General features: G+C 60.4%; 421 protein-coding genes, 1 other RNA gene, 6 pseudogenes and 1 riboswitch (1 of these 429 cut by a window edge). Of the genes and pseudogenes, 197 read left to right on the forward strand and 231 right to left on the reverse strand.

The window, feature by feature from the left end; all coding sequences use genetic code 11:
- Positions 1-470, reverse strand: the 5' portion of a protein-coding gene (gene rloA2, locus AC1D19_RS07830; RefSeq protein WP_477762872.1) for a retropepsin-like aspartic peptidase RloA2. The gene continues 37 nt to the left of window position 1, outside the view; 470 of the gene's 507 nt are visible here — the first part of the coding sequence; its start codon is at positions 468-470; its stop codon lies beyond the left edge, outside the window.
- Positions 471-634: 164 nt separating this feature from the next.
- On the opposite strand from rloA2, the gene AC1D19_RS07835 reads away from it, so the two are divergent.
- Positions 635-1522 carry an acyltransferase gene (locus tag AC1D19_RS07835; RefSeq protein ID WP_477762873.1) on the forward strand — a complete coding sequence of 296 codons (888 nt, stop codon included), beginning with the start codon at positions 635-637 and terminating at the stop codon, positions 1520-1522.
- Position 1523: 1 nt separating this feature from the next.
- On the opposite strand, the gene AC1D19_RS07840 is transcribed toward AC1D19_RS07835, so the two are convergent.
- A complete protein-coding gene (locus AC1D19_RS07840) occupies positions 1524-2072 on the reverse strand; it encodes a DUF2780 domain-containing protein (RefSeq protein ID WP_477753038.1) in 549 nt (182 codons plus the stop codon).
- A gap of 244 nt (positions 2073-2316) precedes the next feature.
- Between AC1D19_RS07840 and AC1D19_RS07845 the strand changes: the two genes are divergently transcribed.
- Complete coding sequence (locus AC1D19_RS07845) at positions 2317-2805, forward strand: hypothetical protein (RefSeq protein WP_477762874.1); 489 nt, start codon at positions 2317-2319, stop codon at positions 2803-2805.
- Between the two features lie 47 nt (positions 2806-2852).
- Here the strand turns inward: AC1D19_RS07845 and fdhA are convergent, their stop codons facing one another.
- From fdhA to AC1D19_RS07885, 8 genes are all read right to left on the reverse strand, one after another.
- Entirely contained in the window at positions 2853-4052 is a 1200-nt protein-coding gene (gene fdhA / locus AC1D19_RS07850; protein ID WP_477753040.1) for a formaldehyde dehydrogenase, glutathione-independent, read from the reverse strand.
- 163 nt (positions 4053-4215) lie between these two features.
- Positions 4216-5073, reverse strand: coding sequence for a formyltetrahydrofolate deformylase (gene purU, locus AC1D19_RS07855; protein WP_477753324.1), 858 nt, complete (start codon positions 5071-5073; stop codon positions 4216-4218).
- Positions 5074-5188: 115 nt separating this feature from the next.
- Positions 5189-5821 (reverse strand): sarcosine oxidase subunit gamma, encoded by a 633-nt coding sequence (locus AC1D19_RS07860; protein WP_150725144.1) that lies wholly within the window; start codon positions 5819-5821, stop codon positions 5189-5191.
- Positions 5822-5978: 157 nt separating this feature from the next.
- Positions 5979-8996, reverse strand: coding sequence for a sarcosine oxidase subunit alpha (locus AC1D19_RS07865; protein WP_477762875.1), 3018 nt, complete (start codon positions 8994-8996; stop codon positions 5979-5981).
- Complete coding sequence (locus AC1D19_RS07870) at positions 8993-9322, reverse strand: sarcosine oxidase subunit delta (protein ID WP_223456827.1); 330 nt, start codon at positions 9320-9322, stop codon at positions 8993-8995. The genes AC1D19_RS07865 and AC1D19_RS07870 overlap by 4 nt, the downstream gene beginning before the upstream one ends.
- Positions 9323-9336: 14 nt before the next feature.
- Positions 9337-10587 carry a sarcosine oxidase subunit beta gene (locus AC1D19_RS07875; RefSeq protein ID WP_007947735.1) on the reverse strand — a complete coding sequence of 417 codons (1251 nt, stop codon included), beginning with the start codon at positions 10585-10587 and terminating at the stop codon, positions 9337-9339.
- A gap of 23 nt (positions 10588-10610) precedes the next feature.
- Complete coding sequence (glyA, locus tag AC1D19_RS07880) at positions 10611-11864, reverse strand: serine hydroxymethyltransferase (RefSeq protein ID WP_130210172.1); 1254 nt, start codon at positions 11862-11864, stop codon at positions 10611-10613.
- A gap of 284 nt (positions 11865-12148) precedes the next feature.
- Entirely contained in the window at positions 12149-12901 is a 753-nt protein-coding gene (locus AC1D19_RS07885) for a TraX family protein (RefSeq protein ID WP_477762876.1), read from the reverse strand.
- Positions 12902-13033: 132 nt separating this feature from the next.
- Here AC1D19_RS07885 and AC1D19_RS07890 point away from each other — a divergent pair, with 132 nt between their 5' ends.
- Positions 13034-14074, forward strand: a complete 1041-nt coding sequence (locus tag AC1D19_RS07890; RefSeq protein ID WP_477762877.1) for a threonine aldolase family protein — start codon at positions 13034-13036, stop codon at positions 14072-14074.
- A 223-nt stretch (positions 14075-14297) separates the two neighbouring features.
- A complete protein-coding gene (locus AC1D19_RS07895) occupies positions 14298-15122 on the forward strand; it encodes an SDR family oxidoreductase (protein ID WP_477762878.1) in 825 nt (274 codons plus the stop codon).
- Here the strand turns inward: AC1D19_RS07895 and gbcB are convergent.
- Entirely contained in the window at positions 15065-16216 is a 1152-nt protein-coding gene (gene gbcB / locus AC1D19_RS07900; protein ID WP_477762879.1) for a glycine-betaine demethylase subunit GbcB, read from the reverse strand. The two genes, AC1D19_RS07895 and gbcB, sit on opposite strands and share 58 nt — an antisense overlap.
- 282 nt (positions 16217-16498) lie before the next feature.
- On the opposite strand from gbcB, the gene gbcA reads away from it, so the two are divergent.
- Entirely contained in the window at positions 16499-17794 is a 1296-nt protein-coding gene (gene gbcA / locus AC1D19_RS07905) for a glycine-betaine demethylase subunit GbcA (protein ID WP_477753318.1), read from the forward strand.
- Between the two features lie 100 nt (positions 17795-17894).
- Here the strand turns inward: gbcA and AC1D19_RS07910 are convergent, their stop codons facing one another.
- From AC1D19_RS07910 to AC1D19_RS07965, 12 genes are all read right to left on the reverse strand, one after another.
- Positions 17895-19145 carry a metallophosphoesterase family protein gene (locus AC1D19_RS07910; RefSeq protein WP_477762880.1) on the reverse strand — a complete coding sequence of 417 codons (1251 nt, stop codon included), beginning with the start codon at positions 19143-19145 and terminating at the stop codon, positions 17895-17897.
- A 25-nt stretch (positions 19146-19170) separates the two neighbouring features.
- Positions 19171-21039 (reverse strand): c-type cytochrome, encoded by a 1869-nt coding sequence (locus AC1D19_RS07915; RefSeq protein ID WP_477762881.1) that lies wholly within the window; start codon positions 21037-21039, stop codon positions 19171-19173.
- 119 nt (positions 21040-21158) lie between these two features.
- On the reverse strand, positions 21159-24611 hold the full coding sequence (locus AC1D19_RS07920; protein ID WP_477762882.1) for a GMC family oxidoreductase N-terminal domain-containing protein: 3453 nt from the start codon (positions 24609-24611) through the stop codon (positions 21159-21161).
- 121 nt (positions 24612-24732) lie between these two features.
- On the reverse strand, positions 24733-24855 hold the full coding sequence (locus AC1D19_RS07925; protein ID WP_477762883.1) for a hypothetical protein: 123 nt from the start codon (positions 24853-24855) through the stop codon (positions 24733-24735).
- 730 nt (positions 24856-25585) lie between these two features.
- Positions 25586-26707: a retropepsin-like aspartic protease gene (locus tag AC1D19_RS07930; RefSeq protein ID WP_477763141.1), complete on the reverse strand. Its 1122-nt coding sequence runs from the start codon at positions 26705-26707 to the stop codon at positions 25586-25588.
- A gap of 158 nt (positions 26708-26865) precedes the next feature.
- The gene (locus AC1D19_RS07935) at positions 26866-27432 is read right to left on the reverse strand and encodes an N-acetyltransferase family protein (RefSeq protein ID WP_477762884.1); all 567 of its coding nucleotides are present in this window, start codon (positions 27430-27432) and stop codon (positions 26866-26868) included.
- Between the two features lie 20 nt (positions 27433-27452).
- Positions 27453-28223: an electron transfer flavoprotein subunit beta gene (gene etfB / locus AC1D19_RS07940; protein WP_477762885.1), complete on the reverse strand. Its 771-nt coding sequence runs from the start codon at positions 28221-28223 to the stop codon at positions 27453-27455.
- Between the two features lie 15 nt (positions 28224-28238).
- Positions 28239-29459, reverse strand: coding sequence for an electron transfer flavoprotein subunit alpha (etfA, locus tag AC1D19_RS07945; RefSeq protein ID WP_477762886.1), 1221 nt, complete (start codon positions 29457-29459; stop codon positions 28239-28241).
- Positions 29459-31408 carry a dimethylglycine demethylation protein DgcB gene (dgcB, locus tag AC1D19_RS07950; protein WP_477762887.1) on the reverse strand — a complete coding sequence of 650 codons (1950 nt, stop codon included), beginning with the start codon at positions 31406-31408 and terminating at the stop codon, positions 29459-29461. The genes etfA and dgcB overlap by 1 nt, the downstream gene beginning before the upstream one ends.
- A gap of 148 nt (positions 31409-31556) precedes the next feature.
- On the reverse strand, positions 31557-33617 hold the full coding sequence (gene dgcA, locus AC1D19_RS07955; RefSeq protein WP_477762888.1) for a dimethylglycine demethylation protein DgcA: 2061 nt from the start codon (positions 33615-33617) through the stop codon (positions 31557-31559).
- A gap of 15 nt (positions 33618-33632) precedes the next feature.
- Positions 33633-34163: a DUF5943 domain-containing protein gene (locus AC1D19_RS07960; protein WP_007975505.1), complete on the reverse strand. Its 531-nt coding sequence runs from the start codon at positions 34161-34163 to the stop codon at positions 33633-33635.
- A gap of 78 nt (positions 34164-34241) precedes the next feature.
- Complete coding sequence (locus tag AC1D19_RS07965; RefSeq protein WP_108216971.1) at positions 34242-35219, reverse strand: dipeptidase; 978 nt, start codon at positions 35217-35219, stop codon at positions 34242-34244.
- Between the two features lie 223 nt (positions 35220-35442).
- Between AC1D19_RS07965 and AC1D19_RS07970 the strand changes: the two genes are divergently transcribed.
- The 4 genes from AC1D19_RS07970 to AC1D19_RS07985 all read left to right on the forward strand — a co-directional run bounded on the left by AC1D19_RS07970 (position 35443) and on the right by AC1D19_RS07985 (position 37069).
- Complete coding sequence (locus tag AC1D19_RS07970) at positions 35443-35844, forward strand: lysozyme inhibitor LprI family protein (RefSeq protein WP_477762889.1); 402 nt, start codon at positions 35443-35445, stop codon at positions 35842-35844.
- 213 nt (positions 35845-36057) lie between these two features.
- Positions 36058-36312: a type II toxin-antitoxin system RelE family toxin gene (locus AC1D19_RS07975; RefSeq protein ID WP_477762890.1), complete on the forward strand. Its 255-nt coding sequence runs from the start codon at positions 36058-36060 to the stop codon at positions 36310-36312.
- Positions 36296-36619: a helix-turn-helix domain-containing protein gene (locus AC1D19_RS07980; RefSeq protein WP_056726566.1), complete on the forward strand. Its 324-nt coding sequence runs from the start codon at positions 36296-36298 to the stop codon at positions 36617-36619. The genes AC1D19_RS07975 and AC1D19_RS07980 overlap by 17 nt, the downstream gene beginning before the upstream one ends.
- A gap of 33 nt (positions 36620-36652) precedes the next feature.
- On the forward strand, positions 36653-37069 hold the full coding sequence (locus tag AC1D19_RS07985) for a DUF3010 family protein (RefSeq protein ID WP_477762891.1): 417 nt from the start codon (positions 36653-36655) through the stop codon (positions 37067-37069).
- Positions 37070-37243: 174 nt separating this feature from the next.
- Here the strand turns inward: AC1D19_RS07985 and AC1D19_RS07990 are convergent, their stop codons facing one another.
- Entirely contained in the window at positions 37244-38188 is a 945-nt protein-coding gene (locus AC1D19_RS07990; protein ID WP_477762892.1) for a GlxA family transcriptional regulator, read from the reverse strand.
- A 224-nt stretch (positions 38189-38412) separates the two neighbouring features.
- Here AC1D19_RS07990 and AC1D19_RS07995 point away from each other — a divergent pair, with 224 nt between their 5' ends.
- The 6 genes from AC1D19_RS07995 to AC1D19_RS08020 all read left to right on the forward strand — a co-directional run bounded on the left by AC1D19_RS07995 (position 38413) and on the right by AC1D19_RS08020 (position 43902).
- Complete coding sequence (locus AC1D19_RS07995; RefSeq protein ID WP_477762893.1) at positions 38413-39357, forward strand: choline ABC transporter substrate-binding protein; 945 nt, start codon at positions 38413-38415, stop codon at positions 39355-39357.
- Positions 39358-39451: 94 nt separating this feature from the next.
- The gene (gene cdhC / locus AC1D19_RS08000) at positions 39452-40339 is read left to right on the forward strand and encodes a 3-dehydrocarnitine:acetyl-CoA trimethylamine transferase CdhC (RefSeq protein ID WP_008048151.1); all 888 of its coding nucleotides are present in this window, start codon (positions 39452-39454) and stop codon (positions 40337-40339) included.
- Positions 40340-40480: 141 nt separating this feature from the next.
- A complete protein-coding gene (locus AC1D19_RS08005; protein WP_477762894.1) occupies positions 40481-41446 on the forward strand; it encodes an L-carnitine dehydrogenase in 966 nt (321 codons plus the stop codon).
- Between the two features lie 136 nt (positions 41447-41582).
- Positions 41583-42059 carry a thioesterase family protein gene (locus AC1D19_RS08010; protein WP_477762895.1) on the forward strand — a complete coding sequence of 159 codons (477 nt, stop codon included), beginning with the start codon at positions 41583-41585 and terminating at the stop codon, positions 42057-42059.
- A gap of 13 nt (positions 42060-42072) precedes the next feature.
- Positions 42073-43236 carry a gamma-butyrobetaine dioxygenase gene (locus AC1D19_RS08015; RefSeq protein ID WP_477762896.1) on the forward strand — a complete coding sequence of 388 codons (1164 nt, stop codon included), beginning with the start codon at positions 42073-42075 and terminating at the stop codon, positions 43234-43236.
- Positions 43237-43635: 399 nt separating this feature from the next.
- Positions 43636-43902 carry a hypothetical protein gene (locus tag AC1D19_RS08020; RefSeq protein ID WP_007995656.1) on the forward strand — a complete coding sequence of 89 codons (267 nt, stop codon included), beginning with the start codon at positions 43636-43638 and terminating at the stop codon, positions 43900-43902.
- Between the two features lie 111 nt (positions 43903-44013).
- On the opposite strand, the gene gbdR is transcribed toward AC1D19_RS08020, so the two are convergent.
- Both gbdR and AC1D19_RS08030 read right to left on the reverse strand, forming a co-directional pair.
- On the reverse strand, positions 44014-45117 hold the full coding sequence (gene gbdR, locus AC1D19_RS08025; RefSeq protein WP_007975492.1) for a choline metabolism transcriptional regulator GbdR: 1104 nt from the start codon (positions 45115-45117) through the stop codon (positions 44014-44016).
- Positions 45118-45656: 539 nt separating this feature from the next.
- A complete protein-coding gene (locus AC1D19_RS08030; protein ID WP_477760723.1) occupies positions 45657-47033 on the reverse strand; it encodes an L-serine ammonia-lyase in 1377 nt (458 codons plus the stop codon).
- A gap of 435 nt (positions 47034-47468) precedes the next feature.
- Here AC1D19_RS08030 and AC1D19_RS08035 point away from each other — a divergent pair, with 435 nt between their 5' ends.
- The 3 genes from AC1D19_RS08035 (at position 47469) to choV (ending at position 50500) form a co-directional block, all read left to right on the forward strand.
- Positions 47469-48413 carry a choline ABC transporter substrate-binding protein gene (locus tag AC1D19_RS08035; RefSeq protein ID WP_046039346.1) on the forward strand — a complete coding sequence of 315 codons (945 nt, stop codon included), beginning with the start codon at positions 47469-47471 and terminating at the stop codon, positions 48411-48413.
- A gap of 66 nt (positions 48414-48479) precedes the next feature.
- On the forward strand, positions 48480-49325 hold the full coding sequence (gene choW / locus AC1D19_RS08040; RefSeq protein ID WP_477752446.1) for a choline ABC transporter permease subunit: 846 nt from the start codon (positions 48480-48482) through the stop codon (positions 49323-49325).
- Complete coding sequence (gene choV / locus AC1D19_RS08045) at positions 49322-50500, forward strand: choline ABC transporter ATP-binding protein (protein ID WP_477760724.1); 1179 nt, start codon at positions 49322-49324, stop codon at positions 50498-50500. Before choW ends, choV begins: the two co-directional genes overlap by 4 nt.
- Positions 50501-50695: 195 nt before the next feature.
- Here choV and AC1D19_RS08050 read toward each other — a convergent pair whose 3' ends face one another.
- Positions 50696-52636 (reverse strand): BCCT family transporter, encoded by a 1941-nt coding sequence (locus AC1D19_RS08050; RefSeq protein ID WP_477760727.1) that lies wholly within the window; start codon positions 52634-52636, stop codon positions 50696-50698.
- 380 nt (positions 52637-53016) lie between these two features.
- Between AC1D19_RS08050 and betI the strand changes: the two genes are divergently transcribed.
- From betI to yccS, 9 genes are all read left to right on the forward strand, one after another.
- Positions 53017-53610, forward strand: coding sequence for a transcriptional regulator BetI (betI, locus tag AC1D19_RS08055; RefSeq protein ID WP_223445474.1), 594 nt, complete (start codon positions 53017-53019; stop codon positions 53608-53610).
- 62 nt (positions 53611-53672) lie between these two features.
- Positions 53673-55145, forward strand: a complete 1473-nt coding sequence (betB, locus tag AC1D19_RS08060; RefSeq protein WP_477752449.1) for a betaine-aldehyde dehydrogenase — start codon at positions 53673-53675, stop codon at positions 55143-55145.
- A 179-nt stretch (positions 55146-55324) separates the two neighbouring features.
- Positions 55325-57025 (forward strand): choline dehydrogenase, encoded by a 1701-nt coding sequence (betA, locus tag AC1D19_RS08065; protein ID WP_477762897.1) that lies wholly within the window; start codon positions 55325-55327, stop codon positions 57023-57025.
- A 267-nt stretch (positions 57026-57292) separates the two neighbouring features.
- On the forward strand, positions 57293-58735 hold the full coding sequence (locus AC1D19_RS08070; protein WP_477762898.1) for a TldD/PmbA family protein: 1443 nt from the start codon (positions 57293-57295) through the stop codon (positions 58733-58735).
- Positions 58735-60072, forward strand: a complete 1338-nt coding sequence (locus AC1D19_RS08075) for a TldD/PmbA family protein (RefSeq protein WP_477762899.1) — start codon at positions 58735-58737, stop codon at positions 60070-60072. The genes AC1D19_RS08070 and AC1D19_RS08075 overlap by 1 nt, the downstream gene beginning before the upstream one ends.
- Positions 60073-60186: 114 nt before the next feature.
- Entirely contained in the window at positions 60187-61614 is a 1428-nt protein-coding gene (gene mdtD, locus AC1D19_RS08080) for a multidrug transporter subunit MdtD (RefSeq protein ID WP_477762900.1), read from the forward strand.
- A gap of 105 nt (positions 61615-61719) precedes the next feature.
- On the forward strand, positions 61720-63057 hold the full coding sequence (dbpA, locus tag AC1D19_RS08085) for an ATP-dependent RNA helicase DbpA (RefSeq protein ID WP_477752507.1): 1338 nt from the start codon (positions 61720-61722) through the stop codon (positions 63055-63057).
- A 130-nt stretch (positions 63058-63187) separates the two neighbouring features.
- Positions 63188-64366, forward strand: coding sequence for a BaiN/RdsA family NAD(P)/FAD-dependent oxidoreductase (locus tag AC1D19_RS08090; RefSeq protein ID WP_477762901.1), 1179 nt, complete (start codon positions 63188-63190; stop codon positions 64364-64366).
- A 221-nt stretch (positions 64367-64587) separates the two neighbouring features.
- Positions 64588-66771, forward strand: a complete 2184-nt coding sequence (yccS, locus tag AC1D19_RS08095; protein ID WP_477762902.1) for a YccS family putative transporter — start codon at positions 64588-64590, stop codon at positions 66769-66771.
- 155 nt (positions 66772-66926) lie between these two features.
- Here the strand turns inward: yccS and AC1D19_RS08100 are convergent, their stop codons facing one another.
- Positions 66927-67670 (reverse strand): substrate-binding periplasmic protein, encoded by a 744-nt coding sequence (locus AC1D19_RS08100; protein WP_477762903.1) that lies wholly within the window; start codon positions 67668-67670, stop codon positions 66927-66929.
- Between the two features lie 257 nt (positions 67671-67927).
- Here AC1D19_RS08100 and AC1D19_RS08105 point away from each other — a divergent pair, with 257 nt between their 5' ends.
- Complete coding sequence (locus tag AC1D19_RS08105; RefSeq protein ID WP_477752457.1) at positions 67928-68380, forward strand: GNAT family N-acetyltransferase; 453 nt, start codon at positions 67928-67930, stop codon at positions 68378-68380.
- 122 nt (positions 68381-68502) lie between these two features.
- Here AC1D19_RS08105 and AC1D19_RS08110 read toward each other — a convergent pair whose 3' ends face one another.
- From AC1D19_RS08110 to AC1D19_RS08120, 3 genes are read right to left on the reverse strand one after another with little or no spacing between them, the layout of a single operon-like run.
- Positions 68503-68799 (reverse strand): winged helix-turn-helix domain-containing protein, encoded by a 297-nt coding sequence (locus tag AC1D19_RS08110; RefSeq protein WP_090178776.1) that lies wholly within the window; start codon positions 68797-68799, stop codon positions 68503-68505.
- Positions 68800-68836: 37 nt separating this feature from the next.
- Positions 68837-69325 carry a YgjP-like metallopeptidase domain-containing protein gene (locus AC1D19_RS08115; protein ID WP_477762904.1) on the reverse strand — a complete coding sequence of 163 codons (489 nt, stop codon included), beginning with the start codon at positions 69323-69325 and terminating at the stop codon, positions 68837-68839.
- Between the two features lie 44 nt (positions 69326-69369).
- On the reverse strand, positions 69370-71493 hold the full coding sequence (locus tag AC1D19_RS08120) for a putative bifunctional diguanylate cyclase/phosphodiesterase (RefSeq protein WP_477762905.1): 2124 nt from the start codon (positions 71491-71493) through the stop codon (positions 69370-69372).
- A 321-nt stretch (positions 71494-71814) separates the two neighbouring features.
- Between AC1D19_RS08120 and AC1D19_RS08125 the strand changes: the two genes are divergently transcribed.
- Complete coding sequence (locus tag AC1D19_RS08125) at positions 71815-72480, forward strand: polysaccharide lyase family 7 protein (RefSeq protein ID WP_477752459.1); 666 nt, start codon at positions 71815-71817, stop codon at positions 72478-72480.
- Between the two features lie 106 nt (positions 72481-72586).
- Here AC1D19_RS08125 and fba read toward each other — a convergent pair whose 3' ends face one another.
- The 6 genes from fba to tkt all read right to left on the reverse strand — a co-directional run bounded on the left by fba (position 72587) and on the right by tkt (position 78950).
- Complete coding sequence (gene fba / locus AC1D19_RS08130) at positions 72587-73651, reverse strand: class II fructose-bisphosphate aldolase (protein WP_007981624.1); 1065 nt, start codon at positions 73649-73651, stop codon at positions 72587-72589.
- Between the two features lie 228 nt (positions 73652-73879).
- Positions 73880-74209 (reverse strand): MliC family protein, encoded by a 330-nt coding sequence (locus AC1D19_RS08135; RefSeq protein WP_477762906.1) that lies wholly within the window; start codon positions 74207-74209, stop codon positions 73880-73882.
- A gap of 56 nt (positions 74210-74265) precedes the next feature.
- On the reverse strand, positions 74266-74487 hold the full coding sequence (locus AC1D19_RS08140; protein WP_108217004.1) for a hypothetical protein: 222 nt from the start codon (positions 74485-74487) through the stop codon (positions 74266-74268).
- A 35-nt stretch (positions 74488-74522) separates the two neighbouring features.
- Entirely contained in the window at positions 74523-75686 is a 1164-nt protein-coding gene (locus AC1D19_RS08145) for a phosphoglycerate kinase (RefSeq protein WP_057712964.1), read from the reverse strand.
- Positions 75687-75712: 26 nt separating this feature from the next.
- A complete protein-coding gene (epd, locus tag AC1D19_RS08150) occupies positions 75713-76771 on the reverse strand; it encodes an erythrose-4-phosphate dehydrogenase (protein WP_108229589.1) in 1059 nt (352 codons plus the stop codon).
- Positions 76772-76952: 181 nt separating this feature from the next.
- Complete coding sequence (gene tkt, locus AC1D19_RS08155) at positions 76953-78950, reverse strand: transketolase (RefSeq protein WP_477752461.1); 1998 nt, start codon at positions 78948-78950, stop codon at positions 76953-76955.
- A gap of 261 nt (positions 78951-79211) precedes the next feature.
- Between tkt and AC1D19_RS08160 the strand changes: the two genes are divergently transcribed.
- The 4 genes from AC1D19_RS08160 to AC1D19_RS08175 all read left to right on the forward strand — a co-directional run bounded on the left by AC1D19_RS08160 (position 79212) and on the right by AC1D19_RS08175 (position 83882).
- On the forward strand, positions 79212-80207 hold the full coding sequence (locus AC1D19_RS08160) for an ArsR/SmtB family transcription factor (RefSeq protein ID WP_477762907.1): 996 nt from the start codon (positions 79212-79214) through the stop codon (positions 80205-80207).
- Between the two features lie 18 nt (positions 80208-80225).
- Positions 80226-81416, forward strand: a complete 1191-nt coding sequence (gene metK, locus AC1D19_RS08165) for a methionine adenosyltransferase (protein ID WP_477752463.1) — start codon at positions 80226-80228, stop codon at positions 81414-81416.
- Between the two features lie 294 nt (positions 81417-81710).
- Positions 81711-83390 carry an NAD-dependent DNA ligase LigB gene (gene ligB / locus AC1D19_RS08170; RefSeq protein WP_477762908.1) on the forward strand — a complete coding sequence of 560 codons (1680 nt, stop codon included), beginning with the start codon at positions 81711-81713 and terminating at the stop codon, positions 83388-83390.
- A gap of 96 nt (positions 83391-83486) precedes the next feature.
- Complete coding sequence (locus tag AC1D19_RS08175; protein WP_108217011.1) at positions 83487-83882, forward strand: DUF1090 domain-containing protein; 396 nt, start codon at positions 83487-83489, stop codon at positions 83880-83882.
- A gap of 42 nt (positions 83883-83924) precedes the next feature.
- Here AC1D19_RS08175 and AC1D19_RS08180 read toward each other — a convergent pair whose 3' ends face one another.
- The gene (locus tag AC1D19_RS08180) at positions 83925-84374 is read right to left on the reverse strand and encodes a c-type cytochrome (protein ID WP_477752466.1); all 450 of its coding nucleotides are present in this window, start codon (positions 84372-84374) and stop codon (positions 83925-83927) included.
- Positions 84375-84502: 128 nt separating this feature from the next.
- Between AC1D19_RS08180 and mltA the strand changes: the two genes are divergently transcribed.
- Positions 84503-85687, forward strand: a complete 1185-nt coding sequence (gene mltA, locus AC1D19_RS08185) for a murein transglycosylase A (RefSeq protein ID WP_477762909.1) — start codon at positions 84503-84505, stop codon at positions 85685-85687.
- 127 nt (positions 85688-85814) lie between these two features.
- Here mltA and AC1D19_RS08190 read toward each other — a convergent pair whose 3' ends face one another.
- Both AC1D19_RS08190 and AC1D19_RS08195 read right to left on the reverse strand, forming a co-directional pair.
- A complete protein-coding gene (locus AC1D19_RS08190) occupies positions 85815-86198 on the reverse strand; it encodes an MAPEG family protein (RefSeq protein WP_477752468.1) in 384 nt (127 codons plus the stop codon).
- A 49-nt stretch (positions 86199-86247) separates the two neighbouring features.
- Entirely contained in the window at positions 86248-87081 is an 834-nt protein-coding gene (locus tag AC1D19_RS08195; protein ID WP_477762910.1) for an EamA family transporter, read from the reverse strand.
- A 290-nt stretch (positions 87082-87371) separates the two neighbouring features.
- Here AC1D19_RS08195 and AC1D19_RS08200 point away from each other — a divergent pair, with 290 nt between their 5' ends.
- Positions 87372-88541 carry an MFS transporter gene (locus AC1D19_RS08200; protein ID WP_477762911.1) on the forward strand — a complete coding sequence of 390 codons (1170 nt, stop codon included), beginning with the start codon at positions 87372-87374 and terminating at the stop codon, positions 88539-88541.
- Positions 88542-88584: 43 nt separating this feature from the next.
- Here AC1D19_RS08200 and AC1D19_RS08205 read toward each other — a convergent pair whose 3' ends face one another.
- Positions 88585-88989, reverse strand: a complete 405-nt coding sequence (locus tag AC1D19_RS08205) for an acyl-CoA thioesterase (RefSeq protein ID WP_007994339.1) — start codon at positions 88987-88989, stop codon at positions 88585-88587.
- 198 nt (positions 88990-89187) lie between these two features.
- Positions 89188-89290, forward strand: a riboswitch (S-adenosyl-L-homocysteine riboswitch).
- 23 nt (positions 89291-89313) lie between these two features.
- Between AC1D19_RS08205 and ahcY the strand changes: the two genes are divergently transcribed.
- The 4 genes from ahcY (at position 89314) to AC1D19_RS08225 (ending at position 94824) form a co-directional block, all read left to right on the forward strand.
- Positions 89314-90723 carry an adenosylhomocysteinase gene (gene ahcY / locus AC1D19_RS08210; RefSeq protein ID WP_108217017.1) on the forward strand — a complete coding sequence of 470 codons (1410 nt, stop codon included), beginning with the start codon at positions 89314-89316 and terminating at the stop codon, positions 90721-90723.
- A gap of 157 nt (positions 90724-90880) precedes the next feature.
- The gene (gene metF / locus AC1D19_RS08215; RefSeq protein WP_477752471.1) at positions 90881-91726 is read left to right on the forward strand and encodes a methylenetetrahydrofolate reductase [NAD(P)H]; all 846 of its coding nucleotides are present in this window, start codon (positions 90881-90883) and stop codon (positions 91724-91726) included.
- Positions 91727-91919: 193 nt separating this feature from the next.
- The gene (locus AC1D19_RS08220) at positions 91920-92735 is read left to right on the forward strand and encodes a substrate-binding periplasmic protein (protein ID WP_477762912.1); all 816 of its coding nucleotides are present in this window, start codon (positions 91920-91922) and stop codon (positions 92733-92735) included.
- Between the two features lie 223 nt (positions 92736-92958).
- Positions 92959-94824 (forward strand): DEAD/DEAH box helicase, encoded by a 1866-nt coding sequence (locus tag AC1D19_RS08225; protein WP_477762913.1) that lies wholly within the window; start codon positions 92959-92961, stop codon positions 94822-94824.
- A gap of 147 nt (positions 94825-94971) precedes the next feature.
- Here AC1D19_RS08225 and AC1D19_RS08230 read toward each other — a convergent pair whose 3' ends face one another.
- The 3 genes from AC1D19_RS08230 to AC1D19_RS08240 all read right to left on the reverse strand — a co-directional run bounded on the left by AC1D19_RS08230 (position 94972) and on the right by AC1D19_RS08240 (position 98169).
- Positions 94972-95565, reverse strand: a complete 594-nt coding sequence (locus AC1D19_RS08230; RefSeq protein ID WP_477763142.1) for a YceI family protein — start codon at positions 95563-95565, stop codon at positions 94972-94974.
- Between the two features lie 35 nt (positions 95566-95600).
- Positions 95601-96152 carry a cytochrome b gene (locus AC1D19_RS08235; protein WP_477762914.1) on the reverse strand — a complete coding sequence of 184 codons (552 nt, stop codon included), beginning with the start codon at positions 96150-96152 and terminating at the stop codon, positions 95601-95603.
- A 265-nt stretch (positions 96153-96417) separates the two neighbouring features.
- Positions 96418-98169, reverse strand: coding sequence for a flavin monoamine oxidase family protein (locus tag AC1D19_RS08240; protein WP_477762915.1), 1752 nt, complete (start codon positions 98167-98169; stop codon positions 96418-96420).
- Between the two features lie 223 nt (positions 98170-98392).
- On the opposite strand from AC1D19_RS08240, the gene AC1D19_RS08245 reads away from it, so the two are divergent.
- Positions 98393-99799 (forward strand): adenosylmethionine--8-amino-7-oxononanoate transaminase, encoded by a 1407-nt coding sequence (locus AC1D19_RS08245; protein ID WP_477762916.1) that lies wholly within the window; start codon positions 98393-98395, stop codon positions 99797-99799.
- Positions 99800-99978: 179 nt separating this feature from the next.
- Positions 99979-100698: a 16S rRNA (uracil(1498)-N(3))-methyltransferase gene (locus tag AC1D19_RS08250; protein WP_477762917.1), complete on the forward strand. Its 720-nt coding sequence runs from the start codon at positions 99979-99981 to the stop codon at positions 100696-100698.
- 65 nt (positions 100699-100763) lie between these two features.
- On the opposite strand, the gene AC1D19_RS08255 is transcribed toward AC1D19_RS08250, so the two are convergent.
- From AC1D19_RS08255 to AC1D19_RS08265, 3 genes are read right to left on the reverse strand one after another with little or no spacing between them, the layout of a single operon-like run.
- Complete coding sequence (locus AC1D19_RS08255) at positions 100764-101666, reverse strand: transporter substrate-binding domain-containing protein (protein ID WP_477762918.1); 903 nt, start codon at positions 101664-101666, stop codon at positions 100764-100766.
- 29 nt (positions 101667-101695) lie between these two features.
- Positions 101696-102046, reverse strand: coding sequence for a RidA family protein (locus AC1D19_RS08260; RefSeq protein ID WP_477762919.1), 351 nt, complete (start codon positions 102044-102046; stop codon positions 101696-101698).
- A gap of 27 nt (positions 102047-102073) precedes the next feature.
- Positions 102074-103315, reverse strand: a complete 1242-nt coding sequence (locus AC1D19_RS08265; protein WP_477762920.1) for a D-amino acid dehydrogenase — start codon at positions 103313-103315, stop codon at positions 102074-102076.
- 109 nt (positions 103316-103424) lie between these two features.
- Between AC1D19_RS08265 and AC1D19_RS08270 the strand changes: the two genes are divergently transcribed.
- Positions 103425-104342: a LysR family transcriptional regulator gene (locus AC1D19_RS08270; protein WP_108217029.1), complete on the forward strand. Its 918-nt coding sequence runs from the start codon at positions 103425-103427 to the stop codon at positions 104340-104342.
- On the opposite strand, the gene trhA is transcribed toward AC1D19_RS08270, so the two are convergent.
- A complete protein-coding gene (gene trhA, locus AC1D19_RS08275) occupies positions 104339-104956 on the reverse strand; it encodes a PAQR family membrane homeostasis protein TrhA (RefSeq protein WP_477762921.1) in 618 nt (205 codons plus the stop codon). The two genes, AC1D19_RS08270 and trhA, sit on opposite strands and share 4 nt — an antisense overlap.
- Before the next feature lie 131 nt (positions 104957-105087).
- On the opposite strand from trhA, the gene AC1D19_RS08280 reads away from it, so the two are divergent.
- Positions 105088-106002, forward strand: coding sequence for a LysR family transcriptional regulator (locus AC1D19_RS08280; RefSeq protein ID WP_057712939.1), 915 nt, complete (start codon positions 105088-105090; stop codon positions 106000-106002).
- A 108-nt stretch (positions 106003-106110) separates the two neighbouring features.
- On the opposite strand, the gene madM is transcribed toward AC1D19_RS08280, so the two are convergent.
- The 15 genes from madM to pilG all read right to left on the reverse strand — a co-directional run bounded on the left by madM (position 106111) and on the right by pilG (position 123734).
- A complete protein-coding gene (madM, locus tag AC1D19_RS08285) occupies positions 106111-106875 on the reverse strand; it encodes a malonate transporter subunit MadM (RefSeq protein ID WP_103396750.1) in 765 nt (254 codons plus the stop codon).
- Between the two features lies 1 nt (position 106876).
- Positions 106877-107293, reverse strand: a complete 417-nt coding sequence (gene madL, locus AC1D19_RS08290; protein WP_477752483.1) for a malonate transporter subunit MadL — start codon at positions 107291-107293, stop codon at positions 106877-106879.
- Positions 107294-107355: 62 nt separating this feature from the next.
- Positions 107356-108267, reverse strand: coding sequence for a malonate decarboxylase subunit epsilon (gene mdcH / locus AC1D19_RS08295; protein WP_477762922.1), 912 nt, complete (start codon positions 108265-108267; stop codon positions 107356-107358).
- Positions 108264-108884 (reverse strand): malonate decarboxylase holo-ACP synthase, encoded by a 621-nt coding sequence (locus AC1D19_RS08300; protein WP_477762923.1) that lies wholly within the window; start codon positions 108882-108884, stop codon positions 108264-108266. Before AC1D19_RS08300 ends, mdcH begins: the two co-directional genes overlap by 4 nt.
- The gene (mdcE, locus tag AC1D19_RS08305; RefSeq protein WP_477762924.1) at positions 108878-109681 is read right to left on the reverse strand and encodes a biotin-independent malonate decarboxylase subunit gamma; all 804 of its coding nucleotides are present in this window, start codon (positions 109679-109681) and stop codon (positions 108878-108880) included. Before mdcE ends, AC1D19_RS08300 begins: the two co-directional genes overlap by 7 nt.
- A complete protein-coding gene (locus AC1D19_RS08310; RefSeq protein WP_477762925.1) occupies positions 109678-110529 on the reverse strand; it encodes a biotin-independent malonate decarboxylase subunit beta in 852 nt (283 codons plus the stop codon). Before AC1D19_RS08310 ends, mdcE begins: the two co-directional genes overlap by 4 nt.
- Positions 110522-110821 carry a malonate decarboxylase subunit delta gene (locus AC1D19_RS08315; RefSeq protein WP_477762926.1) on the reverse strand — a complete coding sequence of 100 codons (300 nt, stop codon included), beginning with the start codon at positions 110819-110821 and terminating at the stop codon, positions 110522-110524. Before AC1D19_RS08315 ends, AC1D19_RS08310 begins: the two co-directional genes overlap by 8 nt.
- Positions 110821-111711 carry a triphosphoribosyl-dephospho-CoA synthase gene (locus AC1D19_RS08320; protein WP_477762927.1) on the reverse strand — a complete coding sequence of 297 codons (891 nt, stop codon included), beginning with the start codon at positions 111709-111711 and terminating at the stop codon, positions 110821-110823. Before AC1D19_RS08320 ends, AC1D19_RS08315 begins: the two co-directional genes overlap by 1 nt.
- Positions 111711-113381, reverse strand: a complete 1671-nt coding sequence (gene mdcA / locus AC1D19_RS08325) for a malonate decarboxylase subunit alpha (RefSeq protein WP_007987781.1) — start codon at positions 113379-113381, stop codon at positions 111711-111713. The genes AC1D19_RS08320 and mdcA overlap by 1 nt, the downstream gene beginning before the upstream one ends.
- A 233-nt stretch (positions 113382-113614) precedes the next feature.
- Positions 113615-114076: a chemotaxis protein CheW gene (locus AC1D19_RS08330; RefSeq protein WP_477759746.1), complete on the reverse strand. Its 462-nt coding sequence runs from the start codon at positions 114074-114076 to the stop codon at positions 113615-113617.
- Positions 114069-120104, reverse strand: a complete 6036-nt coding sequence (locus AC1D19_RS08335; protein WP_477763143.1) for an Hpt domain-containing protein — start codon at positions 120102-120104, stop codon at positions 114069-114071. Before AC1D19_RS08335 ends, AC1D19_RS08330 begins: the two co-directional genes overlap by 8 nt.
- Positions 120105-120141: 37 nt before the next feature.
- Entirely contained in the window at positions 120142-122202 is a 2061-nt protein-coding gene (locus tag AC1D19_RS08340) for a methyl-accepting chemotaxis protein (RefSeq protein ID WP_477762928.1), read from the reverse strand.
- Between the two features lie 154 nt (positions 122203-122356).
- Positions 122357-122896, reverse strand: coding sequence for a chemotaxis protein CheW (locus AC1D19_RS08345; RefSeq protein WP_477752492.1), 540 nt, complete (start codon positions 122894-122896; stop codon positions 122357-122359).
- Between the two features lie 10 nt (positions 122897-122906).
- Complete coding sequence (gene pilH / locus AC1D19_RS08350) at positions 122907-123272, reverse strand: twitching motility response regulator PilH (RefSeq protein WP_007897961.1); 366 nt, start codon at positions 123270-123272, stop codon at positions 122907-122909.
- 57 nt (positions 123273-123329) lie between these two features.
- The gene (pilG, locus tag AC1D19_RS08355; protein ID WP_090451937.1) at positions 123330-123734 is read right to left on the reverse strand and encodes a twitching motility response regulator PilG; all 405 of its coding nucleotides are present in this window, start codon (positions 123732-123734) and stop codon (positions 123330-123332) included.
- A 235-nt stretch (positions 123735-123969) separates the two neighbouring features.
- On the opposite strand from pilG, the gene gshB reads away from it, so the two are divergent.
- The 8 genes from gshB (at position 123970) to AC1D19_RS08395 (ending at position 130870) form a co-directional block, all read left to right on the forward strand.
- Complete coding sequence (gene gshB / locus AC1D19_RS08360) at positions 123970-124923, forward strand: glutathione synthase (RefSeq protein WP_477762929.1); 954 nt, start codon at positions 123970-123972, stop codon at positions 124921-124923.
- A gap of 64 nt (positions 124924-124987) precedes the next feature.
- A complete protein-coding gene (locus AC1D19_RS08365) occupies positions 124988-125887 on the forward strand; it encodes a TonB family protein (protein WP_477752493.1) in 900 nt (299 codons plus the stop codon).
- A 21-nt stretch (positions 125888-125908) separates the two neighbouring features.
- On the forward strand, positions 125909-126490 hold the full coding sequence (locus tag AC1D19_RS08370) for a YqgE/AlgH family protein (protein WP_477763144.1): 582 nt from the start codon (positions 125909-125911) through the stop codon (positions 126488-126490).
- Complete coding sequence (gene ruvX, locus AC1D19_RS08375; protein ID WP_057398155.1) at positions 126490-126927, forward strand: Holliday junction resolvase RuvX; 438 nt, start codon at positions 126490-126492, stop codon at positions 126925-126927. The genes AC1D19_RS08370 and ruvX overlap by 1 nt, the downstream gene beginning before the upstream one ends.
- 82 nt (positions 126928-127009) lie before the next feature.
- Positions 127010-127513, forward strand: coding sequence for a bifunctional pyr operon transcriptional regulator/uracil phosphoribosyltransferase PyrR (pyrR, locus tag AC1D19_RS08380; RefSeq protein ID WP_448109664.1), 504 nt, complete (start codon positions 127010-127012; stop codon positions 127511-127513).
- 27 nt (positions 127514-127540) lie between these two features.
- Positions 127541-128545 carry an aspartate carbamoyltransferase catalytic subunit gene (locus tag AC1D19_RS08385; protein WP_007939362.1) on the forward strand — a complete coding sequence of 335 codons (1005 nt, stop codon included), beginning with the start codon at positions 127541-127543 and terminating at the stop codon, positions 128543-128545.
- Positions 128542-129813, forward strand: a complete 1272-nt coding sequence (locus AC1D19_RS08390) for a dihydroorotase (RefSeq protein ID WP_477762930.1) — start codon at positions 128542-128544, stop codon at positions 129811-129813. Before AC1D19_RS08385 ends, AC1D19_RS08390 begins: the two co-directional genes overlap by 4 nt.
- A 652-nt stretch (positions 129814-130465) precedes the next feature.
- A complete protein-coding gene (locus tag AC1D19_RS08395; RefSeq protein ID WP_477762931.1) occupies positions 130466-130870 on the forward strand; it encodes a hypothetical protein in 405 nt (134 codons plus the stop codon).
- 96 nt (positions 130871-130966) lie between these two features.
- Here the strand turns inward: AC1D19_RS08395 and AC1D19_RS08400 are convergent, their stop codons facing one another.
- Positions 130967-131386: an NINE protein gene (locus tag AC1D19_RS08400; protein WP_477752497.1), complete on the reverse strand. Its 420-nt coding sequence runs from the start codon at positions 131384-131386 to the stop codon at positions 130967-130969.
- A 251-nt stretch (positions 131387-131637) separates the two neighbouring features.
- On the opposite strand from AC1D19_RS08400, the gene AC1D19_RS08405 reads away from it, so the two are divergent.
- On the forward strand, positions 131638-132258 hold the full coding sequence (locus tag AC1D19_RS08405; RefSeq protein ID WP_477752498.1) for a C40 family peptidase: 621 nt from the start codon (positions 131638-131640) through the stop codon (positions 132256-132258).
- A gap of 69 nt (positions 132259-132327) precedes the next feature.
- Here the strand turns inward: AC1D19_RS08405 and AC1D19_RS08410 are convergent, their stop codons facing one another.
- Positions 132328-133362, reverse strand: coding sequence for a type IV pilus twitching motility protein PilT (locus tag AC1D19_RS08410; protein ID WP_477752499.1), 1035 nt, complete (start codon positions 133360-133362; stop codon positions 132328-132330).
- A gap of 56 nt (positions 133363-133418) precedes the next feature.
- Between AC1D19_RS08410 and AC1D19_RS08415 the strand changes: the two genes are divergently transcribed.
- The 10 genes from AC1D19_RS08415 to AC1D19_RS08460 all read left to right on the forward strand — a co-directional run bounded on the left by AC1D19_RS08415 (position 133419) and on the right by AC1D19_RS08460 (position 140386).
- The gene (locus AC1D19_RS08415; protein WP_477752500.1) at positions 133419-134117 is read left to right on the forward strand and encodes a YggS family pyridoxal phosphate-dependent enzyme; all 699 of its coding nucleotides are present in this window, start codon (positions 133419-133421) and stop codon (positions 134115-134117) included.
- 35 nt (positions 134118-134152) lie between these two features.
- Complete coding sequence (gene proC, locus AC1D19_RS08420; RefSeq protein WP_477762932.1) at positions 134153-134971, forward strand: pyrroline-5-carboxylate reductase; 819 nt, start codon at positions 134153-134155, stop codon at positions 134969-134971.
- Positions 134972-134995: 24 nt separating this feature from the next.
- Positions 134996-135583, forward strand: a complete 588-nt coding sequence (locus tag AC1D19_RS08425; protein WP_477752502.1) for a YggT family protein — start codon at positions 134996-134998, stop codon at positions 135581-135583.
- Entirely contained in the window at positions 135583-135870 is a 288-nt protein-coding gene (locus tag AC1D19_RS08430; protein ID WP_008019963.1) for a DUF167 domain-containing protein, read from the forward strand. Before AC1D19_RS08425 ends, AC1D19_RS08430 begins: the two co-directional genes overlap by 1 nt.
- Before the next feature lie 159 nt (positions 135871-136029).
- Positions 136030-137169 carry a homoserine O-succinyltransferase MetX gene (metX, locus tag AC1D19_RS08435; protein WP_008046479.1) on the forward strand — a complete coding sequence of 380 codons (1140 nt, stop codon included), beginning with the start codon at positions 136030-136032 and terminating at the stop codon, positions 137167-137169.
- A 7-nt stretch (positions 137170-137176) separates the two neighbouring features.
- Positions 137177-137797 carry a methionine biosynthesis protein MetW gene (gene metW / locus AC1D19_RS08440; protein WP_007975398.1) on the forward strand — a complete coding sequence of 207 codons (621 nt, stop codon included), beginning with the start codon at positions 137177-137179 and terminating at the stop codon, positions 137795-137797.
- A 26-nt stretch (positions 137798-137823) separates the two neighbouring features.
- Positions 137824-138258 (forward strand): DUF4426 domain-containing protein, encoded by a 435-nt coding sequence (locus tag AC1D19_RS08445; protein WP_477752503.1) that lies wholly within the window; start codon positions 137824-137826, stop codon positions 138256-138258.
- Positions 138255-138851 (forward strand): RdgB/HAM1 family non-canonical purine NTP pyrophosphatase, encoded by a 597-nt coding sequence (gene rdgB, locus AC1D19_RS08450; protein WP_477752504.1) that lies wholly within the window; start codon positions 138255-138257, stop codon positions 138849-138851. The genes AC1D19_RS08445 and rdgB overlap by 4 nt, the downstream gene beginning before the upstream one ends.
- The gene (gene hemW, locus AC1D19_RS08455; protein WP_477762933.1) at positions 138848-140053 is read left to right on the forward strand and encodes a radical SAM family heme chaperone HemW; all 1206 of its coding nucleotides are present in this window, start codon (positions 138848-138850) and stop codon (positions 140051-140053) included. The genes rdgB and hemW overlap by 4 nt, the downstream gene beginning before the upstream one ends.
- Positions 140054-140062: 9 nt before the next feature.
- Complete coding sequence (locus AC1D19_RS08460; RefSeq protein ID WP_007987827.1) at positions 140063-140386, forward strand: DUF3392 domain-containing protein; 324 nt, start codon at positions 140063-140065, stop codon at positions 140384-140386.
- A 131-nt stretch (positions 140387-140517) separates the two neighbouring features.
- Here the strand turns inward: AC1D19_RS08460 and trmB are convergent, their stop codons facing one another.
- The 4 genes from trmB to AC1D19_RS08480 form a co-directional block, all read right to left on the reverse strand.
- On the reverse strand, positions 140518-141243 hold the full coding sequence (gene trmB, locus AC1D19_RS08465) for a tRNA (guanosine(46)-N7)-methyltransferase TrmB (protein ID WP_477762934.1): 726 nt from the start codon (positions 141241-141243) through the stop codon (positions 140518-140520).
- A gap of 9 nt (positions 141244-141252) precedes the next feature.
- On the reverse strand, positions 141253-142047 hold the full coding sequence (locus tag AC1D19_RS08470; RefSeq protein WP_007975390.1) for a thiazole synthase: 795 nt from the start codon (positions 142045-142047) through the stop codon (positions 141253-141255).
- Between the two features lie 60 nt (positions 142048-142107).
- Positions 142108-142308 carry a sulfur carrier protein ThiS gene (gene thiS / locus AC1D19_RS08475; RefSeq protein WP_477762935.1) on the reverse strand — a complete coding sequence of 67 codons (201 nt, stop codon included), beginning with the start codon at positions 142306-142308 and terminating at the stop codon, positions 142108-142110.
- Positions 142309-142477: 169 nt separating this feature from the next.
- Complete coding sequence (locus tag AC1D19_RS08480; protein WP_477753583.1) at positions 142478-142849, reverse strand: DUF423 domain-containing protein; 372 nt, start codon at positions 142847-142849, stop codon at positions 142478-142480.
- A gap of 74 nt (positions 142850-142923) precedes the next feature.
- On the opposite strand from AC1D19_RS08480, the gene mtgA reads away from it, so the two are divergent.
- Positions 142924-143646 (forward strand): monofunctional biosynthetic peptidoglycan transglycosylase, encoded by a 723-nt coding sequence (gene mtgA / locus AC1D19_RS08485; RefSeq protein WP_477762936.1) that lies wholly within the window; start codon positions 142924-142926, stop codon positions 143644-143646.
- Positions 143647-143784: 138 nt separating this feature from the next.
- Here mtgA and rpoH read toward each other — a convergent pair whose 3' ends face one another.
- The 4 genes from rpoH to ftsY form a co-directional block, all read right to left on the reverse strand.
- On the reverse strand, positions 143785-144639 hold the full coding sequence (rpoH, locus tag AC1D19_RS08490) for an RNA polymerase sigma factor RpoH (RefSeq protein WP_007975386.1): 855 nt from the start codon (positions 144637-144639) through the stop codon (positions 143785-143787).
- A gap of 119 nt (positions 144640-144758) precedes the next feature.
- A complete protein-coding gene (gene ftsX, locus AC1D19_RS08495; RefSeq protein WP_477753581.1) occupies positions 144759-145781 on the reverse strand; it encodes a permease-like cell division protein FtsX in 1023 nt (340 codons plus the stop codon).
- Positions 145778-146449, reverse strand: a complete 672-nt coding sequence (gene ftsE / locus AC1D19_RS08500) for a cell division ATP-binding protein FtsE (RefSeq protein ID WP_007975383.1) — start codon at positions 146447-146449, stop codon at positions 145778-145780. Before ftsE ends, ftsX begins: the two co-directional genes overlap by 4 nt.
- Positions 146446-147969 (reverse strand): signal recognition particle-docking protein FtsY, encoded by a 1524-nt coding sequence (gene ftsY / locus AC1D19_RS08505; RefSeq protein ID WP_477762937.1) that lies wholly within the window; start codon positions 147967-147969, stop codon positions 146446-146448. Before ftsY ends, ftsE begins: the two co-directional genes overlap by 4 nt.
- A 343-nt stretch (positions 147970-148312) precedes the next feature.
- Between ftsY and AC1D19_RS08510 the strand changes: the two genes are divergently transcribed.
- The 7 genes from AC1D19_RS08510 (at position 148313) to AC1D19_RS08540 (ending at position 156582) form a co-directional block, all read left to right on the forward strand.
- The gene (locus tag AC1D19_RS08510) at positions 148313-149668 is read left to right on the forward strand and encodes a M16 family metallopeptidase (RefSeq protein WP_477762938.1); all 1356 of its coding nucleotides are present in this window, start codon (positions 148313-148315) and stop codon (positions 149666-149668) included.
- Complete coding sequence (locus tag AC1D19_RS08515; protein ID WP_477762939.1) at positions 149661-151151, forward strand: M16 family metallopeptidase; 1491 nt, start codon at positions 149661-149663, stop codon at positions 151149-151151. The genes AC1D19_RS08510 and AC1D19_RS08515 overlap by 8 nt, the downstream gene beginning before the upstream one ends.
- Entirely contained in the window at positions 151151-151747 is a 597-nt protein-coding gene (gene rsmD, locus AC1D19_RS08520) for a 16S rRNA (guanine(966)-N(2))-methyltransferase RsmD (protein ID WP_007987844.1), read from the forward strand. The genes AC1D19_RS08515 and rsmD overlap by 1 nt, the downstream gene beginning before the upstream one ends.
- Before the next feature lie 125 nt (positions 151748-151872).
- Positions 151873-153219, forward strand: coding sequence for a M16 family metallopeptidase (locus AC1D19_RS08525; RefSeq protein ID WP_477762940.1), 1347 nt, complete (start codon positions 151873-151875; stop codon positions 153217-153219).
- Positions 153212-154657: a M16 family metallopeptidase gene (locus AC1D19_RS08530; RefSeq protein WP_477762941.1), complete on the forward strand. Its 1446-nt coding sequence runs from the start codon at positions 153212-153214 to the stop codon at positions 154655-154657. The genes AC1D19_RS08525 and AC1D19_RS08530 overlap by 8 nt, the downstream gene beginning before the upstream one ends.
- A 73-nt stretch (positions 154658-154730) precedes the next feature.
- Positions 154731-155750, forward strand: a complete 1020-nt coding sequence (locus AC1D19_RS08535) for a hydrolase (protein ID WP_477762942.1) — start codon at positions 154731-154733, stop codon at positions 155748-155750.
- Positions 155751-155754: 4 nt separating this feature from the next.
- Positions 155755-156582: an AraC family transcriptional regulator gene (locus tag AC1D19_RS08540; protein WP_477762943.1), complete on the forward strand. Its 828-nt coding sequence runs from the start codon at positions 155755-155757 to the stop codon at positions 156580-156582.
- A 63-nt stretch (positions 156583-156645) separates the two neighbouring features.
- On the opposite strand, the gene AC1D19_RS08545 is transcribed toward AC1D19_RS08540, so the two are convergent.
- On the reverse strand, positions 156646-157500 hold the full coding sequence (locus tag AC1D19_RS08545) for a sulfurtransferase (RefSeq protein WP_477762944.1): 855 nt from the start codon (positions 157498-157500) through the stop codon (positions 156646-156648).
- A 34-nt stretch (positions 157501-157534) separates the two neighbouring features.
- Positions 157535-158206 (reverse strand): TetR/AcrR family transcriptional regulator, encoded by a 672-nt coding sequence (locus AC1D19_RS08550; RefSeq protein ID WP_223546881.1) that lies wholly within the window; start codon positions 158204-158206, stop codon positions 157535-157537.
- A gap of 145 nt (positions 158207-158351) precedes the next feature.
- On the opposite strand from AC1D19_RS08550, the gene AC1D19_RS08555 reads away from it, so the two are divergent.
- The 5 genes from AC1D19_RS08555 (at position 158352) to AC1D19_RS08575 (ending at position 163039) form a co-directional block, all read left to right on the forward strand.
- Entirely contained in the window at positions 158352-159782 is a 1431-nt protein-coding gene (locus tag AC1D19_RS08555; RefSeq protein WP_477762945.1) for a coniferyl aldehyde dehydrogenase, read from the forward strand.
- Between the two features lie 27 nt (positions 159783-159809).
- Positions 159810-160355, forward strand: a complete 546-nt coding sequence (locus AC1D19_RS08560) for a twin-arginine translocation pathway signal protein (RefSeq protein WP_477762946.1) — start codon at positions 159810-159812, stop codon at positions 160353-160355.
- Positions 160356-160433: 78 nt separating this feature from the next.
- Complete coding sequence (locus tag AC1D19_RS08565) at positions 160434-162029, forward strand: GMC family oxidoreductase (protein WP_477762947.1); 1596 nt, start codon at positions 160434-160436, stop codon at positions 162027-162029.
- Between the two features lie 115 nt (positions 162030-162144).
- Complete coding sequence (gene coaD, locus AC1D19_RS08570) at positions 162145-162624, forward strand: pantetheine-phosphate adenylyltransferase (RefSeq protein ID WP_223455913.1); 480 nt, start codon at positions 162145-162147, stop codon at positions 162622-162624.
- Between the two features lie 163 nt (positions 162625-162787).
- Entirely contained in the window at positions 162788-163039 is a 252-nt protein-coding gene (locus tag AC1D19_RS08575; RefSeq protein ID WP_003195146.1) for a YfhL family 4Fe-4S dicluster ferredoxin, read from the forward strand.
- A 94-nt stretch (positions 163040-163133) separates the two neighbouring features.
- Here AC1D19_RS08575 and mutM read toward each other — a convergent pair whose 3' ends face one another.
- Together mutM and AC1D19_RS08585 are read right to left on the reverse strand one after the other, a co-directional pair.
- Positions 163134-163946, reverse strand: a complete 813-nt coding sequence (gene mutM / locus AC1D19_RS08580) for a bifunctional DNA-formamidopyrimidine glycosylase/DNA-(apurinic or apyrimidinic site) lyase (RefSeq protein WP_015097228.1) — start codon at positions 163944-163946, stop codon at positions 163134-163136.
- Positions 163947-163988: 42 nt separating this feature from the next.
- Positions 163989-164858 carry an HDOD domain-containing protein gene (locus tag AC1D19_RS08585; protein WP_477762948.1) on the reverse strand — a complete coding sequence of 290 codons (870 nt, stop codon included), beginning with the start codon at positions 164856-164858 and terminating at the stop codon, positions 163989-163991.
- A 153-nt stretch (positions 164859-165011) separates the two neighbouring features.
- Here AC1D19_RS08585 and AC1D19_RS08590 point away from each other — a divergent pair, with 153 nt between their 5' ends.
- From AC1D19_RS08590 to ilvD, 3 genes are all read left to right on the forward strand, one after another.
- Positions 165012-166208 (forward strand): class I SAM-dependent rRNA methyltransferase, encoded by a 1197-nt coding sequence (locus tag AC1D19_RS08590; RefSeq protein ID WP_046039197.1) that lies wholly within the window; start codon positions 165012-165014, stop codon positions 166206-166208.
- A 133-nt stretch (positions 166209-166341) separates the two neighbouring features.
- A complete protein-coding gene (locus AC1D19_RS08595) occupies positions 166342-167550 on the forward strand; it encodes an MFS transporter (RefSeq protein ID WP_477762949.1) in 1209 nt (402 codons plus the stop codon).
- 241 nt (positions 167551-167791) lie between these two features.
- Complete coding sequence (ilvD, locus tag AC1D19_RS08600; protein WP_046818369.1) at positions 167792-169633, forward strand: dihydroxy-acid dehydratase; 1842 nt, start codon at positions 167792-167794, stop codon at positions 169631-169633.
- 592 nt (positions 169634-170225) lie between these two features.
- Here ilvD and AC1D19_RS08605 read toward each other — a convergent pair.
- From AC1D19_RS08605 to AC1D19_RS08620, 4 genes are all read right to left on the reverse strand, one after another.
- Entirely contained in the window at positions 170226-170843 is a 618-nt protein-coding gene (locus tag AC1D19_RS08605; RefSeq protein ID WP_477762950.1) for a hypothetical protein, read from the reverse strand.
- Positions 170840-172294: a PAAR domain-containing protein gene (locus AC1D19_RS08610; RefSeq protein ID WP_477762951.1), complete on the reverse strand. Its 1455-nt coding sequence runs from the start codon at positions 172292-172294 to the stop codon at positions 170840-170842. Before AC1D19_RS08610 ends, AC1D19_RS08605 begins: the two co-directional genes overlap by 4 nt.
- 186 nt (positions 172295-172480) lie before the next feature.
- Complete coding sequence (locus tag AC1D19_RS08615; protein ID WP_477762952.1) at positions 172481-172768, reverse strand: DUF6124 family protein; 288 nt, start codon at positions 172766-172768, stop codon at positions 172481-172483.
- A 518-nt stretch (positions 172769-173286) separates the two neighbouring features.
- Entirely contained in the window at positions 173287-174342 is a 1056-nt protein-coding gene (locus tag AC1D19_RS08620; protein WP_477762953.1) for a haloacid dehalogenase-like hydrolase, read from the reverse strand.
- Between the two features lie 255 nt (positions 174343-174597).
- On the opposite strand from AC1D19_RS08620, the gene AC1D19_RS08625 reads away from it, so the two are divergent.
- Positions 174598-175989 (forward strand): L-cystine transporter, encoded by a 1392-nt coding sequence (locus AC1D19_RS08625; RefSeq protein ID WP_477762954.1) that lies wholly within the window; start codon positions 174598-174600, stop codon positions 175987-175989.
- 113 nt (positions 175990-176102) lie between these two features.
- On the opposite strand, the gene AC1D19_RS08630 is transcribed toward AC1D19_RS08625, so the two are convergent.
- Positions 176103-176615 (reverse strand): dihydrofolate reductase, encoded by a 513-nt coding sequence (locus tag AC1D19_RS08630; protein ID WP_477762955.1) that lies wholly within the window; start codon positions 176613-176615, stop codon positions 176103-176105.
- An 85-nt stretch (positions 176616-176700) separates the two neighbouring features.
- Here AC1D19_RS08630 and AC1D19_RS08635 point away from each other — a divergent pair, with 85 nt between their 5' ends.
- Together AC1D19_RS08635 and AC1D19_RS08640 are read left to right on the forward strand one after the other, a co-directional pair.
- Positions 176701-178071 carry a DUF2868 domain-containing protein gene (locus AC1D19_RS08635; protein ID WP_477762956.1) on the forward strand — a complete coding sequence of 457 codons (1371 nt, stop codon included), beginning with the start codon at positions 176701-176703 and terminating at the stop codon, positions 178069-178071.
- Entirely contained in the window at positions 178064-179440 is a 1377-nt protein-coding gene (locus AC1D19_RS08640; RefSeq protein ID WP_477762957.1) for a GTPase/DUF3482 domain-containing protein, read from the forward strand. The genes AC1D19_RS08635 and AC1D19_RS08640 overlap by 8 nt, the downstream gene beginning before the upstream one ends.
- Before the next feature lie 132 nt (positions 179441-179572).
- Here the strand turns inward: AC1D19_RS08640 and AC1D19_RS08645 are convergent, their stop codons facing one another.
- The 7 genes from AC1D19_RS08645 to AC1D19_RS08675 form a co-directional block, all read right to left on the reverse strand.
- On the reverse strand, positions 179573-180130 hold the full coding sequence (locus AC1D19_RS08645; protein ID WP_477762958.1) for a phosphonate degradation HD-domain oxygenase: 558 nt from the start codon (positions 180128-180130) through the stop codon (positions 179573-179575).
- Complete coding sequence (locus tag AC1D19_RS08650) at positions 180130-181263, reverse strand: TIGR03364 family FAD-dependent oxidoreductase (protein WP_477762959.1); 1134 nt, start codon at positions 181261-181263, stop codon at positions 180130-180132. Before AC1D19_RS08650 ends, AC1D19_RS08645 begins: the two co-directional genes overlap by 1 nt.
- Positions 181264-181379: 116 nt before the next feature.
- On the reverse strand, positions 181380-182405 hold the full coding sequence (locus AC1D19_RS08655; protein ID WP_477762960.1) for a putative 2-aminoethylphosphonate ABC transporter substrate-binding protein: 1026 nt from the start codon (positions 182403-182405) through the stop codon (positions 181380-181382).
- Positions 182406-182444: 39 nt separating this feature from the next.
- Complete coding sequence (locus tag AC1D19_RS08660; RefSeq protein ID WP_477762961.1) at positions 182445-184169, reverse strand: putative 2-aminoethylphosphonate ABC transporter permease subunit; 1725 nt, start codon at positions 184167-184169, stop codon at positions 182445-182447.
- Positions 184169-185245 (reverse strand): putative 2-aminoethylphosphonate ABC transporter ATP-binding protein, encoded by a 1077-nt coding sequence (locus AC1D19_RS08665; protein WP_477762962.1) that lies wholly within the window; start codon positions 185243-185245, stop codon positions 184169-184171. Before AC1D19_RS08665 ends, AC1D19_RS08660 begins: the two co-directional genes overlap by 1 nt.
- 221 nt (positions 185246-185466) lie before the next feature.
- The gene (locus AC1D19_RS08670) at positions 185467-186330 is read right to left on the reverse strand and encodes a LysR family transcriptional regulator (protein WP_477754017.1); all 864 of its coding nucleotides are present in this window, start codon (positions 186328-186330) and stop codon (positions 185467-185469) included.
- Between the two features lie 16 nt (positions 186331-186346).
- The gene (locus tag AC1D19_RS08675) at positions 186347-188608 is read right to left on the reverse strand and encodes a heavy metal translocating P-type ATPase (protein ID WP_477762963.1); all 2262 of its coding nucleotides are present in this window, start codon (positions 188606-188608) and stop codon (positions 186347-186349) included.
- 93 nt (positions 188609-188701) lie between these two features.
- Here AC1D19_RS08675 and cadR point away from each other — a divergent pair, with 93 nt between their 5' ends.
- On the forward strand, positions 188702-189151 hold the full coding sequence (gene cadR, locus AC1D19_RS08680; protein ID WP_477762964.1) for a Cd(II)/Pb(II)-responsive transcriptional regulator: 450 nt from the start codon (positions 188702-188704) through the stop codon (positions 189149-189151).
- Positions 189152-189258: 107 nt separating this feature from the next.
- On the opposite strand, the gene AC1D19_RS08685 is transcribed toward cadR, so the two are convergent.
- The 3 genes from AC1D19_RS08685 to AC1D19_RS08695 form a co-directional block, all read right to left on the reverse strand.
- Positions 189259-190230, reverse strand: coding sequence for a thymidylate synthase (locus AC1D19_RS08685; RefSeq protein WP_477762965.1), 972 nt, complete (start codon positions 190228-190230; stop codon positions 189259-189261).
- A 48-nt stretch (positions 190231-190278) separates the two neighbouring features.
- Positions 190279-191091, reverse strand: coding sequence for a prolipoprotein diacylglyceryl transferase (gene lgt, locus AC1D19_RS08690; protein ID WP_047534642.1), 813 nt, complete (start codon positions 191089-191091; stop codon positions 190279-190281).
- 97 nt (positions 191092-191188) lie between these two features.
- Entirely contained in the window at positions 191189-191971 is a 783-nt protein-coding gene (locus AC1D19_RS08695; protein WP_477754013.1) for a sulfite exporter TauE/SafE family protein, read from the reverse strand.
- Positions 191972-192105: 134 nt separating this feature from the next.
- On the opposite strand from AC1D19_RS08695, the gene AC1D19_RS08700 reads away from it, so the two are divergent.
- Complete coding sequence (locus AC1D19_RS08700; RefSeq protein WP_477762966.1) at positions 192106-192852, forward strand: NRDE family protein; 747 nt, start codon at positions 192106-192108, stop codon at positions 192850-192852.
- A gap of 113 nt (positions 192853-192965) precedes the next feature.
- On the opposite strand, the gene ptsP is transcribed toward AC1D19_RS08700, so the two are convergent.
- Both ptsP and AC1D19_RS08710 read right to left on the reverse strand, forming a co-directional pair.
- Positions 192966-195245 carry a phosphoenolpyruvate--protein phosphotransferase gene (gene ptsP / locus AC1D19_RS08705; RefSeq protein ID WP_477754012.1) on the reverse strand — a complete coding sequence of 760 codons (2280 nt, stop codon included), beginning with the start codon at positions 195243-195245 and terminating at the stop codon, positions 192966-192968.
- A 22-nt stretch (positions 195246-195267) separates the two neighbouring features.
- The gene (locus AC1D19_RS08710) at positions 195268-195747 is read right to left on the reverse strand and encodes an RNA pyrophosphohydrolase (RefSeq protein WP_003229203.1); all 480 of its coding nucleotides are present in this window, start codon (positions 195745-195747) and stop codon (positions 195268-195270) included.
- A gap of 143 nt (positions 195748-195890) precedes the next feature.
- Between AC1D19_RS08710 and AC1D19_RS08715 the strand changes: the two genes are divergently transcribed.
- The gene (locus AC1D19_RS08715) at positions 195891-196547 is read left to right on the forward strand and encodes a histidinol-phosphatase (protein ID WP_477762967.1); all 657 of its coding nucleotides are present in this window, start codon (positions 195891-195893) and stop codon (positions 196545-196547) included.
- An 86-nt stretch (positions 196548-196633) separates the two neighbouring features.
- Here the strand turns inward: AC1D19_RS08715 and AC1D19_RS08720 are convergent, their stop codons facing one another.
- On the reverse strand, positions 196634-197059 hold the full coding sequence (locus AC1D19_RS08720; protein WP_477762968.1) for a DUF2269 domain-containing protein: 426 nt from the start codon (positions 197057-197059) through the stop codon (positions 196634-196636).
- A gap of 39 nt (positions 197060-197098) precedes the next feature.
- Entirely contained in the window at positions 197099-198613 is a 1515-nt protein-coding gene (ilvA, locus tag AC1D19_RS08725) for a threonine ammonia-lyase, biosynthetic (protein ID WP_007982951.1), read from the reverse strand.
- Positions 198614-198894: 281 nt separating this feature from the next.
- Between ilvA and rpiA the strand changes: the two genes are divergently transcribed.
- Positions 198895-199569: a ribose-5-phosphate isomerase RpiA gene (rpiA, locus tag AC1D19_RS08730; RefSeq protein ID WP_477762969.1), complete on the forward strand. Its 675-nt coding sequence runs from the start codon at positions 198895-198897 to the stop codon at positions 199567-199569.
- 120 nt (positions 199570-199689) lie between these two features.
- Here rpiA and AC1D19_RS08735 read toward each other — a convergent pair whose 3' ends face one another.
- The 4 genes from AC1D19_RS08735 to AC1D19_RS08750 all read right to left on the reverse strand — a co-directional run bounded on the left by AC1D19_RS08735 (position 199690) and on the right by AC1D19_RS08750 (position 203885).
- Positions 199690-200607 (reverse strand): SdiA-regulated domain-containing protein, encoded by a 918-nt coding sequence (locus AC1D19_RS08735; RefSeq protein WP_477762970.1) that lies wholly within the window; start codon positions 200605-200607, stop codon positions 199690-199692.
- Positions 200608-200713: 106 nt separating this feature from the next.
- Positions 200714-201640, reverse strand: a complete 927-nt coding sequence (locus AC1D19_RS08740) for an SdiA-regulated domain-containing protein (protein WP_477762971.1) — start codon at positions 201638-201640, stop codon at positions 200714-200716.
- A gap of 145 nt (positions 201641-201785) precedes the next feature.
- A complete protein-coding gene (locus AC1D19_RS08745; RefSeq protein WP_007995532.1) occupies positions 201786-202451 on the reverse strand; it encodes a fumarylacetoacetate hydrolase family protein in 666 nt (221 codons plus the stop codon).
- Positions 202452-202490: 39 nt separating this feature from the next.
- Positions 202491-203885: an FAD-binding oxidoreductase gene (locus tag AC1D19_RS08750; protein ID WP_033052123.1), complete on the reverse strand. Its 1395-nt coding sequence runs from the start codon at positions 203883-203885 to the stop codon at positions 202491-202493.
- A 204-nt stretch (positions 203886-204089) separates the two neighbouring features.
- Here AC1D19_RS08750 and serA point away from each other — a divergent pair, with 204 nt between their 5' ends.
- The gene (gene serA / locus AC1D19_RS08755; RefSeq protein WP_477762972.1) at positions 204090-205319 is read left to right on the forward strand and encodes a phosphoglycerate dehydrogenase; all 1230 of its coding nucleotides are present in this window, start codon (positions 204090-204092) and stop codon (positions 205317-205319) included.
- Positions 205320-205380: 61 nt separating this feature from the next.
- On the opposite strand, the gene AC1D19_RS08760 is transcribed toward serA, so the two are convergent.
- The gene (locus AC1D19_RS08760) at positions 205381-205806 is read right to left on the reverse strand and encodes a DUF4399 domain-containing protein (protein WP_477762973.1); all 426 of its coding nucleotides are present in this window, start codon (positions 205804-205806) and stop codon (positions 205381-205383) included.
- A gap of 136 nt (positions 205807-205942) precedes the next feature.
- Here AC1D19_RS08760 and AC1D19_RS08765 point away from each other — a divergent pair, with 136 nt between their 5' ends.
- Positions 205943-206533: a transporter substrate-binding domain-containing protein gene (locus AC1D19_RS08765; RefSeq protein WP_477762974.1), complete on the forward strand. Its 591-nt coding sequence runs from the start codon at positions 205943-205945 to the stop codon at positions 206531-206533.
- A gap of 124 nt (positions 206534-206657) precedes the next feature.
- Here AC1D19_RS08765 and AC1D19_RS08770 read toward each other — a convergent pair whose 3' ends face one another.
- Together AC1D19_RS08770 and AC1D19_RS08775 are read right to left on the reverse strand one after the other, a co-directional pair.
- On the reverse strand, positions 206658-207143 hold the full coding sequence (locus tag AC1D19_RS08770) for a 2-thiouracil desulfurase family protein (protein WP_477762975.1): 486 nt from the start codon (positions 207141-207143) through the stop codon (positions 206658-206660).
- 2 nt (positions 207144-207145) lie between these two features.
- Entirely contained in the window at positions 207146-207778 is a 633-nt protein-coding gene (locus AC1D19_RS08775; RefSeq protein WP_150757513.1) for a 2OG-Fe(II) oxygenase, read from the reverse strand.
- Between the two features lie 108 nt (positions 207779-207886).
- On the opposite strand from AC1D19_RS08775, the gene AC1D19_RS08780 reads away from it, so the two are divergent.
- The gene (locus tag AC1D19_RS08780) at positions 207887-208639 is read left to right on the forward strand and encodes a DUF2059 domain-containing protein (RefSeq protein ID WP_477755145.1); all 753 of its coding nucleotides are present in this window, start codon (positions 207887-207889) and stop codon (positions 208637-208639) included.
- Positions 208640-208764: 125 nt separating this feature from the next.
- Here the strand turns inward: AC1D19_RS08780 and bipL are convergent, their stop codons facing one another.
- Positions 208765-209712: a phospholipase BipL gene (gene bipL / locus AC1D19_RS08785; protein ID WP_477762976.1), complete on the reverse strand. Its 948-nt coding sequence runs from the start codon at positions 209710-209712 to the stop codon at positions 208765-208767.
- Between the two features lie 96 nt (positions 209713-209808).
- Here bipL and AC1D19_RS08790 point away from each other — a divergent pair, with 96 nt between their 5' ends.
- Positions 209809-210390, forward strand: a complete 582-nt coding sequence (locus AC1D19_RS08790) for a DUF6436 domain-containing protein (protein WP_477755147.1) — start codon at positions 209809-209811, stop codon at positions 210388-210390.
- Positions 210391-210493: 103 nt separating this feature from the next.
- A complete protein-coding gene (locus tag AC1D19_RS08795; protein ID WP_477762977.1) occupies positions 210494-212893 on the forward strand; it encodes a penicillin acylase family protein in 2400 nt (799 codons plus the stop codon).
- Between the two features lie 145 nt (positions 212894-213038).
- On the opposite strand, the gene AC1D19_RS08800 is transcribed toward AC1D19_RS08795, so the two are convergent.
- Entirely contained in the window at positions 213039-214004 is a 966-nt protein-coding gene (locus AC1D19_RS08800) for a GlxA family transcriptional regulator (protein WP_477762978.1), read from the reverse strand.
- A gap of 305 nt (positions 214005-214309) precedes the next feature.
- Between AC1D19_RS08800 and AC1D19_RS08805 the strand changes: the two genes are divergently transcribed.
- Positions 214310-214951 carry an HD domain-containing protein gene (locus AC1D19_RS08805; RefSeq protein ID WP_477762979.1) on the forward strand — a complete coding sequence of 214 codons (642 nt, stop codon included), beginning with the start codon at positions 214310-214312 and terminating at the stop codon, positions 214949-214951.
- A gap of 89 nt (positions 214952-215040) precedes the next feature.
- On the opposite strand, the gene AC1D19_RS08810 is transcribed toward AC1D19_RS08805, so the two are convergent.
- The 7 genes from AC1D19_RS08810 to AC1D19_RS08840 all read right to left on the reverse strand — a co-directional run bounded on the left by AC1D19_RS08810 (position 215041) and on the right by AC1D19_RS08840 (position 223408).
- The gene (locus tag AC1D19_RS08810; RefSeq protein ID WP_008015386.1) at positions 215041-215931 is read right to left on the reverse strand and encodes an ABC transporter permease subunit; all 891 of its coding nucleotides are present in this window, start codon (positions 215929-215931) and stop codon (positions 215041-215043) included.
- The gene (locus tag AC1D19_RS08815; RefSeq protein ID WP_477753094.1) at positions 215928-216809 is read right to left on the reverse strand and encodes an ABC transporter permease subunit; all 882 of its coding nucleotides are present in this window, start codon (positions 216807-216809) and stop codon (positions 215928-215930) included. The genes AC1D19_RS08810 and AC1D19_RS08815 overlap by 4 nt, the downstream gene beginning before the upstream one ends.
- A 35-nt stretch (positions 216810-216844) precedes the next feature.
- Entirely contained in the window at positions 216845-217987 is a 1143-nt protein-coding gene (locus AC1D19_RS08820; protein ID WP_477762980.1) for an ABC transporter ATP-binding protein, read from the reverse strand.
- A 72-nt stretch (positions 217988-218059) separates the two neighbouring features.
- A complete protein-coding gene (locus AC1D19_RS08825; protein WP_477762981.1) occupies positions 218060-219157 on the reverse strand; it encodes a polyamine ABC transporter substrate-binding protein in 1098 nt (365 codons plus the stop codon).
- Between the two features lie 187 nt (positions 219158-219344).
- Positions 219345-220454 carry a polyamine ABC transporter substrate-binding protein gene (locus AC1D19_RS08830; RefSeq protein ID WP_442096317.1) on the reverse strand — a complete coding sequence of 370 codons (1110 nt, stop codon included), beginning with the start codon at positions 220452-220454 and terminating at the stop codon, positions 219345-219347.
- Positions 220455-220625: 171 nt separating this feature from the next.
- A complete protein-coding gene (locus AC1D19_RS08835) occupies positions 220626-221990 on the reverse strand; it encodes an aspartate aminotransferase family protein (RefSeq protein WP_477762982.1) in 1365 nt (454 codons plus the stop codon).
- 59 nt (positions 221991-222049) lie between these two features.
- Positions 222050-223408, reverse strand: coding sequence for a glutamine synthetase family protein (locus tag AC1D19_RS08840; protein WP_477753070.1), 1359 nt, complete (start codon positions 223406-223408; stop codon positions 222050-222052).
- A gap of 667 nt (positions 223409-224075) precedes the next feature.
- Here AC1D19_RS08840 and AC1D19_RS08845 point away from each other — a divergent pair.
- Both AC1D19_RS08845 and AC1D19_RS08850 read left to right on the forward strand, forming a co-directional pair.
- On the forward strand, positions 224076-225452 hold the full coding sequence (locus tag AC1D19_RS08845; RefSeq protein ID WP_015097275.1) for a glutamine synthetase family protein: 1377 nt from the start codon (positions 224076-224078) through the stop codon (positions 225450-225452).
- A 227-nt stretch (positions 225453-225679) separates the two neighbouring features.
- Complete coding sequence (locus tag AC1D19_RS08850; RefSeq protein ID WP_477753071.1) at positions 225680-226318, forward strand: TetR/AcrR family transcriptional regulator; 639 nt, start codon at positions 225680-225682, stop codon at positions 226316-226318.
- A gap of 4 nt (positions 226319-226322) precedes the next feature.
- Here the strand turns inward: AC1D19_RS08850 and AC1D19_RS08855 are convergent, their stop codons facing one another.
- The 10 genes from AC1D19_RS08855 to AC1D19_RS08900 all read right to left on the reverse strand — a co-directional run bounded on the left by AC1D19_RS08855 (position 226323) and on the right by AC1D19_RS08900 (position 236045).
- Complete coding sequence (locus AC1D19_RS08855) at positions 226323-226940, reverse strand: LbetaH domain-containing protein (RefSeq protein WP_477753072.1); 618 nt, start codon at positions 226938-226940, stop codon at positions 226323-226325.
- Between the two features lie 126 nt (positions 226941-227066).
- Positions 227067-227282 (reverse strand): TOBE domain-containing protein, encoded by a 216-nt coding sequence (locus tag AC1D19_RS08860; RefSeq protein WP_007967989.1) that lies wholly within the window; start codon positions 227280-227282, stop codon positions 227067-227069.
- Positions 227283-227315: 33 nt separating this feature from the next.
- A complete protein-coding gene (gene ssuB / locus AC1D19_RS08865) occupies positions 227316-228122 on the reverse strand; it encodes an aliphatic sulfonates ABC transporter ATP-binding protein (protein WP_477762983.1) in 807 nt (268 codons plus the stop codon).
- Positions 228119-228901, reverse strand: a complete 783-nt coding sequence (ssuC, locus tag AC1D19_RS08870; RefSeq protein ID WP_477753074.1) for an aliphatic sulfonate ABC transporter permease SsuC — start codon at positions 228899-228901, stop codon at positions 228119-228121. Before ssuC ends, ssuB begins: the two co-directional genes overlap by 4 nt.
- Before the next feature lie 9 nt (positions 228902-228910).
- Positions 228911-230059 (reverse strand): FMNH2-dependent alkanesulfonate monooxygenase, encoded by a 1149-nt coding sequence (gene ssuD / locus AC1D19_RS08875; protein WP_477762984.1) that lies wholly within the window; start codon positions 230057-230059, stop codon positions 228911-228913.
- A 25-nt stretch (positions 230060-230084) separates the two neighbouring features.
- Positions 230085-231050, reverse strand: coding sequence for a sulfonate ABC transporter substrate-binding protein (locus AC1D19_RS08880; RefSeq protein WP_477762985.1), 966 nt, complete (start codon positions 231048-231050; stop codon positions 230085-230087).
- A 90-nt stretch (positions 231051-231140) separates the two neighbouring features.
- Entirely contained in the window at positions 231141-231734 is a 594-nt protein-coding gene (gene ssuE, locus AC1D19_RS08885) for an NADPH-dependent FMN reductase (RefSeq protein WP_007993145.1), read from the reverse strand.
- Positions 231735-232017: 283 nt separating this feature from the next.
- On the reverse strand, positions 232018-232656 hold the full coding sequence (locus tag AC1D19_RS08890) for a peroxiredoxin (protein WP_477762986.1): 639 nt from the start codon (positions 232654-232656) through the stop codon (positions 232018-232020).
- A gap of 292 nt (positions 232657-232948) precedes the next feature.
- The gene (locus AC1D19_RS08895) at positions 232949-234292 is read right to left on the reverse strand and encodes an OprD family porin (RefSeq protein ID WP_477762987.1); all 1344 of its coding nucleotides are present in this window, start codon (positions 234290-234292) and stop codon (positions 232949-232951) included.
- A gap of 412 nt (positions 234293-234704) precedes the next feature.
- Positions 234705-236045 (reverse strand): OprD family outer membrane porin, encoded by a 1341-nt coding sequence (locus tag AC1D19_RS08900; protein WP_057398764.1) that lies wholly within the window; start codon positions 236043-236045, stop codon positions 234705-234707.
- Positions 236046-236478: 433 nt separating this feature from the next.
- Between AC1D19_RS08900 and tauA the strand changes: the two are divergent.
- Positions 236479-236613: pseudogene (gene tauA / locus AC1D19_RS08905) on the forward strand (taurine ABC transporter substrate-binding protein); the annotation flags it as partial.
- Positions 236614-236663: 50 nt separating this feature from the next.
- On the opposite strand, the gene argA reads toward tauA, so the two are convergent.
- Positions 236664-237962 carry an amino-acid N-acetyltransferase gene (argA, locus tag AC1D19_RS08910; protein ID WP_477762988.1) on the reverse strand — a complete coding sequence of 433 codons (1299 nt, stop codon included), beginning with the start codon at positions 237960-237962 and terminating at the stop codon, positions 236664-236666.
- Between the two features lie 243 nt (positions 237963-238205).
- On the reverse strand, positions 238206-239375 hold the full coding sequence (argE, locus tag AC1D19_RS08915) for an acetylornithine deacetylase (protein WP_477762989.1): 1170 nt from the start codon (positions 239373-239375) through the stop codon (positions 238206-238208).
- Between the two features lie 157 nt (positions 239376-239532).
- On the opposite strand from argE, the gene AC1D19_RS08920 reads away from it, so the two are divergent.
- Positions 239533-240900, forward strand: a complete 1368-nt coding sequence (locus tag AC1D19_RS08920) for a CYTH domain-containing protein (protein ID WP_477762990.1) — start codon at positions 239533-239535, stop codon at positions 240898-240900.
- Between the two features lie 113 nt (positions 240901-241013).
- On the opposite strand, the gene AC1D19_RS08925 is transcribed toward AC1D19_RS08920, so the two are convergent.
- Positions 241014-241478, reverse strand: coding sequence for an Lrp/AsnC family transcriptional regulator (locus AC1D19_RS08925; protein WP_057398760.1), 465 nt, complete (start codon positions 241476-241478; stop codon positions 241014-241016).
- A gap of 126 nt (positions 241479-241604) precedes the next feature.
- Between AC1D19_RS08925 and AC1D19_RS08930 the strand changes: the two genes are divergently transcribed.
- The 5 genes from AC1D19_RS08930 to AC1D19_RS08950 all read left to right on the forward strand — a co-directional run bounded on the left by AC1D19_RS08930 (position 241605) and on the right by AC1D19_RS08950 (position 245667).
- A complete protein-coding gene (locus AC1D19_RS08930) occupies positions 241605-241943 on the forward strand; it encodes a hypothetical protein (RefSeq protein ID WP_477762991.1) in 339 nt (112 codons plus the stop codon).
- 90 nt (positions 241944-242033) lie between these two features.
- A complete protein-coding gene (gene tfpB / locus AC1D19_RS08935; protein ID WP_477762992.1) occupies positions 242034-243818 on the forward strand; it encodes a type IV pilus assembly ATPase TfpB in 1785 nt (594 codons plus the stop codon).
- 84 nt (positions 243819-243902) lie between these two features.
- Positions 243903-244823: an SPFH domain-containing protein gene (locus AC1D19_RS08940; protein ID WP_046039079.1), complete on the forward strand. Its 921-nt coding sequence runs from the start codon at positions 243903-243905 to the stop codon at positions 244821-244823.
- An 8-nt stretch (positions 244824-244831) separates the two neighbouring features.
- Positions 244832-245281, forward strand: coding sequence for an NfeD family protein (locus tag AC1D19_RS08945; RefSeq protein ID WP_477759739.1), 450 nt, complete (start codon positions 244832-244834; stop codon positions 245279-245281).
- 68 nt (positions 245282-245349) lie between these two features.
- Positions 245350-245667 carry a DUF2388 domain-containing protein gene (locus AC1D19_RS08950; RefSeq protein WP_477753086.1) on the forward strand — a complete coding sequence of 106 codons (318 nt, stop codon included), beginning with the start codon at positions 245350-245352 and terminating at the stop codon, positions 245665-245667.
- Positions 245668-245861: 194 nt separating this feature from the next.
- Here AC1D19_RS08950 and gcvP read toward each other — a convergent pair whose 3' ends face one another.
- Positions 245862-248735, reverse strand: a complete 2874-nt coding sequence (gene gcvP / locus AC1D19_RS08955; RefSeq protein WP_477762993.1) for an aminomethyl-transferring glycine dehydrogenase — start codon at positions 248733-248735, stop codon at positions 245862-245864.
- A 154-nt stretch (positions 248736-248889) separates the two neighbouring features.
- Between gcvP and AC1D19_RS08960 the strand changes: the two genes are divergently transcribed.
- The gene (locus AC1D19_RS08960; RefSeq protein WP_477762994.1) at positions 248890-250029 is read left to right on the forward strand and encodes a DegT/DnrJ/EryC1/StrS family aminotransferase; all 1140 of its coding nucleotides are present in this window, start codon (positions 248890-248892) and stop codon (positions 250027-250029) included.
- 15 nt (positions 250030-250044) lie between these two features.
- Here the strand turns inward: AC1D19_RS08960 and gcvH are convergent.
- The 9 genes and pseudogenes from gcvH to AC1D19_RS09005 all read right to left on the reverse strand — a co-directional run.
- Positions 250045-250404 (reverse strand): annotated as a pseudogene (gene gcvH / locus AC1D19_RS08965) (glycine cleavage system protein GcvH); the annotation flags it as partial.
- A gap of 49 nt (positions 250405-250453) precedes the next feature.
- Entirely contained in the window at positions 250454-251536 is a 1083-nt protein-coding gene (gene gcvT / locus AC1D19_RS08970; RefSeq protein ID WP_477762995.1) for a glycine cleavage system aminomethyltransferase GcvT, read from the reverse strand.
- A 155-nt stretch (positions 251537-251691) separates the two neighbouring features.
- Positions 251692-253308, reverse strand: coding sequence for an ABC transporter permease (locus tag AC1D19_RS08975; protein ID WP_477753091.1), 1617 nt, complete (start codon positions 253306-253308; stop codon positions 251692-251694).
- Positions 253309-253446: 138 nt separating this feature from the next.
- Complete coding sequence (locus tag AC1D19_RS08980; protein ID WP_477762996.1) at positions 253447-254451, reverse strand: extracellular solute-binding protein; 1005 nt, start codon at positions 254449-254451, stop codon at positions 253447-253449.
- Positions 254452-254683: 232 nt separating this feature from the next.
- A complete protein-coding gene (locus AC1D19_RS08985; RefSeq protein ID WP_477763145.1) occupies positions 254684-255901 on the reverse strand; it encodes a 2-octaprenyl-3-methyl-6-methoxy-1,4-benzoquinol hydroxylase in 1218 nt (405 codons plus the stop codon).
- Positions 255902-255910: 9 nt separating this feature from the next.
- Positions 255911-256021, reverse strand: a pseudogene (locus AC1D19_RS08990) (tetrameric acyl-CoA thioesterase); the annotation flags it as partial.
- 38 nt (positions 256022-256059) lie between these two features.
- Positions 256060-257247, reverse strand: coding sequence for a 2-octaprenyl-6-methoxyphenyl hydroxylase (ubiH, locus tag AC1D19_RS08995; RefSeq protein WP_477762997.1), 1188 nt, complete (start codon positions 257245-257247; stop codon positions 256060-256062).
- On the reverse strand, positions 257244-258578 hold the full coding sequence (pepP, locus tag AC1D19_RS09000) for a Xaa-Pro aminopeptidase (RefSeq protein WP_477762998.1): 1335 nt from the start codon (positions 258576-258578) through the stop codon (positions 257244-257246). The genes ubiH and pepP overlap by 4 nt, the downstream gene beginning before the upstream one ends.
- A gap of 27 nt (positions 258579-258605) precedes the next feature.
- Positions 258606-259163: a YecA/YgfB family protein gene (locus tag AC1D19_RS09005; protein ID WP_477762999.1), complete on the reverse strand. Its 558-nt coding sequence runs from the start codon at positions 259161-259163 to the stop codon at positions 258606-258608.
- Between the two features lie 240 nt (positions 259164-259403).
- On the opposite strand from AC1D19_RS09005, the gene AC1D19_RS09010 reads away from it, so the two are divergent.
- From AC1D19_RS09010 to AC1D19_RS09025, 4 genes are all read left to right on the forward strand, one after another.
- Positions 259404-259613: a TIGR02449 family protein gene (locus tag AC1D19_RS09010; protein ID WP_007982902.1), complete on the forward strand. Its 210-nt coding sequence runs from the start codon at positions 259404-259406 to the stop codon at positions 259611-259613.
- The gene (locus tag AC1D19_RS09015; protein WP_477754658.1) at positions 259610-259927 is read left to right on the forward strand and encodes a cell division protein ZapA; all 318 of its coding nucleotides are present in this window, start codon (positions 259610-259612) and stop codon (positions 259925-259927) included. The genes AC1D19_RS09010 and AC1D19_RS09015 overlap by 4 nt, the downstream gene beginning before the upstream one ends.
- Before the next feature lie 30 nt (positions 259928-259957).
- A non-coding RNA gene (gene ssrS / locus AC1D19_RS09020) (6S RNA) lies at positions 259958-260136 on the forward strand.
- Positions 260137-260222: 86 nt separating this feature from the next.
- The gene (locus tag AC1D19_RS09025) at positions 260223-260828 is read left to right on the forward strand and encodes a 5-formyltetrahydrofolate cyclo-ligase (RefSeq protein WP_477754657.1); all 606 of its coding nucleotides are present in this window, start codon (positions 260223-260225) and stop codon (positions 260826-260828) included.
- Positions 260829-260863: 35 nt separating this feature from the next.
- Here AC1D19_RS09025 and AC1D19_RS09030 read toward each other — a convergent pair whose 3' ends face one another.
- Complete coding sequence (locus AC1D19_RS09030) at positions 260864-261019, reverse strand: hypothetical protein (protein ID WP_007978897.1); 156 nt, start codon at positions 261017-261019, stop codon at positions 260864-260866.
- 195 nt (positions 261020-261214) lie between these two features.
- Here AC1D19_RS09030 and AC1D19_RS09035 point away from each other — a divergent pair, with 195 nt between their 5' ends.
- Positions 261215-261664 carry an EVE domain-containing protein gene (locus tag AC1D19_RS09035; RefSeq protein WP_477763000.1) on the forward strand — a complete coding sequence of 150 codons (450 nt, stop codon included), beginning with the start codon at positions 261215-261217 and terminating at the stop codon, positions 261662-261664.
- Positions 261665-261763: 99 nt separating this feature from the next.
- Here the strand turns inward: AC1D19_RS09035 and AC1D19_RS09040 are convergent, their stop codons facing one another.
- Positions 261764-262171, reverse strand: a complete 408-nt coding sequence (locus AC1D19_RS09040) for a flagellar basal body-associated protein FliL (RefSeq protein ID WP_477763001.1) — start codon at positions 262169-262171, stop codon at positions 261764-261766.
- 150 nt (positions 262172-262321) lie between these two features.
- Between AC1D19_RS09040 and AC1D19_RS09045 the strand changes: the two genes are divergently transcribed.
- Positions 262322-263299, forward strand: coding sequence for an NADPH:quinone oxidoreductase family protein (locus AC1D19_RS09045; RefSeq protein ID WP_477754654.1), 978 nt, complete (start codon positions 262322-262324; stop codon positions 263297-263299).
- Between the two features lie 123 nt (positions 263300-263422).
- Here AC1D19_RS09045 and AC1D19_RS09050 read toward each other — a convergent pair whose 3' ends face one another.
- Positions 263423-264091, reverse strand: a complete 669-nt coding sequence (locus AC1D19_RS09050; protein WP_477754653.1) for a gamma-glutamylcyclotransferase — start codon at positions 264089-264091, stop codon at positions 263423-263425.
- A 313-nt stretch (positions 264092-264404) separates the two neighbouring features.
- Between AC1D19_RS09050 and AC1D19_RS09055 the strand changes: the two genes are divergently transcribed.
- Positions 264405-264881 carry a sn-glycerol-3-phosphate transporter gene (locus AC1D19_RS09055; protein WP_477754652.1) on the forward strand — a complete coding sequence of 159 codons (477 nt, stop codon included), beginning with the start codon at positions 264405-264407 and terminating at the stop codon, positions 264879-264881.
- A 12-nt stretch (positions 264882-264893) separates the two neighbouring features.
- Here the strand turns inward: AC1D19_RS09055 and AC1D19_RS09060 are convergent, their stop codons facing one another.
- From AC1D19_RS09060 to AC1D19_RS09080, 5 genes are all read right to left on the reverse strand, one after another.
- The gene (locus tag AC1D19_RS09060; protein ID WP_477754651.1) at positions 264894-265862 is read right to left on the reverse strand and encodes a CDP-6-deoxy-delta-3,4-glucoseen reductase; all 969 of its coding nucleotides are present in this window, start codon (positions 265860-265862) and stop codon (positions 264894-264896) included.
- Positions 265862-267328: a 4-hydroxy-3-polyprenylbenzoate decarboxylase gene (ubiD, locus tag AC1D19_RS09065; protein ID WP_108217171.1), complete on the reverse strand. Its 1467-nt coding sequence runs from the start codon at positions 267326-267328 to the stop codon at positions 265862-265864. The genes AC1D19_RS09060 and ubiD overlap by 1 nt, the downstream gene beginning before the upstream one ends.
- Before the next feature lie 140 nt (positions 267329-267468).
- Positions 267469-268728, reverse strand: a complete 1260-nt coding sequence (gene rho / locus AC1D19_RS09070) for a transcription termination factor Rho (protein ID WP_046039047.1) — start codon at positions 268726-268728, stop codon at positions 267469-267471.
- A gap of 247 nt (positions 268729-268975) precedes the next feature.
- Positions 268976-269305, reverse strand: a complete 330-nt coding sequence (gene trxA / locus AC1D19_RS09075; RefSeq protein ID WP_003206727.1) for a thioredoxin TrxA — start codon at positions 269303-269305, stop codon at positions 268976-268978.
- A gap of 121 nt (positions 269306-269426) precedes the next feature.
- Entirely contained in the window at positions 269427-270134 is a 708-nt protein-coding gene (locus AC1D19_RS09080; RefSeq protein ID WP_477763002.1) for a FadR/GntR family transcriptional regulator, read from the reverse strand.
- A gap of 256 nt (positions 270135-270390) precedes the next feature.
- Here AC1D19_RS09080 and AC1D19_RS09085 point away from each other — a divergent pair, with 256 nt between their 5' ends.
- The 5 genes from AC1D19_RS09085 (at position 270391) to ppx (ending at position 274998) form a co-directional block, all read left to right on the forward strand.
- Positions 270391-271176: a transporter substrate-binding domain-containing protein gene (locus tag AC1D19_RS09085; protein ID WP_477754648.1), complete on the forward strand. Its 786-nt coding sequence runs from the start codon at positions 270391-270393 to the stop codon at positions 271174-271176.
- 22 nt (positions 271177-271198) lie between these two features.
- Entirely contained in the window at positions 271199-271867 is a 669-nt protein-coding gene (locus tag AC1D19_RS09090) for an amino acid ABC transporter permease (RefSeq protein ID WP_477759736.1), read from the forward strand.
- Entirely contained in the window at positions 271864-272514 is a 651-nt protein-coding gene (locus tag AC1D19_RS09095; protein ID WP_477763003.1) for an amino acid ABC transporter permease, read from the forward strand. Before AC1D19_RS09090 ends, AC1D19_RS09095 begins: the two co-directional genes overlap by 4 nt.
- Entirely contained in the window at positions 272501-273238 is a 738-nt protein-coding gene (locus AC1D19_RS09100; protein WP_477763004.1) for an amino acid ABC transporter ATP-binding protein, read from the forward strand. Before AC1D19_RS09095 ends, AC1D19_RS09100 begins: the two co-directional genes overlap by 14 nt.
- 257 nt (positions 273239-273495) lie before the next feature.
- The gene (gene ppx / locus AC1D19_RS09105) at positions 273496-274998 is read left to right on the forward strand and encodes an exopolyphosphatase (RefSeq protein WP_477763005.1); all 1503 of its coding nucleotides are present in this window, start codon (positions 273496-273498) and stop codon (positions 274996-274998) included.
- A gap of 154 nt (positions 274999-275152) precedes the next feature.
- Here the strand turns inward: ppx and ppk1 are convergent, their stop codons facing one another.
- Positions 275153-277375: a polyphosphate kinase 1 gene (gene ppk1 / locus AC1D19_RS09110; RefSeq protein WP_477763006.1), complete on the reverse strand. Its 2223-nt coding sequence runs from the start codon at positions 277373-277375 to the stop codon at positions 275153-275155.
- Positions 277376-277393: 18 nt separating this feature from the next.
- Complete coding sequence (gene hemB / locus AC1D19_RS09115) at positions 277394-278407, reverse strand: porphobilinogen synthase (protein ID WP_007998953.1); 1014 nt, start codon at positions 278405-278407, stop codon at positions 277394-277396.
- 205 nt (positions 278408-278612) lie between these two features.
- Here hemB and AC1D19_RS09120 point away from each other — a divergent pair, with 205 nt between their 5' ends.
- Positions 278613-279245: a DedA family protein gene (locus tag AC1D19_RS09120; protein WP_477754328.1), complete on the forward strand. Its 633-nt coding sequence runs from the start codon at positions 278613-278615 to the stop codon at positions 279243-279245.
- On the opposite strand, the gene AC1D19_RS09125 is transcribed toward AC1D19_RS09120, so the two are convergent.
- The gene (locus tag AC1D19_RS09125; protein WP_477754327.1) at positions 279226-280461 is read right to left on the reverse strand and encodes a sterol desaturase family protein; all 1236 of its coding nucleotides are present in this window, start codon (positions 280459-280461) and stop codon (positions 279226-279228) included. The genes AC1D19_RS09120 and AC1D19_RS09125 overlap by 20 nt on opposite strands.
- Positions 280462-280576: 115 nt before the next feature.
- Here AC1D19_RS09125 and elbB point away from each other — a divergent pair, with 115 nt between their 5' ends.
- On the forward strand, positions 280577-281245 hold the full coding sequence (gene elbB, locus AC1D19_RS09130; RefSeq protein WP_477763007.1) for an isoprenoid biosynthesis glyoxalase ElbB: 669 nt from the start codon (positions 280577-280579) through the stop codon (positions 281243-281245).
- 86 nt (positions 281246-281331) lie between these two features.
- Here the strand turns inward: elbB and AC1D19_RS09135 are convergent, their stop codons facing one another.
- The 5 genes from AC1D19_RS09135 to AC1D19_RS09155 all read right to left on the reverse strand — a co-directional run bounded on the left by AC1D19_RS09135 (position 281332) and on the right by AC1D19_RS09155 (position 287213).
- The gene (locus AC1D19_RS09135; RefSeq protein ID WP_477763008.1) at positions 281332-281787 is read right to left on the reverse strand and encodes a YaiI/YqxD family protein; all 456 of its coding nucleotides are present in this window, start codon (positions 281785-281787) and stop codon (positions 281332-281334) included.
- 46 nt (positions 281788-281833) lie between these two features.
- Positions 281834-283732: an FTR1 family protein gene (locus AC1D19_RS09140; protein WP_477763009.1), complete on the reverse strand. Its 1899-nt coding sequence runs from the start codon at positions 283730-283732 to the stop codon at positions 281834-281836.
- 162 nt (positions 283733-283894) lie between these two features.
- Positions 283895-284527, reverse strand: a complete 633-nt coding sequence (gene rhtB / locus AC1D19_RS09145; protein WP_477763010.1) for a homoserine/homoserine lactone efflux protein — start codon at positions 284525-284527, stop codon at positions 283895-283897.
- Between the two features lie 194 nt (positions 284528-284721).
- The gene (locus AC1D19_RS09150; protein WP_477763011.1) at positions 284722-285303 is read right to left on the reverse strand and encodes a mechanosensitive ion channel domain-containing protein; all 582 of its coding nucleotides are present in this window, start codon (positions 285301-285303) and stop codon (positions 284722-284724) included.
- Positions 285303-287213, reverse strand: a complete 1911-nt coding sequence (locus AC1D19_RS09155; protein ID WP_477763012.1) for an ATP-binding cassette domain-containing protein — start codon at positions 287211-287213, stop codon at positions 285303-285305. The genes AC1D19_RS09150 and AC1D19_RS09155 overlap by 1 nt, the downstream gene beginning before the upstream one ends.
- A gap of 50 nt (positions 287214-287263) precedes the next feature.
- On the opposite strand from AC1D19_RS09155, the gene AC1D19_RS09160 reads away from it, so the two are divergent.
- The gene (locus AC1D19_RS09160; RefSeq protein ID WP_477754322.1) at positions 287264-287728 is read left to right on the forward strand and encodes a TIGR02444 family protein; all 465 of its coding nucleotides are present in this window, start codon (positions 287264-287266) and stop codon (positions 287726-287728) included.
- Here AC1D19_RS09160 and AC1D19_RS09165 read toward each other — a convergent pair.
- Positions 287725-288870, reverse strand: coding sequence for an AlgP family protein (locus tag AC1D19_RS09165; RefSeq protein WP_477763013.1), 1146 nt, complete (start codon positions 288868-288870; stop codon positions 287725-287727). The two genes, AC1D19_RS09160 and AC1D19_RS09165, sit on opposite strands and share 4 nt — an antisense overlap.
- A 192-nt stretch (positions 288871-289062) precedes the next feature.
- On the opposite strand from AC1D19_RS09165, the gene AC1D19_RS09170 reads away from it, so the two are divergent.
- Positions 289063-289728: an FKBP-type peptidyl-prolyl cis-trans isomerase gene (locus AC1D19_RS09170; RefSeq protein ID WP_477763014.1), complete on the forward strand. Its 666-nt coding sequence runs from the start codon at positions 289063-289065 to the stop codon at positions 289726-289728.
- A gap of 60 nt (positions 289729-289788) precedes the next feature.
- On the opposite strand, the gene rsd is transcribed toward AC1D19_RS09170, so the two are convergent.
- From rsd to AC1D19_RS09210, 8 genes and pseudogenes are all read right to left on the reverse strand, one after another.
- Complete coding sequence (gene rsd / locus AC1D19_RS09175) at positions 289789-290247, reverse strand: sigma D regulator (protein WP_477763015.1); 459 nt, start codon at positions 290245-290247, stop codon at positions 289789-289791.
- A 178-nt stretch (positions 290248-290425) separates the two neighbouring features.
- The gene (locus tag AC1D19_RS09180) at positions 290426-290977 is read right to left on the reverse strand and encodes a disulfide bond formation protein B (RefSeq protein ID WP_477763016.1); all 552 of its coding nucleotides are present in this window, start codon (positions 290975-290977) and stop codon (positions 290426-290428) included.
- A 263-nt stretch (positions 290978-291240) separates the two neighbouring features.
- The gene (locus tag AC1D19_RS09185) at positions 291241-292479 is read right to left on the reverse strand and encodes a heme biosynthesis HemY N-terminal domain-containing protein (protein WP_477763017.1); all 1239 of its coding nucleotides are present in this window, start codon (positions 292477-292479) and stop codon (positions 291241-291243) included.
- Complete coding sequence (locus tag AC1D19_RS09190) at positions 292476-293639, reverse strand: uroporphyrinogen-III C-methyltransferase (protein ID WP_477763018.1); 1164 nt, start codon at positions 293637-293639, stop codon at positions 292476-292478. The genes AC1D19_RS09185 and AC1D19_RS09190 overlap by 4 nt, the downstream gene beginning before the upstream one ends.
- 16 nt (positions 293640-293655) lie before the next feature.
- The gene (locus AC1D19_RS09195) at positions 293656-294423 is read right to left on the reverse strand and encodes a uroporphyrinogen-III synthase (RefSeq protein WP_477763019.1); all 768 of its coding nucleotides are present in this window, start codon (positions 294421-294423) and stop codon (positions 293656-293658) included.
- A complete protein-coding gene (gene hemC / locus AC1D19_RS09200; RefSeq protein ID WP_477754314.1) occupies positions 294420-295361 on the reverse strand; it encodes a hydroxymethylbilane synthase in 942 nt (313 codons plus the stop codon). The genes AC1D19_RS09195 and hemC overlap by 4 nt, the downstream gene beginning before the upstream one ends.
- A gap of 138 nt (positions 295362-295499) precedes the next feature.
- Complete coding sequence (locus AC1D19_RS09205) at positions 295500-296246, reverse strand: LytR/AlgR family response regulator transcription factor (RefSeq protein ID WP_223456459.1); 747 nt, start codon at positions 296244-296246, stop codon at positions 295500-295502.
- A pseudogene (locus tag AC1D19_RS09210) lies at positions 296243-296365 on the reverse strand (sensor histidine kinase); the annotation flags it as partial. The pseudogene AC1D19_RS09210 and the gene AC1D19_RS09205, both read right to left, overlap by 4 nt.
- Before the next feature lie 341 nt (positions 296366-296706).
- On the opposite strand from AC1D19_RS09210, the gene argH reads away from it, so the two are divergent.
- Positions 296707-298101, forward strand: coding sequence for an argininosuccinate lyase (gene argH / locus AC1D19_RS09215; protein WP_477754313.1), 1395 nt, complete (start codon positions 296707-296709; stop codon positions 298099-298101).
- A gap of 124 nt (positions 298102-298225) precedes the next feature.
- On the opposite strand, the gene AC1D19_RS09220 is transcribed toward argH, so the two are convergent.
- Positions 298226-298885, reverse strand: coding sequence for a glutathione S-transferase family protein (locus AC1D19_RS09220; RefSeq protein WP_477752297.1), 660 nt, complete (start codon positions 298883-298885; stop codon positions 298226-298228).
- Positions 298886-299009: 124 nt separating this feature from the next.
- Here AC1D19_RS09220 and AC1D19_RS09225 point away from each other — a divergent pair, with 124 nt between their 5' ends.
- The 3 genes from AC1D19_RS09225 to AC1D19_RS09235 all read left to right on the forward strand — a co-directional run bounded on the left by AC1D19_RS09225 (position 299010) and on the right by AC1D19_RS09235 (position 302808).
- Complete coding sequence (locus AC1D19_RS09225; protein ID WP_007992234.1) at positions 299010-299294, forward strand: hypothetical protein; 285 nt, start codon at positions 299010-299012, stop codon at positions 299292-299294.
- Positions 299295-299528: 234 nt separating this feature from the next.
- Positions 299529-299774 carry a TIGR02647 family protein gene (locus AC1D19_RS09230; RefSeq protein WP_007980796.1) on the forward strand — a complete coding sequence of 82 codons (246 nt, stop codon included), beginning with the start codon at positions 299529-299531 and terminating at the stop codon, positions 299772-299774.
- Positions 299775-299964: 190 nt separating this feature from the next.
- Positions 299965-302808 carry a class I adenylate cyclase gene (locus AC1D19_RS09235; RefSeq protein ID WP_477763020.1) on the forward strand — a complete coding sequence of 948 codons (2844 nt, stop codon included), beginning with the start codon at positions 299965-299967 and terminating at the stop codon, positions 302806-302808.
- Between the two features lie 7 nt (positions 302809-302815).
- Here AC1D19_RS09235 and rnk read toward each other — a convergent pair whose 3' ends face one another.
- The 3 genes from rnk to cyaY form a co-directional block, all read right to left on the reverse strand.
- A complete protein-coding gene (gene rnk, locus AC1D19_RS09240) occupies positions 302816-303226 on the reverse strand; it encodes a nucleoside diphosphate kinase regulator (RefSeq protein ID WP_007992229.1) in 411 nt (136 codons plus the stop codon).
- Positions 303227-303453: 227 nt separating this feature from the next.
- Positions 303454-303675: a DUF1289 domain-containing protein gene (locus AC1D19_RS09245; RefSeq protein ID WP_477752295.1), complete on the reverse strand. Its 222-nt coding sequence runs from the start codon at positions 303673-303675 to the stop codon at positions 303454-303456.
- Between the two features lie 4 nt (positions 303676-303679).
- Positions 303680-304012, reverse strand: coding sequence for an iron donor protein CyaY (cyaY, locus tag AC1D19_RS09250; RefSeq protein ID WP_007980802.1), 333 nt, complete (start codon positions 304010-304012; stop codon positions 303680-303682).
- A gap of 295 nt (positions 304013-304307) precedes the next feature.
- Here cyaY and lptM point away from each other — a divergent pair, with 295 nt between their 5' ends.
- The 6 genes from lptM to AC1D19_RS09280 are packed head-to-tail and all read left to right on the forward strand — an operon-like array spanning position 304308 to position 308921.
- The gene (gene lptM / locus AC1D19_RS09255; protein WP_477752294.1) at positions 304308-304484 is read left to right on the forward strand and encodes an LPS translocon maturation chaperone LptM; all 177 of its coding nucleotides are present in this window, start codon (positions 304308-304310) and stop codon (positions 304482-304484) included.
- Between the two features lie 9 nt (positions 304485-304493).
- Complete coding sequence (gene lysA / locus AC1D19_RS09260) at positions 304494-305741, forward strand: diaminopimelate decarboxylase (protein WP_477763021.1); 1248 nt, start codon at positions 304494-304496, stop codon at positions 305739-305741.
- A gap of 4 nt (positions 305742-305745) precedes the next feature.
- A complete protein-coding gene (gene dapF, locus AC1D19_RS09265) occupies positions 305746-306576 on the forward strand; it encodes a diaminopimelate epimerase (RefSeq protein WP_150671962.1) in 831 nt (276 codons plus the stop codon).
- A gap of 13 nt (positions 306577-306589) precedes the next feature.
- Entirely contained in the window at positions 306590-307315 is a 726-nt protein-coding gene (locus AC1D19_RS09270; protein WP_477752292.1) for a DUF484 family protein, read from the forward strand.
- Positions 307316-307317: 2 nt separating this feature from the next.
- Positions 307318-308217 (forward strand): tyrosine recombinase XerC, encoded by a 900-nt coding sequence (gene xerC, locus AC1D19_RS09275; RefSeq protein ID WP_477763022.1) that lies wholly within the window; start codon positions 307318-307320, stop codon positions 308215-308217.
- The gene (locus AC1D19_RS09280; RefSeq protein ID WP_477763023.1) at positions 308214-308921 is read left to right on the forward strand and encodes an HAD family hydrolase; all 708 of its coding nucleotides are present in this window, start codon (positions 308214-308216) and stop codon (positions 308919-308921) included. Before xerC ends, AC1D19_RS09280 begins: the two co-directional genes overlap by 4 nt.
- A 197-nt stretch (positions 308922-309118) precedes the next feature.
- Here the strand turns inward: AC1D19_RS09280 and sutA are convergent, their stop codons facing one another.
- From sutA to glnK, 4 genes are all read right to left on the reverse strand, one after another.
- The gene (gene sutA, locus AC1D19_RS09285; RefSeq protein WP_108217207.1) at positions 309119-309439 is read right to left on the reverse strand and encodes a transcriptional regulator SutA; all 321 of its coding nucleotides are present in this window, start codon (positions 309437-309439) and stop codon (positions 309119-309121) included.
- A gap of 101 nt (positions 309440-309540) precedes the next feature.
- On the reverse strand, positions 309541-309966 hold the full coding sequence (locus AC1D19_RS09290; RefSeq protein WP_477763024.1) for a secondary thiamine-phosphate synthase enzyme YjbQ: 426 nt from the start codon (positions 309964-309966) through the stop codon (positions 309541-309543).
- Between the two features lie 214 nt (positions 309967-310180).
- Complete coding sequence (locus tag AC1D19_RS09295; RefSeq protein ID WP_477759735.1) at positions 310181-311518, reverse strand: ammonium transporter; 1338 nt, start codon at positions 311516-311518, stop codon at positions 310181-310183.
- Positions 311519-311553: 35 nt separating this feature from the next.
- Complete coding sequence (glnK, locus tag AC1D19_RS09300; RefSeq protein ID WP_002555808.1) at positions 311554-311892, reverse strand: P-II family nitrogen regulator; 339 nt, start codon at positions 311890-311892, stop codon at positions 311554-311556.
- Positions 311893-312312: 420 nt separating this feature from the next.
- Between glnK and AC1D19_RS09305 the strand changes: the two genes are divergently transcribed.
- The 4 genes from AC1D19_RS09305 to AC1D19_RS09320 all read left to right on the forward strand — a co-directional run bounded on the left by AC1D19_RS09305 (position 312313) and on the right by AC1D19_RS09320 (position 316125).
- A complete protein-coding gene (locus AC1D19_RS09305) occupies positions 312313-312573 on the forward strand; it encodes an accessory factor UbiK family protein (RefSeq protein ID WP_046038993.1) in 261 nt (86 codons plus the stop codon).
- A gap of 436 nt (positions 312574-313009) precedes the next feature.
- Complete coding sequence (locus tag AC1D19_RS09310) at positions 313010-313456, forward strand: hypothetical protein (protein ID WP_477763025.1); 447 nt, start codon at positions 313010-313012, stop codon at positions 313454-313456.
- 102 nt (positions 313457-313558) lie between these two features.
- Entirely contained in the window at positions 313559-314359 is an 801-nt protein-coding gene (locus AC1D19_RS09315; RefSeq protein ID WP_477763026.1) for a hypothetical protein, read from the forward strand.
- 272 nt (positions 314360-314631) lie between these two features.
- A complete protein-coding gene (locus AC1D19_RS09320) occupies positions 314632-316125 on the forward strand; it encodes a YifB family Mg chelatase-like AAA ATPase (protein ID WP_477763027.1) in 1494 nt (497 codons plus the stop codon).
- Positions 316126-316131: 6 nt separating this feature from the next.
- On the opposite strand, the gene AC1D19_RS09325 is transcribed toward AC1D19_RS09320, so the two are convergent.
- Positions 316132-317346, reverse strand: coding sequence for an aldose 1-epimerase family protein (locus AC1D19_RS09325; protein WP_477752282.1), 1215 nt, complete (start codon positions 317344-317346; stop codon positions 316132-316134).
- A 150-nt stretch (positions 317347-317496) separates the two neighbouring features.
- Complete coding sequence (locus tag AC1D19_RS09330) at positions 317497-318417, reverse strand: LysR substrate-binding domain-containing protein (protein WP_477752281.1); 921 nt, start codon at positions 318415-318417, stop codon at positions 317497-317499.
- Between the two features lie 157 nt (positions 318418-318574).
- On the opposite strand from AC1D19_RS09330, the gene AC1D19_RS09335 reads away from it, so the two are divergent.
- Positions 318575-319972, forward strand: coding sequence for a NorM family multidrug efflux MATE transporter (locus AC1D19_RS09335; protein WP_477763028.1), 1398 nt, complete (start codon positions 318575-318577; stop codon positions 319970-319972).
- 113 nt (positions 319973-320085) lie between these two features.
- Here the strand turns inward: AC1D19_RS09335 and AC1D19_RS09340 are convergent, their stop codons facing one another.
- Positions 320086-321759, reverse strand: coding sequence for a putative bifunctional diguanylate cyclase/phosphodiesterase (locus AC1D19_RS09340; RefSeq protein WP_477759734.1), 1674 nt, complete (start codon positions 321757-321759; stop codon positions 320086-320088).
- Positions 321760-322023: 264 nt separating this feature from the next.
- Between AC1D19_RS09340 and rep the strand changes: the two genes are divergently transcribed.
- Both rep and AC1D19_RS09350 read left to right on the forward strand, forming a co-directional pair.
- Positions 322024-324033 (forward strand): DNA helicase Rep, encoded by a 2010-nt coding sequence (gene rep / locus AC1D19_RS09345; protein ID WP_477763029.1) that lies wholly within the window; start codon positions 322024-322026, stop codon positions 324031-324033.
- 55 nt (positions 324034-324088) lie between these two features.
- Positions 324089-324661 (forward strand): xanthine phosphoribosyltransferase, encoded by a 573-nt coding sequence (locus AC1D19_RS09350; RefSeq protein WP_217829247.1) that lies wholly within the window; start codon positions 324089-324091, stop codon positions 324659-324661.
- Between the two features lie 105 nt (positions 324662-324766).
- Here AC1D19_RS09350 and AC1D19_RS09355 read toward each other — a convergent pair whose 3' ends face one another.
- From AC1D19_RS09355 to dadA, 6 genes are all read right to left on the reverse strand, one after another.
- Positions 324767-326698, reverse strand: coding sequence for an acetyl-CoA hydrolase/transferase C-terminal domain-containing protein (locus AC1D19_RS09355; protein ID WP_477763030.1), 1932 nt, complete (start codon positions 326696-326698; stop codon positions 324767-324769).
- 137 nt (positions 326699-326835) lie between these two features.
- The gene (locus tag AC1D19_RS09360; protein ID WP_477752300.1) at positions 326836-327258 is read right to left on the reverse strand and encodes a c-type cytochrome; all 423 of its coding nucleotides are present in this window, start codon (positions 327256-327258) and stop codon (positions 326836-326838) included.
- Positions 327259-327440: 182 nt separating this feature from the next.
- A complete protein-coding gene (locus AC1D19_RS09365; protein WP_008023455.1) occupies positions 327441-327989 on the reverse strand; it encodes a cupin domain-containing protein in 549 nt (182 codons plus the stop codon).
- Positions 327990-328117: 128 nt separating this feature from the next.
- On the reverse strand, positions 328118-329191 hold the full coding sequence (alr, locus tag AC1D19_RS09370) for an alanine racemase (protein ID WP_477763031.1): 1074 nt from the start codon (positions 329189-329191) through the stop codon (positions 328118-328120).
- A 97-nt stretch (positions 329192-329288) separates the two neighbouring features.
- Positions 329289-329642 carry a RidA family protein gene (locus tag AC1D19_RS09375; protein ID WP_477763032.1) on the reverse strand — a complete coding sequence of 118 codons (354 nt, stop codon included), beginning with the start codon at positions 329640-329642 and terminating at the stop codon, positions 329289-329291.
- Positions 329614-330918 carry a D-amino acid dehydrogenase gene (dadA, locus tag AC1D19_RS09380; RefSeq protein ID WP_477752275.1) on the reverse strand — a complete coding sequence of 435 codons (1305 nt, stop codon included), beginning with the start codon at positions 330916-330918 and terminating at the stop codon, positions 329614-329616. Before dadA ends, AC1D19_RS09375 begins: the two co-directional genes overlap by 29 nt.
- A 157-nt stretch (positions 330919-331075) precedes the next feature.
- Here dadA and AC1D19_RS09385 point away from each other — a divergent pair, with 157 nt between their 5' ends.
- Complete coding sequence (locus AC1D19_RS09385; protein WP_007975155.1) at positions 331076-331564, forward strand: Lrp/AsnC ligand binding domain-containing protein; 489 nt, start codon at positions 331076-331078, stop codon at positions 331562-331564.
- A gap of 80 nt (positions 331565-331644) precedes the next feature.
- On the opposite strand, the gene AC1D19_RS09390 is transcribed toward AC1D19_RS09385, so the two are convergent.
- Positions 331645-331998: a YkgJ family cysteine cluster protein gene (locus AC1D19_RS09390; RefSeq protein WP_477752274.1), complete on the reverse strand. Its 354-nt coding sequence runs from the start codon at positions 331996-331998 to the stop codon at positions 331645-331647.
- Between the two features lie 147 nt (positions 331999-332145).
- On the opposite strand from AC1D19_RS09390, the gene AC1D19_RS09395 reads away from it, so the two are divergent.
- The gene (locus AC1D19_RS09395; RefSeq protein WP_477763033.1) at positions 332146-333453 is read left to right on the forward strand and encodes an NAD(P)/FAD-dependent oxidoreductase; all 1308 of its coding nucleotides are present in this window, start codon (positions 332146-332148) and stop codon (positions 333451-333453) included.
- Positions 333454-333485: 32 nt separating this feature from the next.
- Here the strand turns inward: AC1D19_RS09395 and AC1D19_RS09400 are convergent, their stop codons facing one another.
- Positions 333486-333731, reverse strand: a complete 246-nt coding sequence (locus AC1D19_RS09400) for a DUF1127 domain-containing protein (protein WP_477763034.1) — start codon at positions 333729-333731, stop codon at positions 333486-333488.
- A gap of 179 nt (positions 333732-333910) precedes the next feature.
- Between AC1D19_RS09400 and AC1D19_RS09405 the strand changes: the two genes are divergently transcribed.
- Together AC1D19_RS09405 and AC1D19_RS09410 are read left to right on the forward strand one after the other, a co-directional pair.
- Positions 333911-335344, forward strand: a complete 1434-nt coding sequence (locus AC1D19_RS09405; RefSeq protein ID WP_477763035.1) for an aminotransferase-like domain-containing protein — start codon at positions 333911-333913, stop codon at positions 335342-335344.
- A 60-nt stretch (positions 335345-335404) separates the two neighbouring features.
- Complete coding sequence (locus AC1D19_RS09410; RefSeq protein ID WP_477763036.1) at positions 335405-336979, forward strand: phospholipase D-like domain-containing protein; 1575 nt, start codon at positions 335405-335407, stop codon at positions 336977-336979.
- A 94-nt stretch (positions 336980-337073) separates the two neighbouring features.
- On the opposite strand, the gene AC1D19_RS09415 is transcribed toward AC1D19_RS09410, so the two are convergent.
- Together AC1D19_RS09415 and AC1D19_RS09420 are read right to left on the reverse strand one after the other, a co-directional pair.
- Positions 337074-338216: an MFS transporter gene (locus AC1D19_RS09415; protein ID WP_477763037.1), complete on the reverse strand. Its 1143-nt coding sequence runs from the start codon at positions 338214-338216 to the stop codon at positions 337074-337076.
- A 187-nt stretch (positions 338217-338403) separates the two neighbouring features.
- Positions 338404-339897, reverse strand: coding sequence for an aldehyde dehydrogenase (locus AC1D19_RS09420; protein WP_007996504.1), 1494 nt, complete (start codon positions 339895-339897; stop codon positions 338404-338406).
- A gap of 235 nt (positions 339898-340132) precedes the next feature.
- Here AC1D19_RS09420 and AC1D19_RS09425 point away from each other — a divergent pair, with 235 nt between their 5' ends.
- Positions 340133-340495, forward strand: a complete 363-nt coding sequence (locus AC1D19_RS09425; protein ID WP_108217231.1) for a cupin domain-containing protein — start codon at positions 340133-340135, stop codon at positions 340493-340495.
- 117 nt (positions 340496-340612) lie between these two features.
- Here the strand turns inward: AC1D19_RS09425 and rpmG are convergent, their stop codons facing one another.
- Both rpmG and rpmB read right to left on the reverse strand, forming a co-directional pair.
- The gene (rpmG, locus tag AC1D19_RS09430; protein WP_003177274.1) at positions 340613-340768 is read right to left on the reverse strand and encodes a 50S ribosomal protein L33; all 156 of its coding nucleotides are present in this window, start codon (positions 340766-340768) and stop codon (positions 340613-340615) included.
- Between the two features lie 11 nt (positions 340769-340779).
- Entirely contained in the window at positions 340780-341013 is a 234-nt protein-coding gene (gene rpmB / locus AC1D19_RS09435; RefSeq protein WP_007975166.1) for a 50S ribosomal protein L28, read from the reverse strand.
- A 446-nt stretch (positions 341014-341459) separates the two neighbouring features.
- Here rpmB and AC1D19_RS09440 point away from each other — a divergent pair, with 446 nt between their 5' ends.
- The gene (locus AC1D19_RS09440; RefSeq protein WP_477763038.1) at positions 341460-343046 is read left to right on the forward strand and encodes an ABC transporter substrate-binding protein; all 1587 of its coding nucleotides are present in this window, start codon (positions 341460-341462) and stop codon (positions 343044-343046) included.
- A 127-nt stretch (positions 343047-343173) separates the two neighbouring features.
- On the opposite strand, the gene radC is transcribed toward AC1D19_RS09440, so the two are convergent.
- On the reverse strand, positions 343174-343848 hold the full coding sequence (gene radC / locus AC1D19_RS09445; protein WP_477763039.1) for a RadC family protein: 675 nt from the start codon (positions 343846-343848) through the stop codon (positions 343174-343176).
- Positions 343849-343983: 135 nt separating this feature from the next.
- Here radC and coaBC point away from each other — a divergent pair, with 135 nt between their 5' ends.
- The 4 genes and pseudogenes from coaBC (at position 343984) to argB (ending at position 348219) form a co-directional block, all read left to right on the forward strand.
- The gene (gene coaBC / locus AC1D19_RS09450; protein WP_102700099.1) at positions 343984-345192 is read left to right on the forward strand and encodes a bifunctional phosphopantothenoylcysteine decarboxylase/phosphopantothenate--cysteine ligase CoaBC; all 1209 of its coding nucleotides are present in this window, start codon (positions 343984-343986) and stop codon (positions 345190-345192) included.
- 5 nt (positions 345193-345197) lie between these two features.
- Entirely contained in the window at positions 345198-345653 is a 456-nt protein-coding gene (gene dut, locus AC1D19_RS09455; protein ID WP_007975171.1) for a dUTP diphosphatase, read from the forward strand.
- Positions 345654-345919: 266 nt separating this feature from the next.
- Positions 345920-347296, forward strand: a pseudogene (locus tag AC1D19_RS09460) (phosphomannomutase/phosphoglucomutase); the annotation flags it as partial.
- 17 nt (positions 347297-347313) lie between these two features.
- Positions 347314-348219, forward strand: a complete 906-nt coding sequence (gene argB / locus AC1D19_RS09465) for an acetylglutamate kinase (protein WP_008047078.1) — start codon at positions 347314-347316, stop codon at positions 348217-348219.
- Positions 348220-348317: 98 nt separating this feature from the next.
- Here the strand turns inward: argB and pyrE are convergent, their stop codons facing one another.
- Entirely contained in the window at positions 348318-348962 is a 645-nt protein-coding gene (gene pyrE / locus AC1D19_RS09470; protein ID WP_477763040.1) for an orotate phosphoribosyltransferase, read from the reverse strand.
- 82 nt (positions 348963-349044) lie between these two features.
- Between pyrE and AC1D19_RS09475 the strand changes: the two genes are divergently transcribed.
- On the forward strand, positions 349045-349824 hold the full coding sequence (locus tag AC1D19_RS09475) for an exodeoxyribonuclease III (RefSeq protein WP_003176915.1): 780 nt from the start codon (positions 349045-349047) through the stop codon (positions 349822-349824).
- Between the two features lie 106 nt (positions 349825-349930).
- Here AC1D19_RS09475 and gltS read toward each other — a convergent pair whose 3' ends face one another.
- The 3 genes from gltS to rph all read right to left on the reverse strand — a co-directional run bounded on the left by gltS (position 349931) and on the right by rph (position 352639).
- The gene (gene gltS / locus AC1D19_RS09480; RefSeq protein ID WP_477752266.1) at positions 349931-351136 is read right to left on the reverse strand and encodes a sodium/glutamate symporter; all 1206 of its coding nucleotides are present in this window, start codon (positions 351134-351136) and stop codon (positions 349931-349933) included.
- Positions 351137-351519: 383 nt separating this feature from the next.
- Complete coding sequence (locus tag AC1D19_RS09485; RefSeq protein WP_477763041.1) at positions 351520-351888, reverse strand: DUF4870 domain-containing protein; 369 nt, start codon at positions 351886-351888, stop codon at positions 351520-351522.
- 28 nt (positions 351889-351916) lie between these two features.
- Positions 351917-352639: a ribonuclease PH gene (rph, locus tag AC1D19_RS09490; RefSeq protein WP_477763042.1), complete on the reverse strand. Its 723-nt coding sequence runs from the start codon at positions 352637-352639 to the stop codon at positions 351917-351919.
- A 268-nt stretch (positions 352640-352907) separates the two neighbouring features.
- Between rph and AC1D19_RS09495 the strand changes: the two genes are divergently transcribed.
- From AC1D19_RS09495 to AC1D19_RS09520, 6 genes are all read left to right on the forward strand, one after another.
- Positions 352908-353771, forward strand: a complete 864-nt coding sequence (locus AC1D19_RS09495; protein WP_477763043.1) for a YicC/YloC family endoribonuclease — start codon at positions 352908-352910, stop codon at positions 353769-353771.
- 12 nt (positions 353772-353783) lie between these two features.
- Positions 353784-354404, forward strand: a complete 621-nt coding sequence (gene gmk / locus AC1D19_RS09500) for a guanylate kinase (RefSeq protein ID WP_046038947.1) — start codon at positions 353784-353786, stop codon at positions 354402-354404.
- Between the two features lie 167 nt (positions 354405-354571).
- Positions 354572-354835 (forward strand): DNA-directed RNA polymerase subunit omega, encoded by a 264-nt coding sequence (gene rpoZ, locus AC1D19_RS09505; RefSeq protein WP_007921129.1) that lies wholly within the window; start codon positions 354572-354574, stop codon positions 354833-354835.
- A 57-nt stretch (positions 354836-354892) separates the two neighbouring features.
- Positions 354893-356998, forward strand: a complete 2106-nt coding sequence (gene spoT, locus AC1D19_RS09510) for a bifunctional GTP diphosphokinase/guanosine-3',5'-bis pyrophosphate 3'-pyrophosphohydrolase (protein WP_477763044.1) — start codon at positions 354893-354895, stop codon at positions 356996-356998.
- 28 nt (positions 356999-357026) lie between these two features.
- Positions 357027-357407, forward strand: coding sequence for a RidA family protein (locus tag AC1D19_RS09515; RefSeq protein WP_003229509.1), 381 nt, complete (start codon positions 357027-357029; stop codon positions 357405-357407).
- Positions 357408-357474: 67 nt separating this feature from the next.
- Positions 357475-358215: a hypothetical protein gene (locus tag AC1D19_RS09520; RefSeq protein WP_477752263.1), complete on the forward strand. Its 741-nt coding sequence runs from the start codon at positions 357475-357477 to the stop codon at positions 358213-358215.
- 127 nt (positions 358216-358342) lie between these two features.
- Here the strand turns inward: AC1D19_RS09520 and AC1D19_RS09525 are convergent, their stop codons facing one another.
- A complete protein-coding gene (locus AC1D19_RS09525) occupies positions 358343-359200 on the reverse strand; it encodes an SDR family oxidoreductase (protein WP_477763045.1) in 858 nt (285 codons plus the stop codon).
- A gap of 188 nt (positions 359201-359388) precedes the next feature.
- On the opposite strand from AC1D19_RS09525, the gene exbB reads away from it, so the two are divergent.
- The 6 genes from exbB (at position 359389) to AC1D19_RS09555 (ending at position 366221) form a co-directional block, all read left to right on the forward strand.
- Complete coding sequence (exbB, locus tag AC1D19_RS09530; protein WP_477763046.1) at positions 359389-360360, forward strand: tonB-system energizer ExbB; 972 nt, start codon at positions 359389-359391, stop codon at positions 360358-360360.
- 6 nt (positions 360361-360366) lie between these two features.
- Complete coding sequence (gene exbD / locus AC1D19_RS09535; RefSeq protein WP_007975187.1) at positions 360367-360795, forward strand: TonB system transport protein ExbD; 429 nt, start codon at positions 360367-360369, stop codon at positions 360793-360795.
- Entirely contained in the window at positions 360792-361541 is a 750-nt protein-coding gene (locus AC1D19_RS09540; RefSeq protein ID WP_477763047.1) for an energy transducer TonB family protein, read from the forward strand. The genes exbD and AC1D19_RS09540 overlap by 4 nt, the downstream gene beginning before the upstream one ends.
- A gap of 186 nt (positions 361542-361727) precedes the next feature.
- Positions 361728-362657 (forward strand): LysR substrate-binding domain-containing protein, encoded by a 930-nt coding sequence (locus tag AC1D19_RS09545; protein ID WP_477763048.1) that lies wholly within the window; start codon positions 361728-361730, stop codon positions 362655-362657.
- Positions 362658-362666: 9 nt separating this feature from the next.
- Positions 362667-364742 carry an ATP-dependent DNA helicase RecG gene (gene recG, locus AC1D19_RS09550; protein ID WP_223460471.1) on the forward strand — a complete coding sequence of 692 codons (2076 nt, stop codon included), beginning with the start codon at positions 362667-362669 and terminating at the stop codon, positions 364740-364742.
- Between the two features lie 78 nt (positions 364743-364820).
- The gene (locus AC1D19_RS09555) at positions 364821-366221 is read left to right on the forward strand and encodes an aminoacyl-tRNA deacylase and HDOD domain-containing protein (protein ID WP_477752258.1); all 1401 of its coding nucleotides are present in this window, start codon (positions 364821-364823) and stop codon (positions 366219-366221) included.
- Between the two features lie 97 nt (positions 366222-366318).
- Here AC1D19_RS09555 and AC1D19_RS09560 read toward each other — a convergent pair whose 3' ends face one another.
- Entirely contained in the window at positions 366319-366702 is a 384-nt protein-coding gene (locus AC1D19_RS09560) for a helicase (RefSeq protein WP_477763049.1), read from the reverse strand.
- Between the two features lie 387 nt (positions 366703-367089).
- Here AC1D19_RS09560 and AC1D19_RS09565 point away from each other — a divergent pair, with 387 nt between their 5' ends.
- Positions 367090-367482, forward strand: a complete 393-nt coding sequence (locus AC1D19_RS09565) for a DUF6124 family protein (RefSeq protein ID WP_477763050.1) — start codon at positions 367090-367092, stop codon at positions 367480-367482.
- Positions 367483-367571: 89 nt separating this feature from the next.
- On the opposite strand, the gene AC1D19_RS09570 is transcribed toward AC1D19_RS09565, so the two are convergent.
- The 3 genes from AC1D19_RS09570 to AC1D19_RS09580 form a co-directional block, all read right to left on the reverse strand.
- A complete protein-coding gene (locus AC1D19_RS09570; RefSeq protein ID WP_003195589.1) occupies positions 367572-367847 on the reverse strand; it encodes an HU family DNA-binding protein in 276 nt (91 codons plus the stop codon).
- 194 nt (positions 367848-368041) lie between these two features.
- On the reverse strand, positions 368042-369190 hold the full coding sequence (locus AC1D19_RS09575) for an NAD(P)/FAD-dependent oxidoreductase (RefSeq protein WP_218431562.1): 1149 nt from the start codon (positions 369188-369190) through the stop codon (positions 368042-368044).
- 18 nt (positions 369191-369208) lie between these two features.
- Entirely contained in the window at positions 369209-369379 is a 171-nt protein-coding gene (locus tag AC1D19_RS09580; protein ID WP_007995385.1) for a rubredoxin, read from the reverse strand.
- Positions 369380-369579: 200 nt separating this feature from the next.
- On the opposite strand from AC1D19_RS09580, the gene AC1D19_RS09585 reads away from it, so the two are divergent.
- Both AC1D19_RS09585 and ubiA read left to right on the forward strand, forming a co-directional pair.
- Entirely contained in the window at positions 369580-370143 is a 564-nt protein-coding gene (locus AC1D19_RS09585) for a chorismate--pyruvate lyase family protein (RefSeq protein ID WP_477763051.1), read from the forward strand.
- A complete protein-coding gene (gene ubiA, locus AC1D19_RS09590) occupies positions 370143-371033 on the forward strand; it encodes a 4-hydroxybenzoate octaprenyltransferase (protein WP_477763052.1) in 891 nt (296 codons plus the stop codon). The genes AC1D19_RS09585 and ubiA overlap by 1 nt, the downstream gene beginning before the upstream one ends.
- Positions 371034-371111: 78 nt before the next feature.
- On the opposite strand, the gene AC1D19_RS09595 is transcribed toward ubiA, so the two are convergent.
- On the reverse strand, positions 371112-371495 hold the full coding sequence (locus tag AC1D19_RS09595; RefSeq protein ID WP_477763053.1) for a COG4315 family predicted lipoprotein: 384 nt from the start codon (positions 371493-371495) through the stop codon (positions 371112-371114).
- 153 nt (positions 371496-371648) lie between these two features.
- Here AC1D19_RS09595 and phoB point away from each other — a divergent pair, with 153 nt between their 5' ends.
- The 3 genes from phoB to AC1D19_RS09610 all read left to right on the forward strand — a co-directional run bounded on the left by phoB (position 371649) and on the right by AC1D19_RS09610 (position 375164).
- Complete coding sequence (gene phoB, locus AC1D19_RS09600) at positions 371649-372338, forward strand: phosphate regulon transcriptional regulator PhoB (protein WP_003229608.1); 690 nt, start codon at positions 371649-371651, stop codon at positions 372336-372338.
- Positions 372339-372413: 75 nt separating this feature from the next.
- Positions 372414-373700 (forward strand): phosphate regulon sensor histidine kinase PhoR, encoded by a 1287-nt coding sequence (gene phoR / locus AC1D19_RS09605; protein ID WP_477763146.1) that lies wholly within the window; start codon positions 372414-372416, stop codon positions 373698-373700.
- A gap of 123 nt (positions 373701-373823) precedes the next feature.
- Positions 373824-375164 (forward strand): hemolysin family protein, encoded by a 1341-nt coding sequence (locus AC1D19_RS09610; RefSeq protein ID WP_477763054.1) that lies wholly within the window; start codon positions 373824-373826, stop codon positions 375162-375164.
- Positions 375165-375279: 115 nt separating this feature from the next.
- Here AC1D19_RS09610 and AC1D19_RS09615 read toward each other — a convergent pair whose 3' ends face one another.
- The 8 genes from AC1D19_RS09615 to AC1D19_RS09650 all read right to left on the reverse strand — a co-directional run bounded on the left by AC1D19_RS09615 (position 375280) and on the right by AC1D19_RS09650 (position 385821).
- The gene (locus tag AC1D19_RS09615) at positions 375280-376176 is read right to left on the reverse strand and encodes a peptidoglycan DD-metalloendopeptidase family protein (protein ID WP_477752250.1); all 897 of its coding nucleotides are present in this window, start codon (positions 376174-376176) and stop codon (positions 375280-375282) included.
- An 89-nt stretch (positions 376177-376265) separates the two neighbouring features.
- Positions 376266-377168 (reverse strand): response regulator, encoded by a 903-nt coding sequence (locus AC1D19_RS09620; RefSeq protein ID WP_477763055.1) that lies wholly within the window; start codon positions 377166-377168, stop codon positions 376266-376268.
- Between the two features lie 169 nt (positions 377169-377337).
- Positions 377338-378099 (reverse strand): phosphate signaling complex protein PhoU, encoded by a 762-nt coding sequence (gene phoU, locus AC1D19_RS09625; protein WP_046038908.1) that lies wholly within the window; start codon positions 378097-378099, stop codon positions 377338-377340.
- A 111-nt stretch (positions 378100-378210) separates the two neighbouring features.
- A complete protein-coding gene (pstB, locus tag AC1D19_RS09630; protein WP_477752248.1) occupies positions 378211-379044 on the reverse strand; it encodes a phosphate ABC transporter ATP-binding protein PstB in 834 nt (277 codons plus the stop codon).
- Between the two features lie 176 nt (positions 379045-379220).
- On the reverse strand, positions 379221-380891 hold the full coding sequence (gene pstA / locus AC1D19_RS09635) for a phosphate ABC transporter permease PstA (protein ID WP_477763056.1): 1671 nt from the start codon (positions 380889-380891) through the stop codon (positions 379221-379223).
- Positions 380892-380906: 15 nt separating this feature from the next.
- Positions 380907-383189 (reverse strand): ABC transporter permease subunit, encoded by a 2283-nt coding sequence (locus AC1D19_RS09640; protein ID WP_477763057.1) that lies wholly within the window; start codon positions 383187-383189, stop codon positions 380907-380909.
- Positions 383190-383352: 163 nt separating this feature from the next.
- On the reverse strand, positions 383353-384354 hold the full coding sequence (locus tag AC1D19_RS09645; RefSeq protein WP_007992839.1) for a phosphate ABC transporter substrate-binding protein PstS: 1002 nt from the start codon (positions 384352-384354) through the stop codon (positions 383353-383355).
- A 168-nt stretch (positions 384355-384522) separates the two neighbouring features.
- Positions 384523-385821, reverse strand: a complete 1299-nt coding sequence (locus AC1D19_RS09650) for an MFS transporter (protein ID WP_477763058.1) — start codon at positions 385819-385821, stop codon at positions 384523-384525.
- Positions 385822-386184: 363 nt separating this feature from the next.
- On the opposite strand from AC1D19_RS09650, the gene AC1D19_RS09655 reads away from it, so the two are divergent.
- Positions 386185-386589: an acyl-CoA thioesterase gene (locus tag AC1D19_RS09655; protein ID WP_007942704.1), complete on the forward strand. Its 405-nt coding sequence runs from the start codon at positions 386185-386187 to the stop codon at positions 386587-386589.
- Between the two features lie 57 nt (positions 386590-386646).
- Entirely contained in the window at positions 386647-387546 is a 900-nt protein-coding gene (locus AC1D19_RS09660) for a D-hexose-6-phosphate mutarotase (protein ID WP_477763059.1), read from the forward strand.
- Positions 387547-387629: 83 nt separating this feature from the next.
- On the opposite strand, the gene AC1D19_RS09665 is transcribed toward AC1D19_RS09660, so the two are convergent.
- The 5 genes from AC1D19_RS09665 to AC1D19_RS09685 form a co-directional block, all read right to left on the reverse strand.
- Positions 387630-388166, reverse strand: coding sequence for a DUF3299 domain-containing protein (locus tag AC1D19_RS09665; protein WP_477752244.1), 537 nt, complete (start codon positions 388164-388166; stop codon positions 387630-387632).
- A gap of 86 nt (positions 388167-388252) precedes the next feature.
- Positions 388253-388498 carry a GlsB/YeaQ/YmgE family stress response membrane protein gene (locus AC1D19_RS09670; RefSeq protein ID WP_007928514.1) on the reverse strand — a complete coding sequence of 82 codons (246 nt, stop codon included), beginning with the start codon at positions 388496-388498 and terminating at the stop codon, positions 388253-388255.
- A gap of 107 nt (positions 388499-388605) precedes the next feature.
- On the reverse strand, positions 388606-389688 hold the full coding sequence (locus AC1D19_RS09675; RefSeq protein ID WP_414929669.1) for a 5-(carboxyamino)imidazole ribonucleotide synthase: 1083 nt from the start codon (positions 389686-389688) through the stop codon (positions 388606-388608).
- 11 nt (positions 389689-389699) lie between these two features.
- Positions 389700-390191, reverse strand: a complete 492-nt coding sequence (purE, locus tag AC1D19_RS09680) for a 5-(carboxyamino)imidazole ribonucleotide mutase (protein WP_046038893.1) — start codon at positions 390189-390191, stop codon at positions 389700-389702.
- A 292-nt stretch (positions 390192-390483) separates the two neighbouring features.
- Positions 390484-391401: a LysR substrate-binding domain-containing protein gene (locus tag AC1D19_RS09685; protein ID WP_008045548.1), complete on the reverse strand. Its 918-nt coding sequence runs from the start codon at positions 391399-391401 to the stop codon at positions 390484-390486.
- A gap of 180 nt (positions 391402-391581) precedes the next feature.
- Here AC1D19_RS09685 and AC1D19_RS09690 point away from each other — a divergent pair, with 180 nt between their 5' ends.
- From AC1D19_RS09690 to AC1D19_RS09715, 6 genes are all read left to right on the forward strand, one after another.
- The gene (locus AC1D19_RS09690; RefSeq protein WP_046038891.1) at positions 391582-393006 is read left to right on the forward strand and encodes an aspartate ammonia-lyase; all 1425 of its coding nucleotides are present in this window, start codon (positions 391582-391584) and stop codon (positions 393004-393006) included.
- 494 nt (positions 393007-393500) lie between these two features.
- Positions 393501-394952: an alanine/glycine:cation symporter family protein gene (locus AC1D19_RS09695; RefSeq protein WP_477763060.1), complete on the forward strand. Its 1452-nt coding sequence runs from the start codon at positions 393501-393503 to the stop codon at positions 394950-394952.
- Between the two features lie 107 nt (positions 394953-395059).
- Positions 395060-396064 carry an asparaginase gene (locus AC1D19_RS09700; RefSeq protein ID WP_477763061.1) on the forward strand — a complete coding sequence of 335 codons (1005 nt, stop codon included), beginning with the start codon at positions 395060-395062 and terminating at the stop codon, positions 396062-396064.
- Between the two features lie 162 nt (positions 396065-396226).
- Positions 396227-397225, forward strand: a complete 999-nt coding sequence (locus AC1D19_RS09705) for an AraC family transcriptional regulator (RefSeq protein ID WP_477763062.1) — start codon at positions 396227-396229, stop codon at positions 397223-397225.
- A 243-nt stretch (positions 397226-397468) separates the two neighbouring features.
- Positions 397469-398500, forward strand: coding sequence for a histone deacetylase family protein (locus AC1D19_RS09710; RefSeq protein WP_477763063.1), 1032 nt, complete (start codon positions 397469-397471; stop codon positions 398498-398500).
- A 12-nt stretch (positions 398501-398512) separates the two neighbouring features.
- Positions 398513-399613, forward strand: coding sequence for a polyamine ABC transporter substrate-binding protein (locus AC1D19_RS09715; protein ID WP_477763064.1), 1101 nt, complete (start codon positions 398513-398515; stop codon positions 399611-399613).
- 87 nt (positions 399614-399700) lie between these two features.
- Here AC1D19_RS09715 and pdxR read toward each other — a convergent pair whose 3' ends face one another.
- On the reverse strand, positions 399701-401254 hold the full coding sequence (gene pdxR, locus AC1D19_RS09720; protein ID WP_477763065.1) for a MocR-like pyridoxine biosynthesis transcription factor PdxR: 1554 nt from the start codon (positions 401252-401254) through the stop codon (positions 399701-399703).
- 92 nt (positions 401255-401346) lie between these two features.
- On the opposite strand from pdxR, the gene AC1D19_RS09725 reads away from it, so the two are divergent.
- From AC1D19_RS09725 to AC1D19_RS09735, 3 genes are read left to right on the forward strand one after another with little or no spacing between them, the layout of a single operon-like run.
- Positions 401347-401970 carry an FMN-binding negative transcriptional regulator gene (locus tag AC1D19_RS09725; protein WP_477763066.1) on the forward strand — a complete coding sequence of 208 codons (624 nt, stop codon included), beginning with the start codon at positions 401347-401349 and terminating at the stop codon, positions 401968-401970.
- A 10-nt stretch (positions 401971-401980) separates the two neighbouring features.
- Positions 401981-402427, forward strand: coding sequence for an N-acetyltransferase family protein (locus AC1D19_RS09730; RefSeq protein ID WP_477763067.1), 447 nt, complete (start codon positions 401981-401983; stop codon positions 402425-402427).
- A gap of 16 nt (positions 402428-402443) precedes the next feature.
- Complete coding sequence (locus AC1D19_RS09735) at positions 402444-403115, forward strand: GNAT family N-acetyltransferase (RefSeq protein ID WP_477763068.1); 672 nt, start codon at positions 402444-402446, stop codon at positions 403113-403115.
- Between the two features lie 11 nt (positions 403116-403126).
- Here the strand turns inward: AC1D19_RS09735 and AC1D19_RS09740 are convergent.
- The 3 genes and pseudogenes from AC1D19_RS09740 to AC1D19_RS09750 all read right to left on the reverse strand — a co-directional run.
- Positions 403127-403357: pseudogene (locus AC1D19_RS09740) on the reverse strand (hypothetical protein); the annotation flags it as partial.
- Between the two features lie 532 nt (positions 403358-403889).
- Positions 403890-405698 (reverse strand): sodium-extruding oxaloacetate decarboxylase subunit alpha, encoded by a 1809-nt coding sequence (gene oadA, locus AC1D19_RS09745; protein ID WP_223459013.1) that lies wholly within the window; start codon positions 405696-405698, stop codon positions 403890-403892.
- 11 nt (positions 405699-405709) lie between these two features.
- Positions 405710-407125: an acetyl-CoA carboxylase biotin carboxylase subunit gene (locus AC1D19_RS09750; RefSeq protein WP_046038868.1), complete on the reverse strand. Its 1416-nt coding sequence runs from the start codon at positions 407123-407125 to the stop codon at positions 405710-405712.
- A gap of 189 nt (positions 407126-407314) precedes the next feature.
- Here AC1D19_RS09750 and AC1D19_RS09755 point away from each other — a divergent pair, with 189 nt between their 5' ends.
- On the forward strand, positions 407315-408277 hold the full coding sequence (locus AC1D19_RS09755) for a LysR family transcriptional regulator (protein ID WP_477763069.1): 963 nt from the start codon (positions 407315-407317) through the stop codon (positions 408275-408277).
- Here AC1D19_RS09755 and AC1D19_RS09760 read toward each other — a convergent pair.
- Positions 408219-408428, reverse strand: coding sequence for a PA3496 family putative envelope integrity protein (locus AC1D19_RS09760; protein WP_007971698.1), 210 nt, complete (start codon positions 408426-408428; stop codon positions 408219-408221). The genes AC1D19_RS09755 and AC1D19_RS09760 overlap by 59 nt on opposite strands.
- Before the next feature lie 176 nt (positions 408429-408604).
- Entirely contained in the window at positions 408605-409471 is an 867-nt protein-coding gene (gene hexR / locus AC1D19_RS09765) for a transcriptional regulator HexR (RefSeq protein ID WP_007954250.1), read from the reverse strand.
- Between the two features lie 353 nt (positions 409472-409824).
- On the opposite strand from hexR, the gene AC1D19_RS09770 reads away from it, so the two are divergent.
- Positions 409825-410139, forward strand: coding sequence for a hypothetical protein (locus tag AC1D19_RS09770; RefSeq protein ID WP_477763070.1), 315 nt, complete (start codon positions 409825-409827; stop codon positions 410137-410139).
- A gap of 62 nt (positions 410140-410201) precedes the next feature.
- Here AC1D19_RS09770 and AC1D19_RS09775 read toward each other — a convergent pair whose 3' ends face one another.
- Positions 410202-413072, reverse strand: a complete 2871-nt coding sequence (locus AC1D19_RS09775; protein ID WP_477763071.1) for an EAL domain-containing protein — start codon at positions 413070-413072, stop codon at positions 410202-410204.
- Positions 413073-413329: 257 nt separating this feature from the next.
- Between AC1D19_RS09775 and uvrD the strand changes: the two genes are divergently transcribed.
- From uvrD to AC1D19_RS09795, 4 genes are all read left to right on the forward strand, one after another.
- Complete coding sequence (gene uvrD / locus AC1D19_RS09780; RefSeq protein WP_477763072.1) at positions 413330-415513, forward strand: DNA helicase II; 2184 nt, start codon at positions 413330-413332, stop codon at positions 415511-415513.
- A 136-nt stretch (positions 415514-415649) separates the two neighbouring features.
- A complete protein-coding gene (locus AC1D19_RS09785) occupies positions 415650-416090 on the forward strand; it encodes an EamA family transporter (protein WP_116579800.1) in 441 nt (146 codons plus the stop codon).
- A 179-nt stretch (positions 416091-416269) separates the two neighbouring features.
- On the forward strand, positions 416270-417148 hold the full coding sequence (locus AC1D19_RS09790; protein WP_477752233.1) for a Tim44 domain-containing protein: 879 nt from the start codon (positions 416270-416272) through the stop codon (positions 417146-417148).
- Positions 417149-417354: 206 nt separating this feature from the next.
- The gene (locus AC1D19_RS09795) at positions 417355-417762 is read left to right on the forward strand and encodes an SMI1/KNR4 family protein (RefSeq protein ID WP_077430996.1); all 408 of its coding nucleotides are present in this window, start codon (positions 417355-417357) and stop codon (positions 417760-417762) included.
- A gap of 22 nt (positions 417763-417784) precedes the next feature.
- Here the strand turns inward: AC1D19_RS09795 and AC1D19_RS09800 are convergent, their stop codons facing one another.
- Entirely contained in the window at positions 417785-419548 is a 1764-nt protein-coding gene (locus tag AC1D19_RS09800) for a cation:proton antiporter (RefSeq protein ID WP_477763073.1), read from the reverse strand.
- Between the two features lie 286 nt (positions 419549-419834).
- Between AC1D19_RS09800 and AC1D19_RS09805 the strand changes: the two genes are divergently transcribed.
- A complete protein-coding gene (locus AC1D19_RS09805; protein WP_046038855.1) occupies positions 419835-420317 on the forward strand; it encodes an acyl-CoA thioesterase in 483 nt (160 codons plus the stop codon).
- A 158-nt stretch (positions 420318-420475) separates the two neighbouring features.
- Here AC1D19_RS09805 and pdxY read toward each other — a convergent pair whose 3' ends face one another.
- Complete coding sequence (pdxY, locus tag AC1D19_RS09810) at positions 420476-421348, reverse strand: pyridoxal kinase PdxY (RefSeq protein WP_477752231.1); 873 nt, start codon at positions 421346-421348, stop codon at positions 420476-420478.
- A gap of 119 nt (positions 421349-421467) precedes the next feature.
- Between pdxY and AC1D19_RS09815 the strand changes: the two genes are divergently transcribed.
- Positions 421468-421881 (forward strand): DUF3301 domain-containing protein, encoded by a 414-nt coding sequence (locus AC1D19_RS09815; protein ID WP_056726805.1) that lies wholly within the window; start codon positions 421468-421470, stop codon positions 421879-421881.
- A 4-nt stretch (positions 421882-421885) separates the two neighbouring features.
- Here the strand turns inward: AC1D19_RS09815 and AC1D19_RS09820 are convergent, their stop codons facing one another.
- Positions 421886-422857, reverse strand: coding sequence for a CobW family GTP-binding protein (locus AC1D19_RS09820; RefSeq protein WP_477763074.1), 972 nt, complete (start codon positions 422855-422857; stop codon positions 421886-421888).
- A gap of 27 nt (positions 422858-422884) precedes the next feature.
- Between AC1D19_RS09820 and AC1D19_RS09825 the strand changes: the two genes are divergently transcribed.
- A complete protein-coding gene (locus AC1D19_RS09825; protein ID WP_477763075.1) occupies positions 422885-423241 on the forward strand; it encodes an NADH:ubiquinone oxidoreductase in 357 nt (118 codons plus the stop codon).
- A 15-nt stretch (positions 423242-423256) separates the two neighbouring features.
- Here AC1D19_RS09825 and zigA read toward each other — a convergent pair whose 3' ends face one another.
- The gene (zigA, locus tag AC1D19_RS09830; protein WP_477763076.1) at positions 423257-424462 is read right to left on the reverse strand and encodes a zinc metallochaperone GTPase ZigA; all 1206 of its coding nucleotides are present in this window, start codon (positions 424460-424462) and stop codon (positions 423257-423259) included.
- A gap of 142 nt (positions 424463-424604) precedes the next feature.
- Between zigA and AC1D19_RS09835 the strand changes: the two genes are divergently transcribed.
- Positions 424605-424982, forward strand: a complete 378-nt coding sequence (locus tag AC1D19_RS09835; protein ID WP_477763077.1) for a glutamine synthetase — start codon at positions 424605-424607, stop codon at positions 424980-424982.
- On the opposite strand, the gene AC1D19_RS09840 is transcribed toward AC1D19_RS09835, so the two are convergent.
- Positions 424979-426181 (reverse strand): N-acetylmuramoyl-L-alanine amidase, encoded by a 1203-nt coding sequence (locus AC1D19_RS09840; protein ID WP_477763078.1) that lies wholly within the window; start codon positions 426179-426181, stop codon positions 424979-424981. The two genes, AC1D19_RS09835 and AC1D19_RS09840, sit on opposite strands and share 4 nt — an antisense overlap.
- 86 nt (positions 426182-426267) lie before the next feature.
- On the opposite strand from AC1D19_RS09840, the gene folE2 reads away from it, so the two are divergent.
- From folE2 to AC1D19_RS09870, 6 genes are all read left to right on the forward strand, one after another.
- Complete coding sequence (folE2, locus tag AC1D19_RS09845; RefSeq protein WP_477763079.1) at positions 426268-427164, forward strand: GTP cyclohydrolase FolE2; 897 nt, start codon at positions 426268-426270, stop codon at positions 427162-427164.
- Positions 427161-427829: a metal ABC transporter ATP-binding protein gene (locus tag AC1D19_RS09850; protein WP_477763080.1), complete on the forward strand. Its 669-nt coding sequence runs from the start codon at positions 427161-427163 to the stop codon at positions 427827-427829. Before folE2 ends, AC1D19_RS09850 begins: the two co-directional genes overlap by 4 nt.
- Entirely contained in the window at positions 427829-428695 is an 867-nt protein-coding gene (locus tag AC1D19_RS09855; protein WP_477763081.1) for a metal ABC transporter permease, read from the forward strand. The genes AC1D19_RS09850 and AC1D19_RS09855 overlap by 1 nt, the downstream gene beginning before the upstream one ends.
- Before the next feature lie 11 nt (positions 428696-428706).
- Positions 428707-429582: a metal ABC transporter substrate-binding protein gene (locus tag AC1D19_RS09860; protein WP_477763082.1), complete on the forward strand. Its 876-nt coding sequence runs from the start codon at positions 428707-428709 to the stop codon at positions 429580-429582.
- The gene (locus AC1D19_RS09865) at positions 429579-430139 is read left to right on the forward strand and encodes a gamma carbonic anhydrase family protein (protein ID WP_477763083.1); all 561 of its coding nucleotides are present in this window, start codon (positions 429579-429581) and stop codon (positions 430137-430139) included. The genes AC1D19_RS09860 and AC1D19_RS09865 overlap by 4 nt, the downstream gene beginning before the upstream one ends.
- A gap of 120 nt (positions 430140-430259) precedes the next feature.
- A complete protein-coding gene (locus AC1D19_RS09870; RefSeq protein WP_477763084.1) occupies positions 430260-431138 on the forward strand; it encodes a His/Gly/Thr/Pro-type tRNA ligase C-terminal domain-containing protein in 879 nt (292 codons plus the stop codon).
- Positions 431139-431222: 84 nt separating this feature from the next.
- Here AC1D19_RS09870 and AC1D19_RS09875 read toward each other — a convergent pair whose 3' ends face one another.
- Complete coding sequence (locus AC1D19_RS09875; protein WP_477763085.1) at positions 431223-431744, reverse strand: DUF3617 domain-containing protein; 522 nt, start codon at positions 431742-431744, stop codon at positions 431223-431225.
- Between the two features lie 132 nt (positions 431745-431876).
- Between AC1D19_RS09875 and cls the strand changes: the two genes are divergently transcribed.
- Positions 431877-433316, forward strand: coding sequence for a cardiolipin synthase (gene cls / locus AC1D19_RS09880; protein WP_477763086.1), 1440 nt, complete (start codon positions 431877-431879; stop codon positions 433314-433316).
- Here cls and cfaB read toward each other — a convergent pair.
- The 5 genes from cfaB to hflK (AC1D19_RS09905) form a co-directional block, all read right to left on the reverse strand.
- A complete protein-coding gene (cfaB, locus tag AC1D19_RS09885; protein ID WP_477763087.1) occupies positions 433313-434494 on the reverse strand; it encodes a C17 cyclopropane fatty acid synthase CfaB in 1182 nt (393 codons plus the stop codon). The two genes, cls and cfaB, sit on opposite strands and share 4 nt — an antisense overlap.
- A gap of 219 nt (positions 434495-434713) precedes the next feature.
- Positions 434714-436624: a cation-translocating P-type ATPase gene (locus tag AC1D19_RS09890; protein WP_477763088.1), complete on the reverse strand. Its 1911-nt coding sequence runs from the start codon at positions 436622-436624 to the stop codon at positions 434714-434716.
- Positions 436621-437679 (reverse strand): protease modulator HflK, encoded by a 1059-nt coding sequence (gene hflK, locus AC1D19_RS09895; protein ID WP_477763089.1) that lies wholly within the window; start codon positions 437677-437679, stop codon positions 436621-436623. The genes AC1D19_RS09890 and hflK (AC1D19_RS09895) overlap by 4 nt, the downstream gene beginning before the upstream one ends.
- Positions 437676-438719, reverse strand: coding sequence for a protease modulator HflC (gene hflC / locus AC1D19_RS09900; protein ID WP_477752220.1), 1044 nt, complete (start codon positions 438717-438719; stop codon positions 437676-437678). The genes hflK (AC1D19_RS09895) and hflC overlap by 4 nt, the downstream gene beginning before the upstream one ends.
- On the reverse strand, positions 438716-440674 hold the full coding sequence (hflK, locus tag AC1D19_RS09905; RefSeq protein WP_477763090.1) for a protease modulator HflK: 1959 nt from the start codon (positions 440672-440674) through the stop codon (positions 438716-438718). Before hflK (AC1D19_RS09905) ends, hflC begins: the two co-directional genes overlap by 4 nt.
- 214 nt (positions 440675-440888) lie before the next feature.
- Between hflK (AC1D19_RS09905) and lpdA the strand changes: the two genes are divergently transcribed.
- On the forward strand, positions 440889-442289 hold the full coding sequence (lpdA, locus tag AC1D19_RS09910) for a dihydrolipoyl dehydrogenase (protein WP_477763091.1): 1401 nt from the start codon (positions 440889-440891) through the stop codon (positions 442287-442289).
- 111 nt (positions 442290-442400) lie between these two features.
- On the opposite strand, the gene AC1D19_RS09915 is transcribed toward lpdA, so the two are convergent.
- On the reverse strand, positions 442401-442874 hold the full coding sequence (locus AC1D19_RS09915) for an Lrp/AsnC family transcriptional regulator (RefSeq protein ID WP_008045644.1): 474 nt from the start codon (positions 442872-442874) through the stop codon (positions 442401-442403).
- Positions 442875-443019: 145 nt separating this feature from the next.
- On the opposite strand from AC1D19_RS09915, the gene AC1D19_RS09920 reads away from it, so the two are divergent.
- Positions 443020-443649: a LysE family translocator gene (locus AC1D19_RS09920; protein ID WP_223443659.1), complete on the forward strand. Its 630-nt coding sequence runs from the start codon at positions 443020-443022 to the stop codon at positions 443647-443649.
- Between the two features lie 3 nt (positions 443650-443652).
- Here the strand turns inward: AC1D19_RS09920 and AC1D19_RS09925 are convergent, their stop codons facing one another.
- The 5 genes from AC1D19_RS09925 to AC1D19_RS09945 all read right to left on the reverse strand — a co-directional run bounded on the left by AC1D19_RS09925 (position 443653) and on the right by AC1D19_RS09945 (position 450809).
- Complete coding sequence (locus AC1D19_RS09925; RefSeq protein ID WP_477763092.1) at positions 443653-445767, reverse strand: hypothetical protein; 2115 nt, start codon at positions 445765-445767, stop codon at positions 443653-443655.
- A complete protein-coding gene (locus tag AC1D19_RS09930; RefSeq protein ID WP_477763093.1) occupies positions 445754-446950 on the reverse strand; it encodes a DUF3142 domain-containing protein in 1197 nt (398 codons plus the stop codon). The genes AC1D19_RS09925 and AC1D19_RS09930 overlap by 14 nt, the downstream gene beginning before the upstream one ends.
- A gap of 109 nt (positions 446951-447059) precedes the next feature.
- Entirely contained in the window at positions 447060-449090 is a 2031-nt protein-coding gene (locus AC1D19_RS09935) for a pyridoxamine 5'-phosphate oxidase family protein (protein ID WP_477763094.1), read from the reverse strand.
- Between the two features lie 63 nt (positions 449091-449153).
- Entirely contained in the window at positions 449154-449780 is a 627-nt protein-coding gene (locus tag AC1D19_RS09940) for a glutathione S-transferase family protein (RefSeq protein ID WP_477763095.1), read from the reverse strand.
- Between the two features lie 126 nt (positions 449781-449906).
- Entirely contained in the window at positions 449907-450809 is a 903-nt protein-coding gene (locus AC1D19_RS09945) for a LysR family transcriptional regulator (protein ID WP_477763096.1), read from the reverse strand.
- 579 nt (positions 450810-451388) lie between these two features.
- Between AC1D19_RS09945 and AC1D19_RS09950 the strand changes: the two genes are divergently transcribed.
- The 4 genes from AC1D19_RS09950 to AC1D19_RS09965 are packed head-to-tail and all read left to right on the forward strand — an operon-like array spanning position 451389 to position 456225.
- Positions 451389-452546 (forward strand): AI-2E family transporter, encoded by a 1158-nt coding sequence (locus AC1D19_RS09950; RefSeq protein ID WP_477763097.1) that lies wholly within the window; start codon positions 451389-451391, stop codon positions 452544-452546.
- Between the two features lie 14 nt (positions 452547-452560).
- Entirely contained in the window at positions 452561-454072 is a 1512-nt protein-coding gene (locus tag AC1D19_RS09955; protein ID WP_477763098.1) for an efflux transporter outer membrane subunit, read from the forward strand.
- Positions 454065-455183: an HlyD family secretion protein gene (locus tag AC1D19_RS09960; RefSeq protein ID WP_477763099.1), complete on the forward strand. Its 1119-nt coding sequence runs from the start codon at positions 454065-454067 to the stop codon at positions 455181-455183. The genes AC1D19_RS09955 and AC1D19_RS09960 overlap by 8 nt, the downstream gene beginning before the upstream one ends.
- Positions 455173-456225, forward strand: a complete 1053-nt coding sequence (locus tag AC1D19_RS09965; protein WP_477763100.1) for a DUF2955 domain-containing protein — start codon at positions 455173-455175, stop codon at positions 456223-456225. The genes AC1D19_RS09960 and AC1D19_RS09965 overlap by 11 nt, the downstream gene beginning before the upstream one ends.
- Positions 456226-456248: the final 23 nt, after the last annotated feature.

Below are 456248 nucleotides of genomic sequence, written 5' to 3' on the forward strand. Positions count from 1 at the left end.
GGATTCACCGCCGCCCCGAACTCACGCAACGCCTTGGCGCCAATCAGCAACGGGTAGTTGAAGCTGCTGCGGTCGGTGAGGTTGACCTCCACGGTGCGCTTGACGTTGCCCAGACACAGTTCCAGATCGACCACCGGACGCTTGGTTGGCGCGACGACTTCGCGGTCCTCTTCGTCCTCTTCGGAACGGGTTTTGATCTTGCTGATGCGCGCTATCTTGTGTTCGTAGACCTGGTTGCTCGCGTCCTTGGTGCCGAGGCGGAAACGCACCCAGTCTTCACCGTCACGCTTGAAGGTTTCGATGTCCTTGGCCGACAGCGACGCGGTCAGGGCGCCGGTGTCCATTTTGGCCTTGAGAACCTGCCCGCCGATTTCCGGCAGGGCAATGTATTCGTAACGCCCGTACAGGGTCGGCTCGGCGGCCATGACCGGCAGGGCGATGAGGGAGAGCACTGCAAGGAGGGATTTCACGTAATGGGTTTCCATGAGAGTGAGCAGTCGGATTTTAGACCGTCGTTCGCTTGATCGTTCCCACAACGTTACCGACCCGAAAGTGAAACATTCGTCAGCACCGATTTGGCCTGCCGCCCGAAGCTGCTTATCATGGCGCGCCCAACCGCCTCCACGAGTGACTTATGCGCCGCCTGCTCACCGGCTGTTTCGTGACCCTGCTGCTTGTGCTCAACACCCTGGTCCTGATCGGGCCACTGCTGGTGTTTGCCCTGCTCAAGCTGGTCCTGCCTGGCCGTTTTCGCGATTACGCCTCATGGGTGGTGATGTGGATCGCCGAGACCTGGTCCGAGATCGACAAGCTGATTTTCCGCCTGTACATCCCCACCCAATGGGACATCCGCGGCGGTGACGATCTGCGCCGTGATACCTCGTACCTGGTGATCAGCAACCATCAATCCTGGGTCGACATCCCGGCGCTGATCCAGACGCTGAACCGACGCACACCGTTCTTCAAATTCTTCCTCAAGAAAGAACTGATCTGGGTGCCCTTCCTGGGCCTGGCGTGGTGGGCGCTGGATTACCCGTTCATGAAGCGCTACAGCAAGGCATTCCTGGCCAAACACCCGGAACTGGCGGGCAAGGATCTGGAGATCACCAAACAGGCCTGCGAGCTGTTCAAGCGCCAACCGGTAACCGTGGTCAATTATCTGGAAGGCACGCGGTTCACGTCGGCCAAACGCGCTCAACAGCAATCACCGTTCAACTACCTGCTCAAGCCAAAGGCTGGCGGCGTGGCGTTTGTACTGGCGGCAATGGGCGAACAGCTGGATGCGATTCTCGATGTGACGGTGGTTTACCCGCAGCAGAAGATTCCGGGGTTCTGGGACTTGATCAGCGGCGATGTGCCAAGGGTCATCATCGATATCCGAACCCGCGATCTCGACCCGGCGCTGTGGCAGGGCGACTACGAAAACGATCCGCTGTTTCGCGAGAAGGTCCAGAACTGGGTCAACCAGCTCTGGATCGAGAAGGATCAGCGCATCGACGCCTTGCGCGCCGGGCACCGCTGAATCAGCTACCGGTGCCCCAGATGCTGCCCAGGCTGCTCAGCAGCGTACCGCCGACGCCCTGCTGACCGAGGTACTGCAGGAGCACCGGGGTAAACAGGCCGATCATGCCGCTGTCCATGCCCAGGGCGCTGAAGGCGTTGTTCAGGTCGTTGGTGTCCTTGACGTTACCCAGGGCATTGTCCAGCCCTGCCGCTTTGCCGCTGGAGCCGAGCAGACCGGCCAGCGCACCCAACTCGCCGCCGCCCGAGAGCATGTCGATGCCTGGCACGCTTTTGGCCAGTTCCGAGTAGTCGGTCGAACTTAACTGGTTCTTCGCCAGCCCCAGCATCGCCCCGGCACCGCCGATGGCTTGCTGTGGGGTGATGTTCAATTGAGTGAGCGTGCTCAGCAAGTCGGCTGTCTGCGGTGTGGGTGCGGCAGTCGCTGCCACGTCACCGCCCTTGATGCCCGAAATCGCATTGGCCGCATCGTTCAGGCTGAACTGTGCAAAGGCCGGACTGGCGGACAGTGCCAACAGCGAAGCCAATGCAATGCCGCGTGAAATCTTCATCCAGACATCCTCTTGTGCCATGAAACCATCCGAAAACCGGCGGTAAAACTGCCGGTTTGACCAGGCATCCTCAATCATGTTCCTTGCCGCGCATCCACTTTTACCCCGGTCACGTATAAGAAACGTGAATCCCTGGATGTCGCGCGATGAATAAGGCGTCAACGCAACCTATCAATACTGATAGTACCTGCCGCAGTCCACCTCCCCCAACATGATGGCTCAAACCCATGTAAAGGAGTACATCATGATACGTAAAACACTCGCGGCAAGTGCCGTACTACTGTCAGTATTCACAGCCAACGCCTTGGCGGCAACCACTATGTGTCCGTCAGCTGCAAGCATCAAACAAAAACAGGAGGAACAAGGCTACAGCTATACCGCCCCCGGTCCGAACGGCCGCGTCTGGGTAGGCGAAAACCCCTATGCCAGCGAGGGAGATCTTAAAACCTTCGTATTCACCGGAGCGCTCTACCGGACCGTCAGTTCCGAAGGTAATACGGATGTAGTTTCGTGTGATTACGAGGGTGACGACTGGTATGCGTTTGCCAGGATGACGTTGTACTCCTTCAGAGAGTGGGCCCCCGTCAAGGGCACAAAATGGGAGGCGCAACCCATTAAAGAAAAGGCCGGAGCTTCCAACAAAGCCAAGTCCGTTGAACACTGCGATTCACGGGTGGAAAAGGAATGTGAGTTCAACTACAGAGTCCTGACCATGCCACCGACAGGCCATTGAACAAAAAAAAGGGCGACCTCGGTCGCCCTTTTTTTAACCCGACGGCCTTAGGCCGCGCTGAACATCTTGTGCGGATCGATCACAAACTTCTTCGGTACGCCGGCATCGAACTCGCCATAACCCTGCGGAGCCTGATCCAGGCTGATCACCTGAACGCCTACCACTTCGGCGATGTTGATGCGGTCCCACATGATCGCTTGCATGAGCGCGCGGTTGTACTTCATCACCGGGGTCTGGCCGGTATGGAAGCTGTGGGACTTGGCCCAGCCCAGACCGAAGCGGATGCTCAGGCTGCCCATTTTCGCGGCAGCATCGACAGCACCCGGGTCTTCGGTCACGTAGAGGCCGGGGATGCCGATCTTGCCTGCCACACGCACCACGCCCATCAGCGAGTTGAGTACGGTGGCCGGGGCTTCGTGTTTCACGCCGTCATGGCCATGGCCACGGGCTTCGAAGCCTACAGCGTCGATGGCGCAATCCACTTCCGGTTCGCCGAGCAGTGCGGCGATCTGCTCGTGCAGCGGCGTGTCCAGGGACAGGTCGGCGATTTCGAAGCCCTGGGCCTTGGCGTGAGCCAGGCGCACGGTGTTGACGTCGCCGATGATCACCACCGCCGCACCCAACAGGCGAGCGGATGCGGCCGCCGCCAGGCCGACCGGACCGGCACCGGCGATGTATACGGTGCTGCCCGGGCCGACGCCAGCGGTCACGGCACCGTGATAGCCGGTCGGCAGGATGTCGGAAAGGCAGGTCAGGTCGCGGATTTTTTCCATGGCCCGGTCGCGATCCGGCAGTTTCAGCAGGTTGAAATCGGCGTACGGCACCATGGCGTATTCGGCCTGGCCACCGGTCCAGTCGCCCATGTCGACATAACCATAAGCGCCACCGGGACGCGCCGGGTTGACGCTCAGGCACACGCCGGTGTGCATTTCTTTGCAGGAGCGGCAGCGCCCGCAAGCCACGTTGAACGGTACGGACACCAGGTCGCCGATATTCAGGTTCTCGACGTCGCTGCCCTTCTCGATCACTTCACCGGTGATCTCATGGCCCAGCACCAGGCCGGTTTGCGCCGTGGTACGCCCGCGCACCATGTGCTGGTCGGAACCACAGATGTTGGTGGACACCACACGCAGGATGACAGCGTGTTCAATCTTCCTGCCGCGCGGGTCCTGCATTTTCGGATAGTCAATACTCTGCACTTCGACCTTGCCAGCGCCGAGATACACCACACCACGATTGCCAGACATGCTTTCACCTCGCTGTTGTTTTTATGGAACCGCGTTGCCCAGGCAGGCAGCGCGTTAAGTGCTCGGGAATTCAAAAGATCGCAGCCTTCGGCAGCTCCTACATTGATCACATACCCCTGTAGGAGCTGCCGAAGGCTGCGATCTTTTCAGGCAGTAAAAAACGCTAGAGAACAACCGTCCTGTTCGCGTTCAAAAACACTCTTCTTTCAATGTGATAGCCCACCGCCCGGGCCAGCGTCAGCCCTTCGATATCCCGCCCCTTGGCGATCAAATCTTCCGGATAATGGCTGTGGTCCACTGCCTCCACACCCTGGGCAATGATCGGACCTTCATCGAGGTCGTTGTTGATGTAATGCGCCGTGGCGCCCACCAGTTTCACGCCCTTGTTGTAGGCCTGGTGATAGGGCTTGGCGCCCTTGAACCCGGGCAGCAGGGAGTGGTGAATGTTGATCGCCTTGCCATCGAGCTTGCGGCACAACTCCGGCGACAGCACTTGCATGTAGCGTGCAAGGATCACCAGTTCGGCGCCGGACTCTTCGATGACCTGCCACACCTGACGCTCTTGGGACGGCTTGTCGTTCGGATCCAGCGGGAAGTGGTAGTACGGAATCTGGTGCCAGTCGGCCAGCGGCTTGAGGTCCGGGTGGTTGGAGACCACGGCAGCGACGTCCATCGACAACTGGCCGATGCGTTGGCGATAGAGCAAGTCATTGAGGCAGTGATCGGCCTTGGAAACCATGATCACCACTTTCGGCCGATAGTTCGGCGCGACCAGTTCGAAGATCATGCCGAAGGCTTCACCGCGCTCGGCCAGGCCCGCGCGGAAGGACTGCTCGTCGAAACCATCGGGTTGGCGAAATTCCACACGAATGAAGAAACGGCCCGAGAGCCGGTCATCGAACGAATGGTGCTCGGTGACGTAGCAGCCCTGCTCGAACAGAAAGCGGGTCACCGCGTCCACGGTGCCGAGCACGCTGGGGCAGTCGGCGGTCAGAATCCATGTGTCTGGGGCGCGGCTCATGGTACGGTGACTCCTGTTCGTTTATTGGCAACCGCTTCGCGGTTGATCGCTGGCAAGCCAGCTCCTACAGGGACCGCGGTCAATTGTAGGAGCTGGCTTGCCTGCGAAAGCAATCTCAAGCCTGAACGCTCAGCCCGTACTCGGCAGAAGCATCCTGCAACCACAGCCACCAGTAATCCGAGAAGCTGCGACGAATCAACAGTTCCCAAGTGTCCTCAGCGGTGTGACGGATCATCAGTTGCGACTTGGCGAACACCGTGCCGACAGCTTTGCCTACCGGGAAGTTGTTCGGGTGCACGTCGTAGCTGGTGGACTTCATCAGCACCTGGCGCACGTTCGGGCCGCTCAGTTCGAGGACTTGCTGGCCACCGCTGACGTTGACGATTGCAATGTGCAGATCGCCAAGCGCTTTGCGGAGCTTTTGCTCGGCGGCCAATTCTTCGCCGGTCGGCACGATCAGCAGCCACTCATCCGGCCCCATCCATTGCAGGCTGGTTTCGCCTTTGACGATGACGCTCAGCGCGCCCGGCAACTCGATGCCAAGGGCCTTGTGCACGCCCGCGGCAAACGCGGCATCGTGGCCATCGCCACGAATGGTCAAGTGGCCGAGGAGTTTTTTCTCACGCACGGTCACGCCGGCGTTCTTGCGACCCTTGCCCACTAGGCTGGCGAGGTCGGCGTGATGCAGCGACGACTCGGCCTTGGCCCCGGAGGTTGGGCGTTGTTGGTAAACATTGGCTGCGGTCATAAAGCACCTTTCCTGAATTCTGTTAAAGAGTGTGGTTTCTGACCCTGTAGGAGCCGGCTTGCTGCGGGCGGCATTCCGACGATCCAGACGACTCGGTGTCCGGACTGACGCCTTCGCTGGCAAGCCAGCTCCTACAGGGGATCACCACACCTGGCAATCAAACGTTCTGGCGTTCGCCCTTCGGATCGAAGAACACCGAAGAAACGATTTCCGCCTCGATCACGCTGCCATCCGCCAGCGGTGCGAACACGCGCTCGCCCATGCGGTTCAGACCGCCCTTGACCACGCCCATAGCGAACGAATAGCCCAGGGAGTTGTGCAGGTAACTGGAGGTCACGTGACCAACCATGGTCATCGGGATCGCCTGCTTGGTGTTAAACACCAGCTGCGCGCCTTCCGGCAGCCATTTGTTCGGATCGATCGGCTTGAGGCCAACCAGTTGCTTGCGCTGATCACGCACGCAATCTTCACGGTTCATGCCGCGCCAGCCGATCCACGAGAACGGTTTGGTGCGACCGACACACCAGCCCATGTTCAGGTCGTCCGGGGTCATCGAGCTGTCAGTGTCCTGACCGACGATGATGAAGCCCTTCTCGGCCCGCAGCACGTGCATGGTTTCGGTGCCATATGGCGTCAGGTTGTACTTCTTGCCAGCGTCGACGATTTTTTCCAGCACACCCATGGCGTAGTCGGCTTGCACGTTGACTTCGTACGACAGTTCACCGGTAAACGAAATCCGGAACACCCGCGCCGGCACACCACCGACCAGACCTTCTTTCCAGGTCATGAACGGGAAGGCTTCGTTGCTCAGGTCGATGTCGGTGACTTCAGCGAGCAGCTTGCGGCTGTTTGGCCCGGACAGGGTCATGGTCGCCCAGTGGTCGGTGACGGAGGTGAAGTACACCTTCATGTCCGGCCATTCAGTCTGGTGGTACAGCTCCAGCCACTGCAGCACACGAGCTGCGCCGCCGGTGGTGGTGGTCATGACGAAATGGTTGTCGGCCAGGCAAGCCGTCACGCCGTCGTCGAACACCATGCCGTCTTCTTTGCACATCAGGCCATAACGCGCCTTGCCCACGTCGAGCTTGGTCCAGGCGTTGGTGTAGACGCGGTTGAGGAACTCGCGCGCATCCGGGCCCTGGATATCGATCTTGCCCAGGGTCGAAGCGTCGAGCAGGCCGACGCTGTCGCGCACGGCTTTGCACTCACGCTTCACTGCAGCGTGCAGGTCTTCACCGGATTTCGGGAAGTACCACGGACGTTTCCACTGGCCGACGTCTTCGAACTCGGCGCCGTTCTTCAGGTGCCACTGATGCAGTGCGGTGTAGCGTACCGGCTCGAAGATGTGCCCACAGTGACGACCGGCCACGGCGCCAAAGGTCACCGGCGTGTAGTTCGGACGGAACATGGTGGTGCCCATCTGCGGGATGGTCACGTTCAGCGAGCGGGCAGCGATGGCCAGGCCGTTGACGTTGCCGAGCTTGCCCTGATCGGTGCCGAAGCCCAGCGCGGTGTAGCGCTTGACGTGCTCGACCGACTCAAAGCCTTCACGGGTCGCCAGTTCGATGGCGGCGGCGGTGACGTCGTTTTGCAGGTCGACGAATTGCTTCGGCGCCCGTGCGGTGTTCTTTTCATGGGGCACCTGGAACAGCGCCAGGGTCGGCTCTTCGAGACGGCTCAGGGCTTTCGGCAGTACGCCTTCGACGGTCTGGAACCCGGCTTCAGCGGCGGCGCGGGCGCCTCCTTCAAAACCGTCGGCCAGGGAATCGCCAAGGCCGTAGACGCCGTTGATGCCACCGACACACACGCGTTTCTGCGGCGCTTCACCCGGTACGAAACCGAGGATGTCTTCGCGCCAGATCGGCTTGCCACCCAGGTGCGAAGCCAGGTGAACCACCGGGCTGTAACCACCGGAGCTGGCCACCACGTCGCATTCAAGCCATTCGCCAGGGCTGGTCACGGTGTGGGCTTTGACATCGATGGCGGCCACACGGGCAGCGGTCACGCGCTTGCTGCCACGGGCCTCGATCACGGCGCTGCCGGTGAGAATGCGGATACCTTTGGCACGTGCTTCTTCCACCAGCGCACCACGCGGGTTGCTGCGGGCATCGGCGATGGCCACCACTTGCAGGCTGGCATCGAGCCAATCCAGGGCAACGCGGTAGGCGTGGTCGTTGTTGGTCGACAGCACCAGCTTCTTGCCCGGTGCCACGCCGTAACGACGCACGTAGGTCGAGATGGCGCCGGCGAGCATGTTGCCCGGCACGTCATTGTTGCCGTAGACCAGTGGACGCTCGTGAGCACCGGTCGCCAGCACCACGCGAGTGGCGCGGACCCGGTGGATGCGCTGACGCACCTGGCCAATCGGTGCGCGGTCGCCGAGGTGATCGGTCAGGCGCTCGTGAATGGTCAGGAAGTTGTGGTCGTGGTAGCCGTTGACGGTGGCGCGCGGCAACAGCAGCACGTCCGGGGTGTTCTTCAGCTCGTCGATGACGCTGGCGACCCACTCGGTCGCAGGCTTGCCGTCGAGGCTTTCGCGGGAATCGAGCAGGCTGCCGCCGAACTCTTCCTGCTCATCGGCGAGGATCACACGGGCACCGCTGCGCGCAGCCGCCAGTGCTGCCGCCAGGCCAGCAGGGCCAGCGCCAACGATCAGCACGTCGCAGTGCTGGTTCATGTAGTCGTAGGTGTCCGGATCGTTCTCGGTCGGCGAGCGGCCAAGGCCGGCGGCTTTGCGGATGTACTTCTCGTAAGTCATCCAGAACGATTGCGGGTACATGAAGGTTTTGTAGTAGAAGCCCGGTGGCATCAGCTTGCCGCCGACCTTGCCGAGAATCCCCATCATGTCGTTGTTCACGCTCGGCCAGCCGTTGGTGCTGGTGGCGACCAGGCCTTGATACAGCGCCTGTTGCGTGGCGCGCACGTTCGGGATCTGCGTGGCTTCGGTGGCGCCGATCTGCAGCACCGCGTTCGGCTCTTCAGCGCCCGCAGCGAAGATGCCGCGCGGACGGGAATACTTGAAGCTGCGACCGATGATGTCGACGCCGTTGGCCAGCAGTGCAGCGGCCAGGGAATCGCCTTCGAAGCCTTTGTAGTTCTGGCCGTTGAAGGTGAAGCTCAAGACTTTGTTGCGGTCGATCCGTCCGCCGTTGGACAGGCGATTGATCTGGCTCATACCTTCTCTCCCAGAGCCGTGCTGGCCGCTTTCGGGCTATCGGTCTTGTCGGTGAATTGTGGCTTGGTGCCGATCTTGTAGGTTTCGAGAATCTCGTAGGTCACGGTGTCGCGGGTGGCGTTGAAGTACTGACGGCAACCGGCGACGTGATCCCACAGCTCGTGGTGCAGACCGCGCGGGTTATCGCGGAAGAACATGTAGTCGCCCCACTCCTCGTCGGTGCAGGTGTTCGGATCCAGTGGACGCGGGATGTGCGCCTGGCCGGATGCATGGAATTCCTCTTCGGAGCGCAGTTCGCCGCAGTGAGGACAGAAGATATGCAACATGGGGATTTCTCCTGTTAGTGGGCAACCGCAGCAGCGCCGTGTTCATCGATCAACGCACCGTTGTGGAAACGGTCGATGGAGAAAGGTGCGGCCAATGGGTGCATTTCACCCTTGGCCAGGCTCGCGGCAAACACGTTGCCCGAGCCAGGTGTGGCCTTGAAGCCGCCGGTGCCCCAACCGCAGTTGAAGAACATGTTCGGTACCGGGGTTTTCGAAATGATCGGGCAGGCATCCGGCGTGGTGTCGACGATGCCGCCCCACTGACGGTTCATGCGTACGCGCGACAGCACCGGGAACATCTCGACGATGGCCTGGATGGTGTGCTCGATCACCGGGTACGAACCACGCTGGCCGTAGCCGTTGTAGCCGTCGATACCGGCGCCGATCACCAGGTCGCCCTTGTCGGACTGGCTGATGTAACCGTGCACGGCGTTGGACATGATCACGCTGTCGATAATCGGCTTGATCGGCTCGGACACCAGCGCTTGCAGCGGGTGGGATTCGATCGGCAGGCGGAAACCGGCGAGCTTGGCCATGTGCCCGGAGTTACCGGCAGTCACCACGCCGACGCGCTTGGCGCCGATGAAGCCCTTGTTGGTTTCAACGCCGATGCACACGCCGTTTTCCTTGCGGAAACCGATCACTTCGGTCTGCTGGATCAAGTCCACGCCGAGGGCGTCGGCGGCACGGGCAAAGCCCCAGGCCACGGCATCGTGACGGGCCACGCCGCCGCGACGCTGGACAGTGGCGCCCATCACCGGGTAGCGAGTGTTCTTGGAGCAGTCGAGGTACGGGATCTCGTCGGCCACTTGCTTGGCATCGAGCAGCTCACCGTCGACGCCGTTGAGGCGGTTGGCGCTGACCCGACGCTCGGAATCACGGATGTCCTGCAGGGTGTGGCACAGGTTGTAGACGCCGCGCTGGGAGAACATCACGTTGTAGTTGAGGTCCTGGGACAGGCCTTCCCACAGTTTCATCGCGTGTTCGTACAGATGCGCCGACTCGTCCCACAGGTAGTTGGAGCGAACGATAGTGGTGTTGCGCGCGGTGTTACCGCCGCCCAGCCAGCCCTTCTCGACCACGGCCACGTTGGTGATGCCGTGTTCCTTGGCCAGGTAGTAGGCCGTGGCGAGACCATGCCCGCCACCGCCGACGATGACCACGTCGTAGACCTTTTTAGGGGTCGGCGTGCGCCACATTTTCTGCCAGTTTTCATGATGGCTGAGAGAGTGTTTGAAGAGGCCGAAGCCCGAGTAGCGTTGCATAGTCATTTACTCCAAAACCGCACTCAGCGATAAACCGGGAAGTCCGCGCACAGGGCTGCCACTTGCTCGGCGACATTGGCCTCGACATCGGCGTCGCCGAGGTTGTCGAGGATGTCGCAGATCCAGCCGGCCAGCGTGACGCACTGGGTCACCTTGAAGCCGCGCGTGGTCACCGCCGGGGTGCCGATGCGCAGGCCGGAGGTCACGAACGGCGACTGTGGATCGTTCGGGACAGCGTTCTTGTTCACAGTGATGTGGGCGCGACCGAGTGCTGCATCCGCCTCTTTGCCGGTGAGGCCCTGACGGATCAGGCTGACCAGGAACAGGTGGTTGTCGGTACCGCCGGACACTACATCGTAGCCGCGTTTGATAAACACGCCGGCCATGGCCTGGGCATTGTCGATCACTTGCTGCTGATAAGCCTTGAAGCCTGGTTCCAGCGCTTCCTTGAAGCACACCGCCTTACCGGCGATCACGTGCATCAGCGGGCCGCCCTGGGCACCGGGGAATACCGCGGCGTTGAGCTTCTTCTCGATTTCTTCGTTGGCCTTGGCCAGGATCAGGCCGCCACGTGGACCGCGCAGGGTCTTGTGGGTAGTGGTGGTGACCACATCGGCGTAAGGCAGCGGGTTCGGGTACAGGCCGGCAGCGACCAGACCGGCAACGTGGGCCATGTCGACGAACAGCAGTGCACCAACCTTGTCGGCGATCTGACGGAAGCGCGGGAAGTCGAGGGTCTTGGAGTAGGCCGAGAAGCCGGCGACGATCATCTTCGGCTTGCACTCGACGGCCAGGCGCTCGACTTCGTCGTAATCGATCAGACCGGTTTTGGTGTCGATACCGTACTGCACGGCGTTGTACAGCTTGCCCGAGGACGACACCTTGGCGCCGTGGGTCAGGTGACCGCCGTGGGCCAGGCTCATGCCGAGGATGGTGTCACCGGCTTGCAGCAGGGCCAGGTACACGGCGCTGTTGGCCGAGGAACCGGAGTGTGGCTGGACGTTGGCATAATCGGCGCCGAACAGTTGCTTGGCGCGCTCGATGGCCAGGGCTTCAACCTTGTCGACGTGTTCGCAACCACCGTAGTAGCGCTTGCCCGGGTAGCCTTCGGCGTATTTGTTGGTCAGGCCGCTGCCTTGCGCTTGCATCACGCGCTTGCTGGTGTAGTTCTCCGACGCGATCAGCTCGATGTGATCTTCCTGACGTTGCTCCTCGGCATTCATCGCCGCCAGCAGTGCATCGTCGTAACCCTGGATCTGGTCTTGCTTGCTGAACATCGCGTCTCTCCCAGCGGCGGCGGTGCGCCATTCGTCTCGGTGAGGCACTGGTTTTTCGGCAGTGCCCTTTGATAGCGATGGTATGACTGGCTTGGAGTCGTCAAATGCCTACGGGCGCCACGCAAAGGTGCGTTTACGACATGGCGGGAAATGGCTGGCCGAACCCGACCGTCGATCCAGCGCAGATCCCCTGTAGGAGCGAGCCTGCTCGCGATAGCGGCATCACATTCAACATTGATGTCGGCTGACCCGCCGCTATCGCGAGCAGGCTCGCTCCTACAGGGTCATCCGATGGCCTGTCGCACTGCGAGCAACAGCAGGAAATGCACGGGATACAGCGCATACGCCCAACGTCGAATGGGTGGTGGTTTTACGTCATGGGCATGTCGCAACAAGAACACTCCGAGCCATGGCGCAATCAGACAAGTGGCGACTGCCGCCATCGCCACGTGATTGCCCAATCGAACAGAGTAATACAGCACCTGCCACTGATTGCCCGCCAGGCACACCAACCCCGCCAACAGCGCGAAGTACCAGGGCCGTTGCAGTACCAGCAGCATCGCCAGCGGCAACAGCACGCCAAAGAACCCGAACATCAATCGCTGGGAGAAAAACCCTGCCAGCAGTACCGCGCCGACGGCCAGCAGTCGCGATGCAAGCACCGGCTGCTGCCAGCCACGAACCACCAGCAAGCCCAGGGCAAGGGTGGGCAGCACATTTAAGGTGTCGGGATCGGGAATGAACATTCGGTAAGGAATTTCACTCACCGCGCTAAACAGCAGCAACCACCCCAGATAGCGCCACTGGCCACCGGTCGTCGCAGTCCGCACGCGCGCCAGATTGGCCGCCATCGCCAGGCAGAACCACGGAAACGCCAGGCGTCCCGGCACATACAGCAAATCGGCGGAATAACCGACATATCGCAGGTGATCGAGCACCATGCTCAAAAGCGCCAGCCACTTGAGCAGATCCAGTGCCCCGTCCCGCTGCTTTAAGTGCATGGCCTTGTGCATGATCTTGTGCGTTGTCACGTGCATAATTGCCCTTCGACCGTGTATTTTCCCGACAGCGACATCCTGTGCGCTCCACCTGACGATCTTGGGTACAGTGCGCACCCTCATTGACCACGGGACGCTTCACCATAGGCATCTCGACCACGGAAGCAGGCCATGACCGACAAGAGCCAACAATTCGCCAGCGACAACTATTCCGGCATCTGCCCTGAAGCCTGGGCTGCCATGGAACAGGCCAACCACGGCCACCAGCGCGCATACGGCGACGACGAGTGGACCGCCCGGGCCTCCGACGGTTTCCGCAAACTGTTCGAAACCGACTGCGAAGTGTTTTTTGCCTTCAACGGCACCGCCGCCAACTCGCTGGCGCTGTCGTCGCTGTGCCAGAGTTACCACAGCGTGATCTGCTCGGAAACCGCCCACGTCGAAACCGACGAATGCGGCGCCCCGGAATTCTTCTCCAATGGCTCCAAACTGCTGATCGCCCGCACTGAAAACGGCAAACTGACCCCGGAATCGATCCGCGAGGTCGCGCTCAAGCGCCAGGACATCCACTACCCGAAACCCCGCGTCGTGACCCTGACCCAGGCCACCGAAGTCGGCAGCGTCTACACCCCGGACGAAATCCGCGCCATCAGCGCCACCTGCAAAGAGCTTGGCTTGAACCTGCACATGGACGGCGCACGGTTCTCCAACGCCTGCGCATTCCTCGGCTGCACCCCGGCCGACCTGACCTGGAAGGCCGGGGTCGACGTGCTGTGCTTTGGCGGCACGAAAAACGGCATGGCGGTGGGCGAGGCGATTCTGTTCTTCAACCACAAACTGGCCGAAGACTTCGATTACCGCTGCAAGCAGGCCGGGCAGTTGGCGTCGAAAATGCGCTTCCTGTCGGCGCCGTGGGTCGGGATCCTGGAAAACGACGCCTGGCTCAAATACGCCAACCACGCCAACCACTGCGCGCAATTGCTGGCCGAAATGGTCAGCGACATCCCCGGCGTGGAGCTGATGTTCCCGGTACAGGCCAATGGCGTGTTCCTGCAGCTGTCGGAGCCGGCCATCGCTGCGCTGACCGCCAAGGGCTGGCGCTTCTACACCTTCATCGGCAACGGCGGCGCACGCTTCATGTGCTCGTGGGACACCGAGCAAGAGCGCGTGCGTGAATTGGCGCGGGATATCCGTGAAGTGATGTCTCACTAACGCCACAATCCCTGTGGGAGCGAGCCTGCTCGCGATGAGGCCAGCACATCCAGCATAGATGTCAGCTGTCGCCAGGCCATCGCGAGCAAGCTCCCTCGCCATCTATTCGCTCATCCATTTTCGCCTACATTCAGTCACATCTCTCGCTGCAGCTCCTGAACGACTTCGTCTACATTGTTTGTCGAGCCGATCCGCTCACATAACAACAATCAGGAGCGTCAGCATGTCATTGCAAGGCAAAACCCTGTTCATCACCGGCGCCAGCCGCGGCATCGGTCGCGAGATTGCGCTGCGGGCCGCACGCGATGGGGCCAACATTGTGATCGCCGCCAAAAGTGCCGAACCCCACCCCAAGCTGCCGGGCACAATTTTCAGTGTGGCCCGGGAAGTGGAAGCCGCTGGCGGGAAAGCCTTGGCTCTGCAGGTGGATGTGCGTGAGGAAGACGCCGTACGCGAAGCACTGGCCCAGGCCAACGAACATTTCGGCAGCATCGATGCGCTGATCAATAACGCCGGGGCGATCAAATTGACCGGGGTCCAGCACCTCGAACTCAAGCGCTTTGACTTGATGCACCAGATCAACACCCGTGCCGTGCTGCTGTGCAGCCAGGCCGCCCTGCCCTATTTGAAGAAGTCCGGTGGCCACATCCTCAACCTGTCCCCACCCCTGAACCTGGCCACCAAGTGGTTTGCCCAGTACAGCCCGTACACCGTGACCAAATACGGCATGAGCATGCTGACCTTGGGCATGAGTGAGGAATTCAGGAATTACGGCATCAGCGTCAACTCGCTGTGGCCACAGACCATGATCGCCACCGCTGCCATCGAGTTTCAGCTGGGGTCAAGGGAATCGTTCAAGCATGCACGCCTGCCTGCGATCATGGCCGATGCGGCGCACGTCATTCTGAGCAGTACCAACCGCAGCCTGACCGGGCGGCTGTTGATTGATGAGGAAATTCTGCGGGAAAGCGGTGTGACTGAATTCAACCATTACCGTTTCGAGCCAGACAGCGACGACAAACTGATGCCTGACCTGTTCGTCGACTGAGATATCCACAACCCCTGTAGGAGCTGTCGAGTGAAACGAGGCTGCGATCTTTTGATCTTGTCTTCTTCAGTGATCCCGCCGTTGTGTTCCATCTCGACTTCACCACCCAGCTTCAACACCTTGCAGGTGCCGCAGATGCCCATGCCGCACGCTTTCGGGATCATCAGGCCGACCTTGGCCGCCGCGGCATGCACGGTCTCGCCCGGGGCCACGCGGATGCTCTTGCCGGATGCGGTGAACTCCACCTGATGCAGATCCGCCGCGTCGATTTCCGGGGCATCGGCCGCTTGTTCAGCGTGTTCCACGGCGTCGGCGCGGGCTTCTGGCGGAGTCGCGCCGAAGGACTCTTCGTGGTAGCGCGACATGTCGAAGCCAGCGCCTTCCAGCAAGCGCTTGACCGCGCTCATATACGGTGTCGGGCCGCAGCAGAACACTTCACGCTCAAGGAAATCCGGCGCCATCAATTCAAGCATTCTGTGGTTCAGGTAACCGCGATAACCGGCCCAGGGCTCACCCATGCCATGTTTCTCGCAAATCAGGTGCAGGCTGAAGTTCTCGATCCGCGACGCCATGTGTTCCAGTTCGCGGTGATAAATGATGTCTTTGGGCGAGCGGGCGCTGTGGATAAACGTCATGTCGACGTTGCCGTTGGTGTCGTAGAACCAGCGCGCCATGGACATGCACGGCGTGATGCCGACGCCGCCGCTGAGGTAGAGTATTTTCGGCGCAGGGAAGTCCATGGCATTGAACAGTCCGACCGGCCCGTGCACCGCCAGCTCCTGGCCTTCATGTAGAGTGTCGTGCAGCCAGTTGGACACCTTGCCCCCCGGCACGCGCTTGATGGTCACCGAAAAGCTGTACGGCACCGACGGCGAACTGGAAATGGTGTAGGAGCGCATGATCGGCACGCCGTCGATTTCCAGCTCCAGGGTGACGAATTGCCCGGGCTTGAAAAAGAACAGAATCGGCTGGTCGGCCATGAAACAGAAGGTGCGCACATCCCAGGTTTCCTGGATGACTTTGACGCAACGGACAATGTGTCGACCATTGGCCCAGGTCTGGGTGGTTACCGGGTTCAGGAAGCTGTTGGACATGCTGATCTCCACGGCCGACTGTCGGCCTTCATGTTGGCGATTCTGCGTATAGCGCGAACCACCCATTTACCTATCTGCGACATTCACATACTTATCGCGACCAGCCCCCAATTACCGGGGGTTGCGCGTCGGGAACAGATTGGGCCATGTCGCCCATGGATAAGGTTCCGGGCAGCGCCGGCCCCACACTCGCCTCAACAGATAACTGCTGTTTTTTGTCTTGCGTCGCACAACCGTAGCCACTATTCGCCGGCCACACAGAATGGCCTTGAGGATTAAATGATGGACGTCACTACTACCCTGAGCCTGGGCGATCCGCTGGAACCCGCACGCAAGGCCACCGCACAGATGCTGCAAGAGCGCGAGCGCACCTTCTCACTGCCGCAGCCGTTTTACTCCGACGAGCGCCTGTTTGATATCGACATGCAGGAAATCTTTCAGAAAGAGTGGTTGATCGCCGGCATGACCTGCGAAATCCCGACCAAGGGCAACTACCTGACCCTGCAGATCGGCAAGAACCCGATCATCGTGATTCGTGGCGCCGATGGCGTGGTGCATGCGTTCCACAACGTCTGCCGTCACCGTGGTTCGCGGTTGTGCACCAGTGAAAAAGGCAAAGTCGCCAAACTGGTCTGCCACTACCACCAATGGACGTATGAGCTGGACGGTCGCCTGCTGTTCGCCGGCACCGAAATGGGCGCCGACTTCGACATGAAGCAGTACGGCCTCAAGCCTGTGAACGTGAAAACCGCTGGCGGTTACATCTTCATCAGCCTGTCGGAAAACCCGCCGGCCATTGATGACTTCCTGTCGACGCTGAACCATTACATGGAACCGTACGACATGGAGAACACCAAGGTGGCGATTCAGACCACCTTGTTCGAAAAAGCCAACTGGAAACTGGTGCTGGAAAACAACCGTGAGTGCTACCACTGCAACGCGTCGCACCCGGAACTGTTGAAAACCCTGCTGGAATGGGACGACGTCACCGACCCGCGTGCCGACCAGGCCTTCAAGGATCACGTAGCCGCTTCGGCCGCTGCCTGGGAAGCCGAGAAGATCCCTTACGCTCACGCCAGCTTCGGCCTGCGTAACCGCATCGTGCGCATGCCGCTGCTCAAGGGCACCGTATCGATGACGATCGACGGCAAGCAGGGCTGCAAAAAACTCATGGGCCGGATCCAGAACCCGGACCTGGGCTCGATGCGCATCCTGCACCTGCCGCACTCCTGGAACCACTGCATGGGCGACCACATCATCGTGTTCACCGTGTGGCCGATCAGCGCCCAGGAAACCATGGTCACCACCAAGTGGATCGTGCACAAGGACGCGGTCGAAGGCGTGGACTACGACGTGGAGCGCATGCGCCAGGTCTGGGACGCCACCAACGACCAGGACCGTCGCCTGGCCGAAGAGAACCAGCGCGGGATCAACTCCACCGCGTACCAACCTGGCCCGTACTCCAAGACCTATGAGTTCGGCGTGGTGAACTTCGTGGACTGGTACAGCGAGCGGTTGCTGAACAACCTTGGGGCCGAGCCTGCGCCTTATCTCAAAGGGGTTCCGGTCCAGGGCTAATCAAGATCAAAAGATCGCAGCCTTCGGCAGCTCCTACAGGTGTACACAAGACCCTGTAGGAGCTGCCGCAGGCTGCGATCTTTTTAAGGGCAACACACCATTACTGTAATGCCGAAGACCACCGCACCGACCCATTCTCGCCAATAAACGTCTCTTCGATGTTCTCCCCCACCAGCCGCACCTTCACATACCCGTTCAATACCCGATCCGGATAGGCCGGATCCCGCGCATTCTGCGTTTCCGACCACAACACCCGCGAATGCCCGTTCAGTTCACTGGCGTTGCCGTAAGGGATCGCCCCATGCCCGGCGCAACGTGCATGCAACCCGCCCTGGGTGGCGTAACAGATGCCGTTATGCAAATGCCCCCAATACCAGTAGTCCGGCTCGCGCCCCAGGGCGTCGCACACCGGTTGATACAGCGCGGTCTTGTTGTGCCCTGAAATGTCAAAGCCCTGGTGATGACTGAGTACCATCACTTTCTTGCGCTGCGGCAGGCTTTTCATCCAGTCGATCTGTGGTTGGTTCAGGGTGCCATCCATGTACAGGTTCATGGCGTCCGAGGCATACGCCGAGTCGAGGCCGATCACCAGCCAGTCGTCGTTGTACAACGCAAAATAGCTGGTGCCCTGCTGCGCCGGAAAGCGCTTGGCCAGTTCCTTGAAATAGCCGTGGGCGCCGCTGTACATCTCGTGGTTGGAATTGAGCGTGAACGAACCCTGCGTGCCCATCGGCCAACCGGCCATGTCCACGTCTTCCTGGGAGCGGGTGCCGGCGTAATACACATCCCCCAGGTGAATAGTGAAATTGGCCCGGGCCAGTTTCATCTGATTGGCCACCGCCACCGCCGGGGCATGGCTGTCGAATGGCCCGGTGCCCCAGTCGCCGGCGATCGCCAGGGTCACGTCGCGCCCCATTTTCACCAGTGCCGGGTCCGTGGCGAACGGTGCGTGATGGTGCAGGTTTTCAATCCACTTCAGCAGGGCCTCGCTCCATAAAAGATCGAGCAGTTCCCATTTACGGCAACCGAGCAGACTGCCGTCCTTCAGCACCCGGGTTTGCAGTTCATCCACCGATTGCGGCAAGGGGCTGGCGTTACCGATGCGCAGGATAGACAAGCCGTGGGCCAACTCCCACGGCACGCTCGGCTGATCGTCCGGCAACTCGCCGTGCTTGAGCACGTACTGCGCCTGATCGTGGCCACGTTTGAGCAGCGCGATGATGGCTTCGAACTCCTGGGGTTCGAGCTCGCTGACGAGCTTCATCCAGGCCATTTCCACGCGCGTGAGCAACCCGTGCAGCCGCACTTTGACCTTGTCGTACTCATTTCCCAAATGATTGACCAGTGACATATCGCCTTCCTCCATCCGATTGGAATCACAAGGTTTTCATGAACTCAATGAGCGCCCGCTTATCGAGTTCCGACAGCTGCGTGCCGTACAGGTGGCCGCCGTTGTGGTTGCCCTCCAGACGGGTGTCGTATTTGAAGTCCGCCGAAGCTTTCATTTGCTCGCCACTGGTGACGAAACCAACCTTGTCCTGGTCGTAAATGTCGGAGCCGGTGAAGAACACCTGCGGCCGCAGTTGCGGTGGTTGCAGCAGATCCCACAGTGTCGGCACCGAACCGTTGTGCAAGTACGGCGCGCGCAACCAGATGCCGTCGGTGGGCGTGTTGCTGTAGCTCTGGGTCTTGCGGTAGGCGCCAAAATCGAACGGCGACTTCTTGAAGCCGTGGAAGGCCGTCACCAGACCCGTGGTGAACGAATTCAGCCGATGGGGATCGGTACCCAGTTCATCAATGTTGGTGGTGACCTGACCGGTGTCGGTGCGGCCGAAATCATGGCAACCGGCGCAGTTGTTTTCCCAGACCGGCTTGCCCCTGGCGACCTTGGCCTGATCCAGCGCGAACGGCCAGGCCGGTGCCTTGTGGCCCAGCAGCCAGTTGGTCACCCGGTTGAAACTGGTTGGCAGCACCGACTCCGGCGTCGCGCCCACGGCCATGGCCGCCGCATAGTTGCGTTCGTGGATGTCGTTGTTGTTGCCGTCCCAGTGCAGGTACAGCGACTCCCGGGGTTTCTGGTTCCAGACTTGTGGCAAGTCGACGGTGCCGATGGTCGAGTCATCCGGGAAGCCGAACACCACCATTTTCGTCGGATTGAAGGTGTCGGTGCGACCCGGTCCTTGCGGTGCGCGCAGTTGTTGCCAGGCATAGGCCTGTTTCTGCTTGATCAGTGCGCTCGTGGCCATCGGGATGATCAGGTAGCGGTTGTACAATCGCTCGAAAAAACCGAGCTGGAACTTGCTGTTGATCGCTGCCATCACCGCGTCGGTGGTGAATTTCGGGTCGCTGGCGCAATCGTAGGCGAACCACTGGAAGGCTTGCAGCTGCAGGGTGTTGGCCGGCGCACTGGCCACCGCAGTGGCGACGTCGCTGGCATTGGCGCGGTAGGAGCCGGTGTGGCACAGCGCGCAGTTGGGCTCCACGGTCGGGTAGCCGATTTGTCGTTTGGCCATGCCGATCGGCAGATCCTTGCCATTTTCGTAGAGGAAACCGAACACTTCGTAGCCGCCAGGCTTCGGCAATTTTTCCGGGCACATTTGCGGCAGCACGGCGAACAGGTAATACGGGATTCGCGCCTCAATGCCGAGGCCGATGGCGGCGTACTTGTAGTGGTCTTCGTCGGAGGCGTATTGCTCGGCCGGCACCACCCGCAGCATCTGGTACCAGGTCTGGTAACCGATGAACGCCAGCAACAAAACCACAATCGAAGTGCCCACCTTGAAACTGTGCCGTTGCCAGCGCTGCGCCCACCCAGCACACCAGGCCCGCCAGCCATCGCACAGCAAGGCCCACGGCCGACTCGCCGGAGCGCTGCCCAGGTACAGCAGAATCCCGAGGATCAGGAACATGCTCAGATCGCCCAGCAGCATCGGCACGAATACCTGGGCCTGGTTGCTCGTATTGATCAGATAGATCCAGAACGCCACGGCGACCAGTCGCGACAATACGCACAGCCACGAATGCACGACATATCGCGGTGCGTTGAAGCCTGATGGCATGTAGAACAGGCTGATCCCCACCAGCAGCATGCCGGCATTTTCCAGCCACGGATCGGAGAGTTGCGGCGGCATACCGAGCATCGAGGTCAGCAATGCCGGCGCAAACAGCGCCGGGATTGCGAACACCATGTTCATTAAAATGCCTAACCAGATGAAGCGTTGAAACCAGCGGATGTAACTGTCCATGGCATCCCTTTCCTTTTGTCCTTTTCGAGCGCCACACCGCCCCCTTGTAGGAGCTGCCGAAGGCTGCGATCTTTTGCCTTTAAAAGATCGCAGCCTTCGGCAGCTCCTACGCGGTTGCGTCAGCCGAGGGCGGTTTTTTCCAGGTGTCCAAGGATGATCGGGTACACATCCGCCACCGCGTTCTTGCCGAACATGCAGTCGATGTGGCCGTAGCCCGGCACCACATGCCGGCTGTAGCGCTCCGGTCCATGGACTTTGCACACGCGCTCATAGGTCTTGAGCGTGCTTTCCGGCAGGTAGCATTGGTTGTCGGCGCCGCTGATGAAGCAGATTGGCATGCTCAAGCGCTCAAAGTGCGGCATGTACACGTCATGCCCCTTGAAGTCCACCAGATGCCCCTTGCGCACGATCAGCGCCAGATGCTCGAAGGTGTGCATGTTCGACTCACCGAACAGCTCGTGCAGGTTGTCGTGCAGGGTTTCATTGAGGGTGTCGTGGCGGTACAGCGAGGCGTACATGAAGGTGATGCGGTGGCACACCGGGTTGGTGCAGTAACCCTGGGCTTCGATCCGCGCATAGCCGTTGAGGGCTTTGTCGTAAAGCTTGTTGAACCAGTTCTCCTTGCTGTCGGCGTAGGCCGTGAGTGATTTGATGCCGAGCGCGTCGAGCATCCCCGGCAGGTGCAGCCCGGCCTTCAACCCTGTCGCAGTGGCGACCACGGTGTCGGCGGCAATTTGCGAGCAGACCACCGAGCGCACCCCTTGCAGCCCGGCCAGCAGCGACATGAAGAAAGTCGTCGCGCCGTAGCAATGCACCACGCACTGCACATCGTTAGCCTTGGTTTGCTGTTGGATCTGAGCGATGGCCGCCTTGAAATCGTATTGGGCGATCTGGTCGCCGTTCCATTCCTGTTTACTCGCCGGCAGCAGAATGCTCACCCGCAAATCCAGCAACCAGACGTCGTAGTCATGCTTGCACAGATATTCCAGCAGGTTGGTCTGGATGGTGTCGGTGGAGAAAATATTCGAGCCCACCCCCAAGCCATGCACCAGCATCACCGGGCCTTTTGTGCCGCCCTGATAGCGGGTCAGCCTTAATTCGACGCCATCTTCGGTTGAGAAGAAATGCACGCTCGGTGGCGGCGCATCCAGCGGCCGTTTCTGCCGTGGCGGTGCATCGGGGTTGAAGTAGATGTCACCGGCGAACACCCCGCCATAGCTTTCCCAGAGGATGCCGGCGAAGAACTTGCCGAAACGTGCCAGACCGTCGATGCGCTCGCGCTCGTTGCGGGCGTTGAGCACCTTCATGGTGGTCATCTGTTTGGCGAAATCGGTCGGGTGGATGTGCATCACTCCGGAGCCGATCACTTCGCCACTCTTGTCCGGCCCGCGATGCAGCGTGATGTAGAGAGTGCTGGTGTCGTGCCAGATGTTCAGCACGCCATTGTCTTCCGGCACGGTTTTGAAGGCGCTGAAGAAATAATCGCTGCCGTCCTCGGCGGTCAGCTTCATGTCGTAGTTCATGTGGCGCACGCCGACCTGTTGCTGATACTGCTCGAACAGGTTGAACACACCATTGCTGGCGGTCAGCGGCTCAGACGACAACGCCGGGGCGCTAACCGTGCCGACCAGGGTTGCGGCGTGCTCCGGCTCCTTGATCATGCGGTTGAGGTCGGCAGCCGTGATGGTCAGGGTGAAGTCGATCGGCGAATTGTCCGCTTCGCCACGCTTGGCCGCGGCTTCATAGACTTTCAGGTCGGTGCTTTGAGCAGCGGTGAAGGCCCGGGAGAAATAGCCCTTCATGGTTTCGGTGAACTGCACACCGAGGGTCTGCGGCACCGACGGTTTGCGTGGCGCCGACGGCAGTCTGTAGTCGATGTGCCAGCCGCGATCAGCCGCCAGCAGCCCCATATTGCGCTCGCTCACCGCCGAGATGGTCAGCAGCGGGTTGACCGCCAGCGACGTCGGGATCACCGCACCGTCGGTCACATACAACGAGGCGTACACATCGCTGCCGCTGGCACCACTGAACACCTGCCCCTTGTGGTTGACCACGCCTTGCGCCGCGTCCTCGCCCATCACGCAACCGCCCAACGGGTGTACCGAGACGATGCTGTGCTTGAGCAACTTGGTCCAGATCGGATTTTCCACCCAGATCCCGCCCAGCGCCCTGGTGCTCTGGTGCAGCCGTTGGTTGCCGAGTTTGACGTTTTCCTGCTCGCCGACACCCGGCCAGTCGATACGCAGCTGGTCCTTGCTGTCGAGCAGCATGCGTCCATTGCCGCTGTCGTGACTCATGATCAGGTAGGTCTGCATGTTGTGCAGCGCGCCGTAGTACGGGCCACGCAGGAAGCTCTCGACTTCGCGTTCCTTGTACTTCACCTTGGCGCTGAACGTGTCGTCGCTCGGTACGCCAAGCAACTCGGCGAATCCGGCCATGCTCGGCACCATCGGCCGGCCGAGGGCGCCAGGGATCGAACCTTCTTCGATGACCATGCGGCTGCGCCAATCGCCTTCGGTACGCATGTCAATGATCGAGGTAATGCAAGGACCGACCGGGTGCAGTTCCTTGGCCGGATGCGCGCCGAAACCGATACCGTTGATGCTCTGTTCGCAGTTGTGGCCGAAGCCGAGAATGTCGCCGTTGCCGCTCATGTTCTCGCCAAGCTGGCCGGACATTGCCAGGCCTTTGTCGCGAGAGCGCAGGAGGATTTCGGTGGAGCCAAGCGTGCCGGCAGAGACCACGACGATGTCGGCTTTGACGAACAGGGTCGGTGCGCAAAACTTTTCGCGACCGCTCTCCAGGTACTGGAAGTGCACGATCCAGCCATCGCCATCGCGCTCCAGATACCGCACTTGGGCTTGACAGAAAATCTCCGCACCGTGGTTCCAGGCGTCCGGCAGGTAATTCATCAGCGTGGTGTTCTTGGCCTTGTTGTTACAGCCCGAAACGCAGTCGCCGCAGTGGTTGCACGGCAGCTGCTCGACGCCGACGTGGTTGGTGTTGTTCGGCAGTTTGTCGAAGGTCACGTTGATCGGTGGCTTGTAGAAAAGTGCACCCTGCTTGAGGTAATCCGCGGATTTTTTGTTGGCGTCGAGTTTGGGCAGGTTCGGCGCAGTGTCCGGATAGGGATTGGGCTTGAGCATTTCCCGGGCGCGGGCGTAACCGTCCTTGAGCAGGGTGTCACGGTGTTCGCGCACTTCCAGCGGCCAGCGCGGGTCGTCAAACACCCCGGGCTCCGGCTCCAGGGAGACGTTGGCGTTGATCAGCGACGTTCCGCCGAGGCCGCAGCCCACCACCACGTTCTGTTGGGCATTGACGTGCAGGTCGAACAGCCCGGTGCGTGAACCGATGTGGCCGTCCGGATCGTGCACCTGCAGCTCTTCAGTGGCGGCGAGCATGGTGTTGGGGTACTCGCCGGGGCGGATTTCCCGACCGCGCTCCAGCAGGCACACCCGTTTACCGGCCCGGGACAGGCGCGACGCGGCAATGCCGCCGCCGTAACCGGAACCGATGACGATCACGTCGTAGTGTTCCTTGATCTCGCTGATGGGCGTTGCAATCCGTGTCATGAGTAGGTTCCTCTCAGGCAAATTGGGCAACTCTACGGTTGCCTGCAATCAATGGACGAACGGGCACCAAGCCTGCGGGCGAACCCGGCGGCGGCGCAGCGGTTTGGGCAGGATTCAGGCGCTATAGGCGAGCGCGCTGGTTGGCGGTACGACGCAGCGTGCGTTTGCGCGGCAACGGCGTCGTCAGCAAAGCGCGGAACGCGCAGGGAATGGGGGACGAGCGATTGGACTGGCTATCCATCATGTGTTCTCCCTGAACCTGATGTGGATAAGTGACGGCTGTCCTTGGTGCCATTGGAGTGAAGACAGGCGACAGAATGAAGTCAAGGTATTGCCCTAGAACTGTATGAAATCTGAGCTATCGCGTTGCGCACTATAGCCGGCGGGGCTTGCAGGGTTTGGCGAACAAGTTATCCACATAGCCACCCACAGCAAATGGGGACAACTATGGAAGTGCTGGAAACTTTCTCCACAGAAAACGAAGAAAATCCGTGACTTATTCAAAATCGGAGTTTTCTGCGGCAGCAGGTCATTTTTTAATCAACAGCACAGACACCACGTTCTACATGGCCTGTGGCGGATGACAAACACCTTATCCACAGAAGCGCCAACAGACTTTGGGGGCAACTTCCCGACTTCTGTGGAAAACCTCTGAAAGCCACGAAATATCTGCACTTGCCAGCGCTTCAACTGTAAAAGACAGCGGATTGGTCGTTTTTTGATCAAACTCGTGAAAGGCACGTTTCATAAGGCCTGCAGCGGTAAGCGAACATCTTATCCACAGAAACGCCAACAGAGATTGGGGGCAAGTCGCAGCGCTCACGCGTCCTTATTCCCTGAAAAAGCCATGAAAAACCATAGCTTAGGCTGGTTATTTTTTGATCTTGTGGCTGTATCGCCCGGTTTTCAAGGGCTGCAGCGATGGGCAAACAGGTTATCCACAGTGGCGCTAACAGGGATTGTGGGTAAACGCATCAACCCTTGTTGAAACACGAGCGCCCCGACTCGATATCCAGATTCAACTCAAAGTCATTGAAGGCACGCCAGCCGAGCAAAATCGACGGCACGTACCGACCAAGCACCCATGACGGCGGGATGGTGAAGCGCGGGTAGTACTTGTAGGTAATGGGCATGCTATGGCCTGACAGATTCAGCAGGCCCTTGAAGGTCTGATAGCGTGGCTTGTCGGCAGAATCAACGGGGGAGTTGCCCGGCGAGGCCGACGTCAGGTAATCGACATTGCCGGTGTCGACGATGGCCCGGGTAACCCGATTATCCAGGCGTGCGGCGATGGTCAAGCGTTGATTGATGTCCATGCGGGTATACACAATCGACGATTCACAGCGCGCGGCAGGCGCCGGGTTCAGTTCCAGGGTTCTGCGGGTGATTTTCAGGCGTCCCAACTTGCTGATCAGGTCCAGCCCCAACAAATTGTCCCGGTCGCTGACAAACACCAGCACATTCCTGAATTCGCTGCCTCCCACCTTTATCGAGTCAAGAATCCCCAGCCCGGCGGACAGGTCGCTCTCGCCATAAAAAGTGCTGTAGGCGTAGTGGGCGTCGGGCAACAGCCGGATCTCCATCAGCTTGGCGGTCTCGACATTGACCCGTGTTTGCGGGGCGCCAGTATCGAGTACGAAACGCGCCGAATGACCATTGGCCGCGTCGACATCGATGAAAGGCAGCACCTCGCTGGCAATGAAAGAGTCACTGGCATACGGATGAATCTTCAACACTTCGCGTTGCCCGGATCCTTTCACCGAGAACTCGCCGGTCCTTCTCAAGATCGAGAGGGACTGGTTGCCGAACATGGAAAACAACGCGTTCAGCTCCTGACTGGCCTCGATGGCCCGGGCGTGTTTGCGCTTGACCGCCAGAACATAATCCGGCAACTGGTTGGCCGCTTTGGCTTCGAACATCCGGGCGATGACAGACACTGAACAACCGAGGTTCTTTTGTGCATCCAGCACCCTGTCACAGTGCTGGCGCATTTGCGCCAGGGAGGCGTTCTGTCCCTGCGCGGACTGCAGCCACTGATCGAAGTCCGGTTCGGGCTCAGGTCGCGTAGCGGCCATCGGCCCCGTCGACACGGCCATGCCCCATCCAAGCAGCAACACGGAGAGCTTTACAGGCTTCATGGGCAACCCACTCATAAAAACCGGGTTTTATGATCAAGCGCTGAAAACTCCGTAACACCCTGCCGCACCCTGCACAGCGCACAGTGAAAATGTAGTTCAACGAACAGGACCGGGCCCTAGGGGCGATACATCAGATAAGCTTCACCGGTAACCCGAATCATCGGGTGCGGCGTGATCTGGCAGGTGTCGACGATACGGAAACCGTGACGCTCATAAAAACGCCGGGCGCCGGTATTCGCGGCGTAGTCGATCAGACTCAGGCCATTGAGCCCTAGCCGGTTGGCCCGGTCGTAGGCGTAGGCGAGGAATTGCTTGCCCAACCCCTGGTTCCGCCAGCCTTCATGCAGCGCCAGGCTGGAAATATAGAGGGTGTCGGGGATTTCCATCGTGGCGTAGGGCGCCAACACCGGGTCGGTCACAGGAGCCGCCGACGGATCATGGCGCATTACGTAACTGTGCAGCATGCCGACGACTTCCCCTTGTACCTCGGCGATCAGACAATTCTGATAGGAAAAGTCCACATCATCGCGGGCATAGCGGGTGGCGCCGACATCCAGCAGGTCCTGGCCGGGTGCTGCCATCTGGCTCCAGATGTAATCTGCGGCGCCCTCCGATGAAATCTGGAACAACCGGGCAATCTCCCGCGCATCGCTGCGCAGGGCCGAACGAAACTCAACAGCCATTTATTTCCCCCAACGGACCGCTAGCGGACCACGCCTTCTTCAATCAACAACTTGAGTATCGCCTCAGCCCCAGCTTGCGCCGTCACGCCTTTAAGCACCTGCCCGCCTCCACCACTGGCCTTGGCTGTCGCGGCTTTCATACGGTCGGCACCGCTCTTGGCCTTGATCACCTTCAGGCGCTTGGGCCGTGGCTTGGCCGGTTGCAGGCTGGCCACTGCGAGCAGTTCATCATCGATGACTTCAACTTCCTGCGCTTGCAGCACGCCGCGTCGGGCCGGGCCGTAAGCGCTCTGGCGAGGCTTGGGCGCGGCGTTATCCACCGTTGCCAGAAACGGCAGGCGTACCTTCAGCCGACGGCGTTGACCGCGCGGCAAGGCTTGCAGCACCAGCGCCGTACTGCCATCGATGGACTCGACCTGCGCCAGTCCCACCACCAGCGGCCAGCCCAGGCTTTCGGCCAGCAGGAACGGCAACATGCCCGAGCCTTCACCGGTTTCCGCCTGACTGCCGGTCAACACCACCTGAGCACCTGCATCGCGCAGATACTCGGTCAGCGCCGGTAGCGCATCGGCGCCTTGCGGTTGCTCCAACACATGCAGTTGCTCCAGCCCCATGCCCAGGTAAGCGCGCAATGCAGGCTCGGCGATGTCGCCGGCATGCAGCACTTGCAGGTTATCCCCAGCCAGTTGCAGGCCCAGTTCTACCGCCCGCGCATCCTGTTCCGCGCGACGTGGCCGACCGGACGTCGGGTGGGCGCCGATGGACACCAGGCTGATGATTTTCGTGCTCATAACCCTTTCCTTCCCTTAAGCCGCATCGCGCTTGGCGTCGTTGCGATAAGCCTCTACCGCCTCGATCAAGGCTTGAAGAATCTCCGCGCTCTCACCGATCACCGAGAGGTCGGCACGCTTGATCATGTCGCAGCCAGGGTCGAGGTTGATCGCCACCACCTTGTCGCAGGCACCGATGCCTTGCAGGTGCTGGATCGCCCCGGAAATCCCCACCGCCACATAGACTCGTGCGGTGACCCAGGTGCCGGATGCCCCGACCTGACGATCGCGGGCCATGAAGCCGTCGTCCACCGCCACCCGCGAGGCGCCTTCGGTCGCGCCGAGGGCTTCGGCGGTCCTGTGGAAAAGTCCCCAGTCCTTGACCCCGTTGCCACCGGAGAAAATGAACTCTGCTTCAGCCATGGGGATTGCCGCCGGATCCACCGCCACCGCCCCCAGATCCTCGATGCGCGAGAGACTGCGGGCGACGGTTGTGGATAACTCCACCGGCAAGGCTTCGTGACGGGTTTCGCTGACCGGTTCGGCGCACTCGGCAGCCGCCAGAATCAAGCGCGCCAGCGGACGGGCAAGGTCTTGCAGGCCCGCACCGGCGCGGCCGATGCACTCCTGATCCTTGACCTGCCAGACCCGCGTGGCCGGGCGCTCGCCCAGTGCCGCGGCGAAACGTCGGCCGAGCTCGCCACCACCGCTGCGACTGTCCGGCAGCAACCAGTGACGCGGGCTGAACTGGTTATCCACAGCCCGCAGGCCCTGGACCCGTTGCTCCGGTGCATAACCGCTGAATTCGTCGCCCTCAAGCACTAGCAAGCGATCCACGCCAGCCGTAGCGAAGGCGTTTTCCTTGTGCTCACCGAAGACCACGGCCAATACCGCGCCGTCCTTGCCGGCCAACTGATGAGCCAGGCCGAGCAAGTCGCGGTCGTGGCTGCTCAAGCGACCGCCGACCATGTCCGGCACCACGCTGATGTAGAACGCGGGTGCAGGCACTTGATGCAGCGGCAATTGCACTTCAACTGCGGCCGAGCGTTTGGTCGCCCCGCCCTGCTGAGCGCCGCTGCGGTCGATTCGTTTGATGCCGTTGGGGCCGATAAAACCGATCCCGTGAGGATTCTTGCGGATGAGACCGTTAGGCCCCATCCAGCTGTGTTGCGCCGGTTGCATGGCCGCGTGCAGCGGGTGCAAGCGGTTGCGGGCGATCCATTCGGCGCGTGGGTCGCGGCGGATAATGTCGCTCATTAATGCACCTCCGCAGGTTCACGTTTGGCCGGTGCCGAAGGCTTTCCCGGCGTTGCGTCTTCGAGCAACGCATCGGCTACCAGTTCGGCGATGTCCTTGATCATTGGACGCGGTTCGACCACACCTTCGAGCATCGCAGTGCACTGTGGACAACCCACGGCCACCAGTTCGGCGCCGGTTTCGCGGATATCGTCCATGCGCATGTCGGGAATACGTTGCTTGCCGGGAATGTCGGTGATCGGCGCGCCGCCACCACCGCCGCAGCAGCGCGAACGGAAGCCGGAACGTTGCATCTCTTTCACTTCGATCCCGAGGGCGCGCAACACCTGACGCGGCGCCTCGTACTCGCCGTTGTAGCGGCCGAGGTAGCACGGGTCGTGGTAGGTCACGCTGTCGCCTTTGTGCTGACCGAGATTGAGCGCGCCAGCATCGATGATTTCCGCCATGTAGGTGCTGTGGTGCTGCACCAGGTAGTTGCCATCGAAAGCGCCGTATTCGTTTTTCAGCACGTGGAAACTGTGCGGATCGCAGGTAACGATGCGGTTGAAACTGTACTTGGCCAGGGTCTGGATGTTGCGCTTGGCCAACAGCTGGAAGGTCGCTTCGTCGCCCAGGCGCCGGGCCACGTCACCGCTGTCGCGTTCTTCGAGGCCGAGCACGGCGAAGTCGATTTTCGCCGCCTTGAGCACTTTGACGAACGCGCGCAGGGTGCGCTGGTTGCGCATGTCGAAGGCGCCGTCGCCGACCCAGAACAGCACATCGGTGGATTTCTTTTCGCTGAGCAGGTTGAGGTTCAGGTCAGCCGCCCAGTTCATCCGCCCGCCCGGCGCGAAACCGCCCGGGTTGTCGGTGGCGATCAGGTTCTCCAGGACTTCCGCGCCCTTGTTCGGGGTTGCGCCTTTTTCCAGGGTCAGATGGCGGCGCATGTCGACGATGGCATCGACGTGCTCGATCATCATCGGGCATTCCTCGACACAGGCACGGCAGGTGGTGCACGACCACAGGGTTTCGGCGTCCACCAGACCGTTGACGATCGGTTGATGCGGATTGCCCGCGTGCTCACCGATGGCCTTGCCCGGGTACGGACTGCCGGCGAACTTGGCATCGGTGCCACCGGCCAGGCCGACGACCATGTCCTGAATCAGTTTTTTCGGGTTCAGCGGCTGGCCGGCGGCGAAGGCCGGGCATGCCGCTTCGCATTTACCGCACTGCACGCAAGCGTCGAAGCCGAGCAACTGGTTCCAGGTGAAATCCTTGGGTTTTTCCACGCCCAGTGGCGCAGTTGGGTCATTCAGGTCGAGCGGTTTCAGCCCCGTGGAACGGCCACCGCCAAAGCGTTCGGCGCGACGGTGCCAGGCCAGGTGCAAGGCACCGGCGAAGGCGTGTTTCATCGGCCCGCCCCAGGTCATGCCGAAGAACAGTTCCGACACGCCCCACAGCACGCCAACTCCGAGAATCGCCGCCAACAGCCAGCCACCGAAGTTTTCCGGGAGGATACCCGCCACCGGCAGGGTCAACAGGAAGAATGAAGCCGAGAACGCCAGCAGGCTTTTCGGCAGGCGCATCCACGGGCCTTTCGACAGACGCGACGGCGGATTGCGTCGACGCAGGTAAACAAAGATCGCGCCGACGAACATCACCGCTGTCATCAGCAGCAGCGCATAGCCGAGGAAGCGGTTATGCAGGCCGAAACCGTGCACCAGAATCGCCAGCACGATGGACGCTACCGCACCGCCGGCCGTGGCGACGTGGGTGTTGGCAATGTATTTGTCCCGCGCCACTACGTGGTGCAAGTCGACCATGTAGCGCTTGGGCATGGCGAACAGGCCGCCGATCAGGTCGACTTTCGAAGCCCGGCCCCGGCGCCACATGGCCACCCGCCGCAACGCGCCCAGGACACCAAGGCCAAGGGCGGCGAACAACAGGATTGGAAGAAGGGTGTTCAACATGGTGAAGCTCCCACCAGTACATCTTGGAGAAACACGGTCGGCGTAGGAGCTGCCGAAGGCTGCGATCTTTTGATCTTCAGGTCTGGCGACTTTCAAAGATCAAAAGATCGCAGCCTGCGGCAGCTCCTACAGGGGGCGCGTCAGTGACTTAGAAATCCTTGCACAACCGCAGCGCGTCATAGATCGCAGCGTGTGTATTGCGCTGGGCCACGCAGTCGCCGATACGGAACAGCAAGTAGCCGTCACCCGTGGTGCTCAGCGAAGGTTGCGGCTTGATCGCAAACAAGGCTTCGATGTCCATCTGGCCTTTGTTGCGCGAGCCTTCCTTCAACGAGTAGTAGATTTCTTCGTCCGGACGCACGCCGTTTTCCACCACCACCTGGTCGACCACCCGCTCCTCTTTGGCGCCGGTGTATTCGTTTTCCAGCACCGCCACCAGCTTGTCGCCTTCGCGGTAGACCTTCTCCAGCATCATGTCGCCGGTCATGATCACTTCTTTCGGGTACATGCTGCGGTAGTAAGTCGGGAACGACGTACCGCCAATGGCCACGCCCGGCTTGATGTCGTCGGTGACGATCTCGACCTGGCTGCCCTTGTCGGCGAGGAAGTCGGCCGTCGACATCCCGGTGAACTCGCAAATGGTGTCGTAGACCAGCACGTTCTTGCCCGGTGCAACCTTGCCGTCGAGGATGTCCCAGCTGCTGACCACCAGGCCTTCAGCCGCGCCCCAGTGTTCGTTCTGTTCCAGGAATGGATGACCGCCGACAGCGAGCACCACCACGTCCGGACGCAGGTCGAGAATGGTCGCCGCATCCGCCGCCACGCCCAGGCGCAGGTCGACTTTCAAACGCGCCAGTTCCAGCTGGAACCAGCGAGTGATACCCGCGATCTGGTCCCGTTGTGGAGCTTTCGACGCGGTAGTGATCTGCCCACCGATAAATTCTTTCTTTTCGAACAGGGTCACGTCGTGGCCACGTTCGGCCGACACGCGAGCGGCTTCCATCCCGGCTGGGCCGGCACCGACTACCACCACCTTGCGTTTGACACCGGTGGTTTTCTCGATGATGTGCGGCACGCCCATGTATTCACGGGAAGTTGCGGCGTTCTGGATGCACAGCACGTCCAAGCCCTGATACTGACGGTCGATGCAGTAGTTGGCGCCGACGCACTGTTTGATCTGGTCGACCTGGCCCATCTTGATCTTGGCGATCAGGTGCGGGTCGGCGATATGGGCGCGGGTCATGCCGACCATGTCGACGTAGCCGCCCTCCAGAATACGGGTCGCCTGGTTCGGGTCCTTGATGTTCTGCGCGTGCAGTACAGGTGCCTTGACCACTTCCTTGATACCGGCCGCCAGATGCAGGAACGGCTCCGGTGGATAACTCATGTTGGGGATAACGTTGGCCAGGGTGTTGTGGGTGTCGCACCCTGAACCCACGACACCAATAAAATCGATCATGCCGGTGTCGTCGTAGTACTTGGCGATCTGCTTCATGTCCTCATGGGACAAGCCATCCGGGTGGAATTCATCACCGCACAGACGGATGCCGACGCAGAAATCCGGACCGACTTCCTTGCGCACAGCCTTGATCACTTCCAGGCCGAAACGCATGCGGTTCTCGAAGCTGCCGCCCCATTCGTCGGTACGCTTGTTGACCCGAGGGCTCCAGAACTGGTCGATCATGTGCTGGTGCACGGCGGACAATTCGACGCCGTCCAGGCCACCGGCCTTGGCCCGCGCCGCTGCCGTGGCGTAGTTGCCGATCACCCGCCAGATTTCTTCCGGCTCGATGGTCTTGCAGGTCGCACGGTGCACCGGCTCACGGATGCCCGACGGCGACAGCAGGGTTGGCCAGTGTTCGCCGTCCCAACGGGAACGACGGCCCATGTGGGTAATCTGGATCATGATCTTCGCGCCATGCTTGTGCATGGCATCGGCCAGGTTCTGGAAGTGCGGAATGATCCGGTCATCCGCCAGGTTCACCGACTTCCACCAGCCTTGCGGGCTGTCGATGGCCACGCTGGAGGAGCCACCGCAAATCGCCAGGCCGATCCCGCCCTTGGCTTTCTCTTCGTAATACTTGACGTACCGGTCGGTGGTCATGCCGCCGTCGGTGGCATAAACCTCGGCGTGCGCGGTGCTGAGCACGCGGTTACGGATGGTCAGTTTGCCGATCTGGATCGGCTGGAACATTGCTTCGAAAGCCATGGCGGGTTCCTCGACTTACAACGGCTTGACGATGAACAAGCCGTCTTCGTGGCCCTCTTCGGAGCCACCGTAGACTTGCTCGGCCACGGTACGGATCTTGCTGCCGCGAGCGGCGAGGATCTGGTCCATCGCGCCTGCAAACCAGCCAGTGAACATGTAGTCGACCTTACGCCCGACCTTGCCGTACACGTAGACGAATGCCGAGTGTTCGAGCTTGACGCTGGCGGTGCCTTTGTCGAGGTCGATGTCCTGGATCTTGAACAGGCCCCAGCCGCGCTGCGACAGGCGCTTCATGTAGTGTTCGAACACCGCGACGCCTTCCAGGCCGTGGCATTCGGCTTCTTTTTCACACCAGTGCCAGGCAGACTTGTAGCCGGCCTTGTAGAGGATTTCGGCGTAGGCTTCAGCGCCCAGCACTTCCTCGATGCCCATGTGGTTGTTGACGAAGAAATGGCGTGGCACGTACAGCATCGGCAGGGCGTCGGAGGTCCAGACACCGGTTTCGCTGTCGACTTCGATTGGCAATTGCGGGGCGATCTTGGCCATGGAAACTTAACTCCAGAAAATTCGTTGTGTTGCCCGCTGCACGGACGGCAGCGGGAAAGGATTCAGAGATGCGGTGGCTTATTCGCCCCAAACGTCCTTGAGGACATTCACCCAGTTCTCACCCATGATCTTGCGCACCACGCGCTCGGAGTGGCCGCGCTTGAGCAGGGTCTCGGTCAGGTTCGGGAACTCGCCGACGGTGCGGATGCCCAGCGGGTTGATGATCTTGCCGAAGCTGGTCAGGCGGCGGGCGTAGCCCTTGTCGTGGGTCAGATATTCGAAGAAGTCCTGGCCATGGCCCTGGGTGAAGTCGGTGCCGATGCCGATGGCGTCTTCGCCAACCAGGTTCATGGTGTATTCGATCGCTTCGGCATAGTCGTCGATGGTCGAATCGATGCCCTTGGCCAGGAACGGCGCGAACATGGTCACCCCGACGAAACCGCCGTGGTCGGCAATGAACTTCAGCTCTTCATCGGATTTGTTGCGCGGGTGCTCCTTGAGCCCCGACGGCAGGCAGTGGGAGTAGCAGACCGGCTTCTTCGATTCGAGGATGACTTCTTCGGACGTTTTCGAGCCGACGTGGGACAGGTCGCACATTACGCCGACCCGGTTCATCTCGGCGACGATTTCACGACCGAAACCCGACAGGCCGCCATCACGCTCGTAGCAACCGGTACCGACCAGGTTTTGGGTGTTGTAGCACATCTGCACAATACCGACGCCGAGCTGCTTGAACACCTCGACGTAGCCGATCTGGTCTTCAAATGCGTGAGCATTCTGGAAGCCAAAGAGAATGCCGGTCTTGCCCTGCTCCTTGGCCTTGCGGATATCGGCGGTGGTGCGCACCGGAATCACCAGGTCGCTGTTCTCGCGGATCAGCTTCTGGCTGGCGGCAATGTTGTTGACGGTGGCCTGGAAGCCCTCCCACACCGACACGGTGCAGTTGGCCGCGGTCAGACCGCCTTTGCGCATGTCTTCAAACAGCTCGCGGTTCCACTTGGCAATAATCAGCCCGTCGATAACGATGCTGTCGGCGTGCAATTCGGCTGGGCTCATCAGGCTGTCCCCTTATTAGCGATTCATGCGCCGAATCGTCTGCCGGCGCTTTGGGCCAGCATATGCCTCGGTGCCTAAGCAGCCGGGTGCAAAAACGACAAGGGAATTGCCGAAAGCGTCAATCCGCGACAAAGGGTCGTCGCCAGGCACAATCACCGACCTGTTCAAGGCCTTCGGCTTGGGCCAGAATTCGCCGCATCAATGGAATAGAGCGGCGACTTGAATGAAATCCATCCTTCTGGCTTTGGCACTGATTGCGACCGGCGCACACGCAGCCGAGGTGTCCGACGACAACCCGTGCGACAAAGTCGAAAACGACGTCCAGACCCTCGAGTGCTCGGCCTTCAGCAAAACCACCGCCGAAGACCTGCTCAAGGAAAACCTCCAGGGCCTGAACGAGCGCATGCAGTCGCAGTACGGCAAAAACCCGTCGCAACTGGCCGACATCACCGCCAAGCTCAAGGCCGCCCAACAGCAATGGCTGAAGACCCGGGATGCCGACTGCGCCGTCGAAGCCTTCCCGGCCACCAGTGGCAGCAAGGCGTTCACCATTGCCCAGAACGATTGCATTGCGCGGATGAGTGACGAGCGGTCGGAGTTTTTGGAGTCGATTGGGCAGGAATAGTCCTGAATGTCCCACTGAAAGCTGGCACTACCACCAGCTTTCAATCGCCAAGAAACCCTTTTCCCACAAAGCACTCTGATCTGACCTACAGCTTCTGTCCAAAGCCGCTGCTCTGCGGACTTTTCACGCAACATGCCGACAGATGTTGTTGATGGCCAACCATAAAAATATAAGTAAAGATTCGCAAATCTTATAAAAGACTTATATTCTTCCATGAACAGCATTCACTGGACTCGAAAGGCCGTTAAGCAACTCTTGAGATTGCATTCCGTTCACCAGATTCAGGTTCGTGATGCCATCACGGCGCTCGCTGGCATGCCTGAGACAGGCAATGTCAAAGCACTGGTCGGTCATGACTATGCTTATCGACTGCGTGTCGGTAACTATCGGGTCATGCTTGATTGGGATGGCGCGATCAAAGTGGTCAGTATTCAAGAGGTAAAAAAACGCGATGAACGCACCTACTGACATTCAAATCATCAACGACGCCGAAGGCAATCCAGCCTTCGTGGTCATTCCCTATGCACAATACGTGGCGCAGAAAATCGAGCCCGACTTGATCCCCCATGAAGTGGTGAGCCGTATCGTCGATGGCGCTACCCCTATCCGCGCCTGGCGCGAACACTTGAACCTTACCCAGGATGAAGTGGCCAAACGCATGGGCATAACCCAGCCTGCCTTTGCCCAACAGGAAACCGTCGCCAAGCCCCGAAAAGCCACTCGCGAAAAAATCGCTTTGGCATTTGGCATCACTGCCAGCCAGCTTGAGCTGTAAGCTGCACACCCTCTGTCACTTATGGGATTGAACATGAAAGTCTGCGGCATCGAAATCAAAGGCAGCGAAGCGATCATCGCCGTGGCCACGCTGGACGGTCAGGCGCTGGGCCATGTCGCGCTCGCCACCAAGAAAATTGCCCTGGACGATGACGATGAAGCCGCCAACGTCAAAGTGTTCGCCGCTCAGGTCGCTTCGTTTGTCCGTGAGAACTCCATCGACCGCATCGCGATCAAGAAGCGCAGCAAGAAGGGCGAGTTCGCTGGCGGGCCGACGACGTTCAAGATCGAGGGGGTTTTCCAGTTGCTGGAGAATTGCGAGGTGATGCTGTTGTCACCACAGACCATCACCGCGCAGTGCAAAAAATTCGCAGTTGAACTGCCGGAGACGCTGAATAAATATCAGCATGAGGCGTACAAGGCGGCTTGTTCGGCGTTGTTGAAGAAGTAACCCGCCCCTCCAGACACCAAAGATCTAATGTGGGAGCGAGCTTGCTCCGGGCGGCGTTCCGACGATAGCGGTGCGCCAGCCAACATCAAAGTGCCTGACAAACCGCCATCGCGAGCAGGCTCGCTCCCACAGGTTTCTCTGCTGTTGCCAAAACAGGGTGAACCCCAGGCTTGTTCAGGCTTTGGCGGTACGCCGATCCTCTCGCGGACACCGCTCATATTTCGCCCGATAACTACGGGTGAAATACGAAGGCGATTCAAACCCGCAGGCAATGCTCACTTCCAGCACGCTCATGTCGGTCTGACGGAGCAACTGCCGCGCTTTTTCCAACCGTAACCGCAAGTAGAAATTGCTCGGCGTGTCGTTCAGGTGCAAACGAAAAAGGCGCTCTAACTGTCGCCGCGTCACCTTGATCGATTCCGCCAGTTCCAAAGTGCTCAGCGGCGGTTCGCTGTGCTGCTCCATCTCCCCAATCACGTGCACCAGCTTCTTGTTGCTGATGCCGTAGCGCGTGGCGACTTCCATGCGCTGGTGGTCTTTGCGCGGGCGGATACGGCCGAGTACGAATTGTTCGCTGACCTGGATCGCCAGATCGGGACCGTGGGCCTGGGCGATCAGATCCAGCATCAAATCGATGGAAGCCGTGCCGCCAGCGGAGGTGATGCGCCGACGGTCGATCTCGAACAGCTCCTGGGTGACGCTGAGCTGTGGATAAGATTCCTTGAAGGCGTCGATGGCTTCCCAGTGCAGGGTCAGGCGATGGCCATCGAGCAGGCCGGCTTCGGCGAGGATGAAGCTGCCGGTGTCGATGGCGCCGAGGGTCACGCCTTCGTTGTCCAGGCGACGCAGCCAGTGTTCCAGCGCCGGGGTGGCGAACTTCAAGGGTTCGAAACCAGCGACCACCAGCAGTGTCGCGCCTTTCTTCAGCGGCTCCAGCGCCGCATCGGCGTTGACCGACATGCCGTTGCTCGCCAGCACCGCCCCGCCATCGGCGCTCAGTACATGCCAGCGATACAACTCGCCGCGAAAGCGATTGGCAACCCGCAACGGCTCGATGGCCGAGATAAATCCGATGGCCGAGAAACCCGGCATCAACAAGAAGTAGAAATCCTGGGACATGGAGCGCACTCGCTTAGCAGGTAACAAGAGGCCAGGTAACGAGAGGGCGGGCAGCGTAGGGAAGTTGATACGCCACTTGCGAGCGGCATTCAAGAGCACAGGTCGCTGCAGTGCAAGAGCTGGTCGCCGCAGTGCGCTTTCATCGGTGCTTTGCTGCGTAACTTGGCATCACCGGCGCATCAGACACCGGAACTCACAATAAACGAACTGCCGAGGAACCTGAGATGAAACGACTGATCAGCAGCTGTGTTCTTGCACTCAGTGGTACCGCTTTGCTGAGCGCCAGTGTCATGGCCGCCGAACCCGCCGCGTGCCAGAACGTGCGCATGGGTGTAGTGAACTGGACCGACGTGATCGCCACCAGTGCCATGACCCAGGTATTGCTCGATGGCCTCGGCTACAGCACCAAACAAACCAGCGCCTCCCAGCAAATCATCTTCGCCGGGATCCGCGACCAGCGTCTGGACCTGTTCCTCGGCTACTGGAACCCGCTGATGACCCAGACCATCACCCCGTTCGTCGACGCCAAACAGGTCAAGGTGCTTGAAGCGCCAAGCCTGCAGGACGCCCGCGCGACCCTCGCCGTGCCGACCTACCTCGCCGACAAGGGCCTGAAAACCTTCGCTGACATCGCCAAATTCGAAAAGGAACTGGGCGGCAAGATCTACGGCATCGAGCCTGGCTCGGGCGCCAACACCCAAATCAAGGCGATGATCTCCAAGAACCAGTTTGGCCTCGGCAAGTTCCAGCTGGTCGAATCCAGCGAAGCCGGCATGCTCGCCGCCGTGGATCGCGCCGTACGTCGCAACGAAGCCGTGGTGTTCTTCGGCTGGGCGCCGCACCCGATGAACGTCAACGTGAAAATGACCTACCTCACCGGCAGTGAAAACGCCCTTGGGCCGGACGAAGGCAAGGCCACGGTATGGACCGTCACCGCGCCGACATACGCCGAGCAATGCCCGAACATCGGCCGATTGCTGACCAACCTGACCTTCACCGCCGAAGACGAGAGCCGGATGATGCAGCCGCTGCTGGATCACAAGGACGCTTTCGAGTCGGCCAAGCAATGGCTCAAGGATCACCCGCAGGACAAAAAACGCTGGCTTGAAGGCGTCACCACCTTCGATGGCAAACCGGCCGCTGAAAACCTGAAACTGACCAGTAAATAAACCCGAACGAACCACCGTCTCGCAGCCCCAACGGGCTGCGAACGGCACCACCACGCCTGGCCAAAGCCAAAACTCGCCTGTAAGGAACCGCCAAATGAACCACGACGTCATCATCACCTGCGCACTCACCGGTGCTGGCGACACGACCGCCAAGAGCCCACACGTGCCGGTCACCCCGAAACAAATCGCCGCTGCCGCCGTGGAAGCCGCCAAGGCCGGCGCCACCGTGGTTCACTGCCATGTGCGCGACCCGCAAACCGGCAAGTTCAGCCGTGACGTGGCGCTGTACCGCGAAGTGATGGAGCGCATCCGCGAGGCGGACGTGGACATCATCGTCAACCTCACCGCCGGCATGGGTGGCGACCTGGAGATCGGTGCCGGCGAGAATCCGATGGAATTCGGCCCGAATACCGACCTGGTCGGCCCGTTGACCCGCCTGGCCCACGTCGAAGAACTGCTGCCGGAAATCTGCACCCTTGATTGCGGCACTCTGAACTTCGGCGACGGCGACACCATTTACGTGTCCACCCCGGCCCAGCTGCGTGCCGGTGCCAAACGCATTCAAGAGCTGGGCGTGAAAGCCGAGCTGGAAATCTTCGACACCGGCCACCTGTGGTTCGCCAAGCAGATGATCAAGGAAGGCCTGCTCGACAACCCGCTGTTCCAGCTGTGCCTGGGTATCCCGTGGGGCGCGCCGGCGGACACCACCACCATGAAAGCCATGGTCGACAACCTGCCGGCCGACGCGGTCTGGGCCGGCTTCGGTATCGGTCGGATGCAGATGCCGATGGCGGCGCAAGCGGTGTTGCTCGGCGGCAACGTACGGGTCGGGCTGGAAGACAACCTGTGGCTGGACAAGGGCGTGCTGGCGACCAACGGCCAACTGGTCGAGCGCGCAGGCGAAATCCTCAGCCGCCTCGGTGCCCGCGTCCTGACCCCGGCTGAAGGCCGGGCAAAAATGGGCCTGACCAAGCGCGGCTAATCAAACCTACGCATACCCCTGTGGGAGCGGGCTTGCTCGCGAAGAGGCCGGTACATCCGGCACATCTTCAGCGGTAGAACCACCGCTTTCGCGAGCAAGCCCGCTCCCACAAGGGATCACCGAACTCTTTAGGAAACCACCATGACCTTCATCACCGAAATCAAAACCTTCGCAGCGTTAGGCAGCGGTGTCATCGGCAGCGGTTGGGTGTCCCGCGCCCTCGCCCATGGTCTGGATGTAGTGGCCTGGGACCCGGCCCCCGGCGCTGAAGCCGCCTTGCGCAAACGCGTCGCCAATGCCTGGGGCGCGCTGGAGAAACAAGGCCTGGCGCCGGGTGCATCGCAAGATCGACTGCGCTTTGTCGCGACCATCGAAGAGTGCGTGCGCGATGCCGATTTCATCCAGGAAAGCGCCCCGGAGCGACTGGAGCTGAAACTGGACCTGCACAGCAAAATCAGCGCCGCAGCCAAGCCCAATGCCTTGATCGGTTCCAGCACCTCCGGCCTGCTGCCGAGCGAGTTCTACGAGAGTGCCACGCACCCTGAGCGTTGCGTGGTCGGTCACCCGTTCAACCCGGTTTACCTGCTGCCGTTGGTGGAAGTGGTCGGCGGCAAAAACACCGCCCCTGAAGCGGTGCAAGCGGCCATGAAGGTCTATGAATCCCTGGGGATGCGCCCGCTGCATGTGCGCAAGGAAGTACCGGGTTTCATCGCCGACCGCCTGCTCGAAGCGCTGTGGCGTGAGGCGCTGCACCTGGTCAACGACGGCGTGGCGACCACCGGCGAAATAGACGATGCAATCCGCTTCGGCGCGGGCTTGCGCTGGTCGTTCATGGGCACGTTCCTGACCTACACCCTGGCCGGCGGCGATGCCGGTATGCGCCACTTCATGGCGCAGTTCGGCCCGGCGTTGCAATTGCCGTGGACCTACCTGCCGGCGCCGGAGCTGACCGACAAGCTGATCGACGACGTGGTCGATGGCACCAGCGATCAACTGGGCAAACACAGCATTTCAGCACTGGAGCGCTATCGTGATGACTGCCTGCTGGCAGTGCTGGAGGCGGTGAAGACCACCAAAGAGAAGCATGGGATGGCTTTCGCCGAGTAACCCCCAGGCTTGGGGCCAGCAGCACTGGCCTCTTCGCGAGCAAGCCCGCTCCCACATTGGAATGCATTCCCCCTGTGGGAGCGGGCTTGCTCGCGAAAGCGGCAGTCCAGTCACCTAATTTCTTGGATTAGTCATCATGCCCACCCTCACCACCTACCAAACCACCATCATCCCCGACTGGGTCGACTACAACGGCCACCTGCGCGACGCCTTCTACCTGCTGATTTTCAGCTACGCCACCGACGCCCTGATGGATCGCCTGGGCCTGGACAGCAACAGCCGGGAAGCCAGTGGCAACTCACTGTTCACCCTCGAACTGCACCTCAATTACCTGCACGAAGTGAAACTCGACGCCCAAGTCGAAGTGCACACCCAAATCATCGCCCACGACAGCAAGCGCGTGCACCTCTATCACAGCCTGCATCTGGTCGGTGATGCCCAGGAACTTGCTGGCAACGAACAGATGCTGCTGCACGTGGATCTCGCCGGGCCGCGTTCGGCACCGTTCAGCGAACTGTCCTTGAGCCGGTTGCAAGCCATCGTCGCCGAACAGGCAGACCTGCCAGCACCCGACTACATTGGCCGAGTGATCGCATTACCCCCAAAAAAATAACAAGGAGATCGCCATGAACACCGCCGCAGCATTTGCCGACTTTCGTACCTATCCGTTGATCAGCGCGCTGACTGGCGTGCAGACCCAGGCGGACCGTGTTCTGGTGAAGTGGGCCGACAATCGCGTCAGCCCTTTCCACCATCAATGGCTGCGGGATAACTGCCCATGCCCGCAGTGCGTCTACACCGTGACCCGCGAGCAAGTGCTGGAAATCGTCGATGTGGCTCAAGATCTGATGCCCGATAACGCCAGTATCGACGGCGATGGCTGTTTGTCGATTGATTGGCAGGACGGCCACTCAAGCCGCTTCGACCCTGGCTGGCTGCGCGCCCATGCCTATGACGACGAATCCCGCGCGGAACGCCAGGCACACAAGCCAAAAGCCAGGCTTTGGCACAGCGACTTGCAGTTGCCAGTGTTCGAATACCAGGCGCTGATGAATGACTCGAAAGCGTTGTTGCAATGGTTGCTGGCGGTGCGCGATGTCGGGTTGACCCAAGTCCGTGGCGTGCCCACAGAGCCCGGCTCGTTGAAGCTGATCGCCCAACGGATTTCCTTCATCCGCGAGAGCAATTTCGGCGTGCTGTTCAACGTGCAATCCAAGGCCGACGCCGACAGCAACGCCTACACCGCCTTCAACCTGCCGCTGCACAGCGACTTGCCGACCCGGGAGTTGCAACCGGGACTGCAATTCCTGCATTGCCTGGTCAATGACGCCGAGGGTGGCGAGAGCATTTTCGTCGACGGTTTTGCCATTGCCGACGCGTTGCGCCGGGAAGATCCGGAGGCTTTCAAAAGCCTCTGCGAAATCCCCGTGGAGTTTCGCAACAAGGACCGTCACAGCGACTACCGCTGCCTCGCGCCGATCATTGCTCTGGATGCGTTGGGGCAGGTGTCGGAAATCCGCATGGCGAACTTTCTGCGCGGGCCGTTCGATGCCTCGGTAGAACAGATGCCCAAGCTGTATCAGGCCTACCGACGCTTTATCGCGATGACCCGCGAGCCTCGGTTCAGGTTGATGCAGCGGCTCAATCCCGGTGAACTGTGGTGCTTCGACAACCGCCGCACCCTGCATGCCCGCAACGCCTTCGACCCCGCCACCGGCGCCCGGCATTTCCAGGGCTGCTATGTGGACCGGGATGAGTTGTTGTCGCGGATTCTGGTGTTACAGCGCTAGACCGCGTCATCGTTCTTCGTCGGAACGCCGCCCGGAGCAAGCCCGCTCACACAGTTGACCGAGTTCCTCTAGAGGAATGCGATCGAATGTGGGAGCGGGCTTGCTCGCGAAGGCGGTATATCAATCCACACAAAACCCACTGAATCACAGGCAAAAAAAACCCCGATCAAGCCGTGACAGGATCGAGGCAGAGGGTACTGTTGAGGAGCTGCCGTGCGAGGGTGACCAAACCTTCGTGAAGCGAGCTGAGTCCAGTGTGCCCACTCCCCGGCGGGCCAGGTTAGCCGAAAACGACATGTTCATAACCAATTGAGCCATTGCGACAATTCGCCCTTGCCGACACCCGGCACCCCTACCAGAATCGAACCACGACACCGTTCCCTGAAGAAGGATTGCGTCATGATGCACGCCGATTTGATAGACCAGGAAGACCTGTTGGGCCAACTCAAGTCATTGGGATTCGAAGTGCCCACCGGCGCCACCGCCGAGCAAGCCTGTGAGTGTGCGGTAAGGGGGTTGAACGATGTGCGGGCGATGACGCTGCGGACCATGGTCAAGCAGATGTACACCAGCAGCGCGACCATCCTGCCGGCGGTGCGCCAGGCGATCGACAAGCAGTTGTTGCCGGCGTTGGCGGAGTATCAGCAGAGTCACACAGGCCGATAAAAAGCCTTCGCGAGCAAGTCGGATCGCCGCACCGCCGCTCCCACATTGGTTCTGTGAACAACACAGATCAAATGTGGGAGCGGGCTTGCTCGCGAATGAAGTCGACCCGGTCTAGAGCCTTACACTGGCAAACGTCGACTCATTACGCGCTTGGCTCAGCGCCGACAACGGCCCGGACAACGGCGACAGCACCAGCGCTTGCGGCAAAGGCATCATCGCCACTTGCTGGGTGGTGTTGGACCCTACGCGCTCGTCACGCGGCGGAATGCCGAAGTATTCGCGGTAGCACTTGGAGAAGTGCGGGGTGGACACGAAGCCACAGACCGACGCCACTTCGATGATCGACATCGGCGTTTGCTTGAGCAGCTGGCGCGCGCGGATCAAGCGCAGTTTCAGGTAGTAACGCGAAGGCGAGCAGTGCAGGTATTTCTGGAACAACCGCTCGAGCTGACGACGGGACACCGCGACATACACCGCCAGTTCGTCCAGGTCGATCGGCTCTTCGAGGTTGGCTTCCATCAACGCGACGATTTCCTGCAACTTCGGCTGGTTGGTGCCGAGCATGTGCTTGAGCGGCACACGCTGGTGATCCTGCTCGTTGCGGATGCGCTCGTAGACGAACATTTCCGAAATGGCCGCCGACAGCTCACGACCGTGATCGCGGCTGATCAAGTGCAGCATCATGTCCAGCGGCGCGGTACCGCCGGAGCTGGTGAAACGGTTACGGTCGAGGGTGAACAAGCGGGTGCTCATCGCTACTCGCGGGAAGGCTTCCTGCATCGCTGCCAGGCACTCCCAGTGCACACTGCAATCAAAACCGTCGAGCAGGCCGGCGCAGGCCAGAGCCCAGCTGCCGGTGCACACCGCGCCGAGGCGGCGGGACTGGCGGGCCTGGCTTTGCAGCCATGACACGTGTTCACGGGTAACAGTGCGCTGGATGCCGATACCGCCGCACACGATGACGGTGTCCATTGGCGGGGCTTTGTGCATGGAGGCGTCGGGGGTGATCTGCAGGCCGTCACTGGCCCAGACCTGGCCGCCATCGACGGTGAGGGTGGTCCAGCGATACAGCTCGCGACCGGACAACTGGTTGGCCATGCGCAGGGGTTCCACTGCGGAGGCCAGAGAAATCAGCGTGAAATTGTCCAGCAGCAGAAAGCCGATGGATTGAGGCGCACGGTTCTGGGGTTGGGCCCCGGAGTTGAACGTCGTCATCGCGGTATCTCCTCACACAAAGCGGGTGATGGCCTCAGGCGGAGGCTCTTTTTATTGCCATCGTTCTCGCGTGGGAGACGGGCTTTGTAATGACAGAGCAATTGCCATGCCTAAATTTGAATGCGCGTTCAATAACTCCTAAAAACGACGTCGGAATGTGTCTATATATGTCTTGCAAGGCAGGGGGATTTAAATGGCCATCAGGACTGGCAAGCGCCCCGGCCCACAAGCTGTGAGCAATTCGGTAGCACTTGTGGGAACGGCGTTGCGCCGCGATGGAAAGGAGTGTCACCGCAGGCACGGGTGACGGGCGGTCGAAGGCCGGTTGGCCCTCGATCAGTGGCAAGTCGATTTATCTGTGAGCGACGCGCCAAAAGGTGGCGCGTTTTCGAGCGGGTGTTCACTTAGCGCGCAGTTTTGACTGGTCTGGCAGTGCGTAGGAGCTGGCTTGCCAGCGAAGAGGCCAATACATCCGACACATCTTCAGCGGTAAAACCACTGCTTTCGCTGGCAAGCCAGCTCCTACAGGGACCTGTGTGTCAGCACTCCACCGCACTCACCGCCAAGCCACCCCGCGATGTCTCTTTGTATTTGTCATGCATGTCGGCACCGGTATCGCGCATGGTGCGGATCACCCGGTCCAGCGAGATAAAGTGCTGACCATCACCGCGCAAAGCCATTTGCGCCGCATTGATTGCCTTGACCGCCGCAATTGCATTGCGCTCGATGCACGGCACCTGGACCAATCCGCCGACCGGGTCGCAGGTCAAGCCGAGGTTGTGCTCCAGACCGATCTCCGCCGCGTTGCACAGTTGCTCTGGTGTGGCGCCAAGAATTTCCGCCAGCCCGGCCGCCGCCATGGCGCAGGCCGAACCGACTTCGCCCTGGCAGCCGACTTCGGCACCGGAGATCGAGGCGTTCTTCTTGCACAGGATTCCCACCGCCGCCGCACCGAGGAAATAGTCGACGACATTGGCGTCGGTCACCGCCTCGCTGAATTTCATGAAGTAGTGCAACACCGCCGGAATGATCCCTGCCGCGCCGTTGGTCGGCGCCGTGACCATGCGCCCGCCGGCGGCGTTTTCTTCGTTGACCGCCAGGGCGAACAGGTTGACCCACTCCATAGCGCTCAAGGTCGAGCCGATCACGTTAGGTTTGTTCAGTTCCTGCAGGCTACGGTGCAGCTTGGCCGCACGACGGCGCACGTTCAGGCCGCCGGGCAGGATGCCTTCGTGTTTGAGGCCCTGTTCAACGCAATCCTGCATGGCGCGCCAGAGCTTCATCAGGCCGCTGCGGATTTCGTCCTCGCTGCGCCACACCCTCTCGTTAGCCATCATTAATTCAGCCACGCGCAGGTTATGTTTTTTACACAGTTCCAGCAGCTCGGCAGCGCTGGAAAAGTCATATGGCAACACGGTGCGGTCGAGGTCGACGACACCGCTGGAGGCCTGTGCCTCATCGACGACAAAACCGCCGCCGACCGAATAGTAGGTGTCGCGATGCAACTCGCCGTCAACGCCCTCGACAATAAGGGTCATGGCGTTGGGGTGGAATGGCAGGTTCTCGTCGATCAGGCGCATGTCCCGGGCCCAGATGAAGGGCACCGGCAAGCGACTGTCGAGCAGCAGCGTATCGGTCTCGCGAAGGGCCTGAATACGTATGCCGATTTGCGACGGATCGATCGCATCCGGCCACTCGCCCATCAGGCCCATGATCACCGCGTTGTCACTGCCGTGGCCGATACCGGTGGCCGACAACGAGCCGAACAGCTGGACTTCAACACGTCGCACCTGCTCAAGCAGCCCGCGCTCGCGCAAGCCCTGCACAAACAACGCCGCCGCCCGCATGGGCCCTACGGTGTGTGAACTGGAAGGGCCGATGCCGATTTTGAACAGGTCGAAAACACTGATAGCCATTACTGCCGAACTCCTGGATAGGCCCACTGCGCACGCGAAAGCGCACGGTGACGGAGCTGCTACGCTCAAGCTGCAATCCGCCGGGATGACCGCATCATCAAGCTTTTATCCAGTTGTTCGACGTCTCTAACCGACGCACTCATGCCCACCAGCGCCGCGTGTCTTTTACGCTGTGTTTTCGCCGTTTTTTTGCGGTTCAGAGGGGAAAATCGGGCTGAAAAAATCTGTAAACGACGTCACCGACACTGGATGCGACCATCCCTGTACTGGATACGACGCACCCTGTAGGCGTCAGATTTTCACTGGTACATGATCATATCGACTCGATTGCAAGGCGACGTGGTAGAGCTGTCTCCAGAACGCCATCCAACCGCAACCTATAAGTGCGGTGGTCCAGTCGGAACACTGCCAAAAAAAACACCAAGGAGTCCATCCATGAAAGGTTCCCCGTCGTTGTTGTTGGCCGCCATGCTTAGTCTGCCGGTTCTGGCGCAAGCCGCAGAACCGGCACAATGCAGTACCGTAAACTTCTCCGATGTCGGCTGGACCGACATCACCGCAACTACCGCGACCACCAGCGTTGTGCTCAACGCCCTCGGCTACAAGACCAAGACCACCATGATTTCCGTACCCGTGACCTACAAGTCCCTGGCCGACGGCAAGAACATGGACGTGTTCCTGGGCAACTGGATGCCGACCATGGAAAACGACATCAAGGCCTACCGCGATGCCGGCACCGTGGAAACCTTGCGCACCAACCTCAAGGGCGCCAAGTACACCCTCGCCGTCCCTCAGGCGCTGTACGACAAGGGCCTGCATGACTTCGCCGATATTGCCAAGTTCAAGAAAGAGCTCGATGGCAAGATCTACGGCATCGAGCCTGGCAACGACGGCAATCGTCTGATCCAGAGCATGATCGACAAAGATGCCTTCGGCCTGAAGGCCGCCGGTTTCAAAGTCGTCGAATCCTCCGAAGCCGGCATGCTGTCGCAGGTCGACCGCGCGCAGAAACGCGACACCGCCGTGGTGTTCCTGGGCTGGGCGCCGCACCCGATGAACAAGCGCTTCAAGATTCAATACCTGACCGGTGGTGATGACTTCTTCGGCCCGGACTTCGGTGCCGCCACCGTGGCGACCAACACCCGCAAGGGTTACGCGCAGGAGTGCGGCAACGTTGGTCAGTTGCTGAAGAACCTGGAGTTCACCGTCGACATGGAAAGTGAACTGATGGGCAACATCCTGGACGACAAGATGAAGCCTGACGCGGCCGCCAAGGCCTGGCTGAAAAAGAATCCACAGGTGCTCGATACCTGGCTCGCTGGCGTGACCACCATTGACGGTAAACCTGGCCTGGAGGCCGTGAAAGCCAAACTGCAGTAATCGCTTATGCCGGGCAGGTTCGCCTGCCCGGGCTGTTTATTTCCTTGCATGCGGACGTTCACTACCATGCTGATTGATCAGAAAATACCCCTAGGCCAGTACATCGCGCGCTTCGTTGAATGGTTGACGCAACACGGCGCCAGCACCTTCGACGCAATCGCCGTGACACTGGAAACGATGATCCACGGCGTGACGTTTGCGCTGACCTGGTTCAACCCGCTGGCACTGATCGGCCTAATCGCACTACTGGCACACTACATTCAACGCAAATGGGGTCTGACCGCGTTTGTCGTTGCCTCCTTTCTGCTGATCCTCAATCTGGGGTACTGGCAGGAGACCATGGAAACCCTCGCCCAGGTGCTGTTCGCCACCCTGGTCTGCGTGGTCATCGGCGTGCCGCTGGGCATCGTCGCCGCGCACAAGCCGATGTTCTATACTTTAATGCGTCCGGTACTCGATCTGATGCAGACCGTACCGACCTTCGTGTATCTCATTCCTACCCTCACCCTCTTCGGGCTGGGTGTGGTCCCGGGCCTGATCTCCACGGTGGTGTTCGCGATTGCCGCGCCCATCCGCCTGACCTACCTGGGTATCCGCGATGTTCCGGAAGAATTGATGGACGCCGGCAAGGCCTTTGGCTGCTCGCGACGTCAGCTGCTCTCGCGGATCGAACTGCCCCACGCCATGCCAAGCATCGCGGCCGGTATCACCCAGTGCATCATGCTGTCGTTGTCGATGGTGGTGATCGCAGCACTGGTGGGCGCCGATGGCCTGGGCAAACCGGTGGTCAACGCACTGAACACTGCTGATATCGCCCTGGGCTTCGAAGCAGGCCTGGCGATCGTACTGCTGGCGATCATGCTCGACCGTATCTGCAAACAACCCGACGCCAAAGTAGGGGGTGACGCATGAGCATAATTCGCTTCGATAACGTTGACGTTATCTTCTCCAAGGATCCACGCGAGGCACTCAAGCTGCTGGATCAAGGCATGACCCGCAACGAGATCCTGAAAAAGACCGGGCAGATTGTCGGCGTTGAAAAGGCCAGCCTGGATATCGAAAAAGGTGAAATCTGCGTACTGATGGGTCTGTCCGGCTCCGGCAAGTCCAGCCTGTTGCGCTGCATCAACGGCCTCAACACCGTCAGCCGCGGCAAGCTGTTCGTCGAGCACGAAGGCAAGCAGATCGACATTGCCTCGTGCACGCCGGCAGAACTGAAAATGATGCGCACCAAGCGCATTGCGATGGTGTTCCAGAAGTTCGCCCTGATGCCCTGGTTGACCGTTCGCGAAAACATCAGCTTTGGCCTGGAAATGCAGGGTCGCCCCGAGAAAGAACGCCGCAAACTGGTGGACGACAAGCTTGAGCTGGTGGGCCTGACCCAGTGGCGCAACAAGAAACCCAACGAGCTGTCCGGTGGTATGCAACAACGCGTGGGCCTGGCCCGCGCACTGGCGATGGACGCCGACATTCTGCTGATGGACGAACCGTTCTCGGCACTCGACCCGCTGATCCGCCAGGGCCTGCAAGACGAACTGCTGGAACTGCAACGCAAGCTGCACAAGACCATCGTCTTCGTGAGTCACGACCTTGATGAAGCGCTGAAACTCGGCAGCCGTATCGCGATCATGAAGGACGGCCGGATCATCCAGTACAGCAAGCCGGAAGAAATCGTCCTCAACCCGGCGGACGACTACGTGCGGACCTTCGTGGCTCACACCAACCCGCTGAACGTACTGTGCGGTCGCAGCCTGATGCGCACCCTGGACAACTGCAAACGCATCAACGGTTCGGTGTGCCTGGATCCGGGCGGCGATTCGTGGCTGGACCTGGCCGAAGGCAACACCATCAAGGGCGCTCGCCAGAACGGGTCTGCGCTGGACTTGCAGAACTGGGTACCGGGTCAGGCCGTTGAAGGCCTGGGTCGTCGACCAACCCTGGTGGACTCGAACATCGGCATGCGCGATGCGCTGCAGATTCGTTATCAGACCGGCAACAAGCTGGTGCTGCATGACAACAACAAGGTGGTGGGGATTCTTGGCGACAGCGAGCTGTATCACGCACTGCTCGGCAAGAACCTGGGGTAAATAAGGCAACAGACACAAAAACGCCGCGAGAGAATCGCGGCGTTTTTGTTTGTAGAAAGATCAAAAGATCGTCCGAACGCGGCCCGAACCTTCGGCAGCTCCTACAGGGGAATGCATTCGGCGTAGGAGCTGCCGAAGGCTGCGATCTTTTCAAGCGGCGACGCGGTGCAACTGATACACCGCGCCACTCACTTCTTAGCTATAAACCCGGCCAAGGAGCTGCCGATGGCTTTCAAACTGATCGAGCACGTCACGGGTGATCTGATCCTGAGTGAAGCCCATCAAGTCGTAGTCCTGGCTGCCGTTGTGCAGATACACCTCGGCACGGTAGTAACGCTGACGTGCCTCATCGGACTGAGCCGATTCGGTTGGCGTGGCCAGGTAACCGTCCAGACTCACTTCGTAGACAAACGGGTTACCCTCTTCCATCTCGGTGCGCAGGCCCATGCAGCGCTTGGACTTGCCCAGCAGCGTCTGCACTTGCAGACCTTGAGCACGCATTTGCACGGCGGCATCTTCCAGTGCCGGGCTGACGTGCTTGTCCATGAAACGCTGCACCACCGACTGGCTCGGTTGCAGGTCCAGCTGGGTCAAGCGCTCGCTGAAACCACGGCGACCGCGTGCCGCCAGTTCCGCTTGCTCCTGTTCGATCTGCACGTCCTGGCGCATGGCCTTGTGCAAGCCGAACATGAAGAACACCAGCACCACCGAGAACGGCAGACCGGCCAGCACCACCATGGTTTGCATGGCTTCGAAGTTGCCGGCGAACAGCAGGCCGATGGTCACCAGGGTGATCACCGCCGACCAGAAGATCCGCAACCAGTGCGGAGCGTCTTCATCGACGGTGCCACCCTTGCAGGACAGGTTGGCCATCATCACCGCACCGGAGTCCGCCGGGGTCAGGAACAGCACGAAACCAACGAAGATCGACACGCCGATCACCACCTTCGACGCCGGGTAATGCTCCAGCAACTGGTAGATCGCCATGGACGGCTGTTCCAGCGCCGTCTTCCCGAGTTCTACCGCCCCGTGGTTCATCACCAGGTCCAGGGCCGAGTTACCGAAGATCGACAACCACGCCAGGGTGAAGCCCAGCGGAATCAGCAGCACGCCGGCGACCAGTTCGCGCACGGTACGACCACGGGAAATACGCGCGATGAACATGCCCACGAATGGCGCCCAGGAAATCCACCAGGCCCAGTAGAACAGGGTCCACAGGCCCAGCCAGCGGTCGGACTTCTCACTGTCGCCTTCGTACACATAGAGGTCGAAAGTCTTCAGCACCACGCCGTTCAGGTAGTCACCGACGTTCTGTACGAAGCCGTTGAGCAGGTGCAGGGTCGGGCCGAACAACAGGACGAAAATCAGCAGGCCACTGAACAGAACGATGTTGAGGTTGGACAGGCGACGGATGCCGTTTTCCACGCCCGACACAGCGGCAATGGTCGCCACGGTGCTCATCACGATGATCACGATCAGCAGGTTGGTGTTGCTGTGTTCCATGCCGAACAGGTTTTCCAGCCCCGACGACACTTGCAGCGAACCAATCCCCAGGTTCGTCACCAGCCCCAGCAGGGTCACGAACATGCCGAAGCCGTCCACCGCATGCCCGGCCGCGCCCTTGACCCAACGCTCGCCCACCAGCGGATACAACGCCGAACGCAACGCCAGCGGCTGGTTATGCCGGTAGGCAAAGTAGGCAACGGCCAGACCGACCAATGCGTAAATCGCCCAGCCGTGCAGGCCCCAGTGCAGGAATGTCAGCTGCACGGCCTGACGGGCGGCAAGGTTGCTGCCGGCCACGCCTTCCGGCGGGTTGAAGTAGTGATCCAGCGGCTCCGACGCGCCGAAGTACAGCAACGAGATGCCGATACCCGACGAGAACAGCATCCCCGCCCAGGCGCCGTAGCTGAAGTCCGGGGTATCGTCCTTGCTGCCGAGCTTGAGTTTGCCGTAAGACGAAAAAGCCAGGCCGACGACAAAAATCAGGTAGGCGGCAATCACCACCATGTAGTACCAGCCGAAGCTGCGGGACAACCAGGCTTGCGCCGTACCCAGCATTCTGCCGGCCTCTTGCGGGGCGATGATCAGAATGGCGGTCAACAACAGAATCAACGCGGTAGAGGTGTAGAACACCCAACCGTTGACCGTCACCTTCTCGGGTGGGGTCTTTATTAGCGAGGCAGAACTCATGGCACAGATGCTCCGGGCAGTGCGAGAGAAGAACGCAAGACAAACGAGTTACCCGACCAATCGGTTAGTGGGCAGCCGACCGGCGGGTGATATAAAGACAGCCCGAAAAAAGCCCGAAACCCCTGGAGCGCCGCAGCGCGTAGGTTTCGAGCAGTTTCGGAAGTCGTTTTTTCCGCCGCTACATGTAGGAAAAATCTGTAGGCAGCGACGATTTGTCGCAGATCTTATTCTTTGTTGATTGAACGTTCAATCAAAACAAAATAGACTGGCCTCAACCCGGTAGCCGTTCTACGCCCACCGGAAGGCCTAAGGAGATGTGCAAGATGCCCAAGGTCGGTATGCAACCCATCCGCCGCCAGCAATTGATCGAAGCCACTTTGCAGGCCGTCGATCAGGTCGGCATGGGGGACGCCAGCATTGCGCTGATCGCCCGTTTGGCCGGTGTCTCGAATGGCATCATCAGTCACTACTTTCAGGACAAGAACGGCCTGATTGCCGCCACCATGGGGTACCTGATGACCGTCCTCAGCGAGAACGTCACCCTGCGCCGACAGGCGCTGAAAGATGACAGCCCGAGGGCGCATCTGCAGGTGATCATCGAGGGCAACTTCGATGCCAGCCAGGTCAATGGCCCGGCAATGAAAACCTGGCTGGCCTTCTGGGCCACCAGCATGCACCAGCCGTCTTTGCACAGGTTGCAGCGGATCAACGATCACCGTCTGTATTCCAACCTGTGCTGCCAGTTCCGCCGCGTGCTGCCGCTCAATGATGCGCGCAGCGCCGCCCGAGGCCTGGCAGCGTTGATCGACGGCTTGTGGTTGCGCGGCGCGCTGTCGGGAGATGCTTTCGACACCGGGCAGGCACAACAGATTGCTTACGAATACATGGATACCCAACTGGCCAAGCGGGTGAGTTAGAGCACACATAAACGCTCAACCACCGGACCGTGCCAACCACTTAATGCTCTTGCGAGGACTTTATGGCCCGTTTCGAACTGCAAAAACTCTACATCGATGGCGCTTACAGTGACGCCAGCAGCGACGCCACTTTCGAAGCCATCAACCCGGCTAACGGCGAAGTCCTCGCAAAAGTACAACGTGCGACCAAGGAAGACGTCGAGCGCGCTGTGGTCAGCGCCGAAAAGGGCCAGAAAATCTGGGCCGCGATGACCGCCATGGAGCGTTCGCGCATCCTGCGTCGCGCCGTGGAAATCCTGCGCGAGCGCAACGATGAGCTGGCCGCCCTGGAAACCCTGGACACCGGCAAGGCCTACTCCGAAACCCGCTATGTCGACATCGTCACCGGCGCTGACGTGCTGGAGTACTACGCAGGCCTGGTACCGGCCATCGAAGGCGAGCAGATTCCGCTGCGCACCACTTCGTTCGTCTACACCCGTCGCGAGCCGCTGGGCATCGTGGCCGGTATCGGCGCGTGGAACTACCCGATCCAGATCGCCCTGTGGAAATCCGCACCTGCCCTGGCGGCCGGTAACGCGATGATCTTCAAGCCAAGTGAAGTCACCTCGCTGACCACCCTGAAACTGGCCGAGATCTACACCGAAGCCGGCGTGCCAAACGGCGTGTTCAACGTCCTGACTGGCAGCGGCCGCGAAGTCGGCACCTGGCTGACCGAGCACCCGCGCATCGAGAAAGTTTCCTTCACCGGCGGCACCGACACCGGCAAGAAAGTCATGGCCAGCGCTTCGGCCTCGTCGCTCAAGGACGTGACCATGGAACTGGGCGGCAAGTCGCCGCTGATCATCTGCGACGACGCCGACCTCGATCGCGCCGCCGACACCGCGATGATGGCCAACTTCTACAGCTCTGGCCAGGTCTGCACCAACGGCACTCGCGTGTTCGTACCGGCCCACCTGAAAGCCGCTTTCGAAGCCAAGATCGTTGAGCGCGTTGCACGCATCCGCATCGGCAACCCGCAAGACGAAAACACCAACTTCGGTCCGCTGGTCAGCTTCGCGCACATGGAAAGCGTGCTGGGCTACATCGCCAAGGGCAAGGAAGAAGGCGCCCGCGTCCTGTGCGGCGGCGAGCGTCTGACCGACGGCGAATTCGCCAAAGGTGCGTTCGTCGCTCCGACCGTGTTCACCGACTGCACCGACGACATGACCATCGTCCGTGAAGAAATCTTTGGCCCGGTGATGGCGATCCTCACCTACGAAACCGAAGAAGAAGTGATCCGGCGCGCCAACGACACCGACTTCGGCCTGGCCGCCGGTATCGTCACCAAGGACCTGAACCGCGCCCACCGCGTGATTCATCAACTGGAAGCCGGTATCTGCTGGATCAACGCCTGGGGCGAGTCCGACGCGAAGATGCCGGTTGGCGGCTATAAGCAGTCGGGTGTCGGCCGTGAGAACGGCATCAGCTCGCTGAACAATTTCACCCGCATCAAATCGGTACAGGTCGAGCTGGGCGATTACGTCTCGGTGTTCTAAGACCCGAGTCTTGTATTGCCTGCGAGGGCCTCTTCGCGGGCAAGCGCGCTCCCACAGGTTTGGCGTCGTTCGCCAAACCTGTGGGAGCCCCGATCCCTTGTAGGAGCGAGCTTGCTCGCGATTGAGTGCGCAGCACTCATCGAGGCTCGACCTGACCCACATCAAAGAGGGTGCATTCAATGTCCCAAGAATTCGACTACATCATCATCGGTGCCGGCTCGGCCGGTAACACCCTGGCGACCCGTCTGACCGAAGACGCAGGTGTCACCGTCCTGCTGCTCGAAGCGGGCGGCCCGGACTACCGCTTGGACTTCCGCACGCAAATGCCGGCCGCCCTGGCGTTCCCGCTGCAAGGCCGTCGCTACAACTGGGCCTACGAAACCGATCCTGAGCCACATATGGACGGTCGTCGCATGGAGTGCGGTCGCGGCAAGGGCCTGGGTGGCTCTTCGCTGATCAACGGCATGTGCTACATCCGCGGCAACGCCATGGACTACGACGGCTGGGCGAAGCTGCCAGGCCTTGAGGACTGGTCGTACCTGGACTGCCTGCCGTACTTCCGTAAAGCGGAAACCCGCGACATCGGCCCGAACGACTACCACGGTGGCGACGGCCCGGTCAGCGTGACCACGCCGAAAGCCGGCAACAACCCGCTGTTCCACGCCATGGTTGAAGCCGGCGTGCAGGCCGGTTACCCGCGTACCGAAGACTTGAACGGTTACCAGCAGGAAGGCTTCGGCCCGATGGACCGCACCGTGACGCCGGAGGGTCGTCGTGCCTCCACCGCCCGCGGCTACCTGGACGTGGCCAAGAAACGTTCAACCCTGACCATCGTCACCCACGCCCTGACTGACAAGATCCTGTTCGAAGGCAAGCGTGCAGTCGGCGTGCGTTACCTGGTCGGCGCCGCAGAAGAGCGCGTTGAGGTCAAGGCGCGCAAGGAAGTGCTGCTGTGCTCCGGCGCCATCGCTTCGCCGCAGATCCTGCAACGCTCCGGCGTCGGCCCGGCCGAGTTGCTGAACAAGCTCGATATTCCGGTGGTCCACGACCTGCCGGGCGTCGGTGAAAACCTGCAGGATCACCTTGAGCTGTACCTGCAATACGCTTGCACCCAACCGGTTTCACTGTACCCGTCGCTGCTCTTGCACAACCAGCCGGCCATCGGTGCCGAATGGCTGTTCAACGGCACCGGCATCGGCGCCAGCAATCAGTTCGAAGCCGGCGGTTTCATCCGCACCCGTCCGGAATTCGAATGGCCGAACATCCAGTACCACTTCCTGCCGGTAGCGATTAACTACAACGGCAGCAACGGTGTGAAAGAGCACGGCTTCCAGGCGCACATGGGCTCCATGCGTTCGCCAAGCCGCGGTCGCATCCAGGCCAAGTCCAAGGACCCGCGCCAGCACCCGAGCATCCTGTTCAACTACATGGCCACCGAACAGGACTGGCAAGAATTCCGCGACGGCATCCGCCTGACCCGTGAAATCATGCAGCAGCCTGCACTGGACGCCTTCCGTGGTCGCGAGATCAGCCCGGGCATCGACGTGCAGAGCGATGAGCAACTGGACAAGTTCATCCGCGAGCACGCCGAAACCGCGTTCCACCCGTCCTGCTCCTGCAAGATGGGCACCGACGAAATGGCCGTGGTCGATGGCGAAGGTCGCGTGCATGGCATGCAAGGCCTGCGTGTGGTCGATGCGTCGATCATGCCGATCATCACCACCGGCAACCTGAATGCACCAACGATCATGATGGCCGAGAAAATCGCCGACAAGATCCGTGGCCGCAAGCCGTTGCCGCGCAGCACCGCCACTTACTATGTGGCGGGTGAAGCGCCAGTGAAGGGCAAGCCGGTGCGGGAATTGAGCCAGATCGCTTAAGGCGTTACACCGCGTTACGGCTATTCGCGAGCAGGCTCGCTCCTACAGTTGATCGCGCTCCCTCATGGGAATGCGGTTGAATGTAGGAGCGAGCCTGCTCGCGATGAGGCCCGACCAGACACCACCCCCTCCCAAAGTATCCCCGCTTCAGACCGCTCCGCCCTTGATCCGCCCCCCCTCGCAGGCCTAATCTAGCGCCACGCAATCGTTTCACCCCTCCCCTCGCAGCACCGCTCCACCGCCACTCCATACCCAGGAGGTTCACGAATGTTCGATTTCTACCCCCAGCTCAAGCAGCGCTTCGCTGCCTTGCGCACGGGTGCTGAATTCTTTTCCCTGCGTTATGTGCGCGAATCCGGGCAGTACCTGTCAGTGCGCAAGAACGTCGCCGAACCGCCAAGCCTGAGCCGTGACGAAGGGGCGATGCTGACCGTGCGGGTCAATGGCGTCGAGGCCTATGCGGCCACCAACGACCTGTCGCAACAGGGCCTGCAAGCTGCCCTCGAACGCGCCGAACTCCAGGCCCATCGACTCAAGCCCCACGCCTTGCTGGACCTGCGCGAGCAGGCTGTTTCCAGCGACCGCGCCGATTATTTTTCGCCCAACCTCGACCAGGTGTTCCCGTCCCTGAGCGACTGCTACCAACTGCTTGGCACCGAGTCGGTCGCCGTACCCAAGGACGAGCGCCTGGTGAACTGGCAGGTCAGCCTCGGCATCACCCACGTCGAGCAGATCTACCTCAACAGCGCCGGTGCCGAACTGCGCCAGGCCCAACGCTTTGTCTACCCCGGCCTGGACGTCACGGCCTACGATGGTAATGACAGCCAGACCCGCAGCCTGGGCCGCGAGAACTTCGGCCAGCAAGGCGCGGCGGACGTCATCAGCCGCTGCGGCCTGATCGGTGCCGGTGCCCAGGTGGCCGATCAGGCCCTGCAATTGCTCCTGGCACCGAACACCCCGCAAGGCAAGCGCGACCTGCTGCTGATGCCCGACCAGATGATGCTGCAAATCCACGAGTCCATCGGCCACCCGCTGGAGCTGGACCGCATCCTCGGTGACGAGCGCAACTACGCCGGCACCAGTTTCGTCAAAGCCTGCGATTTCGGCCGCCTGCAATACGGTTCCGGCCTGCTCAACGTGACCTTCGACCCGGACATCCCCGAGGAGCTCGCCAGCTACGGCCATGACGACGACGGCACGCCCGCCAGCAAACAGTTCCTGATCCGTGAAGGCCTGTTGCTGCGCCCGCTGGGTGGTGCGCTGTCGCAATTCCGGGCCGGCATGGACGGCGTCGCCAACAGCCGCGCCTGCGGCTGGAACCGCCCGCCGATCGACCGCATGGCCAACCTCAACATCGAGCCCGGTGATCAGTCCATCGAACAGCTGATCGGCGGTATCGAACACGGCGTGCTGATGTCGACCAACCGTTCCTGGTCGATCGACGATGCGCGCAACAAATTCCAGTTCGGCTGCGAATGGGGCCAACTGATCGAAAACGGCGAACTCAAGGGCGTGGTGAAGAATCCCAATTACAGGGGCATCTCCGCGCAGTTCTGGAAAAGCCTCAGCGCCGTCGGCGATGCCAGTACCCTAAAGGTCCTCGGCACACCGAACTGCGGCAAGGGCGAACCGAACCAGGTGATCCGCGTCGGCCACGCGTCACCGGCCTGTGTGTTCAGCAACGTTGATGTATTCGGAGGAGACGCCTGATGAATCCTTCAAACAGCCAGTCCGCGTCGTTCAAGGCGCTGGTCAACAGCCTGCGTGCAGCGCTTCACGAGCCCGAGCAGTTCACCCTCAGCTACGCTGCCGAGTCGTCGGCCTTCGTGCGTTTCAACCACGCCAAGGTGCGTCAGGCCGGTCAGGTGCAGCAGGCGAGCATCGGCCTGAAACTGATCAACGAAGGCCGGCATGCCGACCTGCACATCACCCTGGCCGGCGATCCGCAGGTGGATGCGCAGCGCCTGAGCGAAGGTCTGCAACAGTTGCGTGAAACCCTGCCGCTGCTGCCTCCGGACCCGTACCTGCTGCTCAACCACAACGGCTGGCAGAGCAACAACGTGCAGTCGCATCCGCTGCCGGACACCGAGCAGGTGGTCGCGCAAATCACCCAGGCCGCCGAAGGTCTGGATCTTGTCGGTTTCTACGCTGCCGGCCCGATCAGTCGTGGCTTTGCCAGCTCTTCGGGCGCCTTCGGCTGGCATCAGGCCAACAGTTTCAACTTCGACTTCAGCCTGTTCCACGAGAACGGCCAGGCCGTGAAAGCCAGCTACGCCGGGCACGACTGGAGCAGCGAAGGCTTTGCCAAACGCTTCCAGCAAGCCCGCGAGCAGCTTGAGTTTCTGGGTCGGCCGCTACGCACTTTGGCGCCCGGCCAATACCGCGCTTACCTGGCACCGGCGGCGCTGGAAGAAATCATGGGCATGTTGTGCTGGGGTGGTTTCTCGGCACAGTCGATTGCCAGCAAAAGCAGCCCGCTGCAAAAGCTCTACGGTGGCGACAGCGCGTTCAGTCCGCTGGTCTCGCTGGATGAAAAAGTCACCGGCTCGCTGAGCCCGGCGTTCTCCGACGAAGGTTATCCGCGCAGCGATCTGGGGTTGATCGTCAATGGCAAGGCCGGGGCACAACTGGTCAGCTCGCGCAGTGCTGCGGAATACGGTTTGACCGCCAACGGCGCCAGCGGCGGTGAATCACCGAGTGCGCTGAACATGAAAGCCGGGGTATTGCCTGACACGGACATCCTCAAGCAACTGGGCACAGGGCTGTACATCAGCAACCTGTGGTACCTGAACTTCTCGGATCAACCGGCCGCACGCCTGACCGGCATGACCCGCTTTGCCACGTTCTGGGTCGAGAACGGCGAGATCCAGGCACCGGTCAGCACCATGCGCTTCGACGACAGCGCTTTCAGCCTGCTCGGTTCGCAACTGGAAGCGTTGACCGAGGAGCGGGAGTTGTTGCTGTCGGCGAGTACGTATAGCCAGCGGGCGACGGCTTCGGCGTTGTTGCCGGGGGCGTTGGTCAGCCGATTGACCCTGACCTTGTAAATGCGCAACACCCTGTAGGAGCTGGCTTGCCAGCGAAAGGGCCGTCAAGGCCGCCAAAAGCTTCGCTGGCAAGCCAGCTCCTACAATGTCGATGAAAACCTACCAAGAGGTCCCATGCCCAACCGCCCACCTCTCGACGCTGTCACCGCCCGTTGGGTGCCGTGGGTCGTCGCAATCGCCTTCTTCATGCAGTCCCTCGACGGGACGATTCTCAACACTGCCCTGCCAGCCATGGCCCGCGACTTGGCCGAAGACCCATTACGCATGCAGGGTGTGATCATCGCTTACATGCTCACGGTCGCGTTGCTGATCCCGGCTTCGGGCTGGATAGCCGATCGCTTCGGCACCCGAAAGATCTTTTTCAGTGCGATTTTGCTGTTCAGTCTCGGCTCGCTGCTCTGCGCATTGTCGAGCAGCCTGAGCATGCTGATCGGTGCCCGGGTGATCCAGGGCCTGGGCGGCGCGTTGATGCTGCCGGTCGGGCGGCTGGTGGTGTTGCGCGCCTACCCGCGCTCGGAACTGGTGCGGATCATGGGTTTCATCACCATTCCCGGGCTGCTCGGCCCCTTGATCGGCCCGACAATGGGCGGCTGGATGGTGCAATACCTGACCTGGCACTGGATCTTCCTGATCAACCTGCCGGTGGGTCTGGTCGGTTGCTACGCCGTGTGGAAATTCATCCCCGACCTTCGCGGCACCGAGCGCACCCGTTTCGATAGCCTGGGTTTCGTGCTGTTCGGCGCGGCGATGATTCTGATCACCATCGCCATGGAAGGCCTGGGCGAACTGCACCTGCCGCATTTGCGGGTGATGTTGCTGCTGTTCGGCGGCATGGCGTGCCTGGCGGCGTACTGGCTGCGCGCCGGGCATATCGACAACCCGCTGTTCGCGCCGTCGCTGTTCAAGACCCGGACCTTTGCCGTGGGCATTCTCGGCAACCTGTTCGCCCGCCTCGGCAGCGGCGCCCTGCCCTTTCTGGTGCCGTTACTGTTGCAAGTGGCGCTGGGCTATTCGCCGTCCCAGGCCGGGATGAGCATGCTGCCGCTGGCGGCGGCGGCGATGATCGCCAAGTGGGTGGCGCGCCCGCTGATCGAGCGCCTGGGTTACCGCATCGTGCTCACCGGCAACACCCTGGCGCTGGGGATCATGCTGGCGAGCATGGGTCTGGTCAGTGAGCAGACGCCGTACTGGCTGCTGCTGTGCCTGCTGGCGATCCTCGGGGCGATCAACTCCTTGCAGTTCACCGCGATGAACACCGTGACCCTGATCGACCTCGACGACGCCAGCGCCAGCAGCGGCAACAGCCTGCTGTCGGTGGTCGCGCAATTGTCCCTGAGCCTGGGCGTGGCCTGCGCGGGTGCATTGCTCGGTGGCTTTACGGCGGAGATCGGCAATGACGGCGTGGAGACGGTTTTGGGCGCCTTTCAACTAACGTTCGTGACGGTTGGAATCATGGCAATGCTGGCTGCAACGATCTTTTCCCAGCTCTCCCGGGAAGACGGACGGCGCGTCAAGCGTCCGGAAGAGCACATCGAACCTTAGGGCGAATGGCCATCGGACTGGTACACTGCGCGACATTTTGTTTTGCAGGCCAGTCCCGTGACCACCATCGCCACCGAATTTAATACTTTGCCGCTGTCCGCCGCCATGCTGGCTAACCTCGACTCCCTCGGTTATGCCCAGATGACGCCGATCCAGGCGCAAAGCTTGCCGGTGATCCTCAAGGGGATGGACCTGATCGCCCAGGCCAAGACCGGCAGCGGCAAGACCGCTGCCTTTGGCATCGGCCTGCTGAACCCGATCAATCCGCGTTACTTCGGTTGCCAGGCGCTGATCCTGTGCCCGACCCGCGAGCTGGCTGACCAGGTCGCCAAGGAAATCCGTCGCCTGGCCCGTGCCGAAGACAATATCAAGGTCCTGACCCTGTGCGGCGGCGTGTCCCTCGGCCCGCAGATCGCTTCGCTGGAACACGGCGCGCACATCATCGTCGGCACCCCGGGACGCATCCAGCAGCACCTGCGCAAAGGTTCGCTGGTACTCCACGGCCTCAACACCCTGATCCTCGACGAAGCCGACCGCATGCTCGACATGGGTTTCTACGATTCCATCGAAGAAATCATCATGCAGGCCCCGGAGCGTCGCCAGACCCTGCTGTTCTCCGCCACCTACCCGGTAGGCATCAAGCAGCTGGCCTCGAAGTTCATGCGTAACCCGCAGCAAGTGAAGGCCGAGGCGTTCCACGACGACACGCAGATCGAGCAGCGCTTCTACGAGATTTCCCCGGACGACCGCATGAGTGCGGTGACCAAGGTCCTTGGCCACTTCCGCCCGGCCTCCTGCGTGGCCTTCTGCTACACCAAGCAGCAGGTTCAGGAAACCGTCGACCACCTGACCGCCAAAGGCATTTCCGCCGTCGGCCTGCACGGCGATCTGGAACAGCGAGACCGCGACCAGGTACTGGCGATGTTCGCCAACCGCAGTACTTCGGTGCTGGTGGCGACCGACGTGGCCGCGCGCGGCCTCGATATCGATTCCCTGGACATGGTGATCAACGTCGAATTGGCCCGTGATTCGGAAATCCACATCCACCGTGTCGGCCGTACCGGTCGTGCCGGTGAGAAAGGCCTCGCGATCAGCCTTGTCGCGCCGTCCGAAGCACAGCGCGCACAAGCCATCGAGCAATTGCAGAAGACGCCGCTGACCTGGGATCAGGTGGACAACCTCACCTCCAAGGGTGGTGGCCCGCTGCTGCCGCAGATGAGCACCCTGTGCATCGCTGCCGGCCGCAAGGACAAGGTTCGCCCGGGCGACATTCTTGGCGCACTGACCGGTGACGCCGGTATCCCCGGTGCCCAGGTCGGCAAGATCGCGATTTTCGACTTCCAGGCCTATGTGGCCGTGGAGCGCGGCGTCGCCAAGCAGGCCTTGCAGCGCCTGAACGACGGCAAGATCAAGGGCCGTGCGTTGCGCGTTCGCATCCTGTAATAACGCCACACATCTCCCTGTGTAGGAGCTGCCGCAGGCTGCGATCTTTTGATCTTGTTTATTAAAAGCAAAATCAAAAGATCGCAGCCTGCGGCAGCTCCTACAGGTACGTAATTCTGAGGACACCGTTTTGCGCTCTACCGAAGTCGTGATCATTGGCGCTGGCGCCGCAGGGTTGATGTGTGCACTGACCGCCGCCGGGCGCGGGCGCAAGGTGCTGTTGCTCGACCATGCCAACAAGGCCGGCAAGAAAATCCTGATGTCGGGCGGTGGTCGCTGCAATTTCACCAACATGTACACAGAGCCGAGCAATTTCCTCTCGCAGAATGCGCACTTCTGCAAATCCGCCCTGGCCCGTTACACCCAATGGGATTTCATCGGCATGGTGGCCAAGCATGGCGTGCCGTACCACGAGAAAAAACTCGGCCAGTTGTTCTGCGATAACAAATCCAGCGACATCCTCGAAATGCTCCTGAATGAGTGCGACCAGGTCGGCGTCAGCCTGCATCTGGACACATCGATCCAGACCATCGAGAAGCTCGAAACGGGCTATTTGCTGGACACATCGCTTGACCAGATAACGTGCGAATCGCTGGTGATCGCCACTGGCGGCCTGTCGATCCCGACCCTGGGCGCCACCGGTTTCGGCTACCAGGTCGCCAGGCAATTCGGCCACGAGCTGCTGCCGACCCGCGCCGGTCTCGTGCCGTTCACCATCACCGACCAGCTCAAGGCCTTGTGCACCGAGTTGTCCGGTACGTCGGTGGATTGCCTGGTGAGCTGCAATGACCAGAGCTTCCGCGAGAACATCCTGTTCACCCACCGCGGCCTCAGCGGCCCGGCGATTTTGCAAATTTCGTCATTCTGGGAATCCGGCGATACCGTCGAGATCAACCTGATGCCCGACCACGACGTACCAAACTGGCTGCAACAGCAACAGGCCGAACGTCCCAACAGCGAGCTGAAAACCCTGCTCGGGGAAATCTTCACCAAGAAGATGGCCAATCTGTTGGCGGACAACTGGTTCGTGTCCAAACCGATGAAACAGTACACCCACGCGGAACTGGCCGATATCGCGGAAAAACTGGCGAGCTGGAAAGTCGTGCCGGCGGGCACCGAAGGCTATCGCACCGCCGAGGTGACCTTGGGTGGCGTCAACACCAATGAAGTGTCGTCCAAGACCATGGAATCGCTGAAAAGCCCGGGGCTGTACTTCATCGGCGAGGTGCTTGACGTGACCGGGCATCTGGGCGGGTTCAACTTCCAGTGGGCGTGGGCTTCGGGTTACGCGGCTGCGCAATACGTCTGATCCAACCCAAAACCTGTAGGAGCGAGCCTGCTCGCGATAGCGGTCTAACAGTCGACATCAATATTGAATGTACCGGCCTCATCGCGAGCAGGCCTCGCTCCTACATTGAATACGTGTGGTATCAAGGAACAGATTTTGCTGTCTGATGTGATCGACGCCATTGCGTCGGCGTCATTAGTGGCTCAATTTAGCGTCATTGCCTCGGAAGGCCTTCGCATTTCATGTCATCGACTTCGTTCCGCCAGACTCTGCGGCGCCTTTGGGCGCTGGATAAATTCAGTTACAGCGTACGGGTATTCATTGCCCTGACCGGCACCATGGCGCTGTGTTGGTATCAGGACGAAATGGGCCTGTTGATCCCGTTGTTCCTGGGGATTATCGCCAGTGCCCTGGCCGAGACCGACGACAGTTGGCAGGGCCGTCTCAACGCGCTGGCCGTGACGCTGGTGTGTTTCGCTGTCGCCGCCCTGTCCGTCGAACTGCTCTTCCCCTACCCCTGGCTGTTTATCATCGCCTTCGCCCTGGCCGCGTTCTGCCTGACCATGCTCGGCGCCCTCGGCGAACGCTATGGCGCGATTGCCTCGGCGACACTGATTCTGTCGGTCTACACCATGATCGGCGTGGACCAGCGCGGCGGCGCGGTCATCGATGTCTGGCACGAGCCGGTACTGCTGGTGGCCGGTGCCGCCTGGTATGGCCTGCTCTCGGTGTTGTGGCAGGCGCTGTTTTCCAATCAGCCGGTGCAGCAGAGCCTGGCGCGCCTGTTCCGCGAGCTGGGCTTTTACCTGAAGCTGAAATCCTCGCTGTTCGAGCCGATCCGGCAGATGGACGTGGAGGCACGGCGCCTGGAACTGGCCCAGCAGAACGGTCGGGTGGTGGCGGCATTGAACGCTGCCAAGGAAATCATCCTGCACCGGGTCGGTAACGGTCGCCCGGGGTCGAAAGTCAGCCGCTACCTCAAGCTGTACTTCCTCGCCCAGGACATCCACGAACGTGCCAGTTCTTCGCACTACCCTTATAACGCCCTGGCCGACGCCTTCTTCCACAGCGACGTGCTGTTCCGCTGCCAACGCCTGTTGCGTCAGCAAGGCAAGGCCTGCCGGGCCCTGGCCGAATCGTTCCAGATGCGCCAGCCGTTCACCTATGACGCCAGTTTCGCCGAAGCCCTGAGCGACCTGGATGCCTCCCTCGAACACCTGCGCATCCAGAGCAACCCGGCCTGGCGCGGCTTGCTGCGTTCACTGCGGGCACTGGCGGCCAACCTTGGCACTCTCGATCGCTTGCTCAGCGATGCCAGCAACCCCGACGCCCTGGCCGACGCCACCGACAGCAGCTTGCTTGACCGTTCGCCGCGCAACCTCAAGGACGTGTGGCTGCGCTTGCGCACGCAGCTGACGCCGACCTCGCTGCTGTTCCGTCATGCCCTGCGATTGCCCCTGGCCTTGAGCATCGGCTACGCCATGGTGCATTTGATCCACCCGTCCCAAGGCTACTGGATCATCCTCACCACGCTGTTCGTCTGCCAACCGAACTACGGCGCCACCCGCCGCAAACTCGGTCAACGGATCATCGGCACCGCCATCGGCCTGACCCTGGCCTGGGCGCTGTTCGACCTGTTCCCGAACCCGCTGATCCAGTCGTGTTTCGCCATTGCCGCCGGGGTGGTGTTCTTTACCAACCGCACCACCCGCTACACCCTGGCGACGGCGGCAATCACCCTGATGGTGCTGTTCTGCTTCAACCAGGTGGGTGACGGTTACGGGCTGTTCCTGCCACGGTTGTTCGATACCTTGCTCGGCAGCCTGATCGCCGGGCTCGCGGTGTTCCTGTTCCTGCCGGACTGGCAGGGGCGGCGCCTGAACAAAGTGCTGGCCAACACCCTGGCCTGCAACAGCATTTACCTGCGCCAGATCATGCAGCAATACGCAGCGGGTAAAAGCGACGACCTGGCTTACCGCCTGGCCCGCCGCAACGCGCACAACGCCGACGCGGCGCTGTCGACCACACTGGCCAATATGCTGATGGAGCCTGGGCATTTCCGTAAGGAAGCGGATGTAGGATTCCGCTTCCTGGTGCTGTCGCACACGCTACTGAGCTACCTGTCAGGCCTGGGCGCACATCGGGAAACCCAACTGCCGGCGGACGTGCATGAACATTTGATCGACGGGGCCGGGGTGAAACTGGCTGCGAGCATCGACGAAATCGCCCATGGGCTGGCGAGCAAATCCTCAATAGCGATTCAAAGCGATGAGGAAGAAGCACTGGCCAATGAACTGGAGCAGATGCCCGATGAAATCGATGAGGGGCAGCGGTTGGTGCAGACGCAACTGGCGCTGATTTGTCGGCAGTTGGGCCCGCTGAGGACGTTGGCGGCGCATCTGATCAAGGATACGAGTGAGGATTGAGATCTGTGGTGTCTGAGCGGGCCTCATCGCGAGCAGGCTCGCTCCCACAGGGGCTCTGGTGTTCATAAAACTTGTGTCGACTGAAGATCTACTGTGGGAGCGAGCCTGCTCGCGAAGAGGCCATCAGTAACAGCACAAAATCTGGATCAACTCACTTACATCCCATGCTGCCTCATCAACTTGTCATAACTCCCGTCCGCCTTCATCGCCGCGATCTCCCGGTCGAAACCGGTGACGATCCGTGCATGCTCGGGATTCTTCAGGCTGACCATGATATGCAGGCTGTTCTCGCTCAATGCCTTGGGCAGGAACTCCACGGCGTTTCGCAGTTTGGGTGACTCACGGGCCAGGTAGTAGCGGGCGACGAATTCATCTTCCAGCGTCAGCTTGACCCGGCCGGCCGCGACCATGCGCACTGCCATGGCGAAGCTGTGCACCGGGATTTTCTGCAATGAGTCGTCGTTGTCGAACGCGGGCGAATAGGCGTAACCGCGCACGATGGCAATCGGATACGTGTGCAATTGCTGCAGGTCGTTGAACTCGATGGGCGCGTCTTTACGCTTGAGAAACCGTACGCGATTGAGCAGGTATTCGCCAGAAAACTGGCCGAGTTTTGTACGTTCGTCGTTGTACCAGGCGTTGACCAGCACGTCGTAGCGGCCCTCGCCCACACCCATCAAGGCCCGCGCCCAGGGCACTTGTTCAAACTCACTGGCATAGCCGGCCCTGGCGAGCGCGGTACTGACAATATCCGTGGCCAAACCACCGTTGACGAGCGTGGAATCGGTAAAGGGGGGCCAAGCATCAGCGACCAACCGCAGTTTTTCTGCCGCTGCTCCCTGAACCAGCAACAGCAACAGCAATCCAATCAAGGCAAAAGCTCGATGCAATCGCGGCATGCCAGAAAATCCTTAGCGGGCGGATTGCCCAACGTGTTTTCAGCCAGAACCCCAAGGCCTCGTACTGACAAGACCCGGGTACGAAACATTAGCTCATCGAAGCCACAGCACAGCGCTTCGATCCAGATTACACAAAGAAGACATCCGCGCGAGAAATGAATGATGGCATTTTGGCCTATGTCACAGATTCTTCCGCCATAAAGACTTCTGGCGTGACTGCGCTTAGTATCGGAACGACGTTTTCAGGGAATCAAAACATGACAGTCGATTGGATCTGCAAACACCACAGCGACCTGGGCAAGGAGCAGCTGTACGCCATTTTACAGCTGCGTGCAGAAGTGTTCGTCGTCGAACAAAAATGCGTTTACCAGGATATTGATGGCCAGGACCTGGAAGGCGACACCTGCCACGTGATGGCCTGGGACGGTAACCGGCTGGTGGCCTACCTGCGCCTGCTCGACCCGCAATCACAGGGCGGCGATGTAGTGATCGGGCGGGTGATCATTGCCCCGCAGGCACGCGGTGCAGGCCTGGGGCATGAGCTGATGGATCAGGCGTTGAAACAGATCGAGAAATACTGGCCCGGCCTGCCGGTCTACCTCTCGGCCCAGGCGCATTTGCAGGGGTATTACGGGCGTTATGGTTTTGTCGTGGCAGGTGAGGAATATGTGGAAGATGGCATTCCACACATTGGGATGCGTCGTCCTTGAAGACCCTTTCGCGAGCAGGCTCGCTCCCACACTGGATCGTGTTCACAGCTCAACTCAACTGTGGGAGCGAGCCTGCTCCGGGCGGCGTTCCGACGATGGCGTCAGTTCAGGCACCGCAAATCTCAGGGATACTCCAGCACTGCCTTGATCTGCCGCAGATTACGCTCGATCCACCCACGATCGATCGCCCCCCACTCGCGAATCCGATAGCGCCCCGCATGGTTGCGCGCACCCTCTTCCTGCTCGAACTCACAAATGATATCCAGATCCGCCAGCGCCGCGATGGTGTCCTGTGCCGTGCGCCGGGGCATGCCGGTGACCTCGGTCAGCGCCGGGACACTGCTGGCCAGCCCGCTGTCGATCAGGTACGCCACGTACAACCGGCGGTAGAAGCTGCTCTTGGTCTTGCTCACGTCCATCCAATGCTCCTTAAAAGATCGCAGCCTGCGGCAGCTCCTACAGATCCCGCCACGTCAGGTACACCCGCACATCAAATTCCACCTGGTGATAACCCGGCAGCATGTGCTCGCACAGTTTGTAGAAGGCCTTGTTGTGGTCCGACTCCTTGAAGTGCGCCAGCTCATGCACCACGATCATTTTCAGGAACTCGCAAGGCGCTTCCTTGAACAGCGAAGCGATGCGGATTTCCTTCTTGGACTTGAGTTTTCCGCCTTGCACCCTGGAGATCGTGGTATGCAGGCCGAGCGCGCGATGAGTCAGGTCCAGGCGGTTGTCGAACAGCACCTTGTCGATGGCCGGCGCATTACGCAGGTATTCCTGCTTGAGGTCCAAGGTATAGGTGTACAGCGCCTTGTCGCTCTGCACCCCATGCTTTTGCGGGTAACGCTGGCTCAGGTAATCGCCCAGCCGACCGTCGGCGATCAGCTGGCGCACCTGATCCTGCAACGTGGCGGGATAGGCCTGAAGATATTTCAACACGGTCATGGGGCGGCAATACAAGTCACTAAAAGTTCGCCAGTGTAGCGAATTCAGCGGGCCAGCGCGCTCCAGTCAAACGGCTGGACAAAGACCCCGGTGTCTTCGGCCATCATCGGCCGGGCCACCAGAAAACCTTGTACATATTCACAACCGTTGGCCTGCAGCCATTCATACTGCGCGACGGTTTCCACCCCTTCGGCAATCACCAGCATCCCGAACTGTTTGCACAGGTCGATCACACTACGCACCAGCGCCGCGTCCCGTACCGATTCCGGCAACCGGGCGATCAAATGCCGGTCGAGCTTGAGTGTGTCCAGCTCCAGGTCGCGCAAGTGCGACAGTGAGCACAGTCCGGCCCCGAAGTCATCCAGTGCCACTCGTACGCCCAGATTGTGCAGCAGGCGCAATTGCTTGCGGGTTTCTTCGGGGTTATGCATCAAGGCCTCTTCCGTGACCTCGACTTCCAGATAACGTGGTTGCAAGCCATGGCGCTCAAGCACCTGACGCAACTCGGTGACCAGGTTGGGCACGCCGAACTGCGTACTGCTCAAACTGACGCCGAGCACCAGGTCCTCGGCAAACAGGGACTCCCAGGCTTTGCGTTGCCCGGCGCTGCGATGGTAGATCCAGCTGCCCAGACGACTGATCAGCCGCGCCTCCTCCAGCAATGGCAAAAACAGCCCCGGGGGTACATCGCCAACGCTCGGATGCTGCCAGCGCAACAAGGCCTCGAAGCCACGAATCCGCCCGTCGGCAATCGCCACCTGAGGCTGATACACCAGATTGAAATCCCGATTCTCAATGGCGCTTCGCACACTTTCTTCCAGCATCAGCCGCGAGCGCGCCCGGCCGTTCATTTCGTGATCGTAGAAGCGATATTGCTGGCGACCGGCACGCTTGGCTTCGTACATGGCGATGTCGGCCGCCCGCAGCATCCCGTCGAGATTGGCACCACAATCCGGGAACGTGGCGATGCCGATACTGGCACCCAGGGCGATATCGAGGCCGTCGATCTGCTGACAGATCGACACTCGCTCGATGAGCTTCTCGGCAATCTTCGCCGCTTGCTCGGGGAACTCCAGATCCAGCAGCGCGGTGAATTCGTCGCCGCCCATCCGCGCCAGAATGTCGAAGGGCCGCAGGCAGGCCCTCAACTGTTCGGATACCCAGCGCAGCACTCGATCGCCGGCATCATGCCCGAGCGAATCATTAACTCGTTTGAAGCCGTCGAGGTCCAGGTACATCAAGACCCAGGAACTGTCGGAACGCTCACCGCGCAACAGCAGGTTCTCGACGGTCTGGTAGAAACCCCGGCGGTTGAGCAATCCGGTCAGCGGATCGGTGACCGCCTGAAATTCCAGTTGCTGATGCAGATGGCGCACCACCGACATGTCCAGCACGGTGACCACCATCGCATGCTGCTCGGCAGGCAACGGCGCGCAGGACAAGGCCACCGGCACCTGCTGGCCGGGCGCCGTACGTAGCAGGGCATCGTGCAGGCGCAGGGTTTCGCCGCGTTTATATCCGGCCAGCAACTCGGAATCGGCCCAGATCGGGATATGCGGTTTTTGCAGGTAGTCCAGAAACTCCTTGCCTTGCAGTTCCTGCACCGTGGCATTGAGCAGCCGCGACATCGCCGGATTGGCAAAACGAATCAGACCGTCCTCACCCAATACCAGAATGCCTTCGGCCGCGTTATCCAGCACCGACGCATTAAAGGCACGAGCGGATTCCAGATCATGACTCAAGCGCTGCAAGGCCCGGCGGTTACGCTGGTGTTCGAGCAACGCCTGGACCTTGGGCGTGAAGATCTGTGGGTCGAACGGTTTGAACAGGAAATCCACCGCACCACTGGCATAGCCCTTGATCACCGCGTCCTGGGACTGTTCGTTGGCGGTCAGGAAAATGATCGGCGTGAAACGGGTCCGCTGGCTACCGCGCATCAGGCGCGCCACTTCATAACCGTCCATGCCCGGCATCTGTACGTCCAGCAGCACCAGGTCGATATCGTGTTCAAGCAACAAGCCGAGGGCCTCGAAACCTGAGGCGGCAGTCATGACCCGCCAGCCCTGGCGCTGTAACAACGCACGCATGCTGATCAGGTTTTCAGGGTAATCATCGACGACTAAAAGGGTTGAGCCGCCTTCTACTGGCGTGGGTTGCGCGCATTCCATGCTGCCTCTCTAATTGCGGGGTGTCAGGCCGGCTTCTCGTGAAAACCGGACAAATACGGTGCCATCACTCTAGACCCGGTTCTGCAAAAGCAGAAGGTGTCAGTAAGCCATCATATAATCATTGTGTCTTTTACCGACTAACGGTCGATTGTTCAGCTCCATGAAAACCAGGAAGATGGCATTTCGACAGGTTGTTGACGTCAACCACCCGTCAGACAAGCGTTAACAAAATATCCCGCTACGCTTATAAAGGCCGCCCCAAAGGTGCGGTCTAGAGCTTCTGGCACGCCCGTTCAGCATGAATCGAGTGGAAGAACCGACATGATCGATCTCGCAAGCTGGAACCTCAGCGTTCCCGTTGGCAACCCGCCGTACACCGTCGAAACCGCCAAACTGGTGGATGGTTTCAAGGATCAATACTTCCACTCCGACACCGGCACATTGTTTTTCTGGGCGCCCGTGACCGGCTCCCGTACCGAAAACGCGATTTATCCACGCACCGAATTGCGTGAAACCTACAGCAACGGCACGTTGAAAAACTGGTACTACCCCGACGCTGACAATTCCCTGCATGCGACTCTTTCGGTCAGCCAGGTACCCAGCTCGGGCAAGATCGTCATTGGCCAGATCCATGCCTATAACAGCCAGAAGCCCATGGTGAAGGTCGAGTATCAATACAAAACCGACAGTTCAACCGGCAACATCGTCGCCAAAGTCCGCATGCACCCCGACGACACCCCCCGAGTCATCACCATCGCCACCGGCGTGAAACTCAATCAGGAATTCTCCTACCTCATCCACCTCAGCCCCGGCGGTGCATTGGGCATCAGTGCGGCGGGCTATCAGTGGAATACCGATATCAGCGCGATGTGGCGTGATAAACCGCTGTACTTCAAGGCCGGCGTCTATGTGCAGGACAACACGGGGTACACAAGCGAAGGCGGGGAAGTGACGTTCAGCAAGCTGGATATTGATCACAATCAATAGTATTTACCGTTGAAAAGATCGCAGCCTTCGGACGATCTTTTGATCTTGCGCTCACAAAAAACCCGCATTTCTGCGGGTTTTTCATGCGACTAAAACGCTGACGGTCTTAGTTGACCTTGGCGTTCAACTCACCTTTCAGGTAACGCTGGTACATCCCTTCCAGCGAGATCGCCTTGATCTTCGAAGCGTTGCCGGCAGTACCGAAGGCTTCGTAGCGAGCAATACACACATCGCGCATGGCGGTCACGGTGGCGCCGAAGAATTTACGCGGGTCGAACTCGCTCGGGTTGGTGGCCATCAGGCGACGCATTGCGCCAGTGGATGCCAGGCGCAGGTCGGTGTCGATGTTGACCTTGCGCACGCCGTGCTTGATGCCTTCGACGATTTCTTCTACCGGTACGCCGTAGGTTTCCTTGATGTCGCCGCCGTACTGGTTGATGATCGCCAGCCACTCTTGCGGAACCGAAGACGAACCGTGCATCACCAGGTGAGTGTTCGGAATGCGCTTGTGGATTTCCTTGATGCGGTCGATGGCCAGCACGTCGCCGGTAGGCGGCTTGGTGAACTTGTAGGCGCCGTGGCTGGTGCCGATGGCGATGGCCAGGGCATCAACCTGAGTGCGTTTTACGAAGTCAGCGGCTTCTTCCGGGTCGGTCAGCATCTGGCTGTGATCCAGAACGCCTTCGGCGCCGATGCCGTCTTCTTCACCGGCCATGCCGGTTTCCAGCGAACCCAGGCAGCCCAGCTCGCCTTCTACCGAAACGCCGCAGGCGTGAGCCATGGCCACGGTTTGTTGGGTAACACGCACGTTGTAGTCGTAGTCGGTCGGGGTCTTGCCGTCTTCACCGAGGGATCCGTCCATCATCACCGAGCTGAAGCCCAGTTGAATGGAGCGCTGGCAGACGTCAGGGCTGGTGCCGTGGTCCTGGTGCATGCACACCGGGATGTGCGGGAATTCTTCGATGGCTGCCAGGATCAGGTGACGCAGGAACGGTGCGCCGGCGTATTTGCGAGCACCGGCCGAAGCCTGGACGATCACCGGGGAGTCAGTCTTGTCAGCGGCTTCCATGATGGCGCGCATCTGTTCAAGGTTGTTGACGTTGAAGGCTGGAACGCCGTAGCCGAACTCGGCTGCGTGGTCCAGCATCTGGCGCATGCTGATAAGTGCCATTGTGTATATCTCTCCCGGTTGAGGGTCGTTAATCGTGCCAGCCTGCCGTAGCGGCGGCGGCTATTCAAGTTTTTGCAGATCGGGGGTTGGCCCGGACTGCGGATTTGGTGTTGCATCTGGTAGCTGCCGCCCCTGTAGGAGCGAGCCTGCTCGCGATGGTAGACCAGACAACGCGGGCATTCAGGCCCCCAGCGTTATCGTTAACGACCATCGCGAGCATGCTCGCTCCTACAGGTGACAGCCACGGCCAATCAAATCATTGGTGGCGACCCAGTAAACCAGGCCTTCCTCACCTTTTATGTGAAACGCCAGCATGTCATTGCTGTACAGCGAACCCGATGCACCCGGTTCCTGCTTCAAGCGGTAGACCTGATCGGCACCGCCCAGGCGCACGTCGACTTCTTTGCGGCTGTCGTCGATGTAGCGCCACAACACCTTGGCCTGGCTGTCGCAGGTCCAGGTGGTCCAGTTATCCACAGGCGCGGACGATTGGAACAGGTTCAACTGAGCACAACCCGCCAACAACGCCAATGCCGCAACTGCGATAAAACCTTTCATCCGTGTCCCTCGGCTGACGGCGCACACTGCCAGCCCTGAGTAAAGAGTCAGACCCGTCAAGGGCAGCCATGTTCCTTGGCGGGTGCCTGGGTCTCGTATTTGTCCAGACCCTCGGGACCTGCGCGCTTGTTGAGCACCGGGTTGGTTTCGGCCTGCCAGTCAGCCTGGTAGCAGCCTTTGTCCGACTCGGACGGCGCAGGTTCCGGTGTGGCCTTCGGGTTACTCCCGCACGCCACCAGTGAACCCGCGACGATCAACAGCGCTAACGTCTTGACCATGTAAACACTCCCTTGCCTGGTCAAACGGGCGACCCTCAGGCCTTGGCCCGGCTTTCCAGGACTTCAACGGCTGGCAGAACCTTGCCTTCGACGAATTCGAGGAACGCGCCACCACCGGTAGAAATGTAGGAGATCTGCTCGGCCACGCCATACTTGTCGATGGCAGCCAGGGTGTCGCCACCGCCGGCAATGGAGAACGCCGCGCTGTCTGCGATGGCCTGGGCCAGCACTTTGGTGCCATTACCGAACTGATCGAACTCGAACACGCCGACCGGGCCGTTCCACAGGATAGTCTTGGACGACTTCAGCAGCTCGGCGAAATTCGCCGCGGTCTGCGGGCCGATGTCCAGGATCATGTCGTCGGCAGCGACGTCAGCGATCAGCTTGACGGTCGCAGCGGCGCTTTCAGCGAACTCCTTGGCAACCACCACGTCCACTGGCAGCGGTACGCTGACCTTGGCGGCGATGGCGCGAGCGGTATCCAGCAGATCCGGCTCGTACAGCGACTTGCCGACTGGATGACCGGCAGCGGCCAGGAAGGTGTTGGCGATGCCGCCACCAACGATCAACTGGTTGCAGATCTGGCTCAGGCTGTTCAGCACGTCGAGTTTGGTCGACACCTTGGAGCCGGCAACAATGGCCGCCATCGGCTGGGCCGGAGCGCCCAGGGCCTTGCCCAGCGCATCCAGTTCAGCGGCCAGCAATGGACCTGCCGCAGCAACCTTGGCGAACTTGGCCACGCCGTGGGTCGAACCCTCGGCACGGTGAGCGGTGCCGAAGGCGTCCATCACGAACACGTCGCACAGGGCAGCGTATTGCTGGGCCAGTTCGTCAGCGTTCTTTTTCTCGCCTTTGTTGAAACGCACGTTTTCGAACAGCACGATGTCGCCAGCCTTGACGTCAACGCCGCCCAGGTAATCGGCCACCAGCGGCACTTCACGGCCCAGAGCGCGGCTCAGGTAGTCGGCGACTGGCTTGAGGCTGTTCTCGGCCGAGAACTCGCCTTCGGTCGGACGGCCAAGGTGCGAGCAGACCATCACGGCCGCGCCTTTTTCCAGGGCCAGCTTGATGGTCGGCAGCGAGGCCAGGATACGCGCATCGCTGGTGACAACACCGTCCTTGACTGGGACGTTGAGGTCTTCGCGGATCAATACGCGCTTACCTTGCAGATCGAGGTCGGACATCTTCAACACGGTCATGGGTCGCATTTCCTGAGTAGCTGATCTTAGAGAGCAGGTTTTTTTGAAGTCGCTGTTTGCAGATAGTGTTCTGCAACGTCCAGCATTCGGTTGGCAAAACCCCATTCGTTGTCGAACCAGGCCAGGATGTTCACCAGCCGTGGGCCGGAAACGCGGGTCTGACTGGCATCGACAATCGCCGAATGTGGGTCATGGTTGAAATCACAACTGGCGTGAGGTAACTCGGTATAGGCCAGCAGGCCTTTGAGCGGGCCGCTGGTGGCGGCTTCGCGCAGAATCCGGTTGACCTCGGTGGCGTCGGTCGCAGTGGCGGTCTGCATCGTGATATCGAGGCAGGACACGTTGACCGTCGGCACCCGCACGGCTTTGGCCTGAATTCGGCCGGCAAGTTCCGGCAGCAGGCGTTCGATACCACGCGCCAGACCGGTGGACACCGGAATCACCGACTGGAACGCCGAACGGGTGCGGCGCAGGTCTTCGTGGTGATAGGCATCGATGACCGGCTGATCGTTCATGGCCGAGTGAATAGTGGTAATCGACACGTAATCCAGGCCAATGGCCTGATTCAGCAGGCGCAGCAGCGGCACACCGCAGTTGGTGGTGCAAGACGCGTTGGACACCAGCAGTTCGTCGCCGGTCAGGCAATCCTGGTTCACGCCGTAGACGATGGTGGCGTCGACATCGGTCTCGCTGGCCATCGGCTGGGAAAACAGCACACGCGGGGCGCCGGCGTCGAGGAAACGCTGGCCGTCTTCGCGAGTGTGATAAGCGCCGGAGCACTCCAGCACCAGATCGACGCCCAGGGACGCCCAATCGATGCCTTCGGGGGTGGCACTGCGCAGGACCTTCACGCAGTCGCCATTGATATGCAGACAATCGCCGTCGACCTTCACTTCGCCGGGGAACCGGCCATGGGTGGAGTCGAAGCGTGTCAGGTATTCGATGCTGGCCATGTCCGCCAGATCGTTGATCGCGACAATCTCGAACCCGGCCTTGTCGCCTCGCTCGAACAACGCACGCAAGACGCAACGACCAATCCGGCCGTAGCCGTTGAGTGCAACTTTGTAGGGACGCGGTTGAGGCATGGGGTTCTCGATAGACGCAGGCAGATCGAAATCTAGTTAACAACGCAAACCCTGTAGGAGCTGTCGAGTGAAACGAGGCTGCGATCTTTTGATCTTGGTTTTGAAGATCAAGATCAAAAGATCGCAGCCTGCGGCAGCTCCTACAGGGGGCCGCGGTGGTCGTGAAACCACCGCGTCATGCTTAGTCTTCCAGCAGCTCTTCAGCCTGACCCAGGATGTTTTCCAGGGTGAAGCCGAACTCTTCGAACAAGGCTGGCGCAGGCGCCGACTCGCCGTAGGTGGTCATGCCGATCACACGCCCTTCCAGGCCCACGTACTTGTACCAGTAGTCGGCATGGGAAGCCTCGATGGCGATACGCGCGCTGACCTGCAACGGCAGGACCGCTTGCTTGTAGCCGGCGTCCTGGGCATCGAACACGCTGGTGCAAGGCATGGAAACCACGCGAACCTTACGGCCCTGCTCGGTCAGTTTGTCGAAGGCCTGAACGGCCAGGCCGACTTCCGAACCGGTGGCGATCAGGATCAGCTCAGGCTCGCCTGAGCAGTCCTTCAACACGTAGCCGCCACGGCTGATGTCGGCGATCTGCAGAGCGCTGCGGGTCTGGTGCTGCAGGTTCTGACGGGAGAAGATCAGAGCCGAAGGACCGTCCTTGCGCTCCAGTGCGTACTTCCAGCTCACCGCCGATTCAACGGCGTCGGCTGGACGCCAGGTATCGAGGTTCGGTGTGCAGCGCAGGCTGGCCAGTTGCTCGATTGGCTGGTGAGTCGGGCCGTCTTCGCCCAGACCGATGGAGTCGTGGGTGTAGACGTGGATCACGCGCTGCTTCATCAGGGCCGACATGCGTACCGCGTTACGGGCGTATTCCATGAACATCAGGAAGGTCGCGCCGTAAGGCACCAGGCCGCCGTGCAGGGCTACGCCGTTCATGATCGCGGTCATGCCGAACTCGCGCACGCCGTAGTACATGTAGTTGCCGCTGGCGTCTTCGGCGGTGACGCCTTTGCAACCTTTCCACAGGGTCAGATTGGAACCGGCCAGGTCAGCCGAACCGCCGAGGAACTCAGGCAGCAACGGGCCGAACGCGTTCAGGGCATTCTGGCTGGCTTTACGGCTGGCGATGGTTTCGCCCTTGGCCGCCACTTCGGCGATGTAGGCCGAGGCTTTTTCCGAGAAGTCAGCTGGCAGGTCACCGCTCAGACGACGCACCAATTCGTTGGCTTCGGTCGGGAAAGCGGCAGAGTAGGCAGCGAAACGCTGATCCCACTCGGCTTCCACGGCGCGGCCGGTTTCCTTGGCGTCCCACTCGGCGTAGATGTCGGCCGGGATTTCGAACGGGCCGTGATTCCATTTCAGCGCCGCACGGGTCAGGGCGATTTCCGCGTCACCCAGCGGGGCGCCGTGGCAATCTTCCTTGCCTTGCTTGTTCGGCGAACCGAAACCGATGGTGGTCTTGCAGCAGATCAGGGTTGGCTGCTCGCTTTTGCGTGCAGTGTCGATCGCAGTCTTGATCTCTTCCGGGTCGTGACCGTCGACATTACGGATCACTTGCCAGTTGTAGGACTCAAAGCGCTTCGGCGTGTCGTCGGTGAACCAGCCTTCGACTTCGCCATCGATGGAGATGCCGTTGTCATCGTAGAAGGCGATCAGTTTGCCCAGGCCCAGGGTACCGGCCAGGGAAGCGACTTCGTGGGAAATGCCTTCCATCATGCAGCCATCACCCAGGAATACGTAGGTGTGGTGGTCGACGATGTTGTGACCAGGACGGTTGAATTGTGCCGCCATGACTTTTTCAGCCAGGGCAAAACCCACGGCGTTGGCCAGGCCCTGGCCCAGTGGACCGGTGGTGGTTTCAACGCCCGGGGTGTAGCCGAGCTCCGGGTGGCCCGGGGTGCGGCTGTGCAGTTGGCGGAACTGCTTCAGGTCATCGATCGACAGGTCATAGCCGGTCAGGTGCAGCAGCGAGTAGATCAACATCGAGCCGTGGCCGTTGGACAGCACGAAGCGGTCACGGTCGGCGAACGATGGATTGCTCGGGTTGTGCTTGAGGTAGTCGCGCCAAAGTACCTCGGCGATATCCGCCATACCCATCGGGGCACCGGGATGGCCGCTGTTGGCTTTTTGCACGGCATCCATGCTGAGGGCACGAATGGCGTTGGCACGCTCACGACGGCTAGGCATCGCTGTTCTCCTGGGGGCTTGAATAAAACGAATCGGAAAAAAGGCGAGCATTTTCCCTCACCGGGCCGCCTCGGGGCAATGACAGATAGTCATCTGGAGGCGTTTTTCCAATGGATAACGACGTATTAACGTGATGAAACCTTTCTGCTCTGGCTTTGTTGACTGAACCTAACGTCAAGAAGTGCCATCTATCGAGCAATATCAAAACTTTTTGATATTGCTCTTGCGATGCTTTCGGCTCGTGACTAGACTGCCGGCCTTATGAACTTACGCGTGCCCTCCATTCAACATGACGATTGCGATGAACTGGCGGCCTTGTGCAAGGCTGGCGGCGATCCCCTGCGGTTGAATGTTTTGCGCGCACTGGCCAATGACTCGTTCGGTGTGCTGGAACTGGCGCAGATCTTCGGCATCGGCCAGTCAGGCATGAGCCACCACCTCAAGGTACTGGCCCAGGCCGGCCTGGTGGCAACGCGCCGCGAAGGCAACGCGATTTTCTACCGTCGCGCCCTGCCCCACACCGAACTGCCGGGCGGCAAATTGCACGCCGCCCTGCTCGAAGAAGTGGACAACCTGACGCTGCCGACCGACGTACAGTCGCGCATCGCCCAGGTCCATGGGCAACGGGCGGCCGCCAGCCAGGACTTTTTCTCTCGGGTAGCGGAGAAGTTTCGCGCCCAGCAAGACTTGATCGCCGGCCTGCCGCAATACCGCGAAAGCGTGGTGGCCCTGCTCGACAAGTTGAGCTTCGACAAAGACGCCACGGCCATTGAAGTCGGCCCCGGCGATGGCGCATTCCTGCCGGAACTGGCGCGCCGCTTCTCGCAAGTCACGGCGCTGGATAACAGCACCGCGATGCTCGAACTGGCGCGTCAGGTCTGCGAACGCGACAAGCTGACTAACGTTAGCCTGCAACTGGCCGATGCATTGAACGGCGTCAGCCTCAAGGCCGATTGCGTGGTACTGAACATGGTGCTGCACCATTTTGCCGCGCCGGCCGATGCGCTCAAGCACATGGCCAATTTGCTGCAACCAGGCGGTAGCCTGTTAGTGACAGAGTTATGTAGCCACAACCAGAGTTGGGCCAAGGAGGCCTGCGGTGATCTCTGGCTGGGGTTTGAACAGGACGATTTGGCCCGTTGGGCCACCGCTGCGGGACTCGCTCCCGGGGAAAGCCTCTATGTGGGCTTACGTAATGGTTTCCAGATCCAGGTCCGCCACTTTCAGCGACCGGCTGGCGACACTCACCATCGGTAAATTCAGGAAAACATCGAGATGAGCGAATACTCCCTTTTCACCTCCGAGTCCGTGTCTGAAGGGCATCCGGACAAAATCGCCGACCAGATTTCTGATGCGGTGCTGGACGCCATCATTGCTGAAGACAAGTTCGCCCGTGTGGCGTGCGAGACTCTGGTGAAAACGGGCGTGGCCATCATCGCTGGCGAAGTCACCACCTCGGCCTGGGTCGACCTGGAACAGATCGTTCGTGACGTGATCACCGACATCGGCTACACCAGCTCCAACGTCGGCTTCGACGGTGCGACCTGCGGCGTGATGAACATCATCGGCAAGCAGTCCCCTGACATCAACCAGGGTGTCGACCGTGCCAAGCCTGAAGATCAGGGTGCCGGCGACCAGGGCCTGATGTTCGGCTACGCCAGCAACGAAACCGACGTGCTGATGCCAGCACCGATCACCTTCTCGCACCAGCTGGTGCAGCGCCAGGCCGAAGCCCGCAAATCCGGCCTGCTGCCTTGGCTGCGTCCGGACGCCAAGTCGCAAGTGACCTGCCGCTACGAAAACGGCAAGGTTGTCGGCATCGACGCCGTTGTCCTGTCGACCCAGCACAACCCTGAAGTGTCGTACAACGACCTGCGCGAAGGCGTGATGGAGTTGATCGTCAAGCACGTGCTGCCTGCCGAACTGCTGAGCAAGGACACCCAGTTCCACATCAACCCGACCGGCCAGTTCATCATCGGCGGCCCGGTGGGTGACTGCGGCCTGACCGGTCGCAAGATCATCGTCGACAGCTACGGCGGCATGGCCCGTCACGGCGGTGGCGCGTTCTCCGGTAAAGATCCATCGAAGGTTGACCGTTCGGCAGCCTACGCCGGTCGTTACGTGGCCAAGAACATCGTTGCTGCCGGCCTGGCCGAGCGTTGCGAAATTCAGGTTTCCTACGCGATCGGTGTTGCTCAACCGACTTCGATCTCGTTGAATACCTTCGGCACCGGCAAGATCAGCGATGACAAGATCGTCAAACTGGTCCGCGAAGTGTTCGACCTGCGTCCATACGCGATCACCACCATGCTCGACCTGCTGCACCCGATGTATCAGGAAACCGCTGCGTACGGCCACTTCGGTCGCACCCCGGCAACCAAGACTGTTGGCGAAGACACCTTCACCACGTTCACCTGGGAAAAAACCGACCGCGCCGACGCTCTGCGTTCTGCTGCCGGCCTGTAAGATTTCCCCGCAACACCCGAAGCCCCGCACGGTTCGCGCCCTGCGGGGCTTTTTATTGCCTTGCGCTTGAGACCGTATGGCCTCTTCGCGAGCAGGTTCGCTCCCACAGTTGATCTTTGGCGTGACTGATATCTGTGGGCAAACGCAAATCCCTGAGGGAGCGAGCCTGCTCCGGGCGGCGTTCCGACGAAGAGGCCAGCACAGCCACCGGACATACCCGGCAAAATACCCCCTCTGCGCGCCACCCCATACTGACCTAGCCTTCACGCACCTCACCGAGCAAGGACGCTCAAGATGCTTCCCGACCTGCGCCTGTTTTTCGCCTTTCTACTGACCTTTGCCCACCTGACCGCCAATGCCACCGAGTGCCCGGACTGGCCATCCGAACGCGCCCTGAACGAAGTCAACAAACTGCAACAGCAAATCGACTTCTGGGACGACAGCTATCACCGCCAGGGACGCTCACTGGTCGCCGATGAGCTCTACGACCAGTCCCGCTCGCAACTCACCCAATGGCGCCACTGCTTCAACCTGAGCCCGTCCGCAGACCCCTTGCGCACTGCGCGCGGCACGCTGCCCCACCCCATCGCCCACACCGGCCTGGACAAACTGCATGATCGTCCCGCCGTGGAAAACTGGCTGCGTGACCGGGTGGACGTCTGGGTCCAGCCTAAAATCGATGGCGTGGCGGTGACCCTGGTTTACCGCAACGGTCTGTTGGCCCAGGCAATCAGCCGTGGTGACGGCGAAAGCGGTCAGGACTGGACGGCTCCGGCACGGCAGATTCCGGCCATCCCGCAACGGCTGTCGCAGGCCCGGGACGTGATCGTGCAAGGCGAACTGTATTGGCGCCTGACCGATCACGTGCAGGCCCAGGCCGGCAGCCTCAATGCTCGTGCCTCGGTGGCCGGCCTGATGGCACGCAAGGTCTTGAGCGCCGAACAGGCCGCCGGCATCGACCTGTTTGTCTGGGACTGGCCCCAAGGGCCGGCGAACGTACCCGCGCGTGCCGCGGCGCTGACTGCGCTGGGCTTCCCGAGTACCACGGCATACAGCCAGCCAATCACCTCCGTCACCGATGCCGAACGCTGGCGCGAACACTGGTATCGCTCCCCCCTGCCCTTTGCCAGCGACGGCATCGTCCTGCGCCAGAACCAGCGCCCGGCCGCCGAACGCTGGCAGGCCAGGTCACCTTACTGGGCCATCGCCTGGAAATACCCCTTCGCCCAGACACTGGCCGAAGTCCGCCAGGTTCACTTCAAAATCGGCCGGACCGGGCGGATCACTCCGGTACTTGAACTGATCCCGGTGAAGCTCGATGACCGGCAGATCAAACACGTCAGCGTCGGTTCGCTGCAACGCTGGCAGGCGCTGGACATACGTCCGGGTGACCAGGTCGCCATCAGCCTGGCCGGGCTGACCATTCCCAGGCTCGATAGCGTTGTATTGCGCAGCAGCGAACGCGCCGAATTGAACGCGCCGCTGGCAGCGGACTTTCATTCATTGAGTTGCTGGCGACCGACTCCGGGCTGTGAGAGCCAGTTTCTCGCGCGTCTGACCTGGCTCAGCAGCAAACAGGGTCTGGCGCTGCCCAATGTGGGTCCGGGCACTTGGGAAAAACTCCTTGCAACAGGTCGCCTGAACGGCCTGGTGGATTGGTTGACCCTCGATGCTCAAGAGCTTGCTACCATTGACGGTTTCGGCGAGCGCAGCGCGGCTCGCCTTGCAGACAGCTTCGACCGAGCCCGGCAACGCCCGTTCGCGCACTGGCTGAAAGCCCTGGGGTTGCCGCCGACAGGTCAGGTGCACCTCGGCAATTCATGGCAGGCACTGGCGCAGCGAGACATCGAACAATGGCGGGCCGAGGCCGGTATCGGTCCGGGACGCGCGGCGCAACTGAACGCCTTTTTCCGCGATCCGCAGGTCCTGGCCTTGAGTGAAACATTACGTGATGCGGGGATTGACGGCTTTTAGCGGTCAGCCTTGCGCCCAGCGGGAACCCCAGGGGACCGCCGGGCTCCAACAAGCCATTGCCACACCGGCCCGCTTGTCTTCTTACATGGAGCTTTTATGAAATTTCTTTCACCGCTCGTCCTGTTGGCCCTTTGCAGCGTGCTGGCCACCCCGTTGATGGCGGACGAGGAAGCGCCGGGGCTGACCGGTTGCGCGGCCAGGAAGCAAGGTATCGTCAACCAGATCGAATTGGCCAAGGTCCACGGCAACGCCGACCAGCAGGCAGGCCTGGAAAAAGCCCTGAGCGAAGTCGAGGCGAACTGCACCGACGCCTCGCTGAAGAAGGAACGGGAAAACAAGGTGCTCGACGCCAGGCACGAAGTCAGCAAGCGTCAGGCGGACCTCGACAAGGCCATGAGCAAAGGCGACTCCGACAAGATCAACAAGCGCAAAGACAAACTCGCCGATGCCCGCAAGGAATTGCAGGACGCTTTGGATGAGCTGGATAAGTAAGAACCGGAAAAAACCCAAGATCCACGGTGCCATCAGAACCAATCAATGATCCCGAAACGCCTTATGACACGCACTGCAAGCATCTTCGACTTTCTGCACCGCCGGCCCAAGATTGCTGGCCTTGTAGGGTTGAACCTGGCTGGCGATCACCAATTCACCGGTGGCGGATTCAAGGTCACGGGCCATGGCCTGGAAGCGCGCCTGCTGCTCCCAGACATCGCTCTTGGCGCTGGTGTGATCTTCCTCGCGCACCTGCGGAAAATGCTGCCACGGCTCACGGGACAGCGCATCGAGTTTCACCGAGCCCTTGGCGAACTTCGGGCCATCGAACGCAATGCGCCCACGCAGCATGCCGCCCAGGTCTTCGCCAGTCTTGAGCATCTGCTTGAAAATGGCCTTGCGCTGGCCGAGCGGCGAGTTGGGGTCGACTCCGCCACAAGCGGACAACGTCAGGCAGGCCAGCAATACAACAGAAAGTCTTTTAAGAGTCATGGTGGCTTCAGGTCACGGGAAACGGTGGCCAGTATCCTCGCGTCATCGGCAAAGACCAATAGCCCTATTATCAATAAGGGTTGTTTGAGCGCATGGAGCGCCCAGGCAACCGGCAAAGGAATCACTCCATGAACAGCCGTTTCAAGGCATGGCGTCACAGCCTGGCCTGGACCCTGCCGATGGTGGCCCTGCTCGCAGGCTGCACCGGTGGCGACAACCAACAACCGAAGACCCACGCTCTGGCGACCTATTCCAGTGCCACATGGGAAGCGCTGCCGGCGGTGTCCGACAACGACCTGGTCGCCGGCTTCGGCTCGTGGCGCAGCGCCTGCACCCGACTCAAGGCCGACCCGGTCTGGGGTGGCACCTGCACAGCGGCTGCCAACGTGCCGCAAACCGCCAGCGACATTCGCGGTTTTCTCAAACAGAACCTCGATGTCTATGGCCTGCGCGCCGCCAACGACAACCCCAGCGGCCTGATCACCGGCTACTACGAGCCGGTCTATCCCGGGAGCCTGACCCAGACCAGCGCGGCCAATGTCCCGGTCTATGGCGTCCCCGAAGACATGATCATCGTCGCCCTCGACAGCATTTACCCGGAACTCAAGGGCAAACGCCTGCGCGGTCGGCTCGAAGGTCGCGTGCTCAAGCCGTACGACGATTCGGCGACCATTGAAAGCAAAGGGGTCAAGGCGCCGGTCGTGGCCTGGCTGACCGATCCAATGAACCTGCAGTTCCTGCAAATCCAGGGTTCGGGTCGTATCCAGCTCGACAATGGCCGCCAGTTGCGCATTGCTTACGCCGATCAGAACGGCCATCCGTATCGACCGATCGGCCGCTGGCTGGTGGAACAGGGCGAGTTGAAAAAAGAAGACGTGACCATGGGCGCCATCAGCACCTGGGCCAAGGCCAATCCGTCGCGGATTCCCGAACTGCTCGGCAGCAACCCCAGCTACGTGTTCTTCACCCGTAACCCGGACAGCAACGAAGGTCCGCGCGGCTCGCTGAACGTACCGCTGACCGCCGGTTACAGCGCGGCAGTGGATCGCAAGGTCATTCCGCTGGGCAGCCTGTTGTGGCTGTCCACCACCAAACCGGACGGTACAGCCCTGGTTCGCCCGGTAGCAGCACAGGACACCGGCGGCGCCATTGCCGGCGAGGTTCGGGCGGATCTGTTCTGGGGCACCGGCGATGCAGCCGGGCAATTGGCCGGAGACATGAAACAGCAGGGGCAGATCTGGATGCTCTGGCCCAAAGGTGCGGCGCTACCACAAGTGCCGCAGGTGGCGGATACGGTTAAAGCAAATCCGTGAGCAACTGATTACTGTAGGAGCCGGCTTGCCGGCGAAGGCGGCGGGTTGATCAACAATGATGTCGCCTGACACTCCGCTTTCGCCGGCAAGCCGGCTCCTACAGGTCAATGGTGTCGGCGAAGATCTCTCAGACCGACACCACAAAGAAACTCACGATCAACGCTATCCCCACGAACCACACCAGCGACCGCAGTGTCGGCCAGTCCGCCAGGTAGCAAATGATGTAGAGCAGGCGACTGGTGATGAATAACACCGACAGCACATTGATCGTCACCAGTTCGGCATTGCCGGCCAGGTGCGCCACGATCACCGCCGCGGCGAACGCCGGGATCACTTCAAAACTGTTCAGTTGCGCCGCGTGCGCCCGTCTGCCCACGCCTTCCAGAGAGTCGAGAAAATCCCGAGGGTCATGATTGTCTTTCAGCCGGAACCCGCCACTGATCTTGGCGAACCACGCACACACATACGGCAGGAAAATCGCGATCAAAATGCACCACAGAGCCACCGTCATAACGCCGTCCTTTCTTCTAGTTGTGGAGAATTGAATTCCATCCGGGCGATCAAAATTTCATCACCAGTATGCCGATCATGACAAGGCTACAGGCGAGTAACCGTGGCCCGCCAAACGGTTCTTTCAGGTAACGCATGCCAAACAGCACCACCAGAATCACGCTGATCTCGCGCAACGCTGCGGCCTCGGCAATCGAACCCAACTGCATCGCCCACAGCACCAAAGCGTAGCTGAACAACACGCAGAACCCGACCGCCAGGCCCAGCCGCCACTGCTCGCGCCAGAACAGCATGAACGCGGGTCGTTTACGCACCACCGCCAATAGCGGAAACGGCCAGGCGCTGAGCAGAGTGACCCAGACCAGGTAATCCAATGGATGGGACCAACGCCGCAATGCCTGCCCATCGATGTAGGTGTAGCAACCGATGCACAGGCCGATCAGCGCCACCACCGGCAGCATTGACCACGGCAAACGCGCACCGCCGCCGCCCTGCCAGAGCAGGCACAGCATGCCGAACGGGATCAGCAGGATTCCGAAAATCTGTTGGTGGGTCAGCTCTTCCCCGGCAAAGATCAGCGTCAGCGCCAGCACCACCAACGGCGACAGGCCGCGCATCAACGGGTAAACCAGCCCGAGGTCGCCAACCCGATAGGCCTGGATCAACAAATAGCGATAGAGCAACTCGAACGCCGCCGATGCCAGGATCCACGGCCAGATCTCCAGCGGCGGTACGCTCAGGAACGGCAACATCAGTGCGACAAAGAGCAGCGCCACGCTGTCCATGCAGGCCACCACCAACAACCGCTCCGCACTGAACTTGATCAGGGTATTCCACGCCGCATGCAACAGCGCCGCGACCAACACCAACGCCGTCGCAAGCACGGCCTACTCCTTTTGTTGCCCGCCCCCTCCTCCGTAGGAGCTGCCGAAGGCTGCGATCTTTTGATCTTGAGAAGCAAAGATCGCAGCCTTTGGCAGCTCCTACAGAAGCGGATCAGAGAATTGATTCGCCATATATCAGTGGCTGTTTATACTGCAAGCGACCACGCCGCACTCAGTTGCGCACAGACTAATTCCAATAATAACTCTGCCCGGCCCGCTCTCGTCGAGAACGGTCGTCGGCCTGCGTATGCCTGATCACAGCGTCAAGACTACCGACAGAGACCTTGCGCATGCCACTCGCTTTGCTTGCCCTCGCTGTTGCCGCCTTCGGCATCGGCACCACCGAATTCGTCATCATGGGCCTGTTGCCCGACGTTGCCCGCGATCTCAGCGTGAGCATTCCCGATGCCGGACTGCTGATCACCGGCTATGCCTTGGGCGTGGTGTTCGGCGCACCGATCCTCGCCGTCGGCACCGCCAACATGCCGCGCAAAGCTACCCTGCTGGGCATGACGCTGATGTTCATCCTCGGCAACATGCTCTGCGCGCTGGCGCCGAATTACGCCACGCTGATGGCCGCGCGAGTGATCACGGCACTGTGCCATGGCGCATTTTTCGGCATCGGTTCAGTGGTCGCCGCCGGGCTGGTGGCACCCAACAAACGGGCCCAGGCGATTGCCATGATGTTCACCGGCCTGACCCTGGCCAACGTGCTTGGCGTGCCGCTGGGCACCGCACTCGGGCAATACGCAGGTTGGCGCTCGACCTTCTGGGCGGTGTCGGTGATCGGTGTACTGGCGGCGATTGCGCAATGGGTCTGGCTGCCGAAGAACATCGCGATGGATAAAGCCAACCTGGCCAGCGAGTTCAAGGTGCTGGGCAAGGCCAACGTACTGCTGGCGCTGGGCATGAGTGTGCTGGCCTCGACCAGCCTGTTCAGTGTGTTCACTTACATTGCGCCGATCCTGCAGGACATCACTGGCGTCAGCCCGCACGGCGTCACCATCATGCTGCTGTTGTTCGGCGTTGGCTTGACCGCCGGCAGCATGCTCGGTGGTCGTCTGGCGGACAGCCGCTTGCTGCCTTCGCTGGTGGGCATGGCGCTGGCGGTGCTGGTGGTGCTGGCGGCGTTCACGCAAACCAGCCATTCGGCCATTCCGGCAGCGATCACGCTGGTGCTGTGGGGGACGTTCGCCTTTGCGCTGTGCCCGATCCTGCAACTGCTGATCATCGATCAGGCCATTGAGGCGCCAAACCTGGGTTCGACCTTGAACCAGAGCGCCTTCAACCTCGGCAACGCCGCCGGAGCCTGGATCGGCGGCCTGGTGGTGGCCAGCGGCGCGGACCTGGCGGACTTGCCGTGGACCGGTGCGCTGGTCAGCGGGCTGACCGTGTTGACTGCATTGTTCTTCATCTATCGCCAGCGTCGCGTTGCGGCTGCGTTTGATGTGGCGGGTTGAGCATCAACTTGATTGTATGCTCGCGAAGGGGGCGCCACCGATCTCACTGAGCGGCATCATCATCCTTGAACTGGTCTTTGACGTACTTGATCTCGGTTCGGCCATGGGGCGCGGGCAAGCCGTCTTCACCCAGGTTGACGAAGACCATCTTCTCCACCGTCAGGATGCTTTTGCGGGTGATCTTGTTGCGTACTTCGCATGTCAGGGTGATCGAGGTGCGGCCGAATTCGGTCGCCGTGATGCCCAGCTCGATGATGTCGCCCTGGCGCGAGGCGCTGACGAAGTTGATTTCGGAAATGTACTTGGTCACTACACGCTGGTTCCCCAACTGGACGATGGCGTAAATCGCCGCCTCTTCGTCGATCCAGCGCAGCAGGCTACCGCCGAACAAAGTGCCGTTAGGGTTGAGGTCTTCGGGTTTTACCCATTTGCGGGTGTGGAAATTCATATTCACTCCTGACCATCTTGCCGATTGATGCCTGGCATCATGGCAGAGCCCGGGCTAGAGCTCTATCAAGCTTCGACTATGGTCTCGATTACCGTTCGGACATTGACCAACAGAAACGCTTTGGAAGATCAGCATAGCCCGCTATAATCGCCACCGTTTCAAAACGGTCATCATCGCTTGATACCGTTTTCCCGCCACCTGTCCGAGGGGCGCTGCAGCAGGTTCGACCTGTCAGGCTCGGATGGGGCGTTGCCTGGCCTTGATCGGCCCGACACTAAACGCACAACGGCGCCCATTCGCATACATTACGAATGGAGGCTCTTCATGAGCGCTGTTATCACGCCTGCAGATTTTACCGATTACAAAGTCGCCGATATGTCCCTGGCTGCCTGGGGCCGTCGCGAAACCATCATCGCTGAATCCGAAATGCCAGCCCTGATGGGTCTGCGTCGCAAGTACTCCGAAGAGCAACCGCTCAAGGGCGCGAAGATTCTCGGCTGCATCCACATGACCATTCAGACTGCCGTGCTGATCGAAACCCTGGTTGCCCTGGGTGCCGAAGTACGCTGGTCGTCCTGCAACATTTTCTCGACTCAGGACCAGGCCGCCGCTTCCATCGCCGCTGCCGGCATCCCGGTTTTCGCCTGGAAAGGTGAAACCGAACAAGAGTACGAGTGGTGCCTGGAGCAAACCATCCTCAAGGATGGCCAGCCATGGGACGCCAACATGATCCTCGACGACGGCGGCGACCTGACCGAGCTGCTGCACAAGAAGTACCCACAGGTTCTGGATCGCGTCCACGGCGTGACCGAAGAAACCACCACCGGCGTTCACCGCCTGCTGGACATGCTGGCCAAGGGCGAGCTGAAAATCCCGGCCATCAACGTCAACGACTCGGTGACCAAGAGCAAGAACGACAACAAGTACGGCTGCCGTCACAGCCTGAACGATGCGATCAAGCGCGGCACCGACCACCTGCTGTCCGGCAAGCAAGCGCTGGTCATCGGCTACGGCGACGTGGGCAAGGGTTCCGCTCAGTCCCTGCGTCAGGAAGGCATGATCGTCAAGGTTTCCGAAGTCGACCCGATCTGCGCCATGCAAGCCTGCATGGACGGTTTCGAACTGGTTTCGCCATTCATCGACGGTATCAACAACGGTACTGAAGCAAGCATCGACAAGGCACTGCTGGGCAAGATCGACCTGATCGTGACCACCACCGGCAACGTCAATGTTTGCGATTCGAACATGCTCAAAGCCCTGAAGAAGCGTGCCGTTGTCTGCAACATCGGTCACTTCGACAACGAAATCGACACCGCTTTCATGCGCAAAAACTGGGCATGGGAAGAAGTGAAGCCGCAGGTTCACAAGATCCACCGTACCGGCGCTGGCGATTTCGACCCACAGAACGACGACTACCTGATCCTGCTGGCCGAAGGCCGCCTGGTTAACCTGGGCAACGCAACCGGCCACCCGAGCCGCATCATGGACGGTTCGTTCGCCAACCAGGTTCTGGCGCAGATCTTCCTGTTCGGCCAGAAGTACGCCGACCTGTCGCCAGCCCAGCAAGCCGAGCGCCTGACCGTTGAAGTACTGCCGAAGAAACTCGACGAAGAAGTGGCCCTGGAAATGGTCCGTGGCTTCGGTGGCGTCGTGACTCAACTGACCAAGACCCAGGCCGACTACATCGGCGTGACCGTCGAGGGTCCGTTCAAGCCGCACGCTTACCGCTACTGATCGGCCGGCTCTTCCTGTGTAGGAGCGAGCTTGCTCGCGATGGACGTTAACGAAAACGCGCGCTATCTGGCTAAACGCGTTGCCCTGACGTTTTTCGCGAGCAAGCTCGCTCCTACAGGGGCCTGCGTCCGCCTTACGCGTTTTCAAGGGTATTCCCATGTCCCAAGATCGTCGCTACAGCTTCGAGTTCTTCCCTACGAAGACCGATGCTGGGCAAGAAAAGCTGCTCGCCACTGCTCGCCAGTTGGCCACCTACAACCCCGATTTCTTCTCCTGCACCTACGGCGCCGGCGGTTCGACCCGTGATCGCACGCTGAACACCGTGTTGCAGCTAGAAAGCGAAGTCAAAATCCCTGCCGCTCCGCATCTGTCTTGCGTGGGCGATAGCAAAGCTGACCTGCGCGGCCTGCTGGCCCAGTACAAGGCCGCCGGCATCAAGCGTATCGTCGCTCTGCGCGGTGACCTGCCTTCGGGCATGGGCATGGCCAGCGGTGAATTGCGCCACGCCAACGACCTGGTTGAATTCATTCGTGAAGAAACCGGTGATCATTTCCACATCGAAGTCGCCGCTTACCCGGAAATGCATCCGCAAGCGCGCAATTTCGAAGACGATGTTGCCAACTTCGTGCGCAAGGCCAACGCTGGCGCCGACAGTGCGATCACCCAGTACTTCTTCAACGCCGACTGCTACTTCTACTTCGTGGAACGTGTGCGGGCGCTGGGTGTGAACATCCCGATCGTGCCGGGCATCATGCCGATCACCAACTACAGCAAGCTGGCGCGCTTCTCCGATGCCTGCGGTGCGGAAATCCCGCGCTGGATCCGCAAGCAACTGGAAGCCTACGGCGACGACACCCAGAGCATTCAGCGCTTTGGTGAACAGGTCATCACCGAAATGTGCGAACAACTGCTGCAGGGCGGCGCTCCAGGGTTGCACTTCTACACATTGAACCAGGCTGAAGCGAGCCTGGCGGTGTGGAATAACCTGAAGTTGCCACGTTAAAAGTCGTTAAAGCACGATTAAAAGATCGCAGCCTGCGGCAGCTCCTACAGAGAAATGTGTATTCCCTGTAGGAACTGTCGCACGCTGCGATCTTTTGCTTTCAGCGCACTATTAATGTGCAGCAATCCACGGAGTTAGAGCATCTGCAGTCAGTTTCTGGCTCTTTCCGGTTTCTCGTCGTAATCTCAAACCCATGCCTTTGATCACGCAATTAATCGCCATGCTTGTCTTCACTTGCCTGAGCTTCGCCGCTCGGGGCGAGAAGCTGCGCATTGTCACGGAGCCGTGGGCGCCTTATGTGTACGAAGACAACGGCAAATCACTGGGCCTGGACTACGAAACCACCGCCATTGTCTTCAAGCGCCTGGGCATCGAAGTGGAGTGGCAGTTCCTGCCATGGAAACGCTGCCTGTCGATGCTTGAAACCGGGCAGGCCGACGGCGCGCTGGACATCTTTCACAGCGTCGAACGTGATGCGACCCTGCTCTACCCCGGCGAACCACTGTCTGAAGTCCAGTTCGTGATGTTCTACGCCAATGAACGGCCCCATCCGTTTCGCACCCTCGATGACTTGCAAGGCCTGACCATCGGCACCTCGCCGGGTTACCTGTACAGCAAGGACTTCAGCGATTCGACGCTGTTCACCCGCGAGCCGGCTCCCACCCATGAAGCCAACTTCGGCAAACTGGTGCGCGGGCGCATTGACCTGCTGATTACCGACCGCCGGGTCGGCCAGCATTTGCTCGATGAACTGGGCATCCGCGGCAAGATCACCGAAAACCCCACGGTCATCAGCCAGCAAAGCCAGTTTCTCGCGGTACGTCGCAATGCGGGCATGGATCTGCTGGTGCAGCGTTTCGGCGCCGAACTCAAACGTTTCAAACGCGAGCCTGCCTACGCTGAACTGAGTGCCCGCTACGGCGCGGAACCGGCAGCCAACGTGAAGACTGAAAAGACCACGGCCGCCACGGAAAAAACCGTTGAGCAGCAGGAAAGCGGCGCGCAGTGATTGCTCTGTTATACTCCGGCCTTCCCGCCAGGCTCACGCCCGGACGCTCGGAATCGTTCAAGGCATCTCAACCCCGCTACTGCGCAGCTTTCAGCCCGCGCGAGCGCTTGCAGACGAGCCTTCGAGACCCAGCAGGACCGGACGGGATTGCGTCCTCTTAAACGCCATTCGCGCCAGGCAAGACTCCCATTGGGCCAAGCCCTAACTTAAAACAGGATTACTCATGTCCTTTGCTTCCCTCGGTCTCTCCGAGGCTTTAGTCCGCGCCATCGAGGCAGCGGGCTATACCGAGCCTACTCCGGTGCAACAGCGGGCCATTCCCGCCGTGTTGCAAGGTCGCGACCTGATGGTCGCGGCACAGACAGGTACTGGTAAAACCGGCGGTTTCGCCCTTCCGATCCTGGAGCGGTTGTTCCCCAACGGTCACCCGGACAAATCCCAGCGTCACGGCCCGCGCCAGCCGCGCGTACTGGTCCTGACCCCGACTCGCGAACTCGCGGCGCAAGTGCATGAAAGCTTCAAGGTCTATGCCCGTGACCTGAAGTTCGTCAGCGCCTGCATCTTCGGCGGTGTTGGCATGAACCCGCAGGTTCAGGCCATGTCCCGTGGCGTAGACGTGCTGGTGGCCTGCCCTGGCCGCCTGCTCGACCTGGCCGGCCAAGGCAGCGTCGATCTGTCCCACGTGGAAATCCTCGTGCTGGACGAAGCCGACCGCATGCTCGACATGGGCTTCGTCCATGACGTGAAGAAGGTCCTGGCCCGTCTGCCGGCCAAACGCCAGAATCTGCTGTTCTCGGCGACCTTCTCCAAGGACATCACCGACCTCGCCGGCAAACTGCTGCACAACCCGGAACGCATCGAAGTCACGCCGCCGAACACCACGGTCGAGCGCATCGAACAGCGCGTATTCCGCCTGCCAGCCAGCCACAAGCGTTCGCTGCTGGCGCACCTGATCACCGCTGGCGCCTGGGAACAGGTGCTGGTGTTCACCCGCACCAAGCACGGCGCCAACCGCCTGGCCGAGTACCTGGACAAGCATGGCCTGAGCGCCGTCGCGATCCACGGCAATAAGAGCCAGAACGCCCGCACCAAAGCCTTGGCCGACTTCAAGGCCGGTGAAGTGCGCATCCTGGTCGCCACCGACATCGCCGCTCGCGGTCTGGACATCGACCAGTTGCCTCACGTGGTCAACTTCGAACTGCCGAATGTCGATGAAGACTACGTGCACCGCATCGGCCGTACCGGCCGTGCCGGTCGTTCGGGCGAGGCGATTTCGCTGGTAGCCCCGGACGAAGAAAAACTGCTGAAAAGCATCGAACGCATGACCAGGCAGAAAATCGCCGACGGCGACCTGATGGGCTTCGATGCCAGTGCTGTGGAAGCCGAGAAACCTGAAGTGCGCGAGCGTCCGGACATGCGTAACCCACGCAATCCACGTGGCCCGCGCGGCGACGGTCCGAACGGCAGCGGTGGCGGCGGTGGTCGCAAGGACAAAGGCAAGGACAAGGGCAAGGAAAAACCGGCCGGCGAGCGCGGTGAGCGCCCGGCCCGTCAGCAAAAACCACGTGAAGGCACTCCGGCTCGCGAACAGCGTCCGTCGCAGCCTCCTCGTGCCGCCGCTGACCGTGCCCCGGACGAGTTCCTGGACGACGATGTCGATAACTTCGGTAACCGCGTCGACTACGTGCCGCAGCAGAAACCCGCGCAAGGCCGTGGCCGCCGTCCGGGTGCTCCGGCACAAGGCACTGCAGCATCGGGCGCTCCACGTTCCGGCAAGCCACAAGGTCGCCAGAGCGGTCCGCGCAACAGCGATGGCGCCAGCACCGGCACCCCACCGGCCAAGCGTAGCGGCCCTCGCAGTGGCGCACCGCGCGACGGCCAGGCCCGCCGCGAAGACTCGCGCAATCGCCGCCCGGCCCGTGACGACCAGCCGCGTTCGGAACCGGCCGTGCAGAACCCGCGCGGCCCCGCGCCGAAGATCATGCACAAGGAGTCCAAGGCTGACCGCTTCCCGACACCAGAGCAACTGGATCAACTGCCAAGCCGTCCTCGTGGTGAGAAACCAGCGCTGCTGACCCGCAATCGCTGAGTTATCGCTGCAATGAAAAATGCCCCGGTTCGAAAGAGCCGGGGCATTTTTGTATGTGCTGCGAAGTGCTTTTGTAGGAGCTGGCGAAGCCTGCGATCTTTTAAGATCAAAAGATCGCAGCCTGCGGCAGCTCCTACAGACTCAGCATTACTTCGCTTTGACACCTTCAAACGTGATGTACAGGTCGACCGCGTCGGACTGTGGGCCCAGGTCCATCATCTTGCCGAAATCGGAACGCTTGATGCTGGTAGTGCCCTCGAAGCCTGCACGGTAGCCGCCCCATGGATCCTTGCCTTCACCCAGGAAAGTGGCCTTGATCACGACTGGCTTGGTTACGCCAGCAATAGTCAGGTCGCCGGTCACGTCGGCCGTGTCTTTGCCAGCGGCGTTTTTACCGGTGGCTTTGACGCTGGTGGACACGAACGTGGCCTTAGGGAAATCAGCCACTTTCAGGAAGTCTTTGCTGGAGACGTGCTTGTCACGTTCGGCGTTGTTGGTGAAAACGCTGGCGGTGTTCACGTTGAACTCGATCTTGCTGTCTTCAGGCTTGGCAGCGTCGAAGCTGAACTTGCCATCCATGGTCTTAAAGGTACCGGTGATGAAGCTGTAGCCCAGGTGGCTGATCTTGAAGTTGACGAAGGCGTGTTGGCCCGTTGTGTCTACTACGTAGTCAGCAGCCATCACATTAGCGGACAGCAGGGCCGAACCGATTGCCAGAGCGGCGAGAGTCTTTTTCAACAACATGCTTTGTTTTCCTTGGGAGTCGAGGTTGAACTTCAGGCTTTGCGACCCAGCATTCGCTTGAGGGTCACATCACGGTCGATAAAGTGGTGCTTCAATGCTGCCAACGCATGGAGGCCGGAAAAAATTACCAGCACCCACGCCAGGTAGAGGTGAATCGCACCGGCGTTATCTGCCTGGTCCGGCAGTCCGGAAACCAGGGCAGGCACTTCAAACCAGTCAAACACCGGAATCCCGGCACCTTCTGCGGTGGAAATCAGGTAACCGGCAATCATCACAGCGAACAGAGAGAGATACAGAAAGGCATGGCCGAACATGGCACCCAGACGCGTCATGCGGCTATAGCTGGCCAGGGTTGGCGGCGGCGGGCTGATGAAACGCCACAATACCCGCAACACCATGACGCCCAGCAAGATCAAACCAATGCTCTTGTGCAGATCCGGCCCGGTCTTGCGCCAAGGGTCGTAATAGCCGAGGCCGACCATCCACAGCCCGAGGGCGAACAAACCGAACACGGCCAGTGCCACGCCCCAGTGCATGAAGATGCTGACCCAGCCGTAGCGGGAGGTAGAGTTACGTAGCTGCATTGCCTAGATCCCTGTAAGTGCTGGCCCAAGACTATCGAGTTATCTATCGAATTAAAGCCGAAAATTTCGCTTTGAAATATCGAGAAATACGATCAAGAGTCTGAAACAGGCGAGTTAAGGAAAGATTAAAGTCGAAAGTGTTAGAAAAAATGAATACAAACCGAAGAACACCAGTACCAAATGTTTTATTCGATTTTTGACCCCGGCTTTCTTCAGGCAAAAAAAACGCGGCATTTACGCCGCGTTCTTTTTGTCCCAGGGCTTACTACGCCTTGGCATCCATTGCCGGAGTCGCCGCAGGTTTAGCCGCTGGCTTCTTGGCCGGCTCGGTTTTCTTGGCCGGTGCCTTGACCGGGGCTTTTTTCGCCTCAGTCTTGGCAGCCGGTTTTGCCGGAGCCTTTTTGGCCGGCTCGGTTTTTACCGGGGTCGCAGGCTTCGGTGCTTCCACCGGGGCCGGTGCGACCGCCGGGGCTGGCACCGGAGCAGGCGCTGGCGGTGCAACCGGCTCAGGTGCCTTGACCAGCTCTGGCTTCTTCTCGTCATCGGAGCCGCCGAACAGGTTGCTGAAGAAATTGCCTTTCTTCGCCGCCACCGCACCAGCGCCCGCCGCAGCGGCGGCCGGGACCACTTTCGTCGGTTCGAACGACTTGCCCGCCGCCAGGTCTTCAACCTGGCTGGCTGCACGCTGACCAGTGCGCAGCGCGCCTTCCAGGGTGCCCGGGTACAGGGTGTCGGTGTGTTCGCCAGCGAAGGTTACGCGCTGAATCGGGCGTTCCCACAGGCGCCAGAACTTGCTGATCTGGCCCGGACCGAAGGCCAGGTAGGCGCCGCCAGTCGACGGGTCGGTGCTGTAGCGACGGAGTTCATAACCGGTGAACGAACCGCGAGCCTGCGGATAGAACGCATGCAGGCGAATCAACACCTGATCGACCATCTGCTTGTCGCCGAACGCCTGCATCACTCGCGCATTGTCGCCGGACAGGTTGATCACCACATTGGCACCGCCCTTCAGGGCAGGCTCGATCCACAACATGCCCAGGCCGGTGTTGCTGTAGATCTCGCCAGACATGCGCGCCTTGGATTCCCACACCGGCGCCTTGAACTTCAGCATGATCTGGTCGCGCCATCCGTAGTTGGTGCCCTTGATCGCCGCCAGGTGCTGGGCGTCCAGCGTCGGGATCATCTGGATCTTGTCCAGGGCACGCAGTGGCACGGCCAGCACGACGTAGTCAGCCTGATAGCTGACGCTGTCGACTTTGACGATCACGCCGTCCTTGTCCTGAGTGATTGACGAGACCCGGGAATTGGTCTTGATGGTTTTCAGCTGCTTGACCAGGGCCTGGGCCAGCACCGGACTGCCACCGACCAGGCGCGAAGCCCGCAGGTCACGATCGGAGACGCCTCGGTAAACGCGGCTCTGCTGCGCGAAGTACAGCAGCGACAAGCGCGAAGGTTCGTCGTAGCGGGTACGGATCTGCTGGTTGATCAACTGCCGGGCGGTGGCCGGCAGGTTCTGCTTGTCGAGCCAGCTCGACACGTTGATCTGATCCAGCGCATACAGCGTGTTGTTGGCAGCCGGATTCTGCGGGTCGTCGATCGAGCGCGCCAGATCGTCCACGGTCTTGTCGAAGCGCTTGAGCGCCTCGGCGGTGGCCGGCTGTTTGGTCGCCAGGTCGGCGGCGGAGAAATACTCACCATCGATCAGATAGCCAGGGGTCCGCACGAATTCAGGGGCCGGCGTGGTGCTCAGCTTGAAGTTCGATACGTATTTGTTCAACACCGGTTGGACCTTGTCGTTGCCGATCCACTCGCTGGTGGCCATGCCGGAACGGCCGCCCAGGCTCGACTTGGCTTCCAGCAGGGTGACCTGCCAGCCCTTGTTCTGCAGCTCGTACGCAGCAGTCAGGCCCGACAGGCCGCCGCCGATCACGATCGCGGTTTTATCCTTGGCCAGCGCAGACACGCTGAACAGCCCCAACATCACCAGCGCACAGGCGCGCAGCCAACCGACAGACATTCAGCGAACTCCGGAATCACACGAGGAAAACAGCAGTTTTTGCGAGCCAGACGGCTCAAGAACCGCGAAGGATACGTCAGCCTTCAAACACCCGCCAGCAACGTCTATCGGCCTGGATAAAGTAGCTCATTCGACACAATGGGTTGTCCCCGTGGCACGCATTGCATAGGCTTGCGCGATTGTTTGTCCGCGCTGGTCACGGACCGCCTCCAGGAGAGTGAAAATGGGCCTGAATAATCAGTGGATGCAACGCGATCTCGCCGTGTTGTGGCATCCCTGCACCCAGATGAAAGATCACGAACAACTGCCGCTGATTCCGATCAAGCGCGGGGAAGGCGTGTGGCTGGAAGACTTCGAAGGCAAACGCTACCTCGATGCGGTCAGCTCCTGGTGGGTCAATGTATTCGGGCACTCTAACCCGCGGATCAACCAGCGCATCAAGGACCAGGTCGATCAGCTCGAACATGTGATCCTTGCCGGTTTCAGTCATCAACCGGTGATCGAACTGTCCGAGCGCCTGGTGAAGATGACGCCGGAAGGCCTGACCCGGTGCTTCTACGCCGATAACGGTTCGTCCTGCATCGAAGTCGCGCTGAAAATGAGCTTTCACTACTGGCTCAATCGCAGTCAGCCGAACAAGAAGCGCTTCGTTACCCTGACCAACAGCTACCACGGCGAGACCATGGCGGCGATGTCGGTGGGCGACGTGCCGCTGTTCACCGAGACCTACAAAGCGCTGTTGTTGGATACCATCAAGGTGCCGAGCCCGGATTGCTACCTGCGGCCCGAGGGCATGAGCTGGGAAGAACACTCGCGCAACATGTTCGCGGCCATGGAGCAGACCCTGGCCGAAAACCACGACACAGTCGCGGCGGTGATCGTCGAGCCGCTGATCCAGGGCGCCGGTGGCATGCGCATGTACCACCCGGTGTACCTCAAGCTGCTGCGAGAAGCTTGCGACCGCTACGGCGTGCACCTGATCCACGACGAAATCGCCGTCGGCTTCGGCCGCACCGGGACGATGTTCGCCTGCGAACAGGCCGGCATCCGCCCTGACTTCCTCTGTCTGTCCAAGGCCCTGACCGGCGGCTATCTGCCGCTGGCGGCGTGCATGACCACCGACGAGGTCTACAGCGCCTTCTACGACGACTACCCGACCCTGCGCGCCTTCCTGCACTCCCACAGCTACACCGGCAACCCGCTGGCGTGCGCGGCGGCCCTGGCGACCCTGGATATTTTCGAAGAAGACAATGTCATCGAGAACAACAAGGCCCTGGCGCAGCGCATGGCTTCGTCGACGGCGCATCTGGTCGACCACCCGAACGTGTCCGAAGTGCGCCAGACCGGCATGGTGCTGGCCATCGAAATGGTCAAGGACAAGGCCAGCAAAGAGGCTTACCCATGGCAGGAACGTCGCGGCCTGAAGGTGTTCCAGCACGCCCTGGAGCGCGGTGCTTTACTGCGTCCACTGGGTAGTGTGGTGTATTTCCTGCCGCCGTACGTGATTACCCCGGAACAGATCGACTTCCTCGCCGAAGTAGCCAGCGAAGGGATCGACATTGCGACCCGTGACAGCGTCAGCGTGGCAGTGCCGAAGGACTTCCACCCGGGGTTCCGTGATCCGGGTTGATTGATTTAAACCGTAATCCTGTGGGGCCGGGTAGACCGCTTTCGCTGGCAAGCCAGCTCCTACAAGGATTTGTGTGTGCCACAAATTTTGTGTGCGGCACCTAACCTGTAGGAGCTGGCTTGCCAGCGATAAGGTTGGTACGACCTTCAGATGATTTGCACCTTTTTCAGAGACCCAGCATGAGACTGTCCCGCTTCTTCATCGACGCCCCCCTGAGCATCGGCGAGCACGAGTTGCCCGAAGCCCAGGCCCATTACATCAGCCGCGTGCTGCGCATGGCCGAGGGAGATGCGTTGCAGTTGTTCGACGGCTCGGGCCAGGAGTTTCGCGCCACACTGGTCGAAGTCGGCAAAAAGCGCGTGGTGGTGCAGATCGATGAAGGCTTCGCCGGGCAGATCGAGTCGCCGCTGAAAATCCATCTCGGCCAGGGCCTGTCCCGGGGCGAGCGCATGGACTGGGCGATTCAGAAAGCCACGGAACTGGGCGTCACTGAAATCACCCCGATCTTCACCGAACGCTGCGAAGTCCGCCTCAAGGACGAGCGCGCCGACAAGCGCCTGCTGCATTGGCGCCAGGTGGCGATCAGCGCTTGCGAGCAATGCGGGCGCTCGCGAGTACCGGTGATTCATCCGCCGCTGTTGCTGGCTGACTGGCTGAAGCAAACGCAAGCCGAGTTGAAACTGGTGCTGCACCCGGTGGCCGAACCGTTGGTGAGCCATGCCAAGCCTTCAAGCCTGGCATTCCTGATCGGTCCGGAGGGTGGTTTGTCCGATGCCGAAGTCGATCAGGCCAAGGCCGGCGGCTTCCATGCCGCCCGCCTCGGTCCACGGGTGCTGCGCACCGAAACCGCGCCGGTTGTTGCACTGGCGGTGGCCCAGCAACTCTGGGGTGATTTCTAAAAAGTAAAAAGATCGCAGCCTGTGGCAGCTCCTACAGGCTGCCGCAGGCTGCGATCTTTTGCATTTTACTGCACCGGATCACTCACCGGTTTGGCAATGATCGCCTTGAGTTCGCTGGTCATCGGGAACTCGAGGTTCAAGCCCTTCGGCGGGATCGGCTGCTCGAACCAGCGTTTGTAGATGCCATTGATCTCGCCCGAGCTGTACAGATCCGCCAACGCACCGTTGACCAGCGCCAGGAACTGCGGGTCGTCCTTGCGCACCATGCAGCTGTAGATCTCCCGCGATTGTTCCTCCCCGACTACCACCCACTTGTGCGGGTCATTGGCCTTGGCACGCTCGCCGTAGAGCAGCGCGTCGTCCATGTAGAACGCCACCGCCCGGCCTGATTGCAGCATCTGGAAGGCTTCGCCGTGGTCCTTGGCGCTGATCACGAACATGTCGATCTTGTGATCGACGTTGTAGCTTTTCAGGAAGCGCTCGTTGGTGGTGCCGGCGGTAGTCACCACGTTCTTGCCGCGCAGGTCGGCGAAGCTCTTGATCCCACTGTCACTGGCCGTCAGCAACTGGCCTTTGACGTAGATGAAACCGTAGGAGAACGCCACCTGCTTCTGCCGTTCGGCGGTTACGCCGGTGGAGCCGCACTCCAGGTCCACGGTGCCGTTCTGCACCAGTGGAATGCGGGTCTGCGAGGTCACCAGGTTGTAGTTCACCTTCAAGTCTGGCAGCGCCAGTTGCTGCTGGATGCGCTCGACGATCTTGCCCGCCAGATCCACCGAGTAACCCATCGGCTTGCCGCTATGATCACCCACGTAGGAGAACGGCACCGAAGCATCGCGATAGCCCAGGGTGATGCTGTTGGCGCTGGCGATCTTGCTCAGGGTGCCGGTCAGCGGCGCTTCATTGGCCTGAACCTGACTGCCGAGCAACAGGCCAAGCGTACAAGCGAGCAACGTGATTTTTTGCATTGTTATTCTCCGTTGTGGGTGCTGGTTTATCAGACGCGTGCAGCGATGACGGTGATTTCCACCAGCACCTGCGGACGGGCCAGTTCGGCCTGCACGGTGGTGCGGCTCGGTGCCTGCCCCGGCGATAGCCAGGCCGACCAGACCTCGTTCATCGCGGCGAAATCCTCGGTGATGTTCTTCAGGTAAATGGTCGCGCTGAGCAGATGATCCTTGTCGCTGCCCGCCTCGGCCAGCAAGGTATCGATTTTCGCCAGCACTTCGCGGGTCTGGCCGCTGACATCCAGGGCATCGCCCGGCACCTGCCCGGAGAGAAACACCAGGTCGCCAAAGGTCACGGCGCCAGACAGGCGCGGGTTGCTGTGCAGTCGGGTAATGGTCATTGCAGTGTCCTCTTCAGAGATCGGTGTTCAGGCGGCCCGGTGGTTGAAACCATGCAGGTCGATGGAAGGCTCGCGCTCGCCGATCAGCTCGCTGAGCAAGCGCCCGCTGCCGCATGCCAGGGTGAAGCCCAGCGCGCCGTGGCCGAGGTTGAGCCACAGGTTGCGATACGCCGTCGCGCCCAGCAACGGCACGCCGCTGGGGGTGGCCGGGCGCATGCCGGCCCACTCGACGGCTTCGTCATAGGCGCCGGCATTTGGAAAGGTGTCATGGGCCTGACGCTTGATCAGCGCCAGGCGCTTGGGGTCCAGCGCAGGATCGAAGCCGACGATGTCGACCATCGCCGCCACCCGCAATTGCTCGCCGATGCGGGCGTAGACGATCTTGCGGTCGTAGTCGGTAATGCTCACGTCCGGTGCCCGGTGACCGGCGCCGATCGGCAAGGTCAGGCTGTAGCCCTTGAGCGGATAAAGCGGCAGTTGCAGCCCGGGCAGCGCCAATAGTGGGCTGCGGTGACCGGCGGCGATCACCAGTTGCTCGACCGGCAGCACGTGTTCGCCCAGTTCGATGGCGTTGACGCTGCCGTTGCTGTGGCGAATGCCGGTCACCGCTTGCCCGAGGAGAAATTCGCAACGGCCGGACGCCTTCAGTCGTGCGGCCAGTTGCTGGCAGAAACCGTGGCAATCGCCGACCTCTTCGTCCGGGGTGTAGATTGCCCCGACAAAGGGCGCATCGGTCAGCGCCGGTTCCAGCTGCGCGCATTCGGCCGGCGACAACACCTGCTGTTGCTGCGGGTCGGCCAGAGACTGGCGCGCATGCTCGAAGCTGCTGTTCTGACGGAAAGTCACCAGTTTGCCATTGCGCCGCCACTGGAATCCCGCCAGTCCATCGTCCTCGCGCCAGGACCTCAAGGTGTCCTGGCTGAACAGCGCCAGACGCAGCAAGTGCGCGGCGTTCTCGCGGTTGACCGAGCGGCGGCAGGCGCCGAGGAACGCCGCCATCCAGCGCCACTGGGCCGGGTCGAAGCGCGGGCGCAGCTTCAGCGGTGAATCGCCGCGCAGCATCCAGCCGATGGCTTGCCAAGGCACACCGGCGTCGGCCAGGGGCGCGACATAGCGATAGGACAACTGGCCGCCGTTGGCGAAGCTGGTTTCGCTGCCCAGCGAGTCCCGTGCCTCGACCACCGTCACCTCGAAGCCGTCGCGCACCAGCGCATAGGCCGTTGCCAGGCCAATCACGCCGCCACCGATGATGCACACACGCTGAGCCATGTCCGTCCTTAAAACCGTTGTGAAGACGAGGCCAAGGTTAGAGCCAGGTGACAGACGTTGAACAATGCATAAAGATAGCAATCCCATAAACAAAGGTTATGGACTTGCCATGCGCCTTCGCCATATCGAGATTTTCCAGGCCATCCGCCAGACCGGATCGATCAGCGCTGCCGCGCAATTGCTGCACGTCTCGCAACCGGCAGTGAGCAAGGTGTTGCAGCACGCCGAGCAGCAATTGGGCTTCCCGTTGTTCCTGCGGGTACGCGGCAAGTTGCAGGCGACGCCGGAAGCACTGGAGCTGGAGCGCGAAGTGGACAAGGTCAGCGAAAGCCTGCAAGGCGTGCGACGCCTGGCGCAGAGCCTGCGCCGCGAGCCTGGCCACAGCCTGCGCATCGGTGCCACCCCGGCGCTGGCCCTGTCATTGCTGCCGCCGGCCATTCACGAATGGACCGGGCGTTACCCGGACATCGTTTGCGAACTCTCCAGCGCCCACAGTCGCGAACTGGTGCAGAACCTGTTGATGCGCGAAGTGGATGTCGCCCTGACCCTGCAACGCCCGGATCACCCGGGGCTCAAGGCCCAGGCGCTGGCGTCCGGCGTGCTGGTGGCGCTGGCGCCGAGTGGTTACTGGCCTCAGGAAGAGGCGGGTAAACCGTTGCCGCTGATGGCGCTGGCGGATGCGCCGCTGATCGGTTTATCCAGCGCTGATCCGCTGGCCGCGCGGCTCGACAGTTACCTGGAAGCGGTCGAACCGCCGCCGCGGGTACGCATCGCCGTGCAAACCTACTCACTGGCACGGGCGATGGTGGAATCCGGCGCGGGCCTGGCGGTGATCGATCCGTTCACCGCCCTTGGCGCCTCTTGCGCCAGCACAACGATCCGCCCTCTGGCACCGCCGCTACCCATCACCCTGTACGCAGTGACCCGCGCCGCCGAACCACCGCCCCACACCTTGAACGACCTGTTGCAGGTGTTCAGCCGTCGAGCCCGGGAGCAGCTGGATCGCCTGGTTCCGGTACAGCCTTAAAGCACATAAAACAAGATCGCCACAAAGTGCAGCAAGCTCCCGGCGATCACGAACAGATGCCAGATCCCGTGGGCATGGCGCAGGCGATGATCGAGGGCAAAAAAGATAATCCCGACGGTGTACAGCACCCCGCCCGATGCCAGCCACGCAAACCCGACGCCGCCCAGCGCCGCGAGCAGCGGCTTGACCGCCACCAGCACGATCCAGCCCATCACCGCATAAATCACGATCGACAGAATGCGCGCTTCCGAACGCGGCTTGATCTCCTGCAGGATGCCGATCAGCGCCAACCCCCAGACAATCCCGAACAAGGTCCAGCCCCACGGCCCGCGCAGGGTCACCAGGCAGAACGGCGTGTAGCTGCCGGCGATCAACAGATAGATCGAAAAGTGATCGACCTTCTGCATGATCGCTTTCTTGCGCCCGCGCACGCTGTGGTACACGGTCGATGCGCTGTAGAGCACCAGCAAGGTAAAGGCGTAGATCGCCATGCTGACGATCTTCCACGGGCTGCCGTCGAGACTGGCCAGCACAATCAGCCACACCCCGCCGACAAACGCGGCCACTGCCCCGACCAAATGCGTCCAGGCGTTCAGTCTTTCCCCGTGATACATGTATTGCTCACCTCGAATTTCATTACCGAACCGCGCAAGGCTCAGGCCTCAAGCGTAAAAGCGCAATGTTTCTGTACGACGGGCCCGGCGTAATTGGGCACAATCGAGGCATTCCAAAAAGAGTCCGCCCCATGCTGATCGATGAAGAGTTGACCCTGAAAAAACTCGAGGTGTTCCTGGCCTTCATGCGCACCGGCAACCTGGCGCGGGCCGCGGCCGAATTGCAGACCAGCAATGTCAGCGTGCATCGGGCGATCCATTCCCTGGAAAGCGCCCTGCGCTGCCCCTTGTTCAAGCACGAAGGCCGCAGCCTGACGCCGCTGGAAAGCGCTTATGTGCTGGAAGAGCGGGCACAGAAGCTGATTCAGGACGTCGTCGAAAGTGTGCGCTTGACCCGCGAAGCCGCCGGGTTCTCCGCCGAACGTTTCAAACTTGGCTCGCTGTATTCACTCACGGTGAAGACCGTGCCGCAGCTGATCATGGGTTTGAAGATCCGCCGTAGCGAGCTCAACATCGACCTGATTCTGGGCTCCAATATCGACCTGCTTTACAAGCTCAAGAACATGGAAGTCGATGCGGCCCTGGTGTCGCTGGACGACAGTGTCAACGATCCGGATTGCGAGCAGATCCCGCTGTTTTCCGACGACATCTTCCTCGCCACGCCCGCTGACTCGAAGTTTGCCCAGCGAACTGAAGTCGACCTGGCCGAGGTCCGCGACGAAACCTTCATCACCCTGACCCAGGGCTTCGCCACCCACCAGGACGGCAAGCGGGTATTCGAGCAGGCAGGGTTCGAGCCGAAGGTGGCGATGCAGGTCAACGACATCTTCACTCTGCTGAGCATGGTCAGCTCGGGCGTGGGTTATGCGTTGCTGCCGGGGCGGATTGCGGCGGTGTACGAGAACCGGGTGAAGCTGATCCCGCTGCAGGAAAAGTACCGCTTGCAGCAGCACATTGGCGTGGTGTTCCTGAAGGCCAAGGAGCGTGATCCGAATCTGCTGGCGTTGCTGGCGGAGTGTCGGATGTATGCCAATCGGCAGGCCTGAAACCGAGTTGCGCCCTTCGCTGGCAAGCCAGCTCCTACAGGAACGCGCTGTCCCTGTAGGAGCCGGCTTGCCGGCGAAGACGTCAGAACAGGCACCGCAGATCCAGGACTAGCCAACAATCCCGCGAACAATGAAGAACAACAGCGAAGGCCCCAGCAGACAGCCAAGCCCGGTGTGGAACGTCGCGGTCAACGCGCCATAAGGCACCAGGCGCCGATCCGTCGCCGCCAATCCGGCGGTCACGCCGCTCACGGTGCCGGCCAGCCCACCGAACACCATCGCCGAGCGCGGGTTATCCAGGCCCATCCAGCGCGCCGCCATCGGGGTACCCACCATCACCAGAATCGCCTTGATCAGACCCGTAGCAATCGACAGCGCCACCACATCGGAACTGGCGCCAATAGCCGCGCCGGTCACTGGCCCGACGATGTAAGTCACCGCACCGGCGCCAATGGTGGTCATGCTCACCGCATCGCGGTAACCGAAGGCCCAGGCCATGCACGCACCGACAATAAACGGCAGCACTGTGCCCAACAACAGCGCGATCACGCCGATCAAGCCGGCCTTTTTCGCTTCCGTGGCCTGCACCTCGAACGCCGTGGCGACGATGGCGAAGTCCCGCAGCATGGCGCCGCCCATCAGCCCGATGCCGGAAAACAGCGTCAAATCCGCCAGGCCTTTTTGCCCCCCGGTCATCGTGCCACCGACCCAGGCCAGTACCAGGCCGATGACGATGGCAATCGCCGAACCGTGGATGCGCCCGAAGGTCAGGCGTTTGGAGATCACCACTGACACCCACATGATCACGCCGACAAAGGCGAATGCGGTGACCAGACCGTTGTGCTCCAGACCGTTCTTGATGAGATCCCACATATCAGCGACCTCCTGCCGGTGCGCCAACCGGCGTTACATCCGCCGGTTCATCGGGCAAGGGTTCGCCTTTGTGGGTCCGGCTGATCAGGGCAATGGTGCAGCCGCAGATCACCACCGAACCGATCGCCGCCAACACCGCCACCGGACCACCATGCAGCGCCGTGACCACATTTTGTTGCGCCGCCATCGCCACCACCACCGGGATGTACATCGCGCCCCAGAAGCCGACGCCCAGCTCGCAATCCTTGGTCATGCCGCCACGCTTGTGCATCCACAACCGTGCGCAGATCAGCAGGATCATCGCGATCCCGACACCGCCGACGTTTGACTTCACTCCCAGCAACACACCGAGCATGTCACCCATGATCACCCCTGCCAGCGTACAGATCGCCAACAGCGCCACACCGTAAATAATCATTGTTGTAGTCCTCAAAGTGCATCGTCGAATGTTGTTTTTGTTGTTCGAAGCCTGAGTTGGTTTTAGGAGTGGCGACTGCCCTCCTCTCGCATCAGCGCCTGCAAGGTATCGAGCCGTGCACCGTCGAAGGCAATCACGGTGCCCTGCTCGAACACCCGGCGCGCCAGCCCGGTCAGCACCGCACCGGGCGGCAGTTCAATCTGTAGACGTACGCCGCGCTCGTAGGCGCTTTGTACCGTGCCGCGCCAGTCGACGATGCGGCACATGTTGAAGGCCAGGTCGTCACGCAAGGCTTCAGGCTTGATCAGCGGACGCGCACGACTGCCGCTCAGGTAACCGATCTTCGGAGATTGCAGCAGCACTTTGGCGAAGGCTTCGGCCAGTCGTTGCGCAGGGGCCTCAAGCAATGGGCAATGGGACGGCACGCTCACTGCCAGACGCTTGGCCAAGCCAGCGCCGCAACCTTTCGCCAACTCGGCCACTGCTTTCATCGCCGCGTCGCTGCCGGCAATCACCACTTGGTTATCGGCGTTGACATTGGCCAGATAAACCGGCATTTGCGCGCTGTGCACCCGGGCCAGCAATCCTTCCACCGTGGCCAGGTCCAGACCGATGATCGCGGTCATGCCGTAGCCCTGTGGATAAGCCTGCTGCATCAGTTCGCCGCGCAGGCTGACCAGATGCAACGCATCGCTGAAAGCCAGGGCGCCAGCCACCACTGCTGCCGGGTAAGCGCCGATCGACAAGCCGGCCACGTAGTCCGGAGCCATGGCCAGCTGACGTGAAGCGGCGACACCGGCGATCAGCAGGCAAAGCTGAACCGCCCTTGTCGACTGCAACGCCTCGGCAGAATCCAGTTGCATCACATCCTCACCAAGCAGGTCGCTCGCCTCGTTCATTGTTTCCCGAGGCAAACGCGCCAGCATGCCGGGCTGCTGTGCGCCCTGGCCGGGGAACACCAGCAAGCTGCTCACGCTGCTTGCTCCTGTGGATTCCACGGGTCAGTGATCAGAGTGGCCTGAGTGGCACGTTTCAGCAGGACCCGCGACGAAGCACCGGCCCATTCGCGCAGGGCAACGGCGCCCGACGGTGTCTGCAATTGCAGGTCCACGCGGCACACAGCTGTATCGAGAATGGCCACCAACGCCTGGGCGTCGACACGACTCAACGGGCGCGGCGTACGCAGGATCAGATCGAGATCGCTGCCCTCATGCAAAGCGGAAAATCCACTGGCCAACTCGAACCCGGCGCTACCGCTGACACCCCAGACCCAGCCACTGTCATCGAGGTGCGAGCGCAGTTGCGCCAAGGCGCGCAGCGCCGGGAAATCGCGCGGGCCTTGAACATGGCACAGCTCTTCCGGCCGCACCCGCCGCGTGATGGCAGCGACTTCCATCACCGCCGCAAATCGCTGTTCGCGCAACGGCCCGCGCACGCCCACCGCCACCCGCCCCGACGCGCTCAAGGCGCGACGGACCACCACCGGCTGACCGGCACTGATCGACTCGATCACCCACGCAGGCGTACCCGCAGGCAACTGCTGCGAAGTCATGCCCCACAGCAGGTCGTGAGCCAGAAGCGCATTCACCACTGCGCTCTCAGCAATTGGCGAACCTTGCTCGACGCCGCACGGTTGGCCGCACCGAGGCGACCGCTGAGATCAGCGCCCTTCTCGGCGACATCACCTATCGCCTGACCCAGGCACTCGATCACCCGCGCCAGATCCGCCGAAGTCGGCTGCTCGATCAGTTCCACCGACAAGGTTTCCCACAGCAGCCCGAGGCTGGCATAGCTGTCGATGTCATAGGCCATCGGCGGCACGCTGGCGGCCAGGGCTTCGAGTTCTTCGACGCTGCGCAAGGTCACCCGTGCCGCCGACGCCTTGCCCATGGCGTGCACCATCACCCCCGGATCGCGCAGGGCTATCAAGCGGTTGGCCTGATAGCCGTGGGCCAGAAATGCCCCGGACATTGCCTTGCCCACCAGCAAACCGATCACCGCATGACCGGCCAGACGGGCACGGGCATAACTGCCCGCCGCAGCGGCCAGCGCCTGATGAATGCCAAGGGCTTCCTCGCGTCGACCGTAAGCCTGGCTCGGCACGTCGACGATGGCGATCACTGCGCGCTTCTGCGTTTTGTCAGCATCGGCGGCAATCACCTCATCTACCGCCTTCGCCAGGCCCCAGCCTTCGAGCAACCCCACCTCGCCGTTGCGCGCACGGACGAAGCGGTTTTCCGGGTCGGCCACCACCGCGATGAAGCGCACAGGCTGATCGCCCAGCGAACCGTCCGCGACCTTCAGCGAAGCCGGCAAACCTTCGACCGCTTTCGCCCCGGCACTCAAGGCGTTGAACCAGTTCAAGCCTCGCAGGGAATACGAACTCATGGGTGTTCTCCTTGGTACAGATCGCGAACCACAGAAGGCTCGATTTGCGGTTCGGCATCCAGACGCGCCAGGCGTTGCAGGAACAACTCGGCCTGCTGGCTGCGCGGCTGTGCAGGCAAACCCTGCTGGAGCAACTCAGCCACCTGTTGGCGAATCTGCGCCACATCGTCATCGACGTAACGATCCACCAGACCACTGGCGAAACGCTGCTCACCACCGGTCAGGCTCCAGATAAAGGGGCGGTCGCGGGAATCGTATTCTTCGAGTCCGGCTTCCTGCTCGATCACCTGCGGGCCGTTCAGGCCGAGTCGCGCTTCCTGGGTCACCAACAGATAACTGCACAACCCGGCGGCAATCGACATGCCGCCAAAGCAGCCGACGCTGCCCGCCACCACACCGACCACGGGCTGGTATTGCTGCAAGTCGACAATCGCCGCGTGGATGTCGGCAATCGCCGCCAGGCCGAGGTTGGCTTCCTGCAAGCGTACGCCGCCGGTTTCCAGCAGCAGCAAGGCGCGGGTCGGGATGCCGTTGCGATTGTCCTCAGCGGCCAGTTCCAGTGCACCGGCAATTTTTGCTCCGCCAACTTCACCCAGGCTGCCACCCTGGAATGCGCCTTCAATGGCCGCAATCACCACCGGCAAATCATCGAGATTGCCCTTGGCGATCACCACGCCGTCGTCGGCTTGCGGCACCACGCCCTGGCGCGACAGCCACGGCGACATGATCCGTTGAAAGGGGTCGAGCAGTTCGCGGAAGGTGCCGGCGTCGAGCAGGGCCTTGGCCCGTTGCCGGGCACCGAGTTCGACGAAGCTGTGCTTGTTGAGCAGGGATGCGCTGTCAGTCATGGCCGATCTCCTCGAAGCCCTGTTCCAGACGCAGGCGCACCACGCCGGGTGTCGCACCGAAATCGTGGATGTCGATGGCCATCGCCGGCGGCGTCTGGCCGTCGAACATCCGTGCGAACAGATGCTGCCAGCGTTGTTCGCTGCCATTGACCGAGGTCTGCACGTTGATCGTCAGCTTGCCGGCCAGACCCGGCTCGATCAGCACTTCCAGATCGCCCGAGCCGACACAACCCACCAGTGTGCGGCCGCGTGGTGGCTGCCCGGCGGGGAATTCAAAGGATAAAGTTTCCATCAAAACGCTTCCCTTCTTGAATGGCAGAGGATGAGGCCGTCGTCCGACTCGATACGGTCGATGAACAGGCAGGCTGCAAGCAAGTCGGCAGCACCGCCGGGCGAGGCATTCAACGCGATGAGTTGTTGGTCCAGCTCATGCAGGCGGCGACGTCCGGCGAGGCTGGCACTGCCACCCGCGTCGAGCACCGCCCGGGCGCCCCGCTGCATGGTGTTCAGCCCCTCTTCGCCCGCGCGGTAAAGCACACAGGTATCGGCCAGATTCGTCATGATCGCCAGCAGCGCATCGAGCCGGGCGCTCTGTTCGCCATGACCGGCGGCGCGGCTGCGCAGAAGTTGTGGCAGAGCACGTTGGGTCACCGCCGGAAACCCCAGTTGCGCTTCTTCACGGGCACCGCGAGCGCCGTAGCGTTGGGCGACTTGCGCACCGTGACTGAGCGGACGTGGTGCAAAACGGTCGTCGAGCAAAGCCAACCGCGCAGCCCGTAACGCCACACTATTGGCGCTGCAAGATTGAGGTTCCAGCGCCACGGCCGTGACCAACAGGCCCAAGGCCCAGATCGCCCCGCGATGGGTGTTCACGCCGCCGGTGGTGTCGAGCATCACTTGCTCGCCTTCGCGACCGATGCGGCCCACGGCTTCGCGCAGGGGCAATCCGACCTCGCCGAACTCGATGGCGGCTTCCGCCATTTCTTTAAAGGCCGGCCACAAGGACAACGCCGACGCGTGCATCAACCCCAAGTGCAAATCGGTGTGGGCGCCATTGCCGCGACGGTCGACCAGTGCCGGTTTCGGCGACAAATCAGCCTCGTCGATCAGCGCGTCCACCGCCAGGTCCGCCAGCCGTTCGGCCAGGCTCAGGTTTTTTGGTTGCAGGTTAAGTGCGTGCATTACCAGCTCCTGAACTTGGCGGGCGGGTTGTAGAGGCCACCGGACCATTCCACCAGATCGGCCACGCTTTTCGCCGCGAGCAATTCGCGAGTGGCGTCGGTGCGGCGGATGCCGAGGTCTTCGGGCAAGGCGATCAGGCCTTCGCGGCGCATGCGCGCGGTGTCTTTGGGGTTGTGGCGCAGGCCGATGGCGGTCACCCCGGCGACGGCGGCGATCATCGCCTGGCGTTCTTCCAGCGAGCGCGCCTTGTACAGGTAGGCGATGCCTTCTTCGGTCAACAGGTGGGTCACGTCGTCGCCGTAGACCATGATCGGCGCCAATGGCATGCCGCTTTTCTTCGCCACATCGACCGCATCGAGGGTTTCAACGAAAGTCGGTTTGCCGCCCTCCTGGAAGGTTTCGACCATCTGCACCACGAGCTTTTTGCCACGTTCGAGCATCGGCTCGGCCACATCGGTGTTGCGCATGTCGAGCCAGGCCGGAGTGCCGTGGCGACGACCGCGCGGGTCGTGGCCCATGTTCGGTGCCCCGCCGAAACCGGCCAGGCGTCCGCGCGTCACGGTGGAAGAATGACCGTCGCCATCGACTTGTAGCGTGGCGCCGATGAACAGGTCCACGGCGTATTGCCCGGCCAGTTGGCTGAACATCCGATTGGAACGCAGGGAGCCGTCGCGCCCGGTAAAGAACACATCCGGCCGTGCCGCAATGTAGTTCTCCATCCCTAGTTCGGTGCCGAAGCAATGCACGCTTTCGACCCACCCACTTTCGATGGCGGGAATCAGGGTCGGGTGCGGGTTGAGGGTCCAGTTGCGGCAGATCTTGCCTTTGAGGCCGAGGGACTCGCCGTAGGTCGGCAGGATCAGTTCGATGGCAGCGGTATTGAAACCGATGCCATGGTTGAGCGACTGAACGTTGTGTTTTTCGTAGATGCCGCGGATCGCCATCATCGCCATCAGCACGTGCACGGGCTTGATGTGCCGAGGGTCGCGGGTGAACAGCGGCTCGATGTAGAACGGCTTGTCGGCCACCACCACGAAGTCGACCCAGGATGCCGGGATGTCGACCCGCGGCAGGTCGCTGACGTCGTCCACCAACTGGTTGACCTGAACGATGACGATGCCGTCGCTGAAGGCCGCCGGTTCGATCAGCGCCGGGGTGTCTTCGGTGCTCGGCCCGGTGTAGATGTTGCCGGCGCGGTCGGCCATGAACCCGGCCGACAGCACGACGTTGGGAATCAGGTCCACTACCAGCCGCGCGTAGAGTTCGATGTAGGTGTGGATCGCGCCGATTTCCAGCAAGCCGTCTTCGAGCAACTGGCTGATGCGCAGGCTTTGGGTGCCGGCGAAAGAGAAGTCGAGCTTACGGGCGATGCCGCGTTCGAACAGGTCCAGGTGTTCGGCGCGCCCGACGCTGGGCATGATCATGTGCAGGTCATGCAGCTTCGCGGGGTCGGCCTTGGCCAGGGAACGGGAAAGGAAATCCGCCTGCTTCTGGTTGTTGCCTTCGAGCACCACGCGGTCGCCAGGCAGGATCAGCGCTTCAAGCGCCGCGACGATGTTATCGGTGGGTAACACCACACCGTCGGCCAGGCCTCGCACCAGCTCGAGGCGCCGCTGCTTTTCGCTGCGCCGCCGCGTCCATCGCGAGTCGGGGGATATTGTTGTTGTCATGACCACTCCACGGGTTCGCTGTCGTGGGGTCACCTTAGGAGTGTTGGGTGGGGGTATCAATCAAGCAGAGCGGTGGATCGTTACGCTCAGGGTAATGGTTGTCTGGACTGACGCCTTCGCGGGCAAGCCCGCTCCTACAGTGGCTCTGCGGTGCACACAAAACCTTGTAGGAGCGGGCTTGCTCCGGGCGGCGATCCGACGAAGAGGTCGGTCAGATCACCGCTGAATCAGGATCAGTTGATTAACCCGGCATCCACCAACAACGCCTCCAGCGCCAACAGATCCGGCACCTTGGCCACCTGCTCGCCCACCTGCACCGCCGCCTGCTCCAGCGCACACAACGGCACATCCACATAACTCAACTGGCTGTCGAGCTTGCAGGAGCGCGGAATACCCTGCACCAATAGTGCGATGAACTTCAGCTCGGGGCGCCCGCCGAGGGCGTTGAGGATCACGATCCGCGCACGTTCGCCGATGACGGTTTTCTGCGCACATGCCGACTCGAAACTCAACAGAGGAATCTGCCGGTCGCGCCACATCACCAGGCCCAGGTACCACGGCGGTGTGTCCAGGTCGAAGGTCCCCGGCTGCTGGTAGTCGATCAGCTCGGCAACGGCGACGTTGGGCAGGATCAGGTTGCGGTCGGCCAATGGCAGCAGCAGGCCGGTGAGGTTGCTGGTGCGGTGCTCAAGCATGGGTCTTGCTCCACAAGGCGATGCTTTCGAGCAGCACCGATTCCTGGTACGGCTTGCCAAGGTAGTCGTTGACGCCGATGGCCATGGCGCGGTCACGGTGTTTCTGTCCGGTGCGGGAGGTGATCATGATGATCGGCAGGTGTCGCAGACGTTCGTCATTGCGCACCTGGGTCGCGACTTCGAAGCCATCCATGCGCGGCATCTCGATGTCCAGCAGCATGAGGTCGGGCACGTGTTCTTCCAGCAGCAGCATGGCATCGACTCCATCCTTGGCGGTCAGCACGTTCATGCCGTGGCGTTCGAGCAAGCGGCTGGTGACCTTGCGCACGGTGACCGAGTCGTCGACCACCATCACCAGCAGCGGGCGCTGCGGTTCGGCCTCGACCTCTTGTCCTGCCGGATGCAGGGGTACACGGGCCTGCATGGCGCGGATCGGCGCCAGCAAATCCAGAATCAGCACCACCCGGCCGTCCCCGAGAATCGTCGCCCCGGACACCCCTTGCACCGCCGCAAACTGCGGCCCCAGGCTCTTGACCACGATTTCGCGAGTGCCGGCCATGGCGTCCACCAGCACCGCGATGTGCCGTTCGTTGCACTGCACCAGCAGCACCGGAAACGGCAGGCTCTGACCCAACAGTTTCGGGCGCGGGCTGGTTTTCAGCAGCTCACCCAGATAGCACAGCTCGTAACGTTGCCCGGCGTATTCGTAGGTTGGCGAATCGAAACGGAAATACCCTTCGAGTTCATTGGGCAGGACACGCACGATGCCGTCGATGGTATTGAGCGGGATCGCGTATTGGTCCTCACCGCACTGCACCATCAGCGCCCGATTGACCGATACGGTGAACGGCAGGCGAATGCGGAAATGCACGCCCTGCCCCGGCACCGAGTCGATGCTCATGGTGCCGCCCAGTTGCCGCACCTCTTCGTGCACCACGTCCATGCCAACACCGCGACCGGAAATCTGGGTGATTTTTTCGGCGGTGGAAAACCCCGGTTGCAGGATGAACTGCAACACGTCGTGATCACTGATGACACTGTCCGGGCCGAGCAGGCCGCGCTTGATCGCCTTGCGCCGCACCGCATCCAGCGGCACACCGGCGCCGTCGTCGCGGATGTCGAAAATGATGTCGCCCCCTTCGCGCAGCAGATCGAGGGTGATCTTGCCCTTGGCCGGTTTTCCCGCCGCCAGCCGTGCTTCGACGGACTCCAGGCCGTGGTCGACGGCGTTGCGCAGCATGTGCTCCAGCGGCGCGGCCATGCGTTCGAGAACGTTGCGATCCATCTCGCCTTCGGCGTTGTCGACGATGAAATCCACGTCCTTGCCCAGTTCGCTGGACACCTGCCGGACGATGCGCTGCAAACGCGGGAGCATGCGTTCGAACGGCACCATGCGCGTGCGCATCAGGCCTTCCTGCAGTTCGGTGTTGATGCGGCCCTGCTGTTGCAGCAGGTTTTCCGTGTCGTGATTGCGTCGCTCGAGGGTTTCCTTGAGGTCGAGCAGGTCAGAGGCCGATTCGAACAGCGCCCGGGACAGTTGCTGCAACTGTGAGTGGCGATCCATTTCCAGCGGGTCGAATTCCTCGTAGCCCAGGCGTTCGGCGTCGACTTGCTGGCGGCTGAGGATTCGCCCCTGGGTTTCGGTGTCGAGGCGGCGCAACTGGTCGCGCATCCGCTCGATGGTAGTCTCCATCTCATTCAGGGCGATGTGCGCATCGTTGACCTGCTGTTCAATCCGGCCACGGAAGATCGAGGTTTCACCGGCCAGGTTGACCAGGTCGTCGAGCAGCTCCGCCGAGACCTTGACCATGTCTGCGCCAACATCGGACGGTGGCGCCAGCGGCTCGGCCTTGGGCGTGGCCGGCGGCGCAACCGGCACAGGCGCTTCAGGCACGGCCGGGTGGCTGAAGTTCTTGATCGCATCGATCAAACGGTCGGCCGGCGGCATCGGCTCACCGGCGCGGGCCGCATCGAGCATCTGCGCCAGGCGGTCATGGCTGCGCTGCAACAGCGCGAACAACGGCTCCGTCGGTTGCAGCACGCCGGTGGACAGGCCTTCGTAGAGGAACTCCAGTTCATGGGCCAGATCGCCAATCGCGGCGATTTCCACCATGCGTGCACCACCCTTGAGGGTGTGCAGGTCGCGCAGTAGGGTTTCCACTTCCTGACGACTCGAAGGCTGGGCCTGCCAGCGCTCCAGCGCCGCCCCGGAGCTTTCGATGATGTCGAAACCTTCCTCGAGGAAGATCTCCAGCAATTCCGGATCGTGCGCAGCCGAGTCGTTGCCGGTCTCCTGCCGGGCCGCCTCGGCGATACCCGCATGCCCTTGACGGTAGGCACGAATGGCTTCGATCAGCTCACGGGAATCGCCCAGTGGCTGGTTGAGCTGCAACTGTTCGAGGTACAACGCCAGTCGCTCATGGCTCTGTTGTAGCAGCACCGCCAGTGAATCGCTGAAGGCATAACGACGGTCCACCAGGCCCTGGTAAAGGCTTTCCAGCTCATGGGCCAGATCGCCGATCGGCCCGACCTCGGCCATGCGTGCGCCGCCCTTGAGGGTATGCAAATCCCGTTGCAGGGACACCAGCGGCGCGGCGTTGTCCGGGTCGCGCAACCAACGCTGCAAGGCCTGACCGGCGCTTTCGAGGATATCCACCGCTTCTTCAAGGAAGATCGCAATGATTTCATCGTCTACACCGACAACACGCTCCTCTGTAGGAGCTGGCTTGTCGGGTCGCCGCATCGCAGCGATGGACGTTAACGATGACGCGTTTTCACTGGGTAAACGCAGTGTCGGTGAGTCCTTCGCTGGCAAGCCAGCTCCTACAGGGGGGCGTGCGGTGTGCTCGAGTTCGGCAGTGGCGCTGCCCAATTCGCGGATGCTCAGGCTCCGGCTGCCATCGCTGCGGATCAGGCCCATGGCCGACGGGTCGAGGCTCTCGTCGAGCAGTTCGCGCAAGGCCCTGATCCGTTGCGGCTGCGGGCTGACTTCCTGGCCGGCGGCCAGTTCGTCGAGCATGTTGATCAGCGCTTCGTGGGCAGCCTGTGCTTCATGGAAAAACCGCTCGCTGACCGCCAGGCTGCTCTCTTCCACGGCACCGTACAGATCTAGCAACGCTTCGCACAGTTCATCCACCGGGTGCAGGTCGGCCAGATGGGCGCCTTCACCGAGGGTGGTCAATTCGTCCAGCAGTGCGCTGAGTTCCTGACGTTCGCCGGGATGTTGCTGCCAACGCTGCAACAGGCTTTCGGCGTCCAGCAGGATGTCCATGCCCTGGGCGAGGAAGTTGTTGATCAGTTGCGGGTCGCGCTTGATCCGCAGCCCGGTGTTCGGTGTGTTCAGGAGGTTTTCCAGACGCTCGGCCAGCAGCGCCCTGGCTCGCTCGGTCAAACCCCGGGCGCCGGGAATTTCCGCCAGCGGATCAGTCTTGAGCTGGCGCAAGCCGAGGCGGAACAGTCCTTCTGCTTCCAGCAGCAATTGGACTTCATTCAGATCCAGCGCGATCAGGTGCGCCTTGTATTCCCGCGCCAGTTGATCCAGCGGTGCGGCCAGTTCGGCAATCGGCAACACACCGGCCATGGAGGCACTGCCCTTGAGGGTGTGCAAGGCGCGCTGCAATTCGTCGCTGGCCGGCAACGGCACATGTTCGGCGGCCTGATCAAGGAAGCGATTGAGGCTGCCCAAGTGGGTTTCGGCCTCTTTGCGGAAGATCTCCAGCAACAGCGGGTCGAGGGCCGCGACATCCTGCGTATCCTCATCGGACACCGGCTCTTCGCCCTTGGCCAGGGCATGGGCGCGGGCAGCCAATTGATCGACATCGCTGCGCTGGCACTGGGCATTGGCGGCGTATTCAGCCACTAGTTCCGGAAGCAGCTGCAGCACATCGCCGATCAGTTGCTGCACCGTAGCGCCCGGTTCCACGCTGCCTTCCAGTACGCGATTGAGCAGGTTTTCCACGGCCCAGGCCAGCTCGCCCAGCACCAGAGCGCGCACCATGCGGCCACTGCCCTTGAGGGTATGGAAGGCACGGCGCAGCTCACTCAGGGCCGAGCGGTCGTCAGGGTTGACCGAACAGCGCGGCAAGTACTCGCGCAGGATCTCCAGGACTTCGTCGGCTTCTTCGAGGAACACCTCACGCAGTTCCTCGTCCACCGGCTCTTCGCCTGCTGGCGGCGGCAGCAGGCTGCCCGGAGTGTTCAGGGCGGGTGGGTTCAGGCTCGAAACCGGGCTGGCAAGCACGTCGGCCAGGGTCTGGACGATCTGCGGATCATCCAGCTCCTGCATCATCTGCATGACCTGCGCTTCGCTCGGGTTGAGCACATCATCAAGCACGGGCACATGCTGCTCACTGGGGAAAAACCCGAGGCTGGCCAGGCTTTTTTCCGCGACATCGAGCAGGTTTTCACCCTGCGCTTGCGGATCATCGCTGAGGCGCTCGAGGTAGTACTCGATGCTGGTGATCACGTCGGCCAGGCTGTCCAGTTCCTGCCAGCCCGGTTGACCCGGTTCGAGCAACAGGTGCTCGCGGATAAAGTGATTGCAGGTTTCGACCAGGCTCGCCGCCCGGCCCAGCGGGATCATCGCCAGCGCGCCGCGCACCTGGGTCAGCAAGGCCGGCAGCGCCTGCAAATGCTGGCGGTCCCAATCGGCGTCGATGTAGTCGACGATCATGTCCTTGGCCTGCAGCAAACAGATGCGGGCCTCCTTGATCACGATCTGATGGATCTGCGTCAGGTCGGTGGTCGGCAGGCGGTTGTCATCCGGGCTCTCCGGCTCCACGGTACCGACCATGCCGGCCAGCGTCGCTTCGACGTACAACAAGGCCCCGGCAACGTCCATGAGGATGGCATCGTTGGGTTCGCGCTGGCCTTGGGCGAGGCTGAGCACCACCGCCAATTGATCGATGATCACCTTGCGCGGCTGGCCGAAGCCCAGGACCGCCAGGGTGTCGGCGATTTGCCGCAGCGGCGCCAGCAGGCTGTCGAGGTCAGCGGTGTGCTGGCGGTCACTGCGCACGAACAGATCCAGACGCTCCTTGACCCGCACCAACTCTTCGCACAGCGCTGCCAGCACCGAGCGCATGGCGTCACGGTCGGGACCGGCCAGCCGCGCGCGTTCTTCATCGACCATCGCGCTGTCGGGCAGCGCGTCGTCCAGTGAGTAGCGTTCTTTCATGGTCAGCATCTGCCCGGTGGGATGTTCGGCCTTGGCAATGTAGAACAGCAAACTCTTGAGCAGCTCAGGCGGGGCCGGTTGGTTGATGCCGTGCATGCCGTCGTCGAGCAGGCGCTTGAGCTCCATGTCGGCATCCTTGAACAGGCTGCGCAAGGCCGGGCTGTTGGCGATCGCACCGCCCTGCATGCCCTCGACCAGCGCCGATGCCACCTGCCATAACGGGCTCAGGGGTGCATTGGCGCACAGTGCTTCGAGGTGAGTGAAGACCTTGGCCAGGTAATCGAGGGTGGTGTCGTGGTCCTGTTCACGCAGGAAACCGACCAGCGCCATTTGCAGCATCTGCCGCAGTTTGCGCAGCACATTGGGCAATTCGGCCGGCTCCAGCTGTGCCAGCGTTTCTGCGTCCAGCGCTGGCAACTCGGGCAATTGCGGGCTGAACAGACTGGTTTCCGACAACAGGCTTTCGCCACGGGCGCTGCGCAGGTCATTGATCAGGGGCAACACCACCAGTGGCAAGTCGCGGCGCGCGCCTTGCACCCGGTCGAGGTAGATCGGCAGCTGTCCCAGGGCCTGCATCAACAGGTGCAACGCCTCGTCGCGATGACTGAGACGGCTGCCCTGCAAGGCCATGGCCAGTTGCTCCATTTCTTCGGCGAGCAACGCCGCGCCGTAGAACTCGACCATCTGCAAACTGCCGTGGACCTGATGGATGCACGAAAGGCTTGCATCCAGCGCTTGCGTCGCCTGCGGGTCATCGAGCAGGTTTTCGATCGCGTGATGAGCCTGTTTCAGCGTTTCGGCAATCTCGCCCTTGACCCATTCGAGGGCCACATAGTCGTGCCGATCACCCATAACCACTTCAGTCACCATAGTTCTACCTGCGGGCGATTCACGCTTTGTCCACAGCCTGCGCCTTGGCCGCCGGCAAGGTGAAACCGGACACCGAACGACGCAATTGACTGGCCATTTTCGCCAGGTTGCCGATGCTGTCGGCAGTGGCGGTGGAACCCGATGAGGTTTGCGAGGTGATCTGCTGGATCACGTTCATCGTCAGGGAAATCTGACCGGCCGACGACGTCTGCTGTTGCGCCGCATTGGAAATGCTCTGGATCAACGCCGCAAGTGTCTTGGACACGCCTTCGATTTCTTCCAGGGCCACACCTGCATCCTGCGCCAGACGGGCGCCGCGCACCACTTCGGTCGTCGTCTGTTCCATGGAGATGACCGCTTCGTTGGTGTCGGTCTGGATCGCCCGCACCAGGGTTTCGATCTGCCGAGTGGCAGCGGATGAGCGCTCGGCCAGGCGCTGCACTTCATCGGCGACCACGGCGAAACCGCGACCGGCGTCACCGGCCATGGACGCCTGGATGGCCGCGTTGAGGGCAAGGATGTTGGTCTGGTCGGCAATGTCATCGATCAGGCTGACAATGTCGCCGATTTCCTGGGACGACTCGCCCAGGCGCTTGATGCGCTTGGCGGTGTCCTGAATCTGCTCGCGAATGTTGTCCATGCCGTGGATGGTGTTGTGCACCACCTCGTTGCCCTTGTTGGCGATTTCCACCGAGCGTTCGGCAACCGCCGAAGATTCCGCTGCGTTGGCCGACACCTGGTCGATGGACTCGGCCATGTCGTTGATGGCCATGGATGCCTCGGAAATCTGCTGGGCCTGATGTTCCGACGCCTGGGCCAGATGCATGGCGGTGGCCTGGGTTTCCTGCACGGCGGCGGCGACCTGGCCGGCGGTGAGGTTGATGGTCGCGACCAGATCGCGCAGCTGGTCGACGGAGTAATTGATCGAATCGGCGATGGTGCCGGTAAAGTCTTCGGTCACCGAGGCCGTCACCGTGAGGTCGCCGTCGGCCAGGTCTTCGATCTCGTCGAGCAAGCGCATGATCGCGTTCTGGTTACGCTCGTTTTTCTCGGCGGTTTCGTGCAACTGACGATTGGTTTCGCGCACCATCACCATGCCGATCAGGATGATCGAAGCCAGCGCCAGCAAGCCCAGCACATAACCGCCTATGGTGTCGGTGGTGCGCCCGCCGACCATGTTTTCGAACCCGCTGGCCAGGTGTGAGGCTTCGTCGAGCAGGGTTTGCGACAGGCTGAAAATGTTCGAGGCCGATTCGCGGACCTTGAACAGCTCCGGTGAGGTTTCGAGGATCTCGTCCACCGAACCCGATACGAATTCGAACAGCTCGGAGATTTCCGCGAGACGCGCACGGGCGTCACGATCCTCGACCTGGCTGACCTTGAGCGCCGGGTCGCCCTGGAGCATGCCGTTGAGCACCTTGCCAAACTGCGTTGCGTCACGCCCGAATGCATCGGCGGCCTGCTGTGAATTTTCGTCGCCGGCCAATACCGTGTTGACCGCGCCGAGGATCCGCTCGGCCAGCAGCGACTGGCGCTGGGCCATGGCCACCTGGGCCGCCGGGGCGCCCCGTTGCAGGAGGATCTCGACGACTTTTTCGTACTCGACCTGCAACTGCGGCACGGTTTCGGCCAGGGTCGCGGCGACCTGATGCAGCGACAGTACGGTTTGCTCGCTGGAAAGAATCGCATCGGTGTTTTTCAGCAGGCGCTCCCAGTCCTGTTGCACCGCGCGCATCTCCGGACGCACGGTAGCAGGGGCCGGCGGCAGGCCGGTGGCCGGGTCGCCTTTCTTCAGGTAACCCCAGCGCTGGGCAAAATCGTTGCGCGCATCGCTGAGCAACTTGAACGCGGCAGCCTTGCCGGCGGCGGCTTCGGTGGCGTTCTTGGCGATACGCTGGGACAGCACGCGCAGTTCGCCCGCGTGGCCGATGTACTGTTTGTCGTAGGTAGCCTGGGTGTTGAGGTACGCGAAGTTGGCGAACAGAAGCATGATGAAGACGATCAGCGCGATGAACAGCACGATAATCTGCGACCGGCTGCGCGACCCTTCCATTGGCTTGCCTGCTTTTGCTTTTATCATCGGTCCTCGCCTGTTTACCCACTTTTGGGCAGCTTGCCGAAATCCCTGTAGGAGCGAGCTTGCTCCGGGCGGCGCTCCGACGATGGAGCGTCAGCTACATGGGTGTCGACTGATCCACCATCGCGAGCAAGCTCGCTCCTACAAAGGTCCGTGTTTACACCGCGACGTTCATGAACCCCTGGGACTGCGCCAACGCAAACGGGCTGAACACCTGCCAACACTGCTCGCGCTGAAACCGGCCTTTGACGAACGCCGCCACTGGCCCGTGCAGCTGGTCTGCCGGCACCGGCTCCAGGCTGTCCTGGGCAAAGTGCTGGAGGCCGAAGACTTCATCGACCAACAACCCGGCAAACACCTCTTCATGTTCCACCACCAACACCCGCCGCTGCCGGCGCACCGCCGAAAGCTCGTGCCCGAAGAAACCGCACAAGTCCATGACCGGCAGCAAACGCCCGCGCAGGTTGGCGACACCCTTGACCCAGGGTTTGACCCCCGGTAGCTGAGTGAAGCGCGGTTCGTGCAGGACTTCGCTGACTTCGCTCATGGGCGCGACATACCAGTGCTCGCCCAGGCGAAAACCGATGCCGCTCCAGCTGTCCCGCCGGGGTGGCTGGGACGGCAAGTCCGCCGCCAGCAAACGACATCGCCGGTCGATTTGCAGCAGCAGTTCAAAAGCCGTCAGCGACTCGTTCATGACCTGACGATCAACCGGCCAGCACGTTATTCAGGGTCTTGATCAGGGTGTCTTCATCGACCGGCTTGGTCAGGTAATCCTTGGCGCCCTGGCGCGTGCCCCAGACCTTGTCGGTTTCCTGGTCCTTGGTGGTGATGATGATCACCGGGATGTGTCCGGTTTCCGGATCCTTGGTGAGCTGACGGGTCGCCTGGAAGCCGTTGAGGCCGGGCATGACAATGTCCATCAGCACCGCGTCGGGTTTTTCCTGGCGGGCCAGGGCCACACCGTCGGCGCCGTTTTCGGCTTTCAACACTTCATGACCGTGCTTTTCCAGCATGCCGGTCAGTTTGTACATTTCGGTCGGCGAATCATCGACGATCAGAATACGTGCCATGGTCTTCCCCATTCTTGTCGACGCCGGGCCCGATGGCCGAGCGTCACTGTGCGTGTCCTACTGCGGCAAAACGGCGGCGAAGCCAGGAACATGGGCCTGGATCGCATCAAGCAATTCTTCCTTGCTGAAAGGCTTGGTCAAAAACTGGTCGGAGCCGACGATACGCCCCTTGGCCTTGTCGAACAGCCCGTCCTTGGACGACAGCATGATCACCGGCGTGGACTTGAACGCGCTGTTGTTCTTGATCAGGGCGCAGGTCTGATAGCCATCCAGGCGCGGCATCATGATGTCGACAAAGATGATGCCGGGATGGTTGTCGACAATCTTGGCCAGGGCATCAAAACCGTCGATGGCCGTGATGACCTCACAACCCACGTTCTTGAGCAGCGTTTCGGCGGTGCGACGGATCGTCTTCGAATCGTCGATCACCATGACCTTCAAGGCGCTGGGGTGCTGTTCCATAAAATGCTCTACCGTCGCCTTTGCGAAACAAATTGTCCGTTTGCCGGTTAACGCGGCTCGAAACCCTTGATGCTCAAGGGCCGGCACGACATGGCAGCCTTTTTAGCACAGTCTCCAAAACCAATCTATCGGCCGACCCGCAAGGTGGTTTTTCCTTGACCGGGAACACACTCAGCGCCACTCTGACGCCACTTTTTTCATACCGATCCGGTAGCCAATTTTCGAGGAAAACCCAATGAGCGTTCGCGTCGGGATTGTCATGGACCCTATCGCCAGCATTTCCTATAAAAAGGATAGCTCGCTGGCCATGCTGCTGGCCGCGCAAAAGCGTGGCTGGGAGCTGTTCTACATGGAGCAGCGCGACCTGTATCAGGGCGATGGCCAGGCGCGGGCGCGGATGCGTCCGCTGCAGGTGTTCGCCAACCCGGAAAAGTGGTTCGAACTGGGCGCCGAAAGCGACGCGCTGCTGAGCGATCTGGACGTGATCCTGATGCGCAAGGATCCGCCGTTCGACATGGAGTTCGTCTATTCCACTTATTTGCTGGAACAGGCCGAGCGCGCTGGCGTGCTGGTGGTCAACAAGCCGCAAAGCCTGCGCGACTGCAACGAAAAGCTGTTCGCCACGCTGTTCCCGCAGTGCACGCCGCCGACCATCGTCAGCCGTCGCCCGGACGTCCTGCGCGAATTCGCCGACCACCATGGCGATGTGATTCTCAAGCCGCTGGACGGCATGGGCGGTTCCTCGATTTTCCGCCACACCGCCGGCCACCCGAACCTCTCGGTGATTCTCGAAACCCTGACCTTGCATGGCCAGCAGCAAATCATGATCCAGGGCTACTTGCCGGCCATCGTCGATGGCGACAAGCGCATCCTGATGATTGACGGCGAGCCTGTGGATTATTGCCTGGCGCGGATTCCGGCCAAGGGCGAAACCCGTGGCAACCTCGCCGCCGGCGGCCGTGGCGAAGCCCGCCCGCTGACCGACAAAGACCGCTGGATCGCCGCGCAAGTCGGCCCGACCCTGCGTGAAAAAGGCCTGTTGTTCGTTGGCCTGGATGTGATCGGCGAGCACCTGACCGAGATCAACGTCACCAGCCCGACCTGCATTCGCGAGATTGATAATGCGTTTGGCACCGACATCGGCGGCCTGTTGATGGATGCCATCGATCAGAAGCTCAAGGCACGTTGATTAGCCAAACCAACATTGCGTTATCATGCGCGGCCTGTGAAAACGCGATGTTGGTTTCCTTGTCATGACCCTCCCGTCCGATCTGCCTGCCGAACTCGCCCACCGTGGCGTGCGCCCGGCCGATCGCCTCGGTTTTACCCTGTTTCTGGCGGCGCTGATCCACCTGGCCTTGCTGTTGGGTGTCGGGTTTGCAGTGGTCGAGCCCAAGCAGATCAGCAAAACCCTGGAAATCACCCTCGCCACCTTCAAAAGCGAAAAGAAGCCTGAAAAGGCCGACTTCCTCGCCCAGCAGAATCAGCAAGGCAGCGGCACCCTGGATAAAAAGGCGATTCCCAAGACCACCGAGGTCGCGCCGTTCCAGGACAACAAGGTGCAAAAGGTCACGCCACCGCCGGCCGCCAAGCCTGAAACGCAGGAAGCTTCGCCCAAGGCTGCCGTGACCACCGTGGCACCGAAACCGAAAAAAGCCCCCGCCAAGACCGAGGAGCCCAAGACCGAGGTCAAATCCCAGGTCCAGGCACCGACGTTCGACAGTGAGCAACTGTCCAGCGACATCGCCAGCCTCGAAGCGGAACTGGCCGCCGAACAACAGCTGTACGCCAAGCGCCCGCGCATCCACCGCTTGAGCGCAGCATCGACCATGCGCGACAAGGGCGCCTGGTACAAAGACGAATGGCGCAAGAAAGTCGAGCGCATCGGTAACCTCAATTACCCTGACGAAGCGCGGCGCAAACAGATCTACGGCAACTTGCGCCTGATGGTGTCGATCAATCGCGACGGTTCGCTGTATGAAGTGCTGGTGCTGGAGTCCTCAGGCCAGCCGCTGCTGGACCAGGCGGCGCAACGGATCGTCCGGCTGGCGGCACCGTTTGCGCCGTTTACCGGGGATTTGTCGGATATTGACCGGCTGGAGATCATCCGCACCTGGAAGTTTGCCCGTGGGGACAGGCTCTCCAGCAATTGACCGGCATATCCCCTGTAGGAGCTGGCTTGCCAGCGAAGGCGCCTTCAAGATCGCCGACGCTGGCCAGCACCCACCGACAGACCAACAAACACAAACCCGAACTTTGCGCACACCTTGACCTACATCGTCGAGCACACGGCCAATGGTGCCATGGGGCTGGTGGTCAACCGTCCGCAAGAGCTGAACCTGGCCGATATCCTTGAGCAATTGCGCCCGGATATCGAACCGCCTGCGCTCTGCCAGCATGTGCCGATTTTTATCGGCGGCCCGGTGCAGACCGATCGCGGCTTCGTCCTGCACCCCAAGGGGCTGACTTTCCAGGCAACCGTTGATCTGGAAGACGAGTTATCCCTGTCGACCACCCAGGACATACTGTTCGCCATCGCTGACGGCGTCGGCCCGGCAAAAAGCCTGATCGCCCTCGGCTATGCCGGCTGGGAAGCCGGGCAGCTGGAGGCCGAACTCGCGCAGAACGCCTGGTTGACCTGCCCGTTTGACGCCGACATCCTGTTCAACACCAGCAGCGAACTGCGCCTGGAAGCGGCGGCCAAGCACCTGGGCATCAACCTCAGCCTGCTGACCAGCCAGGCGGGGCACGCCTGATGGCCCTGCGACTGATTCTCGGATTCGACTACGGCACCAAACAGATTGGTGTTGCGGTCGGCCAGGTGGTGACCGGCCAGGCCCGCGAGCTGTGCACGCTGAAAGCGCAGAACGGCATTCCTGACTGGAACCAGGTCGAAGCCCTCATCAAAGAGTGGAAACCCGATGCCGTGGTGGTCGGCCTGCCGTTGAACATGGACGGCACCCCCAGTGACATGTGCGCCCGCGCGGAAAAGTTCGCCCGGCGCCTGAACGGCCGCTTCAACCTGCCCTTCTATACCCACGATGAACGCCTGACCACCTTCGAGGCCAAGGGTGAACGCCTGGCTCGTGGCGGCCAGAAAGGCAGTTACCGCGACAACCCGGTCGATGCCATCGCCGCCGCCCTGCTGCTGCAAGGCTGGCTCGACGAGAATGGCGCACTGTTCGAATCCTGAAGAGCCGCTACGCGCCTCTATTAGCTACAACAACCCGAGCCACCTTGCGCACAAGCCGGCTCGGGCCCAAGAAGGAGCAACCATGAGCCTGCCCAATCCCGCCGAACTGATCAGCCAGATGGCCACGCGCCTGAAGGCCCACCTGGAGCACCGTGGCATCAGCGACCCGCGTTTCATCGGCATCCGTACCGGCGGCGTCTGGGTGGCCCAAGCCCTGCTCAAGGAATTGGGCAGCGATGAGCCCCTCGGCACCCTGGACGTGTCCTTCTACCGCGACGATTTCAGCCAGAACGGCCTGCACCCGCAGGTTCGCCCTTCGGCGCTGCCGTTCGAGATCGAAGGCCAGCACCTGGTACTGATCGACGACGTACTGATGAGCGGCCGGACCATCCGCGCCGCCATGAACGAACTGTTCGACTACGGCCGCCCGGCCAGCGTGACGCTGGTGTGCCTGCTGGATCTGGACGCCGGCGAATTGCCGATCCGCCCGAACGTGGTGGGCGCCACCCTGTCGCTGGCGGCCCACGAACGGGTGAAGCTGTCCGGCCCCGAGCTCGCGCTCGAACTGCAAGACCTCGCCCTTTAATTCGCCCTATTGAGAGTCCCCCTTGCGATGACGCCTCTAGAAACCAAGCGCCCGCTGCAGCTCAATGATCAGGGCCAGCTGCGCCACTTCCTCTCGCTCGACGGTTTGCGCCGCGAGCTGCTGACGGAAATCCTCGACACCGCCGATTCCTTCCTCGAAGTCGGCGCCCGGGCCGTCAAGAAGGTCCCGTTGCTGCGCGGCAAGACCGTGTGCAACGTGTTCTTCGAGAACTCGACCCGCACCCGCACCACCTTCGAACTGGCGGCCCAGCGGCTCTCGGCGGACGTGATCACCCTCAACGTGTCCACCTCGTCGGCGAGCAAGGGCGAAACCCTGCTCGACACCCTGCGCAACCTGGAAGCCATGGCCGCCGACATGTTCGTCGTGCGCCACGGTGATTCAGGTGCCGCTCACTTCATCGCCGAGCATGTCTGCCCACAAGTGGCGATCATCAACGGCGGCGACGGCCGGCACGCGCACCCGACCCAGGGCATGCTCGACATGCTGACCATCCGCCGGCACAAGGGCGGGTTCGAAAACCTTTCGGTGGCCATCGTCGGCGACATCCTGCATTCGCGGGTCGCGCGTTCGAACATGCTGGCCCTGAAAACCCTCGGTTGCCCGGACATCCGCGTGATCGCGCCGAAAACCCTGCTGCCGATCGGCATCGAGCAGTATGGCGTGAAGGTCTACACCGACATGACCGAAGGCCTGAAAGACGTCGACGTGGTGATCATGCTGCGCCTGCAGCGTGAACGCATGACCGGCGGCCTGCTGCCGAGCGAAGGCGAGTTCTATCGCCTGTTCGGCCTGACCACCGCGCGCCTGGCCGGTGCCAAGCCCGATGCCATCGTGATGCACCCGGGGCCGATCAACCGTGGCGTGGAAATCGAGTCGGCAGTGGCCGACGGCCCGCATTCGGTGATCCTCAACCAGGTGACCTACGGGATCGCCATTCGTATGGCCGTGCTGTCCATGGCCATGAGCGGGCAGACTGCCCAGCGCCAATTCGAGCAGGAGAACGCCCAGTGAAGCTCAGCATTCTCGGCGCCCGCGTGATCGATCCGGCCAGTGGCCTGGATCAAGTGACCGATATCCACATTGAAGCCTGCAAAGTCGTCGCCCTTGGCGCTGCGCCAGCCGGTTTTGTCGCCGTCGACACAATCGACGCCAAAGGCCTGGTGGCCGCTCCCGGCCTGGTAGACCTCAACGTTGCCCTGCGCGAGCCGGGTTACAGTCGCAAAGGCTCGATCGTCAGCGAAACCCGCGCAGCGGCGGCTGGCGGCGTGACCAGCCTGTGCTGCCCGCCGAAGACCAAACCGGTGCTGGACACTTCCGCGGTGGCCGAACTGATCCTCGACCGTGCCCGCGAGGCCGGCAACACCAAAGTCTTCCCGATTGGCGCCCTGAGTAAAGGCCTGGACGGTGAACAGCTCGCCGAACTCGTCGCTCTGCGCGATGCCGGTTGCGTGGCCTTCGGCAATGGCCTGGAGAGTTTCCGCAACACCCGCACCCTGTGCCGGGCGCTGGACTACGCAGCGACCTTCGACCTGACGGTGATTTTCAACTCCCAGGATCACGACCTGGCCGAGGGTGGCCTGGCTCACGAAGGCCCGACCGCCAGCTTCCTGGGCTTGCCGGGCATTCCGGAAAGTGCCGAGACCGTCGCCCTGGCCCGCGATCTGCTGCTGGTTGAACAGACCGGCGTGCGCGCACACTTCAGCCAGCTCACCAGCGCCCGCGGTGTTGAATTGATCGCCCAGGCCCAGGCCCGAGGCCTGAAGGTGACCGCGGATGTCGCCCTGTACCAGCTGATCCTTACCGACGAAGCGCTGATCGACTTCAGCAGCCTGTATCACGTCCAACCGCCGCTACGCACCCGCGCCGACCGCGAAGGCCTGCGCGCAGCGGTGAAATCGGGGGTGATCTCGGCCATCTCCAGCCATCACCAACCCCATGAGCGTGACGCCAAACTGGCACCGTTCGGCGCGACCGAGCCAGGCATCAGCAGCGTTGAACTGCTGCTGCCACTGGCAATGACCCTGGTCGAAGATGGCTTGCTGGACCTGCCGACGTTGCTCAAACGCCTGAGCGCCGGCCCTGCCGAGGCCTTGCGCCTGCCGGCAGGCAAACTGGCGGTGGGTGGTGCGGCGGACATCGTGCTGTTCGACCCGGCGGCCTCGACCGTGGCGGGTGAAAGCTGGCTGTCCAAGGGCGAAAACTGCCCGTTCTTTGGCCACAGCCTGCCGGGTGTGGTGCGTTACACATTGGTGGATGGGCGGATCAGCCACCAGGCTTAAAAACAAAAGATCGCAGCCTGCGGCAGCTCCTACAGGGAAATGCATATTCCCGTGTAGGAGCTGCCGCAGGCTGCGATCTTTTGATCTTCGCTTATCGTCTCTGCGCGTTACGCACAGAAACCTGTTCATTCAACGTCCAGAAGTCATGTAGCCCTCCTGCCCTTCCTCCACTGCCTTTCCCCAAACAGCACATCCGCATCAAGAATATTTCTACAAGCGATGGTAAATAAAACTATCCAATGAACAGATGCTTCTGACTTCTCACCATCTGCACGAAAAGAACTTCACAACATACAGAAACATCCTACAAAGTTATTGAGTGCAGATTCAAAATCCATCATTTAGTATAAATACAGCACAAGGAAAAATCACTACACCCCCCCTGAACACAAAGACTATAAAAACAAGGAGCAACGGGAAATTCAGGCGGCTTTACAGTTAATCCTGGGTTCACTTGGGGAACCTATGGGACTGCAGATTGGCAGGGCGCAGGTGAAGCCATCATCACCAACGACGGGCAAACTTACTCACTGCCACTGTGCGACGGCCCCGTCATCTCCCCAGCCGAAATGGATATGCTCCATGATTGGCTAGAATGAAAAACGGTATAAAAGCCTTTACTTATGAGCTTCTGCATTCAGGAAGAGCCAACATGAAGCCTCTCTACAAACACCTGAACTACATCTACCCAGTGCTTTTAGCGATCACCTCCAGTGTAGCAATATTTATTTTAGAAAATAATTTGAGCACAGGCATTTACAACATAGATCGAGACTCAATTGGAATACCAATAGGTGCAATCCTGATTGCAGGCTTAACATTACTTACACTTCATCTAATGCAAATACTCTTATACAAAAAAGCCCGCACACACCGCACGAACGGAACCTTAATAAAAGCATCAGCGTTGATAACTGCATTTGCATCACTTGCGATTCTCGCTGACAGCATAAATTACTGGGCTACTCCAAACCACCTCATCATTTCAACTTTATACAGCATCAGTACAATTGCATTTGCAACACTTCAACTTCAACTGCTAAAAGCATTTCAATAGTTATTCACAGGCTATGACTCAAGCAGACGAATAGCAGGATCAGCCACCAGACGTAAAACCCTGTGGCGAGAGGGCATGCCCCCTCGCCACATTTAATCAACGACTCTGCGCATTACGCACCGACACCTGATCATTCAACGTCCAGAAGTCATACAGCACGCCAACAAAGAACAACCCGCCCGTCAGCAAGTACAGCAACCCACTGATCCATTTCCCCTGATACATCCGGTGCACGCCAAACACCCCGAGAAACGTCAGCAGAATCCACGCCACGTTGTATTCGATCGGCCCGGCGGTGAACCGCAGGTCCGCTTCACGGTCCATGGACGGGATCAGGAAGATGTCGATCAGCCAACCGATCCCCAGCAAGCCAAAGGTGAAGAACCAGATCGTCCCAGTCACCGGCTTGCCGTAATAGAAGCGGTGAGCGCCGGTAAAACCGAAAATCCACAGCAGGTAACCGATCACTTTGCTGTGGGTGTCTTGCTGCTGGACAGCCTGTTGATAGGGGTTCATGAATGGCCTCGATTCACACGATAGATAAATATTCTTTAATTCTTTGTGACTTTTTTACAGGCATCCGACGTATGGCAAATGCTACCGTCACTCCCGTCAAAGCCTTGTAACACCGGACTTCTGTCCGACAATTGCGCCATTTTGCCGCTTTTTTGCCACCATTGCCCCCCGAATTGAATCGACCAACGGCCTCGGAGGCAGCAAAAAAGCTGTTATAAAGTTGCGCGCTAACTTATTAAGAGCCTTGCCTAATGCGTTCATTTTTCAAGACATGGCTAACCATTTGCCTTTTGATGCCACTGGCCGCCCACGCCACCAATCGTGAGCAACGTCTTCCTAACGTTAATGGTTACACCCCAAAATCCCATGCCTCTGCTCCTTCGAGCAAAGACAAAAAATCCGCTAAATATGCTCCAAGCCTGGCCAGCAGCAAAAGCGGCCTGGTTCCACCGATGGGCACCAAGGAAAGCAGCGACGTGCTGAGCCGCGCCGTGAACGTCCTTGGCACTCCCTATCGTTGGGGTGGCAGCAGCCCAAGCAAAGGCTTCGATTGCAGCGGCCTGGTGAAGTACGCGTTCAACGACGCTACGTTCGACCTGCCACGCACCTCCAATGCCATGGCCAGCGGTCATGGGGAAAAAGTCGATCGCAACGACCTGAAGCCGGGCGACCTGATTTTCTTCAACATCAAGAGCCGTCGGGTCAATCACGTCGCCATTTACCTGGGCAACGATCGCTTCATCCACGCGCCACGTCGCGGCAAGTCGGTGTCCATCGACACTTTGAATAAACCGTACTGGGAAAACCACTACGTGGTTGCCAAGCGGGTTCTGCCGAAAGAGCCGAATCAGTTGCGGGTTGTTCAGCGCTGATTAAAGCAAGATCAAAGGATCGTCCGAAGGCTCGGGCCGCGTTCGGACGATCTTTTGCTTTCAGGGCCATCAAAACCCATCCGGTGACCGCGCCTTCTCCCGCGCATGGTCACGACTGATCAAGCCCTTGGTCACCAGGTCCTTCAAGCTCATATCCAGCGTCTGCATGCCCAGCGCCCCTCCCGACTGAATCGCCGAGTACATCTGCGCCACCTTGTCTTCGCGGATCAGGTTCCGGATCGCCGACGTCCCCAGCATGATTTCGTGGGCCGCGATGCGCCCGCCGCCGATCTTCTTCACCAGGGTCTGGGACACCACCGCCAGCAGCGACTCGGAGAGCATCGATCGCACCATCGACTTCTCGTCCCCCGGAAACACGTCCACCACACGATCGATGGTTTTCGCCGCCGACGTGGTGTGCAGCGTGCCGAACACCAGATGACCGGTTTCGGCGGCGGTCAACGCCAGGCGAATGGTCTCCAGATCGCGCATCTCGCCCACCAGAATCACATCCGGGTCTTCCCGCAGTGCCGATCGCAAGGCGGTGGCGAAGCTGCGAGTATCGCGATGGACTTCACGCTGGTTGATCAGGCACTTGCGCGGCTCATGGACAAACTCGATAGGGTCCTCGATGGTGAGGATGTGGTGATGGCGATGGGAATTGAGGTAATCGATCATCGCCGCCAGCGTGGTGGACTTGCCGGAACCGGTCGGGCCAGTCACCAGCACCAGGCCACGGGGCGCGTCGGTCATTTTGCGAAACACGTCCCCCATGCCCAGTTCGTCCATGCCCTGCACTTTCGACGGGATGGTACGAAACACAGCGCCCGCGCCACGGTTCTGATTGAACGCATTGACCCGAAAGCGCGCCACACCGGGCACATCAAAGGAAAAATCGGTTTCCAGATGTTTCTCGAAATCCACCCGCTGGGCGTCATTCATGATGGCATGGATCAGCGTCTGCACCTGTTGGTGATCCAGGGCCGGCAGATTGATGCGCCGCACATCACCGTCAACCCGAATCATCGGCGGCAGGCCGGCAGACAGGTGCAGGTCGGATGCGCCCTGTTTCGCGCTGAATGCCAGCAGTTCGGTGATATCCATAGCGCCCCTCAATTCCAGTAGAATGCCGCGAACCTTCAGACCGCTGGCGCCTCTTGATGTCCACCATAGCAGACAACATTCTCGAAGTTAGTTCGCGCATCCATGCCGCAACACTCGCCGCCAACCGCGGTGAAAACAGCGTCCATCTGCTGGCCGTGAGCAAGACCAAACCCGCACAAGACCTACGTGAAGCCTACGCCGCCGGCCTGCGCGACTTTGGCGAGAACTACCTGCAGGAAGCGCTGGGCAAGCAGCTCGAACTGGCCGACCTGCCCTTGATCTGGCACTTCATCGGCCCCATTCAATCGAACAAGACTCGTGCTATCGCCGAGCACTTCGACTGGGTGCATTCCGTGGATCGTCTGAAAATCGCACAACGCCTGTCCGAACAACGTCCCGCAGATTTGCCGCCCCTGAACATCTGCATTCAGATCAATGTCAGCGGTGAAGCCAGCAAATCCGGCTGCACCCCGGCTGACCTGCCGGCCCTGGCCAACGCCATCAGCGACCTGCCGCGCCTGAAACTGCGCGGGCTGATGGCAATCCCCGAGCCGACTGAAGATCGCGCTGCCCAGGATGCCGCTTTCGCTGCCGTGCAAAGCCTGCAAGCCAGCCTGAACCTGCCGCTCGACACACTTTCCATGGGCATGAGCCACGACCTCGAGTCAGCCATTGCCCAGGGTGCCACTTGGGTGCGGATCGGTACCGCCCTGTTTGGCGCTCGCGGCTCTTCACAAATGCACGGCCAGCCATGAGCCATGGCCGACACCTCTCTTTATAAGGACCTGACATGAGCAAAATGCGTATTGCCTTTATCGGTGCCGGCAACATGGCAGCCAGCCTGATCGGCGGCCTGCGGGCCAAGGGTCTGGAAGCCGCACAGATCCGCGCCAGCGATCCGGGCGAAGAAACCCGCGCCCGCGTGAGCGCTGAACATGGCATCGAAACCTTCGCCGACAACACCCAGGCCATTGATGGCGCCGACGTCGTTGTCCTGGCGGTCAAACCCCAGGCGATGAAAGCCGTTTGCGAAGCCATTCGCCCAAGCCTCAAGCCCAATCAACTGGTGGTTTCGATTGCCGCGGGCATCACCTGCGCCAGCATGAACAACTGGCTCGGCGCCCAGCCGATCGTGCGCTGCATGCCCAACACCCCGGCGCTGGTGCGTCAGGGCGCGAGCGGCCTGTTCGCAACAGCCGAGGTGACAGCCGAACAGCGTCAGCAGGCCCAGGAACTGCTGTCCGCCGTCGGCATCGCCCTGTGGCTGAATGAAGAGCAGCAACTGGACGCCGTCACCGCCGTTTCCGGCTCGGGCCCGGCGTATTTCTTCCTGTTGATCGAGGCCATGACCGCCGCCGGTGTGAAACTCGGCCTGCCGGCGGACATCGCCGCGCAACTGACCTTGCAAACCGCCTTGGGCGCCGCCCACATGGCGGTCTCCAGCGACGTCGACGCCGCCGAGTTGCGCCGCCGTGTCACCTCGCCTGCGGGCACCACGGAAGCTGCAATCAAGTCGTTCCAAGCCAATGGTTTTGAAGCCCTGGTCGAACAAGCACTCAGTGCTGCCGCGCATCGCTCGGCCGAGATGGCTGAGCAACTCGGTCGCTAATCAGCTCTTACAAAGGAATCAACGATGCTTGGACTCAATGACGCTGCCATTTTCATCATTAAAACCCTTGGCAGCCTGTACCTGCTGATCGTACTGATGCGCTTCATCCTGCAACTGGTTCGGGCGAATTTCTACAACCCGCTCTGCCAGTTCATCGTCAAGGCCACGCAACCACTGCTCAAGCCTCTGCGCCGGGTCATCCCGAGCATGTTCGGGCTGGACATGTCGTCACTGGTACTGGCGCTGATCGTGCAGATAGTGCTGATGGCGGTTATCCTGCTGCTCAAAGGCTTCGAGGTCGACTTGCTGCTGTTGGTGCCTTGGGCTCTGATCGCCCTTTTCTCGCTGTTTTTGAATGTTCTGTTCTACGCGATGATCATCAGTGTGATTCTGTCCTGGGTTGCACCGGGCAGCCATAACCCTGGCGCAGAACTGGTCGCTCAGATCACTGAGCCGGTCCTTGCACCGTTCCGCCGGATCATCCCTAACCTGGGTGGTCTCGACATCTCGCCGATCTTCGCGTTCATTGTGATCCAGTTGCTGCAAAGCTGGCTGATCCCGCGCCTTGCGTACTTTGCCTTCATGCCGCAGGGGCTGCTCGGCCTGATCTGATGAGCTACTTTCGTTGGGACGGTGACGACCTGATTCTGGAGTGTCACCTGCAACCGGCAGCCCGCAGTGATGATTTTTGCGGGCTGCACGGCGATCGCCTGAAGATTCGCCTGACCGCGCCGCCAGTCGAGGGCAAGGCCAACGCCTATCTGATGGCGTTTCTGGCCAAGGCCTTTGGCGTGTCCAAGAGCCAGGTCAGCCTGATCAGTGGTGAGTTGAACCGGCAGAAACGGGTGCGGATCTGTTCACCGAAGAAGCTGCCGGATTTGCCCGGACTGGAACGCTGAACCTACTGTAGGAGCTGGCTTGCCAGCGAAGGCGGCGTGACTGACACACCGTGACATCTGGTTCGCCGGCAAGCCGGCTCCTACAGTGGGCAAGGGTTAGCTTGCTGCTAGGGGCAGCGATCTTTAGACTTACGCCTCATTTCAATGAGAGCAGGGTCGATGCCAGCTGCCTTTCCCCCCGATTCTGTTGGTCTGGTGACGCCGCAAGTGGCGCACTTCAGCGAACCCCTGGCGTTGGCCTGCGGACGTTCGCTCCCGGCCTATGACCTGATTTACGAAACCTACGGCACGCTCAACGCCACGGCGAGCAACGCCGTGCTGATCTGCCATGCCCTGTCCGGTCACCACCACGCCGCCGGTTACCACAGCGCCGACGACCGCAAGCCCGGTTGGTGGGACAGCTGCATCGGCCCCGGCAAGCCGATCGACACCAGCAAGTTCTTCGTGGTCAGCCTGAACAACCTCGGCGGCTGCAACGGTTCCACCGGCCCGAGCAGCATCAACCCGGACACCGGCAAGCCGTTCGGCGCCGACTTCCCGGTGTTGACCGTCGAAGATTGGGTGCACAGCCAGGCGCGCCTGGCGGATCGCCTCGGTATCGCCCAGTTCGCGGCCGTGATCGGCGGCAGCCTCGGCGGCATGCAGGCGATGCAATGGAGCATCACCTACCCAGACCGCATCCGTCACTGCCTGGCCATCGCCTCGGCACCCAAGCTGTCGGCACAGAACATCGCGTTCAACGAAGTGGCGCGCCAGGCGATACTCACCGACCCGGAATTCCACGGCGGTTCGTTCCAGGAACACAACGTGATCCCCAAGCGCGGCCTGATGCTGGCGCGGATGGTCGGGCACATCACCTACCTGTCCGACGACTCCATGGGCGAAAAATTCGGCCGAGGGCTGAAGAGCGAAAAGCTCAACTACGACTTCCACAGCGTCGAGTTCCAGGTTGAAAGCTACCTGCGCTATCAGGGCGAAGAGTTCTCCGGACGCTTCGATGCCAATACGTATCTGTTGATGACCAAAGCGCTCGATTACTTCGATCCGGCGGCGAACTTCGACGATAACCTGGCGAAAACCTTTGAAGGTGCCAAGGCCAAGTTCTGCGTGATGTCGTTCACCACCGACTGGCGCTTCTCTCCTGCCCGCTCGCGGGAACTGGTGGACGCGCTGATGGCCGCGCGCAAGGACGTCTGCTACCTCGAGATCGACGCACCGCAAGGCCACGACGCCTTCCTGATTCCGATCCCGCGCTACCTGCAGGCATTCGGCAATTACATGAACCGCATTACGTTGTGAGAAAGCCATGAGAGCTGATCTGGAAATCATCCAGGAATGGATCCCCGCCGGCAGCCGCGTGCTCGACCTCGGGTGCGGCGATGGCGAACTGCTGACCTGGCTGCGCGATAACAAGCAAGTCACCGGTTATGGCCTGGAAAACGACGCCGACAACATCGCCGAGTGCGTGGCCAAGGGCATCAACGTCATCGAACAGGACCTGGACAAGGGCCTGGGTAACTTTGCCAGCAACAGTTTCGACATCGTGGTCATGACCCAGGCGCTGCAAGCTGTGCACTACCCGGACAAGATCCTCGAGGAAATGCTGCGCGTGGGCCGGCAGTGCATCATCACTTTCCCGAATTTCGGTCACTGGCGCTGCCGCTGGTACCTGGCGAGCAAGGGCCGCATGCCGGTTTCCGAGTTCCTGCCCTACACCTGGTACAACACGCCGAACATTCACTTCTGCACCTTCGCGGACTTTGAAGCCTTGTGTCGCGAACGTGAAGCGAAGGTCATTGATCGGCTTGCCGTGGATCAACAGCATCGGCACGGGTGGGCCAGTAAGCTATGGCCTAATCTGTTAGGTGAGATCGGAATCTACCGGGTCAGCAGCCCGGGACTTTCCGACCACAAGGTCGCAGTCTGATCCACCCTATTTCAAGGAGAACGATCATGGGTCGTCTAGCGTTGTTTCTACTCACTGCCTGCCTGAGCGTCACCGCCATGGCCGCTGACGCCATCAAAGGCGAGCGCCAGGAAACCTTCGGCGACGTGACAGTGCACTACAACACCTTCAACTCCACCTATCTGACACCGGACATTGCCAAGTCCGCCGAACTGATCCGCAGCAAGAATCAGGGCGTGATCAACATTTCGGTCCTCAAGGAAGGCAAGCCACAGATGGCCCAGGTGAGCGGCTCGATCAAAGACCTGACCAGCCAGACCGTGCCACTGCAGTTCAAACAGATCACCGAACAAGGCGCGATCTACTACATTGCGCAATATCCAGTGGATCAGCAGGAAGTCCGCACCTTCGACATCAAGGTGCAGACCGGCGACAAGATCAACACCATCAATTTCAACCAAGAGCTCTTCCCCGGCCAATGATCAACTTCACGCAGCTCGTATTGGCCAGCCATAACGCCGGCAAACTCAAGGAACTCCAGGCCATGCTCGGCGAGTCGGTGCATCTGCGCTCGATTGGCGAGTTCAGCAGCGTCGAGCCTGAAGAAACCGGCCTGTCGTTCGTCGAAAACGCCATCCTGAAGGCCCGCAATGCCGCGCGCATTTCCGGCCTGCCGGCGCTGGCCGACGATTCCGGGCTGGCGGTGGATTTCCTGGGCGGCGCGCCAGGCATCTACTCGGCGCGTTATGCCGACGGCAAGGGCGATGCGGCGAACAACGCCAAGTTGCTCGACGTGTTGAAAGACGTACCCGAAGCCGAACGTGGCGCGCAGTTCGTATGCGTGCTGGCCTTGGTGCGCCACGCCGATGATCCGCTGCCGATCCTCTGTGAAGGTTTGTGGCACGGGCGAATCCTGACCCAGGCCAGCGGCGAACACGGTTTTGGCTACGATCCGCTGTTCTGGGTGCCTGAGCGTGATTGCTCCAGCGCCGAACTTAGCCCAAGCGACAAGAACCAGATCAGCCACCGCGCCCGTGCAATGGATCTGCTGCGCCAGCGTCTGGGCTTGAAATGACCCGTGAATCATCCGCGTCGCCGCTGATCTTCGGCGGCGATGCACAATCGCCTCGGGCAGCCCTGTCTGTGCTGCCGCCGCTGGCGCTGTATATCCATATCCCGTGGTGCGTGCGCAAATGCCCTTATTGCGACTTCAACTCCCACACCGCCAGCCCCGTGCTGCCGGAAGAAGAGTACGTCGACGCCTTGCTGGCCGATCTCGATCAGGACCTGCACGCCGTTTATGGTCGTGAGCTGAGCTCGATTTTCTTTGGTGGCGGCACACCAAGCCTGTTCAGCGCTGATTCGCTGGGTCGCTTGCTCAAAGGCGTCGAACAACGCATCCCGTTTGCCAGCGACATCGAAATCACGCTGGAAGCCAATCCGGGGACGTTCGAGCAAGACAAGTTCGTGGCGTACCGGAAACTGGGGATCAATCGCCTGTCGATCGGCATCCAGAGCTTTCAGCAAGAAAAGCTCGAGGCCCTGGGGCGGATCCACAACGGCGACGAAGCCGTACGTGCCGCCGGCATGGCGCGGCAGGCCGGGTTCGACAACTTCAACCTGGACTTGATGCATGGCTTGCCGAATCAGTCCCTGGACGATGCCCTGGCGGACCTGCGCACAGCCATCGCCCTGAAACCGACACACCTGTCGTGGTATCAACTGACCCTGGAACCGAACACGGTGTTCTGGAACCAGCCGCCGACGCTGCCGGAAGACGACACGCTCTGGGACATCCAGGAAGCCGGACAAGCGCTGCTGGCTGAACATGGTTACGCGCAATACGAAGTCTCGGCCTACGCCCTGCCCGGTCGCCCGGCGCGCCACAACCTCAACTACTGGAGTTTTGGCGACTTCATTGGCATCGGCGCCGGCGCCCATGGCAAGCTCAGCCATCCGGACGGGCGCATCATTCGCACTTGGAAGACCCGCCTGCCGAAGGATTACCTGAATCCGGCTAAGAGCTTCCTGGCTGGCGAGAAAGCGCTGGGCAACGATGAAATGCCGTTCGAATTCCTGATGAACGCGCTGCGCCTGACTGAAGGCGTCGAATCGCGGCTGTACCCGGAACGTACCGGCATGACGCTGAAAAGCCTTGCTGAAGGCCGCCGTGAAGCCGAACAAAGCGGCCTGTTGCAGGTCGAACCGTCACGTCTGGTAGCCACGATGCGCGGACAACTCTTCCTCAACGACTTGCTGCAGAAATTTCTGACATAAGGAAATCGAATGGATTTGGTACTCGACCTGCTTGCCACCGTGTCTCGCTGGAGCCGCAGCAACCTCTCGGAAATCGCCTTGGCCCTGGTGGGCTGCCTGCTGGTGCTGTTTGGTGCGGATTTCAAAGGCTGGGTCGAGCAGCGTCTGGGCAGCATCGCCGGCGCGTTGCGCGTGCCACTGATGTCCCTGCTGTGCATGATCGGCAGCGGTGCGGCGCTGATCTACGCCACGCCATGGGTCGTGCGCGGCTTGAGCCAGTTCAACAACTACAGCCTGGCGCCGGTGTTGCTGGTGGTGTTGGTGCTGATTGGCGTCGTGGCAGACCGCCGCTGATCCCAAATACGCCACAAAACCACTGTAGGAGCGAGCTTGCTAGCGATGATCGTTAACGAAAACGCGGGGCATCTGAAGCCCCGCGTTGTTCTGTAGTTTTTCGCGAGCAATCGAGCGTCGACCGGCTGCTCCTACGACTGCTTCTCGAACTTCAAATCCCACACGCCATGCCCAAGACGTTCGCCACGGCGTTCGAACTTGGTGATCGGCCGCTCGGTCGGGCGCGGAACGCACTTGCCGTCTTCAGCGAGGTTGCGGTAGCCCGGCGCGACGCTCATCACTTCCAGCATGTATTCGGCGTACGGTTCCCAGTCGGTGGCCATGTGCAGAATGCCACCGACCTTCAACTTGCTGCGCACCAACTCGGCGAAGGACGCCTGAACGATACGGCGCTTGTGGTGACGGCTCTTGTGCCACGGGTCCGGGAAAAACAGCATCAAGCGATCGAGGCTGTTATCGGCCACGCAGCGGTTGAGCACTTCGATCGCATCGCAATCGTAGACCCGCAGGTTGGTCAGGCCTTGCGTCAGCACACCATTGAGCAGCGCGCCGACACCCGGACGGTGAACCTCGACGCCGATGAAATCCTGCTCCGGCGCAGCCGCTGCCATTTCCAGCAACGAATGGCCCATGCCGAAACCGATTTCCAGCGAGCGCGGTGCCGAGCGACCGAACACCTGGTCGAAATCCACCGGCGCGTCTGCCAGCGGCAGCACGAACAGCGGAGTGCCCTGCTCCAGGCCCTTTTGCTGGCCTTCGGTCATGCGCCCGGCGCGCATCACGAAGCTCTTGATGCGGCGGTGTTGGCGCTCGTCGCCTTCTTCCGTCTGGATTGGCGTGTCGTTCGATTCAGTCATCAATGGCTCTTACTTGATCAGACCATCCAGCGGCGAAGAGGCGCTGGCATAGAGTTTTTTCGGCATGCGGCCGGCGAGGTAAGCCAGGCGGCCTGCGACGATCGCATGTTTCATGGCTTCAGCCATCATGACCGGCTGCTGGGCGTGGGCAATGGCCGAGTTCATCAGCACTGCATCACAGCCCAGCTCCATGGCGATGGTGGCGTCGGACGCAGTACCGACACCGGCATCCACCAGCACCGGAATCTTGGCTTCTTCCAGGATGATTTGCAGATTGTACGGGTTGCAGATCCCCAGGCCCGAACCGATCAGACCAGCCAGCGGCATGACGGCGATGCAGCCGATTTCCGCCAGTTGCCGGGCGATGATCGGGTCATCGCTGGTGTAGACCATCACGTCGAAGCCTTCCTTGACCAGCGTTTCGGCGGCCTTGAGGGTTTCAATCACGTTGGGGAACAGGGTTTTCTGGTCGGCCAGCACTTCCAGCTTCACCAGGTTGTGGCCATCGAGCAGCTCACGGGCCAAGCGGCAGGTGCGCACGGCTTCGATGGCGTCGTAGCAACCGGCGGTGTTCGGCAGGAAGGTGTAGCGATCCGGCGACAGCACTTCGAGCAGGTTCGGCTCGCCCTCGATCTGGCCAAGGTTGGTGCGGCGCACGGCGAAAGTGACGATCTCGGCACCTGAGGCTTCGATTGCCAGGCGGGTTTCTTCCATGTCACGGTACTTGCCGGTACCGACCAGCAAACGCGACTGGTAAGTACGACCGGCCAGGACGAAAGGCTTGTCGCTGCGAACGATGCTCATGGGAAATCCTCTGTAGGGGTGAGGTACTTGCAGAATTCTGTGACCACGCGGCCGAGGCTACTAGCCGCCGCCGATGGCGTGCACCACTTCGACGTTGTCGCCGTCGTTCAACGCGGTGTCTGCATGCTGACTGCGCGGGACGATATCCAGATTGAGTTCCACCGCCACCCGGCGTCCGGTCAGGTCCAGACGGTTCAGCAGGGCCGCAACGGTTTCACCGTCGGGCAGTTCAAAGGATTCGCCGTTCAACTGAATGCGCATGCCGGATGCCGCCATCATTTTTAGGGGCAGGCATTCTAGCCCGATCAGTCAGGCCGACCCAAGCCATTCGTCTTGAAACTCGATCCTGTAGGAGCTGCCGCAGGCTGCGATCTTTTGACTTTGATTTTTTAAGATCAAAAGATCGCAGCCTGCGGCAGCTCCTACAGGGTCAGCTCAACCGCCAGGCGGCGAGTCCGAGGCAAAACCAGCCCGCCAGGAAGGCCAGGCCACCGAACGGGGTGATGATGCCGAGCTTGCTGATGCCGGTCAGCGTCAAGATGTACAGGCTGCCGGAGAACAACAGGATACCGATGGCAAACGACGCGCCGGCCCAGGTGATCAGGCGGCCGGGAATCTGCGTGGACAGGAATGCGACACCCAGTAATGCCAGGGTATGCACCAGTTGATAGGTGACGCCCGTGTGGAAAATCGCCATGTACTCGGCACTCAGGCGGTTTTTCAGGCCATGGGCGGCAAAGGCGCCGAGGCCGACACCGGTGAAACCGAAAAAAGCGGCCAGCATCAGAAAGCCACGCAGCATGCAGAACTCCAGTCAGTTTCGATCCAAAGGGTCTGTATAATGGCCCGCTCAACGGGTTCGGCCAAGCCATCTCTATGCTGCGTATCTATTTCCGTCATTTCACCAAGGCCGTGCTCTGGTTCATGGGTGGCAGCGTATTGCTGGTGCTGATCTTTCGCGTGGTGCCGCCACCGGGGACGACGCTGATGGTCGAGCGCAAGATCGAGTCCTGGTTCGATGGCGAACCCATCGACCTGCAACGGACCTGGAAACCCTGGGATGAGATCTCCGATGACCTGAAAGTCGCGGTGATTGCCGGCGAAGACCAGAAATTCCCGGAGCACTGGGGCTTCGATATCGGCGCGATTCAGGCGGCGTTTGCCCATAACGAGCGCGGCGGTTCGATCCGTGGCGCCAGCACCCTCAGTCAGCAAGTTTCGAAAAACTTGTTCCTGTGGTCTGGCCGCAGCTGGCTGCGCAAAGGCCTGGAAGCCTGGTTCACCGGATTGATCGAAGTGTTCTGGCCCAAGCAGCGAATTCTTGAGGTGTACCTCAACAGCGTCGAGTGGGATGACGGCGTGTTTGGTGCCGAAGCGGCGGCCCGGCATCACTTTGGCGTGAGTGCAAAAGGCCTCAGCCGTCAGCAGTCGAGCCTGCTCGCCGCCGTCCTGCCCAACCCGCGGGTCTGGAGTGCCGGCCATCCGACTTCTTACGTTTCGCGCCGAGCTGGCTGGATTCGACAGCAGATGAGTCAGTTGGGCGGGGACAGCTATCTGGTCGGGCTGAACGATTCGCGTCGGGCACCTTGGGCGCAGTAACAAAAGATCGCAGCCTTCGGCAGCTCCTACAGGGGTACGCGATCCTATGTAGGAGCTGCCGAAGGCTGCGATCTTTTGATTTTCAAATAAAAACGCCCCGATCAATGATCGGGGCGTTTTTTATTGCCAGGTCGCCAGTTAAGCAGCGATCGACAACTTGAGCTTGTTCATCGCGCTCTTCTCGAGCTGACGAATACGCTCGGCCGACACGTTGTACTTCTGCGCCAGGTCGTGCAGCGTGGCTTTTTCTTCCGCCAGCCAGCGCTGGTAGAGGATGTCACGGCTGCGGTCGTCCAGCACTTCCAACGCTTCGTGCAGGTTGTGGTTGGAATTGTCGCTCCAGTCGGCATCTTCCAGTTGACGGGCCGGGTCGTACCGGTGGTCTTCCAGATAATTGGCCGGCGACTGGAATGCACTGTCGTCGTCCGCTTCGGCAGCCGGGTCGAAGGCCATGTCATGGCCGGTCAGGCGACTTTCCATCTCGCGCACTTCCCGAGGCTCTACACCGAGGCTTTCCGCTACGCGATGGACTTCCTCGTTGTTCAGCCAGGCCAGGCGTTTCTTCTGGCTGCGCAGGTTGAAGAACAGCTTGCGCTGGGCCTTGGTGGTCGCGACCTTCACGATGCGCCAGTTGCGCAGGATGAATTCGTGGATTTCCGCCTTGATCCAGTGCACGGCAAAGGACACCAGGCGCACGCCCATTTCCGGGTTGAAGCGTTTCACGGCCTTCATCAGGCCGACGTTGCCTTCCTGGATCAGGTCAGCCTGAGCCAGGCCGTAGCCGGAATAGCTACGGGCGATATGTACGACAAAACGCAGGTGGGCGAGCACCATCTGCCGAGCCGCCCCCAAATCCTGCTCATAATAGAGACTCTCGGCCAGTTCACGCTCCTGCTCCGGCGACAGCAGTGGAATGCTGTTGACGGTGTGCACATAGGCCTCCAGGTTCGCACCCGGGACCAGAGCATATGCAGGTTGCAAAGAATTGGTCATACGAAAAAACCTCCGACTTACAAACTCGTGCAGTTCAGCACTGCGAAAATTGACCGGAAACCGAAAGACAAGTTCCCAAAACCTAAAAACGCTGAAAGGTCAATACGAGCAAAATGATACTACTTAGGCGCAAGCTCCCTCAGGTGGCGTGCGACTGCAATCCATGCACCGATATACCCCAACAGCACCGCGCCAAGCAAGAGAGACAGACCGTCGGCAACTGGCACTCCAGCCAGCGCAAAATCACTGCCGTACAAACCGGCCAGCCCCACCACCGCGTCGTTCAGCCAATCAAGGCCGAACGCCAGTACGCCCCAGGACAGAATCCCCGCACCGAAGCCATACAGTGCGCCCATATACAGAAAGGGCCTGCGTACATAGCTGTCAGTGCCGCCGACCAGTTTAATCACTTCTATCTCTATGCGGCGGTTTTCAATATGAAGACGAATGGTATTGCCTATCACCAAAAGTAATGCAGAAACCAGAAGCACGGTCAGACCGAAGACAAAACGGTCACCCAGCTTGAGGATGGCTGCCAGACGCTCGACCCAGACTAAATCAAGTTGCGCCTGTTGTACCTTCGGCAGCTCGGATAGTTTTTGTCTTAATGCTTCAAGAGCCGGCTTGTCGACTTCGTTCGGCGTCACCAGCACCACGCCTGGCAGCGGGTTCTCCGGCAACTCCTTGAGCGCCTCGCCCAGCCCGGACTGTTGCTGGAACTCTTCCAGCGCCTGCTCCCGGCCAACGTATTCGGCATCGGCCACGCCAGGCATGCCCTTGATCTGATCGCGCAGCGATTCACCTTCCGCCGGCTTGGCCTCAAGGTCCAGATACAGGGAAATCTGCGCCGCGCGCTGCCAGGAACCGCCCAGACGCTCGACGTTACTTAGCAAAAGTGACAGGCCCATGGGCAAGCTCAGGGCCACCGCCATCACCATGCAGGTGAAAAAACTGCCGATGGGCTGCTTGCCCAGGCGGCGCAGACTGTCCACCAGACTGGCGCGATGGCTTTCGATCCAGGCACGGAACAACGTGGCAAAGTCCGGACCGTCGTCATCATCGCGTTTTTTCTTTTGCGGCTGCGGATCGGCGGCCTTCGGGGCCACACGCTCGGAAACCTTGGGGCTACGTGTTGCACTCATACCGCGGCCTCCCCGTCGCCGATCAATCGACCACGTTGCAAGGTCAGCATGCGGTGGCGCATGCGGGCGATCAGGGCCAGGTCGTGACTGGCGATCAGCACGCTGGTACCCAGGCGATTGATGTCTTCGAACACACCCATGATCTCGGCGGCCAGACGCGGGTCGAGGTTACCAGTCGGTTCATCCGCCAGCAGCAAGGCCGGACGGTGGACGATGGCGCGGGCGATGCCGACTCGCTGCTGCTGACCGGTGGACAGGTCGCCCGGGTACAAGTCGGTTTTATCCGACAGTGCCACGCGCTCCAGTGCCGAGTCCACGCGCTTGGCGATCTCGGCCTTGGACAGGCCCAGGATCTGCAAAGGCAACGCGACGTTATTGAACACCGTGCGATCGAACAGCAACTGGTGATTCTGGAAAACCACTCCGATCTGCCGGCGCAAGAAAGGTATCTGCGCGTTGCTGATGGTGCTCAGGTCTTGCCCGGCGAGCAGCAGCTTGCCGCTGGTCGGGCGCTCCATCGCCAGCAACAGGCGCAACAGTGTGGATTTACCGGCACCGGAATGGCCGGTGACAAACAAGAATTCGCCACGACGGACTCGAAAGCTCAGCTCATGCAAGCCGACGTGACCGTTCGGGTAGCGCTTACCGACCTGTTCGAAACGAATCATGAACGCTCCCGCTCGGCAAACAATGCCTGGACAAAGGGTTCTGCTTCAAAGGTACGCAAATCGTCGATGCCTTCGCCGACGCCAATGTAGCGGATCGGCAGGCCGAATTGCTTGGCCAGGGCGAAAATCACCCCGCCCTTGGCGGTGCCGTCGAGCTTGGTCAGCGCCAGGCCGGTCAGTTCGACGGTCTGGTTGAATTGTTTGGCCTGGTTGATGGCGTTCTGGCCGGTGCCAGCGTCAAGCACCAACAGCACTTCGTGAGGTGCGTCGGCGTCGAGCTTGCCGATCACCCGGCGAACCTTTTTCAGTTCTTCCATCAGGTTGTCTTTGGTGTGCAGGCGACCGGCGGTGTCGGCGATCAGCACATCGATGCCACGGGCCTTGGCGGCCTGCACGGCATCGAAGATCACCGAGGCCGAGTCGGCGCCAGTGTGCTGCGCGATCACCGGGATCTTGTTGCGCTCACCCCAGACCTGCAATTGCTCCACCGCCGCGGCACGGAAGGTATCGCCGGCGGCGAGCATGACTTTCTTGCCTTCCAGCTGCAGTTTCTTCGCCAGCTTGCCGATAGTGGTGGTCTTGCCGGCACCGTTGACGCCGACGACCAGAATCACGAACGGCTTGTTCTGCGAGGTGACTTTCAGCGGCTGTTCGACTGGTTTGAGCATCGCCGCCAGCTCGGCTTGCAGGGATTTGTACAGGGCATCGGCATCGGCCAGCTCCTTGCGCGCAACCTTCTGCGTCAGACGCTGAATGATCACCGAGGTGGCCTCGACACCAACATCGGCGGTCAGCAAACGGGTTTCGAGGTCTTCGAGCAGTTCGTCATCAATGACCTTTTTGCCCAGAAACAGGCTGGCCATGCCTTCGCCGATACTGGCGCTGGTCTTGGACAGGCCCTGCTTGAGACGGGCGAAGAAACCGGCTTTGGTTTCTTCGGTGCGCACGGTTTCTACCGGGGGTTCGACGGGCGCGGCGATCGGCTCAGGAATCGGAGCGGGTGCAGGCGCTTGAGCAACCGGAGCAACCGGAGCAACCGGAGCAACGAATACCGGAACCTCTGGCTGGCTGACAACGGGAACAGGCTCGGCCACGACGATTGGTTCAACAATCGCTTCGGCCACAGGCACATGAATCGGTGCCGGTGTAAACGCTGCCGGAGCCGGAATCGGTGGCGTCACGTGAGGAGCCAGGTCATTTTCGACCAATGCCACGGGCTCTTCGGCTACCGGCAGGGTCAACCACGGTTCGGCTGTCGGGGCCAGTGGCTGTTCGGTGACGATTTCGCTGACGGGTTCGGGAGCGGCTTCAACCTTGGGTTGCAGCAATGGCTCGGCAATCGGCAGAACAACCGGCGCGGGCGCTTCTTCTATTACCGGGACCGGCGTCGGCGCTGGTTCAGGAATGGCTTGTGGCTGTTCGACGACGGGTTCCTGCGGCTTTTTGCGCAGCCATCCGAACAGGCTTTTTTTCTCGCCAGCCGCAGCTGGGGTCTTCTTGTCGTCGTTGGAACCAAACATGGAGGACGGCTATCTCACGGTAGCGACGCGCCAATGGCGCCCCGGCAAATAAATATTCGATGCAGAACAGACTGCGATTGACCCAGCTTGTTCACGCGCAACATTTTGTCGAAGTGCTCAACGGCACCCCAAGCAATCGATTTCTCATAGGACTAAAGCAGCAAAATCGGCGAAAACGCGGAATTCAGTTGATAAATATCCACCTTCCGTCGCAAACCCATTCAACCTGATCAAGCATAAAGGCCTGATAGGCGTGGCCGCCGCTAAAACGGATCAGTATCCTAGCACCCTCTCGCCCGCTGACGCTAAGAACAAGCGGGCAGCCCCAAAGGTTTGAAAACGAATGAATGCTCTTGCCCGCCGCGCCGCTGGCCTGCTGCTCAGCACAGTTTGCCTGCCCCTTTCGGCCCTGGCTGCCGACCCGCAACCCACCCACGAATTCACCCTCGACAATGGCCTGAAGGTGGTCGTGCGTGAAGACCACCGAGCGCCCGTGGTGGTTTCCCAAGTCTGGTACAAGGTCGGCTCCAGCTACGAGACGCCGGGTAATACCGGCCTGTCCCACGCGCTGGAACACATGATGTTCAAGGGCAGCGAGAAAGTCGGCCCCGGCGAAGCCTCGCTGATCCTGCGCGACCTCGGCGCCGAAGAGAACGCATTCACCAGCGACGACTTCACCGCGTATTACCAGGTGCTGGCCCGGGATCGCCTGGGCGTAGCCTTCGAACTGGAAGCCGACCGCATGGCCAGCCTGCGCCTGCCGCCCGACGAGTTTGCCAAGGAAATCGAGGTCATCAAGGAAGAGCGTCGCCTGCGCACCGACGACAAGCCGATGTCCAAGGCCTACGAGCGCTTCAAGGCCATGGCCTACCCGGCCAGCGGTTACCACACGCCGACCATCGGCTGGATGGCCGACCTTGAGCGGATGAAAGTCGAAGAGCTGCGCCACTGGTACGAAACCTGGTACGTGCCCAACAACGCCACGCTGGTGGTGGTTGGCGATGTCACCCCGGACGAAGTCAAAACCCTGGCCCAACGCTATTTCGGCCCGATCGCCAAGCGTGAAGTGCCCGCCGCGAAAAAACCGCTGGAACTGGCCGAACCGGGCGCGCGCCAGATCACCCTGCACGTGCAGACCCAACTGCCTAGCCTGATGCTGGCCTTCAACGTGCCGAGCATCGCCACCGCCGAAGACGAGCGTCTGGTCAATGCCCTGCGCCTGATCTCGGCACTCCTCGACGGCGGCTACAGCGGACGCATCCCGACGCAACTGGAGCGCGGAGAAGAATTGGTGTCCGGCGGCTCGTCGAGTTACGACGCCTACACCCGTGGCGACAGCCTCTTTACCCTGTCGGCATCGCCAAACTCGCAGAAGCACAAGACCATCGCCCAGGCACAAGCTGGTTTGTGGAAGCTGCTCGACCAACTGAAAACCACGGCGCCAACTGCTGAAGAGCTGGAACGGGTCCGCGCACAAGTCATCGCCGGCCTGGTCTTCGAGCGTGACTCGATCACCAGTCAGGCCACGGCCATCGGCCAACTGGAAACCGTCGGACTGTCATGGAAACTGATGGACACCGAACTGGCCGACCTGGAAAGCGTCACGCCGGAAGATATCCAGAAAGCCGCCAAGCTGTATTTCACCCGCGAACGTCTCAGCGTCGCCCATGTACTGCCTCTGGAGACGACTCATGAGTGAGCGTAAACCCTCCCGCCTGGCCCTGATCGGCCTGGTCGCCGTCGCCGTTATCGGCTCCGCCGCGTTCTATTTGTCGCGCCCTGGCGAAACCAATGCCAGCGAAGCCCTGGACAAGGCCAAGGCCAGCCAGAAACTGCAGTCGCTGACCGAGCTCAACGGCAAGGCACCGGACCACCGCAAGCTGGACGTGCAGACCTGGAACACCGCCGAAGGCACCAAGGTGCTGTTTGTCGAAGCCCATGAGTTGCCGATGTTCGACATGCGCCTGATCTTCGCCGCCGGCAGTAGCCAGGACGGCGACGCACCGGGTGTGGCGGTGTTGACCAACGCCATGCTCAACGAAGGCGTGGCCGGCAAAGACGTCGGTGCCATTGCCCAGGGCTTCGAAGGCCTGGGTGCCGATTTCGGCAACGGCGCTTATAAGGACATGGCAATCGCTTCGCTGCGCAGCCTGAGTGCCAAGGACAAGCGCGAGCCGGCCCTGAAGCTGTTCGCCGAAGTCATCGGCAAGCCGACTTTCCCTGCCGATTCGCTGGCCCGCATCAAGAACCAGTTGCTTGCCGGTTTCGAGTACCAGAAACAGAACCCGGGCAAACTGGCGAGCCTGGAACTGATGAACCGCTTGTACGGTGATCACCCGTACGCACACGCCAGCGACGGCACGGCGAAAACCGTCCCGGCGATCACCGTGGCCCAACTGCGTGCTTTCCACGAGAAAGCCTACGCCGCCGGTAACGTGGTGATCGCGCTGGTCGGCGACCTGTCCCGTGCAGAAGCCGACGCGATTGCCGCGCAGGTTTCCAGTGCCCTGCCCAAAGGTCCGGCCTTGCCGAAAATCGCGCAACCGGTCGAGCCCAAGGCCAGCGTCGGCCATATCGAGTTCCCGTCCAAGCAGACCAACCTGATGCTCGCGCAATTGGGCATCGACCGCGACGACCCGGACTACGCAGCGTTGTCCATGGGGAACCAGATTCTCGGTGGCGGCGGCTTCGGTACCCGCTTGATGAGCGAAGTGCGCGAGAAGCGTGGCCTGACTTACGGCGTGTATTCGGGCTTCACCCCGATGCAGGCGCGCGGCCCGTTCATGATCAACCTGCAGACCCGCGCCGAGATGAGCGAAGGCACCCTGAAACTGGTGCAGGATGTACTGGCCGACTACCTTGAAACCGGCCCGACCGAAAAAGAGCTCGACGACGCCAAGCGCGAGCTGGCCGGCAGTTTCCCGCTGTCCACCGCGAGCAACGCCGATATCGTCGGCCAACTGGGCGCCATCGGTTTCTACAACCTGCCGTTGAGTCATCTGGAAGATTTCATGCAACAGTCCCAGGCCTTGACCGTCGAGCAGGTCAAAGCCGCCATGAACAAACACCTGGGCACGGAAAAATTGGTCATCGTCAGCGTTGGCCCGACCGTGCCGCAAAAGCCGTTACCGGCCCCTACTGACAAACCTTCCGAGCAACCGCTCGGGGTTCCGGAGCATTAATGGCAAGTCCAAAAAAACCCGCCAGAAACGTCCACAACGGCGTGAACCAGCTGCGCATCATTGGCGGCGAATGGCGCAGCCGCAAGCTGAGCTTCCCCGACGCCCCGGGCCTGCGCCCGACGCCGGATCGCGTGCGTGAAACCCTGTTCAACTGGCTCGCGCCTTACGTGCCGGGCGCCAAGGTGCTCGACCCGTTCACCGGCAGTGGCGCGCTGTTCCTCGAAGCCCTGTCCCGTGGCGCAGCCATGGGTCAGGCGCTGGACGCCAGCAGTATCGCGGTGTCCAGCCTGAAAGAGCACCTGGGGACGTTGCGGTGCACCAACGGCCAGGTCCAGACCGCCGATGCCCTGCGCTACCTGGAAACCCAGACCGCGACGGCCTACGACCTGGTGTTCCTCGACCCGCCGTTCAACCAGAACCTGCTGCCCGCCGTTTGCAAGTTGCTCGAAGAGCGCCAATGGCTGGCCGAAGACGCCTGGGTGTACACCGAAAGCGAGTCGGCGCCGTCGACCCTGGGCCTGCCGGAGAACTGGCGCCTGCACCGGGAGCAGAAATCCGGACGCGTGTATTACTCGTTGTGGCAGCGCAGCGCCTGACATTTCAGCGAGACGACTGCCCCAGCCTGGTTGTGAGGTGCACTACATAGTTACCGCCTGACATCCTTACGGATCATCCACAGTGGCTTGCGCAATTACCTGCAAACCACTGAGGATGAACACGGATGAACATCTCCCGCAGCCTGTTTATGCTGCCCTTTATCGCCTGGCTACCGCTCATTGCCAGCGCGGCGACACCCCCAGCGACGCAAGACTTCGTACTGGACAACGGTCTCAAGGTTGTCGTGCGCGAGGACCACCGCACCCCCATCGTCACCGCCCAACTCTGGATCAAGGCCGGTTCAAGCTACGAACCGCCCGGCCAGTCCGGCCTGTCCCACGCCCTCGAACATATGGTCTACAAAGGCAGCAGCAAGGCCTGCGCCGGAGAGTTCGAGGCGATACTGGAGAAATTGGGCGCCAGCCAAAACGCATTTACCGGCACTGATTTCACGGTTTTTTACCAGACACTGCCTTCCGGCCGCACTGGCGTCGCGTTCGAAATACTGGCCGATCTGATGAGTACGGCCGAGCTGAATGCACAGGACTTCACACCGGAGCTCAAGGTCATTCAGGAGGAGCGTCGGATGCGCGTTGATGATGAAATCATCGCGCTGGCTCACGAACGACTGAACAGCATCGCCCACCCGGCCAGCGGCTACCGCACCCCGACGATTGGCTGGATGCACGATCTGCAACGCATGAACGCCGTGCAATTACAGCAGTGGTATCAGGCCTGGTATTCGCCGGACAATGCGACGCTGGTGGTCGTTGGCGATGTTGCACCTGAGCGGATCAAGGCCTTGGCACAGCAGCACTTCGGCCACCTTGAGCGGCGCGCAACACCCATGGCGCCAGCCCCCGTCGAACTGGCCTCTGCCGGTGAACGGTCACTGACCCTGCGCGCGCCGGTAGCGTCCCCACGCCTGATCATGAGTTTCAACGCGCCCAGTCTGACCACGGCACTGGATCGTCGGACCGCCCATGCCCTGCGCTTGCTCGATATGTTACTGGCCGGATCCAATAGCGCGCGGATCAAACAGCAACTGCAACTGAGCGAGGCGATATTCACTGAGGCCGACTCAGAGTACGACGCCTTCAATCGCGGCGATTCGTTGCTGACCATCAGCACCCAGCTCAACCCGGACAAGCTCAATGACGCTGACGAAGCCCTCGCCCGACTGTGGCAAGTGATCGAATCACTGAAGAGCAAGGCACCGGAACCGGCAGAACTGGAGCGTGCGAAAAACCTTGTGATCGCTAACTCGGTTTATGCGCAGGATGATCTGGAAGGACAGGCCAACACCTTGGGCCTGCTGGAAACCATCGGCCTGGACTGGCGGCTGGCCGATCAGGATACGGATGAGCTGAACAAGGTCACTCCCCTGGATATTCAACAAGTCGCAAAGACTTACCTGACGCGTGAGCGCCTGAGTACCGCGAAAATCCTGCCGGAGAAAAACAATGGATAAGCTCAAAGGCCTCATCAATGGATTGATCCTGGCCGGCATGCTGTTGAGCGCACAGGCCCCTGCCGTTGCAACCACGGCGCCCCAGAAACCAGTGCTGCAATCGCTCAACGAACCACAGTCTCCGACGATCCACCGCGCGCTGTCGATCAAGGGTTACAAAACGCTCAGTGGAACGAAGATCCTGTTCATCCGCACCCCTGGCCTGCCGATGTTCGATGCCCTGGTGAGTTTTGCCGCAGGCAGCGCCCAAACCCCGCATCAACCCGGCCTGGCAGCGGTGACCTTCAGCCTTTTGAATGAGGGTGTGGCTGGCAAGGACGTCAATGCCATACTGGCGACGTTCGATAATCTGGGTGCCAGGTTGGGTATGGGTATCAGCCAGGATCGGACCCTTTTTTCCCTGCGCAGCCTGAGCGACGAAGCCCGGCGCGCTCCAGCCCTGGAACTGTTTGCCCAATTACTCGGCAAGCCGCTGTTGCCGCAAGAGTCCCTGCCTACAGTGAAATCCCAATTGCAGTTCTTGCTGGACCGTGAAGATCAGTCTCATGCCGCTCAAGCCCGAGAAGCCAATCTCGGCCAGCTGTATCCCGACCACGGCTATGCTCAGTCCTTCTACGGAACCCGGGCCGGGCTTGCCTCCATCACCCGCACCCAGGTGCAAGACTTTTATCGCAAGGCTTATACCGCGGGCAATGCCCAGATCACACTGGTCGGCGACCTCACTGAGGAAGAAGCCCAACGCATCGGTGCGCAGATATCCGCGGCCTTGCCCCCGGGACCGGCCACTGCCGCGATCCAGCCAGTGACAAGTCCAGCCGCTCCAAGTCTGCTGCGCGTTGATCGACCATCGACCCAGGCTTACCTGCGCCTTGCTCAGCCAAGTGTCCTGCGAAACAGTCCGGACTACGTCGTGCTACAGATGGCCATGCGGATTTTCACCAACCGACTGACCAATGAATTGCGTGAACGCCGAGGCCTGACATACCACGTTGAAGCCGACCTTTCAGCCCTTCAGGCACAAGGATTGTTGACCATTGAATTGCAGACCCGACCAGAGCAGGCCGATGCCGTGCTGACCCATATCAAGACGATGTTCACCGACTTCCTCGCCCAAGGGCCGACCCAACAGGAACTCGAAGACATCCAACAGCAACTGACCGGTAGCGCGCCGTTGAACAGCGCTACCAATGCGCAGATTCTGAGACAGTTGTACGCCATCAGCGCTCACAATCTGCCACTGGACCTCGACTTTGCCACGCAAGCAGCCTTGAAGCTGAACCTTGTATCAATCAAAAACGCACTCAACCGGCATTACCACGCCGACCAATGGCGCGTTGTCATCCTGGGGCCGAAGACAGATCAACAACCGCTGCCGGCTCCAAGCGAAAGCACAACCAATTCCATGTGTCGCGCACCTGGCGAGATTGTGGCAAGTTAGACAGCCATGATGACGCGGTCGCAGCGCTGCCGCGCCGCGTCTTCGGGCAGACTCATGAACACTTCCACCGAGAATGACTGTGCAACCGCACCCCGCACCGGCCTCACCGCCGTCCTTTACCCCCGCCTTTGGCATCGGCAATCCGCACTTGCAAACCTTGTGGGGGCCTCTGTGGCGTAAAACCGTGCACATCGGCCGCGAACGCGAACGTCTTTGGCTTGAAGACGGCGATTTTCTCGATCTCGACTGGCACGGCCCGCACAGCGCCGATGCACCCTTGGTGCTCGTGTTGCACGGGCTCACCGGCTCCTCGAATTCGCCTTATGTCGCCGGCATGCAAAAAGCCTTGGGCGACCGAGGCTGGGCCAGCGTTGCGCTGAACTGGCGCGGCTGTTCGGGCGAACCCAACCTGTTGCCGCGCAGCTACCATTCCGGCGCCAGCGAAGACCTGGCCGAAACCATCAAACACTTGCGGGCCAAACGGCCTCTCGCTCCGCTGTATGCTGTCGGCTACTCATTGGGCGGCAATATCCTGCTCAAGCATTTGGGCGAAACCGGTAGCGACAGCGACTTGATGGGCGCCGTGGCGGTGTCGGTGCCGTTCCGCCTGGACCAGTGCGCCGACCGTATCGACCAGGGTTTCTCAAAGGTCTATCAGGCGCATTTCATGCGCGAGATGCTCGCCTACATCAAGAACAAACAGCGGCAGTTCCAGCATGACGGACACGAGGATGGCCTGGCCGCATTGGCCGCACTTGGCTCGCTGGAAAACATGCGCACGTTCTGGGATTTCGATGGCCGGGTTACCGCACCGCTGAACGGCTTTGTCGATGCCGAGGATTACTATCGCCGCGCATCGAGCCGCTACTTCCTCGGCGAAATTCGCACCCCGACCCTGATGATTCAGGCGGCCGACGACCCCTTCGTATTTCCCCACAGCCTGCCGCACGCCGATGAATTGTCCGCCTGTACGCAATTTGAACTGCAAGCCAAGGGCGGGCACGTCGGTTTCGTAGACGGCACGCTCAGGCAACCGGGTTACTACCTGGAACGGCGCATCCCCGAGTGGCTGGCCGCCGTGGCTCGCGAGTAAAGCCATGGTCAGCGATCAGGGCGAGTCGATTCATTTCTGGCAAACCGCGCCACTGGCCGGGGTCGAATTATTGTCCGCCCGCTACATCGATCATCGTTTCGCGCCCCATGTGCATGACGGCTATGTGATCGGCATGATCATGGCCGGCGCCCAGCGTTATCGTTATCGCGGTGCCGAACACTTGGCGGGCAGCGGCACGCTGGTGCTGATCAACCCCGATGAATTGCACACCGGTCATAAAGGTACCGAGGATGGCTGGCTTTACCGGGCGTTTTATCCGGACAGCGGACAGATAACCTCGCTGCTGGCCGAACTCGAATTGCCAACCCACCACTTGCCGGCCTTCGGTGCCACACTGTATCGCGATCAGGATCTGGTGAACGGTTTCTGCCAACTCCACCGCCTGCTGGAAAGCCCCGCCACGGCATTGCAGCAACAAACGGTCTGGCGCGAACTGGTGCTGTCGCTGTTGCAGCGTCATGCGGCGGTGCCCGATGCCGGCAAACCCGGCAAGGAACACCGGGCTGTGAGCCTGGCCAAGGAATTGCTGCAGGCGCAACTGGTAGCACCGCCCTCACTGGAGGCGCTGGCGGCGGCGGTCAATCTCTCGCCATTCCATTTCGCCCGAGTGTTCCGCCGCGCCACCGGCATGCCGCCGCACACCTGGCTGATGCAACAGCGCATCGCCCGGGCGCGGACGTTGCTGCAACGTGGTTGTTTACCGCTGGAGGTCGCAATGCAACTTGGGTTTGCCGACCAGAGCCATCTGAGCCGGCAGTTCAAGCAAGTGTATGGGGTTGGGCCGGGGGCGTATCGCACAGCCCGGCTTTAGACACAAAAAGATCGTCCGAAGGCTCGGGCCGCGTTCGGACGATCTTTTGATTTTTCTTTTGTCTCATTCGCCAGTGGCAATGCCCCGCGCAGGCTCGTTGATCCATTCGCTCCACGACCCGGCATACAACGAACCCAACGGATAACCGGCCAGGCACAACGCAAACAGGTTGTGGCACGCCGTCACGCCGGAGCCGCAGTACGCCACCAAATCGGTCGGCGAACGATCACCCAGTTTCGCAGCGAAACGCTGCCTGAGCTGATCGGCCGGCAGGAAGCGCCCGTCACTGCCCAGGTTGTCGGTAAACGCCGCACACTGGGCGCCGGGAATGTGCCCGGCCACCGGATCGATCGGCTCCACTTCACCCTTGAAACGCGGCAGTGCGCGGGCATCGAGCAGGGTCAGTTCCGGCCGGGCGAGGCGCTTTTGCAACTGCTCGGCACTGATCAGCAACGCCGTGTCAGGACTGCCGGTGAAGGAACCACGGGTGATCGCCGGCGTATCCAGGCTCAACGGCAACCCCGCCGCATGCCAGGCCTTGAGCCCGCCATCGAGGATGAATACGCCATCGCGCTTGCCCAGCCATGCCAGCAACCACCAGGCCCGCGCCGCATAGGCACCCGGACCGTCGTCATACAGAACCACTTCGCTGTCGGCGTTGATACCCCAGGCTTGCAGGCGCTCGATCAGTTGCGCCGGTTCGGGTAACGGATGACGTCCGGTCACACCCTTGACCACGGCGCCACTCAGATCACGCTCAAGGTCGGCATAGCTCGAACCGACAATGTGCCCTTCGGCATAGCTGCGCTGACCGTAATCCGGGTCTTCGAGGGCAAAACGACAATCCAGAATCACCAGCCCCGGCTGATCCTTTTTCAGGTCCAGTGCTTGCGGGGTGATCAGTTGCGCAATGGGCATAACAGGCTCCTGTGATTTTTATCGGACTTCGATCCTACGACACTTCCTCAAGCGCCTGGGCCAGGGGCACGTAAAACTCTTCGAACAAGGCGTTGACCGCATCGCGGGCCTCATCCGTGACGAACCCGGCCTCCAGCACCAGCACCTGATACACCCCGCGTTTAATGGCCTGCTCGCTGAGGTGGCTGGAATTCTCCCGCGTGGTGCACAGGAAGCGCACCCAGGACGTGAGGATGATCCAGGCATTGAGGGTCAGGGATTCGATCTGCACCTTGTCCATCTTCAGGATGCCGGCGGCGACAAAACCTTCGTAGATCGCCGAACCCTGGATCAGGCAGCGCTGGGAGAAGCGTCGATAGCGGTCGGCCAGGTCCGGATCGCTGTCGAGCAAATGTTCGAGATCGCGATGCAGAAACCGGTAACGCCACATCGCCGCCAGCAGCTCCTTGAGGTAGAAGCGTTTGTCTTCCACCGTGGCAGCACGGCCCTGGGGCGGGCGCAGGAAGCTGTCCACCAGGCTTTCGTACTCGCTGAACAGCACAGCGATGATCGCCTGCTTGTTAGGGAAGTGGTAGTACAGGTTGCCCGGGGAAATTTCCATGTGGGCAGCAATGTGGTTGGTACTGATGCTGCGCTCGCCCTGTTGATTGAACAGCTCCAGGCTGTTCTGCACGATGCGCTCGCTGGTTTTGATCCGTGGGGCCATGGCTTGAGCTTTAATTCAGAGTGCGTTGACGGGCATCTTAGATCTATCCGCGAGCGGATAAAACAAAGCTGTTTCAGGATGTCATTTGACTTTTTAGAGCATAGACTCTAAAAAATGCCTCATTACAATAAATCCGGAGCCGACCATGACTGCTGAAATTTCCTACCTGCAGAAACTACAGCAACCGCTGGAAGAGCTTCAGGCCCTGTTCGACGCCCAGCGTGCCGCCTACGCCGCCAACCCGATGCCACCCGCCGCGCAGCGCCAACAATGGCTCAAGGCGCTGAAGGATTTGTTGAACAAGGAACGCCAGGCCCTGATCGATGCGATCAGCCAGGACTTCAGCCATCGCAGCGCCGATGAAACCCTGCTCGCCGAACTGATGCCCAGCCTGCACGGCATCCATTACGCCAGCAAACACCTCAAAGGCTGGATGAAAGCGTCGCGGCGCAAGGTCGGTGCCGCCTTCCAGCCGGCTTCGGCCAAAGTCGTTTACCAACCGCTGGGCGTGGTCGGGGTCATCGTGCCGTGGAACTACCCGCTGTACCTGGCCATCGGCCCGCTGGTCGGCGCGCTGTCGGCGGGCAATCGGGTGATGCTCAAGCTCAGTGAGTCGACCCCCGCGACCGGCCTGCTGATGAAGCAACTGCTGGCGCGAATCTTCCCCGAAGACCTGGTTTGCGTGGTCCTGGGCGAGGCTGATATGGGCGTGGCGTTTTCACGCCTGCCGTTCGATCACCTGCTGTTCACCGGCGCCACCAGCATCGGCAAACACGTCATGCGCGCCGCCGCGGAAAACCTGACCCCGGTAACCCTGGAACTGGGCGGCAAGTCCCCGGCCATTGTTTCCCGTGACGTGCCGCTCAAGGACGCCGCCGAGCGCATCGCCTTCGGCAAAACCTTGAACGCCGGCCAGACCTGCGTGGCCCCTGACTACGTACTGGTGCCGGAGGATCGCGTCGGAGGTTTCGTCGAAGCCTATCGCACAGCCGTCCGCGGGTTTTATCCGACGCTGGCCGACAACCCGGACTACACCGCGATCATCAATGAGCGACAACTGGCGCGCCTAAACGGCTACGTCAGCGATGCCACCAGCAAGGGTGCGTTGCTGATGCCGCTGTTCGACCAGAGCCAGGGCCGACGCATGAGCCATAGCCTGCTGCTCAATGTCACCGACGAGATGACGGTGATGCAGGACGAAATCTTCGGGCCGCTGCTGCCGATCGTGCCGTACAAGGATCTGGACCAGGCATTTGCCTACATCAACCAGCGCCCTCGCCCACTGGCGCTGTATTACTTCGGCTACGACAAGCGCGAACAACAGCGCGTTCTGCACGAAACACATTCCGGTGGCGTGTGCCTGAACGACACGCTGCTGCACGTCGCCCAGGACGACATGCCGTTCGGCGGTATCGGTGCCTCGGGCATGGGTCATTATCATGGCCATGAAGGGTTCCTGACCTTCAGCAAGGCCAAGGGCGTGCTGATCAAGCAGCGCTTCAACGCGGCGAAACTGATTTACCCGCCGTATGGCAAATCGATCCAGAAGCTGATCCAGAAGCTGTTCATCCGCTAACGATCTCACCGTCGGGTAATAACAATAATGAACCCCAGCCTGTCCGATACACCCGCGCTGTCACGGCGCGGGCTACTTAAATTCAGCCTCGGCGCCACAGCATTCCTCGCCACCGCCGGGCTCGGAGCCAGCCTCAGCGGTTGCTCGTCGAGCGTCCCGGCCAATGGTTTCGTCACGTTACGCAGCGGCGACCTGCTGTTTTTGCGGGCGTTGATACCGGTCATGCTCGAAGGTGCCGTGACCGCCGAACGGATGCCCGAGGCTGTCGAGGGCACACTGAAAAGCCTGGATTACAACCTCGCTCACTTGTCACCGGAAATGCTCAAGCTGACCAGGCAACTGTTCGATGTACTGGGCATGGCCGTGACCCGCGGACCGCTGACCGGGATCTGGGGCAGCTGGGAAAACGCCAGCGCCGATGATACCCGGCAGTTTCTGGACCGCTGGGAAAACAGCTCGTTGAGCCTGCTGCGCATGGGCCACAGTTCCCTGCTGCAACTGGTGATGATGGCCTGGTACGGCCGCAAGGAATCGTGGGCGCATTGCGGGTATCCCGGGCCGCCAACAGTCTGAAATCGAGTCGCCCCTATCGCGAGCAGGCTCGCTCCCACACTTGACCGTGTACCCCGATAATAAAAAGAGAACCCGAAGATGCCCGTACCTGATCCGTTCCGCGAAGGCATGGCCCGAGGCTGGAAAACCTACAACGGCTCGCAACTGACCCAGGACCTGACACTCGAAGCGGACGTGGCGATCATCGGCAGCGGAGCCGGTGGCGGCACCACCGCCGAAATTCTCAGCGCGGCCGGCTACAAAGTGCTGCTGATCGAAGAAGGCCCACTCAAGACCAGCAGCGACTTCAAGTTGCTCGAAGACCAGGCCTACAGCAGCCTCTATCAGGAAGGCATCGGCCGCATGAGCAAAGACGGCGCGATCACCATCCTCCAGGGCCGGGCGGTGGGCGGCACCACGCTGATCAACTGGACCTCCAGTTTCCGCACTCCGGAGCCGACCCTGGAACACTGGGCCAAAGAGCACAACGTCAAGGGCCACAGCCCGGCGGAAATGGCGCCGTGGTTCGAAAAAATGGAGCAACGCCTCGGTGTCGCGCCGTGGATGGTGCCCCCCAACGCCAACAACGATGTAATCCGCAAGGGCTGCGAAGCACTGAATTACTCATGGCACGTCATCCCGCGCAACGTTCGCGGCTGCTGGAACCTCGGCTACTGCGGCATGGGCTGCCCGACCAACGCCAAGCAATCGATGATGGTCACCACCATTCCGGCGACCCTGGAAAAAGGCGGTGAACTGCTTTACCTGGCCCGCGCCGAAAAACTCACGATCAGCAGTGACAAGGTCACCGGCCTGCAATGTTCTGCGATGGATGAACACTGCGTCGCACCGACCGGGCGCACCATCACGGTCAAGGCGCGGCATTTCGTGCTGTCCGGTGGCGGCATCAACAGCCCGGCCTTGCTGATGCGCTCCGGGGCACCCGACCCGCACAAGCGCCTGGGGAAACGCACCTTCCTGCACCCGGTGAACATGTCCGCCGCGCTGTTCGACGAAGTGGTCAACCCGTTCTACGGCGCGCCGCAGTCGATTTACTCCGACCATTTCCAATGGCAGGACGGCACCACCGGCAAGATGTCCTTCAAACTGGAAGTCCCACCCCTGCACCCGGCGCTGGCCACGACGTTGCTCGGTGGTTTCGGCCAGGAAAACTCGCAGCACATGGCCAATCTGCCGCATACCCACGCCATGCTGGCGTTACTGCGGGACGGTTTTCACCCGGACAGCCCCGGTGGCAGCGTCGAATTGCGCAGCGATGACACACCGGTGCTGGATTATCAGCTCTCGCCTTACGCCTGGGATGGATTGCGCCGGGCGTTCCATACCATGGCCGAGATCCAGTTTGCCGGTGGCGCCAAGGCAATCATGCCGATGCACGCCGATGCCAGTTACGTGAAGACACTCGCCGAAGCCCGCACGCTGATCGATGGCCTGAGCCTGGAGTTGTATCGCACACGCCTGGGCAGTGCCCATGTGATGGGCGGTTGCGCCATGGGTGAAGACCCGACAAACGCGGTGACCGACAGCCTCGGCCGGCATCATCAACTGGGCAATCTGTCGATCCACGACGGCTCGCTGTTCCCCACCAGCATTGGCGCCAATCCGCAGCTGTCGGTCTATGGACTGACGGCGCAACTGGCGACATCCCTGGCCGAACGTTTAAAAAATCCATGAAAATGACGATAATTCCTATCGTCTATAGTGCTTTCTTATCCAACAGGCGACTTGGCCGACCGGGAAGGCTGCGATACCATCCGACTCCCCAACGGATTCCCGCCAGGACGACGCGATGAACCGAGTGTTGTACCCAGGTACCTTCGACCCTATTACCAAGGGCCATGGCGATCTGGTCGAACGCGCCTCGCGCCTGTTCGATCACGTGATCATTGCCGTTGCCGCGAGCCCGAAGAAAAACCCGCTGTTCCCTATGGAACAACGGGTAGAACTGGCGCGCGAGGTCACTAAACACCTGCCGAACGTTGAAGTCGTCGGCTTCTCGACGCTGCTCGCGCACTTCGCCAAAGAGCAGAACGCCAACGTGTTCCTGCGTGGTTTGCGCGCGGTGTCGGACTTCGAATACGAATTCCAGCTGGCCAACATGAACCGCCAACTGGCGCCGGATGTGGAAAGCCTGTTCCTGACCCCGTCCGAGCGTTATTCGTTCATTTCCTCGACGCTGGTCCGTGAAATCGCAGCCCTGGGCGGCGATATCACCAAGTTCGTCCACCCTGTGGTGGCGGACGCCCTGACCGAACGCTTCAAGAAGTAGGAGCTGCCGCAGGCTGCGATCTTTTGATCTTGCTTTTGACCGAGAGCAGGCTTGTCACTCAGCCTGCTCTTGATCACGTCCGCGTGCACTGCGCTCTCCAATGCGGCACAATTGTGCGCATTGGTTTATTGCGCCCGGGCTTGCCGCCCCGGCTGGAGTTAGCATGTCCCTGATCATCACCGACGATTGCATCAACTGCGACGTCTGCGAACCCGAGTGCCCGAACGCCGCGATTTCCCAAGGCGAAGAGATCTACGTGATCGACCCGAACCTGTGCACCCAGTGCGTCGGCCACTACGACGAACCGCAGTGCCAGCAGGTCTGCCCGGTGGATTGCATTCCACTGGACGAAGCTCATCCGGAGACTGAAGAACAGTTGATGGAGAAGTACCGCAAGATTACCGGTAAGGCTTAAGCCATTCGGCGACTGTCAGGCCGCCTTCGCTGGCAAGCCAGCTCCTACAGATGCTCGCGAAAACCTGTAGGAGCCGGCTTGCCGGCGAAGCTCTTCAGCTCTGACAACGCGGGCAAAATACGCTGGCGCGCTGCCCGAGCTTCACTTCCCGCAGACCCGTGCCACAGACCTTGCAGTGCTCACCGCCACGGCCGTACACGAACAGTTCCTGCTGGAAATAACCAGGCTGTCCATCACCACCGATAAAGTCCCGCAACGTGGTACCGCCACGCTCGATGGCGGCCGCCAGGATGCGCTTGATCTCGATGGCCAGCTTCAAGTAACGCGCACGGGAAATGCTCTTGGCTTCGCGGCGCGGATCGATCCCGGCGGCGAACAACGCTTCGGTCGCGTAGATATTGCCCACGCCCACCACCACCGCGTTATCCATGATGAACGGCTTGACCGCCATCGAACGTCCGCGGGACTGCTGGAACAATCGTTCGCCATCGAACAGATCGGTCAGCGGCTCCGGCCCCAGGCGAATCAGCAATTCGTGATTGAGCGGGTCGAGGCTCCAGAGCATCGCGCCGAAGCGCCGCGGGTCCGTGTAACGCAGGGCCAGGCCCGACTCCAGCTCGATGTCCACATGCTCATGCTTGGCCGCCGGCAGCCCGGCCTCCACCAGACGCAAATTGCCTGACATGCCCAAATGACTGATCAAGGTACCGACTTCGGCATTGATCAGCAGGTACTTGGCGCGCCGCTCCACCAATACGATGCGCTGGCCGGACAGGCGCACATCGAGGTCCTCGGGAATCGGCCAGCGCAGGCGCCGATCACGCACGATCACCCGGCTGACACGCTGGCCTTCCAGGTACGGCGCGATGCCGCGACGGGTGGTTTCGACTTCTGGCAATTCAGGCATGGTGCTCTCGGATCAGGCGCATGGCCTGGAAAGTTCCGACACTCAGCGATGAGTGCCAAGGTCGCGGATCGTCTGCTTGAGGGTCTCGAAGTCGTAGTCCGAGAGGCCGACATAATCGAGCACCAGCGGCGCGATGCTGTTCCACTCGTGATCTTCGGTCTGATTGCCCAGTACCCGATAAGAAGCACAAATATGCTCGGCCATTTTCAGTATCGCCAGCAGGCTCTTCAGCGAACTGTTGCGCGACGACTCATCGCTGAAGATCGCCAGGGCATTGTGGTGATTGGCGATCGCCGCGCTCACGTGCTCCGGCAGACGCCAGGACTTGGCCGTGTAATACCCGACCACAGAGTGATTGGTATTGAACACCTGGTTCTCCGTATCCACCACCCGGCATTCGGCACTGGCGCTGGCATAGGCCTGCTCAAGAACGCCCATGTAGTCGGGGAAACGCTGGAGCATCAAGGGTACGCCGCAGTCGTGGAACAAGCCCAGGGCATATGCTTCGTCGCCATTTTCAACGCCGATGCGCTTGGCCAGGGTCAGGCAGGTCATCGCCACGTCCTGAGCGGTGTCCCAGAAACGGTTCAGGGTGACAATGGTGTCGTCATTCATCTCGCCCTTGATCGACTGCGCGTTGATCAGGTTGATGACCGAGCGGCTGCCCAGCAGATTTACCGCGCGCTGGATCGAGGCAATCTTGTTGCTCAGGCCGTAATACGGCGAATTGACGATCTTCAGCAGGGAACCGGAAAGACCCGGGTCCTGGGAAATCAGCTTGGCAATAACTTCCAGATCCGGGTCGGGCATGTACTGCTCCATCTGCAAATCCACCATGATTTGCGGCTGGGCCGGTACGCTGATGCCCTGCAGGGCTTGCTGGATCTGTTCGGAAGTCAGCTCTTGGGACATTTGTGCACACTCTGGGTCAGGCGGTGATTCTAACCTTTATGAAGTTGGATCCGACATACCAAATCGCAAGACAACCCCCGCCACATGTCCACTTGCAGGCCAATCCGGGGTCTCAACACGCTATACTCCCGCTCTTTTTTCCGGAGCGACGACATGTCCCTGCCTAGCCTGCGCCTCAAAGCCAACGCCGACCGTCGTCTGCGCAACGGTCACTTGTGGGTCTACAGCAACGAAATCGATGTAGCCGCTACGCCTTTGCACGGTTTCAAGGCCGGCGACCAGGCGATCCTCGAAGCCGCTGGCGGCAAGCCGCTGGGCATCGTTGCCATGAGCCCGAACAACCTGATCTGTGCGCGTGTGCTGTCGCGCGACATCAAGTTGCCGCTGGACAAATCGCTGCTGGTACACCGCCTGAACGTGGCCCTGTCCTTGCGCGATCGCCTGTTCGACAAGCCGTTCTATCGCCTGGTCTACGGCGACTCCGACCTGCTGCCGGGCCTGGTGGTCGACCGTTTCGGCGACATCCTCGTAGTACAGATCGCTTCGGCCACCATGGAAGCCCATAAAGACGACGTGATCGCGGCGCTGACCCAAGTGCTCAAGCCAAGCGGCATCCTGTTCAAGAACGACTCTGCTGCCCGTGACGCCGAAGGCCTCACCCGCTACGTCGAAACCGTATTCGGCCTGGTGCCGGAGTGGGTTGCCCTCGAAGAGAACGGCGTGAAATTCGAAGCGCCAGTCATTCAAGGCCAGAAAACCGGCTGGTTCTACGACCACCGCATGAACCGCGCACGCCTGGCGCCGTATGCCAAAGGCAAACGCGTACTGGACCTGTACAGCTACATCGGCGGCTGGGGCGTGCAGGCTGCCGCGTTCGGCGCCAGTGAAGTGTTCTGCGTCGACGCCTCGGCTTTCGCCCTCGACGGTGTCGAGCGCAACGCCGCACTGAACGGCTTCGCCGAGAAAATGACCTGCATCGAAGGCGACGTGTTCGAAGCCCTCAAAGAGCTGAAAGCCAGCGAAGAACGCTTCGACGTGATCGTGGCCGACCCGCCGGCGTTCATCAAACGCAAGAAAGACATGAAGAACGGCGAAGGCGCCTACCGCCGCCTGAACGAGCAGGCCATGCGCCTGCTCACCAAGGACGGCATCCTGGTCAGCGCATCGTGCTCAATGCACCTGCCGGAAGACGACCTGCAGAACATCCTGCTGACCAGCGCCCGCCACCTGGACCGCAATATCCAGATACTGGAACGTGGTGGCCAGGGCCCGGATCACCCGGTGCATCCGGCTATTGCCGAGACGCGGTATATCAAGAGCATTACTTGCCGGTTGTTGCCGAATAGCTGATCGTAACCTGTTGCAGGAGCGAGTCAGATCGCTCCTACAACAGTTTCAGAATAGTCCTTCGCTACTCGCATTGACTTGCCCCCCACATCAAATCAATCCTCGCCCCCCCCTCACGGATCGAGAGCCACGTTTGATGACTCGTGCCATTCACGCCAAAGAAAAATCGTCGTTCATCCTGCTATTGATGGCGATGACGCTCCTCGCCGTTTTCCCTCTCGACGTGGTTCTGCCCTCGTTTCCCGCGCTTTCCGAGCATTTTCGTACCTCCCCCACCGATATCGCCTTGTCGGTCAGCCTCTTTGCCATCGGCCTGGCGTTTTCGCTGCTGTTGATCGGGCCGCTATCGGATATGTTCGGGCGCAAGAAGCTGTTGCTGGGAGGAATATCCCTGGCAGCAGTGGGTGCAACAGGCTGTCTGTTCGCCACTGATTTCGCCTGGTTTCTGGGTTTTCGTGTGATTCAGGCAGTGGGTTGCGGATCGTTTGCGTTGTCTCAGGCGCTGGTTCAGGATCTGTTCGCTGGCCGGGAGCTGGAGCGCCTGCGGATCTGGATGACCACCGCCGGCGGGATTTTCATCTCCAGTTCGCCGCTGATGGGCACCTGGCTGCAGTTGCATCTGGGCTGGCAGGGCAGTTTTTATGTATTCATCAGCCTGGCGATCATCGTCTGGTTGAGATCCTGGTTCCTGTTAAGGGAGAGCCGCAGCAGCGAGCGCGCGCCACGGCGATTTTTCGGCGCTTATTGGTTGCTCCTTTCAGATATCCGCTTTACCGGTTACTGGCTGATTTCCGCCCTCGCCTTCGCCTGCCATTTCTCGTTTCTCGTCATCTCACCAATCATCTTCATGGAGCACCTGAACCTTTCCGCCTACCAGTTCGCCTGGGCGTTGTTGTTATATGGTGCGGCCTATGTGGTCGGCGGGGTTGTTGCCAGCATCTTGCATCGCTATCTGGAAGGTGGCACGCAAATCATCATCGGCCTGGGTCTGATCGCCCTATCGGGGCTGGTGATGCTGTGGCTGGCCTGGCAGTTCGGCCTGTCGGCTGCCACTGTACTGATCCCCATGCTGATCTGTACCGCTGGCACCACCGTTTCCCGGCCCATCGCCAACTCCAGAGCGATGAGTCTTTACCCGCAACACGCCGGCACCTCGACCTCTGCCGGCAGTCTGATGATTTTCATGTGTGGCGGCCTGATTAGCGCCGTGATCAATCTGGCCAGCGAACACCTGACCACCGCGCTGGGCTTGTGCTTTTTGACCCTGAGCGCGGTAGGGCTGGGATTGAACGCTTTGATCAGTCGACGGGCGCTGTGCAGTGGGAAAATAACCACGACGGTGTAGGCCGCACGTCTCGTTAGGGCTGTCTGCACGCTCGCAACCATTCCCTCCAGCCGCCAGCCGTGTAGAATCGCGAACATTCATCGCCAGTCATCCCCGGCGGGTTTATGAGCTGAAGCTGAAGCGCGCGGCGATCCCGCAAAGTTATCGGCAACTTCCGGACACGCGGCCATTTCTGAGTGTTCCAGACGTCAATAGAAGCTCACTTCCCATTTGATACCTGATTAGCCGCCCGGAGTGCTTCATGCCTGATTACCGCTCGAAAACATCCACCCACGGCCGCAACATGGCCGGTGCCCGCGCACTGTGGCGCGCCACGGGGATGAAAGATGACGACTTCAAGAAGCCGATCATCGCCATTGCCAACTCCTTCACCCAGTTCGTACCGGGCCACGTGCACCTCAAAGACTTGGGCCAACTGGTCGCCCGCGAGATCGAACGCGCTGGCGGCGTGGCGAAGGAATTCAACACCATCGCTGTCGATGACGGCATCGCCATGGGCCACGACGGCATGCTCTATTCGCTGCCGAGCCGCGAGATCATCGCCGACTCCGTCGAGTACATGGTCAACGCCCACTGCGCCGATGCGATCGTGTGCATTTCCAACTGCGACAAGATCACCCCTGGCATGCTGATGGCGTCCCTGCGCCTGAACATTCCGGTGATCTTCGTCTCCGGCGGCCCGATGGAAGCCGGCAAGACCAAACTCGCTTCCCACGGCCTCGACCTGGTTGACGCCATGGTGATCGCCGCCGACTCCAGCGCTTCTGACGAGAAAGTCGCCGAGTACGAGCGCAGCGCCTGCCCGACCTGCGGTTCGTGCTCCGGCATGTTCACCGCCAACTCGATGAACTGCCTGGTCGAAGCACTGGGCCTGGCATTGCCGGGCAACGGTTCGACCCTGGCCACCCACAGCGACCGCGAACAGCTGTTCCTGCAGGCCGGCCGCACCATTGTCGAGCTGTGCAAGCGCTACTACGGCGAGAACGACGAGTCGGTATTGCCGCGCAACATCGCCAACTTCCAGGCGTTCGAAAACGCCATGACCCTGGACATCGCCATGGGCGGTTCCACCAACACCATCCTGCACTTGCTGGCCGCAGCCCAGGAAGCCGAGATCGATTTCGACCTGCGCGACATCGACCGTCTGTCCCGTCACGTACCGCAACTGTGCAAGGTCGCGCCGAACATCCAGAAGTACCACATGGAAGACGTGCACCGCGCCGGCGGCATCTTCAGCATCCTCGGTTCGCTGGCCCGTGGTGGTTTGCTGCACACCCAGCTGCCGACCGTGCACAGCCGCAGCATGGAAGAAGCCATCGCCAAGTGGGACATCACCCAGACCACCGACGAAGCCGTGCACCACTTCTTCAAGGCCGGTCCGGCGGGCATTCCAACGCAAACCGCATTCAGCCAGTCGACCCGTTGGGACACCCTGGACGACGACCGTGAAAACGGCTGCATCCGCAGTGTCGAGCACGCTTACTCGCAAGAAGGCGGCCTGGCCGTGCTCTACGGCAACATCGCCCTGGACGGCTGCGTGGTGAAAACCGCTGGCGTCGACGAGTCGATCCACGTGTTCGAAGGCAACGCCAAGATCTTCGAAAGCCAGGACAGCGCCGTACGCGGCATCCTCGCCGATGAAGTGAAGGAAGGCGACATCGTCATCATTCGCTACGAAGGCCCGAAAGGCGGCCCGGGCATGCAGGAAATGCTCTACCCGACTTCGTACCTGAAATCCAAAGGCCTGGGCAAAGCCTGCGCCCTGCTCACCGACGGCCGTTTCTCCGGCGGCACCTCGGGCCTGTCCATCGGCCACGCTTCGCCTGAAGCGGCTGCTGGCGGCGCGATCGGCCTGGTGCAGGACGGCGACAAAGTGCTGATCGACATTCCGAACCGCTCGATCAACCTGTTGGTCAGCGACGAAGAACTGGCTGCACGCCGGGTCGAACAAGACAAGAAAGGCTGGAAACCGGTGGAAGTGCGTCCACGCAAAGTGACCACCGCGTTGAAAGCCTACGCCCTGCTGGCGACCAGCGCCGACAAGGGTGCGGTGCGTAACAAGGCGATGCTTGACGGGCTGTAAGCGTTAACCGTCGAACATGAAAATGCCCCGCCCAGTGCGGGGCATTTTGTTTGCGTAACGCCTACTTAATGCCTCTAACTTCCCATCATATCCCCGAAGGTATATTCAGAACCGAGTCAAAAGCAAAGTTCGTCACTCGTTTGAGCTAGGCATCCGCAAAACTTGTCCCAGATAGAGCAGCGCCAATAGTGCAGGACCAAACATTGCCGCGTTAAACCAAATCTTGCTGCTGGGTTGGGATAGTGAGGCTAGTAGCAGAGGTGATATAACTATCAGCCCCATTATTAACATTACCGATATAACGCGCCTGCGGCATGACCCAGTATTTTTTGGCCTATTTAGCGCCGCAAGACCAAGCCCAGCGGTCCCCGACCATGCGAGTGCGCCGATTAATATGCCAAAGACTTCACCAAACATCATAAAGATCGAGCTTAGCAGGGCCAATCCAAAAGCAGGCAGGACACCTCCGACTAGATACATAACTGACCAAAGAATGCGTACCACCATGCCTATTTACTCCATTAAAACAATTCTTACGCTGCTTAAACTCTCGGTCTGATGAGGACCTTACTAATATCTTCGACTTATGAAGTCAGGGATTTACCCACGGCTTGGCAACTTGTAGCTTGATGAGATAGCGTTCTTCTGTGGGACGCTTATCGTCTCTGAAGCGATTGACCACCAGCATCACTTGATACTGATTCCCCGCTTGCCAAGTAGAGGTCCCACCTTTGTTCACGTCTCGCAATCGAGCTCGCCATTCGGGAGTGTCCGCAAATGGTGGATCGTCGTTGACCCGAATGGGTATCCAGCCACCGTGGCGCCACTGCTTCTGCAGGTTAAGAACTATTTCAAGCGTCTCATCGAGTAACAGCGGCTCGATTTGCGGGGACATGCGGACACTTCTGACTAACCCATCACGATCGAAACTAACCGTGAAAAAACGAGCTAATGGGGTCACGAATCCGAATTGATCGTCAATAAAACGTAGGCGCGCGTCAGACTTGGGTGTACTGAACCAGGAGTACCCAGGAAAAGCCGGATCGATGGCCGCGCTGGAGCGCATGCGCATGGCTTCCCAAGGTTCGCCGATCACTAGCGCAATTTCCGAGTCATCCGATAGCGCTCGCATCACCGCCATTGCCAGCAGAGCCGCGACTGCAATGGTCAAAACCTTTCGTCGCCACTTCATGCGCCGCAGCAGACTCATCGCACCCCCCGTCCTGCGGCAATGTCCCGAATCGCCTGTTCGATCAGATGACGATCAGAGCGTCGTAGTAACTCATCAAATTGCGTCGCTGCCTTGAGTACGAAGGGCATGCGCTGATGGATATCGGCCAGGTTGGCAAAGCGATCATTGCTGAAGCCCACGGTGCGCCCGTCTTCGCTGGGATGGCACTGGCTGGCCAGAGTCAGCTCGACCGCTGCCGCAGCACCGGAGGGGAGATTCGTGACAAAGGAGAATTGGTTGCCTAGTAGCAAACTTACGAATTGCACGTTGCTGTACATCGCTGGCTGCAGGATGTTCTTCTGCTCATGTTCGGCAAGAAACACAACACTTTCGGTAATGTTGCCAGCCTCAATGGCCGCGAAGGCTTGCACTATTTCCTCATGGTAAGTGCCAAACTCCAATATTTCCTGTTCAATCGGCCACAGCACAGGTTGTTGTACATTCCCAAATATGTCTTTTCGTGAAGGGAGGCATGTCTTGAGCGACCACAAGCCCCGCTCCTTGTAAAAAGCATGCAGCGGAAATACATCCAGAAACAGCGTGGTATTGCCCAGCGCCAACATGTCGTGCACGTACTGGAGTTGCTTCTGCACGTACGACAATGATTCGCTGTCGTTACGCAGGTCAACGCCCGGTATCGGGTTATTGCTTCGGGTTAGCTCGTAGTCGCGCTGCGACTGTTTGTCAGTCTTGCCGAACAATTCAATCCCAAAGAATTTCCAGCGACGCTGGGCGCTGTCGACCATACGCTTTCCTGCCTCGTATTCATTCTGAATTCTCTCGACTGATTCAACCGCATGCAGCAAACCACAACCCACCTGCTTGGAGGCGAACGCCGCTAGGCCCGCCCATTGAAAACGCTGATCCTCCAGCCATAATCGGGCGTACGCCGCATTGATCTCGCGATTGCGCGCCCTTGGGTCGGCGATCAGGATGCCGCCCGGCGCCACGATGGCTTCGGCTCTTTGCTGATAGCTGCGCCAAAGGTTCTGGCAGACCTGTCCCGACTGCTCGTTGTAGCTCGTTACAGGACGACTTGGCGGCGGGGTGAAGCTGGAGGGGCGTGGCTCGGCTGTCGGTTGTCGTGCTTCGGCCGGCGTAGCGGGTTGCGCGGTGGCTCGGGCAGACGGCGCAACATTGCCGGTTTCCATCCGCTGGCTCCTGAAAGTCTGGTTGGCAATCAGCTTGGGCGGCGGGTCGCACTTGCACTTGCACAGGTCGTCGTGCAGGGCGGGCTTGCGTCCTTCCCACTCCTCCGACAGACGTGGACCGACGCAGATAATGGTCCCGGTGCTGTCGCATTCCGGGCATTTGACTTCATCGCCTTCGCGGGCCATGGCCTGGCCATTGATACTGCCGCGATGCCAGCCGCTGACGACGGTTCCCTTGACGGTGGTTTTGGCCCCGACGGTGATGTAGTAGCGCCTCATGCGAAATATGTCCTTGTCAGATCGAAAGGACGCACGCTAGAAGAGGCGAAGTGGAGGATAAATCAGACGTTTCCTTGATTGATGTAAGTCAATTCTGAAATGAGACTGGATATGGACATCGGTGTACTCGCGATAACCGTCGAATATGAAAATGCCCCGCCAAGTGCGGGGCATTTTTTGTCCGCGCTATTCCTGCGGGTCGAGGTTATCCAACGCCTGATTCACCGCCAGCTCGCCCAACATGATCACCTGCGCAATCCCCAGCATCGTGCTGCGTTGCGAGCCTTCCAGCAGGCCGGCGAAATCGCTGGCCATCACATTGGCCGAGGCGAGGGATTCGCAGGCGTGGGCCAACAGGGTTTCGGTGTCGAGGCCGGGCGCGATCAAGAATGTTCGGCTGGGTTTGCGCGGGGTGGTGTTGATGTGGGCGGAGAGGTTGTCGGTATTTGGGGGGTCGGGGGTAATTTTGAGCATTGATGGAACTCCGGGTGAGAAAAAAGGAGCCATCACCCTCGCTACCAAACGATGGGTGGCGGCCACACGCAGGTTGGTAGACCGGTCACCAGGAACCCGGCGCGTCCGAAGATGCCCTGCGCATGGCCACCATATGAGCAGAGACAGAAACGAACCCTGCAAAGGGTGGCGCAATGCGCCGAGGTGAACACGGGCTACCAAACCCGATCACTGATGTTCAGTGACGCGGAAACGATAGAAGCCGCCCCCCAGGCGCACAAGCCGGCGGATTCTGGCGTAGTCGTAGTCCCTTACGCAAGAATGCGTAGGTTGCGACTGTCAGGAGATGTCGTTCTGGCAGGGTCTTTGATTGCACCGACCAGCCTCATCGCGAGCAGGCTTGCTCCCACAGAATGAAATGCATGACGTCGGGCATTTGCGCCGATCTCCTGTAGGAGCTGCCGAAGGCTGCGATCTTTTGATTTTGAAGATCAAAAGATCGCAGCCTTCGGCAGCTCCTACAGTGAATATCGCCTGTGTTACTGGATGTCTTCAGGCTTGACGATCACCCAGTTCTTGTCCGCAGTCACCGTCAACCCTTCCTTGGCCTGGGCCGCGGCGTTCTTGGCCATCATGCCGTTGATCTGGGTCATGTACTTGTCCTTGCGGTTGACCCACAGGTGGATGCCGCCCTTGGCCACGTCAACGCTGTGGAACAGCATGTAACCGTCGCTGCTCGGGGTATCGCCGCCAACCAGCACCGGTTTTTTCCACTCGTCGATGTAGGTCAGGATTGCCGCCTGCTTGCCGGCCATCCAGGTTGCCGGGGTCCACAGGTACGGGGTCAGTTCCAGGCCGAGGTTGGCCTTCTCGTCATATTTGCCGGCGGTGACCTGCTTGCGCGCGGTGGTCAGCTCGCCAGTCTTCGGGTCCTTGAGCAGCAGCGATACGCCGATCACGTTCTGCGGTTTGACGTTGTAGCCGTACTTGGGATCGGCCGCGACCATGCGCACCAGTTCTTCGGAGGCGGCGGTCATCACATAGACCTCGATGCCGTTCTCCATCAGTTTGTTGTACAGCTCTTGCTGGCCGGTGAAGATTTTCGGCGGGTTTACGTCGAGTTTCTTGACCACGTCGCCTTCGTAATACGTGGCCGGCACCGATTTGCCGGACGCCATCATCTCGTCGACATAGCCCTTGAGTTCCTTGAGCGTAAAGCCGGAGAACACCTGGGCGACCCATGGATAGCAGACCATATCGTCGACTTCGCAGAGGCGGTAGTAGTAGCTGAACAGGCTTTCCTTGTGGTCGGCGGTGTCCTTGAACGGCATCAGTTTCAGGGAGGGATCGAGCTTGTCGCGGGTGATCAGGCCCTTGTTCTCCATGAATGGCAGCAACGACTCTTCGAGGTCGTAGCGGTAACTGGTGTTGTCCATGTCGAACACCGCGTAGTTACCCTTGTTGGCGTTGGCGGCGATCATGGCATCCAGCGCCTTGGCCTGATCGGCGGGCCAGTGCTTCAGATCCGTTGCAAGCACCTGGCCGGCGAGGCCCAGGCAAAGTGCTGCTGCCAGCAATTTCGGTGCGAACTTCATTGGCATGCTTCCCTTATAAAAAGACCCTGAATGAAAGAGATCGACGCTAACAAATAAGTGTGACAGTCCTCGTCTGTCAGCGACCGCCTTCGTCCCTTTCGCGCCAGTTGCATTTCTGACAGCGACATCCGCTTATTCCAAAAACGACGGAAACCATGCGTTTTTGATATTAATTCATTAATTTTCAAGCTGTTAGGCTTGCCGGTTCGCAGCTACCCCGGATGGTAGCTGGCACAAGTCTCACTCGGAGTTCTCATGAATCTGCCGCTGATCCTCAATCTGCTGGTGTTCCTCGCCCTGCTCCTGGGCCTGGCGCAAACCCGCCACACCACATGGAGCCTGGCGAAAAAAGTCCTGCTCGCGCTGGTGCTGGGCGTGGCGTTCGGTGCGGCGTTGCACACTGCCTACGGTGCCGGCAACCCGGTGCTGAAAACCTCGATCGGCTGGTTCGATCTGGTGGGCAACGGTTATGTGCAGCTACTGCAAATGATCGTGATCCCGCTGGTGTTCGCCTCGATCCTCAGCGCCGTGGCCCGTCTGCACAAGGCTTCGTCTCTGGGCAAGATCAGCTTCCTGACCATCGGCACGCTGCTGTTCACCACGGCCATCGCGGCCTTGATCGGCATCGGCCTGACCAACCTGTTCGGCCTGACCGCCGAAGGCCTGGTGGCCGGCACCCAGGAAATGGCCCGGCTGCAAACCATCCAGACCGATTACGCAGGAAAGGTCGCCGACCTGAATGTGCCGCAGCTATTGCTGTCGTTCATTCCGCAAAACCCGTTCGCCGATCTGGCGCGGGCCAAGCCGACGTCGATCATCAGCGTGGTGATATTCGCTGCGTTCCTGGGTGTCGCGGCCCTGCAGTTGCTCAAGGATGATGTCGAGAAAGGTCAGAAGGTGATCAACGCCATCGACACCCTGCAAGCCTGGGTCATGCGACTGGTGCGCCTGGTGATGAAGCTGACCCCGTACGGCGTGTTGGCGCTGATGACCAAAGTGGTCGCCGGCTCGAACCTGCAAGACATCATCAAGCTCGGCAGTTTTGTCGTGGTTTCTTACATCGGCCTCGGTCTGATGTTTGTGGTGCATGGCGTGCTGGTGTCGGCCGCCGGGATCAACCCGCTGCGTTTCTTCCGCAAGATCTGGCCGGTGCTGACGTTTGCCTTCACCAGCCGCTCCAGCGCTGCGACGATTCCGTTGAGCATCGAGGCGCAGACCAGTCGTCTGGGCATTCCGCAGTCCATCGCCAGTTTCGCCGCTTCGTTTGGCGCAACCATTGGCCAGAACGGTTGTGCCGGCCTGTACCCGGCGATGTTGGCGGTGATGGTAGCGCCGACTGTGGGCATCAACCCGCTGGACCCGCTGTGGATCGCAACGCTGGTGGCGATTGTCACGCTGAGTTCGGCCGGTGTGGCCGGGGTTGGCGGCGGTGCGACGTTCGCCGCGCTGATCGTGCTGCCGGCGATGGGCTTGCCGGTGTCACTGGTGGCGTTGCTGATTTCGGTCGAGCCGCTGATTGATATGGGGCGTACGGCGTTGAATGTCAGTGGGGCGATGACGGCGGGGGCGATTACCAGCCAGGTGATGCAGCAGACCGATAAGGCGCTGTTGGATGCGGATGAGCATTCGGAGTTGGCGCACGTTTGATCGGCGTCTGATAGACCGCTTTCGCTGGCAAGCCAGCTCCTACAGTTTGTGTGTCGATCGTGAAAATTGCGTACGACACGAACCTTGTAGGAGCTGGCTTGCCAGCGAAGCTTTCAAGCTTTTTCCCAAACCTCAAAGCTGTACGCCGGCTTGTCGTCCACCGCCGGGTTCGGCACATTCGACACCAGTTTCCACTGGTTCAAATCAAACTCCGGAAACCAAGCGTCCCCTTCCGGGCTCAGTGCCACGCGGGTCAGGTACAACCGATCAGCCTGCGCCAGCCCTTGCGCATACAACTGCGCACCACCAATCAGCATCAACTCATCAACGCCTTGTTCCTTCGCCCATGCTTCGGCGCGAACGACGGCAGCTTCCAGCGACGGATAAACCTCCGCGCCTTCCAGCACCAGATCCACCTGACGGCTGACCACGATGTTCAAGCGGCCCGGCAACGGACGACCGAGGGAGTCCCAGGTCTTGCGGCCCATGATGATCGGCTTGCCGAGCGTGGTGGCCTTGAAATATTTGAAGTCCCCCGGCAAGTGCCAGGGCATGCTGTTGTCGACGCCGATCACACGGTTTTCACCGAGGGCTGCGATCAGGCTGAGGGGGAGTGATTTAGTCATGCCCGCGAGGATACCAGAGCCTCGCTTTCGCCGATAAGCGCCACAGCGGTTATGCTCACAGCTCAATTAAGCGACGGGATGCCGCGTGACTGAACTCAATACCCTCTGGCTGACAGAAACCATCCGGCTGCGCGAAGAACACGCAGGCCCCCTGGAAGACCTTGAAGCCAACCGGCTGGCCCGCAGCGCCGGCGGCGATTTGCCGTCGCGCATTCAACGCCGGGCCCTGTGGCTGGCCGAGCGCGATGGCTTGAGCGATGCTCTCAAGCACTGGCTGCAAGGCGCGCGACTGGCGCTGATCGTCATGGCGGTGCTGGCGGTGATCAGCGGCGCCGGCCTGGCCTTTGCTGCAATGGGCGACGGCCTGCACCCGGTGAATGTGTTCTGGGCCTTGGGCAGCCTGCTCGGGCTCAATCTGATCCTGCTGCTGAGCTGGGCCCTGGGACTGGTGTTCGCCGGCGAACACGGCGCCAGCCTCGGACGCCTGTGGCTGTGGCTAAGTGAAAAACTTGCGCGTGACGCCAAAGCCGCACAACTGGCACCGGCCCTGCTTCTGTTGCTGCAACGCCAGAAACTCAATAGCTGGGCGATCGGTGTGCTGGTCAACGGCCTGTGGTTGCTGGCGATGCTCAGCGCGCTGGTGATCCTGCTGACGTTGATGGCGACCCGACGCTACGGCTTCGTCTGGGAAACCACCATCCTCAGTGCCGACACCTTTATTGCCGTGACCCAGGCCCTTGGCGCGCTCCCGGCCCTGCTCGGCTTCAGCGTGCCGACCGAGGAAATGATCCGTGCCAGCGGCGATGCCGCACTGAACATCGAAAGTGCCCGCCAAGCCTGGGCCGCGTGGCTGGTGGGCGTACTGCTGGTCTACGGCCTTGTGCCGCGTCTGCTGCTCGCGCTGTTTTGCCTGTGGCGCTGGAAGACGGGGCAAAAGGCGCTGCGTCTGGATTTGAACCTGCCCGGTTACGCACAACTGCGCGAACGCTTGATGCCCACCAGCGAGCGCCTCGGCGTCAGCGATGCGGCACCGGCACAACTGCATCGCGTGGAAAGTGGCGTGACTGAACAGCAAAGCGACGGCGCGTTGTTAGTCGCTATCGAGCTGGACGATCAACGCCCGTGGCCGCCACACCTGCCAAAAAATGTCAGCAACGCCGGCATCCTCGACAGCCGCGAATCGCGACACAAACTCCTCGAACAATTGAGCCGTTTCCCCCCGGCGCGCCTGGCCATTGCGTGCGATCCACGGCGCTCGCCGGATCGCGGCAGCCTGGCCTTGATTGCCGAACTGGCCCGCAGCGCCAGCGCCACCCGCGTGTGGTTGTTGCAGGCGCCGCCCGGTGAAGCGCTGGACGCCGAGCGCCTCGGCGACTGGCACGTGGCGCTGCAACAACTTGAGCTGCCATTTGCCGATTGCGCGCCGATGAACTGGCTGGAGTCCGGTCATGACTGACACCTGGAAGCAGCCTCTGAAACTCGCCGTGGTCGGCCACACCAACGTCGGCAAAACCTCGTTGCTGCGCACCCTGACCCGCGACGTCGGCTTCGGTGAAGTGTCCCATCGCCCCAGCACCACGCGACACGTCGAAGGCGCACGGTTGTCGGTGGACGGCGAGCCGCTGCTCGACCTCTATGACACCCCCGGTCTGGAAGACGCCATCGCCCTGCTCGATTACCTCGAACGCCTGGAGCGTCCCGGCGAACGTCTCGACGGCCCGGCACGTCTGGCGCGTTTCCTTGATGGCAGCGAAGCCCGGCAACGGTTCGAACAGGAAGCCAAGGTGTTGCGCCAGTTGCTGGCGTCGGACGCCGGGCTCTACGTGATCGACGCCCGCGAGCCGGTGCTGGCCAAGTATCGCGACGAGCTGGAAGTGCTGGCCAGTTGCGGCAAACCCTTGCTACCGGTGCTGAACTTCGTCAGCAGCGCCAACCACCGCGAGCCGGCATGGCGTGAAGCGCTGGCGCGGCTGGGATTGCATGCCTTGGTGCGCTTCGACAGCGTCGCGCCGCCGGAGGATGGCGAGCGTCGGCTCTATGAAAGTCTCGCCCTGTTGCTGGAGTCTGCCCGGCCGCAACTGGAACGCCTGATTTCCGATCAGCAAGCCCAGCGTCTGGCTCGCCAGCAAAGTGCGGCGCGGTTGATTGCCGAATTATTGATCGATTGCGCGGCTTGTCGGCGCAGCGTGGTCAGTGAAGCCGAGCAGGAACAGCAAGCCATCAGCGAACTGCGCAAAGCCGTGCGCCAGCGTGAGCAGCGTTGCGTCGAGGCCCTGCTCAAGCTTTACGCCTTCCGCCCACAGGATGCCGCCGCCAGTGATTTGCCGCTGCTCGACGGTCGTTGGGGCGATGACCTGTTCAACCCGGAAACCCTGAAGCAACTGGGCGTGCGGGTCGGTGGCGGAATCGCTGCCGGCGCGGCTGCCGGGGCCGGGGTCGATTTGCTGGTCGGTGGCATCACGCTAGGCGCAGCGGCATTGGCTGGAGCGATTGCCGGCGGCGCCCTGCAAACCGCCCGCAGTTATGGCAGCCGTTTGCTCGGCAAGCTCAAGGGCCAGCGCGAACTGACGATGGATGACAATGTGCTGCGGCTGTTGGCGCTGCGCCAGCGGCAATTGCTGCAAGCGCTCAATGCCCGTGGGCACGCAGCGATGGACAGCATTCAGGTGGCCACGCCTCAGGATAAAACCTGGCGCGAAGGCAAACTGCCCGAGGCGCTGAACAAGGCGCGGGCGCATCCGCAGTGGTCGTCGCTCAATCCTCATCCCAAATTGAATCAGGCGGAGCGGCAGGAGCAGGTTGAGGTATTGGCGCAGCAGCTCTAGTGGCCTGACCGGCCTCTTCGCGAGCATGCTCGCTCCCACAGTGGTTTCGCAGTGGACACAGAATCTGTGATCGACACAGCTCCCTTGTGGGAGCGAGCCTGCTCGCGAAGGCCGCGCCTCGGTTCAAAGGCTTTATGCAGCCAACAACCGCACCGCTTTTCCCTTCAACACCGCCAGATCAATCACCGGCACATGCATCTCTTTGGCCAGTTCATCCCACTGGCGCATGCGCAAACTCACGGCACACAGCGGGTCCTGCTCGAACGCCTCAGCCTCTTCAGCCGTCATCACCCCGCCCTGATATTCCAGGGTCCGGCGACTGGCTTCACTCAAGCGCTCGTAGTATCCCGCCTCCTTGAGCGTCAGATAACGCTTGGCTTGTACGTGGTATTCGACCAGCCGCGCCATGCGTTCGCTGAAGCCGGCGCGGCGCAGGTAGTCGGCACCGAGACGCTCATGGCTGACCACACCGAAGCCGTCCATGTTCTCCACGCTGTCCGCGCAGATATGCCCGATGTCATGAAAAAACGCCGCCAGTACCACTTCATCGTCGTAGCCTTCGGCCATGGCCAATTGCGACGCCTGGGACATGTGCTCGATCTGCGACACCGGCTCGCCGATGTAGTCGCTGTCGCCAAAACGCTCGTACAAGGCGAACACGTCGGCGATCACTTGCGCATTGCGCTCCATCAGATTTCATCCAATACCGTGGCAACGTTGTGTTCAGCCATTGCCGGCCCGACGCTCATGCCGACACCCGTGTGCATCAACGCCACGCTCAGACCTTCTGCCGGGCGCAGGAACGAGAACGGTCCCGGCCCCCGTGAACCATAGACCCCCTGCCAGCGTTCGACCACTTGCACCTTACAGCCCAGAGTCTGCTCGGCCAGCTCGATCATCCAGTCGTCGACCTGCTCGGCATTGAAGGGCGACGGATCGCTTCCGTAATGGTGCGAATCGCCAATGATCAACTCGCCATAGGGCGTCGGGCTGATCAGCAGGTGGATGCCGTTTTCGTGCAGGTGCGGTGCGGACTTCAGAATTTCTGCCTGTACCGCCGCGACCTCCGGCAAGTCGGCGAAGGCACCGTAGTGCACGCAGCTCAAACCGGTGAGCAGCGCGTGTTTCAGGTTGAGGTTGATTTGCGGACGGGCGCGGAGCATTTGCAGGCGGCAGATTTGCGGGTCGAGTTCGGCGATCTGTTCGGCCAGCAACGTCTGATAATCGTGGCCGGAACAGACGATGATCTGCTCTGCACTGAAGCTGCCGGCAGTGCTGTACAGGTGACCTGGCTCGATATCGCGCACCAGGGTAGAGAAGTGAAACTTGACGCCAAGGTCGCGACGCAGGAAATCGATCAACGCCGGAATCGCTTCGCGGGAATACAGCTGCTGATCGTCCATACCGTGCAACGCAGCGCGGTGATGGCGAAACTGACCGCCGTACAAATCGCGCAGCGCAGCGCCGCGCAACAGGTCGACGCGGTAACCGTGTTCGACGGCGCGGCCCTCGCAGAAGGCTTCCAGCAGTTGCTCTTCCGCCTCGGTGCGGGCGAACAGGTACGAGCCATTGCGCTTGAGTTGCAGGCCGGCGAGCTGCGCCCAATCGCCCCAGATACCGCGACTGGCGCGAGCCAGTTCCAGCATCGGCCCCGGCGGTTGGCCGGTGACCAATGCCTGGCCGAAGTTGCGCACCGAAGCGCCGAGGGGCGTTTCGCTGCGCTCGAAAACCGTGACCTTCAGACCGCGTTTGGCGGCGGCATACGCGTGGGACAAACCCAGGATGCCGGCGCCGACGATCAGCATGTCGTTGTGTTGTGTCATGGAGTCTTGTCCTGAATTTGAATCCGCCTTCGCGGGCAAGCCCGCTCCTACAGAGTTCACGTGCACTTGTAGGAGCTGGCTTGCCAGCGAAGAGGTCCTTTCAGCCGATAAAGATCTTACTTGGCCGCCACTTTCTCGGACTTGCCGTCATAGCGCTTGCGCCATTCGGTCAGGATCTCGTCGCGGTTCTTCGAAGCCCAGGCGAAGTCGTTCTTGATCAGGCGTTGCTCGTAGTCGGCTGGCAGTTCGGTCTGCGGCTTGGCGATGCCAGGCTGGGCGAGCACGGCGAAGTTTTCTTTGTAGAGATCCATCGCCTCAGGGCTGGCGGAGAAGTCAGCCAGTTTCTTCGCCGCTTCTTCGTGGGCAGTGCCCTTGATCACGGCAGTCGCTTCGATCTCCCAGCCCAGGCCTTCCTTCGGCAGGATGATGTCCAGCGGTGCGCCCTGGCGCTTCAGTTGAACAGCCGGGTACTCGAAGGAAATACCGATCGGGAATTCGCCAGCAGCTGCCAGCTTGCAAGGCTTGGAACCGGAGTGAACGTACTGGCCGATGTTCTGGTGCAGGCCGTCCATGTACGCCCAGCCCTGTTTCTCGCCGAAGGTCTGCAGCCAGGCGCTGACATCGAGGAATCCGGTGCCGGACGATGCCGGGTTCGGCATGACGATCTTGCCTTTGTACTCAGGCTTGGTCAGGTCCTGCCAGCTCACAGGCTTGGTCAGGCCCTGTTTCTCGGCTTCGACGGTGTTGAAGCAAATGGTCGCGGCCCAGACGTCCATGCCGACCCAGGCCGGTGGGTTGGCCGCGTCGCGGTAGTTGGCGCCGATCTTGCCCAGGTCTTTCGGCGCGTAGCTTTGCAGCATGCCTTGCTGATCGAGGATCGCCAGGCTGGAAGCAGCCAGCCCCCACACGGCGTCAGCCTGCGGACGAGCTTTTTCGGCCAGCAGTTTGGCGGTGATAATGCCGGTGGAATCACGCACCCATTTGATGTCGACGTCCGGGTTGGCCTTTTCGAAAGCTTCTTTGTAGGTCTTCAGTTGTTCGGCTTCGAGGGCGGTGTACACCGTCAACTCGGTTTTCGCCGCAAAGGCGTTCAGGCTGAAAGCGGTGAGGACAGCAGCGGCCAGGGCCATAGGCTTGAACATGATCTTTTCCTGTTTTTTGAGTTGAGGGGTTGTGCAGATTCAATGACCGCGCGCGGTCTGCCGCCAGGCCTGCGAGCGGCGCAGCAAACCGCGCGAGGCCCAGGCCAGCAGCAGGGACACGCCCGCCGAGGTAATCAGGATCAGGGTCGACATCGCTGCCGCACCGCCGACGTTGCCGGCGTCGTCCATGTTCAGCACCGCCACCGCCGCGAGGATGGTGTCGGGGCTGTAGAGAAAGATCGCCGCCGAAACGGTGGTCATGGCCGAGACGAACAGGTAGCGCACGATGTCCAGCAGCGCCGGCAGGCAGATCGGCACCGTGACCCGCAGGTAATGGCGGTACAGTGGCGCCTTGAGCGACAGCGCGGCGGCTTCGAACTCGGCGTCGAGCTGACGCAGCGCGGTGGTGGCGGTCATTTGCGCGGTGGTCAAATAGTGCGCAATGGTGCAGACGATCAGCAGGGTCATGGTCCCGTAGAGCACATGCAGCGGGTTGCCGGTGAGGTTGAAGAAGAAGACGTAACCCAAGCCCAGTACCAGTCCCGGCACCGCCATCGGGACGAAACTGAGCATGCGCAAGGTCAGGTTCAGGCCGCGTTGGCCCTTGGTTTTTTCCATCAGGTAGGCGCCGGTGAAAATCAGCACGCTGCCGATCAACGCCGTGCCCAGGGCCATCTTCAGGCTGTTGCCGTAGGCCAGCCAGCCACCGCCGGCGGTTTCGTTGAACTGATAATGGTTGAGCGACAGCGACAGGTTGTACGGCCAGAACTTCACCAGGGACGAGAACGCCGCCATGCCGAATACCAGCAGTAAGGCGGTGCAGATCAGCAGGACGATGGCCAGGTAGCAGCCGTCGCGCAGCTTCGAGGGTGCAGGCTTGAACACTTGGGCGCGACCGCTCATGGAGTCGCCATGGCGCCGACGCAACCAGGCATCGACGCCGAAACTGAACAGCGCCGGCAGCAGCAACACCATACCGATCAACGCACCGCGACCGAACTGTTGCTGGCCGACCACGGCTTTGTAGGCTTCCAGCGCCAGCACCTGATAGTCACCACCAACCACCACGGGTACACCGAAATCGGTGATGGTCAGGGTAAACACCAGGCAGAACGCAGCGAATACGGCCTGACGGGTCGCCGGCCAGGTGATGCTGCGGAAGGCTTTGGCCGGGCTCGCGCCCATGCTGGAGGCGGCGTCGAACAGTCGCGCATCGGCCAGGGACAGGGCCGACAGAAGAATCATCAAGGCGTGCGGGAAGGTGTAGATGACTTCGCCAACTACAATGCCCCAGAAGCCGTAGATGTTGTCCGAGAGCAGGGCACGCAGCATGCCCTGGTTGCCGAACAGATAAACCAACGCGATGCCGGGCAGCATTGATGGCGCCATCAATGGCAGCAGCGAAATGCCACGCCAGATGCCTTTAGCCGGAATCAAGGTGCGTTGCAGGGCGAAGGCAAACAGGTAGGCCAGCGGTACGACGATGGCCGCGACGCTGAGGGAAACTTTCAGGCTATTGCCCAGGAGCCAGTGGAAGTTCTCGCTGGTCACCAGCTCTTTCGAGGCGACCCAGCCACCGCCCTGCCCGGCCTCGGCGCTGAAACCACGCCAGAAGATCGCCAGCAACGGCATCAATACGGCAACACCCAACAACATCAACAGAAGGACTTTTCCGCCGACCACGAACAGCCGGTCACCGATTTCGGCACGGGTGGTCTGCCGCAACTGCTTGTGTGGCAGCGGCAGCGCGATGTTCGCGCTCATCAGGCAAACACCTGCAGGCTGCGCGGCGGCAAGGCGACCATGATCTGCTGGGCGCCAAGGCGCGGCATGGCTTCCGGCGCCAGTTCCGCCAACAGCGCATGCCCCGGCAACTGATCGAGTTCGAAGCTCATGCGGCAGCGGTTGCCGAGGAAGGTGATTTCACGAACCTTGGCGGGGAACAGGTTTTCCTCATGCACCAGCGGGTTGACGTTGATCGCTTCCGGACGGCAGAACAAACGGCCCGAGGCGGTCTTGGCGCCGCCATCGGCCAGTCGCATGCTCATTCCGCCGACCTGGGCATGGCTGTCGCCGCTGCGCTGGAACGGCAACCAGTTACCCTGGCCGACGAACTCCGCCACGAATGGCGTGGCCGGACGGTTATAGATTTCCTGCGGCGTGGCGTACTGCTCGACCTTGCCGTTGTTCATCACGGCGATACGGTCGGCCATCAGCATGGCCTCGTCCTGATTGTGGGTGACCATCAGGGTGGTGATGCCGAGGTTGCGTTGCAGTTGGCGCAGTTCGGTGCACAGATGCTCGCGCACCCGGGCATCGAGGGCCGACATCGGTTCGTCCAGCAACAACAACGAAGGCGCAGGCGCCAGGGCGCGGGCCAGTGCCACACGTTGCTGCTGACCGCCAGACAACTGGCCCGGGTATTTTTTCTCGCTACCGGTCAGGCCGACCAGTTCCAGCATCTGACCGACACGACGGCGCACTTCGTCGCGACCGCTGCCGGCGAGGCCATAGGCAATGTTCGCTTCGACGGTGAGGTTGGGGAACAAGGCGTAGGACTGGAACAGAATGCCGTAATCCCGCGCCTGGGGGGCCAGGTGGGAAACGTCGCGATCCCCCAAGTACAACTCGCCGCTGTCCTGCTTCTCAAGACCGGCGATGCAGCGCAGCAAGGTGGTCTTGCCACAGCCCGAAGGGCCGAGCAGACACACCAGCTCACCGGCCGCCACGTCGAGGGAAACGTTATCCAGCGCCGTGAAGGCGCCAAAGCGCTTCTGCACTCCGCGCACTTTCATCGGTGCGCCGGGGTTGGTCAAGGCAGTTGCGATCGGGTTGTTCATGGACGGACCTCATCTGGCAGATGGGGCCATCCTAGAGTTGTAATGAGTCCGTCATGTGGCAGTAAGGCAAAAACCGCCGATAGTGGTATTCAAGGATTTTGGTTCAGGTGCTGTGTTGTCAGGACTGACGCCTTCGCTGGCAAGCCAGCTCCTACAAGGTTTCGCATTCCCCTGTAGGAGCTGGCTTGCCAGCGATGAGGCCTGAACAGCCGCCAAAGATCTCAGACCGGGGCCATTTCCTGCGCCAACCCCAGAAACGCCGCCGGCAGTCGCGCGTTTTTGCGCTCCTTGAGGCAGTACAGGTATTCGGGAATCTGCGGCGCATTCTCGATGGTCAGCACCCGCAGCTGCGGATCATGGGGCACTTCCTGGCGGGCAATGATGCTGATACCGATGTTGCGCAGTACCGCTTCGCGGATCGATTCGCGGCTGCCGATTTCCAGCAGCGGCCCAAAACATACGCCAGCACTGGCCAGCAACTCTTCGGTCAGGCGACGGGTGGTCGAACCCGGTTCGCGCATCAGTAGGGTATGCCCGGCCAATGCACTGAGCGAAACGTGATCGTGAACCGCCAGCGGATGATTGCGATGCACGGCCAACACCAGCGGATCGCTGCCGAGCACCCGGCGAATCAGCCGTGCGTCATCGAGTAACTGCGACGACGCCGCGACATCGACCCGATAATCCTCCAGCGCTTCAAGCACCTGTTGGGAGTTGCCGATTTCCACCGACACCTCCACTTGCGGCAGACGTTCGCGGAATGTTTTTACCAGGTCGAGGATGTAATACGGCGCCGTGGCAGCAATGCGCAATGTGCCCTGGACCTGGCCGCAGTTACGCAGGAAAAACTCGATGTCGGCTTCCTGCTGCATCAGCACCTTGACCATCGGCAGCAGCCGCGCGCCCTCCTCGCTGACACTGAGACGCCGGCCACCACGGTAGAACAGCTCGACCGAATACTGGCTTTCGAGGTTGCGGATCTGCGTCGTCACCGTCGGCTGGCTCAGGCCAAGCTTTTTTGCAGCCTGGGTAATGCTGCCCAGGCGGGCCACCATGTAAAACGCCTTCAGCTCCGCACTCAGCACAACCGTCCCTCATCCTTTACTTGCGCAGCAGGCGCAAACCGTTGAACACCACCAGCAAACTCACGCCCATGTCGGCGAACACTGCCATCCACATGGTAGCGAGCCCGGCGAAGGTTACCCCAAGAAAGATCGCCTTGATGACCAAAGCCAGGGCGATGTTCTGCTTGAGGATGCTTGATGTCTGCCGCGACAGGCCAATGAATGCCGGAATTTTTCGCAGATCGTCGTCCATCAGGGCGACATCGGCGGTCTCGATCGCGGTATCGGTGCCAGCGGCGGCCATGGCGAAACCGATCTCGGAACGCGCCAGTGCAGGCGCGTCGTTGATGCCGTCGCCGACCATGCCGACCCGATGCCCTTGGGCATAAAGAGCCTCGACAGCCTGCAATTTGTCGCCTGGCAACAGGTCGCCCTTGGCCTCGTCGATGCCGACTTGCGCGGCAATGGCTTGCGCGGTGTGGACGTTATCACCCGTGAGCATCAGGGTTTTGATGCCCAGGTCATGCAGTTGCCGGATGGCTTCGCGGCTGGACGCTTTTACCGTATCGGCGACGGCGAACAGCGCCAATGGCCCGGACTGATCAAGCAGCAGCACCACCGACTTGCCCTGTTTTTCAAGGGCGAACAGTTTCTCTTCCAGCGCCGGCGAGCACAGCCCCAGATCCTCCACCAGTCGATGGTTGCCCAAATGGTAGAGCTGGCCGTTGATTTCGCCGCGCACACCGCGCCCGCCCAGCGCTTCGAAGTTATCCACAATCAGCGTCGCGGTTTGGTTATCCACAGCCGCTTTGGCAATGGCCTGGGAAACCGGGTGATCCGAGCGCCTGGCCAGCGCGGCGGCAATGGCAGGCGCCGAATCGTCGGCGGTCGGATCCAGCGACAGGTAATCGGTCTGCACCGGTTTGCCGTGGGTGATGGTGCCGGTCTTGTCCAGGGCCAGGTAGTCGAGCTTGTAACCGCCTTCCAGATAGACGCCGCCCTTGACCAGGATGCCTTTGCGCGCCGCCGCCGCGAGGCCACTGACGATGGTCACCGGCGTGGAAATCACCAGCGCACAGGGGCAGGCCACCACCAGCAGCACCAGCGCCCGGTAGATCCAGTCGAACCACAACGCGCCCATGAACATTGGCGGGATCACCGCCACGGCCAAGGCCAGGATGAACACTGCCGGGGTGTAGATTTTCGAGAAGCTGTCGACGAAACGCTGGGTCGGCGCCCGCGCGCCCTGAGCCTGCTCGACGGCGTGGATAATGCGCGCCAGGGTCGAGTTGTCAGCCGCAGCGGTTACTTCATATTCCAGGGATCCGGCCTGATTGATGGTGCCGGCGAAGACTTTGTCGCCGACGGTTTTTTCCACCGGCAGGCTTTCACCGGTGATTGGCGCCTGGTCGATGGTCGAGCGACCGGACAGCACTTCGCCGTCCAGGCCGATACGCTCACCGGGACGGACCCGTACCCGCGCGCCAAGCCCAATGGTTTTTACACCCTGCTCAAGCCAGCCCCCGTCAGCCTGCAACACCGTCGCCGTGTCCGGGGTCATCTGCATCAGGCCGCCGATGGCGTTACGCGCACGGTCGAGGGACCTGGCTTCGATCAACTCGGCCACAGTGAACAGGAACATCACCATCGCCGCTTCCGGCCACTGGCCGATCAGAACCGCGCCGGTCACGGCAATGCTCATCAGGGCGTTGATGTTCAGGTTGCGGTTTTTAAGGGCGATCCAGCCTTTTTTGTAAGTACCAAGGCCGCCACTGAGAATCGAGACCAGCGCGATGACCGCCACCACCCAGTTCGGTGCGGAACCGGTGAAGTGGATAACTTCTGCCAGCAATGCACCAACACCGGACAGCGCCAAGGGCCACCACGGCTTTTGCCGGGGCGCCGGGGTCGGGGTTTCAGCCCCCTGGTCCATCGGCTCGGCCTGCATGCCCAAGGACTTGATGGCCTCGACGATCGGCTCGATACCGGGCAAATCGTGGGTCACACCAAGCACCCGATTAATCAGATTGAACTCCAGCTGCTGTACCCCGGTCAGTTTGCTTAGCTTATTTTGGATCAGCGTCTGTTCGGTCGGGCAGTCCATTGCCTCGATACGGAAACTACTCAGCCTAGCGCCAATCGTCGGCGATTCGCTCAGTTTTACCAGCGCAGGCGCTGCCGCTTTAGATGAGCAGCAGGAGTCGTCGTGACCGCCGTGCCCATGTTTTTGCACGGGCTTGAGCTTGTGGCTGTGCTCGTGTTCAGCCCCGGGTTTGTGGGAGTGCAGGGAATCGCTCATTGGTTACGTCCATAAGAGTGCCTGTTGCCAAGTAAAGACCCTGTAGCCACTATAGGGTCAAGCACCCATTCTGGAGTTTTGGAGATTGTTGTCATGAAAATTGGAGAATTGGCGAAACTCACGGACTGCGCCGTGGAAACGATCCGCTACTACGAGCGCGAGTACCTGCTGCCGGAACCAGCCCGCAGTGACGGCAATTATCGCGTCTACACCCAAGCCCACGCCGAGCGCCTGACCTTCATCCGTAACTGTCGCACCCTCGACATGACGCTTGAAGAAATCCGCAGCCTGCTGGCGTTTCGCGACAGCCCGCAAGACCAGTGCGAAAGCGTCAACGCACTGATCGACGAGCACATCCACCACGTCAGGGCGCGGATCGACGGCTTGCTGGCCTTGCAGACACAACTGCTCGAGCTGCGCCAACGCTGCGACGAGGGACCGGGTATCGATCAATGCGGGATTTTGCAGCGGCTGGAAGTGAGCGGCGGGGTGGTGGCGACGGAGGTTGAGCATTCCCATGTCGGGAGAAGTCATGGGCACTAAAGACGCCTTCGCTGGCAAGCCAGCTCCTACAGGTTATCGCGTTCCTCTGTAGGAGCTGGCTTGTCGGGTCGCCGCATCGCAGCGAACACCGCGTAGCGGTGCCAGATTCAGACCGCCATCGGCGCGGTCATCGGCGCGTGGTGCTCGTAGCCTTCCAGCGAGAAATCGCTCGGTTCCACCAGCTCCAGCCATTGCGGCTGATACTCACCAGTCTTGGCAAACTCCGGCACACGCTCGGAAATCACCAGTTTCGGCATCGGGAACGGCTCGCGCTTGAGCTGTTCGTTGAGCATGTCCAGGTGGTTTTCGTAGACGTGGGCATCACCGATGAAATAGGTGAACCAGCGCGGCGTGTAGCCCGTCAGGCGACCGATCAGGCTCAGCAGAGCAGCACCTTCGGTGAGGTTGAACGGCGTGCCCAGGCCCAGGTCGTTGGAGCGGATGTAGAGGGTCAAGGAAATCTCCCTGGTCTCGACATTCGGGTGGAACTGATACAGCAGGTGGCACGGTGGCAGGGCCATTTCATCGAGCTGGGCGCAGTTCCAGCCGTGGAAGAGGATACGGCGGCTGCCCGGGTCCTTGATGATGGTATCGACGCACTGGCGGACCTGGTCGATGGCCTTGTACAGCACCACGTAGGTCTGGCCGTCCTCCTCGCCTTCGGCAATCTGGCGGTAGCCTTGCTTCAGAGTCTGCTCGATGGCAGCCGGGTTGCTGACCGGGATCTGCTTGTACGCCGGCCATTTGCGCCATTGCACGCCGTAGATTTCGCCGAGGTCGTCTTCGCCCTGGCGGAACGGGTTGGCCAGCCACTGGGCGTTTTCGTTGGCGTTCTGGTCCCAGACCCTGCAGCCCAATGCGCGGAATTCGGCAGCGTTGTTCACGCCACGCAGGAATCCGCACATTTCGCCGATGGCCGATTTGAACGCCATCTTGCGCGTGGTGATCGCCGGAAAACCTTCCTGCAGGTCATAACGCAGCATCGCACCGGGAAAACTGATGGTGTTCACGCCGGTACGGTTGGCCTGCTTGGTGCCGTTCTTGATGACGTGGGCGACCAGTTCGAGATATTGCTTCATGAATTACCTGTGTCCTTGAACCCGGGACCCAAGCCCCGGGGTTCGATTTTATACGGCTGCCGCTGGAGTCGCCGGGGCGCGGTGATAGGCCAGCCAGATCAGGAACAGCCCGCCGACGATCATCGGCACGCACAGCACCTGGCCCATGGTCAGCCAGTTCCAGGCCAGATAGCCCAGCTGGGCGTCCGGTACGCGGACGAACTCGACGATGAAGCGGAAGATGCCATAGAACAGCGCGAACATCCCCGATACCGCCATGGTCGGACGTGGCTTGCGCGAGAACAGCCAGAGGATCAGGAACAGTGCCACGCCCTCGAGGGCGAACTGGTACAGCTGCGACGGGTGACGCGGCAACTGCGCCGGGTCGCTGAACGGCGGGAAGATCATTGCCCACGGCACGTCGGTCGGCTTGCCCCACAGCTCGGCATTGATAAAGTTGCCGATACGACCGGCACCCAGGCCAATCGGCACCATCGGCGCAACGAAATCCATCAGCTGGAAGAACGACTTGTTGTTCTTTTTACCGAACCACAACGCCGCCAGCATCACACCGATGAAACCGCCGTGGAACGACATGCCGCCCTTCCACACTTCGAAAATCAGCGTCGGGTTGGCCAGGTAAGCGCTCAGATCGTAGAACAGCACGTAACCCAGTCGCCCGCCGACGATCACCCCCATCGACATCCAGAACACCATGTCGGAGAGTTTCTCCTTGGTCCAGGTCGGGTCGAAGCGGTTCAACCGGCGGGACGCCAGCAGCCAGGCGCCGCCGATGCCGATCAGGTACATCAGACCGTACCAGTGGATTTTCAACGGACCGATGGCCAGGGCCACCGGGTCGATCTGCGGGTAAGGCAGCATTGCGACTCCTCGTTAGAGTTCAAATCTTAAAAATTCCCGGGCGACGCTGCCACCTCAGGATTAAGCCAGGATTGCGCTGCCCGTCAGAGCAGATGCTTCAGACTAGAAAGTTCAGACCGACGCAGAACAGCAAAGCGGCAAACAGCCGTTTCAGCAACTTTGGCGACAGGTTGTGGGCCAGTCGCGCACCGAAGCGGGCGAAGACCATGCTGGTCAGGGCAATGCCCAGCAACGCCGGCAAATAAATGAAACCGAGACTATGGGCCGGGAGCAACGGATCGTGCCAGCCCAGAATCATGAAACTTAATGCACTGGCCAGGGCAATCGGCAGACCGCAGGCCGATGAAGTGGCCACGGCTTGCTGCATCGGCACGCTGCGCCAGGTCAGGAATGGCACGGTCAACGAACCGCCGCCAATGCCGAAAATCGCCGAAGCCCAGCCAATCACGCTGCCGGCCACGGTCAGACCGAGTTTGCCCGGCACGGTTCGGCTGGCCTTGGGTTTAACGTCCAGCGCCAGCTGAGCGGCGATCACCAGGGCAAATACACCAATGAGTTTCTGCAGATTGGGACCGGAAATCGCTTCCGCCGTCAGCGCGCCGAACCCGGCACCGATCAGAATGCCGACGGTCATCCACATGAAGATCGGCCAACGTACGGCACCACGGCGGTGATGCTCGCGTACCGCGTTGACCGAAGTAAAGATGATCGTCGCCAGGGAGGTACCCACTGCCAGATGCGTGAGGATCGACGGATTGAACCCTTGGGCCTTGAAGCTGAACACCAGCACCGGGACGATGATGATCCCGCCGCCCACGCCAAACAGCCCGGCGAGCACACCTGCACAGGCGCCGAGCGCCAGATAGAGCAGAAATTCCATTGTCGTCCCGCCCGTATCCCCAAAACCGGAGCGGCATGGTAACGGATGCATGGCCTCGAGCTCCACTGTGCAAGGCGATGGATCGATGAGCGATGTCTGCGTACAGTGAGCAAAAAACACACAAGGACAGCCTTATGTGCCTGATTGTCTTTGCCTGGCGCCCGGGTCATGCCCAACCGCTGGTCGTGGCGGCCAATCGCGATGAGTTCTACGCCCGCCCCAGCCTGCCTCTGGCGCCATGGCCCGAAGCGCCGCACGTACATGCGGGGCGCGACCTCGAGGCCGGTGGCACCTGGCTCGGTGTCGGTGCCCAGGGACGTTTTGCGGCGCTGACCAATATTCGCGATCCCCATCGACCGCCGGGGCGCAAGTCTCGTGGGGAGCTGGTAGCGCGTTTTCTCACAGGGGAAATGCCAATTGACGACTATTTAGCCGACGTTGTCGACCGTTCGCTGGAATATGGTGGCTTTAACCTGCTGGTCGGCAATACCAATGAGCTCTGGCACTTCAATCAACTGGAATCGGAAGCGGTGATGCTGGCCCCGGGGGTCTACGGGTTATCCAATGCCGGGCTGGATACGCCGTGGCCGAAACTGCTCAAAGCCAAGGCGGCGTTGAGCGAGGTGCTGGATGATCCGCAGCCTCAGGCGCTGTTGGCGTTATTGAGCGATGCGCAGACCGCACCGCTTGCCGAGTTGCCAGATACCGGCGTGGGGCTGGCCACCGAGACGTTACTGTCGAGCGTGTTCATTGCCAGTCAGAGTTATGGAACGCGGGCGAGTACGGCGTTGATTGTGCAGGCGGATGGGGCGCGGCATATGGTCGAGCGCAGTTTCGGGCCGTATGGCGGGCATCTTGGGGAAGTGGAGATCAGGCTTTAGTTTTGTGTTGCCAGGTCCGGCCTCATCGCGAGCAGGCTCGCTCCCACAGGGGATTTGCGTCGTTCACAAGTCCAATGTAGGAGCGAGCCTGCTCGCGATGGGGCCCTCGCGTTTTAGAGGGGCTTGATCGCCGCCGGATTGATCATCCGCGCCAACCCGAGGTTCTTCAGCGCCAGCTGTAACGAGCTGTGAATCACTTGCGGGTTGTCGATGGTCATTAGTTCCGCCAGCAATTCCTTGGCCTTGCTCAGGTTGATCTGGCGCAGCATCCACTTCACTTTCGGCAAGTTGGTGGCGTTCATCGACAGGCTGTCGAAGCCCATCGCCATCAACAGCACGGCCGCCGCTGGGTCACCGGCCATTTCGCCGCAGATGCTCACCGGCTTGCCTTCGGTATGGGCATCACGCACCACGTTCTGCAGCGCCTGAAGCACTGCCGGGTGCAAGTAGTCGTAAAGATCGGCCACCCGCGGATTGTTGCGGTCCACGGCCAGCAAGTACTGGGTCAGGTCGTTGGAACCGACCGAAAGGAAGTCCACTTGCCGAGCCAGCTCCTTGGTCTGATACACCGCTGCCGGAATTTCGATCATCACGCCAATCGGCGGCATCGGCACGTCGCAGCCTTCGTCGCGGACTTCGCCCCAGGCGCGGTGGATCAGATGCAAGGCTTCTTCCAGCTCGTGAGTGCCGGAGATCATCGGCAGCAGGATGCGCAGGTTGTTCAGGCCTTCGCTGGCCTTGAGCATGGCGCGGGTCTGCACCAGGAAAATTTCCGGGTGGTCGAGGGTGACGCGAATGCCGCGCCAGCCGAGGAACGGGTTGTCTTCCTTGATCGGGAAGTATGACAGTGACTTGTCGCCACCGATGTCCAGGGTGCGCATGGTCACCGGTTGCGGATGAAACGCGGCGAGCTGCTCGCGGTAGATCGCCAGTTGTTCCTTTTCGCTCGGGAAACGCTGGTTGATCATGAACGGCACTTCGGTGCGGTACAGGCCCACGCCTTCGGCACCGCGCTTCTGCGCCCGCGCCACATCCGCCAGCAAACCGGTGTTGACCCACAGCGGCATGCGGTGGCCATCGACCGTCACGCACGGCAGATCGCGCAGCGCATCCAGCCCCAGGGCCAGTTGTTTCTCTTCCTCGACCACCTCGGCGAACTGCTTGCGCAGCACTTCACTCGGGTTGGTGTAGACCTCGCCGTGGTAGCCATCGACGATCATCTGGATGCCGTCGACCTTGGAGTACGGCAGGTCGACCAGGCCCATCACGGTCGGAATACCCATGGCGCGGGCGAGGATGGCGACGTGGGAGTTGCCTGAGCCGAGCACCGACACCAGGCCGACCAGCTTGCCCTCCGGCACCTCGCCGAGCATCGCCGGCGTCAGTTCTTCGCTGACCAGAATGGTGTTGTCGGGGTAGACCAGGGTTTGCTGACGCTCTTCCTGCAAGTAAGCCAGCAATCGCCGACCAAGGTCCTTGACGTCCGAGGCCCGCTCGCGCAGGTAGGCGTCGTCCATCAATTCGAAACGGTTGACGTGATCGGTGACCACCTGGCGCAAAGCGCCCTGGGCCCACTGCCCGGTCTTGATCACGGTGGTGACTTCGCTGCCCAGCGCGGCATCGTCGAGCATCATCAGGTAGACGTCGAACAAGGCCCGCTCTTCCGGGCGCAGCTGCGTGGCGAGTTTGGCGGACAAGGTGCGCATGTCGGCGCGCACGCCTTCGATGGCGGTCTTGAACAAACCGAGTTCGGCGTCGATGTCGGTGATGTTCTTGTCCGGCACCACGTCCAGATCGGCGGGCGGCAGCATGACCACCGCCGTACCGACTGCCGCACCCGGCGAACCCGGAACGCCGATGAACTTGGCCTCCTGAATGCCTTTACCCTGACGGCCCAGGCCGCGGATCGAACCGGTGGCCTCGGCGTGGGCGATAACGCCAGCGAGCTGCGCGCTCATGGTCACGAGGAAAGCTTCTTCACCCTCATCGAACTGGCGACGTTCTTTTTGCTGGATGACCAACACGCCGACAACGCGGCGGTGGTGAATGATCGGTGCCCCGAGGAATGAGGCGAAGCGCTCTTCACCGGTCTCGGCGAAGTATCGGTAGCGCGGGTGATCCGCAGCGTTTTCGAGGTTCAGGGGTTCTTCGCGCGTACCGACCAGGCCAACCAGACCTTCGTTGGGTGCCATGCTGACTTTACCGATCGAGCGCTTGTTCAAGCCCTCGGTGGCCATCAGCACGAAGCGGTTGGTCTCGGGGTCAAGCAGGTAGACCGAGCAGACCTGGCTGCCCATGGCCTCTTTGACGCGCAACACAATAATCCCCAACGCCGCCTTGAGATCCTTGGCGGAGTTAACTTCCTGGACGATCTTGCGCAGCGTATTGAGCATGGCTCGGGGTCGAACTCCGTCGTCAGTCGCGCGCTAAAAGGCGCGGGGCAAGCTCTTTGAGAGCGCGTCGATACACCTCGCGCTTGAATGTCACCACCTGGCCCAACGGATACCAATAGCTGACCCAGCGCCAGCCATCGAATTCCGGTTTACCGGTCAAATCCATCCGCACCCGCTGCTCGTTGGAGATCAGGCGCAGGAGAAACCATTTCTGTTTCTGGCCGATGCACAGCGGTTGGCTGTGGGTACGCACCAGACGTTGCGGCAAACGATAGCGCAACCAGCCCCGGGTGCAGGCAAGAATTTCAACATCTTCGCGCTCAAGGCCCACTTCTTCGTTCAGCTCGCGGTACAAGGCGTCTTCCGGTGTCTCTTCGGGGTTGATTCCCCCCTGCGGAAATTGCCAGGCATCTTGATTGATTCGGCGAGCCCATAGCACCTGGCCGGCGTCATTCGTCAGAATGATCCCGACATTGGGGCGAAAACCATCGGGGTCGATCACGGCAACAACCTCGCAAACGCATGTCGCCGCATTGTTCCACAAAGGTTGTGAAGGCGGCAACGAAGGTTCCTACCTTATGTGCACTCTTGTGAAAAGACCGTATTCTTGTCGCCTTTTTACTGACTTTTCAGCGGGTAACTGCAATGCGCCTGGCTTTATTCGATTTGGACAACACCCTTCTGGGCGGTGACAGCGATCACGCTTGGGGCGATTACCTGTGCGAGCGCGGCTTTCTCGACGCCGTCGCCTACAAGGCTCGCAACGATGCGTTCTACCAGGATTACCTGGCCGGCAAACTCGATAATGCCGCTTACCTGAACTTCTGCCTGGAAGTTCTCGGCCGCACCGAAATGGCCACGCTGGATCAGTGGCACAGCGATTACATGCGTGACTGCATCGAACCGATCGTGCTGCCCAAGGCCATCGACCTTTTGGCCAAACACCGCGCAGCCGGCGACAAACTGGTGATCATCACTGCCACCAATCGCTTCGTCACCGGGCCGATTGCCGTGCGCCTGGGCGTCGAAACCCTGATCGCCACCGAGTGCGAGATGGTCGACGGCCGCTACACCGGGCGCAGCATTGATGTGCCGTGCTTCCGCGAAGGCAAGGTGACGCGCTTGAATCGCTGGCTGGAGGAAACCGGGTATACGCTGGAAGACAGCTACTTCTATAGCGACTCGATGAATGATTTTCCGTTGCTGGAGCAGGTGACCCATCCGGTGGCGGTTGATCCTGATCCGAACTTGCGGGCCGAGGCCGAGAAGCGGGGTTGGCCGGTGATTTCGTTGCGCGACTGATAAAGCAAAAGATCGCAGCCTTCGGCAGCTCCTACAGGGTATCGCGCACACCTGTAGGAGCTGCCGAAGGCTGCGATCTTTTTGGGTCAAACAGGCTTGGCCCCCATCAAACCGGCAATGGCAACAAAACAGACAAAACTGAACAACGCCAAGGCAAAGGTGAATTTACCTACACCCCCCGGCGTCTTGCGCAGTTTATTGAGGCGTACCAGCAACCAGAACCAAGCCAGCGCCGCCAAGGCGTAAAGCACACTGGACGCCAGCAACCAGGTCTGCCCCAATGGCCAGCCCACCAGATGCACCATCCACCAGCCGGTAAACGGCATGCTCAGCAGCGCCAACCCCATCAACAGCCAGACAAATACACGTGGCCGTTGCAGGGTGCGGCTTCCCGCCGTCGCATCACCCTTGCGCCGCGCAAGCAAAACCCAGGCTCCCAGACCCAGCGCACAAGCCAGCAATACAACAGTTGCCACCATGTGCGCCGCTTTCAGGGCAGTTAACGTTTCCATTGTTCGATTTCCTTATGACCCGCCCATCAGCGTAGCCCCTCAGCCAAGAAACAGCTGATAGGCCGGATTGTCGCTTTCGTCCCAGTACGGGTAACCGATTTCTTCCAGCGCCGCCGGTACCAGGTGGCGCTCGTCATGGGGCACTTGCAGGCCCGCGACGACACGGCCATCGGCCGCGCCATGGTTGCGGTAGTGGAACATCGAGATGTTCCAGCGCCCGCCAAGCTTGTTGAGGAAGTTGAACAGCGCGCCCGGACGCTCCGGGAATTCGAAGCGCAGGATCACTTCATCGACCACATGCGCCGCACGCCCACCCACCATATGGCGGATGTGCAGCTTGGCCAGTTCGTTGTCGGTCAGGTCCAGCACCGGGAAACCCTGCTCGCTCAGGCTGGCAATCAACGCGCTGCGCGGGTCGCTTTCCGGGTGGGTCTGCACACCGACAAAGATGTGCGCTTCGCTGCCGGTGTTGTAGCGGTAGTTGAATTCGGTGATCTGGCGCTTGCCGATGGCCTCGCAGAACGCCTTGAAGCTGCCCGGCTTCTCGGGAATGGTCACGGCGATGATCGCTTCGCGGCCCTCGCCCAGTTCCGCACGCTCGGCGACGTGGCGCAGGCGATCGAAGTTGACGTTGGCCCCGGAGTCGATGGCCACGAAGGTCTGGCCGCTGACGCCGCGCTGCTCGACATACTTCTTGATCCCGGCCACGCCCAAAGCGCCGGCAGGTTCGGTGATCGAGCGGGTATCGTCGTAGATATCCTTGATGGCTGCGCAGATTTCGTCGGTGCTGACGGTGATCACTTCATCGACATGGTCTTTGCAGATATCGAAGGTGTGCTGACCGATCTGGGCCACCGCAACGCCGTCGGCGAAGAGGCCCACGGTCGGCAGCACCACACGCTCGCCCGCCGCCATGGCGGCTTGCAGGCAATTGGAGTCATCCGGTTCGACGCCGATGATCTTGATGTCCGGGCGCAGGTACTTCACGTACGCCGCGATGCCGGCGATCAGCCCGCCGCCGCCCACCGGGACGAAAATCGCATCCAGTGGCTGCGGGTGCTGGCGCAGAATCTCCATTGCCACGGTGCCCTGCCCGGCAATGGTGTGGGGATCGTCGTACGGGTGAATGTAGACGTAGCCTTTTTCGTCGACCAGTTTCAGCGAGTAAGCCAGGGCTTCCGGGAACGAATCGCCGTGCAGCACCACTTTGCCGCCACGTGAGCGCACGCCTTCGACCTTGATCTCCGGAGTAGTTTTGGGCATGACGATGGTCGCCTTCACACCCAGCACCTTCGCCGCCAGGGCCAGGCCCTGGGCATGGTTGCCCGCCGACGCGGTGACCACGCCGCGAGCGCGTTCTTCGTCGCTCAACTGGGTCAACTTGTTGTAGGCGCCGCGAATCTTGAACGAGAACACCGGCTGCAAGTCTTCGCGCTTGAGCCAAATGCTGTTGCCCAGCCGCTCAGAGAGCTGGCGGGCAGTCTGCAGCGGGGTTTCTACGGCAACGTCATAAACGCGCGAGGTGAGGATCTTTTTGACGTACTGTTCAAGCATCGGAAAGCATCACTGAGCGGGTTGGGCAGGATCAAGGAGTCTAACCCGCATTTTGGCCGCACGACCACCAGTTGTAGGAGCGAGCTTGCTCGCGAAAAACGCAATGGCACCGCTGCACATCTATTTTCACGCGTTATCGTTCACGACCATCGTCGGATCGCCGCCCGGAGCAAGCTCGCTCCTACAAGGAACGGTCGACCTGCCAATCGGGCAATGACCTTCCCCGCCCCGAAGCCTATAATGCCGGCCTTTCGTTCCCTCCTCGGCACTCCGGAGCCCGCATGAACCAGGATCAACTCAAACAGGCAGTGGCTCAGGCCGCCGTCGACTTCATCCTTCCGAAACTCGACGACAACAGCATCGTCGGGGTCGGCACCGGCTCCACCGCCAACTGCTTCATCGACGCCCTGGCCCAGCACAAAGGTGCGTTCGACGGCGCGGTCGCCAGTTCCGAAGCCACCGCCGCGCGCCTCAAGGGCCACGGCATTCCGGTGTACGAACTGAACACCGTCAGCGACCTGGAGTTCTATGTCGACGGCGCCGATGAGAGCGACGAACACCTGAACCTGATCAAGGGCGGCGGCGCTGCCCTGACCCGCGAGAAGATTGTCGCGGCCGTGGCCAAGACTTTCATCTGCATCGCCGATGCCAGCAAACTGGTGCCGACCCTCGGTACCTTCCCGTTGCCGGTGGAAGTGATCCCGATGGCCCGCAGCCACGTGGCCCGCGAGCTGGTGAAGCTCGGCGGCGACCCGGTTTACCGCGAAGGCGTACTGACCGACAACGGCAACATCATCCTCGACGTGTTCAACATGCAGATCACCAATCCGGTGGAGCTGGAGACGCAGATCAATGCGATCGTCGGCGTGGTCACCAATGGTTTGTTCGCGGCGCGCCCAGCGGATCTGCTGCTGCTGGGTACCAGCGAAGGTGTGAAGACTCTGCGCGCGCAGTAAGCCACACACAGCCTTTGTAGGAGCTGGCTTGCCAGCGATAGCGGTGTAACAGCCAACAAACATGCTGAATGTCATGGCCTCATCGCTGGCAAGCCAGCTCCTACACAAGCAGGGCAAGCTTCAGGGTTGTCCCGGTTTCTTGAAAACGTAAAACAGGTTTGGCTCACTGACGAGGTAAAGCGTACCGTCGTCATCCATGGCAACCCCTTCCGCTTGCGGTACGTTTTTCTGCAAGCCGTGCTGCCCCTTGCTCAATGACATTGTACTCAGCGGACGCCCATCCACATCCAGTTCCAGAATCAATCGCGACTCATCCGATAGCGCCAGCAAATGCCCGCTGCGCTCGTCGTATTGCAAACCCGACAGGTCCCGCACAAACATCCCGGCATCACGCTTGGGGTCGTTGATCACGTGCACCGAGTAGGATTCTTCAGGATTGAATCGCGGAAAACCGTACACCTCATAGATCAGCATCGGGTCGCGCTCCTTGGCCACGAACAGGCGCTTGCCCACTGAATCGTAAGCCAAGCCCTCGAAGCCCTTGTTGCTGCCCATGTGTACACCAACAGTCATCTGTTCGGCGTCTGCCGCGTCGACGAAGGTCGTGTCCTGCTCCAGATGAATTTTGATCAACCGTTGCTGGCTTTCGTCAGTGACCACGTAGGTGTCCGCGCTGATGAACTCCACCGCCTCGGGATCGCCGAAACCGACCAGTGCCACACGACGCAAGATCCTGCCGTCGAGGGACAACTCGATCAACTCGCTTCGCTTATTGGTAACGGTGAACAGGCTGTCGCGCACAGGGTCGTAGGTCAATGCTGAAACGTTGTCAACCTGGCCATCGATCACCCGCGCCTCGGTCACGACCTGATAATGGTCCAGCCCCATGGACCGGGAACTCACCGGTTGCCACAGCGCGTGCAGATTGAACCAGGCACGCTCGAACAGGCGCTGGTATTGGCCGAGTGCAATCAACGCAATCAGCGAGACCACCGACAGGATCAGAATCAGGAATTTGAGGCGGGCAAATCGACGCATTCGGGGGGCTCAGGTTCAATACAGGCGGATGAAATATCACGCCTGTCTGAACTGAAGCTTAATGGCCGCCGGCCTTTTACGTACAGGCAATCAGCGCAGGCGCTGGTTACTTCTGTTTTTCGAAGCGATAAAACAGGTTCGGCTCACTCACCATGTACAGCGTGCCCGCTTCATCCATGGTCACGCCTTCGGCACGGGGAATGGTATTTTTCAGGCCGTTGAAGCCACGCAGCAGCGTAATGAAACTGACCTGCTCACCCTTCTTGTCCAGCTCCAGCAGCAGGTGCGAGTCGGCGGACAGCACCAGCATGTGGCCGGTTCGCGGGTCGATGGCCAGTGCCGACAGGTTGCGCATGTCCAGCGCATGACTGGCTAACTTCAGCTTGTCGCCGGAAAGGACCTTGCCGTCACCTTTCCAGGCAAACAATGCCGGCGGGCGCTCTTCGCCCAGCAGCAGCTGCTGATTGCGCTGATCCCAGGTGACACCTTCAAAGGCCTTGTTCTGGTCTTTGGAAGGCCCGAGGTCGTATGTCGGGAAATCGGTGATGTTCAGTTCGCGGGTGTCGGCATCGACCTTGACGATGGCGATCAGGTGGTCGCGCTCATCGACAATCGCCATTCGGCCGTCACCCAGCACGGTGACGCCTTCAGGGTTGCTCCAGCCGACCAACGGCATTTTGCGCAGCACATCGCCCTGCAAGTTCAATTCGACCAGAAACGGGTTCTTGCCCATGACCGAAAACAGGGTCTTGGTCTGGGGGTCGTAGGACAGATCCGACGCTTCGTCCTTTTCCATGCCAGGCAACGGCTTCGCATCGATCACCGCGCGGTAGTCCGGAAGCCAGATACTGGCCTGACGCTCGGCCGGGCTCTTGAATTGCTCTTTCACCCAGAGCAGGCCCCGCGCATCCCAATGCATGGCAAAGGCGACGCCATAGGCGACAACGGCCACCAGCAGCAGCCAGGTGTGCCAACGCAGGGCGAAGCGTGAGCGGCGGGCAGGTTTAAGCGTGGAAAGCGGAGAAGTGGCCATCGGAGAATGCGTTCCAGAAATTCAGGCTAGGGGTAATAGCTGTAGGAGCTGGCTTGCCAGCGAAAGCGGTGCAACAGACAACATGGATGTTGAATGTTAAGGCCTCTTCGCTGGCAAGCCAGCTCCTACATTGGGCGTGGCGTGATCAGCGAACGCTGCTGGTGAACCGACTGGCGCCCGGCAACTCCAGAACGATCTCATCACCGACATTCAGCGGACCGACGCCCACTGGTGTGCCAGTCAGAATCACATCACCGGCCTGCAACGAGAAGCAGCCGGCCATGTGCTGGATCATCGGCACGATCGGGTTGAGCATGGCGCTGCTGTTACCGTCCTGGCGTACTTCGCCGTTGATGGTCAGGCGAATGCCGATGTCGGTCAGGTCGGCAAACGTGCTGCCGGACACGAACGGGGCAATCACTGCCGCGCCGTCGAAGGACTTGGCGATTTCCCAGGGCAGGCCCTTGGATTTCAGCTCGGCCTGCTTGTCGCGCAGGGTCAGGTCCAGGGCCGGGGCGAAACCGGAGATGGCGTCGAGCACTTCTTCACGGCTCGGTTTGGTCGACAACGGCTTGCCGATCAAGACCGCGATTTCCGCTTCGTAATGCACCGAACCACGCTCGGTCGGAATGCTGAAACCACCTTCCAGCGGCACCACACAACTGCCCGGCTTGATGAACAGCAGTGGCTCGGTCGGCACCGGGTTATCCAGTTCCTTGGCGTGTTCGGCGTAGTTACGGCCGATGCACACCACTTTCCCCAGCGGGAAATGAATACGCGTACCGTCGACATACTGGTGCTGATAGCTCATTACCGACTCCTGCCTTCATGGATGCTTAAGGATTGCAGATCAAACCGCGAAGATCTTGCCCGGGTTCATGATGCCGTTCGGGTCGAACACTGCCTTGACCGCTTTCATGTACTCGATCTCGACCGGGGAGCGACTGTAGGTCAGGTAGTCACGCTTGGTCATGCCCACGCCGTGCTCGGCAGAGATCGAACCGTTGTACTTCTCGACGGTTTCGAACACCCACTTGTTGACGGTGGCGCACTTGGCGAAGAACTCGTCCTTGCTCAGGTTATCCGGCTTGAGGATGTTCAAGTGCAGGTTGCCGTCGCCGATGTGGCCGAACCAGACGATCTCGAAGTCCGGGTAGTGTTCGCCGACGATCGCGTCGATCTCTTTCAGGAACGCCGGAACTTTCGACACAGTGACCGAAATGTCGTTCTTGTACGGCGTCCAGTGGGAAATGGTTTCGGAGATGTATTCGCGCAACTTCCACAGGTTCTGCAGTTGGGTTTCGCTCTGGCTCATCACGCCGTCCAGCACCCAGCCCTGCTCAACGCAGTGCTCGAAGGTTTCCAGGGCGTGGTTGGCCACTTCTTCGGTGGTCGCTTCGAATTCCAGCAATGCGTAGAACGGGCAGTCGGATTCGAACGGCGCCGGTACATCGCCACGGGCCATGACTTTGGCCAGGGCTTTGTCGGAGAAGAATTCGAAGGCGGTCAGGTCGAGCTTGCTCTGGAAGGCGTGCAGCACCGGCATGATCGAGTCGAAATCGGCGGTACCGAGAACCATCGCAGTGAGGTTTTTCGGTGCGCGATCCAGGCGCATGGTCGCTTCGACCACGAAACCGAGGGTGCCTTCGGCGCCGATGAACAGCTGACGCATGTCGTAGCCGGTGGCGTTCTTGATCAGGTCGCGGTTCAGTTCCAGCACGTCGCCCTTGCCGGTGACGACTTTCATGCCAGCGACCCAGTTACGGGTCATGCCGTAGCGAATCACCTTGATCCCGCCGGCATTGGTGCCGATATTGCCGCCAATCTGGCTCGATCCTGCCGAAGCGAAGTCCACCGGGTAGTACAGGCCTTTTTCTTCGGCCACGTTCTGCAGATGCTCGGTGACGACGCCCGGCTGACAAACGGCCGTGCGGTCAGTGAGGTTCACGTCGAGGATCTGGTTCATGTAGTCGAACGACACGACCACTTCGCCATTGGCCGCCACGGCAGCGGCGGACAACCCGGTACGACCGCCGGACGGCACCAGCGCCACCTTGTGTTTATTGGCCCACAGGACAATGGCCTGGACCTGCTCGGTGGTCTTGGGGAACACGATGGCGGTCGGGGCCGGGGCGAAATGCTTGGTCCAATCCTTTCCGTAAGCATTCAGGGAGTCGGCATCGGTCAGCACCTTGCCAGGCTCAACCAGGGTCTTCAGCTCTTCAATCAGGGCAGGATTGGTCATCGACAGAACTCTCGAACAATTCATGGTCATCCTGAGAACGCTTCACGTCGCAGGAATGAGTGTTTAGCGGGGCGCATATGCTAGCATACCGACCCCGTAGGATAGTGCCCAAGGGCTATTCTGCGGCGACGGCTGTCATGCCGTTCGGGTCAGCGTCTGTTGACCATTTCCTGCCATTTTTCTCCGGGATACAGGTTTACGCAGATGAGCAAGACTTCTCTCGATAAGAGCAAGATCAAGTTCCTTCTTCTCGAAGGCGTCCACCAATCGGCTGTCGACGTCCTCAAGGCGGCGGGCTACACCAGCATCGAGTACCTCACTGGTTCTCTGCCGGAAGCCCAGCTCAAGGAAAAGATCGCTGATGCTCACTTCATCGGCATTCGCTCCCGCACTCAACTGACCGAAGAGATCTTCGATCACGCGAAGAAGCTCGTGGCTGTAGGGTGTTTCTGCATCGGCACCAACCAGGTCGACCTGGACGCTGCCCGCGAACGCGGCATCGCGGTGTTCAACGCGCCGTACTCCAACACCCGTTCCGTAGCGGAACTGGTGCTGGCCGAAGCGATCCTGCTGTTGCGCGGCATCCCTGAGAAGAACGCTTCCTGCCACCGTGGCGGCTGGATCAAGAGCGCGGCCAACTCCTTCGAAATCCGTGGCAAGAAGCTGGGCATCGTCGGCTACGGCTCGATCGGTACTCAACTGTCGGTCCTGGCGGAAGGCCTGGGCATGCAGGTGTACTTCTACGACACCATCACCAAGCTGCCATTGGGCAACGCTACTCAGGTAGGCAAGCTGCACGAGCTGCTAGCGATGTCTGACATCGTTTCGCTGCACGTACCGGAAACCGCCGCCACCCAGTGGATGATGGGCGAGAAGGAAATCCGCGCTATCAAGAAAGGCGGCATCCTGATCAACGCCGCCCGCGGCACCGTGGTAGAACTGGATGCCCTGGCGGACGCGATCAAGGACAAGCACCTGATCGGCGCGGCCATCGACGTATTCCCGGTGGAGCCACGCTCCAACGACGAAGAGTTCGAAAGCCCGCTGCGTGGCCTGGACAACGTGATCCTGACCCCGCACATCGGCGGTTCCACCGCTGAAGCCCAGGCCAACATCGGTCTGGAAGTGGCAGAAAAACTGGTCAAGTACAGCGACAACGGTACTTCGGTATCGTCCGTGAACTTCCCGGAAGTGGCCCTGCCGGCTCACCCTGGCAAGCACCGCCTGCTGCACATCCACGAAAATATCCCGGGCGTGCTCAGCGAGATCAACAAGGTCTTCGCCGAAAACGGCATCAACATCTCCGGTCAGTTCCTGCAGACCAACGAAAAGGTCGGCTACGTGGTGATCGACGTCGACGCCGAGTACTCGGACCTGGCGCAAGAGAAGCTGCAACACGTCAACGGCACCATCCGTAGCCGCGTGCTGTTCTAAAGAACAGCGGCGAGCTTGCATGTAATAAAAAGGGAGCCCCTGCGAAGGGGGCTCCCTTTTTTTATTTCACATTGACGGTGATCTTCTCGGAAACGATCGGCGGATCGAACGGCATGTGGTTGCTATCGCCCAGTTCAAGCTGCAGGGTGTGTTTGCCCGGCGTGAGCGTTATTTCAGCCTGGGTCTGCGCACCGCCGAAATGCAGGTGGTTGGCATCCTTGGGGATCGGCGCACCGGCGGCTGGCAGCTCATCGACGTCGATCAGCACATGGTGATGGCCGGTGTTCTTGGTGGTATCGCCCGCCGGTGCCAGGGCAATGTTCTCGACCGCGAACTTGACGACGACTGTCTGTGGAATCGTCGCACCGTCCGTGGGAGAAACAATGGACACTTCGGCGCCTTTCGGAGCCGGTGTTGCAGCACTGGCCAGCACCGAAACACCCATCAACAGGCCAGCCAAAGCAGCACGTGACATAAAGGTTTTCATTCTCTTCTCCAGTTTTTCCGTAAAATTCGCGTGGTCATGACAACTTCATGGCCATTTGTTGTCGAAGGCACTCGACAACCATAGCAAAGCGAGCCTGAATCAGAGGGTCCGCGATAATAAATTCAAAGGAGTGACCATGCGCTTTCTGCCTGGCCTGATCTGCCTGCTACCCCTTTTGAGCCCTTTGGCTCATGCCGAACTGATTGATGACATCAACGACCGGGGCGAATTGCGCATTGCCGTTGAAGCCAACACCCCCCCATTCAATTTCAAGGATGACGACAAGCTCACCGGTTTCGAAGTCGAACTGGGCCAACTGCTGGCAAGTGAACTCGATGTCCGGGCCGACTTTGTCGTCACCGACGGCAGCGACCTGCTGACTGGCGTCGAAAGCGGCAAATACGACATCGCCATCAACCACATAGCAGCGACCCCGGATCTCCAGGATCGTTTCGACTTCAGCGAACCTTACATTCAAACCCATGCGCAATTGATCGCGCAGAAAGAAGAGCCGCGCTCCATTCTGCTGGTGCAGTCGCTGACAGAAGAGAAGCCCAAAACCAACCCGGCCGTAAACCTGGCGATTCCGTTTCAGAAGGGTAATCCGGCGTTCCATGCCAGCCTGGAAAACGCATTGCAGCGGATCAAGGATGACGGGCGACTGCAAGCGCTGGAGCAGAAGTGGTTGGGGGCGGATGCCGGTGTGGGTGTGGTGCCGAAACAATAACCTGTAGGAGCTGGCTTGTCGGGTCGCCGCATCGCAGCGAAGGCGGTCTTCCAGCCAACATTTTTATCGACTGTGACGCCCTCTTCGCTGGCAAGCCAGCTCCTACAAGGAGGGGTGCTCGGTGTTAGCTCAGTGTTGCCAAGGCTGCCGCCGCTTGCGGCAACTCCAGCTCACTGAACACCTGCACCCCGTGGCGCTTGAGTAGCGCCGCTGTCACGCCCTCGCCACTGACCTTCACGCCGCTGAACGTCCCGTCATAGGTCAGCAGATTGCCGCAGGACGGGCTGTTGGCCTTGAGGACTGCGATGCGGATGCCATGCTTTTGTACCAGCTCCAGCACCTGATACGCCCCCGACAGAAACTGCGCACTGACGTCCTCGCCCTCGGTAGTGATCACCAACGCCTGGCCGTCGAGAACTTGCGCGCCCTGCCCGCCTGGAATTTCCGCTGCCGGCCGTGGCGTTGGCAAGCCACCGGCGACCTCTGGGCACAATGGCACGACCCGACCTTCATCCAGCCACTGCTGGAGCTGTTCGAACGGCCCGCTGGCCCCGCCGTCGTAACGGACGCGGTGACCCAATAGGCAGCGGCTGACGAGAATTTTCTGCATGATCAAAACGGCTCGTTGCCGCGCCGGCGGAACCAGCCGGTCAGCGACAGGCGATCCCGGGTCGCGGGCAGGACTTCGTGGGGAACCTCTCCGGAGAGAAACACCACCAGGCAGCCGCCAATAGGTTGCACGTCGTGGACGCGATCATTGTCGAGGTACATGCGCAACTGGCCGCCGTGTTCGGGAAGCCAGGCGTCATTGAGGTAAACCACCGCCGAAACCATGCGCCGGTCGTCATCGCGAAAGCGGTCGACGTGCTTCAGGTAGAACGCCCCGGGCGGGTACATCGCAAAATGGCTTTCGAAATCCTCCAGGCCGAGAAACAGACCGCGATTGATCGCCTCCCGCAGGCTGTCCATCAAACTCAGGTAGCTGTCGCAAGCCTCGGCCTGGCCGGGGTCGATCCACTGAATATGGTCGCCACGAATCCCTTCGCGGATCTCCGATGACGGCCCACGGCCCACAGCGGCCGGAGCCAGCTCACCCTCGGCAGCACGTTTGCGACACTCGCCCGCCAGCGCTCGGGTCAGATCCAGAGGCAGGAAAATATTCTGCTGCGACCAGCCGTGCTCGGCCAGGTCATCGACGATTCGTAACAGCAGCGGGTGATCAGAGGATATTTGCATGCCGCGCATAGTATTCCTGTGCCCGAAAATCCGACAGAGCCGCGCAGCGGGTTGATACGAATTCTCGACAAGTACGGATGCCGCACGGAGAATAGTCGCCTGCTGACTGGAGTCCCTATGCGCCGTTTGCTTTTATCACTGTTGCTGTTCTGCGTCTTGCCCGCCTGGGCAGACGGCCACGACCAGTTGTACAAGGTCGCCGGCTGGCCGGAACAACGCGCGCATTTCAACGACGCCCTCTCGGCTGCTCAGCAACGCTACCAGGGCAGCCTGCCTCCGGCGGTGTTTCAGGCACTGGTCAATAACAGCAATCAGCGTTTTTCCGCCAAGGCGGTGGACCAGCGTGCCGAAGCGCAATTGCGCAAGAACCTCGCCAACCCCAAACCCGCGCTGACGTTTTTCCAATCGCCCTTGGGCAAGAAAATCGTCGCCGCCGAGCTGTTGGCGACCCGTCGCGACCAACTGGCGAAAAACGCCAAGGGCCTGCCGAAGATGCAGGCCAGCGACAGCCGCCTGCTGATCATCGGCCACTTGGCACAATCCCTGCCCGCACGCGAGGCCGGCGCGGAAGTCAGCCTGGCGATTGCCGGTGTTGCCGCCGACAGCTTGAGTTCGATGATCCCGGGGTTGCTCGGTGCCGGCCAGGCCCAGGGCATGCTCAACGGCCAGCGCCAGCGCCTGATGGACCAGATCGGCAGCGACCTCAACAACACACTGCTGTATGTCTATCGCGACCTGTCGGACGACGAGCTGGAAGAGTTCGCGACCTTTGCTGAATCTTCGGAAGGCCAGGCTTATTATCAGGCCGCATTGGCTGCGATTCGGGCGGGGTTGGCGGTGGGGCAGAGCAATTCGAATCTGACCCAGTGATATTTAGAGCCAGATAGATCGCTATCGTCGGAACGCCGCCCGGAGCAGGCTCGCTCCCACATTGGATCTGCGCACACCTGCCCCCTGTGGGAGCGAGCCTGCTCGCGATGAGGCCGGCACAGACGCTAAGGATTCCGGCCCTTGATCCGCTTGCTCAAAAACCCGAAAAATTCCTGCCGCATCACCAGCGTTTCATTCGCCAGATGATGCCGTGCCTCGGGCAGCATCAGCACCTGCGGCCGATCAAACTTGCCCCGCAACACTTCCAGGTTGTGCTCCCAATCCACCGTCATATCGGCTTGCCCCTGCACGATCAACGGCCGGCGGGTACTCATGGGGGCGGCCTCGATGCGTTTGATCCAGCGCGCCAATGCACCCACCCAGGCCGTCGGCAGGCGAAGCGGCTGCAACGGATCTGCTTGCAGGAACGGCAAAAACGCCGGGTCGTTGGAGTTCTCGCTGAAACGCCGGGCGATGGCTTTAACGAAAGGCTTGAGCAGGTAGTAACTCAGTTGCGACCAACCCCACGCCCGCGGCCGCACCAGCGGCGACAGCAGAATCACCTGACCCTGCGCCGGGCTGTTCGCCCCCGCATTCAACACATGATCAATCACGATCGCCCCGCCGGTACTCTGCCCGCACAGGTGCCACGGTTGCGGCAAGTCGAGGGATTGCGCCTCGCCGAACAACCCTTGCAACGCGTCCTGATACTCGGCGAAATCCTTGATGCTCGCCCGTTCGCCACTGGACAGGCCGTGCCCCGGCAAGTCGCAGGCAATCACCGCAAAGCCCTGGTCCAGCGCCCACTCGATCACATGCCGGTAGAGCCCGGTGTGATCGTAGAAACCGTGGATGACAAACAGCGTCGCCTTGGCTCGCTCGGGCCACCAGAACTGGCTGACCAGCTCATAACCATCGACCTCGAACCGCCCAAGGCCACTGCGCACCTGACACTGCGCAAAATCCAGCCCGTAGAATCGCCGGTAAGCCTGCGCCTGTGCTGACAACGGCTGCCCGGCTGCCAGAGGCAGCAAGCTGGCGCGTAGAAGATCAGGGTCGAAAGTAGCCGGCATGGACGATTCCAGAACGTGAAACAGACTTTATAGGCCTGCGATATTCTTCTGTCGCGGCAAGCATGGCAAGCTAGCCGACCTTCGAGGACTGAACCGATGCACTCGCCCTTTCGCGCCGCCCTGTTTGCCTGCCTGCTCGCCGTGGTGTGTGCCGGCGTGTTGTGGGCGGCCTACGACTGGTTCCAGGGGCGTTACCTGCGCACGTTCAGCGAGCACACCGCGATGTTTTCGGGTGATCCGCTACGCCTTCCCGAATCCCTCGCCGGCCCTGGCGCCATCCGCCTGGTGCATTTCTGGGACCCGGCCTGCCCGTGCAATGTCGGCAATCAACAACACCTGACCGAACTGGTCGAGCGCTATGTACCCCATGGCGTGGAATTCTATGTCGTGCAAAAACCCGGAAGCCACGGCCAGTTGCCGGGCACCTTGAGCAGCCTCAAATCCATCGACATCCTGCCCGGTTCCGAACAGATCCCCGCCAGCCCGGCCGTGGCGATCTGGGATCGCAGCGGCAAACTGGCGTACTTCGGCCCGTACAGCGAAGGCCTGACCTGCAACTCCAGCAACAGCTTTATCGAACCGATCCTGCAAGCGCTGGATGAAGGCCGTGCGGTGAGTGCCACGCACACACTGGCCGTGGGGTGTTATTGCCCGTGGCCTGTCGATCCCGCGAAATAGGGAAAAACGCGCCAATACGAATCCCTCCTACGGGCGATGCGCCATATCGGCGCGCCGTGTTACACAGTGGCGCCAGGAATCACAATAACAACAAGGAGTCGCCATGAAACGCAGCCTGACCGCTCTCGTGCTGTTGATCGTCGTGCTGGCCGCCGGGGCCGGCGGATACCTCTACAGCAAGCAGCCGTCACGCCAGGGCATGGTGGAACTGCAACACCTGCAAGGCTCGGTCACCGTGCGCTACGACGAGCGCGGCGTCCCGCACATCCGCGCCGAAAACGAAACCGACCTGTACCGCGCCCTCGGCTACGTCCATGCCCAGGACCGCCTGTTCCAGATGGAAGTCCTGCGTCGCCTGGCCCGAGGCGAGCTGGCTGAAGTGCTCGGGCCGAAACTGCTCGACACCGACAAACTGATGCGCAGCCTGCGCATTCGCGAACGCGCCGAAACCTACTTCGCGAACCTCGACAAGCAGTCGCCCTCCTTCATCGCCATGCAAGCCTATCTGGACGGCATCAACCAGTATCAGGACAGCCACGCAAAACCCGTGGAGTTCGATGTGCTGGGCATTCCAAAACGCCCGTTCACCGCCCAGGACACCATCAGCATCGCCGGCTACATGGCCTACAGTTTTGCCGCGGCATTTCGTACCGAACCCTTGCTGACATTCGTGCGCGATCAACTGGGGCCCGGATACCTGAACATCTTCGATCTCGACTGGCAGCCAAAAGGCGTGCTCAATGGGACCGCCCCCACATTGGCCAGCGCCGACTGGAAAGACCTCAATGCCCTCGCCCGCCTGAGCGAACAGGCCCTGGCTGACAGCGGCCTGCCACAGTTCGAGGGCAGCAACGCCTGGGTCGTCGCGGGCAGCCGGACCCAAAGCGGCAAGCCGCTGCTGGCGGGTGATCCGCATATCCGTTTTTCCGCGCCGTCGGTGTGGTACGAAGCGCAGCTCTCGGCTCCGGGCTTTGAACTCTACGGCCACTATCAGGCCTTGATGCCGTTCGCCTCCCTGGGCATGAACCACGACTTCGGCTGGAGCATCACCATGTTCCAGAACGATGACCTCGACCTGATCGCCGAGAAGGTCAACCCGGACAACCCCAATCAGGTCTGGTATCGCGGCAAGTGGGTGGACATGACGACCAGCGAGCAGCAAATCGCGGTCAAGGGCCAGGCACCGGTGACGCTGGTGCTGCGCCAGTCGCCCCACGGTCCGATCGTCAACGATGCCTTGGGCAACGGCGTCGGCAAGACACCGATTGCCATGTGGTGGGCGTTTCTCGAAAGCCAGAATCCGATCCTGGAGGGTTTCTACCAGCTCAATCGCGCCGACACCCTGGCCAAGGCCCGTGGTGCCGCGGCAAAAATCCAGGCCCCGGGCCTGAACGTTGTCTGGGCCAATGCCAAGGGTGACATCGGCTGGTGGGCGGCGGCGCAATTGCCTAAACGTCCGGCGGGCGTACGCCCGTGGTTCATCCTCGACGGCAGCACTGCCGAGGCGGACAAGGATGGCTTCTACCCGTTCACGGCCAACCCCCAGGAAGAAAACCCGGCGCGGGGCTACATCGTCTCGGCCAACTTCCAGCCGGTGTCGCCGACCGGCATGGAGATTCCCGGCTACTACAACCTTGCCGATCGCGGTCAGCAACTCAATCGCCAGCTCAGCGAAAAGGCCGTCAAATGGGACCTGGAAAACAGCCAGCTGCTGCAACTGGGCACCACCACCGCCTACGGCCCGCGCCTGTTGGCACCGCTGTTGCCGGTGTTGCGCGAAGTGGTGAGCGATCCCGCCGAACTCAAACTGGTGGAGCAACTGGCCCAGTGGAAAGGCGATTACCCGCTCGACTCCACCAGCGCCACGCTGTTCAACCAGTTCCTGTTCAACCTGGCTGACGCGACGATGCACGATGAGCTGGGCAACGACTTCTTCGAGACGCTGCTCTCGACCCGGGTGATCGACGCCGCGTTGCCCCGCCTGACCGCCAGCGCCGATTCGCCGTGGTGGGACAACCGCGGCACACTCGGCAAGGAAACCCGTGTCGACACGGTCAAGGCAGCCTGGCAAGCCAGCATCGCGCACCTCAAGACCACCCTCGGTGCAGACTCCGCGCAATGGCAGTGGGGCAAGGCGCACACATTGACCCATGGCCATCCGCTGGGGCAGCAGAAGCCGCTGGACCTGTTCTTCAATATCGGCCCCTTCGCCGCACCCGGCACCCATGAAGTGCCGAACAACCTCTCGGCGAAGATCGGCCCGGCTCCGTGGCCTGTCACCTACGGCCCTTCGACCCGGCGCCTGATCGACTTCGCCGACCCGGCCCACAGCCTGACCGTCAACCCGGTCGGCCAGAGCGGCGTACTGTTCGACAGTCACTATGATGATCAGGCCGAGGCCTACGTCGAGGGGATGTACTTCCAGGCGCATCTCAATGACGAAGAAGTCACGGCCAATACCCGCAGCACCTTGAAGCTGTTGCCGGCGCGGGCTGCGCCATAGATTTTTGCTGGCCGGGCTGGCCACATCGCGAGCAGGCTCGCTCCTACAGGTTTTTCTGGTGTTCACAAAATTTGTGTTCGACAGCGATCCCTGTAGGAGCGAGCCTGCTCGCGATGGGGACCTGACAGACAACAACAATGTCTCCTCAAACCATCGCCGCAAAATTCAACCGAAACTGCTGCGGCGTCACCCCCAATCTACGATTGAACACACTGCGCATGTGCTGGGCATCGCGAAAGCCGCATTGATAGGCCACAGTCTTGAGCGGCGCGCGGGTGCTTTCGAGCATCACCCGCGCCGCATCGACCCGTGCCCGCTCGACGAACTCGGCCGGGGTGATTTTCGCTTCCCTGGCGAACACCCGGGAGAAGTTGCGTGCGCTCATATTGGCGGCATTGGCCAGGTCGGCGATGGTCAAATCTCCCGTCAGGTTGGCCAGCACGTAATGCTGGACCATCGCCACCGCCGAAGTCGGTTCGGCGTGGGGCGTAAGGAACGGGCTGAATTGCGATTGCCCACCCGAACGCTGGGTGAACACCACCAGCCGCTTGGCGACATTCAGCGCCACTTCCGGCCCGTGATCCCGGCCCAGCAGGTACAGGGACAGATCGATGCCTGCAGTGACCCCGGCCGAGGTGAACAGCTCCCCGTCCTCTACGTAAAGGCGATCCGCTTCAACCCGGGTCGACGGGCACAACATTGCCAGCGCCGACGCATCATTCCAGTGGGTAGTGACCGTGCGCTCTTCCAGCAACCCCGCCCGAGCGAGCATAAACGCTCCATTGCAGATCGAGCCGAAGCGCTTGGCCCGCACACAGGCATCGCGCAACCAGCCATCGAATGCCACACCGAAATCCATGAACGGCAACTGCGGCCCCCCGGCCACCAGCAACAGGTCATACGCCTCCAGCGCTTCGCTGAAATGCCGATGGGCATTGAGCGCCAAACCGTTGGAGCACGCCATCATTCCGTGCTCGACGCCGATCACTTCCAGCCGGTAGTGATCCTGCGGGGCGAGGAAACGATTGGCCTCGGAAAACACATCCATGGGGCCAGTGATATCCAGCGACTGGACACCGGCGAACACCACGATGGCAACGGTTTTACTCATGGTTCGAAGCGCCTCTCATGCTACTGATTGCAACGCTCACCTGTAGGAGTGAGCCTGCTCGCGATGGACATCAACGATGACGGGGGCTACCTGGATGTACGCGGCGCCCTCACGTGCATCGCGAGCAGGCTCGCTCCTACAGGGTCTGCATGCACCCTAGCCAATCCAGGTCCAACAAGCGAGGTTGGCGCGATATGCACGCTCATTGGCCGGGATCGCAGCCATGGATCGATTGTCCGGTTTTGGGGCCCGGAACAGACTGAATCCCTCAGCGCCACCAGGGCGTTCACGACGAGGAATACTCCATGAGCACCACCATCGCCGGCATCAGGATCCCGGACAGCGCACTGGCCAAGGCCACCACCGAATACATCCGTGACATCGAATCGGACCTGCTCTACCACCACTCGCGCCGGGTCTTCCTGTTCGGTGCACTGAGCGGTGAGCGCAAGCAACTGGCCTACAACCCGGAGTTACTGTACGTCGGCTCGATGTTCCATGACCTGGGCCTGGTGCAAGGTCATCGCAGCGACAACGAGCGCTTCGAAGTCGACGGTGCCAATGCGGCAGCCGCATTTCTCAAGCCTTACGGATTGAGCGATGACGACATCGAACAGGTCTGGCTATCGATTGCCCTGCACACCACACCGGGCGTGCCTCAGCACTTGCGTCCCACCGTGGCGCTGGTCACGGCTGGCGTCGAGATGGACGTGCTGGGCATGGACTACGCGGCGTTTTCCAGCGTGCAGCGCAAAGCAGTGGTGCATGCACATCCGCGGGGCGAGGGATTCAAGGAGTGCATCATCTGCGCATTTGCCGACGGTTTGCGCCATCGTCCGCAGACCACGTTCGGTAATGTGAAGACTGACGTATTGGTAGATCAGGAGCCGGGGTTCAAGCCGATGAATTTCGTCGAGGTCATTCGCAAATCCCCTTGGGTGACCTAACCAAAAATCAAAAGATCGCAGCCTGCGGCAGCTCCTACAGGGAACCGTATTCCTCTGTAGGAGCTGCCGCAGGCTGCGATCTTTTGCTGTTAAGCCGCTTCCGGTGCCTGTGCGCGACGCACGTCCGGTTGCTTCCACGAATCGGCTGCCGCTTCTTCGATCGCTTGCTGGATCGCACGCTTGCGGCTTTCTTCGGCACGACGGCTGAAGAACCAGACCATGAAGGTCACGATCGACACCGCCAGCAGGATCAGGCTGGCCACGGCGTTGATCTCGGGCTTGACCCCAAGGCGCACCGCCGAGAACACTTCCATCGGCAGGGTCGTGGAACCTGGGCCCGACACGAAGCTCGCCAGCACCAGGTCATCCAGCGACAGCGCGAAGGACATCATGCCGCCCGCTGCCAGCGATGGGGCGATCATCGGAATGGTGATCAGGAAAAACACCTTCCACGGTTTCGCACCGAGGTCCATGGCCGCCTCTTCGATGGACAGGTCCAGCTCGCGCAAACGCGCCGAGACCACCACCGCCACATAGGCCGCACAGAACGTGGTGTGGGCGATCCAGATGGTGACGATGCCGCGTTCCTGCGGCCAACCGATCATCTGCGCCATGGCCACGAACAGCAGCAACAGCGACAGACCGGTGATCACCTCAGGCATCACCAGTGGCGCAGTCACCAGGCCACCGAACAGGGTACGGCCCTTGAAACGGGTGATGCGCGTCAGGACAAACGCTGCCAATGTACCCAGTGCCACCGCCGCCACCGCCGTGTAGCAGGCGATTTCCAGCGAACGCACCACCGAGCCCATCAGCTGGGTGTTGTCGAGCAGGCCGACGTACCACTTGATCGACCAGCCGCCCCACACCGTTACCAGTTTGGAGGCGTTGAACGAGTAAATCACCAGGATCAGCATCGGCAGGTAGATAAACAACAGACCCAGTACCAGCATCAGGCTGGAGAAACGGAAGCGCTTCATTCTTTACCCTCCATTTCCTTGGCCTGACTGCGGTTGAACAGAATGATCGGCACGATCAGGATCGCCAGCATCACCACCGCCAGGGCAGACGCCACCGGCCAGTCACGGTTGTTGAAGAACTCCTGCCAGAGTACTTTACCGATCATCAGGGTTTCCGGACCGCCCAGCAGTTCCGGGATCACGAACTCGCCCACCACCGGGATGAACACCAGCATGCAGCCTGCGATGATGCCGTTTTTCGACAGCGGCACGGTGATTTTCCAGAAGCTGTTGAAGGTGCTCGACCCCAGGTCCGACGCGGCTTCCAGCAGGCTCTGGTCGTGCTTCACCAGGTTGGCGTACAGCGGCAGGATCATGAACGGCAGGTAGGAATAGACCACGCCGATGTAGACCGCCAGGTTGGTGTTGAGGATCTGCAGCGGTTCGTCGATCCAGCCCATGCTCATCAGGAAACCGTTGAGCAGACCGTTGTTGCTGAGGATGCCCATCCACGCATAAACGCGGATCAGGATCGCGGTCCAGGTCGGCATCATGATCAGCAGCACCAGCACCGTCTGCATTTCCTTGCGGGCAACGGAGATGCCGTAGGCCATCGGGTAGCCGATCAGCAGGCAGAGGATGGTGCTGAAAAGCGCCATCTTCAACGAGCCGAGGTAAGCGGCGATGTACAGCTCGTCACCGGCCAGCATCGCGTAGTTGCCCAGGTTAAGCAGCAACTGCAGCTTCTGCTCGGCGTAGCTGTAGATTTCGGTGTACGGCGGAATGGCCACGTCCGCTTCGGCGAAGCTGATCTTCAGGACGATGAAAAACGGCAGCATGAAGAACAGGAACAGCCAGATGAATGGAATGCCGATGACCATCTGACGGCCACCGGGAATTATTCGATCGAGACGACGTTTGAATTTGCGCATGTTCATGAGCGAAGTACCACGCCGCTGTCGTCTTCCCAGTACACGTAGACCTGATCACCCCAGGTCGGACGCTGCCCGCGACGTTCGGCGTTGGCCACGAACGACTGCACCAGCTTGCCACTTGGCAGTTCGACGTAGAACACCGAATGGCCGCCGAGGTAGGCGATGTCGTGCACCTTGCCGCTGGACCAGTTGTACTGGCAGGTCGGCATGTCGGCGGTGACCAGCAGTTTTTCCGGACGTATCGCGTAGGTAACCGACTTGTCCTGCACCGAAGTGCTGATTCCGTGGCCGACGTAGATCTGACGATCCAGGTCTTGGCAGGTAATGATCGCGTGGCCTTCGGCGTCGTCGATCACTTCGCCTTCGAAGATGTTCACGTTACCGATGAATTCGCAGACCAGGCGACTGGTCGGGGTTTCGTAGATGTCGATCGGACTGCCGATCTGGGCGATCCAGCCCAGGTGCATGATCGCGATGCGCTCGGCCATGGTCATGGCCTCTTCCTGGTCGTGGGTCACCATGACGCAGGTTACGCCGACGCGCTCGATGATCTCCACCAGCTCCAGCTGCATTTGCGAACGCAGCTTCTTGTCCAGTGCGCCCATCGGTTCGTCGAGCAGCAAAAGCTTCGGACGCTTGGCCAGGGAACGGGCCAGGGCCACACGCTGACGCTGGCCGCCGGACAACTGATGCGGCTTGCGCTTGGCGTACTGACTCATCTGTACCAGCTTGAGCATGTCGGCCACGCGGGCATCGACTTCAGCGTTCGGCAGCTTGTCCTGCTTGAGGCCGAAGGCGATGTTCTGCGCCACGGTCATGTGCGGGAACAAGGCGTAGGACTGGAACATCATGTTGATCGGCCGCTCGTAGGGCGGCATGTCAGTGATGTCTTCGCCATCGAGGAAAATGCGCCCCTCCGTGGGCCGTTCGAAACCTGCGAGCATGCGCAGCAACGTGGACTTGCCCGATCCCGAACCGCCGAGCAGGGCGAAAATTTCGCCTTTCTTGATTTCCAGGGACACATCGTCCACGGCAATCGTCTCGTCGAACTTCTTCGTGACCCGGTCGATTTTGACCAGCACCTGTTTAGGTGACTGGTCGCCCTCGAGGGCTTTCTTATAGGCGCCGGAGGCAACTGCCATTTACGAAACTCCCAGAAAAAAAGAGTGCAGTTCGCTCAAGGTGAGCCAACCTGGATAGTTTGAGCCTTGAAACTATTTACCCGACTTGACCTTGGTCCAGCTGCGGGTCATCAAACGTTGAATATTCGGCGGTAGCTCGATGGACACGTAGGTCTTGTCGAGCACCTCTTGCGGTGGATAAACCGCTTCGTCGGTGCGAATGGACTGTTCCATCAGTTTGTCCGACCCCGGGTTAGGGTTGGCATAGCCGACGTAATCACTGACCTGGGCAATCACCTCAGGCTTGAGCAAATAGTTGATGAAGGCGTGGGCCTGCTTGACGTTGGCCGAGTCCTTCGGAATCGCCAGCATGTCGAACCAGAGCGCGCCGCCCTCTTTCGGAATCGAGTAGGCGATGTTCACGCCTTTCTTGGCTTCTTCGGCCCGGTGCTTGGCCTGGAAGATGTCGCCGGAGAAACCGATCGCCACGCAGATGTCGCCGTTGGCCAGATCCGCGATGTATTTCGAAGAGTGGAAGTAGGTCACGTAAGGCCGCACCGCGAGCAACTTGGCTTCTGCCTTTTTGTAGTCTTCAGGGTTGGTGCTGTTGGCATTCAGGCCCATGTAGTTGAGCACTGTCGGCATCATTTCATCGGCGGAATCGAGGAACGCGACGCCACAGCTGTGCAGTTTCTTGATGTTTTCCGGCTCGAACAACACCCCCCAGGAGTCGATCTTGTCGACGCCCAGCACAGCCTTGACCTTGTCGACGTTGTAACCGATGCCGTTGGTGCCCCACAGGTACGGCACGGCGTACAGATTGCCCGGATCGTTCTGTTCCAGACGCTTGAGCAGCACCGGGTCGAGGTTCGAGTAGTTCGGCAGCTGCGACTTGTCGAGCTTCTGGAATGCCCCAGCCTTGATCTGTTTGCCGAGGAAGTGGTTCGACGGCACGACCACGTCATAACCGGTACGCCCGGCCAGCAACTTGCCTTCCAGGGTTTCGTTGGAATCGAACACGTCATAAACCGGCTTGATACCGGTCTCTTTCTGGAAGTCGGCCAGGGTGGTCTCACCGATGTAGTCCGACCAGTTATAAATATGCACGGTGCCGGCGGCCTGGACACTGACAGCAATCGTCAGCCCGGCGCCGACCAGCATGGCTTTGCGCAAGAAAGAAAAAACAGGCAAGTGGAGGTCCTCTGAAATTAGTTGGGCCCAAGTTGCCCCGCGTTACATGACAACCGTGGTTGCCCGGCAACAAAACCGGCGCGCAACTTACCCTCGAAAAACCGTTCCAGCAAAACTTTTGTCATTTAATTCAACCTGTTGCCGCCACCGCGCAGGTGGCGACAACAGGCTGTTGCATCAAACCGGCTTATTTACCGGATTTGATCTTGGTCCAGCTGCGGGTCATTTCACGCTGGGTCGCCGCTGGCAGGTCGGCGATGGCATACAACTTGGCCTGCACATCGGCTGGCGGGTAGATGCCTGGATCGCTGGTGATGTCTTTTTCTACCAGAGCTGTTGCAGCGGCGTTACCGTTCGGGAAACGTACGGCGTTGGTGATAGCGGCCATGACTTCAGGCTTCTGCAGGAAGGTCATGAACTTGTAGGCGCCCTGAACGTTCTCGGCATCCTTGGGAATCGCGACCATGTCGAAGAAGCTGCCAGCGCCTTCTTTCGGAATGGCGTAGCTTACTTTGACCTTGTCACCCGCCTCTGCGGCACGGGACTTGGCCTGCTGAACGTCACCCGAGTAGCCAACCGCTACGCAGATGTTGCCATTGGCCAGGTCCGAGATGTACTTGGACGAGTGGAAGTAGGTGATCGAAGGACGAATCTTGAGGAATAGTTCCTCGGCTTTCTTGATGTCTTCTTTCTTCTGGCTGTCGGTTGGCAGGCCCAGGTAGTGCAGCGCGACCGGGAGCATTTCGGTCGGCGAATCGAGGAAACTCACACCGCACCCCTTGAGCTTGGCAATGTTTTCCGGTTTGAGCAGCACGTCCCAGGAGTCGATGGTATCGACGCCCAACGCAGCCTTGACCTTCTCCGGGTTGTAACCGATGCCGATCGAGCCCCACATGTACGGGAAGGCGTGCTTGTTGCCAGGGTCACTGACCGAAACGGCCTTGAGCAGATCCTGGTTCAGGTTTTTCCAGTTAGGCAGCTTGGACTGGTCCAGCTCCTGATATACGCCGGCCTTGATCTGCTTGGCCAGGAAGTTGTTCGATGGCACGACCACGTCGTAGCCGGACTTGCCCGCCAGCAGTTTGGCTTCCAGGGTCTCGTTGCTGTCGAATACGTCGTAAACGACCTTGATCCCCGACTCTTTCTCGAAGTTCGCGATGGTGTCCGGAGCGATGTAGTCAGACCAGTTGTAGACGTGCAACACCTTGTCGTCCGCCTGAACCGCACCCGCCATCATGCCCGCGACGGACAGGGCGAGAAGTGTCTTGCCAGCAAGCTTTTTACCTAATGCCTTCATGCGTCATGCTCCAAATTTTTCTTTTTTGAACCACTTTGTTCAGCGACCGAACCCTGACAACTGGAACTGCGGCTAGTCTGGCAAGATCCGAGGCGGTCTTTCAAGAAAAGACCGGCCTTTGTGACAGCTTTGAGCGAGAGCGCCGCAGCTCCCTCGCTCTGAGCCTAGCACCTAGCCCTGCAATGCACTCAGGGTCAGGTCAAGGCACTTGCGAGCCTTGGTCACCAGCTCATCGATTTCCGCCGGCGTGATCACCAGTGGCGGAGCGATGATCATGGTGTCGCCGACTGCGCGCATGATCAGGCCATTGTCGAAGCAGAACTGACGGCAGATCATGCCGACGCCCTTGCCCTCGTAACGCTTGCGAGTGGCCTTGTCCTGGACCAGTTCGATGGCCCCCAACAGCCCGACCCCACGAACTTCACCCACCAGCGGGTGATCGTTCAGTTCCCGCAGACGCTTTTGCAAATACGGTGCCGTTTCTGCCTTCACACGCTCGACAATTTTTTCGTCGCGCAGGATACGGATGTTTTCCAGCCCCACAGCCGCCGCCACCGGGTGCCCGGAGTAGGTGAAACCGTGGTTGAAGTCGCCGCCCTCATTGAGCACCTCCACCACTTCATCGCGCACGATCAGGCCACCCATCGGGATGTAGCCCGAGGTCAGGCCCTTGGCGATGGTCATCATGTCTGGCTTGAGGCCGTAGAAATCGCTGCCAAACCACTCGCCGGTGCGACCGAAACCGCAAATCACTTCGTCCGCCACGAACAGGATGTCGTACTTGGCGAGGATTTCCTTGATGCGCGGCCAGTAGGTGTCTGGCGGAATGATCACGCCGCCGGCGCCCTGGATCGGCTCGGCAATAAAGGCACCGACGTTGTCGACGCCGACTTCCAGAATCTTTTCTTCCAGCTGGTTGGCCGCCCATACACCGAACTCTTCCGGAGTCATGTCGCCGCCTTCGGCGAACCAGTACGGCTGGGCAATGTGAACGATGCCCGGGATCGGCAAGTCGCCCTGTTCGTGCATGTACGTCATGCCGCCCAGGCTTGCGCCGGCCACAGTAGAACCGTGGTAACCGTTCTTGCGGCTGATGATGACTTTCTTTTTCGGCTGGCCCTTGATCGCCCAGTAGTGACGAACCATACGCAGCATGGTGTCGTTGCCTTCGGAACCGGAACCAGTGAAGAACACGTGGTTCATGCCTTGCGGCGCGATGTCGGCGATAGCCTTGGCCAGCTCCAGTACCGGTGGATGCGCGGTCTGGAAGAACAGGTTGTAGTAAGGCAGCTCGCGCATCTGTTTGCTGGCGGCATCGGCCAGTTCATCGCGACCATAACCAATCGCGACACACCACAGGCCGGCCATACCGTCGAGAATCTTGTTGCCTTCGCTGTCCCAGAGGTAAACGCCCTTGGCGTTGGTAATGATCCGCGGGCCTTTCTCTTTCAGCTGCTTGAAGTCGCTGAACGGAGCCAGGTGGTGATCATTGCTCAAGGTTTGCCATTCACGGGTTTGCGGATTGTTGCTGGTCATACGAATCTCCTAAGAAAATCAGGTGAAAGCGCCGCCAGGTAGCGGCGGCGCCCGACGTATCAGACGGCAAAGAGCAGGAATTCCCTTTCCCACGAACTGATCACGCGCTTGAAGTTTTCATGCTCGGCCCGCTTGACCGCGACGTAGCCAGTGATGAAATTTTTGCCCAGGTAACGCTCGACGATCGCGCTGTTTTCCATGCGTTCCAGCGCGTCTTCGATGGTCAGCGGCAGGCGCAGGTTGCGGCGTTCATAGCCACGTCCCACCACCGGCGCACTCGGGTTCAGGCCTTCGACCATGCCGATGTAACCGCAGAGCAGGCTCGCGGCAATCGCCAGGTACGGGTTGGCATCGGCGCCTGGCAGGCGGTTTTCCACCCGACGATTTTGTGGCCCCGCATCCGGCACCCGCAGGCCCACCGTGCGGTTTTCTTCGCCCCACTCCACGTTCACCGGCGCCGAGGTGTCCGGCAGGAAGCGGCGGAACGAGTTGACGTTGGGAGCGAACAGCGGCAACAGCTCGGGAATGAGCTTCTGCAAGCCACCGATGTGGTGCAGGAACAGCTGGCTCATGGTCCCGTCTTCATTGGAGAAGATGTTCTTGCCGGTCTCGATGTCGATGATGCTCTGGTGCAAGTGCATGGCACTGCCCGGCTCGCCGGTCATCGGCTTGGCCATGAAGGTCGCGGCGACGTTGTGCTTGAGCGCGGCCTCGCGCATGGTGCGCTTGAACACCAGGATCTGGTCGGCCAGGGACAGGGCATCGCCGTGACGGAAGTTGATTTCCATCTGCGCCGTGCCGTCCTCGTGGATCAGCGTATCGAGGTCAAGGTCCTGCAGTTCACACCAGTCGTAGACGTCTTCGAACAGCGGATCGAACTCGTTCGCCGCTTCAATGGAGAACGACTGACGACCGGTTTCCGGGCGACCGGAGCGACCGACCGGCGGCTGCAACGGGTAGTCCGGGTCGTCACTGCGCTTGGTCAGGTAGAACTCCATTTCCGGCGCCACAATCGGCTGCCAGCCTTTGTCGGTATAGAGTTTCAGGACTTTCTTGAGCACGTTGCGCGGCGACAGCTCGATCGGGTTGCCTTGCTTGTCGTAGGTATCGTGGATGACGATGGCGGTCGGCTCGATGGCCCATGGCACCAGGTACACCGCACTCTGGTCGGGACGGCAGATCATGTCGATGTCGGCCGGGTCGAGCAGTTCGTAATAGATATCGTCTTCGACGTAATCGCCGGTCACAGTCTGCAACAGCACGCTCTCTGGCAGGCGCATGCCCTTTTCGGCGATGAATTTGTTGGTCGGCGAAATCTTGCCCCGGGTAATCCCGGTCAAGTCGGCGATCATGCATTCGACTTCTGTGATCTTGTGGTTTTTCAACCAATCGGTGAGCTGGTCGAGGTTGTTACTCATAAATGCCTCTAGGCTTGAGTTGTCTGACCCTTTTAAGGTCAGGCGTTGTTTGACGCATCGGCGTCGCGTTGTAGAGCGTTTGCGCGGCAGATTATCGTGCTTGCCAACACGGCTGCAGAGGCCGGGCGTGCTGAATCGCGAGCGGAGCCCTGAACGATGGTCAGGCCGCTATTGTGAATCGGTTCTATATTGAATGGAGTAACCGTAATGGGGGTGCCATCGCGACCGTCCAGAATAACGGACGGGGACGGTTGAACCGTCACGGATGGGAGGATCACCGGTACCGCTGAGGCCACGGAACGGACGGGCGTGTCATCACTGATGTGACAAACATGCCGACCGACCTGTCTTGAGCAGTCGGTGACGCCGATTATCGGCAGGCGAGACATGAAGCACCCCGGTATTATTGCTGTTATGGGTTTGATTCGAGCTTAGCCTTGTTCATTTTTTTACACAACACCCCCGTAAAAAATACAACACGGCCCGCTCAAGCCTGCGGGCGCCACAGGGGCCAAGGGCATAAAAACGCCAAAAATCGCCTCAAAAAAGCCCCACGAGCGCTTTTTTAGGGCAAAAAAGGCCTCGCTTGACTTCGGCATGCCATTCGGGTTGACTGGAATCCGAAAAGATCAATGATTGATATTTTTAACAACAAAGGTGTTGCATCATGTCGGTACCCCCGCGTGCCGTTCAGCTTAACGAAGCGAACGCGTTCCTTAAGGAACATCCTGAGGTTCTGTACGTTGACCTTCTGATTGCGGATATGAATGGTGTGGTGCGCGGCAAGCGCATCGAACGCACCAGCCTCCACAAGGTTTACGAGAAAGGCATCAACCTGCCGGCCTCTCTATTTGCTCTGGATATCAATGGCTCGACGGTGGAAAGCACCGGCCTGGGCCTGGACATCGGTGATGCTGACCGAATCTGCTATCCAATCCCCGATACCCTATGCAACGAGCCATGGCAGAAGCGCCCGACCGCGCAACTGTTGATGACCATGCACGAACTCGAAGGCGAGCCATTTTTCGCCGACCCGCGTGAAGTGCTGGCCAATGTGGTACGCAAGTTCGACGAAATGGGCCTGACCATCTGCGCCGCGTTCGAACTGGAGTTCTACCTGATCGACCAGGAGAACGTGAACGGTCGTCCGCAACCACCTCGCTCGCCGGTTTCCGGCAAACGTCCGCACTCGACTCAGGTCTACCTGATCGACGACCTCGACGAATACGTCGACTGCCTCCAGGACATTCTGGAAGGTGCAAAAGAGCAAGGGATTCCGGCCGACGCCATCGTCAAGGAAAGTGCCCCGGCGCAGTTCGAAGTGAACCTGCACCACGTGGCTGACCCGATCAAGGCCTGCGACTACGCGGTCCTGCTCAAGCGACTGATCAAGAACATCGCCTACGACCATGAAATGGACACCACCTTCATGGCCAAGCCTTACCCGGGCCAGGCGGGTAATGGTCTGCACGTCCACATCTCGATTCTCGACAAAGACGGCAAGAATATTTTTGCCAGTGAGGATCCCGAGCAGAACGCCGCACTGCGTCACGCGATCGGCGGTGTGCTCGAGACCCTACCGGCGCAGATGGCGTTCCTCTGCCCGAACGTCAACTCGTACCGTCGTTTCGGCGCACAGTTCTACGTGCCGAACTCGCCGTGCTGGGGCCTGGATAACCGCACTGTGGCGATTCGAGTACCGACCGGTTCCGCCGATGCCGTGCGCATCGAACACCGCGTGGCCGGCGCCGATGCCAACCCTTACCTGCTGATGGCTTCGGTCCTGGCGGGCGTGCACCACGGCCTGGTCAACAAGATCGAGCCTGGCGCTCCGGTCGAAGGCAACAGCTACGAGCAGAACGAGCAGAGCCTGCCGAACAACCTGCGTGATGCACTGCGCGAGCTGGACGACAGCGAAGTCATGGCCAAGTACATCGATCCGAAATACATCGATATCTTCGTGGCCTGTAAAGAGAGCGAGCTGGAGGAGTTCGAACACTCCATCTCCGACCTCGAGTACAACTGGTACCTGCATACCGTTTAATCGGTTGCAGTAGCGAAGAAACGCCGCCGGCCTCATAGCCTGCGGCGTTTTTTTATGGCCGCCTTCGGCGGATCGCGAGCAGGCTCGCTCCCACAGGGATCTTCTGTGGGCAAAAAATTGGCGTTCAGCACAGATCCAATGTGGGAGCGAGCCTGCTCGCGAAGGCGGCCGAGAAGACAACACACAACCCGACTCGTACAATGCCCGCTGCCCCGCAGGAGACTCCAATGACACGCGTAGCCACCCCCCGCAAACCCCGCGCACGCAGCCAGACCCGGATCGATTCGATACTCGATGCGGCCCGTACGCTGCTGGCTGCCGAGGGCGTGGCCAGCCTGTCGATCTATAGTGTCGCCGAGCGCGCGGAGATTCCGCCCTCCTCGGTCTACCACTTCTTCGCCAGCGTGCCTGCCCTGCTCGAAGCCCTGACCGCCGATGTCCACGCCGCCTTCCGCGCCTGCCTGCAAGCCCCTATCGATCATCCTGCCTTGAACGGCTGGCGCGATCTGTCGCGACTGGTGGAACAACGCATGCTCGACATCTACGCAGAGGACGCTGCCGCCCGCCAACTCATTCTGGCCCAGCATGGCCTGACCGAAGTCACCCAGGCCGACCGCCAGCACGACATCGAACTGGGCGACCTGATGCACAAACTCTTCGATCATCACTTCGAGCTGCCGAAGCTTCCCGACGATGTCGATGTGTTTGCCCTGGCCATGGAGCTGGGTGACCGGGTGTATGCGCGCTCAGTGCAACAGCACGGACAGATCACGCCGCGCATGGCCGAGGAAGGAATGCGGGTGTTTGATGCTTACCTGGGGTTGTACCTGCCGCCTTACCTGCCCAAGCGCACCCTCGGCGACTGATGCACTAAATCACTTCGCAATCGTAAAGTGCCAGGCGTCGAATCACTGTTCCTGGTCGCAACAACCCGCCTGGTGCGACGACCGCGTTGGCACCGAGCCGCGATCCGTCGCCCAGCAGCGCGCCAAACTTGTCGCAACCGGTCGGCACCAGCACATCATCGACCCGCACGTTCACAGCTTTGTCAGCACGCTCGTTGCGATAGTTGGCAACGATGCTGCCCGCTTCCAGATTGACTCCGGCACCCAATACCGAATCACCGACAAAATTGAAGTGCGCCAGTTTGCTGCCGCCGAACACGAAGGAAGACTTGAGCTCGGCGCCGGGGCCGATGATGCAATGCTCATCCAGCCAACAACCACCACGCAGATAAGCACCGGCGGCGATAAAACAGCCAGCGCCAATGATCAGCGGCGCCTTGAGAATGGCGCCCTCTTCGACCTGCGCCGTGCGGTGGACGGCAATATCATCCAATACCTGGTAATCATCATCCGGCAACTGCTTGAGTAGCTCGCGCACACGCTCGGGGGCATTGCTCACCAGCTCCCAGGGCGTCAGGTCGGCCCATCGGGCAAGCTTCGAGAGGGCCACACCATGAATGTAATCCGAAATCCTGACTGTCATCTTTGATCTCCTTGTCGCCAATCCTTGCTGCGAAAAAAATCCACACCGGACTCTACCACCGCCAGCAAGGCCAACAAAAACCCCGAAGGGCTAAAACCGTCCGGGGTTGTTGTTTACGCATACGGCTTACAACTTGGCGATCGACACCTCGGTGGATTTCACAAACGCAATCACTTCACTGCCGACCGCCAGTTCCAGCTCTTTCACCGAGCGTGTGGTGATCACCGAAGTGACGATGCCGGACGCGGTTTGCACGTCGATTTCCGAGAGCACGTCGCCGAGGACGATTTCCTTGATGGAGCCTTTGAACTGGTTGCGAACGTTGATGGCCTTGATCGTCATGAAGTTGATTCCTGTCGTTGGGTAAGACTTGAGTTATTGAGCCCAGCGCAATTGCGTGGGCAAGGGTGAAACAGGTTCCGGTTCCGGCGGCTGGCCGGGCAGCGCCAGCACGCGATTGAGCACTTCGGATTCCAGCGCCGCCAGCCGATGGGAACCGCGCACCCGAGGGCGCGGCAGGTCCACGTGCAGGTCGAGGCCGACTTCGCCGTCTTCGATCAGGATCACCCGATCGGCAATCGCCACGGCTTCACTGACGTCATGGGTCACCAGCAACACCGTGAAGCCATGCTGTTGCCAGAGCCGTTCGATCAGTTGCTGCATTTCAATTCGGGTCAGGGCATCCAGCGCACCCAAGGGTTCGTCGAGCAACAGCAGGCGCGGCTGATGAATCAACGCACGGGCCAAAGCCACGCGTTGCTTCTGTCCACCGGACAGCGCTGCAGGCCACTCGTGGGCGCGATCGGCCAGGCCCACCGCTTCCAAAGCTTCAAGCGCCTGCGGCCGCCAGTTGCCCTTGAGGCCCAGACCGACGTTGTCGATGATCTTTTTCCAAGGCAGCAAACGCGCCTCCTGGAACATCAACCGCGTGTCTTCCCGTGCCTCACTCAAGGGCGCAGCACCGGCGAGCAACTCACCGCCCGTGGGTTGATCGAGGCCAGCGAGCAAGCGCAGCAAGGTACTTTTACCGCAACCACTGCGGCCCACTACAGCGACAAACTGGCCCGCCGGAATGTGCAGGTCGATCTCGCGCAGCACCTGTCGCGAGCCAAAGGTTTTTTGCAGCTTGCGCACCGCCAGCGGAATCCCGCGCAGCAGGCGTGGAGGTTGTTCCGCGATCATGCTGCACCTCCCTTGGCAGCCTGATACGCCGGGTGCCAGCGCAGCCACACACGCTCAAGTCCACGGGCCGCGAGGTCGGCCAGTTTGCCGAGCACCGCGTACAACAGAATCGCCAGCACCACCACGTCAGTCTGCAAAAACTCCCGGGCATTCATGGCCAGATAGCCGATGCCGGAACTCGCGGAAATGGTTTCCGCCACGATCAACGTCAGCCACATAAAACCCAGGGCAAAGCGCACGCCGACCAGAATCGAAGGCAGCGCCCCCGGCAGAATCACCTGCCAGAACAGACCGAAACCGGACAAGCCATAACTGCGCGACATCTCCACCAGCGCCGGGTCGACGTTGCGGATGCCGTGATAGGTATTGAGGTAAATCGGGAACAACGTGCCCAGCGCCACCAGGAAAATCTTCGCCGACTCGTCGATACCGAACCAAAGAATCACCAGCGGAATCAGCGCCAGGTGCGGCACATTGCGGATCATCTGCACCGAACTGTCGAGCAGACGCTCGCCCCACTTCGACAGGCCGGTGATAAAGCCCAGGGTCAAACCGATGCCGCCGCCAATGGTGAAACCCAGCGCGGCACGCCAGCCGCTGATGGCCAGGTGTGTCCAGATTTCGCCGCTGCGCACCAGGTTCACGCCGGCTTCGATCACGGCGATCGGTGCCGGCAGGATCCGTGTCGACAACCAGCCCGCCGACACACTCAACTGCCACACCGCCAGCAGCAACACCGGCAACGCCCAGGGCGCCAGGCTGTGGATGATTTTCTTCATGACCGCGCCTCAGCTCTGGGACGCGGCTTTGGGCAGAATGTCGTTGGCGACCATCTCGCCGAACGGGCTAACGTAGCCGGCACTTTTCGGCATCTCGGGACGTTCGATATCGAGGTGTGGGAACAGCAGTTCGGCCACCCGGTACGACTCTTCCAGGTGTGGATAACCGGAGAAGATGAAGGTATCGATGCCGAGGTCCGCGTACTCCTTCACGCGGGCGGCCACGGTTGGACCATCGCCCACCAGCGCCGTACCGGCACCGCCGCGCACCAGGCCGACGCCGGCCCACAGGTTCGGGCTGACTTCCAGGTTGTCGCGGCTGCCGCCATGCAACGCGGCCATGCGTTGCTGACCGACCGAATCGAAACGCGCCAGCGAGGCCTGGGCACGAGCGATGGTCTCGTCGTCGAGATGGGAGATCAGCCGATCCGCGGCGTTCCATGCATCTTCATTGGTTTCGCGAACGATGACATGTAAACGAATGCCGAAGCGCACGGTGCGGCCAAGCTTGGCGGCTTTGGCGCGGACCTGTTGGATTTTTTCCGCCACAGCGGCCGGTGGCTCACCCCAGGTCAGGACCATTTCCACCTGTTCGGCGGCCAGGTCTTGCGCGGCATCCGAAGAGCCGCCGAAGTACAGTGGCGGACGCGGTTGCTGGATCGGTGGATAGAGCAATTTCGCGCCTTTCACGCTGATGTGCTGACCATCGTAATCGACGGTTTCGCCTTCCAGCACCCGACGCCATATACGGGTGAACTCCACCGAGGCCTGGTAGCGTTCTTCGTGGCTGAGGAACAGACCGTCGCCCGCCAACTCTTCCGGATCACCGCCTGTCACCAGGTTGAACAGCGCACGACCACCAGACAGCCGATCCAGGGTCGCGGCCTGACGCGCCGCCACCGTCGGGGAAATGATCCCGGGGCGCAGGGCGACAAGGAACTTCAAGCGCTGGGTCACCGGAATCAGCGACGCCGCCACCAGCCACGAGTCTTCGCAGGAACGACCGGTAGGGATCAGTACCCCGCCGAACCCCAGGCGATCCGCTGCCTGTGCGACTTGTTGCAGGTAACCATGATCGACGGCACGTGCGCCTTCAGCGGTGCCAAGGTAATGGCCGTCGCCGTGGGTAGGCAGGAACCAGAAAATATTGAGGCTCATGGAGTGGTCTCCTTGGGGAATCGATTTATTGGGCTTTGGCAACGGCAGCCGGCGGCGTCCAGATCACGTCTTTGATGCTCAACTGCTTGGGAATCAGCTTGAGCTGGTAGAAGCTGTCGGCGATTTTCTGCTGTGCGGCGACCACTTCCGGGGTGAGGAACAGCGCGCCATAGCCCTGGCGTTTCACCGAGGTCAGGGTGATGTCGGCAGGCAGGCCGAGCAGCGGTGAAACCTGTTGGGTCACCTCTTGCGGGTTAGCCTTGGACCACTCGCCAACCGCGCGCACTTCTTCCACCAGGGTCTTGATTACCTCGGGATTTTTCTGCGCATAAGGCTTGGTCGCCAGGTAGAACTGATGGTTGTCGACGATGCCCTGGCCATCGCGCAGGGTGCGCGCTTGCAGCTGTTGTTCGGCGGCAGCCTGGTACGGGTCCCAGATCACCCAGGCGTCGACGCTGCCACGCTCGAACGCGGCGCGGGCATCGGCCGGCGGCAGGAATACGGTCTGGATGTCGATGTATTTGAGGCCGGCGTCTTCCAGTGCACGCACCAGCAGGTAGTGCACATTGGAGCCCTTGTTGAGCACGACTTTCTTGCCCTTGAGATCCGCCACCGACTTGATCGCCGAGTCCTTCGGCACCAGGATCGCTTCGCTGTGCGGCGCTGGCGGCTCATAGGCGACATAGAGCAAATCGGCGCCGGCCGCTTGAGCGAACACGGGCGGAGTCTCACCGGTAACACCGAAGTCGATGGAGCCGACGTTCAGGCCTTCAAGCAGTTGCGGGCCACCGGGGAATTCAGTCCATTGCACGTCCACGCCTTGGGCGGCGAGACGCTTTTCCAGGGTGCCTTTGGCTTTGAGTAGCACCAGGGTGCCGTACTTTTGATAGCCGATTCGTAAGGTCTCGGCCTGAGCTTGAGTAATGGCGCCGAAGGTGACAGCCGCAGCAAACAGAGCGACCAGACCACGACGCAAAATGACAGGGCGCATGGCGCTCTCCTTTTTGCAGTTGGGTTTTGGCTGCACCTGCTTGCCCGTTGGCGGGCGAGTAAGGCCAGTACTTCAATTTTTCGGTGAGACTCAAATGCTCCAGCGAGCACTCAACAAACGATCATTCAACAGGTTCGGATCAAGCGGCTTGGGCCGTCGCGCCATGGCGCTGAAAAACAGCTCCAGCGATTCATTCAGTCGTTGTTCCAGCTCCGGCGCCAACTGCGCCAGGGCGCTGCCTTCGCCGTAGGCGATCTGGCTGTCGACGGCGAAAATCCCTTGCAGCATTTCCTGGGCCTTCAATGCCGACAGCACCGGCTTGAGTGCGTAATCCACCGCCAGCATGTGGGCGATGCTGCCGCCAGTGGCCATCGGCAGAACCACCTTGTGGCTCAAGGCGCGTTCGGGCAGCAGATCCAGCACGACTTTCAGTGCTCCGGAAAACGATGCCTTGTAAACCGGTGTGGCGATCAGCAGGCCATCGGCGTTTTCAATCTGTTGCAGCAAGTCGATCACCTTGGGGCTGTCGAAGCGTGCGTGCAGCAAGTCCTCGGCCGGGAAGTCCCGTACCTGGTAACTCACCACTTCCACACCCTGCCCTTGTAACCAACGCTGGGAGCGATCCAGCAGCACCCCGGAACGAGAGCGCTGACTGGGACTGCCACCGAGTGAGACGACCAACATTCAGACGATTCCTTGCACGGTGTTGGCGATTCGCGGCTTGCGATCTCGCTTCGATGGAGTGACCTTAACAGCTGATTTATATATCTATAAATCATATTTATTCATTTGGTTATTCGTTATAGAAATATGAAAACCGATTTCTTCCAGGCAAAAAAACAGGCCGTCGAAACGGCCTGAAATCCCCTGCTTTGTGGGTGCCTTGAAAAGATCGCAGCCTGCGGCAGCTCCTACAGGGATCGGCGTATGCACGTAGGAGCTGCCGCAGGCTGCGATCTTCTGACCTTCAACGGTTCGGCTGCGGCGTCAAGCGCAAGTAAGGCTTTACCGCCCGATAGCCCTTGGGAAAACGCTGCTTGATTTCATCCTCATCCTTGAGCGACGGCACGATCACCACCTCATCACCGTCCTGCCAGTTGGCCGGTGTGGCCACCTTGTAGTTGTCGGTGAGTTGCAGCGAGTCGATCACCCGCAGGATTTCATTGAAGTTGCGGCCGGTGCTCGCCGGGTAGGTAATCGTCAGCCGGACCTTTTTGTTCGGGTCGATCACAAACAGCGAGCGCACGGTCAGGGTGTCGTTGGCGTTGGGGTGGATCAGGTCATAGAGATCAGAGACCTTGCGGTCGGCGTCATCCAGGATCGGAAAGTTGACCACGGTATCCTGGGTTTCGTTGATGTCCTCAATCCACTTGTGGTGCGACTCCACCGGATCCACCGACAAGGCGATAGCCTTGACGCCACGCTGGGTGAATTCATCCTTGAGCCTGGCGGTGAAGCCCAGCTCGGTGGTGCACACTGGCGTGAAATCCGCCGGATGGGAAAACAGCACGCCCCAGCTATCGCCCAGCCACTGATGAAAACGGATGATGCCGGCGCTGGAGTTCTGTTCGAAATCGGGGGCGATATCGCCAAGTCTGAGGCCCATGGTGCTGCTCCTTCTGAGTGCTAGATGGGTTCAACTGTGCCTGTGTTTTTTAACTATTAAAAAGAATAAATATCGATTTATTTAGATCATAAAGAAATATTAAAGAACTGTTCACTGGACGTGCACGCACAAGCCGCCGAACATCGGCCACGAGGTTCGAGAAGGCCTTGAGTTGCTGCAAAGAGGGAACTTCAAGGCGGGATTACGGGGGTGAACCCGTCTTGAAAATGTAAAAGCCCCGCCCGGTGCAATACCGGGCGGGGCTTTTTTTGTCTCGATTACGCGAGCGCTATTACAACAGCGGGATCGAGTAGCTGAGGATCACACGGTTTTCGTCCTGCGAACGAGTGTTCGGCAGGTCGGTGCGCCAGGTAGCGTTTTTCCACGCCAGGCCCAGGTTCTTCAGCGGACCTTCCTGAACGACGTAAGCCACGCTCAGATCGCGCTCCCACTCGGAGGCACCATTGGCCGCCTCGCCACCCTTGGCGTTAACGGTATCGATATTGTCGCCATGCAGGTACACCAGACCCGCCGTCAGGCCAGGTACGCCGACCTTGGCGAAGTCATACGCGTAGCGTGCCTGCCAGGTGCGTTCGCCGGCACGGCCGAACTTCTGGATTTGCGAGTCGGTGATGATGTAGGCCGACGATCCGTCGCCCTGGTTCAGCCAAGGGAAGTCGCTGTCGCCGTTGCTGACCTGGTAACCGGCGCCGAAGGTGTGACCGGCAACGGAGTACAGGAACAGGCCGCTGTACAGGTTGTTGTCGACCTTGCCTTTACCGTTGGCTGCACCGCTGTAATTGCCAGTGGTGAAGAACAGAGGGTCGTGACCGTTGGCACCGTCGTCGGAGCTGTTGAAATAACGGAAGTCCGACTTCAACACGCCAGGGCCGATGGCCCAGTTATGCACCAGACCCAGGAAGTGTTGCTTGTAGAACTCTTCCAGATTGCCATAGTAGTACTGGGCCGTCAGGTCCTTGGTGATCTTGTAGTCGCCACCGGCATAGATGAACTTGTTGCTGTCGCGGAATTTGGGGCCGCGAGTGTTCGCGCCCGAAATCGACATCTGCTCATTGTTGCTGGAGTTACGGCCTTTAACGGCTTCGATCTGGCCACCGACCAGGGTCAGATCCTTGATGTCGCCGGATGTGATCTGGCCACCCTGCCAGGTTTGCGGCAGCAGGCGGCCGTCGTTGGTCACGATCACCGGCAGTTTTGGCTGCAGGGTGCCCAACTTCAGTTCGGTCTGGGAAACCTTGGCTTTGGCGGTCAGGCCCAGGCTGGAGAAATCATCAACCGCCTCGCCGTTGGATTTGCTCGGGAAAACCGTGCCGCCGTAAGAGGTCGCCGTGGCGCCGTTGGTACCGCCACCCGAATCCAGCTTGACGCCCAACAGGCCGATCGCATCGATACCGAAGCCGACGGTGCCTTGGGTGTAACCGGAGATGAAACGCAGGTCGAAGCCTTGGCCCCACTCTTCGTTTTTGTTCGGGCCAGTGCCGTCACGGTAATCGGTGTTGATGTAGAAGTTACGCAGCCCCAGTGTTGCCTTGCTGTCTTCGATAAAACCCGCGGCGTTTGCCTGCTGGGCCAATGCCCCGACGGCCACAGCCATGGCCAAGGTGGACTTGTTCATGTTTCGCTCCTCTCGTTTCTAGTTCTGATGTTCCTGGTCCCGAATCGATTGCCCGGGATCCTGAATGCATAAATTCGCGGCAAACCGTCTAGGACGGTCGTTTGGCGGGCCGCAGGATACATGGCCTTAAAGCCAAAAGAATTTTTTAGCGGTTTTTAATGCCGTTTTGGAATATGACTTCCCACAACAGATCCGAGGTATCGGCAGCGAGGCCAATTCCTGTAACTGATCAATTGTCGAGGGAGGAAAATGCCAAATCCGAGCTCATGGATGAGTGTCGGACAGGTGCACTTTAAGGTGCGGATTAAAAAACCAAAAAGAATAAAAAAGAAATAGAACCTTTTCTTATGGAATATGAAATTCGACGCGAAAAAAAACCCCGCCAATCGACGGGGCTCTTTTCTTACGGCTATTACATGAAGCTGTAGGTGTAGTTGAAGATCAGACGGGTCTGGTCTTGATCGAGGGTGCTGGTGTTGCCACGGTAGGTACCGTGACGCAGCGTCGTACCAAACCCTTTCAGTGCGCCCGTTTGAATCACATAATCAATACGCGCGTCGGTCTCGTGTTCACTCAGGTCTTTACCAACACCGCTGGTAGCCTTGATGTCCTGGCCATTCAAGTAAGCAATCGAAGCTTTCAAGCCTGGTACACCCAGGGAGGCGAAGTCATAGGAGTACTGACCGAACGTGGTGTTTTCACCGGCACGGATAAAGCTGCCAACCGTGGCGTCGGTAAACGAGTAGAAGCTCGCGCCGCCGGCACCTTCTTGACGACCGTTGCTATCAATAAGACTGCCTTGGTTCAAGAAAACGAAGCCGCCGTCATCGCTGACACGCTGATGCCCGAGCAGGAACGCGTTGCCACCCAGGGTATAGGTGAACATGGCGCTCCAGGTCTTGTTATCGACCTCACCCGGGGTCTTGGCGAAACCGTTGTTGTTGTTGAAACGGAAACCCGGATCGCCGTTCTTGCCGTCGGAGCTGCTGTCGAAATAACGGATATCGGTCTTGAACGACTGATTGGCCGCGATCGGGTAGACGTGCACCAGGCCGAGGAAGTTCTGCTTGTAGAAGTCTTCCAGGTTCGCATAGTAGTACTGCAGCAAGAGGTCTTTGGTGACCTTCCAGTCAGCACCGGCGTATTGGAATTTGTTGCTGTCCTGAGTAGCGCCAGCCACAGACAGGCCAGTGGAGTTCGAGGAGGCGCGACCCGACGCGTGCTCCAGTTGACCCAAGTTGAAGGTCACGTTGTCGATTTCTTTGGAGGTGATGGTGCCACCTTCAAAGGTCTGCGGCAGCACACGGCTGTCGTTCGCGATCAGGATCGGCAGGTTAGGTGCCAGAGCGCCACCCAAGTGGGCTTCGGTCTTCGAGAAGCGAGCCTTGACGTTGCCATCCAGACGGCTCCACTCGTTGGCCGCCTCATTGCCATCGCTAGGGAAGAATGAGTTGCTGTTACCTATCGGGTGATGCCCCTTGCCGCCATCCAGGTGGATACCCACCAGAGCCTGGGCGTCGATACCAAAACCTACGGTACCTTGGGTGAAACCGGACAGGTAATCGAACTTCAGACCCTCAGCGGTTTCGCGCTGACGGTTGGCAGGAGTGCTCGCACCTTCACGCATATCGGCGTCGTAATACATGGTGCGAGAGCTGATGGAAGCCTTGCTGTCTTCCAGGAAACCGGCGGCGCCTGCCTGCTGCGCCAAAACCCCTACGGTCACGGCCAGAGCCAAGGTGGACTTGTTCATTGTGTAGCTCCTCTCGATTCTAATTCTTGTATTCCTGGTCTCGAGTCGACGCCCGAAATCCTAAGATGTGCGATTAGCGCCAGAGCGTGACCCACAAGTCAATCGTAACCATGTGTGTCTACGACCATAGTCTAATCCCCCGGTTTTTTGGTCCCTGCAGGGTCATGAATTCGTCATGAACCTGAAAAGAATTACCCGATTCTTTTCCAATACCGTTTAGGAATTTAGCTCCCCACTCCCCAACCATCCCAGAATAGAAGGTTTGGCACATAAGCCAATTCCTAATCGGTATTTATTTTTGATTTTTTAGATCAATTAGTTTCTGACGCAATTTGGAAACAAATCTTATACCGAAAGGCAGCCCCATGACGTCCAAACGCGCACTATCCGGACCAATTGTTACAGTTTGTGTATCGTTCGCATTTTCTTTCACTTTGAGGTCTGGGTGACGCGCAAGGATTACGCCGAAAAACATCCGGAGGTCGTGGCCGGTTCCGCTTTTCCGGATGCCAGGGCGCAACAGAGCGCTGCGCTGCTGGATAGCGGCACGGCCAAGGCGATTGGCGAGGGGGTTTGTCGGAACGCCGCATCACCACAAAGAAGCTCACAGCTAAAACATCAAAGGGCTTTTTCGAAGATCTTCGAATTACGCTGATAGTTGTACAGCGACGCCCGCGCCGACGGTAGCCGGTCGACGCTGCTGGGTTCGAAGCCACGTTCGCGGAACCAGTGCGCAGTGCGGGTGGTGAGGACGAACAAGGTTTTCAACCCCTGAGCCCGCGCGCGGTTTTCAATGCGTTCCAGCAGCTCATCGCCGCGACCGCCATGGCGGTACTCCGGATTTACCGCCAGGCACGCCAGCTCGCCCGCGTCCGAATCGGCGATTTGGTACAGCGCCGCACAGGCGATGATCATGCCTTCGCGTTCAACCACACTGAACTGCTCGATTTCGCGCTCCAGCACCTCACGGGAACGGCGCACCAGGATGCCTTGCTCTTCCAGCGGACTGATCAAGTCCAGCAAACCACCGACGTCTTCAATGGCCGCTTCGCGCACCACTTCGAACTGTTCCTGGGCGACCAGGGTGCCGCCACCGTCGCGGGTGAACAGCTCGGTCAAAAGTGCACCGTCTTCGGCGTAACTGACGATATGGCTACGAGCCACGCCGCCACGGCAAGCTTCGGCCGCGGCATCGAGCAATTCTGCCTGATAGTTGCTGCCCAGCCGTTGCAGATGCGCTGGCACTTGCTGTGGACGCAGTTCGCGCACCAGGCGCCCGTGTTCGTCGATCAGGCCCAGGTCAGCGCCGAACAGCAGCAGCTTGTCCGCCTCCAGATCGATGGCCGCGCGCGTGGCGACGTCTTCGCAAGCGAGGTTGAAAATCTCCCCGGTCGGCGAATAGCCCAGCGGCGACAGCAACACGATGGAGCGCTCGTCCAGCAGACGGTTGATGCCCTTGCGGTCGACCCGGCGCACTTCGCCGGTGTGGTGATAGTCGACGCCTTCGAGCACGCCGATCGGGCGTGCCGTCACCAGGTTGCCGCTGGCCACCCGCAGGCGTGAGCCCTGCATCGGTGACGAAGCCATGTCCATCGACAGGCGAGCCTCAATGGCAATGCGCAACTGGCCGACCGCGTCGATCACGCACTCCAGGGTCGCGGCATCGGTGATGCGCATGCCGTGGTGGTAATGCGGGGTCAGGCCACGGGCCACCAGGCGCGCTTCGATTTGCGGCCGGGAACCGTGAACCAGCACCAGACGCACACCCAGGCTGTGCAACAGCACCAGGTCGTGGACGATATTGCCGAAGTTCGGGTGTTCAACGCCGTCGCCGGGCAGCATGACGACAAAGGTGCAATCGCGGTGGGCGTTGATGTAAGGCGAAGCGTGACGAAGCCAATTGACGTATTCGGGCATGAACCTGGGCCTGTAATAAATAGCAGCCGAAAAAAGGGCGAAACTGAAAACGCACAGCGGGCTGATGGTTATCGTCGGAACAGGCTTGGCGACACGCGCGCTCTCCTCATGAATACGGGTTTGGAAACTGGCAATTTAATCGCGCCCCTGTAGGAGCTGCCGAAGGCTGCGATCTTTTGATCTTTGGCTTTAGAATCAAAATCAAAAGATCGCAGCCTTCGGCAGCTCCTACAAGTGTTGCGTTCAACTGGTTGGCACCGCCGTTTTGGCCGGTGTCAGGCAATAGTGTTCGATCAGTTGCCTTAATAGATGCACCGTAGGCTGCAAACGTGACATTTCGAGGTATTCCCCCGGCTGATGGGCGCAGGCAATATCACCCGGACCAAGCACCAGCGTTTCACAGCCAAGGCGCTGAAGATAAGGTGCTTCGGTGCCGAACGCCACTGCTTCGGCGCTATGACCGGTGAGCTTTTCAGCAAGGCGCACCAGCTCGGCGTCCTCGGCCTGCTCGAACGGCGGCACTTCGGGGAACAACGGCGCGTAATCGATCTTGACCTGATGCCGCTCGGCAACCGGCTTGAGCTTTTGCAGGATCTCGGCGCGCAGGACCTTGGGGTCCATGCCTGGCAACGGCCGCAAATCGAATTCCAGCGAGCACTGGCCGCAAATGCGGTTGGGGTTGTCGCCGCCATGGATACAGCCGAAATTCATCGTTGGTGTCGGCACGCCGAATTGAGGATTGCGGAATTCGCGCTGCCATAACAAGCGCAGGCCACGCAATTCACCGATGGCATCGTGCATGGCTTCCAGGGCGCTATGGCCCAGGCGCGGGTCAGAGGAATGACCGCTCTGCCCCAGGATGTCGATGCGCTCCATCATGATGCCTTTGTGCATGCGGATCGGCTTGAGCCCGGTCGGCTCGCCAATCACCGCCGCCCGCCCCAGCGGTCGCCCCGCTTCGGCCAGCGCGCGGGCGCCGGACATCGAGCTTTCTTCATCGCAGGTGGCGAGAATCAGCAACGGCTGTTTGAACGGCTGATCGAGCAGCGGCTTGACCGCCTCGATGGCCAGGGCGAAAAAACCCTTCATGTCGCAACTGCCCAGGCCGACCCAGCGACCGTCGACTTCAGTCAGCTTCAGCGGGTCGGTTTGCCACAGCGCACCGTCGAACGGCACGGTGTCGCTGTGCCCGGCCAGCACCAGACCGCCGGGGCCGGAACCGAAACTGGCCAGCAAGTTGAACTTGCCGGGGCTGACCTGCTGGATCTCGCAGGTAAAGCCCAGCTCTGCGAGCCACGTCGCCAGCAGATCGATGACCGGGCGATTGGTTTGATCGAGACTGGGTTGGGTGCAACTGACCGACGGTGCAGCGATCAACGCAGCGAATTGTTCTTTCATCGACGGCAATGGCATCGCTGACTCCCGGCACCCGAATTGAAGTCCATCATAGAACCAACCGATGGCAGGAATAAACCGTCGCGACGCGGACTAACCTTGAGTCCTGTACACTGCACGACCTTGGCAGCCACACATTCCCCCGGCTGCGCTCCCGATCCTGGATTTTCCGGCCATGCAGAAAGAAACCGAAATCAAACTCCGCGTCAGCCGCGAAACCCTCGCCGCCCTGCGCGAGCACCCGTTACTGAAAAAACGCAACAAAAGTGGCTGGGAACGCCGTGAGTTGATGAACCAGTACTTCGACACGCCCGAGCGCGACCTGGCCCAGGCCAAAGTCGCACTGCGCCTGCGCAAGGATGGCGAAGAAGTGATTCAGACCCTCAAGACCCGCGGCCAGAGCGTCGCCGGTTTGTCGGTACGTAACGAGTACGACTGGAACCTGCCCAAAGCCAAGCTCGACCTGAAGAAACTCGACGGCGAATGCTGGCCCGAGGAACTGGCCGAACTGGACAAGAAAACCCTGAAGCCGATCTTCACCACCGACTTCGTCCGCGAACGCGCGGAAATCGCCTGGGGCCGCGGCAAGACCAAGGTGGTCATCGAAGCCGCGCTGGACCTGGGCCATGTCGTGGTCGGCAAGCAGAAAGAAGAAATCTGCGAACTGGAACTGGAACTGCGCGAAGGCGAGCCGGCAGCCCTGCTGGAACTGGCCGCCGAACTGGCCGAGAAACTGGCCCTGATGCCATGCGACATCAGCAAGGCCGAGCGCGGTTATCGCCTGTACGACGCCCACAGCTATTCGTTGAGCCTGCCGGCGCCGCAGATCACCGCCGAAACGCCGCTGGACGACGCGTTCACCGCGCTGAGCTGGCATTTGCTCGGCAGCAGCCAGCGTCTGGCCGAGCAGTATCGCTTCAACGGTCACTGGCGCCTGTTGCAGGACTGGGTCGAATGCCTCGCGGAAATGCGCGCGCTGATCAGCAGCCTGGGCCAGGCCGCACCACGTCAGACGACCCACGACCTGCGGATCGCCCTCGATGCCTTGCTGGAAGACTGGCGCCCGCTGGTCCAGGCCGGCCTGGAAGATGAAGACGTGCGCAAAGCGGCGCCCGAGCAGTTCCTCGAAGAACTCGAAGACCCACGCTGGGGCCTGTTCTCCCTGACCACCTCGCGCTGGCTGCTGGCCCGCACCTGGGCTGCCGACCGCAACACCCGTGGCAATCGCCAGGGCGCTGCGCAACTGGGCAGCTGGTTGCCGCGCCTGCTGGGCGAAGAGGCCAACTCGCTGCAATTGCAGCGCTACCAGCAACAACCGGAAGATCTGGCCGAGCAACTGCCGCGCATCGAACGCATCCAGGTCTGGCTGCACCATGCGCGCAACGTACTGGAGATCCCGGAAATGGATCGCCTGTACGGTGAGCTGAACAAACTGGCGCAACTGGCCAACGAATCGATCACCGACGAAGTCCTGGATGCGCGCAAGCAGCAGGCAATCGCGGTGTATCAGAACCGTGCCTGGAAGATGCTGTTGCGTCTGTAAATCCGCCTTCGCTGCGATGCGGCGACCCGACAAGCCAGCTCCTACAGAGAATCACCGAAACCCTGTAGGAGCTGGCTTGCCAGCGAAGAGGCCAGCTCATTCACCACAAAGTTTCAGACCGGCAAACTGGTGGTCGACTTGATCTCCGACAACGCCACGATCGAATTGACCTCCTGAATCCCCGGCACCATCGACAGCTTCTCGAAGAAGAAGCGCTCGTAGGCCTCGATGTCCGCCGTGACAATCCGCAGCAAGAAATCCACCGCCCCCATCAGCACATAACACTCCAGCACCTCCGGAAAGCCGCGAATCGCCTCGGTGAATTCGGTGAAGTTCGAACGCCCGTGGGCATTGAGTTTCACCTCCGCGAAGATCTGCGTGTTCAGGCCGATTTTCTTGCGGTCGAGCAAAGTCACCTGGCCGCGAATGATGCCCTCCTCTTTCATCCGCTGAATCCGCCGCCAGCACGGCGATTGCGAGAGCCCCACCTGCTCGGCGATCTGTGCGCTGGAAAGCGAAGCATCCTCTTGCAGCAAGGCGAGGATCTTGCGGTCGTAGCCGTCTAGTTCGCTTTGCATAAAAAAACCCTTAACCGAGTAATAAGTGAATTGATTGATTCTTCATTTCTGCAATACAGCCAATCATAGAGAAGAAATACCCGGCACAGGATGTAAACATTTCTCCAATGATTTTGGAGCCAGACCATGCCGTATCTCGAAGCCGTGAACACCCCACCTGCCCGCGCCGATGTCTGGAACGTCGGCAACGCCCATTGCCGGGTTCGCTATCAAATGCTGGCCGAGGCAGAACCGGACCTGCTGTGTCGCACTCTCAATCTGTTCGCTTTGCAATTGCTCACGCCGGAACAGGTCAACGCGCAGCGCCAGGACGACTGGCTGAGCATCGAGATCGTCATCGACGGTTTGAGCTGGCACCGCGCGCAAGTGATTGCGGAAAAACTTCGTAACTTGATCAGCGTCTGCTCGGTGGAGCTGCAAGAAGCTGATTCCACATGGGCCGAAGCGGTTCAAGCGGCGGGCTGAAAGACTCCGAAACGCCTTCGTCGGGTAGTGGCCCAGCGGTCAGCCGGGCCACGGCTATCCTTTGCGCACTGTCGTTCAAAAGGAGCCCGCATGTCCGTACATCTCGCCTTTCAGGACCGCTGGCTGGATCTCAATGACCTGCTGCGCGAACTGGTCGCCCAGGGCTTTATCAGTCAGGATTCGGCCGAACACGCGCTCAATGCCCGCCGCCGCAACGCCTCCCTTGGGCAGATGCATCCGCTGGAGTTCATTGCCAGCCAACAGCTGGACGATCTCAGCCGTCCCGGCAAACCGCTGGACCTCGAGAGCCTGACCCTGTGGCTATCCCGGCAGGCCAGCCAGCCTTACCTGCGCATCGACCCACTGAAAATCAATGTCGCGGCCGTGACCCCGCTGATGTCCTATGCCTTCGCCCAGCGCCACAAGATCCTCGCGGTAGCGATCGACCGCGAGGCGGTCACCGTGGCCAGCGCCCAGCCTTATGTCAGCGGCTGGGAGGCTGACCTGACCCACGTGCTCAAATTGCCGATCAAGCGCGTGGTGGCCAACCCGGTGGACATACAGCGCTTCAGCGTCGAATTCTTCCGCCTGGCCAAATCGGTCACCGGTGCGAACAGCGCCGACCCGCAAGTCAGTACCCTCGGCAATTTCGAGCAGTTGCTCAACCTCGGCGCCAGCGACCAGGAGCCGGACGCCAACGACGCACACATCGTCAACATCGTCGACTGGCTGTTCCAGTACGCGTTCCAGCAGCGCGCCAGCGACATCCACATCGAGCCTCGGCGCGAGCAAGGCACGGTGCGCTTTCGCATCGACGGTGTGCTGCACAACGTCTATCAATTCCCACCCCAGGTCACCATGGCCATCGTCAGTCGCCTGAAAACCCTGGGGCGCATGAACGTCGCGGAGAAACGCAAACCCCAGGACGGCCGGGTGAAAACCAAGACCCCGGACGGCGGTGAAGTCGAACTGCGCTTGTCGACACTGCCCACGGCCTTCGGCGAAAAAATGGTCATGCGGATCTTCGATCCGGAAGTCCTGCTAAAGGACTTCGACCAGCTTGGTTTTTCCGCCGACGACCTGCGCCGCTGGCAGGACATGACCCGCCAGCCCCACGGCATCATCCTCGTCACCGGGCCGACAGGTTCGGGCAAAACCACAACCCTCTACACCACCCTGAAAAAACTGGCGACGCCGGAGGTCAACCTCTGCACCATCGAAGACCCGATCGAAATGGTCGAGCCGGCGTTCAACCAGATGCAGGTCCAGCACAACATCGACCTGACCTTCGCCGCCGGCGTGCGCGCGCTGATGCGGCAAGACCCGGACATCATCATGATCGGCGAGATCCGCGACCTCGAGACCGCGGAGATGGCGATCCAGGCGGCGCTCACCGGGCACCTGGTGCTGTCGACCCTGCACACCAACGACGCGCCCAGCGCCATCAGCCGCCTGCTGGAACTCGGCGTGCCGCATTACCTGATCAAGGCCACAGTGCTTGGCGTCATGGCCCAGCGACTGGTGCGAACCCTGTGCCCGCACTGCAAGGCGCCGCTGACGCTGGGCGAAGACGACTGGCAAACCCTGACCCGGCCCTGGCAAGCACCGTTGCCGGCCAATGCCCAGCGTGCCATCGGTTGCGTGGAATGCCGCGACACCGGTTATCACGGTCGCGCCGGGGTCTACGAAATCATGCAGCTCAGCGACAGCATCAAAGCGCTGATCAGTCCCGACACCGATCTGCTGGCCGTGCGGCGGCAGGCATTCAAGGAAGGCATGCGCAGCCTGCGGCTGTCAGGAGCGCAAAAGGTCGCCGCCGGGCTGACGACCATTGAGGAAGTTCTGCGGGTGACGCCCCAGAGCGAGCAGAGCTGAGCCCGGCTGTACTTATCCGGCATCGGCACAGCTACACTCCAGCGATTGCAACTCCACAGATCCACACATCAACAAGGAATCGTTATGCAGATCGGTAGTGTGCTTTTGCTTTTTGTCGGCCTGGTGGTCGCCATTCTGTTCATGGGTTTCAAGGTCGTGCCCCAGGGCTTTGAATGGACCGTCGAGCGTTTCGGTCGCTACACCAACACGCTCAAGCCAGGGCTGAACGTCATCATTCCGGTCATGGACCGCATCGGGCGCAAGATGAATGTGATGGAAAGCGTGCTGGATATTCCGCCGCAGGAAGTCATCACCTCCGACAACGCCACGGTGCAAATCGACGCCGTGTGTTTCTTCCAGGTGGTCAACACGGCCCAGGCCGCCTACGAGGTGAACAACCTCGAACATGCCATCCGCAACCTGCTGCAAACCAACATCCGTACGGTACTCGGCTCGATGGAACTCGACGCCATGCTCAGCCAACGTGACGGGATCAACGAAAAACTGTTGCGCACTGTCGACGAAGCGACCGCGCCGTGGGGCATCAAGATCACCCGGATCGAGATCAAGGACATCAGCCCACCCGCCGACCTGATGGCGGCGATGTCGGGGCAGATGAAAGCCGAACGGATCAAGCGTGCCCAGATCCTCGAGGCCGAGGGCCTGCGCGCCGCAGCGATCCTGACCGCCGAAGGCAAGAAGCAGGCGCAGATCCTCGAAGCCGAAGGCAGTCGCCAGGCCGCCTTCCTGGAGTCCGAAGCCCGCGAGCGGCAAGCCGCGGCAGAAGCCCAGGCGACCAAAGTGGTGTCCGAAGCCATCGCCAGCGGCAACGTGCAAGCGGTCAACTACTTCGTGGCGCAGAAGTACATCGATGCGCTGGGCAAGCTGGCTTCGGCCAACAACAGCAAAGTGATCCTGATGCCGCTCGAGGCCAGTTCAATGATCGGCGCAGTCGGTGGCATTGGCGAAATCGTCAAGGCCACTTTCGATAACAAGAAAGCCTGAGGCGCGCCATGTGGGCATTTTTGCAGCACCTTTCGTTCTGGGACTGGTTGGCGCTGGGCACGGTGCTGTTGATTCTCGAAGTGTTCGGCGCCGGCGGTTACCTGCTGTGGATCGGCATGGCCGCGGCAGCCGTGGGCGTCTTGACCTTCCTGCTGCCGAGCTTGTCCTGGGAATGGCAGTTTCTGTTGTTCGGCCTGCTGTCGATCACCACCGCGTTGTACTGGTGGCGGCGTCAGCGCACGGCGATGCGTCCGAGCGATCAGCCGCACCTGAATCTGCGCGGCCAGGAACTGATCGGCAAAACCTTTGTGGTGCATGAAGCGATTATCGACGGTCGCGGCAAAATCAAGGTGGCCGACGGCGTGTGGATGGCCCGAGGACCGGACGCTGCACTAGGTAGCCGCGTGCGGGTGGTTGGCCAGCAAGGCGCGATCCTGCTGGTCGAAGCAGCGGAATAGGCGACCACGGAACTCGATTGGGGGTTGGCAATCCAACCGCGTAGTCAACCCAGTGGAGTCACCCTGTCATGCGTTTCAAACTTGCTGTCGCTACCGTCGCGCTGTTGTCCCTGCCTGTCGGTTCGGCGATGGCCGATACTTTTTGGCGTAACGTTCTTACCTCCGGTGCAACCACCGGTTCGAGCTATCTGACATCCAAGGATAACAAGATGGTCGTCGCGGCCCAGGACGATGCCAGCAGCTTCGTCGCCAGTGATGGCAGTATCCGCGGCCCGTACCTGGAAGCGGCCATGCAGAAAGTCCGCGCCGACAATCCTGGCCTGCAAGCCACGGACATGGAGTTGGCGAACGCGATTCTGGCGAAGAATGCCGTGGCTTCGAAGTAAGCGTTGCGAATGAAAAATGCCGCTCACATGAGCGGCATTTTTTTGCCCCGAGATTACAAACCCCACGTTCACCGAGCCTCCCTGTAGGAGCGAGCCTGCTCGCGATAGCGGTGGATCAGTGAAATATTCAGTGACTGTCACACCGCATTCGCGAGCAGGCTCGCTCCCACAGGGGTTACGTGCATCCAGAAGTGTCAGCGGTAATCATCCACCGGCACACAGGCACAAAACAGATTCCGGTCCCCATACACATTGTCCACCCGGTTCACTACCGGCCAATACTTGTGAGCCTTGGTGTGCGCGTCCGGCGTGACCGCTTGCACGATGCTGTACGGCCGCTCCCACACGCCGGTGATGTCGGCCAACGTATGCGGCGCACCTTTCAACGGGTTCTCTTCAGCCGGCCAGTTACCATTTTGCACCTCGTTGATTTCCGCGCGGATGCTCAGCATCGCCCCGATGAAACGGTCCAGTTCCGCCTTCGATTCACTTTCGGTCGGCTCGACCATCAGCGTCCCCGGCACCGGAAACGACATGGTCGGGGCATGGAAGCCGTAGTCCATCAGGCGCTTGGCCACGTCCTCTTCGGTAATGCCGGTCAACGCCTTGAGCGGTCGCAGGTCGAGGATGCATTCGTGGGCCACCCGCTCGTTGCGCCCGGTGTAGAGCACCGGGAAGGCACCGGACAAATGCCGCGCCAGGTAGTTCGCGGCGAGGATCGCCACTTCGCTGGCGTCCGCCAGTTGCGGCCCCATCATGGCGATGTACATCCAGCTGATCGGCAGAATGCTTGCGCTGCCCCAGGGCGCTGCGCTGACGGCGCCATTTTGCGGGTGCGGTCCGTCGATCGGCACCACCGGATGGTTGGCCACGAACGGCGCCAGATGCGCCCGAACACCAATCGGCCCCATGCCCGGCCCACCGCCACCATGGGGAATGCAGAAGGTCTTGTGCAGGTTCATGTGCGAGACATCGGCGCCAATATCGGCCGGCCGCGCCAGCCCGACCTGGGCGTTGAGGTTGGCGCCATCCATGTACACCTGACCGCCGTGATGGTGGATCACTTCACAGATTTCGCTGATGCCTTCCTCATACACGCCATGGGTCGAAGGATAGGTCGCCATCAGGCAGGCAAGTTTGTCTGCCGCCTGCGCGGCTTTTTCCTTGAGGTCATCAAGGTCGACGTTGCCCGCCTCGTCACATTCGACGATCACCACGCGCATCCCGGCCATTTGCGCCGACGCGGGATTGGTGCCGTGAGCCGACGAAGGAATCAGGCAAATGTCGCGGCCACCCTGTTGACGGCTCTCATGGTATTTGCGGATCGCCAGCAGCCCGGCGTATTCGCCCTGAGCACCGGAGTTGGGCTGCATGCAGATCGCGTCGAAACCGGTGATCGCGCACAGCCAGCGTTCCAGTTCTTCGATCATCAGCCCGTACCCGACGGCCTGTTCCTTGGGCACGAACGGATGCAGGTTGGCGAACTGCGGCCAGGTAATCGGGATCATCTCGCTGGTGGCATTGAGCTTCATGGTGCAGGAGCCCAGCGGGATCATCGATTGATTGAGCGCCAGGTCCTTGTTTTCCAATTGCTTGAGGTAGCGCAGCATCTCGGTTTCGCTGTGATGGGCGCTGAACACCGGATGGCGCAGATAAGGCGAAGTTCGCGCCAGCCCTTCGGGAATTCCGCCAGGCAAGACTTCGGCATCCAGGGCGTCGATGCTGAGCCCGTGATCGGCCCCCAGAAACACGTCGAACAGCTTCGCCACGGTGCCTTCGTCGCAGGCCTCGTCGAGGCTCAGGCCCAGTTGGCCGCGCCCGAGAATGCGCAGGTTGATCTGTGCGGCCCGGGCACTTTCGATGATCGCTGTCTGGGCTCCGCCGACCTCCAGCGTCAGGGTGTCGAAGAAGTGCCGGTTGACCCGGGTGATACCGTTGCGTTCAAGCCCGGCGGCAAGGATGCAGGTCAGTCGATGAACCCGCTGGGCGATCCGCTTGAGCCCTTCCGGGCCGTGGTAGACCGCATAGAAACTGGCGATATTGGCCAGCAGCACCTGGGCCGTGCAGATATTGGAGTTGGCCTTCTCCCGGCGGATGTGTTGCTCGCGGGTTTGCAGGGCCATGCGCAGGGCGGTGTTGCCCCGCGCATCTTTTGAAACACCGATGATCCGCCCGGGAATCGCTCGCTTGTATTCATCGCGACTGGCAAAAAATGCCGCGTGCGGCCCGCCGTAACCCATGGGCACGCCAAATCGCTGGGACGAGCCGAACACCACATCGGCACCCAGTTCACCCGGCGGGGTCAGCAACAACAGGCTCAGCAAATCCGTGGCGACACATACCAGGGCCTGTTGCGCGTGCAGGTGATCAACCAGCGGCCGCAGGTCGTGGATTTCACCGTGGGTGTCGGGGTATTGCAGCAGCGCGCCGAACACCTGGTGCTGCTTCAAGTTATCCACAGCGTCGACGATCAGCTCGAAGCCGAAACCTTCAGCGCGGGTCTGCACCACGGAAATGGTTTGCGGGTGGCAGTTTTCGTCGACAAAGAACAGGTTGCTTTTGGACTTGGCGACCCGCTTGGCCAGGGCCATGGCCTCCGCCGCGGCGGTGGCCTCATCGAGCAGAGAGGCATTGGCCAGTTCCAGACCGGTCAGGTCGATGGTCAGTTGCTGGAAGTTCAGCAGCGCCTCGAGCCGCCCTTGTGCGATCTCCGGCTGATAGGGGGTGTATGCGGTGTACCAGCCGGGATTTTCCAGCACGTTACGCAATATGACGGCCGGTGTGAGGGTGCCGTGGTAGCCCATGCCGATCAGGCTGGTCCAGACCTGGTTCTGCTCGGCATAACCACGCAGCTTGGCCAGCGCGGCCTCTTCATCGAGTGCCGGGGGCAGGTCCAGCGCCCGGTTGAGGCGGATGCCCGGCGGCACCGTTTGCTCGATCAATTCGACCCGACTGCCCAGGCCGAGGCTGTCGAGCATCGCCTGTTGCTCGGCGGCATCGGGTCCGAGGTGACGGCGCAGAAAGGCATTGGGGTCGCGTAACTGGCTCAGGGACGGCAATTGGGACATGACGGGCTCTCTCTTGACTGGCGCTCGGCGTCGATGCAACACGGTCAAAACAGCATAGCAGTCGATCTTCGCGTGGATGACGTGGCGCGGTCGACCAATCCGGATCATCATGTCCGTCGCCAACTTAATGTCCGCTGATCGGGTGACTGTATCCATGAGCCAACTGCCTTTCCTGCCGTTTTCCAAACCCACCATCGATGAAGCCACGATTGCCACCGTCGGCGAGGTATTGCGCTCGGGCTGGATTACCAGCGGCCCCAAGGTCCAGGCCTTCGAAGCGCAACTTTCGGAGTATTTCGGTGGGCGCCCGGTACGCACCTTCAATTCCGGCACCTGCACCATGGAAATCGCCTTGCGCATTGCCGGGGTCGGGCCGGGCGATGAAGTGATCACTACGCCGATTTCCTGGGTGGCCACCGCCAACGTCATTCTGGAGGTCGGCGCCACCCCGGTGTTTGCCGACATCGACCCGGTGACCCGCAACATCGATCTGGATCAGCTGGAAGCGGCGATTACCCCCCGCACCAAAGCCATCATCCCGGTGTACCTCGCCGGGTTGCCGGTGGACATGACGCGGTTGTACGCCCTGGCGAAAAAGCACGGCCTGCGGATCGTCGAAGATGCGGCCCAGGCACTCGGCTCCAGCTGGAACGGCCAGCGCATTGGCTCGACGGGGGATTTCGTGTCCTTCAGTTTCCAGGCGAACAAAAACGTCACCTCCTCCGAGGGCGGTTGCCTGGTGCTGAATACGGCCGAAGAAGTACGACTGGCAGAGAAGTACCGGCTGCAGGGCGTTACCCGCAACGGCTTCGATGGCCTGGACGTCGACGTGCTGGGTGGCAAATTCAACATGACCGACGTCGCCGCGGCCATTGGCCTTGGGCAATTCGCTCATATCGAAACCATTACCGCTCATCGCCGTGACCTGGCCCGGCACTATTTCGCCTGCTTTGGCGAGGATTTCGAAGCGCAGCACGGCGCGCAATTGCCTCCGGCGGATTTTACCCACAGCAACTGGCATTTGTTCCAGCTGGTATTACCGGAACGTACGGACGGCAAACCGGCGCGGGCGACTTTCATGGAGCAGATGCAGGCATTGGGTGTCGGGATCGGCTATCACTACCCGCCGATTCACCTGTTGAGCCTTTACCGCGAGCGTGGATTCAAGGAAGGCATGTTCCCGGTCGCCGAGCGGGTCGGTCGGCTGATTGTCTCGCTGCCGATGTTCACGGCGATGAGCAAAGCCGATGTCGAGCGTTCGGTGGCGGCGGTGAAGGCCGTACTCAAGCCTTGAACCATCCGTGTAGGAGCCGGCAGCATCCAGCAGCTTTTCCAGGTCTGCAGCGTTGCTTGGCTTGAGCTTGAAGATCCACGCGCCGTACGGGTCGCTGTTGAGCAGTTCCGGCGAAGCGCTCAGCTCTTCGTTGACCGCGATCACTTCACCGGCAATCGGGGAGTAGATGTCGGAAGCGGCTTTGACCGATTCAACGACACCAGCCTGATCTTCAGCGGCAAACACGTTGCCGACTTCAGTCAGCTCGACAAATACCACATCACCCAGCGCTTCCTGCGCGTGATCGCTGATGCCCACGGTGACGGTGCCATCGGCTTCCAGACGTGCCCATTCGTGACTTTCGGCAAAACGCAGGTTGGCAGGGATATCGCTCATGTTCTGTGTCCTCAGGAAAAGGGTCGGCGGGCATGCCCGCCAGAAAAGGTTAGATCAAGGTTTTGCCGTGACGTACGAAGGTCGGTTTGACCACTCGGACCGGGTACCACTTGCCACGGATTTCCACTTCAGCGCGGTCGGCAGTAGCCATCGGCACGCGCGCCAGTGCAATCGACTTGCTTAGCGTAGGAGAGAAACTACCACTGGTGATCTCCCCTTCGCCAACATCGGCGATACGGACCACCTGATGAGCACGTAAAACCCCGCGCTCCTCAAGGACCAGACCGACCAGTTTGTGCTGCACACCGGCGGCCTTTTCGGCTTCCAGGGCCTTGCGCCCGATGAACTGCCGGGTGGCAGGCTCCCAGGCGATGGTCCAGGCCATATTGGAGGCCAATGGTGAAACATCTTGCTGGATGTCCTGACCGTAAAGGTTCATGCCGGCTTCGACCCGCAAGGTATCCCGTGCGCCAAGGCCGATGGGAGAAATCCCGGCTCCGACCAGATCGTTGAAAAAGCCGGGCGCCTGATCAGCGGGCAGAATGATTTCCAGGCCGTCTTCGCCGGTATAACCGGTGCGCGCGATGAACCAGTCACCATCGGGCAGGCCTTCGAAGGGTTTGAGTAGCTGGATCAGGTTGCCGCGGGACTGGCTGACCAGCTCGGCAATTTTCTGCCGGGCGTGGGGGCCCTGGATGGCCAGCATCGCCAACTCGGAACGTTCGCGAAGTTGCACGTCGAAACCGTCGAGATGAGCTTGCATCCAGGCTATGTCCTGATCGCGAGTGGAGGCGTTGACCACCAGGCGATAACCCGCATCGAGACGGTAGACGATCATGTCGTCGACGATCCCGCCCTGCTCGTTGAGCATGGTGCTGTACAACGCACGGCCGGGGCTGTGCAGGCGTTCGACATCATTGGCCAGCAAATGCTGAAGCCAGGCTTTTGCCTGGGAGCCACCGACGTCGATCACGGTCATGTGGGATACATCGAAGACACCGCAATCGCGGCGCACCTGATGGTGTTCCTCGACCTGCGATCCATAATGCAGAGGCATGTCCCAACCGCCAAAATCGACCATCTTCGCGCCAAGTGCGAGATGAAGGTCATACAGAGGCGTACGCTGTCCCATGGGTTTCTCCTTCCGGGCGTGGCGAAGGTGCGGGCAGGTGCTGCACGGACTGAATGCCTTGAAACAAGGGCCTTCAGCCGCTTTCAGCTACCTGGTCTGTCAGACGGACCGCACCGAATGCCGCGCATTGTAGCCGCAAGGTGTAGGACTGACACCTAGCTGTTTCGATGTGCTGAACGCCGAATCAACCCGATGACCGGTAACAGCCCGACCAGCACCAGGGTCAATGCCGGCAAAGACGCCCGCGCCCATTCGCCTTCGCTGGTCATTTCGAAGATTCGCACCGCCAGCGTGTCCCAGCCAAACGGGCGCATCAGCAAGGTTGCGGGCATTTCCTTGAGCACATCGACGAACACCAGCAGCGCGGCGCTCAGCGTGCCGGGTAATAACAACGGTAGATACACTTTGAAAAACAGTCGTGGCCCACTGACGCCCAGGCTACGTGCCGCTTCGGGCAAAGATGGCCGTATACGTGCCAGACTGCTTTCCAGTGGCCCATAGGCCACCGCAATGAAGCGCACCAGATAGGCCAGCAACAACGCCGACAGACTGCCCAGCAGCAGCGGCTTGCCCGCGCCACCGAGCCAGCCCGAGAGCGGGATCACCAGCTCGCGATCCAGGTAACTGAACGCCAGCATGATCGACACCGCCAGCACCGAACCGGGCAAGGCGTAACCCAGGTTGGCCAGACTGACCCCGGAACGAATGACCCGGGTGGGCGCCAGTCGTCGGGCGAATGCCAGTAACAAGGCAACGCTTACGGTGATCAACGCCGCCATCGCCCCCAAATACAAGGTATGGACGATCAACCCGGTATAACGCTCGTCGAGATCGAAGCGCCCACGCTGCCAGAACCACACCATCAGTTGCAGCATTGGAATGACAAAGGCGCAGGCAAATACCAGCCCGCACCATGTCACGGCTGCCAGTGCCTTGAAGCCTCGCAGGTGATACAGCGCCTTGACCCGTGGTCGCTCGTTGCTCGCCCGGTTGGCCCCGCGAGCACGCCGTTCGCCATACAGTACTAGCATCACCACCAGCAGTAGCAGACTGGCCAGTTGCGCGGCGGACGACAGACTGAAAAAACCGTACCAGGTCTTGTAGATGGCCGTGGTGAAGGTATCGAAATTGAACACCGACACGGCGCCGAAGTCCGCCAGGGTTTCCATCAGTGCCAATGCCACCCCTGCACCGATGGCTGGCCGCGCCATGGGCAGAGCTACCCGCCAGAACGCTTGCCAGGGCGATTGGCCAAGGACCCGCGCCGCCTCCATCAGGCCTTTGCCCTGGGCGAGGAAGGCCGTACGGGCCAGCAGATATACATAGGGATAGAAAACCAGCACCAACACCACAATCACCCCGCCCGTGGAGCGCACGCGTGGCAGTCGCAGACCACTACCGAACCACTCGCGCAGCAGGCTTTGCACGGGCCCGGCGAAATCCAGCAGGCCGACAAACACGAACGCCAGCACGTAGGCCGGTATCGCGAAGGGCAGCATCAGCGCCCAATCGAGCCAGCGCCTGCCGGGGAATTCACAAAGGCTGGTCAGCCAGGCGAGGCTGACGCCCAGCAGGGTGACTCCCGCACCGACACCAAGCACCAGCGTCAGCGTGTTGCCCAGCAGGCGCGGCATCTGCGTGTCCCACAGGTGGGACCAGATTTGAACGTCGATGGTTTGCCAGGAAAGCAGCAGAACGCTCAGGGGCAACAGGACCAAAGCCGCGATGGCGAAGACGACTGGATACCAGCGGCGTTGGGCGGGATGGGCCAAGGAAAAGCTCTCTGGATAAATCTTGGAGTTTAGGGAAAACGCAAAAAGATCGCAGCCTGCGGCAGCTCCTACATTGGGTTGATGATCACCCTGTAGGAGCTGCCGCAGGCTGCGATCTTTAGCTTTTTTAAAACCGACTCAGTTCCAGCCAGCCCTGTCCATCATGCGGATCGCTTCAGCCTGGCGCTTGCCGGCAATTTCCACCGGCAAGGTATCGGCAATGAATTTGCCCCAGGCCGCCACTTCTTCAGAAGGTGCCACCGCCGGGTTGGCCGGGAACTCCTGGTTCACGTCGGCAAAGATTTTCTGCGCTTCAGGGGTGGTCATCCACTCCACCAGGGCCTTGGCCGCTTCCGGGTGTGGCGCGTGTTGTGTCAGGCCGATACCTGACAGGTTGATGTGTACGCCACGGTCAGCCTGGTTCGGCCAGAACAGTTTCACCGGCAGGTCTGGTTTCTGCTTGTGCAGGCGACCGTAGTAGTAGGTGTTGACGATTCCAACGTCGCACTGGCCGGCGTTGATCGCTTCCAGCACGGCGGTGTCGTCGGAGAACACGTCGGTGGACAGGTTCTTGACCCAGCCCTTGAGGATTTCCTCGGTCTTCTCGGCGCCGTGCACTTCGATCATGGTCGCGGTCAGGGACTGGTTGTAGACCTTCTTCGCCGTGCGCAGGCACAGGCGGCCTTCCCATTGCTTGTCGGCCAGCGCTTCGTAGGTGGTCAGTTCACCCGGCTTTACCCGATCAGTGGAGTAGGCAATGGTCCGCGCCCGCAGGCTCAGGCCAGTCCAGGCATGAGAGGCGGCCCGGTATTGCAGCGGAATGTTGGCGTCGATGGTTTTCGAGGTGAACGGCTGGAGGATGCCCATCTGCTCGGCTTGCCAGAGGTTGCCGGCATCGACGGTGAGCAGCAGGTCGGCCGGCGTATTCGCGCCCTCGGCCTTGAGCCGCTGCATCAGCGGCGCCTCCTTGTCGGTGATGAACTTCACCTTCACGCCGGTCTTGGCGGTGTAGGCATCGAATACTGGTTTGATCAGCTCGTCGATACGCGAGGAGTAGACCACCACCTCGTCAGCAGCCTGGGCGGCGGTGCTGCCGATCAGGGTCAGGGCCAGTGCGGTCAGTAGACGCTTTGGTGCCAACATGGGAGCGGTCCCTCGATTGAAAATGAGGGCAAATGATAAGGACTCACATTTACCTTCTCAATCGAACCTGTCCGCGGAGGAGTTACCAGATGTTGCGCAGGCGTTAAAATTTACCGCGTTCCATGTAGGAGCTGCCTCAGGCTGCGATCTTTTGATGTTGAAGAGCAAGATCAAAAGATCGCAGCCTGCGGCAGCTCCTACAGGGGAACCTCGCCGGCAGCCTCAACAAAAATCAGGCCTTGGCGAGAACGGGCAAATCCCCGATCAACCCCAGCGCTTCACGCACGAACAACGCCTTGGCTTCCGGCATCTTCTCCACCATTTTCAACCCGGTATTACGCAACCAACGCACCGGCAACGGATCAGCCTGGAACAACCGCTCGAAGCCTTCCATCGCCGCCATCAGTGCCAGGTTGTGAGGCATGCGCCGACGCTCGTAACGACTGAGGACTTTCACATCTGCCAGACGTTCGCCTCGTGTTGCCGCTTGCAGCAACACTTCGGCCAGCACGGCGGCATCGAGGAATCCGAGATTCACCCCCTGCCCGGCCAACGGGTGAATGGTGTGGGCCGCGTCGCCGATCAACGCCAGACCTTCAGCCACATAACGCTTGGCATGTCGCTGGCGCAGGGGCACGCACAACCGTGGGTCGGCGCTGAGCACTTCACCGAGTCGCCCCTCGAAGGCGCGCTCCAGTTCTTTGCAGAAACCCTGGTCATCCATCGCCATCAGGCGTTCGGCTTCGCCAGGCGTGGTCGACCAGACGATCGAACACCAATCCTGTTGGCCGTCGCGCTCAAGGGGCAGGAACGCCAACGGACCGTTGTCGGTGAAGCGCTGCCAGGCCGTCATTTGATGCGGTTTGGCGCAACGCACGCTGGTGACGATAGCATGGTGCAGATAATCCCATTCGCGAGTCGCGACCCCGGCCAAGCGCCGCACCGCCGAGTTGGCGCCATCCGCTGCGATCACCAGCGGCGCGCGCAGGGTGCGGCCATCGGCCAGGGTCAGCAGCCAGTCATCGCCGGAGCGGCGCATCTGTTCCAGGCGCGCATTGGCCAGCAACCCCAGATCGCAATCGTGCAGGCGCTCGAGCAAGGCATCCTGGACCACGCGGTTTTCGACGATATGCCCCAGCACCTCGGTATGCACGCTGGCCGCCGAGAAGTGGATTTGCCCGGTGCCGCTGCCATCCCAGACCTGCATGTCGGTGTAGGGGCTGCTGCGCCGCCCGGCGATGCCATCCCAGACGCCGAGGCGTTCGAGAATCCGCTGGCTGGCGGCCGACAAGGCGCTCACCCGCGGTTCAAAAGCGGCCTGAGCGTTGAAGGGTTTGACACTCATGGGGCTGCCGTCCAGCAGCAGGACTTCCAGCCCGCTGCCCTGCAACGCCAGCGCCAGGGCGCTGCCGACCATTCCGGCCCCGACAATCAGCAGATCTGCGCGCATTTCCATGCTTTAAGCCTGTCTCTCTTGCGGCTTGAGCCGCACGTAAAGGGTTTTCCCGACACGCGCCACCAAGTGGCCGGCGCCGTCATGAATGTCGACCTGCAATTGCGGCAGGTATTTTTATCAATCGCGCCTTGCCGAATCGGCGGATCAACCAGTTACGCACCTGGACGCGTACCCAAACCCATCGCCTGTCGGGCAAACCAGCGTTTGGCCGGTGGCAACAGGTCGAGGCCGAGCAGTCCGATGTTGCGCCCCAGGGATACCAGCGGCTGCGTACTGCCGAACAGGCGCGTGACCTGATCGGAGAAACCCACGGTGAGGTCCTGATCGAGACGCTGGCGTTCGCGATAGGCCTGCAACGTGGCGAAGTCGCCCAATGGTTTTTCGCTGGCGAGCAAGGTATCGGCCAGGGCCTGGGCATCGCGCAGGGACAGGTTGAACCCCTGGCCGGCAATCGGATGCAGGCTGTGCGCCGCGTTGCCGAGCACCGCCAGATGCGGACGCACCTGTTCTTCGGCCTCGACCAGTGTCAGCGGATACAGATGTCGTGCACCGACCTGTTTCAACGTACCAAGGCGATATCCGAATACCCCCTGCAACTCGCTAAGGAAACTGCGTTCATCCAGCGAAGCCAGGCGTTGCGCATCCATCCCCAGGCGGGTCCAGACCAGTGCACAGCGATTTTCCGGAAGCGGCAGCAACGCCATCGGGCCTTCGTCGGTGAAACGCTCGAAAGCCATGCCGTTGTGGGCTTCGCTCGGGGTGATGTTGGCGATCAGCGCGCTCTGGTTATACGGACGCTTGCGGATGCCGATCCCCAATTGCTCGCGCAGGCCGGAGCGGCCACCATCGGCGAGCACCGCGAGGTCGCATTCCAGGGTAGTTTCATCATTGAGGGTCAGACGATAGCCATCGGTCAGCGGCTCCATGCGAGCGACTTCCGCCGGGCAGCGCCAACTGATCACGTCCTTGTCCAGGCCTTGCCACAGGCATTGGCCGAGCCAGGCGTTTTCAACGACATAACCCAGCGCAGGAACGCCCTCTTCCATCGCCGACAACCGCGCCGTCGAGAAACGCCCACGGTCGGAAACATGAATCTGCTTGATCGGCTCGGCGCGGCGGGAGATTTCCTGCCAGACGCCCAGCCGTTGATAAATTTGCCGGGAGCCAAAGGACAACGCCGAAGAACGGGCGTCGTAACTCGGTTGATACGTGTCGCCGGGGGCGAACGGTTCGATCAGCACGATTTTCCAGCCCCGGGCCTTGGCTCCAGCTTGCAAGGCCAGCGCCAGACTCGCACCGACCAGCCCGCCACCGATGATTGCCAGATTGACTCGACTCATGCCGCTTGTGTCCGCGCGGCGGCCATCAGGGCCTCGATCTCGGCGACCGTTCTCGGCACGCCGCCCGTCAATATTTCACAACCGGTTTTGGTGACCACTACGTCGTCCTCGATGCGCACGCCAATGCCGCGCCATTTCTTCGCCACGCTCTGGTTGTCCGCAGCGATATAGATCCCCGGCTCCACGGTCAGCGCCATGCCGACTTCCAGCACGCGCCATTCGCCGCCGACCTTGTATTCGCCGACGTCATGTACATCCAGGCCCAGCCAGTGACCGGCGCGGTGCATGTAAAACGCTTTGTAGGCTTCGCTGGCGATCAGTTCGTCGACGTCGCCCCGGAGCAGCCCCAGCTTGACCAGCCCGGCCGTGATGACCCGGACCGTGGCTTCATGTGCCTGATTCCAGTGTTTGTTCGGGGTGATTTCGGCAAAGGCAGCCTCTTGGGAAGCCAGCACCAATTCGTAAATCGCTTTCTGTTCCGCTGAATACTTGCCGCTGACCGGAAAGGTCCGGGTGATGTCGCTGGCGTAGCAGTCGATCTCGCAACCGGCGTCGATCAGCACCAGATCCCCGTCCTTGAGCACTGCGTCGTTCTGCTGGTAATGCAGGATGCAACTGTTGCGCCCCGCCGCGACGATCGACCCGTAGGCCGGCATCTTCGCCCCGCCCTTGCGGAATTCGTAATCGAGCTCGGCTTCCAGGCTGAATTCGTGCAACCCGGCGCGACAGGCCTGCATTGCCCGTACGTGCGCCCGGGCGGAAATCCGCGCCGCCTCGCGCATCACTTTCACTTCTGCCGCCGATTTATACAGGCGCATGTCGTGCAGCAGATGATCCAGGGCAACGAATTCGTTCGGCGGCTGGGCACCGAGGTTGGCCTTGGAGCGGATCACGTTGATCCACTCCATCAGGTGGCGGTCGAATTCGGGGTTGCTGCCCATGGCCGAATACACCCGGTCACGGCCTTCGATCAGGCCCGGCAGGATGTCGTCGATATCAGTGATCGGAAAGGCGTCGTCGGCGCCGAAGTCGCGAATCGCGCCCTCTTGCCCGGCACGCAGGCCATCCCACAGCTCGCGTTCGGCATTGCGTTCGCGGCAGAACAGAATGTATTCGCCATGCACTCGCCCCGGCATCAGCACCAGTACGGCCTGGGGCTCGGGAAATCCGCTGAGGTACTGGAAGTCGCTGTCCTGACGGTAGACATGCTCGACGTCGCGGTTACGAATGGCCACCGCGGCGGCGGGCAGGATGGCGATGCTGTTGGGTTCCATCTGCGCCATCAGGGCCTTGCGGCGACGGCTGTATTCCGATTTCGGGATGTGGATCATGGGCAGATGGCGTTCCCTGGCAAACGATTAATGCAACGACGGTTTGGCGGCGGCCGACACGTCTTTTTTGGTCTCGGAGAACAGCAGCAGCGGTGCGACGCGCAGGTATTCCATGACTTCCATGTAGTCGCTCTCGCCGTCTTCGGACTCTTCCAGGGCATCCTGCACCTGGGAAATGGCCGCCAGATCCTGCAGCACTTCGGTGGCCTCGGTGCTCAGGGAGCTGCTGTCACGGCAGTTCAGGCCGAATCCGCTGAGGAAGCCCTGGCACCATTGGCCCAGTGCGGCGGCACGTTCGATGAGCGGAGCGTCGTCAGTTGGCAGCAACAGAACGACCGTCACGTCATCACCAGTGAGCTCGCCTTTAACCATCTCTTGCAGGCCGATCAGGGCACTGCGAACGTTGTCCTGAGGCTCGCTTTCGAGCAGTTCGGCGGCGTCGATCAGCCAGCCTTCGGCATCGAAACCGGCGCCAGCGCAACTGCGACCGAGCAGCAGGCCGTGCAGTTCGGCGGGCGAGACGTTATGACCGCTGGAAGTCAGCAGGGTGGCGAAGGCTTGGTACGGGGAATTCTGAATGGTCATGGGCAGCTAGGCGCCAGACGGCGCTATGTCTAGAATGAAGGCCTTGTATCCTACATCGACTACCCCTGTAGGAGCGAGCTTGTTCCGGGCGGCGTTCCGACGATGGTCGTCAACGATAACGCTGGGGACCTGATACTCCGCGGCGTTCTCAAGTTCATCGTCGGAACGCCGCCCGGAACAAGCTCGCTCCTACAGTGGTCCGCCCGCTACCTCCGGTCAGACACGAACTCAGTGGACACAATGGAAGACACCGATCTGCAAGCGCTGATGGCCAGACTCGAACTGCTGATTACCCGAGTCGAGCAACTTAAGAGTCAAAACGGACTCTTACTAGCTCAGGAAAAGACCTGGCGCGAGGAACGCGCGCACCTCATTGAAAAAAACGAAATCGCCCGGCGTAAGGTCGAATCGATGATTTCGCGCCTCAAGGCCCTGGAGCAAGACTCATGAGTTCAAGCAATAGCGTCACCGTGCAGATCCTCGACAAAGAGTATTCGATCATCTGCCCTCAGGAAGAGCGCAGTAATCTGATCAGCGCCGCCCGTTATCTGGACGGCAAGATGCGCGAGATCCGCAGCAGCGGCAAAGTCATCGGCGCTGACCGTATCGCCGTGATGGCAGCGCTGAACATCACCCACGACCTGCTGCACAAGGAAGATCGCCCGGATATCCAGGCCAGCGGCTCGACCCGCGAACAGGTGCGTGACCTGCTCGATCGCGTCGATCTGGCGCTCGCCACCGATCCGGACGTCACCAAAGGCTGATTCGCGCCACCACTTGCGGTATAATCCCCTCACTCCCTGGGGTGCTTGCCAGTTGGCGATGTCCCTGAGCCGATTTGCTATACCCTGGAGGTTGCACGTTGGGCTGGTGTGCATGTCCGCTAGACGGAAAGCCTTAAAGCCTACTGCATCTTCCACCTTGAACTTTCGGGTTCAAGGGCTAAGTCGACAGCGGCACATTCGGGGAGCCTGATTTCAGTCCAATGCCGGTTTTGATACCGGCATTGGCGTTTTTACGGGTACGCTTCACGTATCCGCATTGTTGAAGCCCGAATACATGACCGAACCTGCGCTGCTCCCCCGCCCGCAACTTCGACGCATGCTGCGCAAGGCCCGCCGCGCACTGACACCCAGTCAGCAGCGCCAGGCCGCTCGCGGGCTGTACAAGCAATTGGCCCAGCAACCGCTGTTCCGCCGCGCCAGACACATCTCGCTCTACCTGCCCACCGACGGTGAAATCGATCCGCGCCTGTTGCTGCGCGCCGCGCAGCGCCGGGGCAAAGCCACCTATCTACCGGTGCTGAGCGCCTGGCCGCGAACCAAAATGGTGTTCCAGCGCATCCGTCCTGGGGAAAAACTCAAACCCAACCGCTTCCGCATTCTCGAACCTCGGGCCAACCTCGCCCGGCAGCGCAAGATATGGGCGCTGGACCTGGTGTTGTTGCCATTGGTGGGGTTTGACGATGTCGGCGGGCGCCTGGGAATGGGCGGCGGTTTCTATGATCGGAGCCTGGCCTACCTGGCACGACGAAATGACTGGCGCAAGCCGACGCTGTTGGGGCTGGCCCATGAATGTCAGAAGGTGGGGCGATTGGCTCAGGCGAGCTGGGATGTGCCGCTGCAAGGAACGGTGACGGACAAGGCCTGGTATTACGCAGGCTAGGCGCCACTTCGATCAGCGACGCCGAGGCAACAGGATCAGCGCTTGAAGGCGGTCGACTGTTGCTGCAATTGGGCGAGCTCGACTGGTGCATCGGTCTTGCTGGCCCACAGGCTTTGGGCATAGCCAGTGGTCACGACGCCAAGGCCAAACAAAATGACCAAAATCCATAGTAAATCCGGTTTGCGTTTCATCGATTACCCCCCAAAGGCATATCTACACGATGACAGCAGCGGTTTCCGTTTATAGGCCGTGCAGCAGCGTCAAGCTTTAAAGGCCGGCATTTTGCGACAACGTGAACCGCTGCGCAAATGCTGACGTCAACCGACTGTCGGTTTGTCATAAAATCGCCGACAAGCGGCTCAATCACCTCGCAAGGAGCAAAAGACATGGCCTATTGGCTGATGAAATCCGAGCCCGACGAACTCTCGATAAAAGGACTGGAAAAGCTCGGAAAAGCGCGCTGGGACGGGGTTCGCAACTATCAGGCACGCAATTTCCTGCGGGCCATGGCAGTGGGGGACGAGTTCTTTTTCTACCATTCCAGCTGCCCTGAGCCGGGCATCGCCGGAATCGGCAAAATTGTCGAAGCCGCGTATTCGGACCCGACGGCACTGGAGCCGGAGAGCCATTATTTTGACCCGAAGGCCACCCCGGACAAAAATGCCTGGAGCGCGATCGATGTCGCGCATGTCGAGACGTTTGTCCGGGTGTTGAAGCTGGATTACCTGAAGCAGCAGACGGCGCTGGCCGAGTTGCCGCTGGTGCAGAAAGGCTCCCGGCTTTCGGTGATGCCGGTAACCCCGGAGCAGTGGGCGGCGGTTATAGCGCTGCGCTGATGACCGCCAAAAGATCGCAGCCTTCGGCAGCTCCTACAGGATTACGCGCCTGATGTAGGAGCTGCCGAAGGCTGCGATCTTTTGATTTTCAAAAAAGACTTACTGAATGATCAGGTTATTGAACAACAAATCCTCAACCACCGGCTTACCGGTTTCATCATTCATGATCTGCTGGGTCTGCTTCAGCGCTTCCTGACGCAGCTTTTCCTTGGCCTCGACGTTGTTCATTGTCTCGGTAGTCTGCTGGGCGAACAGCGCGACCAATTGATTGCGGATCAAAGGTTCATTGGCCTTCACCGCTTTGGCCGCCTCGTCACCGGTCACCCGCAACGCCACATCGGCCTTGTAGACCTTCAGTTTCGGCGTGCCGTCCAGCCCGTAGTTACCCACGAACGGCGGGCTCAGGGTGATGTAACTGACCTTCGGAGCTGTATCCTCTTTGGCTTCTTCGGCCACCGCTGTCACAGGCAGAGACAGGGCCAGCATCAACATGATCCACGCTTTCAAAATTCGCTCCTTATCCGGTTTGCGGCCTGGCATAACGACCCGCCGCGCAAGCACAAGCTTATGGCTGGCTATCAGGGTCGGGCATGCTCGTTGACCCATCGACCCACACACCTACACTTATCGGCCATCACTCCCAAAGGAATAGCCCTGATGAAAGCCGTGCTGTGCAAAGCCTTCGGCCCTGCCGAATCGCTGGTGCTGGAAGACGTCGCCAGTCCTGTCGCGAAGAAGAATGAAATCCTGCTGGACGTGCACGCCGCCGGGGTCAACTTCCCCGACACGTTGATCATCGAGGGCAAATACCAGTTCAAGCCGCCCTTCCCGTTCTCTCCCGGTGGCGAAGCGTCCGGTGTGGTCAGCGCTGTGGGCGAAAAGGTCAGCCACTTGAAAGTCGGTGACCGGGTCATGGCCCTGACCGGCTGGGGCAGCTTTGCCGAACAGGTCGCCGTGCCGGGCTACAACGTGTTGCCGATCCCGCCGTCCATGGACTTCAACACCGCCGCCGCCTTCAGCATGACCTACGGCACCTCGATGCATGCCCTGAAGCAGCGCGGCAACCTGCAACAGGGCGAAACCCTGCTGGTGCTTGGTGCCTCCGGCGGTGTCGGCCTGGCGGCGGTGGAAATCGGCAAAGCCATGGGCGCCCGGGTGATCGCCGCAGCCAGCAGCGCAGAGAAACTCGCCGTGGCCAAGGCCGCCGGCGCCGACGAACTGATCAACTACAGCGAAACCAGCCTGAAGGACGAAATCAAGCGCCTGACCGATGGCCAGGGCGCTGACGTGATCTACGATCCGGTGGGCGGTGACCTGTTCGACCAGGCCATCCGTGCCATCGCCTGGAACGGCCGCCTGCTGGTGGTCGGCTTCGCCAGCGGGCGCATTCCCGAATTGCCGGTGAACCTCGCGCTGCTCAAAGGCGCAGCGGTACTCGGTGTGTTCTGGGGCTCCTTCGCCCAACGTCAGCCACAGGACAACGCCGCGAACTTCCAGCAACTGTTTGGCTGGTTTGCCGAAGGCAAATTGAAGCCGCTGGTGTCACAGGTTTATCCGCTGGACAATGCGGCGCAAGCCATCAATGATCTTGGTCAGCGCAAGGCTGTCGGGAAGGTTGTTGTGCAGGTTCGCTGAGCCGAGGCAAGCGATCTGAACTTCGAAAGACGCCGTTCAGATCGCTTTTCATTGGCGCGTGGACCCAAGCACCTTGCGAAGATACTCAGGCAAAAAGCTCATGTGTTACGAACCAGTCGCCAGTCAGGGCAGCGTGGCATTCGTCCAGGCGGACTTTGATTTACAGCGCTTGAGCCGCGCCTCCAGATTCCGGTCTGGCATGGCGTGGCTGCGCAGGGCATGCGCGGTCTGCTCGACATAATCGCGAGTGGTGCCGTAGCGCCCGCAGGCGTTTTCGAACACATGGCTCAGCACATGGTCCGGCAGGTTGCCGGCATAGCTGGGCAGGTGTCGCTCCAGCACAAAGCCCAATGCCTGTACCTGGCTGCCATCTTCGAGACGGCAGTTGAGCCAGTGCGGACGGTAGGAAGGGAATGGCATCTCGCGCTGCCAAAGTGCGTACAGCGACGCTTCGAGTTGCTCTTCGGGCAAGCGATAGGCGAAACCGCTGCAAGAGCCTCCGCGATCCAGGCCAAACACCAGGCCGGGCATTTCCGGGGTGCCACGATGTTCGTGGGACCACAGGTACAACCCGCGATGATAGCCATGCACCCGGCCGCGAACCCGCTCAACCGCTGTGCATTCAGGGCGCCAGATCAGCGAACCATACGCAAACAACCAGACCGGCCCGCCCTTGTGGCGCGCCATGGTCGATTGCATCGAGCTGAGCAGTTGTTCGTGAGTGAGTTGCGGCCCCAGATCGAGCCGCGGAGGGTAAGCCAGATTCAAAAAAGCAGATTCAATGGCGCTCATGGCAACAGTTGTTCGGCCCCGCAAGCATTACAAAATGTAAACACTATTAATGTAATAGAACATATAGCAGTAAAGGTAAAACGAAAAGTGATAAAGGACGTTTGCCTGACTGTTTATATACCCTAATGTCATTCTGCAAATATCTTAAATACCAGAATGAAATATGCATAAGCATTGAGTCCTTCCGGGAATAAAGCCGCTTATCAGAAACGTCCTACTCCCCCTTCAGATTTGCCGCCTTCTGGCCTCCATCGGGCGTCGCGTATAACGGCCACACAGGCGCAAGCCAGACTGCCTTCACAGGGGGCCGCCGATGAAAAAACCATGGTTTTACGCAGTGCTGTTGATGGTCTTGGCGCCATTGGCGCTGGCACAGCATGCAAGCTCAAAGGACACCGGCTCCTGGTATTTGCAGACCAGTGTTTATACGAAGCACTATTCGCCCGACCCCAGGCACAACAACAATCAGGATCTTATTGGTCTTGAACGTATCGACGCGTCCGACTGGCTGTTTGGCGCTGCCACTTTTCGCAATTCGTACAGTCAGCGCTCACATTATGTCTACGCGGGTAAACGCTACGAAAGCGCCTCCTATCCCGTGTATATCAAATTCACGGGCGGCCTGCTGGAAGGCTACCGTGGCAAACATAAGGACAAGATCCCCCTGAATCGCTTCGGGGTCGCACCGGTGATCATCCCCTCACTGGGCACACATTACGGTCCGGTGGCAGCCGAGCTGGTGTTGCTCGGCTTCAACGCCGCCATGGTGACCACTGGCGTGCGCTTCTGATCCCACGCTGACCTACGAGCGTGGCGCGTAGGCAAAAACGTCAGCACGCATCTGATGCGCATCCATTCCCGCTTCCACCAGCGCATCCAGCGTGCCGTAGACCATGGCCGGAGAGCCACTGGCGTACACATGCAGCGACTTGAGGTCAGGGAAGTCTTCACAGACCGCTTCATGCAACATGCCGCAACGCCCTTCCCAACCGCATTGATCACTGACGACCTTGTGCAGGAACAGGTTGGGCAGTTTCAGCCATTCGTCCCAATGCTCGACTTGATAAAAGTCTTCTGGGCGACGCACACCCCAATACAGATGCACCGGATGCTTGAAACCCGAGGCCCGGCAATGTTCGATCAGGCCGTGGACCTGGCCCATGCCGGTGCCAGCGGCGATCAGCACGAGAGGACCGTCCGGCAACTCCTCCAGGTGGGTATCGCCAAACGGCAACTCGACCCGCACCATGCTGTTGCGCTGAAGCTGTTCGATCAGGCTCAACGCACTGGATTCGCGCGCCAGTACATGGATTTCCAGGTCGCGCCCAGCATGTGGTGCCGAGGCGAGGGAGAAGGCGGACTTTTCGCCGTTCTCGCGTTCGATCATCAGGTACTGGCCGGCATGGTAGCGCGGCGGTTTACCGGCCGGAGCCCGCAGACGCACGCGCCAGGTGTCGCCGCCCACGTCCTTGCACTCAATGACCTGACACGACACGCTGCGCACCGGCAGTTCTCCCAGCGCGAGCACGCCATCCCACAGCACGATGCAGTCTTCCAGCGGCTCCGCTATGCAAGTGTAGAACTCGCCATGATCACGCACATCGCCGGTCTGTTCGACCCGGCCTTCCACCAGCAGTGCCGCGCACACGTGGCAATTGCCGTTGCGGCAGCTTTGCGGGCATTCGTAGCCCAAACGTCGTGCGCCATCGAGAATCCGCTCACCGGGCAATATCTCAAGCACTGCTCCGGAGGGCTGCAAGGTTACACGCATCAATCTATTCCTAACTGATTCCAGATGGCATCGATCCGCTGGGTCACGGCATCGTCCTTGACGATGACTCGGCCCCACTCGCGGGTGGTTTCGCCCGGCCATTTATGCGTGGCATCGAGGCCCATTTTCGACCCCAGGCCGGACACCGGCGAGGCAAAGTCGAGATAGTCGATCGGCGTGTTGTCGATCATCACCGTGTCGCGCTTGGGGTCCATGCGCGTGGTGATGGCCCAGATCACGTCGTTCCAGTCCCGGGCGTTGATATCGTCGTCGGTGACGATAACGAACTTGGTGTACATGAACTGTCGCAAAAACGACCAGACACCCAGCATTACCCGCTTGGCGTGGCCCGGATACGACTTCTTCATGGTCACGATGGCCATGCGGTACGAGCAGCCTTCGGGCGGCAAGTAGAAATCGGTGATCTCCGGGAACTGCTTCTGCAGGATCGGCACGAACACTTCGTTCAGCGCAACGCCGAGAATCGCCGGCTCATCCGGTGGACGGCCGGTGTAGGTGCTGTGGTAGATCGGTTTGATCCGGTGGGTGATGCGCTCGACAGTGAATACCGGGAAGCTGTCGACTTCGTTGTAGTAACCGGTGTGGTCACCGTACGGGCCTTCATCGGCCATTTCGCCTGGATGGATCACGCCTTCGAGGATGATCTCGGCGGTGGCCGGCACTTGCAGGTCATTGCCGCGGCATTTCACCAGCTCGGTGCGGTTGCCGCGCAACAGGCCGGCGAAAGCGTATTCGGAAAGGCTGTCGGGCACCGGGGTCACGGCGCCGAGGATGGTCGCCGGGTCCGCGCCCAATGCCACGGAAACCGGGAACGGCTGGCCGGGATGCTTCTCGCACCACTCGCGGTAATCCAGCGCGCCGCCACGGTGGCTCAGCCAGCGCATGATGACCTTGTTGCGACCGATCACTTGCTGACGATAGATGCCGAGGTTCTGGCGATCCTTGTTCGGGCCTTTGGTGACGGTCAGGCCCCAGGTGATCAACGGGCCAACGTCGCCCGGCCAGCAGGTCTGCACCGGCAACATCGCCAGGTCGACGTCGTCGCCTTCGATGACCACTTCCTGGCACACCGCGTCCTTGACGACTTTCGGCGCCATCGAAATGATCTTGCGGAAGATCGGCAGCTTGGACCAGGCATCCTTCAAGCCTTTCGGTGGCTCGGGTTCTTTGAGGAACGCCAGCAGCTTTCCAATTTCGCGCAGTTCGCTGACCGCCTCGGCGCCCATGCCCAGCGCCACGCGCTCGGGGGTGCCAAACAGGTTGCCGAGCACAGGAATGTCATAACCGGTGGGTTTTTCGAATAGCAGGGCCGGGCCTTTGGCGCGCAAAGTGCGGTCACAGACCTCGGTCATTTCGAGCACTGGGGACACCGGAACCTGAATGCGCTTGAGTTCACCGCGCTGTTCCAGCCCGCTGATAAAGTCGCGCAAGTCGCGATACTGCATGCGTAAGCCTCGTGTTGGCCGTGGCGTTCGGGGCAGGCAGTTTAGCGCCGAACCCTTCGGTTCAGAACCACGAACTGCCGCCCGATCAAAAATCGGATAGCAAAAAGCCGGGTTTCCCCGGCTTTTTGTGCCTGCTCGACTTACTTGCGTTTCATCGACAGGAAGAACTCATCGTTGGTCTTGGTCGTCTTCAGCTTGTCGACCAGGAACTCGATGGCAGCCACTTCATCCATCGGGTGCAGCAGCTTGCGCAGAATCCACATACGCTGCAGCTCGTCGTCGGCGGTCAGCAACTCTTCGCGGCGGGTGCCGGAACGGTTGATGTTGATGGCCGGGAACACGCGTTTTTCAGCGATACGACGATCCAGCGGCAGTTCCATGTTGCCGGTGCCTTTGAATTCTTCGTAGATCACTTCGTCCATCTTCGAGCCGGTTTCTACCAGCGCGGTAGCGATGATGGTCAGCGAGCCGCCTTCTTCGATGTTCCGCGCAGCGCCGAAGAAACGCTTCGGTTTCTCCAGGGCGTGGGCATCGACACCACCGGTCAGTACCTTGCCGGAGCTCGGGATCACGGTGTTGTAGGCGCGAGCCAGACGGGTAATGGAGTCGAGCAGGATCACCACGTCTTTCTTGTGCTCGACCAGGCGCTTGGCCTTCTCGATCACCATTTCGGCAACCTGCACGTGGCGGGTTGGCGGCTCGTCGAACGTCGAGGCAACCACTTCGCCGCGCACGGTGCGCTGCATTTCGGTCACTTCTTCCGGACGTTCGTCGATCAGCAATACGATCAGATGAACTTCAGGATTGTTACGAGCGATGTTTGCCGCGATGTTCTGCAGCATGATCGTCTTGCCGGCTTTCGGCGGTGCAACGATCAGGCCGCGCTGGCCTTTACCGATCGGGGCGCACAGGTCGATGACACGACCGGTCAAGTCTTCGGTGGAACCGTTGCCGGCTTCCATCTTCATGCGCACGGTCGGGAACAGCGGGGTCAGGTTCTCGAAGAGAATCTTGTTTTTCGCGTTCTCGGGACGATCGTAGTTGATCGTGTCGACCTTGAGCAGCGCGAAATAACGCTCGCCTTCCTTTGGAGGACGGATCTTGCCAACGATGGTGTCACCGGTGCGCAAGTTGAAACGACGGATCTGGCTCGGCGAGACATAGATATCGTCTGGACCTGCGAGATAGGAAGCGTCAGCGGAGCGCAGGAAGCCGAAGCCGTCCTGGAGAATCTCCAGCACGCCATCACCGGAGATTTCCTCACCGCTTTTCGCGTGCTTCTTGAGCAGGGAGAAAATCACGTCCTGCTTGCGCGAACGGGCCATATTTTCTATGCCCATCTGTTCGGCCAATTCGAGCAGTTCGGTAATCGGCTTTTGCTTGAGTTCAGTCAGATTCATATAGGAATGACGTAATCATTTATGGAGGGGGGAAATTAAGCTTTTGGCTTAATGAGGCCGCGCCGCAGAGAAGGCGACAGGATCGCGTACTTATTCGAAAAGGAGTGCGTCGGCGACGGCTAGCAGGGGGCAATGGAGAAACCAGTGCGGGGCCGAATGTACCACCTGAGTTTAGGAGCGTCTAGCCCTGAATACGCAAAAAGCCCCGCTATTTGCGGGGCTTTTTCAGGAAACTTTACAGCGACGCTTAGATGTTGGCGTCGAGGAAAGCAGCCAGTTGCGACTTCGACAGTGCGCCGACCTTGGTCGCTTCAACGTTGCCGTTCTTGAACAGCATCAGGGTCGGGATACCGCGCACGCCATGCTTGGCCGGGGTTTCCTGGTTTTCGTCGATGTTCAGCTTGGCAACGGTCAGCTTGCCTTTGTAGGTCTCGGCAATTTCGTCCAGAACAGGAGCGATCATTTTGCAAGGGCCGCACCACTCAGCCCAGTAATCGACCAGTACAGCGCCTTCAGCCTTGAGTACGTCGGCCTCGAAGCTAGCGTCGCTAACGTGTTTGATAAGATCGCTGCTCATGGAATTCTCCAGGGTTGTAAGCAAAAAAACGTGGCCCATCATAGCTGCCCTTCCCTCGTTCAGGAAGGTGCAGTTGATTGAGTCTCGCTATGGTGTTCCATGAGTTTGGGTATAGCCCAGGTCACGCCGTGGCGGGAGCGACGAAGGCGATTCCGGTGCGCAACGCCGCGTTACGCACATGCTCGTGCATGGCTTTCTGCGCGGCGCCAGAGGCTCGGCGAGCCAGCGCGCGAAGGATCTTGCGGTGTTCCTGCCAGGTTTCCATGGCCCGCTCGGCCCGGATGAACGGTAGCTTCTGGCTCTCCAGGAAGATGTCGGCGCTGACAGTCAGGATGCTCAGCATCGCCTGATTGCCGCTGGCCAGCAGGATGCGGCGGTGGAATTCGAAGTCCAGGCGCGCCGCCGCTTCGAAATCGGCGGCTTTCAGTTCGTTGCGCATGGCGGCGACATTGTCTTCCAGCGCATCGAGTTCATCGGTGCTCAAGGTCACGGCCGCCAGCCCCGCGGCAAACCCCTCCAGCGCATAGCGCAACTGGAAGATATCCAGCGGCGAAGCCTGCGCCGCGAACGGCCAGCCTGGCGCTGCCTCGCCTCGCGGCAGCTCCACCGGCGCCTGCACGAACACGCCTTTGCCCGGCTGGATGCTGATCACGCCCAGCGCACTCAACGATGACAACGCCTCGCGCAACGACGCCCGACTAACCCCCAATTGCACCGCCAGTTCCCGTTGCGAGGGCAAGGCATCCCCCGGCCCGAAGCCCTGCTCGGTAATCAGTTTGCGGATGGCTTGCAACGCCACTTCAGGTACGGCACGGGAGATCGAATTCATGGTTTTCCAGACGAACCAGGCCAATGTGCGCTCAGTTGTAAAGCTATTCGCGACGCCCGGCAAGTCGTGCCCCATGGGGGTTCGGTGATTTTCACGGCTGCGCCATCGGGGTGCGAAACGCAACCTGACTGTTCAGACCAGTAAGACCGTGCGACGCCAGCAAAACCGCGCCCTGGCGCCCTCAAAACCCCATGTTGGCATGGCCCATGCTCTGTCGATCCGCAGAAATCACTTCTTGCCGATTCGGAGATTTGCCATGACCCAGCGTTACAGCGCCCTCCTTGCTGCCCTGTTTGCCAGCCTGATGCTGAGCCAGGCACCCGCCCACGCCGACGGTCTGGACGATGTGGTCAAGCGCGGAGTCCTCAAGGTCGCCGTGCCCCAGGACTTCCCGCCGTTCGGCTCGGTCGGCCCGGACATGCAACCCCGCGGCCTCGACATCGACACCGCGAAACTGCTGGCCGACCAGCTCAAGGTCAAACTTGAACTGACCCCGGTCAACAGCACCAACCGCATCCCGTTCCTCACCACTGGCAAGGTCGACCTGGTGATCTCCAGCCTCGGCAAGAACCCGGAGCGCGAAAAAGTCATCGACTTCTCCCGCGCCTACGCGCCGTTCTACCTCGCCGTGTTCGGTCCGCCAGACGCCAACATCAAGGGCCTGGACGATCTCAAGGGCAAAACCATCAGCGTCACCCGTGGCGCCATCGAAGACATCGAGCTGACCAAGGTCGCCCCCGAAGGCGTGACCATCAAGCGTTTCGAAGACAACAACTCGACCATTGCCGCCTACCTGGCCGGCCAGGTCGACCTGATCGCCAGCGGCAACGTGGTGATGGTGGCGATCAGCGAGAAGAGCCCGAAACGCGTGCCGGCGCTGAAAGTGAAGCTCAAGGATTCGCCGGTCTACGTCGGCGTTAACAAGAACGAGCCGGCGCTGCTGGACAAGGTCAACCAGATCCTCGTGACCGCCAAGAGCGATGGCGCGCTGGAAAAGAACGCCCTGACCTGGCTGAAAGAACCGCTGCCAGCCGATCTCTGATTCGGCGCGCTGGAGACGTTTTATGGCTTATCAATTCGATTTCCTGCCGGTGGTGAACAACACCGATCTGTTGCTGCGCGGTGCGTTGTTCACCCTTGAGCTGACCGCCATCGGCGCTGTGCTCGGCGTGGGGCTGGGCATCGTCGGGGCGCTGGTGCGGGCGTGGAACATCCGGCCTTTCGCGGGGGTTTTCGCGGTCTACGTCGAGCTGATCCGCAACACGCCATTCCTGGTGCAGTTATTTTTCATCTTCTTCGGTTTGCCGTCCCTGGGCGTGCAGATTTCCGAATGGCAGGCGGCGGTGCTGGCGATGGTCATCAACCTCGGAGCCTATTCGACCGAGATTATCCGCGCTGGCATCCAGGCGATCCCCCGGGGTCAGTTGGAAGCCGCGGCGGCGTTGGCGATGACACGTTTCGAAGCCTTCCGTCACGTGATGCTGCTGCCGGCGCTGGGTAAGGTCTGGCCAGCCCTGAGCAGCCAGATCATCATCGTGATGCTCGGCTCGGCGGTGTGTTCACAGATTGCCACTGAAGAGCTGAGCTTCGCGGCCAACTTCATTCAATCTCGCAACTTCCGAGCCTTTGAAACCTACGCCCTGACCACGCTGCTCTATCTGTGTATGGCGCTGCTGATCCGCCAATTGCTGAACTGGATCGGGCATCGGTTTATCGCGAGGAACAGCCAATGAGCGATTTCACCTTCTGGGACATCGTGCGCAACCTGCTCACCGGCCTGCAATGGACGCTGGCGCTGTCGCTGGTGGCGTTCATTGGCGGCGGGCTGATTGGCTTGCTAATCATGGTCATGCGCATCTCGGATAAATCCCTGCCGCGCAGTTTCGCTCGCACTTATATCGAACTGTTCCAGGGCACGCCGCTGTTGATGCAGCTGTTCCTGGTGTTTTTTGGCGTGGCGCTGGCCGGGGTGGAGATTTCGCCGTGGATGGCAGCGGCGATCGCGCTGACGCTGTTCACCAGCGCTTACCTGGCGGAGATCTGGCGCGGTTGCGTCGAGTCGATTCCCAACGGCCAGTGGGAAGCCTCGTCGAGCCTGGCGCTGACCCCGCTGGAACAATTGCGCTATGTGATCCTGCCCCAAGCGTTGCGCATCGCCGTGGCGCCGACCGTGGGTTTCTCGGTGCAAGTGGTCAAAGGCACCGCCGTCACCTCGATCATCGGTTTCACCGAACTGACCAAGACTGGCGGCATGCTCGCCAACGCCACCTTCGAACCCTTCATGGTCTACGGCCTCGTCGCTCTCGGCTATTTCCTGCTCTGTTATCCCTTGTCGCTCAGTGCGCGCTACCTGGAAAGGAGACTGCATGCCTCTGCTTAGAATTTCCGCCCTGCATAAATACTACGGCGATCACCATGTGCTCAAAGGCATCGACCTGAGTGTCGAGGAAGGCCAGGTGGTGGCGATCATCGGCCGTAGCGGTTCGGGCAAATCGACCTTGCTGCGCACCCTCAACGGCCTGGAGTCGATCAACGACGGCGTGATCGAAGTCGACGGCGAATACCTCGACGCCGCCCGCGCCGATCTGCGCAGCCTGCGGCAGAAGGTCGGCATGGTATTCCAGCAGTTCAACCTGTTCCCGCACCTGACCGTGGGTGAGAACGTGATGCTCGCGCCGCAAGTGGTGCAGAAAGTACCGAAAGCCAAGGCCGCCGAGCTGGCGCGACAGATGCTGGAAAGGGTCGGACTGGGGGAAAAGTTCGATGCCTTCCCTGATCGGCTGTCCGGCGGGCAGCAACAGCGGGTGGCGATTGCCCGTGCCCTGGCGATGTCGCCGAAAGTGCTGCTGTGCGATGAAATCACCTCGGCACTGGACCCGGAGCTGGTCAATGAAGTGCTGAGCGTGGTCCGGCAACTGGCGAAGGAAGGCATGACGCTGATCATGGTCACCCACGAAATGCGCTTCGCCCGGGAAGTTGGGGACAAGCTGGTGTTCATGCACCTGGGCAAGGTGCATGAAACAGGCGATCCGAAGGTATTGTTCGCCAATCCGCAGACGGCGGAGCTGGCGAATTTCATCGGGACGGTTGAGGCGGTGGCCTGACAGATCTTTGGTGCCAGTGACGCCGCCTTCGCGGGCAAGTCGGACCGCCGCACCGCCGCTCCTACAGGGTCTTCTGTTGAAATACGATTGCGTATTCGCTGCAAAAACCTGTGGGAGCGGGCTTGCCCGCGAAGAGGCCAGTGGCCGCACCACTGGAGTCCCATGGTGAAAGATCGCAGCCTTCGGCAGCTCCTACGCGTTGGCGGCAGGCTGTGATCGTGGCACGATGTCGAGGTTATCGACCGAGACCCCTGACCATGCCGCAATCCCAAGCCAAGAATCTGTCCCTGATCGCCGCAATCGACCTGGGCTCCAACAGCTTTCACATGGTCGTGGCCAAGGCCCAGAACGGCGAGATCCGTATTCTCGAACGTCTCGGGGAGAAGGTTCAGCTGGCCGCCGGCATCGACGAAGAGCGCCATCTCAACGAAGAATCGATGCAGCGCGGGCTCGACTGCCTCAAGCGCTTCGCCCAACTGATCAGCGGTATGCCCACCGGCGCCGTTCGCATTGTTGGCACCAACGCCTTGCGTGAAGCCCGCAACCGCGCCGAATTCATCCGTCGCGCCGAAGAAATCCTCGGCCACCCGGTGGAAGTCATCTCCGGTCGTGAAGAAGCGCGCCTGATCTACCTCGGCGTGTCCCACACCCTCGCCGATACCCCGGGCAAGCGCCTGGTGGCCGACATCGGCGGCGGCAGTACCGAATTCATCATTGGCCAGCGCTTCGAACCGCTGCTGCGCGAAAGCCTGCAGATGGGTTGCGTCAGCTACACCCAGCGCTATTTCAAGGACGGCAAGATCACCCCGGCCCGTTACGCCCAGGCGTACACGGCGGCGCGGCTGGAGATCATGAGCATCGAGCACGCCTTGCACCGCCTGACCTGGGATGAAGCCATCGGTTCCTCGGGCACCATCCGCGCCATCGGTCTGGCGTTGAAGGCTGGCGGTCACGGCACCGGCGAGGTCAATGCCGAAGGCCTGGCCTGGCTCAAGCGCAAACTGATCAAGCTCGGCGACGTCGAGAAAATCGACTTCGATGGTATCAAGCCGGATCGCCGTGCGATTTTCCCGGCCGGCCTGGCGATCCTCGAAGCGATCTTCGATTCCCTCGAACTGCAACGCATGGATCACTGCGAAGGCGCCCTGCGCGAAGGCGTGCTCTATGACCTGCTGGGCCGCCATCATCACGAAGACGTGCGCGAGCGCACCCTCACTTCGCTGATGGAGCGCTACCACGTCGATCAAGAGCAAGCGGTACGGGTCGAGCGCAAGGCGCTGCATGCGTTCGATCAGGTGGCCGCGGACTGGGATCTGGAAGACGGCGTCTGGCGCGAACTGCTCGGCTGGGCGGCCAAGGTCCATGAAGTGGGCCTGGATATCGCCCACTACCAGTACCACAAGCACGGCGCCTACCTGATCGAGCACTCGGACCTCGCCGGGTTCTCCCGCGAAGACCAATTGATGCTCGCACTACTGGTGCGCGGCCACCGCCGCAATATTCCCAAGGACAAGTTCGCCGATTTCGGCGACGACGGCATCAAGCTGATTCGCCTGTGCGTGCTGCTGCGCTTTGCAATCCTGTTCCACCACATCCGTGGCACCCAGCAAATGCCCCAGGTGGAGCTGAACGCCTATGGCAACAGCCTGGAAGTAGTGTTCCCGGAGAACTGGCTGGACGAAAACCAGCTGACCCAGGCCGACTTCGAAATTGAAGCACAATGGCTGACCCGGGTCGATATCGTGTTGAGCGCTCGCTAATAATGATGGACACAAACCTGTAGGAGCTGCCGCAGGCTGCGATCCTTTGATCTTGTTTTTTAAGATCAAAAGATCGCAGCCTGCGGCAGCTCCTACAGGGCGGACACAAAAATGGCGATCCGCAGGGATCGCCATTTTTTACCCGAGGCTTGTTCTAACGCACAGCCAGTATCGGACTGCCCAAACGCTCCAGCAATGTCGCCTGGGCGCTGCGCGGGTTCTGGTTGCCGGTCGGTGTGTTACGGATGTAACGACCGTCCGACTGCAGGCTCCAGCTGTGGGTGTTATCGGTCAGATACAACTCCAGCTCTTTCTTGACCCGCATGATCAGCTTCTTGCCTTCCACCGGGAAGCAAGTCTCGACGCGCTTGTCGAGGTTGCGTTCCATCCAGTCGGCACTGGACAGGAACATCTGCTCGTCGCCGCCATTGAGGAAGTAGAAGACCCGGGTGTGTTCCAGGAAACGGCCAATGATCGAACGCACATGGATGTTGTGGGAAACACCGGCGATACCCGGTCGCAGGCAGCACATGCCACGCACCACCAGATCGATGCGCACACCTGACTGGCTGGCCTTGTACAGCGCGCGGATGATCTTCGGATCGGTCAGCGAGTTGAACTTGGCGATGATGTGCGCCGGTTTGCCGTCGAGGGCGAACTGGGTTTCGCGGGCAATCATGTCGAGCATGCCCTTTTTCAGGGTGAACGGCGCGTGTAGCAACTTCTTCATGCGCAGCGTCTTGCCCATGCCGATCAACTGGCTGAACAGTTTGCCGACGTCTTCGCACAAGGCGTCGTCGGAGGTCAGCAAGCTGTAGTCGGTGTACAGGCGGGCGTTGCCGGCGTGGTAGTTACCCGTGCCGAGGTGCGCGTAACGCACGATTTCGCCGGCCTCGCGACGCAGGATCAGCATCATCTTGGCGTGGGTCTTGAAGCCGACCACGCCATAGATCACCACCGCACCGGCCGCTTGCAGACGGCTGGCCAGTTGCAGGTTGGACTCTTCGTCAAAACGTGCACGCAACTCGATCACCGCGGTGACCTCCTTGCCATTACGCGCCGCATCCACCAGCGCATCGACGATTTCCGAGTTGGCGCCAGAACGGTACAGCGTCTGGCGCACCGCCAGCACGTGCGGATCCTTGGCAGCCTGACGCAGCAGGTCGACCACCGGGGTGAACGACTCGAACGGGTGCAGCAGCAGGATGTCCTGCTTGCTGATCACGCTGAAAATGTTCTCGCTGTTCTGCAGCAGTTTCGGAATCTGCGGGGTGAACGGCAGGTATTGCAACTCGCGCTGGCTGTCGAGGCCAGTGATGCTGAACAGCCGCGTCAGGTTCACCGGACCGTTGACCTGATACAACTCGCTCTCAGCCAGGTTGAACTGCTTGAGCAGGTAGTCGGACAGGTGTTTCGGGCAGGTATCAGCCACTTCCAGACGTACCGCATCGCCATAACGACGGGAGAACAGCTCGCCGCGCAAGGCACGGGCCAGGTCTTCTACATCTTCGGAATCCAGCGCCAGGTCGGCGTTCCGGGTCAGGCGGAACTGGTAGCAGCCCTTGACCTTCATCCCCTGGAACAGGTCATCGGCATGGGCGTGGATCATCGACGACAGGAACACGTAGTTGTCGCCTGCGCCGCCGACTTCTTCCGGCACCTTGATGATGCGCGGCAGCAGGCGTGGCGCCGGGATGATCGCCAGACCGGAATCGCGACCGAAGGCGTCGATACCTTCGAGTTCGACGATGAAGTTCAGGCTCTTGTTCACCAGCAACGGGAACGGGTGCGTCGGGTCGAGGCCGATCGGGGTGATGATCGGGGCGATCTCGTCGCGGAAATAGCGGCGGACCCAGGTTTTGAGCTTGGTCGTCCAATTGCGGCGACGGATGAAGCGGACCTGATGCTTTTCCAGCTCCGGCAACAGAATGTCATTGAGGATTGCGTACTGACGATCGACGTGACCGTGAACCAGCTCACTGATGCGAGCCAGGGCCTGGTGCGGTTGCAGACCATCGGCACCGGCCTGTTCACGGGCGAAAGTGATCTGCTTCTTCAGGCCGGCGACACGAATTTCGAAGAACTCGTCCAGGTTGCTGGAGAAGATCAGCAAAAACTTCAGCCGCTCCAGCAACGGGTAGGACTCGTCCAGCGCCTGCTCCAGCACGCGGATATTGAACTGCAGTTGCGAGAGCTCGCGGTGGATGTACAGGCTGCTGTCATCCAGACCGGGGATGGCCACCGCTGGCACTGGCGCAGCGGTCTCGACGACCGCCGCGGGCGGAGCCGGCTCCAGCTCCGGCGGGGTCTCGTCGACTTGCTCCACCACAGGTTGAGCGTCTTTTACGGCAACTTCAGTGAGCACTTCGGTATTCATCGAATGTTCCTGGGAGGGCTATTTTTGCTCTCGTAACAATTGAGCAGCACGAACGGCAAAGTACGTCAGGATGCCATCTGCCCCTGCACGTTTGAAAGCGGTCAGGGACTCGAGGATAACCCCTTCGCTCAACCAGCCATTCTGGATCGCCGCCATGTGCATGGCGTATTCGCCGCTGACTTGATAAACAAACGTCGGCACTTTGAATTCTTCTTTTACCCGGCACAGGATGTCCAGGTACGGCATGCCTGGCTTGACCATGACCATGTCTGCGCCTTCTGACAAGTCCGCCGCCACTTCGTGCAGGGCTTCGTTGCTGTTGGCCGGGTCCATCTGATAGGAGGCCTTGTTGGCCTTGCCCAGGTTCAGCGCCGAACCGACCGCATCGCGGAACGGGCCGTAATAAGCGCTGGCGTACTTGGCCGAGTAAGCCATGATTCGCACATTGACGTGACCGGCCACTTCGAGGGCTTCGCGGATCGCCTGGATGCGGCCGTCCATCATGTCCGAAGGCGCCACGACCTGTGCGCCGGCTTCGGCGTGGGACAGGGCTTGCCTGACCAGTGCGTCGACGGTGATGTCGTTCTGCACGTAGCCTACTTCATCAAGAATGCCGTCCTGGCCGTGGGTGGTGAACGGGTCCAGGGCGACGTCGGTGATCACGCCCAGCTCAGGGAATTGCGCACGCAGCGCACGGGTCGCGCGTTGGGCGATGCCTTCCGGGTTCCACGCTTCGGCGGCGTCCAGCGACTTGAGCTCCGAGGGTGTTACCGGGAACAGCGCCAGCGCCGGAATCCCCAGCTCGACCCACTTGGCCGCCTCTTCCAGCAACAGGTCAATGGTCAGGCGTTCGACACCCGGCATCGAGGCCACCGCTTCGCGACGGTTTTCACCGTCCAGCACGAATACCGGCAGGATCAGGTCATCGACGGTCAGGACATTTTCACGGACCAGACGACGCGAGAAGTCATCACGACGGTTGCGGCGCAGGCGGGTTGCGGGGAACAAACGGTTGGCGGGGGTAAAGCTCACGGCAGACTCCTGAGCCCGCAGACGTGCGAGCGTGACAGTTATAAGCGGCCATTATGACGAACGTATTACAGTTATGTGCACGCTGCGACAGGTAGCCGCATTCCATTGTCCTTGTAGGAAATGTTCACGTCGAGACACATTTGGACACTTTCCTGAATGTGTCCGAAGGGTTAGGCTGCGCGTTCATTTCGCCAGCACCCAGACAATGCTCCAACAATTCCTGCATGACTTCGGCTACTTTGCCCTCTTTCTAGGCACGTTCTTCGAAGGCGAAACCATTCTGGTACTCGCGGGCTTCCTCGCGTTCCGTGGATACATGGACATCAACCTGGTGGTGGTCGTGGCCTTCTTCGGCAGCTATGCCGGCGACCAACTGTGGTACTTCCTGGGACGCAAGCACGGTCGCAAGCTGCTGGCGCGCAAACCGCGCTGGCAAATGATGGGCGACCGGGCGCTGGAACACATTCGCAAGCATCCGGACATCTGGGTGCTGAGCTTCCGCTTCGTCTACGGTTTGCGCACGGTCATGCCGGTGGCCATTGGGCTGTCAGGCTATCCGCCGGGCCGTTACCTGCTGCTCAACGGAATTGGCGCGGCGATCTGGGCCGCCGCATTGGCGGCGGCCGCGTACCATTTCGGCGCCGTGCTCGAAGGCATGCTCGGCAGTGTGAAGAAGTACGAACTCTGGGTGCTCGGCGCCCTGCTGGTCCTGGGATTCGTGCTATGGCTGCGCCGGCGCTTCAAGAATGCCCGCCTGGCCAGGCAGGTCTACGCCGACGAGCAAGCCATGAAGGTCGAACGAACCAAAATCGAGGGTCCTACGACGCCAACCGAGTAATGCGATTTCTGCAACAGTAGAGACCGATTCCGCTCAACAGGCTGTAACTGAGCAGGCCGACCCAGCCCACCGCACTGGCCGGCCACAACCCCACCATCGGGGCCAGCCATACCAATGGCAGATTCGACGCCAGCCGCACCCACTCCAGCTTCAACGCCCACGGGCGATTCTCCAGGGCCACGCCCAGCACAAACAGACCGAACGCCACCGCCCCCCAACCCAACATAAGGGCGGCGACTGGCAGTTTCGGTTCAAGATTCATCAAGTAGCTGCCCAGCGCGATGTAGACGCAGAACTGCAGCAGGATATAAAGCTGCTGACGCCCGTCCAGCGGCACCTCGAATTTGCGGAACAAGGACAGGTCCGGCTTGTTCATCGGGTATTTGGCCGCCACGTCCGCCGGGCGCCAACCGGTGCGCATGAACCAGATCCGCAGCTTGTCCCAGGTGCTCTCAGCACGCCGCGCATCTGCCCACAATTGCGCGTAGAACTGCACGTTTGCCCACACAGGATTCCAGCTCGCCAGCGGCGTGGTCACGCCGAAGATTACCGGCTCGTTGTCGTCTTCTTCCTGGAACGAGCCGAACAGACGGTCCCAAATAATGAACACGCCGCCGTAGTTGCGATCCATGTAGAGAGCGTTCTGTGCATGGTGAGCCCGATGATTGGACGGCGTGACAAAGAACCATTCGAACCAGCCAAGCTTGGGAATGTGCCGGGTGTGCACCCAGAACTGGTAGAGCAGGTTGAGCGCCGCGACGCTGACGAACATCAGCAGCGGCACGCCGAACACGGCCATCGGCAGATAGAAGATCCAGCTCAGCAGGAATCCGGTACTGGTCTGGCGCAACGCCGTGGACAGGTTGTAGTCCTCACTCTGGTGATGCACCGAATGGGCGGCCCAGAGGATGTTGCGCTCGTGGCCCATGCGGTGCAGCCAGTAATAGCAGAAGTCATAGAAGACAAAGGCGAACACCCAGACCCACACACTGTCGACCGACAGTTCGAACAGCGCCAGGTACTTGAGGGCGAACGCGTAGGTCACCAGCCCCACGCCTTTGGTCAGCAGCCCCGTGGTGGTCGACAGCACGCCGGTGCTGATGCTGTTGATCGCGTCCGCCACCCGATAATTACTGACCCCGCGCCAACGGTCGGCCAGCAGTTCGACGGCGATCAGCACAAAGAAAAACGGCACCGCATACAGAATGAAGTCCATGACGCGCCCTGACCGGAATCTTGAGGACAGATGCTATGTGTAGTCGTGAATTAACCCTATGGCAACGAGTGACAAATTAGTGGACATTTAACGCCATGAATCTGGAGAAAAGCCCATGAGCAAAAAAGTTGCAGTGATCCTTTCCGGTTGTGGCGTGTACGACGGCGCCGAGCTCCACGAGAGCGTCATCACCCTGCTGCGTCTGGACCAGCGCGGTGCCCAGGTGCAGTGTTTCGCACCGAACATCGCGCAGTTGCATGTGATCAATCACCTGACCGGCGAAGAAATGCCTGAATCGCGCAACGTGCTGGTGGAGTCGGCACGGATAGCCCGGGGCAACATCAAGGATATCCGTGACGCGAACGTCGATGAGTTCGATGCGCTGATCGTGCCCGGCGGCTTCGGCTCGGCCAAGAACCTGTCCAACTTCGCCATCGAAGGCGCTGGCTGCACCGTTCAACCGGATGTCCTGGCATTGACCGAAGCCTTTGCCGAGGCCGGCAAGCCGGTGGGGTTGATGTGTATCTCCCCTGCCCTGGCGGCAAAGATCTACGGCCCTGGCGTGACCTGCACCATTGGCAATGACACCGACACCGCTGCCGCGATGAACAAGATGGGTGCCACCCATGCCGATTGCGCGGTCAGTGACATCGTCGAGGACAAGGCACGCAAACTGGTGAGCACACCGGCCTATATGCTGGCGCAATCGATCAGTGAAGCGGCATCGGGCATCAACAAGTTGGTGGACCGGGTACTGGAACTGACCCACGAAAACGATGCGTAAAAACAAGATCAAAAGATCGCAGCCTGCGGCAGCTCCTACAAGGGGACGGTGTATACCTGTAGGAGCTGCCGCAGGCTGCGATCTTTTCAGGCGTTGCGGGATAACCTGGTCAAAATCCGGTCCAGCGCATTAGCAAACGCCTGCTTCTCACGGTCGCCGAACGGCGCTGGCCCCCCACCCATTTGCCCCTGTTCGCGCAAATCGGTGAACAGGTTGCGCACCGCCAACCGCTCCCCCATGTTCTGCGCATCAAACTCCTTGCCCCGCGGATCGAGCGCAGCCACGCCCTTCTTCACCAGACGGTCGGCCAATGGCACGTCGCTGCAGATCACCAGCTCACCGGGCACCGCGTGTTCCACCAGATAATCGTCCGCTGCATCCGGGCCGCTCGGCACCACGATCAGCTTGACCAGCGCCAGACCCGGCTTGATTTGCGGCTGCCCGGCCACCAGCACCACTTCGAACTGGCGCTTGAGGGCGAACTTCACCACCAGATCCTTGGCTGCCCGTGGGCAGGCGTCGGCATCGATCCACACACGCATCATGTTTTCCTCTATTGCCCGCGAATATGAGCGCAGCGAATGCCCTTTAAGAAACCTGCACCCGCTGCTTCTCAACCACCCGGCTACGGCCATACAACACGATGATTGCTGCAATCGCCACAGCCTGTGCACTCAGCGAATACGCATCGGCATGGATCCCCAACCATTCAAAGTCAAAGAACGGCACCGGTCGAGTGCCGAAGATCCCGGCTTCTTGCAGCGCTTTCACTCCATGCCCGGCAAACACCACCGACAAGGCGCACAAAAGACCGGCGTTGATGCTGAAGAACAGCGCCAGCGGCAGCTTCGCCGAACCGCGCAAAATCACCCAGGCCAGGCCGACCAGCAGCACCAGCGCCGTAGCCCCACCGGCCAGCACCGCGTTATGCCCCGCCGGACCTGCCTGCAACCACAGGGTTTCGTAGAACAGAATCACTTCGAACAGTTCGCGATACACCGAGAAAAACGCCAGGGTCGCAAAGCCGAAACGCCCACCGCCACCCACAAGGCTGGTCTTGATGTAATCCTGCCAGGCCGCCGCGTGACGACGGTCATGCATCCACACGCCCAGCCACAACACCATGACACTGGCAAACAACGCCGTCGCACCTTCCAGCAATTCGCGCTGCGAACCGCTGACGTCGATCACATAGGCTGCCAGCGCCCAGGTACCCAGTCCCGCCAAAAACGCCAACCCCCAACCGGCGTTGACGCTGCGTACCGCCGCCTGTTGACCCGTGTTGCGCAGGAAAGCCAGGATCGCCGCCAGCACCAGAATCGCTTCCAGACCTTCGCGCAGCAGAATCAGCAGGCCGGAAATGTAACTCAGCGACCAGCTCAAACCGTCGTTGCCCAGCAGGCCGGCCGATGCCTTCAACTTGGCCTTGGTCACGTCCAGGCGCTGCTCGACCTCGCTCACCGGCAGACCGTCCTGCAACGACTGACGGTAGGCCATCAGGGATTTTTCAGTGTCTTTACGCACGTTGGCGTCAATGTTATCCAGCGAGCTCTCAACCAGCTCGAAGCCTTCCAGATACGCCGCTACGGATAAGTCATAAGCCTGATCATGCTCACCGGTACGATACGCCGCGATGCTCTTGTCCAGAGTGGCTGCGGTGTAGTCGAGCAGTTGCGCCGGGCCACGCTTGACCTGCGGCGGTTGCGCCCGCTGGGCACGGAAGGTTGCGGTGGCTTGCGGGCCTTCGGCGGTCTGTACTTCGGCCGGGGTCTGACGAGCCAGGTCGGCGATGTTGTAGGTCTTTTCAGCCTTGGCCGTCGCCGGGTCAACACTGAAGCTGGCGATATAGGTGGCAAGGTCCCAACGCTGACGATCATCCAGTTGATCGGCAAAGGCCGGCATGTCAGTCCCCTCGACGCCCAGACCCAAGGTGCTGTAGATCGCGTAGAGGCTCTGTCGATCCAGCCGCTTGGTATCGCGCAGGTTGGACGGCGGTGGCTTCATCCCGACGCCCGCCGGGCCATCGCCGGCCCCTGTATCGCCATGGCAGACCGAGCAATGCTGAGCGTACAACGGCGCGCCACGCGCCGGGTCCGGCGTAATGACCGGGGCCTGGCTGACTTCATAGGCCACAGCCAGCTTTGCACCGAGTTGCCGGGCCTGGCGAGTGACATCAGCACCGTCCTGACGGGCGCCGATGGAATTTCCCAGCGCGGTCAGGCTTTGCTCCAGCGCGGCTTTTTCCGGTTTGGCCGGCATGGCCGCAATCAGACTTCCCAGCGTCTTGACCGACTCTTGTTGCGCGCGAAATCCGGCCTGGTCCGTGATGCTGCCCGCCTGCACCGTGTCCGGGTAATCCGCGCCGATGTAATCGAGCAAGTGCAGCGCCTGCGGCGCACCTTCGGCGGGGGCGGCCAGCAGTTGAACGCTGCACGCCGCGAACAGCGGCAGCAACAGCCAGGCCAGCAAACGGGAGGGGGCAATCATGAATGAATCTCAATTTGAAAAACGAAGTTACATATTGTTAACGCCCAACGGGTTTCGCTCAAGCATTGTCGGGACTTCCGGTGAAATCACGGGCTCTCCAAGGTATTGATACACCAATGAAAAAGGCGACCTCATGGGTCGCCTTCCTGGATTTCTGCGGGTTTAGACCGCAGCTTTGCGCAGCGTCGCCATGAATGCTGCCGCACCGATGAACAGTCCGGCAAAGGTCCGATTCATGCGTTTTTGCTGTTTCGGTGTGCGCAGCAGACGCAACACCCTGGACGCCAGACCGGTGTAGCCGGCCATGACGATCAAGTCGACGCAGATCATGGTCACGCCGATCACCAGATACTGAATCAGCAGTGGAGCATGAGGATCGATGAACTGCGGCAACACCGCCAGCATGAACACCAGCGCCTTGGGGTTACTGATGTTCACCAGGAAACCACGGAACACCAGGGCCATCGGCTTGCCGATCTGACGCACCGCCGCGTCATCGCTCATATCGCTGGGCAGCGCACGCCATTGCTTGATCGCGAGGTAGACCAGGTACGCCACGCCAAACCATTTGATCGCAAGAAAGGCTGTGGCCGACGCCGTCAGAATCGCGCCCACACCGGCGCCGACGATGGCGATCTGCACTGCAAGGCCCAATTGCAGACCCAGGGCGTTCCAGTAGCCGCGCCAGAATCCGTATTGCAGACCGCTGGACATCGACGCAATGGCGCCGGCACCGGGGGACAGGCTGATCACCCAGCAGGCGGCAAAAAACGCCAGCCATGTTTCAAGCTCCATTGCACACCTCGACTCAGACTCGTGACAGATGTCTAAGCTAATGCGGCTTTGATTGGATGACTACCGATTTTTTACAGGACATGGCGACTGCTAACAGCCAAAAGCAAAGATCGCAGCCTTCGGCAGCTCCTACAGGGAAACGCATTCCAATGTAGGAGCTGCCGAAGGCTGCGATCTTTAGATCTTGAGCTGGCTTACTTTTCAAATCCGCTGGAAGGAAACACATCCGTCCCGCGCCAGCGCCGCACCGAACGCTGGAAGAACAAACTGTTGGGCACTTGCACCATGGCGCTGCCAGTGCCGAGTTCTTCGGCCTCGATCAGCGTGGTGTACAGCAGGTTGATCGCCACCACCCGGCCTTTGACGCCAGGCTTGTCGGTGGTGTCCACCAACTCGACCACATCACCGAGGCGGAACGGACCGACGGTAAAGATCAGAATCGCGCAGAGAAGATTGGAGAGCACGCTCCACATGGCGAAAAACGCCACCGCCGCGACCGCGACAAAACCGGATAGCGCGGTCCAGAGCACCGTGGCCGAAACCCCGAGGCGCTCCAGCACGAAAATCAACGCACTGCCCATGATCAGCCAGCGCAGGCCCCCGCGCAGCGGCATCAGCAACTGCGGCGGAAACGGGTAGCGCTCACCGAGACGAGTCAGGCATTTGGCAACAAAGCGCTGGGTGATGTAACCGGCGAGCAGGATCAGCAGGATTTGCACGCCGAGCCAGATCGGCTCGACCCACACCGCCGGCAGCGGCAGCTTGAAGGCGTCCATCAGGACAGTGCCTCCAGCTCCGCCTGCATGCCTTCCAGCAATTCCAGGGCTTCCATCCACGCTTCCTCCAGCTCCGCCTCACGCACCTTCAGCTTGGCCTGTTCGGCTAGCAGATCACGCAATTCGTTCTTACGTGCCGGTTCGTAGATGTCACTGTCGCCGAGACTGGCGTCGATTTTCGCCAGCTTTTCGTGGAGCTTGCCCAGCTCGGCTTCGAGCTTGTCAGCCTCGCGCTTGTGCGGTGCCAGTTGCTGACGCAACGCAGCAGCGGCCTGACGCTGGGCTTTCTTGTCGGTCTTGTCCGGGTTGACCGGCGTGTTGCTGACCGGGGCGTTGCGCTGGCGATACTCCACCAGCCAGCGGGTGTAGTCCTCCAGATCGCCGTCGAACTCTTCGACTTTGCCGTCCGCCACCAGATAGAAATTGTCGGTGGTGCTTTTGAGCAAGTGACGATCGTGAGAGACCACCAGTACCGCACCACTGAATTCCTGCAGGGCCATGGTCAACGCCAGGCGCATTTCCAGGTCCAGGTGGTTGGTCGGTTCGTCGAGCAGCAACAGGTTCGGTCGGTCCCAGGCGATCAAGGCCAACGCCAGGCGCGCTTTCTCTCCACCGGAGAAATTCAGTACCGGTTCGTCGATTCGCGCGCCACGGAAGTCGAAACCGCCGAGGAAGTCGCGCAGGGTCTGTTCGCGCTCGGTCGGCGCCAGGCGCTGCAAGTGCAGCAAAGGGCTGGCCTTGGAATCCAGAGAATCGAGTTGATGCTGGGCGAAGTAACCGACCACGGTGTTCTCGCCACGGGTCAAGCGACCGGCCAATGGCGAGAGCTCACCGGCAAGGTTCTTGATCAGGGTCGATTTACCGGCACCGTTCGGGCCGAGCAGACCGATTCGCGCACCCGGGGTCAGTTGCAGCTTGACCTTCTCCAGCACGGCTTTGTCGCCGTAACCCAGGCGGGCATCGGACAGGTCGATCAGCGGGCTGGAAATCTTCTGCGATTCACGGAAGACAAAGTCGAACGGCGAATCGACGTGGGCAGCGGTCAGCTCTTCCATCCGCTCCAGTGCCTTGATCCGGCTCTGGGCCTGACGCGCCTTGGTCGCCTGGGCCTTGAAGCGGGCGATGTAGCTTTCCATGTGCGCACGTTGCACCTGCTGCTTCTCGTACGCCTGCTGTTGCTGGGCCAGGCGTTCGGCACGGGCACGCTCGAAGGCACTGTAGCCACCGCGGTACAGGGTGATCTTGCGCTGATCGACGTGGGCCACGTGATCGACCACGGCATCGAGGAAGTCGCGGTCGTGGGAAATCAGCATCAAGGTGCCGGGATAGCTCTTGAGCCATTCTTCGAGCCAGATGATGGCGTCGAGGTCCAGGTGGTTGGTTGGTTCGTCGAGCAGCAGCAGGTCCGATGGGCACATCAAGGCCTGTGCCAGGTTCAGACGCATCCGCCAGCCACCGGAGAAATCCCCGACCTGACGATCCATCTGCTCATTGGTGAACCCGAGACCGGCCAGCAACTTGCGCGCCCGGGCGTCGGCGGTGTAACCGTCGGCGCTGTCGAGTTCGGAGTGCAGGCGGGCCTGTGCGGCACCGTCATGGGCCGCTTCGGCTGCCGCCAGGTCGCGTTGCACCTGGCGCAGGCGCAGGTCGCCATCGAGCACGTAGTCGACCGCCAGGCGTTCGAGGGTGTCGACCTCCTGGCGCATGTGGGCGATACGCCAGTCGGCCGGCAGGAAGCAATCACCCGAGTCCGGGTGCAGCTCGCCCCGAAGCAAGGCGAACAGGCTCGATTTGCCGGCGCCGTTGGCACCGATGAGGCCGGCTTTGTGGCCGGCGTGCAGGGTCAGCTCGGCGTCTTCTAGCAGACGTTGCGGGCCACGCTGTAAAGTCAGGTTCTGAAGTCGAATCATAATGGCGGCGGAGTCTACCAGCTTCGCTCGCAACTGGCGCGAGTAGCACTATGTCCTCTGACCTGTGGAGTTTTTCCCTTAGTACTTATGCCCAGCCCGGCGTTGAACCCGCATGCCTGCAATTGCAGTCGGCGGGCATCAATGTGTGCTTGCTACTCTGCGGACTGTGGCTGGGAGAACGTGGCGTCGCCTTTAACGAACACCGATTGCAGCAACTGCGTAGCGTGGCCGAGCCGTGGGACGCAGACGTGGTGCGACCGCTGCGAGCCTTGCGGGTGAATTGGAAAGTCGTTGCCGCCGACGATGGCGAACTGAATGCTTTGCGCGAGCAAGTGAAGGCACTCGAACTGGAAGCCGAGCGACATCTGTTGGTACGACTGGAACGATCGGCGTTGAGTTGGCCGCAAGGTGAGGCGACCGATCTATCGGCCTGGCTCAATGGTGTGGCGGCAGGCGCCGCCCACCTGGACCGCGACGCGCTGCATCAGCTGCGCGTCGCGGTAACCGGCACTTAGGAAGCGCTGGTTGGGGTGGTTGCTGCGATCGATGCGGCGGCCGGCGTTGGCGCTGGCGTGGCTGTCGAGGTGGCTGCTGCTAAAGCAGACGTTGCTGCCGGAGCCGGGTTGGCTGGCTTGGCAACTGGCGCGGCGGCCGGCTTGGCGGCAACAGGTTTTTTCACTGCTGGTTTTGCAGCTGGCTTCGCCGCCGCTGGCTTGGCAGCGGGTTTGGCGGTGGCCGGTTTGGCAGTGGCCGGTTTGGCAGCAGCGGCAGGTTTAGCCGCAGCAGGTTTGGCTGCCGGTTTAGCGGCCGACTTGGCCGCTGCTTTTACAGCGGGTTTGGCCGCTGCTTTTACAGCGGGTTTGGCCGCAGTTTTCGCAGCAGGTTTTGCAGCGGTTTTAGCCGCGACAGATTTGGCGGCCGGCTTCGCAGCAGGCTTCGCTGCTGCAGTTCTGGCTGCGGGTTTTGCTGCGGGTTTAGCGGCCGTTTTTGCAGCTGGTTTTGCAGCTGGTTTTGCAGCCGCGGTTTTCGCCACGGCGGGTTTGACAGCAGCAGTTCTTGCAGCACTAGATTTGGCTGCGGCAGGCTTGGCTGGCGTCGTTTTAACAGCCGGTTTCGCAGCGCTGGCAGCGACTGCTTTTCTCGCTGCTGGTTTGGCTGCGGCTTTCACCGGTGCTTTGGCGGCCGGCTTGGCCGGTGCTTTTGCAGCAACCGGTTTGGCAGCGGCTTTCTTCGCAGGTGCCGCAGCAGGTTTGGCTGCACGCAGGGACAACGCCTTGCCGACAGCCTCTTGTACACGACCGACGCCCTGGGCCAGTTTCAGGCTTTCCTGGGCATCGCGCTTGAGTTGCAGAATGTAGCCGCGGGTTTCCGATTGACGATCCTTGAGGGCATCGAGCAGCTCTTCAAGGTCGGCCACTGCGTCCTTGGCCTTGGCTTGTGCCTTGGCTTTTCCGGCCGCCGCAGCGTCCTGCAATTTGGTGCGGGACTTGTGCAGTTTTTCTTGCGCTTTTCCGCGCTGCTTTTCCAGTTTGGCGAGCAGTTTTTCAGCATCAGCCAAGGCTTCGGAACAAGCGGTTTCCAGGTGCTCGAGCAGGCTGCCCGAGAGTTGTTGGAGCAGGTGCAATGGAGTGTTTACTGGCTTCTTGGTGGCCGACATGGTTTACCTCCTGGCTGAAGTGAGTGCGGCTCATACTAGACCTCTGCTGCAACCGCCGCTAGGGCATGTTGACACTATCGAAAGCCCCGCGTTGCAAAGGATCGAAAAACTTCTGCCGCGACGCAAAAGCAGTTCACCGTTGCGCGCATTCTCACTGGCATAATCGCCCGCAATTCAGGTCGGAGAGTGCCCATGTCGCGCTACCTTTTTTTATCGCTGTGCGTGTTTTTTTCGGCGGCCCAAGCCGCCGCGACAACACAGGAAAATGAAGCCCGCGATCTCGCTTACAGCCTGGGTGCGAGCCTTGGCGAACGCTTGCGCCAGGAGGCTCCCGACCTGCAACTCCAGGCGCTGGTCGAAGGATTGCAGCAGGCCTATCAGGGCAAACCGCTGGCGCTGAAGGACGAGCAGATCCGGCAGATATTGACCGAACATGAAGCCCGGATCGCCATGCAGTCAGCCGAGCCGCAAAGCGAAATGGCGCTGGAAAAGGAACAGCGTTTTCTCGCCACAGAAAAGACCAAGCCCGGCGTGCGCGAACTGGCTGATGGCGTGTTGCTGAAGGAGTTGACGCCAGGCACTGGTGCCAAGGCCGGACCGAATGGCAAAGTGCAGGTGCTGTACATCGGTCGCTTGCCCGATGGCACGGTGTTCGATCAGAACAGCCAGCCACAATGGTTCAGTCTCGACAGCGTGATCGCCGGATGGCGCAGTGCATTGCAAAACATGCCGGTCGGGGCGAAATGGCGACTGGTGATTCCGTCGGCCCAAGCCTATGGCGCCGACGGTGCCGGCGACGTGATCGCACCGTTCACTCCATTGGTGTTCGAAGTCGAATTGCGCGGTGCAACCAGCTGACAGCGGAAATGAAAAACGGCGTGCCTTGGCACGCCGTTTCGGGGTCTTGCAGGAAGTGCTTCAGGCCTGAACCGAATCGGCTTCCTTGTGGGCTGTGTGCAGCACTTCGATCAGGCAGTCTTCCAGTTCGAAGCGTTCGTGCAACAGGCTACCCAGTTCCTTGAACTTCTGCGCAACGCATTTGCCTTCGTCGCAAAGGTCATTGAACGCAAGCAGCTTTTCAGTGATGACATCGATGCGCGGGTAGATGGTCTCGGCGAGCTCCAGCCCACGCTTGTCGTTGAAGGCCTTGGCCTCCCCCGTCAGCTGTTCGTAGATCTCGAAATGCCCGGCCGATACATAATCGACCAACACGCCGCAGAACTCCTGCAATGGCTTGCGATTCGTGGACAGTGCCTCTGGATCGGCACCGAGCTTGTCGTATGCATCGATCAGCTCTTCGCGCTCCTGCAACCAGCGATCGATCAGCAGGTGCACTCCACCCCAGCGTTCCTGAGCATTCTGACAACTTTCGAGCATGGTGATCTCTCTTCCCTTGTGGGTCAGCTGCTCAATGCCCGTCGCCCTCTTGTTACGTCGGGGGCGATTTCAGGCAGAGCGTCATCGAGCAACATAATTCCAATGACACGTGCGGGCCAGATTATGCCCGCACGACACTGGCTTCAAGGTACGCAGGCGATAAAGTTCATACAAGTGTTTAATCGCCCGCAAAGGCCCGGTGCGACGACTCGCCGCTAAGTGGTCGCTGATAGCTGGTCCAGACCAGTCGCAACGACTGGTAAACGGCCAGAATCATCATCGCGACGAAGAACAGCAGGCTCCACTCGGTGAGACTCAGATCGAACAGCGTCCAGGAAATTTCCACACAATCGGCAGCGCCCTTGAACATTTGTTGTACGACGGATAGCCACGGAGAACTGGCCAACAGGTCCTCCAGATGGGTCGAGCACTCTGCTGCCTGTTCCGTCGGAAGGCTTTGCAGCAGGACCTGTCGCCACGCCGTGACAGTGCCGGCGAGGCTGCAACAAAGACTGAGCAGCCAATACAGAACGTTTCCGATGCGACCGGGGCCATGGACCGAAGCCAACAGGCAGACACCGGCAAAGAGCGCCATGCAAAACCGTTGCAACAGACACAATCCACAAGGCCGCAGGCCGACTGCATATTCCAGGTAGTAGGAAACGCCCATCGCCAGAGCGCCCGCAATGAAAGCCATGAAAAACAAGGAGCGTGAGCAGGCCAAAGACATGGCTTTTCCGTAAAAGTAGTGACAGACCATTACGGTAGAGGAAAGCGCGACGGCCTTACAAGGCAAGTGCCCACAGACACTTCAGCACAGGCGTAGGGAAATCCCGACGCAGGCGAGAGGATAAAATGTAGTCCTCTGTAGGACTTTGCCTGCGACGAGATGCGGCAACTGAATTTCAACTATTCATCGCACTGCGGCGAGGGCGATCACTCCTTCGCCGCAGGTCATCGCTCAGACGCCGAAACCTGGCGCCAGCGAACGGGTCAAGCGCGGACTGGCACTGGCAGAGGGGCCGCGAGCAAGCGTTCATCCAATAACCCCAGGCCTTCCTGAAACAGCTGGTTGCTGCGCTCGGTATCGCCCATTTGCGCCAGCAAGCGTGCCAGTTCCGCACAGGCTTCCGGATTGCGTTGTACACGCAGGCTGTTTTCCAGATAGTCCCGGGCTTTGCCCCACAAACTGTTTTGCAGGCATAGACGCCCCAGTGTCAGTAGCAGGCCCGGATCGGCCGGATGGTCCTTGAGCCAGCCTTCGGCGGCCTGCAACTGGCGGGCCGGATCATTGCCGCGAACCAGTCCGTAGAGTCGTGCCAGATGACTGTCGTAACTGCGTTTGAGAGCAGTACGCAGCACTTCTTCGGCCTCGACCTGAGCCCCCAATTGACGCAGTTGTTCGGCATACGCGAGCACCAGTTGCGGCTCCTGACGCTGTGCCGAGGTCAATTGTTGCCAGGCACGTTCAAGCGATTGCTGCCCCTCCGTTCCGTTTTCTTCCCGTTGCGCTGCCAGAGACAGGTTCGCCCCCCAGGCCCGACGCTCCAGCTCGGCGAGCTCGGCCGCCGGCAGGATTTTGTCTTTGCGCAGCTCCGGCAGCAGGCGAATCACTGCCGACCAGTCACCACGCTGCTCAAGCAAGCGCTGCAACTGCCGCAGGGTCTGTGCGTTATGAGGATGGCGTTCACGCATGGCTTGCAGGGTGGCGAGTGCACCTTCGGTATCACCGCGATCGGTCTGCAACTGAGCGTGGCTCAAGGCGATAGCCAACTCGGCCTGAGGCTGACGCTCCAGGGCGCGCTCCAGCAAGTTGTCGCTTTCTTCGTAATGGCCTTGTTCGTTCGCGGCACGGGCCGCACCGAGGTAGTAAAGCAGCGGCTGGCGCTCGGCTTCGGCGGCCCGATGCAAGTGACGTTGCGCACTGGCCCAGCGACCCTCGGCCAGGTCCAGTTGACCGTGCTCGATCGCCACCTGCACCCGACGACTGCGGTTACGCCGAGACCACGGGTTGACCACGCCACTGGATGTCATCACCAGTTCGACCAGCGATTTGACGCCCCAGATCACCAGCCAGAGCACAGCCACCAGCGCCAAAGTAGCCCACAGGCTCGACTCGTAGCGGAAGGTCTTGTAGGCAATCAGCACGTAACCGGAGTGTTCGGCAATCGCCAGCCCCAGCGCAGCGGCAGCGGCGATCACGAGGAACACGATCACATAGAGGCGTTTCATGGCGTGGCCTCCGGCGCGGTGTTCGCGGCAGGCCTGGCCAGTGGCTTGACCGAGTCTTCGGCATTGACGTTGCGCCGCTCCAGATACCCCTGCACCGAGCTCAGGGTGCCGGTCATGTCCGGAGTGACTACGGTGACAGGTTGCTTGCTCAACTCGGCCACCTGCTCAAGCATCACTTTGCTTTGTGCGTTGTCCGGGTTGAAGTTGCCCTTGAGGATGTCCCGCGCTTCGTCCAGCACCTGGGAGTAAACCGCCGCCTGGCCATTGAGTGCGGCCCACTGCGCTTGCTCCAGCGCCAGGCTCAGGGCCAGGCGTACCTGACTCAGGCTCTGGCCGGCCAGCAATGGGCGAACGTTTTTGTCGGCACTGAAATCGATACGGATGTAGCGGGAAATCTGATCCCACCATTGCGCCCAGCGGCTGGCACCGTCGCCATCGGCGGTCAGGCCCAGCAACGAATCGCCACGGTCCTTGTACTCCGGCGCCAGCTCGGTGAGGCTGGCCACTTGATCGCGCAGCGCGCCCAGACGCAGAAACAGCCCGGTGCGATCCGGTTGTTCGGTACTGCGCAAGGCAATCAGGGTCTTGGCCACCTGCTCGCGAGCGGCAAAAGAGCCTGGGTCGTTCTGCTCGCGCAGTATCTCATCGGCACCCTGGACCAGTGCCTGGGCGCTGCTGATGTCCTGCAAGGCCGACAGTCGCAGGCTGGCCAGACGCAGCAGGTGCTCGGCCTCGGCCAGACGCCAGTCCTTGCGACTGGCGCCGAGTACGGTTTCCAGCCGTTGGTTCAGCCGCTGCTGATCACCTTGCAGCTGAATCACCAGACGGCTACGTGCTTCCAGTTCATCGGCGGGAGGTAATTGCGCCAGGCGTGCGCTCAGGCGCTCCTCATTGAGCTTGAGGTTTTGCGCCTGGTCATTCAGCACCTGCATCTGGCTCAGTTGCTGCTGATTATTGGCTTGCAGGTGACGCACCTGCCAGACACCCCAACCGCCCACCGCGACACCGGCCGCTCCCAACAGCAGCGCAATGATTGCCAGACCATTGCCTCGACGCTGCTCGGCAGCAGGTGGCGGCGGCGGTATTTCATCAACAGGTGCATCAACAGGTGCATCAAGCACCGGTCGCGAGTCATCTTTAGGCAAGGCTGTTTCGCTCACGTATCCATCCTTTGCATTAGAAAACGGGTACGGGATGCTCCCGTAACGCCGTCAGCAAGGCCGCGGCACTCGCACCGCGACAATCCACAACTGTTTTGGCCCCGGCGGCACGCGCCAGCTCGGCAACCCTGGGGCTTGGTACAAACAACGGCAACTGCGCCAACTGCGGCCAGGCGTCGCCGGCCAATTGATGCAGGTGCTCAAAACCTTGTCCACTGCTGACCACCAGCCCGTTCAGGCGTTCCGCCTGGATCCGTTGCGGCAGTAGTGTCGGCGGGTAAATCGGTAATGCCCGGCGGTACAGCTCCAGATACTCGACACTAGCACCAAGCTCACGCAAACGCTCAGCCAGCAACTCGCGCCCGCCCTCCCCGCGCAGGATCAGCACTCGCGCATCGGGTTGTGCGATAGCCTCGCGCAGTCGGGAAAGTTCGAGCAAGGCTTCACTGTCATCGCCCTCTGCCGGGAAGCTCACGTCCAACCCGTGATCCTCGAGGATCTGCGCAGTCGCCGCGCCGACGCTGAACCACTTCACACCGGGCGGTGTTGGCCAATACCGCTCGAGCAGTTCGACGCCGATCCGGGCGGCCGGCTTGCTGACCACGATGACGGCGCAGAACTGATCCAGCGCCAGAATCACCTGGCGCATTGTGTCAGTGGCCGCAATGGGCATGATGTCCAAAAGCGGCAGACTGTTACTGAATATCCCCTGCTCGGCCAAAAGACTGCTCAGCGCCGCCGACTCATCGGCGGGACGCGTCAGCAGCAAGCGCCAGCCGATCACTCGTGACCAGCCTCGCCATAGACCGCTTTGAGTATGGCGTCGGCACCCTGGCTGAGAAGGTCTTCGGCCACTCGCACTCCCAGCGCTTCGGCATCGCCGCGAGGAGCGCGGGCCTCTGCGCTGAGCAGCAGACCACCCTTTGGATCGCCCACCAGCCCGCGCAACCACACCTGCTCACCTTCCAGCACGGCGTAGCAGGCAATCGGCACCTGGCAGCCACCATTGAGGTGCTTGTTGAGAGAGCGTTCGGCGGTCACGCGGGTGGCGGTGTCCTGGTGATGCAGGGGCGCCAGCAGAGCGTGGATTTCACGGTCGGCGCTGCGGCATTCGATACCCACCGCGCCCTGGCCACCGGCTGGAAGGCTGTCGTCGACGCTGATGGCCGAGGTAATGCGATCTTCAAATCCCAGGCGTATCAGGCCGGCAGCGGCGAGGATGATGGCGTCGTATTCGCCGGCATCGAGCTTGGCCAGGCGAGTGTTGACGTTGCCGCGCAGGAAGCGGATTTCCAGGTCCGGGCGACGGGTCAGCAATTGAGCCTGGCGGCGCAGGCTGGAGGTGCCGACGATGCTGCCATGGGGCAACTCATCGAGACTGGTGTAGGTGTTGGAAACGAAGGCGTCGCGCGGGTCTTCCCTTTCGCAAATGCAGAACAGGCCAAGGCCTTCGGGGAAGTCCATCGGCACGTCCTTCATGGAGTGCACGGCGATGTCTGCTTCATTGTCCAATAGAGCGGTTTCGAGTTCCTTGACGAACAGGCCCTTGCCGCCGATTTTCGACAGCGGTGAGTCAAGCAGCTTGTCACCACGACTGACCATGGGGACGAGTGTCACCAGCAGGCCCGGATGAGCCGCTTCAAGACGGGCTTTGACGAATTCGGCCTGCCACAGGGCGAGAGCGCTTTTGCGGGTGGCGATGCGGATCTGGCGAGAGGACATGGATCAATCCGTACTGAATAGATACGGCGGATAATAACAGCTCAGCCAAATCCACTTTGACTTGTATCAGATACTACTCGGCCTCCCTGGCCCCGGATGTCCGGCAATCGGGTGTGAAATTCGCCTGCGAACAGCTGTTTAAAGCTGTTGCATCATCTTGCGCACGCCAGCCACATGACGCCGGCTGACGATCAGCGCATCACCATTGAGGCCTTTGAGGAACAGCTGAAAATGCCCCAGGGGTGTGCGTTGCAGTCGCTCGATACGCTCGCGGGCGACCAGCGCATTGCGATGGATACGCACGAAACGGTCACCGAATTCGTCTTCGAGGGCCTTGAGCGGCTCATCGAGTAGCACTTCGCCGCCTTCGTGGCGCAAGGTCACGTATTTGTGGTCGGCAATGAAATACACCACCTGATCCAGCGGAATCAGCTCGATCCCTTTACGGGTTCGGGCGCTGATATGGCTGCGCGGTCCGTTGCCGCTTTCGGCAGCAGGGCGGGTCAGGGCGGCGAGCTGGGCACGATTGGGGCGCTCGGCTCTCTTTAATGCGTCATGTAATTGTTCAGTTCTCACAGGTTTCACCAGATAGCCTACGGCGCTGGCCTGTAAGGCTTCCACGGCAAATTCATCGGGCCCGGCGCAGAACACCACGGCGGGAGGGGTTTCGCGTTCGCACAACCGCGCAGCCACTTGCAGGCCATCCAGGCCGGGCATGCGGATATCAAGCAGCACGATATCCGGTTTGTGGCTGTCGATCAGTGCCAACGCCTCTTCGCCATTCGTGGCACTAGGCTCCAGGACACTGTATCCCTCGAGTTCGCCAACCATTCGGCTCAGGCGCTCGCGGGCCAAGGGTTCGTCATCAACGATCAGGACATTCATATTGCGCTGGATTCCTGCGTGAGTCTCGCACAAGGATAGCGTAGACAGGTGAAGTGACGTCCGTCACCGCGATCCACGCTAAGACTAGCGCGAGCGTCAAAAAGTGCCGCTGGTCCGGCGGCTAAATTTTCATCTGCCGGGCGATTGGCGGCCCAGGCCCGCATTGGCGACACGTCGCCACAGGGTTTGCTGTTACGCAATCTGAACACTCCCCTCTTTTTATAATCAGCGGCTGCAACGAAAAGTGCGCTGATCCTACTGTCCAACTGTAGACGGTTGCCGGGACGATACAGCTCAATTGGAAAATATCGTTCCGCAAAAATGCGCGGGGCTTACCCAAGCCTGGACTCGTCCCCCCAAAAAAACCTGTCGACCAGTGTCAGCGACAGGATTGGCAACCCTGTTATTATCCGCGTCAGCGTTCCACGCCTTCCTACTTCAAGCCGATACGAGCGAATTCATGAGCACTGACAAGACCAATCAGTCCTGGGGCGGCCGCTTCAGTGAACCCGTCGACGCCTTCGTCGCCCGCTTCACCGCCTCCGTCACCTTCGACCAGCGCCTGTATCGCCACGACATCATGGGCTCGATTGCCCACGCCACCATGCTGGCCAAGGTCGGCGTGCTGACCGATGCCGAGCGCGACAGCATCATCGATGGCCTGAAGACCATCCAGGGTGAAATCGAGGCCGGCCAGTTCGACTGGCGCATCGACCTCGAAGACGTCCACATGAACATCGAGGCGCGGCTGACCGACCGCATCGGCGTGACCGGTAAAAAACTGCACACCGGCCGCAGCCGTAACGATCAGGTCGCTACCGACATCCGCCTGTGGCTGCGTGACGAAATCGACCTGATCCTGGCCGAAATCACCCGCCTGCAAAATGGCCTGCTGGAGCAAGCCGAGCGCGAAGCCGCCAGCATCATGCCGGGGTTCACCCACCTGCAGACTGCACAGCCGGTGACGTTCGGGCACCACATGCTGGCCTGGTTCGAAATGCTCAGCCGCGACTACGAGCGCCTGGTCGACTGCCGCAAGCGCACCAACCGCATGCCGCTGGGCAGCGCCGCGCTGGCCGGCACTACCTATCCGATCGATCGTGAATACACCGCTCAACTGCTGGGTTTCGACGCGGTAGGCGGCAATTCGCTGGATAACGTCTCCGATCGCGATTTCGCCATCGAATTCTGCTCGGCCGCCAGCATCGCGATGATGCACCTGTCGCGCTTCTCCGAAGAGTTGGTGCTGTGGACCAGTGCGCAGTTCCAGTTCATCGATCTGCCGGACCGTTTCTGCACCGGCAGCTCGATCATGCCGCAAAAGAAAAACCCGGACGTACCGGAGCTCGTGCGTGGCAAGACCGGTCGCGTATTCGGCGCGCTGATGGGCCTGTTGACCCTGATGAAAGGCCAGCCTCTGGCCTACAACAAGGACAACCAGGAAGACAAGGAACCGCTGTTCGACGCCGCCGATACCCTGCGCGACTCGCTGCGGGCCTTTGCCGACATGGTTCCGGCGATCAAGCCCAAGCACGCGATGATGCGCGAAGCGGCCCTGCGCGGGTTCTCCACCGCCACCGACCTGGCCGACTACCTGGTGCGTCGCGGCCTGCCATTCCGTGATTGCCACGAAATCGTCGGTCATGCCGTGAAGTACGGCGTGGACAGCGGCAAGGACCTGGCGGAAATGAGCCTGGAAGAGCTGCGCAAGTTCAGCGACCAGATCGATCAGGACGTGTTCGCCGTGCTGACCCTCGAAGGCTCGGTCAATGCCCGTAACCACATCGGCGGTACTGCGCCGGCGCAGGTGAAGGCTGCTGTAGTGCGCGGCCAGGCACTTCTGGCCAGTCGCTAAATCGTCAAATGCATCGCGAGCAGGCTCGCTCCCACACTGGATAGTGTTCGCACATCCAACCCTGCGGGAGCGAGCCGGCTCCGGGCGGCGTTCCGACGATGACTGACTTCAAAACCCCGCAGAACTACTTCTTGGCAGCAATCATCGCCATGAACGCCGGCATCGCCGCTTCCCTGTCCGCCGCCACTCGCTGAACGTTCGGGTTTTCCCCCAACCGCTGCAACAGCGCCTTGGCCGCCGGCAGCTCGGCCAACAGATCGATGTCAAACAACTTCTTGGCGACCCCACACGCCAGCGGCACGCTGAACAGGAAATACAGATCCGCCACGCTCAAGCTGTCGCCAGCCACGTAAGGGCTGAATTTGCCGTGCCGGCCCAGGGCTGCCATCCCCAACAACAGTTCGGCCTTGGTTTTTTCCTTGATCGCTTCCGGTACGGTCATGCCGAAGAATGCTTCGCCGTAACAGGCCCGCCCCGGCAATTCGATATACAGCTCGATCTCTTTGGCCAGTGCCAGCACCTGCGCGCGTTCGAACGGATCGCTCGGTAGCAGCGGCGTGCCGTTCTGACTTTGCTCGATGTATTCGAGGATCACGCTGGTTTCATTGATGAAGCCCTGTTCTACGTGCAACACCGGGACCTTTCCGCGGGGGCTGATTGCCAGTGCCTCGGGGCTGGTGCCGGCGTAAAACGGCACTTCTTCGAAGGGCAGTCCTTTTTCCAGCAGCGCCAGTTTGACCATGTTGTAGTAGTTACTGACGGAGAATCCATAAAGCTTGATCATCACAAAGCCTCCAGACCATGCGGGGTGGGCAGTGCCTGTTTATAGAACGCTGCCGGGATTCTTGCCAGCAGCATCACGCCGCCGAATGCGGGTAAACTGGCCGCCTTTCCCTGAGGAGCCTGCCATGAGCGAGCTGAACGATATCGACAACGACGAAGAAGAGTTCGCCGAAAGTACCCTGATCCAGGCCATCGAAAACCAGATCGAAAGCGACAACCCGCCAGCGGCCAAGGCGACGTTCAACAAGCTGACGCTGGTGGGTTACGAGCGGGAAGAAATCCTCAACTTGATGGCTCACGTTTTGGCGGTAGAAATCGACGCGATCCTCGAAGAAGACCGCGCGTTCAACACCGAATGGTATGAAGCGGCGTTGCGCGCGCTGCCCGAGCTGCCGCCGGAAAAGCAGTAAGATCAAAAGATCGCAGCCTTCGGCAGCTCCTACGTGGATCGCATTCCAGGTAGGAGCTGCCGAAGGCTGCGATCTTTTTTATGCGGTCTACACTGGAAACACCCCGCCGCCCCACCACTCGCCGAGGAATGCTTCCCGAGGCAAAAAATCTCTGCCGCCAGCACTGGACATGCCGGACAAGCGGGTTCACCTTAGGGGCGCTGTCGTCCAATTCCTAGAAAGTCTGGAGTCCTTATGTCGCTTACCCCTGAGTTGGTTGCCGAACTGGAAGTCCTCGCACTCTTCAACCTGGACAGTTCCCAGGAAGGTCTGAAAATTCATCAGACCGCTGCCCCGAAACACATTGCCGCCGCCAAACGCCTCTTTGAAAAAGAACTGACCGACCAGCCTGATGGCGGTTACCTGACCAGCCTGGGTCGTGACGCCGCGCAAAATGTGCAATCCGTGCTGACCATTCTTAACGCCGAAGTAACAGCCTGAATTCTGCCGCATCGCCCACGGAGACCCCGATCCAGGGATTTCCGCGGGCACATTCCCCTGATTTCCGTCTCCAGCCGATAGAATTCTGACGCCAGAAAAAATCAGCTTAAAGGTCCTCGCCTCAAGACGCTAAACTGCCCCTCATCCGAAGAGCCCCACGTCCGAGCCCTGCGAGCCGGTTTGAGCTGACATGACCCGCAACCATGAAATCCGCCCCGATCTGGACGAGGGAATCGACCGCAAGGTTCTCAGCCAGCTGCGCGCACGCTTTCTGAAACTCAACGAAGGACGCATGGCTCGCGCCATGGAAGGGTTGTCGACCCGCCAGCAAGAGGTCCTGACCTTGCTGCCGCTGTTTTTCCACGTGAACCATCCGCTGTTGCCCGGCTACGTTTGCGGCAGTACGCCGGCCGGGCTGTCGAATTTCGAACCGGATGCCAATGTCCTCGCTGAAGCCCAGCGCCTGACCCGATCGTTTTCCTACAAACCGCGCCACGGCAGCAACCCGCCCCGGCCGATTCACGGACTGTTCCTGATGGGCAGCCTCGGCACCCTGGCTCAGGCCGACCAGAGCGACATGGATGTGTGGGTCTGCCATGGGCCGGACCTGACCGAGAACGAACTCGCCGAACTGCACAAAAAATGCCAGTTGCTGGAAGTCTGGGCCGCCAGCCAGGGTGCCGAGGCGCACTTCTTTCTGATCGACCCGACCCGTTTCGTCCGGGGCGAGCGCGATACCCAGCTGAGTTCGGAAGATTGCGGCACCACCCAGCACTACCTGTTGCTGGACGAGTTTTACCGCACCGCGATCTGGCTGGCCGGACGTACACCGATCTGGTGGCTGGTGCCGGTCTACGAAGAGTCGAGCTACGACCGATACACCCATACCTTGATCTCCAAACGCTTCATCCGCGCCGATGAAACCCTCGACCTCGGCAACCTGGCCTTCATCCCGCCCGGTGAATTTATCGGCGCCGGGCTCTGGCAGTTATTCAAGGGCATCGAGTCACCCTACAAATCGGTACTCAAGCTGTTGCTGACCGAGGTTTACGCCAGTGAACACCCAAGGGTCCATTGCCTGAGCCTGCGCTTCAAACAAGCGGTATTCGCCAACCGGCTCGACCTCGACGAGCTGGACCCGTATGTCGTGGTGTACCGGCGCATCGAGGAATACCTGGTCGCCCGCAACGAACCGGAAAGGCTGGAGCTGGTGCGTCGCGCGCTGTACCTGAAGGTCAATCGCAAACTGACCGGCAGCAGCCGCACCCAGAGCTGGCAACGCTCTTTGCTCGAGCGCCTGGCCCGCGAATGGCACTGGGACCAGCGCCAACTGGCCCTGCTCGATAGCCGCAGTCAGTGGAAAATCCGCCAGGTCAGCTCCGAGCGGCGGGCGCTGGTCAATGAACTGAACTACAGCTACCGCTTTCTCACACAGTTTGCCCGTCACGAACAAACGGTCAGCCGCATCAACAAGCGCGACCTGAGTGTCCTCGGCCGTCGCCTGTACGCCGCGTTCGAGCGCAAGGCCGGCAAAGTCGAGTTCATCAACCCCGGTATCGCCCCGGACCTGGCTGAAGACACCCTGACGCTGGTGCACGCACCGAAGAGGAAAGAACCGGGGCAAAGCCAGTGGGGCTTGTACAACGGCAACCTGACGGCGCTGGAGTGGGAACATTTCGCGCCGATCAAACGCAGCCGCCACTTGCTGGAACTGTTGACCTGGTGCCACCGCAATGGCGTGATCGACAGCAGTACCCGCCTGGCCTTACACCCCGGCACCAGCGACTTGAGCGAATTCGAACTGTTCAACTTGCTCCGCAGCCTGCAACAGACCATCGCCCTGCCCTTGCCCACCGTCGCCGAAGAACCGCTGCTGCGCGCCAGCGTGCCGAGTGAAGTGCTGATTCTGGTAAATGTCGGCATCGATCCGCTCAAGCACCATCGCGACCTGAACATCCTGATGACCACCGAGCGCACCGATTCCCTGAGCTACGCCGGTGTCCGGGAAAACCTGGTGCTGACCCTGGACCAGGTCACACTCAACAGCTGGAATGAAGTGCTGGTCGGTCGCTACGACGGCCCCCACGCCCTGCTCGACTGCATCCGCGATTACCTCAACAACCTGCCGGCCGGGCCACATCAGCCGAAGCTGCGGGTACGTTGCTTCTGCCATAACCGCGCGCAGTTCATTGCCCAACGGGTGGAGGAAATCCTCGATACCGCGCAGAACCTGCTGTTGAGCCGGCTCAATCATCGCTACCTGATCCAGGTCCAGCAGCACTACCACGTGCTGGAGTTGGTGCCCGGCCAGGTCCAGCACATCGCGCTGGCCACTCTACCGGCGCTGATCGATTACCTGGGCGAGGAAATGGCCAGCTACAGCCCGTTGCACCTGGATCCGAAGGCACTGGAAGACCACGACCTCGCGCTGTTCCTGCCGACGGGCCAGCCGGACTGCATACAAGTGTTCTATCGGGTCAACGAAAATCAGGCCGATCTGTACGTGCTCGATGAGTTCAATGCCCTGTGGCAGCAACGCCTGCCCTGGCACAACGAGCAAAGCCTGCTGGTGCCGCTGCAACGTTTCCTGCAATCGATCCAGCACCGTCGCGATACCCTGTTGCCAATGGATGCTGCCCCCCCCTTGAACCTCGACACCCTGTATTGCCAGTTGCTGCCGTCAGGCTCTGGCCGGGCGCGCCGCATCGAAGCCCGACCGGTACCGCAGACACCGGTGAACAAGCCGTTCTACGACGTGCAGGCGATCGTCGGCAAAGCCGCACCGGGTCAGGTGCAGGTCACGCTGTATTGCAATCAACGGGAGTTTTCCGAGTTGGAGCATGGCGACCAGCTGTTCAGCGTGGTCGCCCGGGAAATCGTCGGGCAGCGCCGGGAAGCCGAACGCTACCGCGGCTACATCACCGACCTCGACCTGTCAGGCCTGCTGGGCGAAGGTCAGAGTTCCACCCATCTGTACCTGCGCTACAAAGCCGACCTGGAGCACGCGTTGAACGAGGCGCTCGATCAGGTCTGAGGGGGTGTCACTCGGGGAACGCGCCGCCATTGGCCGGCTGCGATTCGACTTCCAGCAGCGTCAGCTTCAGGGTCTTGCCGCCCGGAGCCGGCCAATCGATATGCTGACCAACCTTCAGGCCAAGCAGCGCGCTGCCCACCGGCGCCAGGATCGAGACCTTGCCTTCGTCGGCATTCGCATCCTTGGGGTACACCAGGGTCAGGTGGTAGTCCTTGCCACTGCCTTCTTCTCGGCAATGCACACGGGAATTCATGGTCACGACATCCGCCGGCACTTCATCGTGGCCGACCACGGTATCGGCGCGATCCAGTTCGGTTTGCAGCGCAATAACGCCCGGCAGCGTCTCGTCCAGGCTGTCGATCAGACGCTCCAGACGCTGGACGTCCAGACGGGTAAGGGTGATGGAAGGTGCGGTCATGATCTGGGCAGACTCCTTTCTTCTGCACGAAAAAAGCAAAACCCCGCCAGAAAAAGGCGGGGTTTTCATAAGCCTCGGTGGGTTGAGGCATTTCCGGACACTATCACAGCTCAAAAAATATACAAGCCGCCACGCGGCGGCGTAGGAGCTGCCGCAGGCTGCGATCTTTTGATCTTGTTCTTCGGCAATCTTCAGAGCTGCCAAAAGATCGCAGCCTTCGGCAGCTCCTACAGAGCGCCAGCCTTGCGATTCGAAGCCTGCGCGCAAATCACCCGCCGACGTTCGTCATCGGCCGAACGCCACTCACGAATATCTTCGACATGACGAAAGCACCCCAGGCAGACTTTCTGTTCGTCCAGCCGACAGACACCGCTGCAGGGCGACGGCACCGCCAGGCTGACATTGCTGTAGAGCGGCTTGGGCGCACGGACAGGCGCAGGCTGGGTCACGATCTCACAGGCCTTCGAAATCGAGCTCGACGCCAGCCTGTTGCTGGACGATACGCTCGAGCATTTCACCCAACTGCTCTTCGCTCTTGTCGCACATCCAGCGCTCGCTTTCTTCGTCGTAGTCGAAGTGGAAACCGCCGGAAACCGCTGCCAGCCACAGCTGACGCAGCGGCTCCTGGCGACTGAAGATCAACTGGCTACCGTTCTCGAACTTGACGGTCAGCACACCGGCCGAGCTCTCCAGATCGATATCCAGATCGCTGTCGTCAAAGATGTCCTCCAGGGTTTGCTGGGTGGCATCGACCAGGTCATGGAAACGCGCTTCGGACAAACTCATTACGGCAACCTCAAAAAGTGTCTGATCAGGCTCAAGCGCCGCAAGATACGACCGAGCCCTATCGATTGCAAAGGATAACGACCTGTGGAAGCGAGCTTGCTTGCGAATGGCAGGTACATTCAACCTGTTCGTTGGCTGACACACCGCTTTCGCGAGCAGGCTCGCTCCCACACGGATTGCACGTTACCGACCTGCACCTGCCCAAGCCCCGCCAGACGGGCGGTCCGCTGCATAGGCAAGCTGCCGGGTGGCCGGTATACTCCGGCGCAATTAATGCATTTTCAAGGATTTCGCCATGAAGCGCCTGATCTCCTCCCTTGCTGCGCTCCTCGCGGTTGCCTGCCTGCTGTCTGCCTGCGGTCAAAAAGGCCCGCTGTACCTGCCTGACGAAAATCAGGACCCTGCCGAGCAGGCCAAATCGTCACAGCAGCAGCCTGCCTCCAAAGCACACAAGCACGACGTCTACCAATAAGGGAACCTCATGGACGCTTTTAACTACCGTGACGGTGAACTGTTCGCGGAAGGTGTTGCCCTCTCTGCAATCGCCGAGCGCTTTGGCACACCGACTTACGTTTACTCCCGTGCACACATCGAAGCCCAATACCTGGCTTACGCCGATGCACTGGCCGGCACGCCGCACCTGGTGTGCTTCGCGGTCAAGGCCAACTCCAACCTGGGTGTCCTGAATGTCCTGGCGCGTTTGGGCGCCGGTTTCGACATCGTCTCCCGTGGCGAACTGGAACGCGTACTGGCCGCTGGCGGCAGCGCCGACAAGATTGTGTTTTCCGGCGTCGGCAAGACCCGTGACGACATGCGTCGCGCCCTGGAAGTCGGCGTGCACTGCTTCAATGTCGAATCCACCGACGAGCTGGAACGCCTGCAAGTGGTCGCCGCCGAACTGGGCGTTAGCGCGCCGATTTCGCTGCGCGTGAACCCGGATGTCGATGCCGGCACCCACCCGTACATTTCCACTGGTCTCAAAGAGAACAAGTTCGGCATCGCCATCGCCGACGCCGAAGACGTGTACGTGCGTGCCGCGCAGCTGCCGAACCTGGAAGTGGTCGGCGTCGATTGCCACATCGGCTCGCAACTGACCACCCTGCCGCCGTTCATCGACGCTCTCGACCGCCTGCTGGGCCTGGTCGACCGCCTCGGCGATTGTGGCATCTACCTGCGCCACATCGATCTCGGTGGTGGCCTGGGCGTGCGATACAAGGACGAGGAGCCGCCACTGGCTGCCGACTACATCAAAGCCGTGCGTGAACGCCTCGACGGCCGCGACCTGGCGCTGGTGTTCGAGCCGGGCCGCTTCATCGTGGCCAATGCCGGTGTATTGCTGACCCAGGTCGAGTACCTCAAGCACACCGAGCACAAAGACTTCGCCATCGTCGACGCCGCGATGAACGACCTGATCCGTCCGGCGCTGTATCAAGCCTGGATGGACGTCACTGCCGTGCGCCCGCGCACCTCTGCTGCTCGCGCCTACGACATCGTCGGCCCGATCTGCGAGACCGGCGACTTCCTGGCCAAGGATCGTCAACTTGCACTGGAAGAAGGCGACCTGCTGGCCGTGCATTCGGCCGGTGCCTATGGGTTTGTCATGAGCTCCAACTACAACACCCGCGGCCGTACCGCTGAAGTGTTGGTGGACGGTGATCAGGCATTTGAAGTGCGTCGCCGTGAGACGGTAGCCGAGTTGTTTGCTGGCGAAAGCCTGCTGCCGGAGTAAAAACATGCTGCTGCGTTTTACCAAGATGCACGGCCTGGGCAATGACTTCATGGTCCTCGACCTGGTCAGCCAGCACGCACATATTCTGCCCAAGCACGCCAAGCAATGGGGTGACCGGCACACCGGCATCGGTTTCGACCAGTTGCTGATCGTCGAGGCGCCGAGTAACCCGGACGTGGACTTCCGCTATCGGATCTTCAACTCCGACGGTTCCGAAGTGGAACAGTGCGGTAACGGTGCGCGCTGCTTCGCCCGCTTCGTACTGGACAAGCGCCTGACCGCAAAACGGCAGATCCGCGTCGAGACCAAAAGCGGCGTCATCGAACTGGACGTGCGAAACGACGGCCAGATCGGCGTCAACATGGGCGCCCCGCGTCTGGTGCCTGCGGATATTCCGTTCCAGGCGCCGGAGCAGGCCAAGAGTTATCAGGTCGACGTCGACGGCACCCCGGTCGATCTGGCTGCCGTGTCCATGGGCAACCCCCATGCCGTGCTGCGGGTCAGCGATATCAACAATGCGCCGGTGCATGAACTAGGGCCGAAAATCGAACATCACCCGCGCTTCCCGGCACGGGTCAATGTCGGTTTTCTCCAGGTCATCGACCGGAGCCGCGCGCAGTTGCGCGTCTGGGAGCGTGGAGCCGGGGAAACCCAGGCCTGCGGAACCGGCGCCTGTGCCGCCGCAGTGGCCGCGATCAGCCAGGGGTGGATGGATTCGCCGCTATTGATCGACCTGCCAGGCGGGCGTCTGTCCATCGAATGGGCAGGCCCTGGCCAACCGGTGATGATGACCGGCCCGGCAGTGCGCGTATATGAAGGACAAGTGCGTCTTTGAGTGAGCGAAATCCATGACCGACAAGCCTCAGGTACCCGCACGACAAGCTGACGAATCACCGTCCGAAAGCCTGGAGGCGGCGGCTGTTGCCGCCTACCTGGAGGCTCATCCGGACTTCTTCGTCGAGCACGAAGAACTGCTCCCGTCCCTGCGTATTCCCCATCGACGCGGCGATACCGTGTCGCTGGTGGAACGACAGATGACGATCCTGCGCGACCGCAACATTGAACTGCGTCATCGCCTTTCGCATTTGATGGACGTGGCCCGGGACAACGACCGGCTGTTCGACAAGACCCGTCGCCTGATCCTGGCGTTGATGGATGCCGCCAGCCTGGAAGACGTGGTGATGTGCGTCGAAGACAGTCTGCGCCAAGAGTTCCAGGTGCCCTTCGTCAGCCTCATCCTGCTCGGCGACAACGCCATGCCGGTCGGCCGCTGGGCCACTCACGCCGAAGCACAAGTGGCCATCGGCGGCTTGCTCTCGGAAGACAAAAGCGTCAGCGGCAGCCTGCGCGAGCACGAACTGGACTTCCTGTTCGGTGAAGAACAGCGCAAGCAGATTGGCTCCACCGCGGTCGTTGTCATCAGCCACCAAGGCATCCACGGCATCCTGGCCATCGCCAGCCGTGATCCGCAGCACTACAAAAGCTCGGTGGGCACCCTGTTCCTGAGCTACATCGCTGAAGTCATGGGTCGCGTGCTGCCACGGGTCAACAACTCCCTGCGCTCGGTACGCTGAACATGGAACGGCAACTGGACGCTTACTGCGAACACCTGCGCAGTGAGCGGCAAGTGTCGCCGCACACGCTGTCGGCCTACCGCCGCGACCTCGATAAAGTGCTGGGCTGGTGCGTCAAACAGAGCATCGGCAGTTGGGCGGCGCTGGACATCCAGCGCCTGCGCAGCCTGATTGCCCGTTTGCACGCCCAGGGCCAATCGTCCCGCAGCCTGGCGCGATTGCTGTCGGCCGTTCGCGGGCTCTATCACTACTTGAACCGCGAAGGTCTGTGCGACCACGATCCGGCCAATGGTCTTGCGCCGCCGAAAGGCGAACGCCGCCTGCCGAAAACTCTCGACACCGACCGCGCTCTGCAACTGCTTGAAGGCGGGATTGAAGATGACTTTCTGGCGCGTCGGGACCAGGCGATTCTCGAGCTGTTCTATTCCTCCGGCCTGCGGCTGTCGGAGTTGACGGGGCTCAATCTCGATCAGCTCGACCTGGCCGACGGCATGGTCCAGGTGCTTGGCAAAGGCAGCAAGACTCGCCTGCTGCCGGTAGGCAAAAAGGCCCGCGAGGCGCTGGAACAGTGGCTGCCTCTGCGGGCCATGGCCAACCCGGCAGACGATGCGGTGTTTGTCAGCCAGCAAGGCCGGCGTCTCGGCCCGCGGGCGATCCAGGTGCGGGTCAAGGCTGCGGGTGAGCGCGAACTGGGGCAGAACCTGCACCCGCACATGCTGCGGCACTCCTTCGCCAGCCATTTGCTGGAGTCCTCCCAGGACCTGCGCGCGGTGCAGGAACTGCTCGGCCACTCGGACATCAAGACCACGCAGATCTACACCCACCTGGACTTCCAGCATCTGGCAGCGGTCTACGACAGCGCCCACCCACGGGCCAAACGCATGAAAGGCGACGATTCATGAGTATTCAGTTGATCACCTTCGACCTCGACGACACCCTGTGGGACACCGCCCCCGTGATCGTCAGCGCCGAAGCCGTTTTGCGTGAATGGCTGACCGAGCACGCGCCCAACCTTGGGGCAGTGCCGGTGGAGCACCTGTGGGCTATTCGCGAGCGTGTATTGAGCAACGAGCCAAGCCTCAAGCACCGCATCAGCGCCCTGCGTCGGCGAGTGCTGTTCCATGCGCTGGAAGAGTCCGGTTACGGACATCACGAGGCGTCGGATCTGGCGGACAAGAGTTTTGAAGTGTTTCTGCACGCTCGCCATCAGATCGATGTGTTTCCGGAGGTCGAACCGACCCTGGAAATCCTCGCCAACCATTACGCCCTCGGCGTGGTCACCAATGGCAACGCCGATGTGCGTCGGCTGGGGCTGGCGGACTACTTCAAGTTTGCGTTGTGTGCCGAAGACATCGGCATCGCCAAACCCGATGCGCGACTGTTTCATGAGGCGTTGCAACGGGGTGGTGCGACCGCTCAAACGGCGGTGCACATCGGCGATCATCCGGGTGATGACATTGCCGGGGCGCAACAGGCCGGGTTGCGGGCAATCTGGTTCAACCCGGCAGGCAAGGTCTGGGAAGCAGAACGACTGCCGGATGCGGAGATTCGCAGCCTGACCGAGCTGCCGGCGTTGCTGGCGCGGTGGAATACCGACAGGCTTTGACCCAAAACCTGTACCACCACAACACCCTGTAGGAGCTGGCTTGCCAGCGAAAGCGCCCTCAAAAGCTGCACAAGTCCAAAGGACCCTTCGCCGGCAAGCCGGCTCCTACAATGGATTGCGCATCGCCCTTGTACATTGTTTCAGGCACGAAAAAGCCCGCAGCGACGGCGGGCTTTTTCAGCAAGCGGGTAGCAGGCTCAGATAGGCCGGCTGCCGTACTTGTTGTCCGGCTTCTTGGGCGGATCGGCGACCACATTGGCCTCCACTTCCTGCACCTTGCCACCCTTGGCCAAAAACTCCTCCATGGCCCGCGCGAGAGCATCGCGTTCCTTGTTCTTGGCTTCGACACTCGGCAGCTCATCGACCGATACCGCTGCCTTGGCCTTGCCTTTGGCGGTCGGAACCGGCGCATCACCGCCGTCGTCTTCAGCGACGTCTTCCGCCGCTGCTTCCAGACCTTCTTCGGTTTCGTCGTCGCCTACTTCGAGGTCGTCGTTTTCCAGATCATCGTCGCTCATGTTCTACCTCATGACTTGCGAAAAGCAGATTAGTTATAGCCCAGCTTTGCCCTCTGTCGAAGGCTGCCGGAAAAAAATCAACAGCCGCTGCTGACCAGCGGTTATGCCTCTTCACCGTGCACGGTGGCGAGGACTTTGCGGGCACCGCCATGATCACGCTGCTCGCCCAGGTAAACGCCTTGCCAGGTCCCCAACGCCAGCCGGCCTGCCGAAATCGGCAAACTGAGCTGACAGCCAAGCACGCTGGCCTTGAAGTGCGCCGGGAGGTCGTCCAGGCCTTCGTCGTTATGCTCATAGCCGTCTGTTCCTTGTGGGATCAGACGATTGAAAAATCGTTCGAAGTCGCGACGTACCGCCGGATCGGCGTTCTCGTTGATGGTCAACGACGCCGAGGTATGCTGCAGCCACAAATGCAACAGACCGACCCGACACGCCTTGAGTTCAGGCAGGCCGGCGAGTAACTCGTCCGTTACCAGATGAAAGCCCCGAGGCCTCGCCCGCAAGGTAATCAGAGTCTGTTGCCACATACAGTTCTCCGCACGTTCGGGGCGCATTCTAGCGCGCTCTGGGAAAAAACAAAGGCCCTAATATTCCTTCAATCCTGTAAGCCTTCGACCGCACAAAAACACCCGGCGCAAACATCGCAAAACCTGTAGGAAAAAACCATTCAGCTGTTCCTCCAACGACAAATTTCAGACAAAAAAATGCCCGGCAAGCCGGGCAAGTTTTTTATGCGCGTGCTTACAAGTTGTAGCCGCGTTCGTTGTGAAGCGCCAGATCGATGCCGACCGCTTCTTCTTCTTCGTTAATGCGCAGGCCCATGACCGCATCCAGCACCTTGAGGATGATGAATGTGGCGATCGCGGTGTAGATCACCGTGAAGCCCACGCCTTTGCACTGAATCCACACTTGTGCGGCGATGTCGGTGACGGTGCCGAAGCCACCCAGGGACGGCGCTGCGAACACACCGGTCAGGATTGCGCCGAGGATACCGCCGATACCGTGCACGCCGAAGGCGTCCAGGGAGTCGTCATAGCCAAGCTTGCGCTTCAGGGTGGTGGCGCAGAAGAAGCACACCACGCCAGCCGCCAGACCGATGACCAGCGCGCCCATCGGGCCAACGGTGCCGGCAGCCGGGGTGATTGCCACCAGACCGGCAACCACGCCCGAAGCGATACCCAGTGCGCTAGGTTTGCCATGGGTGATCCACTCGGCAAACATCCAGCCCAGCGCCGCAGCGGCGGTAGCGATTTGCGTCACCAGCATCGCCATACCGGCGGTGCCGTTGGCCGCAGCGGCGGAACCGGCGTTGAAACCGAACCAGCCGACCCACAGCATGGCCGCGCCCATCAAGGTGTAACCGAGGTTGTGCGGCGCCATCGGCGTGGTCGGGAAGCCCTTACGCTTGCCCAGCACCAGGCAGGCAACCAGACCGGCCACACCGGCGTTGATGTGCACCACCGTGCCACCGGCGAAGTCCAGAACACCCCAGTCCCACAACAGGCCGCCGTTACCGGACCAGACCATGTGCGCAATCGGCGCGTAAACCAGGGTGAACCACACGCCCATGAAAACCAGCATCGCGGAGAACTTCATCCGCTCGGCGAAGGCGCCGACGATCAACGCCGGGGTGATGATCGCGAAGGTCATCTGGAAGGTGACGAACACCGCCTCGGGGAACAGCGCCGCAGGACCGGTCAGGCTGGCAGGCGTGATGCCGGCGAGGAATGCCTTGCCCATGCCGCCGAAGAACGAGTTGAAGTTGATGACGCCCTGCTCCATGCCCGTGGTGTCGAACGCGATGCTGTAGCCATAAATGACCCACAGGACGCTGATCAGACCAGTAATGGCGAAGCACTGCATCATCACGGAAAGAATGTTTTTCGACCGGACCATACCGCCGTAGAACAGCGCAAGGCCGGGAATGGTCATGAACAGCACCAAGGCTGTAGAGGTCATCATCCAGGCGGTATCGCCGGAGTTGAGGACGGGTGCCGCCACTTCGTCTGCCGCCAAGGCAAGGCTGGGCATTACGATGGACAACAGGGCTCCTAGCCCTGCGAATTTACGCAGAGTCATATTGTTTTCTCCTGGGGCGTTGGGTTTGTGGCGGCTTAGATAGCGTCGGTATCGGTTTCGCCGGTACGGATGCGAATCGCCTGTTCCAGATTGACCACGAAGATCTTGCCGTCACCGATCTTGCCGGTGTTGGCAGCCTTGGTGATGGCCTCGATTACCCGGTCCAGATCCTTGTCGTCGATGGCGACGTCGATCTTCACCTTGGGCAGGAAATCGACCACGTATTCCGCGCCGCGATACAGCTCGGTGTGACCCTTCTGCCGACCAAAGCCTTTGACTTCAGTGACGGTAATGCCCTGCACGCCGATCTCGGACAGCGACTCGCGTACGTCGTCCAGCTTGAACGGCTTGATGATGGCAGTGACTAGCTTCATGAAAACTCTCTCCCGAATTGGTGAACTTGCCCCAGGAAAACAAACCCGTCTCAAGTCTAAGCGCAGTGCCTGGCTTTGTAACGCATCGTCGGCCTTACCTGCCCGTTCGACGCCAGCTAACCGCTCCTCACGAAGCACTCCCCCGTGTTTCGCTTGGCGCACTGCATTCGTCACAGCGACTGCATCAGTGCATGGGTCACCAGCATCTAAGCAGAAACCTTGCCATCTCCACAAAACTCATAGTTTTCAATCTTTTGCCGGCAGATGTCCGCCATATCGCAACAACACTCGCCGGGTTACGCACAATAACGGTGCGACGCCGTCCGTCCCCATGCGCGAAAAGTGTGCGCCCTTCGCCTGCGCAAAGAACTATAGACACTGCGTGATACACTGCCCGCCATTGTTTCCAGGACATTGCCCATGCTCGCGCCCAAAGACTTCCTCGACGCCCTCACCGGTACCGCCTCCCGCCTCTTCAGCGGCGACACGCCTCTGCCGAAAGCAGAAATCGAAAGCCAGTTCAAAATGTTGCTGCAAAGTGGCTTCAGCAAACTGGATCTGGTGAGTCGGGAAGAATTCGATAGCCAGATGGTTGTACTGGCGCGCACTCGGGCGCGGCTGGAGAGCCTTGAGGCGAAGGTGGCGGAGCTGGAAGCGAAGCTGAATCCGCCGACCGAGTAACCCCCCCAGCTCCCACCATCAAACCCGATCCAATTTGGGCGCGAGCTTGCTCGCGATAAGGTCGGAACGACCTTCAGAATCACCTGTAGGAATTGCCGCAGTCTGTGATCTTCAAGCCCGCAAGAATCCCGGCAACTTCCTACAAAGATCTCATTCGCCGTCCGATTGCGTCGCAAAGCTCCGGTTCCTAAGCTCACTCTCAGCTGAAGACCTTCGGGTCTGCCGGTTTTTTCCGGAGGCACCGGTTCGCCAACCCGCGCATCACTGCCACCCGATTCGTTTGACGAAAATCAGAGGCAGTTTCCTTCATTCGAATGCGGGAGCTGCACCCGCTCGAGAAAGTTCAAGCCCATGCTACATGGCTTGGATAATAGTTTGCGATGAACAAAATCTTCTAAATGGAATGCTGTTACCAACACCACAAGGAGCAACACCCATGAAACTGTATAAGTCTTTAATTGCGGCTTTCGCGCTGACTGCATTTCACATAAGTTCAGCTGTCGCCGGGCCGCCTGTGACAGTCACATTCAAGAACCTTGGAACACAGACCGCTACGTACACCCCCACAACCAACAATGAGGTTATAACAAAAGTAAACGCATCACCTACTCCACAAGAGTCCGTAATTGCAAATGGCTCGGATACGTACACCATACAAAGCCGGATGTTTCCTGGCCACAACTATGCTAATTTGCGATATCAAATGGGTAGAAAGAAATGTATTTATCTAACTACATTTGTGGAGACTGTTGGCCCAGGCGCGACCAAAATCCCAAAATTGAATAATACGGCAACGCCTAGCGGCGGCGCCACCTGCAACATCAAGGTAACTAGAACAAATCCGTCCTCCTATGCCTGGTCAGTAGTAATCACCATGAAATGAAGCATGTTGCGGGCCTTAAGTGGTTTGCAAAATCTTGCATAAGTATCAATATTATCAGGCGATAGATTATATTTTAGTCATCAAACATGGGAGTTGCAAAAAATGTTTAATTCACTAAACAATTCTGCAGTTAACAGCGGCCAAACGCTGGCTGGAACTAAAAAACTGACAGCGACTCCCAGCAAAAACCCAGGTGTCAACCAAAGTAGCCCCCAGGGCCCGTATGGCAACGCACGAGATAGCAGTACCGTTTCCACGCTAGCGAGCCAATTGAGCGAAGCCTCAGTACGTGCGCAGGCCCGGGATGTACGCCTGACTAAAATGGAACTGAGTTCGATAGCTAAAAACACATTCAACGAATTGGAGAGTGCTAATTATACTGCCAATAAATTAAAATACGACTCTGAAGCTCCCGACACAGATAATTCCACATTACTAGCGCGCGCCAAAAGTGCGACACAGTATACAAACTGGCTCGGCAAAAATCCGTTTTCGGGGATGCCCATGGATCAACTGGCCTTAATAACCTACGATGGCAGCAGCACCTTTACCGTCAATGAAAGACGGGCAGCATTGGAAGAATCGGCCAAACAAGAATTTGCATGGCGACAGAAAGTGGTGGCCCAAGCAGAATTTGAATATAACAGCACTGGAAAGCTTACCAACTTCTTCCAAAATGTCCTTGACCATTACAAGGGCCTGCCTCCCGTGGAGCAAGCACAGTATCCAAACAACTACGAAACCAAACTCAAGGACTGGATAGATTTAGACTTCAACTATTTTACGAATATCGCAGAAGGCAAAAAAAAGATGGATACCGAGCGCTTCGCCAGCAAAATCCTGGACGGTGACAGTAGTTTGTTTGACGACACAACCTCTTCCAAAGAAGCTGCTTCAACATAAATTATTTGATTTTGCACGCAGAATAAATTCGAGAAATCAAATACCTGCGATATGTTTTGCAGACACTCCTTATGCAACTCGCAAACAGCGTTGAGTAGTGCGATTGCTCAGGAGGTGGATTTGCCACCGCAGCCGAACGCAGCGTTTGGCTGATGTTACAGATCGTGACCTCAGCAACATTCTGCGAAAGTTTCCGTCCTCTCCGGCAAGACTCCACGACTACCCTTCAAAAACCCGCAGGAAGCGGCCCCCGTTTAGCTCAAGGAACGACCATGTCCCTCTCCATCGTCCACAGCCGCGCCCAGGTCGGCGTGGAGGCGCCAGCCGTTACTGTTGAAGTCCATCTGGCCAATGGTTTGCCGTCGCTGACCATGGTCGGCCTGCCCGAGGCGGCGGTGAAGGAAAGCAAGGATCGGGTGCGCAGCGCGATCATCAATTCGGGGCTGCAATTTCCGGCGCGACGGATCACGTTGAATCTGGCGCCCGCGGATTTGCCCAAGGATGGCGGGCGGTTCGATCTGGCGATTGCCTTGGGGATTCTCTCGGCCAGCGTGCAGGTGCCGACGCTGACACTGGATGACGTGGAGTGCCTGGGGGAGCTGGCGCTTTCCGGTGCAGTGCGGCCCGTCCGTGGGGTGCTGCCGGCGGCATTGGCGGCGCGCAAGGCCGGGCGCTGGTTGATGGTGCCGCAGGCGAATGCCGAGGAGGCTTGCCTGGCGTCGGGGTTGAAGGTCATTGCAGTGGACCATCTGCTGCAGGCAGTGGCACATTTCAATGGGCACACGCCCATCGAGCCTTACGTTTCCAATGGTTTGCTCTACGCCAGTAAACCCTATCCCGACTTGAACGAAGTTCAGGGGCAAATGGCAGCCAAACGCGCGCTGCTGATTGCAGCAGCGGGTGCACACAACCTGCTGTTCAGCGGGCCACCAGGTACGGGCAAGACACTTCTGGCGAGCCGATTACCAGGGCTGTTGCCACCCTTGGCCGAAAACGAAGCACTGGAGGTCGCGGCGATTCAGTCAGTCGCCAGCTGTGTGCCGCTGAGCCACTGGCCGCAGCGACCGTTTCGCCAGCCACATCACTCTGCATCAGGTCCTGCACTGGTCGGTGGCGGCTCGAAACCGCAACCCGGCGAAATCACCCTCGCCCACCACGGTGTGCTGTTCCTTGATGAACTCCCGGAATTTGATCGCAAGGTACTGGAGGTACTGAGAGAACCGCTGGAATCCGGCCACATCGTGATTTCCCGCGCCAAGGACCGCGTACGCTTCCCGGCTCGCTTTCAACTGGTCGCTGCGATGAATCCCTGCCCCTGTGGATATCTTGGCGAACCCAGTGGCCGTTGTTCCTGTACGCCGGACATGGTTCAGCGCTATCGCAACAAACTGTCGGGGCCACTGCTGGATCGTATCGACCTGCACCTGACGGTTGCTCGCGAAGCCACGGCATTGAATCCTGCGTTAAAACCCGGCGACGACACTGCCACTGCCGCCGAATTGGTTGCCGATGCACGAGAACGGCAACAAAAGCGCCAAGGCTGTGCCAATGCCTTTCTCGACTTACCGGGCCTGCGTAGACACTGCAAGTTATCCACAACAGACGAAACCTGGCTGGAGACGGCGTGTGAACGACTGACCTTGTCACTGCGAGCGGCCCATCGACTGCTCAAAGTAGCGCGCACTCTGGCGGACCTTGAACAAGTCGATGAGATCAGACGCGAGCACTTGGCCGAAGCGCTGCAATATAGGCCAACAACACTCTAGTCAGCATCACCCCTTGCTGAGATCAACCAACGGCGTCTGCCGCACCTCAGTCTCCCGCCCACCCTGAATCTCGCTCACCTGCTTCAGCGCCTTATCCACAGCGGTCTTATCCGCCAGCAAGCCGTAGCTGATGCGGAACTGCTTCTGCTCCTTCGGCCCAATCATTGGCACCAGGTTCAGTGGCCGCTGATACCGGCGGTTGTAGGAAAAACTTGTGCCTGGCTCCAGCCCCGTGACATAGCCCTGCCCTTGGGTATCGGTGTTTTTCCACAGGGAGAACACGGGCAGTGTTTGAGTGTTGAAACCGACCGAGACGCCCAGGCTGCCGGCCTTGTTATGCAGGACGGTCAATGTATCGCCCTTGGCATCGGCGTACGGCACTACGTTGTAAACCGTTTCGTCGTAGTCCTTGGTCGGTGCACGATAGGTTTGCCAGTCCGGCAAATCGCTTTTGGCTTTATCGTTGAACGGCGACACCTGTTTCACCGGCGCGGCAAAGCGGGCGCCCTGCTCCAGGAATGGGGTGCTGAAGTTGCTGTGATACAGCGCCTGGTATTCCTTCGGATAGTCGCCGTTGTTGGTCAGGGTGTCGTTGAGGGCGAACGCTACGCTGCCGGGCTCGGTGACCAGTTCGGTCGCGACCGAGAAGTCGACTTTCTTGAAAGCCTGTTCTTTCAGCTCGCCGCGCAGGCTGATGGCGTACGGCGGTTTTTCATCGATGTGCAGAGTGACTTTGTTGGCCGGGATATTGGCAGCGCGACCGTGCAGGGTCAGCAGTTCGCCGTTGTCGATGCCGGGGTGGCCGACCCATTCGTAGCCGCAGCGGGTGACCAATTCATTGAAGCCTTCCAGCCAGCCCAGGCCACCACGGCCGTTGAGTTCGATGAAGGACGGATTGACCACTTCCTTGACTGGCGAATCCCAACCCATGCGCACGTTACCGACCGAGGCCTGCAGGACGTTCATGCCGCGAGTTGGAACTACCGAAAGTTTCATCGTGCCGTTATCGATGTCGACGATGCTGACGCCTTCCTGCCGACCGCCGTGCAAGGTGCGCAGGGTCACGCTGAAAGGTTTGTCGGTTTTTACGCCGAGTTGCTGGCTGGTGATTTGCCAGTTCTGGGCGGCTTTGTCGGTGTCGAGCAGGACGTAATCCCAGGCTAGGGCTTGGGAGGCAGCGGACAGTGCGCTGAGGGCAACGAAGAGTTTGAGTGGGGTCATGGCAATAGCCTTTCTTGGAGTTGTGCCATTTTTATAGACCTGAAGAAACGTTTCAGCAAGCATAAAAGTGGAGACATCGGTGGCAAATGCCAAGAAAGACACTTGATCCGCAGATGTGCGACAAACGGAAATTGAGTCGATGCCATCGATTCAGTCCAGGCGTTCGACATCCGGTAACTCCATGGCCCGGACCTCGCCTTGCAGGAAATCGCTGAGGCGACGCAAACGCTCGCCACCGGGCCGGGTTTTCGGCCAGACCAGGTAATAATTCTCACCACTGGCGACGGCGGTCGGCCACGGCAAACTCAGACGTCCCTGCGCAACATCCTCCGCCACCATCAGCAAATCGCCCATGGACACGCCGTAACCTCGAGCGGCAGCGATCATGCCCAGCTCCAGCGTATCGAACACTTGCCCGCCCTTGAGCGAGATTCGATCGGTCAGGCCCATGCGCTCCAGCCAGTTGCGCCAGTCACGGCGGTCCGGTGTCGGATGCAGCAGCTCGGTACTGGCCAGACGCGTAACGTCCCACGGTTGATCCTTCAGAAGATTCGGCGCGCCCACCGGAATCAGCTCTTCGGGGAACAGGAAAGTCGCCTCCCAGTCCGGGGGAAAATGCCCGTTGCTGAGGATGACAGCGCAGTCAAAGGGTTCGTGGTTGAAGTCCACCGTATCGATGTCCATCCAGGCGCTGGTCAATTGCACTTCGTTCCCCGGTCGCAGGTGCCGGAAACGACTGAGCCGCGCCAACAGCCAACGCATGGTCAAGGTCGACGGGGCTTTCATGCGCAGGATATCGTCCTCGGCGCGCAAGGTATTGCAGGCGCGCTCCAGGGCGGTGAAGCCTTCGCGGATGCCCGGCAACAGCAAACGGGCCGACTCGGTCAGTTGCAGGTTGCGGCCACTGCGGTGAAACAAGCGGCAGGCAAAATGCTCTTCGAGCGTACGAATATGTCGGCTGACCGCACTCTGGGTAATCGACAGTTCTTCGGCGGCGCGAGTAAACGAGCTATGCCGCGCCGCCGCTTCGAATGCTCGAAGGGCATACAAGGGAGGAAGACGACGGGACATCAGGAAAGCTCCTACAGCACGATTGCTTCAACTTATCGGAAACTCTCTCACATGAGTTTTAATCATGCCACCCATCCTTTTTATCCCTTTGTGCAAACCCCGCAGAGCGCCGAGAATCGACGCTTCCTGTTTTCTCTGACAATCGAGCGTGATGATCATGCAGCATCCAGCACGTACTGAACTCCGGGCCATCCTGCGGCTGGCGGGGCCGCTGATTGCCTCGCAGTTGGCGCACATGCTGATGGTCCTCACCGACACCCTGATGATGGCGCGCCTGAGTCCCGAAGCACTGGCCGGTGGCGGGCTCGGTGCAGCGACCTATTCGTTCGTGTCGATTTTCTGCATCGGCGTGATCGCGGCGGTCGGCACACTGGTGGCGATCCGTCAGGGTGCCGGCGATATTGTCGGGGCTACCCGGCTGACCCAGGCCGGGTTGTGGCTGGCATGGCTGATGGCGCTGGCCGCCGGTTTGCTGCTGTGGAACCTCAAACCGGTACTGTTGTTATTCGGCCAGACCGAAAGCAACGTCCAGATGGCCGGGCAGTTTTTGATCTTCCTGCCGTTCGCCCTGCCCGGCTACCTGAGCTTCATGGCCCTGCGCGGGTTCACCAGTGCCATTGGCCGTGCGACACCGGTGATGGTCATCAGCCTGGGCGGAACCGTGGCCAATTTCCTGCTCAACTATGCGCTGATTACCGGGATGTTCGGCCTGCCGAAACCGGGATTGATGGGCATCGGGCTGGTCACGGCGATTGTCGCCAACCTGATGGCACTCGCACTGGCGTGGCACATTCGGCGGCATCCGGCTTATGAGGCCTATCCGCTGCGTCAGGGCCTGTCTCGGCTGAACCGCCAGTACCTGAAGGAGCTGTGGCGTCTGGGCCTGCCGATTGGCGGTACCTATGCCGTGGAGGTCGGGCTGTTTGCCTTCGCTGCGCTGTGCATGGGCACCATGGGCAGCACACAACTGGGCGCGCACCAGATCGCCCTGCAAATCGTCTCGGTGGCATTCATGGTCCCGGCGGGTATTTCCTACGCGATCACCATGCGTATCGGTCAGCACTACGGTGCCGGGCAACTGTTGGATGCACGGCTGGCCGGGCGGGTCGGTATTGCATTCGGGGCGGCGGCGATGCTGTGTTTCGCCATGGTCTTCTGGTTGCTGCCAAACCAGTTGGTCAGTTTGTTTCTCGACCACAATGACCCGGCGTTTCGCGATGTCATCAACCTTGCCGTGAGCCTGTTGGCGGTGGCGGCCTGGTTCGAGCTGTTCGACGGCGTGCAAACCATTGCCATGGGCTGCATTCGCGGACTCAAGGATGCCAAGACCACTTTCCTCGTCGGCCTGGGTTGCTATTGGCTGATCGGCGCACCGGCGGCGTGGTGGATGGCGTTCCATTTGCAGTGGGGGCCAACGGGTGTCTGGTGGGGCCTGGCGCTGGGGCTGGCGTGCGCGGCGGTGAGCCTGACGTTGGGATTTGAATGGAAGATGAAACGGATGATCAAGCGGGACACGACGTCAGAGCAGCGCTTCGAGGTCGCTCAGACAGACTGATATCCCTTGTAGGAGTGAGCCTGCTCGCGATAGCGAACTATCAGCCGACATGAATGTTGACTGACCTGGCCTCATCGCGAGCAGGCTCACTCCTACAGGGGGTCGTGGGGTTTTTAATTCACGATTTCCAGCATCGACTGCTGATTGCTGCCAAACATCAGATACTCCACCAGCTCAGCCAACGGCAAAGGCTTGCTGATCAAATATCCCTGCACCTGATCGCATTCAAATCCGCGCAGCAGATCCAGTTGCTCCGGCGTTTCCACACCTTCTGCGACCACCTCAAGGTTGAGGTTGTGCGCCAGGTTGATCATCGCGTGGACCAGCTTGCGGTTTTCCTCACGCTGTTCCATGCCGCCGACAAAGCTCTTGTCGATCTTCAGCAAGGTGATCGGCAGACTGTTGAGGTGCACGAAGGACGAGAAACCGGTGCCGAAGTCGTCGAGGGAGAAGCGCACACCGAGACGCCCGAGAGCGTCCATGGTCTGCTTGACCAGATCGCTGCGGCGCATCACGGCGGTTTCGGTCAGCTCGAATTCCAGCCACTGCGCCTCGACGCCACGCTCGGCAATCAGGCGACTCAAGGTCGAAAGCAACTGACTGTCCTGGAATTGCCGGAACGACAGGTTGATTGCCATGTGCAATGGCGGCAAACCCAGCTCAAGCAGCGCCTGCATGTCGCGCAAGGCCCGGGAAATCACCCAGTAGCCCAGCGGCACGATCAGACCGCTTTGCTCAGCCAGCGGCACGAACTCACTCGGCGGCAACAAGCCGCGCTCGGCATGGCGCCAGCGCACCAGGGCTTCGAGGCCGACGATTTGCCCGTCTGCGAGGTTCAGCCGTGGCTGGTAGTGCAGCTCCAGCTCATCGCGGCGCAGCGCCCGGCGCAGCTCGGTTTCGAGGTCGGCGATGCTGCGGGCATTGCGGTTGATGCGTTCGTTGAAAATGTGAAAGGTGCAGCCCTGGGTGCTTTTGGCCTGCTGCATGGCGATATGTGCATGCCACATCAGCGGATCCGCATCGGTCTGGGCCCGGGCGTAGGCGATGCCCAGGCTGGAACCGATCAGCAGGCTTTCGCCGTCGACCCAATAAGGCTCGGCCAATGCTTCGCTGATGCGTTCGGCCATCCACTCGGCACGCTGGGGAGCGCGACGGGTGTCGATCAGCAAAGCGAATTCATCGCTGCCCAGGCGTGCCAGTTGATCGCCGGTCTCGAGCTGGCTCTTGAGCCGCGCCACCACTTGCAGGATCAAACGGTCACCGGCCTGATGGCCAAGGGCATCGTTGGCATAACGAAAGTTGTCGAGGTCGAGATGACCGAGGGCCAGGCCGCGCCCGTCGTTTTCCGCCAGCCGCGCGGTCAGCAGGGTCTGGAAGCCCTGGCGATTGGCGATGCCAGTGAGCGGATCTTGCTCGGCCAGGCGTTGCAGAGTGTTTTCCAGGACGCCACGCTCGCGCACATGACGCAGGCAGCGGCGCAACATGCCGGTATCGAGCAGATCGCGCACCAGCCAGTCACTCACACCGTCGGGCGGGGTCAGCGGCTCATGGTCGAGCAGCAACACCGTCGGCAGGCCGCAACGGCCCGGCGCCGGTTGAAGTTGCGGGATGGTCAATAACACCGCGCTGCGGTTGTCATCGAACAGGCTGCTGACCGACTCCCAACTCGGCGCGCTGATGAGAACGGCCGAGCTCCCCATAGGAACCAGACACTCGCGCAACAACGCTGCCCACGCTGGCTCTTCGGCCAGTAGCAGCAAACGCAAGGGTTCGACAGGCGTAGACAAGCTAGCTCCCTAGACTCTGCAAAGATGTAGGCGACGGGCATTATGCCGTTCCGATGACTAATGACAATGACATCAGTTATCAAATCGAGCCCTTTGCATCTGGAATTACGAACATTAGCCGCAAATTCATTGCGCATCCTGCGTGAAAGTAACAAAACCGGCAATTACAGATAGCGTGGTACGTCACAAGTCGGACAGAGCAGCACAATTCGCTGAGCCTGTTAAAATGCCGGCCCATTTTGTGACTGACTCCTGAATTTACCTATGTCCCGACTCAATCCCCGGCAGCAAGAAGCCGTGAGCTACGTCGGCGGCCCTCTTTTGGTGCTCGCCGGCGCCGGCTCCGGCAAGACCAGCGTGATCACGCGCAAAATCGCGCACCTGATCCAGAACTGCGGCATTCGCGCCCAGTACATCGTCGCCATGACCTTTACCAACAAGGCCGCCCGCGAGATGAAGGAACGGGTTGGCACTCTGCTGCGTGCCGGTGAAGGTCGTGGGCTGACGGTCTGCACGTTCCACAACCTGGGCCTGAACATCATCCGCAAGGAACACGTGCGGCTGGGCTACAAACCGGGCTTCTCGATCTTCGACGAGACTGACGTCAAAGCCCTGATGACCGACATCATGCAGAAGGAATACTCGGGCGACGACGGCGTCGACGAGATCAAGAACATGATTGGCGCCTGGAAAAACGACCTGATCCTGCCGGCCCGGGCCCTGGAAAACGCGCGCAACCCCAAGGAACAGACTGCCGCCATCGTCTACACCCACTATCAGCGCACGCTCAAGGCGTTCAACGCGGTGGACTTCGACGACCTGATCCTGCTGCCGGTGAAGCTGTTCGAAGAGCACGCCGACATCCTGGAAAAGTGGCAGAACAAGGTGCGCTACCTGCTGGTCGATGAATACCAGGACACCAACGCCAGCCAGTACCTGCTGGTAAAAATGCTCATCGGCAAACGCAACCAGTTCACCGTGGTAGGTGACGACGACCAGTCGATCTATGCCTGGCGTGGTGCCCGCCCGGAAAACCTGATGCTGCTCAAGGAAGACTACCCGTCCTTGAAAGTGGTGATGCTGGAGCAGAATTACCGCTCCACCAGCCGCATCCTGCGTTGCGCCAACGTGCTGATCTCGAACAACCCCCACGAATTCGAAAAGCAGCTGTGGAGTGAAATGGGCCACGGCGACGAGATCCGCGTGATCCGCTGCCGCAACGAGGACGCCGAGGCCGAGCGCGTGGCCATGGAAATCCTCAGCCTGCACTTGCGCACCGACCGCCCGTACAGTGATTTCGCGATCCTCTATCGCGGCAACTACCAGGCCAAGCTGATCGAGCTGAAGTTGCAGCATCACCAGGTGCCGTATCGCCTGTCTGGCGGCAACAGCTTTTTCGGACGTCAGGAAGTGAAGGACCTGATGGCCTACTTCCGCCTGATCGTGAACCCGGATGACGATAACGCCTTCCTGCGGGTGATCAACGTCCCGCGCCGCGAGATCGGCTCGACCACGCTGGAGAAGCTGGGCAACTATGCGACCGAGCGCAAGATCTCGATGTACGCCGCCACCGACGAGATGGGTTTGGGCGAGCATCTGGACAGCCGCTTCACCGATCGCCTGTCGCGCTTCAAGCGCTTCATGGACAGGGTGCGCGAGCAGTGCGCTGGCGAAGACCCGATCTCGGCCCTGCGCAGCATGGTCATGGACATCGACTACGAGAACTGGCTGCGCACCAACAGCTCCAGCGACAAGGCCGCCGACTACCGCATGGGTAACGTCTGGTTCCTGATCGAGGCGCTGAAGAACACCCTGGAAAAAGACGAAGAAGGCGAGATGACCGTCGAAGACGCCATCGGCAAACTCGTCCTGCGCGACATGCTGGAACGTCAACAGGAAGAGGAAGACGGCGCCGAAGGCGTGCAGATGATGACCTTGCATGCCTCCAAGGGCCTGGAATTCCCCTACGTGTTCATCATGGGCATGGAAGAGGAAATCCTCCCGCACCGCTCCAGCATCGAAGCCGACACCATCGAAGAAGAACGTCGCCTGGCCTACGTGGGCATTACCCGCGCGCGCCAGACCCTGGCCTTCACCTTCGCCGCCAAGCGCAAGCAGTACGGCGAGATCATCGATTGCGCGCCGAGCCGTTTCCTCGATGAGCTGCCGCCGGACGATCTGGCCTGGGAAGGTAACGACGACACACCGACCGAAGTCAAAGCCGTGCGAGGCAACAACGCATTGGCGGATATACGCGCGATGTTAAAGCGCTAGAATTGACCACTTTTACATGACCTTCGGCGCACAGGCGCCAAAAGAGGACAGCTTCATGGAAGCCCTGCACAAGAAAATTCGCGAAGAAGGCATCGTGCTTTCCGACCAGGTCCTGAAAGTCGACGCCTTTCTGAACCACCAGATCGACCCGGCCCTGATGAAGCTGATCGGCGACGAATTCGCCACGCTGTTCAAGGATTCGGGCATCACCAAGATCGTCACCATCGAAGCCTCGGGCATCGCCCCGGCGATCATGACCGGTCTGAACCTCGGCGTGCCGGTGATTTTCGCCCGCAAGCACCAGTCCCTGACCCTGACCGAAAACCTTCTGTCGGCAACCGTGTACTCGTTCACCAAGCAGACCGAAAGCACCGTCGCGATCTCCCCGCGCCACCTGACCAGCAGCGACCGTGTGCTGATCATCGATGACTTCCTGGCCAACGGTAAGGCGTCCCAGGCGCTGATTTCGATCATCAAACAGGCCGGCGCTACCGTTGCCGGTTTGGGGATCGTGATCGAGAAGTCATTCCAGGGCGGCCGTGCGGAACTGGACTCGCAGGGTTATCGCGTAGAGTCCCTGGCCCGGGTGAAGTCGCTGAAAGATGGCGTTGTGACCTTCATCGAATAAAGCCACACCGCAATGCCCCCTGTAGGAGCTGGCTTGCCAGCGAAGAGGCCATCACATCCAACATCTTTGTTGTTTGTCACGCCGCCTTCGCTGGCAAGCCAGCTCCTACAAGCGAGCGCGTGCAGTCGCCTTGAGGCCTGTGAGCAGCAGGCGCTGATACAAATCCTCCTTCAGCCCCTCCGAGTTGGCCAGTTGCATGCGCTCCAGATGCTCCGCAAACGCTGCAGGCTCCGGGGCATCCAACGCTGCCTTGCCCAATTCCAGCACCTCGCTCAGCTTGAACTTGCTCTTGAGCCAGTTCAGTGCCCGCAACAGAACACGCTCGACCTCGGTGAAATCGCAGCCCAGCGGATACTCTGGAAACAGCAGCGGATGCCGTGCCTGAATCGCCTGCAAACGCTGCGGACTGTTATCGGTAAAGCGTGGTTCGAGACGAAAGTCCTTGGGCAATTTGCCGACTTTCTGCGCCTGCTCGATCAATCCCGATTGAAAACGCGAGTCGCTGATATTGAGCAAGGCCTCAATCACTGCCGCATCGGTTTTGCCGCGAAGATCGGCGATGCCGTACTCGGTGACCACGATGTCCCGCAGATGCCGCGGAATCGTGCAGTGACCATACTCCCAGACGATGTTCGAGCTGACGTCGCCGCCGGACTCGCGCCAGCTGCGCAGCAGCAACACCGAGCGCGCGCCTGCCAGCGCATGGCCCTGAACCACGAAGTTGTATTGCCCGCCTACGCCGCTGAGCACACGTCCGTCTTCGAGCTGATCCGCCACCGCCGCACCGAGCAAGGTCACGGTGAACGCGGTGTTGATGAACCGCGCATCCAGGCGTTGCAAGCGCTTGAGTTCTTCCTGGCCGTAGAGCTCGTTGATGTAGCTGATGCGGGTCATATTGAATGCAAGCCGCTTGCTTTGCGGCAACTCGCGCAAACGCTCGTAGTAGCTGCGCGGACCGAGGAAAAATCCGCCGTGCACCGAGATGCCATCGGTTTGCGCAGTCTCGTCGAGGGTGCCGGCATTCGCCTGCTGTTGGGTAGCCACGTCTGGATACACCTTGCGCCGCACGATCCCGGCATCGGCCAGCACCAGCAAGCCATTGACGAACATTTCACTGCAGCCGTACAGACCCTTGGCGAAGGGTTCGATGCCGCCTTCGCGCTCGATCAGTTGCGCCCACTGGCTAAGGTTTACGTCTGCCAGCAAAGCGCTGTATCCGTCGTTGTCGGCTTGCCGTGCCAGCAGCGCTGCCGTCAGCGCATCGCCCATGGAACCGATGCCGATCTGCAAGGTGCCGCCGTCACGCACCAGGGTACTGGCGTGCAGGCCGATGAAATGGTCCTGACACCCCACCGGCATATTCGGCGTGGAGAACAGCGTGGTGTTGTCCTTCTGGTCGATCAGCAAGTCGAAGGTGTCGATGCCGAGTTCCGCATCGCCGGGCATGTAAGGCAGATCGTTGTGCACCTGGCCGACCATCAGGATGGTTTCTCCGGCGGCGCGGCGCTTGGCAATCATCGGCAGCAGGTCGAGGGTGATGTCCGGGTTGCAGCTCAGGCTCAAGCGGTCGGGATGTTCGGCATCGCTGGCCACCAATTGCGCCACCAGGTTCAACCCGGCGGCGTTGATGTCCCGCGCCGCATGGCTGTAGTTGCTGCTGACGTAATCCTGCTGCGCCGCGGCACTGTTGAGCAGGCTGCCAGGCTGCATGAAGAACTGCTGGATATGGATGTTGCCCGGCAGTTGGTCGCGACGCAGGTCGGCGAGAAATTCCAGTTCCGGGTAATCGCCGAACACGCGTTCGATAAAGGGTTCGAGAAATCGCTTTTGCAATCCGTCGCCCAAGGGCGGACGGCCCAGGCACAGCGCGGTGTAGATCGTCAGCCGCCGCTCGGGCAGTTGCGCGATACGTCGATACAACGCGTTGACGAAGTGGTTGGGTTTGCCCAAGCCAAGGGGCAGGCCCATGTGAATGTGGACCGGCAACCGCGCCAGTACGTCATCGACCGCCTGCTCGATAGAACACAGCTGAACCATCGGATCCTCCCTCACGCTCCATGAATTGGGGTTGGTCCGAGCTTGCCGGGTCTTTGCTGCAATGAACAGCCGCCAGGGTCAAATTACAGGCACAAAAAAGCCGCTCGATAGCGGCTTTTCAGCAGCAAGACTCAGGCTTATTTCAGGCCGGACATCTTCTGGATGGCGCCTTTGAGCTCGGCGTCTGCACAATCGGCGCAGGTGCCTTTTGGCGGCATCGAGTTGAGGCCGGAGATCGCCTTGGCGAGCAGGCCGTCAACACCACCTTCTTTCTTGGCACGCTCGCCCCAAGCGGCGGCATCACCGATTTTCGGCGCGCCCAACAGGCCTGAACCGTGGCAAGCGTTGCAATGTTTTGCAATCACTTCATCCGGGGTTTTCGCACCACCGCCGCCACCGGCTGAAGCGGCCACTTCCATGCCCTTGCACTCTTTACCCTGAACACAAACCTGGCCGACTGGCTCAAGGCGTTTGGCGATTTCGTCGTTGGTCACAGCTTGAGCGCTGACACTGACAGCCCATAGGGCCAATACGGTTGCTGGTGCAGCCAGCATTTTCATAATTAGGTTCACGCGTTCACCCTCAATGGTGGCTAGTCACGCCTACGGCCACGGTTCGCAGGCGGGCGCAAGTATAGCGGTAAGCCCGTCGCACTGAAACAACCCCAAAGTCGGAGGGGTCATAGGCTGCGGCGGAAACACAGCCCGGGCGCCTCTGCGATGCTGGCAGGACGCCTCTTTTCTTAGAAGTTCGCCGGCGTGGCTGCGCTGATTAGTCGCGCCGGCACATCGAACGGATTACGGAAACGGTGTGGCTTGGTACTTTCAAAGTAGTAGCTATCGCCGGCTTCGAGGACAAAAGTTTCGAGACCGACCACCAGTTCCAGTTTTCCTTCGACCAGGATGCCGGTTTCCTCACCCTCATGGGTGAGCATCTCGTCACCGGTGTCGGCGCCTGGCGGATAGATTTCATTGAGGAATGCGATCGCCCGGCTCGGATGGGCACGCCCGACCAGTTTCATGGTCACCGCGCCATCGGAAATATCGATCAGCTCGTTGGCCTTGTAGACGATCTGAGTCGGTTTTTCCTGCAGGATTTCTTCGGAAAAGAACTCGACCATGGACATGGGAATCCCGCCCAACACCTTGCGCAGCGAACTGATCGAAGGGCTCACGCTGTTCTTTTCGATCATCGAAATCGTGCTGTTGGTGACCCCCGCCCGTTTGGCGAGCTCACGCTGGGAAAGGCCTTTGAGCCTACGGATGGATTGCAGTCGTTCACCGACGTCCAAAGCTTGCGCCTCCAGGATTCAAAATTGTTGGAATAGTGAGCGTTATCATGGCGACAGCGTTCAGTATTTACAACACTTTGACCTGAATCCTGTTCAGCGAGGCGACTTCCGGTCTGGAGCTTCGGGCACTAAGCCCCGGAATAGAGCAGTGGCACTCGGCGCAGGTTGCAGAATATCTGGTATGGAATCGTGCCGGCAGCCATGGCCACATCACTGGCGAGGATGTTTTTGCCCCACAATTCGACGGTCGAACCGAGGCCGGCCTGCGGCACATCGGTCAGGTCGATGCAGAGCATGTCCATCGATACCCGGCCAATCAGCTGGCTACGCTGACCAGCCACCAACACCGGCGTGCCGGTCGGTGCCGAACGCGGGTAGCCATCGGCGTACCCCATGGCCACGACGCCAATGCGCATCGGTTTGGAGGTGATGAATCTGGCGCCGTAACCGACGGGCTCGCCGGCCGGCAGTTCACGCACACTGATCACTTTCGATTCCAGCGTCATCACCGGTTGCAGGCGCGCAGCCACTTCATTGGCTTCTTCGAACGGCGTGGCGCCATAGAGCATGATGCCCGGACGCACCCAATCGCTCGGAATCTGTGGCCAACCGAGCACTGCTGGCGAGTTGCGCAGGCTGACCTCGGCGTCCAGGCCCTTGCGCGCGGCCTCGAACACCGCAACCTGATCGGCGCTGGCCTGTTCGTGCAACTCATCGGCGCGCGCAAAGTGGCTCATCAGCACCACTTTCGCGGCCTTGCCGCTGGCCAGCAGTCGTTGGTAGGCCGCCTGATAATCCGCCGGATGCAGGCCAACCCGGTGCATGCCCGAGTCGAGCTTGAGCCACACCGTGATCGGTTTGCTCAACGCCGCTTTCTCGATGGCTTCGAGTTGCCACAGCGAATGCACCACGCACCAGAAATCATGCTCGACGATCAGTGCCAGCTCGTCGGCTTCGAAAAAACCTTCCAGCAGCAGGATCGGCGCACGAATGCCCGCCGCCCGCAGCTCCAACGCCTCTTCAATGCAGGCCACGGCAAACCCGTCCGCCTCGGCTTCCAGCGCTTGTGCGCATCGCACAGCGCCATGGCCATAGGCATCGGCCTTGATCACCGCGAGGGCTTTGGCCCCCGTGAGCTCACGGGCGATTTGGTAGTTATTGCGCAGGGCTTGAAGGTCGATCAGGGCACGGGCAGGACGCATGGCGGCAGACTTCTGGTCGGGTTATCGGGAAGAAAAACCGGCGCTGGCTGACGGCGTGAACCGCCAGCAGCACCGGGAGAGGGATCTGTCTGAAAGCTTATGGCAGAGCGGCGACAACCGACAGCTCGACCAGGATTTGCGGTTCGCACAATTTCGATTCAACCGTGGCGCGGGCCGGGGCGACGCCTTTTGGCAGCCACTTGTCCCACACCGCGTTCATGCCTTCGAAATGCGCGTCGATGTCTTTCAGGTAAATCGTCACCGACAACAGATTGTGCTTGTCGGTGCCCGCCAGATCGAGCAACCGCTCGATGTTGGCGAGGGTTTCACGGGTCTGCTGTTCAATCCCGGCGTTCATGTCATCGCCGACCTGTCCGGCCAGGTAAACCGTGCCGTTATGGGTGACGATCTGACTCATGCGCTCATTGGTGAGCTGGCGCTGGACTGACATGCTTTGCAGGCTCCTGGGTTTTGTTGTCATAACGGGAAATATCGAGGCCTTCGGCGCTGATCTGTGGCTTTTTCTTCGCCATCAGGTCAGCCAGCAAGCGACCGGAGCCACAGGCCATGGTCCAGCCGAGAGTGCCGTGACCGGTGTTCAGGAACAGGTTCTTGAACTTTGTTCCGCCGACAATCGGGGTGCCGTCCGGAGTGGTCGGACGCAGGCCCGTCCAGAAGCTGGCCTCGGCCAGATTGCCGCCCTGAGGATAAAGGTCGTTGACGATCATCTCCAGGGTTTCGCGCCGGCGCGGGTTCAGCGACAAGTCAAAACCGGCAATTTCAGCCATGCCGCCGACGCGGATGCGGTTGTCGAAACGGGTGATCGCGACCTTGTAGGTCTCGTCGAGAATGGTCGAAGTCGGGGCCATCGCCGGGTTGGTGATCGGCACGGTCAGGGAGTAGCCCTTGAGCGGATACACCGGCGCCTTGATCCCCAGCGGCTTGAGCAGCTGCGGCGAATAGCTGCCGAGGGCCAGCACGTAGCGGTCGGCGGTTTCCAGCTTGCCGTCGATCCACACACCGTTGATGCGGTCACCGGCGAAGTCGAGGCGCTGAATGTCCTGGCCGAAACGGAATTGCACACCGAGGTTTGCGGCCATTTCTGCAAGCTTGGTGGTGAACATCTGGCAGTCGCCAGTCTGGTCGTTCGGCAGGCGCAGGGCACCGGCGAGGATGTCCGTGACGCTGGCCAGCGCCGGCTCAACGCGGGCAATGCCTTCGCGGTCGAGCAGTTCGAACGGCACGCCGGACTCTTTCAGCACGGCGATGTCTTTCGCCGCGCCGTCGAGCTGGGCCTGGGTGCGGAACAACTGGGTAGTACCGAGGCTGCGGCCTTCGTAGGCGATGCCGGTTTCGGCACGCAGTTCGTCGAGGCAGTCACGGCTGTACTCGGACAGGCGGACCATGCGCTCCTTGTTCACCGCGTAACGGCTGGCGGTGCAGTTACGCAGCATCTGTGCCATCCACAGGTACTGGTCGATGTCGGCAGTGGCCTTGATCGCCAGCGGCGCGTGGCGCTGCAACAGCCACTTGATGGCCTTGAGCGGCACGCCCGGCGCGGCCCACGGCGAGGCATAACCCGGCGAGACCTGCCCGGCGTTGGCGAAACTGGTCTCCATGGCAGCAGCCGGCTGCCGGTCGACCACCACCACTTCGAATCCGGCACGGGCCAGATAATAAGCACTGGTGGTACCGATGACGCCGCTACCCAAGACCATGACGCGCATTTTCATATCCCTCATCGCGGCTAACCGCTGACGTTTGTTATTCTGAGCTTCAGATGCGCGCAGTGTAAAAAAGATTTGCCAGTGCTTTTCACTATATAAGCGCCTATATTTGGCGACAATTCTCGGCAAAAACCCTTTTCACGGAGGCGCATCCCCTATGCGTACCAACACTCAGACCAAACGTGAGCTGGACAAGATCGACCGCAACATCCTGCGGATCCTGCAAGCGGACGGGCGGATTTCCTTTACGGAGCTTGGAGAAAAGGTCGGGCTCTCGACCACGCCCTGTACTGAGCGGGTCCGGCGTCTGGAGCGCGAAGGGATCATCATGGGCTACAACGCCAGGCTCAATCCGCAGCACCTGAAGGGTAGTCTGCTGGTGTTCGTCGAGATCAGCCTGGACTACAAATCCGGCGATACTTTCGAAGAGTTCCGACGTGCGGTGCTGAAATTGCCCCACGTGCTGGAGTGTCATCTGGTGTCAGGGGATTTCGACTACCTGGTGAAGGCGCGGATTTCCGAGATGGCGTCGTACCGCAAGTTGCTGGGCGACATCCTGCTCAAGTTGCCCCATGTGCGCGAGTCCAAGAGCTATATCGTGATGGAAGAGGTGAAGGAGAGCCTGACCTTGCCGATTCCGGATTGAAAATCAAAAGATCGCAGCCTGCGGCAGCTCCTACGGGTGTACACACGCTTTTTGTAGGAGCTGCCGCAGGCTGCGATCTTTTAAACCAACACCTGCCGAGTGTTGGCCATGTACTCAAACACCTGCGTCTCCACCCGCGGATGAATCAGCTCCACCGGCCCGCGCCCATTCGGGCACGGCAAGGTCTTGGTGGTGCCGAACAACCGGCAGATCAGCGGCCGCTCGTCATACACCGTGCAACCATTCGGCCCCAGATGCACGCAGTTGAGTTCTTCCATGGCGGCATCCTGCTCGGCGCGGGTCTTGCGCGGCAGGCGCGACATTTCTTCCGGCGAGGTGGTCACCGGCCCGCAGCAGTCATGGCAGCCGGGAACGCACTCGAACGAGGGAATCTGTTGTCGCAATGTGCGGATTGTCTGGCTGTTGCAGCTCATTGCAGCGGTGACCAATAGCGGAATAGAGCGGGATTCTGACGCAAAAGCTCCGATCCAGACAGTACCAGCCGACCAATGTTGCCCGCCCGGAAAGGTCCGGCTTATGCTCCGTCAAGTTTTCTAAAAGCAAGAACCAGGATCACGCACATGAATGCCCGTGCTCAACAGCCTGCTCTGAACCACACAGCTTCCTACTACGCCGCCAGCAGCCTGCCGCAGCCCGAACTTGCGGCGCTCAAAGGCGAAGTGCTGGCCGATGTCTGTGTGGTGGGCGGCGGGTTTTCGGGGTTGAACACGGCGCTTGAGCTGGCCGAGCGTGGCCTCAGCGTGGTGTTGCTTGAAGCCCATAAAATTGGTTGGGGCGCCAGTGGACGCAACGGCGGGCAGCTGATTCGCGGCGTCGGCCACGGCCTCGATCAATTCGCTAACATCATCGGCATCGAAGGCGTACGGCAGATGAAACTCATGGGCCTGGAAGCCGTGGAAATCGTCCGGCAACGGGTCGAGCGCTTCCAGATCCCCTGCGACCTGACCTGGGGTTACTGCGACCTCGCCAACAAGCCCCGTGACCTTGAAGGATTCGCCGAGGATGCCGAAGAATTGCGCAGCCTCGGTTATCGCTACGAGACCCGATTGCTGCAAGCCAATGAGATGCACACCGTGGTCGGCTCCACACGTTACGTCGGCGGCCTGATCGACATGGGCTCGGGGCACCTGCATCCACTGAACCTGGCCTTGGGCGAAGCAGCCGCGGCACAACATCTGGGGGTCCAGTTGTTCGAGCACTCGGCCGTGACCCGCATCGACTATGGCCCCGAGGTCAAGGTCCATACCGCCGAGGGCTCGGTGCGCGCCAAAACCCTGGTGCTGGGCTGCAATGCCTACCTCAACAACCTCAATCCGGAACTCAGCGGAAAAGTCCTGCCCGCCGGCAGTTACATCATCGCCACCGAACCATTGAGCGAAGAACTGGCCCACGCCCTGCTGCCGCAGAACATGGCGGTCTGTGACCAGCGAGTGGCGCTGGATTATTACCGGCTCTCGGCGGACCGGCGCCTGCTGTTTGGCGGCGCCTGCCATTACTCGGGCCGCGACCCGAAAGACATCGCCGCGTATATGCGCCCGAAAATGCTGGAGGTCTTTGCGCAACTGAGCGCAGTGAAGATCGATTACCAATGGGGCGGCATGATCGGCATCGGTGCCAATCGCCTGCCGCAGATCGGACGACTCAAGGACCAGCCAAACGTGTACTACGCCCAGGCCTATTCCGGTCATGGCGTGAATGCCACGCACCTGGCCGGCAAGCTGCTGGCCGAAGCTATCAGCGGCCAGCACAGCGGCGGCTTCGATCTGTTTGCCAAGGTGCCACACATCACCTTCCCCGGCGGCAAGCATTTGCGTTCGCCGTTGCTGGCGTTGGGGATGTTGTGGCATCGATTGAAAGAGCTTCGCTGAACTCCATTCATCTGTCGGGAACGCGGTTCATCTTACAGGTGCCAGAAAGGCTTCAGCCCCTCCTCCCGCGCCTGCTCCCGCGTCAGCCCGATATCCTTGAGCTGGTCAGCCGTCAGGGCCAGCAAGGCCTTGCGCGTGTGCAGGCGACGCCAGAATCGGTCCCAGTGACTCTGGCCGGACGACGCATTGCGCATGCCCGCCTCCCGCGCGCCGTTGTTCTGCTCTGCCGCCAGTTCCTGACTGTGTAACGTCAGCCGCACATCGCTCAAACCGTTCATCTTGGATGCTCCTGTTTACTTGGGTAACCAGAGGCTCCATGATGCGTGGGCGCGCAAAAGCATTACAGATTCAAAACAACTGTATTAACTCCATACAGTTTTGCCGATTCCACCACTGAATCCCAATTTTTCGCTCGATCTGTACTGGTTAACCGAATCACCCCTATCGAGGCTGCACCATGACCCTTTACGTCAACCTCGCCGAGTTGCTCGGCACACGTATCGAACAGGGCTTCTATCGCCCCGGTGACCGGCTGCCCTCGGTACGGGCGCTGAGCGTCGAGCACGGCGTCAGCCTGAGCACGGTGCAGCAGGCCTACCGGGTGCTGGAAGACAGCGGGCTGGCCATGCCACGGCCCAAGTCCGGGTACTTCGTTCCTGCCAGTCGCGAATTGCCGGATTTGCCGGCGGTCGGTCGCCCGGCCCAGCGCCCGGTGGACATCTCTCAATGGGATCAGGTGCTGGAATTGATCCGCGCCGTGCCGCGCAAAGACGTGGTGCAACTGGGCCGCGGCATGCCGGACATCACCAGTCCGACCATGAAACCGCTGCTGCGCGACCTGGCGCGAATCAGCCGGCGGCAGGACATGCCTGGCCTGTATTACGACAACATCCACGGCAACCTCGAACTGCGCGAACAGATCGCTCGCCTGATGCTCGATTCCGGCTGCCAGTTGAGCGCCAGTGATCTGGTCGTCACCACGGGTTGCCACGAAGCGCTGTCCACCAGCATTCGGGCGATCTGCGAACCCGGCGACATTGTCGCGGTGGACTCGCCGAGCTTTCACGGCGCGATGCAGACCCTCAAGGGCCTGGGCATGAAAGCCCTGGAAATCCCCACCGATCCGCTGACCGGCATCAGTCTCGAAGCGCTGGAACTGGCCCTGGAGCAGTGGCCGATCAAGGTCATACAGTTGACCCCCAACTGCAACAATCCGTTGGGCTACATCATGCCGGAGTCGCGTAAACGCGCGTTACTGACGCTTGCCCAGCGCTATGACGTGGCGATCATCGAGGACGATGTGTATGGCGAACTGGCCTACACCTACCCGCGTCCACGCACGATCAAGTCCTTCGACGAGGACGGTCGGGTCCTGTTGTGCAGTTCGTTTTCCAAGACCTTGGCCCCGGGCCTGCGCATCGGTTGGGTCGCGCCCGGCCGCTATCTGGAACGGGTGCTGCACATGAAATACATCAGCACCGGTTCCACTGCCCCACAACCGCAGATCGCCATCGCCGAATTCCTTAAAGGTGGCCACTTCGAACCGCATTTGCGGCGGATGCGCACGCAATACCATCGCAATCGCGACCTGATGATCGATTGGGTAAGCCGCTACTTCCCGGCCGGCACCCGTGCCAGTCGTCCGCAAGGCAGCTTCATGCTGTGGGTGGAGCTACCGGACAGCTTCGACACCCTGAAACTGAATCGTGCATTGCACGACCAGGGCGTACAGATTGCCGTGGGCAGCATCTTTTCCGCCTCGGGCAAGTACCGCAATTGCCTGCGCATGAACTACGCTGCCAAACCAACACCGCAGATCGAAGACGCGGTGCGCAAGGTCGGTGCGACAGCGATCAAACTGCTGGCGGAAACCGATCAGCTCAGTGACTGACTTTTCTTCGGGAATCAGCGTCCATATGCCTATCTGCACCGCCAAACGGAACGATCCTACGTGAGAGCCAGACAACCCCTGCTTGCTCTTTTGCTGCTCGCCACGTTCCTGGGCGGTTGCTCCAGCTTCGACGCTCAGCGTGTGCCGAGCCAGGCGTTGCCGGCTTCAGACTCCGCATTCGGTCGCTCGGTCCAGGCACAGGCTGCACCTTACAAGGGGCAATCGGGCTTTCGCCTGCTGTCAGACAGCACCGAGGCCTTCACCGCCCGCGCCGAACTGATCCGTAACGCCCAAAGCAGCCTCGACTTGCAGTACTACATCGTGCACGACGGCATCAGCACGCGCATGTTGATCGAGGAGTTGCTCAAGGCCGCCGACCGGGGCGTGCGGGTGCGGGTACTGCTCGACGACACCGCCAGCGACGGCCTGGACCGCGTCATCGCCACCCTCGCCGCGCATCCGAAAATCCAGATCCGCGTGTTCAATCCGCTGAATCTTGGCCGCAGCACCGGCGTGACCCGTACCGTGGGCCGGCTGTTCAATCTGTCGCAACAACATCGACGCATGCACAACAAGCTGTTGCTGGCGGACAACAGCATGGCCATCGTCGGCGGACGCAATCTGGGGGATGAGTATTACGATGCCAAGCCCAACATGAATTTCACTGACATCGACATGCTCGGTGTCGGCCCCGTCGCCGAGCAACTCGGGCACAGTTTCGACCAGTACTGGAACAGCGCCCTGAGTAAACCGATCGACGAATTCCTGTCGAGCAAACCCACACCCCATGACCTGGAAAACACTCGCGCCCGACTGGAAGAGTCCCTGGCGGAAACGCGCAAACAGAATCACACGCTCTACAAACACCTGATGACCTTCACCACCCACCCACGCCTGGACATCTGGCGCCGCGAACTGATCTGGGCCTGGAACCAGGCATTGTGGGATGCGCCGAGCAAGGTACTGGCCAAGGGCGAACCCGATCCGCAGTTGCTGCTGACCACGCAACTCGCACCTGAACTCAATAACGTCAGCAAAGAGCTGATCATGATCTCGGCCTACTTTGTGCCCGGCCAGCCGGGACTGGTGTACCTGACCGGGCGCGCCGATGCCGGCGTTTCCGTGAGCTTGCTGACCAATTCACTGGAAGCCACGGACGTTCCCGCTGTACACGGTGGTTACGCGCCCTATCGCAGGGCACTGCTGGAGCACGGCGTGAAGCTGTACGAATTGCGTCGCCAACCCGGCGAGGGAGGCGACAGCGGTAGCGGGCCGTATCTTTTTTCCAGCAACGCCTATCACGGCTCTGAATCCAGCCTGCACAGCAAGGCGATGATCTTCGACCAGCAGAAGTCCTTTATCGGCTCGTTCAATTTCGATCCGCGCTCGGTACTGTGGAACACCGAAGTCGGCGTGCTGGTGGACAGTCCGGAGTTGGCCGCACGGGTCCGCGAACTGGCACTGCAGGGTATGGCGCCGGCCCTGAGTTATCAGGTGGAGCTGGAAACCGGTCAGATCGTCTGGACCACCGAAGACGACGGAAAAATGCACACCCTGACCAAGGAGCCAGGGAGTTGGTGGCGGCGATTCAATGCGTGGCTGAGCAATACGGTTGGGCTGGAGAAGATGTTGTAGAACCCTCAAAAGATCGCAGCCTTCGGCAGCTCCTACATTGAATTGCGATCCCCTGTAAGAGCTGCCGAAGGCTGCGATCTTTTGATCTTTTGAGCTATGCCGGTTGCGCGGTACCAAACGCACCTTGCCGCGACACCACGATCAATACGCCCAAGGCCCCCACCGCCATCAGCAACGGCAACGCATGACCGCTGATCCACTGGCTGCCGGCGCCCGCCAGCAGCGGCCCGATCAGGCAACCAATCCCCCACAGCTGGGCGATGTGGGCGTTAGCCCGTACCAACGCATCGTCGCGATAACGCTCGCCGATCAGGATCAACGACAAGGTGAATAACCCGCCAGCGCTGGCGCCGAACAACACCCACAGTGGCCAGATCAGCAGCGTGTCGATCAGCATTGGAATCGCCAGACTCGACAGCAGCAAGACGACTGCGCAGCCGGTAAACAATGCACGGCGTGACAAGCGATCGGCCAACGCACCAATCGGCAATTGCAGCACTGCATCGCCGACCACCACCGTACTGACCATCGCCAGGGCGATCTCCGTGGTGAAGCCCTGGCGCAGGCAATAGACCGGCAACAGCGTCAGAATCATCGCCTCGAACGCGGCGAACAGCGACACCGCCCAGGCAATCGCCGGCAGGCCATGGCAGAACTCAAGCAAATCACGCAGGGTTACGCTGCTGGCCTCGCTGCTCGGCGCACCACTGCGCCCCAGCAACAGAAACGGAGCAGCCATCAGCAAACCGACGCCGACCCAAAAACCATAATCGTGCTCGGCGCCAAGGAAGCCCAACAACACCGGTCCGGCCAGCTGACTCAGTGCGTAGCTGCTGCCATACAGCGCCACCAACCGCCCGCGCCATTGCTCGACCACCAGTTGGTTGATCCAGCTTTCACCGATGATGAATACGAGGGTGAGGATCACCCCGATCATCAGGCGCAACACCAACCAGATCGGATAGCTCGGCAACAGCGCCAGCAAACCGATCGAAACCGCCCCGGCCCACAGGCACAGGCGCATCAGATTGGCCGTGCCGAAACGCGCCGCCAGATGGCTGGAGATTTTCGCCCCCAATAGGACACCGATGGCCGGCATCGCCGCCATCACACCAATGGCAAACGAGCCGTAGCCCCAGCTTTCCAGGCGAAACGACACCAGCGGCATGCTGACCCCCAGGGCCAGGCCGACACTCAGGACAGATGCCAAAACGGCGAAATACGTCGCCCAACGCATGTTCCACGCTCCTGTGGATATTTTTATGTACAACACAAAACACTGTGGGAGCGAGCTTGCTCGCGATAGCGGTACAACATTCAACATTGAAGTCGACTGTTACACCGCTATCGCGAGCAAGCTCGCTCCCACAGGGGATCTGCGTCGTTCAGGACGCCCGACTTAACCATCGAGCTCCCTCACTGACTTACAACTTGATCCAGGTCGCCTTCAGCTCGGTGTACTTGTCGAACGCGTGCAGGGACTTGTCGCGACCATTGCCGGACTGCTTGAAGCCACCGAACGGAGCGGTCATGTCGCCGCCATCGTACTGGTTGACCCACACGCTACCGGCACGCAGTGCGCGGGCGGTGAGGTGAGCCTTGGAAATGTCGGCCGTCCAGACCGCAGCGGCCAGGCCATATGGTGTGTCGTTGGCAATGGCGATGGCTTCTTCTGCGCTGTCGAATGCGATGACCGACAGTACCGGGCCGAAGATTTCTTCCTGGGCGATTTTCATCGCGTTGCTCACACCGTCGAAAATCGTCGGCTCAACGTAAGTGCCGCCCGTTTCCTGGAGCGTACGCTTGCCACCGGCCACCAGCTTGGCGCCGTCGGCATGACCGGACTCGATGTAAGACAGCACGGTGTTCATCTGCTGGGTATCAACCAGCGCACCAACGTTGGTCGCCGGGTCCAGCGGGTTGCCCGGCTTCCAGGTTTTCAGCGCTTCGATCACCAGCGGCAGGAATTTATCCTTGATCGAACGCTCCACCAGCAGGCGCGAACCGGCGGTGCAAACTTCGCCCTGGTTAAAGGCGATGGCACCGGCAGCCGCTTCGGCAGCGTCTTGCAGGTTCGGCGCATCGGCGAACACGATGTTCGGGCTCTTGCCGCCTGCTTCGAGCCAGACGCGCTTCATGTTCGACTCGCCGGAGTAGATCAACAGCTGCTTGGCGATCTTGGTCGAACCGGTGAACACCAGGGTGTCGACGTCGTTGTGCAGGGCCAGGGCCTTGCCGACGGTGTGACCGTAACCCGGCAACACGTTCAGAACGCCTTTCGGGATGCCGGCTTCGACAGCCAGCTCAGCGATGCGAATCGCCGTCAGCGGCGATTTTTCCGACGGCTTGAGGATCACCGAGTTACCGGTGGACAGCGCCGGGCCCAGTTTCCAGCACGCCATCATCAGCGGGAAGTTCCACGGCACGATGGCGCCGACCACGCCAACGGGCTCACGAGTCACCAGGCCCAGTTGATCGTGCGGGGTTGCAGCGACTTCGTCGTAGATCTTGTCGATGGCTTCGCCGCTCCAGCTCAGGGCTTGCGCCGCGCCGGGAACGTCGATGTACAGGGAGTCGCTGATCGGCTTGCCCATGTCCAGGGTTTCAAGCAGGGCCAGCTCTTCGGCGTGCTGCTTGAGCAGGCCGGCGAAACGGATCATGGTGGATTTGCGCTTGGTCGGCGCCAGGCGCGACCAGACACCGGAATTGAAGGTGGCGCGGGCGTTTTCCACGGCGCGCTGGGCGTCGGCGGCGTCACAGCTGGCAATCTTGCCCAGCAGACGGCCATCGACCGGGCTGATGCACTCGAAAGTCTCGCCGGAGACGGCGTCGGTGTATTCGCCATTGATATAGGCGCGGCCTTCGATTTTCAGGTCGCGGGCACGTTGTTCCCAGTCGGCACGGGTCAGGGTGGTCATGCGAGTGTCCTCCTCTTATTGATACGACACCCGCGTTCTTCGCGGGCGCTGTCAGGAATTCTGCCCGGCCAGCCTGCTTATCGGCCCAAGGCATCCACCACCCTAAACCAGCCGCCCATGAAGTTTCAATATATTTGACATAACGCCGGCAAATGGCCTTGCGATGTTCATTTTAATAAACATAGACTTTGGGCTGACCAACCACTCGCGCCGTAATCACGGAGGGATAACAACAATGAACATCCAGAACGTCGTCGACTTCAGCCAGGCTACCACCGCCGCCGAACGCTACCGTCCGGACCCGACCAAAGTGCTCAAGGGCGACCCGGAGCAAGCGGTTTACAACCACTACAATAGCCCTTGTGGTCAGTTGAACGCCGGTGTGTGGGAAGGTGCCGTCGGCCAGTGGACGGTGAACTTCACCGAACACGAATACTGCGAAATCGTTCAGGGTGTTTCGGTGCTGCGCGACAGCGACGGCAACGCCAAGACCTTGCGCGCCGGAGACCGCTTCGTCATTCCGGCCGGGTTCAAAGGCACCTGGGAAGTGCTGGAGCCATGCCGCAAGATCTACGTGGCGTTTGAACAGAAGGCTTGAAGATTTCAGGTGTTTGAGCCGGCGAAGAGCCCCTGAAAGCCGACACAAAAACCCTCAGGCAACAAAAAAGGCCCGTATCTCGCGATACGGGCCTTTTTTGTAAGAGGGAAAAATCAATTACTTGATTTTGCCTTCTTTGTAGATCACGTGCTTGCGAACAACCGGATCATATTTCTTGATCTCGATTTTGTCCGGGGTAGTACGCTTGTTCTTGTCGGTAGTGTAGAAGTGACCAGTACCGGCGCTCGAAATCAAACGAATCAATTCACGCATGATTAGCTCCCTTAAACCTTGCCATCGCGGCGAAGTTCGGCCAGCACGACAGTGATGCCACGCTTGTCGATGATACGCATGCCTTTGGCAGATACGCGCAGACGCACAAAACGTTTCTCTTCTTCAACCCAGAAGCGGTGATGCTGCAGGTTCGGCAGGAAACGACGACGGGTTTTGTTGTTTGCGTGGGAAATGTTATTCCCGGTTACCGGACCCTTACCGGTAACTTGACATACTCTAGACATGCCTCAGCCCTCTAAAACCACATGCCCAACCCGGCATGGGTTGGCCGCTTAATCTCTCAGTCATTTGGCGCCAGGCGCCGCGTTTCTTTAGAGGTCTTACCGGCTACACCTACAGTGAAGGAACCGGGCCCCTAGAAAAGAGCGCTGCTTTATACCAGAAAGACTGGAGAGCAACAACATTCGGTGTGCGTTGAATTCACAAAAACCCCGTTTTTCGGACTCCGAGCGCCTTGGACAAAGGCTATCGTCGATGGCGACCGCTCGTCGCAGAGTATCGCTAACCGAGCCAACCAGAGAGTTTGCTCAGCCGTGGCACAGCAAATTCAGTCGCCTATAGTCCCCTTAAAATGAAAAAGGGGATAGTCATTTGCAAAAGAGCCCACTAGGGTAAGCCTTTTCCAGACTGCACTTGCAGATGGGCCTTCGACCTGAAAAGGAAGCCGACCATGCGCCTTGCTGCCCTACCGCTGTTGTTCGCCCCGCTTCTGCTGAGCCCACAGGCCTTTGCCGCCGCCCTGAGCGTCTGCACCGAGGCCAGCCCTGAAGGGTTCGATGTGGTGCAGTACAACTCGCTGACCACCACCAACGCCTCGGCCGATGTGCTGATGAATCGCCTGGTGGACTTCGACACGGCCAGTGGCAAAGTGGTCGCCAGCCTCGCCGACAGCTGGGAAGTCAGCCCCGACGGCCTGACCTACGTCTTCAAGTTGCACCCGCAGGTGAAATTCCATCGCACCGAGTACTTCACCCCGACGCGTGACCTGAACGCCGAAGACGTGATTTTCAGCTTCGACCGCATGCTCGACCCGGCCAATGTGTGGCACAAAGTCGCCCAGAGCGGCTTCCCCCATGCGCAATCGATGCAACTGCCGGCCCTGATCAAGAAGATCGACGCCCTCGACCCGCAGACCGTGCGCTTCACCCTCGACCACCCGGATTCGACCTTGCTGGCGACCCTGAGCATGGGCTTCGCCTCGATCTATTCGGCCGAATACGCCGACAAACTGATGAAGGCCGGCACGCCGGAGAAGCTCAACAGCCAGCCGATCGGCACGGGGCCGTTCGTTTTCACCCGTTTCCAGAAGGACGCCTCGGTTCGCTACAAAGCCAACCCCGAATACTTCGGCGGCAAACCCTCTGTAGATCCGCTGATTTTCGCCATCACGCCGGATGCCAACGTGCGCCTGCAGAAATTGCGCCGTAACGAATGCCAGATCGCCCTGTCGCCCAAGCCTCTGGACGTACAGGAAGCGCTGAAAGAGCCGGCCCTGAAAGTCGAAAAGACTGACGCGTTCATGACCGCATTCGTCGGCATCAACAGCCAGCATCCGCCGCTGGACAAGCCAGAAGTGCGTCAGGCCATCAACCTTGCCTTCGACAAGGTCAGCTATGTCAAAGCCGTGTTCGAGGACACCGCCGAGGCGGCCAACGGTCCGTACCCGCCCAACACCTGGAGCTACGCGAAAAACCTGCCGGGCTACCCTCACGACATCGCGAAGGCCAAAGCCTTGATGGCCAAGGCCGGACTCAAGGAAGGCTTCCAGACCACCATCTGGACCCGCCCTTCCGGCAGCCTGCTTAACCCCAACCCAAGCCTCGGCGCTCAATTGCTTCAGTCTGACCTCGCGGAAATCGGCATTCAGGCTGAAATCCGCGTGATCGAATGGGGCGAGCTGATCCGCCGCGCCAAGGCCGGTGAACACGACTTGCTGTTCATGGGCTGGGCCGGCGACAACGGTGACCCGGACAACTTCCTCACGCCGCAGTTTTCCTGCGCCGCGGTCAAGTCCGGCACCAACTTCGCCCGCTACTGCAATCAGGATCTGGACAAGCTGATCAGCGCCGGCAAGACCACTGGCGAGCAAGGTGTGCGCAGCAAGCTCTACGAACAGGCCCAGGCGCAGATCCAGCAGCAGGCACTGTGGTTGCCCCTGGCCCACCCGACGGCATTCGCGCTGACACGCAAGGATGTCGAGGGGTACTCGGTCAGCCCGTTCGGCCGACAGGATTACTCGAAGGTCAATATCAAATAACCCACCATACACAAAACCTGTAGGAGTGAGCCTGCTCGCGATTGCATTCTTTCAGTTATCGGACAAGTTGAATGACACGACGCCATCGCGAGCAGGCTCGCTCCTACAGGGGGTCGCATCATCCCGCTCACATCCACCCATACTCCGCCATCGACAACGGATCGCCGTCGCCGATGATGAAATGGTCAAGCACCCGCACATCAATCAACTCCAGCGCCTTTTGCAGGCGCTTGGTCAGCACCCGGTCGGACTGACTGGGGTCGGTGTTGCCCGAAGGATGGTTGTGGCAGAGGATCAATGCCGCTGCGTTGTTGGCCAAGGCGCGTTTGACCACCTCTCGCGGATGAACACTGGTGTTGTCGATGGAGCCGCGAAACAGCGTCTCAAACCCTAGTACCTGATGCTTGGAATCGAGAAACAGGCAACCAAATACCTCGTGAGGCTCGTGGCGCAGCATCGACTTCAGGTACTCACGAACCGCCTGCGGATTCTCCAGTGCCGATTTTTGGCGCGCACGTTCGGCCAGATGACGCCTGCTCATTTCTTGCGCAGCCTGCAACTGTGCAAATTTCGCTGGTCCAAGTCCCAACTGCTTGCTGAACGTTTCCTGATCGGCCTCAAGCAGCAAACGCAGGCTGCCAAACTGATTCAACAGGTGTCGCGCCAAATCTACGGCGCTTTTACCTACCACGCCCGTGCGTAAAAAAATCGCCAGCAATTCGGCGTCCGAAAGGCTTCCCGCGCCCTGTTCAAGCAACCTCTCCCGTGGTCGTTCCGCCGCCGGCCAATCGCGAATACTCATAGCACCTCCCTGTCTGTGGGCACCGCTGTTCCATAGCGGTCGCTGTGATATCGTAGCCCATCTTTTTTGCGGACGAATTCACCCTGGGGAGGGGGTTTCGCCACGTAAGTCACCAACGAATTGAAAGGCAAGCCTATGCAGCGGCTGTATCGGAAACGCATTGTTCTGGGCGTCGGCGGCGGTATCGCCGCCTACAAGAGCGCCGACCTGGTTCGCCGCCTGATCGACCAGGGCGCCGAAGTGCGCGTGGTAATGACCCGTGGCGGCGCAGAGTTCATCACCCCGCTGACCATGCAGGCCCTGTCCGGGCACCCGGTCCACCTGGACCTGCTGGACCCGGCGGCCGAAGCGGCCATGGGCCACATCGAGCTGGCAAAATGGGCCGACCTGGTGCTGATCGCCCCCGCCACAGCGGACCTGATCGCCCGTCTGGCCCAAGGCATTGCCGACGACCTGCTGACCACGCTGGTGCTGGCCACCGACGCAGTGGTCGCCGTTGCACCGGCAATGAACCAGGCCATGTGGCGCGACCCGGCGACCCAGGCCAACCTGCAAACCCTCGAAAGCCGCGACATCAAGGTCTTCGGCCCGGCCTCCGGCAGCCAGGCCTGCGGCGACGTCGGGCTGGGGCGCATGCTCGAAGCCCTTGAACTGGCCCAGTGCGCCGCCGACTGCTTTCAGCGTCAGGCCCTGACCGGTAAACACGTGCTGATCACGGCCGGCCCGACCCAGGAAAACATCGACCCGGTGCGTTACATCACCAACCATAGTTCCGGGAAAATGGGCTTTGCCCTGGCCGAAGCCGCCGTGGAAGCCGGTGCCCGTGTGACCCTGATCACCGGTCCCGTGCATCTGCCGACCCCGGATCGCGTCACTCGCATCGATGTAGTCAGCGCCCGCGACATGCTCGCTGCCTGCGAAGCGGCGATCCCTTGCGACCTGTTCATCGCCTCGGCAGCCGTTGCGGACTACCGCCCGGAAGTCGTTGCCCCACAGAAACTCAAGAAAGACCCTACGAACGGCGACGGCTTGTTGCTACAGATGGTGCGTAACCCGGACATCCTGGCCACCATCGCCACCCGCCCCGACCGCCCGTTCAGTGTCGGTTTTGCCGCCGAGACCGAACACCTGCTCGATTACGCTGCGCGCAAGCTGAAAGACAAGAACCTCGATTTGATCGTCGCCAACGACGTCGCCAACCCGAGCATTGGCTTCAACAGCGAAGAAAACGCCTGCAGCGTGATCGACCGTGAGCTACACGCCACACTCTTCGCCCAGACCAGCAAGAGCAAGATTGCTCGCCAGCTGATCACTTTTATCGCCGAACGTCTGAACCAGGTTTAATTTACATGCACGCTTTGCAAGCCAAGATCCTCGACCCCCGCATCGGTACCGAATTCCCGCTGCCGCAATACGCCACACCGGGCTCCGCCGGCCTCGACCTGCGCGCCATGCTGGAACAGGACACCGTGATCAAGCCGGGTGAAACCGTGCTGATCCCCACTGGCCTGTCGGTCTATATCGGCGACCCGAACCTGGCGGCGCTGATTCTGCCGCGCTCGGGGATGGGCCATAAGCACGGCATCGTGCTGGGCAACCTGGTGGGCCTGATCGACTCCGACTACCAGGGCCCATTGATGGTTTCCTGCTGGAACCGTGGCCAGACCGAATTCACCATGCCGGTCGGCGAGCGCCTGGCGCAACTGGTGCTGGTGCCGGTGGTGCAGGCTCACTTCGAGATGGTTGAAGAGTTTGTTGAAACCGAGCGCGGCACTGGCGGTTTCGGCCATACCGGCACCCGCTGATCCGGACACGCGCTTCTTGTGGTGGGGGAACGGACTCCCTCGCCACAAAATTCAAATTGTCATCTGCAAGGTTTAGCACCGAAAATCAAGGCATTGCCCGGTCAAACCCCTGCCGTCAGGGGCGTCATGGCCCTTTCATACCACGAACTCTCTGTGGAAAACGCCGTCATACCCTTCAGTTTGAACCTGCCGCCGAATGAATCGGCGGCCTGTCCAGCCACTTTCGAGATGGAGCATTTCCACAGATGAACACCCCGGCCAAAGTCGCACCCAAGTTCCCTGACAGCATCTTCCGCGCCTATGACATTCGCGGCACCGTTCCGGAATTCCTGAACGCTGAAACCGCTTACTGGATCGGCCGCGCCGTCGGCTCCCAAAGCCTGGCCCAGGGCGAGCCAAACGTTTCCGTCGGTCGCGATGGCCGCTTGTCCGGCCCGGAACTGGTCGCACAACTGATCAAAGGCATCGCCGACAGCGGCTGCCACGTCAGTGATGTCGGCCTGGTCCCGACTCCGGCGCTCTACTACGCCGCCAACGTGCTCGCCGGCAAATCCGGCGTGATGCTTACCGGCAGCCACAACCCGTCGAACTACAACGGCTTCAAGATCGTCATTGCCGGCGACACCTTGGCCAACGAACAGATCCAGGCCCTGCATGACCGCCTCAAGACCAACAACCTGAGCAGCGGCCAGGGCAGCATCACCCAGGTCGAGATCCTCGACCGCTACACCACTGAAATCGTCCAGGACATCAAGCTGGCCCGTCGCCTGAAAGTGGTCGTCGACTGCGGCAACGGCGCGGCCGGCGTGATTGCCCCGCAACTGATCGAAGCGCTGAACTGCGAAGTCATCCCGCTGTTCTGCGAAGTGGACGGCAACTTCCCAAACCACCACCCGGACCCGGGCAAGCCTGAAAACCTCGTGGACCTGATCAACAAGGTCAAGGAAACCAAGGCCGATATCGGCCTGGCCTTCGATGGCGATGGCGACCGCGTCGGTGTGGTGACCAACACCGGCAGCATCGTCTACCCGGACCGCCTGCTGATGCTGTTTGCCCGCGACGTCGTGGCGCGCAACCCGGGCGCCGAGATCATCTTCGACGTCAAATGCACCCGCCGCCTGTTTGCGCTGATCAAGGAATACGGCGGCCGGTCGTTAATGTGGAAGACCGGTCACTCGTTGATCAAAAAGAAAATGAAACAATCCGGCGCCCTGCTGGCTGGCGAAATGAGCGGGCACATCTTTTTCAAGGAGCGCTGGTTCGGTTTCGACGACGGCATCTACAGCGCCGCACGCTTGCTGGAGATCCTCAGCAAAGAAAAATCCTCGGCCGAAGAGCTGTTCGCGACCTTCCCGAACGATATTTCTACGCCGGAAATCAATATCCATGTGACCGAAGAGAGCAAATTCAGCATCATTGATGCATTGCACGATGCGCAGTGGGGCGAAGGCGCTGACCTGACCACCATTGACGGCGTGCGAGTCGACTATGCCAAAGGCTGGGGCCTGGTACGCGCATCCAACACCACACCGGTGCTGGTGCTGCGTTTCGAGGCCGATGACGAGGCTGAACTGCAACGCATCAAGGATGTGTTCCACATCCAGCTCAAGCGCGTTGCACCTGATCTCCAACTACCGTTCTGATTCACCCGGAGCCCTGAATGACCCTCGAACGCGAAGCCGCCGCCAACACCGCCAAGGTCCTGTCCGAAGCGTTGCCTTACATCCGCCGTTATGTCGGCAAGACACTGGTGATCAAATACGGCGGCAACGCGATGGAAAGCGAGGAGCTGAAAACCGGCTTCGCCCGCGACATCGTGCTGATGAAGGCCGTGGGCATCAACCCGGTGGTGGTTCACGGTGGCGGCCCGCAAATCGGTGACCTGCTCAAGCGCCTGTCGATCGAGAGCCATTTCGTCGACGGCATGCGCGTCACCGACGCCGCGACCATGGACGTGGTGGAAATGGTCCTTGGCGGCCAGGTCAACAAGGACATCGTCAACCTGATCAACCGTCACGGCGGTAGCGCCATCGGCCTGACCGGGAAAGACGCCGAGCTGATTCGCGCGAAGAAGCTCACCGTTACCCGTCAGACCCCGGAAATGACCACCCCGGAAATCATCGACATCGGCCATGTGGGCGAAGTGGTCGGGATCAACACCGATCTGCTGAACCTGCTGGTCAAGGGCGATTTCATTCCGGTGATCGCGCCCATCGGTGTCGGTGCCAACGGCGAGTCGTACAACATCAACGCTGACCTGGTGGCCGGTAAAGTCGCCGAAGCGTTGAAAGCCGAGAAGCTGATGCTGCTGACCAACATTGCCGGCCTGATGGACAAGTCGGGCACGGTCCTGACCGGCCTGACAACCCAGCAAGTCGACGACCTGATCGCCGACGGCACCATCTACGGCGGCATGCTGCCGAAGATCCGCTGCGCACTGGAAGCGGTCCAGGGCGGCGTGGGCAGCTCGCTGATCATTGACGGTCGCGTGCCGAACGCAATCCTGCTGGAAATCTTCACCGATACCGGCGTGGGCACCCTGATCAGCAATCGCAAGCGTCCTTAAGCGATAGCGCAAACAAGAAGACCCCGCTCGGCCTGGCTGAGCGGGGTCTTTTTGTATGCGATCCCTGCGGAATTTGCACCTACCTGCAGGGTATTGCGTTAGACGCCGTACTGGGCGCGGTACGCTTCTACTGCCGGCAAATGCTGCTTGAGCTGCGGGTCATCAGCCAGGAACTCCAGCACCTGATTCAGCGAAACGATGCTGATCACCGGGATGCCGAAGTCACGCTCGACCTCCTGGATCGCCGACAATTCGCCGTTGCCACGCTCCTGACGGTTCAGGGCGATCAGCACGCCAGCGGCCTTGGCGCCGTCCTGGGAAGCGATGATTTGCATCACTTCACGGATCGCGGTGCCAGCGGTGATTACGTCATCGATGATCAGCACATCGCCGGTCAACGGTGCGCCGACCAGGCTGCCGCCTTCGCCGTGGGCCTTGGCTTCCTTGCGGTTGAAGCACCATGGCAGGTCACGGTTGTGATGTTCAGCCAGCGCCACGGCGGTGGTCGCCGCCAACGGGATGCCCTTGTAGGCCGGGCCAAACAGCACGTCGAACGCAATGCCGCTTTCAGCAATGGCGGCGGCGTAGAAACGCCCCAGTTGCGCCAGAGCCGAGCCCGAGTTGAACAAGCCGGCGTTGAAGAAGTAAGGACTGGTACGCCCGGACTTCAGGGTGAACTCACCGAAGCGCAAAACGCCGCGATCGATGGCAAAACGAATGAAATCGCGCTGATACGCTTGCATGAAAAAAACCCCAAATACCACGGATTTAGCTAATTAGCTTGACGCCGTGTATCATACACGCACGCGATTTTTGGGGCCATTTATGCGGATCATCAGTGTGAACGTCAATGGTATTCAGGCTGCAGTCGAGCGTGGTTTGCTCAGTTGGCTGCAAGCACAGAATGCCGACGTCATCTGCCTGCAGGACACCCGTGCCTCCGCCTTTGAACTGGATGACCCAGCCTTCCAACTGGATGGCTACTTCCTTTATGCCTGCGATGCCGAAGTCCCTGCCCAAGGCGGCGTGGCTTTGTATTCGCGGTTGCAACCGAAGGCTGTCATCAGCGGTCTCGGTTTCGAGACGGCCGACCGCTACGGGCGCTACCTGCAAGCCGATTTCGACAAGGTCAGCATCGCGACCTTGCTGCTCCCTTCGGGGCAGAACGGCGATGAAGACTTGAACCAGAAGTTCAAGCTAATGGACGACTTCGCCCGTTATCTGGATAAACAGCGACGCAAACGTCGCGAGTACATTTATTGTGGCTCGCTGTACGTGGCGCAACAGAAGCTGGATATCAAGAACTGGCGCGACAGCCAGCAATCTCCGGGCTTCCTGGCACCTGAACGTGCCTGGATGGACGAGATTGTCGGCAACATGGGTTATGTCGACGCCCTGCGGGAAGTCAGCCGTGAAGGCGACCAGTACAGCTGGTGGCCGGACAACGAACAGGCGGAGATGCTCAACCTCGGTTGGCGCTTCGACTATCAACTGCTGACCCCGGGCCTGCGCCGCTTCGTACGCAGTGCACGCCTGCCACGCCAGCCGCGGTTCTCGCAACACGCGCCGCTGATCGTGGACTACGACTGGACGCTGACGATCTAAGTGATTTTTCACTGAACAGTCTGATAGACGGTCGAAAAAATGCCCGTATCGCAAGATACGGGCATTTTTTATGCGTTCTATTCAGGGGGGCCCAACGGCCTGAACTTCAAACCGCGGCGAAAAACGGCAGTGCAAGGTACAACTTGATCACGATGACATTAATGATGTCGATGAAGAAAGCGCCCACCATAGGCACCACCAGGAACGCTATCTGCGAAGGCCCGTAGCGCTGTGTTACCGCTTGCATGTTAGCGATGGCCGTTGGCGTGGCACCCAGTCCAAAACCGCAGTGCCCTGCCGCCAGTACAGCCGCATCGTAGTTACTGCCCATCATCCTGAACGTCACAAAAATCGCGAACAGTGCCATGACCAGCGTTTGCGCAGCCAGGATGATGAAGATCGGCAAAGCCAGTGCAGCCAGATCCCACAGTTTGAGTGACATCAGAGCGATCGCCAGAAACAGCGACAAGCTGACGTTCCCCAGCACTGAGACTTCACGCTCAAACACCTGATACACGCCAAGCGCCGAAAGCCCGTTCCGTAAAAGCACGCCCACGAACAACACGCAAACAAACGTTGGCAACTCAAATGCGGTCCCCTGAAGCCACCCATTCAGGAGTGAGCCCGCCAGCAGGCTGACAGCGATCAAAGCCAATGTCTCGACTAGCGAAAACGACGTGATCGAGCGCTCTTTGTTCGGTTGTTCAAAGCCCTTGGGCAACCGTGGCTTTTCCTGCTCGCAGCCGGGTGTCTGGACACGACTGATGAGCAAGCGGGCAACAGGCCCACCGATCAAACCGCCCAGCACCAGGCCAAACGTCGCAGAGGCCATGGCCAGTTCAGAGGCAGACGCCAGACCGAACTTCTCGCTGAACGTCGCCCCCCACGCAGCACCTGTACCGTGGCCGCCTGCCAAGGTAATCGAGCCTGTCAGCAAGCCCATCAAGGGATCGAGCCCCAGCACCGTTGCAAGCCCGATACCCATCGCATTCTGGATCACCAGAAGTCCGACAACCGCCAGCAAAAAGATCCCCACGACGCGCCCGCCCTTCTTCAGGCTGGCGAAGTCTGCACTCAAGCCGATGGTGGCAAAAAACGCCAACATCAAGGGAGTTTGCAGCGAGGTATCAAATCGGATTTCGAAATCGAGGGTTCTCAAAGCCAGAAGACCCAAGGCAACCACCAGGCCGCCTGCTACAGGTTCCGGGATATTATAAGTACGTAAAAAGCCGACACGTGAGACAAGAGCGCGTCCCAGCAAAAGTACTAAAGAGGCGGCGACAAGCGTTCCATAAAAATCGAGCTGAAGCATTTGGGATATTCTTGCTTTTACATTCAGGGGCGAACTTTTTACCTGGACACGCCTCTTGAACAGGTTGATCCATCTCAACACTGACTAGTATTGGATTCAGAGGCCGTCAATGGTCCGAATATATCGAAATATTTCTTTATAAATATTACTTGCGGCAACTTTATCAATCGCCAAGTCTCATTGCCAAGCATACAAGCCGTACTGAGCCTTGCAGTTTGTGACTAAACGTGTAAGGAGTTTTATTTGCACGAATGAACTTCATTTGAATAGCGAGCGACCAAGTACGCAACATTAGAGATTAATCTGATTGCAAAAATACAAATGCCCCGACATGTCGGGGCATTTGTATTGAACTGCGCTTAAAACAGCACCAGCGTCCTGGCTTACTTGATCAACCGCCAGGTGAACGGATACCGATAAGGCTGCCCTTCATTGGCCTTCACCCCGGCAATGATCGTCAGCACCAGCGCACCGATCGCGATCAGGCCAAACAGGAAGAACCCGATAATCACCACCATCAGCAAGAAGCAAATGGCCGAGGCAATGGCGACGGAGATCTGAAAGTTCAGCGCTTCCTTGCCCTGGGCATCGATGAACGGGTCCATCTCGCGTTTCATCTGCCAGAGAATCAGCGGGCCGATGATCGTGCCAAACGGAATCCAGATCCCCAGCAAGGCGGACAAGTGGCAAAACATGGCCCACTGACGCACCTCTTGGTTCGGCGTGGGCAGTGGCAGTTGCTCGTCACTCATGGTGTCCTCCTTGCCTGGAGCAGTCCGATCAGTCGGCCAATACGGCCTTTTGCAGTTCGAAGATCTCGTTCATGCCTTTCTTCGCCAGCTCGAGCATGGCGTTCAACTCTTCAGGCTGGAACGGCGCGCCTTCGGCAGTGCCCTGGACTTCAATGAAACCACCAGCGCTGGTCATCACCACGTTCAGGTCCGTCTCGGCGGCCGAGTCTTCCAGGTAGTCGAGGTCAAGAACAGGCTCACCCTTGTACATGCCCACGGAAACAGCAGCGATCATCTGCTTGACCGGGTCACCCCCCTTCAGACCGCCACGCTTCTTGATGACTTTCAAGGCATCGATCAGCGCAACCATGGAGCCGGTGATCGAAGCCGTGCGGGTGCCGCCATCGGCCTGGATCACATCGCAGTCGACGTACAGGGTGACGTCGCCCAGCTTGGACATGTCCAGCGCAGCGCGCAGGGAGCGACCGATCAGACGCTGGATTTCCAAGGTGCGACCGCCTTGCTTGCCACGGCTGGCTTCACGCTGGTTACGCTCGCCGGTAGCGCGCGGCAGCATGCCGTACTCGGCTGTCAACCAACCCTGGCCCTGGCCTTTCAGGAAACGCGGTACGCCCGGCTCAACGCTGACGGTGCAGATGACCTTGGTATCACCGAACTCGACCAGCACAGAACCCTCGGCGTGTTTGGTGTAGTTGCGGGTGATGCGGATCGAGCGGAGCTGATCGGCAGCGCGACCACTTGGACGTATCATAGGGAGTACCTGTACTGGGGACGGAAAACTGCGGAGCATTATAGAGCCGACGGCCGCCACTGGGCACGTCTAAAAAAATCCGCCGACGACCGAGGGCTCTGTACCGCGCGTCGGTGCAGGCCTGCCGCTCTTTGTCACACCGTGTGTTTGGGCGCATCCGCGTCACTGCGCTACAATCCTGCGCCTTTGCTGCCAGTCGGCTTTAATTCATTGATATCGGATTCCCGGAACCTCGGTTCGGTGCCGATCTGCATTGCGAGGTACCGCCATGGTGCACAGCATGACCGCCTTCGCCCGCGTCGAAAACGCCGGCGTCCAGGGCACCCTGAGCTGGGAGCTGCGGTCGGTCAACAGCCGCTACCTGGAACCCCACCTGCGCCTGCCGGAGTCCTTTCGCGACCTCGAGGGCGCTGTTCGTGAAGCCCTGCGCCAGGGTATATCGCGGGGCAAGCTCGAATGCACCCTGCGCTTCACCGAAGAAAACATCGGCAAAGCGCTGCAAATCGATCAGGAGCGTGCCGCGCAACTGGTCGCCGCCGCCGAGACCATCGCCAGCCTGATCAAAAATCCGGCAGCGCTGAACCCGCTGGAAGTCCTGGCCTGGCCCGGCGTACTGGTAGGCGACGCCACCGACCCGCAAGCCTTGAACGCCGAAGCGCTGGCACTGTTCAATCAGGGTCTCAAGGAACTGAAGGCCGGCCGCGAGCGCGAAGGCGCGGAGCTGGCGCGGCTGATCAACGAGCGCCTGAGCTCCATCGAAGAAGACGTGGTGACCTTGCGCGAACTGGTCCCGCAAATGCTCGCCACCCAGCGCCAGAAAGTCCTCGACCGCTTCGCCGACATGAAGGCCGAGATGGATCCGCAGCGCCTGGAGCAGGAAATGGTCATGCTCGCGCAAAAAAGCGACGTCGCCGAAGAACTGGATCGCCTGAGTACTCACATCATCGAAGTTCGCCGGGTGCTCAAATCCGGCGGCGCCGCCGGTCGGCGCCTGGACTTCCTGATGCAGGAACTCAACCGCGAAGCCAATACACTGGGCTCCAAAGCCTTCGACCCGCGCAGCACCCAGGCTGCGGTCAACCTCAAGGTGTTGATCGAGCAGATGCGCGAACAAGTGCAGAATATTGAGTAAGGCTACCCCGACATGACACACAGCACCGGCACCCTGTACATCATTTCCGCCCCTTCGGGCGCGGGCAAGAGCAGTCTGGTCAAGGCCCTGACCGACGCCAATCCGGAGATCCGCGTCTCGGTCTCCCACACCACCCGCGCCATGCGCCCCGGTGAAGTGAATGGCGTGAACTATCACTTCGTCGACCGCAGCGAGTTCGTGAAGATGATCGAACACGGGGATTTTCTTGAGCGCGCCGAAGTGTTCGGCAATCTCTACGGCACGTCGCAAAGCCACCTGCAGCAGACACTGGACGAAGGCCACGACCTGATTCTGGAAATCGACTGGCAAGGTGCCGAGCAAGTGCGCAAGCTGATGCCTCAGGCCCGCTCGATCTTCATTCTGCCGCCGTCATTGCAGGCCCTGCACCAGCGCCTGACCAATCGCGGCCAGGACAGTGACGAAGTCATTGACGGCCGGATGCGCGAAGCCGTCAGCGAAATGAGCCACTACGTCGACTACGACTACCTGATCATCAACGACGATTTCGCCCACGCGCTGCACGATCTGAAGGCGATTTTCCGCGCCAATCAGCTGATTCAAAAGCGTCAGCAGCAGCGTCACGGCAAATTGCTGGCTGAATTGCTCGGTTAATCAGCTCTTCCCAAAACCGCTGCAAGGGCTTTACATTGGCACTTGCAGCGCGTTGTGGGGCTTGGTCAAAAAATCAGCGCTTCCCTAATCGCTGGTGATTTTTTAAACTGTTGAGTCCGCTCGCCCATCCGGGCAGCGCGCATATTGCATTTGCTACGAGGAAGACCATGGCCCGCGTAACCGTTGAAGACTGCCTAGAACACGTGGATAACCGCTTTGAGCTGGTCATGCTCTCTACCAAGCGTGCCCGTCAACTGGCCACCGGGGGCAAAGAGCCGAAAGTAGCATGGGAAAACGACAAGCCTACCGTCGTCGCCCTGCGCGAAATCGCTGAAGGCCTGATCGACTACGCAGCTATCGCCGAAGCCGAAATCGTTGAAGATGAACCGCTTTTTGCTGCATTCGAGGACGAGTCCAACGAGGCCGTCTAAGCCTATGCCTGGTCGACGTAGCACGGCGCGGGATAAAAGCTTACGGCAGGAGATATCATGCCGAGCATAGACGCCCTCGCCGATCGCTTATCGACCTACCTCGGCAACGACCAGGTCAACCTGGTCCGCCGAGCGTATTTCTACGCCGAACAAGCCCACGACGGCCAACGCCGCCGTAGCGGCGAGGCGTACGTCACGCACCCACTCGCGGTTGCGAATATTCTTGCCGACATGCACATGGACCATCAGAGCCTGATGGCTGCAATGCTGCATGACGTGATCGAAGACACCGGTATCGCCAAGGAAGCGCTGCAAGCGCAGTTCGGCGAAACCGTGGCCGAACTGGTCGACGGGGTCAGTAAACTGACCCAGATGAACTTCGAGACCAAGGCCGAGGCACAAGCCGAAAACTTCCAGAAAATGGCCATGGCCATGGCCCGCGACATTCGCGTGATCCTGGTCAAGCTGGCCGACCGCCTGCACAACATGCGCACCCTGGAAGTGTTGTCCGGCGAAAAACGCCGACGCATCGCCAAGGAAACCCTGGAAATTTATGCGCCCATCGCCAACCGGCTGGGCATGCACGCCATCCGCATAGAATTCGAAGACCTCGGCTTCAAGGCCATGCACCCGATGCGTTCCGCGCGGATCTACCAGGCGGTCAAACGCGCCCGGGGCAACCGCAAGGAAATCGTCAACAAGATTGAAGAGTCCTTGAGCCACTGCCTGGCCATCGATGGCATCCAGGGCGAGGTCAGCGGCCGGCAGAAACACCTCTACGGCATCTACAAGAAAATGCGCGGCAAGCGTCGGGCCTTCAACGAGATCATGGACGTCTACGCGTTCCGGATCATCGTCGACAAGGTCGATACCTGCTACCGCGTGCTGGGCGCTGTACATAATTTGTACAAGCCACTGCCGGGACGCTTCAAGGATTACATCGCGATCCCCAAGGCCAACGGCTATCAGTCGCTGCACACCACGCTGTTCGGCATGCACGGCGTACCGATCGAGATCCAGATCCGCACCCGCGAAATGGAAGAGATGGCCAACAACGGCATCGCCGCCCATTGGCTGTACAAGTCCAGCGGTGACGAGCAGCCGAAAGGCACTCATGCCCGCGCCCGCCAGTGGGTCAAGGGCGTGCTGGAAATGCAGCAACGCGCCGGCAACTCACTGGAATTCATCGAAAGTGTGAAGATCGACCTGTTCCCGGACGAGGTCTACGTGTTCACGCCCAAAGGCCGGATCATGGAGCTGCCCAAGGGCTCTACGGCGGTCGACTTCGCTTACGCGGTACATACCGACGTCGGCAACAGCTGCATCGCCTGCCGGATCAATCGTCGACTCGCGCCGCTGTCCGAACCGCTGCAAAGCGGCTCCACGGTCGAGATCGTCAGCGCTCCCGGCGCGCGGCCGAACCCGGCCTGGCTCAACTTCGTGGTCACCGGCAAGGCGCGCACGCACATCCGCCACGCACTGAAGCTGCAACGCCGTTCCGAATCCATCAGCCTCGGCGAACGCCTGCTGAACAAGGTCCTCAACGGTTTCGACAGCGCGCTGGAGAAAGTCCCGGCCGAACGCGTCAAGGCCATGCTTATCGAGTACCGTCTCGAACTGATCGAAGATTTGCTCGAAGACATCGGTCTGGGCAATCGCATGGCCTATGTGGTGGCCCGCCGACTGCTGGGCGAAGGCGAACATTTGCCAAGTCCGGAAGGCCCGCTGGCGATTCGCGGCACCGAGGGCCTGGTGCTCAGCTACGCCAAGTGCTGCACGCCGATCCCGGGCGACCCGATTGTCGGTCACCTGTCTGCCGGCAAAGGCATGGTCGTGCACCTGGATAATTGCCGCAACATCAGCGAAATCCGGCACAACCCGGAAAAATGCATCCAGCTCTCGTGGGCCAAGGATGTCACCGGCGAATTCAACGTCGAGCTGCGCGTCGAGCTGGAGCACCAGCGCGGCCTGATCGCCCTGCTGGCCAGCAGCGTCAACGCGGCCGACGGCAATATCGAGAAAATCAGCATGGACGAACGCGATGGTCGCATCAGCGTGGTCCAGTTGGTGGTCAGCGTGCACGACCGCGTGCACCTGGCCCGCGTGATCAAGAAACTGCGCGCCTTGTCCGGGGTGATTCGCATCACCCGCATGCGTGCATAGCTCGCCAACTCATTACAAGGAGTCATACATGACCAAGACTGTTATCACCAGCGACAAGGCCCCGGCCGCCATCGGTACTTACTCCCAGGCGATCAAGGCTGGCAACACCGTTTACATGTCGGGTCAGATTCCCCTGGACCCAAAAACCATGGAACTGGTTGAAGGCTTCGAAGCCCAGACCGTCCAGGTGTTCGAGAACCTCAAGGCCGTGGCTGAAGCCGCTGGCGGTTCGTTCAAGGACATCGTCAAGCTGAACATCTTCCTCACCGACCTGAGCCACTTCGCCAAGGTCAACGAGATCATGGGCAAGTACTTCGACCAGCCTTACCCTGCCCGCGCCGCCATCGGTGTAGCAGCCCTGCCAAAGGGTTCGCAGGTTGAAATGGATGCCATCCTGGTCATCGAGTAATGCGTGCGGCGCAGCCCAAGGCTGCGTCGACTGCTCTGCTGTAAAGAAAGTTTGAAAGGATTTCACCATGCGCAACGCGCTTGCTCTCTCGCTGCTCGCCCTGTTCCTGGGCGGATGTGCCAGCAACCCTGCCGACCGTGACATCAGCGGCACCTGGATCAACCAGATGGCGATTGACGCTGCATCCAAAGGTGTCCCCCTGCGCGAAGCGCTCCAGGCCAATGGCCCGAACCTGGAATGGGACATCAACACCAAGGCTGGTCAGGCCCGCTACACCAACGGTTTTGAAAATGTCGACGGCAAGCTGCTGGGTGAAGAGTCCGGCGCCTGGAAAGTCGACTTTTATGGCAGCTCGGCCAGTGAGTTGAAGCGTGACGGCAAGCAACTGAGCCAGTCCGCCAGCGACAATGAGCCTGAGCAAGTCTTCGACCGCGTACAGATCCAGGTACCGGATGGCGCACCGATGGGCGCCAGCTTCGAACGTGCGCTGTATTCAGCCTACATGGGCGGCGGCTGGACAATCGTCAACGGCCCAGGCGAAGGCAACACGGTTCAATTCCAGGCCGATGGCCAGGTGACCGGCCTGCCAGGCAGCGACCGCTATGCGCTGTGCCTGGCCGGCGATTGCGCATCCATGAGCGGCGGCAACGACAACATGTGGCTGCAACAAAATGGCCAGGGCAACGCCTGGATCTTTGCGCGAAAGGGCAAAGAGCTGGAGATTTTCCAGACCGTGAACACGGCGCAGGCTGACGAGATGCCCTCGTTTACGCCGGGCGAGCGCAAGTGGTTGCTCGAGAAGCAATAACCTACGCATAACCCATGTGGGAGCGAGCCTGCTCGCGATGGCGGCATGACAGTCAACGATGATGTTGAATGTTATTGCCTCATCGCGAGCAGGCTCGCTCCCACAGTTGTTTCAGGGTGCCTGAAGGTCAGCAGCGCCCTTCAATGATCGCCGCATACCCCTCGCGAAAACTCGGGTACTTCGGCGTCCAGCCCAAGGCTTTAGCCCGCGCATTACTGCAGCGTTTGCTGCCAGTGCGACGCACGCTGTCGTCATCGGCCCATTCAGTCACACCCAGATACTCACGCAACCAGCCCACCACATCGGCCAGCGCTGCCGGTGCGTCATCGACGCCGATGTAGATATCATCCAGCGCCACACCACGTCGATCCGCCTCAAGCAGGCACGCTATCAACCCCGCGGCATCGTCCGCATGAATCCGGTTGGCATACAACGGTGGTTCGACCGCTACGCGATAACCCCGGCGCACCTGCGTCAGCAGCCATTCACGGCCAGGGCCGTAAATGCCGGTCAAGCGCACGATACTGGCCGCAATGCCGCTTTTAAGGGCAAGTTGCTCGGCTTCGAGCATCACACGTCCGGAATAACCTGCCGCCACGGCTGGCGAAGTTTCGTCGACCCACTCGCCCTCCTGTTGCCCGTAAACACTGCTACTGGAAACAAACAACAGGCGATTGGGCACCTGCCCGTAGTCGTTCAGCCACTCCAGCACATGCTCCAGGCCCTGGACATAGGCAGCACGGTAACCGGCTTCATCGTGATCGGTGGCCGCCGCGCAATACACCAGGTAATCCACGGCGCCAATTGGCCAAGTGGCCGGGCAATCTTTGTTGAACAGGTCACCAGCAACACCGATAACGCCGTTGGGCAGGCGTGAAACGTCGCGTCGCAGACCATGGACCTCCCACCCCGTCGCCAGCAATTGTGTGGCCAGGCGGCTGCCGACATCACCGCAGCCGGCGATCAAAACAGTAGGCGCAGACATCAGAAAACTCCCATCGGAAAGCCACAGACTAGCGCCGGCAATAGATAGGCGGCTAGCAATGCAGGAAAAAAAGAGACGCTATTACTTCTGTTAACAAGAATTAATTGCAATAATGCGCCCCACTTTTGTTCTCGGCCTTTCGAGGCCTGGAAGAACATCACCCGTTTTTTCTCTCAGGTCCGGCCAGCATGACACGTAATCAATTCTCCGCTTCGCCAACCAAACGACCTCGCGCCTGGAGCGCGGTGGCCGCCCTGCTCCTCAGCCTGATGCTCGCGCCAGTCGCCGCTTTCGCCGATGCCCAGGCGCCAGCCACACCAGCCGCCACCGCACCTGCTCCGGCCGATCACGCCACACCGGTCGCTGCTCCGGGCGCGACCGATCCGGCCCAGGCCGCACCGGCAGAAACGCTAGGTGAAGACGCCCCTGAAGTCCTCGAAGCCGACAACACCCTGGGCATGGCCCATGACCTGTCGCCGTGGGGCATGTACAAGAACGCCGACATCATCGTAAAAATCGTGATGATCGGCCTGGCCATCGCCTCGATCATCACCTGGACCATCTGGATCGCCAAGGGTCTTGAGCTGATGGGCGCCAAGCGTCGTCTGCGCGGTGAAATCGCCCAACTGAAAAAATCCGCCTCCCTCAAGGAAGCCAGCGCCACTGCGGCGAAGGAAGGCACCCTGGCCAACCTGCTGGTGCACGACGCCCTCGAAGAGATGCGCCTGTCGGTCAACAGCCGCGAGAAGGAAGGCATCAAGGAACGCGTGAGCTTCCGTCTTGAGCGCCTGGTCGCGGCCTGCGGTCGTAACATGAGCAGCGGCACCGGCGTACTCGCCACCATCGGTTCCACTGCCCCGTTTGTCGGCCTGTTCGGCACCGTTTGGGGCATCATGAACAGCTTCATCGGCATTGCCAAGACCCAGACCACCAACCTCGCCGTCGTCGCTCCCGGCATCGCCGAAGCCCTGTTGGCTACCGCGCTGGGCCTGGTTGCAGCGATCCCTGCGGTCGTGATCTACAACGTCTTTGCCCGCTCCATTGCCGGTTACAAGGCTCAGGTGTCCGACGCGTCGGCACAGGTCCTGCTGCTGGTCAGCCGCGACCTCGACCACCAGCCTGAGCGCAGCTCGCAACCGCACATGGTGAAAGTGGGGTAATCGGCCATGGGCCTGCATTTGAAAGAAGGGGCAGACGACGATCTGTCCGAAAACCACGAAATCAACGTCACGCCGTTCATCGACGTGATGCTGGTGCTGTTGATCATCTTCATGGTGGCGGCCCCGCTGGCCACCGTGGACATCAAGGTCGACCTGCCCGCCTCGACCGCCAAGCCGGCGCCGCGGCCAGAGAAACCGGTGTTCCTCAGCGTCAAGGCTGACCAGCGCCTGTTCCTCGGCGAAGACGAGGTGAAAGCCGAAGCACTCGGCGCCACGCTCGACGCCAGGACCCAGGGCAAGAAAGACACGACGATCTTCTTCCAGGCCGACAAAGGCGTGGATTACGGCGACCTGATGAGCGTGATGGACAACCTGCGCTCCGCCGGTTACCTGAAGGTGGGTCTGGTCGGTCTCGAGACGGCAGCCAAGAAATGATCACGACGCGCCATAAGCTGACGCGTTACAGCGGTAGCCTGGCAGTAGTGCTGGGTGTTCACGCGCTGGCCATCGCGCTGGCGCTGAACTGGTCCGGCCGTCCGCCCATCGAATTGCCCCCTCAGGCAATGATGGTCGAACTGGCACCGGTTCCTGCCCCGCCACCGCCTGCTCCGCCGAAGGTCGTCACCCCGCCGCAGCCACCGGCTCCGGTTGAAGAACTGCCGATACCCAAGCTCGCCGAAGCGCCGAAAGCTGAAATTGCCGTGCCCAAGCCGGTCAAACCCAAGCCGAAGCCGCAGCCGCCCAAGCCGGTAGAGAAGAAACCCGAACCGCCGAAAGAAAAGCCGGCCGAAGAGAAACCGGCCGAAACGCAACAGACTCAAACGCCAACGGAGAAATCCGCCCAGCCTGCGCCCGGCCCTTCGTCAGCTCAACTGGCGGCCAAGGCCAGCTGGCAAGGCACCTTGCTGGCGCACCTGCAGAAGTACAAGAAGTACCCTGCAAGTGCCCAGGCGCGGGGCAAGGAAGGCATGAACCGTCTGCGTTTCGTCGTGGATGCCGAAGGCAATGTGTTGTCGTTTGAGCTGGTCGGCGCCTCGGGCACTGCCGATCTGGACCGGGCCACCCTGGAAATGATCCGCCGCGCTCAACCGCTGCCCAAACCACCGTCCGACATGCTGACCAATGGCTCCATCGAAATTGTTGCCCCCTTTGTTTACTCGCTGGAAAAACGCCGGCGTTAACAATCAAAAGATCGCAGCCTTCGGCAGCTCCTACACAGGTTGATGTAATCCCTGTAGGAGCTGCCGAAGGCTGCGATCTTTTTTGCCTTTCGCATTGCCCGGTGTCACTCGACACGTACAGTCTGATAACGTGCGTCTATCGATTGCAGCCGGTATGCTTGGCCCGCAACTTCATGGACGCTTGCTATGACTCTTACAGAATTACGCTACATCGTTACCCTCGCCCAAGAGCAGCACTTCGGCCACGCGGCCGAGCGTTGCCACGTCAGCCAGCCGACCCTTTCGGTGGGCGTGAAAAAGCTTGAAGACGAACTCGGTGTGCTGATTTTCGAGCGCAGCAAAAGCGCCGTGCGCCTGACCCCGGTCGGCGAAGGCATCGTCGCCCAGGCGCAGAAAGTGCTGGAACAAGCCCAGGGCATCCGCGAACTGGCCCAGGCCGGCAAGAACCAACTGACCGCCCCTCTGAAAGTCGGCGCGATCTACACCGTCGGGCCGTACCTGTTTCCGCATCTGATTCCGCAACTGCACCGGGTCGCCCCGCAGATGCCGTTGTACATCGAAGAAAACTTCACCCACGTGCTGCGCGACAAACTGCGCAACGGCGAGCTCGACGCGATCATCATCGCCCTGCCGTTCAATGAAGCCGACGTGCTGACCCTGCAACTCTACGACGAGCCGTTCTACGTGCTCATGCCAGCACAGCACCCGTGGACGCAAAAAGATTCCATCGACGCCAGCCTGCTCAACGACAAGAGCCTGCTGCTGCTCGGCGAAGGTCACTGCTTCCGCGATCAGGTACTGGAAGCCTGCCCGACCCTGACCAAAGGCAACGACGGCGCCAAGCACACCACGGTGGAATCCAGCTCCCTGGAAACCATTCGCCACATGGTCGCATCCGGCCTGGGTATTTCGATCCTGCCGTTATCGGCAGTCGACAGCCATCACTACGCCCCCGGCGTGATCGAAGTGCGCCCGCTCTCGGCACCCGTACCCTTCCGCACCGTGGCCATTGCCTGGCGCGCCAGCTTCCCGCGTCCGAAGGCGATTGAAATCCTCGCCGACTCCATTCGCCTGTGCTCGGTGGCCAAGCCAGCGGCACAAGTCGCTGCGGGCTAAGCACCGGTCATGAGCGAGTTGTCGCAAGTGTCGGTGACGGCACTCAAGGGTGTCGGCGAAGCCATGGCCGAGAAACTGGCCAAGGTCGGCCTGGAAAACCTCCAGGACGTGCTGTTCCACCTGCCCCTGCGCTATCAGGACCGCACCCGTGTCGTCCCGATTGGCGCATTGCGACCCGGACAGGACGCGGTCATCGAAGGCACCGTCAGCGGCGCCGACGTGGTCATGGGCCGTCGGCGCAGCCTGGTGGTTCGACTGCAGGACGGCACCGGGGGCTTAAGCCTGCGTTTCTACCATTTCAGCAACGCGCAAAAAGAAGGCCTCAAACGCGGCACGCGGATTCGCTGTTACGGCGAAGCGCGGCCCGGCGCTTCGGGGCTGGAGATCTACCACCCGGAATACCGCGCCATCACTGGTGACGAACCGCCGCCGGTGGATGAAACCTTGACCCCGGTCTACCCGCTCACCGAAGGCCTGACCCAACAGCGCTTGCGCCAGTTGTGCATGCAGACCCTTACCCTGCTCGGCCCCAGCAGCCTGCCCGACTGGCTGCCGAACGAACTGGCCCGCGACTACCAATTGGCGCCGTTGGCCGATGCGATCCGCTACCTGCACAACCCGCCCGCCGATGCCGATGTCGATGAGCTGGCCCTCGGTCACCACTGGGCGCAGCACCGTCTGGCCTTCGAAGAACTGCTGACCCATCAATTGTCGCAACAGCGTCTGCGCGAAAGCATGCGCTCCCTGCGTGCACCAGCGATGCCCAAAGCCACCCAACTGCCGGCCAAATACCTGGCCAACCTCGGCTTCAACCCGACCGGCGCCCAGCAACGGGTCGGCAACGAAATCGCTTATGACCTCAGCCAGCACGAACCGATGCTGCGGCTGATCCAGGGCGACGTTGGTGCCGGCAAAACCGTGGTTGCTGCCCTCGCTGCACTGCAAGCGTTGGAGGCCGGTTATCAGGTCGCCCTGATGGCGCCCACCGAGATTCTCGCCGAGCAGCACTTCATCACGTTCAAGCGCTGGCTCGAACCACTGGGCATCGAAGTCGCGTGGCTGGCCGGCAAGCTCAAAGGCAAGAACCGCGTGGCTGCGCTGGAGCAAATCGCCAGCGGCACACCGATGGTGGTTGGTACTCACGCGCTGTTCCAGGACGAAGTGCAATTCAAGAACCTCGCGTTGGTGATCATCGACGAGCAGCACCGCTTCGGCGTGCAGCAGCGTCTGGCCTTGCGGCAGAAAGGCGTCGGCGGGCGCATGTGCCCGCATCAATTGATCATGACCGCCACGCCGATTCCGCGCACGTTGGCGATGAGCGCCTACGCAGATCTCGACACCTCGATCCTCGACGAACTGCCACCGGGCCGAACCCCGGTCAACACCGTGCTGATCACCGACACCCGGCGGGTCGAAGTCATCGAGAGGGTGCGTAGCGCCTGCGCCGAGGGGCGTCAGGCCTATTGGGTTTGCACACTGATCGAAGAGTCGGAAGAGTTGACCTGCCAGGCCGCCGAAACCACCTATGAGGACCTCACCGCAGCCCTCGGCGAATTGAAGGTCGGGCTGATCCACGGCCGCATGAAGCCTGCAGAAAAAGCCGCGGTGATGGCCGAGTTCAAGGCCGGCAACCTGCAACTGCTGGTCGCGACCACGGTGATCGAAGTGGGCGTGGACGTACCCAACGCCAGCCTGATGATCATCGAGAACCCCGAGCGCCTGGGTCTGGCGCAACTGCACCAGTTGCGCGGCCGCGTCGGCCGGGGCAGCGCCGTCAGCCATTGCGTGCTGCTCTACCATCCGCCGCTGTCGCAAATCGGCCGTCAGCGCCTGGGCATCATGCGCGAAACCAACGATGGTTTCGTCATCGCCGAAAAGGATCTGGAACTGCGTGGCCCCGGCGAAATGCTCGGCACCCGGCAAACAGGTTTGCTGCAATTCAAGGTCGCCGACCTGATGCGCGATGCCGATTTGTTGCCCGCCGTACGGGATGCCGCCCAGGCATTGCTCGAACGCTGGCCGACCCACGTCAGCCCGCTACTCGACCGCTGGCTGCGTCACGGGCAGCAATACGGCCAAGTGTAAGCACCGTCGCAGTTTCCGGGCCATGGGTTTGAGCAAGCTGGTTATACTCCTGCAATTGTTTTGAAACGGATACTGTCCATGACCGAAGTTGCCCTCGCACCCGCCACCCCGCACGCTCCGTCGGTTATTCGGCTGATGCTGGGCAAGTTGGCCATTGCCTACGAAGAAGTGCTGGACCATCACGGCCTCAATGCCGCGCGCAAAGTGCAGGCCGTTCTGCTGGATGACAGCGTCGGCGCGTTGATGGTGTTGTTCCCGCAGAGCCAGTTGCTCGACCTCAATCGCCTGACCGAACTCACCGGTCGCCGCCTCACTGCCGTACCCGTCGAACGCCTGGAAAAAATGCTCGGCAAGCACAACCTGAGTCTGTTGCCCGGCCTGCCGGCGCTCACCAGTTCGCCATGCCTGTACGAAGAAAGCCTGCTGCGCGAACCAAAGCTGCTGGTCAATTCCGGTGAGCCGGGCGTGCTGCTGGAAATCTCCAGCGAAGACTTCAAGACCATGCTGACCAAGGCCAGCGCCGCCAACTTCGGCGAAAACCTGACCAGCATCCGTCCCAACCTCGACCGCCCCGATGACGACCGCGAGGAAATCACCCAGGCCGTCCAGGCGTTCACTGCTCGGCGTATCCAGCAGCGCCTGGAAGCGACCATCGAGATTCCACCGCTGGCCGAAACCGCGCAAAAAATCATCAAGCTGCGCGTCGACCCCAATGCCACCATCGACGACATCACCGGCGTGGTCGAAACCGACCCGGCGCTGGCTGCACAAGTCGTGAGCTGGGCCGCGTCACCGTACTACGCCTCACCGGGCAAGATCCGTTCAGTGGAAGACGCCATCGTGCGCGTACTGGGCTTCGACCTGGTGATCAATCTGGCGCTGGGCCTGGCCCTGGGTAAAACCCTGAGCCTGCCCAAGGACCACCCGCAACACTCCACGCCGTACTGGCAGCAATCGATCTACACCGCCGCCGTCATCGAAGGCCTGACCCGCGCCATGCCGCGCGCCCAGCGCCCGGAAGCCGGCCTGACCTACCTGGCCGGCCTGCTGCACAACTTCGGCTACCTGCTGCTGGCCCACGTGTTCCCGCCGCACTTCTCGCTGATCTGCCGCCACCTGGAGGTTAACCCGCACCTGTGCCACAGCTTTGTGGAACAACACCTGCTGGGCATCAGCCGTGAACAGATCGGTTCGTGGCTGATGCGCTACTGGGACATGCCCGAAGAACTGGCCACCGCCCTGCGCTTCCAGCACGATCCACACTACGACGGCGACTTCGCTGAGTACCCGAACCTGGTCTGCCTGTCGGTGCGCCTGCTGCGCAGCCGAGGCATCGGCTCAGGCCCCGACGAAGACATCCCCGACGCCCTGCTCGAACGCCTTGGCCTGAGCCGCGAAAAAGCCAACGACGTGGTCAGCAAAGTCCTCGAGGCCGAAATGCTGCTGCGCGAACTGGCTTCGCAGTTCACCCAAGGCTGAAAAGCATCGCGAGCAGGCTCGCTCCCACAGGATTTAGGTGAGCCCTGTGGGAGCGAGCCTGCTCGCGATGAATATCACTCGGTCTACCTGAAAGACCTCAAGCCTTGGGCTTGGCCTTCTTCGGCTTCAAATACTTGGTCAGCCCCTGGAACCAGATCACCAGCGCCGGGTTGCCCTTGATCTGAATCGACTTGTCCTGAATCCCCGTCATGAACGCCAGTTGCTTGTTCTTCGCCTGCATCGTGGCAAAGCCGTACGCGGCGTCTTTAAAGGCAATCGCAAACGCAGGCTCGGCATGCACACCCGATTGGCTGGTGATGCGCTGGTCCTTCACGCGGAAATGCCGCGCCACTTTCCCGTCCAGGGTCTGCAGCTGAAACACCAGGTCCTTGTCACCCAGCTGCTGCTGAAACGCCGGACTGGTCCGGCTGGCCTTACCCATCAACAAACCCAGCATCCACAGCAGAAAACGAAATTTCATGTGCACAGCCTCAAGAGAAAAATGAACGGCCGGAGCAGTTTAACGGCTTCAGCTGATAACACCAGTATCCAGCTGCATTAGGAGAAGATCATCACCATTACCTGCACGATGACTACCAAGTCACAATTATCAACACATCACTCCGGCCACTCCACACGCCACTTCTGTACCTGAAGAAACACATTCTGTAGGAGCTGCCGAAGGCTGCGATCTTTTGATCCCCCCACCCTACAAACCTATCGGAAACCTCCTTCAAAATGCTGCGCTATACATGAACTAGGCGAATTTTGAATTCATCGATAACCTCTGATCGTCACCACCAAAAACGGCGACCGGATGTGCAAGTCCGAAATCGGGAGCAAACTTCTTAACCAAGGATTTACACCAATGACTCCGATACCCGACGCATCCGAAAACGAAGCCACATCCCCCTACGAATCCCTCGATTCCAAAAAACTCCACGAAGCCGCCGAACGCGCCCAGGATCACTATCTCGCCCCACCAAAACAAACACCAACGAAACGCAGCGGCCAACTCTTCAGTGTCTGCCCGGACATCAATACCGAAGCACTCCTGGCCAACACCTCGGAAGATCTGCTGTCCATCAGCGCCATCGCCGCTGACCTGGCCGATGATGTAGACGGCTCGCGCCGCTCAGTAACCCTGGCGATCAGTCGCATGGCTGAAGGGACGCATTTGCTGGTAGAGCGGGCGCTGGATCATCTGGATGAGCCGCAAATGGCGGCGATTCTCGCCAAGCAACAAAGCGGGCTCGGCTGATTCGCCACCCACAAAAAATGGGCACCCAACCCTGGTTGGCGTGCCCATTTTTTATTCCACTCCCCCGCTACGCGAGAGGTGAAAACGGCTTACGGATTAACGCTGTCTTTCAACGATTTGCCTGGCTTGAACGCAACTGTGTTGCTGGCCTTGATTTTGACGGGTTCGCCGGTTTGCGGGTTTTTGCCGGTACGGGCACCGCGATGGCGTTGCAGGAAGGTACCGAAGCCCACCAGCGTCACGCTGTCTTTGCGGTGCAGAGCACCGGTGATTTCTTCAAGAACGGCGTTGAGAACGCGGTTGGCTTGTTCTTTGGTGAGGTCTGCTTTTTCAGCAATGGCTGCAGCGAGGTCTGGTTTACGCATGTGAGTGAAGCCCCTTTGACGGTTTGTTGTTGTTATGTCCGTGCTGCTCTCTGCGGAGCAGCGCCAAAAGCGCCGCAGGTGCTCTACTCTGCGGCAGACGGGAGTGAGGATGGCACGCAGTGAGGCCCCGCGCCAGTATCGGCGCGGCCATTGTTAGGGCAAAAGGGGGGTGATTCCGACAGAACGACCGGTATTTACGCCAACAGAGCCGGAAGCTCTTTGTTCAGGGCCAGTTTTTCCATCACGGCGGCACCGGTGAGGGCGTAACCGAGCAGCTTGCCCGCGGCATCGCGGCATAACACCTTGATGTCGGCGCCCTGCCCTTCGACTGTCCAGATGCCCTCTGCGCCCCGTGGCGGCGGGGATACCACCAACGGGCAGACCGGGGTTTTGACGGTGATCGGCATCGGGCCATAGGTGACGGCGGTCGGATTGCCGGCGAGGGTTTGCGCCAACGCTCGCGCACAGCTCATCAGGGGCATCACGTATAGCAGGTTCAACCCGTCGACCTCGGCGCAGTCGCCCAGGGCGTAGATGTTGGCGTGGGAGGTCTTCAGGTGCCGGTCGACCATGACGCCGCGGCTGACCTGCAGACCGGCCGCAGCCGCGAGGTCGACCCGTGGGCGCAGGCCGATGGCCGAGACCACCACGTCGCACGGGATCACCTGGCCATCGGACAGGTGCGCTTCCAGGCCATCCGCCACGCGTTGCAGGCGGTTGAGCACCGGCCCGAGGTGGAAGCGCGCGCCGAGGCTTTCGAGGCCTGCCTGCACCGCAGCGGCGGCCGCCGGGTGCAACAGGGTCGGCATGACTTGCTCGCACGGCGCAACCAGTTGCACTTCGTAGCCGCCCAGGGTCAGGTCGTTGGCGAACTCGCAGCCGATCAGGCCGGCACCGAGCAGCAGCACGCGGCGCTTGCCGGCTGCCGCCGCACGGAAGCGTGCGTAGTCTTCCAGGTCGTTGATAGGGAAGACGCAATCCGCCGCGTCGCCTTCGATGGGCACGCGCACGGTTTCGGCGCCCCAGGCCAGGATCAAGTCGCGGTAGATCACCGCTTCTTCACCGATCCACAGGCGTTTGTGGCCCGGGTCGATGCCGCTGATGCGCGTGTGGGTGCGTATTTCGGCCTTGAGCTGCTCGGCCATGGCGCCGGGTTCGGCCATGCTCAGGCCATCGGCATCCTTGTTTTTGCCGAAGCCGGTGGAGAGCATCGGCTTGGAGTAGGAGCGTCCGTCATCGGCGGTAATCAGCAGCAGCGGGGTTTCGCTATCGAGTTTGCGAAACTCGCGGGCCACGTTGTAGCCAGCCAGGCCGGTGCCAATGATGACGACAGGTGCGTTCATTCCTTACTCCTCAATTATTCAGGCAGCGATTTCGATCATTTCAAAATCCATTTTGCCCACACCGCAGTCCGGGCACAGCCAGTCTGCCGGCACGTCTTCCCAACGAGTGCCCGGCGCAATGCCGTCATCCGGCCAACCATCGGCTTCGTTGTAGATCAGGCCGCAGACGATACATTGCCACTTTTTCATTCAGATACTTCCTCAGGGTTCAGGCGTTTTGCCGGCCGAACGGTCGATGGTTGTAGCACTGCCGTCCAACTCAGCGCGTTTTGTACTGATCGGGGCCGCTGGATGCAAGCCTGTTCGGCGCAACGGCAGGCCATTTCAATCGATATCGGCGGCTGACATGTTAAGCTCGCCGCCTCATTTGCTGCCAATAATGACTCATTGTGCATCACACAGAATCCCCCTCTCCAGCTCCTCTCTGGCTCTCGCGCAGCGAACTGGCGCCCCTCCCCGATGCCTCCACCCTCGACTGGCTGTTCGACGAAGGCTCGCTGACCAGACGTCTGATTCATCTGTCGAATGATGCCTTCAGCGTCTCGCCGATGTTCGAAGGCTGGCAACCCCTGCGTGCCGACGAATGCGCAGCGCTGGATCTGGCCGAAGGCAGTGAGGGTTGGGTGCGTGAGGTGTATTTGCGCGGTCACGGCCAGGCGTGGGTGTTTGCCCGCAGCGTGGCGTCACGCAGTGCATTGCAAGGCGACGGCTTGCACATGGACGAACTGGGTAGCCGCTCGCTGGGCGAATTGCTGTTTTGCGATCAGGCGTTCCAGCGCCGGGCCATCGAGGTTTGCCATTATCCGCAAGCGTGGCTGCCCGCCGAGGTGCAATCGCCTGAGCTGTGGAGCCGCCGTTCGCGTTTTGACCGTGGCGCGCTGAGCGTGCTGGTGGCCGAAATTTTCCTGCCTTCCCTCTGGGACGTCGCCTGCGCCCAATCGGAGAATCGTTGATGTACCAAAGCCTGCTCAAGTCCTTGAACCGCTTGAACCCTCGGGCCTGGGATTTCATTCAGCTGACGCGCATGGACAAGCCGATCGGCATTTACCTGCTGCTGTGGCCGACGCTGTGGGCGCTGTGGATTGCCGGCAAGGGTTCGCCGTCCCTGGCCAACATTTTGATTTTCGTCCTCGGCGTGGTGCTGACCCGCGCCGGCGGCTGCGTGATCAACGACTGGGCGGACCGCAAGGTCGATGGCCATGTGAAGCGTACCGAACAGCGGCCGCTGGTGAGCGGCAAGATCAGCTCCAAAGAGGCGCTGGTGTTCTTCGCATTGCTGATGGGCGTGAGTTTCCTGCTGGTGTTGTGCACCAATGCCGCAACGATCTGGCTGTCGTTGGGCGGCCTGGCGCTGGCGTTCAGTTACCCGTTCATGAAGCGCTACACCTATTACCCGCAAGTGGTGCTGGGCGCGGCGTTTTCCTGGGGCATGCCGATGGCGTTCACTGCAGAAACCGGTGAACTGCCGGCTGTTGCGTGGCTGCTGTGGATCGCCAACCTGATGTGGACGGTGGGTTACGACACGTATTACGCGATGACTGACCGCGATGACGACCTGAAGATCGGCGTGAAATCCACGGCGATTCTATTCGGCGATGCAGACCGGGTGATCATCCTGAGCTTGCAAGGCTTGGCGCTGGGCTGCCTGTTGCTGGCCGGGTCGAAGTTCGAGCTCGGTGGCTGGTTCCATCTCGGCTTGCTGACGGCGGCGGGCTGTTTTGCGTGGGAGTTCTGGTACACCCGAAGCAAAGACCGGATGCGCTGTTTCAAGGCGTTTTTGCACAATCACTGGGCGGGTTTGGCGATTTTCGTCGGGATTGTGCTGGATTACGCGCTGCGTTGAAGCATCAAAAAGATCGCCGCCTTCAGCAGCTCCTGCAGAGCAACGAAGGCAGCGATCTGGTGTGGCAGGCTACAACCGTTACATATGCTCGTGAACGACGTGCCAGACGTCTTTCTTCTTGTCGCCCTTCATTTCTCCGGCTTTCTTGTCGTCCTTGTAGTAGTACAGCGGCTTGCCGCCATAGGCCCATTGCATCATGCCATCGTCACGCTTGACGACTGACCATTTACCTTCAGCCTTGGCACCTGCCGGCGCCATCATTGGCGGCCAGTACTCAGCGCACTCGCCGTTGCACATCGACTTGCCTCCCGCGTCCTTGTCGTACGTGTAGACCGTCATGCCTTTGTGATCGACCATCATGCCGTCTTTCATCATCGCCGGTTCAGCGGCAAAGGCTAGTGTCGGCAGCGTTAACGCAGCAGTGACCAGCAAAGCCTTCCAGGATTGAGCAATGTAGTTCATGGAAACCTTCCTTTTGTGGTTGTCAGGATTCGGACTTAGAGCTTAGCTCAGGATCCAGCCACTCGCCGGTCGACTAAAATACTGTCACACGACTGCAATAATTCCGTTATCTAATGCGGCGCAAGACAGTTAAATGACAAGAGGATTAAGGGCATGGTTGGCAGGAGCATTCTGATCGTCGACGACGAAGCGCCTATTCGCGAAATGATCGCCGTTGCGTTGGAAATGGCCGGCTATGACTGCCTGGAGGCTGAAAACTCCCAGCAGGCCCACGCCATTATCGTCGACCGCAAACCGGACCTGATCCTGCTCGACTGGATGCTGCCCGGCACATCCGGCATCGAGCTGGCCCGTCGCCTCAAGCGCGATGAACTGACCGGGGACATCCCGATCATCATGCTCACCGCCAAGGGTGAAGAGGACAACAAGATCCAGGGCCTGGAAGTTGGCGCCGACGACTACATCACCAAACCGTTTTCCCCCCGTGAGCTGGTCGCGCGCCTGAAGGCCGTGCTGCGCCGTGCTGGCCCAACCGATGGCGAGGCGCCAATCGAAGTCGGCGGCCTGCTGCTGGACCCGATCAGCCACCGCGTGACCATCGACGGCCGTCCTGCCGAGATGGGCCCGACCGAATACCGCCTGCTGCAATTCTTCATGACCCACCAGGAGCGCGCCTACACGCGTGGCCAGTTGCTGGATCAGGTCTGGGGCGGCAACGTCTACGTCGAGGAGCGTACGGTTGACGTGCACATTCGACGCCTGCGCAAAGCCTTGGGCGATGCTTACGAAAATCTGGTACAAACCGTGCGCGGCACTGGCTACCGGTTCTCGACCAAGGCCTGATGATCGCAGCGGTTCCACTTTCAAGGACGTATTTTTTTCGTGAACCAAAACTGGCATGGCACCCTGATTCGCCACATGCTGCTGCTGGTCACCGCCTGCCTGGTGATCGGCCTGGTCACCGGCTATTACGGCTGGAGCCTCGCCGCAGGCCTGGGTCTTTACCTGGCCTGGACCCTCAAGCAATTGCTGCGTCTGCACGAGTGGCTGCGCCTGCACAAACCCGATGAAGCGCCACCTGACGGCTACGGCCTGTGGGGCGAGGTGTTCGACAGCATCTACCACCTGCAACGCCGCGACCAACGGGTACGCGGACGCCTGCAAGCGGTGATCGACCGGGTTCAGGAATCCACCGCCGCGCTGAAAGATGCAGTGATCATGCTCGACACCGACGGCAACCTGGAATGGTGGAACCGCGCCGCCGAAACCCTGCTGGGCCTCAAGACCCCGCAGGATAGCGGCCAGCCGGTGACCAACCTGGTGCGCCATCCGCGCTTCAAGGAATACTTCGAGCAAGACAGCTACGCCGAGCCGCTGGAAATTCCTTCGCCGACCAACGACCGCGTGCGCATTCAGCTGTACATCACCCGTTACGGTAACAATGAGCACTTGATGCTGGTGCGCGATGTGACGCGTATCCATCAGCTGGAGCAAATGCGCAAAGACTTCATCGCCAACGTTTCCCATGAACTGCGCACACCGTTGACGGTGATCTGCGGCTACCTGGAAACCTTGCTCGATAACGTCGACGAAGTGAACCCGCGCTGGAGCCGTGCCTTGCAGCAGATGCAGCAACAAGGCGGACGCATGCAGACCTTGCTCAACGACCTGTTGTTGCTGGCCAAGCTGGAAGCCACCGATTATCCGTCGGACAACCAGCCGGTGCCGATCGACGGCTTGCTGCAATCGATCAAGAGCGATGCGCAGCAGTTGTCCGGCCAGAAAAACCAGAAAATCATCCTGGAAGCCGACCCAACGATTCTGCTCAAGGGCAGCGAGGCTGAGTTGCGCAGTGCGTTTTCCAACCTGGTGTTCAACGCGGTGAAATACACCCCGGCCGAAGGCAATATCCGAATTCGCTGGTGGGGCGATGACCAGGGAGCGCACCTGAGTGTGCAGGACTCCGGGATCGGCATCGATGCCAAACACCTGCCGCGCCTGACCGAACGCTTCTATCGCGTCGACTCCAGCCGCAACTCCAACACCGGCGGCACGGGCCTGGGGCTGGCAATCGTCAAACACGTTTTGTTACGTCATCGGGCACGGATGGAAATCAGCAGTGTACCGGGCCACGGCAGCACCTTTACTTGCCACTTTGCCCCGGCTCAGGTCACCAAATCACGGGTTATCAGCACCGCCGATTGATACCGGCCAGCACGCGCCACTAGGCAACCGCCAAGTCAGCCGCTACATTGGCTGACTTGCGCCTGCCTTTCAGGCGCGGTTTTTACTTCTCTCTTGAATATACGGAACCCGCAAAACTCCATCATGGACCCTTCCCCTGGCTTGACCCTCGCTACAATTTTCGCCGACTTCGGCATGATTCTTTTTGCTCTGATCCTGGTTTTGCTCAACGGATTTTTCGTTGCGGCGGAATTTGCCATGGTCAAATTGCGCTCGACCCGAGTCGAGGCCATCGCTGACAAAAACGGCTGGCGCGGGCACATCCTGCGCACCGTGCACAGTCAGCTCGATGCTTATCTGTCGGCCTGCCAATTGGGTATCACCCTCGCCTCCCTGGGCCTGGGCTGGGTCGGTGAGCCGGCGTTCGCGCACCTTCTGGCACCTGTATTGAGTGCCGTGGGCGTAGATTCCGCTGAAGTGGTCAAGGCGGTTTCGTTCTTCACGGCGTTCTTCATCATTTCGTACCTGCACATCGTGGTCGGTGAGCTGGCGCCGAAATCCTGGGCGATCCGCAAACCCGAGTTGCTGTCGCTGTGGACGGCGGTGCCGCTGTACTTGTTCTACTGGGCCATGTACCCGGCCATCTACCTGCTCAACGCCAGCGCCAACACCATCCTGCGCATTGCAGGGCAAGGTGAACCCGGCCCGCATCACGAGCATCACTACAGCCGTGAAGAACTGAAACTGATCCTGCACTCCAGCCGTGGCCAGGACCCGAGCGACCAAGGCATGCGTGTATTGGCCTCGGCGGTGGAGATGGGCGAACTGGAAGTGGTCGACTGGGCCAACTCCCGGGAAGACCTGGTCACCCTGGAGTTCAATGCACCGCTCAAGGAAATCCTGGCGTTGTTCCGTCGCCACAAATTCAGCCGCTACCCGGTGTACGACAGCGAGCGCCAGGAGTTCGTCGGCCTGCTGCACATCAAGGATCTGCTGCTGGAACTGGCGGCGCTGGACCACATTCCCGAGTCGTTCAACCTGGCCGAACTGACCCGCCCGCTGGAGCGTGTATCGCGGCACATGCCGCTTTCGCAGCTGCTGGAGCAGTTCCGCAAGGGCGGCTCGCACTTCGCTGTGGTCGAAGAGGCCGACGGCAACATCATCGGCTACCTGACCATGGAAGACGTGCTGGAAGTGCTGGTGGGCGACATCCAGGACGAACACCGCAAGGCCGAACGCGGGATCCTCGCGTATCAGCCGGGCAAACTGCTGGTGCGGGGCGATACGCCGCTGTTCAAGGTTGAACGACTGCTGGGCATCGACCTCGACCACGTCGAAGCCGAAACCCTTGCCGGACTGGTCTATGAGAGCCTCAAGCGCGTTCCGGAAGAGGAAGAAGTGCTGGAAGTCGAAGGCCTGCGGATCATCATCAAGAAGATGAAAGGGCCGAAGATCGTTCTGGCCAAGGTGTTGATGCTGGATTGATGCGATTCGTTAAACCGCATTGATCCCAAAAGATCGCAGCCTTCGGCAGCTCCTACAGGGTGTACACATGACCCTGTAGGAGCTGCCGAAGGCTGCGATCTTTTGTTTCAAGGCTTCACTGCTTGCCCAACGCAAAGTTGGGCAACGCACCCACCGGCTGGTTGAACTGGTATGGAATCGATACCAGCCCCAGCCCGGTATTGCGCTGCACCACGAAGTGCAAATGCGGCCCGGTGCTGTTGCCGGTGTTGCCCGACAGCGCCAAGGCGCTGCCCACCTGTACCCGCTGACCTTCCCGAACGCAGACCGAGCCTTTCTTCAGGTGCAGGTAAACGCCCATGGTCCCGTCATCGTGCAACACCCGCACGAAATTGCCGGATGCATCGGTGCCGCGCCCGCTCTGGCGATTTTCGGTTTTCACCACCACGCCGCCCCGCGCGGCGATGATCGGCGTACCCTCCGGCATCGCGATGTCTATGGCGTAACGACTCTTGGGGCCGAAGTGGCTATAGGGGCCATTGGCGCCCTGACTGATCCGGAACGGTCCGCCACGCCAGGGCAACGGGTACCGATAGCCCACCGTGGGCCCTGAGGGGTCGCCCAGGGAGTATTTGAACTTCGGGACGTACGCGAGGGGCCTCCCACCTTTAGTTTCCGTGAGCTGCGCCAGGCGAACGCTGCTGCGCAGCGGTATCACGCGCCGAATCGTCCGCCCCGGCGCACCGCTGGCATTCTTCACCCCGGCAAAACTCAATTCGACCTCTACCGGCGCATACAGGTCATTACGCACGTACACGCTGTGCACGCCATTTTTCTTCATGATGATGAGGCGCACCTGACGCTCAAGGTGCTCGACCATGCCATCGCGAAAAACGAACACGTGGGCGCCTTTGCTGGGGCGGTCGCTGTAGGAAACCACGCCATAAGCGTCTTTGGACTTGTAGATGGTCATGGCCATGGCCGAGGTGGCGACCATGAACAGGCCACATAAAAACAGCAGGCGCGTGAACATGAGCAAGGATTCTGTCGAGTGAGGCCTGGGATTGAGCCTAGCAGCTGCAATGGACCCGAGTTGTCGACAGTTGTTTCAAAGAGACAAGATCACGCGCCGGGAATGAAGTGCTTCTGCGCCGTACCCCGCGCAATCAGGCGCGAGATGTAATCGAGCTTCTGCGCATCCTGATCGACAAAGCGGAAGGTCAGTTGCAGCCAGTCGCTGTCGGGCTTCGGTTCGTGGGCCACGACGGCGTGCAGATAGCCGTTGAGGCGGGCGATTTCGGCATTGTCGCCCTGCTCCAGGTCCAGCACGGCGCTGTCGAGGATCTGCGGCAGGGTCTCGGTACGCTTGACCACCAACAGGGCTTCCTTGAGGCTCAAGGCCTTGATCACGCATTGCGCGATGCCATTCGGCAAGCGCAACTGGCCCTGACTACGGCCGCTGGTGGGTGCCGAAGAGGCCGCAGGTGCCTTGACCGGCGGGCTGTTGAGCAAGCCTTTGGACGGTGCGGGTGCGGCCGTTGGCGTGGCGACGGGCGCCTTGCCACCGGTCAAGGCGGCGAGGGAGTCGTTACCGAATGCCGGACTCGTTTTGGTCGCGGCTACGTTGATCAAGGCGTCGAGCTTGCCGACCTTGTGCAACGCCTGCTTGACCTTGGTGAGCAGTTGCTCGTTGGTGAACGGCTTGCTGACGTAGCCGGATACCCCGGCCTGGATCGCCTGGACGACGTTCTCCTTGTCGCCACGGCTGGTCACCATCACGAAGGGCATGGCTTTGAGATTGTCTTGCTCGCGGCACCAGGTCAGCAGTTCCAGGCCGGACATTTCCGGCATTTCCCAGTCGCACAGGACCAGGTCGAAGGCTTCCTTGGCCAGCATGGCCTGGGCCTTTCTGCCGTTGATCGCATCTTCGATCCGCATGCCCGGGAAATAATTGCGCAGGCACTTCTTCACCAGGTCACGAATGAACGACGCATCGTCCACGACCAACACACTGACCTTACTCATCCAAAACCCCTTTAAAAAATCCCGGCCAGCATACCGCCTTGCTGATGGCACATTGCCAAAAAACCTTCAGTCACGCCGGACTTTTCGTTCGCGGGGTGCTGCTTTTCGAATTCGTACGCCGCAAACAAAAACGCCCGGCCAAAAGGCCGGGCGCTTTACTTGGGCAACCTTACTTATCGTCAGTTTTGCCCGGAACATTAGCGCTTTCGCCACTGGTTCCTTCAACTTCTTCCTTCATGCGCTTGAGCCCCAGGTGCCGCACGTCGGTGCCGCGTACCAGGTAGATCACCAGCTCCGAGATATTGCGCGCGTGGTCGCCGATACGCTCCAGCGAACGCAGCACCCAGATAATGCTCAGAACCCGCGAAATGGAACGCGGATCTTCCATCATGTAGGTGGCCAGCTCACGCAGGGCAGTCTTGTATTCGCGGTCGATGATCTTGTCGTACTGCGCCACCGACAAGGCCAGCTCGGCGTCGAAACGGGCAAAGGCGTCCAGTGCATCGCGGACCATGTTGCGTACCTGGTCACCGATGTGGCGCACTTCCACATAACCACGCGGCGCTTCGCCTTCTTCGCACAGCTGGATGGCGCGACGGGCGATCTTGGTCGCTTCGTCACCGATGCGCTCCAGATCGATCACCGACTTGGAAATGCTGATGATCAGGCGCAGGTCGGAAGCCGCCGGCTGACGACGAGCCAGAATGCGCAGGCATTCCTCGTCGATGTTGCGCTCCATCTGGTTGATCTGGTCGTCGATCTCGCGCACCTGCTGGGCCAGGCCGGAGTCGGCCTCGATCAGCGCGGTTACCGCGTCGTTGACCTGTTTCTCGACCAGCCCGCCCATGGCCAGGAGGTGGCTGCGCACTTCCTCCAGTTCGGCGTTGAACTGCTGGGAGATGTGGTGTGTAAGGCCTTCCTTAGAAATCATGTTGTCTGCTCCGCAAAAGCTGTGAGCTGCAAGCTACAAGCTGCAAGCTGATGTGTGTCGTACCCGAACCGCTCTTACTTGCCGCTTGAAGCGTGCGGCTTGTGGCTACTGCTAGCCGTAGCGACCGGTGATGTAGTCTTCGGTCTGCTTCTTCGCCGGATTGGTGAACAGCGTATCGGTGTCGCCAAACTCGACCAGCTTGCCCATGTACATGAACGCTGTGTAGTCGGACACCCGCGCCGCCTGTTGCATGTTGTGGGTCACGATCACGATGGTGAACTTGGATTTCAGTTCGTAGATCAGCTCTTCGACTTTCAGCGTGGAGATCGGGTCGAGTGCCGAGCACGGTTCGTCGAGCAGCAGCACTTCCGGCTCCACGGCGATGGTGCGGGCGATCACCAGACGTTGCTGCTGACCACCGGACAGGCCCAGTGCCGATTCGTGCAGACGGTCCTTGACCTCGTCCCACAGTGCCGCGCCTTTCAACGCCCACTCAACGGCTTCGTCGAGGACGCGCTTCTTGTTGATGCCCTGGATGCGCAGGCCGTAAACCACGTTTTCGTAGATGGTTTTCGGGAACGGGTTGGGCTTCTGGAACACCATGCCGACGCGACGACGCAGCTCGGCCACGTCTTCGCCCTTGCGGTAGATGTTGCTGCCGTACAGGTTGATCGCGCCATCGACACGGCAGCCGTCAACCAGGTCGTTCATGCGGTTGAAGGTACGCAGCAGCGTGGACTTGCCACAGCCGGACGGGCCGATGAAGGCGGTCACGCGCTGTTTCGGGATGTTCATGCTGACGTCGTACAGCGCTTGTTTGTCGCCGTAGAACAGGCTCAGGCCCGGCACTTCGATGGCTACGGTTTCCTGCTCGAGGTTCAGGCTCTGCTTGTCGCGACCCAGCGCCGACATGTTGATGCCGTGGGTATGTGCTTCGTGCTGCATGGGAGGCTCCCTGTGCTAACAAATTCGGTTCGGTTGCCACTGGCCAAGGCCTGCGGTTACACAATTCTTTCTGTAGGAGCAGCCGGTCGACGCTCGACTGCTCGCGATGGTCGTTCAGACACAGAAAATGTGTCGGATGTACCTTCTTCGCGAGCAGGCTCGCTCCTACAGGGTTATCAGCTGTCCAGCGCCTTGTACTTCTCGCGCAGGTGGTTACGGATGTACACCGCCGACAGGTTCAACGTGGCGATCACCAGCACCAGCAGCAGCGCCGTGGCGTACACCAGCGGTCGTGCGGCTTCGACGTTCGGGCTCTGGAAGCCGACGTCATAGATGTGGAAGCCCAAGTGCATGATCTTCTGGTCCAGGTGCAGGTACGGGTAGTTACCGTCCACCGGCAGCGACGGCGCCAGTTTCACCACACCTACCAGCATCAGCGGCGCCACTTCACCCGCGGCGCGGGCCACGGCGAGGATCATGCCGGTCATCATCGCCGGGCTGGCCATCGGCAGCACGATCTTCCACAAGGTTTCCGCCTTGGTCGCGCCGAGGGCCAACGAGCCTTCACGCACGGTGCGAGGAATCCGCGCCAGGCCTTCTTCGGTGGCCACGATCACCACCGGCACCGCCAGCAGCGCCAGGGTCAACGAGGCCCAGAGCAGACCCGGTGTGCCGAAGGTTGGTGCCGGCAAGGCTTCCGGGAAGAACAGACGGTCGAGCGAGCCACCCAGCACATAGACGAAGAAGCCTAGGCCGAACACGCCGTAAACGATGGCCGGAACACCTGCCAGGTTGTTCACCGCGATGCGGATCACCCGGGTCAGCGCGTTCTGCTTGGCGTATTCACGCAGGTACACCGCCGCCAGCACGCCGAACGGGGTCACGATCATCGCCATGATCAGGGTCATCATCACGGTGCCGAAGATCGCCGGGAAGATCCCGCCTTCGGTGTTCGCTTCACGCGGGTCGTCGCTCAGGAACTCCCAGACCTTGCTGAAGTAGAAACCGATCTTGGTGGTGGTGCTCATGGCGTTCGGCTGGTAGGCATGAACCACTTTGCCGATGCCGATTTCGATTTCCTTACCGTTCGCATCGCGGGCGGTCAGGCTGTCACGGTTGAACTGCGCATGCAGATCGCTCAGGCGCGCTTCAACATCCTGATAGCGAGCGTTGAGTTCGGCGCGCTCGGATTCCATGTCCGCTTGTGCGGTGGCGTCGAGTTTGCCTTCCAGCTCAAGCTTGCGACCGTGCAAGCGGATACGCTCGAGGCCGGCGTTGATCGCGCCGATGTCGGTTTTTTCCAGGCTCTTGAGCTGCGCGGCCAGCTTGTTGACACGGTCGACACGGGCCTGCAACTCAGGCCATGCGGCTTCGCCTTCAGCGATGACTTTGCCATCCTGTTTGACGTTGACCAGGTAACCGTAGAAGTTGCCCCACTCACGACGCTCGATCGCCATCAGCTCCGGCGGCGTGGTCTGGTTGGTCAGCCACTCGCCGACGATCCAGGTGAAGTCGTTGCCGTTCAGGTCACGGTTGCCGACCTTGATCAGCTCGCGGGTCATGAACTCAGGGCCTTCGTCAGGCACCGGCAGGCCGGCGCTCTTCAGACGGGCACGGGGTACTTCTTCCTTCTGTACCACTTCGCCGATGACCAGGTGTTGGCCCTGGCCCGGTACGTCGTAGCTGGCGTGGATCAGATCCGCCGGCCAGAAGTGACCCAGGCCGCGCACGGCAATCACTGCCAGCAGGCCAATGGTCATGATGACCGCGATGGACACCGCGCCACCGCTGATCCAGACGCCGGGGGCGCCGCTCTTGAACCATCCATTCAGGGAGTTCTGTTTCACAGACTTCTACCTTTCTTAAAGCGACGAGTATTTCTTGCGCAGACGCTGACGGATCAGTTCTGCGAGGGTGTTCATGACGAAGGTGAACAACAGCAGCACCAGCGCCGAGAGGAACAGCACGCGGTAGTGGCTGCCGCCGACTTCCGACTCGGGCATTTCCACTGCAACGTTGGCGGCCAAGGTGCGCAGGCCTTCGAACAGGTTCATTTCCATGACCGGGGTGTTACCGGTGGCCATCAACACGATCATGGTTTCACCGACCGCACGGCCCATACCGATCATCAGTGCCGAGAAGATGCCCGGGCTCGCGGTGAGGATCACCACGCGGGTCATGGTCTGCCACGGCGTGGCACCGAGGGCCAAGGAGCCCAGGGTCAAGCCGCGAGGCACGCTGAACACGGCGTCTTCGGCGATGGAGTAGATGTTCGGGATGACCGCGAAGCCCATCGCCAGACCGACCACCAGGGCGTTGCGCTGGTCGTAGGTGATGCCCAGGTCGTGGGAGATCCACATGCGCATGTCGCCGCCGAAGAACCAGTTCTCCATGAACGGGCTCATGTACAGCGACAGCCAGCCTACAAACAGAATCACAGGAATCAGGATCGCGCTTTCCCAGCCGTCCGGCACTTTCAGGCGGATCGACTCAGGCAGGCGACTGAAGACGAAACCGGCCACCAGAATACCGATCGGCAGCAACATCAGCAGGCTGAAGATGCCCGGCAAGTGCCCTTCCACATACGGCGCAAGGAACAGACCGGCGAAGAAGCCGAGGATCACCGTCGGCATCGCTTCCATCAGTTCGATCACCGGCTTGACCTTGCGGCGCAAGCTCGGGGCCATGAAGTACGCGGTGTAGATCGCAGCAGCAACGGCCAGTGGAGCGGCCAGCAGCATGGCGTAGAACGCGGCTTTCAGGGTTCCGAAGGTCAGCGGCGACAGGCTCAGCTTGGGTTCGAAGTCGGTGTTGGCGGCAGTCGATTGCCAAACGTATTTAGGCTCGTCGTAGTTCTCGTACCAGACCTTGCTCCACAGCGCGCTCCACGATACTTCCGGGTGCGGGTTGTCGAGCAGCAGCGGGTGCAACTTGCCGCCGGCTTCCACGATCACGCGGTTGGCGCGCGGCGACAGACCGAAAACGCCTTGGCCTTCTGCGACTGGCTCCACCAGCAAGGTGCGGTGGGCAGTGCTGTGGAACACGCCAAGCTTGCCGGAAGCGTCGAGGGCAACGAAGCCCTTGCGGCGCTCTTCGGCGGTGATTTCAACGATAGGCGTGGTGCCCATCTGGAAAGTGCGGATCTGCTTCAGGCGTTGCTCGCCATCCGGATCACGGGCCATGAACCACTGGGCCAGACCACCTTTTGAGTCACCGATGATCAGCGAGATACCGCCCACCAGCTGGGTGCTGGCGGTGACTTGCGCTTCACCGTCTTCAAGCAGTTTGTAGCGACCGTTGAGGCTCTTGTCGCGCAGGCTGAACACGTCGGCCTGGGCACGCCCGTTGATCACATACAGCCACTGCTGACGCGGGTCGACGAAGATGTTCTTCACCGGCTCGTTCATCTGCGGCAGGTCGATGCGTTTCTGCTCGTTGGTGACTTCGCCGGTCATCATGTTCTCTTCGCTGGTCAGCGACAGAACATTGAGTTGCGAACCGGTGGCGCCGACCAGCATCAGGGTCGAATCGTTGGCATTGAGGCTGACATGCTCCAGCGCACCGCCGGCTTCGTTGACCGCGATCGGCGTTTCGCCATACGGGTACTCGACGGCCGGGGTGATGGTTTTCTTGCCTTCCGGGTAACTGACTTTATAAGTGTGACGGAACACCAGTGCCTGACCGTTGGACAGACCCACCGCCACCAGCGGGTGACCTGGCTGGTCTTCACCGATGGAGGTCACGGTGGTGCCGGCCGGGATCGACAAATCGACGCGCTTGAGTTCAGCGCCACTGTCGATGTCGAAGAACAATGCCTGGCCCTTGTCGGAAACCCGCATCGCAACCTGGTTCTGCTCTTCCAGGGAGATCATCAGCGGCTTGCCGGCGTCTTGCATCCAGGCTGGCGTAATGGCGTCCTTGGACGTCAGGCTGGCACCCTGGAACAGGGGCGCGACGACGTAGGCAAGGAAGAAGAAGATCAAGGTGATCGCGCCCAGTACAGCGAGGCCGCCTACGAGGACGTACCAGCGGGTCAGGCGGTCTTTGAGCGCGCGAATGCGGCGCTTGCGTTGTAGCTCAGGCGTATTGAAGTCAATTCGCTTGGGGGGATTAGTAGTCATGTTGGAATTGGCCAGATCATTCATGCGCACACCCTAGCGATCCTGTATGACAGAAAGATGACAATGCAGTGACGCAACAAATCCGCCGCTAGCGGTAACCAGCAGTGGATAGAGAATTTGAGGTGTATGGGGGCGGCTCCTGCCGCCCCCATGTGAGTCCAGAGGGGGTCACTCTAGACTCAATTTGTTACTTTTTTGCGACTTCAGCGCCGCCTTCCGCCAGACCCAGGTCAGCCAGAGCTTTGGCAGCTACTTTGGCCGGCAGTGGGATGTAACCGTCTTTCACTACAACTTCCTGACCCTGTTTCGACAGAACCAGTTTCACGAACTCGGCTTCCAGCGGGGCCAGAGGCTTGTTCGGGGCTTTGTTCACGTATACGTACAGGAAGCGGGACAGCGGGTACTTGCCGTTCAGGGCGTTTTCTTCGGTGTCTTCGATGAACTCGGTGCTGCCTTTCTTGGACAGGGCAACGGTTTTCACGCTAGCGGTTTTGTAACCGATACCCGAGTAGCCGATGCCGTTCAGCGAGGAGCTGATCGACTGAACGACCGAAGCCGAACCTGGTTGCTCGTTCACGTTTGGTTTGTAGTCGCCTTTGCACAGGGCTTCTTCCTTGAAGTAGCCGTAGGTGCCGGATACCGAGTTACGACCGAACAGTTGAACCGGCTTGTTGGCCAGGTCGCCGGTGACGCCCAGGTCACCCCAGGTCTTGACTTCGGTTTTAGCGCCGCACAGACGAGTGGACGAGAAGATCGCGTCGACTTGTTCCATGGTCAGGTGCTGGATCGGGTTGTCCTTGTGGACGAATACAGCCAGGGCGTCCACTGCAACCGGGATAGCGGTTGGCTTGTAGCCGTACTTCTGCTCGAAGGCAGCCAGTTCGGTGTCCTTCATCTTGCGGCTCATCGGGCCCAGGTTGGAGGTGCCTTCAGTCAGCGCAGGTGGCGCAGTGGCGGAGCCAGCGGCCTGAATCTGGATGTTTACGTTCGGGTATTCTTTTTTGTAGTTCTCGGCCCAGAGGGTCATGAGGTTGGCCAGAGTGTCGGAACCAACGCTGGACAGGTTGCCCGACACACCAGTGGTCTTGGTGTAGCTCGGGATAGCAGGGTCAACAGCGGCAACCGCGTTGGCAGTCGCAACGCCAGCAGCGACAAAAGTCATTGCCGCCATCAAACGCTTCAGTTTCATGCCTTACTCCTAGCAGATAGGGTGTGTTATTCGGGGCCAAGTATCAGCAGGCCGTGTGAACACTCTATGGCTGAAATATGACAATTGGATGAAAGGCCAGCACTCCGCTAAGAAGGCTGGCCTTTCAGTTGTAACTGTAGATGTGAGGAGTGCTGTGATCGTTCGCTGTCAGCGGCCCTTCTTCCAGAGATATGCACCTACCAGAATCCCCACCCCACACAGCACCGCCACATAATAAGCAGGTCCCATCGCACTTTCCTTGAGCAACAGGCTGACGATCATCGGCGTCAGGCCACCGAAAATCGCGTAGGCAACGTTGTACGAGAACGACAAGCCGCTGAAGCGCACCACCGGCGGGAACGCTTTGACCATCACGTACGGCACCGCGCCGATGGTGCCGACCAACAGACCGGTCACGGCATACATCGGGAACAGCCAGTCGGGATGGTCGGCCAGACTGTGATAGAAGGTCCAGGAGCTGGCCAGCAGCGCGGTACAGCCGATCACGAAGACTCGTCCCGCACCGAAGCGATCGGCCAGTGCGCCGGCAATGATGCAGCCAAAGCTCAGGAACACGATCGCCACGCTGTTCGCCTGCAGGGAGGTGGTAGGCGAGAAGTGATAGACCGTCTGCAACACAGTCGGGGTCATCAGGATCAACACCACGATGGCGGCCGACAGCAGCCAGGTCAGCAGCATCGAAATGGCGATGGCGCCACGATGGTCACGCAGCACCGCCCGCAGCGGCACTTCTTCGGCCAGGGCCTTGCGCTGTTGCAGCTCGGCGAACACCGGGGTTTCGTGCAGCCAGCGACGCAGGTACACCGAGAACAGGCCGAACACACCTCCGAGCAGGAACGGGATTCGCCAGGCGTAATCCGACACTTCCACAGAGGTATAAATGCTGTTGATCGCCGTGGCGACCAGGGAGCCTAGAAGGATGCCCGCCGTCAGACCGCTGGTCAGGGTGCCGCAGGCGTAGCCGACATATCGCTGCGGAACGTGTTCGGAAACGAAGACCCAGGCCCCCGGCACCTCACCGCCAATGGCCGCGCCCTGGATTACCCGCATCAGCAGCAACAGGATCGGTGCCCACATCCCGATCTGCGCATAGGTCGGCAGCAGGCCCATGATCAGCGTCGGCACGGCCATCATGAAAATGCTCAGGGTGAACATTTTCTTGCGGCCCAGCAGATCGCCGAAGTGCGCCATCACAATGCCGCCCAGCGGCCGCGCCAGGTAGCCGGCGGCGAAGATGCCGAAGGTCTGCATCAGGCGTAGCCACTCGGGCATGTCCGCCGGGAAGAACAGCTTGCCCACCACCGTGGCGAAGAACACGAAGATGATGAAGTCGTAGAACTCCAGCGCGCCGCCCAGGGCAGACAGCGATAGAGTCTTGTAGTCGTTGCGGGTCAGCGGGCGTGCGGGTTGCTCTGGCTGCGCGATGCTCGAGGGCGCTGTGGTCATGGCAAGGGCTTCTCTTATAGTCGGATCTGCAACCTCAACAACGCTGGCTGAGGTTTGGGCAGGTCCGGCACGATAGCAAATTGTTCGAAAAAGCACATAGAGGTGCGTTTTTGACAGTCAAAATGAGAACCGGACGGTCGTCGCGGAGTCTACCGACCGATATACTCAAACCTTGCTCCGGTTTTTGAGGGGTTGCTGTGCGAAAACGCCTGTCAGGTTCATAGGCGATTTCGCAGAGTTTCCCTTTAGGCGCCTTATGGAAAACGTGACGAACGTAGTATGTTCGGTGCTGAATCGTTTTTCCCGAAGACGGCTACCACCAGCAATACCAACGAAGAGTCACGGGTCAGAGGCACCCCCGGCATGATAGAGCTCGAACAAGAAGATCCGATCCCGCAAGGCGACCTGGCCCTGCAAATCACCGCGCTCCCTCGCGAAACCAACGGCTTTGGCGATATTTTCGGCGGCTGGCTGGTGGCGCAGATGGATTTGGCAGGCACCGCGATGGCCAGCAAGGTCGCTGGCGGACGCGTTGCCACCGTCGCGATCGACCGCATGGCCTTTCTGGTTCCGGTGGCGGTGGGCGCGCAGCTCTCCTTTTATACCCAGGCCCTGGAAATCGGTCGCAGCTCGATCAAGATGATGGTCGAGGTCTGGAGCGACGATCCGCTGTCCAGCGAGTGGCGTAAAGTAACCGAAGCGGTGTTTGTGTTCGTTGCCATCGACGGCAGCGGTCGCACCCGTTCGGTTCCGCCTCGGGCTCGCTAAACCTGGCAGCCGTTTTGCGGTCGATAGTCGTCCACTTTACTGATCGAGAGCTGTCCCATGAGCACGCCCAATGTTGAAGCCGTAAAACTGGATGAACTGAACTGCTGGCGCATCCGCCACGGTCAGGCCGAATTACTGGTGGCCCAGCAAGGCGCACACATCCTCAGCTATCAACTGGCTGGCCAGCCGCCGCTGATCTGGCTCAACGACGAGGCCGTGTTCAAGACCGGCAAGAGCATCCGTGCCGGCGTGCCGGTGTGCTGGCCGTGGTTCGGCAACTTTGCGCGCAACCCGCAAAGCGTTCAGGCGATGCACACCAGCAATGAAGCGCCGTCGGCTCATGGCTTCGTGCGAGCGATGGATTGGGAGCTGGGCGGCATAGAAGCCGAAGGCGAAAGCCTGAAGGTCGAATTCCTCCTGCCCTACCCCGAAGGCGGCTTTCCCGGCTGGCCGCACCAGGTGGATTTGACGTTGAGCATTCGCCTCGACGAGCAATTGCACATCCAGCTGACCAGCCACAACCGGGGCGCCGAAACCGTCAGCATCAGCCAGGCGTTGCACAGTTATTTTGCCGTCAGCGATGTGCGCGAGGTGCATGTCGAAGGTGTGGATGGCTTGAGCTACATCGAAACCCTGGAAGACTGGAAAACCAAGCAACAGTCCGGTGATCTGCGTTTTACCGGCGAGACCGATCGCATCTATCTCGATGCACCACCGCAGTTGAGCATCGTCGATCTAGCCTGGGAACGGCGCATCGTGCTGACCAGCACCGGCTCGCGTACGGCGGTGATCTGGAACCCGTGGATCGACCGCGCCGCCGCGTTCAGCGACATGGCCGACGACGGCTGGCAGCGCATGCTGTGCATCGAGACGGCGAACGTGATGGGCGATGTGGTGACGCTCGCAGCGGGCGCGAGCCACACCTTGGGTGTCAGCATCGGTAGCAAACCGCTTTAAGATCAAAAGATCGCAGCCTTCGGCAGCTCCTACAGAGATCGGTGTAGGAGCTGCCGAAGGCTGCGATCTTTTTGTCTACTTGATTACAGATCCGACTCTTTCACTACTCTGACCTTCTGCGCATCCAGCGCATACGCCGCATCGGCGAGGTCATTGCTGACCTTCTCGACTTTCAGCGTACCGGTGACCCACAGCGGCGTGTAGATATCGTTCAGCTTCAGGCCCTTTGGATAGCGCACCAGCACCAGTTGGTTGGGTGGCGGCGGTGGCACATGGATGCACGCGCCCGGATACGGCACCAGGAAGAACAGCGTACTGCGGCCCTTGGCGTCGGACTCCAGCGGCACGGGGTAACCGCCAATGCGGATGTTCTTGTCGTTCATCGACGCAACGGTCTTTGTCGAGTACATCACCGCCGGCAAGCCTTTGGCCTGCTTCATCCCACCCTTGTCGGTGAAAGTGCCATTGGCTTCAGGGGAGTTGTGGTCGATTTCAGGCATGGCCTCGAGGGCCTTCTGATCCGACTTGGGCATCAATTCGAGCCAGTCGGTTTCTGGCAATTCGCCAGCATGGGCAAAGCCCGAACCCAGTAAAACAAGAGTCAGTAAAAGACGGCGCATGAAGGTGCTCGGTAAAGGGAAGAACAGGAAACGCCGAGCATTCTAGCCCTCCCGGCCAGTTTGGCGGAGAGGGCTTGTCGCCTGGATCAGTTCTTTTTGACCAGCCCGTAGATCACCAGCAGCACTACGGCGCCCACCAGCGCACCGATGAAGCCTGCTCCTTGGCCAGCCTGATAGATGCCCAGGGCTTGACCGCCGTAAGTCGCCGCCAGCGAACCGCCAATACCGAGCAGGATGGTCATGATCCAGCCCATGCTGTCATCGCCCGGTTTCAGGAACCGTGCCAGCAGGCCGACAATCAAGCCGATAAAGATGGTTCCGATGATTCCCATGGCATTTCCCTCTGAATGAAGTGGCTATGCGAAAGCCTAGTCAGACTTTGGCATCCTGCCATGAGAGAACGGCGGTCCCTGAATGGTTCCGCCGCTGCCACATGAAACTATTCGGCGATCAGCGCTTCGACCTTGAGGATCTGCGCGGTCAGCGTTTCGCGATCCGCACAACGCAAGTTGGCGTGACCGACCTTGCGGCCGACCTTGAACGCCTTGCCGTAGTGATGCAGATGGCAATCGGCGATGGCAACGACCTTCTCGGTGTCCGGCACTTTGCCAATGAAGTTGAGCATCGCGCTTTCGCCGACCTTGGCCGTCGAACCCAACGGCAGACCGGCAACGGCCCGCAGGTGGTTTTCGAACTGGCTGCACTCGGCGCCTTCGGTGGTCCAGTGCCCTGAGTTGTGCACCCGGGGGGCAATTTCGTTGGCCTTGAGGCCACCGTCGACTTCAAAGAACTCGAACGCCATCACGCCGACGTAATCCAGCTGCTTGAGCACACGGCTGGAGTAGTCTTCGGCCAGAGCTTGCAACGGGTGATCGGTGCTGGCCACGGACAGCTTGAGGATGCCGCTTTCGTGGGTGTTGTGTACCAGCGGATAGAAGCGGGTTTCGCCGTCGCGGGCGCGCACGGCGATCAGCGAGACTTCACCGGTGAACGGCACGAAGCCTTCCAGCAGACAGGCCACGCTGCCCAGTTCGGCGAAGGTGCCGACCACATCTTCAGGGGTGCGCAGGACTTTCTGGCCCTTGCCGTCGTAACCCAAAGTACGGGTTTTCAGCACTGCCGGCAGACCGATGGAAGCCACGGCGGCGTCCAGGTCGGCCTGGGACTGGATGTCGGCGAACGCCGGGGTAGGAATCCCCAGATCCTTGAACATGCTCTTCTCGAACCAGCGATCGCGGGCGATGCGCAGGGCTTCAGCACTCGGGTAGACCGGGACGAATTGCGAGAGAAAAGCCACGGTCTCGGCCGGAACGCTTTCGAACTCGAAGGTCACCAGATCGACTTCATCGGCCAGCTGACGCAGGTGATCCTGATCGCCGTAATCGGCTCGCAGGTGTTCGCCCAACGCGGCGGCGCAGGCATCCGGCGCAGGGTCCAGAAAAGCGAAGTTCATGCCCAGCGGAGTGCCCGCCAGCGCCAACATGCGGCCCAGTTGGCCGCCACCGATTACACCAATCTTCATCGTCAACAACCTCAGGCGATGCGTGGGTCTGGATTGTCCAGGACGCTGTCTGTCTGCTCAGCACGGAAGGTTTTCAGCACCGCGTGGAACTGCGGGTGCTTGGCGCCCAGGATACTCGCCGACAATAGCGCTGCGTTGATCGCACCCGCCTTGCCGATGGCCAGAGTGGCAACCGGAATGCCTGCTGGCATCTGCACAATGGAGAGCAGCGAATCAACGCCCGAAAGCATAGCGGACTGCACGGGTACGCCCAGCACCGGCAAGTGGGTCTTGGCCGCACACATGCCTGGCAAGTGGGCCGCGCCACCGGCACCGGCGATGATCACCTCGATGCCACGTGCCTCGGCTTCTTCAGCGTACTGAAACAGCAGGTCCGGGGTGCGGTGGGCAGAAACCACTTTCACCTCGTAGGGTATGCCGAGCTTTTCCAGCATATCGGCGGTGTGGCTAAGGGTGGACCAATCGGACTTGGAGCCCATGATCACGCCAACCAGTGCACTCATCGTCGTGCCTCTTCTCTCTGGGCGCCCGCAGGCGCGTCAAAAAACAACAAGCCACGCAGGATGCGTGGCTTGATTGTACGAATTATGGCCGGTCGTAACCGGCCGAAGGCCGCGCAGTATACCTCAATGAAGCAGATAAACAGCCCCCGATACGACCATCTGTCATACGGCGCAAAGTGCCGGTTTTATTGACTCGAAGGTCAGCCAACGCTCAACACAAAACACCGTGGAACTTGATCCCGATCCTGATTGTTCCAAACAACAAAACCCCCTGTGGGAGCATTTGGTGGTTTCAAGAACCGGTTGTGCCTTGGGCCGCACCACCTTCCAACTTGCGCCACAACAACCGCACATTGGCCTTGCGCACCAGCGCGCAGCGATACAGGCGAATCTCCAACGGCACATGCCATTGCGGGCCGCCGCAGACCACCAGTTCACCGCGTGCCAGTTCGGCGCGCACGCTCAGTTGCGGCACCCAGGCGATGCCCAGGCCTTCCAGGGCCATGCTTTTGAGGCTGTCAGCCATGGCGGTTTCGTAGATCGTGGTGAAGCGCAGCGCCCTTTGGCGCAGCAGCATGTTCACCGAACGGCCGAGAAACGCACCGGCGCTGTAGGCCAGCAACGGCACGCTGCCTTCGCCTTCCAGATCGAACAGCGGTTTGCCGTCGGCGTCGGCGGCACACACCGGCAGCATTTCGGTGTGGCCCAAGTGCAGTGACGGGAAGATTTCCGGGTCCATCTGCATCGCGGCATCCGGGTCGTAGAAGGCCAGCATCAGATCGCAGCCACCTTCGCGCAAGGCATGCACCGCGTCACCCACGTTGGTCGCAACCAGTCGCGTGGCGATGTTCAAGCCTTCGTTGCGCAACTGTGCGATCCAGCGCGGAAAGAAACCCAGCGCCAGGGAGTGTGCGGCAGCCACCTGCATTACCTCGCCCTGCCCGCCTTCCAGGTGATGCAGATGGCGCAACACTTCGCCGAGCTGCTCGACCACGGTGCGTGCGGTGACCAGAAACAATTGCCCTGCCGCTGTCAGTTCCACCGGCGTGCGTGAACGATTGACCAGCGTCAGCCCCAGCGCCGCTTCCAGGCTGCGGATTCGTCGGCTGAACGCCGGTTGCGTCACGAAACGCCGCTCGGCGGCCTGGGAGAAACTGCGGGTGGCGGCCAGGGCACTAAAGTCCTCCAGCCATTTGCTTTCCAGATTCATCACGTCCTCCCGGGCACGCACCAATTTAGGTCACACGTCCGCCATCAAGCCGGCGTCACACGGGCATTATGCCGAATATGCATAGCCTAGTGTTTAACAGCATTGGCCCAAAATTCTCCACAGGCCTAGCATTCGCAGTGTTCCGGCACAGACCGGGTCCATATTGAGATGATTTCTATCATGTCCTCCGCTGCATCATTCCGCACAGAAAATGACCTGCTTGGCGCCCTCGAAGTACCGGCTCAAGCGTATTACGGTATCCAGACCCTGCGAGCGGTGAATAACTTCCGCCTTTCGGGCGTTCCGATTTCGCACTACCCGAAACTGGTTGTCGGTCTGGCCATGGTTAAACAGGCCGCCGCTGACGCCAACCGTGAGTTGGGTCACCTGAGCGAAGCCAAGCACGCTGCCATCAGCGAAGCCTGTGCACGTTTGATCCGCGGCGACTTCCACGAAGAGTTCGTGGTGGACATGATTCAAGGCGGCGCTGGCACTTCGACCAACATGAATGCCAACGAAGTCATCGCCAACATCGCACTGGAGGCCATGGGTCACCAGAAAGGCGAATACCAGTACCTGCACCCGAACGACGACGTGAACATGGCGCAGTCGACCAACGACGCGTATCCAACGGCGATCCGCCTGGGTCTGTTGCTGGGTCACGATGCCCTGCTCGCCAGTCTCGACAGCCTGATTCAGGCGTTCGCGGCCAAGGGTGAAGAATTCAACCACGTCCTGAAGATGGGTCGTACCCAACTGCAAGACGCCGTTCCGATGACCCTGGGTCAGGAATTCCGTGCGTTCGCCACTACCCTGGGTGAAGACCTGGCACGCCTGAAGACTCTGGCACCAGAAGTGCTGACCGAAGTGAACCTGGGCGGTACCGCGATCGGCACCGGCATCAACGCCGACCCGCGTTACCAGCACCTGGCCGTTCAGCGTCTGGCAGTGATCAGCGGTCAACCGCTGGTACCGGCCGCCGACCTGATCGAAGCCACCTCCGACATGGGCGCCTTCGTGCTGTTCTCCGGCATGCTCAAGCGTACCGCGGTCAAGCTGTCGAAGATTTGCAACGACCTGCGCCTGTTGTCCAGCGGCCCACGCACCGGCATCAACGAGATCAACCTGCCGGCACGTCAACCAGGCAGTTCGATCATGCCAGGCAAGGTCAACCCGGTTATTCCGGAAGCGGTCAACCAGGTGGCGTTCCAGATCATCGGTAACGACCTGGCGCTGACCATCGCGGCCGAAGGCGGCCAGTTGCAACTGAACGTGATGGAGCCGCTGATCGCCTTCAAGATCTTCGACTCGATCCGCCTGCTGCAACGCGCCATGGACATGCTGCGCGAGCACTGCATCGTCGGCATCACCGCCAACGAAGCACGCTGCCGTGAACTGGTCGAGCACTCGATCGGCCTGGTCACCGCGCTGAACCCGTACATCGGCTACAAAAATGCCACCCGCATCGCCGGCCTCGCTCTTGAAAGCGGCCGCGGCGTGCTGGAACTGGTGCGTGAAGAAGGTCTGCTCGACGAAGCCATGCTCGCCGACATCCTGCGCCCGGAAAACATGATTGCTCCGCGTCTTGTGCCCCTGAAGGCATAACCCGACGCGTTATTTGTAGCACCGCTCACCAGGTCGAGGGACTAGACACCTCTCACCTTTTGAGGGCCTGGAGATCAATCTCCAGGCCCTTTTTTTTAACTGTTTTGTAGGAGCGAGCTTGCTCGCGAAAGATGTTTAACGATAACGCGTAAACCTGATGGCCAACGGCGCCCTTGAGTTTTTCGCGAGCGAGCTCGCTCCTACAGGAGCCAGACGCCAGTAACGACAGGTGCTTCAAAGGCTTCGCTTCACCGAATACACCACAACCGTGCAGACGGACGGCACTGTCATCGGTATAGTGCCGCCCCTCTTCGCATGAGCGGTCGTCGGTAGCGAGGCCACAACCCATGCGAAACCCGAACTAATAACAAACCCGCGATATGAAACCGGGACGAACTTCGAACCACCCATTGTGCCGTGCGCCAAGGGGTGTAACTCGATGTGTCTGTCCGGCCAGCATTGTTGCCTACACAAAAAACAGCGAGGAATAATCCATGCTCGAAGTCATTAACGACTTCCTCTCAGGGAAAGTACTGATCGTGCTCATTGTCGGGCTCGGTAGCTACTTCACGATCCGCTCGCGTTTCGTTCAATTGCGTCACTTCTTCCACATGTTCGCGGTGTTCCGCGACAGCCTCAAAAGCAGCGCAGGGCAACTGAGCTCGTTCCAGGCCCTGATGCTCAGCCTCGCCGGCCGCGTCGGTGCGGGCAACATTGCCGGGGTCGGCATTGCCGTGACCCTCGGTGGCCCCGGTGCCGTGTTCTGGATGTGGGTGACCGCGCTGGTCGGCATGTCCAGCAGCTTCTTCGAATGCTCCCTCGGCCAGCTCTACAAGCGCTGTGACTCCGACGGCACCTTCCGTGGCGGCCCGTCCTATTACATCCAGCACGGCCTGCAAAAACGCTGGCTGGGCATGCTGATGGCGTTCTTGCTGCTGGTGACGTTCGGCTTCGCCTTCAACGGTCTGCAAGCCCACGCTGTGACGCACTCGTTGAACAATGCGTTCGGCCTCGACACCACATACACCGGCATCGGTCTGGCCGTGTTGCTGGGCCTGGTGTTCATCGGCGGGATCAAGCGCATCGCCAAGGTCGCCGACCTGTTGGTGCCGGTGAAAACCCTGGTGTACATCGGTGTGACCCTCTACGTGATCGTGCTGCAGTTCGACCATGTGCCGGGCATGCTGATGACCATTGTCAAGAGCGCCTTCGGTCTGGACCAGGCCTTCGGCGGCCTGATCGGCAGCGCCATTGTCATGGGCGTGAAGCGTGGCGTGTTCGCCAACGAGGCCGGCCTGGGCAGTGCGCCGAACGTGGCGGCAGTTGCGGCGGTCGAGCACCCGGTGGCACAAGGTGTGGTCCAGGCGTTCAGCGTGTTCCTCGACACCTTCGTGATCTGCACCTGCACCGCACTGCTGATCCTGCTTTCCGGCTTCTACACCCCGGGCTTCGAAGGCGACGGCATTGCCCTGACTCAGAACTCGCTGGCCGCCGTGGTCGGTGACTGGGGCCGGATGTTCATCTCCGTGGCCCTGGCGTTGTTCGTGTTCACCTCGATCCTCTACAACTACTACCTGGGCGAGAGCAACCTGCGCTTTTTGATCGGTGAAAACCGCAAGGCGCTGATTGGCTATCGCGCGCTGGTACTGGTGCTGATTTTCTGGGGCGCCATCGAAAACCTCGGCACCGTATTTGCCTTCGCCGACATCACCATGACCATGCTCGCGTTCGTCAACCTGATCGCGCTGTTCCTGCTGTTCAAGGTCGGCATGCGCATCCTGCGTGACTACGATGACCAGCGCGCCGCTGGCATCAAGACGCCGGTGTTCGACTCAGCCAAGTTCCCGGACCTGGATCTGGATCGCCAGGCGTGGCCGGCCAATCCGCCAGCCGCTGTCGGCAAGACTGAAGTTGAGTCGCAAGGTGTGCCTGCAGCGCAACGCTGACAGGTGAAATGACAGGCGCGCCCCCAGCGCCCGTCAGTTAAAGTTCGAAAAACTGGGGGAGCGAGCAAGCTCGCTCCCCTAGGAACTCTTCCTTTCGGAGATTCTTCATGAATTCGTCGACCTACCCTGCCGCCCAGCACGTCATGGTGCTCTACACCGGCGGCACCATCGGCATGCAGGCCAGCGCCCATGGCCTGGCCCCGGCGTCCGGTTTCGAAGCGCGGATGCGCGATTATCTGCACAGCCAGCCTGATCTGGTGGTGCCGCAATGGCGCTTCCGTGAAATGTCGCCGCTGATCGACAGCGCCAACATGACCCCGACGTATTGGCAGCAGCTGCGTGAAGCGGTGGTCGACGCAGTGGATGTGCAGGGCTGCGACAGCGTGCTGATCCTGCATGGCACCGACACGCTGGCCTACAGTGCCGCCGCCATGAGCTTCCAGTTGCTCGGCCTGCATGCCCGCGTGTGCTTCACCGGCTCCATGCTGCCGGCCGGCGTCACCGATAGCGATGCCTGGGAAAACCTCGGCGGCGCGCTGGTTGCACTGGGCCAGGGCCTCGCGCCGGGCGTGCATCTGTACTTCCATGGCGAACGGCTGGACCCGACCCGCTGCGCGAAGGTACGCAGTTTCGGCCGCCATCCGTTCAAGCGCCTGGAGCGTCAGGGCGGTGGCGTGAAGGTGCCTTCTTTACCAACACAGCTGAATTACAACCAACCCAAACAATTGGCGAACGTCGCGGTGCTGCCGCTGTTCCCCGGCATCAGCGCCGAGGTGCTGGATGGTTTGCTCGACAGTGGCATTCAGGGCCTGGTGCTGGAGTGCTACGGTAGCGGCACCGGTCCGAGCGACAACCCCGGGTTTCTCGCCAGCCTTGGGCGTGCGCGGGACAAGGGTGTTGTAGTAGTGGCCGTCACGCAATGCCACGAAGGCGGGGTTGTACTGGACGTCTATGAAGCCGGCAGTCGCTTGCGTGGCGTTGGGGTGTTGTCCGGTGGCGGCATGACCCGTGAGGCGGCGTTCGGCAAGTTGCATGGGTTGTTGGGTGCGGGGCTTGAAACGGACGAAATCCGTCGGCTTGTCGAACTCGACCTGTGCGGTGAACTGAGCTGACACCACACCACCCTTGTAGGAGCGAGCCTGCTCGCGATAGCGGTCTACCATTCACATTGATGTGACTGATCCACCGTCATCGCGAGCAGGCTCGCTCCCACAGGGGACATCACCCGGCATACAACTTGCTGCGCTCCAGCTATCCCAAGGCTGGAAGTCCTCATGCTCCACTCCCACCTCACCACGCTCAACGCGGTCTCCCTGGTACTCGATGCCTTCAGGGCACAAGGCTTGTCCAGCGAAGCGCTGCTGGCCGGCAGCGGCATCAGCGCGGCGGATCTGAACCGTGCCGACACACGCATCACCACCAATCAGGAAATGCAGGTCTGTGCCAACGCCGTTGCTCTCAAACGTGACATCGGCCTGGAACTGGGCCGGCGGATGCACGTTTCCTGCTACGGCATGCTCGGTTACGCCCTGCTCACCAGTGCCACCTTCGGTGACGCTTTGCGTCTGGCGATGCGTTATCCGGCGCTGCTGGGAACACTTTTCGAGTTGAGCCTTGAAGACGATGGCGAGCGCATCTGGTTCGCCGCCGCTGATTACCGCGAGAGCCCGGCCATGGCGGTGTTCAACGCCGAATTCTGCCTGGTGTCGCTGAAAGTCACCTGCGACGACCTGCTCGGCCATCCCCTGCCGTTGCTCGGCGCCCGCTTTGAACACGCCGCCCCCGATTACGAAGCGACCTACGCCGAACACTTCAATTGCCCGGTGCACTTCGGCGCCCGTAACAATGCCTTTGCCTTCGACAAGCGCTGGCTCGACCAGCCACTGCCGCTAGCCGACATCATCACCCACCAGGCCATGGCCGAACGCTGCCGCAAACAGAACATCGAGTTCACCGGGCGCCAGGCGTGGCTGGGACGGATCCGCCAATTGCTCAGCGCGCAATTGAATGCGGCGCCGGGGCTGGAGGGATTGGCCGAACAAATGAACTGTTCGGCGCGGACCTTGCGCCGGCATCTCAAGGACATGGGTTGCAGCTATCAGGAACTGCTCGACGAACTGCGCTTCGAGCAGGCCAAGCAAATGCTTTGCGAGGATCAGTTGCCGATCTATCAGATTGCCGAAGCCCTGGGTTTCAGCGAGACCGCGAGTTTTCGGCATGCGTTTGTGCGCTGGAGTGGTGTGGCGCCGAGTCAGTTTCGGCCACACGGATAAACCCTGTAGGAGCGGGCTTGCCCGCGAAGAGGCCAGCGCATCCAACGCATCTGTATCGCCGCAATACCGCCTTCGCTGACAAGCCAGCTCCTACAGGGTGTGTATCCCATACGCTGAACAGGGGCGAATTTCGGTCAAATGTTTTGGCCATATCGATCCCCTTTTGGCCTTTCCTGCCGTTCTCCGATTCGCCGTGCGCCGCAACACTGGGGGCAACCGAATCAGCCCTGCGGAGAACAAGATATGCTGACGATCTACTCGGACGATCACCACCTGCACCACGGCCGTTGCGAATTGATAGACGGGCAACTCAAACCCTGCTTCGAAATGCCTTCCCGTGCCGACCACGTACTGGCACGGGTGCAAAATCAAAATCTGGGCTCTGTCGAAGCGCCAAAGGATTTCGGCCTCGGGCCGATCGAGCGCATTCACAGCCGAGACTACCTCGACTTCTTCAAGGGCGCCTGGGCACGCTGGACCGAGTACAACACCGACGGCGACTTGCTGCCCTACACTTGGCCAGCCCGCACCCTGCGCCGCGTCAAACCCTCCAGCTTGCATGGCGAACTCGGTTACTACAGCTTCGACGGCGGCGCCCCGATCACCGCCGGCACCTGGCAAGCGGCGTACAGCGCAGCGCAAGTCGCGCTCACCGCCCAAGCGGAAATCCAGCGCGGCGCCCGTTCTGCTTTCGCCCTGTGTCGTCCGCCGGGACACCACGCCGCCGGCGACTTGATGGGTGGTTATTGCTACCTCAACAACGCCGCCATCGCCGCCCAGGCGTTCCTCGATCAGGGCCATGAAAAGATCGCGATCCTCGACGTCGACTACCACCACGGCAACGGCACCCAGTCGATTTTCTACGAACGCAGCGACGTGCTGTTCACCTCGATCCACGGCCACCCGGAAGCCGAGTTCCCGTTCTTCCTCGGCTATGAAGACGAACGTGGCGAAGGCGCTGGCGAAGGGTTCAACTTCAACTACCCGTTGGCCGCCGGTTCAGGCTGGGACACCTGGAGCGCAGCGCTGGAACAGGCCTGCAAAGAGATCGAAAGCTACGGTGCCGACATTATCGTCGTGTCCCTCGGAGTCGATACCTTCAAGGACGACCCGATCTCGCAGTTCAAACTCGACAGCCCGGATTACCTGGCCATGGGCAAGCGCATCGCCGGCCTCGGCGTACCGACGCTGTTCGTGATGGAAGGCGGTTACGCAGTGGAAGAAATCGGCATCAACGCCGTGAACGTTCTCGAAGGTTTTGAAAGCGCTCAATGAGGAAGTAGAACAATGAAAAGTCTTAAGCGCTTTATCGTGCCAGCCCTGTGTGCCACGGTACTCAGCGGCGCAGCACACGCTGAAGAACGCACGTTGCGCGTCTACAACTGGTTCGACTACATCACGCCCAAGGCCCTGGAAGACTTCAAGGCCCAGAACACCCAGACCAAACTGGTCTACGACATTTTCGACAGCAACGAAGCACTGGAAGCCAAGCTGCTGACCGGCAATTCTGGCTACGACGTGGTGGTGCCGTCCAACGTGTTCCTCGCCAAGCAGATTGAAGCGGGCGTATTCCAGCCGCTGGACCGCAGCAAGTTGCCGAACTGGAATCACCTCGATCCCAAACTGATGAAGCTGATCGAGGCCAACGACCCGGGCAACAAGTTCGCCGTGCCGTACATGTACGGGACCATCCTGATCGGCTTCAACCCGGCCAAGGTCAAAGCTGTGCTCGGCGACAACGCGCCGGTGGACAGCTGGGACCTGATCTTCAAGGAAGAGAACATCAGCAAGCTCAAGCAGTGCGGCGTCGCCCTGCTCGACTCGCCGTCTGAGATCCTGCCGCTGGCCCTGCAACACCTCGGCCTGGACCCCAACAGCAAAAAGCCTGCGGACTACGACAAGGCTGAAGCACTGCTGATGAAGATCCGTCCGTACATCACCTACTTCCACTCGTCCAAGTACATGGCCGATATCGCCAACGGTGACATCTGCGTTGCGGTCGGATATTCCGGCAGCTTCTCGCAAGCGGCCAACCGCGCCAAAGAAGCCAAGAACGGGGTGGTCGTCGACATGCGTTTGCCGAAGGAAGGCGCGCCGATCTGGTTCGACATGCTGGCGATTCCGAAGGGTGCGAAAAACCCCGACGACGCTTACACCTTCGTCAACTACCTGCTGCAACCCCAGGTGATCGCGCCGGTCAGTGACTTCGTCGGCTACCCGAACCCGAACAAGGACGCCACGGAGATGGTCGACCCGGTGATCCGCAACAACCCGAACCTGTACCCGACCGACACGGCGATGAGCACGCTCTACACCCTGCAACCGTTGCCCCGCGATGCCGAACGTGCGCGGACCCGGGCCTGGACCAAGATCAAGTCCGGCACTTGATACCCGCTTCACTCCCGCCGTCACCAGGACCTGCGCTCGCGCAGGTCTATTTTTGCCTGCGGCACATCAGCGCCCGACGCGCTCCTTTCAAAGAAAACGCCAGACCGCCCGCAGCCGCTCCAACGCGGCTTCGATAGCCTTTTCCGGCACTGCTGCAAACCCCAGAACCAACCCGGCACGCTGATCCATCGGGATCGTGGACTCGGGCAGCCAATAGCCACTCAAGCCATTGATCTCGACATCGACGCTACGTGCCAATTCAATCAACGCCTGTTCTCGCTCAATGCTGTCGACCGGCACTGTCATGTGCAACCCGGCGGCGACCGTGGGCAACTGGCCGATACCGGGAATGCCCCCCGGCCAGCCGCTGAGCAACGCATTACGCCGGCTCAGCGCCGCACGCCGCATGCGGCGGATATGCCGCTGGAAATGCCCGGCCGCCATGAACTCGGCCATTACGGCCTGGGTACTGACCTCGGAATGCCGTACGTCCACCGCCCGACGCTGGGCAAACGCCTGCACCAGATCCATCGGTAATACCAGGTAACCCAGGCGCAACGCCGGAAACGCCACTTTGCCGAACGTGCCGACGTAGAGCACCCGGCCTTGCCGATCCAGGGCCGCCAAAGGCGCCAGCGGCGCACCGCTGTAGCGGTACTCGCCGTCATAGTCATCCTCGACGATCCAGCCCTGCGTGCGTTCGGCCCAGGCCAGCAACTCCAGACGGCGAGCCAGGCTCATCACCACCCCGGTGGGGTACTGATGGGACGGGGTGACGTAGGTCAGACGGCAATCGTCAAGCTGTGCCAGTTCACCGCAGTCGATACCCTCACTATCCACCGCCACCCCATGCAGCCGGGCACCTGCTACGGCGAACGCATGACCGGCCGCCCGATACCCGGGATTTTCAATCGCCACCCCGTCACCGGGCTCCACCAGCAGCTGTGCACAAAGGCTGATTCCCTGCTGCGCGCCACTGGTGATCACAATTTGTTCAGCCGTGCACTGCATGCCCCGCGAGCTGCGTAGATACGCCGCGATCATCCCCCGCAAGCGTGCATCGCCTGCCGGGTCGCCGTAGCACAACTGCTGGAAATCCGGTTTACGCCAGAAAGCCGCATTCAGCTTGGCCCAGACCTCGAACGGAAACAGATCGAACGCCGGAACACCGACCCGAAAAGCCCTGGGCGGACCACTGGGCGGCATGGGTAAATGGTTCTTTTCAACGCGGGACAAGGCGTCCCTGTGGGTAACTTTGCTGGATGAATCCACAGGCAAATCAAGCCAATTTGTGGATAAAGCTGTGGGTAAGCCTGTTGAAAACCCTGTGGATACTTTTGTGGATAGTTTTTTTGCCGGCAAGGTTGCCTGGGGTAATTGCGCGACGTAAGTCCCGTCGCCTACCCGCCCCTCGATAAACCCTTCAGCGTAAAGCTGATCGTAGGCGCGCACTACGCTGTTGCGGGAAATCGCCAGCGCGGCAGCCAGATCCCGACTGGCCGGCAGACGCGTGCCGCTGGCCAGTCGCCCGTCGAGCACCCGCATCCGCAATGCCTGATAGAGCTGCCGACTCAGCCCCTGGCGACGATCAAGTTCTATACCCGCCGGGTTGAAGGTCAAGGACAGTGGTTCGCTAGTCATCGCAATGGACCCATGAAATTGGTCATTAGTGGCTCTTACAACAGACCAATAGCCTGCCTAGGATGCAGATATTCGCCAAGGAAAATATCTCCATGTACACGCCACGTGCTTTTGCCATCGACGAGTTGTCCCAACTGCATGAACTGATCCTCGCCACCCGTCTCGCCATATTGGTGACCCACGGTGAAAGCGGCCTGCAAGCCAGCCATGTACCGGTGCTGCTGCATTGCGAACAAGGCTCGAACGGCACGTTGTACGGGCATCTGGCCAAAGCCAATCCACAGTGGAAAGAGCTGCGCGACGGCGCCGAAGCCCTGCTGATTTTTGCCGGTGCCGACGCCTACGTCAGCCCTGGCTTCTACCCGAGCAAGGCCGAACACGGCAAAGTCGTGCCAACCTGGAACTACGTCGCCGTACACGCCTATGGCCGAGCCGAAACCTTCAGCGATGGCGGGCGGCTGCTCGACATCGTCAGCACCCTCACCGATCGTCATGAAGCTGGCCGCGCCCAACCGTGGTCAGTGGCCGATGCCCCCGCCGATTACATCGACGGCATGCTCAAGGCCATTGTCGGTTTCGCCATTCCCATCGACCGTCTGGAAGGCAAGCGCAAGCTCAGCCAGAACCGCAGTCCCGCCGACATCGCCGGCGTGCGCAAAGGCCTGGAAGCCAGCCCCGACGTCAACGACCAAACCCTCGCCCAATTGATGCGCTAAGGAAGTCACCATGAGTCAAATCGACATTCGCCAAGTCAGCGCCGGTGATCACGCGGCCTGGTTGCCGCTGTGGCAGGCCTACCTGCGCTTCTACAAAACCGAACTGCCGCAAGCCGTCACCCAAAACACCTGGCAGCGCATGCTCGATCCGAACGAGCCAACCCACGCCGCCCTCGCTTGGGCCGACGGCAAAGCGGTGGGCATGGTGCATTTCATCTACCATCGTTCGAACTGGGCCATCGAAAACTCCTGCTACCTGCAAGACTTGCTGGTGGCCCCGGAAACCCGCGGCACCGGCGTCGGCCGCCAGTTGATCGAGTTCGTCTACGCCACGGCCAAGGCTGACGGCTGCAACAAGGTCCACTGGCTGACCCACGAAACCAACGTCACCGCGATCCAGCTTTACGAGCGCATCGCCGAACGCCCCGGTTTCATCCAGTTTCGCAAAGCCATCTAGGTTCAAGGAGAACAGCATGTCGATTTCACTCGCCGACTGGAAAGGCGTCCCGGCCCCCACGACTCAATTGATCGAAGGGCGTTACATCCGCCTGGAAAAACTCGACCCGGCGCGCCACGGCGACGACCTGTTCAACGCCCTGCAAGGCCCCGGCGCCGACCCGAAACTCTGGGACTACCTGCCTTACGGCCCCTTCCCGGAGCGCAGCGTCTTCAACGACTGGCTGAACAACCACGCGGCCAGCAGCGATCCGTATTTCTTCAGTGTGATCGACCGCGCCAGCGGCGAGGTCCAGGGCATTCTCAGCCTGATGTCCATCGTCCCGGCCCAGGGCCGCATCGAAATCGGCCACGTCACCTTCGGCGCACCGATGCAGCGCTCGCCGAAAAGCACCGAGGCGGTTTACCTGCTGGCCAAGGAATCCTTTGCCTTGGGCTACCGTCGCCTGGAGTGGAAGTGCAACAACGCCAACGCCCGCTCCAAATACGCGGCCGAGCGCCTGGGCTTCAGTTTTGAGGGGGTGTTCCGCCAGCACATGGTGGTCAAGGGGCAAAATCGGGACACCGCGTGGTATTCGATTCTGGATTCGGAATGGCCGGCGATTGGCGCCGGGTTCGAGAAGTGGCTGAGTGATGAGAACCAGACGGCTTCGGGGCAGGTTAAAGGGTTGGTGGAGTGTCGCGGCTGACGCCCTAACGGCAAAAGATCGCAGCCTTCCTGAATCAGGATGTGTGCAGCATTGGCAAAATGCTCAAGGTCATGACCTTCGGCCTCTTTCACACACAGACATGTCACGCTGTTGAGTAGATTGCGCGCGGCTTTGATTCGATGAGTAGCGGTTTCGAGAAGGTCGGAAGTCCGGGCTTCGGTGTCGATGTACAACGTGTTGCCAGAACTGAAGCCACCTTGAAGTGGATGAAATTGGGGCATGGCATTGATCTCATCTGATAGGAAAATCTCCCACCCCTTCGCGGCTAAACGAATTGGGGAGGTAGCTGTACGCGGGTTAGCCGACCGGACAGATGCACCCGGCACACCCGAAGGTGTCCCACGCACAGCCACCATAGACATACAAATGCCAGGCAGCAAAAAGCGCCGCGATTATACGGGCGCTTGTGCAACATCTGTTACGACCGGCTAAAGTCGATCACCGATTCGTCGGTGACGGCCGAACTATAGGTGAGGATCCAACGAAGTAAAACCCGGGTTTCTCATCTCAGAGGAGTCCTACATGAAGCCGGGATTGGACTGACAATCCCGCACTCCATTGGCCGCCTTAACCGCGCTATCTCGCCGCGAAAGCGGTAGCACACTCAGCATGTGTATAGGCTGACACTCCGCCTTCGCGAGCAAGCCCGATCCCACAGAGTTTGTGGCATCTCCAGAAATGGATTTACAGGAATAAAAAAAGGGGAGCACATGCCCCCCCGAGGTATAAAGCGTTGTTATCTCGGCTGTTAACTCAGCCTTCGATCTCGATCAGTATCTCGCCCGGATTCACCCGGTCGCCCTTGGCCACGTGAATGGCGGTGACTTTACCGGCGATGGCTGCCTGGACTTCGGTTTCCATCTTCATCGCTTCGGTGATCAACACGGCCTGGCCTGCCTTGACGGTGTCGCCCTCCTTGACCAGCACGTCGACGATGTTGCCCGGCATGGTGGTGCTGACGTGACCCGGTGCAGTGGCTTGCTTGCGCTTGCTGCTGCCGCCGCCGACGAATTCGTTGAGCGGCTCGAACACCACTTCTTCCGGCATGCCGTCGATGGACAGGTAGAAGTGACGCTTGCCTTCGGCCTTGACGCCCACACCGGTGATGTCGACGCGGTAGGTTTCGCCGTGAACGTCGATGACGAACTCGGTCGGTACGCCTTCGCCACCAGCCGAGGCGACGCCGCCGGCTTCAGGAATCGGCAGCAGCACTTCGGGTGTCAGGGTGCCCGCAGCACGCTCCTCGAGGAACTTGCGGCCGATGTCCGGGAACATGGCGAAGGTCAGCACGTCTTCTTCGGACTTGGCCAGTGCGCCGATGTCGGCACGCAGCTTGGCCATTTCCGGCTTGAGCAGATCGGCCGGGCGAACGTCGATCACTTCTTCGCTGCCGATGGCCTGGCGACGCAGTTGTTCGTTCACGGTGCCCGGCGCCTTACCGTAGCCGCCTTGCAGGTACAGCTTCACTTCGTTGGTGATGGTCTTGTAGCGCTCGCCGGCCAGCACGTTGAAGAACGCCTGGGTGCCGACGATCTGCGAAGTCGGAGTCACCAGCGGCGGGAAGCCGAGGTCTTCACGAACGCGCGGGATTTCGGCCAGCACTTCGCTCATACGATTGAGTGCGCCCTGCTCTTTCAACTGGTTGGCCAGGTTGGAAATCATCCCGCCCGGTACCTGGTTGACTTGAACACGGGTGTCGACGGCGGTGAATTCGCTTTCGAACTGGTGGTACTTCTTGCGCACGGCGTAGAAGTACAGACCGATCTCCTGCAGCAGTTCCAGATTCAGGCCGGTGTCGAACTCGCTGCCTTTAAGGGCGGCGACCATCGACTCGGTGCCCGGGTGGCTGGTGCCCCAGGCAAAGCTGGAGATCGCGGTGTCGATGTGATCGGCACCGTTTTCGATCGCCTTCATTTGGCACATCGCGGCCAGACCAGCGGTGTCGTGGGAGTGAATGAACACTGGCAGCGATTGCTCGGCTTTCAGCGCCTTGACCAGTTCGCCGGTGGCGTACGGGGTCAGCAGTCCGGCCATGTCCTTGATCGCCACCGAGTCGCAACCCATGGCCTCCATTTGCTTGGCCTGGTTCACGAAGGCCTCGATGGTGTGCACCGGGCTGGTGGTGTAGGCGATGGTGCCCTGGGCGTGTTTGCCGGCGGCTTTCACCGCTTCGATGGCCACGCGCAGGTTACGCACGTCGTTCATGGCGTCGAAGATACGGAACACGTCGATGCCGTTGACCGCAGCCTTGGCGACGAAGGCTTTGACCACGTCGTCGCTGTAGTGGCGGTAGCCCAGCAGGTTCTGGCCGCGCAACAGCATTTGCAGGCGGGTGTTAGGCAGCGCGGCGCGCAACTGGCGCAGACGCTCCCACGGGTCTTCTTTCAGGAAACGTACGCAGGCGTCGAACGTCGCGCCGCCCCAGCATTCCAGCGACCAGTAGCCGACTTTGTCGAGCTTGTCGCAGATCGGCAGCATGTCTTCGGTGCGCATGCGGGTGGCGAGCAGCGATTGGTGGGCGTCGCGCAGGATGGTGTCGGTTACATGAATCTTCTTGCTCATTGTTCTATTCCTCACAGGCCTGCGTGGGCGGCGATGGCGGCGGCGATGGCCAGGGCCAGCTCTTCGGGTTTGCGCTTGATCGAGTAGTTGGTCAGTTCAGGGTGGCTTTCAACGAAGCTGGTGTTGAACTGGCCGCTACGGAATTCCGGGTTACGCAGGATTTCCTGGTAGTACGCGGCAGTGGTCTTGACCCCTTGCAGACGCATGTCGTCCAGGGCGCGCAAGCCACGGTCCATCGCCTCTTCCCAGGTCAGCGCCCACACCACCAGTTTCAGGCACATCGAGTCGTAGTACGGCGGGATGGTGTAGCCGGTGTAGATTGCCGTGTCGGTGCGCACGCCAGGGCCACCGGGGGCGTAGTAACGGGTGATCTTGCCGAAGCTCGGCAGGAAGTTGTTCTTCGGGTCTTCGGCGTTGATCCGGAACTGCAACGCGAAACCGCGGTGCTGGATGTCTTCCTGTTTCACCGAAAGCGGCAGGCCGGAGGCAATGCGAATCTGCTCACGGACAATGTCGATGCCGGTGATTTCTTCGGTGATGGTGTGTTCCACCTGCACCCGGGTGTTCATCTCCATGAAGTACACCTCGCCCTCGGCGAGCAGGAACTCCACGGTACCGGCGTTCTCGTATCCCACGGCCTTGGCTGCGCGCACCGACAGGTCGCCGATATAGGCGCGCTGTTCCGGGGTCAGTTGCGGGCTCGGGGCGATCTCGATCAGCTTCTGGTTGCGGCGCTGGATCGAGCAGTCACGCTCGAACAGGTGCACCACGTTGCCGAAGCTGTCGCCGAGGATCTGCGCTTCGATGTGCTTGGGATTGACGATGCATTTTTCCAGGAACACTTCCGCCGAACCGAACGCCTTGGTGGCTTCGGAAATCACTCGCGGGAAAGCCTGTTCAAGTTCTTCACGGCTGTTGCAGCGACGAATGCCGCGGCCGCCACCACCGGAAGTCGCCTTGAGCATCACCGGGTAACCGATGCGATCACCTTCGGTCAGGGCTTCTTCGATGCCCGACACGTTGCCTTCAGTACCCGGGGTTACTGGTACACCGGCCTTGATCATGCTGCGACGGGCTTCGGTCTTGTCGCCCATGCGGCGAATGACTTCGGCCGACGGGCCAATGAATTTGATCCCGCGTTCGGCGCAGATCTCCGCCAGTTCGGCGTTTTCCGAAAGGAAGCCATAGCCGGGGTGCAACGCATCGCAGCCGGTTTCAACAGCCAGGTTCACCAGCTTGCGCGGGTTCAGGTAACCGGCCAGAGGTTCGGCACCAATGCTGTGGGCCTCATCTGCACGCTTTACGTGCAGGGCATGACGGTCGGCGTCGGAGTAGATCGCGACCGAGCGAATGCCCATTTCGGCGCAGGCACGTACGATTCGTACGGCAATCTCACCACGGTTGGCGATCAGGATCTTTGTTATCACTTGGAGGTTCCCTTGAGCCGGTGTACCCACGACCTGCTAGACCAGGTCGACGAGTGACCAAATGTTTCAATTTGGTCGCAGGGCCACACTAGCGCTCACAAGGGATTAACAAAAATGAATAAAAATTGGGTCGTGCATAAGTAAAGACTTATAGTTGATTCATCAGCCAGCGACGAGAGCGACCAGATAATGCGTAAGTCATTGATGCGTATGACTTTGCGGCAATTGCAGATCTTCAATGAGGTCTGTGATTTGCGGTCCTACAGCCGCGCGGCCGAGGAAATGTCTCTCACACAACCTGCCGTCAGCCTACAGATTCGTCAACTTGAAGAGCTGATTGGCCAGCCTTTGTTCGATTACGTCGGCAAAAAACTCTACATGACCGAGGCAGCTGAAGCGTTACAGCGGGCCAGTCGGGATATTTTCGGGCGCCTGGAAAACCTCGACATGCAGCTGTCGGACATGCAGGGCTCGTTGCAGGGGCAACTGAAACTGGCGATCGAATCCAGCGCCAAATACTTCGTACCGCATCTGTTTGCCGCGTTCAAACGCCAGCACCCGGAAGTGAACCTGCAATTGACGGTGGTCAATCGCGGTCAGGTCATTCGACGTCTGTCAGACAACCGCGACGACCTGGTGATCATGTCCATGGTGCCTCAGGACATGGGCCTGGAATTCCTGCCGTTCCTGAACAACCCGATCGTCGCCGTGGCGCCACCGGATCACCCGCTGTGTCATATGGGGCCGCTGCGCTTGCAGGATCTCGAGCCCTATACACTGCTGCTGCGTGAGCCGGGCTCCGGGACGCGGCTGGCGTGCGAAGAATACTTCAAGGAGAAGCGCGTGCACTTCAACCAGACCCAGGAGGTCTCGTCTGCCGAAGCTCAGCGTGAATGTGTACTGGCAGGCCTGGGCGTTGCGCTGTTGACGCGCCACGCCCTGAGCCTTGAGCTGGCAACCGGTGGACTGATCGAGCTGCCGATCGAAGAGCTGCCGCTGTTTCGCAGTTGGTGCCTGGTGCAGGCCAAGGCGAAACGCCTGTCACCGGTGGCTCACGCCTTCCTGGCGTTTATCCGTAGCGAACGGATTCAGATCAGCGCGCTGGTTGAGCGTTTCGACGGGAAGTCGAGGGAGATGCCTGCCAGAAATTGAGCTCCAACTCCGGAAAATCGCCAATTTCGGCCAGAAGCTGACGGCGTTCGCAGCGATCTTCGATGGCGCGGCGGAATTCCATGCGGCGCTGATCTTCTTGCTGACGACGGGTTTTGACAGCGCTGTTGCGTTCTTCGTAAGGCATGGCCATTTCGAGTCTCCCAAGGCGAGTACGGGAGTTTCAAGATAGGCGCGGGGGATGACGGTTTGGCGGCTTGGGCGTTACAGGGAGATGAACATTCAGAAGCAAAGATCGCAGCCTTCGGCAGCTCCTACGCAGGAACGCGAATACCTGTAGGAGCTGCCGAAGGCTGCGATCCTTTGATCTTAGTCGTCCAGCGCTTTCACCGACTTGGGCGACAACCGCAAGCTGCGCAGGCTGCGTTTGACGCTCTTGAGGTGGTTGACCAGGCTCGGGCCACGCGCCATGGCCACGCCCATCGCCAGAACGTCGATCACCACCAAGTGGGCGATACGCGACGTCAGCGGCGTATAGATTTCAGTGTCTTCATGCACATCGATCGCCAGATTGACCGTAGACAGCTCGGCCAATGGTGTCTGGCTCGGGCACAAGGTGATCAATGAGGCACCGCTTTCGCGCACCAGGTTGGCGGTGATCAGCAGGTCCTTGGAACGCCCGGACTGGGAAATGCAGATGGCCACGTCAGTCGGCTTCAGCGTCACGGCCGACATCGCCTGCATGTGCGGGTCGGAATACGCCGCTGCCGTCAGCAGCAAGCGGAAGAACTTGTGCTGGGCGTCCGCCGCGACCGCACCCGAGGCGCCGAAGCCGTAGAACTCGACACGCTGGGCCTGGGACATGAGCGTCACCGCCCGCTGCAATTCCAGCGGATCGAGCTTCTCGCGAACCTCCATCAGCGTATGCAGGGTGGTGTCGAAGATTTTCAGACTGTAGTCGGCGACCGAATCGTCTTCGTGGATCGCAAACTGGCCGAAACTCGCACCTGCCGCCAGGCTCTGGGCCAGCTTCAGCTTCAGGTCCTGAAAGCCGGAACAACCGATGGCACGGCAAAAACGCACGATGGTCGGCTCGCTGATGCCCACGCTGTGGGCCAGATCGGCCATGGAGCTGTGCATCACGGCCGCAGGATCAAGCAGCACGTGGTCGGCGACCTTGAGCTCCGACTTGCGTAACAGGTGGCGAGACTGGGCGATGTGTTGCAGCAGATTCAAGGGGCTGGACTCTTTGTTATTGGCAGGTGCCGGGGATGTAGCACGCTTGTAGTTATACTACATGAATCGGCTTTTTGCCTGCTCAATGCGTAACCACATCCCTCGACATTCAGGCACGCGCGCTCCATGTAGCGCTCATCGCCAGCTTTCCCGTTGCTCACCAATGCTCGCCTTTTGGCATTGCAGCAAAAATGAGCCTTTCCCTTACAAACATCGCCGCTAGTTGTCTCAACAACAACGCTTAGCCCACATTAACTTACAAACAAGTTAAATGTCGCCACCCACCGACTAAACAAAGATGGATATATTGAATAGGCAGGACGCAATTAACTTAATTACAGGAGTTACACACAATGACCATTACAACCAAAGATTGGGTCGCCCAAATTGACCGCATGCCCGGCGCGCCTTCCTTCCGTACCTTTGGCACGGTAACCGTTGCACACTCTGGCATTACGCCAAGGCTGGTACTGAGCGAAATTCAGGACAAGTCATTTGATTTGCGACTCAACCTGGAACTTGAAACAACCCACGAAGCTGCATTGCAAGTCCTGACAGACAAGTTTGTCGAATATAAGTTGGCAGGCGCATCCAATGTCACCGGCGTAAGTATTTTTCTCGAAGGAAAGTTACTGCACCATATTGATAAAGTACTGATCACCGATTAAAGAACTACCCGCTGCGAACTTCCCGTCAGACCGCCAAAGGGCCTGACGGGAAGCAACTGCAATCAAACCTCGCCCTGCCCTCGCAGCAGACCGGCCAGGCCAAGCGCCTCGATCGGCCGACTGATCAGGTAGCCCTGAACCTCGTCGCAGCGCTCACTCTTGAGAAACTCAAGCTGCTCTTGCCGCTCCACGCCTTCCGCGACGACCTTCAATGACAAGCCATGAGCCATGGCAATGATCGCCCGGGTGATCGCCGCATCCTCGGTGCCTTCCCCCAGCCCCCGGATAAACGCCTGATCAATCTTCACGTAATCCACAGGAATGCGCTTGAGGTAGCTCAGGGATGAATAGCCGGTGCCGAAATCATCGATTGCCAGTTTCACCCCAAGTTCACGCAACTGCTGGAAGGTCGCGATGATGTGCTCGACGCTGTCCAGCAACTGGCTTTCGGTCAATTCCAGCTCCAGGAAATGCGGCGCCAGCCCGGTCTCTTCCAGCACCTGTCGCACCAGGCTGACCAGTTTGCCCTGGCGCAGCTGATGCACCGACAGGTTGACCGACACCCGTATCGGCTCAAGTCCCTGACGCTGCCACTCACAGGCTTGCCAGCAGGCCTGACGCAATACGAACTCACCGATTGGGCCGATCAGTCCGGTTTCCTCGGCCAACCCGATAAAGTCTCCCGGCGGCACACGCCCCATGGTTGGATGATCCCAGCGCACCAGCGCTTCGGCGGCATTCAGGCGACCGGTGGCCAGACACAATTTCGGCTGGTAGTACACCTTCAGCTGTTTTTCCTCGATCGCTTTGCGCAACTGGTTTTCCAGCTGTAAACGCTCCAAGGTGCTGGCTTGCAGGCTGTCGGTGTAGAACTGGAAATTATTACCGCCCAAATGCTTGGCATGTTGCATGGCCATGTTCGATTGACTGACCAATGCCGAAATTTCCCGGGCATTGTCCGGCAGCAGGCTGATGCCCATGGACGCGCTGACCACCAGCTCATGCCCCTCGACCGCCACCGGTAGCCGCAGCTTGGTCGACAACCGTGTCGCTACCCGCGCCAGACTCGACAGGTTGCCGTAGGAATTGAACAACACCGCAAATTCATCGCCGGACAAGCGCGCAATGGTGTCGGCCTCCGGCAGCGCGTTGACCATTCGCCGGGCCATTTTCTGCAACAGTTGGTCGGCGATTTCATGGCCGAGGCTGTCGTTGAGCAGTTTGAAGCGGTCCAGATTGATATGCAGCAACGCCAGGCTGCGATAGCCACCCTGACGTACCCGCTGATGCGCCTCGCTCAGCCGCTCACGAAAAAGAGAACGATTGGCCAGGCCGGTCAATTCGTCATAGTGCGTCAGGTAGCGCATGCGCTCTTCGGATTCGCGTCTCGCTGAAAGATCAGCGAAAAAGCCTACTATATGGCTGATTTTTCCCCGAGGATCACGCACGGCATTCAGCTGAAGCCATTGCGGGTACATCTCCCCGTTCTTGCGGGTTTCCACCAGTTCGCCCTGCCAGCTGCCGTGCTGCTCCAGCGCTTGATGGATGGCGGTGAAATGCCGGCGGGCATCACGACTGCACGGCAGCTCGACCACGCTGCGCCCGAGAATCTCCTCGATGCCATAACCCGTTACTCGGCTGAAAGCCTGGTTGACGGCAATCAGTGCGTAAGAGGGATCAAAAATCACGATGCCTTCACTGGCCGCCTCGAACACCGTCGCTGCCAGTTGCTGTTGCTCCTCCAGCACCTTGCTGGCACTGATGTCGCGGCGCGTCCCGACCATACGAATAACCCGGCCGTTTTTGCTGCGCTCGACCGCCCGGCCACGGTCCTCGATCCAGACCCAGTGGCCGTCGCCATGACGCACCCGGTACTCGATCTGGTAATCCTCGGTTCGGCCCTTCAAGTGCTCGACCAGCGCCCTTTTCAGCGCAGGAAGATCCTCGGGGTGAAGGCGCGGCTTGAGGTGACGCAATATCGCCGTGACCTGTTCCGGCTCCAGGCCGAACAATTCCTGAATCTGCGTGTGATGGACTTCGTCGGTTTGCAGATTCCAGTCCCACAACCCCAACTCGCTGGCCTTCAATGCCAGCGCCAGACGCGCCTCACTCTTGCTCAGTGCCTGGTTGGCGGCATCCAGTTCCAGGCTGCGCTGAGCAACACGGTTTTCCAGGTCGATCTGGATTTCTCGCAATTCGGTTTCGGCACGCCGGCGCTGTTCAATCTCCTTGGCCAGCTTCTGATTGAGCTGGTCACTGCCGCTTTGCGCCTGCTGTAGATGCTCGATCAGTGCCTGGTTCTGAAAACGTCGCATCAAGCCCCGATCGATCAATCGATTGACCTGCCAGGCGACGACACTCAGCGCACCGAGCAATATCAGGCCGAACCAGCCCCAGCCTTGCTGCTGTTCGTCAGCTCCCCAAAACATATAGGCGATGGCCGGCAACAGGCAGGGCAAGGTGAATGACAGAAAGGCCGGCAAACTGACCGCGTAAGCCACGCTGGCCGAAAGTGCCGCGGCACCGATGAGGCCGAAGACCCAGGCTTGCTGAATGAAGTTATCGGCGGGAACCAGGGCGATGCCGGCACCGGCCAGGGTCAGACCGGTGAGGCCGGAACCCAGCAAAAACATCCGTCGCCAAATGGGATGGGCCTGACGATTGGGAATGGCCGAATCGAAGGCTGCGACCTGAATCACCCGCAACGCCACCAATGACAATAACCACACCAGCCATACACTGACCAGGAAATAGCGCTGCGGGCTCCAGAGCAAACCGGCACAGACCAGGCCATTGATCAGCATGAACAACGTGGGCAGCAGCGAGCCCTGATACAACAGGCGCGTGCGTTCAACCGCCATTTCCATGGCGTACTGTTTACGGATAACCCTGGGCTCCACAATGGGGCCCGACAGGTCGAAGCTGAGGGTCATAGGCGATGTTCTTGTTCTTATAATGATGAGCATGGGCCCGAAACTGCTCGGAGCATACACAAGCAATTGCCCGGACCAAACTGCTGCTGATCAATAAATGGCCAAATTTTTTCGGTCGCCGACACCCCTGAAAACGCTACGGACACGCCCCGCCAACGCCTGCAGCCAATGACCGACCGGTCGTCCTTCGCATAACTTTCATCGGCTAAAGCAAAGCGGTGTTTGCCCGGTGTGCCGCAGCCCCCTAGAATGCCCCGATGCGCGATGATCTCTCCCTTCTGCTGAACTCCCTCAACGATGCCCAACGCCAGGCCGTAGCAGCCCCCGTGGGTCGTCAGTTGGTCCTGGCCGGTGCTGGTTCCGGTAAAACCCGAGTGCTGGTGCACCGTATCGCCTGGTTGATCCAGGTCGAAAACGCCTCGCCCCACTCCATCCTGTCGGTGACCTTCACCAACAAGGCTGCTGCCGAGATGCGCCAGCGCATCGAACAGCTGATGGGTGTCAACCCGGCCGGCATGTGGGTCGGCACCTTCCACGGCCTGGCGCACCGCTTGTTGCGGGCACACTGGCAGGAAGCGGGCTTAAGCCAGACCTTCCAGATTCTCGACAGTGACGACCAGCAACGGCTGGTCAAGCGGGTGATCCGCGAGCTCGGTCTGGACGAACAGCGCTGGCCGGCCCGTCAGGCCCAATGGTTCATCAACGGCCAGAAAGACGAAGGTCTGCGCCCGCAACACATTCAAGCCAGCGGCGACCTGTTCCTGGCGACCATGCGCGGCATCTATGAAGCCTACGAGGCCGCCTGCCTGCGTGCGGGCGTCATCGACTTCTCCGAGTTGCTGCTGCGCGCCCTCGATCTGTGGCGCGATCACCCAGGCCTGCTCGCTCACTATCAAAAGCGCTTCCGGCACATCCTGGTGGACGAGTTCCAGGACACCAACGCCGTGCAATACGCCTGGTTGCGCCTGCTGGCCAAGGGTGGCGACAGCCTGATGGTGGTGGGCGACGATGACCAGTCGATCTACGGCTGGCGCGGCGCGAAAATCGAGAACATCTACCAGTATTCCGAAGACTTCCCGGACGCCGAAACCATTCGCCTGGAGCAAAACTATCGCTCCACCGCGGGTATCCTGAAGGCAGCCAACGCCTTGATCGCCAACAACACCGGGCGCCTGGGCAAAGAGCTCTGGACCGATGGCGGCGAAGGCGAAGCGATCAATTTGTACGCCGCGTTCAATGAACATGACGAAGCCCGCTACGTTGTCGAAACCATCGAAAGTGCGCTGAAAACCGGCTTGTCTCGAAGCGATATCGCGATTTTGTATCGCTCCAACGCCCAATCGCGGGTTCTGGAAGAAGCTTTGCTGCGCGAGCGCATCCCATACCGCATTTATGGCGGCCAGCGCTTCTTCGAACGGGCGGAAATCAAAAACGCCATGGCCTACCTGCGCTTGCTCGAAGGACGGGGCAACGACGCCGCGCTGGAACGGGTCATCAACGTGCCGGCCCGTGGTATCGGCGAAAAAACCGTCGAAGCGATCCGCGACCATGCGCGCCACAGTGATGTATCGATGTGGGAAGCAATGCGCCAACTGGTGGCCAACAAAGGCCTGACTGGCCGTGCGGCCGGTGCCCTTGGCGCGTTTATCGAGCTGATCGAGAACCTCGCCGCCAAGTGCACGGAAATGCCGCTGCACCTGATGACCCAAACCGTCATCGAGCAGTCGGGGCTGATCGCCTATCACGAAGCGGAAAAAGGCGAGAAAGGCCAGGCCCGGGTAGAAAACCTCGAGGAACTGGTCAGCGCCGCGCGCAACTTCGAAAACAGCGAAGAAGACGAAGACCTGACGCCATTGGCAGCGTTCCTCGGTCACGCGTCGCTGGAGGCCGGCGATACGCAGGCCGACGAGCACGAAGACAGCATTCAACTGATGACCCTGCACAGCGCCAAGGGCCTGGAATTCCCTTACGTGTTCCTGGTAGGCATGGAAGAAGGCCTGTTCCCGCACAAGATGAGCCTGGAAGAACCCGGTCGCCTTGAGGAAGAGCGGCGTCTGGCCTACGTAGGCATCACCCGGGCGATGCAGAACCTGGTGATGACCTATGCCGAAACCCGACGCCTTTATGGCAGCGAGACCTACAACAAGGTCTCGCGTTTCGTACGCGAAGTTCCGAAAGGCCTGATTCAGGAGGTGCGGCTGTCCAACAGCGTCAGCCGTCCGTTTGGTGGCAACCAGTCGATGAGTGGTAGCAACCTGTTCAGCGGCAGCGAGATTCCGGAAACCGGCTTCAGTCTGGGTCAGACTGTGCGCCATTCGATCTTCGGTGACGGCGTGATCCTCAACTTCGAGGGCGCCGGTGCTCAGGCCCGGGTGCAGGTGAACTTCAGCGAAGGCAGCAAGTGGTTGATGCTGGGGTATGCGAAGCTGGAAGCTATTTAAGGTCACACTGACTGTTTTTCTGTGGGAGCGAGCCTGCTCGCGAAGAACGATGACGCGGTGTTTCAGAAGACACCCTGATATTCCCATTCGCGAGCAGGCTCGCTCCCACAGTTGATCTGACTAAAGGCGCTGAAAAATGGGCACAGGTTTCTTTTCTTCCTGGACATTCTGGGCCCTGTTATCGGCGGCATTCGCGGCAATGACCGCCATTTTCGCGAAAGTCGGCATCGAAAACGTCAACTCAGACTTCGCCACCCTGCTACGTACGATAGTGGTATTGGTCAGCCTGGCCTTGATTTTGTACGCCACGGGCCAATATCAGTCATTGGGATCGATCTCTGCGAAGAGCTACCTGTTCCTGCTGTTGTCGGGCCTTGCCACCGGTGCATCGTGGATCTGTTATTTCCGTGCACTCAAGGTCGGTCCGGCGTCACTGGTTGCCCCAGTGGACAAACTCAGCGTGGTGCTGGTGGCTGTTCTTGGCGTTGTCCTGCTGGGAGAAAAACTCGACCTGCGCCAATGGGGCGGAATCGGTCTGATCACGGCCGGTGTCGTCATGCTGGCCCTACGGCGCTAGGCGAACGTCCTACAAAACTTATCCACTCATCTGACATATCAAAGTCAAAAGGCCCTATTGCGCTGACTGAAGCTGAACACGACCTGTCAGGCAAAAGCCCGAAACACTCTGCCGCTAGCCAGTAACACTTCAGCTGTGCAACATGGCGCGCGTGCCTTCCACAAATGGGAATTCCCTTTATGAAACGTTTTCTTAGCATCGCCATGGCGTTGTGCATCGGCCTGACGATGAGTCTCGACGTCAATGCCGCCAAGCGCTTCGGTGGTGGCAAAAGCGCCGGCGCTGCGCCGACACACCAGACCAGCCAGATGGCTCCTTCTTCTCCAGGCATGGGCGGCGCTGCGGCGACCGCTGGTGCTGCCGGTGCCGCTGGCGCCGCTGCCAAGGCCGGTGGCGCTTCGCGCTGGCTCGGCCCTCTGGCCGGTATCGCGGCCGGCGGCCTGCTGGCCTCCATGTTCATGGGTGGCGGCTTCCAGGGCATGCAGATCTTCGACATCCTGATCATGGCGGTCATTGCGTTCCTGATCTTCCGCTTTATCGCCGCCCGTCGTCGCAAGCAGCAAGAGCACTACGCTCCGGCCGGCCACGCACCGATGCAACGTGAGGCATTCGAACAAAAGCCCGCCGGCGGTTCGATCTTCGGTGGATCGCCAGCGCCTGTTGCCACTCGTCCAGTGATCAACGCGCCAGCCTGGTTCAATGAAAGAAACTTCGTCGAAGCGGCGCGCAATCACTTCCAGTCCCTGCAACAGCACTGGGACGCCAACGAAATGGACAAGATCGCCGAGTTCGTGACCCCGCAAATGCTGGAGTTCCTCAAGCGTGAGCGTGCTGACCTGGGCGACGGTTTCCAGTCCACCTACATCGACAACCTCAATGTACAGCTGGACGGTGTGGACGATCGCGCCGACAAGACCATCGCCACCCTGACTTTCACTGGCGTGTCGAAAACCTCGCGTTTCGACCAGGGTGAAGTCTTCAGCGAAAGCTGGAACATGGAACGTGCACAGGGCGAAAACCAGCCTTGGCTGGTAGCCGGTATCCGCCAGAACGGCTGATCCCGCGTAGTTCTATTCGGAAGGTGCCGAGCCTGTTTTTAACGCCGTATGATCGACGCGCAGGCACGTTCCGGACAGAACTTCACCTGCTGTAAACAAAACCCCGGCTCAGGCCGGGGTTTTCTATTTCGCGGTTGCATCTATAGCAAGCTACTGTATAAACCGCCCCATATAAACCGCGCCATACAAGCAAGAGGATCCCGGACGTGGAAGAAATCATCGAACAACTGCGTGAAGCCAACGAACCGGTACCGGTCCCCTTGGAATTGCCTGACGAAGACCTGCTGGTCGAAATCGAAGAACAATTGTTCATCGACATTCCGTTTGTCTTCAGAGAGTTTCTGCTGACCGTCAGCGACGTGGTCTACGGCAGCCTGGAACCGGTCACCGTGACCGACCCTCAATCCCACACCTACTTGCCCGACGTTGCTGCCAACGCCTGGGACGCCGGTGTCGATCGCAGCATGATTCCGATTTGCCAGGACGGAGACGACTACTATCTGGTCGAAGAAGACGGCACCGTGGTGCTTTGGCAAGCTGAAGAAGAGCTCATCGCCGAAGAAACCTGGGAGTCGGTGTGGCACTGGGCGCGGGACGTCTGGCTGGAAAGCTGATCCAGTCAACGCCACTGGGTGGTCAATGCCCGGACGACTCCTTGTGATTGTCGAGGGTTTCCAGCAACGCCACCTGCATCCGCGTATGCACACGAATGAACCAGCGCCACAGCAGTGCCGCCACGGCGGCCGCGACCACGGCGATCAGTACCAGCAACTTGTTGGTCGGCAGAATACTGGCCGACAAGGCTGCCAGCAGTAAAAAGATCACCAGCAGCGACAGGATCGGGATCACTTCGGCGATCACCCGGCGCACTCGCTGCGTGTGGCGCCCGGCCATCTCCGGCTTCACGCCCATTTCCGCCAGCAACATCGACAGTGCCTTTAGCTTGCGGTACGCCGCAATCAAAAACGGCAGCGATAACAGCAGCGCCCCACCCCAGATCAACGCCTTTTGCCAGCTCGGATCGCTAATCCAGCCTTGCAGGTACGCCGACATGCGTTCGGCGAAGTACGCCCCCGAGAAGAAGATCGCGATCACGAGCGCCAGATTGACTCCAACCTGCAGCAAAATCCTGCGAATCATGGATGCCAGTAACGCGCCCTCACCCTGAGGCTGGATGCTACGCAGCCATTCGCCGTACATCCCCAACACCCGTCCCAGGCGTTCTGGCATGGCGCCGGCAAGCTTGATCGACAGTGGATCAGCCGCACGAATCAGATAAGGCGTCAGCAAGGTCGTGATCACCGAAACCGCCACAGCCACGGGGTATAAAAAGTTGCTGGTGACCTGCAACGTCATGCCCAGTGCCGCGATGATGAAAGAGAATTCGCCAATCTGTGAAAGACCCATCCCGACACGCAGCGAGGTGCGTCCGTCATTGCCGGCGATAAATGCACCAAGACCACATGACAGCATCTTGCCGAGCACTACGGCTACGGTAATGACGGCGATTGGCCAGGCGTACTGAAGCAGGATCGCCGGATCGAGCATCAGCCCGATGGCCACAAAGAAAATCGCACTGAAAAGATCGCGAACCGGTTCAATCAGTCGTTCAATTTTCAGCAGTTGCCGGGATTCAGCCATGATTGCGCCAATCAGGAATGCCCCGAGGACCATGCTGTATTCAAGCTTGACCACCAGCAGGCAGAAGCCAAAACACAGGCCCAGCACCGTGATCAGCAGCATTTCGTTGCTTTCGAACCTGGCGACGTAGGCCAGCAGCCGCGGCACCATCAGGATGCCGATGACCAATGCGACGATCATGAACAGCGACAACTTGCCGACCGTGGAAAACACTTCGCCGGAGCTGACCGTACCGCTGACCGCTATGCTGGACAGCAGCGCGATGATGCCGATGCCCAGAATGTCTTCGACGATCAGCACTCCGAATATCAACTGGGCAAATCGCTCGTTCTTCAACTTCAGATCATTGAGCGCCTTGACGATGATGGTGGTCGAGGAAATCGCCAGGATCGCGCCGAGGAACAGTGAATCCATGGTGTTCCAGTCGAACCAGCGACCAATCTCGTAGCCGATCCAGATCATCAGCACGATTTCCAGGAATGCCGCGATGAATGCCGTGGCACCGACCTTGAACAACTTGCGCAGGCTGAACTCCAGGCCCAGGCAGAACATCAGGAATATCACCCCGAGTTCGGCCAGGGTCTTGATGGTTTCTTCGTCGTGGATCAGGCCGAATGGCGGGGTGTGCGGGCCAATGATGAAGCCGGCGACGATGTAGCCCAGCACCACCGGTTGCTTCAGGCGATGGAAGAGCACGGTTACCACGCCTGCGATCAACATGATCACTGCCAGATCTTGAATGAAACTGATGGCATGCATGGCGTGAGACTCCCTGGGTGGCATTGCTCGATCACCGGACGCAGGAAAAGTCTGATCGAGCAGAACAAAAATCGGAATTGCACGTAGGAAATGCCCTTGAGGCAGGGCTTTTTGCAGGGTAGCACCGCGACTTCCGGCAGAAATGCGGTGCAATATATGGAAACAGATCGATCCGGCGTGACGGCGACCCTGCACCCGGCGTCCCGATAACTGTTGGTTTGAAAAAACCGCCGAGGCACCCGCAGAGGTGCATCCCTCAAACCTGGCCTTGACCCGTGAGAATGCTATGGAACCCGGAAACGCCCAGCTGTCGATGACGGTATTGATGACCCCCGACATGGCCAACTTCTCTGGCAATGTTCACGGCGGCACCCTGCTCAAATACCTCGACGAAGTGGCCTACGCCTGCGCCAGCCGTTATGCCGGCCGCTATGTGGTGACCCTGTCGGTGGATCAGGTCATTTTCCGTGAGCCGATCCATGTCGGCGAACTGGTGACCTTTCTCGCCTCGGTCAACTACACCGGCAACACCTCCATGGAGGTGGGCATCAAAGTGGTGACCGAGAACATCCGCGAACGCTCGGTGCGCCACACCAACAGTTGCTTCTTCACCATGGTCGCGGTGGATGACCAGCGTAAACCTGCATCGGTACCACCGCTGCAACCGCAGAACAGCGAGGACAAGCGCCGCTATATGCAGGCTCAACAGCGTCGGCAGATTCGTCAGGAGTCGGAAAAGCGCTATCAGGAGATCAAGGGCGACGTCTGACGTGTTCGATCGTTCAATCGCCATCGCGGGCAAGTCGAATCGTCGCACCGCCGCTCCCACAGGGATTCAAGTTGTAAGCACTCTTTGTGCAACACAGCAAAACCTGTGGGAGCGGACTTGCTCCGGGCGGCGATCCGACGATTGGCGTCAACGCCAGATCAGAGGCTGATCGAGGTCGCCTCGAACCGCACCCGCGGATGGGCAATCCGGTCCTGGGCCCGGACCAGTTCCAACTCGTAGCTGGTACACGCCTGGGTTTCCAGCAGCACTTCATGCACCGCCGACGCCGTGAACTCGAAAGCTGCCACCAGGCTGTCACCCAACAACACACGCGCCAGGAACAGCCCGGACGTCAGATCGCCAACGCCCACCGGCTGACGCGGGAACGCCAGCAGCGGGCGCTGCAAATGCCAGCTGCCTTCGGCCGTCACCAGCAGCATCTCAAAGACCTCCGCCGGTTTACCGGGATAGTCCAGATGCTTGACCAGCACTGCTTTCGGGCCGCGCGCCAACAATGCACGTGCCATGGCCAGGCAATCGAACAGCGATTGCGGCTTGCGCCCGGAGAAGCTGTCCAGCTCCAGCTGGTTCGGACACATGAAGTCCGCCACGGCGGCGGCCTCTTCCAACAGGAAATCACTGACCTCCGCCGGAACACTGCAGCCCTTCTCCGGATGCCCCATGACCGGGTCACACAGGTACAGCGCCTTGGGATTCATCGACTTGATCCGCGCCACACCAGTCAGGATCGCCCGACCCTGGGCCGCACTGCCGAGGTAACCGGAGAGCACCGCATCGCAGTTACCCAACTCGCCAATCGCCGCGATACCCTCGACCAGGTCGGGGATCTGGTGCGGCGCCAGCACCTCACCGGCCCACTGACCGTACTGGGTGTGATTGGAGAACTGCACGGTGTTGAGCGGCCAGACATTCACCCCGACCCGTTGCATCGGGAAAACCGCGGCGCTGTTGCCGGCGTGACCGAATACCACGTGGGACTGGATAGCGAGCAAATGCGGTGTACGTTTCATGCGGTGGATTTCCGTAAAACGATTGAAATTCTAGCCGCGCAGTATGCGACTAAACGCAGCCTGTACGACAGACCAGCGACGCAGTTAAGCTGACACTATCTTGTTGGAGCACCCTGTTGATGCTGACCCTTGGAAATATATTCGTGCTGATGCTGTTCGCCACTGCCGGCGCATGGCTATGGCACAACCACGGCTTGCGCGAGCGCGCGCTGGAGCGGGTCAAGCAGCATTGCGGCAAACTCGGGATCGAATTGCTGGACGGCAACGTGGCCTTGAAAAGAATCGCGTTCATCAAGGATGCCAGTGGTCGGCGACGCCTGGCCCGTGTGTACAACTTCGAATTCACTGTGACCGGTGAAAGCCGGCACAACGGCACCATCACCCAGTTCGGCGCTCACAGCGCACAGATTGAGCTGGCGCCCTACCCGGTCCCGTTCGACGAGACCGAACCGGTGGTCGACGTGGCGAAACCTCGCGCGGAAGTGATCGAGCTGAGCCAGTGGCGTCAGGACCATACAAAGTGGCGGCCATGAGCCGTTAACCCGATCCGGATCGGCACGCTACCAGCTCACGCTGCAGTCGTTCTGCATTCTGCGCTCCACTGAAAATCAGCTCGATACGTGAATCCTGCCGCCATTCACTGGGCTGCCAGTCCAGCACCGAGTTATCCACCGCATTCGCCGAGACCCACCCATGGGAGCTGTGGATAACCAGCTTCGCCCGCCTCCAGCCAAGGCTTTCAAGCCACCGGCCAACCAGAGCGACATCAAACACCTGGCTTGGGTGCCAACGCCATCCGATGCTCCAGCCTCCGTCCTGTTCCTGACTCAAGCAAATGGGCAACACGGGATCGCTCCAGACCGCCGGCAGCTGCGCCAACCCCTTGGGCACGACGAAGTTATCCACACCTGCCCGCGCCTTGGCATTCAGCCCTGGCAACTCGCTCAATGGTAAAACCGCCTGTTGCGTCCAGCACAGGGGGAGCGGCGGCAATTGCCCGGCGATTCGCTGGCGGCTTTCTTCTTCGAGACCTTCAGACTTGTTCAACAGCAGTAGTCCCGCATGGCTCAGCGCTTGCTGTTGAACATCCGGCAGCGGTTTTCCAGCGGCGAGCGACTGAGCGTCCAACACCAGCACACAAGGCTGAACAGCCAACACGCCTTGCCACGGCGCTTCGCTCAATTGCCTGAGCAACTGCGCCGGATGCCCCAACCCTGAGGGTTCGATGAACAGCCGATCCGGTTGCGCCTTGCGCAACAAACGCCCAAGACCAATCTGAAACGGCGCACCGTTGACGCAACACAAGCAGCCCCCGGCCACTTCCCCCAGTGCGATACCATCGGCGTCCCGGGTCAGTAGCGCAGCGTCGAGACCGATCTGGCCAAACTCGTTGATCAACACCGCCCACCGCTCGCCAGCCGGGCGCTGGGCCAGCAGGTGCTTGATCAGGCTGGTCTTGCCGGCGCCCAACGGGCCGGCAATGACATGAGTGGGGATATTCTGCAGCATGGTTGATGATTTCTGAGGAGGTGGTGGATGCGGTTGATCGGCTTGTCGTTGCTCCTGGCACTCGTTTCAGGCGAGGCACTGGCCCAGGCGTGTGTGGTTCACAGCCAGGGCGAGCGGCTTGACGTCCAGCTTTGCCAGCAGAACCGCAACATCCCGCCAAAGCTCTTTGCCGATGGCTTCTGCCAGCCGAACCTGGCGGGGCAGAAAGTCGAAGTGCAGTATGTCGATCAATGCCCCGGCGGCGCATTTGGTATCTGCAGCAACGCCCAAGTCGCCAATATGCCCTACCGACAGGATATTCACTATTACGGCGTTGCCACCGACGCGGCGTATTTGCAGCCGTACTGCGAGGCCCAGAGTCAGGGCACCTGGCTCAAGCCTTGAAGCGCCAGTAGTGGATCAGGCAGCCTCTTCGTACCAAGGACCGAATGGATCGGGCAGCAAACGCCAGCCCTCTACGCCCAGCGCCATTTCCTCATCGGTCAGCAGGCAGGCGTCCAGCTCGGCCGTGAGTTGCGTGAAGTCGATGTTCTGGCCGATGAATACCAGTTCCTGGCGACAATCCCCGCTGTCGGCGGTCCAGTTTTTCATGATCCCGGTGGTACTTTCTTCGTCCTGCGGCCATTGGTTTTTCGGTACGAAACGCCACCAGCGCCCGGCAAAACCATAGCGCATCAAACCACCGGCCTGAGACCAACTGCCGGCGTCCATGTGCTTGCTCGCCAGCCAGAAAAAGCCCTTGGAGCGCAGCAGCTTGCCGTTGTCCCAAGGACCGTCGATGAAGTTGAAGAAACGCTGCGGATGGAACGGCCGGCGAGCCCGGTAAGCACTGGAAGCGATGCCGTACTCTTCGGTCTCCGGTACGTGTTCGCCGCGCAGTTCCTGCAACCATCCCGGTGCCTGGGCAGCCTTTTCGAAGTCAAAACGACCGGTGTTGAGAATCTTGTTCAAAGGGATTTCGCCCATCGCCATCGGAATGATTTCCGCCCGGGCGTTGAGCCGTTCAAGTATGGCGATCAATTCTTCGCGTTGGTGGCGGCTGATCAAGTCGATCTTGCTGAGCAAAATCACATCGGCGAACTCGACTTGCTCGATCAATAGATCGGTAATTGAACGCTCGTCTTCTTCCCCAAGTGTTTCTCCTCGGGAAGCCAGGCTTTCGGCAGCCTGGTAATCGAGCAGGAAGTTCATGCCATCGACCACCGTGACCATGGTGTCGAGACGTGCGATGTCGTTGAGGCTCTGGCCGTTTTCATCGCGGAAGGTGAAGGTTTCCGCCACCGGCAGCGGTTCGGAAATACCGGTGGACTCGATCAGCAGATAGTCGAAGCGACCCTCCCTGGCGAGTTGACTCACCTCCTCCAGCAAGTCTTCACGTAACGTACAGCAAATACACCCGTTACTCATCTCCACCAACCGTTCTTCAGCCCGATTTAGGCTGACATCACGCTGGACTTCGGTGCCATCGACGTTGATTTCGCTCATATCGTTAACGATGACTGCAACTCGCAATCCATCGCGATTACGTAGTATGTAATTAAGAAGTGTACTTTTTCCGGCGCCTAGAAAGCCGGAGAGAACGGTCACGGGGAGTCGATTGGACATCTGCATATTCCTTACAGGGATGCCCGGTCGCGGTGTCGGGCTTACATAATGTTATACTGTTACAACACAAATAAACCATCCCCTCTTGCCCGGCAGAGCAAAGGACAGATTGCTGAACGCCGCTCCCTTCGTGAGAAAGCCCATGCGCAACGCCCTTAAACCTGCATTGATAATGCTTTCCCTGCTGGTGGCTGCCGACGCTATGGCCCAGGTCACGAGCCTGGCCAGATGCACCCGTAGCGCCAACCTGCTGGCCTGCGTGGATGCGGATGGCAACGCCTACAGCGTCAACACCGCCGGCAGCATCATCTACCTGCGGGGTTTCGAAACGGCCGGAAAACGCTATTGGGCGCAGACCAACAGCCGCTACGGCCAGCTTGTGTTTTTCACCGGTATCGCTTCCGACGGCGAGGCCTGGGTTGGCTACAACCAGCGCGTCGGCTGGACCACCATCAACCGGTTTTCCAGCTCTGGCGGCAGCAGCGCCAAGTTCACCTGCAGCCGGATCGCTGGCTGTTAGGCCGGCTTGTTTTTCTGCTCTTGCTGCCAGGCAAGGTAGCTGTTGATTGGCGGATTTTTCTGAAAGTAGCGCTGCAACCCTTCGAACAGACCGTCAGCCACCGCCTGCTGATGGCGTGCGATCACCAGCCGCTGGCTGTCGCGGGCATTGGATATGAAGCCGGTTTCCACCAGGATTGACGGCACATCCGGTGACTTCAACACCGCGAACCCCGCCTGCTCCACACGCTTCTGATGCAAGGTGGTGATACCCGCCAGGCTACCGAGCACGGTATTGCCCATCTCCAGACTGGCGGTGAGGGTGGCGTTCATCGACATGTCGAGGATGACCCCGGCGAGCATCGGATCCTTGTCCTTGAGATTCAAAAGGCTCGTCGCTCCCAGCAGGTCCGCGCCATTCTCTCGCTGCGCCATGAAGCGCGCAGTGGCGGAGGTCGCCCCTCCTTCAGACAGGCAGTACACCGACGCGCCCGATGCCGTAAGACGCGGTGCCGCATCGGCATGCACCGAGATGAACATATCGGCATTGTGCTTGCGGGCGATGTCCACGCGCTTGCGCAACGGCACAAAGAAATCGTCATTGCGCACCAGTTTCACGTCGAATCCTTTTTCGCGTTTCAGACGCCTGGCCAGCAACTGAGCGATGGACAGCACCACATCTTTCTCACGCTCGCCCTTGGCCCCGATCGCCCCTGGATCCTTGCCGCCATGACCGGGATCGACCACCACGATGACGTCGCGCATGGGATGGGCCTTGGCTATGGCCACTGCTGGCTCCGCTGGAGACGACGATGGCAACGGTGCGCTGGTTTTCAGATCGAGCACCAGCCGGTGCCCCTGCCCATCCTGGGGCGGCAGCAGGAAGCTGTTGAGCTGTACCGGCTCGCTGAGGTCGAGGACGATCCGCGTATCACCTTTGCCGAAATGCCCGGAGCGAATCGAACGGATCACGCCATCACCCAGGGCCAACTGACTGAAGTCGCCGCTGAGGCCGGCGCCACTGAGGTCGATGATCAGCCGCTCTGGGGCACTCAGTGAGAAGGTCTTGTACTGCACGGGTCCACTCAGATCGAACACCAGCCTGAGCTTCCCATCCGAGCGCCAAAGCCGTGCGTTACGAATTTGCGTAGCCGCCGCGCCGAAGGGTAAAGCGAAGGCCGCACTGGCCAGAATCAGGTTGAGCAAGTGGCGTCTGTGCATGATGAAGGCCCGTTCATGAAAAAGGCATCGTCGATTGTATTGTTATACTATAACATACCAAATCAACTCCCACGATGGACCTGCTCATGAATGCGCTGACTCTGCCGGATATCGCCGCGCAGGCCTCACGCCAAGCCCTGCCACTGGAGTGGGTGGGCATGTGCGGCATTGCTCTACCTGTTTTGTTTGATGACCAACGATTGAATGCAAAGGTCGATGCCGGCGTGAGCCTCGACGATGGCAGCGCGCGCGGCATTCATATGTCACGGCTCTATCTGGCGCTTGAATCGCTGGAGCAGGAAAACCTTTCTCCGGCTTTATTGAGGCGGGTTCTGCAGCGCTTTCTTGAGAGCCATGAAGGGTTGTCCTGCAGCGCACACCTAACCATTCATGCCGATTTGTTGCTGAAAAGGCCGGCGCTGATCAGTCCATTGTCTGGCTGGAAAAGCTATACGGTGAACATCGAAGCGCGGTTGAAAAACGCGATGTTCCACGTGGAACTAAAAATCGATGTGCCTTATTCCTCAACCTGCCCGTGTTCCGCTGCCCTTTCTCGACAGTTGATTCAGCAGCAGTTCGTCGACGATTTCGCCAACAAGGCACTGCAACACGCCGACGTTTTAGCGTGGCTCGGCTCCACGGACGGCATCGTCGCCACACCTCACAGCCAACGCAGCAGCGCAAAGTTGCGCGTACGGTTGGCTGATTTTTTGGACGAGTTTCCTCTGATCGCCGTCATCAATGACGCCGAAGCCGCACTCGGCACCGCCGTTCAAACAGCGGTAAAACGCGCCGACGAACAGGCCTTCGCCCTGGCCAATGGTCAGAACCTGATGTTCTGCGAGGACGCCGCACGCCGTTTGAATCTGGCCCTGAAAAGCTCCACAGGCATCAACGCCTTCCACATTCGTGTCACTCACGCCGAAAGCCTGCACGCCCACGACGCCGTCGCCGAAAGTCGTTTCAACTGGGAGGTCGCATGATTGCTTGCCACGCTTTGCGCTGGGGCGCACCGGGACAGCCACTCACCCCCGCGCTGGACTTCGAACTGTCGAAGGGCAGCCTGACCGCTATCATCGGTGCGAACGGTTCCGGGAAAAGCAGTCTGTTGAAGGTCATTGCCGGCTTGCAAAAACCGTTGGCCGGGAAGGTGCGACTGAGTGTTCCAATCAAGGGCGGTGTGTCGTTTCTGCCCCAGCAACAACACCTGGACAGACAATTTCCGATCAGCCTTCAGGCATTGGTCGCCACCGGTTTCTGGGGCAACAAACAGTCACCAGATATCCGTAGCCAACGACTGAAAACCGTCCTCGAAAACTGGCGCCTGAACGGCCTGGCAGATCGACCCTTGATGGCCCTCTCCGGCGGCGAATTGCAACGCGCCCTGCTCGCCCGATTGAGCCTGACCGACGCACCCGTGCTGTTGCTCGATGAACCCCACGCGGCCCTCGATGAACTCGGCCAGGCATTGCTCTGGAAGCACATACACGATTGGCACCTCGAAGGCCGGACACTGGTGATCGTATGCCATGACCTGGCCGCTGTCCGCGAGCACATCCCATACACGTTGCTGATAAAAAGCAGCGGTTGTGCATTCGGCCCAAGCACCGAACTGATCCGCCAACAACCACAGGCACAGGTGGCCTGATGATCGCTGCCGCGCATCTTTGGCAACCGTTCCAGGAGTTCGTCTTCATGCGTCGGGCGCTGCTCGGCGGACTGGTGTTGGCGTGCAGCACGGCACCACTTGGGGTGTTTCTGATCCTCCGGCGCATGAGTCTGATCGGCGATGCCGTCGCCCACGGCATCCTTCCCGGTGCGGCTCTGGGTTTCTGGTTTGCCGGGTTGAGCCTCCCGGCGTTGACCATCGGCGGCCTCGGTGCCGGCCTGAGCATGGCCGGCCTCGCGGCCTGGATTACGCGACGCACCGGCCTGCGAGAGGACGCCAGCCTCGCGGCGATCTACCCGATATCCCTGGCCGGTGGCGTGCTGATCCTCGGCATCGCCGGCAAACGCCTGGACCTGTTGCACCTGCTGTTTGGCTCGGCTTTGGCTGTCGACGGCCCGACCTTGACTGGCATGCTTTGGGTCTCGGGCCTGAGCCTGATTGCCATGATACTGATCTACAAACCACTGCTGCTCGACACCCTCGACCCGCTTTTTCTGCAGACCGTCAGCCGACTCGGTCCACTGGCCCACGGCGTGTTCCTGACGCTGGTGGTGTTGAATCTGGTCATCGGATTCCAGGCGATCGGCGCATTGATGGTAGTCGGCCTGATGATGTTGCCTGCCGCCGCGGCACGTTTCTGGAGCCGCCGCCTGCCGGTGCTGATCGTCGTCGCTGCCTTGCTCGGCAGCCTCTCGGTGTGGCTGGGTTTATTGATCTCGTTCTATTACTCGCTGCCCAGTGGCCCGGCAATCGTGCTGGTGGCCGGTGGTGGGTATCTGTTGTCCGTGGTGTTCGGGCCGGTGCACGGCTTGCTGCGCCGCCCGCCTTTGCTCACATCCCAATGAGGTGTTACCCGATGCGCGCTTTACTCGTGCTGTTCAGCTTGATGGTGTCGATGTCGCTGTCTGCCGCCGAAAAACTCCAGGTGGTCACCAGCTTCAGCATCCTTGCCGACATGACCCGCCAGGTCGGCAAGGATCATATCCAGATCACCAACATGGTCGGCCCGGACGCGGATGCCCACACGTACGAGCCGACACCGGACGACGCCAAAGCGCTGCTCAAGGCCAGACTCATCATCAAGAACGGTCTGGGTTTCGAGCCTTGGCTGGATCGCCTGGTGACGAGCACCGAGACCAAAGCACCGGTCATCAGCGCAAGCCACGGAGTCATACCGCGTAGCCTGGATGAAGACGGTGAAACCGTTCCCGACCCGCATGCCTGGCACAACCTGGCGAACACCGAGTTGTACATCGCCAACATCACCAGGGCGCTGATCGCCGCTGACCCGGCGAACACAGCCGATTATGAGCGCAACAGTAAGGCGTACCTGAAGCAGATCTACGCCCTGCTCGCCGAAGCCAAGGCCAAGCTCGGCTCACTGCCACCGGGCAACCGCAAGATCGTGACGTCCCATGACGCCTTCGGTTATCTCGGCCAGGCCTACGGCATCGAGTTCATGGCGCCTCAAGGTCTCTCCACCGAGCGCGAACCTTCAGCCGCCGAAGTGGCCGCACTGATCACCCAGATTCGTCAGGCCAAGGTCAAGGCGGTGTTTATGGAGAACATCAAGGACGCGCGCCTGCTCAAGCAGATCGCGGATGAAAGCGGCGCGCAGATCGGCGGCACGCTGTACTCCGATGCCCTCGCGGCGAGCGGTCCGGCCAACACCTTCACCGGGTTATTCGAGTACAACCTCAACACCCTGTACAACGCTCTGAGCAAGCCATGATCCGCAAGAACCCTTCCGGAGATTTACCGCTGATTGCCGAGTCGGCCTACGTCGACAAGACATCGATCATCTGCGGCAAAGTGGTGATCGGCGAGAACGTGTTCGTTGGGCCCTATGCCGTGATCCGTGCTGACGAAGTCGATGACTCAGGCGACATGCAGCCGATCACCATCGGCGCCAACTCGAACATCCAGGACGGCGTGGTGATCCACTCCAAATCCGGTGCGGCGGTCACCATTGGCGAGTTCAGTTCCATCGCCCACCGCTCGATCGTGCATGGTCCCTGCACCGTGGGCAATCGAGTGTTCATTGGCTTCAACAGCGTGCTGTTCAACTGCGTGGTCGGTGACGGTTGCGTGGTGCGGCACAACTCGGTGGTCGATGGTCGTGACCTGCCTGAAGCCTTCTACCTGCCCTCCACCACGCGGATCGGCCCCAACACCGACCTCTCGCAATATCCGCCGGTGAGCGTCAGTGCCTCGGAGTTTTCCGAAGACGTGGCGCGCACCAACGTCGACCTGGTGCGCGGCTACAAGGCCCTGCAAAACGAGTTCTGACGCGGGAGGCCAAAAACAGCCATCGTGTCAGGACAAACTGCCTGGCACGACAAACGTCTTAATGTTTGCCCCTACGGTTTATGCGATAACGCTCGTTAGAAGCACCTGAGTACGCCGACCATGATCCAGATCACCCTATCCGACGGTTCATTGCTTGAGTACGACCAGCCGCTGTCCGTGCACGAGGTGGCCGCCAGCATCGGCCCCGAACTGGCCAGCGCGGCTGTAGCGGGCCGAGTCAATGGTGTGCTGGTGGACTGTGAATACATGATCGAGGCGGATGCCCGGGTCAGCATTGTCACCCCCCGGGAGCCGGACGGCCTGGAGATCTTGCGCCGCTCCTGTGCCTTGATGCTGGCGATGGCGGTCAAGCAACTCCACCCGCATGCGCAAATGCGTGCGGGCAAGGAATTGGGCGACGGTTTCTTTTACGAGTTTGCCGTCGAGCCACCGCTGACCGCGGCAGACCTGCCCCTCATCGAAGCGCGCATGCAATCACTGGCATCGACCAATCACTCGATCCGTCGTCGGCAACCGCGCGAAGAGGTGTCGCTGTACCGGCTGGGGGACACCGAGTACCAGAGCCATGGACCGCATGTCCCCACCACCAAAGTCTTGCAGGCGTTTACCCTCGACCACATCAACGGCACGTTACAACAACGGATCTACGGCACCTGCTGGTCCAGCCATCAGGAACTGCAACAGTGGCGCGTTCCACCCCACGTGGTCGTTGTGAGCATGGATGATCGCCAGGCGACTTATGCACAAGCGGTGACCGAATCCTTGCGCCAACGGGGCGTGCGCGCCAGGGCCGACCTGCGTAACGAAAAAGTTCACTACAAGATTCGCCAGCACAGCCAGACCGTGCCGTATCTGGTGGTGGTGGGCGAGAAAGAACAAGCTGGGGGATTTGTCAGTGTGCGCAGCCGCACGGGGGAAGATTTTGGCCGGATGCCTGTCGAGGCGGCGTGTGAATGGTTGAGTCGGCCGGGGATTTAGGGAGCTGTGCGGACGCTTTCGCGAGCAGGCTCGCTCCCACAGAGAACGCACGATCAATGTGGGAGCTGTGCTCGCGAAGCTCTTTTAAGCTCTTGGCTTCACCGTGCCGCAATCCTGTCCCAACCAGACGGCGCGGGATTCAAGGCTGCCCTTCTGCTGAATGCCGGTGGCGTTGAACGTCCCGTTGACCTTGGTGGTGAATTCACGATCGCTGACGAATGTCGCCACGCCGGCACCTTGGGCTCGCGGGCAACTGAAGCGGAATTTCCACTGATTGCCGGAGCGGTCGGTGATTTCCTGTTTGCAGCCCGATTGCGGATCGGTCAGCGGAATGTTGTCGGTCTTGACCTGTTCCGGGGTCAGGCACGCCCGGACCCCTTTGCCGCCCATGGTGATGCCCTGTTTTTCCAGCTGTGCACGCTGCTCAGGGGTCATCTGGCTCTGGAGCTGACCGAGGATCAATTGCAGGTCCGGCATATTCTGCTCATCGACCTTCATGTTGCTCGTGGTCAGCTCCCACAATCCCGGTTGCAGCATTTGCGCGTGAGCCGCCACAGGAAGTGCCAAACCCAGTGCCATGGCCAAACCCAGCAGACGAACGTTCATCGAGTAACTCCTGATCAGTAGTGGCCGTTAGACGTCAGCCGCAGGCTTCGGTTCATGGGCCAATTAATTAGCGACATTCTGCACGGAACATGGTCTGTTAAGCACTGAATCTTCAGGAGCAAGGCAGCCCCCATGGATTACTTCGGACCGCATATTTTCGGTTATACCATCGCCCTGCTGCACTCGTTGGGCATGATCGCGGCCATACACGCCGTGTTGACCGTCCGTACCGCCCAAGGCGCGATCGCCTGGGCCCTGTCGCTGTTTTTCATCCCTTACCTCACACTGATCCCGTACCTGGTGTTCGGCCGCAGCACGTTCGATGGCTACATCAAGGCCCGGCGGCAGGCCAACGAGGAAATGCGCAAGGCCATCTCCGAACTCAACTGGCGACCCTGGGTGGAAGAAGCACTCACCGCCCGCGCCTCCTCGGCATATGCCTCACTCAGAGCGCTGCCGAAGCTGGGACACATGCCGTGCCTGGCCAACAACGAGATGCGGCTGTTGATCAACGGCCAGCAGACATTCGACGCCATTTTCGATTCCATCAGCCAGGCGAAAGAAGCCGTGCTGATCCAGTTTTTCATCGTTCACGACGACCGCCTGGGCCAACGCCTGCAAACCCTGCTATTGAAAAAAGCCGCCGAAGGCGTGGCGGTTTACCTGTTGTATGACCGAATTGGCAGCCACTCCCTGCCCCACGGCTACGTGCAGACCTTGCGTGATGGCGGGGTCGAGGTCAAAGCCTTTGCCACCCGCAGTGGCTGGCTCAATCGCTTTCAGGTGAACTTCCGCAACCACCGCAAGATCGTGGTGGTGGACGGCATTCTGGGCTTCGTTGGCGGGCACAACGTCGGTGACGAATACATGGGTGAGAAGCCGCCCCTGGCACCATGGCGCGATACACACGTGCAAGTACGCGGGCCGGTGGTGGCTTGCATGCAGGAGTCTTTCGCTGAAGACTGGTTCTGGGCGGCTCGTGCACTGCCGCCGCTGATCCTGCCCGAGGTTTATCCGGAAGACGGCGTGCTGTGCCAATTGCTCGCCAGCGGGCCGGCCGATGCCTACGAAACCTGTTCACTGTTCTTTGTCGAAGCCATCCATGCGGCGACGGAACGAGTCTGGATTACCAGCCCGTATTTCATCCCCGACGAAGCCGTGTCCGCAGCTTTGCGCCTGGCGGTATTGCGTGGCGTGGATGTGCGCCTGCTGTTGCCGTCCCGGCCTGACCACCGGATCGTCTACGCCGCCTCCAGCCTCTATGCCTTCGAAGCGGTGCGCGCCGGCGTGCGGGTATTCCGTTACCAACCCGGATTCCTGCATCAGAAAGTGGTGTTGATCGACAGCGAATTCAGCGCCATCGGCAGCGCCAACATGGACAACCGTTCGTTCCGGCTGAATTTCGAAGTGATGTTGCTCACCGTCGATAGCGCGTTCGCCGCCGAGGTGGAACAGATGCTCAACGATGACTTTGCCAACGCCCACGAAATCGCCAAAGAAGAAGGCCGGGAGACCCACCGCCTGCAGCAGGTCGGCATGCGGGTCGCCCGGCTTATTTCACCGATTCTCTAGAGGTAGATATCGTCGCGGGTCCAGGGCAGTTCATGACTGCCATCGGCGTGGGCCTTCACGGCGAGAATCTGGTGCAGGTTGATCCAGCCACGGGCGAAGGCGTAAGCGCAACCGGCCAGGTACAGCCGCCAGATGCGCAGGGCTTGCTCCGGTACGAGTTTGGAGGCCGCTTCGAGGTTGTCTTCCAGGCGTTCGCTCCAGTGATCGAGCGTGCGTGCGTAGTGCAGGCGCAAGCTCTCGACGTCGACGATTTCCAGCCCGGCCTCACTGATCTCCGCAGAGATCATCGACAGGTGCGGCAGCTCGCCGTTGGGGAACACATATTTCCCGATGAAATCACCGGCACCACGCCCCACCGGACGGCCATCGGTGTATTTGGCGGTGATCCCGTGGTTCATCACCAGGCCGCCCTCTTTCACCGCGTCGAACAGGGTCTTGCAGTACTCGGCAAGATTGGCGTGGCCGACGTGTTCGAACATGCCGACGCTGACCACCTTGTCGAAGCGGCCATCCTGCGGCAGATCGCGATAGTCGAGCAGTTGCAGTTCGACCAGATCCTCCAGGCCCTCCGCTTTTACGCGCTCCCGGGCCAAGGCCAACTGCTCCTTGCTGAGGGTGATACCGAACACTTTCGCGCCAAATTCTCGCGCAGCAAAACGCGCCAATCCGCCCCAACCACAACCCACATCCAGCAGATATTCGCCGGGCTGCAGGCGCAGCTTGCGACACAAATGACGGAACTTGGCTTGCTGGGCCTGCTCGAGGCTTTCGCTGCCGGTCTCGAAATAAGCGCAGGAATACGCCATGTCGCTGTCGAGCCACAGCTGATAGAACGCGTTGGAAAGGTCGTAGTGGTAGGAAATCGCCTTGGCATCTGTCTCTTTGTCGTGGACCGTACGGACAGGCTGATCGTCGTCTTCATTGAGCAACGCCTGGCTCCATTCATCGCAGACGCGGATCACATCGCTGATGGAGCCTTCGAGTTCCAGTTTGCCTTCGACAAATGCAGCGCCAAGGGCATCCAGGCTTGGATGGGTAAACTGGGCGACCATTTGTGGGTCCTTGACCACAATCGTGACACTGGGTGTCGGCCCCAGATTGAATTCATGGCCATCCCAGAGTCTCAGGCGAAGCGGTAGCTGCAGATTCTGTAAGGCCGGTGGAAGATGCGCGAGCATGGAGAATCCCCCTTGTTTCAGACGTCTAAACAGAGGGTAGACCATCTTTGAAAAATAGCTGGCTATCGAATCAATAGCCGTTTTCAATGAATCGCGATGCCCAAACCGGCCGCCGCGAACGCACAAAAATGATGTGCCCTCATCTTCAATGACTACGAACCGGGCGCACAGTTCTAAAAAGTTGAAGCCCCGTGATTACCCGGTTTAGAGCGTTCGCCTTCAGGTTTCGTCCTTGAGCTTGAGCAACGGCTCCTGGAACCGCAGCAAACGACCGGCATTGCCCAACACCAGCAAGGTGCTGAGGTTATGCAGCAACGCCGCAATCATCGCCCCGGCAGCGCCAAGCCAGCCGAACGCGGCGAAGGCTACGATCGCCAGGGTCCAGCCCAGTCCGATGATCACATTGACCTGCAACGTCTGACGGCACTGACGACTCAGGCGCACGCAGGTGCCGAGGCGGCGCAGGTCACTGCCGATCAGCACGATGTCCGCCGATGCCAGAGCGATGTCTGCACCACCGGCGCCCATGGCCACCCCCACCACACCAGCCTTGAGGGCCAGGGAGTCGTTGATGCCATCGCCGACCACCATCGGCCGGAAGCCGCTGTCGATTTCCTTGAGCACGCGGTTGAGTTTGTCTTCGGGCAAGGCTTGCGCTTCGACGTCACTGATCCCGACATCCCGGGCCAGCGTTTGCGCGACGCTGTGCCGGTCACCGGTGAGCAACAACTGGCGGCCCAAACCCAGTTCACGCAGTTCGCTCAAGGCAAACTGTGCCTCGGGTTTGACGCTGTCGGCCAACAACAGCCACGCGAGGAATTCACCGTTGAGCGCCAACCCGGCAATCGGTCCGTCGTGATCGGGCACCGCCGATGTGCTGATGCCCAGTTGCGCGAACAACTCCGGCCGGCCGAGCGCTGCCTCACCCTGCCCGGTCATCGCCACCACGCCCAGGCCCTGGCGCTCATGGATGTCAGAAAGCAGCAGGAAATGCTCCTGGGTCACCAACCCCGCGAGCGCACGGCTGACCGGGTGACTGCTGGCGGAGCCGAGGCTGGCAGCCAGCTTCAGGACATGGCTGCGATCCTCCAGCGGACTGTCGATGGATTGCAGTCGCAATGTACCGAAGGTCAGCGTCCCGGTCTTGTCGACTACCAGCGAGGTGAGGTCCGCCAACTCTTCAAGGAACGCGGAACTGCGGATCAAAATACCGTGACGCGCCGCCACTGCCACTCCGGCAATCGCGGTGGCCGGTGCCGACAACACCAGTGCACAAGGACAGGCCGCCACCAACACCGCGAGCATCGCTTGAGCGTTGTTGGTGATGAACCAGGTCACGGCCGCCAACAGCAAGACCAGCACCATATAGCTGCCGGCGTAACGCTCCAGCAGACGAGTGATCGGCGGTTTCGAGCGCTCGGCGTTTTGCATCAGGGCGATGACTTTGCCGAGGGTCGACTCATGGCCGGTACGGGTCACTTCGATTCGCAGCAGGCCATCGAGGTTGATCGCGCCACCGAACACCGACATGCCGACGCCCGCCTCCATCGGTACCGATTCGCCGGTAATGGAAGCAGTGTCGAGACTGGCCTGACCGGACAACACCCGGCCATCCGCCGGCACCCGGTCCCCAGCTCGCACCTCGACCAGATCGCCAGCTTTGAGTGTGCCGTTGTCGACTTCGATGATGGAACCGTCCGCCTGAATCTTTCGCGCGTGGCTGCGGGTCAGTTTACCGAGGGCGTGAATCGCTTCCTGGGAACCGATCACGCTACGCTCTTCCAGCACGTGGCCGAAGATCATGATGATCGGCAACAACGCCGCCGTCAGCAGATCCCCGGTGGCCCAGGCACCTAGCATGGCCAAGGCAATCAATTGATCGGTGATGCCGTGCAGGCTTGGATATCGCAAGCTGTACCAGGCCGAGCGCATGACCGGCACGGCGACCAGCAGCGAGGCAAAACCCAGCAGCAACTGACTGACGCCATTTTGCTCGGGCGCGAGCCAACGCCAGATCAGTCCCAGGGCAAGCAGGCCCAATGCGAGCATGGCCAGTGTCAGTTGACGCGCGGCCCGGCGCTGTTCGGTCGAAGACAACAGGCTCGGTGCCGCGGCAGTTTGAGCGGTCATTGTGCAGCTCCCTGAATGATCAGGCGGGAATCGTCTTTAGGGTCGACCGTCGTGACGGAACCGGCCTGGCCGAGGATTTTCGGCATTCGTTCACGGTAAATACGCAACAGCATTTGCGGATCAGTCCCCTGTTGTTGCGCCTTGGCCAGGCTTAACACAGTGGCCGTGTCAGCCGACGCCTTGGCCAGTCGTTCACTCGCCTGGGCATGGGCCACCTGCAGCGTGCGGTCGGCTTGCTCGTTGGCGGTCTGCGTGAGTTTCTCGGCTTCGGTGCGTGCATTGGCGACGGCCTTATCGGCTTGCTGGCTGGCCGTCAGTACCGCGTTGAAAGCGTTCACCGCAGGACTGGGCAGACTCGATTGCACATCGACCCGCGCCACTTCGATCCCCAAGCCTTGCCCGGTTGCAGTGAGTTCGGCCAGCCGTTGATTGATGCCCTGCACCAGATCACCACGCAAGCGCTCGCGTCTTTCCGCCGCCTGGCTATCGGCGCCGATCAATTCCGGGCGAGCAACCAGGATAGTGTCCAGATCCCGTGCGGCCGTGAGCGCAACTGCACTGCGGGTTACCAGTCGGTCCAGCGCCGGCAACACGTGTTCGCCCTGGAGCACGAATGCATAGGGCTCGGTGACTTTGTAGAAAACCCGCACATCGAGTTGCACCACACCGGCATCACCCGTTAACAGATAGCCGGAGCCTGCGAGGGCATCGCTGATGGGCGTGGCAAAACTGGCCACGCGATCTGCCTGCATCGCGGTACCACTGCGCAACAGACTGTCCACTCGACGCTCGATCACCCGATCTGCCGCTGGCAACAAAATCACCTGCTCGAAGGGTTGAGGCCAGGCCAATAACAGCCCGGCATTCTGAATGCGATCCAGCGCGCCGAAATGCAAAACCACCGCGCGATTTTGCGGATCGATCTGCCGCACATTGGAAAACGCCCACGCCAATGCCGCCAACACCGTTACCGCATACAGGGCAATAAATGCCAAGCGCCCGGCCTGAATCCAGGGGCTACTCAACTCATTTGTTCCACGTGGAACCAAACTCATGGCTGCGATCCGGATTTGTTGTCGAGGCTCGGCGGACCGTCAACCAACACGCGGAATGGTGCGGCGTCGGTGCGCAGAATCAGCTTGGTCCCCGGCGTCACCACCGTTCCCAAGGTGTCGAGCGAGCGCAGCAGGTTGTAGAGCTGTGGTGATCCAGCATAGGCACGACCATAAATCTGCGCCGCTTCGACACGCGATTGCGCTTCGATATCTGCCGCTTTCACTGTGGCATCGGCCTGCACGATCCGCGCATCACGTTCGGCGGCGGAACGAATTTGCGCGGCTTCACGCTTGCCGATCGCCGTGCGTTCAGTAGCGATGGTTTCACGCTCGGCGCGCATCCGGTCGACAGTCGCGGTGAGCGTCACCGAAGGTAGCGTCAATCGTTCGATACCGACCTGCAACACGCGCACGCCATAAGTGGTGAGCAGCTGCTGATCGATTTGCTTGCGCAGTTGTGCTTCGAAATCGGCGATGCGTACTTGGCTGGCATCGGTATTGACCAGGTTCGCCAAATCAAAACTGCTGGCGGTGGTTTCCAGTGCGGAGCCGACAAAGGTGCGGATCTGCCGCGCAGCTTCATCGGGTTGGTTCTGCACCGCGCGCATGAAACGTTGCACGTTGTCCGAATCACCCTGCACCTGCCAAGCCACGTAGGCCTGAACGATGATGCGCAAACCGTCCCGGGTGCCGACATCCTGCAAACCGCTGGACGTGGTGCGCAACCGCAGATCCACCGGGATCGCCGCCTCGAACGGTGCCGGCCAACGCCAGCCCAGTCCCGGTTCCAGCAAAACTCGCGATGGATTGCCGAAGCGTGTGATCACTGTGGCTTCCCCCGAACGCACCTGCACCAGGCTCGCGGCAGCGACCGCAAACGCCACCAGCAATGCAGCCCAACCCATACGGCGCCATGGAAACGGTCCGGCCTCCTGAGGATCGCCGTGGTGATGATGGTGATGGCCGTGGTGGTGATGCCCGCCATGGCCGTGATCGTGGCCGGCGTGGTCATCGTGATCATGAGTATGGGACTGGCTCAATTGGCAGCTCCTGGCTGAGCGGTTTTACGCGACGGCGCAGGGTCAACCGGCAGCGTGAACGTACGGAGGTCGATGGTCGGCGCATTGCTGCTGCCGCCCAGTCGATGATCGAGAACCAGCAATTTGGCGTTGGCCAAACCCTGGGACAACTGGCTGAAATACTGCTCCAGCACGAAGGCCTGGCCAGCGCTGGCGTAGGCTTTTTGCTCGGCGTTGAATTTCAGGTCCGCCGCCTGGGCGCCTGCATTGATCTCTCGGGCGCTGGCCGTCGCCTGATCGCGGGCGATGCTGGCCTGCAACTGCGCCTGGTTGGTGGCCTCGGCAGCGGCGCCGCGTTCACGGGCGATCAAGGCTTGCGCACCTATCTGCGCCGCTTGCACGCCGTGATAGGCGTTGGCTGCACCGGCCGGAGGGTGAATCGCCTCGACCACCGTGGCGAGAATTTCCACGCCACTGTCGAGCTTTCGCAAGTCAGCCTGGACGGCGCGGCCGATTTCTTCGGCCAGCCCTACCCTATCCTCGCCCAGCAAACCGTCGAGGGTGCGCGAAGCGAAGTCGTGAACCAGGATTCGGCTGGCGGTGCTGCGAATCAACATCGGCACATCGGCACTGTTATAGGTCGCGGCCAACGCCGCCTGATCGGTCAGGCCAATGCGATAGACGAAGCGCACGTCCATGTTGACGATCTGAAAACTCTGCTTGTCGGCTCGGCTGCTGGCAATCACCTGGGATTTGTCGTTCACATGGCTGGCGTCCCACAAACGATTGGCAATTGCCGGGGCCGGGCCTTCGGCGGGGTCGGCCTGAGCGGGGGCCGAGGTTTCGCCAACACTGGTGGCCAACTCGTGAACCACGCCATTTTCGACGCTCAACACCCGGCCCAATGGCCAAGGCAAACCCATATGCAAACCTGGGCCGAACACCTCCACTGGCTTGCCGAATCGCTCGTAGATGCCACGCCCTTGCAGGGCAATTTCGTGAATGCCGGTCAGCGACCAGCCAACCAGCGAAACCACCGCCAACACCGGCAGGAATGCCCGGCGCATATAAGTGAAGGCCCAGATTTGCCGCAGATCGATGCCGAAGCGGTTATGCAATTCGTGCTGCAACGCCAGCAATGGCTGTGGTGGCCAGCGCAGCATGTCAGCGACAACGCTGCGCGCCAGTAGCTCCGGCTCAAGGCGTTCGCGGCGCGGGCTGAACAATGACAACAGCGCACGCAGCAACAGTTCTGCCGCCACCAGCCCCGGCAGCAGCCCGATCAAAACCGCCAGGCGTACGGGCCATACCGACGTTTCATCGGCAAACAACAGACAAAAGGCACCAAGTACCAGGCTGATGATCAGCACACGAATCAATTGCGCCAACGCGGCGGCTTCAGGCCATTGCGCGGTGTTTTCCTGCGCCAGATGTCGCTCCATCACCAATAGGCCGAACGCCAACAGCAAAGAGCAAGCCGCCCCGACAGTGGCCGCCAGGCCCAGCGCTGCCGAGGGCAACGTGAGGTTCCACGCCTGTTCGACGCCCAATACCGCCAGCAATGCCCAGCCGCCAAGCCACAGCGTCGGCGCGCCAATTTGTCCGAGCAAGTGTTGAGATTGCCGGCCGATCCGGTCCAGCAAGCGTTCATACCACCCGGTAGGCGCGACAGACTCGTCGACAACCACCACCGGCACCACGGGATTCATGGCGCGGGCACGCCACTGGGCGACCCACCAGGCCGATTGCAAACCCGCCATCAACACGACAAACGCCATGCTCAGGTTCAACAGCAACGCTGGCCACAATGTTTGCGACGTAAACAGCCCGGCAAACAACGCCAGCAGCACACCCACCGTCGCAAGTACGCCCGCACCGATGGCGAACTGGCGCAAACGCCGCCCTTGAATGAACGCCTGCTGAAAGCGCGGCAACCCGGCTAACGGCGTTTCATCAACATCGAGATCGACTTGCATACCACTCCAGAGTGTCTTCGCTTACAGGGCAGTTCGTTACGATATAACGAAAATGGTGAAATTTCCGTATTCAGGCGCGCTATCTAAAGATGCCCAACCTGTCGCTTACCTGAAGCCTTGACCGAAATGCGACAGAATGCACATATTACGTTCGTAATTTTATCCAGTAACTACTTTTACCCATCCCTTCCCCTTTCGATCCAGGAGTACATCCATGAGCACTTATGACGTCGTGATACTCGGCGGTGGCCCCGGCGGTTACAACGCGGCGATCCGCGCCGGACAACTGGGTCTGAAAGCCGCCTGCGTGGAAGGACGCGCCACACTCGGCGGCACCTGCCTGAACGTCGGCTGCATGCCATCCAAGGCATTGCTGCATGCCTCCGAACTGTACGACGCGGCCATGGGTGCGGAATTCGCCAATCTGGGGATCGACGTCAAACCCAGCCTCAACCTCGCCCAGATGATGAGGCAAAAGGATGAAAGCGTTACCGGGCTGACCAAGGGCATCGAGTTTCTTTTCCGCAAGAACAAGGTCGACTGGATCAGAGGCTGGGGCCACATCGACGGGCCGGGCAAAGTCACGGTGACCGATAGCGCCGGCGGCAAGACTGAGTTGAACGCCAAGGACATCATCATCGCCACCGGCTCCGAGCCCACGCCCCTGCCCGGCGTGGACATCGATAACAAACGCATCCTCGACTCCACCGGTGCCCTGGCGCTGACCGAGGTGCCCAAGCATCTGGTGGTGATCGGCGCCGGCGTGATCGGCCTGGAGCTGGGCTCGGTCTGGCGGCGACTGGGAGCTCAGGTGACGGTGGTCGAATTCCTCGACCGGATTTGTCCCGGCGTGGACATCGAAGCCGGCAAAACCCTGCAGCGTTCCCTGAGCAAGCAAGGCTTGAGTTTCAAATTGAGTTCAAAAGTGACCAGCGCCACCACCTCCGCCACCGGCGTGCAACTCAGCGTCGAGCCTGCCGCTGGCGGTGCTGCCGAGTTGCTGGAAGCCGATTACGTGCTGGTGGCCATCGGGCGCCGACCTTATACACAGGGCCTGGGCCTGGAGAACGTCGGCCTCGCGACGGACAAGCGCGGCATGCTCGCCAACAAGGGACATCGAACCGAAGCCGCCGGGATCTGGGTGATTGGCGACGTGACCTCGGGTCCCATGCTCGCGCACAAGGCCGAGGACGAAGCCATGGCTTGCGTCGAGCAAATCGTCGGCAAGGCGGGCGAGGTCAATTACGACCTGATCCCCAGCGTGGTCTACACCAGACCGGAGCTGGCCAGCGTCGGAAAGACCGAAGAGCAGCTCAAGGCTGAAGGTCGGGCGTACAAGGTCGGCAAGTTTCCCTTCACTGCCAACAGCCGGGCGAAGATCAACCACGAAACCGAAGGCTTCGCCAAAGTGCTGGCCGATGAGCGCACGGACGAAGTCCTCGGCGTGCATCTGGTCGGCCCGAGCGTCAGTGAAATGATTGGCGAGTATTGCGTGGCCATGGAATTCAGCGCCTCGGCCGAAGACATCGCCCTGACCTGCCACCCACACCCGACCCGCTCAGAGGCCTTGCGCCAGGCGGCGATGAATGTGGAGGGGATGGCGACGCAGATGTAAGACTTGAAGCGTTGCAGTGACTGATCTATCGCATTCGCGAGCAGGCTCGCTCCCACAAGGTTTGCGCTGTACCTGTGGGAGCGAGCCTGCTCGCGATGCAGACGACTCGGTCTAGAGCGGCAAATGCTCCAGCGGCAACGACCCCGGGGCCTTCACCGTGTGAATCGCAAAGTTGCTGCGAATATCACTCACCCCCGGCAGCTTCAGCAATCGCCCGGTGAGAAAGCGGTCATAGGCGCGCAAGTCCGGCACCACCACCTGTAGCAGAAAATCCGACTCTCCCGACACCAGGAACGCCGAAATCACCTCGGGCAATGCCGTTACCGCCAGGCGAAAGGCTTCGGCTTGTTCATCGTTATGACGCTCGACCTTGACCCCGACAAACACTGTCAGCCCCAACCCCACTTCATCGCGGTCCAGGTTGGCCTGGTAGCCGCGAATCACCCCCGCCTCTTCAAGCATCCGCACCCGGCGCAAGCATGGCGATGCCGACAGGCCAATCTCGTCCGCCAGTTGCACATTGCTCAGGCGGCCATCCCGTTGCAGCGCGGCGAGGATCTTGCGGTCGTAGGCGTCGAGTTTCATGGTTTGGCAGATCCTGATGGTTCAATCTTGATTAAGTGGCAGATTATGCCAATACACGTCCTGATAGAAGCTGACAACGCAAGCACCTGCCCCGCCCTCCAGCCCTAGACTGGTACGACCAAATCGACAACGAACGGGGTGCAACATGCAAGGTCTCTGGCTGTTTTTCATGGCACTGGCAGTGGTCTACCTGTTGCCGGGGCCAGACATGATCTTGCTGTTGCAGACCGGTGCCCGCCAGGGCAAAGGCGCCGCGCTGGCCACGGCCGTGGGCCTGGGCATCGCCCGGGGTTGCCATGTGGCATTGGCGGCGCTGGGGCTGGCGGCACTGTTCAAGGCGGCGCCCTGGACTTTCGACGTGGTGCGCCTGGCCGGTGCCGCGTATCTGCTGTGGATCGGCATTCAGTGCCTGCGAACCACGATGCTGCCGAGCCTCACCAGCGCCGACGCAACCGGCGAAAAACCACGCTGGGGCGCAGCCATCCGACGCGGACTGCTGACCAACCTGCTCAACCCCAAGGCACTGCTGTTCTGCTCGGTGCTGCTGCCGCAATTCATCAACCCACAGGCCGGGCCGGTGCTCGGGCAATTTGCGACGTTGGGCGTGGTGCTGGTCGGTGTCGGTTTGCTGTTCGACAGCGCCTACGCTTTGATCGGCGCGGCACTCGGCCGTTGGCTGCAACGCAGCCCCTCAGCCCAGCGCCTGCAACAATGGTTGTTCGGCAGCCTGTTGATCGGTTTCGCCGTGCGGCTGACCTTTGTGCAACAGGCTTGAACCTCACTGCGCCTTGCGGCGGCGCTTGAACATCAACAGCGCGGCTGCCACGAACACCACTAAGCTACCGACCTGTAACGGTGTCTTGTACGGGCGCAAGGTCGAACGCGCAGCGTCGGTGACTTGGGTCACGTAGCGTTTGTCGGCGTTTTCGAAGTCGGGGTATGGGCACTGGTGGCCGAAATCGGCGGCCCATTCCACGTAAGGCCCTTCTTTGACATAACGCTGATAAATCGCACTTTGCTCCTCGAGGCTGCTGTTCCACCCCGACGCCTCGCACAGCACCGCCGCAAACGCCTGACTGGTGTGAGGCAAGTTATCCGCCGCCTTGCTCGCCAGCGCGGTGGCCACGAAGCGATAGTGATAACGCTGATCTGGCTGGGCAGCGCTGGCCTGCTGGCGCTTCACTTCGTCCTCGGCCACCAGCGGACCGACCTTGAGTTCGTCGTTTGCCAGGGTGAAGTTACCGCCGAGCGTGGCGTAATCCGGCGCCATTTCGTAGCCCAGGATGTCCATGCCCCACTCGCGGGCCGTCCAGGCCGCATTGAACAGCGCAGCGGCGCGACGGGTCGGCCACCAGGCTGAATCAGCCGCCAGACGTTGCTCGCCATACAATCTCGCCTTGTGCCGCAAGCCGTCATTGTCAAAGTACGCCGGTGCTTGCTCGTAATGCCCCTCGCGCAACAAACGCCGCCCCAGCAGATTGCGCAGGCTCGCCGCCACCGGCAAGGGCACGTAGTTGTCGCGGTCCTGCTGGCTAAGCGGCGGCGGGGCCGGCACTTGTGTGTCGACGTAGTGCTTGAGTTCTTCAAGGGTCAACACACGCTCGGCAACGGTGGCGGCGTCGAACCAGTAAATGCTTTGGCTGCGATACAGCTGATCGAAGGCTTGCAGGTAATCCCCCCGTTGCAGGGCCAGGATCGCACTTTCACCCTCGACCCGGCATTTGGGCTGAAGCGTTTCGTAATCGTAGTCCGGGGTCCGTCGCTCGCCCCAGGATTCACTCTGCGGAAAGGCCTGGGCCGCTTTGGCGTAGGCTGCGGCAGCCGCGATTTTATCGCCCTCGCGCACCGCCAGTTTTGCCCGCAACCACCAGGCCAACCCGCCATCGCCGGCATGTTCGAGGAAAGCCTTGGCGCTGGCGTAATCGCCCTGTTGATAATTCATCGCCGCCAGGCGGTCGGCGTTTTCGAGACTGCCACGGGTGCTGTTTTGCAGCAGTTTGATCATTTTTTGTTCGTTGGCCGGTTGATCGCCGAACGACCAACCCAACCGGCTGATCAGCGACGCGGTCACCAACTGCTGCACGGGCTGCCCCTTGAGCAACTCGGCCACTTGATCCTCCGGCAGCGTCATCAGGTCCGCCATCAACAGCTTCAACGAGGTGTAGCCCACCGCGGAACCGTGCAGATTTTGCGTGGCGTACAGCTCGATGGCGCGGTTCCAGTCACCGGCAGTGCGCACCACCCGGGCTTCTTCGCCGAGGCTAGCGACACCCAGTTCCAGTGGATCGCTGAAGCCGTCGATGCTCAGTTGCCGGGTTTGCTCAAAGGCCTTGCGCGATTGTTCGAGCAAATCCGGGGCCGCATCAGCTTCGACGCTCATGGCGAACAACGCGCGCCCCAACGAGTAAGCCGCCCAGGTGCTGCGCGAAGCCCGTTGTTCTGCGGGCAGGGCCAGCACTCTCTTGAAATAGCCGGCGGCCAAGGCCGTATCCCCCGCGCCAAATGCCACAGCGCCGGCCAGGTACAACCTGAGCTCAGGCGGCAGTTGCGCCCCTTGGGTTTCAACCTGACGGGCATCGGTCAGGCTGCGCAGGTGTTTCACCAACACTTGTTGCTCAGCGGAAAGTCCCACCTGCTCGGCCTGATCCCGCAGCGCAACAGGGTCAGTCTCATCCGCGTAGTTGGCACCAGCGGTGACGTTCTTCAACCCGTTGATGGCGTGGCCGAGGCGGCTGATTTCAAAGCTGAAGTTGCCTTCCGGCAGTTCCGCCAGCGACTGGCCACGGTTATCCAGCAGGCGCATGGGGAAGTCCGGGCCGCAGGCCAGCGCCGAACCCAGTGGCAGGCTGAGGCTCAGGCAAAGCAAATGACGCGGCCAGTTACGGGTGAACATTCGAACCTCCTTGATCAATGTGTGCGCAGCGAGCCCAACCAATGGCACGCTGTCCGCCGGCCGGTATTCGACCGTCGCGCAGGCGGGTGAAGGTAAGCAGATCCGGGCTCTGTTGCAACGCGTAACCGGCCAGGGCATCGGCCCCCTCACAATCACTGACCGCCAGGGTCAGACGTTCGGGCCAGGCGCGATCGAGATTGCCCTGGTTGCTAATGCCGATGTCATAGAGGTCATTGTCGGCCGAGAGCTGCAGTTTCAATTGACTGTCGAGGGCGTCACCACGCGCCACGGCGCGCAAAGTGATCAAGCTCCAGGCCCGACGGTCGTTGGCCAATGGCAGGCGAAACCAGATCAGGCCCGCCATATGTTTCGGCGGATCGGCACGCAACTCGGTGCCGAGGGTGCGCAATGACTGCGGATCGGCAAGTAATTCACGGCGCAGGCCTGCACGCTCCACCGTCACTTCACTTTCCACAACAGGTGCGCCGCCCACCGACGGCAGCAACGCCACGCCATAAGCCGGCAGCGCCAGAAAGAAAGGTTTTGTTGTGATGCGGCTCCAGGCCTTCGCCCATTGCCGCGCCTGATCGGCATCAAACAAGCCGCGACGCGGATCGCTCACCGCGTGCACCTGCAACACGCTGCTGTCGACTGTGGATAACAGCGCCGGCAGTTCACGACTGTCGAGCCAGGACGGCAACGCCGTGATGCTCAGCGGCAGCGAAGTCGGCAATGCTTCGCGCAAATGCACGAGAAACTCGCGGTACGCCGGTAGCCGGGCATTACCGGCATCGTGGTCGATTTCCACGCCGGTGAGGTTCAACCCCTGTCCCTGCCAATCGCTGATCACCTGGCGGATCTGCGCAGTGACTTCCTCCTGATCCAGTGCCTTGAGCTGCCCATCCAGGCGAACCACCGCAATCACCGGCCGGCCATCACGCTTGAGCAGTGCCGGGTCAATTCGGGCCCGGCTCCAGCCCGCGTTGGGGAAAGCCTGCAAGGCCAGCACTCGCAACGTCGAAAAATCGGCGCGGCTGTCCCTGAGGGCAGCGTCGTGGGCCGGCGTCCACTGCCGCTGCCAGACGTAAAGCTGTTGATCCAGCGGCGGTGCATCCTGTCTTTCGCATCCGGTGGTGAGCTCCAGCGCCATCAGCAAGACCATCGAGCGAGTGAAAAAAACCATTGAAACGCCTGTTCCTGAAATGCAGAAAGGGCCTCTGCGGCCCTTTTTCGTTCTGCCCACTACCCTACCCAGCCATCGACCGGCGGGCAATGTTGGCCTGCAATGATCTTTAGATATCGAGCACCAACGGCTGCGCCCCCTGCGCCGGAATCGCACAGCAAATCAGCACTTGTCCGTCATCCGGCACCTCCGCGGGCGGCAGTGGATAATGTACCTGTCCGCTGATCAAGCGCGTCTTGCAGGTGCCACAGGAGCCGCCTCGGCAACTGAATTCCGGGCGCAGGCCACGGCTTTCCGCCAGCTCCAGCAAGCTGCCGCCCTCTGGCTGCCAGCGCGCTTCCTTGGCCGAGCGCTGGAACACCACGGGCACCGACGTGGTGGCGGCTGGCGGTTGCTCGATGACCACCGCATCGGGGTCCGGTCGCCGGCGCAAGGTGGACGGGCCGAAGGTTTCGGCGTGAATCCGCGAATCGCGAATGTTCAATTCGCGCAAGCCGTCGTACAACGCCTGGGTAAAACTCCCGGGACCACAGACGACAAAATCCAGCTGATCGTAGTCCTCGACTGTCAGCAGATCCTTGAGCAGCGCGACATCGATCCGTCCACTGAGGTCGAAGTCCTCTCCTTGCATCGCCTCGGGTTCCGGTTGGCTGAGCAAACGCACCACCCGCACCGCGTCACCGGCGTCTTCGAGCAAGCGATCCAGTTCGCGGCGAAACGGCTGGTCACCCAGCGTACGCGAACTCTGGATAAACCATGTCGGGCGGATACGGCGGGTACGCAATCCCTGGTAAACCACCTCCCGCAGCATCGACAACAGCGGCGTGATGCCCACCCCGGCCGCCAGCAACACCAATGGCCGACGCTCATGGGGTGCCACGGTGAAATGCCCTTGCGGCGCCCGCGCCTCCAATACATCGCCAACACGAATCTGCTCGTGCAAATGCGTAGACACCCGCCCGTCACGCTTCACGCTGATGCGGAAAAAATCATCGGACGGCGCGCTCGATAAACTGTACGTGCGGATGTGCACTTCACCGTCGATATTGAAACGCAGAGGCAAATGCTGCCCGGCCTGGAACAGTGGCAACCCGGCTCCGTCAGCGGGCTCCAGGTAAATCGAGCGAATGCTGTGGCTTTGCGCTTCAATCCGCGCCACCCGCAACGGCCGCCATTGATCGCCCAGGGCCTTGGCCTGCAAACGCGCCTTGGCCTGCTCCCAGGTGCCAGTGAGCAAACTGGTGGGTGAAACACCGTCGAAACGCCAGCGCAGCGCCAGAGCGGCGGGGCGACGTACCACCTGCTCGACATCGATTGTCCACAGGCGCTCGGCTCCCTGGAACGCCTCGACCTGAGGGCCCTCCAGGATGATTTCAGTGCGTCCGCTGAGCTGCAGCAAATCACCGCTATTGAAATCGATGAACAGCAATCCGGCCCGGGGGTTGAGCAGCAGGTTGCCCAAGGTGTTGAAATGCAGGTTGCCGGCGAAGTCCGGAATGGTCAGGCGATTGCCTTCCACCCGTACGAAACCGCTCTGCCCGCCACGGTGAGACACATCCACCGAACGTTCACCGTCGACCTCCACATAACTGGCAACGAAGAACGTGTCTGCCTCGGCGATCATGGCTTTGGCCGCGTCATCCAGTTCGTTGAAATGCTGGGCGGCACGCGTCGAAGGATCGGTCAGCGGCACCGAGCGAAACTGGCGCAACTGAATGTACTGCGGGCAATTGCCGAAGGACTGGTCTACCGTCACCGCGAAACCACCCGCAGTCATGGCGCGGACATGGCCATTGATGCGGTTGCGACGGCGAGTGTGCAGCTCGATACCCAACAGGCCAATGGCCGAGCCGTCGCTCATCTGCGCAGGATCGTCAACGGCAGGCAGGCCGCGAAATTGCAGCAAGCCAGGTTCAGGCGAGTGGGCGAAACCAGGCTCACCTTCAAGGATGCTGGCCCAGGGATGACCGTCGGCATCCACCGCCCCGTACAGCATGAACGGCAATTGCTGATAGAACGTGCGGTGCTGCTCCGGCATCTCGCTGCGAATCACCTTACGACCGAACACCTCCATTCGCTCGGCAACGCCCACATGCGCCTGCAATTGCTTCTCGCCGGCATGCCAGGGTGAACGGTCCATACGGCTTCTCCCTTGCGCCAGTGGCGCAGAACGGGGCGGTCCGGTAACTCCGGGCCGCCAGCATCAGGCGGTTTTTTGCAGACCGGCAACGGTGCGCGGCATGCCGACAAAACCCGGCAAGGCTTCGATGCGGGCCAGCCAGGCTCGAATGTTGGCGTACTCGTCCAGCGACACATTGCCCTCAGGTGCATGGGCGATGTAGCTGTAGGCGGCGACGTCGGCAATCGTCGGTTCAGTGCCGGTCAGATACAGCGTATTGGCCAGTTCGTGATCGATCACTTTGAGCACGGTATGGGCGTAGGCAATCACTTCTGCAGCGTTGTAAGGCGCGCCAAACACAGTGATCAATCTTGCCCGGGCAGGACCGAAGGCAATCGGGCCGGCAGCCACCGACAACCAGCGCTGGACCTTGGCCGCACCCTCCGGATCAGCCGGCAGCCAGCGACCGTTGCCGTACTTTTGCGCCAGATACACCAGAATCGCGTTGGAGTCGGCCAACACCACGCCCTGGTCATCAATCACCGGCACTTGGCCGAATGCATTGAGCGCCAGGAACGCCGGTTGCTTGTGCTCGCCCTTGGCGAGGTCAACGAAGATCAGTTCGGTCGGCAATTTCAGCAGGGACAACATCAACTCGACACGGTGAGCGTGGCCGGAACGTGGGAAGTTGTAGAGTTTGATCACTTGCATGGTCGACACCTCGGGGGAGTGGTGCTGCTCAGGAAGACCAGCGCCGATGAGGCGTATACTCTACCTTCAACCAAAACTACAGAATCACCATAAAACGCAATCAATTATTTCACTGGGTGAAATAACTCAACACTTGAGCGCCGGATGCTCGCGCAGGGTCTTCACCGCAAAATCAACAAAACTGCGCACCCGGGCCGGCGCTTTACGCCCGCCCTGATAGACCACATGGATGGGCAACGGCGGCAGTTCGAAGTCGGCCAAAATGATATCCAGCTCACCAGCGGCCACCTTGCTCGCGATTTGATAAGACAGTACCCGCGTGAAGCCCAACCCCAGACAGGCTGCCGTGATGGCCGCCTGATTCGCTGTCACCACCAGTCGTGGTTCAGCCCGGACACTCAAGGTTTCGCCGTCTTCAATGAATGGCCAACTCCGCAATTGGCCTATGGCCGATGTCGCAATGATCGGCGCCTGAGCCAGCTCCTGTGGATGCCTGGGCCGACCATGGCTGGCCAGATACTGTGGCGATGCGCAGATCACCCGCCGCACCTCACCCACGCGGATCGCATGCTGATTGCTGTCAGGAAGTTCGCCGATGCGGATGGCCACATCGACGCCCTCCTCGACCACGCTCACTACCCGGTCCACCAGCAGCGCGTTGATGCAGACTTCGGGGAATTGCGTCAGGTAGCTCACCATCAGCGGCGTGACAAACAGCTCGCCGAACAAAACCGGAGCGGTGATGGTCAGTTGCCCACGAGGATGGATATGGCTGCCCGCTGCCGAATCCTCTGCTTCCTGCACCTCGGCGAGAATTCTCCGACAGTCCTCCAGATATCGCTGACCGGCCTCGCTCAAATACACGCTGCGCGTGGTACGTGTGAGCAGTTGCGTGCCAATACGCTGCTCCAGCGCCGCCACCGCTCGGGTGACGCTGGCCGCCGACAGCCCCAAACGCCGCGCCGCCGCCGAAAAGCCCTGTTCCTGGGCGACGGCAGCGAAGACCTGCATTTCCTGGAAACGGTCCATGGGCATGTCCTTATTTCAGATAGATAAATCGCAATAAAAGGCCGGGATGTTAAACGCAAGTGCTCAATATCAAAGTTTGGCGTCCGACCATCAAGTAAATCAATGGGCTACTGCACTCTAGCGCCTGCGCTGTAAAAACCAAGCGCGGCACAAACCTCAAAGAGCAGGCCGGGGGATTATTGATAATTAATGAGGGTTATTTTCTTGCGACAGGTGCGACTGTTCGCAATTATCCGGACCCACCCGCTGCAACGGCTAATGCCTGACAGGGAAAAAGAGCCACTGGCTCGGCTCCCAACCCGTTTCCAGGCATGGGCTCGTCAGCGGACGATATCCACAGCGGCAGAATTCCAGCCTGCATAAACAGGCGGAATATACGACTGCTCCTATACTACAAGCCACCCTGTTACCTATTGAGTATTAGTAGGTACCTCGTTGAAATCTTCCCTACGTGAAATAAGGCGTTAGTTGTTAGCGCTTGGACGCCTGTCCATCGATCTTGCTTCCAAGAGTCACTGAGTAGGGAAGAGTGAACTTAAACTAGCTGGCTAACCTGGTGACACCGCAAGGAGTTCGAGAATGTTGCGCACAAACATTTCCGCAAGAGCACTGTCCGGTGGTTTGCTCGATGTACTGATACGCGCCGGGTTGATTACCGTGCTGGTGCTGTTCTGCTTTCAGATCTTCCACCCGTTCCTCAACCTCATGCTCTGGGCGCTGATTCTGGCCATCACCCTGTATCCGCTGCATGCGCTCATCAAGCGCAAGCTGGTCAACAAGGACGGTCGTGCCGCCACCCTGATCGTGGTGGTCTCCCTGGCCTTGCTGATGGTGCCGATCTACCTGCTGGGCACCTCGATCAGTGAATCGATCCAGGGCACTCTGGCGATCCTCAAGTCCGATACGCTGCAGATTCCGCTACCCAGCGAAAAAATCGCTTCCCTGCCGCTCATTGGCAAGCCGCTCTACGGCTACTGGATGCAAGCCGCCACCGACATGAGCAGCGTGCTGATGAAGGTGATGCCCTATATCAAGTCCGTCGGGCTGACCTTGTTGGGCAAAATGGCCGACGTTGGCGTGGGCTTTCTGTTGTTCATCGGCGCCCTGATCATTGCTGGCGTGCTCATGGCCTATGGCGAAAACGGCGAAAGAAGCGCCCTTGCCATCACCTCGCGCCTTTCCGGACCGGAGCGTGGCCCACGCATTACCGAGCTGTGCACTGCAACCATCCGCGCGGTCGCCCAGGGTGTGGTGGGCATCGCGTTCATTCAGATGTTGCTGGTCGGTGTGGGCTTCGTGCTCATGGGCGTCCCCGGTGCCGGGCTGCTGGCCATGGTGGCGCTGTTGATGGGGATCATGCAATTGCCGGTGCTGCTGGTGACTCTTCCGGTGATCGCTTATGTCTTCGCCACCGAAGGGACCAGTCTGGCCACCATTGTGTTTGGCATCTACAGCCTGATCGCCGGGATGGCCGACAACGTCCTCAAGCCGTTGATGCTGGGTCGTGGCGTCGATGTACCCATGCCGGTGATTCTGATTGGCGCCTTGGGCGGCATGGTTAGCGGTGGCTTCATCGGTTTGTTCATCGGGCCGGTTGCACTGGCGGTGGGCTACCAGCTGTTCTGGCAATGGGTCCAGGACCAACCGACTGTCGAGGCAATGAACGAGACACCTGAGATCGAGGCTGTGAACGAGACACCGAAGATAGAGGCAATGAACGATCAGCGTCCTGTCTGAGGAGTTTGCGCTTGATGCCACGCCCTGCTCGCATCAGCCGGCTTCTGCTCTGTGGCACCGTCGTCCTGGGGGGCTGCGTGCAACTGGGCCCGGATTTCCAGTCGCCGGCCCAGCCTTGGGTCGACCACTGGAACAGCCCGGCCCTGGAGATCGCCGGCCAACAACACGCGCAACCTGACAGCCGCCAATGGTGGCGCGTGTTCAACGACCCGGTGCTCGACCATTTGATGGCCGAAGCCGATGCCCACAACCCCGACCTGCACGTCGCTGGCCTGCGGGTCATGGAGTCCCGCGCACAATTGGGCATCGCACTGGCCGGCCGCTACCCGCAATTGCAACAAGCCAGCGCCGACAGCCTGTACCTGAACCGTCGACAGTCGGGCGGCGCCAACCCCCAGGACACGCATTTCTGGCAACACAGTGTCGGCTTCGATATCGGCTGGGAACTGGATTTCTGGGGGCGTTTCAGCCGTGCCATCGAGTCGGCCGACGCCTCCTGGTTTGCCGCCCAGGCCAACTACGAAAATGCCCTGGTGCTGTTGCACGCGCAACTGGCGCAAAACTACTACGCCTTGCGCACCGCCGAGGCGCGCCTGGCCATCGCCCGCAGTAACGCCAAATTGCAAAAGCGCAGCTACGAGATCACCGAGCGCCTGTTCAACAGCGGGGCCGAAGCCGAACTCGATCTGCAACAAGCCAAGACCCAGTACCTGGGCACCCTGAGTACCATCCCGGATTTCGAGAGCCAGGTGGCGAGCTTGCGCAATGCGCTGTCTACCCTGATCGGCCAGCCACCCGGCACGATCCCTGATCTTGATCGCAACACCGGTGTGGTGCCACTGCTCGATACCGCGGTCTTGCAGGATGTGCCGGCCAACCTGCTGGTGCGGCGCCCCGATGTCCGTGCTGCCGAGCTGCAAGTGGCAGCGCAGTCGGCGTTGATCGGTGTGGCCGAGTCCGACCTGTACCCCTCCATCAGCCTGCTGGGCAGCATCGTCTGGTCCGCCAGCTCGCTCAACGCTGCGCCCAATACCCTCGACTTCGTGGCCGGCCCCAGCCTGCGCTGGGACATCTTCGACCACGGCCGGATCACCAACAACGTTCGCGTGCAGGATGCGCGCTTGCAGCAATTGATCGTTATCTACCAGGACAGCGTGCGCCAGGCGGCGCGCGAGGCTGACGATGCCGCTACCGGTTTGATCAAAGCGCTGGAGCGCGACCAGATCCTCAGCGAAGCCTCGGTAGCCGCCGAACGTTCGGTGACCCTGGCCAATGCCCAATACCGCGAAGGCTATTCGGATTTCCAGCGCGTGCTGGATGCCCAGCGGGCCCTGTTTGCCCAGCAGGATATTTACCTGGTCAACCGTGGCACCGCCGTCAACAGCCTGATCGCCCTCTACAAGGCTTTGGGCGGAGGTTGGTACAGCGACCAGCCGATGGTCGACCCGGCCACCCGCCAACAGATGCAACAACGGACCGATTGGGGCGATCTGCTCGACGAACCGAAGGAAAGTGCCCATGACTGACAGCCAACAACCGGTCGACGAGAAAGCCCCGGCACCTGCCGCCGACCCTGCGAAAAAAGCGATCAACTGGGTGGTGCTGCTGATCATCCTGAGCCTGGTCTGGTACCTGATGGCCGACCGTTACACCCCCTACACGCAACAGGCACGGGTGCAGGCCTTCATTGTGCCGGTGGCCGCCGAGGTATCGGGCCGGGTGACCAAAGTGCATGTACGCAACAACCAGGACGTCAAGGCCGGCGAGTTGCTGTTTGAAGTCAATCCCGAGCAATACCAGATTGCCGTCGATCGCGCCCGCGCCGACCTTGAGTCGACCCGTCGCCAGGTGGGCGCCAACACCGCCGGCGTCGACTCCAAGCAAGCGTCCCTGCGTGCATCCCAGGCCAACGAGCTCAAGGCACGCCAGGACATCCAGCGGCTTGAACGCCTGTACCGCGAAGACCCGGGCACCATCTCGCTACGACGCCTGGAAATATCCCGCGCCACCCTGGAAGAGTCCATCAGCCAGGTCGCCGCAGCCAAGGCCGAAGTACAACGTGCACGCGAACAACAGGGCGGTAACGAAGACGAAAACGCCCAGTTGCTCAGCGCCGCAAGCAACCTTGAAAAAGCCGAGCTGGACTTGAGCAATACCAGGGTCCACGCGCGCTCGGCCGGCCTGATCACCGATTTGCGCACCGATGTCGGCCAGTTTGCCGCCGCCGGTGCGCCGGTGATGACCCTGATCGCCATCCACGATGTGTGGATCAGCGCCGACATGACGGAAAACAACCTGGGAAGCGTCCAGCCCGGGACGCCGGTGTCCATCGTCCTCGACGCCCTGCCGGGAGAGATTTTCAAAGGCCATGTGCGCAGCGTTGGCTATGGCGTCGATATCGGCCAAACCACCCAGCCGGGCAGTCTGCCGAAAGTGGAGAACAGCCGCGATTGGCTACGCCCTGCCCAGCGCTTTCCGGTCATCATCGAGTTCGAACCCGGTGAGTTGAGCAGCCCGCAAGGCATCCGCTCCGGCGGGCAAGCCGAAGTCATGGCGTTCCCGAGTGAAAGTAACCCGCTGAATATTCTGGGTCGCCTGTTCCTGCGCCTGATGAGCTGGATGTCCTATGCGTATTGAGCGTCCGGCCCGGGTTCAGCGCGCCCTGCGCCTGAGCTTCGGCACGGCGCTGTGCCTGGCGGCGAGCTTTGGTCTGGTCCTGCCCATCCCGTTCCTCTCGCCGATGCTGGCGCTGATGATGCTGGCGGCGATGAACCGACCGTTGCCGTTCAAGGCCAGCCTGGGCCTGATCCTGATCCTGATGCTAACCACCGGGACCGGCCTGCTGCTCATTCCCCTGCTGCGTTATTACCCCTTCAGTGGCGTGTTGCTGGTCGGACTGTGCCTGTTCCTGGCCTTTGGTTATGGCTTGCGTGGCGGCAACCCGCTGGTGGCGACTTTCCTGGTGGTGGGCCTGACCTTGATCAGTTCGGCCGGAACCGCTGAATTCAGCCTGGCGCTTGAGGTGATCGTGGCCCTGGTCAAGGGTTTGTTCTTGGCCGTCACGACGCTGACCATCAGCCATTGGCTGTTTCCCGAGCCCGCCAGTGCCCCCGCGGCCAAACCGGGCCCGAGCCTTACGCCAACCGAAAGCGGTTGGCTGGCGCTACGGGCCACGCTGGTGGTGCTGCCGACTTTCCTGCTGGCCATGATCGACCCGGCCAGCTACCTGCCGATCATCATGAAAGCCGTCAGCCTCGGCCAACAAAGCTGCGCGACCAGCGCCCGCACCGCCGGCCAGGAGTTACTCGGCTCTACCCTGCTCGGTGGCTTGATGGCGATTCTTTTCTGGTGCGCGCTGAGCCTGTTCGTCAACCTGTGGATGTTCTTTCTGTGGATGTTGCTGTTCGGATTGCTGGCGGCCAGAAAGCTCTATGGCCTGGCCCGGACCCGACAACCACCGAGTTTCTGGCTCAACAGCCTGGCGACCCTGATCATTCTGCTCGGCCAATCGGTGCAGGACAGTGCCGCAGGCAAGGATGTCTACACCGCCTTCGCCATCCGCATGGGCCTGTTCATTCTGGTGACTTTGTATGCCTGTGTGATGGTCCATTTGCTGGATACGCGGCGGCGGCGTCGCCATGTCGCCAAGCCGACACCTGAAGAGGGTCAGCCCGGTTGATAACACGGTACGAATCAGGAAAG

Source organism: Pseudomonas sp. P1_C12 (assembly GCF_056406435.1).

Excerpts from the sequence above, each read along its gene's own strand:
- AC1D19_RS08890 (WP_477762986.1), bottom strand. The coding sequence starts at position 232,656 with ATGGGCCTCAGACTTGGCGATATCGCCCCCGATTTCGAACAGAACTCC.
- AC1D19_RS09785 (WP_116579800.1), top strand. The coding sequence starts at position 415,650 with ATGGGCACAGGTTTCTTTTCTTCCTGGACATTCTGGGCCCTGTTATCG.
- coaBC (WP_102700099.1), top strand. The coding sequence starts at position 343,984 with ATGCAGCGGCTGTATCGGAAACGCATTGTTCTGGGCGTCGGCGGCGGT.
- AC1D19_RS08255 (WP_477762918.1), bottom strand. The coding sequence starts at position 101,666 with ATGCAAAAAATCACGTTGCTCGCTTGTACGCTTGGCCTGTTGCTCGGC.
- AC1D19_RS08145 (WP_057712964.1), bottom strand. The coding sequence starts at position 75,686 with ATGACCGTGTTGAAGATGTCCGACCTCGATCTGCAAGGTAAGCGCGTA.
- AC1D19_RS08765 (WP_477762974.1), top strand. The coding sequence starts at position 205,943 with ATGCGCTTTCTGCCTGGCCTGATCTGCCTGCTACCCCTTTTGAGCCCT.
- AC1D19_RS07995 (WP_477762893.1), top strand. The coding sequence starts at position 38,413 with ATGAAACGACTGATCAGCAGCTGTGTTCTTGCACTCAGTGGTACCGCT.
- AC1D19_RS09135 (WP_477763008.1), bottom strand. The coding sequence starts at position 281,787 with ATGCGTGTGTGGATCGATGCCGACGCCTGCCCACGGGCAGCCAAGGAT.
- AC1D19_RS08405 (WP_477752498.1), top strand. The coding sequence starts at position 131,638 with ATGCGTTCATTTTTCAAGACATGGCTAACCATTTGCCTTTTGATGCCA.
- AC1D19_RS09820 (WP_477763074.1), bottom strand. The coding sequence starts at position 422,857 with ATGCTGCAGAATATCCCCACTCATGTCATTGCCGGCCCGTTGGGCGCC.
- AC1D19_RS08245 (WP_477762916.1), top strand. The coding sequence starts at position 98,393 with ATGGGCCTGAATAATCAGTGGATGCAACGCGATCTCGCCGTGTTGTGG.
- AC1D19_RS08645 (WP_477762958.1), bottom strand. The coding sequence starts at position 180,130 with ATGGAGCGCAATGCGCAAGTGATCGCCGACGTGTTCGCCTTGTACGAG.
- AC1D19_RS08225 (WP_477762913.1), top strand. The coding sequence starts at position 92,959 with ATGTCCTTTGCTTCCCTCGGTCTCTCCGAGGCTTTAGTCCGCGCCATC.
- AC1D19_RS09760 (WP_007971698.1), bottom strand. The coding sequence starts at position 408,428 with ATGGCCATGCCTTACGAAGAACGCAACAGCGCTGTCAAAACCCGTCGT.
- AC1D19_RS08940 (WP_046039079.1), top strand. The coding sequence starts at position 243,903 with ATGCAGATCGGTAGTGTGCTTTTGCTTTTTGTCGGCCTGGTGGTCGCC.
- rpoZ (WP_007921129.1), top strand. The coding sequence starts at position 354,572 with ATGGCCCGCGTAACCGTTGAAGACTGCCTAGAACACGTGGATAACCGC.
- AC1D19_RS07970 (WP_477762889.1), top strand. The coding sequence starts at position 35,443 with ATGAAATCCATCCTTCTGGCTTTGGCACTGATTGCGACCGGCGCACAC.
- AC1D19_RS08775 (WP_150757513.1), bottom strand. The coding sequence starts at position 207,778 with ATGCGCGGCATGCAAATATCCTCTGATCACCCGCTGCTGTTACGAATC.
- cfaB (WP_477763087.1), bottom strand. The coding sequence starts at position 434,494 with ATGCTCGCGCATCTTCCACCGGCCTTACAGAATCTGCAGCTACCGCTT.
- rpmG (WP_003177274.1), bottom strand. The coding sequence starts at position 340,768 with ATGCGTGAATTGATTCGTTTGATTTCGAGCGCCGGTACTGGTCACTTC.
- AC1D19_RS08565 (WP_477762947.1), top strand. The coding sequence starts at position 160,434 with ATGCCCGTACCTGATCCGTTCCGCGAAGGCATGGCCCGAGGCTGGAAA.
- metX (WP_008046479.1), top strand. The coding sequence starts at position 136,030 with ATGCCAGCTGCCTTTCCCCCCGATTCTGTTGGTCTGGTGACGCCGCAA.
- AC1D19_RS09715 (WP_477763064.1), top strand. The coding sequence starts at position 398,513 with ATGAAAAGTCTTAAGCGCTTTATCGTGCCAGCCCTGTGTGCCACGGTA.
- AC1D19_RS07875 (WP_007947735.1), bottom strand. The coding sequence starts at position 10,587 with ATGCAACGCTACTCGGGCTTCGGCCTCTTCAAACACTCTCTCAGCCAT.
- AC1D19_RS09405 (WP_477763035.1), top strand. The coding sequence starts at position 333,911 with ATGACCCTTTACGTCAACCTCGCCGAGTTGCTCGGCACACGTATCGAA.
- AC1D19_RS09860 (WP_477763082.1), top strand. The coding sequence starts at position 428,707 with ATGCGCGCTTTACTCGTGCTGTTCAGCTTGATGGTGTCGATGTCGCTG.
- AC1D19_RS09330 (WP_477752281.1), bottom strand. The coding sequence starts at position 318,417 with ATGTCCCGTCGTCTTCCTCCCTTGTATGCCCTTCGAGCATTCGAAGCG.
- exbD (WP_007975187.1), top strand. The coding sequence starts at position 360,367 with ATGGGCCTGCATTTGAAAGAAGGGGCAGACGACGATCTGTCCGAAAAC.
- AC1D19_RS08800 (WP_477762978.1), bottom strand. The coding sequence starts at position 214,004 with ATGAGTAAAACCGTTGCCATCGTGGTGTTCGCCGGTGTCCAGTCGCTG.
- AC1D19_RS09295 (WP_477759735.1), bottom strand. The coding sequence starts at position 311,518 with ATGACTCTGCGTAAATTCGCAGGGCTAGGAGCCCTGTTGTCCATCGTA.
- AC1D19_RS09800 (WP_477763073.1), bottom strand. The coding sequence starts at position 419,548 with ATGCATGCCATCAGTTTCATTCAAGATCTGGCAGTGATCATGTTGATC.
- AC1D19_RS08235 (WP_477762914.1), bottom strand. The coding sequence starts at position 96,152 with ATGCAGCTACGTAACTCTACCTCCCGCTACGGCTGGGTCAGCATCTTC.
- AC1D19_RS09565 (WP_477763050.1), top strand. The coding sequence starts at position 367,090 with ATGACTCCGATACCCGACGCATCCGAAAACGAAGCCACATCCCCCTAC.
- AC1D19_RS09870 (WP_477763084.1), top strand. The coding sequence starts at position 430,260 with ATGATCCAGATCACCCTATCCGACGGTTCATTGCTTGAGTACGACCAG.
- AC1D19_RS09420 (WP_007996504.1), bottom strand. The coding sequence starts at position 339,897 with ATGACCACCCTGACCCGTGCCGACTGGGAACAACGTGCCCGCGACCTG.
- AC1D19_RS08590 (WP_046039197.1), top strand. The coding sequence starts at position 165,012 with ATGTCCCTGCCTAGCCTGCGCCTCAAAGCCAACGCCGACCGTCGTCTG.
- AC1D19_RS09610 (WP_477763054.1), top strand. The coding sequence starts at position 373,824 with ATGGACCCTTCCCCTGGCTTGACCCTCGCTACAATTTTCGCCGACTTC.
- AC1D19_RS09205 (WP_223456459.1), bottom strand. The coding sequence starts at position 296,246 with ATGAATGTCCTGATCGTTGATGACGAACCCTTGGCCCGCGAGCGCCTG.
- AC1D19_RS07840 (WP_477753038.1), bottom strand. The coding sequence starts at position 2,072 with ATGAAGATTTCACGCGGCATTGCATTGGCTTCGCTGTTGGCACTGTCC.
- AC1D19_RS08250 (WP_477762917.1), top strand. The coding sequence starts at position 99,979 with ATGAGACTGTCCCGCTTCTTCATCGACGCCCCCCTGAGCATCGGCGAG.
- dgcA (WP_477762888.1), bottom strand. The coding sequence starts at position 33,617 with ATGGCTTTCGAAGCAATGTTCCAGCCGATCCAGATCGGCAAACTGACC.
- AC1D19_RS08480 (WP_477753583.1), bottom strand. The coding sequence starts at position 142,849 with ATGCTGCGTGGCTTTCTGATGCTGGCCGCTTTTTTCGGTTTCACCGGT.
- ubiH (WP_477762997.1), bottom strand. The coding sequence starts at position 257,247 with ATGAGTCGAGTCAATCTGGCAATCATCGGTGGCGGGCTGGTCGGTGCG.
- AC1D19_RS09100 (WP_477763004.1), top strand. The coding sequence starts at position 272,501 with ATGCCTCTGCTTAGAATTTCCGCCCTGCATAAATACTACGGCGATCAC.
- gcvP (WP_477762993.1), bottom strand. The coding sequence starts at position 248,735 with ATGTCCCAATTGCCGTCCCTGAGCCAGTTACGCGACCCCAATGCCTTT.
- cdhC (WP_008048151.1), top strand. The coding sequence starts at position 39,452 with ATGAACCACGACGTCATCATCACCTGCGCACTCACCGGTGCTGGCGAC.
- oadA (WP_223459013.1), bottom strand. The coding sequence starts at position 405,698 with ATGAGCAAGAAGATTCATGTAACCGACACCATCCTGCGCGACGCCCAC.
- yccS (WP_477762902.1), top strand. The coding sequence starts at position 64,588 with ATGTCATCGACTTCGTTCCGCCAGACTCTGCGGCGCCTTTGGGCGCTG.
- AC1D19_RS08720 (WP_477762968.1), bottom strand. The coding sequence starts at position 197,059 with ATGGAAACGTTAACTGCCCTGAAAGCGGCGCACATGGTGGCAACTGTT.
- argE (WP_477762989.1), bottom strand. The coding sequence starts at position 239,375 with ATGCCATTGCCGTCGATGAAAGAACAATTCGCTGCGTTGATCGCTGCA.
- AC1D19_RS09670 (WP_007928514.1), bottom strand. The coding sequence starts at position 388,498 with ATGGGAATCATCGGAACCATCTTTATCGGCTTGATTGTCGGCCTGCTG.
- gbcB (WP_477762879.1), bottom strand. The coding sequence starts at position 16,216 with ATGTCCAACAGCTTCCTGAACCCGGTAACCACCCAGACCTGGGCCAAT.
- ppx (WP_477763005.1), top strand. The coding sequence starts at position 273,496 with ATGCCGCAATCCCAAGCCAAGAATCTGTCCCTGATCGCCGCAATCGAC.
- AC1D19_RS08595 (WP_477762949.1), top strand. The coding sequence starts at position 166,342 with ATGACTCGTGCCATTCACGCCAAAGAAAAATCGTCGTTCATCCTGCTA.
- AC1D19_RS09375 (WP_477763032.1), bottom strand. The coding sequence starts at position 329,642 with ATGTCAGTCCAGCGCCAGCTCACCAATGAGCGCATGAGTCAGATCGTC.
- AC1D19_RS08190 (WP_477752468.1), bottom strand. The coding sequence starts at position 86,198 with ATGACGGTGGCTCTGTGGTGCATTTTGATCGCGATTTTCCTGCCGTAT.
- AC1D19_RS09025 (WP_477754657.1), top strand. The coding sequence starts at position 260,223 with ATGACCGAACCTGCGCTGCTCCCCCGCCCGCAACTTCGACGCATGCTG.
- AC1D19_RS08270 (WP_108217029.1), top strand. The coding sequence starts at position 103,425 with ATGCGCCTTCGCCATATCGAGATTTTCCAGGCCATCCGCCAGACCGGA.
- AC1D19_RS09675 (WP_414929669.1), bottom strand. The coding sequence starts at position 389,688 with ATGAAGATTGGTGTAATCGGTGGCGGCCAACTGGGCCGCATGTTGGCG.
- AC1D19_RS08345 (WP_477752492.1), bottom strand. The coding sequence starts at position 122,896 with ATGAACGAGTCGCTGACGGCTTTTGAACTGCTGCTGCAAATCGACCGG.
- rnk (WP_007992229.1), bottom strand. The coding sequence starts at position 303,226 with ATGACCGCACCTTCCATCACCCTTACCCGTCTGGACGTCCAGCGTCTG.
- AC1D19_RS08020 (WP_007995656.1), top strand. The coding sequence starts at position 43,636 with ATGATGCACGCCGATTTGATAGACCAGGAAGACCTGTTGGGCCAACTC.
- AC1D19_RS07935 (WP_477762884.1), bottom strand. The coding sequence starts at position 27,432 with ATGGCTGTTGAGTTTCGTTCGGCCCTGCGCAGCGATGCGCGGGAGATT.
- gmk (WP_046038947.1), top strand. The coding sequence starts at position 353,784 with ATGACACACAGCACCGGCACCCTGTACATCATTTCCGCCCCTTCGGGC.
- AC1D19_RS09755 (WP_477763069.1), top strand. The coding sequence starts at position 407,315 with ATGCGTAAGTCATTGATGCGTATGACTTTGCGGCAATTGCAGATCTTC.
- AC1D19_RS09320 (WP_477763027.1), top strand. The coding sequence starts at position 314,632 with ATGTCCCTCTCCATCGTCCACAGCCGCGCCCAGGTCGGCGTGGAGGCG.
- AC1D19_RS09315 (WP_477763026.1), top strand. The coding sequence starts at position 313,559 with ATGTTTAATTCACTAAACAATTCTGCAGTTAACAGCGGCCAAACGCTG.
- AC1D19_RS09580 (WP_007995385.1), bottom strand. The coding sequence starts at position 369,379 with ATGAAAAAGTGGCAATGTATCGTCTGCGGCCTGATCTACAACGAAGCC.
- dgcB (WP_477762887.1), bottom strand. The coding sequence starts at position 31,408 with ATGTTGAACACCCTTCTTCCAATCCTGTTGTTCGCCGCCCTTGGCCTT.
- AC1D19_RS08470 (WP_007975390.1), bottom strand. The coding sequence starts at position 142,047 with ATGAGCATCGTTCGCAGCGACAAGCCTTTCGTCCTGGCCGGTCGTACT.
- AC1D19_RS08335 (WP_477763143.1), bottom strand. The coding sequence starts at position 120,104 with ATGGGTGATCGGCACGACTATGTGGCCCTCGAATGGGTCAAGGGCGAG.
- AC1D19_RS07890 (WP_477762877.1), top strand. The coding sequence starts at position 13,034 with ATGACCGACAAGAGCCAACAATTCGCCAGCGACAACTATTCCGGCATC.
- AC1D19_RS09185 (WP_477763017.1), bottom strand. The coding sequence starts at position 292,479 with ATGAAACGCCTCTATGTGATCGTGTTCCTCGTGATCGCCGCTGCCGCT.
- AC1D19_RS09650 (WP_477763058.1), bottom strand. The coding sequence starts at position 385,821 with ATGACCACAGCGCCCTCGAGCATCGCGCAGCCAGAGCAACCCGCACGC.
- AC1D19_RS08540 (WP_477762943.1), top strand. The coding sequence starts at position 155,755 with ATGGTCAGCGATCAGGGCGAGTCGATTCATTTCTGGCAAACCGCGCCA.
- ruvX (WP_057398155.1), top strand. The coding sequence starts at position 126,490 with ATGGCCCTGCGACTGATTCTCGGATTCGACTACGGCACCAAACAGATT.
- AC1D19_RS08135 (WP_477762906.1), bottom strand. The coding sequence starts at position 74,209 with ATGAAAGGTTTTATCGCAGTTGCGGCATTGGCGTTGTTGGCGGGTTGT.
- AC1D19_RS08895 (WP_477762987.1), bottom strand. The coding sequence starts at position 234,292 with ATGAACAAGTCCACCTTGGCCATGGCTGTGGCCGTCGGGGCATTGGCC.
- AC1D19_RS08530 (WP_477762941.1), top strand. The coding sequence starts at position 153,212 with ATGGATAAGCTCAAAGGCCTCATCAATGGATTGATCCTGGCCGGCATG.
- mtgA (WP_477762936.1), top strand. The coding sequence starts at position 142,924 with ATGCTGCGTATCTATTTCCGTCATTTCACCAAGGCCGTGCTCTGGTTC.
- choW (WP_477752446.1), top strand. The coding sequence starts at position 48,480 with ATGCTGATTGATCAGAAAATACCCCTAGGCCAGTACATCGCGCGCTTC.
- AC1D19_RS08205 (WP_007994339.1), bottom strand. The coding sequence starts at position 88,989 with ATGAATTTCCACACCCGCAAATGGGTAAAACCCGAAGACCTCAACCCT.
- mltA (WP_477762909.1), top strand. The coding sequence starts at position 84,503 with ATGAACAGCCGTTTCAAGGCATGGCGTCACAGCCTGGCCTGGACCCTG.
- xerC (WP_477763022.1), top strand. The coding sequence starts at position 307,318 with ATGGAACGGCAACTGGACGCTTACTGCGAACACCTGCGCAGTGAGCGG.
- AC1D19_RS09120 (WP_477754328.1), top strand. The coding sequence starts at position 278,613 with ATGCTCCAACAATTCCTGCATGACTTCGGCTACTTTGCCCTCTTTCTA.
- gbcA (WP_477753318.1), top strand. The coding sequence starts at position 16,499 with ATGGACGTCACTACTACCCTGAGCCTGGGCGATCCGCTGGAACCCGCA.
- coaD (WP_223455913.1), top strand. The coding sequence starts at position 162,145 with ATGAACCGAGTGTTGTACCCAGGTACCTTCGACCCTATTACCAAGGGC.
- trmB (WP_477762934.1), bottom strand. The coding sequence starts at position 141,243 with ATGACTGAATCGAACGACACGCCAATCCAGACGGAAGAAGGCGACGAG.
- metK (WP_477752463.1), top strand. The coding sequence starts at position 80,226 with ATGAGCGAATACTCCCTTTTCACCTCCGAGTCCGTGTCTGAAGGGCAT.
- AC1D19_RS08115 (WP_477762904.1), bottom strand. The coding sequence starts at position 69,325 with ATGACCGTGTTGAAATATCTTCAGGCCTATCCCGCCACGTTGCAGGAT.
- pepP (WP_477762998.1), bottom strand. The coding sequence starts at position 258,578 with ATGATCCACATCCCGAAATCGGAATACAGCCGTCGCCGCAAGGCCCTG.
- madL (WP_477752483.1), bottom strand. The coding sequence starts at position 107,293 with ATGATTATTTACGGTGTGGCGCTGTTGGCGATCTGTACGCTGGCAGGG.
- pilH (WP_007897961.1), bottom strand. The coding sequence starts at position 123,272 with ATGGCACGTATTCTGATCGTCGATGATTCGCCGACCGAAATGTACAAA.
- phoU (WP_046038908.1), bottom strand. The coding sequence starts at position 378,099 with ATGATTTCTAAGGAAGGCCTTACACACCACATCTCCCAGCAGTTCAAC.
- AC1D19_RS09010 (WP_007982902.1), top strand. The coding sequence starts at position 259,404 with ATGGAAGACACCGATCTGCAAGCGCTGATGGCCAGACTCGAACTGCTG.
- AC1D19_RS08075 (WP_477762899.1), top strand. The coding sequence starts at position 58,735 with ATGAATCCTTCAAACAGCCAGTCCGCGTCGTTCAAGGCGCTGGTCAAC.
- betI (WP_223445474.1), top strand. The coding sequence starts at position 53,017 with ATGCCCAAGGTCGGTATGCAACCCATCCGCCGCCAGCAATTGATCGAA.
- AC1D19_RS08220 (WP_477762912.1), top strand. The coding sequence starts at position 91,920 with ATGCCTTTGATCACGCAATTAATCGCCATGCTTGTCTTCACTTGCCTG.
- AC1D19_RS08830 (WP_442096317.1), bottom strand. The coding sequence starts at position 220,454 with ATGAAGGCATTAGGTAAAAAGCTTGCTGGCAAGACACTTCTCGCCCTG.
- AC1D19_RS09850 (WP_477763080.1), top strand. The coding sequence starts at position 427,161 with ATGATTGCTTGCCACGCTTTGCGCTGGGGCGCACCGGGACAGCCACTC.
- proC (WP_477762932.1), top strand. The coding sequence starts at position 134,153 with ATGAGCAAAATGCGTATTGCCTTTATCGGTGCCGGCAACATGGCAGCC.
- AC1D19_RS09825 (WP_477763075.1), top strand. The coding sequence starts at position 422,885 with ATGCGGTTGATCGGCTTGTCGTTGCTCCTGGCACTCGTTTCAGGCGAG.
- AC1D19_RS07870 (WP_223456827.1), bottom strand. The coding sequence starts at position 9,322 with ATGTTGCATATCTTCTGTCCTCACTGCGGCGAACTGCGCTCCGAAGAG.
- AC1D19_RS08735 (WP_477762970.1), bottom strand. The coding sequence starts at position 200,607 with ATGCGTCGATTTGCCCGCCTCAAATTCCTGATTCTGATCCTGTCGGTG.
- AC1D19_RS08880 (WP_477762985.1), bottom strand. The coding sequence starts at position 231,050 with ATGCGCCCTGTCATTTTGCGTCGTGGTCTGGTCGCTCTGTTTGCTGCG.
- AC1D19_RS09045 (WP_477754654.1), top strand. The coding sequence starts at position 262,322 with ATGAAAGCCGTGCTGTGCAAAGCCTTCGGCCCTGCCGAATCGCTGGTG.
- pdxY (WP_477752231.1), bottom strand. The coding sequence starts at position 421,348 with ATGAAACGTACACCGCATTTGCTCGCTATCCAGTCCCACGTGGTATTC.
- AC1D19_RS09555 (WP_477752258.1), top strand. The coding sequence starts at position 364,821 with ATGACCGAAGTTGCCCTCGCACCCGCCACCCCGCACGCTCCGTCGGTT.
- AC1D19_RS09955 (WP_477763098.1), top strand. The coding sequence starts at position 452,561 with ATGCCACGCCCTGCTCGCATCAGCCGGCTTCTGCTCTGTGGCACCGTC.
- purE (WP_046038893.1), bottom strand. The coding sequence starts at position 390,191 with ATGAGTGCACTGGTTGGCGTGATCATGGGCTCCAAGTCCGATTGGTCC.
- AC1D19_RS07960 (WP_007975505.1), bottom strand. The coding sequence starts at position 34,163 with ATGGCCAAGATCGCCCCGCAATTGCCAATCGAAGTCGACAGCGAAACC.
- AC1D19_RS09060 (WP_477754651.1), bottom strand. The coding sequence starts at position 265,862 with ATGCGTGTAACCTTGCAGCCCTCCGGAGCAGTGCTTGAGATATTGCCC.
- AC1D19_RS09155 (WP_477763012.1), bottom strand. The coding sequence starts at position 287,213 with ATGATTCGACTTCAGAACCTGACTTTACAGCGTGGCCCGCAACGTCTG.
- AC1D19_RS09940 (WP_477763095.1), bottom strand. The coding sequence starts at position 449,780 with ATGCAAGTGATCAAACTCTACAACTTCCCACGTTCCGGCCACGCTCAC.
- AC1D19_RS07885 (WP_477762876.1), bottom strand. The coding sequence starts at position 12,901 with ATGCACGTGACAACGCACAAGATCATGCACAAGGCCATGCACTTAAAG.
- AC1D19_RS08760 (WP_477762973.1), bottom strand. The coding sequence starts at position 205,806 with ATGAAAACCTTTATGTCACGTGCTGCTTTGGCTGGCCTGTTGATGGGT.
- AC1D19_RS07930 (WP_477763141.1), bottom strand. The coding sequence starts at position 26,707 with ATGGCCGTGTCGACGGGGCCGATGGCCGCTACGCGACCTGAGCCCGAA.
- AC1D19_RS09290 (WP_477763024.1), bottom strand. The coding sequence starts at position 309,966 with ATGTGGCAACAGACTCTGATTACCTTGCGGGCGAGGCCTCGGGGCTTT.
- AC1D19_RS09700 (WP_477763061.1), top strand. The coding sequence starts at position 395,060 with ATGAATTCGTCGACCTACCCTGCCGCCCAGCACGTCATGGTGCTCTAC.
- rpiA (WP_477762969.1), top strand. The coding sequence starts at position 198,895 with ATGAACCAGGATCAACTCAAACAGGCAGTGGCTCAGGCCGCCGTCGAC.
- rhtB (WP_477763010.1), bottom strand. The coding sequence starts at position 284,527 with ATGGAGCTTGAAACATGGCTGGCGTTTTTTGCCGCCTGCTGGGTGATC.
- AC1D19_RS08925 (WP_057398760.1), bottom strand. The coding sequence starts at position 241,478 with ATGCAAAGCGAACTAGACGGCTACGACCGCAAGATCCTCGCCTTGCTG.
- AC1D19_RS08120 (WP_477762905.1), bottom strand. The coding sequence starts at position 71,493 with ATGGAATGCGCGCAACCCACGCCAGTAGAAGGCGGCTCAACCCTTTTA.
- bipL (WP_477762976.1), bottom strand. The coding sequence starts at position 209,712 with ATGCCGGCTACTTTCGACCCTGATCTTCTACGCGCCAGCTTGCTGCCT.
- exbB (WP_477763046.1), top strand. The coding sequence starts at position 359,389 with ATGACACGTAATCAATTCTCCGCTTCGCCAACCAAACGACCTCGCGCC.
- hemC (WP_477754314.1), bottom strand. The coding sequence starts at position 295,361 with ATGTCCTCTCGCCAGATCCGCATCGCCACCCGCAAAAGCGCTCTCGCC.
- argB (WP_008047078.1), top strand. The coding sequence starts at position 347,314 with ATGACCCTCGAACGCGAAGCCGCCGCCAACACCGCCAAGGTCCTGTCC.
- AC1D19_RS09235 (WP_477763020.1), top strand. The coding sequence starts at position 299,965 with ATGACCCGCAACCATGAAATCCGCCCCGATCTGGACGAGGGAATCGAC.
- AC1D19_RS09920 (WP_223443659.1), top strand. The coding sequence starts at position 443,020 with ATGCAAGGTCTCTGGCTGTTTTTCATGGCACTGGCAGTGGTCTACCTG.
- AC1D19_RS09095 (WP_477763003.1), top strand. The coding sequence starts at position 271,864 with ATGAGCGATTTCACCTTCTGGGACATCGTGCGCAACCTGCTCACCGGC.
- AC1D19_RS08160 (WP_477762907.1), top strand. The coding sequence starts at position 79,212 with ATGAACTTACGCGTGCCCTCCATTCAACATGACGATTGCGATGAACTG.
- purU (WP_477753324.1), bottom strand. The coding sequence starts at position 5,073 with ATGAGCCGCGCCCCAGACACATGGATTCTGACCGCCGACTGCCCCAGC.
- AC1D19_RS08950 (WP_477753086.1), top strand. The coding sequence starts at position 245,350 with ATGCGTTTCAAACTTGCTGTCGCTACCGTCGCGCTGTTGTCCCTGCCT.
- AC1D19_RS08395 (WP_477762931.1), top strand. The coding sequence starts at position 130,466 with ATGAAGCCTCTCTACAAACACCTGAACTACATCTACCCAGTGCTTTTA.
- rdgB (WP_477752504.1), top strand. The coding sequence starts at position 138,255 with ATGATCAACTTCACGCAGCTCGTATTGGCCAGCCATAACGCCGGCAAA.
- ptsP (WP_477754012.1), bottom strand. The coding sequence starts at position 195,245 with ATGCTCAATACGCTGCGCAAGATCGTCCAGGAAGTTAACTCCGCCAAG.
- AC1D19_RS09570 (WP_003195589.1), bottom strand. The coding sequence starts at position 367,847 with ATGCGTAAACCAGACCTCGCTGCAGCCATTGCTGAAAAAGCAGACCTC.
- AC1D19_RS08240 (WP_477762915.1), bottom strand. The coding sequence starts at position 98,169 with ATGTCTGTCGGTTGGCTGCGCGCCTGTGCGCTGGTGATGTTGGGGCTG.
- AC1D19_RS09485 (WP_477763041.1), bottom strand. The coding sequence starts at position 351,888 with ATGAGTGACGAGCAACTGCCACTGCCCACGCCGAACCAAGAGGTGCGT.
- AC1D19_RS09655 (WP_007942704.1), top strand. The coding sequence starts at position 386,185 with ATGATAGAGCTCGAACAAGAAGATCCGATCCCGCAAGGCGACCTGGCC.
- AC1D19_RS08685 (WP_477762965.1), bottom strand. The coding sequence starts at position 190,230 with ATGAAGCAATATCTCGAACTGGTCGCCCACGTCATCAAGAACGGCACC.
- pyrR (WP_448109664.1), top strand. The coding sequence starts at position 127,010 with ATGAGCCTGCCCAATCCCGCCGAACTGATCAGCCAGATGGCCACGCGC.
- AC1D19_RS09950 (WP_477763097.1), top strand. The coding sequence starts at position 451,389 with ATGTTGCGCACAAACATTTCCGCAAGAGCACTGTCCGGTGGTTTGCTC.
- rsd (WP_477763015.1), bottom strand. The coding sequence starts at position 290,247 with ATGCTCGAAAGTTGTCAGAATGCTCAGGAACGCTGGGGTGGAGTGCAC.
- AC1D19_RS07910 (WP_477762880.1), bottom strand. The coding sequence starts at position 19,145 with ATGTCACTGGTCAATCATTTGGGAAATGAGTACGACAAGGTCAAAGTG.
- AC1D19_RS08280 (WP_057712939.1), top strand. The coding sequence starts at position 105,088 with ATGCTGATCGATGAAGAGTTGACCCTGAAAAAACTCGAGGTGTTCCTG.
- glnK (WP_002555808.1), bottom strand. The coding sequence starts at position 311,892 with ATGAAGCTAGTCACTGCCATCATCAAGCCGTTCAAGCTGGACGACGTA.
- AC1D19_RS08030 (WP_477760723.1), bottom strand. The coding sequence starts at position 47,033 with ATGGCTATCAGTGTTTTCGACCTGTTCAAAATCGGCATCGGCCCTTCC.
- AC1D19_RS08110 (WP_090178776.1), bottom strand. The coding sequence starts at position 68,799 with ATGGACGTGAGCAAGACCAAGAGCAGCTTCTACCGCCGGTTGTACGTG.
- AC1D19_RS08035 (WP_046039346.1), top strand. The coding sequence starts at position 47,469 with ATGAAAGGTTCCCCGTCGTTGTTGTTGGCCGCCATGCTTAGTCTGCCG.
- AC1D19_RS09705 (WP_477763062.1), top strand. The coding sequence starts at position 396,227 with ATGCTCCACTCCCACCTCACCACGCTCAACGCGGTCTCCCTGGTACTC.
- AC1D19_RS09220 (WP_477752297.1), bottom strand. The coding sequence starts at position 298,885 with ATGATCAAGCTTTATGGATTCTCCGTCAGTAACTACTACAACATGGTC.
- AC1D19_RS08945 (WP_477759739.1), top strand. The coding sequence starts at position 244,832 with ATGTGGGCATTTTTGCAGCACCTTTCGTTCTGGGACTGGTTGGCGCTG.
- AC1D19_RS09335 (WP_477763028.1), top strand. The coding sequence starts at position 318,575 with ATGCAGCATCCAGCACGTACTGAACTCCGGGCCATCCTGCGGCTGGCG.
- AC1D19_RS08695 (WP_477754013.1), bottom strand. The coding sequence starts at position 191,971 with ATGGAATTTCTGCTCTATCTGGCGCTCGGCGCCTGTGCAGGTGTGCTC.
- ilvA (WP_007982951.1), bottom strand. The coding sequence starts at position 198,613 with ATGCTTGAACAGTACGTCAAAAAGATCCTCACCTCGCGCGTTTATGAC.
- rep (WP_477763029.1), top strand. The coding sequence starts at position 322,024 with ATGTCCCGACTCAATCCCCGGCAGCAAGAAGCCGTGAGCTACGTCGGC.
- AC1D19_RS08430 (WP_008019963.1), top strand. The coding sequence starts at position 135,583 with ATGAGCTACTTTCGTTGGGACGGTGACGACCTGATTCTGGAGTGTCAC.
- AC1D19_RS09225 (WP_007992234.1), top strand. The coding sequence starts at position 299,010 with ATGAGCGAGCTGAACGATATCGACAACGACGAAGAAGAGTTCGCCGAA.
- AC1D19_RS07990 (WP_477762892.1), bottom strand. The coding sequence starts at position 38,188 with ATGTCCCAGGATTTCTACTTCTTGTTGATGCCGGGTTTCTCGGCCATC.
- rsmD (WP_007987844.1), top strand. The coding sequence starts at position 151,151 with ATGGCAAGTCCAAAAAAACCCGCCAGAAACGTCCACAACGGCGTGAAC.
- argH (WP_477754313.1), top strand. The coding sequence starts at position 296,707 with ATGAGCACTGACAAGACCAATCAGTCCTGGGGCGGCCGCTTCAGTGAA.
- tkt (WP_477752461.1), bottom strand. The coding sequence starts at position 78,950 with ATGCCTAGCCGTCGTGAGCGTGCCAACGCCATTCGTGCCCTCAGCATG.
- tfpB (WP_477762992.1), top strand. The coding sequence starts at position 242,034 with ATGTCCGTACATCTCGCCTTTCAGGACCGCTGGCTGGATCTCAATGAC.
- AC1D19_RS08810 (WP_008015386.1), bottom strand. The coding sequence starts at position 215,931 with ATGAAGCGCTTCCGTTTCTCCAGCCTGATGCTGGTACTGGGTCTGTTG.
- pyrE (WP_477763040.1), bottom strand. The coding sequence starts at position 348,962 with ATGCAAGCGTATCAGCGCGATTTCATTCGTTTTGCCATCGATCGCGGC.
- AC1D19_RS09180 (WP_477763016.1), bottom strand. The coding sequence starts at position 290,977 with ATGTCTTTGGCCTGCTCACGCTCCTTGTTTTTCATGGCTTTCATTGCG.
- glyA (WP_130210172.1), bottom strand. The coding sequence starts at position 11,864 with ATGTTCAGCAAGCAAGACCAGATCCAGGGTTACGACGATGCACTGCTG.
- AC1D19_RS08425 (WP_477752502.1), top strand. The coding sequence starts at position 134,996 with ATGCTTGGACTCAATGACGCTGCCATTTTCATCATTAAAACCCTTGGC.
- AC1D19_RS09690 (WP_046038891.1), top strand. The coding sequence starts at position 391,582 with ATGTCCTCCGCTGCATCATTCCGCACAGAAAATGACCTGCTTGGCGCC.
- AC1D19_RS08700 (WP_477762966.1), top strand. The coding sequence starts at position 192,106 with ATGTGCCTGATTGTCTTTGCCTGGCGCCCGGGTCATGCCCAACCGCTG.
- AC1D19_RS08780 (WP_477755145.1), top strand. The coding sequence starts at position 207,887 with ATGCGCCGTTTGCTTTTATCACTGTTGCTGTTCTGCGTCTTGCCCGCC.
- AC1D19_RS09725 (WP_477763066.1), top strand. The coding sequence starts at position 401,347 with ATGTACACGCCACGTGCTTTTGCCATCGACGAGTTGTCCCAACTGCAT.
- AC1D19_RS07895 (WP_477762878.1), top strand. The coding sequence starts at position 14,298 with ATGTCATTGCAAGGCAAAACCCTGTTCATCACCGGCGCCAGCCGCGGC.
- AC1D19_RS08400 (WP_477752497.1), bottom strand. The coding sequence starts at position 131,386 with ATGAACCCCTATCAACAGGCTGTCCAGCAGCAAGACACCCACAGCAAA.
- metW (WP_007975398.1), top strand. The coding sequence starts at position 137,177 with ATGAGAGCTGATCTGGAAATCATCCAGGAATGGATCCCCGCCGGCAGC.
- fba (WP_007981624.1), bottom strand. The coding sequence starts at position 73,651 with ATGGCACTTATCAGCATGCGCCAGATGCTGGACCACGCAGCCGAGTTC.
- AC1D19_RS09080 (WP_477763002.1), bottom strand. The coding sequence starts at position 270,134 with ATGAATTCGATCTCCCGTGCCGTACCTGAAGTGGCGTTGCAAGCCATC.
- AC1D19_RS09710 (WP_477763063.1), top strand. The coding sequence starts at position 397,469 with ATGCTGACGATCTACTCGGACGATCACCACCTGCACCACGGCCGTTGC.
- AC1D19_RS09400 (WP_477763034.1), bottom strand. The coding sequence starts at position 333,731 with ATGAACGGTTTGAGCGATGTGCGGCTGACGTTACACAGTCAGGAACTG.
- ligB (WP_477762908.1), top strand. The coding sequence starts at position 81,711 with ATGCTTCCCGACCTGCGCCTGTTTTTCGCCTTTCTACTGACCTTTGCC.
- radC (WP_477763039.1), bottom strand. The coding sequence starts at position 343,848 with ATGAGTATTCGCGATTGGCCGGCGGCGGAACGACCACGGGAGAGGTTG.
- etfA (WP_477762886.1), bottom strand. The coding sequence starts at position 29,459 with ATGAGCGACATTATCCGCCGCGACCCACGCGCCGAATGGATCGCCCGC.
- AC1D19_RS07860 (WP_150725144.1), bottom strand. The coding sequence starts at position 5,821 with ATGACCGCAGCCAATGTTTACCAACAACGCCCAACCTCCGGGGCCAAG.
- AC1D19_RS09350 (WP_217829247.1), top strand. The coding sequence starts at position 324,089 with ATGGAAGCCCTGCACAAGAAAATTCGCGAAGAAGGCATCGTGCTTTCC.
- AC1D19_RS09325 (WP_477752282.1), bottom strand. The coding sequence starts at position 317,346 with ATGACCCCACTCAAACTCTTCGTTGCCCTCAGCGCACTGTCCGCTGCC.
- AC1D19_RS09385 (WP_007975155.1), top strand. The coding sequence starts at position 331,076 with ATGCGTACCAACACTCAGACCAAACGTGAGCTGGACAAGATCGACCGC.
- AC1D19_RS08845 (WP_015097275.1), top strand. The coding sequence starts at position 224,076 with ATGTCGGTACCCCCGCGTGCCGTTCAGCTTAACGAAGCGAACGCGTTC.
- lgt (WP_047534642.1), bottom strand. The coding sequence starts at position 191,091 with ATGCTGCCTTACCCGCAGATCGACCCGGTGGCCCTGGCCATCGGTCCG.
- ubiD (WP_108217171.1), bottom strand. The coding sequence starts at position 267,328 with ATGCAGTATCGCGACTTGCGCGACTTTATCAGCGGGCTGGAACAGCGC.
- gshB (WP_477762929.1), top strand. The coding sequence starts at position 123,970 with ATGAGCGTTCGCGTCGGGATTGTCATGGACCCTATCGCCAGCATTTCC.
- phoR (WP_477763146.1), top strand. The coding sequence starts at position 372,414 with ATGCTGCTGCTGGTCACCGCCTGCCTGGTGATCGGCCTGGTCACCGGC.
- AC1D19_RS08770 (WP_477762975.1), bottom strand. The coding sequence starts at position 207,143 with ATGCAGAAAATTCTCGTCAGCCGCTGCCTATTGGGTCACCGCGTCCGT.
- AC1D19_RS09640 (WP_477763057.1), bottom strand. The coding sequence starts at position 383,189 with ATGAATGATCTGGCCAATTCCAACATGACTACTAATCCCCCCAAGCGA.
- AC1D19_RS09620 (WP_477763055.1), bottom strand. The coding sequence starts at position 377,168 with ATGAGTAAGGTCAGTGTGTTGGTCGTGGACGATGCGTCGTTCATTCGT.
- AC1D19_RS07965 (WP_108216971.1), bottom strand. The coding sequence starts at position 35,219 with ATGAGCCCAGCCGAATTGCACGCCGACAGCATCGTTATCGACGGGCTG.
- choV (WP_477760724.1), top strand. The coding sequence starts at position 49,322 with ATGAGCATAATTCGCTTCGATAACGTTGACGTTATCTTCTCCAAGGAT.
- AC1D19_RS08900 (WP_057398764.1), bottom strand. The coding sequence starts at position 236,045 with ATGAACAAGTCCACCTTGGCTCTGGCCGTGACCGTAGGGGTTTTGGCG.
- AC1D19_RS08125 (WP_477752459.1), top strand. The coding sequence starts at position 71,815 with ATGATCGATCTCGCAAGCTGGAACCTCAGCGTTCCCGTTGGCAACCCG.
- AC1D19_RS08960 (WP_477762994.1), top strand. The coding sequence starts at position 248,890 with ATGAGCCAACTGCCTTTCCTGCCGTTTTCCAAACCCACCATCGATGAA.
- ftsX (WP_477753581.1), bottom strand. The coding sequence starts at position 145,781 with ATGAGTGCAACACGTAGCCCCAAGGTTTCCGAGCGTGTGGCCCCGAAG.
- AC1D19_RS09050 (WP_477754653.1), bottom strand. The coding sequence starts at position 264,091 with ATGAGCGCCATTGAATCTGCTTTTTTGAATCTGGCTTACCCTCCGCGG.
- lptM (WP_477752294.1), top strand. The coding sequence starts at position 304,308 with ATGAAGCGCCTGATCTCCTCCCTTGCTGCGCTCCTCGCGGTTGCCTGC.
- AC1D19_RS07835 (WP_477762873.1), top strand. The coding sequence starts at position 635 with ATGCGCCGCCTGCTCACCGGCTGTTTCGTGACCCTGCTGCTTGTGCTC.
- mdtD (WP_477762900.1), top strand. The coding sequence starts at position 60,187 with ATGCCCAACCGCCCACCTCTCGACGCTGTCACCGCCCGTTGGGTGCCG.
- spoT (WP_477763044.1), top strand. The coding sequence starts at position 354,893 with ATGCCGAGCATAGACGCCCTCGCCGATCGCTTATCGACCTACCTCGGC.
- AC1D19_RS08320 (WP_477762927.1), bottom strand. The coding sequence starts at position 111,711 with ATGCACGCACTTAACCTGCAACCAAAAAACCTGAGCCTGGCCGAACGG.
- AC1D19_RS08660 (WP_477762961.1), bottom strand. The coding sequence starts at position 184,169 with ATGAGCGCGAACATCGCGCTGCCGCTGCCACACAAGCAGTTGCGGCAG.
- AC1D19_RS08415 (WP_477752500.1), top strand. The coding sequence starts at position 133,419 with ATGTCCACCATAGCAGACAACATTCTCGAAGTTAGTTCGCGCATCCAT.
- sutA (WP_108217207.1), bottom strand. The coding sequence starts at position 309,439 with ATGAGCGACGATGATCTGGAAAACGACGACCTCGAAGTAGGCGACGAC.
- phoB (WP_003229608.1), top strand. The coding sequence starts at position 371,649 with ATGGTTGGCAGGAGCATTCTGATCGTCGACGACGAAGCGCCTATTCGC.
- AC1D19_RS08855 (WP_477753072.1), bottom strand. The coding sequence starts at position 226,940 with ATGACAGTCAGGATTTCGGATTACATTCATGGTGTGGCCCTCTCGAAG.
- AC1D19_RS09310 (WP_477763025.1), top strand. The coding sequence starts at position 313,010 with ATGAAACTGTATAAGTCTTTAATTGCGGCTTTCGCGCTGACTGCATTT.
- recG (WP_223460471.1), top strand. The coding sequence starts at position 362,667 with ATGAGCGAGTTGTCGCAAGTGTCGGTGACGGCACTCAAGGGTGTCGGC.
- AC1D19_RS09730 (WP_477763067.1), top strand. The coding sequence starts at position 401,981 with ATGAGTCAAATCGACATTCGCCAAGTCAGCGCCGGTGATCACGCGGCC.
- AC1D19_RS08665 (WP_477762962.1), bottom strand. The coding sequence starts at position 185,245 with ATGAACAACCCGATCGCAACTGCCTTGACCAACCCCGGCGCACCGATG.
- AC1D19_RS09085 (WP_477754648.1), top strand. The coding sequence starts at position 270,391 with ATGACCCAGCGTTACAGCGCCCTCCTTGCTGCCCTGTTTGCCAGCCTG.
- AC1D19_RS08550 (WP_223546881.1), bottom strand. The coding sequence starts at position 158,206 with ATGGCCCCACGGATCAAAACCAGCGAGCGCATCGTGCAGAACAGCCTG.
- AC1D19_RS08750 (WP_033052123.1), bottom strand. The coding sequence starts at position 203,885 with ATGACCAATCCTGCCCTGATTGAAGAGCTGAAGACCCTGGTTGAGCCT.
- AC1D19_RS08930 (WP_477762991.1), top strand. The coding sequence starts at position 241,605 with ATGCCGTATCTCGAAGCCGTGAACACCCCACCTGCCCGCGCCGATGTC.
- mutM (WP_015097228.1), bottom strand. The coding sequence starts at position 163,946 with ATGCCTGAATTGCCAGAAGTCGAAACCACCCGTCGCGGCATCGCGCCG.
- AC1D19_RS09855 (WP_477763081.1), top strand. The coding sequence starts at position 427,829 with ATGATCGCTGCCGCGCATCTTTGGCAACCGTTCCAGGAGTTCGTCTTC.
- AC1D19_RS09875 (WP_477763085.1), bottom strand. The coding sequence starts at position 431,744 with ATGAACGTTCGTCTGCTGGGTTTGGCCATGGCACTGGGTTTGGCACTT.
- AC1D19_RS08920 (WP_477762990.1), top strand. The coding sequence starts at position 239,533 with ATGCAGAAAGAAACCGAAATCAAACTCCGCGTCAGCCGCGAAACCCTC.
- AC1D19_RS09775 (WP_477763071.1), bottom strand. The coding sequence starts at position 413,072 with ATGACCCTCAGCTTCGACCTGTCGGGCCCCATTGTGGAGCCCAGGGTT.
- AC1D19_RS09520 (WP_477752263.1), top strand. The coding sequence starts at position 357,475 with ATGCGCAACGCGCTTGCTCTCTCGCTGCTCGCCCTGTTCCTGGGCGGA.
- AC1D19_RS09280 (WP_477763023.1), top strand. The coding sequence starts at position 308,214 with ATGAGTATTCAGTTGATCACCTTCGACCTCGACGACACCCTGTGGGAC.
- mdcE (WP_477762924.1), bottom strand. The coding sequence starts at position 109,681 with ATGAGTTCGTATTCCCTGCGAGGCTTGAACTGGTTCAACGCCTTGAGT.
- AC1D19_RS08610 (WP_477762951.1), bottom strand. The coding sequence starts at position 172,294 with ATGAGGCGCTACTACATCACCGTCGGGGCCAAAACCACCGTCAAGGGA.
- dbpA (WP_477752507.1), top strand. The coding sequence starts at position 61,720 with ATGCTGGCTAACCTCGACTCCCTCGGTTATGCCCAGATGACGCCGATC.
- zigA (WP_477763076.1), bottom strand. The coding sequence starts at position 424,462 with ATGTCCAATCGACTCCCCGTGACCGTTCTCTCCGGCTTTCTAGGCGCC.
- AC1D19_RS09090 (WP_477759736.1), top strand. The coding sequence starts at position 271,199 with ATGGCTTATCAATTCGATTTCCTGCCGGTGGTGAACAACACCGATCTG.
- AC1D19_RS09360 (WP_477752300.1), bottom strand. The coding sequence starts at position 327,258 with ATGAAAATGCTGGCTGCACCAGCAACCGTATTGGCCCTATGGGCTGTC.
- AC1D19_RS08385 (WP_007939362.1), top strand. The coding sequence starts at position 127,541 with ATGACGCCTCTAGAAACCAAGCGCCCGCTGCAGCTCAATGATCAGGGC.
- AC1D19_RS08555 (WP_477762945.1), top strand. The coding sequence starts at position 158,352 with ATGACTGCTGAAATTTCCTACCTGCAGAAACTACAGCAACCGCTGGAA.
- ssuB (WP_477762983.1), bottom strand. The coding sequence starts at position 228,122 with ATGATCGCGGAACAACCTCCACGCCTGCTGCGCGGGATTCCGCTGGCG.
- AC1D19_RS08070 (WP_477762898.1), top strand. The coding sequence starts at position 57,293 with ATGTTCGATTTCTACCCCCAGCTCAAGCAGCGCTTCGCTGCCTTGCGC.
- AC1D19_RS09890 (WP_477763088.1), bottom strand. The coding sequence starts at position 436,624 with ATGACCGCTCAAACTGCCGCGGCACCGAGCCTGTTGTCTTCGACCGAA.
- AC1D19_RS08795 (WP_477762977.1), top strand. The coding sequence starts at position 210,494 with ATGAAACGCAGCCTGACCGCTCTCGTGCTGTTGATCGTCGTGCTGGCC.
- AC1D19_RS08310 (WP_477762925.1), bottom strand. The coding sequence starts at position 110,529 with ATGACTGACAGCGCATCCCTGCTCAACAAGCACAGCTTCGTCGAACTC.
- AC1D19_RS08585 (WP_477762948.1), bottom strand. The coding sequence starts at position 164,858 with ATGTCCCAAGAGCTGACTTCCGAACAGATCCAGCAAGCCCTGCAGGGC.
- AC1D19_RS07865 (WP_477762875.1), bottom strand. The coding sequence starts at position 8,996 with ATGAGCCAGATCAATCGCCTGTCCAACGGCGGACGGATCGACCGCAAC.
- AC1D19_RS08860 (WP_007967989.1), bottom strand. The coding sequence starts at position 227,282 with ATGACGATCAAGGCCATCAACGTTCGCAACCAGTTCAAAGGCTCCATC.
- AC1D19_RS07985 (WP_477762891.1), top strand. The coding sequence starts at position 36,653 with ATGAAAGTCTGCGGCATCGAAATCAAAGGCAGCGAAGCGATCATCGCC.
- AC1D19_RS09930 (WP_477763093.1), bottom strand. The coding sequence starts at position 446,950 with ATGGTTTTTTTCACTCGCTCGATGGTCTTGCTGATGGCGCTGGAGCTC.
- AC1D19_RS08850 (WP_477753071.1), top strand. The coding sequence starts at position 225,680 with ATGACACGCGTAGCCACCCCCCGCAAACCCCGCGCACGCAGCCAGACC.
- betB (WP_477752449.1), top strand. The coding sequence starts at position 53,673 with ATGGCCCGTTTCGAACTGCAAAAACTCTACATCGATGGCGCTTACAGT.
- AC1D19_RS09575 (WP_218431562.1), bottom strand. The coding sequence starts at position 369,190 with ATGAACGCACCTGTCGTCATCATTGGCACCGGCCTGGCTGGCTACAAC.
- AC1D19_RS08605 (WP_477762950.1), bottom strand. The coding sequence starts at position 170,843 with ATGAGTCTGCTGCGGCGCATGAAGTGGCGACGAAAGGTTTTGACCATT.
- etfB (WP_477762885.1), bottom strand. The coding sequence starts at position 28,223 with ATGAGCACGAAAATCATCAGCCTGGTGTCCATCGGCGCCCACCCGACG.
- ftsY (WP_477762937.1), bottom strand. The coding sequence starts at position 147,969 with ATGTTTGGTTCCAACGACGACAAGAAGACCCCAGCTGCGGCTGGCGAG.
- AC1D19_RS09525 (WP_477763045.1), bottom strand. The coding sequence starts at position 359,200 with ATGTCTGCGCCTACTGTTTTGATCGCCGGCTGCGGTGATGTCGGCAGC.
- AC1D19_RS08460 (WP_007987827.1), top strand. The coding sequence starts at position 140,063 with ATGGATTTGGTACTCGACCTGCTTGCCACCGTGTCTCGCTGGAGCCGC.
- AC1D19_RS09545 (WP_477763048.1), top strand. The coding sequence starts at position 361,728 with ATGACTCTTACAGAATTACGCTACATCGTTACCCTCGCCCAAGAGCAG.
- ilvD (WP_046818369.1), top strand. The coding sequence starts at position 167,792 with ATGCCTGATTACCGCTCGAAAACATCCACCCACGGCCGCAACATGGCC.
- AC1D19_RS08140 (WP_108217004.1), bottom strand. The coding sequence starts at position 74,487 with ATGGTCAAGACGTTAGCGCTGTTGATCGTCGCGGGTTCACTGGTGGCG.
- AC1D19_RS09960 (WP_477763099.1), top strand. The coding sequence starts at position 454,065 with ATGACTGACAGCCAACAACCGGTCGACGAGAAAGCCCCGGCACCTGCC.
- argA (WP_477762988.1), bottom strand. The coding sequence starts at position 237,962 with ATGCCCGAATACGTCAATTGGCTTCGTCACGCTTCGCCTTACATCAAC.
- AC1D19_RS09805 (WP_046038855.1), top strand. The coding sequence starts at position 419,835 with ATGGAACCCGGAAACGCCCAGCTGTCGATGACGGTATTGATGACCCCC.
- epd (WP_108229589.1), bottom strand. The coding sequence starts at position 76,771 with ATGCCTCAACCGCGTCCCTACAAAGTTGCACTCAACGGCTACGGCCGG.
- cyaY (WP_007980802.1), bottom strand. The coding sequence starts at position 304,012 with ATGAGTTTGTCCGAAGCGCGTTTCCATGACCTGGTCGATGCCACCCAG.
- ftsE (WP_007975383.1), bottom strand. The coding sequence starts at position 146,449 with ATGATTCGTTTCGAACAGGTCGGTAAGCGCTACCCGAACGGTCACGTC.
- AC1D19_RS09390 (WP_477752274.1), bottom strand. The coding sequence starts at position 331,998 with ATGAGCTGCAACAGCCAGACAATCCGCACATTGCGACAACAGATTCCC.
- AC1D19_RS09170 (WP_477763014.1), top strand. The coding sequence starts at position 289,063 with ATGTCGCGCTACCTTTTTTTATCGCTGTGCGTGTTTTTTTCGGCGGCC.
- rho (WP_046039047.1), bottom strand. The coding sequence starts at position 268,728 with ATGAATCTGACTGAACTCAAGCAAAAGCCGATTACCGAACTGCTCGAA.
- AC1D19_RS08200 (WP_477762911.1), top strand. The coding sequence starts at position 87,372 with ATGCCACTCGCTTTGCTTGCCCTCGCTGTTGCCGCCTTCGGCATCGGC.
- AC1D19_RS08330 (WP_477759746.1), bottom strand. The coding sequence starts at position 114,076 with ATGCTTGAGCACCGCACCAGCAACCTCACCGGCCTGCTGCTGCCATTG.
- ppk1 (WP_477763006.1), bottom strand. The coding sequence starts at position 277,375 with ATGAATACCGAAGTGCTCACTGAAGTTGCCGTAAAAGACGCTCAACCT.
- elbB (WP_477763007.1), top strand. The coding sequence starts at position 280,577 with ATGAGCAAAAAAGTTGCAGTGATCCTTTCCGGTTGTGGCGTGTACGAC.
- ubiA (WP_477763052.1), top strand. The coding sequence starts at position 370,143 with ATGTACCAAAGCCTGCTCAAGTCCTTGAACCGCTTGAACCCTCGGGCC.
- AC1D19_RS07975 (WP_477762890.1), top strand. The coding sequence starts at position 36,058 with ATGAACAGCATTCACTGGACTCGAAAGGCCGTTAAGCAACTCTTGAGA.
- AC1D19_RS09140 (WP_477763009.1), bottom strand. The coding sequence starts at position 283,732 with ATGATTGCCCCCTCCCGTTTGCTGGCCTGGCTGTTGCTGCCGCTGTTC.
- AC1D19_RS09305 (WP_046038993.1), top strand. The coding sequence starts at position 312,313 with ATGCTCGCGCCCAAAGACTTCCTCGACGCCCTCACCGGTACCGCCTCC.
- AC1D19_RS09595 (WP_477763053.1), bottom strand. The coding sequence starts at position 371,495 with ATGAACTACATTGCTCAATCCTGGAAGGCTTTGCTGGTCACTGCTGCG.
- AC1D19_RS08535 (WP_477762942.1), top strand. The coding sequence starts at position 154,731 with ATGACTGTGCAACCGCACCCCGCACCGGCCTCACCGCCGTCCTTTACC.
- metF (WP_477752471.1), top strand. The coding sequence starts at position 90,881 with ATGTCCCAAGATCGTCGCTACAGCTTCGAGTTCTTCCCTACGAAGACC.
- ssuD (WP_477762984.1), bottom strand. The coding sequence starts at position 230,059 with ATGAGCCTCAATATTTTCTGGTTCCTGCCTACCCACGGCGACGGCCAT.
- AC1D19_RS08510 (WP_477762938.1), top strand. The coding sequence starts at position 148,313 with ATGAATGCTCTTGCCCGCCGCGCCGCTGGCCTGCTGCTCAGCACAGTT.
- lysA (WP_477763021.1), top strand. The coding sequence starts at position 304,494 with ATGGACGCTTTTAACTACCGTGACGGTGAACTGTTCGCGGAAGGTGTT.
- hflK (WP_477763089.1), bottom strand. The coding sequence starts at position 437,679 with ATGAGTTTGGTTCCACGTGGAACAAATGAGTTGAGTAGCCCCTGGATT.
- thiS (WP_477762935.1), bottom strand. The coding sequence starts at position 142,308 with ATGCGCATTCAGTTGAACGGCGAATCCTTTGAACTGCCCGACGGTGAA.
- AC1D19_RS08650 (WP_477762959.1), bottom strand. The coding sequence starts at position 181,263 with ATGACACAACACAACGACATGCTGATCGTCGGCGCCGGCATCCTGGGT.
- trxA (WP_003206727.1), bottom strand. The coding sequence starts at position 269,305 with ATGAGCAGCGATCTTATCAAACACGTTAGCGACGCTAGCTTCGAGGCC.
- AC1D19_RS09015 (WP_477754658.1), top strand. The coding sequence starts at position 259,610 with ATGAGTTCAAGCAATAGCGTCACCGTGCAGATCCTCGACAAAGAGTAT.
- AC1D19_RS09230 (WP_007980796.1), top strand. The coding sequence starts at position 299,529 with ATGTCGCTTACCCCTGAGTTGGTTGCCGAACTGGAAGTCCTCGCACTC.
- AC1D19_RS07925 (WP_477762883.1), bottom strand. The coding sequence starts at position 24,855 with ATGATGGATAGCCAGTCCAATCGCTCGTCCCCCATTCCCTGCGCGTTC.
- AC1D19_RS09925 (WP_477763092.1), bottom strand. The coding sequence starts at position 445,767 with ATGTTCACCCGTAACTGGCCGCGTCATTTGCTTTGCCTGAGCCTCAGC.
- AC1D19_RS09915 (WP_008045644.1), bottom strand. The coding sequence starts at position 442,874 with ATGAAACTCGACGCCTACGACCGCAAGATCCTCGCCGCGCTGCAACGG.
- serA (WP_477762972.1), top strand. The coding sequence starts at position 204,090 with ATGAGCAAGACTTCTCTCGATAAGAGCAAGATCAAGTTCCTTCTTCTC.
- AC1D19_RS08655 (WP_477762960.1), bottom strand. The coding sequence starts at position 182,405 with ATGTTCAAGCCTATGGCCCTGGCCGCTGCTGTCCTCACCGCTTTCAGC.
- mdcA (WP_007987781.1), bottom strand. The coding sequence starts at position 113,381 with ATGACAACAACAATATCCCCCGACTCGCGATGGACGCGGCGGCGCAGC.
- AC1D19_RS09965 (WP_477763100.1), top strand. The coding sequence starts at position 455,173 with ATGCGTATTGAGCGTCCGGCCCGGGTTCAGCGCGCCCTGCGCCTGAGC.
- gbdR (WP_007975492.1), bottom strand. The coding sequence starts at position 45,117 with ATGACGACGTTCAACTCCGGGGCCCAACCCCAGAACCGTGCGCCTCAA.
- rpmB (WP_007975166.1), bottom strand. The coding sequence starts at position 341,013 with ATGTCTAGAGTATGTCAAGTTACCGGTAAGGGTCCGGTAACCGGGAAT.
- AC1D19_RS08180 (WP_477752466.1), bottom strand. The coding sequence starts at position 84,374 with ATGACTCTTAAAAGACTTTCTGTTGTATTGCTGGCCTGCCTGACGTTG.
- alr (WP_477763031.1), bottom strand. The coding sequence starts at position 329,191 with ATGCGTCCTGCCCGTGCCCTGATCGACCTTCAAGCCCTGCGCAATAAC.
- AC1D19_RS08715 (WP_477762967.1), top strand. The coding sequence starts at position 195,891 with ATGCGCCTGGCTTTATTCGATTTGGACAACACCCTTCTGGGCGGTGAC.
- AC1D19_RS09475 (WP_003176915.1), top strand. The coding sequence starts at position 349,045 with ATGCGGATCATCAGTGTGAACGTCAATGGTATTCAGGCTGCAGTCGAG.
- AC1D19_RS08445 (WP_477752503.1), top strand. The coding sequence starts at position 137,824 with ATGGGTCGTCTAGCGTTGTTTCTACTCACTGCCTGCCTGAGCGTCACC.
- AC1D19_RS08625 (WP_477762954.1), top strand. The coding sequence starts at position 174,598 with ATGAATCTGCCGCTGATCCTCAATCTGCTGGTGTTCCTCGCCCTGCTC.
- AC1D19_RS07920 (WP_477762882.1), bottom strand. The coding sequence starts at position 24,611 with ATGACACGGATTGCAACGCCCATCAGCGAGATCAAGGAACACTACGAC.
- AC1D19_RS09425 (WP_108217231.1), top strand. The coding sequence starts at position 340,133 with ATGAACATCCAGAACGTCGTCGACTTCAGCCAGGCTACCACCGCCGCC.
- AC1D19_RS08175 (WP_108217011.1), top strand. The coding sequence starts at position 83,487 with ATGAAATTTCTTTCACCGCTCGTCCTGTTGGCCCTTTGCAGCGTGCTG.
- cadR (WP_477762964.1), top strand. The coding sequence starts at position 188,702 with ATGAAAATTGGAGAATTGGCGAAACTCACGGACTGCGCCGTGGAAACG.
- AC1D19_RS09150 (WP_477763011.1), bottom strand. The coding sequence starts at position 285,303 with ATGGACGCCTTCAAGCTGCCGCTGCCGGCGGTGTGGGTCGAGCCGATC.
- AC1D19_RS09055 (WP_477754652.1), top strand. The coding sequence starts at position 264,405 with ATGAAAAAACCATGGTTTTACGCAGTGCTGTTGATGGTCTTGGCGCCA.
- gltS (WP_477752266.1), bottom strand. The coding sequence starts at position 351,136 with ATGCTTCAGCTCGATTTTTATGGAACGCTTGTCGCCGCCTCTTTAGTA.
- AC1D19_RS09935 (WP_477763094.1), bottom strand. The coding sequence starts at position 449,090 with ATGGACCGTTCACCCTGGCATGCCGGCGAGAAGCAATTGCAGGCGCAT.
- lpdA (WP_477763091.1), top strand. The coding sequence starts at position 440,889 with ATGAGCACTTATGACGTCGTGATACTCGGCGGTGGCCCCGGCGGTTAC.
- AC1D19_RS08840 (WP_477753070.1), bottom strand. The coding sequence starts at position 223,408 with ATGAGTAACAACCTCGACCAGCTCACCGATTGGTTGAAAAACCACAAG.
- AC1D19_RS08740 (WP_477762971.1), bottom strand. The coding sequence starts at position 201,640 with ATGGCCACTTCTCCGCTTTCCACGCTTAAACCTGCCCGCCGCTCACGC.
- AC1D19_RS09790 (WP_477752233.1), top strand. The coding sequence starts at position 416,270 with ATGAAACGTTTTCTTAGCATCGCCATGGCGTTGTGCATCGGCCTGACG.
- pilG (WP_090451937.1), bottom strand. The coding sequence starts at position 123,734 with ATGGAACAGCACCCCAGCGCCTTGAAGGTCATGGTGATCGACGATTCG.
- AC1D19_RS09515 (WP_003229509.1), top strand. The coding sequence starts at position 357,027 with ATGACCAAGACTGTTATCACCAGCGACAAGGCCCCGGCCGCCATCGGT.
- AC1D19_RS08315 (WP_477762926.1), bottom strand. The coding sequence starts at position 110,821 with ATGGAAACTTTATCCTTTGAATTCCCCGCCGGGCAGCCACCACGCGGC.
- AC1D19_RS08105 (WP_477752457.1), top strand. The coding sequence starts at position 67,928 with ATGACAGTCGATTGGATCTGCAAACACCACAGCGACCTGGGCAAGGAG.
- pstB (WP_477752248.1), bottom strand. The coding sequence starts at position 379,044 with ATGCAGCACGAAGCACATACCCACGGCATCAACATGTCGGCGCTGGGT.
- AC1D19_RS09355 (WP_477763030.1), bottom strand. The coding sequence starts at position 326,698 with ATGGTTCAGCTGTGTTCTATCGAGCAGGCGGTCGATGACGTACTGGCG.
- AC1D19_RS09945 (WP_477763096.1), bottom strand. The coding sequence starts at position 450,809 with ATGGACCGTTTCCAGGAAATGCAGGTCTTCGCTGCCGTCGCCCAGGAA.
- AC1D19_RS08575 (WP_003195146.1), top strand. The coding sequence starts at position 162,788 with ATGTCCCTGATCATCACCGACGATTGCATCAACTGCGACGTCTGCGAA.
- ssuE (WP_007993145.1), bottom strand. The coding sequence starts at position 231,734 with ATGTTGGTCGTCTCACTCGGTGGCAGTCCCAGTCAGCGCTCTCGTTCC.
- AC1D19_RS08985 (WP_477763145.1), bottom strand. The coding sequence starts at position 255,901 with ATGCGCGCAGATCTGCTGATTGTCGGGGCCGGAATGGTCGGCAGCGCC.
- dapF (WP_150671962.1), top strand. The coding sequence starts at position 305,746 with ATGCTGCTGCGTTTTACCAAGATGCACGGCCTGGGCAATGACTTCATG.
- AC1D19_RS07980 (WP_056726566.1), top strand. The coding sequence starts at position 36,296 with ATGAACGCACCTACTGACATTCAAATCATCAACGACGCCGAAGGCAAT.
- AC1D19_RS09615 (WP_477752250.1), bottom strand. The coding sequence starts at position 376,176 with ATGTTCACGCGCCTGCTGTTTTTATGTGGCCTGTTCATGGTCGCCACC.
- AC1D19_RS09440 (WP_477763038.1), top strand. The coding sequence starts at position 341,460 with ATGCGCCTTGCTGCCCTACCGCTGTTGTTCGCCCCGCTTCTGCTGAGC.
- AC1D19_RS08410 (WP_477752499.1), bottom strand. The coding sequence starts at position 133,362 with ATGGATATCACCGAACTGCTGGCATTCAGCGCGAAACAGGGCGCATCC.
- AC1D19_RS08525 (WP_477762940.1), top strand. The coding sequence starts at position 151,873 with ATGAACATCTCCCGCAGCCTGTTTATGCTGCCCTTTATCGCCTGGCTA.
- betA (WP_477762897.1), top strand. The coding sequence starts at position 55,325 with ATGTCCCAAGAATTCGACTACATCATCATCGGTGCCGGCTCGGCCGGT.
- AC1D19_RS08005 (WP_477762894.1), top strand. The coding sequence starts at position 40,481 with ATGACCTTCATCACCGAAATCAAAACCTTCGCAGCGTTAGGCAGCGGT.
- AC1D19_RS09005 (WP_477762999.1), bottom strand. The coding sequence starts at position 259,163 with ATGACCATTCAGAATTCCCCGTACCAAGCCTTCGCCACCCTGCTGACT.
- AC1D19_RS07845 (WP_477762874.1), top strand. The coding sequence starts at position 2,317 with ATGATACGTAAAACACTCGCGGCAAGTGCCGTACTACTGTCAGTATTC.
- AC1D19_RS08805 (WP_477762979.1), top strand. The coding sequence starts at position 214,310 with ATGAGCACCACCATCGCCGGCATCAGGATCCCGGACAGCGCACTGGCC.
- AC1D19_RS09770 (WP_477763070.1), top strand. The coding sequence starts at position 409,825 with ATGACCATTACAACCAAAGATTGGGTCGCCCAAATTGACCGCATGCCC.
- AC1D19_RS08260 (WP_477762919.1), bottom strand. The coding sequence starts at position 102,046 with ATGACCATTACCCGACTGCACAGCAACCCGCGCCTGTCTGGCGCCGTG.
- AC1D19_RS09165 (WP_477763013.1), bottom strand. The coding sequence starts at position 288,870 with ATGTCGGCCACCAAGAAGCCAGTAAACACTCCATTGCACCTGCTCCAA.
- fdhA (WP_477753040.1), bottom strand. The coding sequence starts at position 4,052 with ATGTCTGGCAATCGTGGTGTGGTGTATCTCGGCGCTGGCAAGGTCGAA.
- AC1D19_RS09835 (WP_477763077.1), top strand. The coding sequence starts at position 424,605 with ATGCGCAACGCCCTTAAACCTGCATTGATAATGCTTTCCCTGCTGGTG.
- AC1D19_RS08010 (WP_477762895.1), top strand. The coding sequence starts at position 41,583 with ATGCCCACCCTCACCACCTACCAAACCACCATCATCCCCGACTGGGTC.
- AC1D19_RS08265 (WP_477762920.1), bottom strand. The coding sequence starts at position 103,315 with ATGGCTCAGCGTGTGTGCATCATCGGTGGCGGCGTGATTGGCCTGGCA.
- ahcY (WP_108217017.1), top strand. The coding sequence starts at position 89,314 with ATGAGCGCTGTTATCACGCCTGCAGATTTTACCGATTACAAAGTCGCC.
- AC1D19_RS08620 (WP_477762953.1), bottom strand. The coding sequence starts at position 174,342 with ATGAAGTTCGCACCGAAATTGCTGGCAGCAGCACTTTGCCTGGGCCTC.
- AC1D19_RS09645 (WP_007992839.1), bottom strand. The coding sequence starts at position 384,354 with ATGAAACTGAAGCGTTTGATGGCGGCAATGACTTTTGTCGCTGCTGGC.
- AC1D19_RS09840 (WP_477763078.1), bottom strand. The coding sequence starts at position 426,181 with ATGCACAGACGCCACTTGCTCAACCTGATTCTGGCCAGTGCGGCCTTC.
- hflK (WP_477763090.1), bottom strand. The coding sequence starts at position 440,674 with ATGCAAGTCGATCTCGATGTTGATGAAACGCCGTTAGCCGGGTTGCCG.
- madM (WP_103396750.1), bottom strand. The coding sequence starts at position 106,875 with ATGTGGGATCTCATCAAGAACGGTCTGGAGCACAACGGTCTGGTCACC.
- AC1D19_RS08640 (WP_477762957.1), top strand. The coding sequence starts at position 178,064 with ATGACTGACACCTGGAAGCAGCCTCTGAAACTCGCCGTGGTCGGCCAC.
- AC1D19_RS08545 (WP_477762944.1), bottom strand. The coding sequence starts at position 157,500 with ATGCCCATTGCGCAACTGATCACCCCGCAAGCACTGGACCTGAAAAAG.
- hemW (WP_477762933.1), top strand. The coding sequence starts at position 138,848 with ATGACCCGTGAATCATCCGCGTCGCCGCTGATCTTCGGCGGCGATGCA.
- AC1D19_RS08615 (WP_477762952.1), bottom strand. The coding sequence starts at position 172,768 with ATGCTCAAAATTACCCCCGACCCCCCAAATACCGACAACCTCTCCGCC.
- trhA (WP_477762921.1), bottom strand. The coding sequence starts at position 104,956 with ATGTATCACGGGGAAAGACTGAACGCCTGGACGCATTTGGTCGGGGCA.
- gcvT (WP_477762995.1), bottom strand. The coding sequence starts at position 251,536 with ATGGGACAGCGTACGCCTCTGTATGACCTTCATCTCGCACTTGGCGCG.
- AC1D19_RS09395 (WP_477763033.1), top strand. The coding sequence starts at position 332,146 with ATGAATGCCCGTGCTCAACAGCCTGCTCTGAACCACACAGCTTCCTAC.
- AC1D19_RS09865 (WP_477763083.1), top strand. The coding sequence starts at position 429,579 with ATGATCCGCAAGAACCCTTCCGGAGATTTACCGCTGATTGCCGAGTCG.
- AC1D19_RS09415 (WP_477763037.1), bottom strand. The coding sequence starts at position 338,216 with ATGCGTTGGGCGACGTATTTCGCCGTTTTGGCATCTGTCCTGAGTGTC.
- AC1D19_RS08100 (WP_477762903.1), bottom strand. The coding sequence starts at position 67,670 with ATGCCGCGATTGCATCGAGCTTTTGCCTTGATTGGATTGCTGTTGCTG.
- pdxR (WP_477763065.1), bottom strand. The coding sequence starts at position 401,254 with ATGACTAGCGAACCACTGTCCTTGACCTTCAACCCGGCGGGTATAGAA.
- rpoH (WP_007975386.1), bottom strand. The coding sequence starts at position 144,639 with ATGACCAATTCTTTGCAACCTGCATATGCTCTGGTCCCGGGTGCGAAC.
- AC1D19_RS08365 (WP_477752493.1), top strand. The coding sequence starts at position 124,988 with ATGACCCTCCCGTCCGATCTGCCTGCCGAACTCGCCCACCGTGGCGTG.
- AC1D19_RS08015 (WP_477762896.1), top strand. The coding sequence starts at position 42,073 with ATGAACACCGCCGCAGCATTTGCCGACTTTCGTACCTATCCGTTGATC.
- AC1D19_RS09035 (WP_477763000.1), top strand. The coding sequence starts at position 261,215 with ATGGCCTATTGGCTGATGAAATCCGAGCCCGACGAACTCTCGATAAAA.
- AC1D19_RS09695 (WP_477763060.1), top strand. The coding sequence starts at position 393,501 with ATGCTCGAAGTCATTAACGACTTCCTCTCAGGGAAAGTACTGATCGTG.
- folE2 (WP_477763079.1), top strand. The coding sequence starts at position 426,268 with ATGAATGCGCTGACTCTGCCGGATATCGCCGCGCAGGCCTCACGCCAA.
- AC1D19_RS08340 (WP_477762928.1), bottom strand. The coding sequence starts at position 122,202 with ATGATAAAAGCAAAAGCAGGCAAGCCAATGGAAGGGTCGCGCAGCCGG.
- uvrD (WP_477763072.1), top strand. The coding sequence starts at position 413,330 with ATGCGCGATGATCTCTCCCTTCTGCTGAACTCCCTCAACGATGCCCAA.
- dut (WP_007975171.1), top strand. The coding sequence starts at position 345,198 with ATGCACGCTTTGCAAGCCAAGATCCTCGACCCCCGCATCGGTACCGAA.
- cls (WP_477763086.1), top strand. The coding sequence starts at position 431,877 with ATGGATTACTTCGGACCGCATATTTTCGGTTATACCATCGCCCTGCTG.
- AC1D19_RS09270 (WP_477752292.1), top strand. The coding sequence starts at position 306,590 with ATGACCGACAAGCCTCAGGTACCCGCACGACAAGCTGACGAATCACCG.
- dadA (WP_477752275.1), bottom strand. The coding sequence starts at position 330,918 with ATGCGCGTCATGGTCTTGGGTAGCGGCGTCATCGGTACCACCAGTGCT.
- AC1D19_RS09160 (WP_477754322.1), top strand. The coding sequence starts at position 287,264 with ATGTCCTCTGACCTGTGGAGTTTTTCCCTTAGTACTTATGCCCAGCCC.
- AC1D19_RS09030 (WP_007978897.1), bottom strand. The coding sequence starts at position 261,019 with ATGAAACGCAAACCGGATTTACTATGGATTTTGGTCATTTTGTTTGGC.
- AC1D19_RS08790 (WP_477755147.1), top strand. The coding sequence starts at position 209,809 with ATGCACTCGCCCTTTCGCGCCGCCCTGTTTGCCTGCCTGCTCGCCGTG.
- AC1D19_RS09735 (WP_477763068.1), top strand. The coding sequence starts at position 402,444 with ATGTCGATTTCACTCGCCGACTGGAAAGGCGTCCCGGCCCCCACGACT.
- AC1D19_RS09685 (WP_008045548.1), bottom strand. The coding sequence starts at position 391,401 with ATGAATCTGGAAAGCAAATGGCTGGAGGACTTTAGTGCCCTGGCCGCC.
- AC1D19_RS07915 (WP_477762881.1), bottom strand. The coding sequence starts at position 21,039 with ATGGACAGTTACATCCGCTGGTTTCAACGCTTCATCTGGTTAGGCATT.
- AC1D19_RS08630 (WP_477762955.1), bottom strand. The coding sequence starts at position 176,615 with ATGACTAAATCACTCCCCCTCAGCCTGATCGCAGCCCTCGGTGAAAAC.
- ssuC (WP_477753074.1), bottom strand. The coding sequence starts at position 228,901 with ATGAAGAAAATCATCCACAGCCTGGCGCCCTGGGCGTTGCCGGTGTTG.
- AC1D19_RS09125 (WP_477754327.1), bottom strand. The coding sequence starts at position 280,461 with ATGGACTTCATTCTGTATGCGGTGCCGTTTTTCTTTGTGCTGATCGCC.
- AC1D19_RS09665 (WP_477752244.1), bottom strand. The coding sequence starts at position 388,166 with ATGCGCCGTCTTTTACTGACTCTTGTTTTACTGGGTTCGGGCTTTGCC.
- AC1D19_RS09495 (WP_477763043.1), top strand. The coding sequence starts at position 352,908 with ATGGTGCACAGCATGACCGCCTTCGCCCGCGTCGAAAACGCCGGCGTC.
- AC1D19_RS09540 (WP_477763047.1), top strand. The coding sequence starts at position 360,792 with ATGATCACGACGCGCCATAAGCTGACGCGTTACAGCGGTAGCCTGGCA.
- AC1D19_RS08745 (WP_007995532.1), bottom strand. The coding sequence starts at position 202,451 with ATGAGCTATCAGCACCAGTATGTCGACGGTACGCGTATTCATTTCCCG.
- AC1D19_RS09815 (WP_056726805.1), top strand. The coding sequence starts at position 421,468 with ATGCTGACCCTTGGAAATATATTCGTGCTGATGCTGTTCGCCACTGCC.
- AC1D19_RS09660 (WP_477763059.1), top strand. The coding sequence starts at position 386,647 with ATGAGCACGCCCAATGTTGAAGCCGTAAAACTGGATGAACTGAACTGC.
- AC1D19_RS08515 (WP_477762939.1), top strand. The coding sequence starts at position 149,661 with ATGAGTGAGCGTAAACCCTCCCGCCTGGCCCTGATCGGCCTGGTCGCC.
- AC1D19_RS08675 (WP_477762963.1), bottom strand. The coding sequence starts at position 188,608 with ATGAGCGATTCCCTGCACTCCCACAAACCCGGGGCTGAACACGAGCAC.
- AC1D19_RS08560 (WP_477762946.1), top strand. The coding sequence starts at position 159,810 with ATGAACCCCAGCCTGTCCGATACACCCGCGCTGTCACGGCGCGGGCTA.
- AC1D19_RS08820 (WP_477762980.1), bottom strand. The coding sequence starts at position 217,987 with ATGGCAGTTGCCTCCGGCGCCTATAAGAAAGCCCTCGAGGGCGACCAG.
- AC1D19_RS08835 (WP_477762982.1), bottom strand. The coding sequence starts at position 221,990 with ATGACCAGCAACAATCCGCAAACCCGTGAATGGCAAACCTTGAGCAAT.
- AC1D19_RS08980 (WP_477762996.1), bottom strand. The coding sequence starts at position 254,451 with ATGTTGGCACCAAAGCGTCTACTGACCGCACTGGCCCTGACCCTGATC.
- rph (WP_477763042.1), bottom strand. The coding sequence starts at position 352,639 with ATGATACGTCCAAGTGGTCGCGCTGCCGATCAGCTCCGCTCGATCCGC.
- AC1D19_RS09560 (WP_477763049.1), bottom strand. The coding sequence starts at position 366,702 with ATGAAATTTCGTTTTCTGCTGTGGATGCTGGGTTTGTTGATGGGTAAG.